Source organism: Blautia coccoides (assembly GCF_034355335.1).
Taxonomy (GTDB): Bacteria; Bacillota; Clostridia; order Lachnospirales; family Lachnospiraceae; genus Blautia; species Blautia producta.
The window spans coordinates 2,069,117-2,447,500 of record NZ_CP136422.1 but is presented as its reverse complement, the minus strand read 5'-3'; the positions used below and the strand labels follow the sequence as shown (position 1 = coordinate 2,447,500).

337 protein-coding genes, 5 tRNA genes, 8 pseudogenes and 1 riboswitch (2 of these 351 only partly in view) are annotated in these 378,384 nt (G+C 45.1%); of the genes and pseudogenes, 84 read left to right on the top strand and 266 right to left on the bottom strand.

Annotation, left to right across the window (positions count from 1 at the left end; genetic code table 11):
- From radA to BLCOC_RS10755, 16 genes are all read right to left on the bottom strand, one after another.
- On the bottom strand, positions 1-1,246 hold the 5' portion of the coding sequence (gene radA, locus BLCOC_RS10830; protein WP_018596707.1) for a DNA repair protein RadA. It extends 131 nt beyond the left edge of the window; only the first 1,246 of its 1,377 coding nucleotides appear in the window; it begins with the start codon at positions 1,244-1,246; its stop codon lies beyond the left edge, outside the window.
- Positions 1,247-1,347: 101 nt separating this feature from the next.
- Positions 1,348-1,761, bottom strand: a complete 414-nt coding sequence (locus BLCOC_RS10825) for a hypothetical protein (RefSeq protein WP_018596706.1) — start codon at positions 1,759-1,761, stop codon at positions 1,348-1,350.
- Positions 1,762-1,884: 123 nt separating this feature from the next.
- Positions 1,885-4,347, bottom strand: a complete 2,463-nt coding sequence (locus tag BLCOC_RS10820) for an ATP-dependent Clp protease ATP-binding subunit (protein ID WP_115625286.1) — start codon at positions 4,345-4,347, stop codon at positions 1,885-1,887.
- Between the two features lie 60 nt (positions 4,348-4,407).
- Entirely contained in the window at positions 4,408-4,776 is a 369-nt protein-coding gene (locus BLCOC_RS10815; RefSeq protein WP_018596704.1) for a GntR family transcriptional regulator, read from the bottom strand.
- Between the two features lie 288 nt (positions 4,777-5,064).
- Positions 5,065-6,339, bottom strand: coding sequence for a phosphoribosylamine--glycine ligase (purD, locus tag BLCOC_RS10810; RefSeq protein WP_029469590.1), 1,275 nt, complete (start codon positions 6,337-6,339; stop codon positions 5,065-5,067).
- Positions 6,340-6,359: 20 nt separating this feature from the next.
- A complete protein-coding gene (purN, locus tag BLCOC_RS10805; protein WP_115625285.1) occupies positions 6,360-6,986 on the bottom strand; it encodes a phosphoribosylglycinamide formyltransferase in 627 nt (208 codons plus the stop codon).
- A 76-nt stretch (positions 6,987-7,062) separates the two neighbouring features.
- Complete coding sequence (purM, locus tag BLCOC_RS10800; protein ID WP_018596701.1) at positions 7,063-8,088, bottom strand: phosphoribosylformylglycinamidine cyclo-ligase; 1,026 nt, start codon at positions 8,086-8,088, stop codon at positions 7,063-7,065.
- A 29-nt stretch (positions 8,089-8,117) separates the two neighbouring features.
- Positions 8,118-8,618, bottom strand: coding sequence for a 5-(carboxyamino)imidazole ribonucleotide mutase (gene purE / locus BLCOC_RS10795; protein ID WP_018596700.1), 501 nt, complete (start codon positions 8,616-8,618; stop codon positions 8,118-8,120).
- Between the two features lie 211 nt (positions 8,619-8,829).
- Entirely contained in the window at positions 8,830-10,884 is a 2,055-nt protein-coding gene (locus BLCOC_RS10790) for an aminopeptidase (RefSeq protein WP_115625284.1), read from the bottom strand.
- The gene (locus tag BLCOC_RS10785) at positions 10,877-11,467 is read right to left on the bottom strand and encodes an HD domain-containing protein (protein ID WP_029469592.1); all 591 of its coding nucleotides are present in this window, start codon (positions 11,465-11,467) and stop codon (positions 10,877-10,879) included. The genes BLCOC_RS10790 and BLCOC_RS10785 overlap by 8 nt, the downstream gene beginning before the upstream one ends.
- A gap of 10 nt (positions 11,468-11,477) precedes the next feature.
- Positions 11,478-11,798 carry a DUF6142 family protein gene (locus BLCOC_RS10780; RefSeq protein ID WP_018596697.1) on the bottom strand — a complete coding sequence of 107 codons (321 nt, stop codon included), beginning with the start codon at positions 11,796-11,798 and terminating at the stop codon, positions 11,478-11,480.
- Positions 11,779-12,267 (bottom strand): VanZ family protein, encoded by a 489-nt coding sequence (locus tag BLCOC_RS10775; protein WP_018596696.1) that lies wholly within the window; start codon positions 12,265-12,267, stop codon positions 11,779-11,781. Before BLCOC_RS10775 ends, BLCOC_RS10780 begins: the two co-directional genes overlap by 20 nt.
- Positions 12,268-12,360: 93 nt before the next feature.
- A complete protein-coding gene (locus BLCOC_RS10770) occupies positions 12,361-12,513 on the bottom strand; it encodes a hypothetical protein (protein WP_029469593.1) in 153 nt (50 codons plus the stop codon).
- Between the two features lie 43 nt (positions 12,514-12,556).
- A complete protein-coding gene (gene pyrE, locus BLCOC_RS10765; RefSeq protein ID WP_115625283.1) occupies positions 12,557-13,234 on the bottom strand; it encodes an orotate phosphoribosyltransferase in 678 nt (225 codons plus the stop codon).
- A 90-nt stretch (positions 13,235-13,324) separates the two neighbouring features.
- Entirely contained in the window at positions 13,325-14,467 is a 1,143-nt protein-coding gene (locus tag BLCOC_RS10760; protein WP_115625282.1) for a site-specific integrase, read from the bottom strand.
- A 135-nt stretch (positions 14,468-14,602) separates the two neighbouring features.
- Positions 14,603-14,839: a molybdate-binding protein gene (locus BLCOC_RS10755; protein ID WP_272868256.1), complete on the bottom strand. Its 237-nt coding sequence runs from the start codon at positions 14,837-14,839 to the stop codon at positions 14,603-14,605.
- Positions 14,840-15,011: 172 nt separating this feature from the next.
- On the opposite strand from BLCOC_RS10755, the gene BLCOC_RS10750 reads away from it, so the two are divergent.
- On the top strand, positions 15,012-16,220 hold the full coding sequence (locus tag BLCOC_RS10750) for an IS110 family RNA-guided transposase (protein WP_115622407.1): 1,209 nt from the start codon (positions 15,012-15,014) through the stop codon (positions 16,218-16,220).
- Positions 16,221-16,379: 159 nt separating this feature from the next.
- Here BLCOC_RS10750 and BLCOC_RS10745 read toward each other — a convergent pair whose 3' ends face one another.
- Both BLCOC_RS10745 and BLCOC_RS10740 read right to left on the bottom strand, forming a co-directional pair.
- The gene (locus BLCOC_RS10745) at positions 16,380-17,450 is read right to left on the bottom strand and encodes a replication initiation factor domain-containing protein (protein ID WP_103732407.1); all 1,071 of its coding nucleotides are present in this window, start codon (positions 17,448-17,450) and stop codon (positions 16,380-16,382) included.
- A gap of 114 nt (positions 17,451-17,564) precedes the next feature.
- Positions 17,565-17,894 carry a hypothetical protein gene (locus tag BLCOC_RS10740; protein WP_103732415.1) on the bottom strand — a complete coding sequence of 110 codons (330 nt, stop codon included), beginning with the start codon at positions 17,892-17,894 and terminating at the stop codon, positions 17,565-17,567.
- Positions 17,895-18,180: 286 nt separating this feature from the next.
- Here BLCOC_RS10740 and BLCOC_RS10735 point away from each other — a divergent pair, with 286 nt between their 5' ends.
- A complete protein-coding gene (locus BLCOC_RS10735) occupies positions 18,181-19,014 on the top strand; it encodes a helix-turn-helix domain-containing protein (protein WP_103732408.1) in 834 nt (277 codons plus the stop codon).
- 155 nt (positions 19,015-19,169) lie between these two features.
- Here the strand turns inward: BLCOC_RS10735 and BLCOC_RS10730 are convergent, their stop codons facing one another.
- Positions 19,170-19,457: a hypothetical protein gene (locus BLCOC_RS10730; protein WP_103732409.1), complete on the bottom strand. Its 288-nt coding sequence runs from the start codon at positions 19,455-19,457 to the stop codon at positions 19,170-19,172.
- A 147-nt stretch (positions 19,458-19,604) separates the two neighbouring features.
- Between BLCOC_RS10730 and BLCOC_RS10725 the strand changes: the two genes are divergently transcribed.
- Both BLCOC_RS10725 and BLCOC_RS10720 read left to right on the top strand, forming a co-directional pair.
- Entirely contained in the window at positions 19,605-19,844 is a 240-nt protein-coding gene (locus tag BLCOC_RS10725) for a helix-turn-helix domain-containing protein (protein ID WP_103732410.1), read from the top strand.
- Positions 19,845-19,974: 130 nt separating this feature from the next.
- Positions 19,975-20,211 carry a helix-turn-helix domain-containing protein gene (locus BLCOC_RS10720; RefSeq protein ID WP_103732411.1) on the top strand — a complete coding sequence of 79 codons (237 nt, stop codon included), beginning with the start codon at positions 19,975-19,977 and terminating at the stop codon, positions 20,209-20,211.
- A 312-nt stretch (positions 20,212-20,523) separates the two neighbouring features.
- Here the strand turns inward: BLCOC_RS10720 and BLCOC_RS10715 are convergent, their stop codons facing one another.
- From BLCOC_RS10715 to BLCOC_RS10700, 4 genes are all read right to left on the bottom strand, one after another.
- Positions 20,524-21,426, bottom strand: coding sequence for a dihydroorotate dehydrogenase (locus BLCOC_RS10715; RefSeq protein WP_174717656.1), 903 nt, complete (start codon positions 21,424-21,426; stop codon positions 20,524-20,526).
- On the bottom strand, positions 21,426-22,202 hold the full coding sequence (locus tag BLCOC_RS10710) for a dihydroorotate dehydrogenase electron transfer subunit (protein ID WP_029469595.1): 777 nt from the start codon (positions 22,200-22,202) through the stop codon (positions 21,426-21,428). Before BLCOC_RS10710 ends, BLCOC_RS10715 begins: the two co-directional genes overlap by 1 nt.
- Before the next feature lie 10 nt (positions 22,203-22,212).
- The gene (gene pyrF, locus BLCOC_RS10705) at positions 22,213-23,142 is read right to left on the bottom strand and encodes an orotidine-5'-phosphate decarboxylase (RefSeq protein ID WP_115625280.1); all 930 of its coding nucleotides are present in this window, start codon (positions 23,140-23,142) and stop codon (positions 22,213-22,215) included.
- 74 nt (positions 23,143-23,216) lie between these two features.
- Positions 23,217-24,515, bottom strand: coding sequence for a dihydroorotase (locus BLCOC_RS10700; protein ID WP_115625279.1), 1,299 nt, complete (start codon positions 24,513-24,515; stop codon positions 23,217-23,219).
- A gap of 336 nt (positions 24,516-24,851) precedes the next feature.
- Here BLCOC_RS10700 and BLCOC_RS10695 point away from each other — a divergent pair, with 336 nt between their 5' ends.
- Entirely contained in the window at positions 24,852-25,052 is a 201-nt protein-coding gene (locus BLCOC_RS10695; RefSeq protein ID WP_018596689.1) for a cold-shock protein, read from the top strand.
- A 58-nt stretch (positions 25,053-25,110) separates the two neighbouring features.
- Here the strand turns inward: BLCOC_RS10695 and BLCOC_RS10690 are convergent, their stop codons facing one another.
- The 17 genes from BLCOC_RS10690 to BLCOC_RS10610 form a co-directional block, all read right to left on the bottom strand.
- The gene (locus tag BLCOC_RS10690) at positions 25,111-26,775 is read right to left on the bottom strand and encodes a GGDEF domain-containing protein (protein ID WP_165907239.1); all 1,665 of its coding nucleotides are present in this window, start codon (positions 26,773-26,775) and stop codon (positions 25,111-25,113) included.
- A gap of 138 nt (positions 26,776-26,913) precedes the next feature.
- Positions 26,914-27,174 (bottom strand): hypothetical protein, encoded by a 261-nt coding sequence (locus tag BLCOC_RS10685; RefSeq protein ID WP_115625277.1) that lies wholly within the window; start codon positions 27,172-27,174, stop codon positions 26,914-26,916.
- Between the two features lie 66 nt (positions 27,175-27,240).
- Positions 27,241-27,462, bottom strand: coding sequence for a hypothetical protein (locus tag BLCOC_RS10680; RefSeq protein WP_029469598.1), 222 nt, complete (start codon positions 27,460-27,462; stop codon positions 27,241-27,243).
- A gap of 19 nt (positions 27,463-27,481) precedes the next feature.
- Complete coding sequence (locus BLCOC_RS10675) at positions 27,482-28,426, bottom strand: AEC family transporter (RefSeq protein ID WP_115625276.1); 945 nt, start codon at positions 28,424-28,426, stop codon at positions 27,482-27,484.
- Between the two features lie 5 nt (positions 28,427-28,431).
- On the bottom strand, positions 28,432-28,941 hold the full coding sequence (locus BLCOC_RS10670; RefSeq protein ID WP_029469600.1) for a flavin reductase family protein: 510 nt from the start codon (positions 28,939-28,941) through the stop codon (positions 28,432-28,434).
- A gap of 24 nt (positions 28,942-28,965) precedes the next feature.
- Positions 28,966-30,447 (bottom strand): 4-alpha-glucanotransferase, encoded by a 1,482-nt coding sequence (gene malQ / locus BLCOC_RS10665; RefSeq protein WP_029469601.1) that lies wholly within the window; start codon positions 30,445-30,447, stop codon positions 28,966-28,968.
- Positions 30,448-30,451: 4 nt separating this feature from the next.
- Complete coding sequence (gene truA / locus BLCOC_RS10660) at positions 30,452-31,207, bottom strand: tRNA pseudouridine(38-40) synthase TruA (protein WP_029469602.1); 756 nt, start codon at positions 31,205-31,207, stop codon at positions 30,452-30,454.
- Between the two features lie 10 nt (positions 31,208-31,217).
- Positions 31,218-32,018, bottom strand: coding sequence for an energy-coupling factor transporter transmembrane component T family protein (locus tag BLCOC_RS10655; protein WP_029469603.1), 801 nt, complete (start codon positions 32,016-32,018; stop codon positions 31,218-31,220).
- Positions 32,015-32,872 (bottom strand): energy-coupling factor transporter ATPase, encoded by an 858-nt coding sequence (locus BLCOC_RS10650; RefSeq protein ID WP_029469604.1) that lies wholly within the window; start codon positions 32,870-32,872, stop codon positions 32,015-32,017. Before BLCOC_RS10650 ends, BLCOC_RS10655 begins: the two co-directional genes overlap by 4 nt.
- Positions 32,863-33,708: an energy-coupling factor transporter ATPase gene (locus tag BLCOC_RS10645; protein ID WP_115625275.1), complete on the bottom strand. Its 846-nt coding sequence runs from the start codon at positions 33,706-33,708 to the stop codon at positions 32,863-32,865. Before BLCOC_RS10645 ends, BLCOC_RS10650 begins: the two co-directional genes overlap by 10 nt.
- Before the next feature lie 98 nt (positions 33,709-33,806).
- Entirely contained in the window at positions 33,807-34,991 is a 1,185-nt protein-coding gene (locus tag BLCOC_RS10640) for a GNAT family N-acetyltransferase (protein WP_029469605.1), read from the bottom strand.
- Between the two features lie 102 nt (positions 34,992-35,093).
- A complete protein-coding gene (gene yihA / locus BLCOC_RS10635; RefSeq protein WP_018596677.1) occupies positions 35,094-35,687 on the bottom strand; it encodes a ribosome biogenesis GTP-binding protein YihA/YsxC in 594 nt (197 codons plus the stop codon).
- A gap of 22 nt (positions 35,688-35,709) precedes the next feature.
- A complete protein-coding gene (gene lon, locus BLCOC_RS10630; protein ID WP_115625274.1) occupies positions 35,710-38,025 on the bottom strand; it encodes an endopeptidase La in 2,316 nt (771 codons plus the stop codon).
- Positions 38,026-38,054: 29 nt separating this feature from the next.
- On the bottom strand, positions 38,055-39,350 hold the full coding sequence (gene clpX / locus BLCOC_RS10625) for an ATP-dependent Clp protease ATP-binding subunit ClpX (RefSeq protein ID WP_029469607.1): 1,296 nt from the start codon (positions 39,348-39,350) through the stop codon (positions 38,055-38,057).
- A gap of 80 nt (positions 39,351-39,430) precedes the next feature.
- Positions 39,431-40,012 carry an ATP-dependent Clp endopeptidase proteolytic subunit ClpP gene (clpP, locus tag BLCOC_RS10620; RefSeq protein ID WP_018596674.1) on the bottom strand — a complete coding sequence of 194 codons (582 nt, stop codon included), beginning with the start codon at positions 40,010-40,012 and terminating at the stop codon, positions 39,431-39,433.
- Between the two features lie 51 nt (positions 40,013-40,063).
- Positions 40,064-41,374 (bottom strand): trigger factor, encoded by a 1,311-nt coding sequence (tig, locus tag BLCOC_RS10615; RefSeq protein ID WP_115625273.1) that lies wholly within the window; start codon positions 41,372-41,374, stop codon positions 40,064-40,066.
- A gap of 123 nt (positions 41,375-41,497) precedes the next feature.
- Positions 41,498-42,043: a DJ-1 family glyoxalase III gene (locus BLCOC_RS10610; protein ID WP_115625272.1), complete on the bottom strand. Its 546-nt coding sequence runs from the start codon at positions 42,041-42,043 to the stop codon at positions 41,498-41,500.
- 152 nt (positions 42,044-42,195) lie between these two features.
- On the opposite strand from BLCOC_RS10610, the gene BLCOC_RS10605 reads away from it, so the two are divergent.
- The gene (locus tag BLCOC_RS10605) at positions 42,196-42,654 is read left to right on the top strand and encodes a CYTH domain-containing protein (RefSeq protein WP_115625271.1); all 459 of its coding nucleotides are present in this window, start codon (positions 42,196-42,198) and stop codon (positions 42,652-42,654) included.
- 22 nt (positions 42,655-42,676) lie between these two features.
- Here the strand turns inward: BLCOC_RS10605 and BLCOC_RS10600 are convergent, their stop codons facing one another.
- The gene (locus BLCOC_RS10600) at positions 42,677-42,886 is read right to left on the bottom strand and encodes a hypothetical protein (RefSeq protein WP_018596670.1); all 210 of its coding nucleotides are present in this window, start codon (positions 42,884-42,886) and stop codon (positions 42,677-42,679) included.
- Between the two features lie 128 nt (positions 42,887-43,014).
- On the bottom strand, positions 43,015-43,809 hold the full coding sequence (gene proC, locus BLCOC_RS10595) for a pyrroline-5-carboxylate reductase (RefSeq protein WP_029469611.1): 795 nt from the start codon (positions 43,807-43,809) through the stop codon (positions 43,015-43,017).
- Between the two features lie 172 nt (positions 43,810-43,981).
- Between proC and BLCOC_RS10590 the strand changes: the two genes are divergently transcribed.
- Together BLCOC_RS10590 and BLCOC_RS10585 are read left to right on the top strand one after the other, a co-directional pair.
- Positions 43,982-44,464, top strand: a complete 483-nt coding sequence (locus BLCOC_RS10590; protein WP_029469612.1) for a DUF6512 family protein — start codon at positions 43,982-43,984, stop codon at positions 44,462-44,464.
- Positions 44,465-44,559: 95 nt separating this feature from the next.
- Positions 44,560-44,820: a hypothetical protein gene (locus BLCOC_RS10585; RefSeq protein ID WP_018596667.1), complete on the top strand. Its 261-nt coding sequence runs from the start codon at positions 44,560-44,562 to the stop codon at positions 44,818-44,820.
- Positions 44,821-44,891: 71 nt separating this feature from the next.
- On the opposite strand, the gene BLCOC_RS10580 is transcribed toward BLCOC_RS10585, so the two are convergent.
- A complete protein-coding gene (locus BLCOC_RS10580) occupies positions 44,892-45,104 on the bottom strand; it encodes a hypothetical protein (RefSeq protein WP_029469613.1) in 213 nt (70 codons plus the stop codon).
- 159 nt (positions 45,105-45,263) lie between these two features.
- Between BLCOC_RS10580 and BLCOC_RS10575 the strand changes: the two genes are divergently transcribed.
- On the top strand, positions 45,264-45,602 hold the full coding sequence (locus tag BLCOC_RS10575) for a helix-turn-helix domain-containing protein (RefSeq protein ID WP_029469614.1): 339 nt from the start codon (positions 45,264-45,266) through the stop codon (positions 45,600-45,602).
- A 74-nt stretch (positions 45,603-45,676) separates the two neighbouring features.
- On the opposite strand, the gene BLCOC_RS10570 is transcribed toward BLCOC_RS10575, so the two are convergent.
- On the bottom strand, positions 45,677-46,549 hold the full coding sequence (locus tag BLCOC_RS10570; RefSeq protein WP_115625270.1) for a helix-turn-helix transcriptional regulator: 873 nt from the start codon (positions 46,547-46,549) through the stop codon (positions 45,677-45,679).
- 185 nt (positions 46,550-46,734) lie between these two features.
- On the opposite strand from BLCOC_RS10570, the gene BLCOC_RS10565 reads away from it, so the two are divergent.
- On the top strand, positions 46,735-47,766 hold the full coding sequence (locus BLCOC_RS10565) for an ABC transporter substrate-binding protein (RefSeq protein ID WP_115625269.1): 1,032 nt from the start codon (positions 46,735-46,737) through the stop codon (positions 47,764-47,766).
- 711 nt (positions 47,767-48,477) lie between these two features.
- Here the strand turns inward: BLCOC_RS10565 and gnpA are convergent.
- Both gnpA and BLCOC_RS10555 read right to left on the bottom strand, forming a co-directional pair.
- Positions 48,478-50,646, bottom strand: coding sequence for a 1,3-beta-galactosyl-N-acetylhexosamine phosphorylase (gene gnpA, locus BLCOC_RS10560; protein ID WP_174717655.1), 2,169 nt, complete (start codon positions 50,644-50,646; stop codon positions 48,478-48,480).
- 278 nt (positions 50,647-50,924) lie between these two features.
- Positions 50,925-52,538: a Na+/H+ antiporter NhaC family protein gene (locus tag BLCOC_RS10555; RefSeq protein WP_029469618.1), complete on the bottom strand. Its 1,614-nt coding sequence runs from the start codon at positions 52,536-52,538 to the stop codon at positions 50,925-50,927.
- Positions 52,539-52,674: 136 nt separating this feature from the next.
- A riboswitch (Lysine riboswitch) is annotated at positions 52,675-52,844 on the bottom strand.
- A 351-nt stretch (positions 52,845-53,195) separates the two neighbouring features.
- Between BLCOC_RS10555 and BLCOC_RS10550 the strand changes: the two genes are divergently transcribed.
- A complete protein-coding gene (locus BLCOC_RS10550) occupies positions 53,196-53,792 on the top strand; it encodes a cytidylate kinase-like family protein (protein ID WP_018594953.1) in 597 nt (198 codons plus the stop codon).
- A 40-nt stretch (positions 53,793-53,832) separates the two neighbouring features.
- Here BLCOC_RS10550 and BLCOC_RS10545 read toward each other — a convergent pair whose 3' ends face one another.
- From BLCOC_RS10545 to BLCOC_RS10530, 4 genes are all read right to left on the bottom strand, one after another.
- Complete coding sequence (locus tag BLCOC_RS10545) at positions 53,833-54,096, bottom strand: hypothetical protein (RefSeq protein ID WP_018594954.1); 264 nt, start codon at positions 54,094-54,096, stop codon at positions 53,833-53,835.
- 16 nt (positions 54,097-54,112) lie between these two features.
- Positions 54,113-54,517: an SHOCT-like domain-containing protein gene (locus BLCOC_RS10540; RefSeq protein ID WP_115625268.1), complete on the bottom strand. Its 405-nt coding sequence runs from the start codon at positions 54,515-54,517 to the stop codon at positions 54,113-54,115.
- A gap of 25 nt (positions 54,518-54,542) precedes the next feature.
- A complete protein-coding gene (locus tag BLCOC_RS10535) occupies positions 54,543-54,899 on the bottom strand; it encodes a DUF2089 domain-containing protein (protein WP_018594956.1) in 357 nt (118 codons plus the stop codon).
- Between the two features lie 204 nt (positions 54,900-55,103).
- Complete coding sequence (locus tag BLCOC_RS10530; protein WP_115625267.1) at positions 55,104-56,198, bottom strand: slipin family protein; 1,095 nt, start codon at positions 56,196-56,198, stop codon at positions 55,104-55,106.
- A 723-nt stretch (positions 56,199-56,921) separates the two neighbouring features.
- Between BLCOC_RS10530 and BLCOC_RS10525 the strand changes: the two genes are divergently transcribed.
- A complete protein-coding gene (locus BLCOC_RS10525; RefSeq protein ID WP_115625265.1) occupies positions 56,922-58,184 on the top strand; it encodes a WYL domain-containing protein in 1,263 nt (420 codons plus the stop codon).
- Positions 58,185-58,214: 30 nt separating this feature from the next.
- Complete coding sequence (locus BLCOC_RS10520) at positions 58,215-59,204, top strand: WYL domain-containing protein (protein ID WP_115625264.1); 990 nt, start codon at positions 58,215-58,217, stop codon at positions 59,202-59,204.
- A 2-nt stretch (positions 59,205-59,206) separates the two neighbouring features.
- On the opposite strand, the gene BLCOC_RS10515 is transcribed toward BLCOC_RS10520, so the two are convergent.
- The 17 genes from BLCOC_RS10515 to BLCOC_RS10435 all read right to left on the bottom strand — a co-directional run bounded on the left by BLCOC_RS10515 (position 59,207) and on the right by BLCOC_RS10435 (position 78,456).
- The gene (locus BLCOC_RS10515; RefSeq protein WP_115625263.1) at positions 59,207-60,085 is read right to left on the bottom strand and encodes a helix-turn-helix domain-containing protein; all 879 of its coding nucleotides are present in this window, start codon (positions 60,083-60,085) and stop codon (positions 59,207-59,209) included.
- Between the two features lie 160 nt (positions 60,086-60,245).
- Positions 60,246-60,680: an RrF2 family transcriptional regulator gene (locus tag BLCOC_RS10510; protein ID WP_029469627.1), complete on the bottom strand. Its 435-nt coding sequence runs from the start codon at positions 60,678-60,680 to the stop codon at positions 60,246-60,248.
- Positions 60,681-60,746: 66 nt separating this feature from the next.
- Positions 60,747-62,054: an O-acetylhomoserine aminocarboxypropyltransferase/cysteine synthase family protein gene (locus BLCOC_RS10505; protein ID WP_115625262.1), complete on the bottom strand. Its 1,308-nt coding sequence runs from the start codon at positions 62,052-62,054 to the stop codon at positions 60,747-60,749.
- A gap of 109 nt (positions 62,055-62,163) precedes the next feature.
- Positions 62,164-63,102 carry a cysteine synthase A gene (cysK, locus tag BLCOC_RS10500; protein ID WP_018594965.1) on the bottom strand — a complete coding sequence of 313 codons (939 nt, stop codon included), beginning with the start codon at positions 63,100-63,102 and terminating at the stop codon, positions 62,164-62,166.
- A gap of 281 nt (positions 63,103-63,383) precedes the next feature.
- Positions 63,384-65,258: a carbohydrate-binding domain-containing protein gene (locus BLCOC_RS10495; protein WP_115625260.1), complete on the bottom strand. Its 1,875-nt coding sequence runs from the start codon at positions 65,256-65,258 to the stop codon at positions 63,384-63,386.
- Between the two features lie 5 nt (positions 65,259-65,263).
- A complete protein-coding gene (locus tag BLCOC_RS10490; RefSeq protein WP_115625259.1) occupies positions 65,264-65,953 on the bottom strand; it encodes a DUF4956 domain-containing protein in 690 nt (229 codons plus the stop codon).
- Entirely contained in the window at positions 65,946-66,731 is a 786-nt protein-coding gene (locus BLCOC_RS10485; RefSeq protein ID WP_330412229.1) for a polyphosphate polymerase domain-containing protein, read from the bottom strand. The genes BLCOC_RS10490 and BLCOC_RS10485 overlap by 8 nt, the downstream gene beginning before the upstream one ends.
- A gap of 132 nt (positions 66,732-66,863) precedes the next feature.
- Positions 66,864-68,273, bottom strand: coding sequence for a sensor histidine kinase (locus BLCOC_RS10480; protein WP_115625258.1), 1,410 nt, complete (start codon positions 68,271-68,273; stop codon positions 66,864-66,866).
- A gap of 16 nt (positions 68,274-68,289) precedes the next feature.
- Entirely contained in the window at positions 68,290-68,964 is a 675-nt protein-coding gene (locus BLCOC_RS10475; protein ID WP_115625257.1) for a response regulator transcription factor, read from the bottom strand.
- Positions 68,965-69,114: 150 nt separating this feature from the next.
- Positions 69,115-69,780: a hypothetical protein gene (locus tag BLCOC_RS10470; protein WP_115625256.1), complete on the bottom strand. Its 666-nt coding sequence runs from the start codon at positions 69,778-69,780 to the stop codon at positions 69,115-69,117.
- A gap of 37 nt (positions 69,781-69,817) precedes the next feature.
- Positions 69,818-70,858, bottom strand: coding sequence for a CapA family protein (locus tag BLCOC_RS10465; protein ID WP_115625255.1), 1,041 nt, complete (start codon positions 70,856-70,858; stop codon positions 69,818-69,820).
- 769 nt (positions 70,859-71,627) lie between these two features.
- Entirely contained in the window at positions 71,628-72,890 is a 1,263-nt protein-coding gene (gene uraA / locus BLCOC_RS10460) for a uracil permease (RefSeq protein ID WP_029469638.1), read from the bottom strand.
- Between the two features lie 153 nt (positions 72,891-73,043).
- Entirely contained in the window at positions 73,044-74,459 is a 1,416-nt protein-coding gene (gene uxaC / locus BLCOC_RS10455; protein WP_115625588.1) for a glucuronate isomerase, read from the bottom strand.
- Positions 74,460-74,527: 68 nt separating this feature from the next.
- Complete coding sequence (locus BLCOC_RS10450) at positions 74,528-75,835, bottom strand: TRAP transporter large permease (protein ID WP_018594976.1); 1,308 nt, start codon at positions 75,833-75,835, stop codon at positions 74,528-74,530.
- Between the two features lie 23 nt (positions 75,836-75,858).
- Positions 75,859-76,362 carry a TRAP transporter small permease gene (locus BLCOC_RS10445; protein WP_018594977.1) on the bottom strand — a complete coding sequence of 168 codons (504 nt, stop codon included), beginning with the start codon at positions 76,360-76,362 and terminating at the stop codon, positions 75,859-75,861.
- Complete coding sequence (locus BLCOC_RS10440) at positions 76,363-77,385, bottom strand: TRAP transporter substrate-binding protein (RefSeq protein ID WP_115625587.1); 1,023 nt, start codon at positions 77,383-77,385, stop codon at positions 76,363-76,365. It lies immediately after the preceding gene.
- Positions 77,386-77,454: 69 nt separating this feature from the next.
- Positions 77,455-78,456, bottom strand: coding sequence for a LacI family DNA-binding transcriptional regulator (locus BLCOC_RS10435; RefSeq protein WP_115625254.1), 1,002 nt, complete (start codon positions 78,454-78,456; stop codon positions 77,455-77,457).
- Between the two features lie 284 nt (positions 78,457-78,740).
- Here BLCOC_RS10435 and BLCOC_RS10430 point away from each other — a divergent pair, with 284 nt between their 5' ends.
- Together BLCOC_RS10430 and BLCOC_RS10425 are read left to right on the top strand one after the other, a co-directional pair.
- Positions 78,741-80,222 (top strand): UxaA family hydrolase, encoded by a 1,482-nt coding sequence (locus tag BLCOC_RS10430; protein ID WP_115625253.1) that lies wholly within the window; start codon positions 78,741-78,743, stop codon positions 80,220-80,222.
- A 73-nt stretch (positions 80,223-80,295) separates the two neighbouring features.
- Positions 80,296-81,795, top strand: coding sequence for a tagaturonate reductase (locus BLCOC_RS10425; protein WP_115625252.1), 1,500 nt, complete (start codon positions 80,296-80,298; stop codon positions 81,793-81,795).
- Positions 81,796-81,908: 113 nt separating this feature from the next.
- On the opposite strand, the gene BLCOC_RS10420 is transcribed toward BLCOC_RS10425, so the two are convergent.
- The 8 genes from BLCOC_RS10420 to BLCOC_RS10385 form a co-directional block, all read right to left on the bottom strand.
- Positions 81,909-82,289, bottom strand: a complete 381-nt coding sequence (locus BLCOC_RS10420) for a hypothetical protein (RefSeq protein ID WP_242999073.1) — start codon at positions 82,287-82,289, stop codon at positions 81,909-81,911.
- 150 nt (positions 82,290-82,439) lie between these two features.
- The gene (locus BLCOC_RS10415; RefSeq protein WP_242999072.1) at positions 82,440-82,757 is read right to left on the bottom strand and encodes a methyltransferase domain-containing protein; all 318 of its coding nucleotides are present in this window, start codon (positions 82,755-82,757) and stop codon (positions 82,440-82,442) included.
- Between the two features lie 33 nt (positions 82,758-82,790).
- Entirely contained in the window at positions 82,791-83,267 is a 477-nt protein-coding gene (locus BLCOC_RS10410) for an LURP-one-related/scramblase family protein (protein WP_115625586.1), read from the bottom strand.
- A 25-nt stretch (positions 83,268-83,292) separates the two neighbouring features.
- Positions 83,293-84,255, bottom strand: coding sequence for a beta-ketoacyl-ACP synthase III (locus tag BLCOC_RS10405; RefSeq protein WP_115625251.1), 963 nt, complete (start codon positions 84,253-84,255; stop codon positions 83,293-83,295).
- A 192-nt stretch (positions 84,256-84,447) separates the two neighbouring features.
- The gene (locus tag BLCOC_RS10400) at positions 84,448-85,449 is read right to left on the bottom strand and encodes a TMEM198/TM7SF3 family protein (RefSeq protein ID WP_115625250.1); all 1,002 of its coding nucleotides are present in this window, start codon (positions 85,447-85,449) and stop codon (positions 84,448-84,450) included.
- 129 nt (positions 85,450-85,578) lie between these two features.
- Positions 85,579-86,115 (bottom strand): DUF5662 family protein, encoded by a 537-nt coding sequence (locus BLCOC_RS10395; protein ID WP_018594987.1) that lies wholly within the window; start codon positions 86,113-86,115, stop codon positions 85,579-85,581.
- Positions 86,115-88,061, bottom strand: coding sequence for an alpha-amylase family glycosyl hydrolase (locus BLCOC_RS10390; RefSeq protein ID WP_242999071.1), 1,947 nt, complete (start codon positions 88,059-88,061; stop codon positions 86,115-86,117). The genes BLCOC_RS10395 and BLCOC_RS10390 overlap by 1 nt, the downstream gene beginning before the upstream one ends.
- 10 nt (positions 88,062-88,071) lie before the next feature.
- Complete coding sequence (locus BLCOC_RS10385; protein ID WP_029469650.1) at positions 88,072-89,646, bottom strand: ClC family H(+)/Cl(-) exchange transporter; 1,575 nt, start codon at positions 89,644-89,646, stop codon at positions 88,072-88,074.
- A gap of 279 nt (positions 89,647-89,925) precedes the next feature.
- Between BLCOC_RS10385 and BLCOC_RS10380 the strand changes: the two genes are divergently transcribed.
- Positions 89,926-90,324: a DUF1292 domain-containing protein gene (locus BLCOC_RS10380; RefSeq protein WP_018594990.1), complete on the top strand. Its 399-nt coding sequence runs from the start codon at positions 89,926-89,928 to the stop codon at positions 90,322-90,324.
- 61 nt (positions 90,325-90,385) lie between these two features.
- Positions 90,386-91,279, top strand: coding sequence for an amidohydrolase family protein (locus BLCOC_RS10375; protein ID WP_018594991.1), 894 nt, complete (start codon positions 90,386-90,388; stop codon positions 91,277-91,279).
- A 153-nt stretch (positions 91,280-91,432) separates the two neighbouring features.
- Here BLCOC_RS10375 and BLCOC_RS10370 read toward each other — a convergent pair whose 3' ends face one another.
- Together BLCOC_RS10370 and fabV are read right to left on the bottom strand one after the other, a co-directional pair.
- Positions 91,433-92,329, bottom strand: coding sequence for a hypothetical protein (locus tag BLCOC_RS10370; protein WP_115625247.1), 897 nt, complete (start codon positions 92,327-92,329; stop codon positions 91,433-91,435).
- A 464-nt stretch (positions 92,330-92,793) separates the two neighbouring features.
- Positions 92,794-93,975, bottom strand: coding sequence for an enoyl-ACP reductase FabV (gene fabV, locus BLCOC_RS10365; protein WP_115625246.1), 1,182 nt, complete (start codon positions 93,973-93,975; stop codon positions 92,794-92,796).
- 207 nt (positions 93,976-94,182) lie between these two features.
- Between fabV and BLCOC_RS10360 the strand changes: the two genes are divergently transcribed.
- Together BLCOC_RS10360 and BLCOC_RS10355 are read left to right on the top strand one after the other, a co-directional pair.
- Positions 94,183-94,776, top strand: a complete 594-nt coding sequence (locus BLCOC_RS10360) for a TetR/AcrR family transcriptional regulator (protein ID WP_115625245.1) — start codon at positions 94,183-94,185, stop codon at positions 94,774-94,776.
- Positions 94,773-95,537 (top strand): nucleoside phosphorylase, encoded by a 765-nt coding sequence (locus BLCOC_RS10355; protein WP_115625244.1) that lies wholly within the window; start codon positions 94,773-94,775, stop codon positions 95,535-95,537. The genes BLCOC_RS10360 and BLCOC_RS10355 overlap by 4 nt, the downstream gene beginning before the upstream one ends.
- An 83-nt stretch (positions 95,538-95,620) precedes the next feature.
- Here the strand turns inward: BLCOC_RS10355 and BLCOC_RS10350 are convergent, their stop codons facing one another.
- The 22 genes from BLCOC_RS10350 to BLCOC_RS10245 all read right to left on the bottom strand — a co-directional run bounded on the left by BLCOC_RS10350 (position 95,621) and on the right by BLCOC_RS10245 (position 119,951).
- Positions 95,621-96,133, bottom strand: coding sequence for a dCTP deaminase/dUTPase family protein (locus BLCOC_RS10350; RefSeq protein ID WP_029469655.1), 513 nt, complete (start codon positions 96,131-96,133; stop codon positions 95,621-95,623).
- A 56-nt stretch (positions 96,134-96,189) separates the two neighbouring features.
- A complete protein-coding gene (gene nrdG / locus BLCOC_RS10345; protein WP_029469656.1) occupies positions 96,190-96,678 on the bottom strand; it encodes an anaerobic ribonucleoside-triphosphate reductase activating protein in 489 nt (162 codons plus the stop codon).
- A 152-nt stretch (positions 96,679-96,830) separates the two neighbouring features.
- Positions 96,831-98,927 (bottom strand): polyribonucleotide nucleotidyltransferase, encoded by a 2,097-nt coding sequence (locus BLCOC_RS10340; protein WP_029469657.1) that lies wholly within the window; start codon positions 98,925-98,927, stop codon positions 96,831-96,833.
- 152 nt (positions 98,928-99,079) lie between these two features.
- Positions 99,080-99,346, bottom strand: a complete 267-nt coding sequence (gene rpsO / locus BLCOC_RS10335; protein WP_026255435.1) for a 30S ribosomal protein S15 — start codon at positions 99,344-99,346, stop codon at positions 99,080-99,082.
- Positions 99,347-99,477: 131 nt separating this feature from the next.
- Entirely contained in the window at positions 99,478-100,230 is a 753-nt protein-coding gene (locus tag BLCOC_RS10330; RefSeq protein WP_115625585.1) for an SH3 domain-containing C40 family peptidase, read from the bottom strand.
- A 170-nt stretch (positions 100,231-100,400) separates the two neighbouring features.
- Entirely contained in the window at positions 100,401-102,059 is a 1,659-nt protein-coding gene (locus BLCOC_RS10325) for a Na/Pi cotransporter family protein (protein WP_018595001.1), read from the bottom strand.
- A gap of 66 nt (positions 102,060-102,125) precedes the next feature.
- Positions 102,126-103,052: a bifunctional riboflavin kinase/FAD synthetase gene (locus tag BLCOC_RS10320; RefSeq protein ID WP_115625243.1), complete on the bottom strand. Its 927-nt coding sequence runs from the start codon at positions 103,050-103,052 to the stop codon at positions 102,126-102,128.
- Positions 103,049-103,969 carry a tRNA pseudouridine(55) synthase TruB gene (gene truB / locus BLCOC_RS10315; RefSeq protein WP_115625242.1) on the bottom strand — a complete coding sequence of 307 codons (921 nt, stop codon included), beginning with the start codon at positions 103,967-103,969 and terminating at the stop codon, positions 103,049-103,051. Before truB ends, BLCOC_RS10320 begins: the two co-directional genes overlap by 4 nt.
- Positions 103,962-104,927 (bottom strand): DHH family phosphoesterase, encoded by a 966-nt coding sequence (locus BLCOC_RS10310; protein ID WP_018595004.1) that lies wholly within the window; start codon positions 104,925-104,927, stop codon positions 103,962-103,964. The genes truB and BLCOC_RS10310 overlap by 8 nt, the downstream gene beginning before the upstream one ends.
- Complete coding sequence (rbfA, locus tag BLCOC_RS10305) at positions 104,908-105,303, bottom strand: 30S ribosome-binding factor RbfA (RefSeq protein WP_018595005.1); 396 nt, start codon at positions 105,301-105,303, stop codon at positions 104,908-104,910. The genes BLCOC_RS10310 and rbfA overlap by 20 nt, the downstream gene beginning before the upstream one ends.
- A gap of 10 nt (positions 105,304-105,313) precedes the next feature.
- The gene (infB, locus tag BLCOC_RS10300; protein WP_115625241.1) at positions 105,314-108,355 is read right to left on the bottom strand and encodes a translation initiation factor IF-2; all 3,042 of its coding nucleotides are present in this window, start codon (positions 108,353-108,355) and stop codon (positions 105,314-105,316) included.
- A 15-nt stretch (positions 108,356-108,370) separates the two neighbouring features.
- Positions 108,371-108,715 carry a L7Ae/L30e/S12e/Gadd45 family ribosomal protein gene (locus BLCOC_RS10295; RefSeq protein WP_044912519.1) on the bottom strand — a complete coding sequence of 115 codons (345 nt, stop codon included), beginning with the start codon at positions 108,713-108,715 and terminating at the stop codon, positions 108,371-108,373.
- Positions 108,672-108,950 (bottom strand): RNase P modulator RnpM, encoded by a 279-nt coding sequence (gene rnpM, locus BLCOC_RS10290; RefSeq protein WP_026255438.1) that lies wholly within the window; start codon positions 108,948-108,950, stop codon positions 108,672-108,674. Before rnpM ends, BLCOC_RS10295 begins: the two co-directional genes overlap by 44 nt.
- Before the next feature lie 8 nt (positions 108,951-108,958).
- The gene (gene nusA / locus BLCOC_RS10285) at positions 108,959-110,128 is read right to left on the bottom strand and encodes a transcription termination factor NusA (protein WP_018595009.1); all 1,170 of its coding nucleotides are present in this window, start codon (positions 110,126-110,128) and stop codon (positions 108,959-108,961) included.
- A 44-nt stretch (positions 110,129-110,172) separates the two neighbouring features.
- Positions 110,173-110,637: a ribosome maturation factor RimP gene (locus BLCOC_RS10280; protein ID WP_018595010.1), complete on the bottom strand. Its 465-nt coding sequence runs from the start codon at positions 110,635-110,637 to the stop codon at positions 110,173-110,175.
- A gap of 301 nt (positions 110,638-110,938) precedes the next feature.
- Positions 110,939-112,171, bottom strand: a complete 1,233-nt coding sequence (locus BLCOC_RS10275; protein WP_018595011.1) for a transglutaminase domain-containing protein — start codon at positions 112,169-112,171, stop codon at positions 110,939-110,941.
- Positions 112,172-112,183: 12 nt separating this feature from the next.
- Positions 112,184-113,104 (bottom strand): magnesium transporter CorA family protein, encoded by a 921-nt coding sequence (locus tag BLCOC_RS10270; RefSeq protein WP_029469663.1) that lies wholly within the window; start codon positions 113,102-113,104, stop codon positions 112,184-112,186.
- A gap of 47 nt (positions 113,105-113,151) precedes the next feature.
- Positions 113,152-115,398 (bottom strand): DNA gyrase/topoisomerase IV subunit A, encoded by a 2,247-nt coding sequence (locus BLCOC_RS10265; protein ID WP_029469664.1) that lies wholly within the window; start codon positions 115,396-115,398, stop codon positions 113,152-113,154.
- Between the two features lie 10 nt (positions 115,399-115,408).
- Positions 115,409-117,331: a DNA gyrase/topoisomerase IV subunit B gene (locus BLCOC_RS10260; RefSeq protein WP_115625240.1), complete on the bottom strand. Its 1,923-nt coding sequence runs from the start codon at positions 117,329-117,331 to the stop codon at positions 115,409-115,411.
- A gap of 15 nt (positions 117,332-117,346) precedes the next feature.
- The gene (locus BLCOC_RS10255; protein WP_115625239.1) at positions 117,347-118,180 is read right to left on the bottom strand and encodes a Cof-type HAD-IIB family hydrolase; all 834 of its coding nucleotides are present in this window, start codon (positions 118,178-118,180) and stop codon (positions 117,347-117,349) included.
- A 23-nt stretch (positions 118,181-118,203) separates the two neighbouring features.
- Positions 118,204-118,740 carry a phosphatase PAP2 family protein gene (locus BLCOC_RS10250; RefSeq protein WP_115625238.1) on the bottom strand — a complete coding sequence of 179 codons (537 nt, stop codon included), beginning with the start codon at positions 118,738-118,740 and terminating at the stop codon, positions 118,204-118,206.
- Between the two features lie 425 nt (positions 118,741-119,165).
- The gene (locus BLCOC_RS10245) at positions 119,166-119,951 is read right to left on the bottom strand and encodes an arylamine N-acetyltransferase family protein (RefSeq protein WP_115625237.1); all 786 of its coding nucleotides are present in this window, start codon (positions 119,949-119,951) and stop codon (positions 119,166-119,168) included.
- Between the two features lie 300 nt (positions 119,952-120,251).
- Here BLCOC_RS10245 and BLCOC_RS10240 point away from each other — a divergent pair, with 300 nt between their 5' ends.
- From BLCOC_RS10240 to BLCOC_RS10225, 4 genes are all read left to right on the top strand, one after another.
- Entirely contained in the window at positions 120,252-121,670 is a 1,419-nt protein-coding gene (locus BLCOC_RS10240; protein ID WP_029469666.1) for an MFS transporter, read from the top strand.
- A gap of 30 nt (positions 121,671-121,700) precedes the next feature.
- A complete protein-coding gene (locus BLCOC_RS10235) occupies positions 121,701-122,762 on the top strand; it encodes a uroporphyrinogen decarboxylase family protein (RefSeq protein WP_018595019.1) in 1,062 nt (353 codons plus the stop codon).
- Positions 122,756-123,754, top strand: a complete 999-nt coding sequence (locus BLCOC_RS10230; RefSeq protein ID WP_115625236.1) for a uroporphyrinogen decarboxylase family protein — start codon at positions 122,756-122,758, stop codon at positions 123,752-123,754. Before BLCOC_RS10235 ends, BLCOC_RS10230 begins: the two co-directional genes overlap by 7 nt.
- Positions 123,755-123,909: 155 nt before the next feature.
- The gene (locus BLCOC_RS10225) at positions 123,910-125,487 is read left to right on the top strand and encodes a PucR family transcriptional regulator (protein ID WP_115625235.1); all 1,578 of its coding nucleotides are present in this window, start codon (positions 123,910-123,912) and stop codon (positions 125,485-125,487) included.
- A 77-nt stretch (positions 125,488-125,564) separates the two neighbouring features.
- On the opposite strand, the gene BLCOC_RS10220 is transcribed toward BLCOC_RS10225, so the two are convergent.
- Positions 125,565-126,932: an MATE family efflux transporter gene (locus BLCOC_RS10220; RefSeq protein WP_115625234.1), complete on the bottom strand. Its 1,368-nt coding sequence runs from the start codon at positions 126,930-126,932 to the stop codon at positions 125,565-125,567.
- 305 nt (positions 126,933-127,237) lie between these two features.
- The gene (locus tag BLCOC_RS10215; RefSeq protein WP_115625584.1) at positions 127,238-128,077 is read right to left on the bottom strand and encodes a PHP domain-containing protein; all 840 of its coding nucleotides are present in this window, start codon (positions 128,075-128,077) and stop codon (positions 127,238-127,240) included.
- 422 nt (positions 128,078-128,499) lie between these two features.
- Here BLCOC_RS10215 and BLCOC_RS10210 point away from each other — a divergent pair, with 422 nt between their 5' ends.
- From BLCOC_RS10210 to BLCOC_RS10200, 3 genes are all read left to right on the top strand, one after another.
- Positions 128,500-129,357 carry a hypothetical protein gene (locus BLCOC_RS10210; RefSeq protein ID WP_115625233.1) on the top strand — a complete coding sequence of 286 codons (858 nt, stop codon included), beginning with the start codon at positions 128,500-128,502 and terminating at the stop codon, positions 129,355-129,357.
- A gap of 380 nt (positions 129,358-129,737) precedes the next feature.
- Positions 129,738-129,809: transfer RNA gene (locus tag BLCOC_RS10205), tRNA-Glu, on the top strand.
- 52 nt (positions 129,810-129,861) lie between these two features.
- Positions 129,862-129,933, top strand: a tRNA-Glu gene (locus BLCOC_RS10200).
- A 163-nt stretch (positions 129,934-130,096) separates the two neighbouring features.
- Here BLCOC_RS10200 and BLCOC_RS10195 read toward each other — a convergent pair.
- The 13 genes from BLCOC_RS10195 to BLCOC_RS10135 all read right to left on the bottom strand — a co-directional run bounded on the left by BLCOC_RS10195 (position 130,097) and on the right by BLCOC_RS10135 (position 149,851).
- Positions 130,097-132,232, bottom strand: a complete 2,136-nt coding sequence (locus tag BLCOC_RS10195; protein WP_115625232.1) for an RNA degradosome polyphosphate kinase — start codon at positions 132,230-132,232, stop codon at positions 130,097-130,099.
- Between the two features lie 11 nt (positions 132,233-132,243).
- A complete protein-coding gene (locus BLCOC_RS10190; RefSeq protein ID WP_018595027.1) occupies positions 132,244-133,788 on the bottom strand; it encodes a Ppx/GppA phosphatase family protein in 1,545 nt (514 codons plus the stop codon).
- A gap of 24 nt (positions 133,789-133,812) precedes the next feature.
- A complete protein-coding gene (locus BLCOC_RS10185) occupies positions 133,813-134,547 on the bottom strand; it encodes a response regulator transcription factor (RefSeq protein ID WP_165907240.1) in 735 nt (244 codons plus the stop codon).
- A 405-nt stretch (positions 134,548-134,952) separates the two neighbouring features.
- Positions 134,953-135,810, bottom strand: coding sequence for a carbohydrate ABC transporter permease (locus tag BLCOC_RS10180; protein WP_018595029.1), 858 nt, complete (start codon positions 135,808-135,810; stop codon positions 134,953-134,955).
- 16 nt (positions 135,811-135,826) lie between these two features.
- Positions 135,827-136,720, bottom strand: coding sequence for a carbohydrate ABC transporter permease (locus BLCOC_RS10175; protein WP_018595030.1), 894 nt, complete (start codon positions 136,718-136,720; stop codon positions 135,827-135,829).
- Between the two features lie 134 nt (positions 136,721-136,854).
- Complete coding sequence (locus tag BLCOC_RS10170; RefSeq protein ID WP_018595031.1) at positions 136,855-138,219, bottom strand: ABC transporter substrate-binding protein; 1,365 nt, start codon at positions 138,217-138,219, stop codon at positions 136,855-136,857.
- 111 nt (positions 138,220-138,330) lie between these two features.
- The gene (locus BLCOC_RS10165; protein WP_026255443.1) at positions 138,331-140,079 is read right to left on the bottom strand and encodes a sensor histidine kinase; all 1,749 of its coding nucleotides are present in this window, start codon (positions 140,077-140,079) and stop codon (positions 138,331-138,333) included.
- A gap of 206 nt (positions 140,080-140,285) precedes the next feature.
- Entirely contained in the window at positions 140,286-141,719 is a 1,434-nt protein-coding gene (locus BLCOC_RS10160; RefSeq protein WP_018595034.1) for a phosphoglucomutase/phosphomannomutase family protein, read from the bottom strand.
- A gap of 81 nt (positions 141,720-141,800) precedes the next feature.
- Positions 141,801-144,191 (bottom strand): glycoside hydrolase family 94 protein, encoded by a 2,391-nt coding sequence (locus BLCOC_RS10155; protein WP_018595035.1) that lies wholly within the window; start codon positions 144,189-144,191, stop codon positions 141,801-141,803.
- A 124-nt stretch (positions 144,192-144,315) separates the two neighbouring features.
- The gene (locus BLCOC_RS10150) at positions 144,316-145,290 is read right to left on the bottom strand and encodes a patatin-like phospholipase family protein (protein ID WP_018595036.1); all 975 of its coding nucleotides are present in this window, start codon (positions 145,288-145,290) and stop codon (positions 144,316-144,318) included.
- Entirely contained in the window at positions 145,259-146,533 is a 1,275-nt protein-coding gene (locus tag BLCOC_RS10145; protein WP_115625230.1) for a ferritin family protein, read from the bottom strand. The genes BLCOC_RS10150 and BLCOC_RS10145 overlap by 32 nt, the downstream gene beginning before the upstream one ends.
- 166 nt (positions 146,534-146,699) lie before the next feature.
- Positions 146,700-148,289, bottom strand: coding sequence for a PucR family transcriptional regulator (locus BLCOC_RS10140; RefSeq protein WP_115625229.1), 1,590 nt, complete (start codon positions 148,287-148,289; stop codon positions 146,700-146,702).
- Complete coding sequence (locus BLCOC_RS10135; protein ID WP_115625228.1) at positions 148,286-149,851, bottom strand: PucR family transcriptional regulator; 1,566 nt, start codon at positions 149,849-149,851, stop codon at positions 148,286-148,288. Before BLCOC_RS10135 ends, BLCOC_RS10140 begins: the two co-directional genes overlap by 4 nt.
- Positions 149,852-150,160: 309 nt before the next feature.
- Here BLCOC_RS10135 and BLCOC_RS10130 point away from each other — a divergent pair, with 309 nt between their 5' ends.
- From BLCOC_RS10130 to BLCOC_RS10115, 4 genes are all read left to right on the top strand, one after another.
- Positions 150,161-151,369: an MFS transporter gene (locus BLCOC_RS10130; protein ID WP_018595040.1), complete on the top strand. Its 1,209-nt coding sequence runs from the start codon at positions 150,161-150,163 to the stop codon at positions 151,367-151,369.
- Positions 151,370-151,516: 147 nt separating this feature from the next.
- Positions 151,517-152,803, top strand: a complete 1,287-nt coding sequence (locus BLCOC_RS10125; protein ID WP_040198432.1) for an IS110 family RNA-guided transposase — start codon at positions 151,517-151,519, stop codon at positions 152,801-152,803.
- A gap of 537 nt (positions 152,804-153,340) precedes the next feature.
- Positions 153,341-154,336: a uroporphyrinogen decarboxylase family protein gene (locus BLCOC_RS10120; RefSeq protein ID WP_018595041.1), complete on the top strand. Its 996-nt coding sequence runs from the start codon at positions 153,341-153,343 to the stop codon at positions 154,334-154,336.
- A 350-nt stretch (positions 154,337-154,686) separates the two neighbouring features.
- Positions 154,687-154,769, top strand: a tRNA-Leu gene (locus tag BLCOC_RS10115).
- Positions 154,770-154,828: 59 nt separating this feature from the next.
- Here BLCOC_RS10115 and BLCOC_RS10110 read toward each other — a convergent pair.
- From BLCOC_RS10110 to BLCOC_RS10095, 4 genes are all read right to left on the bottom strand, one after another.
- The gene (locus BLCOC_RS10110; RefSeq protein WP_115625227.1) at positions 154,829-156,346 is read right to left on the bottom strand and encodes a tyrosine-type recombinase/integrase; all 1,518 of its coding nucleotides are present in this window, start codon (positions 156,344-156,346) and stop codon (positions 154,829-154,831) included.
- Positions 156,347-156,447: 101 nt separating this feature from the next.
- Complete coding sequence (locus BLCOC_RS10105) at positions 156,448-156,660, bottom strand: helix-turn-helix domain-containing protein (RefSeq protein WP_115625226.1); 213 nt, start codon at positions 156,658-156,660, stop codon at positions 156,448-156,450.
- 351 nt (positions 156,661-157,011) lie between these two features.
- Positions 157,012-157,251 carry a helix-turn-helix domain-containing protein gene (locus BLCOC_RS10100; protein WP_115625225.1) on the bottom strand — a complete coding sequence of 80 codons (240 nt, stop codon included), beginning with the start codon at positions 157,249-157,251 and terminating at the stop codon, positions 157,012-157,014.
- A gap of 4 nt (positions 157,252-157,255) precedes the next feature.
- On the bottom strand, positions 157,256-157,672 hold the full coding sequence (locus tag BLCOC_RS10095) for a sigma factor-like helix-turn-helix DNA-binding protein (protein ID WP_115625224.1): 417 nt from the start codon (positions 157,670-157,672) through the stop codon (positions 157,256-157,258).
- A gap of 567 nt (positions 157,673-158,239) precedes the next feature.
- Between BLCOC_RS10095 and BLCOC_RS10090 the strand changes: the two genes are divergently transcribed.
- Complete coding sequence (locus BLCOC_RS10090; RefSeq protein WP_066734080.1) at positions 158,240-158,596, top strand: helix-turn-helix domain-containing protein; 357 nt, start codon at positions 158,240-158,242, stop codon at positions 158,594-158,596.
- A gap of 93 nt (positions 158,597-158,689) precedes the next feature.
- Here the strand turns inward: BLCOC_RS10090 and BLCOC_RS10085 are convergent, their stop codons facing one another.
- From BLCOC_RS10085 to BLCOC_RS10070, 5 genes are all read right to left on the bottom strand, one after another.
- A complete protein-coding gene (locus BLCOC_RS10085) occupies positions 158,690-158,878 on the bottom strand; it encodes a cysteine-rich KTR domain-containing protein (RefSeq protein ID WP_115625223.1) in 189 nt (62 codons plus the stop codon).
- A 26-nt stretch (positions 158,879-158,904) separates the two neighbouring features.
- The gene (locus tag BLCOC_RS10080; RefSeq protein WP_165907322.1) at positions 158,905-159,489 is read right to left on the bottom strand and encodes a DUF4097 family beta strand repeat-containing protein; all 585 of its coding nucleotides are present in this window, start codon (positions 159,487-159,489) and stop codon (positions 158,905-158,907) included.
- 77 nt (positions 159,490-159,566) lie between these two features.
- Positions 159,567-160,148 (bottom strand): TetR/AcrR family transcriptional regulator, encoded by a 582-nt coding sequence (locus tag BLCOC_RS10075; protein ID WP_115625221.1) that lies wholly within the window; start codon positions 160,146-160,148, stop codon positions 159,567-159,569.
- 124 nt (positions 160,149-160,272) lie between these two features.
- A complete protein-coding gene (locus BLCOC_RS27760) occupies positions 160,273-160,362 on the bottom strand; it encodes a cysteine-rich KTR domain-containing protein (RefSeq protein WP_115625220.1) in 90 nt (29 codons plus the stop codon).
- A gap of 545 nt (positions 160,363-160,907) precedes the next feature.
- Positions 160,908-161,528, bottom strand: a complete 621-nt coding sequence (locus BLCOC_RS10070; protein ID WP_115625218.1) for a TetR/AcrR family transcriptional regulator — start codon at positions 161,526-161,528, stop codon at positions 160,908-160,910.
- A 135-nt stretch (positions 161,529-161,663) separates the two neighbouring features.
- Here BLCOC_RS10070 and BLCOC_RS10065 point away from each other — a divergent pair, with 135 nt between their 5' ends.
- On the top strand, positions 161,664-162,296 hold the full coding sequence (locus BLCOC_RS10065; protein WP_115625217.1) for a hypothetical protein: 633 nt from the start codon (positions 161,664-161,666) through the stop codon (positions 162,294-162,296).
- A 68-nt stretch (positions 162,297-162,364) separates the two neighbouring features.
- Here the strand turns inward: BLCOC_RS10065 and BLCOC_RS10060 are convergent, their stop codons facing one another.
- The 12 genes from BLCOC_RS10060 to BLCOC_RS10005 all read right to left on the bottom strand — a co-directional run bounded on the left by BLCOC_RS10060 (position 162,365) and on the right by BLCOC_RS10005 (position 172,993).
- Positions 162,365-163,273 carry a conjugal transfer protein gene (locus BLCOC_RS10060; RefSeq protein WP_115625216.1) on the bottom strand — a complete coding sequence of 303 codons (909 nt, stop codon included), beginning with the start codon at positions 163,271-163,273 and terminating at the stop codon, positions 162,365-162,367.
- Between the two features lie 21 nt (positions 163,274-163,294).
- Positions 163,295-164,299 (bottom strand): bifunctional lytic transglycosylase/C40 family peptidase, encoded by a 1,005-nt coding sequence (locus BLCOC_RS10055; protein WP_115625215.1) that lies wholly within the window; start codon positions 164,297-164,299, stop codon positions 163,295-163,297.
- On the bottom strand, positions 164,296-166,512 hold the full coding sequence (locus BLCOC_RS10050; protein ID WP_115625214.1) for a CD3337/EF1877 family mobilome membrane protein: 2,217 nt from the start codon (positions 166,510-166,512) through the stop codon (positions 164,296-164,298). Before BLCOC_RS10050 ends, BLCOC_RS10055 begins: the two co-directional genes overlap by 4 nt.
- Positions 166,513-166,517: 5 nt before the next feature.
- Positions 166,518-168,968: a conjugal transfer ATPase TcpF gene (gene tcpF / locus BLCOC_RS10045; RefSeq protein WP_115625213.1), complete on the bottom strand. Its 2,451-nt coding sequence runs from the start codon at positions 168,966-168,968 to the stop codon at positions 166,518-166,520.
- Positions 168,955-169,344: a conjugal transfer protein gene (locus BLCOC_RS10040; protein WP_115625212.1), complete on the bottom strand. Its 390-nt coding sequence runs from the start codon at positions 169,342-169,344 to the stop codon at positions 168,955-168,957. The genes tcpF and BLCOC_RS10040 overlap by 14 nt, the downstream gene beginning before the upstream one ends.
- A gap of 112 nt (positions 169,345-169,456) precedes the next feature.
- Positions 169,457-169,942 (bottom strand): antirestriction protein ArdA, encoded by a 486-nt coding sequence (locus BLCOC_RS10035; RefSeq protein ID WP_115625211.1) that lies wholly within the window; start codon positions 169,940-169,942, stop codon positions 169,457-169,459.
- A 23-nt stretch (positions 169,943-169,965) separates the two neighbouring features.
- Complete coding sequence (locus tag BLCOC_RS10030; protein ID WP_115625210.1) at positions 169,966-170,469, bottom strand: antirestriction protein ArdA; 504 nt, start codon at positions 170,467-170,469, stop codon at positions 169,966-169,968.
- The gene (locus BLCOC_RS10025) at positions 170,457-170,693 is read right to left on the bottom strand and encodes a hypothetical protein (protein ID WP_115625209.1); all 237 of its coding nucleotides are present in this window, start codon (positions 170,691-170,693) and stop codon (positions 170,457-170,459) included. Before BLCOC_RS10025 ends, BLCOC_RS10030 begins: the two co-directional genes overlap by 13 nt.
- Before the next feature lie 83 nt (positions 170,694-170,776).
- Positions 170,777-170,998: a hypothetical protein gene (locus tag BLCOC_RS10020; RefSeq protein WP_018595057.1), complete on the bottom strand. Its 222-nt coding sequence runs from the start codon at positions 170,996-170,998 to the stop codon at positions 170,777-170,779.
- Entirely contained in the window at positions 170,995-171,129 is a 135-nt protein-coding gene (locus tag BLCOC_RS10015) for a DUF3789 domain-containing protein (RefSeq protein ID WP_002592296.1), read from the bottom strand. Before BLCOC_RS10015 ends, BLCOC_RS10020 begins: the two co-directional genes overlap by 4 nt.
- 3 nt (positions 171,130-171,132) lie before the next feature.
- The gene (gene mobT / locus BLCOC_RS10010; protein ID WP_115625208.1) at positions 171,133-172,350 is read right to left on the bottom strand and encodes a MobT family relaxase; all 1,218 of its coding nucleotides are present in this window, start codon (positions 172,348-172,350) and stop codon (positions 171,133-171,135) included.
- Positions 172,351-172,582: 232 nt separating this feature from the next.
- Positions 172,583-172,993, bottom strand: coding sequence for a hypothetical protein (locus tag BLCOC_RS10005; RefSeq protein ID WP_115625207.1), 411 nt, complete (start codon positions 172,991-172,993; stop codon positions 172,583-172,585).
- Positions 172,994-173,098: 105 nt separating this feature from the next.
- On the opposite strand from BLCOC_RS10005, the gene BLCOC_RS10000 reads away from it, so the two are divergent.
- A complete protein-coding gene (locus BLCOC_RS10000; RefSeq protein WP_044953538.1) occupies positions 173,099-173,299 on the top strand; it encodes a helix-turn-helix domain-containing protein in 201 nt (66 codons plus the stop codon).
- A gap of 2 nt (positions 173,300-173,301) precedes the next feature.
- Here BLCOC_RS10000 and BLCOC_RS09995 read toward each other — a convergent pair whose 3' ends face one another.
- The 7 genes and pseudogenes from BLCOC_RS09995 to BLCOC_RS09965 all read right to left on the bottom strand — a co-directional run.
- Complete coding sequence (locus tag BLCOC_RS09995) at positions 173,302-174,693, bottom strand: FtsK/SpoIIIE domain-containing protein (protein ID WP_115625206.1); 1,392 nt, start codon at positions 174,691-174,693, stop codon at positions 173,302-173,304.
- An 11-nt stretch (positions 174,694-174,704) separates the two neighbouring features.
- Entirely contained in the window at positions 174,705-175,433 is a 729-nt protein-coding gene (locus BLCOC_RS09990) for a Mom family adenine methylcarbamoylation protein (RefSeq protein ID WP_465221581.1), read from the bottom strand.
- A 98-nt stretch (positions 175,434-175,531) separates the two neighbouring features.
- Positions 175,532-175,924 (bottom strand): YdcP family protein, encoded by a 393-nt coding sequence (locus BLCOC_RS09985; RefSeq protein ID WP_115625204.1) that lies wholly within the window; start codon positions 175,922-175,924, stop codon positions 175,532-175,534.
- 15 nt (positions 175,925-175,939) lie between these two features.
- A complete protein-coding gene (locus BLCOC_RS09980) occupies positions 175,940-176,254 on the bottom strand; it encodes a YdcP family protein (RefSeq protein WP_070441612.1) in 315 nt (104 codons plus the stop codon).
- A 214-nt stretch (positions 176,255-176,468) separates the two neighbouring features.
- On the bottom strand, positions 176,469-179,927 hold the full coding sequence (locus BLCOC_RS09975; protein WP_115625203.1) for a VaFE repeat-containing surface-anchored protein: 3,459 nt from the start codon (positions 179,925-179,927) through the stop codon (positions 176,469-176,471).
- Positions 179,928-179,993: 66 nt separating this feature from the next.
- Positions 179,994-180,236: a hypothetical protein gene (locus BLCOC_RS09970; RefSeq protein ID WP_018597324.1), complete on the bottom strand. Its 243-nt coding sequence runs from the start codon at positions 180,234-180,236 to the stop codon at positions 179,994-179,996.
- A 389-nt stretch (positions 180,237-180,625) separates the two neighbouring features.
- Positions 180,626-180,826, bottom strand: a pseudogene (locus tag BLCOC_RS09965) (tyrosine-type recombinase/integrase); the annotation flags it as partial.
- Between the two features lie 318 nt (positions 180,827-181,144).
- Here BLCOC_RS09965 and BLCOC_RS09960 point away from each other — a divergent pair.
- The 3 genes from BLCOC_RS09960 to BLCOC_RS09950 are packed head-to-tail and all read left to right on the top strand — an operon-like array spanning position 181,145 to position 187,209.
- Entirely contained in the window at positions 181,145-182,875 is a 1,731-nt protein-coding gene (locus BLCOC_RS09960; RefSeq protein WP_115625200.1) for a type I restriction-modification system subunit M, read from the top strand.
- Positions 182,872-184,134 carry a restriction endonuclease subunit S gene (locus tag BLCOC_RS09955; protein WP_115625199.1) on the top strand — a complete coding sequence of 421 codons (1,263 nt, stop codon included), beginning with the start codon at positions 182,872-182,874 and terminating at the stop codon, positions 184,132-184,134. Before BLCOC_RS09960 ends, BLCOC_RS09955 begins: the two co-directional genes overlap by 4 nt.
- A gap of 3 nt (positions 184,135-184,137) precedes the next feature.
- Positions 184,138-187,209: a type I restriction endonuclease subunit R gene (locus tag BLCOC_RS09950; RefSeq protein WP_115625198.1), complete on the top strand. Its 3,072-nt coding sequence runs from the start codon at positions 184,138-184,140 to the stop codon at positions 187,207-187,209.
- A gap of 42 nt (positions 187,210-187,251) precedes the next feature.
- Here BLCOC_RS09950 and BLCOC_RS27560 read toward each other — a convergent pair whose 3' ends face one another.
- From BLCOC_RS27560 to BLCOC_RS09915, 7 genes and pseudogenes are all read right to left on the bottom strand, one after another.
- Positions 187,252-188,136, bottom strand: a complete 885-nt coding sequence (locus BLCOC_RS27560; protein ID WP_242999122.1) for a tyrosine-type recombinase/integrase — start codon at positions 188,134-188,136, stop codon at positions 187,252-187,254.
- A gap of 198 nt (positions 188,137-188,334) precedes the next feature.
- Positions 188,335-188,949, bottom strand: a pseudogene (locus tag BLCOC_RS27555) (IS256 family transposase); the annotation flags it as partial.
- A 538-nt stretch (positions 188,950-189,487) separates the two neighbouring features.
- A complete protein-coding gene (locus tag BLCOC_RS09935) occupies positions 189,488-190,882 on the bottom strand; it encodes a subtype B tannase (RefSeq protein ID WP_174717653.1) in 1,395 nt (464 codons plus the stop codon).
- A gap of 18 nt (positions 190,883-190,900) precedes the next feature.
- Entirely contained in the window at positions 190,901-192,226 is a 1,326-nt protein-coding gene (locus BLCOC_RS09930; protein WP_165907316.1) for an MFS transporter, read from the bottom strand.
- Positions 192,227-192,307: 81 nt separating this feature from the next.
- A complete protein-coding gene (locus tag BLCOC_RS09925) occupies positions 192,308-193,123 on the bottom strand; it encodes an AraC family transcriptional regulator (protein WP_165907315.1) in 816 nt (271 codons plus the stop codon).
- 153 nt (positions 193,124-193,276) lie between these two features.
- A complete protein-coding gene (gene lpdD / locus BLCOC_RS09920) occupies positions 193,277-193,639 on the bottom strand; it encodes a prenylated flavin chaperone LpdD (RefSeq protein WP_115625194.1) in 363 nt (120 codons plus the stop codon).
- Positions 193,640-193,671: 32 nt separating this feature from the next.
- Positions 193,672-194,247: a UbiX family flavin prenyltransferase gene (locus BLCOC_RS09915; RefSeq protein WP_272868255.1), complete on the bottom strand. Its 576-nt coding sequence runs from the start codon at positions 194,245-194,247 to the stop codon at positions 193,672-193,674.
- A 216-nt stretch (positions 194,248-194,463) separates the two neighbouring features.
- On the opposite strand from BLCOC_RS09915, the gene BLCOC_RS09910 reads away from it, so the two are divergent.
- A complete protein-coding gene (locus tag BLCOC_RS09910) occupies positions 194,464-195,372 on the top strand; it encodes a LysR family transcriptional regulator (protein ID WP_165907314.1) in 909 nt (302 codons plus the stop codon).
- A 36-nt stretch (positions 195,373-195,408) separates the two neighbouring features.
- On the opposite strand, the gene BLCOC_RS09905 is transcribed toward BLCOC_RS09910, so the two are convergent.
- The 23 genes and pseudogenes from BLCOC_RS09905 to BLCOC_RS09800 form a co-directional block, all read right to left on the bottom strand.
- A complete protein-coding gene (locus BLCOC_RS09905; protein WP_115625192.1) occupies positions 195,409-196,887 on the bottom strand; it encodes a UbiD family decarboxylase in 1,479 nt (492 codons plus the stop codon).
- 139 nt (positions 196,888-197,026) lie between these two features.
- On the bottom strand, positions 197,027-198,052 hold the full coding sequence (locus BLCOC_RS09900) for a glycosyltransferase family 2 protein (RefSeq protein ID WP_115625191.1): 1,026 nt from the start codon (positions 198,050-198,052) through the stop codon (positions 197,027-197,029).
- Positions 198,053-198,178: 126 nt separating this feature from the next.
- Positions 198,179-198,781 carry a hypothetical protein gene (locus tag BLCOC_RS09895; protein ID WP_115625190.1) on the bottom strand — a complete coding sequence of 201 codons (603 nt, stop codon included), beginning with the start codon at positions 198,779-198,781 and terminating at the stop codon, positions 198,179-198,181.
- The gene (locus BLCOC_RS09890) at positions 198,778-201,216 is read right to left on the bottom strand and encodes a glycoside hydrolase family 3 C-terminal domain-containing protein (RefSeq protein ID WP_115625189.1); all 2,439 of its coding nucleotides are present in this window, start codon (positions 201,214-201,216) and stop codon (positions 198,778-198,780) included. The genes BLCOC_RS09895 and BLCOC_RS09890 overlap by 4 nt, the downstream gene beginning before the upstream one ends.
- Before the next feature lie 93 nt (positions 201,217-201,309).
- On the bottom strand, positions 201,310-203,643 hold the full coding sequence (locus BLCOC_RS09885; protein WP_115625188.1) for a hypothetical protein: 2,334 nt from the start codon (positions 203,641-203,643) through the stop codon (positions 201,310-201,312).
- On the bottom strand, positions 203,640-206,720 hold the full coding sequence (locus BLCOC_RS09880; RefSeq protein ID WP_115625187.1) for a glycoside hydrolase family 3 protein: 3,081 nt from the start codon (positions 206,718-206,720) through the stop codon (positions 203,640-203,642). The genes BLCOC_RS09885 and BLCOC_RS09880 overlap by 4 nt, the downstream gene beginning before the upstream one ends.
- A 222-nt stretch (positions 206,721-206,942) precedes the next feature.
- Positions 206,943-208,271, bottom strand: a complete 1,329-nt coding sequence (locus tag BLCOC_RS09875; RefSeq protein WP_115625186.1) for an ATP-binding protein — start codon at positions 208,269-208,271, stop codon at positions 206,943-206,945.
- Positions 208,264-208,977, bottom strand: coding sequence for a LytR/AlgR family response regulator transcription factor (locus tag BLCOC_RS09870; RefSeq protein WP_115625185.1), 714 nt, complete (start codon positions 208,975-208,977; stop codon positions 208,264-208,266). Before BLCOC_RS09870 ends, BLCOC_RS09875 begins: the two co-directional genes overlap by 8 nt.
- Before the next feature lie 78 nt (positions 208,978-209,055).
- A complete protein-coding gene (locus BLCOC_RS09865) occupies positions 209,056-209,199 on the bottom strand; it encodes a hypothetical protein (protein WP_165907313.1) in 144 nt (47 codons plus the stop codon).
- Positions 209,200-209,297: 98 nt separating this feature from the next.
- Positions 209,298-211,478 (bottom strand): alpha-galactosidase, encoded by a 2,181-nt coding sequence (locus tag BLCOC_RS09860; RefSeq protein ID WP_115625184.1) that lies wholly within the window; start codon positions 211,476-211,478, stop codon positions 209,298-209,300.
- Positions 211,479-211,517: 39 nt separating this feature from the next.
- On the bottom strand, positions 211,518-212,510 hold the full coding sequence (locus BLCOC_RS09855; protein WP_115625183.1) for a type I phosphomannose isomerase catalytic subunit: 993 nt from the start codon (positions 212,508-212,510) through the stop codon (positions 211,518-211,520).
- A 1-nt stretch (position 212,511) separates the two neighbouring features.
- Positions 212,512-214,245, bottom strand: coding sequence for a phospho-sugar mutase (locus BLCOC_RS09850; RefSeq protein WP_165907312.1), 1,734 nt, complete (start codon positions 214,243-214,245; stop codon positions 212,512-212,514).
- On the bottom strand, positions 214,245-214,886 hold the full coding sequence (locus tag BLCOC_RS09845) for a hypothetical protein (RefSeq protein ID WP_131918407.1): 642 nt from the start codon (positions 214,884-214,886) through the stop codon (positions 214,245-214,247). The genes BLCOC_RS09850 and BLCOC_RS09845 overlap by 1 nt, the downstream gene beginning before the upstream one ends.
- Before the next feature lie 95 nt (positions 214,887-214,981).
- The gene (locus BLCOC_RS09840) at positions 214,982-216,151 is read right to left on the bottom strand and encodes a glycoside hydrolase family 130 protein (RefSeq protein WP_115625181.1); all 1,170 of its coding nucleotides are present in this window, start codon (positions 216,149-216,151) and stop codon (positions 214,982-214,984) included.
- Between the two features lie 3 nt (positions 216,152-216,154).
- Entirely contained in the window at positions 216,155-217,318 is a 1,164-nt protein-coding gene (locus BLCOC_RS09835) for an AGE family epimerase/isomerase (protein WP_115625180.1), read from the bottom strand.
- Between the two features lies 1 nt (position 217,319).
- Positions 217,320-218,342 carry a glycoside hydrolase family 130 protein gene (locus BLCOC_RS09830; protein WP_115625179.1) on the bottom strand — a complete coding sequence of 341 codons (1,023 nt, stop codon included), beginning with the start codon at positions 218,340-218,342 and terminating at the stop codon, positions 217,320-217,322.
- A 16-nt stretch (positions 218,343-218,358) separates the two neighbouring features.
- A complete protein-coding gene (locus BLCOC_RS09825; protein WP_330412220.1) occupies positions 218,359-219,201 on the bottom strand; it encodes a carbohydrate ABC transporter permease in 843 nt (280 codons plus the stop codon).
- Complete coding sequence (locus BLCOC_RS09820; protein ID WP_115625178.1) at positions 219,198-220,196, bottom strand: carbohydrate ABC transporter permease; 999 nt, start codon at positions 220,194-220,196, stop codon at positions 219,198-219,200. Before BLCOC_RS09820 ends, BLCOC_RS09825 begins: the two co-directional genes overlap by 4 nt.
- Positions 220,189-221,553 carry an ABC transporter substrate-binding protein gene (locus BLCOC_RS09815; protein WP_115625177.1) on the bottom strand — a complete coding sequence of 455 codons (1,365 nt, stop codon included), beginning with the start codon at positions 221,551-221,553 and terminating at the stop codon, positions 220,189-220,191. The genes BLCOC_RS09820 and BLCOC_RS09815 overlap by 8 nt, the downstream gene beginning before the upstream one ends.
- Before the next feature lie 300 nt (positions 221,554-221,853).
- The gene (locus BLCOC_RS09810; protein WP_115625176.1) at positions 221,854-222,867 is read right to left on the bottom strand and encodes a LacI family DNA-binding transcriptional regulator; all 1,014 of its coding nucleotides are present in this window, start codon (positions 222,865-222,867) and stop codon (positions 221,854-221,856) included.
- 272 nt (positions 222,868-223,139) lie between these two features.
- Positions 223,140-223,289 (bottom strand): annotated as a pseudogene (locus BLCOC_RS27755) (DapH/DapD/GlmU-related protein); the annotation flags it as partial.
- A gap of 282 nt (positions 223,290-223,571) precedes the next feature.
- Positions 223,572-223,682 (bottom strand): annotated as a pseudogene (locus tag BLCOC_RS27750) (hypothetical protein); the annotation flags it as partial.
- 76 nt (positions 223,683-223,758) lie between these two features.
- The gene (locus BLCOC_RS09800) at positions 223,759-225,147 is read right to left on the bottom strand and encodes an MATE family efflux transporter (RefSeq protein WP_115625174.1); all 1,389 of its coding nucleotides are present in this window, start codon (positions 225,145-225,147) and stop codon (positions 223,759-223,761) included.
- A 140-nt stretch (positions 225,148-225,287) separates the two neighbouring features.
- Here BLCOC_RS09800 and BLCOC_RS09795 point away from each other — a divergent pair, with 140 nt between their 5' ends.
- Together BLCOC_RS09795 and BLCOC_RS09790 are read left to right on the top strand one after the other, a co-directional pair.
- Positions 225,288-225,992, top strand: coding sequence for an SDR family oxidoreductase (locus tag BLCOC_RS09795; RefSeq protein ID WP_018596265.1), 705 nt, complete (start codon positions 225,288-225,290; stop codon positions 225,990-225,992).
- Positions 225,993-226,007: 15 nt separating this feature from the next.
- A complete protein-coding gene (locus tag BLCOC_RS09790) occupies positions 226,008-226,985 on the top strand; it encodes a helix-turn-helix transcriptional regulator (RefSeq protein WP_115625173.1) in 978 nt (325 codons plus the stop codon).
- A 182-nt stretch (positions 226,986-227,167) separates the two neighbouring features.
- On the opposite strand, the gene BLCOC_RS09785 is transcribed toward BLCOC_RS09790, so the two are convergent.
- Genes BLCOC_RS09785 through BLCOC_RS09760 form a run of 6 tightly spaced genes read right to left on the bottom strand, consistent with a single transcriptional unit; the run spans position 227,168 to position 233,052 of the window.
- Entirely contained in the window at positions 227,168-228,136 is a 969-nt protein-coding gene (locus tag BLCOC_RS09785; protein WP_115625172.1) for a D-2-hydroxyacid dehydrogenase, read from the bottom strand.
- Between the two features lie 12 nt (positions 228,137-228,148).
- Positions 228,149-229,378, bottom strand: coding sequence for an amidohydrolase family protein (locus tag BLCOC_RS09780; protein WP_115625171.1), 1,230 nt, complete (start codon positions 229,376-229,378; stop codon positions 228,149-228,151).
- On the bottom strand, positions 229,368-230,372 hold the full coding sequence (locus BLCOC_RS09775; protein ID WP_018596261.1) for a 2-keto-3-deoxygluconate permease: 1,005 nt from the start codon (positions 230,370-230,372) through the stop codon (positions 229,368-229,370). The genes BLCOC_RS09780 and BLCOC_RS09775 overlap by 11 nt, the downstream gene beginning before the upstream one ends.
- 15 nt (positions 230,373-230,387) lie before the next feature.
- On the bottom strand, positions 230,388-231,281 hold the full coding sequence (locus BLCOC_RS09770; RefSeq protein ID WP_165907311.1) for an NAD(P)-dependent oxidoreductase: 894 nt from the start codon (positions 231,279-231,281) through the stop codon (positions 230,388-230,390).
- On the bottom strand, positions 231,278-232,225 hold the full coding sequence (locus BLCOC_RS09765; RefSeq protein WP_115625169.1) for a transketolase family protein: 948 nt from the start codon (positions 232,223-232,225) through the stop codon (positions 231,278-231,280). Before BLCOC_RS09765 ends, BLCOC_RS09770 begins: the two co-directional genes overlap by 4 nt.
- A complete protein-coding gene (locus tag BLCOC_RS09760) occupies positions 232,222-233,052 on the bottom strand; it encodes a transketolase (RefSeq protein WP_018596258.1) in 831 nt (276 codons plus the stop codon). Before BLCOC_RS09760 ends, BLCOC_RS09765 begins: the two co-directional genes overlap by 4 nt.
- Before the next feature lie 277 nt (positions 233,053-233,329).
- Between BLCOC_RS09760 and BLCOC_RS09755 the strand changes: the two genes are divergently transcribed.
- On the top strand, positions 233,330-234,052 hold the full coding sequence (locus BLCOC_RS09755; RefSeq protein WP_115625168.1) for a FadR/GntR family transcriptional regulator: 723 nt from the start codon (positions 233,330-233,332) through the stop codon (positions 234,050-234,052).
- A gap of 373 nt (positions 234,053-234,425) precedes the next feature.
- Here BLCOC_RS09755 and BLCOC_RS09750 read toward each other — a convergent pair whose 3' ends face one another.
- From BLCOC_RS09750 to BLCOC_RS09735, 4 genes are all read right to left on the bottom strand, one after another.
- Complete coding sequence (locus BLCOC_RS09750) at positions 234,426-234,614, bottom strand: hypothetical protein (protein WP_018596255.1); 189 nt, start codon at positions 234,612-234,614, stop codon at positions 234,426-234,428.
- 129 nt (positions 234,615-234,743) lie between these two features.
- The gene (locus BLCOC_RS09745; RefSeq protein ID WP_131918406.1) at positions 234,744-234,956 is read right to left on the bottom strand and encodes a hypothetical protein; all 213 of its coding nucleotides are present in this window, start codon (positions 234,954-234,956) and stop codon (positions 234,744-234,746) included.
- Positions 234,957-234,979: 23 nt separating this feature from the next.
- Positions 234,980-235,840 (bottom strand): patatin-like phospholipase family protein, encoded by an 861-nt coding sequence (locus tag BLCOC_RS09740; protein WP_115625165.1) that lies wholly within the window; start codon positions 235,838-235,840, stop codon positions 234,980-234,982.
- A 129-nt stretch (positions 235,841-235,969) separates the two neighbouring features.
- Entirely contained in the window at positions 235,970-236,329 is a 360-nt protein-coding gene (locus BLCOC_RS09735; RefSeq protein ID WP_018596252.1) for a hypothetical protein, read from the bottom strand.
- A gap of 221 nt (positions 236,330-236,550) precedes the next feature.
- Here BLCOC_RS09735 and BLCOC_RS09730 point away from each other — a divergent pair, with 221 nt between their 5' ends.
- Entirely contained in the window at positions 236,551-237,282 is a 732-nt protein-coding gene (locus BLCOC_RS09730) for a LytR/AlgR family response regulator transcription factor (protein ID WP_018596250.1), read from the top strand.
- Positions 237,283-238,596: a sensor histidine kinase gene (locus BLCOC_RS09725; RefSeq protein WP_115625164.1), complete on the top strand. Its 1,314-nt coding sequence runs from the start codon at positions 237,283-237,285 to the stop codon at positions 238,594-238,596.
- Positions 238,597-238,889: 293 nt separating this feature from the next.
- Here the strand turns inward: BLCOC_RS09725 and BLCOC_RS09720 are convergent, their stop codons facing one another.
- Both BLCOC_RS09720 and BLCOC_RS09715 read right to left on the bottom strand, forming a co-directional pair.
- Entirely contained in the window at positions 238,890-240,644 is a 1,755-nt protein-coding gene (locus BLCOC_RS09720; protein ID WP_115625424.1) for an IS1182 family transposase, read from the bottom strand.
- Positions 240,645-240,917: 273 nt separating this feature from the next.
- Entirely contained in the window at positions 240,918-241,403 is a 486-nt protein-coding gene (locus BLCOC_RS09715; protein WP_018596248.1) for a GNAT family N-acetyltransferase, read from the bottom strand.
- 392 nt (positions 241,404-241,795) lie between these two features.
- Between BLCOC_RS09715 and BLCOC_RS09710 the strand changes: the two genes are divergently transcribed.
- Positions 241,796-242,317, top strand: a complete 522-nt coding sequence (locus BLCOC_RS09710) for a GNAT family N-acetyltransferase (RefSeq protein ID WP_115625163.1) — start codon at positions 241,796-241,798, stop codon at positions 242,315-242,317.
- Between the two features lie 457 nt (positions 242,318-242,774).
- On the opposite strand, the pseudogene BLCOC_RS09705 reads toward BLCOC_RS09710, so the two are convergent.
- The 9 genes and pseudogenes from BLCOC_RS09705 to BLCOC_RS09665 all read right to left on the bottom strand — a co-directional run.
- Positions 242,775-242,960 (bottom strand): annotated as a pseudogene (locus tag BLCOC_RS09705) (tyrosine-type recombinase/integrase); the annotation flags it as partial.
- A gap of 103 nt (positions 242,961-243,063) precedes the next feature.
- On the bottom strand, positions 243,064-244,641 hold the full coding sequence (locus tag BLCOC_RS09700; protein WP_115625162.1) for a recombinase family protein: 1,578 nt from the start codon (positions 244,639-244,641) through the stop codon (positions 243,064-243,066).
- Positions 244,638-246,329, bottom strand: a complete 1,692-nt coding sequence (locus BLCOC_RS09695; protein ID WP_115625161.1) for a recombinase family protein — start codon at positions 246,327-246,329, stop codon at positions 244,638-244,640. The genes BLCOC_RS09700 and BLCOC_RS09695 overlap by 4 nt, the downstream gene beginning before the upstream one ends.
- Position 246,330: 1 nt before the next feature.
- Entirely contained in the window at positions 246,331-248,022 is a 1,692-nt protein-coding gene (locus BLCOC_RS09690) for a recombinase family protein (protein WP_115625160.1), read from the bottom strand.
- A 108-nt stretch (positions 248,023-248,130) separates the two neighbouring features.
- Complete coding sequence (locus BLCOC_RS09685) at positions 248,131-248,379, bottom strand: DUF6870 family protein (protein ID WP_115625159.1); 249 nt, start codon at positions 248,377-248,379, stop codon at positions 248,131-248,133.
- Entirely contained in the window at positions 248,360-248,743 is a 384-nt protein-coding gene (locus tag BLCOC_RS09680) for a type II toxin-antitoxin system PemK/MazF family toxin (protein WP_115625158.1), read from the bottom strand. Before BLCOC_RS09680 ends, BLCOC_RS09685 begins: the two co-directional genes overlap by 20 nt.
- A 539-nt stretch (positions 248,744-249,282) precedes the next feature.
- Complete coding sequence (locus tag BLCOC_RS09675; RefSeq protein WP_115625157.1) at positions 249,283-249,759, bottom strand: sigma-70 family RNA polymerase sigma factor; 477 nt, start codon at positions 249,757-249,759, stop codon at positions 249,283-249,285.
- A gap of 394 nt (positions 249,760-250,153) precedes the next feature.
- Positions 250,154-250,588, bottom strand: a complete 435-nt coding sequence (locus tag BLCOC_RS09670) for a HEPN domain-containing protein (protein WP_115625156.1) — start codon at positions 250,586-250,588, stop codon at positions 250,154-250,156.
- Positions 250,575-250,916 (bottom strand): nucleotidyltransferase domain-containing protein, encoded by a 342-nt coding sequence (locus BLCOC_RS09665; protein WP_115625155.1) that lies wholly within the window; start codon positions 250,914-250,916, stop codon positions 250,575-250,577. Before BLCOC_RS09665 ends, BLCOC_RS09670 begins: the two co-directional genes overlap by 14 nt.
- 551 nt (positions 250,917-251,467) lie before the next feature.
- Here BLCOC_RS09665 and BLCOC_RS09660 point away from each other — a divergent pair.
- The 3 genes from BLCOC_RS09660 to BLCOC_RS09650 all read left to right on the top strand — a co-directional run bounded on the left by BLCOC_RS09660 (position 251,468) and on the right by BLCOC_RS09650 (position 255,258).
- Complete coding sequence (locus BLCOC_RS09660; protein ID WP_226828234.1) at positions 251,468-252,019, top strand: hypothetical protein; 552 nt, start codon at positions 251,468-251,470, stop codon at positions 252,017-252,019.
- Between the two features lie 10 nt (positions 252,020-252,029).
- Complete coding sequence (locus tag BLCOC_RS09655; RefSeq protein ID WP_306799936.1) at positions 252,030-253,304, top strand: ISAs1 family transposase; 1,275 nt, start codon at positions 252,030-252,032, stop codon at positions 253,302-253,304.
- Between the two features lie 226 nt (positions 253,305-253,530).
- Positions 253,531-255,258 (top strand): IS1634 family transposase, encoded by a 1,728-nt coding sequence (locus BLCOC_RS09650; RefSeq protein WP_115625154.1) that lies wholly within the window; start codon positions 253,531-253,533, stop codon positions 255,256-255,258.
- A 101-nt stretch (positions 255,259-255,359) separates the two neighbouring features.
- Here the strand turns inward: BLCOC_RS09650 and BLCOC_RS09645 are convergent, their stop codons facing one another.
- The 13 genes from BLCOC_RS09645 to BLCOC_RS09585 form a co-directional block, all read right to left on the bottom strand.
- A complete protein-coding gene (locus BLCOC_RS09645; RefSeq protein ID WP_115625577.1) occupies positions 255,360-256,922 on the bottom strand; it encodes a glycoside hydrolase family 43 protein in 1,563 nt (520 codons plus the stop codon).
- Between the two features lie 19 nt (positions 256,923-256,941).
- Positions 256,942-258,567, bottom strand: a complete 1,626-nt coding sequence (locus BLCOC_RS09640; protein WP_115625153.1) for a type 2 periplasmic-binding domain-containing protein — start codon at positions 258,565-258,567, stop codon at positions 256,942-256,944.
- A gap of 171 nt (positions 258,568-258,738) precedes the next feature.
- Positions 258,739-260,301, bottom strand: coding sequence for a glycoside hydrolase family 43 protein (locus tag BLCOC_RS09635; RefSeq protein WP_115625152.1), 1,563 nt, complete (start codon positions 260,299-260,301; stop codon positions 258,739-258,741).
- A 14-nt stretch (positions 260,302-260,315) separates the two neighbouring features.
- Positions 260,316-261,464, bottom strand: coding sequence for a glycosyl hydrolase family 8 (locus BLCOC_RS09630; protein WP_115625151.1), 1,149 nt, complete (start codon positions 261,462-261,464; stop codon positions 260,316-260,318).
- Positions 261,465-261,471: 7 nt separating this feature from the next.
- Positions 261,472-262,371, bottom strand: a complete 900-nt coding sequence (locus BLCOC_RS09625; protein WP_115625150.1) for a carbohydrate ABC transporter permease — start codon at positions 262,369-262,371, stop codon at positions 261,472-261,474.
- 18 nt (positions 262,372-262,389) lie between these two features.
- Positions 262,390-263,346: an ABC transporter permease gene (locus BLCOC_RS09620; protein WP_115625149.1), complete on the bottom strand. Its 957-nt coding sequence runs from the start codon at positions 263,344-263,346 to the stop codon at positions 262,390-262,392.
- A gap of 86 nt (positions 263,347-263,432) precedes the next feature.
- Entirely contained in the window at positions 263,433-265,106 is a 1,674-nt protein-coding gene (locus BLCOC_RS09615; RefSeq protein ID WP_115625148.1) for a type 2 periplasmic-binding domain-containing protein, read from the bottom strand.
- A 200-nt stretch (positions 265,107-265,306) separates the two neighbouring features.
- Positions 265,307-266,908, bottom strand: a complete 1,602-nt coding sequence (locus BLCOC_RS09610; RefSeq protein ID WP_115625147.1) for a response regulator transcription factor — start codon at positions 266,906-266,908, stop codon at positions 265,307-265,309.
- A gap of 50 nt (positions 266,909-266,958) precedes the next feature.
- On the bottom strand, positions 266,959-268,746 hold the full coding sequence (locus BLCOC_RS09605; protein WP_115625146.1) for a sensor histidine kinase: 1,788 nt from the start codon (positions 268,744-268,746) through the stop codon (positions 266,959-266,961).
- A 51-nt stretch (positions 268,747-268,797) separates the two neighbouring features.
- The gene (locus BLCOC_RS09600; protein WP_115625145.1) at positions 268,798-269,211 is read right to left on the bottom strand and encodes a hypothetical protein; all 414 of its coding nucleotides are present in this window, start codon (positions 269,209-269,211) and stop codon (positions 268,798-268,800) included.
- Positions 269,201-269,458, bottom strand: a complete 258-nt coding sequence (locus BLCOC_RS09595; protein WP_147298910.1) for a hypothetical protein — start codon at positions 269,456-269,458, stop codon at positions 269,201-269,203. The genes BLCOC_RS09600 and BLCOC_RS09595 overlap by 11 nt, the downstream gene beginning before the upstream one ends.
- Before the next feature lie 134 nt (positions 269,459-269,592).
- A complete protein-coding gene (locus BLCOC_RS09590) occupies positions 269,593-271,503 on the bottom strand; it encodes a sialate O-acetylesterase (RefSeq protein ID WP_187370520.1) in 1,911 nt (636 codons plus the stop codon).
- 33 nt (positions 271,504-271,536) lie between these two features.
- Positions 271,537-273,684, bottom strand: a complete 2,148-nt coding sequence (locus BLCOC_RS09585; RefSeq protein ID WP_115625142.1) for a glycoside hydrolase family 3 C-terminal domain-containing protein — start codon at positions 273,682-273,684, stop codon at positions 271,537-271,539.
- Between the two features lie 119 nt (positions 273,685-273,803).
- On the opposite strand from BLCOC_RS09585, the gene BLCOC_RS09580 reads away from it, so the two are divergent.
- The 4 genes and pseudogenes from BLCOC_RS09580 to BLCOC_RS27745 all read left to right on the top strand — a co-directional run.
- Positions 273,804-274,664: an AraC family transcriptional regulator gene (locus tag BLCOC_RS09580; protein WP_115625141.1), complete on the top strand. Its 861-nt coding sequence runs from the start codon at positions 273,804-273,806 to the stop codon at positions 274,662-274,664.
- 155 nt (positions 274,665-274,819) lie between these two features.
- Positions 274,820-275,367, top strand: a pseudogene (locus tag BLCOC_RS09575) (biotin transporter BioY).
- 169 nt (positions 275,368-275,536) lie between these two features.
- Complete coding sequence (locus BLCOC_RS27380) at positions 275,537-275,665, top strand: hypothetical protein (protein WP_330411496.1); 129 nt, start codon at positions 275,537-275,539, stop codon at positions 275,663-275,665.
- Positions 275,666-275,997 (top strand): annotated as a pseudogene (locus BLCOC_RS27745) (response regulator transcription factor); the annotation flags it as partial.
- Positions 275,998-276,397: 400 nt separating this feature from the next.
- Here the strand turns inward: BLCOC_RS27745 and BLCOC_RS09565 are convergent.
- The 3 genes from BLCOC_RS09565 to BLCOC_RS09555 all read right to left on the bottom strand — a co-directional run bounded on the left by BLCOC_RS09565 (position 276,398) and on the right by BLCOC_RS09555 (position 278,832).
- Complete coding sequence (locus tag BLCOC_RS09565; RefSeq protein WP_115625140.1) at positions 276,398-277,537, bottom strand: site-specific integrase; 1,140 nt, start codon at positions 277,535-277,537, stop codon at positions 276,398-276,400.
- Positions 277,538-277,615: 78 nt separating this feature from the next.
- On the bottom strand, positions 277,616-277,819 hold the full coding sequence (locus tag BLCOC_RS09560; protein WP_002610247.1) for an excisionase: 204 nt from the start codon (positions 277,817-277,819) through the stop codon (positions 277,616-277,618).
- On the bottom strand, positions 277,819-278,832 hold the full coding sequence (locus tag BLCOC_RS09555) for a replication initiation factor domain-containing protein (RefSeq protein WP_065530659.1): 1,014 nt from the start codon (positions 278,830-278,832) through the stop codon (positions 277,819-277,821). Before BLCOC_RS09555 ends, BLCOC_RS09560 begins: the two co-directional genes overlap by 1 nt.
- Before the next feature lie 528 nt (positions 278,833-279,360).
- Here BLCOC_RS09555 and BLCOC_RS09550 point away from each other — a divergent pair.
- The gene (locus BLCOC_RS09550; protein ID WP_115625139.1) at positions 279,361-280,002 is read left to right on the top strand and encodes a helix-turn-helix domain-containing protein; all 642 of its coding nucleotides are present in this window, start codon (positions 279,361-279,363) and stop codon (positions 280,000-280,002) included.
- A gap of 344 nt (positions 280,003-280,346) precedes the next feature.
- Here the strand turns inward: BLCOC_RS09550 and BLCOC_RS09540 are convergent, their stop codons facing one another.
- Positions 280,347-280,688 carry a winged helix-turn-helix transcriptional regulator gene (locus tag BLCOC_RS09540; protein WP_065530661.1) on the bottom strand — a complete coding sequence of 114 codons (342 nt, stop codon included), beginning with the start codon at positions 280,686-280,688 and terminating at the stop codon, positions 280,347-280,349.
- A 328-nt stretch (positions 280,689-281,016) separates the two neighbouring features.
- Positions 281,017-282,192, bottom strand: coding sequence for an IS110 family RNA-guided transposase (locus tag BLCOC_RS09535; RefSeq protein ID WP_115622538.1), 1,176 nt, complete (start codon positions 282,190-282,192; stop codon positions 281,017-281,019).
- Between the two features lie 262 nt (positions 282,193-282,454).
- Between BLCOC_RS09535 and BLCOC_RS09530 the strand changes: the two genes are divergently transcribed.
- The gene (locus BLCOC_RS09530; protein WP_165907317.1) at positions 282,455-283,813 is read left to right on the top strand and encodes an MATE family efflux transporter; all 1,359 of its coding nucleotides are present in this window, start codon (positions 282,455-282,457) and stop codon (positions 283,811-283,813) included.
- 56 nt (positions 283,814-283,869) lie between these two features.
- Positions 283,870-284,307 carry a winged helix-turn-helix domain-containing protein gene (locus BLCOC_RS09525; protein WP_115625137.1) on the top strand — a complete coding sequence of 146 codons (438 nt, stop codon included), beginning with the start codon at positions 283,870-283,872 and terminating at the stop codon, positions 284,305-284,307.
- 162 nt (positions 284,308-284,469) lie between these two features.
- Here BLCOC_RS09525 and BLCOC_RS09520 read toward each other — a convergent pair whose 3' ends face one another.
- Positions 284,470-285,093, bottom strand: a complete 624-nt coding sequence (locus BLCOC_RS09520; protein WP_115625136.1) for an HAD family hydrolase — start codon at positions 285,091-285,093, stop codon at positions 284,470-284,472.
- 192 nt (positions 285,094-285,285) lie between these two features.
- Here BLCOC_RS09520 and BLCOC_RS09515 point away from each other — a divergent pair, with 192 nt between their 5' ends.
- Positions 285,286-285,819 (top strand): PadR family transcriptional regulator, encoded by a 534-nt coding sequence (locus BLCOC_RS09515; protein WP_115625135.1) that lies wholly within the window; start codon positions 285,286-285,288, stop codon positions 285,817-285,819.
- 76 nt (positions 285,820-285,895) lie between these two features.
- Positions 285,896-286,972: an alpha/beta fold hydrolase gene (locus BLCOC_RS09510; protein WP_115625134.1), complete on the top strand. Its 1,077-nt coding sequence runs from the start codon at positions 285,896-285,898 to the stop codon at positions 286,970-286,972.
- Between the two features lie 65 nt (positions 286,973-287,037).
- Here BLCOC_RS09510 and BLCOC_RS27550 read toward each other — a convergent pair.
- From BLCOC_RS27550 to BLCOC_RS09480, 6 genes and pseudogenes are all read right to left on the bottom strand, one after another.
- Positions 287,038-287,808: pseudogene (locus tag BLCOC_RS27550) on the bottom strand (carboxymuconolactone decarboxylase family protein).
- Between the two features lie 66 nt (positions 287,809-287,874).
- Positions 287,875-288,969: an aldo/keto reductase gene (locus BLCOC_RS09500; protein ID WP_115625133.1), complete on the bottom strand. Its 1,095-nt coding sequence runs from the start codon at positions 288,967-288,969 to the stop codon at positions 287,875-287,877.
- A 79-nt stretch (positions 288,970-289,048) separates the two neighbouring features.
- Positions 289,049-289,459 carry a cupin domain-containing protein gene (locus BLCOC_RS09495; RefSeq protein WP_029469708.1) on the bottom strand — a complete coding sequence of 137 codons (411 nt, stop codon included), beginning with the start codon at positions 289,457-289,459 and terminating at the stop codon, positions 289,049-289,051.
- 40 nt (positions 289,460-289,499) lie between these two features.
- A complete protein-coding gene (locus BLCOC_RS09490) occupies positions 289,500-289,997 on the bottom strand; it encodes a flavodoxin (protein ID WP_018596240.1) in 498 nt (165 codons plus the stop codon).
- 175 nt (positions 289,998-290,172) lie between these two features.
- A complete protein-coding gene (locus tag BLCOC_RS09485) occupies positions 290,173-290,772 on the bottom strand; it encodes a TetR/AcrR family transcriptional regulator (RefSeq protein ID WP_018596239.1) in 600 nt (199 codons plus the stop codon).
- 80 nt (positions 290,773-290,852) lie between these two features.
- Positions 290,853-291,257 carry a dihydropteridine reductase gene (locus tag BLCOC_RS09480; protein WP_115625132.1) on the bottom strand — a complete coding sequence of 135 codons (405 nt, stop codon included), beginning with the start codon at positions 291,255-291,257 and terminating at the stop codon, positions 290,853-290,855.
- A gap of 558 nt (positions 291,258-291,815) precedes the next feature.
- Between BLCOC_RS09480 and BLCOC_RS09475 the strand changes: the two genes are divergently transcribed.
- The gene (locus BLCOC_RS09475) at positions 291,816-292,739 is read left to right on the top strand and encodes a LysR family transcriptional regulator (protein WP_115625131.1); all 924 of its coding nucleotides are present in this window, start codon (positions 291,816-291,818) and stop codon (positions 292,737-292,739) included.
- A gap of 125 nt (positions 292,740-292,864) precedes the next feature.
- Here the strand turns inward: BLCOC_RS09475 and BLCOC_RS09470 are convergent, their stop codons facing one another.
- The gene (locus BLCOC_RS09470; RefSeq protein ID WP_029469713.1) at positions 292,865-293,428 is read right to left on the bottom strand and encodes a DUF2798 domain-containing protein; all 564 of its coding nucleotides are present in this window, start codon (positions 293,426-293,428) and stop codon (positions 292,865-292,867) included.
- 308 nt (positions 293,429-293,736) lie between these two features.
- Between BLCOC_RS09470 and BLCOC_RS09465 the strand changes: the two genes are divergently transcribed.
- Positions 293,737-294,462 (top strand): LytR/AlgR family response regulator transcription factor, encoded by a 726-nt coding sequence (locus tag BLCOC_RS09465; RefSeq protein WP_115625130.1) that lies wholly within the window; start codon positions 293,737-293,739, stop codon positions 294,460-294,462.
- Positions 294,452-295,762, top strand: a complete 1,311-nt coding sequence (locus tag BLCOC_RS09460; protein WP_115625129.1) for an ATP-binding protein — start codon at positions 294,452-294,454, stop codon at positions 295,760-295,762. The genes BLCOC_RS09465 and BLCOC_RS09460 overlap by 11 nt, the downstream gene beginning before the upstream one ends.
- On the opposite strand, the gene BLCOC_RS09455 is transcribed toward BLCOC_RS09460, so the two are convergent.
- Both BLCOC_RS09455 and BLCOC_RS09450 read right to left on the bottom strand, forming a co-directional pair.
- Complete coding sequence (locus BLCOC_RS09455; protein ID WP_115625128.1) at positions 295,740-296,387, bottom strand: ABC-2 transporter permease; 648 nt, start codon at positions 296,385-296,387, stop codon at positions 295,740-295,742. The two genes, BLCOC_RS09460 and BLCOC_RS09455, sit on opposite strands and share 23 nt — an antisense overlap.
- A gap of 2 nt (positions 296,388-296,389) precedes the next feature.
- Positions 296,390-297,241 carry an ABC transporter ATP-binding protein gene (locus tag BLCOC_RS09450; protein ID WP_115625127.1) on the bottom strand — a complete coding sequence of 284 codons (852 nt, stop codon included), beginning with the start codon at positions 297,239-297,241 and terminating at the stop codon, positions 296,390-296,392.
- 418 nt (positions 297,242-297,659) lie between these two features.
- Between BLCOC_RS09450 and BLCOC_RS09445 the strand changes: the two genes are divergently transcribed.
- Together BLCOC_RS09445 and BLCOC_RS09440 are read left to right on the top strand one after the other, a co-directional pair.
- Complete coding sequence (locus BLCOC_RS09445; RefSeq protein ID WP_029469718.1) at positions 297,660-298,001, top strand: hypothetical protein; 342 nt, start codon at positions 297,660-297,662, stop codon at positions 297,999-298,001.
- A gap of 24 nt (positions 298,002-298,025) precedes the next feature.
- Positions 298,026-298,586, top strand: coding sequence for a GNAT family N-acetyltransferase (locus tag BLCOC_RS09440; RefSeq protein WP_115625126.1), 561 nt, complete (start codon positions 298,026-298,028; stop codon positions 298,584-298,586).
- Positions 298,587-298,633: 47 nt separating this feature from the next.
- Here BLCOC_RS09440 and BLCOC_RS09435 read toward each other — a convergent pair whose 3' ends face one another.
- From BLCOC_RS09435 to BLCOC_RS09345, 19 genes are all read right to left on the bottom strand, one after another.
- Entirely contained in the window at positions 298,634-299,857 is a 1,224-nt protein-coding gene (locus BLCOC_RS09435; protein WP_115625125.1) for a hypothetical protein, read from the bottom strand.
- Between the two features lie 50 nt (positions 299,858-299,907).
- Positions 299,908-300,459 carry a TetR/AcrR family transcriptional regulator gene (locus BLCOC_RS09430; RefSeq protein ID WP_115625124.1) on the bottom strand — a complete coding sequence of 184 codons (552 nt, stop codon included), beginning with the start codon at positions 300,457-300,459 and terminating at the stop codon, positions 299,908-299,910.
- Positions 300,460-300,677: 218 nt separating this feature from the next.
- Positions 300,678-302,378 (bottom strand): methyl-accepting chemotaxis protein, encoded by a 1,701-nt coding sequence (locus BLCOC_RS09425; RefSeq protein ID WP_115625123.1) that lies wholly within the window; start codon positions 302,376-302,378, stop codon positions 300,678-300,680.
- A 233-nt stretch (positions 302,379-302,611) separates the two neighbouring features.
- Complete coding sequence (locus BLCOC_RS09420; RefSeq protein ID WP_029469723.1) at positions 302,612-303,043, bottom strand: DUF3788 domain-containing protein; 432 nt, start codon at positions 303,041-303,043, stop codon at positions 302,612-302,614.
- 60 nt (positions 303,044-303,103) lie between these two features.
- Complete coding sequence (locus BLCOC_RS09415) at positions 303,104-303,970, bottom strand: EamA family transporter (RefSeq protein ID WP_115625122.1); 867 nt, start codon at positions 303,968-303,970, stop codon at positions 303,104-303,106.
- Positions 303,971-304,141: 171 nt separating this feature from the next.
- Complete coding sequence (locus BLCOC_RS09410) at positions 304,142-305,665, bottom strand: CoA-acylating methylmalonate-semialdehyde dehydrogenase (protein WP_115625121.1); 1,524 nt, start codon at positions 305,663-305,665, stop codon at positions 304,142-304,144.
- Between the two features lie 181 nt (positions 305,666-305,846).
- Positions 305,847-307,541, bottom strand: coding sequence for an adenine deaminase (gene ade / locus BLCOC_RS09405; protein WP_115625120.1), 1,695 nt, complete (start codon positions 307,539-307,541; stop codon positions 305,847-305,849).
- Positions 307,542-307,567: 26 nt separating this feature from the next.
- The gene (locus BLCOC_RS09400; RefSeq protein WP_115625119.1) at positions 307,568-312,190 is read right to left on the bottom strand and encodes a hybrid sensor histidine kinase/response regulator; all 4,623 of its coding nucleotides are present in this window, start codon (positions 312,188-312,190) and stop codon (positions 307,568-307,570) included.
- Between the two features lie 405 nt (positions 312,191-312,595).
- Positions 312,596-313,807, bottom strand: a complete 1,212-nt coding sequence (locus BLCOC_RS09395) for an aspartate kinase (protein WP_115625118.1) — start codon at positions 313,805-313,807, stop codon at positions 312,596-312,598.
- 169 nt (positions 313,808-313,976) lie between these two features.
- Positions 313,977-314,300 (bottom strand): hypothetical protein, encoded by a 324-nt coding sequence (locus tag BLCOC_RS09390; protein ID WP_018596220.1) that lies wholly within the window; start codon positions 314,298-314,300, stop codon positions 313,977-313,979.
- Between the two features lie 2 nt (positions 314,301-314,302).
- Complete coding sequence (locus tag BLCOC_RS09385) at positions 314,303-314,512, bottom strand: helix-turn-helix transcriptional regulator (protein ID WP_018596219.1); 210 nt, start codon at positions 314,510-314,512, stop codon at positions 314,303-314,305.
- A 221-nt stretch (positions 314,513-314,733) separates the two neighbouring features.
- Positions 314,734-315,774, bottom strand: a complete 1,041-nt coding sequence (locus tag BLCOC_RS09380; protein WP_029469729.1) for a uroporphyrinogen decarboxylase family protein — start codon at positions 315,772-315,774, stop codon at positions 314,734-314,736.
- Positions 315,771-317,555, bottom strand: a complete 1,785-nt coding sequence (locus BLCOC_RS09375; protein WP_029469730.1) for an alpha-amylase family glycosyl hydrolase — start codon at positions 317,553-317,555, stop codon at positions 315,771-315,773. Before BLCOC_RS09375 ends, BLCOC_RS09380 begins: the two co-directional genes overlap by 4 nt.
- A 35-nt stretch (positions 317,556-317,590) precedes the next feature.
- A complete protein-coding gene (locus tag BLCOC_RS09370) occupies positions 317,591-318,424 on the bottom strand; it encodes a carbohydrate ABC transporter permease (RefSeq protein WP_018596216.1) in 834 nt (277 codons plus the stop codon).
- Positions 318,425-318,437: 13 nt separating this feature from the next.
- A complete protein-coding gene (locus tag BLCOC_RS09365; RefSeq protein ID WP_029469731.1) occupies positions 318,438-319,307 on the bottom strand; it encodes a carbohydrate ABC transporter permease in 870 nt (289 codons plus the stop codon).
- Positions 319,308-319,323: 16 nt separating this feature from the next.
- Complete coding sequence (locus tag BLCOC_RS09360; RefSeq protein WP_029469732.1) at positions 319,324-320,700, bottom strand: ABC transporter substrate-binding protein; 1,377 nt, start codon at positions 320,698-320,700, stop codon at positions 319,324-319,326.
- A gap of 202 nt (positions 320,701-320,902) precedes the next feature.
- Positions 320,903-322,738, bottom strand: coding sequence for a sensor histidine kinase (locus BLCOC_RS09355; protein ID WP_115625117.1), 1,836 nt, complete (start codon positions 322,736-322,738; stop codon positions 320,903-320,905).
- Positions 322,725-323,984, bottom strand: coding sequence for a response regulator transcription factor (locus BLCOC_RS09350; RefSeq protein WP_115625116.1), 1,260 nt, complete (start codon positions 323,982-323,984; stop codon positions 322,725-322,727). The genes BLCOC_RS09355 and BLCOC_RS09350 overlap by 14 nt, the downstream gene beginning before the upstream one ends.
- Positions 323,985-324,255: 271 nt before the next feature.
- Positions 324,256-325,200: a hypothetical protein gene (locus BLCOC_RS09345; protein WP_115625115.1), complete on the bottom strand. Its 945-nt coding sequence runs from the start codon at positions 325,198-325,200 to the stop codon at positions 324,256-324,258.
- Positions 325,201-326,476: 1,276 nt separating this feature from the next.
- Here BLCOC_RS09345 and BLCOC_RS09340 point away from each other — a divergent pair.
- Complete coding sequence (locus tag BLCOC_RS09340; RefSeq protein WP_242999069.1) at positions 326,477-327,820, top strand: MATE family efflux transporter; 1,344 nt, start codon at positions 326,477-326,479, stop codon at positions 327,818-327,820.
- A 227-nt stretch (positions 327,821-328,047) separates the two neighbouring features.
- Here BLCOC_RS09340 and BLCOC_RS09335 read toward each other — a convergent pair whose 3' ends face one another.
- Positions 328,048-328,635 carry a GNAT family N-acetyltransferase gene (locus BLCOC_RS09335; RefSeq protein ID WP_115625114.1) on the bottom strand — a complete coding sequence of 196 codons (588 nt, stop codon included), beginning with the start codon at positions 328,633-328,635 and terminating at the stop codon, positions 328,048-328,050.
- Between the two features lie 355 nt (positions 328,636-328,990).
- Here BLCOC_RS09335 and BLCOC_RS09330 point away from each other — a divergent pair, with 355 nt between their 5' ends.
- Positions 328,991-330,277: an IS110 family RNA-guided transposase gene (locus tag BLCOC_RS09330; RefSeq protein WP_040198432.1), complete on the top strand. Its 1,287-nt coding sequence runs from the start codon at positions 328,991-328,993 to the stop codon at positions 330,275-330,277.
- A gap of 591 nt (positions 330,278-330,868) precedes the next feature.
- Positions 330,869-331,342, top strand: a complete 474-nt coding sequence (locus BLCOC_RS09325; RefSeq protein ID WP_115625113.1) for a GNAT family N-acetyltransferase — start codon at positions 330,869-330,871, stop codon at positions 331,340-331,342.
- 133 nt (positions 331,343-331,475) lie between these two features.
- Here BLCOC_RS09325 and BLCOC_RS09320 read toward each other — a convergent pair whose 3' ends face one another.
- The gene (locus tag BLCOC_RS09320; RefSeq protein ID WP_115625112.1) at positions 331,476-332,123 is read right to left on the bottom strand and encodes an HDIG domain-containing metalloprotein; all 648 of its coding nucleotides are present in this window, start codon (positions 332,121-332,123) and stop codon (positions 331,476-331,478) included.
- Positions 332,124-332,425: 302 nt separating this feature from the next.
- Here BLCOC_RS09320 and BLCOC_RS09315 point away from each other — a divergent pair, with 302 nt between their 5' ends.
- Complete coding sequence (locus tag BLCOC_RS09315; RefSeq protein ID WP_115625111.1) at positions 332,426-333,859, top strand: S1C family serine protease; 1,434 nt, start codon at positions 332,426-332,428, stop codon at positions 333,857-333,859.
- Between the two features lie 93 nt (positions 333,860-333,952).
- Here BLCOC_RS09315 and BLCOC_RS09310 read toward each other — a convergent pair whose 3' ends face one another.
- The 6 genes from BLCOC_RS09310 to BLCOC_RS09285 form a co-directional block, all read right to left on the bottom strand.
- Positions 333,953-334,822, bottom strand: a complete 870-nt coding sequence (locus BLCOC_RS09310) for an ABC transporter ATP-binding protein (RefSeq protein WP_026255572.1) — start codon at positions 334,820-334,822, stop codon at positions 333,953-333,955.
- 4 nt (positions 334,823-334,826) lie between these two features.
- Complete coding sequence (locus BLCOC_RS09305; RefSeq protein ID WP_018596274.1) at positions 334,827-335,495, bottom strand: hypothetical protein; 669 nt, start codon at positions 335,493-335,495, stop codon at positions 334,827-334,829.
- Positions 335,492-336,568, bottom strand: a complete 1,077-nt coding sequence (locus tag BLCOC_RS09300) for an ABC transporter permease (RefSeq protein WP_115625110.1) — start codon at positions 336,566-336,568, stop codon at positions 335,492-335,494. Before BLCOC_RS09300 ends, BLCOC_RS09305 begins: the two co-directional genes overlap by 4 nt.
- Positions 336,569-336,734: 166 nt before the next feature.
- Positions 336,735-337,868 carry an aldo/keto reductase gene (locus BLCOC_RS09295; protein WP_115625109.1) on the bottom strand — a complete coding sequence of 378 codons (1,134 nt, stop codon included), beginning with the start codon at positions 337,866-337,868 and terminating at the stop codon, positions 336,735-336,737.
- 120 nt (positions 337,869-337,988) lie between these two features.
- The gene (locus BLCOC_RS09290) at positions 337,989-339,161 is read right to left on the bottom strand and encodes a HAMP domain-containing sensor histidine kinase (protein WP_165907350.1); all 1,173 of its coding nucleotides are present in this window, start codon (positions 339,159-339,161) and stop codon (positions 337,989-337,991) included.
- On the bottom strand, positions 339,149-339,820 hold the full coding sequence (locus tag BLCOC_RS09285) for a response regulator transcription factor (RefSeq protein WP_029469748.1): 672 nt from the start codon (positions 339,818-339,820) through the stop codon (positions 339,149-339,151). Before BLCOC_RS09285 ends, BLCOC_RS09290 begins: the two co-directional genes overlap by 13 nt.
- Positions 339,821-340,035: 215 nt before the next feature.
- Here BLCOC_RS09285 and BLCOC_RS09280 point away from each other — a divergent pair.
- The 3 genes from BLCOC_RS09280 to BLCOC_RS09270 all read left to right on the top strand — a co-directional run bounded on the left by BLCOC_RS09280 (position 340,036) and on the right by BLCOC_RS09270 (position 340,572).
- Positions 340,036-340,109 (top strand) — tRNA-Val (locus BLCOC_RS09280).
- A 10-nt stretch (positions 340,110-340,119) separates the two neighbouring features.
- Positions 340,120-340,192 (top strand) — tRNA-Ala (locus BLCOC_RS09275).
- Between the two features lie 164 nt (positions 340,193-340,356).
- Entirely contained in the window at positions 340,357-340,572 is a 216-nt protein-coding gene (locus tag BLCOC_RS09270; protein WP_018596279.1) for a hypothetical protein, read from the top strand.
- A gap of 201 nt (positions 340,573-340,773) precedes the next feature.
- On the opposite strand, the gene BLCOC_RS09265 is transcribed toward BLCOC_RS09270, so the two are convergent.
- Positions 340,774-342,528 carry an IS1182 family transposase gene (locus tag BLCOC_RS09265; protein ID WP_115625575.1) on the bottom strand — a complete coding sequence of 585 codons (1,755 nt, stop codon included), beginning with the start codon at positions 342,526-342,528 and terminating at the stop codon, positions 340,774-340,776.
- Between the two features lie 237 nt (positions 342,529-342,765).
- On the opposite strand from BLCOC_RS09265, the gene BLCOC_RS09260 reads away from it, so the two are divergent.
- The 7 genes from BLCOC_RS09260 to BLCOC_RS09230 all read left to right on the top strand — a co-directional run bounded on the left by BLCOC_RS09260 (position 342,766) and on the right by BLCOC_RS09230 (position 348,134).
- Positions 342,766-343,539: a nitroreductase family protein gene (locus tag BLCOC_RS09260; protein ID WP_115625107.1), complete on the top strand. Its 774-nt coding sequence runs from the start codon at positions 342,766-342,768 to the stop codon at positions 343,537-343,539.
- 29 nt (positions 343,540-343,568) lie between these two features.
- The gene (locus BLCOC_RS09255) at positions 343,569-343,928 is read left to right on the top strand and encodes an ArsR/SmtB family transcription factor (RefSeq protein WP_115625106.1); all 360 of its coding nucleotides are present in this window, start codon (positions 343,569-343,571) and stop codon (positions 343,926-343,928) included.
- A gap of 6 nt (positions 343,929-343,934) precedes the next feature.
- Positions 343,935-344,693, top strand: a complete 759-nt coding sequence (locus BLCOC_RS09250; RefSeq protein ID WP_115625105.1) for an EFR1 family ferrodoxin — start codon at positions 343,935-343,937, stop codon at positions 344,691-344,693.
- A 95-nt stretch (positions 344,694-344,788) separates the two neighbouring features.
- Positions 344,789-345,370, top strand: coding sequence for an RNA polymerase sigma factor (locus BLCOC_RS09245; RefSeq protein WP_115625104.1), 582 nt, complete (start codon positions 344,789-344,791; stop codon positions 345,368-345,370).
- The gene (locus BLCOC_RS09240) at positions 345,363-346,115 is read left to right on the top strand and encodes a hypothetical protein (protein ID WP_115625103.1); all 753 of its coding nucleotides are present in this window, start codon (positions 345,363-345,365) and stop codon (positions 346,113-346,115) included. The genes BLCOC_RS09245 and BLCOC_RS09240 overlap by 8 nt, the downstream gene beginning before the upstream one ends.
- Entirely contained in the window at positions 346,103-346,978 is an 876-nt protein-coding gene (locus BLCOC_RS09235; protein ID WP_115625102.1) for an ABC transporter ATP-binding protein, read from the top strand. The genes BLCOC_RS09240 and BLCOC_RS09235 overlap by 13 nt, the downstream gene beginning before the upstream one ends.
- 1 nt (position 346,979) lies before the next feature.
- Positions 346,980-348,134: an ABC transporter permease subunit gene (locus BLCOC_RS09230; protein ID WP_165907198.1), complete on the top strand. Its 1,155-nt coding sequence runs from the start codon at positions 346,980-346,982 to the stop codon at positions 348,132-348,134.
- Positions 348,135-348,197: 63 nt separating this feature from the next.
- Here BLCOC_RS09230 and BLCOC_RS09225 read toward each other — a convergent pair whose 3' ends face one another.
- From BLCOC_RS09225 to BLCOC_RS09195, 7 genes are all read right to left on the bottom strand, one after another.
- Positions 348,198-350,213 (bottom strand): beta-galactosidase, encoded by a 2,016-nt coding sequence (locus BLCOC_RS09225; protein ID WP_115625100.1) that lies wholly within the window; start codon positions 350,211-350,213, stop codon positions 348,198-348,200.
- Positions 350,214-350,574: 361 nt separating this feature from the next.
- The gene (locus BLCOC_RS09220) at positions 350,575-351,846 is read right to left on the bottom strand and encodes a diaminopimelate decarboxylase (protein ID WP_115625099.1); all 1,272 of its coding nucleotides are present in this window, start codon (positions 351,844-351,846) and stop codon (positions 350,575-350,577) included.
- Positions 351,806-352,534, bottom strand: coding sequence for an HAD family hydrolase (locus BLCOC_RS09215; RefSeq protein ID WP_018596296.1), 729 nt, complete (start codon positions 352,532-352,534; stop codon positions 351,806-351,808). Before BLCOC_RS09215 ends, BLCOC_RS09220 begins: the two co-directional genes overlap by 41 nt.
- A 174-nt stretch (positions 352,535-352,708) precedes the next feature.
- Positions 352,709-354,145, bottom strand: coding sequence for a pyruvate kinase (gene pyk / locus BLCOC_RS09210; protein ID WP_018596297.1), 1,437 nt, complete (start codon positions 354,143-354,145; stop codon positions 352,709-352,711).
- A gap of 21 nt (positions 354,146-354,166) precedes the next feature.
- Entirely contained in the window at positions 354,167-355,012 is an 846-nt protein-coding gene (locus BLCOC_RS09205; protein WP_018596298.1) for a hypothetical protein, read from the bottom strand.
- 90 nt (positions 355,013-355,102) lie between these two features.
- Entirely contained in the window at positions 355,103-356,044 is a 942-nt protein-coding gene (locus BLCOC_RS09200) for a magnesium transporter CorA family protein (RefSeq protein ID WP_018596299.1), read from the bottom strand.
- Between the two features lie 137 nt (positions 356,045-356,181).
- Positions 356,182-357,240: a lactonase family protein gene (locus BLCOC_RS09195; RefSeq protein ID WP_018596300.1), complete on the bottom strand. Its 1,059-nt coding sequence runs from the start codon at positions 357,238-357,240 to the stop codon at positions 356,182-356,184.
- Positions 357,241-357,488: 248 nt separating this feature from the next.
- Here BLCOC_RS09195 and BLCOC_RS09190 point away from each other — a divergent pair, with 248 nt between their 5' ends.
- The 5 genes from BLCOC_RS09190 (at position 357,489) to BLCOC_RS09170 (ending at position 362,748) form a co-directional block, all read left to right on the top strand.
- The gene (locus BLCOC_RS09190) at positions 357,489-358,562 is read left to right on the top strand and encodes an ABC transporter ATP-binding protein (RefSeq protein ID WP_018596301.1); all 1,074 of its coding nucleotides are present in this window, start codon (positions 357,489-357,491) and stop codon (positions 358,560-358,562) included.
- Positions 358,555-359,370 carry an ABC transporter permease gene (locus BLCOC_RS09185; RefSeq protein WP_018596302.1) on the top strand — a complete coding sequence of 272 codons (816 nt, stop codon included), beginning with the start codon at positions 358,555-358,557 and terminating at the stop codon, positions 359,368-359,370. Before BLCOC_RS09190 ends, BLCOC_RS09185 begins: the two co-directional genes overlap by 8 nt.
- Positions 359,370-361,235, top strand: a complete 1,866-nt coding sequence (locus BLCOC_RS09180) for an extracellular solute-binding protein (RefSeq protein ID WP_115625098.1) — start codon at positions 359,370-359,372, stop codon at positions 361,233-361,235. The genes BLCOC_RS09185 and BLCOC_RS09180 overlap by 1 nt, the downstream gene beginning before the upstream one ends.
- 34 nt (positions 361,236-361,269) lie before the next feature.
- Positions 361,270-362,169: an RluA family pseudouridine synthase gene (locus BLCOC_RS09175; protein ID WP_115625574.1), complete on the top strand. Its 900-nt coding sequence runs from the start codon at positions 361,270-361,272 to the stop codon at positions 362,167-362,169.
- Between the two features lie 246 nt (positions 362,170-362,415).
- The gene (locus BLCOC_RS09170; protein WP_018596305.1) at positions 362,416-362,748 is read left to right on the top strand and encodes a DUF6951 family protein; all 333 of its coding nucleotides are present in this window, start codon (positions 362,416-362,418) and stop codon (positions 362,746-362,748) included.
- 119 nt (positions 362,749-362,867) lie between these two features.
- On the opposite strand, the gene BLCOC_RS09165 is transcribed toward BLCOC_RS09170, so the two are convergent.
- Entirely contained in the window at positions 362,868-363,362 is a 495-nt protein-coding gene (locus tag BLCOC_RS09165; RefSeq protein ID WP_018596306.1) for a heme-binding protein, read from the bottom strand.
- 92 nt (positions 363,363-363,454) lie between these two features.
- Positions 363,455-364,459 (bottom strand): tryptophan--tRNA ligase, encoded by a 1,005-nt coding sequence (trpS, locus tag BLCOC_RS09160; RefSeq protein WP_029469761.1) that lies wholly within the window; start codon positions 364,457-364,459, stop codon positions 363,455-363,457.
- A 342-nt stretch (positions 364,460-364,801) separates the two neighbouring features.
- Here trpS and BLCOC_RS09155 point away from each other — a divergent pair, with 342 nt between their 5' ends.
- The gene (locus BLCOC_RS09155) at positions 364,802-365,230 is read left to right on the top strand and encodes a GNAT family N-acetyltransferase (RefSeq protein WP_115625096.1); all 429 of its coding nucleotides are present in this window, start codon (positions 364,802-364,804) and stop codon (positions 365,228-365,230) included.
- 68 nt (positions 365,231-365,298) lie between these two features.
- Here the strand turns inward: BLCOC_RS09155 and BLCOC_RS09150 are convergent, their stop codons facing one another.
- The 5 genes from BLCOC_RS09150 to BLCOC_RS09130 are packed head-to-tail and all read right to left on the bottom strand — an operon-like array spanning position 365,299 to position 372,201.
- A complete protein-coding gene (locus BLCOC_RS09150; RefSeq protein ID WP_115625095.1) occupies positions 365,299-366,504 on the bottom strand; it encodes an ABC transporter permease in 1,206 nt (401 codons plus the stop codon).
- Positions 366,501-368,183 carry a hypothetical protein gene (locus BLCOC_RS09145; protein WP_115625094.1) on the bottom strand — a complete coding sequence of 561 codons (1,683 nt, stop codon included), beginning with the start codon at positions 368,181-368,183 and terminating at the stop codon, positions 366,501-366,503. Before BLCOC_RS09145 ends, BLCOC_RS09150 begins: the two co-directional genes overlap by 4 nt.
- 10 nt (positions 368,184-368,193) lie before the next feature.
- Positions 368,194-369,030 (bottom strand): carbohydrate ABC transporter permease, encoded by an 837-nt coding sequence (locus BLCOC_RS09140; protein ID WP_115625093.1) that lies wholly within the window; start codon positions 369,028-369,030, stop codon positions 368,194-368,196.
- 5 nt (positions 369,031-369,035) lie between these two features.
- The gene (locus tag BLCOC_RS09135) at positions 369,036-369,905 is read right to left on the bottom strand and encodes a carbohydrate ABC transporter permease (protein ID WP_029469765.1); all 870 of its coding nucleotides are present in this window, start codon (positions 369,903-369,905) and stop codon (positions 369,036-369,038) included.
- A 13-nt stretch (positions 369,906-369,918) separates the two neighbouring features.
- Complete coding sequence (locus BLCOC_RS09130) at positions 369,919-372,201, bottom strand: ABC transporter substrate-binding protein (protein ID WP_165907199.1); 2,283 nt, start codon at positions 372,199-372,201, stop codon at positions 369,919-369,921.
- Between the two features lie 155 nt (positions 372,202-372,356).
- On the opposite strand from BLCOC_RS09130, the gene BLCOC_RS09125 reads away from it, so the two are divergent.
- From BLCOC_RS09125 to BLCOC_RS09115, 3 genes are all read left to right on the top strand, one after another.
- Entirely contained in the window at positions 372,357-373,037 is a 681-nt protein-coding gene (locus BLCOC_RS09125; RefSeq protein WP_018596313.1) for a response regulator transcription factor, read from the top strand.
- Entirely contained in the window at positions 373,030-374,364 is a 1,335-nt protein-coding gene (locus BLCOC_RS09120) for a sensor histidine kinase (RefSeq protein WP_115625091.1), read from the top strand. Before BLCOC_RS09125 ends, BLCOC_RS09120 begins: the two co-directional genes overlap by 8 nt.
- A gap of 124 nt (positions 374,365-374,488) precedes the next feature.
- Positions 374,489-374,968 carry an S-ribosylhomocysteine lyase gene (locus BLCOC_RS09115; RefSeq protein WP_018593486.1) on the top strand — a complete coding sequence of 160 codons (480 nt, stop codon included), beginning with the start codon at positions 374,489-374,491 and terminating at the stop codon, positions 374,966-374,968.
- Between the two features lie 29 nt (positions 374,969-374,997).
- Here the strand turns inward: BLCOC_RS09115 and BLCOC_RS09110 are convergent, their stop codons facing one another.
- On the bottom strand, positions 374,998-375,870 hold the full coding sequence (locus BLCOC_RS09110) for a GGDEF domain-containing protein (protein ID WP_115625090.1): 873 nt from the start codon (positions 375,868-375,870) through the stop codon (positions 374,998-375,000).
- Between the two features lie 365 nt (positions 375,871-376,235).
- Here BLCOC_RS09110 and BLCOC_RS09105 point away from each other — a divergent pair, with 365 nt between their 5' ends.
- The gene (locus BLCOC_RS09105) at positions 376,236-376,547 is read left to right on the top strand and encodes a helix-turn-helix domain-containing protein (protein ID WP_029469769.1); all 312 of its coding nucleotides are present in this window, start codon (positions 376,236-376,238) and stop codon (positions 376,545-376,547) included.
- Positions 376,548-376,586: 39 nt separating this feature from the next.
- On the opposite strand, the gene yqeC is transcribed toward BLCOC_RS09105, so the two are convergent.
- Together yqeC and yqeB are read right to left on the bottom strand one after the other, a co-directional pair.
- The gene (gene yqeC, locus BLCOC_RS09100) at positions 376,587-377,942 is read right to left on the bottom strand and encodes a selenium cofactor biosynthesis protein YqeC (RefSeq protein ID WP_115625089.1); all 1,356 of its coding nucleotides are present in this window, start codon (positions 377,940-377,942) and stop codon (positions 376,587-376,589) included.
- On the bottom strand, positions 377,939-378,384 hold the 3' portion of the coding sequence (gene yqeB / locus BLCOC_RS09095) for a selenium-dependent molybdenum cofactor biosynthesis protein YqeB (protein WP_029469772.1). 370 nt of this gene lie beyond the right edge of the window; the window shows 446 of its 816 coding nt (coding positions 371-816); its start codon lies off the right edge, out of view; it ends in the stop codon at positions 377,939-377,941. The genes yqeC and yqeB overlap by 4 nt, the downstream gene beginning before the upstream one ends.

Here is a 378,384-nt window from a genome sequence, read left to right as displayed (position 1 = left end):
CCCTCTGCTGTGCCTGACTGACGCCCCGCACCTCGCCCGACAAACCGACCTCGCCGAAAATCAGGGTATCCGGGTCCACCGTTCTGTTCCTGTAGCTGGATATGATAGCCGCCACGATTCCCAGATCAATAGCCGGCTCCCCCAGCTTCATTCCGCCCGCAAGATTGACGTATGCATCACAGTTTCCCAGTGCCAGGCCTGCACGTTTCTCCAAAACTGCCATAAGTAAATTAACCCGGTTATAGTCAATACCCACAGAAGTTCTTCTGGGCAGACCGAAATTAGTCTTTGTGACCAAAGCCTGGATCTCGATCAATATGGGACGTGTTCCCTCCAGAGAGCACACTACCACAGTCCCTGACGCATCTGTAGGACGGCCGTTCAGCATGACCTGGGATGGGTTTTTCACCTCCACAAGCCCGCACTCCTGCATCTCAAATACGCCGATTTCATTGGTGGAGCCAAAACGGTTCTTCACACTCCTGAGGATCCTGTAAGACGCATGTCTATCCCCCTCGAAATACAGTACCGTATCCACCATATGTTCCAATACACGGGGTCCCGCCACACTTCCATCCTTTGTCACATGTCCCACAATGAATACAGATATTCCCATTCCTTTTGCAATCTTCATCAAAATACCTGTGGATTCCCGGACCTGGGAAACGCTCCCCGGTGCTGAGGACACTTCCTCATTATACATGGTTTGGATCGAATCAATGATGACTGCCTCCGGCTTTTCATTTTCTATTGTTGTGCTGATGGCCTCCAGATTCGTCTCACAGAGAAGGCGCAGATTCTCATTGAATACTCCGATACGCTGTGCCCGCATTTTTATCTGTTGGAGGGATTCTTCTCCTGATATATATAAGATTTTATGGCCTGAATCAGAAAGCAGTTTACATACCTGCAGAAGAAGCGTGGATTTTCCAATTCCAGGGTCTCCTCCCACCAGTACCATAGAGCCTTGCACCACACCGCCGCCCAGTACCCGGTCTAATTCGTCCATACTGGTCCTGATCCGGTTGTCCTCCCGGATATCTATCTCAGAGAGCATCATAGGTTTGCCTGCACGGCCGCCCGCTGCACCGGGGGCAGTCTGCCCTGGGCCTTTTTTCGTCCCCTGGGAAACAGTCTCCTCCACAAATGAATTCCACTCCCGGCAGCCGGGACACTGTCCCATCCATTTTGCGGATTCATATCCGCAGTTCTGACAGAAAAAAACTGTCTTTTTAGCCTTTGCCATATGCTTGTCCTTTCCGTTACAAAGATAAAACGGGCCGGAGCACCACACTCCGACCCGCTGCTTTTAAGCTAAATCACTGTCTTATCAGGCTGTACCCATGCTTACAGCTTCTTAATATTTACAGATACCTGCTCGGACTGCTCAAGCTCAACGCTGAAGGACAGCTTGCCGCCCAGATTCGTCTTCATCTGACCTGCATTCACTCCATCTATGGTAATCGCATACTCTGTATCTTCTTCCAGTTCGACGGTGATCTGAGCATCATTGGGACCTTCTACCAAAAAGCTCATACCGTCCTCCATCACATCAAGATCCAGAACCGCAGTTCCCGGAACAGATTCATACACGAACATGCCATTGCGCTCCAGCTTGGTAATTTCATTATATGTCTTTACTTTATACATGTCTCCGTCATGCTCAAAGTCGGATAGTTTGGATTTTGCCGCCAATTCATAATTTCCAAAGCTGATTTTTCCGTTTTCCTCTGTTCGTATTAACTCTTTTACTACTGACATCTCAATGTCCTCCCACTTATGTCTTTCACCGAGGCAGAAAATGTCTCCACGCCTTCCGGTGTCTTTGGTTATATTTTTCAATGGAAACCTTATATGCATGTTACCATAATTCGTAATCTTTTTCTAGTCATTCGGCTGATTTACCACAAATTTTATTCCCTGTTTAGAAATGCCAAGAGTTACCTCATCGCCCTCCTTGATCTTTCCTTCCAGGATCTCCTCTGCCATGGCGTCCTCGATCTTGTTCTGGATGGCACGTTTCAGCGGTCTTGCACCATACTTTGGATCAAAGCCTTCCTTGGCAATAAGCTCTTTCACACTGTCGCGTACCTTTAAGGTGATGTTCATCTGGTCTTTACAGCGTTTTACTAAATCTTTCAGCAGGATTCCCACGATCTTCTTGATCTCGTCTTTATTGAGGGTGTGGAAGACGATGATCTCATCAATACGGTTCAGGAACTCAGGTTTAAACATACGTTTTACCTCTTCCATGACCCCTTCCTTCATCCTCTTGTAATCCTGTTTTTCATCTTCCACTGCTCCAAAGCCCAGTTTCTTCGGCGATACGATGGCCTGGGCGCCTGCATTGGAGGTCATGATGATGATGGTCTCCTTGAAGTCCACTTTTCTTCCCTGGGCATCTGTAATGTGACCGTCATCCAGCACCTGAAGCAGGATATTGAACACATCGGGATGCGCTTTTTCAATTTCATCGAAAAGAATAACGCTGTATGGATTTCTCCGTACCTTTTCACTGAACTGACCACCCTCTTCATATCCCACATATCCAGGCGGTGAACCGATCAGTTTGGATACACTGTGCTTTTCCATATACTCGGACATATCCACACGTATCATGGACTGCTCGTTTCCGAACACTGCCTCTGCCAGTGCTTTGGACAGCTCTGTCTTACCCACACCGGTAGGTCCCAGGAGCAGGAAAGAACCGATCGGGCGTTTGGGGTCTTTGAGTCCCACGCGGCCTCTCTTCACCGCTTTTGCCACTGCAGTTACAGCTTCGTCCTGCCCCACCACACGCCTGTGCAGTATCTGTTCCAGGCGGGCAAGGCGCTTTGATTCTCCCTCAGCCAGCTTTTTCACCGGTATCTTGGTCCATTCAGAAACCACCTCTGCTATGTCTTCTGTCTTTACCACCAGCTTCTTGCTGCGGCACTGCTTTTCGTAGCGCTCACGAACCTTATTCAGCTCTCTCTCGGCTTTTTCCTGCTCTGCCTGAAGTTCCTTCGCCAGATCAAAATCCTGGGCTTTTACGGCCTCCTCCTTGGCTGCATAGATACGGCGGAGATGATTTTCTGTCTGAACGATCCCCTCCGGTGTCTTATAGCCGGCAAGCTGTACCTTGGACGCTGCCTCGTCAAGTAAGTCAATGGCTTTATCCGGCAGGAACCTGTCGTTGATATAGCGAATGCTCATGGCCACAGCCGCTTCAATGGCTGATTCCTCAATAACCGCCCCGTGATGCTTTTCATAATAGGGCGCAAGGCCTTTTAATATCTCCACAGCCTCCTCTTTTGAGGGCTCCTCCACCATGACAGGTTGGAATCTCCGCTCCAGCGCGGCATCTTTTTCTATATACTTCCTGTATTCCTCTATGGTTGTGGCACCGATAAGCTGAATTTCGCCTCTGGAGAGAGAAGGCTTCAGGATATTGGATGCATCCAGGGCACCTTCCGCGCCGCCTGCCCCTATTATGGTATGCAGCTCATCGATAAACAGAAGGATTCCTTTGTTGTTCATGACTTCCTGTACAACTTTTTTGATCCTCTCCTCAAATTCTCCTCTGTATTTGCTGCCTGCCACCATTCCTGACAGATCCAGCACAACCACTCGTTTATCCAGCATATTCTCCGGCACAAGCCCCCACACGATCCGCTGTGCAAGCCCCTCTGTGATCGCTGTCTTGCCCACTCCGGGCTCACCGATCAGGCAGGGATTGTTCTTGCTTCTTCTGCTCAGTATCTGGATGATCCGTGAGATCTCCTTTTCCCGGCCAATGACAGGGTCCAGTTTCCCCTCCTGTGCCATCTTGGTAAGGTCACGGCTGTACTGATCCAGAGTCGGCGTCTGGCTTCCTGTGGATGCTTTCATCAGATTCCCGCTCTGCAGGTCCTCCTTGGGTATCATCTTATCCTTTCCCATGGCTTTCAGCACGTCCAGGTAAAGCTGCTGTATATTGATCCCCAGGGTATGGAGTAGTCTGGTCCCCACACAGTCATATTCCTTCAGCATAGCGATGAGGATATGCTCCGTGCCAATGACACCTCCGCCGAGGCTGCCCGCTTCCTCTCTGGCTTTATCTAAAACCCGCTGCGCTCTGGGTGTATATCCCTGGGGGTTCTCCAGCGCCACATCCCCCTGAGGGGCGATCAGTTTATCGATCAGCGCCAGCAGTTTCATTTCTTCCACACCGTCTTCCGCCAGTACCAGCCCTGCTGTTCCCGCCGTCTCTTTCAGCAGTCCCACAAGCAGGTGTTCTGTACCCACATAGTTGTGGCTGCGTCCCTCGGCAGTTTTCTCAGCGGCTTTCAGCGCATTTACTGCCTGCTTTGAATAACGTTCTTTCATGCAAGTCTCCTTATTATACTCATATTGCAGCGATCCTGCGCCTTCACAGATGCCGGATCGTCACTCATATTCTTCATAGATTTCATCTATCAATTCATGTACCTCTGCCCTGGAAATATTCCTGCAGCTTCCTTTTGCCAAAAGAACCCTGAGTTCTTCCTTCATCTCTTCCAGAGCACGTATCTTATCCGCATCTACGGAGATAACAGCGCCTCTTCTTCTGTCAATGGTGACAAAACCCTCCTGTTTTAAAACAGAATAGGCTTTATTTACCGTATGCATATTTATGCCTATGGTGTCAGCCAACTGTCTCACAGAAGGAAGATTTTCACCCTCCTGAAGCTTGGAGGTGGCAATTCCCAAAATGATCTGATTACACAGCTGAACGTAGATTGCTTCCTCACTGCTGAAATCAATTTCTATCAACATTCTTCCACCTGCTTTCTCTTTTGGAATTTGTTATATATAGAATAGCACAAATGAAGGTTCTGTTCAAGTGGATGGTCAAAAAAAGGAAACGCCCTGCATCTGCAGCGTTTCCTTTTCATTAGAATAAAAGAGTCTTATTTAGTAACCGTTCAGCCTTCCACTGTCCCGCGAGGTGCTGCCTTGCATTTGCAAGGCAATCTCCAGGAGCCACACGCCAGACCGCGGTTTGTACAGACTGTGCGCATGCTTTTGTTGCTATGAAGCCGAAAGGCTGAATAGTAACCTTATTTATGCCTCGTCGATGGCTTTTCCAATATCATTTCGCATATATTTGTTATCAAAAGAAATCCACTCCACTGCTTTATAAGCATTTGCACGGGCCTCCTTCAAATCTGCGCCCTTTGCCGTCACACCCAGAACACGGCCTCCGTTTGTAACGATCTGGCCGTCTTTAAATGCGGTTCCCGCATGGAATACATAGTATCCGTCTTTGTCTTTGAAGGTATCTAGACCTTTGATGGGAAATCCTTTTTCATAGGATACCGGATATCCGTCAGAAGCCAGAACTACACAGACTGCCGCATTGTCTTCAAACTGCAGATCGATCTCGTCCAGTCTGCCGTCCACACATGCCTCGAATACATCCACAATGTCATTTTTCAGTCTGGGGATCACAACCTGTGCTTCCGGATCGCCGAAACGAGCGTTGTATTCCAGGACCTTCGGTCCTTTCTCTGTGAGCATAAGTCCGAAGAAGATGATTCCCTTAAACTCTCTTCCCTCGGAAGCCATTGCGTCCACTGTGGCCTGATAGACATATTTTTCGCAGAACTCATCCACCTCTTTGGTATAGAAAGGACTTGGTGAAAAAGTTCCCATACCACCTGTATTCAGACCCTGATCACCGTCCTGTGCGCGTTTATGGTCCTGTGCGGAAGTCATAGTCTTGATAGTCTTTCCATCCACAAAGGAGAGCACGGAAACCTCACGGCCTGTCATGAACTCCTCTACAACCAGGGTATTGCCCGCAGAGCCGAATTTTTTATCCAGCATGATGGTTTTAACGCCCTCTTCTGCCTCCTCCAAGGTATTGCAGATCAAGACGCCTTTTCCAAGCGCAAGGCCGTCAGCTTTGAGCACAATGGGGAATTCTGCCTTTTCGCGCAGATATTTTAAAGCATCCTCCGCGTTCTCAAAATTCTCATATGCCGCTGTGGGGATATTGTATTTTTTCATCAGATCTTTTGAAAATGCTTTGGAGCCTTCCAAAATAGCCGCATTTTTTCTGGGCCCGAATACACGCAGCCCCTCTTTCTCAAAAACATCTACAACTCCGCCCACCAGCGGGTCATCCATTCCCACAACTGTAAGGTCAATGGCATTCTCCTTTGCAAATGCAGCCAGCTTTTCAAACTCCATGGCCTTAATATCCACACACTGGGCATACTCTGCGATTCCCGCATTGCCGGGTGCGCAGTAAATCTTATCCACTTTTGGACTCTGTGCCACTTTCCATGCAATGGCATGCTCTCTTCCGCCGCTTCCGATAATTAATACTTTCATATTGCCCCTTTTCCTTCCGTTCACTCTTTTGTTTTCACAATACCGTTTTCCACTGTTATCCTGTCATTCGCGATCAGATCGATCGCTTTTGGCATGATGACCCACTCCGCTTCCTCCATGACTCTTCGCTGCAGGATCTCCGGGGTATCGCCCTCTTCTACATTCACCGCTTTCTGCAGGATGATGGGTCCTGTATCTGTACCCTCATCTACAAAATGCACGGTAGCTCCGGTCACTTTTGCTCCTCTTTTCAGAACAGCCTCATGGACCTTAAGCCCGTAATACCCGGTCCCGCAGAAAGCAGGGATCAGTGCCGGATGAATGTTGATGATCTTATTTGGAAAAGCTTTTACCATGATCTCCGGGATCACCACAAGACAGCCTGCCAGCACGATGAGGTCCGGCTTGTAGGACTGCAGGGTTTCAAGAAGGGCCTGATTAAAAGCTTCTCTGTTCTCATAGCTTTTCGGGGATACACAGCAGGCCTCGATTCCATGGTTTTTAGCGCGCTCCAGCGCATACGCACCGGGATTATTGCTGATAACCACGGTAATCTCCGCATTGGTGATCGTTTTATTGTCAATGGCATCCATTATGGCCTGCAGGTTTGTGCCGCCGCCGGATACCAGAACTGCCAGTCTCAGCATCGTCTTACCAGCCTTTCTCTACGAGATGAAAGCCCGCAGACTGCCTGTATGGGAGGAATCTGCGGGAACTTATAAACTACACTAATTTAACGTCTTTTTCGCCAGCTTCAATGCGGCCGATGACATACGGTGTCTCACCTGCTGCCTTTACGGCTTCCATGGTCTTCTCCACATCTGCCGCATCCACAGCCATCACCATACCGATACCCATGTTATAGGTATTGTACATCATCTTCTCATCAATCTCACCTTTTTTAGCCATCAGGGTGAAGATCGGGGGAATCGGATAACTATCCTTTTCAATCACTGCGCATACGCCGTCTCCCAGCATTCTAGGCACATTCTCATAGAATCCGCCGCCTGTAATATGGCTGCAGCCCTTGACGCGGACACCGGCTTCTTTTACGCTTCTGAGAGCCTTTACATATATTTTTGTGGGGGCGATCAACGCCTCTCCCAGGGTTTTGCCCAGTTCGTCATAGTAAGTCTCCAGAGACTCTTTTGTCATGTCAAACACTTTTCTGACCAGAGAAAAACCATTGCTGTGCACACCGGAGGAAGCCATGCCTACAAGCACATCGCCGTCTTTTAAATCTTTTCCTGTGATCAGATCTTTTTCGTCCACGACACCAACAGCGAATCCCGCCAGGTCATATTCATCTTCCGGATAAAAACCGGGCATCTCTGCTGTCTCACCGCCGATGAGGGCTGCATTTGACTGCTCACAGCCTGCTGCCACGCCTTTGACGATCTCAGCGATCTTTTCCGGGTAGTTCTTGCCACAGGCAATATAGTCCAGGAAAAACAGAGGTTCCCCGCCTGCGCACGCAATATCGTTCACACACATTGCCACACAGTCAATTCCCACTGTGTCATGCTTGTCCATGATGAAAGCCAGTTTCAGCTTGGTTCCAACGCCGTCTGTCCCTGATACCAGAGTTGGCTTCTCCATATTTTTGAATGCATCCATGGAAAACGCACCGGAAAATCCACCGATATTGGTGAGAACTTCCGGTCTCATGGTCTTTTTAATGTGTTCCTTCATCAATTCTACTGATTTGTAGCCTGCTTCAATATCTACACCGGCATTCTTGTAATCCATTTTCATCCTCCAAAGGTTTGTTTTCTGTATTAATATTCTTTATATCCAACTTCCTGCAGTCTTGCGTCTTTTGCAACGACCTGGTTTTTCAGCTCTTCTTTGTAGTCTTTCAGCTTCTGCAGCAGTTCCTGGTCGGAAGTTGCTAAAATCTTGGCTGCCAGAATACCCGCATTGGCTCCTCCGTTGATCGCAACTGTTGCAACCGGAATTCCGGACGGCATCTGAACGATGGAATACAGGGAATCTCTTCCTCCTAAAGACGTGGTGTGCATGGGAATACCGATAACCGGCATTGGGAAAATCGCCGCACACATACCGGGAAGGTGAGCTGCCATTCCTGCGCCTGCGATGATAACTTTGAAATCTTTCTCCTCTGCCGTCTTTGCGTACTCAAAGAATACGTCCGGTTCTCTGTGGGCTGAGATGATCTTCATCTCATATTCGATTCCAAATTTCTCCAGCATGTCTGCTGCCTTTTTCATAACAGGCATATCAGAGTCACTTCCCATAACAATTCCAACTTTTGCCATGACTTTATCTCCTTTATATTTGAATTTTGTTGTTAAGGCTCACGAAACTGTGAATCATAACGTTAGCATTCATCTTTACAGAACAATTTTACATAGAGTTCTAAATATTGTCAACCTCATATCTCATTTTTAATGGCAGGTTATAGCGGAAAATGGCAGATATCCGCATAAAAAGGAAGGCCGGGTCCGCAACGGCCCGGCAGTATACGTTTTATAATTCTCCCAATACCCGGTTCAGTTCCTCAGTCCCCGGCAGGACAAATCTGCTGTCTTCTATGATTGGTATCAGACTGCCATCCTTTTTCACAACTGTGATCTCCCCCAGCTCCTCATAAGGGATGGTAATGTCCGTATGACATCCAAAATAGGCTTTGCCCGCATCGATCCTTCTCAGTATAGATACTTCATTGTCCCTGGCAATGATCTCTTTCCCGTCCGGATTATATACCGCGGTATCCTCAGACCAACTGTAGCAGGTATCACCCACTGCAAAATGCGGTCCCATCTTCTCCGCAATGAGAACGGGCAGGATATCCTCGATCTGATATTTCTTTGCCATCACATACGCTGTTGTGTTGGTGCCTATGGCAAATTCCCCCAGCGGAAGCATGTCGTGGTGGAAGAGAATATTTTCCTTGATATAGCTCCTGTTTTCCTCCTCATCAGGAAAATTCCCGCAGGTGTAATCTGACACCCTTCCATCTGTAAATGTCAATTTCAAATCTTTGTAATATAATCCGTCAAGATACACACCGGATACGTGGAGCACACCGTTTGTTCCGCACAGTACCGGACTTGTAAAAACTTCACCTACAGGAATATTGACATCCGCCACACAGTTTTCAAAGTTCGTCTGTTTTTCGGGACATTTTAGCTCATGCAGACACACTGTCATATCTGTGTGGTTGACACCCCTGCCTTTTATCTTAACTTCACAGCCTTCATCCAGGGCATTGATAAGCTTTTGCTGAATATTCTGATAAAGGCGGTAATCTAAAGTGTTCAGACGCACTGTCTCCCTAAATATCTCTTTAAACTTCTCCCCTATCTCACATACCGGATAGGCAATAATGGTAAAACTGCGCTCCTCACCTTTGATGTAGCGGTTCACGATCTGTCCGGCCTCATTGTCATAAGTCACCTGCAGCTTTTGCTGATGGGGTGTCAGAGAAAAAGCTTCTTTTTTATTCTCCGGTGTAAACGGCTTCTCACCAAATGTCTCAATAACGGCCGGACCTCCATGCGTGCCGGCAAGTTCCTTTACCTGCTCATAAGCCACCTGCATGACCCGAAGCTTCCGCTGCACAAATTCCTGATCCAGAAAAAGCGCTGCATCGTCCTTATGGTCATAATCAAACTGCTTATTGGGGACTGCCCCATAATATCCGATCCTGTGATGCTGCTTTTTATTTACTGCATGGACGGCACTCCGATAGATGACAGGCTTTAATCCCATTTTTTCAAACTGGAGGACAGCTCTTTTCACAATTGGCTCAAACCCCAGTTGATAGCGAATATTCACACTGTTCTTTTTGGTAATATCTTTTCTGCCGTTAATGAACCCTATCCGGTACCCCTCAGTAAATGTACGGGCCATATCCTGCAGTTCATTTTCAGAGAAGCTGTTCAGGTATTCCGCCATGGCAAGTTCATTCTCTGTCACGTATTCCCCGTACTTGTACAGATATCTCAGATCTGTCAGGTCATTGTCACAGATAATGCGCACAGCAAAATCAAGAGAAGGGTCCACAGCTTCCCTGATCCTTCTCCCTGCCATCTCCTCACTGTAATCACTCACATACCAGTAGAGAGTGTCCTTTATCTCCTCCGCCGGTACAACAGGCTCCTCCAGAAGATTATAAATCTGGACGTACAGTTCCATGATCACGGTCATATCAAAAAGGCGGTCCTCATAGGCGTACGCCACGATGCCCCGTACCTCTGCGGCCAAGAAGGAAAGCAGTCTCCCGTAATCTTCCCGCAGCATACGCACTGCATATGCAGGATTCGCATAGGATGTCTCATAGGCCCCCGGCAGTATCCCTTCATATAAAGCCTGGTTGTTCTTTTGAAGTTCCGCAAGAGACGCCTGATCCAGCCATCCCTCTTGGATCTTCTCATGGAAGTTGAGCACATAATTCAGAAATGGAGTCATCTCCTTAAAAAAGCCCATAAACCTTTCCGGTACATCCATTTCCTGCTGCATGTCCCGGATTCTCTCTTTTACCAGTTCAAAACGCTCTTCTAAAAATGTATCTTTACTCATCTCTAAGATTCCCTTTTTTCACATTTTTTTCAAGAATACCGTCCACATAGTCCATCAGCGTCTCTGAACCCTGCGCTGTTTTTGCATTTCTTTTCATAACCTGTGATTTCTTGATCTCATGCTCCCGCCAGGACTTGCCGTCTGTGGCGTCATTGAGCATCAGCGGCTGAACACAGTCAAGGGAATGGGCGAACTTAGCCTCCGGTGTCTCGAATGTTTCAAACTCTTCCCACAGATCCAGCATTTTTTCAGCCTGGTCCTCCGGAAGAAGTCCGAATATGCGTTTTGCTGCCTTTACCTCCCGCTCCCGCTTATCCATATGTCCGGCCTCATCGTAGGCGTAGGTATCCCCAGCGTCAATTTCTACTATATCATGTATCAGTACCATAAGCATGGTCTTGGCCGTGTCTATGGTTTCATTGGCATGCTCTGACAAAAGGGCAGCCATCAGCGCCAGATGCCAGGAATGTTCCGCATCGTTTTCCCTGCGGATCCCGTCTGACAGATATGTCTGGCGGCGGACAAATTTACTCTTATCCACTTCCAGCATAAATTCCATTTGTTTTTTCAGTCTCTCGTCCATTTTATCCTCCTTATGAGATGCCTACCAGAAACAGTGCGATCCATATGACCATCAGCACGCCATTGGCCACTGAGCCAACCTTGCTGTAAAGAAATTCGCGATTCTGTTCGGAAAAACTTTTCAGTCCCAGTATAAACCCATAGACCGACAGACCAAGAGCCAAAATCCCCAAAGCTCCCAGGTACATGCCGCCCTGTCCGTTCAATGCCAGGGCACAGATTGCTGCTCCTAAAAACAGCAGGCAGGATACCAGTGCAAGAATAGAAGACTCTACGCCTCCCCTGGTATGTCTTTTTTTTGTAAATGAATATTTATAGCGTTTTTTTGCCATGCTGTTTCCTCCTGTATTTTCTATATATATAATGGCTGACGGCAAATAAAAGATATCCTATTGCCGCACCAGTTGTATTCAAAATCATATCATCCACATCAAAGCATCCCAGCTTAGTGACAAGCTGTATGGTTTCCACGCAAAGGCTCAGTGCAAAACCGGAAAAAGTAATAAAAAAGAATCCCCTTGCATTTCTGCAAATGATGGGAAGGATCAGGCCAAAAGGAACAAAACCTATTACATTTCCGAACAGATTAGATACCACTGCCAATACTCCAAGCTGTTCTCTGTACATCCAAAATCTTTTGATCTCCTGCAGGGGAGTCAGGTTATAATGATACTCTCTCTGGGCAAATTCCACGCCGCTGAACCGCTCCGCAAAAAACAGGAAATAGACAAGCGCAAGTATATAAACCAGAAACAATACTGTTCCCGCCGCTTTAATTTTCCTTTTTGTTTTATTTTTCAATGTTCTAAACTCCTATTGCATAGTCTCTCCTATGTATGAAGAAGAGGGCTGCATAAAACGCCCTCTTCCTTAATTTTGTGTTATTCTGTCCGGCTAGAATGTGATTTCGCTTCTCTTTTTTAAAAGTCTGGTTCCGTTGATAATAAGCATAACGCCGCTGACAATACTTGTCACCATTACGATGATTCCCAGTACCAAAGCAGTGACCCCGGCACATGACATAGTCTTATAAATCTTCTCGTTCACCTAGCACACTTCCTTCCGTCCCGACAAATTCAGATGATTGTCTTTATTCTTCTGCGCCATATTTCTCATAATATGCATCAATGGCTGCTTTCATCTTATCATCAATGATAACTTTTCCTTTGTATTCTCTGTTGTACAGATGCTCTACCACTTCCTCCATGGTTACAATGGCAGTTGTGGCCAGGCCGTACTTTTCTTCTATTTCTTTGAGCGCGCTCTTACTGCCCTGTCCCCGCTCCATGCGGTCTACAGAAACCACAAGACCGATAGGGCTTACACTGCCCTGCGCCTTGATAATGGGGAGTGTCTCAGCAATAGAGGTACCTGCTGTTGTCACGTCCTCAATGATGACTACCTTGTCGCCGTCCTCAATAGGACTTCCCAGAAGGATTCCCTTATCTCCGTGATCCTTTACTTCTTTCCTGTTGGAGCAGTAACGGATATCTTTCCCGTAAAACTCACTGATCGCCATGGTTGCCGCTACAGTCAACGGTATTCCTTTGTAAGCCGGACCGAATAGTACATCAAAATCAAATCCGAACTTGTCTGCAATGGCTCTGGCATAGTATTCCCCCAGCTTGCAAAGCTGTGCTCCTGTTCTATAAAATCCGGTGTTTACGAAAAATGGGGTATTTCGTCCACTTTTTGTGACGAAGTCTCCGAATTTCAGCACCTGGCAGTCCACCATAAATTCAATAAATTCCTGTTTGTACGCTTCCATATATCCTTAAACCTCCGTATTTACGGGCTTTTTCAAGCCCTTATTTTTTATCCTTATACCCTACTACACCAATTTTACACCATTTCAAACTCAACTACACCTTTTTTCAAATTTTTGCATTTCCTCAAACATAGTATCTTCTGTCACATGGCAATACAAGTCCATTGTCATCTGTAATGTACCATGTCCTAAAATTCTTTGCAGTGTCTTTGGGTTCATCCCACTTTCGATTGCTCTTGTAGCAAAAGTATGTCGGAATGTATGTGGCGTAAAAGGCTGAAATTCTGTTCCTGTCTTGTTAATTTTTTGAATAATTAAATCTAGACATTGTTTAATTAAAAATTGTTGTGTAGGCTGATTATTTTTTGTAACAAAAACAAGGGTTTCATACTCCTTTAATGCAGTTTTTCCTTTTAAAACAATTTCCTGCTTTTGTTGTCTCTGACATTTTAACACATTCATTGCTTTTGCAGTTAAAGGAATATTTCTTCTGCCATTGTTGGTTTTTGTATCATGCATTTCAAAAACATACTTACCGTCTTTACTGAAATAACATAAAGTATGCCTTACATGAAGAATTTTCTTCCTAAAATTTACATCTTCCCATTGTAAAGCACATAATTCTCCCACACGCAATCCTGTTTCTAATGCTAACACAAAAAGATTATAATAAAAAGTTCCTTTTGCTTTTTCTAAGAATATATCTGTTTCACGAACTGTTAATACCCGTCTTTCCTGTTTTTCCTCTTTGGAAATCACAGTATTAAGCTGTTTAGCAACATTCTTAATAAGCAAATCCGTATCAACTGCTTTATTCAACATATCCACTAATATCTTTTTTGAATTTTTTCTTGCATTATCTGTGTCCAGTTTGTTGATTGCTTCTTGCATGATAATAAGGTTCAATGATGTTAGTTTTCTCCACCCAAGTGCTTCTTGAATCCGCTTGTAGTGGGTAATGTATGAACCTTTTGTTGAACTTCTGCAATTTTTCTTACAAGTATCCAGCCAAATATCAAACCATTCATCTAATGTTATATTTGTGTCTACAACATTGATAGCTTTTTCATCATTATACTGTTCGTTTCGGAGTTTCTGCCTAACCTCATTCAAAGTCTTTGCATAGATTGTCTGTCTCTTTCCAAAACGATTCATAAATCTAGCCTGATACAGTCCGTCCTTTCGTTGGGAGATACCAGTTCCTAATTCTTTCCCGTTTAGTGATTTACCCATCACTGCCTCCTTTCTTAGCAAAATCGGGAAAAGAACTATTAAATTCCTTTCAATTTTACCATACCTGATAGAGATTTTCAATTCGGGAATTTGACCGGAAATCAAAGGTTTTTCTCTGATTTCCAGTCATTATTTTTATCCTACAACCTGATTTTTCAACCACACATCCAGTTTTGCCTTATGTGCATATAACCTATTGCCAATCCTAATGGTAAAACCGTTATATGGATTCCTCAAAAGCTCTCTGGCTTTTGTATCTCCAATCCCTACTACAATATGTTTATGGTTAATATCCCTTACAGCCAGTAAGGAATTATCCATCTTGTTGCTTAAGCTGTATAATGATGGAGCAATCGGTATATCGTCTTCCAATCTTGGACTTCGCGTCCGTAAATTAGACTGATAACCAGCTCCTCATTCGCAGCGTTCGTTTTATGCAGGTTGAATCGCCATAGGTGCATTCGCGTCACACCACAGTAGATTGAATAGGCAATGAGTAAAACTGGTATTTATCCATTGCAATAATCTTAAGGAGTGACAATTTATGAACGCAGTAGGTATCGATGTTTCAAAAGGTAAGAGTATGGTTGCTATCATGCGACCTTTCGGTGAAATTGTTTCCGCACCTTTCGAAATCAAACACACAGCCAGTGATATCCATTCACTTGTAGAACTCATCAACTCTGTTGAAGGGGAGTCCCGAATCGTGATGGAGCACACAGGACGTTATTATGAAGTCCTCGCCCATCAGCTTTCAAAGGCAAATCTTTTCGTCAGTGCCATTAACCCAAAACTTATCAAAGACTTTGATAATGATTCTCTTCGTAAAGTGAAATCTGATAAAGCGGATGCTGTTAAGATTGCCCGATATGCTCTTGACAAATGGCAAAATCTTAAACAGTATAATGTTATGGATGAATTACGCAATCAGCTCAAAACCATGAACCGTCAGTTCGGCTTTTACATGAAGCACAAGACGGCTATGAAAAATAATCTTATCGGCATCCTTGACCAAACCTATCCTGGTGTTAATACTTACTTTGACAGTCCTGCACGCAGTGACGGCAGCCAGAAATGGGTTGATTTTGCATCTACATACTGGCATGTGGACTGTGTCCGTAAAATGTCTCTGAATGCCTTTATCGACCATTATCAAAACTGGTGCAAACGTAAGAAGTACAACTTCAGCCAATCCAAAGCTGAGGAAATCTATGGAAAAGCAAAGGAACTTGTTCCTGTACTTCCTAAGGATGACATTACAAAGCTTATTATCAAGCAGGCTGTAAACCAGCTTAACAGTGCTTCTACAACCGTTGAATCACTACGCACACTTATGAATGAAACTGCATCCAAACTCCCAGAGTATCCTATTGTTATGGCGATGAAAGGGGTTGGTGCTTCGCTTGGTCCTCAATTGATGGCTGAGATTGGTGATGTTTCCCGTTTTACCCATAAAGGTGCTATTACTGCTTTTGCCGGTGTAGATCCCGGTGTTAATGAATCGGGAAGTTATGAACAAAAAAGTGTTCCAACTTCAAAACGAGGCTCATCTGATCTTAGAAAGACTTTATTTCAGGTAATGGATGTCTTAATAAAAACACACCCACAGGATGATCCTGTGTATCAGTTCATAGATAAGAAACGGGCACAAGGCAAGCCTTATTATGTCTATATGACTGCAGGTGCCAACAAGTTTCTAAGAATCTATTACGGACGAGTGAAAGAATATCTTTCATCTCTTCCAGAATCCTAATCATCATTATAATTCTCAGACCAGCACTGGTGTGGTGGTCTTATTTTGATACCTAATTTTCAACCTGTATAAAATTTTCAATGTTCTTCAATTTAGCCTTGACTTTTTATTTGCAGGCTAAATATTCACTTACTTCTTTCACATTCAATAATGCTTTGTCTATAATACCATCTCCTTACTATCATATTTGGGTAGCTGAATTGATTTTCTGTAATCATCATATATCCGCTGTTGCACGGTGTTCATTTTCCCATTCTCCACCAGTAGCCCGATATAGTCCCGATTATCCAGTTTCCCTATCTCTGAAAACATCTTCAATGACGGGGCAACAGAGGTTGTAAGCCAGTCCCATGTACGTTCCAGTGTTTTCTTCTGTGGGTTCATGGTCAGCTTGATTTTCCCTATGTCTTGCATGAATTCTTCCCACGGTGTGTAAGTTGGGTACAGACGTTTTCTGGTTGTGGTGCTGTTCTCCGGCTTCTGCAAGAATCTGACCTTTTCATTTAGCACCTGCAACGCCACCTGTGCCACATCCCTGTGCTGTATCAGTGCTTGTACTGCCTTAACTGCCCGTTCTTGCCGGAACCGTAGTTCATACCTGTTCCAGTCCGTATCTGCTTCTTTTCCATACTTTTCAGCCTGTTCATATCCTTTTTCATAAAAGACTATCCTGAAATCACTGGTCTTACTTCCCAAATACAGGCTTTTCCCCTTATGTATCATTGCTTCTTCGCCCAATTCACCCGAACCATTTTCTGAAATATTTCTTAACTGACTGGACAGCATACCCTCTTCCGTCATTTGAACAAGTGTCGGAATGTGAAGGTATGGTTTCCTATCATCAATCGCCAAATCTATCCGGGGAAAATTCACATCATATTTACAAACCCTTTCCAAGAAATCAAACCATGTTTCCTTGTTGATTGTAAGAAAGTTCTCGTAATTCCGGCATCCAGAACCACTCATTAGTATCTGGAATCCCTCATATTGTGCCTTACCTGTTGGCTTTAAGATTTTGATATTGTCAAATCCGGCTATCAGTTCATGTCCGGCTATTCCCTTGCCTTTACAATGCAGTTCCATAAGATTTAAGGGAATCCGGAGAATGTCCTCAATGATAGTAAACACATCCAAACCCTTTACCGTAATCTGACACCAGTCAATCAGTGCTGTTAATTCTTCTTTCTGACGAGTTACCCTCCTGTTAGTATAGGAGGGTTCTGAAAACATTCTGTTTTCCGTGCGTTATCACCTGCCCTTTCCTTTGTGGCTCTGCCACCGCTTCAAAATCTCTCACCTGTATCTTTTGGGAAGATACAGGCGGAGATTTCAAAGCGTGATATGCTACACGTTCTTGCCGGAAACCGCCCGAATCCCTTTGCAGGTGAACCGTTCTACCAATGTAGCGTAGTTCCCCCTCTGCACATATGGGTCATATACCGGCGCTTGCAGTTCGACTACAGAATAGGGTTCAATCTTCGGAAGCTCTGTTGTTTCCAGCCGGATGTCAATGCTGTTCCCTAACTTGATACTGCCAAGGTGGAGTTTTAACGCTTCGACTTCCTCTGTCCGCTTTCTGGTTTCCTTGTCGTAGCGGTAGCAGTAATCAGCACCCATGTAGCGCAGTTCCCCGAACGCTTCTTTGACCTGCTCTTTTGTCATTGTAATCTGCATATTTTTTGTCTCCTTTTCTTGAATCTTCGTGAATAAGCTGCTGGTAAGTGTAACAAGTCCTTTTCTTAACCATATCTGCTTTATTGATTTCATTACTTTTCTCCTTACCTCTTGGCACTATCATATACTCTATTTCCTGTTTTGTCAACACATATTTTACTTTTATCATTACTTTATTCTTGAAGTATTACATTATCTTTCCATATCTTTTCAAAAGTTTTTATATTTTACCCCTTACATTTCTCCTTATATTGTGGTATGATGAATCCAGAAATGAGGTGTGATTATGTTTGTGAACAAAGAAGCGGTTGGAAAACGGATTTTACAGATACGGAAGAAATACGGTTACAGTATGCAGAAGTTCGGGGAAATCATTGACAATGCCCCGAAAGGCTCTGTGAACAGTTGGGAAAAAGGCGTAAATCTTCCTAATGAGAAACGGATGAAACAGATAGCCACCCTTGGCAACATCACGCTCAATGAACTGCTCTATGGCTCATTTAAAGAATATGTAGATATGCTGATAGTGGAAAAGCTGGGGATTCAGTTGCCGGAAGAATTTGCGGAGAACTTCTACCAGATGATACAGCAGAATGGGTATACATACGGGGATGATATGGAGATTGTAAGGCTCGTCAATGGATTTATGACCTACCACAATCTTTCCACGAAAGAGACAGCAATATTTTACCAGCCCACCGCTTATTCCGGGAATTTCTTTGAGGGAATCATCCAGAGGGCAGACTATTCCGTACTGGTATGCAATGCCTACGCTGACAGGAAGAACAACACCCTGCACATCATCCCGGCTTTTGGAGAGGAGCAGAATGAGGAGCGCATTGACTTTTCCCATGCTGCGGACAAGCTGACACTCCCACATAATAATAATTACTTCACTTCCGGCTTTCTGACACTTGGCTTGACTTTACGGGATTCTAAGTTGATTTATTATGGAATTGACAACAACGACTATATGGCTCAGATTATGCCTTATGAATATGATTGTGAATCAGACGCTTACATTCTAAATGAAAATCTGGACTTTATCAAACAGGACAGCTTTCTTAGAGAAGCCACAAAAGAAGCGGTATTCCGTAAGTATGAATCCGAACAGAAGTAACCCATATCATAAACAAGAGGACTTGCAAGGTTGTGACCTTTCAAGTCCTCTTATACATCATGGTGGTACCGGCTCCGTTCGTTCCGTAAAGGACTGCCCTACGGCGTCTCGGCTTCGCCTTGTTCCTTTACCTCACTGGTTTACAGGCTTAATTATTACTCTCTCGTCAGATTGAACATTTTTAAAATTTCATAGCCGTCCAGCATTCCTGCCATGTATGCGTTCACATGATAATCATACTCTACTTCATCTTTCCTTGCGATTAAAGTATCCACAATATATCGTTGCTTTTCTGTCAATTCTAATTCATCAACATCTCGTAATGCCTGCTTAGCTTCTTCTGACCTTTTCTGATATTCCATATCACTTTCCAGTAAATGACACAATGTCTCATTCTTCATACTATCTGCTGCAAGCTTTAATAACTCTTTTACTTCTTTCATGTGTACCTCTCCTCTAAGAACTTATGTTTGTGCAACTAGTCTAACCATACATGTTAGAACTTCTTTTTCTATTCTAACATCTATACAATAAATATCAAGAATTATCGTTCTCATTTTTGTTACACGTTTCGACAAGGGGAGGTTTCTATGACTGACACTGAATATGGATTCATACAAATAAAGTTGAAAAACATTTTAAAAGATAAAGGTCTAAGCCGTAACAAATTATCGCACAAGGCAGAAATGCAGAAAAGCCAAATTAATGCTTATTACAATAACACCATTACAAGATTGGATACCGCTGTACTTGCTCGATTATGTACTGCATTAGATTGTCGCATTGAGGATTTACTAGAATTTGTACCATATAGCAACCCCTCCGAATAGCAAATATATGTTTGTGTTACTTTTTGCACAAGATATGTCAGAACTTATATTCCTGCCCCAGTATGTCTAAACTGTATACATAAAGTATCAAAACAATACGGTACTAAATAATTTAGAGGGGGCACTAACTTTGATAGATTCAGATTATGGTACAATCAAAATAAAATTAGATGAACTTTTAGAAACAAGTGGACTTAGTAAGAATAAATTAGCACATAGAGCAGAAATGCAACGTAGTCAACTGAACGCTTACTGCAACAATACTATCACAAGATTGGATATTGCTGTACTTGCCCGATTATGCACTGTTTTAGAATGTCGTATAGAAGATTTGCTTGAGTTTATTCCAGCAAATAATAATAAGTAAAATATAGAAGTATCATTTGCCTAATTGAAAAAGAAGATTGCTGATAGAATTTGGCAATCTCCTTTTTATTTTCAGGTATTAAATTTAATAATTCTTTCCGATTTCTTTACACCATTTACTACACCATTTTTGTATTAAACTACACCATTTTATAACAGGCTGTGGCATTTACGGAAATACGGATTCAAGAGAAAGTCAGTATATACAAGGATTTAACAGCTTATAACAAGTTTCACACAACCGTTGTTATAAATTCAATAAATTCCTGTTTATACGCTTCCATCGAATTTCCTCCTAGTTTTCTATTCCCGTCTATTCTACCACACCGATCAGGGATTGAATATCCTCAATTTTATTTTTCTTCATATAATCCTCAATCCCCTGCACAGTCTCCACCGTGGCATATGGATTGGTGAAGTTGGCTGTCCCGATGGACACAGCCGTGGCACCGGCCAGGATAAATTCCAGGGCATCCTCCGCATTGCAGATACCGCCCATACCGATAATAGGCAGCTTCACCGCACGGGCCACCTGGTAAACCATGCGGACAGCTACGGGTTTCAAACAGGGACCTGACATACCGCCTGTTTTATTTGCCAGGGCAAACGTCCTCTTATTGATATCTATCTTCATGCCTGTCAGAGTATTGATCAGGGAGAGCACATCCGCGCCGCCTGCCTCGGCAGCCTTTGCCATCTCGGTGATATCTGTCACATTCGGACTCAGCTTCATGATGATAGGCTGCTTTGCGTACTTCTTTACTTCCCTAGTGATGGTCTCCACCGCTTTCGGGTCCTGTCCGAAGGCAATGCCGCCCTCCTTCACATTTGGGCAGGAGATGTTGATCTCCAGCATGTCTACAGCCTCACCTGCCAGACGCTCCACTACTTCACAGTATTCCTCTGTGCTCTTGCCGCATACATTAACTATGATCTTTGTGTCATATTTTTTCAGGAAAGGAATGTCTCTCTCGCAAAAAACATCAATACCGGGATTCTGCAGTCCGATGGCATTGAGCATTCCGCAGGAAGTCTCTGCAATACGTGGAGTGGGATTTCCCGTCCACGGCACACTTGCCACGCCTTTTGTGACAACAGCACCCAGGCGGCCGAGATCCACAAACTCACTGTATTCTGCCCCGGAGCCAAAGGTTCCGGAGGCTGTCATGACCGGATTTTTCAGTTCCACACCTGCCAGATTAACTTTTGTATTCATCAAAGCTCTACCTCCGTGCTCAAAAATACAGGACCGTCCTTGCAGATTCGCTTATTATGCACATGGGAATGACCGTCCACTTCCTTTGACTGACAGACACATGCAAGACAGGCACCGATCCCGCATGCCATTTTCTCCTCAAGAGAGATGTAGCATGTAATATTCCTCTCCTCAGCATAAGCCTTTACAGCGCGCAGCATAGGAGTTGGGCCGCAGGCAAGGATAACGTCCGGCTCCATTTTATTTTCACGGACTGCATCCATGACATTTCCTTTTATGCCTGCGCTTCCGTCCTCTGTTGTGATGAAAAGTCTGCCTGCTGCCTCCAGTTCTTCCTTAAGAAAAAGGTCCGCGCTGCGGTAGCCGGAGATGATCGTCACATCCGCATCCGCCTCTTTTGCAGTCTGCAGCATGGGAGGTACGCCAATACCGCCACCCATCATGAGCACACGTTTTCCCCTGATTGCTTCCAGAGGGAAGCCGTTGCCCAGAGGTCCCAATATATCAAAGGTGTCACCTGCGCCGGCTTTTGAAAATTCTTCTGTCCCGCTGCCCACTGTTCTGTATACGATCCTCAGGCTTCCCGCCTCCCTGTCTATCTCGCACAAGCTGATGGGGCGGGGCAACATTCTGCTTTTATCATTGCTGTAGACAGAGATAAACTGTCCCGGTTTTGCAGCTGCAGCGATCTCACGGGCTGAGAGCCACATACTGTACACACCCTCAGCCAGTTTCTCCTGTTTTATCACTGTACTTCTTATCTTTACTTTTGCCATGATCCTCTCCTTATTTTGCAGCCTGCAGAGCGCCGTCGATATCAGCGATCATATCTTCCACTGCTTTTCGGGAGGCGTCTGCGAAATTCGTCTCACCGATCTGTGCGTATTTCTCCTGCTTGTAGGCAGCTATGATACCGCGTGAGGAATTAACAATGGCTCCCAGTCCATCCTCATTGAAAAAATGTACCAGGTCTTTTCCCTGGCCGCCCTGGGCACCGTATCCCGGCACCAGAATATAGGCTTTCGGCATAATGCGGCGAAGGACCCTGCCCATTTCCGGATAAGTGGCACCTACCACGGCACCGATGTAGCTGTAAGTGTCACCCATGCACTCCTGTCCCCATTCTGCCACTTTCTCTCCCACCAGTTCGTAGAGCGGTCTGCCGTTCACAAGCTGATCCTGGAACTCACCGCTGGAGGGATTGGATGTCTTCACCAGAATGAAAAGACCCTTTTTCTCTTTTTTGCAAACATCAATGAACGGATTCACACCGTCTGAGCCAAGATAGGGGTTCACGGTCACAAAATCTTCATCAAATCCGGCGTATTCTTTTGAACCCACCTGGATTTTTCCGATATGGCCGGCTGCATAAGCCGCAGAGGTGGAACCGATATCACCGCGCTTAATGTCACCGATGACAACCAGATCTTTTTCTTTACAGTAATCCACAGTCTTTTTAAAAGCCATAAGACCCGGAATGCCGAACTGCTCATACATGGCGATCTGGGGTTTTACCGCGGGGATCAGGTCATAGGTTGCATCTACGATCGCTTTGTTGTACTGCCATACAGCCTCCGCTGCACCTTCCAGTGTCTCGCCGCACTCCTTGAAGGCAGCCTCCTGGATGTGTTTTGGTATATAATTAAGCATAGGATCCAGACCCACCACGATAGGTGCGTGGGTCTTCCTGATTTTCTCTGTAAGTTTATTGATCATGATTCTTCCTCCGTGAGATAAATTATTATTGAAAAAAGAAGTTTGCCGGGCATTCCCGGTACCTGTGCTGTTTTTTATTGTTTCAGCATGCCGTCCTGTATATAGGCGATCCTGCCGTCACAGATTGTCGCTTTTACCAGCCCTTTTACTTTGCGGCCATTGAAAGGCGTATTCTTTCCCTTTGACAGGAAAGTCATGGAATCAATGACATATTCCGCTTCCGGGTCGATAATGGTCACATCCGCAGCTTTTCCCTCTTCCAGGGAACCTCTGTCCAGACCGATGACCTTGGCAGGATTATAGCTCATCTTCTCTGCCATCTGCATAGGGGTCAGTATCCCTTTGTCTACCAGCTCCGTGATGGTGAGCGCAACAGATGTCTCAAGCCCTACTATACCAAACGGCGCTCTGGTGATAGGCATGGTCTTCTCCTCACGGCTGTGGGGCGCATGGTCTGTACTGATCACATCCATAATATCCTCCTTCAGACCACGGATCAGGGCATCCCTGTCCTCCTTTGTCCGCAGAGGCGGGTTCATCTTATAGTTGGCATCATTGGGGTCCACATCGTCAGAGGTCAGTGTAAAGTGATGAGGGCACACTTCTCCCGTCACTTTGATGCCCTCCTCTTTTGCCAGCTCTATCATGCGGACGCTCTCTTTTGTGGAGCAGTGGCACAGATGGAGCTTTGCACCTGTCTCCTTTGCCAGAATAATATCCCTGGCTGCAATGATATCCTCCACAGCGTTGCTGATCCCAGGTAGTCCCATCTTTCTGGAGTGCTCGTCCTCATTGACACATCCCTTGCCCACAATATTCCGGTCCTCACAGTGGGCAAATACAGGAACATCGTATTTGGCAGCGATCCCCATTGCGTTTTTATATAATCTGGCATTCATGACGGATTTGCCGTCCTCGCTGATGGCAGGCGCACCCTGCTCGATCATCTCCTCAATGTCAGCCAGTTCTTCACCGGCCTGGTTTTTTGTAATGGCACCCACCTGCATCACATGGATAGGTGACAACTCTTTTGCTTTATTCTGAACATATTTGACACGGTCCGCACTGTCGATGACCGGCTTGGTGTTGGGCATGGCAAGGATCGTGGTGAACCCGCCTCTGGCTGCTGCCTTGGAGCCTGATACAATATCCTCTTTGTAGGTCAGCCCCGGGTCCCGCAGATGCACATGCAGGTCAATAAGACCGGGCATTACATAGCAGCCTGAAGCGTCAATGACTTTATCTGTCTTATCCTTGGGCTTTAGGCCCTTGCCTGTCTTTTTCACCTTTCCGCCCTCTATATAGAGGTCACTTATCTCGTCTGTTTTTGTTGCCGGATCGATGATACGTCCGTTTCTGATTAAAATATTCATAGATTCTTCCTCCGGGACTTTACATCTTTTGATTTTAATAGTAACATACACAATTTCTTTCGTCAATTATACATTTTCACTTGACTTTTTTTCCATTTGCGAATATACTGAATTTGTTAAAGGAATATTGGATATAAATAATTGAAAGTGCATTTAATAAGCTTCCGGTTATCGTGATGTTAAGCGGTTTTTAGAGATTGTATTATTTCTTATTTATAATACCCTCTCTAAAGACCGCTTATTTTTCATAAATAATGGGAACTTTCCACGAAGCGTACTTACTGTTTTCTTTATCCAATCCTAATTTTTATTTTTTTATTTTATGGAGGTAACACTATGAACAAGGGAACTGTAAAATGGTTTAATGCAGAAAAAGGCTACGGATTCATCACAGGTGAAGACGGACAGGATGTATTCGTACACTTCTCCGCTATCAATGGAGATGGTTTTAAATCCCTGGAAGAAGGACAGGCTGTATCTTATGATTTAACTGAAGGCGCTCGTGGAATGCAGGCAGCTAACGTAGAAAAATTATAATTTCCGGATAAACTGTACGAAAAACGCGGCTGGGCAGAATCTTCTGCCCAGCCGTTTTTTATTCCCTGGCACTTTTTTTGTTCTCATACATCTTCTTATCCGCCTGTTCGATCAGTTCCCGCAGCCAATCATGGCATTCCCCAGACATTCTGCCTGTGGCTGATCCCGCGGCTATGGATATTTTCACCTCGTGCTCCTGATTGTATCTTTCCTGGGCTTTCTTCAGGTTTTCCTCCCATGTACGGATACTGTGCAGACGCTTCACAAACACCAGGAATTCATCACCGCCAATTCTGTATATCTCACCAAAACCACCAAACGCTTCCCTCAGACACCAGGCACATCCCTTGATCATTTCATCACCCGCCCTGTGTCTCAGAGTGTCATTTATTTTCTTCAGTCCGTTCAGATCCGCCATGACCACTGACAGCTCCTGTCCCTGCACCATGGTCCTCTGCAGATCCTGCAGCCGCATCTCATAGGCGGACCGGTTTCCCAGCTTTGTCATAATATCCATATAAGCCAGCTCTTTTAAGATCCTGTCACCTGTCTTGTCCTCCAGTATCTCATTCACCTGCCGCATGGTCATGCATATAAGTGCGCACATGAAGCCCAGAAGTCCCAGTTGATAATACATGGCATATCTGCTGCCCACCCCGGTATAAAAAGAGAACAGGGAGACTGCTGCCATGAGCATTAAGAAAAATACACCCGCAAGGAATATTTTGGCATATCCGGCCCTGCTGCTCTTCAGCTCCATTGCCATGTAGATAACAGAACAGACAATTGCAGCCGCATAAAACACATGGGTCACCGGCAGCATATTCATAAGCTTACATACCCCTGTCAGGTAGAGCAGACTCTGAACCAGCACATTACAGGACAGTACAGCCTTCATCCAATCCAGCATAACGGACTGTCTGTTGCAGACTTCTTTGATAAAGGAGAGCATAGGAATGGGTATCATATAAAAAGCGGAAAAGGATATGAAACAGATCAGCCTGGGCCATGGCACCCAAAACATCATGAACTGGGAATCCGTAAGAATCCACAAGGCGGATACCAGTATAAAGATCCAGGCGTAAAACACACTGGATACACGAACTGCCTCCCTGACTCTCAAAAGCAGCCACAGGAGAAAAAGTCCCGCGCTCAGCACAAGAAGGACCACGCAGAAAATCAGCCTGGGCTGCTCCTGTACCTGGACATGCATGAACATACTCTCCTGGCTGTCCAGATAAATGACCGGGATCTGAAACTGTCCCGCCTTATAGAAATTACTGATCCGGAGTGTGAGCTCTTTTCCCGCATCTTCTCGGTTCAATTTTACCATGCACAGAGTGTTTCCCAGCATACTGCAAAAGGCTCCCGTCTCTTCCTCTAAATACTGGTATCTGCGCTTACCGTCAATATAAACCTCTGCCTGCTGGTAATGGTTTAAAAATCCCAGATATTTCTCTTCCTCCAAAAATTCCGGAATATCCTGCCGCAGAACAACTGCGCCGCTGCTGCTTTTTATCCTGGAAGGCACTTTGCAGATCTCTTCCCCTCCGCCATCGGCATCACAATACCAGCCAGTATCCCATTTATATAAACTGCTGTCTTTTCCCCAGACCTTCTGAGCCTTTTCCTGCAGTGCTGTAAGAACCATCAGCACACTCATGATCACTGCCGCAATGATCAAAATCCAGTGCTGGATTTTCCTGATCCCTTTTTCCCTCAACCACAATTCCTCCATTGAAACTTAAAATGTACTGCTGCATTGTTTCCATCCTGCGCAGTGTACCCCCATCTGGAGGACTTTCTTATGTTATGAAAAAAGGAAATGCATCTCTGCATTTCCAATTCTGCTTTCCTGTGCTTATTCAGCCGCGTCTCCTGCTGTAAGCTCCTGGAGATAATCTGTCATGGCTGTAACATTCATTTCTGTAGTGGTGGCTTCTCCCTCTGCATCGTCTTTTGTAACGAGACTATAAGCAGAATAGCCGATCCATCCCACGATCAACAGACAAACCACAGAAACGATTATCTTCTCCATTAAAAGGGAACGTGCCTCTTTTTTCTGGATCTTGTCGCGGTTACTCTTATAATTTTTATACTTGTCAACTTTTTCCTGACTCATGATGCTTCTCCTTATGTATCATATGGATATTCTCTGATTTTTAATTATAACATATCTTTTTTTATTTTACCACTCTTTTGAGATTTCTTCTTCTCTGATCCCATACTGTTCCATAAACTCCCGCAGATCTGTCTGGCTTTTGATCAGACAGACATCCTGGAATTTTCCTGTTTTTAACTCTTTGAAACCCGCCACCTGTTCACCGGTACAGATACTGGATCTGAGCACAGGCTTCATCTCTGTGCGGTCAAAGGAAAAAACCTCTTTTTTCTTTTTTCTACCAAACATGGAATCACTTCCTTTTCACTTACACCAGCCCCAGGGTTCTCAGTAAAAACAGCCAGCCGGTCAATGTAAATGCGGAAAAAAAGGTTGTCAGCATAACTGTACTGGAGGTCAGCACACCTTCATGTCCCATGTTCTTCGCCATGACAAAGCAGCTCACTGTTGTGGCTGACCCCAGCATGACCAGAATGACCGTCAGGCGTTCCTTCGTATATCCCAGCCGGACGGCCAGGGGAAGGAAGATGGCAGCCAGTACCACCAGCTTTATCACACTGGCCAGCACGGAAGGCCGCAGCTTTGCCAGCGCCTTTTTTCCCTCAAAGGATGCCCCCATAGCCATAAGCCCCAGCGGGGTTGCCAGAACTGCCACATTCTTAACTGTCTTCTGCATGATTTCCGGCTGAGGTATCCTGAAAACAGACCATAAGATCCCTGCCAGGATCCCCAGTATAATAGGGTTGGTAACAATGCCCTTTGCTGTTTTTAACAAAAGTTTTCTGTCAAGCCTCTTCCTACCCGGCTTCATAAGGGAGAGCACCACCACTGCTGCCGCATTGTACAGGGGAACCGTACCCACGATCATAAGAGGGGCCATGCCCGAACTGCCGTAGATATTCTGTATAAAAGCTATGCCCAGAATAGCCGCGCTGCTCCTGTAGGAGGCCTGCACAAATTCTCCGCGGATGTCCTCCTCCACCAACAGCCTGGCAAGAAGGGCAATGGCGGTAATACTCACCAGTGTGGCAAGAAAGCAGAACAGGACAAATCCCCCGTCCCAGCTTTCCCGCACATCCACAGAGGAGATATCCTGGAACACCAGCGCCGGTATGGCCGCCACAAAGACGAACCGGTTGAGCTTTGCCACAAAATCAGGGCCCATCAGTCCCAGATACCTGAACAGAAGTCCGAGAAGCATGGTGAGAAAAATGGGCAGAGTGGCATTCAGGCTGAATATCAGATTCTCCAATTATCTCAGCCTTCCTTCACCAGGACCTTCAGAATTTCTCCGATGTACATTGTATGATAATCTTTTTCAGGGTACCATTTCTCATCATTTTGAGGCTCGTCAAAGTTTTCCGGGAAAATGTCTCCATGATACAGCTTTTTGCAGACAAAGACCAGACTGGCCTCCTCAAAAGCCGGAGTCCCCTCGAAAAAGCAGGTGGTAAGACCAGCCTCTGCAATTTTATCTCTGTCACGTCCTGATACACTGCCGCACAGACTCAGGGCTTTTCTGTACTCCTCCGGAAAAAAGGAGATGGTAAATGTGTCATTTGCATCCACAAATTCTTTGGTATAGCGCTGGGGACGGATATAGGCGGTCACCACATCCTTCCCCCAGATCACACCCACGCCGCCCCAGCTCGCAGTCATGGTATTGCATTTTTCCTCTGTACCCGCTGTGATCAGCATCCATTCTTTTCCTATTTTCGTGAATGGATTGAATTGTAATTCCTCTGCTTTTACTTCTTTGAATGCCATAGTCGTTCCTTCCTTTCTGCTTTCCTATAATCTGCCGTACAATTTTGTCATATGCCAGATTTTCCCTTTTAATGCATCAGAAAATGCATTTTTGCTCATTCTCCACTTCCAATTGTCGCCTAATGTAGAGGGTGTATTAATCCTGGCTTCACTGCCAAACCCCAGATAATCCTGCACCGGTATGATACAGGTGTCTGCCACACTGCGCATGGCCAGGCTGATCAGATCCCAGTGCTGTTCCTCCTTTGGTGTATGGAAGCTGTTCATGTATCTGAGGGCTACATCCCTGTCCCAGTCAGTCAAATGTTCATACCAGCCCACAGTGGTGTCATTGTCATGGGTTCCTGTGTATACCACACAGTTTCTGTCATATTTGTAAGTAAGATAATCACTGTTCTCACTGGTGTCAAAGGCAAACTGCAATACCTTCATGCCCGGGTACCCGCTGTCGCGCAGAAGCTTATATACCGTCTCTGTGAGAAATCCCAAATCTTCGGCAATGATATTCCGCTCTCCCAGCTCTTCTTTCATGGTGTTGAACAGATCCATACCGGGACCCTTTTCCCAATGGCCGTTCTGTGCCGTCTCATCTCCATAGGGGATAGAATAATACTCGTCAAATCCTCTGAAATGGTCGATCCTCACAATATCAAAGAGTTTGAAGCAGTGGGCGATCCTGCGCATCCACCATCCGTAGTGCATTCTCTTGTGATAATCCCAGCGGTACAGGGGATTGCCCCAGAGCTGGCCGGTGGCTGAAAACCCATCCGGCGGACAGCCTGCCACCGCCACAGGCAGGTTATTCTCATCGAGCTGGAACAGCTCCGGATTCGCCCAGGTGTCGGCACTGTCAAAGGCCACATAGATAGGAATATCTCCTACGATCTGGATTCCTTTTTCATGTGCATAATTCTTCACATTCTTCCACTGCTCAAAAAACTCAAACTGCAGATACTGGTAAAAAATAATGTCCTCGCGCAGCTCATCCTGATATCTCTTCAGGGCGGCCGGTTCCCTCAGGCGCACGTCCTCATCCCACAAGATCCAGCTTTTACCGCCGAACTTATTTTTCACAGCCATATAGAGGGCATAGTCATCCAGCCAGTGATTATTTTCCACACAGAAGGTGAGAAAATTGCCGTCAGACAGGATCCTGCTCCTCTCAAAAGCCTTCCGAAGAAGCGGGAAACGGCTCTCATATATCTTCCCATAATCAATATAGGAGGGATGGTCTCCCCAGTCGCAGGCATCACACTCCTCCTCCGTGAGCCAGCCTTTTCCGATCAGAACCTTCAAATCAATGAAATAAGGATTGCCTGCAAAAGTGGAAAAGGACTGGTAGGGAGAATCCCCGTAGCTGGTAGGACCCAGCGGCAGTATCTGCCAGAGTCTCTGACCCGTATCTTTTAAAAGGTCAATAAACTCATATGCCTCCTTAGAAAATGCTCCAATGCCGTATGGAGACGGCAGACTGGCTATTGGCAGCAGCATTCCACTTCTTCTCATATCACTATTCCTCTTCCTTGCCGTTTTTATAGTCAATTTTTATCAGGGTAAGCCCCCGCGCCGGAGCGGTAGGGCCGGCTGCCTTCCTGTCCCTGGCAGCCAGTATTTCCTGCATTTTTTCCGGCGGATAAGCTCCGCCACCGATCTCCATCAGCGTACCTGCAAGAATCCGCACCATATTGTATAAAAATCCACTGCCTGTGACGCGTATGGTGATCAGGTCATTCTCACGTGTCACTGTAAAGCGGTGAATGGTCCTGACCGTTGTCTTTACCTGCGCTCCTGCGCCGCAGAAGCTTTTAAAATCATGTTCACCCAACAGATACTCTCCTGCCCGCCTCATTTTCTCTACATCCATGGGGATATAGGTAAAATGGGAATAAAACCGCTCTGTGGGCACGGGAAATCTTCTGTTCAGGATCCGGTATTCATAGGTCTTTTCACTGACCTGGTATCTGGGATGAAAATCCCCGCTGACCTCCCTGGACATCTGGATACGGATATCTTCCGGAAGACGCTGGTTCAGCGCGTACGATATCTTTTCTCCCGGCATCCTGGCATTGGTGTCAAACACCGCCACATTTCCCAGGGCATGCACGCCTGCATCTGTCCTGCTTGCCCCTATGGTCTCCACCGGTTCCTTAAGCAGCTCTGACAGATGGCGGTTCAAAACCTCCTGTACTGTGATTCCGTTTGGCTGTACCTGCCAGCCGCAGTAATTGGTGCCGTCGTAGGCCACTTCCATCATAACACGTTTCATAAGGGACCTCCTATACAAGCACGCGGATCACAATATCCGCTGCCAGATACAGGAAAATACACACATAAGCTGAGACATCTCTGCTGTGGTATCTGAGAGGCTTCATGGAAGTCCTGTTCTCACCGCCGTGATAGCAGCGTGCCTCCATAGCCATCGCCAGATCATCTGCTCTTCTGAACGCGGAGATAAAGAGGGGGACCAGAAGCGGCAGCAGATTCTTTGCCTTCTGGATCAGATTTCCATTTTCAAAATCAGCGCCTCTGGCGATCTGCGCCTTCATGATCTTATCTGTCTCCTCCATGAGGATAGGTATGAACCTGAGGGCAATAGACATCATCATGGCAATCTCATGAACGGGGATCCTGATCTTATTCAGGGGTCTCATAAGCCTTTCCAGCCCGTCTGTAAGCTGGTTGGGCGTTGTGGTCAGGGTCATGACCGAGGAGCCAATCACCAGATAGATCAGCCGGATACCAATTTTTACAGCCTGCAGAATACCTTCCTGGGTGATCTTAAAGATCCAGAACTGCCACAGCACCCTGCCCGGTACGAGAAACAGGTTAAATCCAACCGTGATCAGCAGAATGAAAAAAAGCGGTTTCAGCCCTTTCAACATAAACTTTACAGGAACCTTTGACATGGTGATGATCGCTGCCAGAAATGCTGTTGCCAGCAGATACCCCCAGAAGGAATCAGCCACAAAAAGGGAGACCAGAAACATGATGGTTCCTACAAACTTTACACGTGGGTCCAGCCTGTGGAGAAGGGAATCCGCAGGGTAATATTGTCCGATCGTTATATCTCTTATCATTTGTCCAATCTCTCCAGTGCCTGTATTATACTTGTCTTAGCCTCCTCCACTGTTGTGGCTGAGGTGTCCACATGCAGCCCGCGTTCCCTAAGCGCGTGCATGATATATGTGATCTGAGGCGCCGCAAGCCCCATGGCCTCCAGCTCCTTATAGTGGGAAAAAACTTCTCTTGGTATGCCGTCAAATGCCTTTTCGCCTTTGTTCATCACGATCATGCGCTCCACATATTTTGCAATATCCTCCATACTGTGGGATACCAGGATCACGGTAATTCCCCTGAGGCTATGCAGGGAGGCGATCTGATCCAGGATCTCATCCCGGCCCTTGGGGTCAAGCCCCGCTGTAGGCTCATCCAGAATCAGCACTTCCGGCTCCATGGCCAGGACACCTGCAATCGCAGCCCGCCGCTTCTGCCCACCTGACAGTTCAAAAGGAGAGCTTTTATAATATTTTTCGGAAAGCCCTGCCTGGGTCAGCGCCCTGACAGCCCTCTCCTGGGCTTCCTCTTTGGAAAAGCCCAGATTCTTCGGCCCGAAGCAGACATCCTCAAGAACCTCCGCCTCAAAAAGCTGGTGCTCCGGATACTGGAATACCAGCCCCACTTTGCTGCGCAGCTTCTGTCTGTCATATTTTTCCGCCCATATATCCTGGCCGTTATAGAAAACAGTGCCCGATGTGGGTTTCATAAGACCATTAAAATGCTGTATCAGTGTGGACTTCCCGCTGCCTGTATGTCCGATAATGCCCATGAACTGGCCGTCGGGTATCTCTATATCCACATCCTTTAAGGCATGCATCTCATAGACGGTTCCCGGACTGTATGTGTATGTGATATGCTCTAATTTTATTGACATAATGCGTTCACCAATTCCTCTGTTGTCAGAATTCCCGCAGGTATCTTCACCCCTGCCTGTTTCAGCTCATAAGCCAAAAGTGTTACCTGGGGCACATCCAGGCGGTAGGATTTTAATTCATCCACCCTGGAAAAGACCTCCCTGGGGGTTCCCTGCATCACCACTTTTCCCTGGTCCATGACAAACACCGTATCCGCGTTCACCACTTCTTCCATATAATGGGTGATCAGGATCACCGTGATGCCTTCCTTTTCATTCAGCTCCTTAACCGCACGGAGTACCTCTTTTCTGCCGTTCGGATCCAGCATGGCGGTAGGCTCATCCAAAACAATGCATTTCGGATGCATAGCCAGGACACCGGCTATGGCAACCCTCTGCTTCTGTCCGCCTGACAGCTTATTGGGGGAGTGATGACGGCAGGCAGTCATTCCCACTGTCTCCAGGCTTTCATTCACCCGCTGCCAGATATCCTCCGTGGGGATTCCCATGTTCTCAGGGCCGAATCCCACGTCCTCCTCCACTACGGTGCCGATGATCTGGTTGTCGGGGTTCTGGAAAACCATGCCGGCCTTCTGACGGATCTTCCAGATTTCCTCTTCCTCCATGGTATTCACACCATCCAGCCACAGCGCACCCTCCGTAGGAAACAAAAGGGCATTGATATGCTTTGCCAGAGTGGACTTTCCCGAGCCGTTGTGTCCCAAAACAGCAATAAACTGTCCTTCTGAAATGTCCAGCTCCACGTTGTCCAGCGCCCTGTATGTACCCTCCACATGGCCGCTTTCATCGTATTTATAATAGTCATGAACCAGTTTAATGGCTTTAACAATTCCCATTTTATATCCTTTCCATTGTACCTGATTTATAAGGATCCAGTCAACCGGATAATTACAGATATCTGCCTGTCAAATTTTTCAGCCACAGGGCCGTTTTTCTATTCACTGCAGGTATATCTGTAAACCTCCATATCCTCGCAGTCATCCTCCAGGCGGTAGTCGATTCTGGAAAATCCCAGCTTACGCGCCAGCTTTTTGGAGGCCAGGTTGGCACTGCGTATCCTGCAGTACAGATACACAGCCCCTCTCTTCTTTGCCTCCTCTAGAATACCGCGGCAGGCTTCATAGGCGAAGCCTTTACCTCTGTGTTTTTCATCGATCAGATATCCCAATTCCACCACAGAGCTGTTGTGGTTCCAAATCTTCGGCTCCACACCGGCGCGGCCCACGATCACTCCGCTCTCCTTCTCCTCCAGTACCCAGTAGCCCATGTCACACATCTCATACATGTATTTGCGGTATGAAGGGAATGCCTCCAGCTCTTCTTCCAGGCTCTTTGCCATCCCTTCTGCAGTGTCAGGCGTTCCCTGGCTTGTAATTTCCATCATTTTAGGGATATCCTGCTCAGACATTTCACGGATCCGAAGTCTTTCTGTCTCACACACCACTGCGGGGAGATGCCTGCCGTGGCAGTATACCTTCTCTAAAAAGCTTCCGTCAATCTCTTCATATCCCTCTATCACCATATCCGCCGGGCTTAGGTCCTGCTTTCCTGAGTCGGGATTAAAGTAGGCGACACAAACGATCCCCGCTGCCTTTGCAGCCCTGCATCCGTTGCCGGAGTCCTCCAGTATCAGGCACTCCTCGGCAGTAAGCCCCATCTGGCTTGCCGCTTCCAGAAATACATCAGGTGCCGGTTTCGGATTTTTTACCTGTTCCCCGCTCACCAGGATGTCAAAATACCCGTTGATCCCCAGGCTTGTCACCACCTGCCGGATATAGGCAATCGGCGAGGAGGACGCGATGGCCAGACGGTACCCCCGGTCCTTCAGCCGTTTCAGAAGCTCGGGTACGCCTTCGATCATGGGAAAGCCTTCCTCCTCGATGACTTTCTCCTTGATCTGCTGCATGGACTTTACCAGTTCCCTGTCCTCCCTGGAAATCCCGTAATTATCGTGCAATATATCCATTAAAAAACCATTTGTGGAACCGATACATGGTTTGTAAATTTCGTAGTCCAGTTCAATCCCCCGTGCCGCAAGCGCCTGTTTCCAGACTCTGTAATGGACCGGCTCACTATTGATGAGCACGCCATCCATGTCGAAAATAATTCCTTTTAACATACTATCTCCCTTTTAACGGAACTTTACCCTGTGTTTTTAAAGATGTAAAAAAACAGGGAGCGCCGCTGTCAAAGCGACACTCCCTCGTATCTCTACACGGTTCTACGCCGGCTCAAACAGCAAACTTTCCGCCAGCTCCCAGATTTCCTCTCTTCCCTGCTTTGTCTCAGCCGAGAACGGGATCACCGCTGTACCCGGGCGCAGTGCCAGCCCTTCTTTCAGGGCTTTTACATGCTTAGGTACCTGGCTTCTCTTTAATTTGTCCACTTTTGTTGCTATGATAATCGGCTCATATCCGTTGTGCACAATCCAGTCATACATGGTTTTATCGTTAGCAGATGGGTCATGGCGGATATCGATCAGAAGAAATACTGCTCTCAATTCTCCTGTATTCTGCAGATATCTCTCAATGAGCTTTCCCCACTGTTCCTTTACTGCCTGGGCCACTTTTGCATACCCGTATCCCGGCAGATCCACCAGATATAACGCATCATTCACATTATAAAAATTTATAGTCTGTGTCTTTCCGGGGGATGCGCTGGTCCTTGCCAGGGATTTCCTGTTCATAAGCGCATTGATCAGGGAAGACTTCCCCACGTTGGATTTCCCCGCAAATGCAATGTGCGGCAGCTCCGTTTTGGGAAGCGTGCTTGTCACACCGCATACAATATCCAATGATACATTTTTAATTACCATCTTTCATCCTCCGAATATGGTTTCAGACAAAAGCCTGCGCCAGCACTTCTTCCATGGTGCTGACAAACGTAATCGTTAGGCCGTCTGTGATCTCTTGTTCCATTTCCTCAATATCCGGTCTGTTCTCCGCCGGGACCAGCACATTTTCAATACCGGCACTCTTGGCCGCCAGAAGTTTTTCCTTCAGGCCTCCGATGGGCAGAACTCTGCCCCGAAGGGTGATCTCACCGGTCATGGCAAGATTTGCCTTCACCGGGGTTCCTGTCACTGCGGAGAGCATGGCCGCAGCCATGGTGATTCCCGCAGAAGGACCGTCTTTTGGGACAGCTCCCTCAGGAATGTGGATATGTAGATCATGTTCCTGGAAAAATTCCGGTTTGATATTATATTTATCCGCAATGGAACGGATGTAGCTTATGCCTGTCTGGGCTGACTCTTTCATCACGTCCCCTAACTGTCCTGTCAGCATGAACTCGCCTTTGCCGGGCATGAGGTTCACCTCGATCTGAAGAGTGTCACCGCCCACACTGGTCCATGCCAGTCCGCGGACGATTCCGATCTCATCCGAATTGTTCTTCCTCTGATAGGTGAATTTTGCTCTGCCAAGAAACTCTTCCAGATTCTCTGTGCTCACAGTAACGGATTCCTGCTTATCCTCCAGGATCCGCCTGGCGGTTTTCCGGCATATTTCACCGATCTTACGCTCCAGCTCCCTGACACCGGCTTCTTTTGTATAACCGGTGATCATCTCCCGCAGGGCTTCATCCTCTAAGATGAGCTGTCCTTCTTTCAGACCATGGATCTTCATCTGCTTTGGAACCAGGTGTTCACGGCCAATATGCCACTTTTCATTTTCTGTATAGCTGCTCACCTCAATGATCTCCATACGGTCCAGCAGGGGCCTCGGTATGGTCTGCAGGTCATTGGCTGTGGCAATAAACAGTACCTCTGACAGATCCAGAGGGATCTCCACATAGTGATCCCTGAACTTGTTGTTCTGCTCAGAATCCAGAACCTCTAAAAGTGCAGATGAGGTGTCGCCTTTATAATCACTGCTGACTTTGTCGATCTCATCCAGAAGCATCAGCGGGTTCTTAACCCCTGCCTGCATCAGCCCATTGGCGATCCTGCCCGGCATGGCACCGATATAAGTTCTTCTATGACCGCGGATCTCAGCCTCATCCCGCACACCGCCCAGACAGATACGGACATACTCCTTGTGAAGCGCCCGCGCCACGGACTTGGCAATGGATGTCTTGCCTGTTCCGGGAGGCCCTACCAGACAGAGAATGGGGCTTTCACCCTTTTTGGTGAGTGTGCGCACCGCCAGAAATTCCATGATGCGTTCCTTCACCTTTTCAAGTCCGTAGTGGTCTGTTTCCAGGACTTTGTTGGCCTCTTTCAGATTCTTATTATCCCTGGTCATCTTATCCCAGGGCAGAGAGAGAAGTGTCTCGATATAACTGCGCATCACACTGGACTCAGCCTGACTGCCTCCAGTGTTTTTGAAGCGCTCCACTTCTTTTATTATCTTCTCTTTTACTTCCCGGGAAGCCTTCAGCTTTTTTGCCTCCTCGCGGAACTGGTCCGCCTCAGAGCGGGTGTCGTCTTCCCCCAGTTCTTCCCGGATCACTTTGAGCTGTTCCCTGAGGATATATTCCCTCTGGTTCTTATCCACCCGTTCTTTTACCTTGCTCTGCAGCTCGGCACCGATCTCCAGAACCTCTATTTCATTGGTGAGTATGATACCCAGCGCTTCATAGCGTTCTTCCAGTGTCACAGCTTCTAAAACCTTCTGTCTGTCCTCATATTTCATAGGCAGATGTATGGATATCTGGTCAATGACCTTGCCCACATCGTCAAGCTCCAGGATCTGACCAGCCAGTTCTTTGCTCATCTTGGGATTCACACTGCAGTATTTGACAAATATCTCCTTAATGCCGCGGAGCATGGCTTCCCCCACACTCTCTTCCACATGATTCAGCTCCTCCTCATCAAATGTAGCCGCCTCAGCATTCAGATAGTATTCGCTTTCCGTAAAACGGAGGAGTTCTGCCCGCTCCATTCCCTCTACCAGGACACGGACTATATTTTTCGGCAGTTTCACAAGCTGCTTTATCTCCGCAACAGTTCCGATTTTATATAAATCCTCCTGCGCCGGGTCCTCCACGGCAGGATCTTTCTGGGTGATCAGAAGTACCCGCTGGTCCTGCATCATAGCTTTCTCAATAGCCTGTATGGACTTTTCCCTGCTCACGTCAAAATGGACGATCATGTCAGGAAGGATAGTTGTACCTCTAAGGGCGATGGCTGGCAGATTATAAATTATGTCACTCATTCCCGCGCCTCCTTAATCTCTGTGCATATTTATGCAGTTTCCGGTGTCCCCCTCTTGCGCCCGCCTTTATTTCTCCTTGTAGGCGGCTGCATTTCCCCATGTTCAATTAAGGCCTGACCCTTTCCTTCTACCAACTCTTTTGTGATCTTGCAGGAGCGGATGGTCTCATCCGAAGGTGCCGTGTACATAAGATCCATCATGGTATTCTCCATAATAGCGCGCAGTCCTCTGGCTCCTGTTTTTCTTTCCATAGACTTTTTGGCAATGGCTATCAGGGCATCATCATCAAAGTCCAGGTCCACGCCGTCAATCTCAAAAAGTCTCTTATATTGTCTGATAAGTGAATTTCTCGGCTCTTTTAAAATCTTAACCAAGGCTTCCTCATCCAGGGCATCTAAGGATACCACTACGGGAACACGGCCCACAAACTCCGGTATCATACCGAATTTAACCAGATCCTGAGGCATTACCTCTTTCAGGATCTCTCCCACATTTCTGTCTTTTCTGTCTGTCACCACAGCATTGAATCCAATGGCTTTGGTATCCATCCTGTTTTCGATTATCTTGTTGAGTCCCTCAAAGGCACCGCCGCAGATAAAGAGGATATTTGTGGTGTCAATCTGCAGGAATTCCTGATGGGGATGCTTTCTTCCTCCCTGAGGCGGAACACTGGCAACAGTGCCTTCCAGGATTTTCAGCAGTGCCTGCTGAACACCCTCCCCTGATACATCTCTTGTGATGGATGCATTTTCTGATTTCCTTGTGATCTTATCAATCTCATCAATGTAAATAATGCCGTACTGTGCACGGTCAATATCATAATCGGCAGCCTGAATGATCTTCAGCAGTATATTCTCCACATCCTCGCCCACGTAACCGGCTTCTGTCAGAGTTGTGGCATCTGCAATCGCAAAAGGCACATTTAAAAGCCTGGCCAGGGTCTGCGCCAGCAATGTCTTGCCGGAACCGGTTGGGCCAAGCATAAGGATATTGCTCTTCTGAAGTTCAATATCGGAATCTTTTCCGGCCATAACGCGCTTATAGTGATTGTAAACGGCTACAGACAGCACTTTTTTTGCCTCATCCTGTCCGATCACATAGTCATCCAGAAATGTCTTGATCTCCTGTGGTTTCAGCAGATTGATCTCTCCGTTGCCGTCCTCCGTATACCCTGCACTGTCCTCATCTATGATCTCTGCGCAGATTTCCACACATTCATCACAGATGTAAGTACCGCTGGGTCCTGCAATCAGTTTCCGTACCTGTTCTTCTGTCTTTCCGCAGAAAGAGCAGCGGATCTTGGGCTCGTTTCCTTTTATCGCCATTCTTCTATTCCTTTCTTGTTTTCCGTATTAATGCCGAAAGACCCCCGCAGCAAACACCGCAGGAGTCTTATCATTCGTTCTTACCTGTGCTCGATCACACTGTCAATCAGACCATAAGCCTTTGCCTCTTCCGCGGACATATAATAATCTCTTTCCGTATCTCTGGCAATGACTTCAAAAGGCTGACCTGTGTTGGCGGCCAGAGTCTCATTCAGTTTCTTCTTTGTCTTCAAGATCATGTCGGCAACAATCTGAATTTCCGTAGCCTGTCCTTTTGCGCCGCCAGACGGCTGATGGATCATGATCTCCGCATTGGGAAGCGCAAATCTTTTTCCTTTTGCTCCGCCTGCCAGCAGAAATGCACCCATGCTCGCAGCCATACCAATGCAGATCGTGGAAACATCACATTTAATGTAATGCATGGTATCATAGATAGCCCATCCTGCTGTCACAGAACCGCCCGGACTGTTGATATACAGATGAATATCCTTTCCCGGGTCTTCTGATTCCAGGAATAAAAGCTGTGCCACAGTCAGACTGGCTGTTGTGTCATTAACTTCCTCACCCAGAAAAATAATCCTATCCTTTAACAGCCTGGAGTAGATATCATAACTCCTCTCTCCTCTGCTGTTCTGTTCAATGACGTATGGTACTAAACTCATGAAACTCCTCCTATTCTGTCACACGGGCCTGAGAAACGAACCTTTTGCTCGTTACTCCTCTGTCTTTTCCACTACTTCTGTCACTTTTGCAGCGTCAGCCACTAAGGTAACAGCTTCCTGAACAGCGATATCTTTCTTCATCTGCTCTTTCTCGTAGTCGCCCATTAATTCTTTTAATTTATCGGCTTCCATTTTGTACATTTCAGCCATTTTTGCGATTTCTTCGTCTACTTTTTCATCGGTAACCTGGATGTTCTCAACTTCAGCGACCTTCTCCAGTACCAGACGGCTCTGGATCCTCTTCAGTGCCTGAGGTCTCATCTGCTCCTGGATCTTGGCATTGTCAAGACCGGTGAACTGATAATACTGGTCAATGGATAATCCCTGAGACTGCAGTCTTCTTACGAAGTCATCCACTAACTGACGGATCTGGTTCTGAACCATTGCTTCCGGAATGTCCATCTGGGCATTCTCAATGATAGCATCCACTACTTTGTCTTCTTTTTCACGTTTTGCAACGTCTTCTTTGCGCTCTTTCAGTTTCTGCGCAATATCTTTTTTGTACTCTTCCAGAGTGTCAAACTCAGATACATCTTTTGCGAATTCGTCATCCAACTCAGGAAGCTCTTTTACTTTGATCGCTTTCACACTGCATTTGAATACGGCAGCTTTGCCAGCCAGATCATTTGCATGGTAATCTTCCGGGAAAGTCACATTGACTTCTTTTTCCTCACCGATCACAGCGCCCACTAACTGCTCTTCAAATCCGGGGATGAAAGAGTTGGAGCCAATGGTCAGAGGATAATCTGTGCCTTTTCCGCCTTCAAATGCCTCTCCGTCTACAAATCCCTCGAAGTCAAGAGTGATCATATCGCCGTTTTCCACTGCTCTGTCGTCCACGTCGATGGTTCTGGAGTTGTTCTCCTGCTCTTTTTTCAGCTCGCCTGCGATTTCTTCTTCTGTCACTTCTGCTTTGGCAACCTCTACCTCTACACCTTTGTATTCTCCCAGAGTCACTTCAGGTTTTACAGCTACTTCCGCTGTGAAGATGAAAGGTTTGCCTTTTTCAATCTGTACCACGTCGATTTCCGGCTGGGATACAATATCCAGGCCGCACTCATCTGCTGCCTTGGGATACTCAGACTGGATCAGCGCATTGGCTGCATCTTCATAGAAGATGCCTGCTCCGTACATTTTCTCGATCATCGCAAGGGGAGCTTTTCCTTTACGGAAGCCCGGAATGCTGACTTTATTTTTGTTTTTCTGGTAAGCAGCCTGTATTGCTTTTTCAAAATCTTCAGCGGAAGCCTCAATAGTAAGCTTCGCCATGTTCTTCTCTAAGTTTTCTACCTGTACGCTCATTTTAAATGATTCCTCCTTGAATTCTATATGTATTCATGCATTCCTGCCCAAAACGGACACTTTATCATACTTACAGTCATTATCACAGTATAGCACAAGGAGTTTAAAAATACCAGCATTTTTTTATGAAACAATGGATTTTTTGATCTGACGGGCCTTCACCTCTCCCTCCAACTGGGAAATCAGTTCCAGCGCAAAGGAAATGGCGGTTCCCACGCCTCTACTGGTAGTGATATTCCCATCCTTTACCACCGGGTCTGTAAAGACCTGGGCGCCCTCCAGCTTCTCCTCAAATCCGGGATAACAGGCTGCCTTTTTGTTCTTTAAGATTCCAAGGCCGCCCAGGACACTGGGCGCTGCGCAGATCGCAGCCACTTTTCTGTCCGATGCGGCAAAGCTCTGCAACAGCTCTGCAAGCCTCTGATGCTCTCCCAGATGAACGGTTCCCGGCATACCTCCGGGCAGAACCAGCAGATCCACTGTGCTGTAGTCCACATCATCAAAAAATACATCTGCTTTTATCTCAATCCCATGGGAACCGGTCACGCTCAGATTGTCGGAAATGGATACCATGAGCACCTCTTCCCCGGCTCTTCTCAAAAGATCGACCACAGTCAGACCTTCCACTTCCTCAAAACCATCTGCGGTAAACACACAAACTTTTGCCATATAAGTACCTCCCTGTCATAAAATCAAACACGTATAAAATCCTGTATACCTGCTTATTATACCATAGGAATGACGGTTAATTCTAAAACTTCCGTTTCTTTTTTATAAAATATATGTTATACATTAATATAGAAGAAGGAGGTCATGCAGAAATGGAAATAGAAAGAAAATTTCTTATTAAAGAACTGCCCGGAGATCTGGATAACTATCCCTGCCACAGGATCGAGCAGGCTTATCTGAACACGAACCCGGTTGTCCGCATACGAAGACAGGATGACACATATATCCTCACCTATAAAGGGGAAGGACATATGGTGCGGGAGGAGTATAATCTCCCCTTGAATAAAGCGTCCTATTGTCATCTGAAAGAAAAGGCGGACGGCATCGTCCTCTCAAAATCCAGATATCTGCTGCCCCTTGACGGGGGGCTTACCATTGAACTTGATGTATTTCAGGCTCCCTATGAGGGGCTTTACCTGGCAGAAGTGGAGTTTCCGGATGTGGAGTCAGCCAATTCTTTCACACCGCCCTGCTGGTTCGGTGAGGAAGTCACTTTTTCATCCAGATACCACAACAGTTCCCTTTCATCAGGAACAGACAGGCCGCAGTGATGCGGGCCTGTCTGCTGCAAGATCACTCTTCACCGAGGCTTTTCATGATTTTGTGCCAGGTATCCTCCCGGCGCTTCTCAATCTCCTCTTCCAGTGCTTCTTCCCCTTTTCTTGTTTTCTCCAGTCTCTTAGTATATGCCCTTGGAATCTTATAGAGCAGCTTTCCCCAAAACCGCAGAAATGTATTACCGCTGTCCAGCAGCCATACGCTGATTTCAAAAATATAGTCCATATGCGACCTCTTCTGTCTCGGCCAAGCAGCATGCATGCGCTTTTTTGCCTTTTCTTATATTTTAACAGCAGTTTGCATTTCTTGCAATGAGAAATATTGCTAATCCCCGTCAAGACATTGCCTATTTTCTACAGTTCCCTGGTTTTTTTCACACATGCGCGGATACAGTCCGTCACAGCGCTCCGCATGCCCTTGCGCTCCAGGACACCAACCCCTTCGATGGTGGTTCCTGCCGGTGAGCACACCATATCCTTGAGTTCACCAGGGTGCATGCCTGTCTCAAGGACCATTTTCGCACTGCCCAGCACAGCCTGTGCCGCAAACTCATAGGCTTTTTTTCTGGGCATCCCTTCAGCCACGGCACCGTCCGCCATCGCCTCAATGAACATGAAAACAAAAGCCGGAGAGCTTCCGCTGACAGCCCCCACTACATCCAGCATCGGTTCTGACACCACCTCTGCTCTTCCGAAGGAGCGGAGCAGCACCAGGGCATCCTCCAGCTCACTTTCCTCCACCAGAGCATTTTTGCAGACTCCTGTGATCCCTTCACCTACCAGGGCAGGTGTGTTCGGCATAGTGCGGATGATCTTCTTATCACTGCCTATGCGTTCCTCCAGCCAGTCCATAGTCTTGCCCGCTGCAATGGAGATAATCAACTGGCTGCTGCAAAGCACATCTTTTATCTCAGCGATCACCTCTTCCAGAAACTGCGGCTTCACAGCTAGAAATACAATATCGGATGTTTCTGCTGTTTTCCTGTTGTCTGTGCCGCAGGCAATCCCCAGTTTTTCCTTTATCTTAGCTGCAGATTCCTCTGACTTTGTGGATGCTGTGATATCCTCCCTGCCTGCAATCTCTTTCTCCAAAATGCCGCCTATAATGGCAGAAGCCATATTGCCGCATCCAATAAATCCAAGTTTCATCTGTTATCCTCCTCATTTTACCTTTTCCTGTAACTGTTCAGTCCCCTTATAGTTACCTTTTCCTACTCATTATCCTCTGTTGCACCTGTTTTTTCAAGTGTCGTACATATATTTTTTCAATTCCCCGCATATTTTTAAACATAATGCATGTAAAATCCCCGGAGGTCTGTCTATGCAGCAATCATTTAAAGTCTTTACCGTAATCGGCATCCTGTTCACCATCATACTTGGTTCCCTGTCCCACTTCTTTTATGGGTGGTCCGGTAATTTTTTCCTGGTAGGATTTTTCAGTCCCGTAAACGAGAGCGTATGGGAGCATCTGAAACTGTTGTTTTTCCCGGCACTTCTCTTTATGCTGACAGAGCAGCGCCTGCTCTCTTACCGCTGTCCGGACCTGCTGTGTAAAAACCTCATAGGACTATACGCAGGACTGCTGTCCATACCCGCACTCTTTTATGCATACACCCTGTTCACCAAAAAGAGCTATCTGTGGGCTGATATCCTTATCTTTATTCTCAGCGTTTTTATCACCTACCTGCTGTCCTACACCCTGTGCAGGAAAAAGCTCCCAGCTCTTTTGTGCCGCATCAGCCGGACAGCCCTCTATATTCTCTTGTCCGCCTTCGCCATAATTTCCATCTTCTTTATGCTGTAAAAATGTAACTGTCCGGCTGCCATTTTTCTGTCTCCCCTGTACTTTTTCTCATTCTTGTATTATGATATTGTTATTCTGACAAAGGAGAAAAAGATATGAGTAATGAAATGTTTTCTGTGTACCACTGCAAATCCTGCAATAAGATAGAGGTGACACAATACATATCTCCACAACAGATGGAGGAATTCGGCCTAACCGCTGAAGAACTTCTTCCCATCTGCCCTGTTACCGGCAGCTCTGATCTGGATGAACTGGGACAGATGACAGAAAAGGAACTGCGTCATTTTGCCTACAGTGATGTGGAGGGCGTAAAGGAATATCTGAAAAACAGAGAAAAGAAAACTCCCAGGCTCTGATCTTGGAGGTACCACAAAAAGAGGGGATACCCGCGTGAATATCATGCGGATGTCCCCTCTTTTCATACGGTTCAGCATTCACTTTTCAGCTTACGGGAGCCTAAAAGCTTCCAGACTTTGTTCTTCTTGACCCTATGGACGATATGGCAGGTATTCCCGCATTTCATACACTGTCCAATATATTCATATACAAGTACGTCCTCTCTTTTCAGCCTCAGGCCATAGGTTTCATTCAGACATGACCTGCAGTATCCCAATCCATGTATTCTTTCGTTTCTCGTCATTTTCACTCCTGCTCCCTATATTTTAATAATATCTTAATGAATCCAATATTTCTTTTCATAATATCAGATACAATACGATATTTCAAGACAGATTACGTATTAAAAACGATATTCTTGAACATAGTATCGTGTAGAATATCATATATAGGTGGTGAAAATATGCACAGCGAGAATACTTTTGAAGAAAACAATTATGAAGATTTGTTTTATGACCGTCTTACGCAGCTCAGGTCAGCGAAGAAGGTCTCAGCAAGAGACATGAGCCTTTCCATCGGCCAGAATCCAGGTTATATCAACGGACTGGAAAATAAAAAAGGACTTCCCTCCATGACTGTATTTTTCTATATCTGTGATTACCTGAATGTTACACCAAAAGAATTTTTTGATGAGAGTATTGTCTGTCCTGAACAATTTAAGAACCTTTATCAGGACATGAAGGAACTGAACCATGATGACCAGCAGCTCTTATGGGCTTTGACCAAACGTCTGCAAAAATAAAATACAAAATGCCGCGGACTGCAGTTATATCACAATACTGCAGCCCGCGGCATTTTTTACTTCTTACGGCTTTTTTACCGGGTGTGCTGATCCAAGTCCTGTTTATTTTCCAACATCTGTCTTTCATTCTTCTTTCTGTACTCATTGGGAGACATGGATGTCATTCTGCGAAAAGCCTGGGAAAAATAGGATTGGGAAGAATATCCGACCATACCTGATATTTTTGTGACCGGATAATTTGTTGTCTCTAAAAGATGCATAGCCTCTGACAGCCGTTTTTGGGTGAGATAGCCAATGGGGGAAATCCCCTTGTAGGCTTTAAACGCATGCACCAGATAGTATTTGTTGATATGGGCCAGAAGACTCAAAGACTCCAGGGTGATCTCCTCAAAGTAATGCTCATTGATGTACTGTTCCACAAAACGGCACTCCTTGGTGACTTTTTTCGGCGGTGCAGCCAGAATGTTCTGACGGGTATATCTGGTAATATAGAGGAGCAGCAGTTCCAAAAGCTTCTGGCAGACTGCCCCGCTGTCTGGCTCTTCCAGACGCGCCTCCGAAGCCATCTGTATGAGGCAGTCTGATATCCTAGATTGGCTCTGTCCCAGAACGTGGATACTGTAATCATAAGGTCCCTTCTTCTCCTGTGAATGAAACTGCAGTCCTTCAATGCCCAGGGCAATGTATTCCCAGGGACTTATCTTATTTCCCAGCTCTGTATGGGAAACACCGGGGTTTACTAACACCAAATCTCTTTCCCGCACAGGGACTCTTTTGTTGTCTATGATAAAACACCCCTCCCCCTTTGTTATAAAAAAAAGCTCCGCAAAATAATGGGAATGCTCCATGCTGTGCCAGTCCTTGTCAGACCTGGCGCATGTCACATACAAAAGCTGGACAGACAGTGACATAGGAGGAGGGTCCATGGAATATCTCTGGTTGCTCATATACAGTTTCTCCTGTTTTCTCTTTGTACCTCCATTATAAAATTTTTCCCCCTTGGGAACAAGCCTGTTTTTAAAACAAATGGTACCGGAACATCTGACAAGCCTATTTCATACTGTATTATATGTCCCAAAGCACCAAAAAGCCTTTGGGAATATTTTCTTGTACCAAATAACAGGAGGGAACTATGAAAAAGATTTTATCCGTTTTACTCGCAGTCACACTCTGCGCTTCCATGTGCCTTACAGGCTGTCAGAAGTCAGAAAAGAGTGAAAAAGATTCCAAAGATTCCGGAACGGAAAAAGAGCTGGTGGATGTAAAATTAAACGAGGTTGCCCACTCTATCTTCTACGCGCCTCAGTATGTGGCCATCGAGGAGGGCTACTTTACAAAAGAGGGTATCCGTTTAGAGTGCGTGACCGGTTTTGGCGCCGACAAAACCATGACGGCGGTCCTCTCCGGGGATGCAGATATCGGTTTTATGGGAGCAGAGGCCTCCGTATATGCCTACCAGGAAGGAGCCAATGACGCTGTTGTCAACTTCGCACAGCTTACTCAGCGGGCGGGAAACTTCCTGGTAGCCAGAAAAGAGATGCCTGATTTCAAATGGAGTGATCTGAAAGGCAAAGATATTTTAGGAGGGCGTGCAGGCGGTATGCCGGAAATGGTATTTGAATATATCCTGAAGCAGAACGGACTTGACCCGCAGAAGGATATGAACATTGACCAGAGTATTGATTTTGGTTCCACTGCTGCTGCTTTTTCCGGGGGCCAGGGAGACTTTACGGTAGAATTCGAGCCAAGTGCCACAGCCCTTGAAAAGGAAGGCGCCGGCTATGTGGTGGCCTCCTGTGGTGTGGATTCCGGTTATGTCCCCTATACGGCTTACAGTGCCAAAAAAAGTTTCATGGAAAAAAATCCGGAGATCGTTCAGGGATTTGTCAATGCCCTGCAAAAGGGTATGGACTATGTGAACAGCCACTCCGCTGAAGAAATCGCCAAGATCATAAAACCTCAATTCAAGGAAAACGATCTGGATACCATCACCACCATCGTAAAACGTTATAAGGACCAGGACACCTGGAAGGATAACCTTGTCTTTGAAAAGGAGAGTTTTGAGCTTCTTCAGGATATCCTGGACAGTGCAGGTGAATTAAAAGCAAGAGTAGACTACTCTAACCTTGTAGTCACGGATTACGCAGAGAACGCAAAAAAATAAGCCGTATCAGTTTAGAACTGATATCATGATTTTCAGAATACGTGTTTCTTTAAAAAACCTGTAAAATACTGCCATCTTTTTTAATCAGCCTATTGCAATATCGTTTTCAATCTGATATTATACCAGTATATCACTTTTTATGTCTGATACCTGTAAAAAGTGGTGTAAAATCCTTTGAACTTCTTGCTGAAAAAGCAGTTGTGTTGCCGGCATCTTCACTGGCGCTCAACTGTTTTTTCGCTTTTTATGAGGTTATCCCTGCCAGATGTAACGCGAAATGCCGTTTTTCTGCGCGAACTGCTGTGCCAAACTGCCGAAAACCTGCTAAAATTATTTTATCGCTTTTTATTAAGATTTTATTAAAACGCAGATTTAAGATTACATAATTACAGAAAGTTGGGATATGAATGACTAAAAACGAAAAAATCCATGAATTGGAATATTGCAGAACTTGTTTGAATGAAGTATATCATCTGAATTTAAATAGAAATGACGTGATGGTATATGAATATCTTGGCACATGCAATCACTGCCACAAAACCTGCAAAATCGTTCACAGGGTAAAGCGAAATAAACTGTGGAAAATCATGCTGTCCCGAAAATTAAAAAGCGAATAACAATCCTTTAAACTTCTTGCTGTAAAAGCGGTGATACAGTCAGCATCTTCACTGATTGTACCGCCGCTTTTACGTCTCTGCTTCTTATTATTGATCAGATTTCATACCATATGATCTCATTAGCCTCCAGATGCAGGGCAAAGCTGCTTCCATCGCCTTTATACACTACGGTATCCTGGGGTTCATACGTATTGTTGACCACGCAGTATTTTCCGTTTTTCACATACGCATGGACTTCCACATTATAATTCTCGGAAAACCACTTGTGCAGGTTCTCCTCATCGTGGGATGACCAGAGGATCGCCCGATAGAGAAGCCTGCTGTTCTCAAAGCTGTAGGGAAGTCCGCTGATGTATACGCTTCTTCCATCTCCGAAATCATTGGCCGCAAGCTGCACTTCCTTATCTGTCTGCTTAATGATGGTAGTTTCCGGGAACGCAAAGATACTCTTCTGTCCCTCGCCAAAGTCTACATCCCCTCTGCAGTCCTCTGTGATAAAGTGTTCATGCTCCTCCCAGTTGTATTTGTCCACATTCAGAGTGAATCCGTTTTCTTTTTCCACTCCCATCACACCGGAGAGCTGGAAGTAACGGCCTTCTCTCTGGCAGGCTGTGGGTTCTCCCACTCCGATAAATCCGCCGCCTTCGTATACGAAGCGCTTCACCGCTGTGAGGATTTTCTCATCCGCCCAGTTCTCCCCTCCGGAATACGCAGTGTAGGCACCCCCTACGTTGAGAATAACATCAATATCTTTCAGGATGTCCGGATTCTCTCTGATATCATCAAAACTGATGAATTTCACATCAAAGGGAGCACCGCTGAGTGCCTCGATGATACCGGCATAAGAATAATTCTGTTTGTAGTAGATGGCATGGTGTACCATATGATTGCCCCATGCACGCATTTTACCCCAGCTATTCAGCACTGCCACACGTTTTACACAGTAAGGTGTGGTCCCTTTTATGTTGTTGTACAGTGTCCTGAATTCCTGGCATACACTCTCCACATAGTCAATAAAATCCGGGAACTGCATGGCCAGCTTCAGATATCCGCCGTATCCAATACGGTCAATGGGCTTTCTCAGGATAGCTCTCCTGGCTGTCACCCAGTTTACCTTTGCCTCCTTCACCGGATCACCGCCTTCGTGGAAAGTATCCGGGAAGAAATAGGGAAGGAAGCGTCCCTCTGTATAGCTGACGCCCTCAATATCACTGATCAGACGCAGCGTGGAACCATTTCCCACACTCCCCACTACAGCGTCCAGTCCAATAGTCTGAAACTCATCCATGAACGGTTCGGTTCCGATCCAATGATCACCCAGGAACATCATGGCTTCTTTGCCGCACTCATGTGTGATATCCACCATCTCTTTTGCCAGCTTTGCAACTTCCCGTCTCTGGAATCTCTGGAAATCCTTAAACTCTTTTGAGGGGATGCGGTATGTGTTGTTCATATATCCCTGGTCAATGATATACTCCGGACGGAATTTATATCCCACCTCAGCCTCAAACTGTTCCAGAATATACGGACTTACCGACGCGGAATATCCATACCAGTCCACATACTTTTCCCTTGCCAGTTCGTCAAAGATAAGAGTAAACTGGTGGAAAAATGTGGTGTAACGGATAACATCAATATGAGGATTATCCTGTATATATTTACGCAGCCTCTCCATGGAAAATTTATGGGTCTTGGGCTGACGCACATCAAAGGTGATCTGCTTTTCCACGTCCTTCCAGTCATTTGTCACTGCATTATACATATGTACCGGGTCCCACATGATATAGGCAAGAAAGCTCACGGTATAGTCATGGAAAGGTACTGTGTCATGGATCGTCACATCCCCTGTCTCTTCACTGTATTCCCACTGTGCCGGCAAAACCACTTCCCCGGATGTACGGTCAATAACTTCCCACCAGCGGGTGATATCATCTCTAGAATTCACCTTCAGCATATCCGGATACAGATGATCCATCAGATGGATACTCAGCTCGCTGCCCGGTGCATTGCAGAAAGGTGTCATGATATACATCTGCTGGATCTCATCCGGATTGGCTTTTGCCCATGCGTTGTCTTTCCTAGTCGTATAATAGGTAGAATAAACTTTTGCATCCACATCACGAAGCTGGGCAGGGTAATCTGTGCCGTCACAGTCACGGATGGCATCTGCCCCCCACCGCTTCACAAGTTCCAATGTCTCCGGAACTACATCCACATCTGTGGGAATTGTAACCCGCCCCTTCATTTCTGCTCTTTCGCTCATAAGAATCTCCTTTCATCCGGTAAAAATTTCAACTTTTTTCTTTCCGGCAGACTGCTTTTGCATCCCTCCGGAACTCTCGAATTACTATCTATAGCATACGCAAATTTTCATCATAAGTCTATCGCCTTCTTGCTCACAATATTATATATATTGCTTTTTTACCATTTATTCAAACAATAAAGAGGAGGTGTATATCTCCTGTCCTTACATTTTTGCAGCAAAACAGGTGTACAGAATCTTGATAAAATTCTGTACACCTGCTGTTATTTCCCACTTCTTCAGGCAATGGGCTTATTTATCATTTTTATCACAACCAGTACGATGAGCATGAGAAGTATCGCTATAGGAAGGGCGATCCAGGCTGTCTGCACAAAGCCTGCAATTATGTAGGATATAAAGCTTACCGCTGCCGCTGTTATAGCATAGGGAAGCTGTGTGGAGACATGGTTCACATGGTCACACTGCGCTCCGGCCGACGCCATGATGGTAGTGTCTGAGATTGGAGAGCAGTGGTCACCGCAAACAGCTCCTGCCATACAGGCGGAAATGGAAATGATCATGAGCTGTGGATTGGAATTTGCAAACACTGAAACCACAATAGGAATCAGAATACCAAAGGTTCCCCATGAAGTTCCTGTGGCAAACGCCAGACCGCATCCAACTAAAAAGATAATAGCCGGAAGCAGGTTCATAAATCCGGACGCCCCTGACTGCACCAGATTTCCCACATACTCTGCCGCACCCAGACTGTCTGTCATGGCCTTCAGCGTCCATGCAAAGGTAAGGATCAGAATAGCCGGAACCATTGCTTTGAATCCCTCCGGGATGCATGCCATACATTCCCTGAAAGAGAGTACCCGGCGTGCAATGTATAAGATCACAGTGATCACAAGTCCGAAAAAGCTGCCAAGAGCCAGGCCTACCGATGCATCGCTCTGGGAAAAGGCCTCTACAAACCCGGCTCCCTCGAAGAAGCCTCCGGTATAGATCATGCCGATAACGCAGCAGATCACAAGGCACAAAATGGGGATGACAAGGTCGATCACTTTCCCCTTCATGTTCTCTTTCTCCGTCTCTGCACTGGCATAAGGACGACCCGGTGTGGTATACAGATCCCCCTGCATTGCATTTTTCTCATGCACTGCCATGGAACCGAATTCCACTTTCATCAGTACCATTCCCACCATCATGACAATTGTGAGAAGCGCATAAAAGTTATAGGGAATGGCTCTCACAAAAAGAGAAAGGCCATCCTCTCCCTCCACAAACCCGCTGACTGCGGCAGCCCATGAAGAGATGGGAGCAATAATGCAGACCGGAGCAGCTGTGGCATCAATGAGATATGCCAGCTTTGCCCTGGAAATCTGCTGTTTGTCCGTAACAGGACGCATTACACTGCCCACGGTGAGACAGTTGAAATAATCATCAATAAAGATCAGCACACCCAATAAGATCGTGGCTAACTGCGCGCCCACACGGCTTTTGATATGTTCGCCTGCCCAGCGGCCAAATGCAGCGGAACCTCCTGCATTATTCATAAGACATACCATGATTCCCAAAATGACAAGGAACACAAGAATACCTACATTGTAACTGTCGGAAAGCACGCTGATAATGCCTCCCTGGAAAATCTGTGTCACAGTTCCCTCAAAGGAAAAATTGGAATAGAACACAGCTCCCACTAAAATACCGATAAACAGAGAACTATATACCTCCTTGGTGATCAGTGCCAGCGCAATTGCCACAATAGGCGGCACCAAAGCCCAGAAAGTGGCATACATGTTCGGCTCATACGCAGCCTCACCCTCCCCGGCAAATACAGTGACGGCGCACAACAGCACCATAAGTGCCGCGGCCCCCCACATGGCCCATCTTCTTTTCCTGCTTCGCATAAGAAACTTCCTCTCTTTCTTTTTCCGGTTTCTGTTTTGTACTGCAGTGCTTTTTATTGCTCTTAAATAACAAAAAGCCATGAACGGCAATCCCTTACGGGAACGCGTTCATGGCAGCAAAATTTCTTTTCCTGTCCAAGATGATAGCGCTCCACTTCCAGTGACAGTACGACGCATCTTATGCGGCGTCCCAGAAACAGACACCCGGGCAGGTATCCATCCCTTCGGCAGTTTCCCCTTTCTTTCCGGCGGCCGCCCGGCCCTTTATGCGGAAATACTCTTGAAACCTGCACCTCTATCATTCTGCCGTTCCTGACAATCCGTCAGAAACCTTTTTTATACTCTTGTTATCATAACATTATCCTGTGAGAAATCCAAGTATTTTTTGACATTTTTCTGCCTAAAATTCTTTAAAATACAACGAATAAAGCAACGCGATAGGTGCTGCTGTACAAATACTACACTCTTAGCCTGTTGTGAACAACAGCATAAAGTCTGAATCATCGTAACAGTTCAGCCTGTCTGAACTGTTACGAATCATCTCAATTTACACTCTAAATATATAGAACATTGATCAGAAACATGATATAATAACTGTAAGAACAATGGATAACTGACACCCGACAGCTGCAGATTTTCCTAATAGGAGGGATGGATATGGCTAACCGTATTATAACGATCAACCGGATGTACGGCAGTAATGGAAGACTTATCGGAAAAGCGCTGGCAGAGCGGCTTGACATTCCGTTTTATGACAAAGAACTCATTACCCTGGCAAGTCAGGAAAATGATATTCCCCTGGAAGAACTGAGAAAAGTAGATGAAAAACGGGCAAACCAGTGGCATCTTCCCATCAAAGATGCCATGCAGATGGAACCCCAGTATCACTTTCAGCCAATGAATGATGTCCTTTATGAATCCCAGTCAAAGATCATCCATGACCTGTCAGAAAAAGGTGACTGCATTATCGCAGGTCGCTGCGCAGATCAGATTCTGGAAGGCAAATGTAAAAGCATCTTCATTTTTGCCCCCTTTGAATACAGGGTAAAGAACATCATGGAACGGATCGGCAGGGAAGAGCGCAGTGCTCGCTCCCTGGTGAAAAAAATGGATAAAAGAAGGCGCTCCTACTACGAATATTTTACAGATGCAAAGTGGCTGGATATGACCCACTATGACCTCTGTATAGACAGCAGCAAATTCTCCCAAAAGCATATTCTGGATATGCTGGAGGCGGTTTACAGAGATATGTGAGTGAAGAACGTTTAAGGGACATCGCAGGATGTCCCTTTTTCTACAGCCTGACAGAAACATAGGTTCCGTCATGGGCTGTGACATTTATGATCTCCAGGCCTTTGAACTGCCGCAGTACATGATAGCATTCCCGGTATGCCTGACGCAGGAACTTTTTATCTATGTCTTTTCCGTAAGGCGCCGGCAGAGCGTTTTGCATTTCCCGGACAGCACGCTCCGGAATGCAGGCTATGGCCACTCCCGCAAGCCTCAGAGGTATGGGAATAAAAAGGCGTACATCCTTGGAGCGAATAACAATCCTCATCTTCTCTCTCCCCTGATCATCCTATGTAAATCTTGACAATATCACCATTCTTAGACTCTACATTCACGATATCGCCCATTGCCTCTGCGTCCAGACAGTCTATCACGGTATCCAGTATTTCGGTGAGATCCACGCCCTGCATATTCTCACTGACAATTGGGAGTTTGCCTGTGACCTTCAGGATCTGGCGGATGGCTGTCACCGGAAGCTGCACATTCACCTTGTCTCCTTCGCTGCTGTCAACTATGATACGCACCATTCTTTTGTCATAATCCATATTGACCGGCTCTGAATTTGCCACTTCATAGGATGGGACTTCTGCTTCCTTCAGCGGAGCCAGGGCTGCGAGAAGTTCTGAAGCCTGCTCTGCCGTAATTTTGCCTTCCTCCAGCATTTTTAATATTCTCAACTGTTCTTCCATGATATTCTCCTTTTATTCTGATATTTTATTTCATTTGTTCCAAAGCTTCCTCCGGGGTAATTTCTCCCCTCTCCAGGGCATCCAGTATTTCCTTTTTCTTATTGCCAGAAACCGGAGCCGGTTTACAGCCCAATTTCTCAATCACCTCGTCCAGGCGGGAACGGACGGTGGGATAAGAAATTTTCAGTTCTTTTTCCACTTCTTTAATATTGCCCCGGCAGCTTATGAATGTTTCAATGAAAAAAAGCTCCTGTTCGGACAGGTAATCAAATTTGTTCAGATGAAAATCATTTTCGATGACCGTATCGCACTTGTCACATTTTAATTTGATCACTTTAAGCTGACCTCCGCAGACGGGACACTGACTGATCACTTTATACATTTGTTTTCCTCCTTATGTTTTATATCATATACCTCTCCTCTATATATGTCAATATAAATATTCACATTTTTAATTATTATATTAATTATTTTAATATTTATATTCATTATTTTAATTTCATCTATTATTATCTTTAAAAATCACCGGAATTTCGCTCTCCTGCACCTCCTGCCTCTCCTCTGCCTCCCGCAGGCAAGCCGGGTCTCAGTGGACCAGCTCCGCAAGCTGCTCCAGCACACCCCGGCCGCCGCCAAGAGTGATGGTTCCCACTTTGTCACATATTTTTTCCAGATACTCCATTTCCTTTAACTTATACAGAGTCTGGTTTTCCTCCATCAGCCGTGCTGTGTTCAGCAGACTTCTTGTGGAAGCAACCTCCTCCCTTCTCATGATGACATTGGCCTGCGCCTTCTTCTCTGCAGCCAGAACAGAATTCATAATATCCCTTATCTCCCCCGGAAGAATAATATCCTTGATACCTGCACTTAAAATTTCCATGCAGTACCTATTTTGCTCCTCCTGAAGCTTTCTGAAGATATATTCCCCAATCTCATCTTTCTGGGCCAGCAGTTCATCAAGCCGGAACCGTCCGATGTAATCTCTTATGGTAAGCTGGGCAAAGGTGTACAGAAGCTTTCCCACCTCATCCGTGATCCCTGCCAGACGCTCCGGCTCTGTTATCCGGTAATTGACTGTCACATTCAGACGCACAGATACCTTATCCGCAGTGAGAATCTCCTGTCCGCCTATTTCCAACTGCTGGATCTTCAAATTATATATCCTGCAGGTTACCTCTTTTCCATAGTTCCAGAAAAAATGTGTGCCCTGATCCAGCCTTTTTTCAAACCGGTTGTCAAAGTAAAGCAGACCTGCCTCCCCCTCTTTGATCACTATCTTCTTATAATATTTTACCGGTAATAAGTCTATGTACATTCTGGGCAGGGTTTCCTGCATATATGGATCTGTAATATCAATGATCCGGAAGGTATTCTCCTGAAATACATTCCAGTAGTAAGTTTCCGGTTTGACAACCACATCCTGAAACGCCTGGTTCACAAAATGAAGGGCTATACTGGTGTCCGGAAGCTGAACCTTCACCACACGGCCGGAAAATGCTTCCTGCTGCATCAGGATCTCACAGGGAATCCCACAGTTGTCCACCTCTCCTGTCATAGGCACCGTGAGCACCTCATACCCAAGAAACCTGGGATACTGGTATTTACCCGCTGTGAGGAGTTTTATAAACCTTCCGTTTTTCATCAGATATCCACATTCTTGTTCTCTAATAATATATTTCATCTCTTCTACCTCTTTTCATTTTTTCATTTTTCTAACTGTTCTGCGTCCTAATAACCACCTGTTTTTTCTGTCTCTGAAAAGAAAAAGCCCCGCTTTATCCTAAGGAAGCGGTCCCTCCCTTCAGTCTTTTTTCCCGTACCGGCAGGCCGCACAAGAATCCTGCGTCTGGCTGTACGTTCCGAAAAACGGTATCCGGGAAGGCTCAGGCTGCGTTTGGACTGCCGCAAACGGCCAAAGCCGGGACAATTTCTTTTCTCTTGTCATGAATTTTCGTTTGATTGCTATACCAGCTTAGCTACATGTTTTACCATGGCGGGAATCGAACCCGCGACAAATCATGTCTCATTCCTTTCCGGCATACCTCTCCGCTGCTGCGGCGGCACCGCCAAGGCTCCTGTCCGGAAAACCTTGTGCTTATGGAAAACTGGAAGTTTATGTATCTGTGATACACTGTTATCGTACTGGAAATTTACGGAAGAATCATTTAAAAAAAGTTGCGAAGTTGATTTTACAGGCTGTAAATAGTAAAATAAATAGTAACTATTCAGTAGGTCTGCGCATTTACTGCGCTGACCGTAAGAAAACATTCAGCAGCCCTGCAAAAATCCCATCGCCAAAGGCGATTCTGCCTGAATTTTTGCACGTAACTGTGAGGGTACTGAACAGTTACAATAAACGGTAAGAATATCGAACTATCACAAAAATACACCCAGGAGGTGAACCATGTCAGAATTTCAGGAGCTGATCAAGAATTTTGAAAGGATCCGGGACTATATGCGCCAGTTTTTCGTATACGGCTTTAAAGTCCGGGGAGATTATAAAGGAAAAAGTGCCCGCACCTATGACAATGAGAGAAGGCGCATAGAAAGTTTTCTGACCGGTTACACCAGTGCGGAATATACATCCAAGGGCAAAAAGGTATACATCAATATGGACAGCAAAACCATACCGGAAAATCCCCTTTACGCAGCCTGGAAATCCAAAAGCTTTACAGACAAGGATATCATGCTTCACTTTTTCCTGCCTGACCTGCTAAAAGACAACCTAAGGGGACTTACAAGCAGTGAAGCGGCAGAACAAATATCCCTTATCTATCAGACAGCCTTTGACAGCCAGACTGTCCGGCTGAAGCTGAGAGAATACGAAAGACTGGGAATTTTCACTTCCGTAAAAAAAGGTAGAGAGCTTCGCTATTTTTTCAGACCGCCGCTGCCCATGGAAGACGCTTCCCACGTAAAGCTCTGGAATCATCTGATGCAGGCCGTTTCCTTCTATCAGGGCGCGTCTCCCTTTGGCATTGTGGGAAGCACACTGCTTGACAGGGAAGAAAAACAAAACCGGTTCTTCCAGTATAAACACCAGTTTCTTGTACATACACTGGAAGACCAGGTTCTCATGGACATTCTATCTGCCATACATCAAAAAAAAGCTGTTTCCTTTAAAAACAACAGCCACCGAAGCGGACTCACCGTCACTTTACAGGGTGTCCCCCTGAAAATCTTTGTCAGCACACGCACTGGGCGCCGCTATCTGTGCCTGTATCTCACATCAAGACAGCGCTTTCAAAATGTGCGCCTTGACAGCCTGTCAGAGATCAAGCTTCTGGAGCCTTTTTCCGGGTATGAAAAATTGCAGGAAAAGCTTGAGAAGCATCTGCCCCACTGTTTCGGTGTCTCTTTTGGAGGCCGCCGCCGTATGGAGGAGATCCATATGGAATTATACATCAACGAAGAAAAAGAGGGCTATGTGCTGGACCGCCTGTCCAGAGAAAGGCGCGGCGGCAGTATCCAAAGGATTGCTAAAAACAGATATCTGTACAGCGGATATTTTTATGATACAAATGAAATGCTGTCATGGATCAAGACATTTACAGGCAGAGTTCTCCATATCCGGGGGAACATCCCCGCCTCCGTCCAAAAAGTCACAACGGACTGGGAACGCATGTATCAGATGTACTGCACCGGAGATGATCCGGACGAGTATTGACAAAAAACGTTTATAGGAGAATCATTTAAAATGAAAGAAACTCATTTTGATACATTCGATAAGATTTACAGTTGTTATTACAGAGTCGTAAAGAAAATCTTAGAGGAGGCGTCCGTTCATCCTGTCACCAGAAAGGATATGGAGGCCATTGCTTCCGCATATGGATATGGTGAGAGCGCTCTCACCATTGTTCCGAAGCTTCTTGACAGGGATTGGGACCTGCTGCGCACAGAAGACGGTAAACACTTTTTCTCAAAAGTAATTCCCTGCAAGGTTCCCCTTACAGATCTGCAGCGCTCCTGGCTGAAAGCGCTTTTGGCTGACCGGCGGATACAATGTTTTCTCTCAAAAGAAGAGCTGGAGGAGGCAGCCCATTCCCTGAAGGATACAGAACCTCTTTTCAGACAGGAGGATTTTCACTATTTTGACCGCTGTCTGGACGGGGACGACTACAATTCCCCTGCATACCGAAAACATTTCCGCACGATCCTTGAGGCGCTGGAAAATGGGCTTGTTCTGCAGATATCCTATCGGGGAAAGCACGGGGTTTCCGTCCGGTACGAGGCCGCTCCCTACCAGCTTCAATACTCGGAAAAAGATGACAAATTCCGCCTCTGCTGTCTGAAAAAGAAAGGCGGGTGTTATTCCCTCAATACTACATTGAATCTGAATAAAATAGATGACTGCAGACTCACCTCCGTAAAGGTTCCTGATACCGCCCTGCATCTGCGGTTTTCTCCCATACAAAAATCCAGAGAACCCGTTCTTTTGGAAATCAGCAAAGAACGGAATTCTCTGGAACGTTGTATGCTTCATTTTGCCAATTATGAAAAGCACACAGAATATGATGACAAACGCGACGTCTATTACTGCAGCATTTATTATGACCTGGCAGATGAAACAGAACTTCTCATAGATGTTTTATCCTTCGGACCTGTGATCCGGGTGCTTGGCCCGGCTTCTTTTCTCTCCCAGATACGGCGAAGAGTAAAGCGCCAGCATGAGATGCTTGTCAGGTGACGTCAAATTTTTCTTACCGGCAGCAGTTCCGCATACCCTCTGTTTCCTACCGGTTCAAGCTGTATGCGCGGATTTTCCGTATCCCAGCAGCAGCCAAGTATGGCCGGATCGTATTTTTCGATAGCCTGCTGCACTTCTATAATAGCCTGGCAGTAATCCTCCTCCCGGAAAGGCTCTCCCTGAAACATCAGATATTTTGCCGCGGGAAGATCAATACACTCAAATCCCTCCGGCAGCGGCTCTTTAAAGTCTTTGGCCACCTCCACACCCTGCACATATTTTGATGTGCCCGGGGTGCGGTATGATTCCGGAAGCCAAAGACATACCGGCTCACCACTGATGGATTTTATGCTGGAGAGGATTCCCCATACATCACAGCCCACTTCCTGGCAATACTGGAAATAATCCTCCGCTTCAATACCTCTTTTCAATATCACTTTTCTGGATGGTCTGTCAGTCATCTGTACAAATACACTTTTTACAGTTTCCATTTCTTCCGGCTCCTTTCGCAGACTTCTATATTTTACACCATAGGGGATAAACAGAAGCAGAGGCCCCGGTCTGACTGCGTACTCCTTGGGATTACAGCCGAATTCCCGGAAAAAAGCCCGCTGATAACCGTCCACACTGCCAAATCCCATGTCCAGTGCCGCATCGATTATCCTGCATTTCTCATCCCGCAGGCGAAGCGCGGACCTGGACAGCCGCAGACGGCGGATGTAATCTGCCGGAGTAAGATTGGTATACTCCTTAAACAGCCGGTAGGAATACCACGGGGAGTACAGGGATACCTCCGAAAGCTTTGCCAGCGTGATGTTTTCATTCAAATGCTGTTCAATGTAATCCTGCATTCTCTGGACAGCCAGAATCTGCTCTGTCATTTCTGTCACCTCCTGTCATCTATGATCATACCGGATTTTCCGCTCCTGCTTCTCGACTTTTCTTGCCAACCGGAAAAACAATGAAAAACAGCCGCAAAGCCTGTCAAATCTCCCGGGAGATCAGACGGCTTCCGCGGCTTTTAACCACATCTGAATATGACTATATAATGTAATTCAGGGAACACTGTTTCTGCCATTCCACCAGATCGGCCAGTGTGTATTTATCCACCACGCTCTTAATGGCATTGTCCAGTTCCTGCCAGAGAACAAGGGTAGGGCAGGCTTCTGCACGCGGACACTGGTTCGTCTCCCCTTCCAGACATTCCACAGGTGCCAGGCTGCCTTCTGTCAGGCGAAGGATAGACCCCACCGTATACTCCTCCGGCTTCCTGGACAGGCGGTAGCCGCCCTGAGGACCGCGGATACTTTTCACATATCCGGCGCGGGCCAGAATGGAGACGATCTGCTCCAGATATTTTGTGGAGATTTCCTGCCTTGACGCAATTTCTTTTACTCTCACCGGGCCGCCCTCATCATGTATGGCTATGTCCAGCATCATGCGCAGAGCATAGCGCCCTTTTGTTGATATTTTCATGGTTACCTCCAGATATTCCTTACTTTCCGAAGGCAGATACTGTCCCTTATATTGTCCCCGTGTCCGTCAGGATACCGCACCAAATGCCTCCTCCAGATCCTGAAGGATATCACCTATATTTTCAGTGCCTATGGACAGGCGGACCGTGTTGGGCCTGATCCCCTGCTCTGCAAGTTCTGCTTCGGTGAGCTGGGCATGTGTGGTGGAAGCCGGATGGATGACCAGCGACTTCACATCAGCCACATTTGCAAGCAGGGAGAATAATTCCAAATTGTCGATAAAATCCTTCGTCTTTTGGGCATCACCCTTTACCTCAAATGTGAATATGGAACCGCCCCCATTTGGGAAATACTTTTTATACAGTCTCTGCTGTTCGGGATCTGTGCTGACAGATGGGTGATGAACCTCCTCCACCAGCGGATGCTTCTGTAAATATTCTACCACTTTCAGCGCATTCTGTACATGGCGTTCTACCCGCAGGGAAAGAGTTTCCAATCCCTGCAGAAACAAAAATGCATGGAAGGGTGACAGGGTTGCTCCTGTATCACGCAGTAAAATGGCTCTGATCTTCGTCACAAACGCTGCCGGACCAACTGCTTTTGTGAAACTGACGCCGTGATAGCTGGGGTTTGGCTCTGTGAGGGAAAAAAACTTGCCGGATGCCTCCCAGTCGAATTTACCGCTGTCCACGATCACGCCGCCCAATGCTGTGCCATGGCCTCCGATGAATTTTGTGGCGGAATGTACCACAATATCAGCACCAAATTCGATTGGCCGCACCAGAAAAGGTGTTGCAAATGTATTGTCAACTACAAGAGGAATGTTATGGGCATGGGCAATCTGTGCAATGGCCTCAATATCCACTACCTCTGAACGGGGATTTCCGAGAGTTTCGATAAAAACAGCTTTTGTATTCTCCTGTATGGCACTCTCCACTTCTTCTTTGTTGAAGATGTCCACAAATGTGGTTTCAATTCCATAATCGGGCAGTGTGTGCTCCAGCAGATTATAGGAACCTCCATAAATATTTTTTGCGGAGACAATATGGTCTCCCTGTTTAGCCAGGTTCTGGAATGTGTAGGATATGGCCGCTGCTCCCGATGCCACAGCCAGTGCCGCCACACCTCCCTCCAGCGCTGCAATCCTCTGTTCAAAAATATCCTGAGTAGGATTCGTCAGCCTGCCGTAAATATTTCCTGCATTTGACAGGTCAAAACGTGCAGCCGCATGTGCGCAGTCATCAAATACATAGGAGGAAGAGGCATAGATAGGCACTGCCCTTGCGCCTGTCGCCGGATCCGGAGCCTCCTGGCCCACATGAAGCTGTAAAGTCTCGAATTTGAAGTTCCTGTCTTTTCTCTCTGTTTTTTTCATAGTTGTCACCCTCACCTTTTCTGATATTTTCGCAGTTATTCCGTCATCTGAATGGCTGCATATTTGCTTATATTTTCTTATGTTTTCAAGTATCTGCGCATATATATTACTAATTCTGGAATAATTGCGTGGAGTAATATCGGTCCCCGCTGTCCGGCAGAAGCACTACGATATTCTTTCCCGCATATTCTTCTCTCTTAGCCAGTTCCATAGCCGCGAAGACAGCCGCACCGGATGAAATTCCCACCAGTATCCCCTCTTTTTTTGCAATCTTCTTTGCGGTTTCAATTGCCGCGTCATTATCCACCCGGATGATCTCATCATATATCTCCGTATTCAGTACAGCGGGGATAAATCCTGCGCCTATGCCCTGAATCTTATGGGGTCCCGGCCTGCCTCCTGAGAGGACTGCCGAATCTGTGGGTTCCACTGCCACCACCTTAATATTTGGATTTTGTGATTTTAAATACTCTCCTGTTCCTGTGATGGTTCCGCCTGTTCCCACACCTGCCACAAAGACGTCTACACTGCCCTGTGTGTCATTCCAGATTTCCGGTCCTGTAGTCTTTCTGTGCATTTCGGGATTGGACACATTGTCAAACTGTCCCGGAATAAAGCTGCCGGGGATTTTTTTGCTGAGCTCTTCCGCTTTTGCGATGGCTCCGTTCATCCCTTTACTTCCTTCTGTCAGCACCAGCTCCGCGCCATATGCCTTCAGTATATTCCTGCGCTCCACACTCATGGTCTCCGGCATTGTGAGTATCAGGCGGTATCCCCTGGCTGCTGCCATAGAGGCAAGACCTATTCCGGTATTGCCGGAGGTTGGTTCTATGAGTACCGTACCCGGCCCGATCAGCCCCTGCTTCTCAGCAGTGTCCAGCATATTCTTTGCTATTCTGTCTTTCACACTGCCTGCGGGATTTAAATATTCCAGCTTTGCCAGAATCGCCGCACCCAGTCCCTCCTCTTTTTCCATATTCTGCATTTCCATCAGAGGGGTACTTCCTACCAGCTCTGCTGCACTTTTATAGATATGATCTCTGTCCATTATTTTCCCCTTTCATATATTTCCTATCAACTTAATAGGAATTATAACTGCATTTATTTCTCCTGTCAAGAAAAAAATTCCATATTGCCCGATTTTTTGTAACAGTTCAGCCTTCCACTGTCCCGCGAGGTGTTGCCTTGCATTTGCAAGGCGATCCCGAGGCAGCCACGCGCCAGACTGCAGTTTTTGCAGTCTGTGTGCATGCTTTTGTTGCTATGAAGCGAAAGGCTGAATAGTAACGATTTTTTTCGGATGCAATATGGAATCTTGTTTCTTTCCGGTTAAACCGATCCGGTATCTCCGTCTGGTGCTTCCCCGCCCGGCATCTCTCCATCCGGCGGTTCCATTCCTTCTGGCAGTTCTCCGTCAGGCGGGTCCATTCCTTCCGGCAGTTCTCCGTCAGGCGGCTCCATTCCTTCCGGCACTTCTCCATCCGGCGGTTCCATTCCTTCCGGCACTTCTGTATCTCCATCGGAAGTTCCGGATTTCCGGCTGCCCGGTCCATTTCCTTTCATACCGCCTCCCATTTTTCCCATAGCTCCCACAGAACCGTTAGAAGTGACAACAGATTCCAGAGTAAGCTCGTCACTCTCATTCCCCGCAGTGAGGGTATATGTCTCCCCTTCTTTCATTTTGGGGCAGCTTATCAGCACAGAAGAATATTTTTTCTCAGGCGTCCAGCTTAACAGCTCATTCCCATCTGCATCTTTTAGTGTGACAGCAGACAGTTCCTCCTGGGTTTCCGTAAGATTCTGCAGAATGGAACACTGTGTGGAGGATTCGCTGAATCCCTGGGCCATACCGGAACTTCCCACAGCGATGATGGTGCCGCCTGTTATATCTGCTCCTCCGTTATAATCAAGGGCACCGTCCCCATCAGACACCGGCCCGTTCACATAGACGGTTCCCCCTGATATAAACAGGCTTCCATTAGAGTCAAGACCGTCACCCTCTGCGTCTGCGTTTAAGGTCCCCCCTGTTATCTTGATGTAGAGTTCCGTATCATTCCCCATACTGCTGTCACCTTTTCCACCGGGGACATCCGCCTCCTCCTCTTCTGTCTTTGCTCTTGCCGCATTAACCGCGTCATCGCTGGCCGTCAGGCTGATTTCACCGCCATTTACCACAACCCTGCGCCCTTCCAATCCTTCATAGCAGGAATTCACATTGATCATACCATCATTTACAACCACATCCAAATCCGCATGAAAAGCGTCATCACCTGACTCCACTGTAAAATCACCGCCATCCAGAACAATACTGCCGCTTGCGTGGAGCGCGTCATCCTCCGTCTTGATAACAAAAGTGCCGCCAGCTACATAAATATTTCCCTTCACAGACTCATCCTCATTCTCTGACTTCATTCCCTTTCCCTTTGCTGTGAGATTGAAGGTGCCATCCAGGATTTTTATGCAGTCCTTTCCTGTCAGACAATGTTTTTCTGCGCTCACTGTGATCTCACCGCCAGTAATGACCAGATCATTTTTTGATACGATGCCATGCTCATATGCGGCTGTCACCTCCAAAGCTCCGCTCCCATTCACTGTAAGGTCATCCTTTGAAAATACCACACCATCCACAGTATTATCATCCGTCTGTGTATATGTACAGCCTCCGCTCAGACTGTTCCGACTGTTTTCAGCCAAGGTGAGAAACACTTTGTCTGCATTTTTTACATATACCGCAGCACTCGTCTCACAGTGGATTTTTGCATTGTCAAAAACAATCTGCACTTTATCACTGTCCCCTGCGTCAACCACGATCTGCCCATCGCTGAGCGTGCCTGTAACATAATAAACGCCCTCACCGGTAATGGTAAGCGTGCTGCCGGAAACTTCTGTACCAGCGCCTTCCGCCTGAATAGAATCCCCGTCAAGAGTTATCACCACAGCCTCGTCTGTATCATATGCCCCCTCTTTATCCCGGTCTGTAAATTCCGAATCTATCTCAGATTCCGTCAGTTCCAGATTCTGATCCACGCCTTCTGTGCTGCCGGTTCCTTCCATCATACCGCCTCTGCCCCTGCTGCCAGAATCCGTCCCGGACACTGCCTCACTTGTTTTCTGACTGTCTGTCTGTTCGCTTCCGCATCCTTCCAGTGTTCCTGCCAGGATCAAGACCACTAAAAACACAGCCGCTATTTTCCTATTATACATATCTTTTACAGCTCCTCTCTTATAGCCGCAGCCCTGCTGCTGAGTATCTCCAGATTGCCGTTCCGGCAGCGCAGGCCATCTATCATCTTCTTCTCATCTTTCCGGTCTTTTAACACAACCCGGTATTCCAGACGGAACAGACTACCCATATTGGTGGTCTTCACCTGGATCAGTTCCCATCTCTTCAGATATTGTTCAAATATCTCGTCAAACACTTCTGTATAGTCCAGAGACTCCGGAATGGTAATGCGCAGCGACCGTTCCTCTGTGCGCTTCTCCCCAAAACTGCTGACTGTGAATATGGTATTTGCCGCACCGATCACCACTACAAAAAGCACTGCGATGCCAATATATCCCATACCTGCGGCAAGTCCCACTGCCATAGCCAGGAAAATACTGCTGATCTCCTTTGCCGTTCCCGGCACTGAGCGGAACCTGACCAGTGAAAACGCCCCCATCACCGCAACGCCTGTACCCAGATTCCCGTTGACCAGCATGATGACCATCTGCACGATCGCCGGCATCAGCGCCAGCGTCACAACAAATCCCTTGGTATAGGTATTGCGGTACATAAAAATCACTGCGATCATAATTCCCAGCACCAAAGATGCCGCCGTACAAGCCAGAAAAGCAGCCGGAGAAAATGTGGCTGTGGTCTCATTTACAAGGATTGACTGAAAGCAAAAATCAAGCATAATGTCTCCCTCCCTTCTCTTCCCTGTCCGGTATACACTGCAGCTGTCTCATTTCTGCCTTTTTACTGTCCTCTTTCCCCTTTTCCTCACTCTGCATCCGGTAAGCTCTGCCGTATTTTGAAAAAGAAATTGGATAGATGTGAAGCTGATCCAGAATCCCAGAGAGCCATACAGGCATGGCACCGGGGATTTTGATCTCCATGAGCTGCTGCCCTTCCTCCAGGATCTGTTGTCCCCAGGTTCCCTTTTTAAGATCCAGCTCCTGATCTCTGAACCGGATATTCCAGTCAAATGTCACCCTCAGCTCCGGTTCCTGAATGTCATAGGCAGCGATCCTGTCATAGGCTATGTACATGGCCGGTACGATATTTTTATAAAATTGCAAAAACCAGTCAATTTCCCGCAGGATCTGGGTGTCGACCCCTGGTTTTTCATGACGCAGAAGGTACCCCTCGGCCTCGGACAATACCATATTCTCCCGGCGCTTGTAAACGATCCCTTGATATTTTTTCTTCAGCTCCAAAAATACAGGCCCGTCCTTTACCACCTTCCCATAGCTGCGCAGCCGCAGCTTTTCCTTATAGACCGGCTTGTCTAATGATGCGCGGATAAGCTGAGCGTCCGGCGTATCAAAATAGATATTGCATATGGTGGTTGTCCCGTAATCGTCCGGCACAAGCCTTCCCCCTGTCTTTTTTATAAATTCATTATATTGGCTGTCGTCCAGCAGGTATTTTTTCTCATAACGCATAAATGTCATCTGATAACTGCCCATCATGTTCCTCCTTGGTTTTTTTATTTCTCCCCCAGTATAGCGCCTCAACCTTAAAGCAACTTAAAAAGACAGACAGCAATTTTTTCTGCTGTCTGCCATAAGTAAAAAATGCACTCCGCGTTTACGGAGCATCTGTTATTTTAATGATATATTCTTTTTTGTTATATTCTTTTTGTCATTTACCGGCATCCTTGCCGTAAAACAAATCTTTTTGTCTATTGCCCTGGCTGTGATCTTCCCTCTATGTGCCTTTACAACCGCTTGAGCCACGGATAATCCGATCCCATACCCACCAGTGTCCCTGGAGCGGGAGCTGTCTGCCCTGTAAAACCGGTCAAAAAGTTTGTTCAGATCTCCGTCGGGAATCTCCTCACAGTCATTGCAGACGGAAAGTTCCAGATTTCGTTCCTTCCTCTCCAGGGATACCTGAACACCTCCTCCCTCCGGGGCGTATTTGACCGCGTTGTCCATAAGAATGGTAACAAGCTGGCGGACGTTGGATTCACACCCGTTCATATGAATCCCCGCCGGTATCTGTTTCTGAACCTGTATATTTTTTGCCTGCGCCATGGGCGCAAAGGCCTCCACCGACTCCTTTACTGTCTCTGAGCAGGAAAAATCGGCAGTCTGAAGATGTTCCTGCATTTCTTCCAGCCTGGACAATGTGAGCAGATTTTTCACCAATTCTCCCAGACGCTCTGTCTGATTCCGTATACTCCTGGTCCACTCGCTCTCTCCCTGGCACATTTCAATCACCTCTGTGTCAGCGGAAATGATGGCGATAGGGGTTTTGATCTCATGCCCTGCGTCTGTAATGAACTGTCTCTGCTTCTCCATACTTTCTATCACAGGCCTGATGGCCCGTCGGGAGAGCACACTCACAAAAAACAGTACCAATACCAGGCAGAGTAAAGCTACGATCATAGATATCAGGGCAAAATTGCGGATAGACTGCAAGTCATTGCCGCAGTCCACAAATACCAATAGTGTCTGCCCGTCCTCTTTGACTGTCATCTGATATTTGTACTGTCCGCAGTATCCTTTCTCCCTGCCCTTTTCCAGCACTTCATTGGCAAAGGCTGCTGCCTCCTCCTCTGTGACTGCAGCCACATGGGATAGATCGATCTGCATCTGTGAGGCCTCTGCCTCCCCGGACTCAGCCAGTGCTTTCGGTATCACGGCAGAAAAATATCTCGTCTCAAAAGGTGTCTCTTCTGACATCCGGTAGCCAAATAATCCGCCCCTTCCACGTATCCCATTGCTTTCCTGGCCCGTGGGCGGCTCATCCGGATCTTTCCCTTCCGTGCCCTGGCTGTCCGCGTTCTTCGGCATTGTATTCTCTGCAAGTCCGGGAGGACGGTTTCCCTTGTTCCCCTGTTTTGGGAAACTTCCCTCATTTTCAATCAACATTTCCAGAAGAATATCGGATTTTCCGGTTATCTGATAAATATTCAGGCCGTTGATCCCCCCCACCACCAACAGCAGAACAGCCAGCAGGGAAACCATAGTTATCACAACAAACTTTCTCTGTAGTTTTTTTATCATATGCGCACCTTTCCGCTCAGGCTTTTTTCTCCAGCTTATAACCGATTCCCCTGGCCGCCTTGATCTCAACAGGTGCCTCCAGATTCTGCAGCCTTTTTCTCAGGTAAGAGAGATAGACCCACACCACGCTCACTTCTGCTTCTGCATCAAATCCCCAAATCTTCTCCATGAACTGTTCGGCTGACAGGAACTGATTGGAATTTCTCATGAGCATTTCCATCATCTGGAACTCCTTGTTCCCCAGGCGGAGCGACTGACTTTTATAAGCCAGCTCGAAATTCTCCCTGTTTAAGGTCAGTCCTTCAAAATCCAGCACATTTGCCGAGAACTCTGACTTTCTTCTGGTCATGGCCCTGATCCTGGCAAGCAGTTCCTTCATGGCAAATGGTTTCGGAAGATAATCATCCGCCCCCATGTCAAGGCCTGTGACCCGGTCTTCGATTTCCCCTTTTGCAGTGAGAAGCAGGATTGGTACCGTGCATCCCTGCTTTCTAAGCGCTTCCAATACTTCAAGTCCGCTCATCTTCGGCATCATAATATCCAGGATAATGCCATCATACTCAGCCGCCTGGGCCCAGTCATAGGCATCCGCCCCGTTGTAAACCACATCTATAGAATAATTGTTGTGCTTCAGCACCGCTGCCAGCGCGTTTGCCAGTTCCTTTTCGTCTTCTGCGAGCAGTAAACGCATGTTTTTTCCTCCGTCTGTGTAATAAGATAGTTTCTTATCATTTATCTTAACATAAAAACCTTAAAAGAAACTAAAAAATTCCCGGGCCGCAGATAATCTTCTGCAGACCCTGGGAAAGAACACGGCATATCTCACGCTATTCTCTTATCTTTATCCAATAGGCTCCTTCTCATCACCGTCACTGTAAATATGTACGGCATAATTCACACCATCCTCCACGTAATACTCTACTTCTACACTGAGTCCGGATTTTATGATGACAGGACAGTCTACAATTGCCATGCCTATATCATAATTGACCGCTCTGTCTTCGCCCTCACCCCCGTATGTCCTTCCGCCTATATTCTCTTCATCAATACTCATAGTATTGCCGTTCACATTCAGCACATATCCGGCAGTCTCATAGGTCTCTCTGCCGCCTGAAGGATCATAATGTCCTTCTTCGTCCGTGTACGCATCCAGGTTCTCGTCACCTTCGCCGGTATTCACCTGGCTGTCAGCCCCATTACTCACTTCTGGCTCCTCCTGGTTTTCAGCCTTATCCTGACCGCTATTTTCCTCTTTACCGGAAGCCTCCCGGCTGGCGGAATCCTCACTGCCCTCTGATGTATTTGTGTCTTCTGTCTTCTTATTTGGTTTTATAACCTTTGTCTCTTCCTCCTTTTTGTCCTTGTCATTTTTTACTGCCTTATCCTTCTTATCTGTGTCTTCCGTCTTTGTTTTCGTATCCTTGTCTTCGTTGCTGCTGCATCCTGCCAGAAGGCTTGCCGATAAGATCACTGCTGCAGCCATAGCCGCCAATTTTCCTGCTCTCATAATTTTTTCTCCTCGCTTATTTTTTTAGGGGTGGGTTTCATACATCCAATTCCGGCTGAAAATTGTTTTCTCCGGAATCGGATGATATCCTGCATGGAATCTGCTCCGGTTCCCAGGCCTTTGCAAGCTTTCCATCCAAAAACCCAAATGTCTGGCGGTATATCACGCCGTCCCAAACCTCAGGGTTCTTCTCTGCCCCATTACAAAATACTCCCAGGCTGTATATGATATAACTCCCCTCATATCTCTCTACCTGCTGTACATGGGATGGGTGATACCCCAGCACCAGATCTGCCCCCGCTTCAACGGCTCTGTGTGCCCACTCCTCCTGGCTTTTGCCGGGCTTTTCGGCCCCTTCTTTGCCCCAGTTCATACACACTACGATCATGTGTGCGCCTGCGCCCTCAGCCAGCTTTATATTTTTGATCAGCAGTGCCTGCATATCCATGGATCTGTCAAGCACATCAATGCCGATGAAGCCAATTTGAATCCCATTTATATTTTTAAAAGAGACACGGTCATTTCCGAATGCAGCAACTCCCGCTTCGTTCAATGCGATAGCTGTATCATAGTATCCGTCCTGTCCGTAGTCCTTTGTTCTGTCATTTGCCAGGTTCACCAGGTCGATAGAACCCTCTTTGAAAATTTCTGCGTATTCTTTCTGTCCCTTTATGGGATGTTTCCTGGCCGCTGCAGTCTCATCTGACATGTCACCGATAAAATTTGCAACATTTATATCAGCTTTCTCCAATTCTGTCTTTACATTCCGAAAAAAATATCCGGGGTCTTCTGCCCGTTCGTATGCCTCTAGAAAGCTTCCCTTTTCTCCCGTTCCCCGCTCATCACCAAAGATACAGGTCCCGACAGCTCCTATGGTCACCTTCGTCATCTTCGCCTCCAGCTCAATCTCTCGGGCCGCCTGTGCTTTTGATTCCCTCTTTGCAGATACTTTAGGCACAAATACCAGGAGGACCAGGAGCAGGACTGCCATCACAAGAACACCTGATAAAAGTATTTTTTTGACACGCCTGACCTGGCGGACACGTCTTATTTTGTTCCTTCTGATCTTTTTATCCATATTTACCCCTCTTTTACAGCAAATGGCCGGATTTGCTGTCCATGTTTGGTATTATATAGAAAAGATGTTACCAATATAAGCCATCTTCTTTTAAGTTTGAACGACTTTAATTGAACAAACCAATGACTATTTTTTTAATGAACTGACAAAGTTTGTGACTATTTTTGCATTTCTATGTACCATAAAAAATAAATTCTTAACATGTCATAAGTCAAATATGTCATTATTCTGCTTTTTTTCCGCTGTTTAAGCCCCATTACAGATGTAATCTATGACAAAGCATGTCACATGTGTGTAACATTCTGTTATACCATAGATTTCACCCCTATATTATCAGATAATAAGACGTTTTAATAGACAACTACGTCAACGTGACCCATACATGCTCAAACGTTTTCTGGATTCTAAAAATTGATGAAGCGATTTTTGACTATCACTTTACAAAAAGGACACCAAAAGGGTGGCGGATAACTTTTCCATAAGAAACTGGTCGAGGAAGTTCATCTAAGTGCAGCATATATCGGAATGAATCTTCAAACACACTCCAGAAGCCTCAGCAGATGAACTTCTCTCAGGAGTCATCAGCGCCAGCCATGAAGCAAGAATTTCAAAATATGCGGAACAAATGCACTCTCTTGATCACAAAAGCCAGAAGGTACTCCAAGAGATCATTGAAATATTTTTAAAAAACTATCAAAAATCATAACCGACAATTTAAGACCAGCATCGGTTTTCCAGGAAACCGATGCTGGTCTTTGCATTCTCTCTCTTATTCTTCTTCCAAATCATTGGTCAGTTTAAATCTGTCCAATACATAGAACAGCAGGCTTAACAGCATCCCCACTACACATGCCAAAACCATACCTTTTAATTCAATCTGTCCAAATCTGACAGAAATTCCCGACAGACCGGTTACAAATATTACAGAGGTCAATGCCAGATTTCTGGATCGTCCGTAATCCACACGGCCGTCTACCAGGATCCGGATACCGGATGTACCGATCATACCATACAGAAGGAAAGAAATCCCCCCGATGACCGGACCCGGTATGGTGCTGATAAGTGCTGAAAGTTTGCCTACAAAGGAGCAGACAATGGAGAGTACCGCAGCACCGCCGATCACGTATACACTATAAACCCTGGTCACAGCCATAACGCCAATATTCTCGCCGTATGTGGTAGTCGGCACAGAACCGATAAAACCGGAGATCATGGTAGAGAAGTTATCCGCAAAAAGGGAGCGGTGCAGTCCCGGATCCTTGATCAGATCCTTTCCCACGATCTTTCCTGTCACGATCTGATGCCCGATATGTTCTGAAGCGATGACCAGAATAACCGGCAGAATGATCAAGATTGCCTGCAGGTTAAATTTGGGCGCGGAAAAGTTAGGCATTGCAAAAATGGAGGCATTTGCCACCTCTGTAAAATCTACGATACCACAGAGAAGGGCTGCCGCATAACCTGCGATGATCGCGATCAAAATGGGGATCACCGACAGAAATTTACGGAATACAACCGACCCGATCACGGCAACACCCAGAGTCACCAAAAACACAATGGCATTTTTAGGATTCACAGCTTCATCCAGCATCCCCGCATTGCTGGCTGCCGTGCTTGACAGTTCCAGACCAATAAGTGCCACCACCGGTCCCATAGCCGCCGGGGGGAGCACGATATCGATCCAGTCAGAACCGAACTTATAAATAATGAATGACAGTATACAGCCCAAAAATCCCACTGCCACAAATCCGCCCAGCGCATAGGCATACCCAAACTTACTGATGACAATGCTGGCCGGAGCGATAAAGGCAAAACTGGATCCCAGATATGCCGGCGCCTTCCCCTTTGTTATCAATATAAAGAGCAGTGTTCCCACGCCGTTCATAAACAGAACCACTGCCGGATTGATACCAAACAAAAATGGTACCAGCACAGATGCGCCAAACATGGCAAACATATGCTGGATACTGAGTGGTATCAGAAGTTTGGGCGGAACTTTCTCTTCCACCTGGATAATTCTTCGATTTTCCACAATATTTCTCCTCTCTTACATCCTTTTCGGTTTATTTTAACACAACAGGCTGTAATCTGCCATACAAAAATCGACGTTTTTACATGAATGGCGCAATACTTGGCAAAAAGGCCTGCATGGAATTTTCATCCATGCAGGCCTTTCACCCAATCCCTATTTCATGTCCAATTCAAACCCGAAATAACGCACCGCATTATTATAGGAAATCCCTTTCACAATTCTTTCCAGCATCTTCATATCCTTCGGATACTCTCCGTTTTCTACCCAGTTGCCGATCAGCTCACAAAGTATCCTTCTGAAATACTCATGTCTCGGATAAGAAAGAAAACTTCTGGAATCTGTCAGCATACCGATAAAGTTACCGAGCAGCCCCAGGTTTGCCAGAGATGTCATCTGTTTTGTCATCCCTGTCTTATGGTCATTAAACCACCAGGCGGAACCCTGCTGGATCTTACCCACAGCGTCAGAATTCTGGAAACATCCCACAATGGTTCCAATGGCTTCATCGTCATTGGGGTTCAGACTGTAGAGAACTGTTTTCGGAAGATTTCCTTTCTGATCCAGGGCATTTAAGTAATCCGCGATCTGTCCTGACGGCGCGTAATTGTTGATGCAGTCATAGCCTGTATCCGGCCCCAATTTTGCAAACATGCCTGTATTATTGTCACGCTTGCAGCCATAGTGAAGCTGCATGGCCCATCCCATCTCTGCGTATTTTGCAGCCACAAAAAGCATGAACGCAGTTTTGAACTTTAACTCTTCTTCCCTAGTAACAGGCTCATCATTCAGACGTTTCTGGAAAATGGCCTCTATCTCCTCGTCTGTTGCCGGAACATACATTACAAATTCCAGTCCATGATCTGATGCACGGCATCCCATCTCATTGAAAAATGCCATTCTGGACTTCAGAGCTGCCTTCAGATCCTCAAAGGACTGAATGTCCATATCGGCTGCCGATGCCAATGTTTCCAGATACTGGCCGTAATCCGGTTTTTCCAGGTTCATAGCCTTGTCCGGTCTCCATGCAGGAAGCACCTGAACCGGGAAGCTGTCATCCTCTGCAAGGATCTTGTGCCATTTCAGGTCATCTGCCGGGTCATCTGTGGTACAGATAAGTGTCACATTAGACTGGAGAATCAGATTTCTTGCGCTCATGGAAGGCTCCTGAAGCTTTTCATTGCACAGATTCCATACTTCCTCCGCCGTGTCTTTGTTTAACACACCTGTATATCCAAAGTATCTCTGCAGTTCCAGATGACTCCAGTGGAACAGAGGGTTGCCGATGGCTTTTTCCAGTGTTTCCGCCCATTTCTGGAACTTCTCCCTGTCCGGTGCGTCTCCTGTGATATAGCGCTCCTCCACACCATTGGAACGCATCTGACGCCATTTGTAATGGTCGCCGCCAAGCCACACCTGTGTGATGTTCTCAAACTTTCTGTCCTCTGCGATCTCCTGCGGATTGATATGGCAGTGATAATCAAGGACCGGCACTTTGGCCGCAATATCATGATATAATTCCTGTGCCGTAGGGGTGCTTAAAAGAAAATCCTTGTCCATAAATTGTTTCATAAAAAACATTACCTCCTCTTTCTGCCGGACACCATTTTATGGGTACCTGCATTTATTTTTGCTTTATTTTATACATATCCCATCAGACTAGGCAGCCACAGACTGAGCTGTGGGATATAAGTTACCAGCATGAGCACAACGAAAATCGCTGCGAAATATATCAAAAGCTGTCTGAACACAGTCTCTATCTTGACATTTCCCACCTTAACACCAACAAACAGTGTAGTGCCCACAGGCGGCGTAATGGTTCCGATACAGAGATTGAAGATCAGCATGATACCAAAGTGGATGGGGTTCATGCCAAGTGCAGTACACACTGGAAGGAAAATAGGGGTAAAGATCAGGCAGGCAGGTGTCATATCCATAAAAGTACCTACGATCAGCAGGATCACATTGATCAGCAGGAAGATGACGATCTTATTGCTGCTGATGGCCAGCAGACCGTTGGATACGGCTGTGGGAATATTAGTAAATGCCATAACCCATGACATAATACTGGAAACACCGATCAGGAAAATAATAATGCCTGTCATCTCAGCGCTTTCCTTGAAAATCTTCGGCAGATCCTTCAGGCTGATGGATCGGTAAAAGAACAGTGACAATACCAGACTGTATACCACCGCCACCACGGACCCCTCTGTAGCGGTAAAGATACCGCCGATAATACCGCCAATCACAATAATGATAAGCAGCAGACACGGAAGAGCCTGCAGTATGATTTTCATGGCTTCTTTAAACGTAAATTTTGTTTTTGCGCGGTATCCCTTTTTCCTGGCGATGAAATAGATGACCAGCATACATGCCAGTCCCCATAAAATACCGGGTATGTAGCCGGCCATAAAAAGCGCTGCCACCGAAGTTCCGCCGCTGACCAAAGAAAAAGTGATCATAACATTGCTGGGCGGAATCAGAAGACCGGTAGGTGCTGTGGCAATGTTGGCTGCTGCGGAGAAGTTTGGATCATATCCCTCTTCCTTTTCAATGGGACCGATAATAGAGCCCATAGCGGACGCTGCCGCTGTACCGGAACCTGAAATGGCGCCAAAAAGCATGTTTGCAATTACATTTGTCTGGGCCAGCGCACCGGGGGCACGTCCTGTGATGAGCTTTGCCAGATTGATCAGACGGACCGCAATACCGCCCTTGTTCATAATATTACCGGCCAGGATAAAGAAGGGTATGGCCAACAGACTGAATACGGAAATACCGGAGAAAATCCTCTGCGCGCCTGTGAGGACCGCAACGTTTGTATCCATGATCGGCAGTATGGCACACACAGAAGAGATGCCCAGCGCAACCGCGATAGGTACACCTGCCAGCAGCATGATGACCAGCAGAACCAATATGATCAATCCTGAAACTAATGCTGTATTCATAATCGAAACTCCTTTTCCTCAGATTATTCTTTCACTTCCCGATGCTCCTGCTCACAGCCTTTACACAAATCCACAATATTTAATATGGAATACAGCACAATGAGCACGCCGGAAAGCGGTACGACCGTATAGATGATACCCATGGGGATTCCCAGGGAAGCTGTCTTCTGGGTCATTGTAAGGTTCATAATGGTAGCTCCGCCGTAAATCATAACACTTCCGGCCAGGAGCATGATCAGGATTTCAATCACGATCTCCAGAACTTTTCTCTTTGTTCCTGTTATTTTGTCAGCCAGAAATCCCATACGCATATGGTCTCTCTTGCCGAATACATAGGCTGAGGCAAGCAGCGCCATCCAGGTAAAACTGTAGGTCAGAAGTTCCTCAGAAACTGTGCTCGGGCTGTTGAAAAAGTAACGGATAACGATCTGGTACGTTCCGATACACACCATGAATGCAAAAATAACAGCACAGGCAGAGCTTAAAATCACATTGATCCCTTTTCTGAAAGAATGTAAGGCATTCATTTACTCTTCCCCCTTTGCGTATTTCTCGTTGATTTCCTGGATATGGTCATACAATTCCTGTATGTTCGGATTCTCATCCAGCATGTCCTGCTGTACGTTGGATACTTTGTCCTTAAAGGCCTGCACATCCACATCTATGAACTCCACGCCCATTTCATTTTCCGCAATATCCTTTGCCTCATCTACCTGCTTGTCCCACTCTGTCATCTCCACCTCGGTGGACAGAAGCGCAGCCTGTTCAAATACATCACGCTCTTCATCGCTGAGTCCGTTTAAAAATTTCAGGTTTCCGATCAGCATATCCGGCACCATCTGATGCTTGTTGTAGGAGTAGTATTTTGCCACCTCTCCGTGTTTGTTGTTTGTAAGGGCAAGCTCATTATTCTCAGCTCCGTCAATAACGCCCTGCTGAATGGCTGTGTAAACCTCACCAAAGCTCATGGGGGAAGCCGCCGCGCCGAAAGCCTTCACCATATTCACACTGGCAGGGCTTTGCTGCACACGGATTTTCAGGCCTTTTAGGTCCTCAGGTGTCTGGATCGGTTTTTTTGCGTAAAAGCTTCTGGTCCCGGCATTGTACCAGGTAAGCACGCGGAAACCCGCCTCATCCGTGGATGCATAGACCTGATTCATATAATCCGTATCACCCATAACCTCATGGTAGGCTTCCTCGGAAGTAAACAGGTATGGCATACTGAACACCTCATACACATCGGCAAATGTCTCCAGATTGGCAGTACCCGCCACAACAAAATCAATCGCTCCTGTCTGTGTCAGCTCAATCGCTTTCTGGGCTGAACCAAGTATTTCATTGGGGAATATCTGAACCTCGTATTTATCTCCCAGATTCTCCTCCACATATTCTTTAAATTTTAAAAGTCCCAAATGCTCCGGATGTGTCTCAGACTGTGCATGGGAAATCCTGACGATCCTCTTCTCACTTTTAATAGAAGAACAGCCGCCCAGTCCCAGGACTGTACTGACACATAAAGCAAATATAAAGGCTCTCTTTGATCCACTCATTATTCTTTTCCTTTCACTCTTTTCCTCTTCTTTCCGCTGAGATCTTAACATGCGGTTCCCTGTATCCTGTCAAAAATCTGTGGTGCACCGCTTTTCCAGACGGCACTGCACATATTTTCTGTGCTCCACAGACTCTCCTTTTAAGACCTCCATCAGGGAGTCAATTGTCATCTTGCATAACAGATCCCCTCTGCCGTCTATGGATGAAAGCTCCGGCTCACATCCAATGGACAGCTCTGAATTATTGTAACCTATAATACTGATATCCTGCGGCACAGACAACTTCTTTGCCCTGGCATACTTTACAGCGCCCACAGCCAGTCCGTCATCTGTTGCAATCACGCCGTCAAATTCCAGATCTTTTCTGGCCAGCAGAATATCCCGCACCAGATGGATCTCATTTTTAATATAGACCTTGCGTTCTCCCAGCACCGGAATGTCTGCTGCCTTTAGCGCATCCTCATATCCCTTCAGCTTGTGCATGGCACTGTATGAGTAGGAATCACTTAGAAAAAGTATCTGCTTTCTGCCGGAGGCGATCATAGCGGAGGCGGCATCATATACGGACTGGTAATCATCTGTGAGCATACAGTAGATGTTCTCCCCGTCGATGAAGCCGTTCATAATAAATACCGGGATCTCTTCGGAAGCTTTCTTAATATAAGTAATATCTTCTCCATACTCCTTGTCTCCCGCGTAGCAGGACCCTACAAGAAGCAGTGCGTCAATGCGCTTCTGCAGGATCATCTGCACAGAAATCTCCTTATCCTCCTGCTCGTACCCGCTGCAGTATAAGATGCAGTCATACCCATAATTTCTCAGGTTCTTTTCCAGATATGCCACAGCAGATGCCATATAATGATCTGAAACACTGGGACAGATGATCCCCACTGTCTTCATGGAGTTAAGGCTCATGCCTCTGGCAAATACATTTGGTATGTAGTCATTAGCCGCCATGACTGCCCGTACCTTCTCTTTTGTCTTTTCACTCACCTTGGGGCTGTCATTGACCACACGTGAGACGGTGGCAATGGAAACCCCTGCGAGTTTCGCGATATCGTATATATTCATAATTCCACTTTCCTTTCGCCGCGGAAGTGTAAGCCCTTACACTTTATTTTTCATTATACAGATAGAAAAAAGAAAAAGCAATTCTTTTTGCCTTCATATTTTTCACAAGTTTCCTCTTGTATTTTTGTGAATTTTTCATAAATTTCTTATTTTTTCTCGGATTTTGAAAAATCATGTTGACGGATTCCCCTGCAAGTTGTAAATTTAGTGTAAGCTCTTACATTTCTAACTTTCCTATAATTTGGAATCGGAACTGTACATTATTAAGGAGGATGATAATTCCTATGCAGACTTATCTGAAGATCCATCCGGATGACAGTGCTGCCGTAGCGCTGGCACCCCTGACAAAAGGCACCTCTGTCCATTTGGACAACAAAGAGCTTCTGTTATCAGAAGATATACCCCAGGGCCACAAGTTTGCCCTGAAGGACATCCGGGCAGGGGAGACCGTTATCAAGTACGGCTCTCCCATCGGACTGGCCAAAGAGAACATTGCCGCAGGCTCCTGGATCCATACACATAATATGAAGACAGGCCTGGGAGAGCTTCTCACCTATACGTATCACAAGAAGGCTTCTGAACTTCTCCCCACAAAAGAACGCTTCTTTAACGGTTACAGAAGAAGCAACGGGCAGATCGGTGTCCGCAATGAAATCTGGATCATTCCAACCGTGGGCTGCGTCAACAACGTGGCCTCTGCCATCGAAAAACAGGCACAGATCTATAAGACCGGAACCATAGACCACATTGCTGCCTTTCCCCATCCCTACGGATGTTCCCAGATGGGAGATGACCAGGAGCACACACGAAGGATACTAGCAGATCTGATCAACCACCCCAATGCTGGAGGTGTCCTGGTGCTGGGTCTGGGATGTGAGAACAGCAATATCGGGGAAATGAAAAAGTACATTGGTCCCTATGACCCCAAAAGAGTCCGTTTCCTGGCTGCGCAGGAATCCGAAGATGAAATCGAGGACGGACTTGCCATGATCCGGGAACTTGCGGAGTATGCCGGCAGCTTTTCCAGAGAACCTGTCAACTGCAGGGAACTTGTCATCGGTATGAAGTGCGGCGGCAGCGACGGTCTGTCCGGTATCACCGCCAATCCCACCGTGGGCGGATTCTCAGATCTGCTCATCTCCAAGGGAGGCACAACCATTCTCACCGAAGTACCTGAGATGTTCGGCGCAGAGACACTACTTATGAACCGCTGTGCTGATGAGAAACTATTTTACAAGACTGTTGACCTGATCAACGACTTTAAAAATTATTTCAAAAGCCATAACCAGACCATTTATGAAAATCCGTCCCCGGGCAATAAAAAAGGTGGAATCTCCACTCTGGAAGACAAATCCATGGGATGCACCCAAAAATCAGGCAGCGCTCCGGTAAAAGGTGTCCTCTCCTACGGGGAGCTAGTAAAAGAAAAGGGACTGAACCTGTTAAGTGCTCCCGGTAATGATCTGGTTGCCTCCACTGCACTGGCCGCCTCAGGAGCACATATCGTCCTGTTTACAACAGGAAGAGGTACCCCTTTTGCCTCCCCTGTTCCCACAGTGAAAATTTCCAGCAACTCTGCACTTTTTAAAAAGAAGAGAAACTGGATCGACTTCGACTGCGGTCCCATGACAGAAGGCGTGGCCCTGGAAGAACTGAGCAGCCAGCTTTTTGAGTATGTACTCCGTGTAGCTTCCGGGGAAAAAGTAAAGGCAGAGGAGGCCGGTTTCCACGATATGGCTATTTTCAAACAAGGGGTTACCCTTTAACCGCATCCCATTTTGAGCAGTCTGTATATCGGCTGGATTCTAATGTAAATCTATCAACAGGGGAATAAAAATCATGAAAAAACTCAGTTATCAGATATTAAAAGAAATGAACCACAGTGGTTATCTTCTCCCGGAGGCTCCTGAACGTGTCCTCCAGTTCGGGGAAGGCAATTTTATGCGTGCCTTTACTGACCATTTTATTGATGTGTTGAATGAAAAGGCAGGCTTTAACGGCAAAGTCGTTCTTGTACAGCCCCGGCCCAAGCGCCCCGGCCACAGCCTGGCGGATGACCTGAACGCCCAGCAGGGACTCTATACCCTGTATCTGCGCGGCTTTGAGAACGGAAAAAAGGTCAGTGACAAGCGTGTCATCTCCTGTGTCAGCCGCTGTCTGAATGCCTACGCGGACTATGACGCAGTTATGGCCTGTGCTGCAAATCCCGACCTGCGCTATATCACCTGTAACACCACCGAGGCCGGAATCGTATACGACCCTGCCTGTCGGTTTCAGGACAAACCGGCTTCCAGCTTTCCCGGCAAGCTCACCCAGTTTCTCTACCGGCGTTATGAAGTTTTCGGCAAAGAAAAGGGAAAGGGCTTTGTGATCCTTCCCTGCGAGCTTATCGCAGAAAACGGAAAAGAGCTGAAAAAATGTGTGCTTTCCTATGCCGCACAGTGGAACTTGGAGGAAGCTTTCCTTACATGGCTGGAGGAGGAGAACTTGTTCTGTTCCACTCTTGTAGACCGTATTGTCACCGGCTTTCCCAAAGGGGAGGAGGACGCACTGAATGAGGAAAACGGCTACCTGGATGCAGCCATGGATACCGGAGAGGTTTTTGCCTTCTGGGTCATTGAAGGACCTGCCGCTTTGAAGCATGAGCTTCCTTTTGAGAAAGCCGGACTTCCGGTCCTCATCACCCATGACCACAGACCTTACAAGGAGCGCAAAGTGCGAATCTTAAACGGTGCCCATACCTCTATGGTCATGGGCGCATACCTGGCTGGGTTTGATATTGTGCGGGACTGTATGGAGGATGATGTGGTCTGCGGATTTATGAATAAGGCTGTCTACGAGGAGATCATGCCCACTCTGTCTCTTCCCAGAGAAGAGCTGGAAAGCTTCGCTTTTGCAGTCACAGAGCGTTTCAAAAACCCATTTATTGACCATGCACTGTTGTCCATCTGCCTGAATTCTACTTCTAAATGGAAGGCCAGGGTTCTGCCCTCGTTGAAAGCCTATGCGGACCGGACGGGGGAACTGCCGCTGTGCCTTACAGCCTCCTTTGCCTTTTATCTGGCATTTTACAGAGGAACGGAACTGACAGAGGCAGGACTTGCCGCTGTACGTCCAAATGGTGAAGTTTATACCGTATCTGATGACAGGAATGTACTCTCATTTTTTGCGGCACATAAGGATGATAGGGAAGAGGAATATGTGCATGCAGTCTGTGCCAATGAAGGACTCTGGGATATGGATCTGTGCTCTCTGCCTGGATTTGAGGCCGCTGTCACAGATATGCTGAAGAAAATCCGGCGAGACGGCACATACGAAGTGATGAAATCCGTCTGCTGATCCTGCAAATAAGAATCCCCCTATGGAAAACCGGAAGTTTCAGCTTTCCATAGGGGGTACTTTTATATTCTGGATCCAGATGACACCGCCGCATAGAATATACTTGTCTGCTGTTATCTGCCCGCCTTTTTCTCTGCAACCGCACAGATTGTGGTATCTCGCCCGGTAAAGGCCTTCCCAGCCACATCATCATAAAAACCTGTATAGCAAAGTCCTGCACTCTCTATCTCCTTTTTCAGAGACTCTCTGCTGTACCGCTGATTCCAAAGATTATAGCAGTGACAATCCTCTTCTGTGACCACCAAATACTGTTCCAGGGTATTGGCTGTCTCCGGATATTTGTAATTGCGCTGGATGAGCACATGAGGCCCGGCTGACCAGAATCCCTCCTCCTGATACTGAACGGTCTCCAGTTCTTGAAAAGGCAGAGTCTCGGTAAAGCCGTCAAGAATAAGAATCCCGTCCTGTTTCAGTGCTCTTTTTATTTTGCCCAATAGAGTTTTCCTGTCCTTTGGAGGCAGTACACCGAAATCACAATAAATCAAGGTTATGACATCAAATGCCTCCTCATAGTCCATTTCTAGATAATTTTTATATTCATATCGGATGTCCCTTTTTGTTTTGGAAGCGTGTTCTTTGGCGTATTAAATGGACCGCCTGGAAAAATCCAGACCTGTAACCTGGAATCCTCTGTCATTAAACAGTTCTGCATAAAGTCCCGGTCCGCATCCCAGATCTAATAGCTTCTTTCCCGCTCCACCCCTGCAGCGCTCTGCAATCCAATCCGCGGATCTTTGTATAAACGCATGCTTCCTGGTCGCCCCTTCCACATCCGGGTCCAGATGTGCCTCCAGCATATATCTGGAAATATTTTCATCATCCCAGAAAGCGGAGGAGCTGGCTTCGTATACCTGTGGTTTTTGTTTCATAAACCCGAATAGTTTCCTGCTGATATTTTCCAAATACTTTCTCCCTGTCCTTTTTTACTGTGTCTATCAGTTTCCATCGCTGCAGTTTGCCGCATCAATGGCGATCACTGTCAGCAGTCCGATCAGTTCATCATCCCGGCAGGCATAGTCGATCACATAAGTGTCTCCCCAATGAAACGGCTCTTTCCTGATATGCATGATCGGACAGCATTCCTGGCAGACATCATAATCCCACTCCAAAAAATCCCCTTCCACTCTCCAGTCATTATAGTCAATCTCATATTTTGGCTTGAACAGCGAAAAACGCTTTTGTATACTCCCCAGAGTCCTGCCCTCCACAATCAGCTCAAATCTGGGCATGACAGTCATCAGCTTCTCTCTCACCATACCCACTTCCTCACCGGTGTCGTGACGGTAAATGTGTATCTTATGGCCAATGGAAAGAAATTCTCCCTTGACGAAATACTTCGGCGTTCCATTCTCATCGTACACATCATAGGTATCCGTCCAGGAAAACACTCTCTGTTTTATCAGTAATTTCATAAATCCATCCTCCGTCTGCACTTTTTTACCATTCAAGCAGCACAGCTCCCCAGGTTAGCCCTGCTCCAAATCCTGACATGACGATCTTGTCCCCCTTTTCCAGCCTTTGATCACGGTTCATCTCATCCAGCAAAATAGGAATACTAGCTGCTGACGTATTGCCGTACCGCTCCAGATTGACAGGAAATTTCTCCTCCCCCTCCTTCAGCCTCTTTGCCACAGACTGGATAATTCTGCTGTTTGCCTGGTGCAGAACATAATATTTTATCTCTGCCTTCTCTGTCCCATTCTTTTCAAGTACCTGCGTGATACACTCCGGCACTTTTTTCACTGCAAATTTAAAGACAGGCTGTCCGTCCATGGCCACATAGTCCGCTTCTTGTGCACCAGGCACCAACAGGTTTTTCATCTGGCGGGCACCGCAGGTAAGAACGCTGTCACCTCTGCCGTCTGACCACTGGACCATATCCATAAACCCGGTTTCATCAGCTTTTACCACAACAGCACCTGCCCCGTCCCCGAACAGCACACAGGTACCTCTGTCCTCCCAGTTGAGGAGCTTAGACATGGTTTCCACTCCGATGATCAGGGCATTTTGATAAATTCCGCTTTTCATATAGGCCTGAACAGTATTGAGCGCAAAAATGAATCCGGAGCATGCCGCGCTCAAATCAAATCCCACGGCCTTCCAAGCCCCGATCTCCTTTTGCACCTGACAGGCAGTATTGGGGAAAAAAGAATCCGGCGTGCAGGTAGCCACTATGATCAGCTCCACATCCGCGGCGTCCATCCCGGCATTCTCCAAAGCACTTTTTGCGGCACGGCATGCCAGAATTGTTGTATTTTCTTCTTTCGCAATTCTTCTCTCCCGGATACCGGTCCGTGTGGAGATCCACTCATCGTTTGTATCTACCACCTTAGACAGATCGTCATTTGTCACAATATTCTCAGGAACTGCACTGCCTGTTCCGATTATCCTAGCTACCATACTCATCCTACCTCTTATTCTATCATATTTTCACCGGTTTGCATCCGGGAATTCACTTAAACCATCAAATAGTTTGATTATCAAATCTTTTCTTTCAAAGTATACTAAGAAAGAGGCCGTTTGTCAACTACACAAACGGCCTCCTGCCTATTATTTATAGTAACCGTTTGCTGTTCGCTTTATATCCAGTTACTATTCATCTTCTTTATAAATTTTCTGTATTTCCTGGGAAAGTTCCCGGCTCAGATCATCCAGGTCGATTCCTGTTCCCACGCCTCTGTATGCAGAGCTGTCCGGCTTTTGCCCGCGGTTATAGTCCTGCTCCCGCAGCTTTGCCATATCCGGGATTTCTCTTGTCTTTTCCCCCGGCTCCTCTGCCTGTCTGCGCGGTGCCTGGGCGCTGTTCTGGTTTCCGCTTCTTTGTTTTCCGCCTGCCTGTCCCCTGGAAGGGGTTCTGCCTGAGGTTGTCTGGTTCCGGTTCTTCTCCGTGGTTTTATATACGGTTTTCTTTTTTGTCTTCTTTTTTCTGCCCGGCAGTGACGGAAGGCTGAATTTCCGTTTCTTCCGGTTAAACAGGGGGTCTCTGCTGCTGCCTCTGCTCTGCTTTTTCTCCCTATTGCGAAGAAGTGGTGCTGCCTGCACCGCAATTCCAAGGAAAGCCAGGATAAGCCCCAGCAGCCAGGTCCCCCCACCGCCGTCTTTGCCTGTCATGGAAAACAGGATCCTGATGGCTCCCAAACCACCGCAGAAGCCTGTGATGCCAATGATCACATACTCCTCATATCCTACTGCCATGGTCGCAGCAAAGATTCCAATGGCAATACAGATGATCCTGCCTGTATTTGTAGGTGCGCTTAAAAAAGAATTGGCCAGCGCATATACAAGACCTGCACACAGCACAAAAATCCCCAGCTTATAGAAGATCCAGGCAAGTGCACCCAGCACTACAGCCCCGGCAATTCCCGCTATCACCGCGTATTTTGCCTCATGCAGAAAATAGTAGCCTGCGATCCCGCCGCCGGCAGCACCAATGATAAACCCAAGGATACTGCCCCAGATCTTCCTGAGCTTGTAGCCCATAAAACAATTCAACAGGGCAAAGACAAGCCCTGCCAGCATAATTCCCGTCGTATACTTTTCCATAACATTCCCATACTGGGAAGTCACAATGTTTAAAATATCTGCCGGATTCATATCGATCACCTTACCCCTTATCTGTTATGTATTCAATCTCCGCCTGCAGTCCCACCTCTGCCCTTTACAGAACTGTGACCAAGGCGCCAGCCACTCTCTCCCCTGAAGCTGTTTTTTCACCACTGCTGTTTACTTTTGCTTTAAATATATATTTTTGATATATCTGAGGGTCTCTTTTTCCCCTTTCTCCGCCAGCATACGGAGGAGGAATTCCAAATCCTCATTTGTCTTCTCATGTACAAACCAGAGCCTCTCCCTGCTTTTTAAAAAATATGCCAGCGGCGCCTGGTCTGTATACGTTCCGGGATTATAGACCCTGGAAGCGCTGATGCGGTCCATGACCATCTCTGCAATGTATTTCTTCGGCATAGGGACACCCTGAATGACTGTGTCGCAGTTCACTCCGTAGTCCACCCAGTGCTCAAAATGATGTTTATTCCTTCCATAGTGATGGATCCAGGAGGTAGAGAGCCCTGTGTCTTCCCTCTCCGCATTATTTGGACTTCTGTTGCCCTGATAATACCTGCATCCAACTGAAAACTCTGTCCAGGAATACTTTGACAGGTCATGCAGCAATCCCTGTCGGTACAGACCTATTTTAAAACAGTAGCGCATGACCAGCAGCTTATGGCTGGTAATTGTCTTGAAATGTGCCCATATATGCATTACGCTGTTTCCTGCTTTCCGATTAATATTGCAATAGTTCTCGACGGCACCTCCACAGCGCTTTTACCCTTTCCCTTCTGCTTTGCCGTCTTCACATCTGCCTCTGTAAAAACCTGATCCTCCTGCCTGCTGGTGCTCACTACGAATTTCCACACAGCTCCTTTCGGAAGATTAGGCAATGCAAATTCATGGGGCATCCAGTGCAGGTTGTAAGCCACAAATAAAAACTCTTTCTCCTGCTTCCCATAATCTCCGCAGTACATCATCCCCAGATGCCGCAGATTTCTCTCACAGGGCGCATACCAGGCCTGTGCCCCGTGGTAGGACAGGTCAGGATAGCCAAGTGCCCTGTAGTCCACACCTTTGAGTTCCTCCTGCATGTGCAGAATATAGTATTTCTTTCTGAAGGCAATGGCCTCTTTTACAAATTCATACAGCGCCTGATTGGATCTGAAGGCGCTCCAGTCAACCCATCCGATCTCATTGTCCTGGCACCAGGCATTGTTGTTTCCCTTCTGGGAATTTCCAAATTCATCCCCCTGAAAGATAAGCGGTGTTCCCTGGCTCAGCAGAAGCAGCAAAAAGGCATTCTTAAGCTGCTGCAGCCTGAGTCCCCTGACTGTTTTTTTCCTGGTCGGACCCTCAGCTCCACAGTTCCAACTGCAGTTATATTCCATGCCGTCCCTGTTGTCCTCTCCATTGTCCTCATTGTGCTTCTCGTCATAGGACACCATATCCATCATGGTAAATCCATCCTGATCCGCCAGATAATTGATGATCCCCGTCTCTTTTGGATTCCTCCGGTTCCGGTAGATGAAATCCTCCAGCATGTTCTCATCACTTTTCAGGAGATGGCGCATGCAGTAGAGGAATCCTTCGTTGTACTCCGCCACATTCTTGAAGGAAGGTACCTTCCCCTGGTACAAATAGCCGCCGTCCACATCGTGAAAGAAAAGCTTCGTTCTGGTCAGCAGGGCATCTTTTACCAGAATCTCCTGGCAGATACCGCTGCCCATCAGATGAAATCCATCCACATGGTACTGCAGCTTCCAGTAATGCAGGATATCCAGCATTACAGAGGGGCTTACTGAACCGTCAAAATAAAACTCCATCAAACATTCCATCCCTGCCTTGTGAAGGGACTCCACCAGATGAGAAAATTCCCTCATAGGGCGGTCTGTGGCACAAAAAGATGCCTTGGGCGCAAAATAACTGGCCTCTCCTGTATATCCCCAGCAGTTTATCTGCTTAGGCGCACTGTCCTCGAAGACACCACTCTTGCCGCCATTTTTCTCATAGGCACTGCTTAGGCGGGCATAGGGATGTTCCGGCCGTCTCTCACTGCTCTGTTCCCTTGCTGTCTCCCTGTAATCATAGGCCGGCATCAAGAGCACTGCTGTGACACCCAGATTTTTCAGATATTCTATCTTCTGTTCCAGGCCTTTAAATGTTCCTTTTAAACGTACCCCGGAATTTTTCTGCATGGTATATTCCCGCACCTGCAGCTTATATATAATGGAATCTGACAGCGAATAAGATTTAAAATCGCCATCCTGCCATCTGTATTTCTCTCTTCGGAAACTGCACCGGATAATGTCTGTCTCTTCACTTTTGGGCTGTCCGAACCGGCCTGTACCGGACAGGCAGACCGCGTAAGGGTCCTGTATCACTTTATTGCCGATACGGTAATTATACTCATACCTGTCAGGGGAAATACCTTCTATACAGACAGAAACCATATTTCCTATCCTTTTTTCTTCTGAAAGGGGAATCTCCTTCACCGGCATTTTCTCCCCTGTATGGTACAGAAGAAGGAAAGCCTCCTCCCCATCCGGAACAGAAACTGTAAACTGATACCCTTTTTCTGTCCTGGCAACTCCCGGTTTTCCCGGATATACCGGCAAAGCTTGTATCTCCTTTGATGCCTCGTCTATTCTCTTCGTCAAGCTGTCCACCTCATTTCAATTTCTCTTGTTCCGAACACAGGACCTCCATCCTGTCATGCACTGCCGGCGCGTCCTGCTCATCTGTCATGGTTATGATCGTGTCACTGGCCATTAATATAGTACGCCCTTTTGGGATCAGCTCTGTGCCGCTCCTCTGCACAGCCACCAGAAGGCAGTTTTTCGGCCATTCAATCTGCTGTACCATTTTATTTTGAAGCTCGCAGTTATGACGGACCACAAACTCCTGTAATATTTTTTCTCCTGTTTTCTCCGGCACATGCTCGCCCCGCTTTCTCAGCAGGTTTTCCAGAAGGCTCTCATAAATAGGCTGTGATTTCACAGCGGTTGCCACCAGAAAAGCTACAATAGACACTAAAGACAGAGACAGCATCTGGCTCACGCTGCCTGTCATCTCAAAGATCAGGATAATACCTGTAATAGGCGCCCGCACGATGGCCGTAAAATACCCGGCCATTGCCAGCATGATCAGATTGTTCAGATAAGCCGCGTCAAGTCCCAGGTACTGCACTGCAAAGGTTCCGTATGCTCCGCCGATCAAGGCCCCCAGTACCAACAGAGGAAAGAAGATTCCTCCCGGCGCACCGGACCCAAATGAAATGACAGAAAATAACAGTTTCATCACAAAAAGCAGAAGGATGGTGGTAAACATCGCATTGCCCTCTGTGATAATATCAATAATGTTATGCCCGCTGCCCAAAATCTCCGGCATGATAAACCCCAGGGCACCTGCCAGCAGAAACGGAATGAGAAGTCTGGTCGTCTCAGCTCTCTTTCCCTGTATCTTTCCAAATAAAGACTGCACAAAAAGCGTCATCTTATTATAGAAAGCTCCCATCACTCCCAGGATGATTCCCAGAACGATAATATGTCCGTAATACTTCGCCGGAATAGAGCCTGTTATCTCAAACTGAAAGACAGAACGGAATCCCAGAAACCTGGAGGATATGTAATCTGCCGTAATAGACGCTGTCATGACAGACACCAGCACAGACACTGAAAAATTCTTGTGGATCTCCTCCAGAGAAAACATTACGCCTGCCAGCGGCGCATGGAATGCAGCCGAAAGACCTGCGCTGGCACCGCAGGTAAGAAGGAACTTTTCTTCTGTCTTGCTCCTGTCCAGTATCTTTGATACTGCCTTTCCTGCCATAGCTCCAATCTGTATGGAGGGACCCTCTCTTCCAAGTGACAGCCCTGCAAACAGTGACAAAAAACCTCCCAGAAATTTTGCAGGCAGCACTCTCCACCAGACCTGATTTAACTTTCCTGCCATCTCACCTTCCACCTGTGGAATACCACTCCCGGAGATGAATGACTCATATTTTACCAGACGCCCTACAATACAGGCCAGAATAAACAGAACCAAAAACCAGCATCCCGCGATCAGGGGATACTTTCTTCCATATTCAAGGACAAGATTCATACCCCTGCCCGCATACTCCAGAAGCACTCTGTATAAAAGCACCACAAGTCCGGCCACGATCCCCACTAAAAAGCCTTCGGCTGTCAGAATGGACTTAAAATGCTCTGCTCTCTTGATCACATAGGAAGTGTCCCGCTTCACAATGATTCCTCCCTCTTTGATACCTCGTACGCAATCGCCGGGAACCCCAGCGATTCTCTTGTCTTCTTCTGAAGACTACTCTCATTATACGTGTGACCCCATAAAAATGCAATCGCCAATTCGTAACTGTTGCAATCTTTTCTTTAATCTGATAGTATGAAAGCAGTCCAAATGCAGTGTTTTGCCGTATTTGGAAAACCGAGAGGTGAGAGTTTGGCAGGCCTGCGCATCTGCTCTGCTGAACCCTTATACTGAAAGAAAAGAAGAGAGGTAACACATATGAGTGAAGAAACATTCACAGCAAATATCGGCGGCTGCGACCCAAGCGACTGCGCTTCCTGCAGCTCAAACTGCTCCAGCGCCGGCAAAGGTTCCATTCCCAGGGTTCCAAACCCCACGATCAAACTGACCCTGGAAGACAACACCGTTCTGGAGTGCGCAGTGCTCACCACATTCCCGGTGGAAGACTTCGGTGAGTTTATTGCCCTTGTTCCCCTCGACAAGGACGGTAAGAGCACATCAGGAGAGACTTATCTGTTCCGCTACGCGGAAGACGAAGAGGGCAATCCTGTAGTGACCAATATTGAACGGGAGGATGAGTACATGGCTGCCGCAGAGAGTTTCCATGAATTTATTGCCGGTCTTCCCAGTGAACAGGATATGGAAGAAAAAGAGTAACAATGATGGTAACTGTAAAGATACCGTACCGTTACAAATAATCTCCTGCGGAGGATCTGCCATGCATGATTTTAAAATCTGGGACAGCCATGTTCATCTCTTTCCCCCTGAGATTTACCAGAACTGGGAGAAATACGCTGTCAGGGACAACTGGTTTGCCCTTCTCACAAAAAAGCCGGAAAACGGCAAGGGAACCGAAGAAGCCTGGGCCAATGCCGAGGAAGCTCTGGAATGCGCAGACAAAGCCGGCATTTACGGTCTTGTCATGCAGGGGTGGTACTGGAATGACGAAGGCCTGATGACCATGCACAACGATTACATGGCTGACATGATGAAACGCCATCCCGACAGACTGAAAGGCTTTATTTCCATCAATCCCAAATTCCGCGAAAAAGCCATCTCCGAAATTGAGCGGTGTGCCAAACTGGGCTTCACCGGTATCGGAGAGCTGGGTCCCGGGGGAAACGGATATGATTTTGAAGATCCCGATCTTATAGACGTTCTCGAGTGCGCACAGCATTATGGTCTTGCCGTATGCATCCACTGCGGAGAACCGGTGGGCCATGCCTATCCGGGCAGGGATTTTACAAGCCTTGCCCCCATTCCAGGGCTGGTGAAAAAATACCCGGATTTAAAGCTTATTTTAGCACATATGGGGGGCGGACTGCCCTTCTATGAAATGAATCCAAAATACAGCGGAAAGTTTGAAAATGTATATTATGACACAGCCGCCAATCCCCTGCTCTACCACATCCGAAGCTTTCGGGCTGTCATCTCCATGATCGGCAGCAAACGGCTGCTTTTCGGAAGTGATTTCCCGCTGCTCCTCTATCCCTCCAAATGCAGGGAGATGGATTTCTCCATGTTTGTGGAGGATATCAGAGAACATGCGGGACTTACACAGGAAGAGTGGAATGATGTGATGGGGGATAATCTGCTTCGGTTTCTGAAATAATGAAATGGATTCCATGAATTGCCAGCCGGAAGAATACAAGTATATCCGGCTGGCGCTTTTTGTTTTGTCATATTGCGCAGATGGGATTTCCCCAAATTTCTGCGCTTTTACTGGACTATCCGCACGAATATCGAACAGTTCCGCTTAGATTTATTATTTCTGCAGGAGTTCTTTGATCCGCTCCAGCGGAATATCTAACTTTTCTGCAACTACTTCCGGGGGAAGAATGTCAAGAAAACGAACCGCCGCATTTTCCAGACCCATCTGTTTTCCCCGCTGTTCGCCTATTTGTTCGCCTTTTCGCTCACCTTTTCGCTCACCTTCTTTTTTTGCATCTTCAGTCAACATACTGTACAGCCATGTCATACTAAGCACCTCCTTAATCTCTTCCAATTCCTCTTTTTTCAGGAATTTTTCCGCCAACGTGTACAAAATAGATTCCGTTTTCTTTAGTTCCTGCGTTGCCTCCTGGCCGGCAGTAAGCCGAAAAGCCCGCTCAATCTTGTCTTTCTGGGAAAGTTCGCCTCCTAATACGGGAAGCAGAGAAAGCTTTGCCAAATCTTTTCGTGATAGTTTCCTGCCCTCTCCCTGTTTCTTTTCCAGTTTTCTTAGAAGTTTGTCACCATCTCTGTCAGACAACATGACAGGGACCACTTTATAAGTGTTTTTACCACATTTCATAGCTGTCACAGGATGTTTTACGCTGCCGCTATATATAACATAGGTAACAACATCCATTCCAAACTGATAGCTGATAATACTCTCATAAAGCCGGAACCGCCTCATATCCTCGATTCCTCCATCCCTGCTCTGGAACTCCAGATGGCCGCAGGAGTCATCTTCCATGATCAGATTCAAATCCTCATAGAATTTTTTTAGTTCCAGATGGATACTCTCTGTGGGAGCTATCCCTCTGACCTTCTGCTTCACGCCCGCCATAGGCAGCAGTTCCCTGGCAAAGAAAGACACTGCGGTCTTCATAGCCTTATCTTCATGTTCCGAATGGACAGGGAACTTCTGACGCACAGCGGACGGCCTGGATTTTTTCACTGTACCTCCTTACAGGCACTCTGAGAAAGCATCCGCTTACACAGCATCGCATTTGTAAATATATACAGACATATTATGTCTTTTTCTATACTATAGCAAATTATTATTTTGCAGGCAACGGTTTTACCATGATTTTTATTTTTTAATTGTTTAATTTTTTATTTCAATGAGATTTTGTCCTGAACCGGACATATAAGACTTTTATTATGAAAGATAAATAAGAAAAGTATAGCAAAGCGGATAATCTAAACAGAGAATACCGTTGTCTGAAAAAGGTGCTGCGCTGCTGTTATAAACAGTATATGAAAAAACCGGATAAAAAACAAGAGTTATTTTCCGGTTCCTGTATTTTACAGCAGCAGCTATTTTTGTTCACAGCCGCTGTCCCGCCAGGTATTGCCTGCAAATGCAAGGCAATACCGAGGCAGCTATCTGAATCACCACTGGATCTCCACGGAACCTTCTCACTCTGCCAGGCTTGGAATCTCCACCTGTATCTCCACATCTCTGCTGTAATCCACATTGTCAAGATGAAAACCGAACATGTGATAGAAATCTTCCCAGTACCCTTCAATATCAGAAAGCTGTTCCACATTCTCTGTATTTACTTCCTTCCAGCAGTCCATAACCGCATCCTGTACCTGAGGCGCCAGTTCCCAGTCATCCATGCGGATGCGTCCCTGCTGGTCTGTGGGGATCTCCTCCTGAAAGAGTTTGTCATGGAACAGACGTGAAATCTGCTCAATGCATCCCTCATGTGTTCCCTGCTCTTTCATCACCTTATAGAGAATGGCAAAATAAAGGGGCACAATGGGGATTGCTGCGCTGGCCTGTGTCACAAGGGCTTTATTCACAGAAATATATGCGCATACACCGGGATGCTTTTCCTGTATCCTGCCTGCGGTTTCTGTCAAATGCTTTTTCGCCTGTCCGATGGTTCCTTCTGTATAAATAGGATAGGTCAGTTCCGGACCGATGTAAGAATAAGCCACTGTCACAGCGTTGTCAGAGAGCACACCGGCATTTGTCAGGGCATCCATCCAGTCCATCCAGTCCTCACCGCCCATAACTTTGATCGTACCTTCCAGTTCCTCTTCATTAGCGGCTTCTACTGTCTTTGTCACGATGGTATTGTTTCTCAAATCCAGGCTCTTCTCTGTAAAAGCACCGGTTGTGGTCTTTAACGTGGAAGACCAGGTTTTATTATCTGCAGTAGTCCTTCTGGGTGCTGCCAGACTGTAGATCACCATATCCACCTGACCCAGATCCGCTTTGATCATCTCAATGGCCTGCTGCTTTACTTCTGTTGAAAAGGCATCTCCATTGATGGATTTTGCGTAGAGTCCCTCCTCCTTCGCAAACTTTTCAAAAGCTGCCGTATTATACCAGCCCGGTGTAGCAGTCCGCTTGCCGGAAGACGGCTTTTCAAACATAATACCAATGGTAGACGCCTGACATGCAAAAGCTGCCGTGATTCTGCTTGCCAGCCCGTATCCTGTGGAAGCACCGATCACCAGCACCTTTTTCGGTCCACGCACCTCTCCTTTTCCCTTTACGTACGCGATCTGCCTTTTCACATTTTCCCTGCATCCTTCCGGATGTGCTGTTGTACAGATAAATTCCCTTACCTTTGGTTCAACGATCATTTCCCTATCCTCCGACTTTCTAATATCTTAAAGCTGAAAATTCTTTCCACTTACTTTTATCTTCTAATAGTTTGATTACCAAAGTATATTATCATAAATACACATGAAATGCAACCCGGTAATTTTATTCTGTTTCCCTATTGACAAAGCGACACTAGTGTCGCATAATTAAAACCAACACATATACCGCAAATGAGGTGATACCCAATGGGGACAAAAGGAGAAAAGACAAAACGGATTATCTGTGAGAATGCCTTCCAGTTGTTTGCAGAAAAAGGCTTTAAGGACGTAACCATGAAGGATATCTGTGAAAAGACAGGACTCAGCCGCGGCGGCCTCTACCGTCATTATGAAAATACCGGCCAGATTTTCCTGGAGATCATCCGTGTACTGATGGCAGACCAGCAGAACGAATTTGAGGAGAAAATAAAAAAGAACACTCCAGCACGCCAAATCTTATGTCAAGTGCTGGACCGCTATGAGGGAGAAATGATTGACAGCCAGCATTCTCTCAGCATTGCAATCTATGAGTTTTTCAGCAGTCCTTCTATATCTAAAAGCAGCAATTCCATTCAGCAGCAGTATGAGGCCTCAAAAGAGACGTGGACTGCCCTCATCCAATACGGGATACAGACAGGCGAATTCTGCCCGGTGGATCCGGAAGCCGTCTATGACCTGATCGTATTTTCTTATCAAGGTGTCCGTATGTACAGCAGACTCATGGAAATAGACGACGCCATACCGAAACGGATCACCAGCCAGATCAAATCTCTGTTATTGATAGAAAGGAAGGAAAAATGAAAACAGTATTTTACAGAAATGAACTTTTGGACCGGGCCTTTATAAACCCTTCAGATGCAGTAGACCCTATACCCGGTTTTCCCAAAATTTGTGTATCCACATATTCACGGAAGATCATCGAGAAATTCGCCTCCCTTGACGGTGTGCAGATCATCGCACATCTGTATACCGCCAACGGATGCACACCTATCTATAAAATTTCATATAGGGGCAGGGAGATAGCCTTTTATATGTCCCTGGTAGGCGCCCCCGCATGTGTCTGCGGTTTTGAGGAGGCCGCCGCCATGGGCGCTGAAAAATTTGTATTCTTTGGCTGCTGCGGTGTCCTGGATGACAAGGCTGTGGAAAACCGGCTTATCGTCCCCACCGGAGCCGTACGGGATGAGGGAACCAGTTACCACTATCTCCTGCCCTCAGAAGAAATACAGCCTGACAGCCACTCCACAGATATATTGAAGTCATGCATGGAAAAGTGCGGATATCCCTATGTCTGCGGCAGGATTTGGACAACAGACAGTATATACCGGGAAACACCTCAGGAAATCGCCGCCTGGAGAGACAGCGGATGCATCGGCGTGGAAATGGAATACTCTGCCCTTCTGGCAGCGGCAAGGTTCCGCGGTCTACCGCTGATCCAGTTCTTCTACGGGGCTGACAATCTGGACTGTCCCACATGGCAGCCCCGGGATCTGACTGACTGGGGTCTAAATGGCGCTGAAAAATATATGGCCCTGGCCTTTGAATGTGGTTTGGCCATGTAAATAAGAGTCCGGTTCCCAAACAGAACCGGACTCTTATTATGACTACTCGTAACTGTAAGGATACTGAGCAGTTACTAATAAATTTATTTTGTTGTACTTCCAAATCCTCCGTTTCTGACTTCACACACATCGTCATCAACGGTAATTCCGTATTCCACAAAGATTCCCTGTGCAAAGCCGGTGCCGGCCTCCACGCACACTGTTTTTCCTTCGTTGGAATCGTTGGTTATCTTTACAAAGATATGGCCCTCATTGTCTGAGTAAAAATAATCGCTGTCGATAATGCCAACTGTATTGTTGAGCTGCAGACGGTATTTGAATCCCAGCCCGCTTCTCGGATACAATTTGAGTACCCATCCTTCATCCATCTCAGCCCGGACCCCTGTGGGGATTTTTACGGTCTCACCCGGTTTCAGTTCAAAAGAGAGGGGGCTGTAAAAATCATACCCGGCACTCCCCGCAGTTGCTCTCTTAGGAAGCTGGATACTGTCATATACTGCTTGGATCTCCGCCTCTGTGGCTTTGTCAAAGGTATCTTTCCATCCTTTTGCAAACTGTTCTCTGCTCACTTTATGAAACTTTGCTATTCTTCTCATGTTCATCTCCTGTATGTTATTTTTATCTACTGTCTCAAAGTAAAATCCCTAAATGCTTACTCATGCAGCACCACGCTGCCCTCCTCCAGGGATTTCTGTACGTCGATCACCCTCTGATTGGAGCTTCCCTTCCATTTTAGGGCAATGTCTTTCTTCTCTGTGTCGAATCTGCCGTCTACCAGCACGTCCAGGTACCTGAGTATCTCTTTTCCCTGAAGCTCCTCCCACAGATATCCGGTATAAAGCCATATGGTCTTGGCCGGATATTTTTCCTTGATCTCTTTTGCAAGTGCTGTCACTTCCGGCACATTTTGAAAATAAAGGGGATCTCCCCCGGAAAATGTGATTCCGGATATGTAGCTTTTACCCAATTGTTCAAAAAGCTCTTCTTTTGCCGCCTCATCAAAGACAAGACCGCTTTGGGGGTCCCAGGTAATGGGATTTTGACAGTCTTTACAGCAATGGGAACAACCGGATACCCATAAAACCACCCTCAGTCCGTCCCCGTTCAGCATGTCATCTTTTGTGATATTGTGATACCTCATAAAGTTTCCCTCCTACCGAATATGCGTGACACCTAAATGTGTCCCTATATGTCCCTATTTTTGCAGCAAATGCTGTATGATAAGATAGGAAAAGGGAGAACCGGCAGCCCAAACAGCAGGCAGCCTGACTCTCCCCTCAATATTTTAACGAATTACTGTGCGTCCTTCGGCACGTCCTTGATGCTGAAGCTGATCCTTCCCATCTTGTCCTTGCCCATGCAGATTACCTTTACCTTGTCGCCAAGTGTCAGGACATCCTCAACACGGTTGATCCTCTCTTTGGCAATTTTAGAGATATGAACCATACCTTCTTTGCCGGGAGCAAATTCTAAGAATGCACCGAAATCTTTGATGCTCACAACCTTGCCTGTGTAAATCTGGCCTTCCACAAAATCAGTAGTGATCACTTTCACATAATGAAGAGCCTTATCCATCATCTTCTGATCTGTGCCGCAGACAGAAACTGCACCTGTGTCATCTATATCGATCTTAACACCTGTCTCGTCGATAATGGCATTGATGGTTTTTCCTCTCTGGCCTACCACGTCACCAATCTTCTCCGGATCGATCTGGATCTGGATGATCTTCGGTGCGTACTCATTCACATGATCTCTGGGAGCTGGAATACATTTCTCCATAACTTCTGACAGGATGTACTCTCTGGCTTCTTTTGTTGTGGCAATGGCTTCCTCAATGATAGGCCTTGTCAGTCCGTGGATCTTAATATCCATCTGGATAGCAGTGATACCGTCATGTGTACCGGCCACCTTAAAGTCCATATCTCCGAAGAAGTCTTCAAGACCCTGGATATCTGTCAGTACAATATAATCATCATCTGTTTCACCTGTCACCAGACCACAGGAGATACCAGCTACCGGTTTCTTAATAGGAACACCTGCTGCCATCAGGGACATGGTGGATGCACAGATACTTGCCTGTGAGGTAGAACCATTGGACTCGAAAGTCTCTGATACGGTACGGATCGCATACGGGAACTCCTCTGTTGTGGGGAGTACAGGAACCAGCGCACGCTCTGCCAGTGCACCATGGCCGATCTCACGGCGTCCCGGTCCTCTGGAAGGCTTCGTCTCACCTACAGAGTAGGACGGGAAATTATAATGGTGCATATAGCGTTTGCTTGTCTCAAATTCGTCCAGTCCGTCCAGTCTCTGGGCCTCGGAAAGAGGAGCCAGTGTTGTGATGGTACAAATCTGAGTCTGTCCACGAGTAAACATGGCGGAACCGTGTACGCGCGGAATCAGGTCTGTCTCTGCTGCCAGAGGACGGATCTGTTTGATCTCACGGCCATCCGGACGCTTATGGTCTTTCAGGATCATCTTGCGGACTGTCTTTTTCTGATACTGGTAAACAGCATCTGGAACCAGGGCCAGCCACTCTTCGTTCTCAGCAAAAGCCTCTTCCAGCTTCTCTGTAATGGCACGGATGTTGCCCTCTCTGGTCTGCTTGTCATCTGTAAATACAGCTTCTTCCATGGCTTCCGGTGTCACGATCTCCTTGATCGCAGCAAACAGCTCTTCCGGAACTGCACAGCTCTCGTAAGTGTGTTTTTCTTTTCCGCACTCTGCCACGATCTTATCAATAAATGCAATAATCTCACGGTTCACTTCATGAGCCAGGAAAATTGCCTCGATCATCTTGTCCTCCGGAATTTCATTGGCTCCGGCTTCGATCATGATAACTTTTTCTCTTGTAGATGCAACTGTAAGCTGCAGGTCTGAGATGTCCTTCTGAGCAAGTGTGGGGTTCACCACCAGCTCTCCATTGATCATTCCGATCATGGTTGCCGCACACGGGCCGTCAAAAGGGATGTCAGAGATACAGGTTGCAATAGAGGACCCCAGCATGGCAGCAACTTCAGGGTTACACTCAGGGTCTACAGACATTACCATATTGTTCAGAGTTACATCATTTCTGTAATCCTTTGGGAACAGCGGACGCATAGGGCGGTCGATCACACGTGAGGTCAAGATGGCATGTTCACTTGCTTTTCCCTCTCTTTTGTTAAATCCTCCCGGAATCTTACCGACTGCGTATAATTTTTCTTCGTACTCAACACTCAAGGGGAAGAAGTCAATTCCTTCTCTTGGTTTGTCAGAAGCAGTCGCTGTTGATAAAACGGTGGTCTCACCGTAATGCATGAATGCCGCGCCGTTTGCCTGCTTGGCCACACGGTCAACATCAACGGTCAGGGTTCTGCCTGCAAGTTCCATGGTAAAACTTTTATACATATTATATCTCCTTTTCATTCTTCGGCGTTGCGCTGTCCGAAACAACTGAAAAATGCGTTTCCCCACAGGAAATACCCTTTTCAGTGGTCTCGGTTCCAGTATCTTCGCCGTGATAAAATGGGGCGGAATACTCCGCCCCTAGGTTTGACTGATTATTTTCTAAGACCTAACTTCTCGATCAAAGCACGGTATCTCTCAATATCAGTTTTCTTCAGATAAGCAAGTAAACCACGTCTCTGACCTACCATTTTTAGAAGACCTCTTCTGGAATGATGATCCTTGTGATTTGTTTTTAAGTGCTCTGTCAGTTCCTCGATCCTTGCTGTTAAAACTGCAACCTGCACTTCCGGTGAACCTGTGTCGCCCGGTGTTCTTGCATATTCTGCCATGATAGCTTGTTTCTTTTCTTTAGAAATCATTGTATGTTCCTCCATATTTTTTTATAATCGCCTCTGATTAAGAAACGGTCGGAGTTTCCAATTCCTGAATCAGGGCTGTACTCATACTTGTTCAGTATAGCATAACGGTTCTTAGTTGTAAAGATACATTTTCAGAAAAAACGTGCGCCCCAGACAGCCTGTTCCCTGTACAGATTAGATACTTTAATACCTGTGGCTGAACTGCTGGCATGTACCACCTGGCCGTCGCCGATATACATCACCACATGATAAATATAACCGTTTTCCGCGTAAAAGATCAAGTCTCCGGGAAGCGCTTCCTCCACGGATATCCTCTGCCCCGCATTTGCCTGGTCAGCCGCCACCCTCGGAAGCTCTACCCCAAAGTTGCTGTAAAGGGTCTGCACAAATCCGGAGCAGTCCGCACCGTTAGTCAGGCTTGTCCCACCCCAGACATAGGGATTCCCCACGAACTGAAGGGCATAATCCACAAGGGAAGTGCGTAAATCCAGGGGATTGATGACAGGCACCGGCTCCGGGTCATCCACAGGATATGCCAGTACCGGCTCTTCTAGTCCTGTGATCTCCATGTAATCCGCCTCATCGGTACCAAACATGTCCAGATACAAGTTGCATACATATCCCGTCATTTCCCCTGAACTGATATAGGACCATTCCCCCTCTGTACTCTCCACATAACAAAGCCCGTCTTTAGGAAGCTTGCCGATGATCGCTGTATCTGTGCCGGCCCCTTCCCTGATATTCAGACAGGTGTCCACATCTGCCACTGCGCAGCACTGCTCTACAGGCACATTCTCTGCCGGTTCCGCCACTACAGGCACTGCTGTCAGAAGGATACCGGTTCCTGCCAATGTATAACTGATTTTTTTCATAAAATTCCGCATAAAATACTCCTTTTCAAAGAAACCATTCATTACTTCCTGCCGGGTCATTCCCACGGCCAGACGCAAAAAGCCCGCGGCTCATCTGCCGCAGGCTTTTTCTTTGGTATTCAGTACAATAAAAACGTATCTTTTATTGTATTATAGAGTATTGCCTGTATTTTACGATTTTATTACGATTCCATTACGATTCTCTTATCTTCCTCTGGTTCTTCGTCCAGGATCGAGAACGCAATGTTGGTTGCATGGTCAGCCACACGTTCCAGACCTGAGATCAGATCCGAATAGATCATGCTGGCGTCCGGTGTACATTCATTTTTTGTAAGACGCTGGATATGGGTCTCCTGGAGATGTCTCTCCATCTCGTCAATGCTGTCCTCTAATTCCAAGATCTCCTGGAGATGCTTCTGGCTGTTATGGGAGAACATGTCCATGGAGTAGGTCATGATCCTGATAACCTTGTCCATCATTTCAGCCAGCTCCTTCTGGGCTGCCGGACTGAACTCAATATTCTTCTCCCTGCGCTCAATGGCTGAATCCGCCACATTTTCCGCATGGTCTCCGATCCTCTCAATATCGTTCACCACATGGAAGAGACCGCCAATGCTCTTGATATCATCAATGGGCAGTGTACTCTGGTTGATCGCGATCAGATAATCCGTGATGGCATGATTCATATAATCAATTTGTTTTTCCACCCGGTAAACCTCTGCGATCTCATTCTCATCCATAGTGATCAGCGCATTCATAGCCCTGTTTAAATTGGTGATAGCCATATTGCCCATTCTCTCCAGCTCTTTTGTAGCTTCCACTACAGCCGTGCTGGGAGAAAACACATTGGTGGGTCCTATGTATTCCAGCTTGAAACCGCTGTCTGACACCTCTTCGTCCTTTCCGGGTACAAACAGATATGTCATCTTTACTATGGCACCGGAGAACGGCAGTAAGATCAGCACCTGGAAAACTTTGAACAGAGTATGGGCATTTGCCACACTCCGCCCTATGTTGCCTCCGGAAAGTGTGGTGATCATATTCTCTACCCAGTTCTCTCCAACCAGAAGCAGAACTGCCATGATAACGGTACCGATCACATTAAACAGAAAGTGGATCAGTGCCGCCCGCTTCGCGTCTTTGTTTCCATTCAGGCTTGCAAGCAGCGCGGAAGTACATGCACCGATATTACATCCCAAAATTATGTAGAAACAGATTCCCAGTGGAAGCAGCCCCTGCTGTGCCATCAAAAGAAGTATGCTGACCGTCACCGATGAGCTCTGGATAATGGCAGTGATCAAAAATCCGATGAAAATACCCAATAACGGATTTTTCAGATTAGAGAGCAGACTGATGATAAATGGTGATTCCTTCAGGCCTGCCATGCTTCCCGACATAAGCGAGAGTCCCATGAACAGCACACCAAAGCCCAGAATAACCTCACCGACTTTTTTCACCTTTTCCTTCTTGCAGAACATGACAATGATCACACCCAGCATCAGGAACACCGGGGCGATCTGGGAAAGGTTAAAAGCTACCAGCTGTGATGTGATGGTGGTACCGATATTGGCTCCCATGATCACACCTGCTGCCTGGAACAGATTCATCAGACCTGCATTTACAAAGCTGACTACCATTACTGTAGTCGCACTGGATGACTGGATAATGGCACAGAAAATCATACCGAACAGCATTCCCACAAACTTGTTCTTTGTAAAGAAAGCCAGAAAACTACGCATTTTTGCTCCTGCGGCCTTCTCAATGCTGTCACTCATCACCCGCATGCCGTACAGGAACAACCCTAAACCGCCTATCAGCGTCAAAATGTTTCCTACGTTCATTCTTATCTCCTTGGTAAAAAAGATTTCGTTATAAACTATAATAGAAAATCTGAGGTTTGTCCATCATTATTTGTCAAACGCCTTGAAAAATTCTCGACCTTTTTGGACATCCACATCCAATTGTCCCTTTAATTCCTGAAGGGAGCCGAACTTTCTCTCTGGTCTCAGATAACGATAAAAACGCACCTCCGCGTCCTGTCCGTACAAGTCCTCATCGCAGTCAAACAGGTATGTCTCCACACCCAGAAAATGTTCTGCCACGGTGGGCTTATACCCTACGTTGGTAATTCCCTGGTACATTTTTTCCCCAATGCGGGAGCGGGTGATATAGACGCCGTTGGGCGGCAGCTTTTTACAGACCGGGGGGATCAGATTTGCAGTGGGAACCCCTATGGTCCGTCCAAGCTGCCTTCCATGTACGATCTCACCTCTGGTAAAATACGCATACCCCAGAAGCTCGTTGACCTTTTCCATATTTCCTTTTTCCAGCTCCTCCCGTACATAGGTGCTGCTGATCTCCCGATCCCCGTCTTTTAATTTTTCCACTACATCCACAGTAAAACCGTAAGTTTTTCCCATTTGAGCCAAAAGCCCGGGGGAACCCGCCCTGTCATGCCCGAATCTGAAATCAGGGCCCACAGCCAGGTATTTTACATGCAGACGGTTCACCAGGAATTCTTTTACAAACTCCTCAGCTTCCATGTGCATAAGCTCATCTGTAAAAGGGCACTCCACCAGAATATCCATGCCCCGCTCACAGGCCAGCTCCTCCCGCTCCTCATTGGTCAGAAGTCCCTTTGCAGGGGTATGTAGAAGCCTCACCACAGGTGACACGTCAAAAGTAAAGATAACCGCCTTACAGTTATCTTCTTTTTTTTCCCATATGCAGTTCATGAGCTTCTGATGTCCTCTGTGCAGCCCGTCGAATTTTCCAAGGGTGACCGCACTTGTCTCCCCCTCGCCAAGCCTTGGCACATCTGTTGTATATATCATGGTGTCTCCTTTCTGCTCTCCGCAAAATCCTCCGGGGTGCAGAACATGGTAATCAGCCGAAACTGTTTTTTCTTCTCTTCAAATTCATACAGGCCTATAAACCGCTGCCCGCTGTCATACATACGGACTCTGGTGCCGTCTTCCATCTCATCTTCGGCCGGAACAGCATTCCCGTTGCGGAGCATCTTGTCAAAACGCGCCGGCGCGTGTACCTCCCCATATTCGGAAAACATCTGCTCAATTGTAACAACATGAGACAAAACAGTACCTTCTTCCACAGCTTTTTCAACCTCTGAAAGCCTCAATGCATCCTCCACGCCGAAACGCTCCACACGGGTGCGCAGGAGGCTCTGCATACAGCCGCCGCATCCCAGCTTTTGGCCGATATCATGGCACAGAGTTCTGATATAGGTGCCTTTTGAACAGGTCACAGTAAACCGTACGAAAGGAAGATCCATCTCCAATATGTCTATGCTGAAAAACTCCACACGCCTGGGCTTTCTCTCTATTTCTTTTCCTTCCCGGGCAAGCTCATAAAGCTTTCTGCCGTTTACCTTTAAAGCAGAATACATAGGAGGGATCTGCTGCTGCTCTCCCAGAAAGCCCTGTATACAGGAGCTTACCTCCGAAGGCGCAGCCGTAACCTCTCTCTTTTCAAGAACAGTGCCTGTCATGTCCTGAGTATCTGTGGTGATCCCCAAGCGCAGCACCGCCTCGTATGTCTTCCTTTTATCCGTCAGAAGATCACACAGCTTTGTGGCCCTTCCCAGACATACCGGAAGAACACCCTCGGCATCCGGATCCAGTGTACCTGTATGGCCTATTTTCTTTTGTCTTAAAATGCCCCGAAGCTTTGCCACAACGTCATGGGACGTATATCCCTTTTCCTTGTATATGTTAATAACTCCGTTAATCACCACATTTTTCCTTTATCTGTTTTTCAATATGTCCTGTCAGATTGTTGATCACATCATAGACGGAGCCCTGCATGGTACAGCCCGCTGCTTTTACATGGCCGCCGCCTGAAAAATAGCTGGCTACCATATTCACATCCACCGGTCCGTTGGAACGCATACTCACTTTAAATTCCTGTGTCTTTACCTCGTATAAAAAGACAGCAACCTCTACGCCCTTGGTAATGCGAAGCTGGTCTACAATGCCGTCCAAATCCTTTGGCTCCACACCGTAAAATTCCATATCACGCTTTCTGATACAGCCGATAATACATTTTCCGTCCAGCAGCATAATGCTCTCCATCAGGCATCTGCCAAGGATCTGGTTCTGCACATAGCTTTTCTGGAAAAATGTCTCATCAATGATCCTGGTAAAATCAATTCCTTTTTCTATGAGCTTTGCCGCAATACGCAGGGTCTTTGGGGTAGTAGAGGAAAATTTAAACACACCGGTGTCATGGGCCATTCCCATATAAATGGCCTCTGCCGCAGACTTTGACACTTTTTCCTCATCCAGAAGTCCAAACAGCACCTCAGAAGCAGAACTCACATCCGGCTTCACCACATTGATGTCCCCAAAGCCTTTGTTACTCACATGGTGGTCAATGCAGATTTTCTTCTTTGCCTTCTGGTAAGCCTCCCATGCCACACCGATGCGGTCTGACGTACTGGTGTCAATGACAAAGAACACGTCATAAGCCTCTTCATCGCTGTAGACTGTCCTGATCTCATCCAAATGTGAGAGCATGGAAAACGCATCCCTTGGCTTTTCCAGGTAAATATCCGTCTTGATCTCAGGATAGTTTTCCTTAAGATAAAGGTAAAGTCCCATACAGGAACCCACGCAGTCACCGTCCGGACGAACGTGTCCGGCGATGGCTGCCCTTTTGATCCCCTTCAGTTCACTCGCTATCTTCTCCATCCTCATGCACCTCCGATGCTGCGTCTTTTCTGCTGACTTCATCGATCAGCTTAGACATGGTTACACCATATTCAATGGATTCATCCAGAATAAAACGGATCTCCGGTGTATTCCTCAGGTTCACTGTCTTGGCGAGCTGCCTGCGGATATAGCTTTCCGCACTGCGAAGCCCTGCTAAGGTGTCCTTTTTCGCTTCCGCATCGCCAAGCACACTGATATATGCTTTGCAGGTTTTAAGATCCGGAGCCACTTCCACCCCTGTGACACTTGTCATAGGCTGGATGCGCGGGTCCTTAATCCCATTCCGGATGATCTCTGCCAGTTCTTTATGAACCTCAGCGTTCACCCGTGTATTTTTAATACTGTTTTTTCTCATAAAAGCTCTCCTATCTCGGCACTTCCACCATAATGTAAGCTTCTACCCTGTCTTCCTCTTTAACGTCACTGAAGTCCTCGAATACGAGACCGCACTCATAACCTGCTTTCACTTCTTTTACATCATCCTTGAAACGCTTCAGAGATGCCAGAACACCTTCGTAGATCTGTTCTTCTCCTCTGGTGATACGGACTTTGCAGTTTCTCTGGAAGATACCGTCCAGAACATATCCACCGGCGATGGTACCCACATCGGAGGACTTGAAGGTCTGGCGTACTTCCGCATGACCGATCACTTTTTCCTCGTATACCGGGTCCAGCATACCCTTCATGGCTGCTTCCACATCCTCGATGGCCTGATAGATGACACGGTACAGACGAAGGTCAACACCCTCCTGCTCCGCGATGGCCTTTGCCGTAACATCCGGGCGTACATTGAAGCCGATGATGATGGCATTGGATGCACTTGCAAGGGTAACATCAGATTCATTGATGGCACCCACGCCGCCATGGATCACTTTTACCACAACCTCTTCGTTTGACAGCTTCACAAGACTCTGTTTCACTGCTTCCACAGAACCCTGTACATCGGCTTTCACGATCAGAGGAAGCTCTTTCAAATTACCTGCCTGGATCTGTGTGAACAGATCATCCAGGGACATTTTGGCTTTTGTCTCTTCCAGCAGACGGTTTTTATTTTCGGAAACAAAGGTAGCAGCAAAATGTTTTGCCTCTTTGTCATTTTCTGTTGCAACCAGGATTTCTCCTGCGTTCGGCACGTCATTCAGACCCAGGATCTCTACGGGAGTGGACGGACCTGCCTCTTTTACTCTTCTTCCCTTATCGTCCATCATGGCACGTACTTTACCTGAGCATGCACCGGCGGCAATGAAGTCACCTACATGCAGGGTACCTTTCTGTACCAAGATTGTGGCAACAGGGCCTTTTCCTTTGTCAAGCTCTGCCTCGATCACAAGGCCTCTTGCCATTCTCTTCGGATTGGCTTTCAGCTCTGCTACCTCAGCAGTCAGAAGGATCATCTCCAGAAGAGTCTCAATTCCCTCTCCTGAATGGGCGGATACCGGTACAAAGATGGTGCTTCCGCCCCAGTCTTCTGGGATCAGCTCATATTCGGATAATTCCTGTTTTACTCTCTCAATATTTGCACTTGGCTTATCGATCTTGTTGATGGCAACAATGATCTCAACACCGGCAGCCTTGGCATGGTTGATAGCCTCCACGGTCTGAGGCATAACACCGTCATCGGCAGCTACTACCAGGATCGCAATATCTGTGGCATTGGCACCACGCATACGCATGGCAGTAAACGCCTCATGGCCCGGCGTATCCAAAAACGTGATCTTCTGGTCATTGATGGTGACCACATAAGCACCGATGTGCTGTGTGATACCGCCTGCTTCCCTGTCAGTCACATGGGTATTTCTGATGCAGTCCAGAAGAGATGTCTTACCGTGGTCAACATGACCCATAACACAGACTACCGGCGGTCTTGCAACCAGTAAAGATGCGTCCTCGTCGTCCTCTTTCAGAAGCTCTGCGATCACATCCACTTTTTCTTCCGGTTCTGCAATGATATCATATTCCAGCGCAATCTCCTGTGCCTTCTCAAAATCAATTTCATGGTTCACTGTAACCATGATACCGTCCATGAAAAGTTTCTTGACAATAACAGAAGGCTGCATCTTCATCTTCTCAGCCAGCTCACGGATGGTCATTTTTTCCGGAAGTGTGATCTCTTTTACAACTTCCTTCTTCTCTTCCACCTTAGGCTGTGTATTCGGTCTCTGCAGAGCCTTTGGCAGTCTCTGGTTCGGACGTCTTCCGCCGCCCTGATTCGGGCGTTTGCTGCCTGCCTGGAAGTCATCCTTCTTAACGTCCTTTTTCTTATTCTCACGGTTTAACTTGCGGCTGTCTTTCTCCACAAATTCCAGCTTGGGAGCATCTGCCTTGCCGCCTTTATCCCTGTTAAATCCGCCGCCCGGACGGTTATCCGTACCTCTCTGGCGGTTGTCGCCGAAACGGTTCGGTCCGCTGCCGGTCCTTGGACGGTTATCTCCGCCTCTGTTGTCGCTGTTGTAGCGCGGACGGTCTCCCGTGTTGGTCCTTGGACGGTTGTCACCGCTTCTGTTGTCACTGTTATAGCGCGGACGGTCTCCTGTGTTGGTCCTTGGACGGTTGTCACCGTTTCTGTTGTCACTGTTGTAGCGCGGACGGTCTCCCGTGTTGGTCCTTGGACGGTTGTCACCGTTTCTGTTGTCGCTGTTGTAGCGCGGACGGTCTCCTGTGTTGGTTCTTGGACGGTTGTCACCGTTTCTGTTGTCGCTGTTGTAGCGCGGACGGTCTCCCGTGTTGGTCCTTGGACGGTTGTCACCGTTTCTGTTGTCGCTATTGTAACGCGGACGGTCTCCTGTGTTGGTCCTTGGACGGCTGTCACCGTTTCTGTTGTCATTGTTATAACGGTTCTGGCCGTCTCCGCTTGTTCTCGGACGATTATCACCGCTTCTGTTGTCATTGTTATAACGGTTCTGACCGTCTCCACTGCCTGTTCTTGGACGGCTGTCACCATTTCTGTTATCGTTATTGTAACGATTCGGACGGTCTCCATTGCTGTTTGTTCTCGGACGGTTATCTGTCCTGTTCTGAGTATTTGCTGTACTTTCCGTTTTCATTCCTCCCTGTGCCGGACGATTGTTCCCCGGCTGGCTGCTGCTGTGCACACTGCCTGCTTCTGCAGGACGATTCTGTGGTTTTTGTTTTCTCTCAGGCATATGACTTGCATTCTGCGGTCTGAAAACCTGAATCAGCTTTTTCTTTGGTTTTTCTTCTGCTGATGCTGCTGGTTTTGCAGAATCTGTGCTGGCTGCTGCCACATTTCCCTTTCTCAAGTTTGCTCGTATCAAGCTCACATGGTCATCCTCCAGGCTGCTCATATGGCTCTTTACATCTATATTTTTAGATTTCAAAAAATCCATAACTTCCTTGTTGCTCTTATCTAATTCTCTTGCAATTTCATGCACTCTCAGTTTTGACATATATTGCCCTCCTTTTTATTTACCCATCTGTTCCAGCTTTTTCTTCATCGCCACTGCGAAATTATCATCCGTCACACCCAGAGACGCGCGGTAATCCTTTCCAATGGCACCTCCCAACTCCTCCTTTGTTCCCACCAGATATATGGGTACCTTATAATAGGCACACATATCGGAGAACTTTTTTTTTGAATTATCTGATGCATCGCCTGCCACAAGGACAAGGCGCGCTTTTCCTGCCTTCACTGCTTTCTCTGTGGCAAACTCACCGCTCACCACTCTGCCGGCCTTAGCCGCCAGTCCCAGAAGGGACAGTTCTTTACTGATGTTCAAGCTTATCAAACTCCTTTTCCAGGCTCTCATATACAGATGCCGGGATTGCTGTCTTTAAAGAGCGCTCCAGTCCCCTGTTTTTGATGGCCTTCTGCAGGCACTCCTTGTCAAAACACAGATATGCCCCTCTGCCATTCTTTCTGCCTGTGGCATCCAGGATGATCTCATCCTCCGGCGTTTTTAAGACACGGAGCATCTCCTTTTTGTTCTTCATCTCGCCGCAGCCGGTACATTTCCGCATAGGAACTTTCCTGACCGTACCCATAATCTCACCTACTCTTCTTCACCGGGAAGCTGGATATCTGCAGGTTCCTCATAGGATTCCCCATCGAAGCCCTCTTCCTCATAGCCTTCCTCTTCGTAGCCCTCTTCTTCAAATTCTTCCTCATAGAACTCGAAATCACCGGACTCTCTGGCCTGTGTCTCACTCTTGATATCAATCTTAAATCCTGTCAGTCTGGCCGCAAGTCTGGCATTCTGTCCCTCTTTACCGATGGCAAGGGAGAGCTGGTAATCCGGAACAATGACCATAGCGGTCTTCTCATCCGGGTCAGCCATAACAGAGATGACCTTTGCAGGGCTTAAAGCATTCTCGATCAGAAGCGCCGGGTTGTCACTCCAGTTGATGATATCGATCTTCTCGCCCCTTAACTCCTCCACAATAGCATTGACTCTGGCTCCGTTCATACCTACACAGGCACCCACCGGATCCACATCCGGGTCATTGCTCCACACAGCGATCTTGGTACGGGAACCGGCTTCTCTGGCGATACTCTTGATCTCCACTGTGCCGTCTTTTACCTCTGTGACCTCCGCCTCAAAGAGACGTTTCACCAGCTCAGGATGGGTCCTGGATACCAGGATCTTGGGTCCTTTGGGGGTATCTTTTACCTCCAGGATATATAATTTGATCCTCTCTGTGGGGCGGAACACCTCTGTCTTTACCTGTTCGTTTTCTGTCAGTATGGCGTCTGCCTTGCCCAGATTGATGCTGTAGTTCCTGCCCAGACTTCTCTGGACAATACCTGTCACAACATCTTTTTCTTTTCCGTAATACTGGTTGAAGATCACTTTTCTCTCTTCTTCACGGATTTTCTGCAGAATTACATTCTTGGCATTCTGGGTGGCGATCCTTCCGAATTCCTTTGACTTGATCTCCACATTCACCACATCTCCCAGATCATACTGGGAATTCATCATCTTGGCATTAGCCAGACTGATCTCCATAACCGGATCTGTCACTTCCTCTACCACAGTCTTCTCTGCGTACACGCCGAAGTCACAGGTCTCAGGGTTGATATTCACATGCACATTGTCAGCTTTGCCGAAATGGTTCTTGCACGCCTGGATCAGGGACTGCTCAATGGCTTCCAAAAGCGTATCTTTGCTGATGGATTTCTCTTTTTCCAGAATATCCAGCGCCTCTAATAACTCTGTATTCATTTTTTACATCCTCCTGAATTTCTTCTATATAATATCCACTGCTGTTAAAAGTCAAATGCCTGCCTGATCAGCGCAATGTCAGACTTTAAAAAGGTACGCTCCCCATCCTCGTTTTCAATGGTCACGCTGTCTGTATCATAGGCTTTCAGTGTGCCGTAGAACTCCTTTTCCCGGTCAATGGCACGGTAAGTTCTGATCTCCAGCTCTTTCCCCATGTTTCTCTCATAGTCCTTCTCTTTTTTCAAAGGTCTTCCAAGGCCCGGGGAACTTACTTCCATAATATAAGCAGTGTCGATAAAATCTTCTTCATCCAGCTTTTCAGAAAATGCTCTGCTGACAACTTCACAGTCATTCACAGTAATGCCGCCTTCTTTGTCAATGTAGGCACGCAGATACCAGTTACTGCCTTCCTTCACATATTCCATATCCACAAGTTCAAACCCATTGTTCTCCAGTATGGGTGTTATCAGGTCCTCTGCTTTCTGCTCGTATTTTTCTCTCTGACTCATTCTTTCACCTTCTTCCGCATTTTCTATCTGGTACTCGATAAAGTTATTGCTCAAACTTTATATTTGTAATGTAACTGCTCTAAACACAGGCAGTACAGTCAATACACTAACCTGACCGGACAGTTACTATATGGCAACTTTATTGGGTACTTAGTATCCCACTACATAATAAGAGTGGGCCGCAGGCCCACTCTTATGTTATCGTGATTATCAAGTTCTATACCAGAATACCACTAAAACAGGGAAGTTGCAAGTGTTTTTGTAACTATTCCCCCGGCAAGGCCTTTTAGCAAAGCGTTTTTTACCAATACACGGTCAAAAGTTTATCCTCATCACTGTACCCTATGTTCCACTGATAAGTCTCACCTTCTCCGAATTGATAGGCTTCCCGTACGGCCCGCTCGATCAGATCGCCGTTCACCATAGCAGCCACAGCCTGCTGGTAACTCTCCGCATCGGCAAACTTAAAATCCTCCCGTTCCTTTCCCTCCCATATGGAGTTCGTCAATATATGATAGATTTCATTCTCGTCATAATAAGAGTACCAGGTACCGTTCATTTTATAGTAGTTATAGCTGTCGTCCACAGTCTCCGGCAGGGGCAGAAGATCGTCCGGTGTATGTGTCGCAAGAAGTGTGGAGGCATCACAGCACAGATACGTGTAGGATATTTCTTGCACAACCACCCCCTCCTGTGTTTCAGAAAAACCGGGGTTTGCCCAGGTGGTATCCACATAGTAGTAATGATCCCCTATTTTCACCAGATTCCACGCGTGCTCCTCGTTGTTGGGAGCCGCCGTTCCGGTGACCAGCGTACAGAAAATCCCCATCTTTCCCAACAGATACTGGGTTGCTTTGGAAAAACCGGCGCACACCGTGACCTGGTTCAGAAAAACGCTCTGAATATTCTGATTGTTCGGACAGGACTGGTCATACGCTATATTCTGGCTTAAAAACTCGTAAATATACTTGATCTTTCCATAAGTATCCGTATCCGGCGGAACCTGGGAGATCCACTGGTCTGCCGCTGCCTCAATGCCTGCCTTGGCGGACTCGATCTCTGACTTATCTATATTGTACACAAGCTGCAGGTCCACACTCCCCGCCGTATCTGCATCGGCATCTCCCTGGAAGGTATAAGACTGCTGGTCCAGCCAAAAAAATTCTGGATGGTCCACAAACACCATATTATTGACCAGGTTAATATCCTCCTCTGTACAGTAGTCAACGGTGACCATGTCCTTATATTCCAGGATCCCGTTTAAAAGCTGTCTGTAAAGCTTCTGCTGATTCTCTGTCAGACTCTCGTATCCATAGGGTATGTATTCTCCGTTTACATACTGCAGGGCATCGGCCTCCGGGATTTCTTCCTTCTTCGGCTCGAAAACCTGATATATTTTCTTCTGCAAAGAATCAGACACACTGTCCTTAGCATCGGTCTCTGCCTCTGTCTCTATCCCCCTGCCGCAGCCGGAAAGCAGAAGGGAAGCCGCAAGTAACGCGCACAGAACCAGACTGTATACTCTCTTTCTCATAGGCATATTCTCCTAGTCAAACCATTTCTTATGTTTAAAATACAAAATCTCGATCACCACGATCAGGATCACTACGCCGATGATGACAAAATAGCTGCCCCTGTAATGGATCTCAGGCATATTGACAAAATTCATGCCATACCAGCCGGTGATCAGAGTAAGAGGCATGAAAATAGTGGTGACCACCGTTAGAAACTGCATGATCTTATTCTGCCGTTCCGCAGTCCTGGCCTGATACATCTCCCGGATCTGGAGCGTGTATTCCCGCAGGTTTCTGGTGTTGTCAGCAAGGCGCTGTATCCTCTTTCCCATCACCCGAAAAAGCCGGCAGTCCTCTTCCCCCAGAAATCCTGTGTAGTTCTCCTCCAGCATTTCACAGAAATCTGCAAGCTGGTCATAGTATGTGTTCATACGCAGAAGCTCCCTGCGCACAGCCAGCATCCTAGCCGGACAATCCTTAATCTCTTCACGGAACAGACCATCCTCCATGTCTGTCATCTTCAGCTCATACGCCTGGAGAAAACGGACATCATCCTCTATGAGACGCTCCATAAATTCAAAGAGAAAATGTGCCACATAGCTCTGTTCCTGGAACCGGATCTCCTCCATCTCTTTTACGATATGGGCCACAAATCCTGACTCATCTACAAACAGCAGCTTCTCTTTATCCATATAATACCCGAAAGAGATGGGTTTTTCCAGAAGTTTTTCTTTCTGCGGCACGGAAAAAGTTCCCACCACACAATCCTTCTGCAGCTCTGCCTTACAGAAATGCACGTGTTCCAGGCTCCGAAGAAGCAGGCGGCCGGGAGCGCTGTCCCCGTATTTTCTTTTGTAGGATTCCACTGTCAGTATCTCAATCAGGCAGTCCCCTGGTGCCAGGATTTCTTTTTCCCCGAGACCTGACATTTTCTTATTCAAACGATATCTCATAGCCCCTCCATATCCGCTCTGTTCACCGTGACTGGATCATCTATAAATTATATTCTTATTTTTGTACCTTTTGTGTCGCGTTTTGCCAGCTTAAGTCTGTTCAGAGCCACATTTTTTTCTTTATAGACAGCAGTATAGTCTGTACGGCTTTCCAGAAGATAGGCATGCTCCACTTCATCATCCCCGGCAAGGCGGATGCCGCGCACGCCGATGGCAGTTTTCTTTTTATCCGGAACCTCCTCCTTCATAAAACGCAGAAAGAATCCGTTCTTTGTCTGAAGCACCACATATTCCATGGGGTCTGCGATCTGTACTAAGACTAACCGGTCACCCTCCCCGAGCTTTGTCGCCGCTATGGTCCGCTTTGACACGTCAAATTCCGTTCCTGCCACCTGCTTCAGCATGCCTGTCTTTGTGGCAAAAAACAGCATGGAATCTTTGATCCCCGAGAGACTTGACACAAACACCATCTGTTCTGCAGAGCTGTCAAAATTACTCACATTGTCAATGGGAGTTCCCTTGTCCCTGAACTTTCCGAAGGGCAGATCCAGCACTTTGATGGTATGCATTCTCCCGGAATCTGTGAACACACAGATCTTGTCTGTATTCATACAGGAGAATATATATTTGTTCTCGCTGTCTGCTGTCTCCTTATTCCGCTCATACGCCGCCTTGTCAATGGTCCTGGCATATCCGAAACGGTCCATAAGGAAAACAACCTCCATCTCCTCGATCTTCTTTTCCTCATATACGGCTTCGGCAGCATTTTCAACAGATGTGATACGTTTTCTCCCGAATTCTTTTTTTACAGCTTTCAACTCATCAATGATGACTGCTGCCATGGAATCATAGTTGTTGAGAATATCCTCATAGCGGGCGATATTTTTCAGAGTTGTCTCATGCTCTGCCATAAGCGCCTGGACCTCCAGGCCAATGAGTTTATAGAGGCGCATATCCAGTATGGCCGTGGCCTGCCGCTCTGTGAACTGCAGCTTTTTGGCCTGGCGTTCGCTGGTCTTTGTCTTAAACCGGATTCCCTCTGTAATGCCGCTTACCAGACAATTTTTCACCTGCTCCCGGTTCTTGCTGCCTCTGAGGATCTCAATGATAAGATCAATGACATCACAGGCTTTTATCAGGCCTTCCTGGATCTCCTGTTTTTCCCGCTCTTTCGCTAGAAGAGTCTGATACTTTCTGGTAGCAACCTCGAACTGGAAGTCCACATGGTACTCAATGACTTGTTTCAGGCTTAGGATCTCCGGTCTTCCGTCCGCAACGGCAAGCATGTTGACTCCAAAGGTATCCTCCAGCCTTGTCTTCTTGTACAGCATATTGGTCAGGTTCTCCACATCCGCGCCCTTTTTCAGTTCCAGGACAATGCGGATCCCTTCTTTTGAGGACTGGTTGGAAATATCCACAATATCTGTAGTCTTTTTCGTCTCCACAAGAGCTGCCACGTCATTCAGGAATTTTCCGATGTTGGCTCCAATCATGGTGTAGGGGATCTCTGTGATCACCAGAAGGGTTCTTCCGGCTTTTCCTTTCTCCACTTCCACTCTGCCACGGAGCTTGATCTTGCCGCTTCCGCTCTCATAGATGGATGGCAGATCATCCTTATTGACCACGATCCCACCTGTGGGAAAGTCAGGGCCTTTGATGTATTTCATCAGGTCTTTTGTGGTGATCGTATTGTCCTTCATATAGGCAATGACACCGTCAATGACTTCATTCAAATTGTGGGGCGGGATGCTGGTGGCCATACCTACAGCAATGCCGTCCGCGCCGTTTAACAAGAGATTCGGCACCTTGACAGGGAGCACTGCCGGCTCTTTTTCCGTCTCGTCAAAGTTCGGGACAAAGTCCACCACGTTCTTGTCCAGATCTGCCAGATAGACCTCCTGGGTTATTTTTTCAAGCCGTGCCTCTGTGTATCTCATGGCAGCAGCCCCGTCACCCTCTATGGAACCAAAGTTTCCGTGGCCGTCCACCAGGGTCTGGCCTTTTTTAAACTCCTGTGCCATAACCACCAGGGATTCATAGATCGAGCTGTCACCGTGGGGATGGTATTTGCCCATGGTGTCTCCCACAATACGGGCACATTTCCTGTACGGCCTGTCATAGCGGATACCCAGCTCGTACATATCGTAAAGAGTTCTCCGCTGAACCGGTTTTAAGCCGTCCCGCACATCCGGAAGGGCGCGGGCGACGATGACACTCATGGCATAGTCAATATATGACTTCTGCATGATCTCCGAATATTCTGTTCTGATGATATTATCCTGTACGTTCGCCATTTTGCTCCTCCTATATGTCTAATTCCGCATCCTGGGCGTGCTCATAGATGAATGCTTTTCTCGGGGGCACCTCTGTTCCCATAAGTACCTCTGTCACCTCGGATGCCATTCGGGCATCTTCGATCTCCACCAGCTTCAGAAGCCTGGTTTCCGGATTCAGCGTTGTCTCCCAGAGCTGCTGCGCGTCCATCTCACCCAGACCTTTGTACCGCTGCAGGGTAAAGGGGCCTTTATGCCTCTTCCTGTACCGCTCCAGGGCCTTATCGTCATAGAGATACTCCTCTTTTCCTTTGGCGGGCATAGCTTTATAAAGAGGCGGCATGGCGATATACACGTGTCCCTCATAGATAAGCTCCGGCATGAACCGGTAAAACAGAGTCAGAAGCAGCGTAGAGATGTGGGCACCGTCCACATCGGCATCTGCCATAATGATGATCTTGTCGTAGCGCAGCTTGGTGATGTCAAAGTCATTGCCGTACCCTTCTGAGAAACCGCAGCCAAAGGCATTGATCATGGTCTTGATCTCCGCGTTTGCCAGCACCTTGTCAATGGTGGCTTTCTCCACGTTCAGGATCTTTCCTCTGATGGGAAGAATGGCCTGGAAATTCCTGTTCCTGGCTGTCTTCGCACTTCCACCCGCAGAATCTCCCTCCACGATGAAGATCTCACACAGGGAGGGGTCTCTCTTTTCACAGTTTGCCAGCTTGCCGTTGGAATCAAAGGAGTATTTCTGCCTTGTCAGCAGATTGGTCTTAGCTTTCTCCTCTGTCTTTCTGATCTTCGCAGACTTTTCAGCACAGGAGAGGATATTTTTCAGTGTATCCAGGTTTCTGTCCATAAAGAGGACAACCTCTTCCCCTGTGACTTTCCCTGTGGCCTTTGCCGCATCCTGATTGTCCAGCTTTGTCTTGGTCTGTCCCTCAAACCGCGGGGAGGGGTGTTTAATGGAAACAACTGCAGTCATACCGTTTCTGATATCCGCACCTGTGAAGTTGGGGTCTTTTTCCTTCAAAACTCCCAGTTCTCTAGCATAGTTATTCATCACGGATGTAAAAGTGGTCTTGAATCCGGTCAGATGGGTTCCCCCTTCCGCATTGTAAATGTTGTTGCAGAATCCCAGCACATTTTCCCTGAATTCATTGATATACTGAAAGGCAACCTCCACGGTGATCCCCTCTGATTCCCCTTTAAAATAGACAGGCTCATGGAGTATCTCACATTTTTTGTTCAGATCCTTGATAAAACCAACGATCCCCTCCGGCTCATGAAAGGTCATACTCTCCGGCTCGTCCCCTCTTTTATCCTCAAAGACAATGGTCAGTTCAGGATTCAGATAGGCTGTTTCGTGCAGCCGGCTCTTGACCTCTGTGGCGGAGAAACGGGTCTTCTCAAAAATCTCCGGGTCCGGAAGAAAGTTCACCAGTGTCCCCGTTGCTCTGGTTCTGCCCAGCTTCGGCAGCAGGCCATCCTCCAACTCAATGGTAGGAATTCCCCGCTCATAGTGGTCATGATGGATATAACCTTCCCTGCTGACTTTAATGTCCAGATATGTGGAAAGGGCATTGACAACAGAGGAACCCACGCCGTGAAGGCCGCCGCTTGTCTTATAGGCAGAATCATCAAATTTTCCGCCTGCGTGCAGTGTGGTAAATACAAGCCTCTCCGCCGACATTCCTTTCTCATGCATCCCCACCGGGATTCCCCGTCCGTTATCCTCCACAGTGGCGGAGCCGTCCCGCTCCAGTGTCACGCGGATATCTGTGCAGAAACCGGCCAGATGCTCATCCACCGCATTGTCTACAATTTCATAAATCAAATGGTTCAAACCTTTCCGGGAAACACTTCCGATATACATACCGGGCCGCTTCCTTACAGCCTCCAGCCCTTCCAGAACTGTAATACTGCTGGCATCATAGGTTGTTTTCTTTGCCATTTCTGTTCGTCCTTTCTATTTCTGATTCAGTATATTCTCAATTGCTTTTGCAACACCGTCATTTTCGTTGGTGTCTGTCACCGCACTGCTGATCTCCTTCACCCTGTCACAGGCATTGCCCATAGCCACAGAGTAACCGGCATTTAAAAGCATCTCATAGTCATTATTACTGTCACCCACTGCCATGATCTCTTCCTGTCTGACCCCGATCATATCTGCCAGCTTTACAATAGCATTCCATTTACTCCATCTGCCGTGTACTACTTCTATATTATTAGGGATAACGGAAATAGGGTGTACGCCTGGAAGCAGATCTATTTCCTTTATCAGCTTTTCCTTTTCTTCCATTTTGGATACTAATATATGTATCTTTCCCACACGGATATGATCCCCTGCCAGAAGCTTCCTGTAATCCGTTGTCATTTTATTGGTAGCAAGAAGCTGATCACAGTATTCCTCAGGAAGGCCGCATCTTCTGATCACTTCCTGACCCTTGGCATCCATATAGGCGTCCTGACCCGCATAGATTTCCACGTAGGTATCATATTTTGCTGCAAGCTCATAGATCTTCCTGACATTATCCATGTCCATTCCATGAAAATACAGGACATCCTCTGTCCTGCCGCTGCTGATCACGGAACCGTTGCCGTTTATATAATAGGAAATCTCTTTGAAGTCTTTTAAAACAAACCGGGCATTGCGGTATGAGCGACCTGTAGTGGGAACCACAAGATATCCTCTTCTTCCTGCCTCCTCCACCGCTTCCCTGGTCCGCTGCGATATGGTGCAGTCATCCCGAAGGAGTGTACCGTCCAGATCGATCGCTATCATTTTTAAATCTTTTCTCATCTCTGTTCTCCTGTTATCCTTCCTTATTCCTTTGCCCGGGTTCCCCTCTTACGCCCCGCACAGTCAAACACATATGCAGACAAAAGCCCGCAGCAAATGCCAATGACAACTCCCGCCAGCACATCTGTAGGGAAGTGCACATACAGGTACAGACGTGAAAAGGCGATCAGGGCAGCCAGTACATAGGCGCAGATGCCTGCCTTTTTATTTTCTGTAAAAAGTGCTGTGGCCGCAGCAAAAGAAGCCTGGGTGTGGCCGGAAGGAAACGAATAATCCCTGGGCACCCGGACCAAAAGCTCCACCGTCTCGTTGATCCAGCACGGACGCTGCCTCGCCACAAGCGGCTTTAAAATAATATTTCCAAACAACGCGGAAAATATCAGCGCTCCCAGCACCAGGACACCGTACTTTCTGTATCTCTTTACACAGAGCAGCACCAGGCCAAGAACGGTCCAGAACCATCCTGCATTTCCCAGAGATGTGATAAATACTAAAATCTTATCCAGCAGAGGGGTGTGTATCTGCTGTAAAGCATCCAATATTGTAAATTCCCAACCCATACGTTTTTCCTTTCTGTTTCGGATTCGTCCTATATCATAACTTATTTTGGGGATTTTTTCAAATCTATTCTGTAAATCGATATTTTGCCCTACTTCTCCCCTATTGATCTGTATGTCTGTTATGATATTTTGTCCGTTATATTAAATGTAGTATTGGCATTTCTAATATCAAATACGAGTTTCTTGTCCCTTTCCATCAAGACAATGTGTTCCGTCTGTATACTGCCACAAATCCATAATCATCAAAATCCGGCATGTACAAGCTCTACAAAAAAGGTCCATACAATAGATATAAGCACATTATGAACCTCGTGTCATTTCCCGTAAAAATACGGCAGCGAATCCGTACTCAATGGATTTGCTGCCGTATTTTTATAAATAATAACTTTTCAATATTAAAAATAACTGTATATGATACCATCCTTTTAAAGGCAAATACCAAAATACCTCTCCAAAAGCTCCTCTAATTCCTCCTCCCCAAACTCCCTGTCCTGCACTGTTTTCCCATCTCTCACCTCTGTGAATCTGTTTCCCATAACAGATACACTTCCGTTCTCTGTTCTTTTATTTACGTAAAGAGTCCGGCAGAACACTGAGTTTTCATTTTTGGAACAATACTCATTCATAGGTATGTAATCCACCGCCTCCTGAGGCATGGTGTAGAACTGGAGCATGGACTCGATCTCCCCGCTGCCGGTCCTCCTCTTCATGGTCCACCAGGGAACCTCATCCTTATACATATAGTACCGCTCTCCCCTGCTGTCCATCACTGCGCCGTCCTGCACCGGTACAGCACCGGGAGGCATGGGGCCGCCGTAGCCAACGTCACAGAAATACTTTACGCCGTCCATCTCCACAATAATCCCCCTATGAAGCACCAGCGGCACATAATTCTTATTCCTGGTGATCCGGCACATACATGAGCTGGCATGAAATCCCAGGTCTTTTAATAAAGCCGTAAACAAAGCATTCAGTTCAAAACAGTAACCGCCTCTGTGCTTTTCCACGACTTTCTCATAAATACTTTCAATATCCAGCGGAATTTCTTTTCTAAACAGCCGGATGTCCAGGTTCTCAAAAGGCACATAGAGCTGATGGGCATAAACCAGCTCATCCAAATATTCCCTTGTAGGCGCTGTCCGGCGTTTACAGTGGATCCGTTCCAGATAGGCATCCGCGTCAGGGACGGACGCATACAATGCTTCATACATAACTATTCCTCCTTCAGCAGCACGCCGTTATATATGCATACATACATAATATAAGATACTTTCATTATATACAGATGTAAATTTGTTTGTAAAGTCAAAAAATACTTTCGTCATTTTCATCACACCATATGCTACAAAAAGTAGGAATCTATTTTCTCCGAATGAAACCCTGTGCGGATTTACGCAAAATAAATCCTGTTATATACTGATTTTATAAATTTATTGCAGCATACCGGTATGTGAGCAAAAAGTAGGAGTGGACAAGTGCGCATTTTGTCCCACAGGAAGGGAGAAATTCAGATGAGTAGTAAAAGTAATTCCGGTACTGAAAAATCCGAGAAAAAAGGGTTGAGCAAAGCGCTGAAGCTGTTCTACGGGGTTGGTGACTGCGGCTTTACCCTGATGACCAATGTGGAGAGTTATTATTTCAACTTTTTCCTCACGAATCTGGCACAGTTTGGTCTTGCCACCGTCTCCTTTATCACCACCACCGCAAGCGTTATTGACGCCTGCCTCTCCTGGATATACGGAGCAATTTTAAACAGCATAAAGCCGAAGAAATGGGGCCGTTACCGTTCCTGGCTGATCCTTCTGCCATGGATGGTGCCGTTCCTCTATGCATTCCAGTTCCTGAAGATCGGTGACGGCCCGCTCTCCATAGCTATCATAATCATAGCGGCTGTTGTCAGCCATATTGTATGGAACTTCCCCTATGTGGCCAATGTATCCATGATCGCTGTTGCCGGCAAAACCCCGGATGACAGGGCGCATCTGGCCTCCACAAGAGCTGCATGGGCCAACTTTTCAAAGGTCATCTTCTCCTATGTGGGACCGCCTCTGGCAGCACTCTTTGCAGGTATGATCGGAGAAAAAAGCCAGTACGGGGCAACTGCTTTTGTCCTCGGATGCATCATGGCAGTGCTGTATTTTACACACTTTAAAATGTTCGACGGATACGAGGAAATGGAAGCTGCCGCCGACAGCTCCGCTGCAAAAAAAGACACCAGCAAGACAGGCGGCATGGATCTGGTAAAAGCGCTGCTGCAGAACCCTCCACTTCTCTCTCTGCTGTTGGCGGATTTGGCAAAATGGATGTTCAACTTTGTGTGTTCCGGCGTCGCTATCTATTATTTTACGTATGTGGCACAGAATGCAGGATTGCTGGCCAGGTACATTCTTATCTCCAATATCCTGTGTGTGATCGGTTCTTATCTTGCAAAAAACATGGCCAAAAAGATTTCCACCAGAACTACTACTATCGTCACCTTTTTTGCTATGGCAGTCATCCTCATTGCCGCCAACTTCACATATGCCAATGTGACTGTCGTCATTATCCTCATGTCCGCGGCACAGTTCGGATATGGTATCGCCTACGCCTGTACACCTGCTCTCTACGCTGATACCATCATTTACTCTGAATGGAAGACCGGAAAAAATGCCACTGGATGGATCAGCGGCCTTCAGAACGTACCTCTGAAAGTCGGCGTTATGACAAGGGGTATTATCATCTCCGCCTGCCTTGCCTTTGCTGCTTTTGACCCAAGTATTGACGCTGCAATGGCATCTGTGGAGCTGAAAAAGGGTATCTGCATGGCATTTATGGTCATTCCCGCCCTGGCTCTGATCGTGGCAGCCGTACTTCTTCTCTTCGGCTTCCGTCTGACAAAAGAAAAAGTGGAACAGTATTCCGCAGAAATCGCCGCAAGAAGCGGTAATTAATGGAACATATAAAACAGGAGGTCTCTGATCATGAAATTTGACGAAAAAGAATTGGAAATTATAGGCGAATATAATATGCCCGGCATTTACGGGGCACCGGACAGCATTGTCCCCAAATATAACCGCCCCATTACACCAAAAGAAAATATGCTCCGCATGCTGGAGGGAAAAATGCCGCTCTGGGTTCCCAATCAGACCCTGGACAACAATGCCATACAGCCCCTTGTAATGCCCGATGCTAAGGCTCGCAATTTTGGGGGTACGGACTGGTTCGGCATAGAATGGGAATATGAACCGAACACAAAAGCCGCCATGGTAAAACCCGGAACCCAAAGACTATCCGATATTACAAAATGGAGGGAAGAACTGGAATTCCCCGACTTATCCGCTATCGACTGGAAAAAAGATTATGAGGAAAATTATAAAGGCAGGATCGCACCGGACCGTTTTTCCTACTTTGTCATTGTAAACGGATTCTTCGAGAGAACCGCTGACCTTATCAGTTTTGAGGATGCCTTTTGTGCCCTCATTGAAGAACCTGACGAGTTGACCGCTTTTTATGACAAACTGGCGGACTGGCATATTGAACTGATCAAGACAGCTCATGAGGTTTATCATGCGGATATGATCCTCTTCCACGATGACATGGGCACACAGATCAGCACTTTCTTCTCGCCCTCCACCTATGAGGAACTGTTTGTGCCTCAATACAAGAAAATCACAAAGGCTGCCCATGACATGGGCATGTACATCTGCCTGCATTCCTGCGGCTGTATCAAAACACTGATGCCCCTGATCATTGAGGCAGGATTTGATGCCTGGGAGGGCCAGGACAGCGCCAATGACAAGGCTGCCATCATGAAAGAATACGGAAAAGATCTGGCACAGTGTACTCTGTATATCATCCCCGCAGACATGAGCGACGAGGACGCGGTTGCGGATATACACAAAAAAGTAGATGAACTGGCTATGACAGGCCGCTTCGCCTGCCGCTTAAAGGATGAGAAACCGGACCGTGCTGTGAATCTGGCAGACGAACTGTACCGCTACAGCCGGATCAAATATGCAGAATTGGAGGGATCAATATGCTGACACCAAAAGAAAATTTCCTGGAAACCCTGAAAAAAGACGGAACACCGGACCGCCTGGTCAATCAGTACCAGCCCTTTGTACCGATCATGAATGACCCTCTGCAGAAATTCACCAGAGGGAACCGTGTAAGAGGCAAAACTTCTGTGGACCGGTGGGGAACCGAAATCCTCTTCCCCCAGGACGCTCCCGGTCCAATGCCCCATGTGACAGAGTCCAATAAGGTATGTCCGGACGTGACCCAATGGCAGGAATCCGTGAAGGTACCTAATCTGATCGCCAACTGCAGTGATGGGTGGGAGGAGGCCCTAAGTTCTGCCGCCCAGGTAGACCGCAGCCAGAAACTAGTTCTGGGTTTTATGGGCACCGGAATCTTTGAACAGAGCCATTTTCTCATGGGCTTTGAGGATGCTCTTATGAATCTGCTTTTGGAGCCGGAATCCATGCAGGAACTGGTGGATGCCATCGCGGAATACCGCTTTCAGTACGCAAAGCTTTTGGTAGACAATCTCCATCCGGATATTATCCTGTCACACGATGACTGGGGTTCTAAAACCAGCCTGTTTATGCAGCCTGATATCTGGAGACAGTTCTTCAAAGAACACTACCGCCGCATTTACGGATATATGCACGACCACGGCGTTCTGGTCATGCACCACGCGGATTCTTTCCTGGAGCCTATCATAGAGGATATGGTGGAGATCGGTGTGGATGTATGGCAGGGTGTTCTGCCGGAAAATGATATTGTAAAGCTTCAGAAACAGCTTGATGGCCGCATGACCCTCATGGGCGGCATTGATGCCACCATAGACCGGGAAGATGCCCAAGAAGAAGAAATCCGCGCAGATGTGCGCAGAGCATGCAGCACCTACGGACCTGCCGGCCACTTTATCCCCTGCATGACTTACGGCCTTGCGGGAACCATTTATCCTAAGACAGATGAGATCATAGCAGATGAAATAGAAGCCTACAACAGGGAGATTTATCACATCTGAACCACTGCTGTACAAAGCGGAAGCGGAAACATCTTTTTCTGCCTCCGCTTCTTTCTTATGCAGCCCATGTGATTTTCCACGCTTTGCGGCTTTGCACCCTTCTTTCGGACATGCTATACTAGATGTCATACTGAAACAAAAAGGAGAATCAGGCTTTGACAGAATTTTCTTTAACCCCTGATGGAAAAAACCGTCTGTTCCGGCTGAATATGCAGATCCTGGCAGACGTTTTTACAGAACATTATCAGAATGTCACCTTCTATGCCCAAAATGACCGCCCCTGTCTGGAAGGCATACGGCTCTATAAAAAGGGGAAAAATCCAAACTTCCGGTACGTCTACCTGATCCAGGGAAAGGATGTGGATCAGTCTTTTCTGGAATACCGGGACATTGATTTTATCACTGTGGGACGCACAGACATTGCCTGCTTTCATCAAAGCTGTGCTGTCATTGAACTGACGGACAACGCAGATTTTCTGGACACCTTTGAACTGGTACAGGAAACCTTTGCCAAATACAGGCAGTGGGACAGACACCTGCATTATGCCCTGGACAGCGAACATCCCCTGGATGAAATGCTGCTGGCAAGCCTGGAGATCTTCGGCAATCCCATGTTCATCCACGACACTGATTTTTACATACTCTCCTGTCCCAGATATGTACAGGGCATGACAGTCTGGGAGCGTGATTCCCGGACAGGACGCAACATGGTCCCTTTAAGTCTGATCCATGATTTCAAGGCGGATACAGAATACCTGGAAACCCTCAGCAAAACGTCGCCAGATCTATTCTCCGCCGAACAGCGGGGCTATCGGATACTCTACGTGAACCTGTGGAACAACAGCCGCTATGAGGGCCGTATCTGTGTGGATGAAATACAAAGCGAAATACAGGATGGAAATTATCTGGCTCTCCAATATCTGGGCCAGGCCATAGAACTGGCCATCAAACATAAAAGTCTGTTTCATCTGAGCATGGGCAATGACATGGACCGTTTTTTCAATGAATATCTGGACGGGACCATCGGTGACACACAGCGCATACTCAACTATCTGTATTTCCTGCACTGGAAGCAGAATGACCGCTATCTCTGCCTGCGTCTGGAAACCGAACAGAGAGATATCAATATGCTGTCCGCTGCCGCCACACTGGGGCATATCCAAGCCCAGATTCCCTCCGGCCATGCCTTTCTCTACAGACAGAGCATCGCCGTGGTGGTGAACTTATCCTATGCGCACAGCACCTCCTCTGAAGTCATAAGCAGCCTGGCGGTCCTCATGCGGGAGGGTCTTTTAAAAATGGGCGCCAGTTCTGAGATCCATGACTTCATGCTGGTCCCCCAGGGGTATATCCAGGCCAGCGCAGCACTTGATCTGGGAAGAAAAAGTGAAAGTATGATCTGGTGTTATCGTTTTGATGACTATCTGCTGGAATATCTTCTGAAAAAGGGCAGAGAAGAAATTCCGCCCCAGCTTCTCTGTTCCGAAAAGCTTCTTCTTTTGAAGAAATACGATGACAAGAATAAGACCGATCTGTACACCACAGTAAAGGTCTATCTGGAACTGGAACGTAATATCCTGCAGACTGCAAAGGAGCTGTATATCCACCGCAGTACCCTCTTCTACCGCCTGGAGCGCATCCGGAAAATAGCGGGCATAGATTTTGAGGACAGCAGAGAACGGCTGGTCCTAAGGCTGTCCTTCTACATTCTGGAACAAAAGCTTGAGACCTGACGCAAAAAAAGGAACAGGAAACGGTCCGCTATAAGCCGTTTCCTGTTCCTTTTTAATGGCAGAGAATGGTCTGTTCCTTATTTTCTTCCAAGAGGAGCAATTTTTTCTCTGTATATTTTTCTATAGAAATAAGCACTCAGTATCACAGATGCGATCTCCGCAATGGGAATGGACCACCAGACGGCTGACAGTCCTCCCACTTTTGCCAGAATGGCAGCAGCCGGAAGAATGATCAGAAGCTGTCTTGTCGCAGAGATGATCAGGCTGTACACACCGTTTCCCAAAGCCTGGAACACAGACCCCACTATGATGCAGAAACCTGCAAACAGGAAGCTGAGGCAGATGATCCTAAGCGCCGGAACACCGATTGCCAGCATATCCTTGGACGCATTAAACATTCCCAGAAGCTGTGCCGGAAAGATCATGAACAGTGCAAGCCCCAGAAGCATAATGATCACTGCTGAGATAATGCTGATATGGATGGTCTGGGTGATCCTCTTCTTATCCCTTGCTCCGTAGTTATAGGCAACAATAGGCACCATACCATTGTTCAGTCCGAAGACAGGCATGAATATAAAGCTGTTGAGTTTGAAATACACACCGAAGACCGCTGTGGCCGTGGATGTGAACTGGATCAGGATCTTGTTCATTCCAAATGTCATGACAGAGCCAATTGCCTGCATGATAATAGACGGCACACCCACAGAATAGATCACTTTGATGATCCGGCCTGAGGGTCTGAAATTCCTCATACCGATATGGATATCCTTATTAAACCTGATATTGAAAAACATTGCCAGGAACATTCCGCAGAACTGCCCCAGAACGGTAGCCGCAGCAGCTCCCGCAACCCCCATTTTCGGAAAACCCAGAAGACCGAAGATCAGGATAGGATCAAAAATAATATTGATCACAGCACCCAGCCCCTGGGAGATCATGGTATAGAAAGTACGTCCTGTGGACTGCAGCAGCCTCTCAAACATTACCTGCATATACACAGCAATACAGAGGGCTGAAATGATGGTCATGTACTGGATTCCGTACTCTCTTATCTGTGTATCGGCAGTCTGCATATGGAAAAATGGTTTTGCCAGCAGTACGCCAAGCACAGCAAAGACAACGCAGCTTACAAAGGCGAGAAAGATACCGTTTTTCGCCGATTCATCAGCCATCCTGGCATCTTTCTCACCGAGACTTCTGGATAATACCGCATTTACACCTACGCCGGTTCCCACTGCTATGGAAATCATAAGGCTCTGCACCGGAAAGACCAGGGAAACGGCTGTCAGTGCGTTCTCATTGATCTGTGCCACGAAAATACTGTCCACCACATTGTATAATGCCTGTACCAGCATAGACAAAATCATGGGCAGTGACATCTGAAACAGCAGCTTCGGAACAGGTACGACCCCCATTTTATTTTCTTGTACGTTTGTTTGTGTCATATAAGACTTCCTTTCCTTCGTGTGTTTTTATCCCGTTATGGAACTTCTTGTGTAAAAATAATAGAAAACACGCAACGCGGGTTCTCTGCTATCATAAATAACAGAAAGCACGCAACGCGGGCTTTCTGTCACCATAACAAAGAGTCTGCCTGGGCAGACTCACATTTTGCTTTTACCGTATATAGTTTAAAGGAATTAAAAAATATTGTCAATCCATTATTCTGTCTTTTTCTGCCGCCTTCTTTTCAACAGTCTGTAGAATATGGTAGAATATGGTTCTCGTTTTACTCTCTCCTAAACTTCTCTCAATCTTCCCTCAGCCGTTTCCACACAGAATAGGGTATCTTTAAATTCCCCCATCCGCATCCCAAATCTATATTCGGCTTATTAGCCCCATGAAAATCACTACCGCCGGAAAGGCGCAGGGAAAGGCGTCTGGCCAGCCTTATCATAGCTCCCTCTTCCGCCGGACGGTAGGTTGAATAATAAGCCTCCAGTCCGTCAAGCCCTGCCTTTTTCATCTCTGCAGTCATCTTTTCCAGATTTCCATCAGAAAGCCTGCACAATACCGGGTGGGCAAAGACAGCCTTTCCGCCGCCCTCATGTATCAGTTGTATTCCCTGAAACGGTGTGACCTTTTCTCTTGGGACATAACAGGAAGCATGATCTCCCAGATACCTGTCAAAGGCTTCTTTTATAGAGCTGACATACCCTCTTTCCAAAAGAAAACGGGCAAAATGCGCCCTGGTCCATACACTTTCCGGAAATTCCTCCAACATTTTTTCATACGTAATGTCCATGCCGTGCTGTCTTAAACGCTCCATCATCTGTAAGTTCCGCGAATCCCTGGACTGCTGAAAACCCAGTAGCTGCTCTTGAAAACGGGCATTTTTCCAGTCGATCCCCAGGCCAACGATATGGACATCCCTCTCCCACCAAGTGGTAGAAATCTCAATCCCCGGAATCACCTCCAAAGAAGTGCCTTTTGCGGCCCTCACTGCCTCTTCAATTCCATCCGTTGTATCGTGGTCTGTAAGCGCGACTGCCCTCAACCCCTTTTTAACTGCATATTCCACAATCTCACTCGGCGTAAAAGTTCCATCCGACGCATTGGAATGCACATGTAAATCTATGATATGGCTCATATCCTGTTTCTCCTCTTCCATCAACGATCAACTCATCTCTCACTGCTTCAGTATAACAAAACTCTTTCCAATATACAACATCCCGCAACTGCCGGACCATCATATTATCATTTATCCCGTACGCAGCAGCGGGGTTCAGATTTATCCTATTTGTGGATTTTTACAGGATTGACAGCAGTGTGGCCGGAAGGTATAATCAATTTATCTGGAAAGCAATTCTTTTCTTCTGCGGCAGCTCTGCCGAAAATTCCAGAAAGTTTAAAATTGAATACAGACGGATATAAGAGCAAACGGCAAAAATTCGGTTAATTGCAAAATAATAGTTGATATTTATTGTGTCATACACTATATTAATAATATAAAATACAGACACTTTGTAATCTGACGCTTTGCCTCCTGCTTCTTATCCGGGAAGGAGGTCTATGAATGAAACCGCACTGACAGCAATGGACGATGAGATCTATGAAGTGCTGTCTGACAACGAAATTTTTGCAGATTTATTTAATGGTGCCCTGTTCGGCGGCAATCAAATCATCCGGCCGAATATGCTGGCCCAGGAAAATGAGAAAAAGATTCTGCGGGCGGGAAAAGAAGGCGGCAGGCGTATCATACTAAGGAGAATCCGGGACGTACAGAAGCTGTCCCTGCTTGGGGAGGGCTGCCTGGCAGTTATACTAGCCGCAGAGGGGCAGAGAACTGTGCATTATGCCATGCCCGTCCGCTGTATGCTCTACGACGGAATTGATTACACAGGGCAGGTGGAACGGATCACCAAAAAAAGAAAAGAGGATCTTCATGATATGCTGGATATCCCACCGGAATTAGAACCGTGGACGGAATGCATCCAGGATTACCGTATTAATCTTGTATGCAGCCAAACAGTGAACAGCTTTCATTTTAAGACCGGTCTCCGGGAGGTCTTTGAACTGCTTCCGCTTCTGAAAGATAAAGAAGGGATGAAAAAATTTCTAGCGGTCAAAAAAGAAGAATTTATGCATTTGGACGCTAAAAAAGGGTGGCTGGTATCAAGATTTCTAAGTGTTCCCGCTTTGAAAGAATTAAAAGAAAATGAAAAAGGAGAGGCGGATATGTGTACTGCCATTGAGGAAATGATGGAGGAAAGAGAAGAACTGGGGATTGAACGGGGAGAAAAGCGTGTTAATCAGTTAATCAGCGTATTACTGCAGCAGTCTGACCAGGCGGAGGTTTATGAAAAAATAAAGAGAGCCGTAACAGACCGGGAATACCAGAAGCAGCTTTTTGATCAGTTTAACCTATAGGAAGTGATATGTCCGGCCGCACGATTTGCCATGCACTGATATGGAGCCGAGTGCTCCATATCACACCGCAGTCCGGATTTCTTTATTCATTTTAGATCCATTCAGGAGTTTTATTACTGTTCTTAGTATGCTAAAAGTGTAGTTTTTGTACAGTAACACGCTTCGCGATGCACACAAAATGCAATGAACTGCATTTTGGCGCTGGCTAACTCAGGATTTTGCTACGCAAAACGCCTCGCGGGATAATATATGTGAACAGTAACGAGTTTTTAACTTTTTTAATTTTTTTTCAAAAAAAGCTTGCATTTTGGAAAAATGTGTAGTATTATAATCAAGCGTCATGTGAAACAAACAACACAGCAGCGCAGATAACACAGTATGGTTCGTTGGTCAAGCGGTTAAGACGCCGCCCTCTCACGGCGGAAACAGGGGTTCGATTCCCCTACGAACTGCTCATACAGTAAGCTATAGAAGCAAAGTTACAAGATACAAATAAACACACATGGTTCGTTGGTCAAGCGGTTAAGACGCCGCCCTCTCACGGCGGAAACAGGGGTTCGATTCCCCTACGAACTGCTAAAAAGATTTCAGTATTTATACTGGAATCTTTTTTTGTTGATTGTTGAAAGACCGCTGTCTAATACGAGACTTCCCGCAGCAGCCTTCAACCCCAGAAAGGACCGTTATCCAAAGGCTTCTCCCTTCGGACAGCAGTCCTTCTTTCTATAACTGTTTACTTTTAATCCTCCGGTGCCTCGGCAGGAATAAACACTCTGTTGTCTACAGCACTTTCCGGAAGTTTTGCCCGCTCCCATGCCTCCTCGCAGAAATAATCCTGGGAACTCATCAATACCTTGCCTCTTTTGTCTATCTTCTCATACTTTCCGTCAGGCTGCAGCACATGCGCCTTTACATTGTCAGCAAGCTGCATTTCCAGAATGTGTTTGACTTCCTCCTTCAGCTTCTCATCCTCCACGGGAAATACGATTTCCACCCTCTTGTCAAGATTTCTGGGCATCCAGTCTGCACTTCCCATGAAGATTTCCTCATGTCCGTCGCTGTAGAAGTAAAAGATCCTGCTATGCTCCAGGAAATTACCCACAATAGAGCGCACAGTGATATTCTCGCTGATACCCGGGATTCCCGTCTTCAGGCAGCAGATTCCGCGCACGATCAGGTCAATCTTCACCCCTGCCGCACTGGCCGCATACAGGGCGGCAATAATATCCCTGTCGCAGAGGGAATTCATTTTGGCCACGATTCTTGCCTTTCGGCCTTTCAGAGCATATTCCCGCTCCATCTCGATCTGGTGGATAAAACGGTCACGCATCCAGATAGGCGCCACGACAAGCTTATTCCAGGTTCTTGGCTCCGAGTAACCGGAGAGCATGTTAAACACCGCTGTGGCATCCTCCCCGATCCTGGCAGAACAGGTAAGAATACCGCAGTCTGTATACAGCTTGGCTGTGGAATCGTTATAATTGCCGGTTCCCAGATGTACATATCTGCGGATACCGTTCTCCTCCCTGCGCACCACCAGAGTGATCTTGCTGTGTGTTTTTAATCCCAGAAGCCCGTAAATAACATGGCATCCCGCTTTCTCAAGCATTTTTGCCCAGACAATATTATTTTCTTCGTCAAAGCGGGCCTTCAGCTCCACCAAAACAGTGACCTGCTTGCCGTTCTCCGCTGCCTGAGCCAGTGCCGCAATGATCGGTGAATTGCCGCTGACCCGGTACAGAGTCTGCTTGATAGCCAGCACATCCGGGTCTTTTGCAGCCTGGCGCACAAAATCCACAACTGGCTGAAATGTCATAAACGGATGGTGCAGCAGAATATCCCCTCTTCTGATCTGGGTAAAAATATCCTCGTCTGTCATCATAGCCGGCACCGGAGCCGGTGTATAAGGCTTGTTCCTGTATTCATCAAAACCGGCCATTCCGTACATCTTCATAAGGAAGGTCAGATCCAGCGGTCCGTTGATCTGGAAGATGTCCTCCTCCTTGATTTCAAACTCCATTGTGAGGACTTCTAAAAGTCTCTCATCCATCTTGTCTTCCACTTCCAGACGGATCACTTCACCCCACTGGCGCTTTTTCAACTGTTTCTGGATTTCTTTCAGGAGATCTGCCGCTTCATCCTCATCAATGGTCAGATCCGCGTTTCTCATGATCCGGTACGGACAGGTGCAGGCCACCTCATTGCTTAGGAACAGCTTTCCGATATTCCTCTCGATCACCTGCTCCAGTAAGATCACAACAGTATTTCCCTTTTTATCCTCAGGCAGCATAACAATTCTGGGCAGCACAGAGGGCACCTGGACTGTGGCGAACTCAAGCTCCTCCTTTCCCTTTTTGTCCTTTTTTGAAATCAGGGCACCGATATTCAGTGTCTTGTTTCTGATAAGGGGAAAAGGCCTGGCTGAATCCATGGCCATAGGCGTCAGGACCGGATATACGCTCTCTTCAAAATAGCGGTCTACGTACGCCTGCTGCTCCTTTGTGAGATCCTCATGCTTTTCCACCACATGAAGACCTACCTTCTTCAGCGCAGGCAGAAGAGAACGGTTGTAGGTATTATACTGTGTCTCCACCAGCTCCTTTGTTACTGTGGACAGCTCTTTTAACTGTTCCTTTGGCGTCATGCCGGCAATATCCGGTTTTGTGTATTTTGCATGTACCATATCCTTTAAGGATGCCACACGGATCATGAAAAATTCATCCAGATTGGAGGCTGTGATACTTAAAAATTTCAGTCTTTCAAACAGGGGAAGGGGTTTGTCCCTGGCTTCAGAGAGAACTCTCTCATTAAATTTTATCCAGCTCAATTCCCTGTTCCAGTAATATTCCGGTTTCATGTAATCTTTTAAATCCATCCTTATGCCCCCTATCTTCTCTTCTTCCGGCGCAGTCTCGGGCGGATACTGAACACTTCTTCAAAGAAATCTGCCTTTTCTGTCAGAAGTCCTTCCTCCAGTGTAAGATCCTCCTGCGTATCAATGGTCAATATTAATTCTTTCTCCTTAACTGCCGCCTTAACTTCCTCCACTTTCTGCTCATGGCTGCGGTCCAGGGCATTGGCTACCCTTAATATAGCGGTCAGCTTGCCGATCAGCATGTAAGTGTCACGGTCAATGGCACTCTTGGAATCCGCCTCCCCGTAATATTTGAAAGGCTCGGAATTAAAGCGCACCACACTTGCAATGACTTCCCGTTCCATATGGGACAGGCCGATGATCTCTGTGGACATGATGATCGCATAGGAACACTCAGCCGCATTGCTCATGCTGATATATTTCCCGCAGTCGTGAAGGATGACCGCGATCTGCAGGAGCAGCTTTTCCCGGCTTCCCATACCGTGCACCTTCTTCATGCTGTCAAAGATTATGTTGGCCACCTGAGCAACCGCCTGGGTATGGCTCTTGTTGCTCATGTAGCGCTTCGCTATATTTCTGGCGGATACCAGTATGTCATTTTCAAAATTATGAGTGCTTTTGATGAGCTTCTGCTTCTGGGCGTAGTCATAGGATACACCGTCATTTAACTGGGTTCCCGGCAGCCATAAAGTGTCTGCTCCCATCTCATCAATAAATACTCTGCAGATGATCAGAGTCGGCACTAAGATGGTGGCAAACTCCAGGGAAATCCCCAGCTCCACAGCGGCCTGCTCCGGAGATTTATGGACAATGCCCTCATACACCTGCATAAACGCGTCACGGCTGACAGTCCTGTTTTCCTCCATGCTGCTTTTTTTCTTCAGGATCGTTTCCATAAACACATCTCCTAGAAGAATGATATTGTCAATCTTCCTCTCTTTCAGATGCAGTTTTTTAAAGCTCAGAATATCATTGTGTATCAGCTCTTCCACCAGATGTTCATAGTAAACAGTCTCTTTCTCCACAGGGATCAGGCGCTCCCGGATACGCAGGCTTCCCATCTTGAAATTCTGGGTCGTCACCAGCGCGTCCTTGTCAAACAGGGAAATCTGTACATTTCCTCCGCCGATCTCAATGATAGCAGTTCCCTTCTGGATGATCTTTGTAAATGCCGCTTCCTTGGCCGCCAGGGATTTATAACCGTAAAACCTCTGCTCTGAGTTGCTGAGGATTTCCACATTGATGCCTGTTTTCTGGTATACCTGGTCCAATACGATCCAGACATTCCTAGCCTCCTGCAGGGTACTGGTGGCGCAGGCCCGGTAAGCATCCACCTGGTATTCCTTCATGATGCCTGCGAAGTCCCGGAGTACGGCACACAGCTCCTGAGTGGAATCATACCCGATCTTCCCGGTGCCGTATGTGTCCCGCCCGATCTCCAGACGGCTTCTGACCTCATCAATCTGACGGATACCTGCTTTCGGCGAAATCTCATAGATATCCATGGATACATGATAAGAGCCAACATCAATTGCCGCAAATCTTGTAATTGCCATTTTCTCACCTCTTCCGTAAACGGACTATATCTTATTTCTGTACTCGTTGGCTGAAATTCCTTCTATCTTCTTAAATACTCTGGAAAAATGCGCCATATCCAGAAATCCCACTTCCTCTGCCACATCTCCGATGCGCAGGGACGGATCTTTCAAAAGCTCCTTTGCCTTCTCGATCCGAATGGAGTTGAGGATTTCCGAAAAGCTCTTTTCCAGATGTTTGTTCAACAGCTTGCTCAGATGCCACTGGCTGACAAAGGTGTTCTCAGCCACTTCACTTAAAGAAATCTTTTTATTATAGTTTTCCTGTATATAGGCCAGGGCATTCTTCACAATAAAGCTTCCGGCTGTATTCTCAGACTCATCCTCCTGGCCGGTGATATTGCTTTTTTTCAGGTTTTCCGCCATGACCTGTACAGCTTCCTCTATCTCGTCCATATTGGACGGTTTTAAAAGGAAACGCGTCACTCCAAGACGGATGGCCTGCTGCGCGTAGTCAAAATCCCGGTACCCTGTCAGAATAGAAATCTGCATCTCAGGAAATTCTACTCTGAGAGCCGCAATCATTTTCAGGCCGTCCATGCCCGGCATGGAAATATCGGATATCACCATATTGGGCTGCTCCTTCCTTATGACCTCCAGGCCCTCCTGCCCATTGCCCGCTGTAGCCGCAATCCTGCAGCCGTATTTCTCCCACGGCACCACTTTGGAAAGTCCCTCCGCGATAATTGGTTCGTCATCTACGATCACTACTTTATACATATGTACCCCCGGCTCCTGTTTTAGTTTTTTCATATTGTAACAGTTCAATACCCTCACAATTACGGGCTGCATGTTACATCGTAACTATACAGTGCCTTCAAAGTACAGACAAAACTCCGTACCAAACCGCTTCGGACGGCTGGATCTAGTCTGACAGCGGAATGCCTTCTTACGGTCAGCGCAGTGCACGCGCAGGCCTGCTGCATAGTTACAGTTTATCACAAATTTTTTCTTCTTCTTTCAAATTTGCGTTAAAATTGTGTAAAATATTTACCACTTTTTATTATTATAAAACATTAACGAAAAAAAGGAAAGTATCTGGCCTGTTTTCCACCAAATACTTTCCTTCCGATTTTTATTGTTACGGTATTGTCCCTGCTTGAGATCCTCAGGCAGACGGTACTATCATCCCTTCACAGCTCCCGCTGTCATACCTTTGATAATGTACTTCTGCAGACATACATACACAACCAGAAGCGGCACGATGATCAAGGTTACCACTGCTGCCATCAGACCGTAGTCCGTACCTTCTCTGGAGGAAATCTCCATGAGCAGTCGTGTGATCGCCCATTGGTCTTTGAAACGAAGGAAGAAGGTCTGGGAGAACAGGTCATTGTAGCTCCACAGGAAACTGAAGATACCAACTGTTGCAAAAGATGGTTTTGTAAGGGGCACTACGATCTTAAAGAAGATCTGCATGGGATTGCAGCCTTCCAGGTATGCCGACTCTTCCAGCTCTATGGGAAGACTCTTGATATACCCCGTGAGCACCACCATGGCAAAGGCCAGGTTGCCGGCTATCTGCGGTAGTATGAGTGACAAAAGGGATAGGGAAACTTTATCCGTATTTACGATCCCCCATGCAAATTCCATACGGAATACAGGGATGATGGTTGCGAATACCGGGAACATCATGGCTGCCACAACCAGAGTGTTTAAAAGTTTCTTTGTTTTCAGGTTATAGCGCACCAGTGCGTAGGAGGCCATTCCTGCCAGGAGGATAACCACAACTGCCACGCAGCAGGAAACAATGATACTGTTTTTATATGCGGTAAAGATGTTCAGTCTGTCAAATGCCGTCTTATAGTTCTCCATACTGAACAGGTCACCGATGGGCAGTGCAAAGGAGTTTGCAATTATTTTCTTTCTGTCTTTAAATGAGTTTAAGATAACCCACAAAATCGGATAAATCGTTGTAAGTGCCCAGAATATCAGGATGAGATATACGACGCACATGCCTGGTGAAAATTTACGCTTTTTCATTTTCTATATCTCCCTTCTAATAATCTTTCTCTTTGAAAATGACATTTACAACCTTTGACAGGATTATACCCAGAACAACGATCACAATTGCGATGGTTGAACTGTAATCCGCGTCACTTGCTACAAATGCGTAGTAGTACATATACGTACCGGTGAGCCACGTCTTGCCGTAGGGCATTCCGTTGGGGAACATCATCCATGGCAGGTCGAAGACCTTCAGTGCTCCTGTCACAGCCAGCACACAGCAGGTGCAGATGACATTGTGGAGAAGCGGGATGGAGATGAAACGTACTCTCTGGAACCTTGTGGCTCCGTCAATGGATGCTGATTCATACAGTTCATCCGATATATTGTTAAGTCCGGTCAGCAGTATGATGAAGTAGAATCCCACATACTGCCAGGTGACTGGTATCATCATGGTCATTATGGCATGTGCTTCGTCCTTCCAGTCTGTCAGGTTCGTCTTACCTAAAAACTCCAAAAGCTGGTTGATCATACCTTTGTCATACAGGAAGATCAGGTTGAACAGAAGTCCTAATGCGGTTGCTGAGATAACAATAGGGAAGAAGTAAACGATACGGAAGAACTTTGCCCCTCTTTTGATGTTATCTACCAAAAGTGCGATGACGATCGCGATTCCCACCTGCCCTACGATGGTCACGATTATCATGATCAGTGTGTTTTTCAGAGCAATTCTCATATTCGGGTCTGTGAACAGACGTGTGTAGTTCTTGTAAACCGGGTCATTAAACCCTTTGGCCGGAGTTGCCAGTCCTTTGATTTTCATGAAACTGTTGAAGATGTTCTGGATAAATGGGTAATACAGATACAGAATCAGGAACAGGAATGCAGGCAGCAGGAAAAAAATGGCCGGCTTCTTATTCTTATAAATATTTGATGTGTTATTCATAGATTTCGCCTCCCAGACTTTCAAGCGAACACCTGCGTCCATTTGAAAGTTACTTCACTTGCTTTTCTTTAAGAAGGACCGGAGGATTTTCTCCTCTCCGGTCCTTAAAAAATACAGTTTATACGTTACAGAAACTATTCTTCCATTGCGTCGATAACCTGCTGGATCGCATCACTGATCTGCATCTGACCTTCTACGATCTGCGGCATATTGGTGAAGATAGGAGCTCTCTGATCTTCTGTGCACAGATCCTGGCATGCGCCTGTTGTTGCGGTTACGGATTTCAGCATGGCAAGAGCGTCTTTTTCCAGTGAATTCAGTTTGCTCTCATCGATCTGCGCGCCGTCTTTTAATGCTGTTGTTGCTGTTCCTGCGTAATCAGATACGGTTTCTGTGTTGATAAAAGCTTCTACTAAGTCTACAGCTGCTTTCTGTTTTTCCGGATCATCCCATGCTTTTCTGGAGATGTACCATCCTGATGACAGGCCGCTGATAATATCTGTTGTCTTTCTCTCGTTCTGACCAGGTACAAAAGTAACTGTGAAGTTATCAATATTATCAGAATTGTCTCTGATACCGCCCATTTTCCAGGAGCCGTCTACATAAAATGCAGCTTTATCCTGCAGGAATCCCTGGAATGCTTCATCAGCTTCGCAGGTGTTGGTGTTCTCTGTAAAGAAACCTTTTTCATAGACATCCTTGATATCAGCGATACCAGCTTCCCAGGCTTTGCCCACTTTGTCATCCACTTTTTCCGGAACAGCTACGTGTGTTGCCGGTGTGTCATGATTGTAGATAGAATACTCAAACCAATAGTGCGGCTCTTTGATAAGAGAAGCTGCGATCGGGGTATATCCTGCGTCCTTGATCTTCTGGCAGGTCTCCATGAACTGTTCCCATGTGGTGTCTGGTCCCGGGATCTCAACACCCGCATCCTCGCAGACTTTCTTGTTTACGTACATACCTTCCCAATATCCGTAGAAGGGAACTGCATATTTCACACCGTCAACCGGAGATCCGGGGATCAGGTCATCATTCATGTTCGCTGCATAGTCCGGATATTTTTCACGGATCTCATCAATGGGAACCACTTTATCCGCTTCTACAAACGGATTGGAGTCATTGCCGTTGAAGTAGAACATAACGTCCGGTTCTGCACCTGTCTCAAAGTCTGTGATAACACGGGCTTTCATGGCTTCGTCTGCAGATGCGGAGGAATCATTTACCTTATTTCCTGTCTCTTTCTGCCAGTTCTCAATGGTTTCCTGGTATTTATCCACGTTACTCTCAGTTCCTGCAAATGTTGTGGTCACATTCAATGTAACCTTTCCCTCTGCGCTGCTGTCATCGCCACTGTCACTGCTGTCGGATTTATCCGCGGTATCTTCCTTCTTGGTATTGTCTCCGGCGTCTGCTGCTTTGTTGTCACCGCCGCAGCCTGCCAGCATAGTTCCTGCCATTGCTCCAACAAGTAAAACTGATACAACTTTCTTCTTCATAACTAACTTACCTCCCTGTTTACTGTTTGTTTTGCTTTGTTTTTCTTGATGACATTATAATACCGCATATATTGTAAAAAGCGAATAACTGAGACTGTGATTTTTTGCTTTTTATTGTGCTCTTAGACCAACAAAAATGGTCAAGCGGGCACAAATCCGGTCATCTTTTTCCTGGAAAATGGACAGTCCGCAGGGTTCTCCATACAAAATACCCAGTCTCTGGTTCACATTTGCTATGCCCAGATTGCCTGAGGACTCCTTGCTGGTGTCATAGTCAGGCGCAAGCAGCCTGTCTACCTTAGCCCTCTCCTGCTCGCTCATAATGCCGTTGTTCTCCGTCTCCAGATAGAGGTAGTCCCCCTTCTTATAGCTCCTTAACACCACTGTGCCGCTGCCGCTTCTTATGACGCCGTGTTCTATGGCATTCTCGATCACAGGCTGCAGGATCAGTCTGGGGACCTTCTCATTTAAGGTGTCCTCCCCTATCTCCAAATCCACAGTGAGCCTATTTCCCAGTCTCTCTTTCATTATATGAAGATAAGCCTCCACATACTGCAGTTCTTCTTTCAGCGGCACTACGTGGCGACGCTTTCTGTCCATAGCGGCGTTCATGAGCACGGACAGGGATTCTATCATTTTGGAAATCTTCATATTGCCTGAGAGACGGGCCTCCCAGTTGATGATCTCCAGGGTATTGTTCATAAAGTGAGGATTAATGTGGGACTGCAGAGCCATGATCCTGGCATCCTTAAGTGCCATCTCCTCCTGATAAATATGGTCAAACTGATATTTCAGACGGCTGGACATCTGGTTAAAGGATTCTGTCAGATAGCCGAATTCCTGGCTGCCCGGCTCAAAGGTGATCTGATACCCCAGATTGCCCTCCTGGATCTCTCTGGCTCCCTCCATAAGCTGCTCTGTGGGCTGCAGAATATGACGCCTCACCATAAAGATCAGGATCATCACCAGCGGAACCAGAAGCACGATCATCACTCCCAGAATGCGCAGGTATGCATACATGGAATCCATGACCACAGTCTTGGGTATCCGCACAAGAGTGTCCAGACGGTAGCTGTTTTCCTTCACGAGATTTCTGATATACAGGTAACTGCCCTCCCATGTGCTTCCCTGGGGGTATTCATCCGGGTAAGGCCCGTCCTTTTTCTCCTGTTCTATGCCCTGGCTGAACTCCAGATTCAGTTCATTTAAGTAGATACTCATATCAAAGTCTTCCAGAAAATGCTGCATACCCTCGAAGCAGTAGGCGATGTTCATGCGCATAACAAGCACGCCCACAGGTTCAAAGGAGCGGTTCACAAGATTCCTGATCATATAGACACGGCCGTCACACTCCAGAAAACCGATGTTAGTGTCAAGGGTCTCCGCATATTTTTTCACTGTCTCATGGTCTTTCTTCCAATAGGTATCTATCTGATGATAAGACCCACCCGCACTGGAATTATACACCTCACCGTTTAGCTTCTCCGGTTCTTCCAGATACCAGAAAACAGTGCTGGAAAAGCTGGGGTCCTTGGTGTATTTGGTGTTCAGATATCCCCGCACCCTGCCGCTTAACCAGTAATCCTTATAATTGTTATTTTTAAACGCCTCGTATACAGAGCGCAGTTCCCCCTCATAGGACGCGTCCCTGGAGTCCTCTATGGCCTGGTTCAGCCGCTCCACACTTGTCTGCATATTAAAATTCACCTGGTCCGTCATATTATCCACCCGGTCCCCCAACTGGTTGGACAGTATGTAATGCACCATCATTCCCACCATGAGCACAAATGGTATCATCCAGCAGCCCAGGGCAATGGCGATCACTCTCCACTGGATGGAAATTTTCTTTTTTTCTTTCATCTCTTTTTCCTCTCTCCCTGCATTCTGCGGTTCCTGTTCTTTCAAACCGCTCTTTCTATATCATACCATGTACTTTCTTTTTTCGCAGAAAAAAATAGAGGGTATACTGCAAAATTTTGTCATTCTGCAGTACACCCTCATTTATTTGTCTCATCTCCTGTAACTGCTCAATACCGTGCACGCGCGGATATTTAAAATCCCTGTGGTCAGCCCTTCAATTCCAGAAATTCTTCAAAAAGCTCGCACATGCGGACAGCCTGGTAAGCCTCCGGCATCTCGCAGAAAATACGCAGAAGAGGCTCTGTACCGGAGAATCTGGCAATGATCCAGCCGCCGTTTTTAAAATAGATCTTACAGCCGTCCATATAAGATACCCGCTCAATAGGCTCACTGATATCCGGAAGTGCCTTATCCACCATAAGCGTCCTCTGGATCTCCTCTTTTCTCGCAGGTGTGAACTTATAGTCCCTCTCCTCCATATAGATGCTTCCGTACTCTTCCTCAATATCCCTTGCGATCTGTGAGATCTTCTTTCCTGTCACAGCGATCATCTCCACCAGAAGCATGGCGGCGTATACACCGTCCTTGCCGTTGATATGTCCCTTTACAGTGAGGCCGCCTGACGACTCACCACCGATGATGGCGTCTGTCTCCTCCATCTTGGAGGAAATATATTTGAAGCCAACAGGAACCTCATAGCATTTCTGCCCAAAGCTCTCAGCCACCCGGTCCAGCATATGGGTGGTTGCCACGTTGCGGACTACAGGACCGCTCCAGCCCTTATATTTTACAAGATAGTAGTACAGCAGCACTAAAATGTCATTTGGATGCAGGAATTTGCCGGTGTCATCAATGACGCCAATACGGTCGGCATCCCCGTCTGTGGCCACACCGATATCACAGCCTCTGTCCAGCACATAATTCTGCAGGGAGCGCAGCGTCTGGGCATTCGGTGCCGGCAGCTTGCCGCCGAACAGTGTGTCATGGCGCTCATGTATGATCTCCAGCTCGCAGCGGGTGATGGAGAGCAGTGTCTTCAGGGATGTCTGGCTCACGCCGTACATGGGGTCAAGAGCCACACGAAGCCCCTTGTTCTTAATAGCCTCCACATCCACAGCCGCGATAATATTGTCCAGATATTCATTGAGAGGATTAAATTCCACAACCTTTCCCTCGGCAACTGCCTGCTCATAGGGGATGACAGCCACAGGACTACCTGCTGCAGTCTCCTCCTCCACTTTGGCTATATACTGCTCGATCTCCTGTGTCTGCACCTCATTGGCATCTCTTCCGCCTCTTGTGAAGACCTTGATCCCATTGTAAATAGCCGGGTTATGGCTGGCCGTCACCATCATGCCGTAAGGCAGATCATGTGCCATCACATAATACATAATCAGCGGGGTGGGCGAAGACCTGTTGATAAACCAGGCACGGATCCCCTCCGCGGCCAGCACCTCACATGCCCACATAACCGCCTCTTTTGCCAGGAAACGCCTGTCATATCCAATACAGATATCTTCCTTCTCTACGCCCTCTGCCTTCATTTTCATGGCAAGGGCTTTTGTCAGCTTCTGGATATTCTCCTTTGTGAAGCCGTCACCTATGATGGCTCTCCAACCGCCTGTTCCAAATTTGATCATTGCTGTTCTCTCCTTCCTGTATGAACCCATAAGTTATCCCATAGCGTAAACTGTCCGCTGCCTTCACAGGCCCCTGAACAGTTATCCCATAACTACTCTCACTGTATGACTGCTGCCCGCTTCACAGATGGGGATCCTATCTGTTTTTTCCCCATCCAGCCAGATTTCCTTTACACCCTTTTCCACATGTTCCGGATTCTCTACTGTGATCTCAAAGGACGCGCCGCGGAATACCCGGTGTGCCTTAAATCCGTCCCAGTCTCCCGGGATGCAGGGGTCTATCTCCAGTCCGTCCATCTGCGGACGGATGCCCAGCATGTATCTGGTGGCCGCAAAGTAAGCCCAGCCGCCGCTGCCTGTCATAAAGGGATGTCTTGCCCTGCCGTATGCGGTGTGGTCTTTTCCCATAATGAACTGGCAGTAGGAATACGGCTCTGCCTGGCGAATCTCGATCATATCATTCTGGTAATAAGGGCACAGGGCATTATAAAATTCCATGGCCCGGCTTCCTCTGCCAAGCATGCATTCTGCAGCCCATGCCCATGGATTGGGATGGCTGAACACAGAGCCGTTTTCCTTCACACCCGGGTATACCCTGGTCACAAAGCCGATGTCGTCATCCGGCACGGTGTAGGACGGGCCGTTGAGCATAATACCGTATGGTGTAAAAAGGTTCTCATAAACCGCATCCATGGCCTTTATGCCTTTGTCTTTTGGAGCCGCTCCCGAGAGCACAGCCCAGGCATTGGATTCCAGATGGACTCTACCTTCCCTATCCTTCCCGGTACCGATCTTCCGGCCGTTTTTCGTGATGCCGCGGACATACCACTCACCATCCCAAAGCTCACGGTCGCAGACTTTTTTCACGTTCTCCGCCATTTCGGTATATTTTTCCACATCCTCTTTTTCTCCCAGATAGCCGGCCGCTTCAAGGAAGCTCTGGATCGCCCAATAGTGCAGGAAGGATACCATAGCACTTTCACCGCCTCCCAGGTTCAGACAGTCATTCCAGTCAGCGCGCAGACCCTTGCACACGCCGTCGGCTCCCACCTGTCTGGCGGAAAAGTCCAGGATCCGTTTCATGTGGTCATAGACAGTTCCCTCATCTTTGTCAGCATAAGGCACCACCTGTTGAAGCAGATCAAATTCCCCTGTCTCTTTTACATACTCCACAATGGAGCTGACCAGCCACAGCGCGTCATCAGAGCAGGTGTCCTCCAGGCCGTGGATCATCTGATCCCTGCTGGGTGTGGGCACCACTGTGGGGGATTTGAAGGGCTTCACTTCCGTATCCGGGTCAAACCATTCAGGCTGGAACAGGTGCAGGCCATACCCCTCAGACACTTGGCCCCTCAGAAGCTCTATGATCCTCTGACGGCATTTTTCCGGGTTTGAGTGGGGAACGGTCATGGCATCCTGCGCCGTGTCTCTGTAGCCCAGGCCCGTACGTCCGCCCACCTCGATAAAGGAAGCAAAACGTGAGAACATGACATTGATCTCCGCCTGATAAAGTGTCCATGTATTGATCAGCGTATTCATTCCCTCATTGGGGGTCTGGATCTGCAGTTTATCAAATTTGCTGTCCCAGTAGTTTTTCAATTCCTCATAGGCTGCATCCACATTTGCAAAATTGCTGTATTTTTCCCTGTAGGGATAAGCGGCTTTCCTGTTCCCCTCACCCAGCATGAATACCAGGCGCACTTCCTGGCCCGGAGCCAGAGTGAGCTTTTTCTGCAGGGCGCCGCAGTGGTTGTTTCCTTTCTCAAAACCGCCGTTTAAGACACCTTTTTCCACGCCTATGGGATTTGTCTCTGTGCGGTAGGGACCGATGAACTCATCTCTCAGGCACTCAAAGCCGTCCGGCTCAAAGCTGGCTGTAAACCATTGGAAACCAAACTCTTCATAAAAGAGATCATGCTCTATAATGCCGTCCTCACAGGAAGAACCTGCGGCATACATGCTCATCTGGAAATTCTTGTTATCCATCTCGATCTGGTGGAAAGAAAATTCCAGGTAAGAATATATACTGAGGCTTCTCGTGCGTCCGCTGTCATTTTTGATCTTTACATCCCAAAGCTCCACCGGGTCATCCTTGGGGATACACATTTTCTGGGATGCCTTGATTCCGCTGTACTCACATTCATATACAGAATAAGACATGCCGTGGCGGCAGGTATATTTTGCTTCTTCCAGGGATTTGCCCACAGGCTGCCAGGATACGCTCCAGTAATCCCCGTCCTCGTCATCCCGAATATACACATAATGCCCCGGACGGTCCATAGGAACCCCATTGGCCCGGAAACGGGTGATGCGGTGGTACTCCGGTGATTTGCAGAAAATATATCCCCCTGCGGTATGGTTCAAAACCGCACACATATCTTTGACTCCCAGGTAATTGGTCCAGGACGTAGGTAAATCCACCCTGTCAATCACGTACTCTCTCTTTTCATTGTCAAAATGTCCGTATTTCATGTTACAAAACCCTCCTGAATCTCCTATTAAGAATACCGGCAGCAGAACCCCTCTGTGCGGCCCTGCCCCTTCTGTGACGAGAGGGGCCTGCACCGGCAGACCCCTCTTCGTCTTCCTGGCTCTATTATAGAAAACTTTCCGTTTCAGTAACATAGTTCAGGATGTCAATATTTGTTTTTTCTTGTGAAGACACGCTTTCGTCTTCCAGATATTTTTTAAGTGCCTCCGCCTGTCTTTTTGCCGTCTCATATCCCTGGCGGTAAAGTGCTTCCAGTTTTTTCCCGTCTTTTTCTAAGCGCCCGATCTCCACAGGGGCCGGGGGCTGGATCAGGAAAACCTTTCCCTCTTTTTCCTCCCGGTACAGGTGATCCAGGGTTTCGTTATAATCCAGGTGTCTGTTTTCCATCCGCTCCACCAGCTTTGGAAACTGTCTGCCGTAGCGGAGACGCATGAGGGGCATCATCTGGTTTTTCTGTTTCCGATACTCCCTGCCCCTTGTGAGGATCACTACATTTTTTTCATTTCCCAGGCTTTCGGATCTGCGGATAGGGATGGAATCGGTGATACCGCCGTCCAGATAGGGTTTCTTCCGTATCCACAGAGTTCTGGACATAAGTGGCAGGGAACTGGACGCCCGGATATAACAGATTTCCCGGCGAAGGTCCCGGATGCGCTTATACTCTGCCTGTCCGGTCTCACAGTTGGTCACAACCGCGTAAAATTTGGTGGGGTTGTCCAAAAAGGCTTTATGATCATAGGGGTCCAGCTCATCCGGAATGGTCTTATAAAGCATCTCCGCCCCAAAATAGTCACCTGTTTTGAAAAAGCTGCCCATTCCGCAGTATCTCGGGTCATCCAGATACCCGGTAACCGTCCGGTATCCCCTTCTGTGCTGCTTTGATAAATAGCTGCAGGCCAGACAGGAACCGGCGGAAACTCCTATGCAGGTGTCAAACTGAATGTCCTCCTCCAGAAAAAAATCCAGAACACCTGCGGTAAACACCCCGCGCATGCCGCCGCCCTCTAAAACTAGGCCTGCTTTCCTTACATTTTGTGTCATCTCACCGTCATCTCTCTTCCGTCTCTTCTTTGCTTTCATATATTAAGAATTCCCTGGCAGGTGCCCCACAAACCGGACAGCGATCAGGCCGGCTCTCCATCAAGCATCCGCAGACCGGACACACATAAAACAGATTCTTATGAAATCCTTCACAGTCTGCTGCCTCCTTCAGAAGCCTTGCGTGGGCTTTCTCCGCAGACCCGGCATCCCGGTAAGCCTGCCTTGTCAGCAGAAGATCATGCTCCTGAGCGTAGTCCGCAACCATGGGATATAAACGCTCATACTCAAATTCTTCTCCCGGCACATAGGTGCCAACAGATTCATGAAACGCTTTGGGCTTATCTAAAATGGCATAAAAGCTCTTGGCATGCCGATACTCCGACTCTGCCAGCGCAGAAAACAGATTGGCGATCTTTTCGTATCCTCTCTTCTTCGCCCGCTCTGCAAAGGTCTGATATCTGAGAAACGCATACAGCTCCCCTTTGACTGTGGCCTCAAGCTGTTCCCTTGTGATCTTGTCCTCTCGTTCCCTCTGGTATGGCGCATCCCCAAGGTTCTCAAACCTGTGGCACAGCCTGCCGTTTTCCCAGGTAAATCGGACAATATGATGTTCCACATCTGATGCTTTGATGTTCTCGGATACATCTTCTATGACAGCGCCGCCTCCTCCTGTACACACAAAGGGGATTTGATCCACTTCATCCTCAAAACAGGAATGCACATGGCCGCACACAAAATATTTGATCTTCTCTTTATATGGAAGGTACACTTTCCTGAGGCGTTCAAATTCTTCCTGAGGCACTGAATTTCTCGTAAAATGATTTGGCAGGGGAATATGAAAGGCAATCACTACATTTTCGCACTCCTCCATGGCAAGTACCTGTTCCAGTAATGCAAGCCCTGTGTCAGAAAATTTCCGGAAAGCATTGTCCACCACTACAATGGTAAAGGTCTCCGCAATGACTGCATAGTCATGCAGGCCGAAAAACGCCTCATAGTCCCCTGTGTCGTGATTTCCCCGAAGCACAAAAACATCTTTTTCCGTCACGGATTCTGTGAGTGTACATATATTTCTGTAGTGCCGCTCATCTCCCACAGGAACCATATCCCCTGCTATGAGGATCATGTCCTCCTCTGACGCCTTTTCCAGCGCGCCCGCATAGGTTTTCATCATAACGGTCCCCAGTCCTTCACAGCCGGGATCTCCGATCACAGCAAAGGATGTGCAGCCGGGGCGGCGGACAATAGGCTCTATAATTTTCTGAATCTTACGTTTCTTCATGTTAATACCTCCTCAATGGGTAACTGTTCAGTACCCTTACAGTTACGAGCAAAAATCCATGCAAATCGCCTTTGGCGATGGGATTTTGCCTGACTGCTGAACATTTTCTTACGGTCAGCGCAGTAAATGCGCAGACCTACTGAATAGTTACCTCAATGGTATCATTTTACTTTATTTTTTCTGAACTGGCAACCCGAATCGTGCGCACAGCCTTCTTCCCCTCCTGCTCCATGTACTCCTCAAGTGAGGAGGTATCCTGTTTCAGCAGGAAAAGAATGCTCTGGAGATACATTTTGTTATAGCTGTCATTTAAGTCCAGTCCCAGCATCTCATGGATACGCCTTACCCTGTATTTCAGGGTGCTGATATGTATGCCAAGCTGTGATGCAGTCCGGCTCATGACCATGAAATTGTCAAACAACGCCTCCAGGGTCTCATAGTAGCTGGTGTGGTGGACATAGTCATGGAGAAGCAGGTCCTTAAGGCCTCCAAAGAGAAGGACATTGACCGGAAGGGACTTCCACCCCTCATAGATGATATAATCCAGGGCAAAGTCCTGAAAAAGGCAGGCTTTCCTTGTATAATCCAGTTTATTACCGATGCGAATGGCTGCTTTTGCCTGAATATAGTAATCGGGATAATCTAAAAAGCTGCGAAAAGGCGTACTCACCCCTGCGATCAGGGGGGAATCCTTTAAAACCTGCTCCAGTCTGTCTGCAATCTCCTCCACACCTCCCGGTATTTTCAAGAGGTTACAGAGAAAGAAAATCTCCGTCTTTGTCTTCACCATCAGGCTGCTGCTCTCAAACAACGTATCAGCCGGTATCTCTCTCTGGCTGACTCTGCTGAAAAAAGCCGATTTCAAAACAATACAGACATAGCTCCCCTTCGCCTCCCAGCCAAGGGTTCCAAGCCCGCGCTCCAGGCTCTTGGGCATCTGCGGCAGGCTCTTTCCCCGTTCTGCCTGCTCTGCCAAAATCTTCTGCATCCGCTCCATTCCCTGACACCTGTTTATAAAATTTACGCGGTACATACATTTCAGATATCTACCGATATAACAGAGCAAAACCCTGTCCCGCTCTGCCAGAGGTGTTGTAACAGAGAGCAGAAAGATTCCCATTAAAATGCTGCCGGATTCCCGGACCGGTACTGCCAGGAAGGGAATCCCCTCCTCTGTGGCCGATACCGCGCCTTCCTCCTGCATCCACACGCTCCGAAACGCGCGCTCCAGAGCGGGCCGCAGAAAATCCGTATCCCCGTCCCTGCATTCGCAGGGTATCCTGCAGGTATCCTCATTCTGGGACAAAGCCAGAATTTCCATATGCCCGCCGGCTACAATGATGGGATTGGAAAATACAGATAAAAGCACCGGAGCAAGGGCTGAAAAATCCTTACCCTCCCTGCACAGTCGGTTCATTTCCTCCTCAAATTTCCTGTATTTTTCAAATATCTTCAATATCATGGACAATATCATCTGAGGCGTCAGATACGGCCTGACCCAGAGGATATCCAGGCCCTCCCTCTCCAGGCATTCCCGGGATGGCATCCCGATACTCACCACAGTAAGCGCCGGATGCTTTTTCGGTATCCGCTCCAAATCCCCGGCATACATGATATATACATAATAGGGTCTGAATGGGGACCCCTCTCTCCAGATCAGTGCATTGGTCAAGGGAAGCTCCATGGAATCCGATCTCAGGGAACTCCCCTCAAGGCCTTTTAAGTCTCCGGCAAGTATATATCCGTTCAGTTTCACAATATCACCTCCTGCTGCTCTGCAAGCTCCGGATAACGTTTCAATATACGGAAGATCAGCATCAGATAAAGCCTCTCCTTTTGATCGTCCACATCCATGTCCAGAAGCTCCCGGATCTTCTTCATTCTGGATTTAAAAGTGTTTCTGTGAATGTACAGATCATCAATGGCCTTGGCTGTGTGGGAATCAAATTGTATATAATTCAGCAAGGTCTTGTAATAGCTGGTTTCATGTACCTTATCATAACGGATAAGCTCCAGAAGGGTACCTGGTATCAGAGTCCTCACAGGAAGCGTATCCGCGCCCCGGTTCAAAACATAATGAAGGGCATAATCCTCGAATTTAAACAGCCACTGGGTACTGCTGCACTCCTTTCCCGACTGAAGGGCAGCCTCTGCCTGCAGATAATAGTCCGGAAACAGAAAAAAATCAGTAAATTCCGTACTGATCCCTGATTTAAACAGGTTATCCCTGACGATATAAGCCAGCCTCCGGCACTCCTCATTCCTGCCCTCCGACACCATTCCGAGATTGCATAGAAGCAGCAGCCTGTCTCCGTATTCCAGAGAGAGATAACCGTGAAGCTGATGGTCAAAAAGCACGCTCTCATAAGCGGCTGAATGCAGCTCCTGCCCCGCTTCTGTCAGCTCCATGCAGACGCAGAAAAAGGAACCGTTCCGCTTCCATCCTGCCAGCCGCATAGCCATGAGAAGCTTATCGCTGTCAAAGGAGGACGGGCTGCGCAGATATTCCAGGGCATAATTCTTAAATGCATCCAGAGCATTGAATTTTGGCCCGGAGTGGCGCACCGCCAGTGCCCGAACCGCCTCAGTAAACACAGACAGCAGTGCCAAATGGCCGTCCGTCAGACTCTCATTTACTCCGTCTATGACGATCCTGCCCCAGTATTCCTGATTCTCGTCAAAGATATTACTGTAGATGCTTATATACTCTTCCTCTTCGTTGGTCCAATACTGAGGCGTGGTAAATTCAAGGGTCGTCAGATAATCCGAACGGAAAAACAATTCATCTGTAATATTTCGGTCCAGATAATCCGTCCCTTCCTGTAAAAGGCTGTAGGGAAATCTGGCACCTCCCGCCTCCGCACATCCGATCAGTTCATATTCTCTGTTATGTACCATGACAGGGGCATTAAAAATGGGCAGACTGATACGGCAGAGGGCTTCAATACTCCGCTCCCCTGCCAGGACGGAGGAAAGCCCCTGCTCCCATCTGTCATATTTCTCAAAAATCTCTTCCAGCCGGGTCAGCACTGCATCAGCGGCCAGACTGCCGTCCATACAGATCCAGGAACAGCCCTCTAAGGATCCCCCCGTCTCCTCCTGCCCCTCCAGGCAGATAAACGCGTTTCCGGGTTCCACTTCCAGTATCTCTGCCGCCTGGCCCATGGTCTCCACCAGATAAAGCGTATCTTCACGCAGGACACATTCCGGCTGATAAACGGTATAAAAGGACAGTCTTCTCTCCAGAAAATCCCCTTCCTGCCTGAAGGCCGACACATGTTCCAGTTCATTCATCAGAATCTGAATATTTAATTCCATCCTGCACCTCCCAAATTTTCTAACACATTCCCGTTCTGCCCATTGCCTATAGCTCCATTATAAATCCTGGGGATTCCTTTTACCAGAAGATCTTCTTCTGTTACTATTCAGCCTTCTTCTCCCTTTTGACGTTTTTTTCCTTTACATTTCACACAAACAGACGAATAAAATTAAATCTTTCTATTTTTTCAAGAGTTTTCAACGGAAAACCTGCGAAATTACAGGAATTTTAAGGATGGTCTGCCGGGCGGTATCCGATATAATAAAAGCTATAAGATCCGTATCGTAAATATTTTATGGAGGTGTAACATGAACAAAGAAATGACCAAGGGACGGGCTCTTCTCTTTCTGATCTCCCTGTTCCTGACAAACGTGGCAGTCATGGCGGACATGGTCATCATACCTGCCGGCAACGGCCTGTATGAGACATTCCAAAATGATGCTGCCGTCAACTTCATTTTGTCAGGACCATCCTTTATCATGCTGTTTTCAGCTATGCTCTGCGGGAAGCTGATGCAGTATCTGAGCAAGAAAAAAATCCTGGTGGGCGCAATGGTACTTTTTGCAATATCTGCCATATTAGGCGGAGCTGTGGAGAATGTCTATTATGTACTCGCCATGCGTGTCCTGGTAGGTATCTCTATGGGATTTGTCAATGCCGCCGCCATGGCGCTTATTGCTGAAGTCTATGTGGATGAGGACAAACGCGGAACCATCATGGGCATCTTCAATGCCACCATGGCCGGAACGGGCGCAGTGATCAGCCTGATCGCCGGGGTATTTGCCGTTCGATCCTGGAATGAGGTTTTCAAGGTATACTGGATCGCAGTTCCTGTCATTGTTATGATGCTCTTCTTTATCCCAATGACTCCCCCGGAAGGTGACCAGCAGGCAGGGGAAGAAGAGGGGTCCCATACAGGAAGTCCTTATCTGATGCGCCAGGTTATGCTCATGGTATCCTGTTTTGCCTATAATCTGGTTTACGCTGTCATCTATTACCAGGTTTCTGTACTGGTGGCGGAACAGGGCTACGGGAATGAAAGTATCGCGGCACTGCTCTCCACACTGGGGACTGTGGGAAGCTGTATTCTCTGCATCCTCTTCGGCACTCTGTACTCAAAGCTGAAAAGAGCAACCATCATCTTCGGATATGCCGGGCTGTGTATTTCCTATCTGATGCTCTTTCTGGCCTCCAGTCCGGTCATGGCCGGCATTGCCTGTACGCTGTGCGGCGCTTCCTATGGATATGGGTTCTCCTATTTCTTCCTGAGGTGCACCGTGGTGGTTCCAAAAGAAAAGGTATCCTCTTCCATCTCCATGACCACCGCAATCGGAGGATTTGGAATGTTCCTTTCCACTTATGCCTGTACCATGCTCCAGAAGATCCTGGGCACCACAGGAATCGTGTCACTCCTTCCGGTAGCCATTGCTGTTTCCGGAATCGGAGCTGTTCTATCTGTTATCTGTACTATCATGGATAAGAAAAATCCAAGTGATCTGTCCATGCAGGAAAATTAAACGATTAATATAAAATGGAGCTTCCTGTATAATTCAAATATAGGGAATTCCAAGAAAGAAGGTTGAGAAAAAAATACCTCAGTGTAAAATAAGATTACTGACTTTGGCGGTTAGTATAAAATCTTATTAAACAGAGAGGTATCTAAAATGAATTGTAACACACAGAACACAAAAATTGCATCCATAACTGAAAAAACTTTGATCGTTGGTATTGATGTCGGAAGCGAAACGCACTATGCGAGAGCATTTGACTGGAGAAATTTCGAGTTTACCAGAAAACCTTTGATTTTCAGCAATACACAAGCAGGGTTCCTTACATTTAAGGCATGGATCGAGGAAATACAAGAAAAGAATGGTAAAACCGCTGTAATTCCCGGAATGGAGCCAACAGGACACTATTGGTTCGCTTTAGGAAAGTTCCTGCAGGACAACGGAATGAAACCTGTGCATGTAAATCCCCATCATGTCAAGAAATCCAAGGAACTGGATGATAACAATCCTAATAAAAATGACCGCAAAGATCCAAAGACGATTGCCGCACTGGTGAATGAGGGACGTTTTTCCTACCCTTATATACCAACCGGGATTTATGCAGAGATGAGAAGCTTATCCAATCTACGCTTCCAGACACAGGAGGAAGTTACCCGGATCAAGAACCGCATTGCCAGATGGTTTGCCATTTACTTTCCTGAATACAAAGACGTTTATAGGGATTTAAAGGCAGTCAGCGGGCGGATGATACTGAAGGCAGCGCCGCTGCCGGAGGACATCGGGAAGTTGGGCGTGGAAGGTGTAAACCAGATCTGGAGAGACGCAAAGCTGAGAGGGGCTGGAATGAAGAGGGCAAAGACCCTGGTATCAGCTGCAGAGCACAGCGTAGGCAGTAAGGAAGCACCGGAGGCAGCGAGAATGGAACTGAAAAATCTGCTGGACGACATGGATGTATATACATCAAGACTGGAAGAACTGGTGCAAAAGATAGAAGGTAAGCTGAAAGAAATACCATATATAGATAAGCTGCTGGAGATCAAAGGGATCGGTATGGTGACAGTAAGTGGATTTATTGCAGAGGTGGGCGACATTAGACGTTTTGACAACCCCAAACAGCTGCAAAAGCTTGCAGGCTATGCGATCGTGGCGAACGATTCAGGCAAGCATAATGGAGAGAGCCGTATCAGCTACCGAGGAAGAAAACGACTGAGATATGTACTGTATGAAGCGGCGATATCACTAGTCGGAAAGAATGCGGAATTTCGAGAGATCCATGAATACTATCGGACGAGAAAAGAGAATCCGCTGAAAAAGATGCAGTCAGTAGTGGCAGTGGCATGTAAGGTGATCAGGGTGTTTTATACGATCCTGACAAAAGGAGTCGATTATGACGCTGCAAGGCTGCTGGGTGATATCAAGCATCCGCAGATGCAGACAGCATAACGAAACCAAACGATCCAAGTACTAAAAGCACTGCTCTGTCATGGTTGGATTGAACTTTCAAAGAGGATTGAAAGCTGAATCCAGCTATGACAGAAAAGCTGGAAATATCAGGGATGGACCGGAAAAACGTCCACCGAAAGGTGCCGGTACAGGAAGGATATTAACAGGTCAGTAAGACTTAAAATAAAGAATGAGCCAGTAGTCGGCAGAAATAAATACCATAGGGCAAGACCCTGCAAAGGAGCTAAGCTGACACCCTGGATATGGGCAGGCAGAACGAAGGAAGTTAGGACTCACACCGACAGGTGGGATGATCCTGGTAGACACGGGAGGTAAGCTGCCATAGATGGAGGGGCATACACAAGGCCATATAAAGCGGAATAATGAGACGTTTTATTTTGTATGCCCAAAATCAGCTATTTTCGTACCAGATACACAGAAATACCCATCTTCACGGCTCATTCATCTGAGATATGTAACTAAAAATTCCTTGAAAAATAAGGAAAAAACACTTGACTATATAGGGAGGTTTTTATTATGCTGACAAAAAGACAAAATTTACTGGAAACGATCCGCGGAGGACATCCTGACCGTTTTGTGAACCAATATGAATTTCTGCACCTTGTTTACGGCAATCCTTTCTTTGATCTGCATAACGGTCCTGTACTGGAAGAAGGTGTTATAAACGCCGTAAATGGCTGGGGCATTACATTTTCCTGGCCCAAAGGCACGCCCGGTGATTTCCCGGTCCACGATGACGAGCACCTGGTACTCAAAGATGTGACACGCTGGAGAGAATTCGTTCATGCTCCAAGCCTTGACTATCCGGATTCCGAATGGGAGCCTTATATAAAAGAAGTGGAATCTGTGGACAGAAATGAATATTTTGTATCTGCTGTTATGTATCCGGGACTTTTTGAACAGTGCCATCATCTGATGGATATTCCCCAGACTATGATGAACTTTATCGAAGAGCCGGAAGCCATGCACGAGCTGATCGACTATCTCACGGACTGGGAGCTGGAGTACGCGGATAAGGTCTGCAAATATCTGAAACCGGACGCCCTCTTCCACCATGATGACTGGGGAACACAGACCTCCACCTTCATCTCCCCGGCTATGTTTGAAGAGTTCTTCCTGCCGGCTTATAAGAAGATTTACAAGAGATACCGTGACAACGGCGTGGAACTTATTGTGCACCACTCCGATTCCTACGCGGCAACACTGGTACCTTATATGATAGAGATGGGGATTGATATCTGGCAGGGCGTTATGACTACCAACAATATACCAGAACTGATCAAAAAATACGGCGGACAGATATCCTTTATGGGCGGTATCGACAGCGCCAAAGTGGATTTCCCAGGCTGGTCCAGAGATGTCATCAAAAAAGAAGTACGCCGTGCCTGCGATGAAAACGGCAAACTCTATTTCATCCCCTGTGCCTCTCAGGGGCTTGATATCAGTACATTCCCGGGAGTCTATGAAACTCTCAGTGAAGAAATCGCAGCTTACAGCAAAGAAGTCTTTTAGCGTGTATCTGCCACCCCCCGGAAACCGCCCTGCCTTCCTACTCCTCTGGAAGGCAGGGCGATTCCAGTATAATTTTGTAAAGTTTTTGTGGCAAATTGAGCAAAAACACTTGCATGGTGTAAAATTATATGGTAATATTAATTTCGGTTCGTGAGAACGAGCCGCTGTGGCGGAATTGGCAGACGCACTTGACTCAAAATCCAATGCGTGTACTTTATAGGTGCTTTGCATATTCCTTGATAAATCAAGGGTTTAGACAACTTAATAATTAGCTTAGTTTTCAATATCCCTCTTGCATATCCCTCCAAAATCGGATAAGATATACAAGAACCACAGGATTTGAAATATAAGCCGCTGTGGCGGAACTGGCAGACGCATACGACTCAAAATCGTACGGGAAACCATATGGGTTCGAGTCCCATCAGCGGCACCAGAAAATTCAGCTCTTTAGCTCACGCTAGAGAGCTTTTTTGTTGTCTACACAATAAAACCTTATCCGACCGCCTTTTGTTGCTCTGATGGCGTTTTAGACGGGAATACGGACAGTATCGCATTAGCGGATGATACCTTGCTGCTATAATCTAAGTGAGTATAAATATTTGAGGTTGTAGAAATATCACTGTGACCTAGCCATTCCTGTATCTGCTTCAAGCTAACGCCATTTGCATATAACAGACTTGCACAGCTATGTCTTAAATCGTGAAACCTTATTTTCCTCAAATTATGCTTTTTCAGCAGCAATGGAAAGTGTTGTGTTAAATAACCGGGTTTTACTCTTTCCCCAATTTCATTAACGTAGATAAAATCCAGATAATCAGTACAATAGCAATCACCGCACAGTTTTCTGTTTTTCTTCTGTTCCAGATACATTCTGATTAGCAAATCCTCAAACGGTTTTACCAGCGGCAGAGTGCGTCGGCTGGTTTTGGACTTTGTACGTTCTTTTTCAATTATGACATTTCCTCGTCCGTCATTCAAATTCGCTTCTGTTACAGTATACTGTATTGTAATTGTTTTACGTTCAAAGTCGATAGCATTCCATTTCAATCCTACCACTTCACTTCGACGCAAACCATAGAAAGCCGCTAATATAATAGCCAGCTCCATAGGATCGTCTTTTGAAACCTTAAATAAGGTGTCAAGTTCTTCTGTGTTGTAGTAAGAAGCTACATATTTCTCTTTTTTCGGACGCTCGATACGGTCTGCCGGATTTGATTTTATCAACCCAATTTGAAAAGCATATTGCAAAGCCTTTCGGATATTAGCGTGTCGGTGAATAACGGTATTTGCTGACAGACCCAAGTTCAATTCGTATTGATAATATTCTTGAATGTATTTTGGGTTTTCCTCCATCTCATTAAGTGTATATCTTTTTTCTAAGAAGTAGGGTACAATGCGTTTTTTCACCATTGAAGTGTAAGAAGCAAAGGTTGTTTCTTCTACACAGGATTTCATCATTTCTAGCCATTCTAACATGAAGTCCGTGAACAATATAGCCACTTCATCTGTGGCAGGGTTAATATCCTTTGCCGGGTTGGTGTCAATCCATTCAAGCTCTACCGCATAATCAAGAGCAATTCTGATTATTTCATGTAGCTGCAAGATAACTGTTTTTGAAGCGTGGTGGTCGCTTTTCTCGTAATTGTAATAGCACTCAATATCCGAAGTTTTCAAATCACAGATACGAACCTCTGACTTTTCAAAATACGGAATAAGAAACATTTTCACATTGTATGAGTATAAAGCGTATGTTTCTGTGTCTATGCTTTTCAGATTGGCTTTCAGCCACTTTTCAAGAAATTTGCTAAACAGAGTGTTCTTATCTGTCATAGCGTCCTCTGGGTTGAAATTCTTTCTGGTTTCTAAGAGCATAGCTTCTGCACGCTTCTGATTTCCCTTTATGGGAAGTCCTGTACTAATTGACTTTGTACGTCTTTTGCCAGTGCTGTCTTTATAACTTAAAATCATCTGGAAATATCCATTTTGTTTTCGTAAGTGTCCTGCTACCATATTAGTTCCTCCTAAAATAATAGCAGTCATTTCACCTATCACTGACTGGATCAAGTATAACAGGTTCAATGACTGCTGGCAATAACAGACGCAATAGATTTTTAGATAATATCCATGTAGTGCAGAATGTTGAGCTTTGGAATTTTATAGGTTCTTCCAATCTTAAAACACATGATTTTATTTTTACGAAGCAAGTTATAAGCTGTTTTCGTGCTTATTCCAAGCATTTCACTCATTTGTTCCACACTTACTACATCTGGGTAGTTATTGAACATAATACGGTAGGTATCGTTAGTTGTAATTTTCTGTTCCATTACAATACCTCCCAACAAGATACAAAGAGGTAATCAAACAGCCTAGCGGCTCACGGGAGTTCCACCCCTGCATACACAGTGCAGCTATACCCTTTGCGTGCGACGCTTCAAACGCTCAAGCTAAGGCTATATAGGAGTATCATTGTCGGATATGTAACGTCATGGCTCACGACCGTTCCAGAGGTCGCTTGTGGAACACAAATAGGTATCGCTCACTTACAAGTGTAAGGTCATGGCGTATTTGTCCGCAGGCTCGGTACATATCTAAAGTATTTGATTACCTTATTCAATTTTCAAGGAGCTATAATTCGGGGAGCTGAAATGAGGTGGTAGGATACTCCCGAATACCATTTATTTCACTTTGATTTCAAACCCTAAAATTGCTTTTATTAATGCTGCCCTTATCCTGCCTTTCAATTCCATATCAACCACGATATACATATTCCCGTGTTCGTCATAGAACGGGCGTAGGCTGGCTTTTGATATGTAAGCGTCATAATGGTTCAAAATTTTTTCGATTGCCACCTCGTCACCGTCAGCAGCAGAGCTGATGGCAGAGAATGACGGACACTTTTTTGTAGACTTCATCATGTTTTCATTCCTCCTCGTACATATCCTTAATGAGCTTTAATGTGTGCAGCCTGTTTCTACAAATGGAAAAACGCTCCATTTCCATGACCTCTGCAATTTCAGCGTCGGTCATTTCAAGAAAGTAGGACATAAGCAGAATGTTACGTCGGCTTTCTGTTAATTTTTTGATGGCTTCACATAAGCGTTCATCATAAATACGGACTTCTGAACCAAATACGTCAAATGACGTAAACTCAACGGAATACTCGTCCATGACACCGATATGGTTTAATTCCATTTCAGATAATTCACAAAACGACGTTTCACGTCTTGCACGTCTGCCAAGCTCCCGGTCATAGTTCTTTACAGTCCGAGCTACAACCTTGCGAGCCAGACAATCAAATTGAAGTCTGATAGCGTCCTCGAAAGAAGATGGTTTCATAATCTCACCTCCTTTCCAGCGAAAGTTGCTAAAGCGAAAAGGTTTCTACCTCTTTTCGCACTAACACTCACCGTGAGAGGTGGGATTTGATACCCAACCGCAAAAACTTTTTTAAAAAGTTTTGTGCAGCAAAAAAGCACAAGGGCAATACTGACGTATTGATCTTGTGCTTTCCAAATTGTTCCTGCTATATGATGTGAAAAACCACATACAGGAGTATAAAATACCGCAGAAATTAAACGGATTTTTTTAACGGTTTACCAATGGTCGAATGTTGTCGAATATGCAGGCGTTCCATGCGGCTACCTCCTAAAGCCGCTAAAACAAAACCATCCAGTAGTTTGTCCACCGTTAGGAAAAAAATAAAACGGCGGCTGTATGAACCGTCGTTTTATCGAAAAGGGCATATAAAAGCATTACTGCTGACAACGGTTTTTTTTATTACCGCCAAGCAGCATATATATTTATTGTTCACCTTTTCATAGGAACTGATAAACCTTACAATACGTTTTACTGTACCTGTTACAAATTCTTTAGGAACAGTAAAATGTAGTGAGGTGATTAAATATGCGTAAAACAGAAGATAAGTACGATTTCAGAGCCTTTGGACTTGCCATTAAAGCAGCAAGAATGAAACAAGGTCTGACCCGTGAACAGGTGGGAGCAAAAATTGAAATTGACCCACGCTATCTGACAAACATTGAAAATAAAGGGCAGCACCCAAGTTTACAGGTGTTTTACGACCTTGTAACTTTACTCAATGTGTCCGTTGATGAAATTTTCCTCCCGTCCGGCGATAAAGTGAAAAGCACTCGCCGCAGACAGTTGGAACAACAGCTTGATACTTTTGACGACAAAGATATGGTTATCATGGAAAGTGTCGCTGCTGGTATCATCAAATCAAAGGAAGTGGGGGAAGATTAGTTCCTCCATTTTTATTTACCTGCCAATCATACTGGATACGGTGACAGGCAATAAAAATGAGCCGATAATCTATGAGGTCTGAAATCCTCTAAATTATCGGCTCTGCATCTTAGTGTCTGGCTCTTTAACAACTGTTATTTTCAACTTACTGACATTGATTAACTTTTCCTGTTTACATTTTGGGCAAAACAGTGGAAAATTCCTTAATTGCGTATCTATACGAATTTTCAAACGGGTTTTATTTCCACAAATAGGGCAAAGTATCCATTCAGTATCATTCATAAAAATATCACCTCATTTCTTGTAATCTATTTTACTGTAATATTTCCTTTGTCGCTTCGCACTTTAAGTAGATAGTCGCCCTTAGAATATCTCTTATCAATATACCTGTTTCCAGATGTGACAATAGCATTTACTTCAAAATTTTCACTATCAGAGCTAAACTTTATATCAATGTTTCCTGCACATGTATAAATTTCTGAATTGTTTTTCAAGGCAATGTTATCAAGTTCAATATTACCGCTCTTATTTATTACAATATCTACACTGCTAAGTGTTCCATCTGCAAGTTGTATGTTTCCTTTGTTCAAATTAATCTTCAATTCAATCGTTTTATCAATGGGTATTTGGATTTCATATGAAATACCAGCACTTCCCTTAATTCCCATAAACCAATCTACTTGATCAGAATTGTCTTTAATATTAAGAGCACCATTACTTATTTCCGACTGATATTCCATAGACTTTTCGATTTTTTTCATTGAATATTGCTTTATTTTCAAATCGTTCGTCCTGCTTTGCGTTATTGTAATATCAGCTATATTTCCGTCTAATAAAATAGCGTCAATATCTTGTGAAGCAAACATTTCTTCCTTAACCATCTTTTTGTGCATAAACAAACCTCCAATCAGAAAAAATAAAACACATAAAAGTAATAGAATAATCACACACTTTTTTTTCTTTGACATAATCATATACCTGTGAAAAATCTCTCTAAAACTTCATGAAGGAATTTTCTCCTTTCTTCTGGATTTCTAAGGTTTACCCCTAGTTCAGTTTTAATAACATCAGTCCTAAGAAAAACACCTTGTAAAGACTGCATTAAAAGTATTTCCACCAATGGAGAATTTGTAATGCCTTTTTCAGTACACACTTTATCCACTAAAGGTTTATAAACATTCATTGTCTGATTAGTGTTATCTGTGGGTGACGGAGTTCTGTGGTCTGATAAGATTGAAATTCTTGCTAAGTTTTCATTTTCATACAGATAGGTGAATGTAAGATTAACCATATTCTCCAATCCCTCAAAAGTCGTCATACAAGACATTTCTGTAAGGCAATCATCAAATTTTCCTATAACATTACTAATCATTTTTTGAGCACATTGCGATAGCAAGTTTTCCTTTGTCTGGAAGTGATAATTGATTTGACTTACAGCAATTCCAGCTCTTTTGCTTATATCCCTAATGGTAATGTTTTCTGGTTCTTTCTCAACCTCCTTAATCAACATAATAGCCGTATCAATAATCAAATTCTTAGTGTCATTTTTCATGGGCAGATCCTATCCTTTCATGATATCGAATATATTTTCAAACAATGTTTGAATTGTGATTTGATTTTACTGCTTAAAGATAGGATTGTCAAGGAAAATAAAAAATCTGTTCTTGCTTGCAGCTCTAAAGAGAGCAGATTTTCAATCGTGTTTTATTGTTACAAATAGGGCATAATAACCATTCGTATTTTTTAGCCGTAATTTTACGTTCCATTTCTTATTTTATCTAATTAACCTTTATATTCCGTATCATAAGATGCGATACTATCAAGTTAAACGAGTAAGGATAATATGCAGTATTATAGTAATAAGAAGTATAATCGTAAGCATCCTATGAATCTTTAGCCATTTATTTTTTAGTTGCTTCTTAAATAAATATGAGCCTAAGATAAAAATCATCAATATTATACATAAAGTGCCCGTATTAACCCCTAATTTTTGTGATGAAAGTCTACAATGTATGAAAGTAAGAATTAAGATAATAATACCCAAAGTTTTATGTATTTTGTGCAATAGCTTATTTACTTTCAAAAGATATGTTCTGTTCTTTATATCATTTCCGGAAATATAAATTCTAAGTGGGTAGATAATAAACAATAAGATTAAACCTATAGTAGAACTCCAAGCAAAAATAAAGTTAAGATACAAAATATTACCTCCTATAATGTGAATGAATTCATTCACATTATACGGTACATAAATTGTTTTGTCAATAAAAAACACAGGTAGCAATTATACTCCTGTGTTAAATACAAATTTTTAAAGATTATTCCATTCACTACCAAGTTCAACGTCATCTTTGATTTTTAAAACATTTACGCACAACTCTTTTATTAAAGGAACATAAGAGAGAATATAGTTTTTTGCGTTAATCATTGGCATTTCCAAGTGAATCATGTGCATAATTCCAAAGGTTAAAAATATTGATGTGTTTTTTACATCATCACATACAAAAGTTTGTTCTTTGCATCCTTTATTTATAATTGGTATCATTCTTTCAACAATTTGCATAGAAAGTTGATCTAAACGATTTGCGCTAATTTCGGGTTCTTTATGATAACTAGCTTCAAATTCATTATGCTTTAATGCAAATTCTAGCAAAGACCTAATTATTAGATTAAGTTCCTCTATTGCTGTTAGACTAGACGCAGTTGACGTAGACAAATGCTCTATCGCTTGTTGTGCATAATATTCAGAAGTAGCTCTAAATATATCTTGTTTGGATTTAAAATAACGATAGCATAAACCAGTTGCTATCCCTAGTCTGTTTGCAATATCTTGAATAGTCGTATTATCATACCCATTTTCTGCAAAAAGTTCTAAAGCAGTTACAATAATTTCTTGCCTACGTTCTTCGGGTTTTTTGATTGTCCGTGGCATATGACCCCTCCTTGAGATTTCTAATGAATATATTCATTATGAATTAATTGTATACCTATGTCAAGTGTCTTGACAAAACATGTAAGTAGTATTAATATAAATGAATGAATTCATTCATATAAAATAGGAGGAACTATGAATATTACGAAATTCACATCAATTACATTTGCTATTTGCTTAATAGCATTACCACTTCTTTATATCTATGCGTTTGGTTCACACCCACATTTATTGAATCTGAAACCCACTAAAACTGCTAAATCATGGGCAGCCGAATTCAGACACAATAAAAAATTACACACAATACACGTTCTTGTACTGGCAAGTTCTTTATTGGTAATCAATCTTGCTATAAATATGGCTAATTTATTACCTGCTGAATATCAACTATTTGGTATAATAGGGGAAACGCTATCCATTATAGGTGCAGTTGCTTTAGCTGCTGATAAAGGTGCCTTATGCTTAGTACCCTCTGCATTTGATAGTTTATCAGATAATGATTTTAATCAGTCATTACCTGCTTTACAAACATTACTTGATAATAAGGGATACATATGGGTTGTAAAACTATTAATTCTAATGCCAATAGGGTTTATCATTTTATCAATAGGATTATCGCTATCTGGCGTAATTGCTATCTGGCAAGGAGTCACTTTGATAATCGGTATGTTATTTATGATAAATCCAGACATTGATTTACTTTCTTTAATTGGCTCACTTTTTATGTTAATAAGTTTAGGAAGTATGGGCTTATCTATTATATTTTAAACAAATAAATTGAATGAATTCTAATGAAAAGAGCGAAGAAAATATATCTCCGCTCTTTTTAATAATATTTATTTTACTATTTTCCAGTTCCCATCTATTTCAGCCAGCACCAAATCAAACTGTGAAATCTGTGCTGCCTTTGTTCTCTGGTCGAGATACTTCACCGATACCGACACCTTGACCTTATCCCCATCCATTGTAAACAGCGGATTGATTAGCTCGGAGTACAGATAATCGGTGTTTACAGGTTTCAGCGCATTTCCAGCCACATAGTAGGAAAGCTCCTTGTCCGTAGCCACCGGATACAGCTTGAAGAATGTTTCCAAGAACTCGGTCACTTCCTCTGTGGTGGCAGAGTCCACCGTTCCGTCACTTTCCGCTGTCTTTGGCTCATAGCCGGATTTTGATGGTATCCGGCTGATGGTCGGGTTCTTTGTGATTACTATGTTCCCGTCACTATCCTCATGAACTACTACCGTGTAAGCAGCAATATTGCGGTTGGTCTGGTCGCCCTCTGTAATGGTCTGATCGACCGAATAGAGGACGGTGTACTCGTCTGTGCCAGCCTGCTCCAAGTTCCAGATTTTCACCTCGTTCACCGCAGAACTGGTGGGAATGTCACTTCTCACCGTGTCCACATTCAAGTCCTGTAAGCTCTTTGTTAGATACTGACTGATGGCTTTTGTCCTTGCTTCAATGGCTTCTTTGTTATTCCCCCATGAATAGTAGGCTTTTGCAAAGTCCTTGACAAAGTTTTCAATCTTGTTGGTATCCACGATACGCTGCTCTATGACCTCTTTCTCATGGACGGTGTGTATATCAATGGCGGTGAAATTCTTATACACCCCGAAGCTGACGCTGGCAATCAGCACCAGCCACAGGGCAATCACGGATTTCTTATGCGTGCCTGCTTTTAGAACACGCACTTTTTTAGCCTTGGTGGGTTTTGCTTCTTTCTCTTTTTTCTTCAATCTCATAGTTACCATTTCCTTTCTGTCTTAGTTGGATTTCACACGTCCGGCACCAATGATGTGTTGCTGCCAGTACGAAGTGTTGAGGTCTGCATAGCCAATCGGGTTTCCGGCGTGATACATACGGTTATTTCCTGCATATATCCCCACATGGGTGACATAAGTTCCGGCATTGTAGGTACTGTGGAAGAATACCAAATCACCAGCTTTCGCTTGTGACAGTGGGATATGCTGTGTTGCGTCGTACTGGTCTTGCGCTACCCTCGGCAGGCTGATACCAGCCTTTCCATAGCACCACTGCACCAGACCGCTGCAATCAAAGCTGGTGTTCGGGTTATCGCCCCCGAATACATACGTCCAGCCTTGATATTTGAGAGCTTCATTGAAGATTGCTTGTACCGTGGCATTGCTGAAATTAGGTACTGCCAGATATTGTGCTACCAGCCGGACGTAAAACATATTTCCGTACTTGTACCGCCAGCCGCCATTTTCTTTGATGGAGATTTTATTCTTGTAGGTCACTCTGACACCGCCGGACTTCTCCCTTGCGAAGCTGACCGCCAGTTCAAAGGTGTACTTTTTCCCGTGGCTTGCCACGTAATCAATAAAACCGCCGCCATAGTTGTAGCTCTGGACGACGGTGTTTATATCACAGCCTTTTGCTTTTGCTGAAGCAAGCAGAGAAGCAAAATATTTACATCCCTGTTCAATGGACTGCTCTGTACCTAAAGAGTTGGGCGGCAGACCTAAAGACTCGCTGGACTGCATAACGTCCACCGCTGTGCCGCCGGACTCCACCTGCATGATGGCAAGCAGGTAATTCACATAGTCTGAAATGCCGTATTGCTTCGCATATTTTTCCACAGTCGGCTGGTGTTTCAAGACATCTGCTGACAGGTTCATGCCCGAATAGTCAAAGCCGGAACTGCCGCCGCTTTCCTCGTCGTCTGCTGTGACAATAAAAAGAAACAATAGCAGACTGATAATCACCGTGAAAATCCCACCAAGCAGTGCTAAATGCCGCAGCTTCATTTTTTCCGTCCTTTCTTCGTTGTGTGGGTGGAGGATTTCTTTACGGTATTACGCTGGATGTTCCGGCTTGTTTTCTGTGTATTGGTTTGTCGAATAGTCTTAGTTCCGGCAGGAACAGGCTCTTTTACCGCCTGTGGCTTTGTTGGTTCTTTGACTGTCTGGGAACGTGCCCCAGACTCCCGTACCACTTGCGTGCGCTGTTCCTGTGGTTTTACCGCTGGCTCTCTGCCTTTTGTGTGCGGCGGCTTCTCATAGCTTTCTCTGGATACTGCCGCCGGACGTTCCTTGCTGGTCGGCTCTGTCTTAGGAGCTGCACCTTTCGCAGCAGTCGCCTGTGTTGTCGTTGCGCCGGATACAGGCATTGTGGTTGGTCGCTCATGGACAGGGGCAGTACCTTTCGCCACTGATCCTGTAGGTTTTGCTCTTTCCATTGCCATACGTTTTTCCGCTATGGTCTGCCTGTGGCTGTCCTGTTTTGCTGCCCGTCCTTGCTGCCGGGTGGTTTTTTCCTCCACCATGCCACGCTTGAAGTCGGACACGTTTTCCTTTGCCCGTTCTTTCACGGAATGGACGGCGTAGCCTGCCTGTATCGGCATATCTTTGACCTGTTCTTTGACGGACTGTGCCTTATCCTTGACTCTCTGCTTTGCATCCAGAACCGCACCCACCTTAGAGCCAGCACGCTTGCCAAAGGTGGCGGTATCGCCGGATTGTCCTGTATCGTGGTTGGGGCGGCTGCCTGTGGCATGGTTCTGTCTGTCCGCAGATTTCCTTGTATCGGGTTTACGGCTGCCAGAAGCCGCCGCAGCACCTACCGCACCGCCAGCCATGCCAGCGGCTAACGTCCTGCCGACACGATGTTCCATGCGCCTTGCCCCTCTGTTTAATAGCATATAAGGTCGCCGGAGGATACGCCTGCCGACCTGCTGTGCGTCGCCGGACTGCAAACTGAACATTCCCATCAAATCGCCCAGCTTAAAGTAAATACCTGCAAAGGTGACAATCTGCAAAAAGGCAATCATAAAGAATGGATAGCCTGCCGAGATAGCGTAGAACATGGTACTCACGCTAAATGCGGCGGTGATAATGAGGGTAATGCCTGCCCTCATCATGATGGTGTTAAATAATTTTGTGATTGCTTTCTTTGCCATGCCCTCGTAAGAGGGTATCATAGATAAAATGAAGCTCACGGGCAGAAACATAGCATAGATAATGAACAACACTTGCGAGAAAATCATCATGCCCGTAAGCAGGAATACAAAGACGGAAATACCGATATTGAACAGGAACAGAAATACCACCGTTCCCAAGCGGCTCATAGTCTTTGTGACGCTCATGTTCGGGTTGTCCTTGTCCTCAATTTCCGCAATCACCGTATCCTCTCTGGTGTCGGTGTCCGGGCTGGCAGAGAGCAGACTCTCTACACGGTCTGCACCCAAGTCCTCCATATCGGAGTTGCCGTACTGCAATAACAGCCAAGGCTGCTGCACCTGTATGGAAAACAGGCTGTCACGTATCAAGTCCACACTGTCTTTCCCTTGACTGTCGGAGTTGGGGAGGGTGATTTTCGTACCCAGTGACAGTGCCGCACTGCTGATGTCCGAGGAAAAGTCATTGATTTTTGTAATGTAGTTGGGAGCGTAGGCGATAAAAGACGCTGACAGGACGAATACCACAAGGAAGTTGACGACTGCATGGACAGCCTTTGTGGTTTCCCTCTTGATAAGACCTGTGTACGCCACATAGATACCCACCAGCAGCACAAGGATAAGCAGGAAACCCACATAGAACCCCTGTGCAGCGAAGCCGCCTGCATTTACCCCGGCAAGGGTCTGGATGTTAGTTCCGATTGCGTTTGCGGTATCGGAGATAAAGTCCAGCTTATAGGCTTCCTGCACCACGTACCCTGTGGCGTTGGAGATATACATACTCACTGTCCAGACAAAGTTGGTGATGGCGTACAAGCCGTACTGGATACTCTTGCCGATACCGTCCAGCCAGTTCCAAGGCAGCCAATCCCATGAGCTGTCCACGTAGAAGTCAAGCTGGTAGTTTTCCAGCAGATACTTAGAATACTGGTTAGCAGCGTCTACCGTGTCGTCCACCAATCCGGCGGCATGAGCCACCGTACCCGTGATGGACAGGAAAACGAGGATACCCACAATGACTAAGAGGGTGATACCTGCATAGCGCAGGATTTTATGTTTACGCATAGGCTTCACCTCGTTTCTTCTGTCTGGATTGGTGGTCTGGTGTCAAAGGCGTGGAACAGGTCGGCAAAGACAGGATGTATCTGGATAACGCCCACCCGTCCGTAGAGGTCTTGAAACAGGCATTGCCCGTTCTCCAAATCCCGTAGCCGCTTCTGGTTGTTCTCGTCGTCTTTGTCCACCCCGAAAAATTCCAGCGTGTTCTTGATCTCACCTATGTCCGTGGAGCGGAACGCAAACTTTAAGCCGATATTGTTTTTCATCTTCTCGTCGTCCACGTCGCCGGAGTTCTGTGTCACGAAATAAACGGCGGCGTTCATGGAACGTCCGGCACGTATCAGCTTGTTGGACAGAGCCTTGCCCTGTGCCACCTGCAAGAACGTCCACGCTTCATCTAAATCCACCATCTTAAAAATGCTCCGGTCGGAGTGGATATAGTCGAGGGCAAAGGTGCTGATAACGATAAGCATAGCCACGGAGAGCAGCTCCATTGTTGTGTATTCGGAGGACTCTGTGTCACGGTCTGGCAGCACCAAATCAGCCACCTGTATAATGTTGAGCTGCTTATCTAAGCTGATGGACTGTTCCACCGTACCGTCGGAAAAGAGCAGATGGGAAAAGTCATAGTCCACCATGCTCTCGATATGCTCCGCTATGTTGCTGGCAACAGGCGTGTCCTCTTTCCGAAGCTCGTCAATGACGCACAAAAGACCTCGCCTTTTGCCCTGTGTCACAGAGCGGATTGCCTTTCTAAGCACCGGGAACTTCTCACCGTCACGGCTACTGATACCTGTTAAAAAGGTCAGAATGTCGATTGCAAGGCTTTCAGCGTCTTTTAAGTTCTTCATAATCACGTAAGGGTCAAGCAGTCCTTTGTTCCTTACTTCACTGGTAAGGTTCACGATATTGATTTCATGTGCAATCTCCGGCAGCGTTTCTTTCCAGTTCCCACGCTCGGATTTTGGGTCTACTATGACCGCACTGCCGCCGAACAGCACCGCATAGTAGACAATGAGGTTGTTGCAAAAGGACTTGCCGCCCCCAAGCGAACCAAGGAACGCCGCAGCAAGAGCATTTGTCACAGAGCCTTTGACTCCCTGTGCCGCAAGGCTCGGTTTCAGATAGACGTTCCTGCCCGTGTCAAGGTTATAGCCGATATAGATACCGTCGCTTTCCCCTAACTGCTGGGTCGCACCAAATCCAAGACCTGCCAGAAAATCGCTTGTCACGTACTGGATATAATCATTGATGTAACGCTTGCTGGCTGGAAGAAATTCCCCATGCAGACCAAGCATATCCCCGAACGGGCGCACCAGCTTCACATTGAGGTCGTCGTAAAAGTCCTTGACTTCATCACAGCGGCGTTTCAGCTCGTCCAAGCTGTCTGCCGCCACACGCACCACGTAGGACAGCTTATACATGGACTCTTTGGACTGGTCTAAGGTGGTTTCCAGCTCATTTACAGAGTCCAGAGCGTCCACCACGTTGTTGCTGGTTTCGTTGTTGGACTCCCAAGCGTGATTGTCCAAGTCTTTCAGCTCTTTCTTCTTGTTCCTTACCGTCGTCAATGCTTTCTTGTTGGTGACGATTTCTACATTCATAGACGTGGACACGGGGAACGTGAATTGTTGCTGCTGATAGTAGAAGATTTCCGAAGATGGGAAGTCCAGCTCCCCGACGATATTGTTGATGGTGAAGTAAGCGGCATAGGTCGTCTGTTCCTCGCTGTCCAGCTTTAAGTAACGCTGGTTCTCCGTGATCTGGCAGCGTGTCGGACGGATAAGGTCGTACCGCTTCACCAATGTTTCTTTTTTCAGCTTCTTTATCGGGAAGTCGTAGGCATAGTCCTCATAGGCAACGCCTGTTTTCCCGTAGATATGCTCGATTAGATAGCCAAAATCGTGCTTTTCTAATCGCCGGATTTTAAAGCGGCGGGAGATTTTGCTCTCCAAGAGTTTCTCCATCTTTTGGAAACGGGCGATTTCATCATTGCTCATGGATACAAAGTCGCCCATGAGCTGGTGGTTGACCTCGTAGAGAAAGTCGGCAAAGGTCATGGCAGCGGACTTTCCGGCGTGCTTCAAGCTGATTTCTTCCTCGTTCACCAGCAGCTTAAAGCCAAGAAAAAAGCGGTAGTCAATCTGATTTTCCCCAATCATTTCAACCAACGCTTCGGTCTGTTCGTCTATCTTTGCACAAGCCACCTCACGAAGCCGGCCTGTGACCTCCTTTTTGGAGCGTTCCTGTGTCTGCCGGATACTGGACTCGGTGCTGATCTGCAAGGCGTGTATCTTCCCGTCACGGTTCTGTGCGATTAGCTGCCGCAAGTTGTCATGCACCATGTACTTTTCCTCCGGTGACAGGAACGAATAATTGTAAGGTATCAGCTCATAGTAGGCAAAGCACTCCCCGTCATTGTTGAACACCAGATTGTTTTCGATATATTTAATGGGGAACATACACATCACTCCTAACTGCCGTAATGGCTACATTTAATGATTCCGTTTTCAGCTTCACTGTTTTCCCGGCATAGGTCACTTTCGGGCGAAGCAGGTAGCTGATACTGGATTTTAGGAAACCGTAGGGCTTCTTTCCGTCAAAGGTTTTCTGGCTCATGAACCACGTCACCGCCACGGGGATACCAAAGTATTTGAGGAACGCCCCGTCAATCATGTTCAGGGGCGGCAGCTCTGCAAATACAATCACCGCAAACAGGGATACCACGAACCACGCCATCTGTGTAAATGTGATGGGGAACGGGAGCTGAAAGTCGTTGATAGCGTAAATGACCTTTTCCACGCTCCAAATGCTGGTATAGCTTCTTATTTTCTTCAATGTTTTGTACCATTCCTTTCTTCTAAAATGGAAACAGCAGCCTGCATTTCACAGACTGCTGCTCATAAAATAAGCTGCCAGAATCACACGTTTGTGCAGGTCTGCCAGCTTGTTAATACGGACACTCAAAGACTCCGTATCTGGTTTCTATGAAGCACCCCTCCAAGTCAATGTCACGGGCAAAGGCTTCATAGTCTATGTAGTTTCTCAATCGGTCGGGTATCTCGCCCAGAACGCCGCACTCGTCAATTAAGTGGTAAGCAACGTCTACCATGTTGTCACAAGGGTACTGGATAATATCGTTCTTGTGGTCGTAGAGTTCCTCCACGCTGCAAAAATGGCAGAGCAGGTCGTCAATCACCTCATCCAGCGGATAGTCCAGTTCTTCCACCATCTCGCACAGGCGGTTGACTTCCTCAATGGGCGTGTACTCGTCGATTTCAAAGGGCAGCTCATAGTCATGGATGGCGTATTCTTCGTATCGGTCATTCAAGCCGATCCGTTCTGCCATCTCGTCGTAGTCCACAGGCGGCGTGAACCAGTCGCCCACAAGCTCCCCCTCATTGTACTTGCCAAGGTTGGCAATGTAGACACGCATTTCCTCCAAAGGCAGCCACCGCCTTACCGATAGCGGAACACGCCGCTGGTGGTAAAAAGGTATTCATCGCTTTGTTCCAGCTCATGACCGTAGGAAATGAAATCTATGTGTTTTGCCAGTTCCGGCGGCAGTTCCCCGAAGCGGTGTTCTTCCATGACAAGGTATTCTGCAAGAGAAGCAGCGTCCGGCACATCATAGTGGCGTATCTCGTCCTTGTGGTCGAAAAAGTCGCTGATGTTGTGAAACCACTTTGCCTGTATCTCGCTTAATTCATTTCCAAGGGGCGTGCCCTCAATTTCCTGCACCATGCGGCACAGGGCGTTGATTTCCCAAAGCGGCATATCAGGACTTAGGGAAAAGGGCAGCTCGTAGTCCTCGATTTCAAAATCTTCCTCTTTTTCCACGCCTAACTTTTCCTTAATTTCCTCAAAGGTCACAGGGCAGTTGAACCATGCGCCAGCGTAACCGTCCTCGTCGTCGTTATAAGGTTTTGTGGTGTCTAAGATGTATAATCTCATTTCATACATAATGATAAATCACGTCCTTTCAATTCTGATAGTATTCCCACCAAGACCGGATAATCTACATCAAATACAAAGTGGGAAAATTCTTCTAATTGGTTCAGCGGATAGGCAGCAAGCGGCAGTTTTTTGATTTCCTGCCAGATTTCACGTTTGTGGTAGGGCAGCTCGGTACGTCTGTCACACCCGATTTTTGCCTGCATCTCCGTGAAGATGTCTTTTTGTACCATTCCGTCACCCCCTTTTCATTCCCCCTATGCCCGAACTCCCATAGGGGGATAGGTAGGTTTGCGACAGGCGCAAACCCTTGATTTTAAGCTCCGATAATCTTGTTGAACAGGTTTAAGAGTACATCTTTTACGCCGCCAGCGTTGAACACCAGACCGACAGCGACTAAGGCAATCACCAGAAAGCCAATCAGCTTGCTAAATTCTCTCTTAAAGCCTAAGTAAATACCAATCACCACGATTGCCATTAGCACAAGGCTCTGTGCATTACTCAAAAACCAGTTGTATAGGTTCTGTCCAAAGTTCATTTTTTATTGCTCCTTTCCATTTCTTCTAAGTGGGTATCTGCTTCTTTCCCGACTTGCAGGATACACATAAGCACCACGCCCATTCCCATGCCTGCCGATACCAGCAGCAGGTCAAACAATATGTGCCACATTTCTTATTCCTCCTTGTCCTTGACAGTCATTTCCTCCACGGTGACGGAGAGCTGCCGCAAGACCTTTTCCAATCGGTCGGAGAGCTTCGCATGTTTCACCATGTCCTTAATCACCGTCGTGTTGTTCTGTTTATCCAGTTTTTCAGCTACCTGCAAGGTAGGGGCGACCTGCCTTGCCAGCCAGTTTAAGGTACGCTGGAAATTGTACGGTTCTGGTTCGGTCGTCAGTTTCAGCCGCCCACGCCCCTCACCGAGAAACCACGCCCAACGCTGATTTGTCTGCCATTCGCTCCGTCGCTTCGTGTCGTCCTTATCGGCAAACCGTACATAGCGGTTGATGATGGAAAATGCAGTGCGTTCAGCGTCATAGTAGGTCAGCAGGTCACGCACCGCATAGTAGGCTCGCTCGTTCTTTAAACGGATTTCAAAGCGGTTCTTGACAGGCGTTTCCTCAACGGGGATGTCGTATTTTACGAACTGCTCGTAATCTTTTTCATACACACAGAAGTAGACCTCTGATTTCAGTGAACCAATATAGAGCGTGTGCCCCATGCCGGACTTGTTTTTTTCATGGCTCTGCACCAGCTCGCCGGAGCGGTAGGACTTGAAACTTCGGAATACGGAAATACATTCCTCATTCCGGCATTTAGCGGTCAGTTCTGGAATGTCCAGTATCCCCACCATATCGTTGATGGCAAGGTCTATCCGCTTGAACACGCCGCCCTCGCAGAGAGCATCCGTGAAGAAGTCGTACCAGCTCCTATGCTGTGCCAGCAGGAAGTTTTCAAACTGGCGGCAGCCTTTTCCTTTCAGTTCCAGCAGCACCCCCTTTTCCTGTTCGGGGGATACCAAAACAAATATATCCCCCATGTAGTAATGCTCTGGATAGGAGTAGAAGCCGAAGTCCTCATGTATCATAAAATCCAGCTTTAATTTAAGGATGGTTTCGACCACAAACCGCACGTCTGTGGTAGGAAACCGTATCCGCACATAATCAAATAGCATGGTAAGCGGTGTTTCTGGATTGTACCGTTCCAGAGCTTGCAGCAGGTTTTCTTTGATTTCCTCACTGGGAGCAGCACTGCCGGACTCTATCTTGCCAAGGTACTGCCTTGTAATGCCAGCCGTCACCGCCAGCTTGTTTTGTGAAACGCCGTATGCCAGCCGTTTTTCTTTTAACTCTGTGTTCCAGTCTGTATCATTCAGTAAAAATCCCTCCATTCTGGAAAAAGTGTCAACTAGAAGCGTTCCAGTTGACACCCTCTGAAAGTAGAAAAAGTCCTTATTTTACAAGGACTTTCCTAACTTCTTTGACTGTTTCCTATTGTATTTGTGCCCCCCTGTTAGATACCGGGGGGCGGATGGTTGTGGCGGCAAGCCGCCCCAACACGGCTAGGGCGAACCAGCGGCTTTCGCTTCGCACGCCGCCTGTCCGTCCTGCCTTTGGTCGTTTTTATTCAACCGATAATTCAAACTTTTGCGGATTGTCCACAATGTTATAGTCGGTCAGAGTACCCCCTTTTACTTTGTAACTAAGTCTGAATACGGGTTCACCTCTTTTCACGTCATGTTCAGACAGGTACACCGCAGCGTGCAGATTATTGGGGATACCATAATCGTAGCTGAACAGTATGTTGCTAAAGTCATTTTCCCTGCATTTTCTGACGATCTCCCTTGCACAATCCATTTTGTCGGGGATATATAGCCTGTTCACCACCACAATAAGGTGTTCTTCCTTATAAGCTCCTGCCGCAAAGGAACGGCTGTTGTAAACTGACATTTCCCGTCCATTTTGTAAATAATCTGCCGCCATAACTGCCACAATAAATACAGCGGCAAAACCTAATGATTTCTTCCTATCCATCCATATCACCCCTTTACCCTGTATGTACATACAGTGTACTGTAATACATCTTATTTTTCAATACAGTTGTATATATAATTTAATCAAAAGGACTGGTGTAAAAGAATGATGGTATACATTGATTTAGAACGGCTCTTGAAAGAGAAGAATATCAGCAAGAACAAGGTATGTGAAGCCTGCAAGCTCCAACGCACACAGCTCAATAATTACTGCAAGGGCAAAGTCACCAGAGTAGACCTTGCGATACTTGCCAGATTGTGTGAATTTCTTGACTGCACGCCAAACGACATATTGAAGTTACGCTAAAGCTATGGGAATGTTCCCGTAGCTTCTTTTTTCACCTCCTTTCCTGCCAGCTCCCCAATCACCGTTAAAAAGTCATGCCCTTTTGGTACAAGGGGAGTGTAAAACTCTGATATGACACTCGTTCCCGTATCCACGTAGCCACGCCCTTTGATCTGCTTTAAGAAAAAGTCCTTGTCCACCTCACCGAACATCATAGAATACCCAAGCTCTGACATTCTGCCAAGTGCCACACGGAAATTAAACTGGTCACGGATACCGTCGCCAAGGTATTTTGCGTCCGGTCGCTGACAGGCGAGAATGAGGAAATATCCTGCCTGCCGTCCGAGCATGACAATCTGTTTCAGTTTATTCAAGACCAAAGCGTTTTCCTTTGTCGTCAGCATTTCCATAAACGCCACGTATTCGTCAAAAATGAGGAAGTGGGGCGGCAGACCTAAATAAGCATAGTTTTCCCCTGTCTTGTAACCGTCCATGCGCTTCATGGCTTCGCTCCGTTCCATCATGCCATCATAAAAGTGGTCGATACAGTCTGTGATTTCCTCCTTTCGGTAGTAGACTTCGGACATGACGGCGGACAGGTCGGCAAGGTCGGCGTTCTTCGGGTCAAGCACATACAGTTTGGCGTTGGTACGCAGGAGTGCTTCTATGATGGTAAGGATAAAGTAGGTCTTACCGCCGCCAGTGCCGCCAGCAATCAGCATATGAGGGAGCTTGTCATATTCCCAATACACATTTTTCATGAGCCGCAGGCTGCCGCCTGCCGCCTGTACCTCATCTATGGTGATACGGTTGGCAATGGTGTCATAGAGTAAGACATATTCCACAAAGCTGTCTTTCAGCTCTTTGGAAACCAGCTCACAGTACAAGCCTGTTTCCAGCTTCTTTTCCAAGTGCAGGAGCTGGTCTTGATATTTTCCCAAGGTGATTTCTGCCAGTATGTGTATAAGTCCATTATCTAGGCGGTAGTACACTTTGGGAAAGTGAGTGATTTTCTCCTTTGACCTGCTGGCAGGCAAGTCTTTGAAAAAGCCGCCATCCTGTGACTGCTCGGACTCATACCAGCCATTTTCCAATATCATCCGTGACAGCTTTTGACGGTGACAGAGCTGCTTTATTCTGTCCGGCTGGTAACGGGCATACAGGAACGCAGACAAACCGCAGACCAGCACCGCCGCTACAAGAGATACTATCATGTAGGGCGTAACCGAGAGCTTAATGCTGCCGTTTTGAAATAACGAAACCGTGTTCCGGTCCGTATGCAGCAGCGTATTGATATTCAAAAGCAGCACGACCGCAAAGAGCAGGCACGCCAGCCGACCGCCCAATGACCGCACCACCAGCGACTTGTCACTGGCACGGATACGGTTGCCTTTATAGTGTTTGTAAAGTTGCATAAGTCCTCCTTTCAACAGTGGTTATAGTCCTGTGTGTTATAGCGGCAGGTGTTCTTATCAAAATGCGGCTGCCGGATGGTTTCATAGACTCTGTTAGAAACCCGTCTTTGAAACAGCAGGCTGCCATCTTTGGGATAGTGATGTCTGGCATAACAGGGATAGGCGTTTAAAATCTGCCTTGCTTCTTTCGTCAGTGGGTAGATATAACGGAACATAAGTCCATTGATCTTCTCTATCCCTTTGTACTCACAAAACGCATGGGTCAGCCAGTGCCGCTTCTTTACGCCATCCATTCGGGCATTTTCTTCCAGCAGTATTCTGGCACTTCGGGGATGTATCTTTTCGCCCGTTTCCCGGTCACGGTATACGCTAGTCTTGAAGCTGCCAAGGTAGTAGAAGTTAGAAGCCTGATATACATAACCGCATTTTCCCTCAATGCCATCCGCAAGTGTGTATAGAAAAAGGCAGCCTGTGTTCACCCGTAGCCACTTAATCAAAGCGGAGAGGGCAAGGCTGCCAAAATACTGGTTATGGTTCATTTCTGGTAGAAAGCACATCTTCCCGATTTCCAGATAATCGGATGTCACCAGCTTATGCTGTGGGAAAATCTTGCGGATGGTCTGTAAGGGTTGCGTTCCCCATCCAAGCTCCACAACCCCTGTCAATCGGTTTTCATGGTAAATCCCCAAGAAGTAGACGCAGAGCCGTGGTATCACTTTGGAATAGTGGTATTCACGTATGAAAGTGACTGCCGTATCTTTGGGGATTTCCCGTATTGCTAAACGCTCAATAAATCTGATTCTCCTTTCTGTCCTCTGTCAAAATCCCACTAACAGGCTTATTTTCCGTCGGGATTGTCTTTTTTCGGCTGCTGGTTCTGTGGATGTCCAATAGGCTGACCGCCTTTATTCTTTAATACAATGTCGTCAGCTTTGATGTACCAGTCAACATCTGCCCCTTGAAATGTAGCGGTCGCTACCGTATCTGCCACAGGGTTGATGATCTCCACCTCGGCGTTGTAGTCAAATTCTTTTAAAGGCACAGAAGCCGGGATACTCACCTGTATCATGCGCCCCTGTCCTCTGGACTTCAAATCATACGTGCGCTCCTTTATTTCCTCGGACGCTGTTCCATCTTCATTCTGGATGTGTACCTCACGTCTAAGGGCAGAGAATTTCAGCACACCAAATGTCTTTTCTTTATCTATGATAATTCCGTTTGCTAATCTCATAATCTCTTGACCTCCTTATGCTTTCACCATGTCGTCAGCGGACAGGATATAGTTGGTAAATCCACGGGTGCCGATTTTGTAACCGTCAGCCGTGATTTTCGGGTTGATAAGTTTTACCTTTTCCTCCACCTCAAAATTTTTCTCTCCGGCAGAAGCAGGCAGGATAACAATAATGTCATCGGCTCTCTGTACGTCAGAATACAGATTGAAACTTCGGGAAATGACCGTCATGCGCCCGTTTACCCGACGCTGCTCGGTCTTGCCCTCTCCGGCATATTCTAAGTTTCCGAATGTTTTTTCCATGTTAGGGATTACGTGTTTTAATTCCATATGTGTTTACCTCTTTTCTTTCTATGTGCGTAGCTTTAAGGGAAGAGCATGGGGGAGCTACAATCCCCCATACCCCCTAGTGGACTGTTTTTTTTCTATCAATCAAAAAGACGATTGACAGAAAAGAAACAGTGTAAAGGTTTTATCCAGCAGTTTGAACCATCCCGGCAGGCGGTGAGCGTGTATGCAGCTTCATAGGCAGTCACCTCACACTCTATTTATCACTGTCATGCTTCATGGAACGGCGTTTCTTATAGGCTGCAAAAGCAAGACCAGCCGCAGAGAGTCCAAGCAGGACAGCAAAGACAGCCACATTGGTGTTATCACCCGTTTTGGGGGAGTCCGTCACCTTATGGCTCGGCGTGTCTGGTGTTTCCGGTTTCTTTGGTTCTTCGGGCGCAGGCGTTTCCGGCACTTCCTTGATTGTGATTGTCTGCTCCTTGTCCGTGATGTCCTTATGTTCTGTGACTTTTACAGGCTCGTCAGGGTTGGTGATGTCGTAGAGTTCCTCAAAGGTCACAAGCTGCTTGCCGCCCAACTTTGAAGCGTCAAATGTAAAGACAATCTCCACCTCCATTTTGGTGTCGGCAGCGGTGAATGTGTAGTCATTCTCCACACGTTTCCCGTCAATGAGAAGCTCGGCATTTTCATCCTTTACCATCTGCCAGCCTTTGAGCTGGTACTTTGTACCCACTTCCAGACCGTCCAGCGTGACCGTATCCACGATTGTGACCTCTTTGCCAGCTTCTATGGCTTTTTCACCGTCTTTGCTGGCGGCAGTGGTATGGATTTTGATTATGCGCTCGGTGATAAGAACCGTCTGCCCCTCGTCCTCTATGTCTTTATGTTCCGTGACCTTTACAGGCTCGTCGGGATTGGTTACGTCGTAGAGTTCCTCAAACGTCACCAAGTTCTTGCCGCCAAGGGCAGAAGCGTTGAATGTAAAGGTGACCTCCACTTTCATTTCCTCCTTATTGGCAGTAAATGTGTGATCACTCTCCACACGCCTGCCATCCATGAGAAGCTCGGTGTTTTCATCTTTTACCATCTGCCAGCCTTTGAGCTGGTATCTTGTACCTACTTCCAGACCATCTATAGTGACCGTATCCACGATTGTGACCTCTTTGCCAGCAACGATTACTTTCTCGCCCGTGGCTTTGTCCGCAGCTGTGGTATGGATTTTAATTACACGGTCTTTGATGGATACCGTCTGCCCGTCGTCCTCAATGTCTTTGTGTTCAGCCACTTTGACAGGCTCATTCTTGTCGGATAAGTCGTATAGTTCTTCAAAAGTAACCAAGTCTTTACCCCCAAGGGCAGAAGCATTGAACGTATATTCTACCTTGACTTTCATTTCCTCACTGTCAGCGGTGAATGTGTATTCACTCTCAACACGCTTGTCATCAATAATAAGCTCGGCATTTTCATCCTTTATCATCTGCCAGCCTTTGAGCTGGTACTTTGTGCCCTTTTTCAGACCGTCCAGCGTGACCGTGTCCACAATCGTGACCTCTTTTCCGGCAATGATTGATTTCTCACCCGTGGCTTTATCCGCAGCGGTGGTATGGATAGAGATTTCTTTTTCGTAGTCGTCAGTGAGCGTTCCCAAGTCAATGACTACCTTATCTCTGGAAACCACAATCTCAAAAGCCGGAATGAGCTTAAACCCCTTATTACTGTCGCAGCGCAATTCCTCAATCTTGTAGGTATCGTACAGCAGCGCACCTTTGGAGTCGTCCGGTTCAGACGTACCGAACCAGATACCGTCCTCGCTGGTCTTGCCCCTGTTGGTATTCTGCTTATGGGATACCCAGTCAGAAGCGGTAGAGAACTGTCCGTTTTTATCAGTCACGACAACGTGGCTCTCACCTGTGGTCTTGCTGGTAATGCGGAACGGAACGTCAGCAAGGCGCTTGTGTGTTCCGTCACCGATTTTCACGCCCTCAATGTCACCACGCTTGATCTGGTTGTAGATGGATTGTTCCGCACCAGTCAAGTCCACAATTTTGCCATTTTCCTTAATGGTAAATTCACGGGAAACCGCACCCGTCGCCAAGTAGCCTGCCGGACTCTTTTTTTCATCAATACGGTATGTTCCAAATGGCAGCGTATCCACAGCCGTAGAAGCGATACCGTCAATGCCTGTAAGGATGGTTTTCACAACCTCGCCTTTGTTATAGAGCTTTCCATCCACCAGCACAGCGTTCTCATTTAGGCTGGTAATGGTGAACTCCGTATCTTTTAAAGTTGCGCCGCCCTGTGGCTTCGTGTCCTGTGTTTCAAGGTCACGCTTTTGGATTTTCACGCCGCCACGGATAACCTTATCAGACACGGAATACTGGTTGCTGCCTGTAAGCACCGCCAGCTCCCCATCCTCGGTAATCTGTGCCAGATACATTCCTTTGATTTGTTCCTCGCTGCCGTTTGCCTGCATATATGCACCCTCCAACAAGTAACCTGCTGGACTCTTGCTTTCGGATACGGTCAGTGTTCCAAGTGGCAGGCATGGCACGCCATCCTGTAAGTAGAAGCTGTCGCCGGATACTTTGTAGCGGTCTGTCAGCTTTGTGATGTAATGGATAGTTCCGTCGCTGCCTTTTTCAGCCACGGTCTTTGTTGTCCATGAACGGGTCGGCTTTGCTGGCAGGTTGTCTTTGTTGTAGTACCCGTCATAATAATTCCAAACGAACTCTGCACCCTCCAAAGAAGCTGCCCCTTGTGCCACTCCCTTTGATGTTTCCATGTCTATCTTAAAAAGCTCAATCAATGTGGTTGTAGCTTTGGGTGTATCGCTGACTTTCAATGTGGATGTTTCACCAGCTTTGACAGTCAACGGATATACCGTCTTGTCCAACTGGAAACCTGCCGCCGGAACGGATAACTCCTTGATATAGATTTTACCAGCCTTTACCTCTACCGCTTCGGTGTTCCCGTCTTTATCTGTCGTAAGGGTGGCAAGCTGTTCCTTGCAGCCTTTATCAGCAAAGACACCATACGTCGCACCAGCAAGGGAATAGCTGTTGTTTCCGTTGGTAATGGTGGGATTGGAGGACACCTTTTGAAGTGCCGCATTTCCCACATCCAGCTTCGCCCAGAACTGTCCTAATTCCTGTCCGTCGCCGGAATAGATATAGCCGCCGCAGTCGTAGCGTCCTTTGTTGGCTTTTACAAATGCCTTTGCGCCAGCGTATACCTCGTCCTGTACTGCTTTAGATACCTCGTCATAGGCAGCTCGTACATTGTCACAGCTCCATCCTAAATGCACGCTTAAACGCTGCCAGACAACGCACTGTTCCAGTAAATAAGTCTGTTTGTAATTCAGCTCTTTGTGGCTGGCTGCATACTGTTTGACGTATTCCAGTGAGAGAGCAACGTCAGCAATCTGGTCGACACTCATACGGGAACTTGCGTCCGAGCGTGTCTTGTAGCCGGACTGAAAATCTGTGTTGATGTCGATACAGTAGGCGGTTTCTCCCTCCACCTGCATAATGCCCTCATGGAACGTAGAACCGATACTGCCATCATTCATAACCTTTTCTACATAGCCTGCCTTTTCCTGTGCGTCTGTCCAGTATTGTTTCTCCGCAGCCTGTACCTGTGAAACAGGTAAGGTTGTGAAAACCGCAGCCAGACTTAGTACGCCTGCAAGCAGACGGTTCATAATCTTTTTCATAAAAATAAATCCTCCTTTCGCTTTTTAGGTATGAAAAAGGACGCTCATTTCTGAACGTCCTGTAATTTATATCTGAACCTTTAAAGAATATTTATATTCCGCATAGTGTTCACTAAGTACATATTCAATAACGTGTGCTTTAGGTATCATATAAGTATGGCGAATACAAAAATGCTTCACTTTCTTTTCACGCATGAGCTTTCTTGCCGTACTGTCACCGATACCACCTAGCATTTCTCTAAATTGCTCCAAATTCACTATGTCCGGGTAGTCCTTAAAGCGTTCTTGATAGTATTGTTTATTTCTCATTTTTTGTCAGCTCCTTATTATCATTTGTCAGTGATAGGTGCTGACTGCTTTATAAATAATTTATAGTATCTTGTTGAGAGAGGATAATGGAAATCCCTCCACATCCCTCCTATATCCCTCCAACGGGAAATTTTGCTTGCCAAACCGCTGATTTTCGTTTATTCTTTATTCATGCAGAAATATCGGCTGCAAAGTGGCAAAGGGCTTGAATTTATGCGGTTTTTGGCAGGTTGTAAGTTCCATTCAATACCAGTACGTTCCAAATACTTCTGAATGGCTTGAAAAACTCAAAATCAAGCGGGTAACACCGTGCCGGTTCGAGTCCGGCCAGCGGCAGCATAGGAAAACTCTTTGGATGAGAATTCAAAGAGTTTTTTCTTTTTTTATCCTTAGCCTTTTTTCTGCACGTAGCCTGGCTGTACTGGAAATATCGGCAGTATGGCTTCTGCTGACGATACTTTACTGTTGAAATCCAAGTGCGTATAGATATTTGATGTAGTTGAGATATCACTGTGGCCCAGCCACTCCTGTATCTGTTTTAGACTCACGCCGTTGGCAAAAAGCAGAGTCGCGCAGCTATGGCGGAGATTGTGACGACAAAATTCGACATCATTAGATTACACCTGGTGGTAGATTTCGTTACATATGCTATTATTTTTGCTAAAAAGATAAAGCCGTTGGAAATGAGTACTTATTATGGTATATTAATAATGCGAGAAATGCTTAAATTTAAGAATTCTAATCCTCTCAGATTCGTGGAAATTAAAAGGTAATAGTTTGTGGCTTGTTTTTTAATAGAGAAGTGGTTAATAAATAAGAATACTTCGGAGTTTTCAGGTATTTGGGAAGAATATGTAATTTAGTATTATACAATACAGAAAAATAAGAATAAAACGGAGATTCTGGACATGAGCTTAAGTAGTAATGTAAGTGAAAAAGCTGCCCTTATATGGGCGATTGCAGATAAATTGACTGGTGTATATAAACCGCACGAATATGGAGAAGTCATCTTGCCGATGACAGTAATACGCCGTTTTGACTGCATCATTGCTGATACAAAGGCAGCGGTACTTGAAAAATATGAAAGTGTAAAATCTCTTCCTATGCGTGATGTATTATTGCGCAAAGCTTCCGGACACGATTTTTATAATTCAAGCAAATATGATTTTGATAAGTTATTAGATGATCCCGATAATATCGAGGCTAATTTTCGTGATTACCTGAACGGTTTTTCTGAAAATGTACAGGATATTATTGAAAAATTTAAATTTGACGGCCATATCACCACGATGGCAAATAAGGGCATTCTCTATATTGTAATCAAGGAATTTACATCGCCCAAGGCAAATCTCCATCCAAGCGTAATCTCTAATTTAGAGATGGGATATATTTTTGAAGAAATCATCCGTCGGTTTTCTGAGGCGCATAACGAAGATGCCGGGCAGCATTATACACCTCGTGAAGTGATCGAACTTATGGTCAACATTTTGTTCTACGATGATAACGATGTCCTCTCCGGCAATAATGTGGCAAAAACGATCTATGATCCAGCCTGTGGAACAGGGGGGATGCTTTCTGTTGCAGAAGAATACCTGCATCGGATGAATGCCACGACAGAACTTATGGCATTCGGGCAGGAAATCAATGACCAGACGTTTGCGATCTGCAAAGCGGATATGCTTATTAAAGGCAATAATGCTGAATTTATCAAAGATGGCAATACATTGACCGATGATCAGTTTGAAGGACAAACCTTTGATTATATTTTATCTAATCCACCTTTTGGCCGTGAGTGGAAAAATGAAAAAGCGAAGGTGGAGGCAGAGGCAAAGCTGGGATTTGCAGGACGGTTTGGCGCGGGTTTACCTGCGGCAAGCGATGGACAAATGCTGTTCCTGCTGACGGCTATCTCTAAAATGAAAGATCCCAAAGACGGCGGCAGCCGTATTGCCATTATTCATAACGGTTCTCCGCTGTTTACAGGCGATGCGGGAAGCGGGCCGTCAGATATTCGGAAATATATTTTAGAAAATGATTTGCTGGAGGCAATTGTGGCTTTGCCAAATGATATTTTCTATAACACTGGTATTGCTACCTATATCTGGGTTCTTTCTAACAAAAAAGCAGGAACCAGGCGCGAGGGTAAGGTTCAACTGATTAATGCCAACGGTCTGTTTGAAAAACGCCGTAAGGCTTTGGGTAATAAACGCAATGATATTCCTCAGTCTGCGATTGAGGAGATTACGCGGATTTATGGCGATTTCAAAACAAATGACATCAGCAAAATATATGATAATGAGGACTTTGGTTATACAAAAATTACGGTAGAGCGCCCATTGCGCGATGAGAAGGGCGAACTGGTGTTAAAAAAGGGAAAAAAGCAGCCGGATATTTCTTTACGTGATACGGAAAATGTGCCGCTAAAAGAAGATATTACGGAATACTTCAAACGCGAGGTGCTGCCTTTTGCACCGGATGCATGGATTGATAAAAATAAGTCCAAGGTAGGATATGAAATTCTGTTTACACGTCATTTTTATAAATATGTGGCGCCAAGACCTTCTGAGGAAATCATGGCCGAGATACTTGACATTGAAGCGGAGCTTGAAGGGGTCTTGGCGGAGGTGTTTGATTTATGAGGGAAATGAAAGATAGTGGCGTGGAGTGGATTGGGGAGATACCAGCAAATCACTCATTACTGCGTAATAAGTATTTGTTTGAATATGTCAAAGGAAAAATTCCAAAATCAACAAATACTGATCAAATAGGATATCCATATATTGGTGCCTCTGATTTAGATACAAATGAAAATTATACCACTTTTACAATGGATGAAGATATACCATCTTGCAGATATGATGATTTATTAGTACTATGGGACGGAGCGAGGGCAGGTTTATGTGGAACACATAAAGATGGCAAAATATCGTCAACAATTGTTAGGCTGAGGGCAAAAGCTTCTTATCCCTCTTTTCTATATTGGTACTATAAGGGCTTCGAAAGCTTTATGTATCAATTAGTCAATGGAACAACAATACCTCATATGAACCGAAGATATATTGAGCAGATCGGTTGGATTGACTGGACATTAGAGGAACAAGAAAATATCTCCATTTACCTCGACGCTAAATGTTCAAAAATTGATGCCATCATAGCCCGTGAACAGGCTGTGATTGAAAAGCTGAAAGAATACAAATTATCGGTTATTACAGAGGCAGTTACAAAAGGGTTAAATCTAGATGTTCCGATGAAGGATAGTGGGGTCGAGTGGATTGGGAAAGTGCCAGAAGGATGGATTACAGCATCATTTGGAAACGGTCTTATGTTAATTCAAACCGGACCTTTTGGGAGTCAACTACATGCTGAGGACTACGTCGACAATGGGATTTATGTTATTAATCCTGCCAATATAATAGACGGTATAATCGTGCCCAACAGACAATGCTCAATCACAGAAAAAAAAGCAAATGAATTATCACAACATATGCTTTATCCTAGTGACATTGTTTTTGCGCGAAGAGGTGAAATGGGAAGATGCGCGTGTTATGAGCACGATATAGGAAGTTGCTTTTGTGGCACTGGATGTATAAAATTGCGGTGTAATCATTTAATTAATCCACAATATGCTATTTTCTATTTACAGACTACATATATTCGACAGTATCTTACATTGAATTCCGTTGGAACAACCATGGCAAATTTGAATTCTAGTATCATCAATAAAATACCATTCTTATTTCCTTCAATTGATGAACAACGAAAGATAGTTAAATGGTTGCACAAAAAAATAAAGAGTATTGAAAGAGTAATTACCTGCAAGCAATCCCTCATCACCAAACTCACCGAATACAAAAAATCCCTCATCTACGAGGTAGTCACCGGTAAAAAGGAGGTATAGCCCATGCCCGATTTTGATACAAAAGAGAAACGCTTTGAAGAAGACATTGAAACCTACCTCTGCACCGAGGGTGGTTATGCAAAAGGCAATCCGAAAGCCTTTGACCGCAAGTTAGCACTGGACAAAGCCACCTTTTTGTCCTTTATAAAAGCCAGTCAGCCAAAGCAGTGGGAGCGCTATGTGAAGATTTACGGCTTGGACAGCGAAAAACAGATGATTGGCCGTTTCTGCCGTGAGGTTAAAATGGTTGGCCTGCTGCGGGTTCTTCGCCAAGGTTTTACCGACCGCGGCATCAAATTCCGCGCAGTATTTTGGAAACCGGAGACTTCTATAAATGAAACGACGGTAAAGCAATACGATTCAAATATCATGCACTGCACAAGGCAGCTGCATTACTCTCTACAAAATGAAAACAGTATTGATATGGTGCTGTTTCTCAACGGAATCCCTGTCATCTCCATGGAGTTGAAGTGCCAATTCACCGGGCAGGACGCGGCGAATGCCATCACACAGTATAAGTTTGACCGCGCTGGAAATGATGCAATTTTTGAATTTAAAAATCGCGTGCTCGTCCATTTTGCGGTAGATCTTACAAATGTATATATGACCACACGCCTGCAGGGGAATAAGACCTATTTTCTCCCATTTAACCAGGGAAGTAACGGTGCGGGCAATGTTGGCGGAAAAGGCAATCCAAATAATCCGGATGGCTATGATACGGATTATCTGTGGAAATCCGTCCTCCGCAAAGAGCGCCTGCTCGAAATTCTCCATAAATATCTGCATCTGCAGGTAGAAAAAGATGAGAAAACAGGTGAAGTCAAAGAGGAACGCATGATATTTCCCCGCTATCACCAGTTGGATGTCGTCACAAAGCTGCTTCGGGATGTAAGGGAAAATGGATCAGGACATAATTATCTGATTCAACACAGCGCCGGTTCCGGCAAGTCTAATTCGATTGCGTGGCTTGCCCACCGCTTGAGCGCCCTGCATGATGATCACAATGAAAAGATATTCCAGTCTGTGATTATTGTTACCGACCGCAGAGTGCTTGACAGCCAGTTACAAAACACAGTTTATCAATTTGACCATGTGGACGGTGTTGTACAAAAAATTGATAAGAATGCACAGCAGTTAAAGGAAGCCATTGAAGCGGGCACTGGCATTATCATCACAACCTTACAGAAATTTCCTGTTATCTATAAAGAAGTTAAGGCGGATAACAGGCGTTTTGCCGTTATTATAGATGAGGCCCACTCTTCCCAGACGGGTGACGCCGCTAAAAAGCTTAAGCGGGCCCTGGCTGATACCGAAAAAATTCTGGAAGAATATGCTGAGATGGAGCGTGAAGAGGAGGCGAACAGAAAGGATGATGAGGACAAGCTGCTCGATGAGCTTGCTGCGCAGGGAATTCATGATAATTTATCCTTTTTTGCATTTACTGCCACCCCAAAAGAAAAAACGTTACAGATGTTTGGATGGAGAGATGATGATGGTAAATATCATCCGTTCCATATTTATTCCATGCGGCAGGCCATTGAGGAGAGGTTTATCCTGGACGTGCTTCAAAACTACATGACCTATAAGATGTATTATAAGATAACAAAGTCGATTGCAGACAATCCGGAACTGGATACGGCTGCAGGCGTGAAGGCTATCATCAATTATGAAACGCTGCATCCCCACAATATATCGCAGAAAACAGCGGTCATGTTGGAACATTTCAGAAGCGTGACTATGCACAAGATTGGCGGTAAGGCCAAAGCAATGATTGTCACACCTTCCCGCCTGCATGCGGTTCGCTATTTACTTGAATTTAAACGCCAGATCCAGGAGAAGGGGTATACTGACCTTGATGTGCTGGTTGCATTTTCCGGCGAGGTGGAAGATGATGGCGAAAAATATACCGAAGAGAAAATGAATAAGAATAAAGCCGGAGAAACGATCAAAGCAAAAGCATTGCCAAAGGCATTCCATACAGATGAATTCGGTATGCTGATTGTCGCTGAAAAATACCAGACAGGTTTTGATGAACCGCTTTTACACACGATGTTTGTGGATAAGAAGTTATCCGGAGTAAAAGCCGTGCAGACTTTGTCACGTTTAAATCGCACCATGCGTGGGAAACAGGATACCTTTGTCTTAGATTTCGTGAATTCTGCTGAGGATATCAGGGAAGCTTTTGAGCCGTATTATGAAGAAACAATTCTGGAGGAAGAAACGAACCCGAACGTTGTATATGACTTGAAAAATACGCTTGATGAATTTCGCGTTTACCAGCAGATAGAGATAGAGCGTTTTACCGATATCTTCTATGCAGGCAAGAGACAGATGGCTGGAGATATGGGCAGACTGCAGGGAACAATAAAGCCTGCGTTGGATCGTTATGAAGCGCTGACAGATGATAAAAAGGATTTATTTAAATCTACCTTATCGCGCTTTAACCGCATCTATGCCTTTATCACACAAGTGTGCCGTTTGTTTGACAAGGATATTCATAAGTTCAGTGTATATGCCAAATTTCTTGCAACCATGCTGCCAAAGGGTGATATAGACAAGGTTTATGTGGATGACAAGGTTCTACTTGAGTATTACCGTCTGGAAAAAGACTTTGAAGGGAATATCGGCTTAGAAGGCACAGAAGAAGGTTTCCACCCGATTACAGGTGAATCCGGCAGGCGGGAAAAGAAAAAAGACCCGCTGACTATTTTAATAGAGAAAATAAATGAGAAGTACGGCACAAACTTTACCGAGATGGACAAAGTGCTGTTGCAGCTTGAAAATGATTATGCTTCCGAGGAAAAATGGCAAAGCTACGCAAGGAACAATGACCGTAAGACTTTTATGCTGCTCTTTGAAAAAGATTTCCCGGAAATGGCAGCCACACGCTATGAGCAGAACGATGATTTTTTTGTGCGTATGTTCTCCGATCCGGACATGATGAAACAAGTAATGGAGTCCGTAGGCACAGTGCTCTATGAACGTCTGAAAAAGAAATATACATACCAAACACAGATACCTGAATTGAGTATGGTTGCGGAAGAAACTGTAAAATATAGTGGGGACCTCAATTAGAAGTAAGTCCTTATTTCAAAGTCAGTGGAGTGGCATCAAGTTCTAGATATCCATAAGTAATATATTACAATGCTTTCTTAAAAGTTTATGAGCAATCATACTGTAACAATAGTGCATTGGCTTTTGTTGCAGTATGATGTTTTTTGTTGTGGGCTTGACATAAGGGTGCCTGAGATCATGAAAACGTATCTTCCTCAGGCCATTCTTCTTCAGCAGTATAGAAAAATGCTGTGTCAGAAATCCCGGTTTCATCCGTTCTCCCATTTCATTTACATAAATAAAGTCCAAATATTCCTGACAGTAACAGTCACCGCACAGCCTTCGATTTTCTTTCTGTTGAAGGTACAGCCTGATGAGCAGATCCTCAAATGGCTTTACTAACGGCAATGTCCTGCAGCTGCTCTTCGATTTTGTACGTTCTTTCTCTATACGTTTTAGTTTCCCCTCAAAGTTTACCTCTGTAACAGTATATTTGATCGTGATCGTCTTTTGCTCAAAATCTATGGCATCCCATTTCAGTCCTACGATCTCACTTCTTCGCAGTCCATAAAAGGAAGCCAGCAAGATCCCAAGTTCCAACGGGTCCCCTCTGGAAACCTCAAAAAGCCGGCTCAACTCATCCGCCTTATAATACGATACTGCATAATTCAGTTTTCTTGGCCTTTCGATACAGTCTGCTGGATTCGACTTGATGAGACCGATCTTCACAACATACTTTAACGCTTTCCTGATATTTGCATGGCGGTGGATGACTGTGTTTGCTGATAATCCCAGATCCAACTCATGCTGATAATACTCCTGTATATACTTAGGATTTTCTTCCATATTGGCCAGAGTATATTGTTTCTCCTTAAAATATGGTACGATACGTCTTTTGACCATTATAGAGTAGCTGGCAAATGTAGTCTCTTCCACACACTGCTTCATCATTTCTAGCCATTCCAGCATAAAATCTGTGAACAAGATAGAGACTTCTTTTGTCGCCGGATTGATGTTCTTTGCAGGATTACTTTCGATCAGTGTCAGTTCTAACGCGTGATCAAGTGCCTGTAGTATGATCTCATGAAGCTGCAGGATGCCTGCCTGTGTTGTGTGGTTGTTATTCTTCTCATAATGATAATAGGCTTCTATATTGATCCCCAGGATCACATATGCCGCTAGTTTGCGGATCACCCCGTTATCCCGGACAGAATAGTGGATCGCATCGATAAAAAGGATCGGATATATTTCATCTAAGGGTCGGTTCTGCCAGTCTTCGATCTGAGGAAGGATCTTATCTGTTACATCAGAAATAAATCCTTCCGAAGTTTCAAAGCCGTAAATATCTTCGATCGTTTCAGAAATCTGTCTGGTGGTCATCCCTTTGGCGTACATGGAAATGATCTTCTGATCAATATCTGAAATATCTTTCTGACGTTTTTTTACGACCTGAGGCTGAAAAGTGGATTTGCGATCCTGAGGGACCTCAATCTCCATGGTGCCATAACTGCTGTTTACGCGTTTGCGTTTGTAGCCATTTCTGTAATCCTCGTTATCAGAGCGTTCAGATTTTTCATATCCCAGATGATCCTCCATTTCTGCTTCCATCATTTCTTTGATCGTTCCACCCAGAAGATCTTTCAGAGCATCCTGAATATCTTCAGCTGTCTGAATATCGTATTCTTCCAGGAGCTGATGGATAATGTTACGTTTTCCTTCTGTCATTTGTACCCGATGTACAGGTTTCTTCTCTCTTGCCATAATAAAAGGCCCTCCTATGATTATTTTGATTTTATCATAGAAGAACCCTTCAATCACATATTTACAGAAAAAGTTTCACACTCCCTTGTGTGGGGTAAAAACATTATATCTTACATGCATTACGAAACAACATATTTTGCGGTGACGCATCTTTTGGATCGAATAAAAGAGAGCTTCTATTCGCAGACTAATAATTCTTAAAAATCAATGAAACTGGAAGGCACAAAGGATTGTCCTTTGTGCCTTCCAGTTTCACTTCTCCCAGATTCTGCGGATACACCAGGGTGCAATCTAGGACTGACAAAAGATCCAGCCTTCAACCCCTTCCCACGGTCGTAATGTATGTGATATAATTGCTTCCTATTTTTTCTGACAATCCGAAAACAACATTCCAAGTTTCTTATATAACTGATTCAGTTCTATGAACACCCACCTCATTTATCGCTGCTTTTCAAACATTGAATTTATTCAACTAATTGAGATTTTGTCTCTCCTGATAAAGTTTTTACATGAAATATACTGAACTGATAAACTGCAGTTATTTACAAATAGAATCAATCCAAGAAAATAACTCCTTCAGATCATAATCTCCTGAGTGAGGTATCCCCCAAGGTGATGCATAATCCACAACACTTCCTGTCTCCTGTAGCTTCAGTGTAAGTATTGCGGAAATCGCAAGAGATGTATCTCTGTCGCTCTCACCATGACGAATCCTGAAATATTTTGCAGTTTTTGCCTTTTCATCTTCAATATAGTCCATGGGATTTAACATTTTAATAATTTCAGGTTCCGCCTTTGTTCCCTCACATGTACTATTCTTCAGACTATATTCCGTAAAATGTCTGCAGTTCACCGCCTGGTTACCAAATAAGTCATTTTCAGGACTGTTCATCGTAACATCATCAAATGCAGGGGCATTCTTCATTCTTGTAATATCGCAGGCAAATCCATAGAAATCCATAGCTACAGCTTTACCGTCCTCAATCGTAAGCCATTCCTTGTCGCTAAGATCGATTCCCTGATCAATGGCTGTCTGAGCGGATGCAAGAATAACAGACTTAACGTATTCCTTAAAACTTCCATCTCCGTTTTCATCCAAGCTTAACGTATTACCTGTTGCATCCTTAAGTGCCAATGAATTTACATACTCCGGGAACAGTCTCGCTTCTTCCTGCGAGATTCGTATCTGATCATCTGTCATTGTTCCGTCTTCTGGTGTAAAGGAAGGACGTCCTCCCTCCAGCCTCATACTCATACGCCTATAGTCATTCACATTATGGAACTGCCACTCATAAGCCATATCTGCATGCTCAAGATTCGTGATTGGACAATAACAAGAAGCTGCAAAAACAGCATCACTTGCATCTGCTGCCCCGATTTCTTCTAAATACTTCTCATAATCCGGATGATCACCGGTTGCCCCCATCAGTGAAGATAAAGCTCCACCCGCACTGGTTCCATTTGTTATGATCTTATCCGCATCTCCCGGAATATCATCAGCAAACGCATGCAGAAACCGCACGGCCGCCTTATGGTCTACAATACAGGCAGGAGCCTTTCCATTATAATTTCCCTCTGCATCCTTCTGAATACGGCCTCTGATTCCGGGCGCCGCGACAACATAACCATGGTTTAATGCAAAGAAGATGGAATTGATCTTATCCTTAGCAAACATCTCATATCCCGGTTCTCCCGGTTCTGCCGGCATATATCCGCCAACCTGATTCGGCATGAAGATCGGAGCTGTATCAATAGTATATCCATTTAATATTCCTCCATCTACAAGATCCTTTGGCACAAAAATATTCAGTTGCTGAAACTCAGGATTCACGGGCTTATCTACATAAGGAATATTTCGATATGCACGATACTCTACACATTTTCCATCTAATGTTATTTGTTCGTCTTTATAATCATTTTTATCAAAAAACATCAATATTCTCCTATTCTGTTATTTATCCAACTCTTTACGAATCTGTGGTAAATACTTCTCAACATCCATACAAAGAACTGCAATGATAAGAAATACCGTAAGGATTGCTCCAAGCCATCCATAGTCAAAACGGATCGCATTCACAATCTTGTCTGTAATTTGACCGTCCTTGGCATATCCCGCTGCCGCAAGTATCCAGGTAGTAATAGCAGACCCAAATCCAATACCGATTTTAGAACCAATAGACGAAGATGAAGCCATAAATCCTTCGCAACGAATCCCAAATTTCCACTCTCCGTAATCTGCCGCATCAGCAACAAACGCATAAATTCCTGCAAACATAGGTCCAATTCCGATGGAGCGAAGGATCGTTCCAGCAAGAAGCATTCCGTGATTGGTTCCTGCAAATCCAACAAGAACAAATCCAAGCAGCATCACAAGTCCGCCGCACACCATAAAGCTTCTCTTTGAGAACTTATTTGAAAAATATGGCATCACGAATAAAATAAGGATTCCAGGTAACTGTCCCATTGACATAAGCTGTGCCATAAACATTGGCTCACCAAGAACTACATTACAGTAATAAATCTGAGCGGCGATTGCATTTGCGTTCACTAATAAAGTACACACACCAATGATAAGCGCTAACCAGAAATATTTGTTTTTAAGAACTGCCGGAAGCTGTTCTTTAATTGGAAGAGTATCTTTGTGCTCTGCGTCTTCCGCTTCCACAGCATTTTCCTTGCATAATAATCCCGGAATTAAAATAAGTACACCTGCAGTAATGCCAAGAATTATACTTGTCACAGTCCATCCAAATTTAATCTGAAGACCGGTAATGGCTGTTCCGACCACAAGACCGCATAAGTTGTTAATGATTGACGATACTGTTGATGTTGTATTTCGATCCTTAAAGTCTCTGGTCATACATGCAAGAAGCGCAGAATGGGCAACACCAAAGATGGTATAAACAATACAATTAAGGAATATGTATGTCAGATATGCATATACCAGTTTCATTGCGTGATTTATTCCCTGTGGTACATTTAAGATCAATATAATTCCAATACACATAAGTGGTGCTGAAAGCATCACCCAAGGTCTGGCCTTACCGATCTTCGTATGTGTCTTATCAACAATTCCTCCCATTATAAGGTCTGTCGCTCCATCAAGAAGTCTGCAGACAATATACATTGTTCCGATTGCGGCAGCTGCAATTCCTGCGCTGTCCGTATAGTATGCGGTTAAAAAAGTTGCCAGTAATGTACTCATTACATTTCCGCCGCCAGCGCCGCAGCCATAAGTTATTTTTTGCCACATTGGTATTTTTTTGTTTGTATCCATTTCATTTCCTCCCATATGGTATTTTCATGTGACTTACCTCGTACATACATAATACCAATGACCGGAAGAGTTTTCTTTACATTAATTATCTTTAAAATTACGCAAATTTGCACTGGCATATTTTTTTCGATACTGATATGGCGTCTCTCCGTACACTGCTCTGAAAGCAATGATCAAGGCTCTTGAATCCGTAAAACCACTCTCCAATGCAATCTCCAGCATCGAATCATCCGTTCTGACTACCGCCTCCCTTGCTGATTTTACCCGCACACGCATGAGATATTCTTTGAATGTCATTCCCGTATTTTTGCGAAAAAAACGCGAAAAATATTCCTTTGAAAAATAGAATCTTTCTGCAACTTCTCGCTGCAGCAGGCTTTCTTTATAATGATCATTGATATAATTCATGATTCCCCGAAGACGTTCCAAATTCTTCTGGCTATTGATCGGAAATATAGATTCTTTCTCATATAGAAATTCTCCACACAATCTGGACAATAGATCAAAAAGTGTGCCGAGTAATGAAAGGCGTTCCAGCTCTTGGTAAGAATCCCTATCTGCGTATTTACAAAAGCTCTTCATGATCTTTTCATAATCCCTTTTTTGGATTGCAGGCTCAGCAATAAAGTACCTTGATCCAAAGTTATCTAATATTTGTCCCATAAACTCAGGATTCACTTGGATTACCGTTGCCACAACATCTACATCTTTCGGGATTTCAATATCTGAGATTACTTTATGAATACTCTCTGCATTCACAATGAATAAAGAGCCTGGATTTGCTTCATAACAGATTCCATCGATATAATGATGTGCATGTCCCACATACGTATATGTGATCTCAAGTTCCCAATGCCAATGATCCAGAACATTTTTTGAATCTCCAAATTCATCCATGATATCAGCTCTTCTTATATTATGGATGCGAAATGGAAGTTTTTTCGTATAATCGATCATCTGGTACAAATTTAACATATAATTACCAACCTTCTCTTACATCACTGTTATGTGGTTCTGATAACTCAAAGATATTTATTTTACTTCCATACATTATAATTTTTCTGCCATTTGTACTACAGCATTCATAATCTTCTGTATCATCTCCGCTTCAATATGATCGATATGCACCCCACCCGTACAAACAACGGTATGCTGGTATTTCCTACACAAGATCTCCGCAATTTCCCGGCAGATAATATCATCTTTATGTCCTGTCACATTAATGACAGACGAGGTAGTGCTTACGCCTTTTCCGGTAAGGGACTCTCTGGGGACAGCGATCACCGTACATCCGATATGCGGCTTCCGTCCGCCCGCAACAAATGCCAAAAGATCCTCACCTATACTGGTAAGACCAATTTCTATTTCCCATTGATCTATTGTTTTTTTGATTGAACATTTCCATGTATTCATACTATCATTTCCTTATCTGATCTTTCGCCATATTACATTCCTTCCCAACGGTGAAACTCCTCCCCTTCAAGATCAAACTGGTCGAGTATCTTTCCAACGATATGCCGGCTGCAGTCTTCAATACTTTTCGGACGGCCGTAATAACTAAGAACCGGTGGAATGACCACACCTCCAAGCTGACTGATCTCCAACATATTCCTAAGATGAATGGTTCCGAGTGGACATTCCCTTGTCACAAGCACCAGCTTCCTGCGCTCCTTGAGTGTCACATCTGCTGCCCGAAGCAGAAGGTTATCACTATATCCACTGACGATCCCTGCCAGCGTCTTCATACTGCAGGGGACCACGATCATTCCCATTGTTTTAAAACTTCCACTGGCAGGAGCAGCCCCTATGTTTTTGCAGTCATGGACAACGTCTGCAAGAGTCCAAAGCTCTTCCAAGCAGCATTCCGTTTCCTGCCCTAAAGTCATCTCAGCTCCTTTCGTAACGATCAGATGAACTTCCAGCCAGTCTTTATGATCTCTCAGTTGTTTTAACAGTTCAATCGCAAGAGGGGCACCGGATGCACCACTCATGCCTATAACAATTCTATGCTTTCCATTCACAGTTTTTCGCTCCTTTATCTTCAATAAACTTCTGTGATCACCACATTTATCTATCACCAGTCTATCAAGTAAAATATATATAATCAATTCTAATAAATCCTCTTATATTCCAATGTGGAATATGTTATCATACACATAAATCATCGTTTTCGTCTGTTGAATATGCAGTTTATCCGCATTTACTTTACTGACAACCCACAAATCGGAGGGGCGCACATGAACATTGCACAATACAAATATTTCGTTACTGTCTGTGACTGCGGCAGTTACTCTCAGGCAGCAGATCAGTTATACACAACTCAGTCCACTGTTTCAAAAAAGATCATTCATTTAGAAGAAGAACTGAATGTCACCCTCTTTGACCGGAGCCATCGGCAGATCTCATTGACTCCCCAGGGAGAAATCGTTTATAAGTATGCGAAGATGCTTCTCCATACACAGGACGAACTCCTTCAGGAATTAAATACCTATGATTCTGGTCGGATCGGTCAAATACGGATCGCATCCATTCCCGTTTTTTCCAATTATAATCTTCTGGATGTTGTCAGTGATTTTCAGAAAAAATATCCCAACATCCAAGTCCAGATCCAGGAGATGGAGGCTATAGAAATTATCAACAATTTAAAAGAACGCAGATGCGACTTTGCTTTTTTTCGCAAGGAGTTTACAGACCATTCTTTGGATATGCTTCCCCTGCTGTCTGACGAATTGACTGCGGTCCTTCCAGAAGATCATCCGCTTGCTGATGAAAAAATGATCTCTCTCTCTAATCTTGCAGATGATCCTTTTCTATTGCTGGATCAGAGTACACTCCACTACTCCCGGGAAATTCAACTCTGTGAACAGTGCGGTTTCCATCCAACAATTGCCTATACCGGAAAACATATTGAGAATATCCTATCCATGATCCGTAAAGATATGGGTGTTGCCCTGCTCATGAAAAAGGCTGCGGCCAACTATAATACCGAAAATCTTCGTATGGTCTCACTTAAGGAATCTCCGGCCAGTACAGTCTGCCTTCTTCGTATGAAAAGATCTAAGTACAACGCTGAATCATCAATATTTTGGAATTATGTAAAAAAAAGATTTTCCAACTCAGAGTACCCCTCACAAGGCATCCTTTGATACTTTGTCAGGGGTACCAATTTATCATTGGAAAAATCAGAACAAATCCGGCAGCCAATGTTTCGGATCAACCTCCATGAACCGTGCCCTCTCAAAACGGTCCTTCTGATCAAAGGGAATGGTACAGTCAAAGATTGCTTTGCAGGCGATCCCTCTTCCGCGAAGTTCTGCATTATATGCGGGATCATTTGATGGATCCAACGGATGACACTGGACTCCCGGAATAATGATCAGATCCTTATCTGCCTGGAATCTCGTCGTCATTGCCCAGATTACATCTTTCATGTCAAAACAGTCCACATCCTCATCTACAAGGAATACATGCTTAAGCTCCGCGAATGCAGAAAAAGCAAGAAGCGCTGCCTGCCTCTGTCGGCCTTCATCTGAAGAAACAGACTTTTTGAATTGTAGAACTGCCACGTATTTACCGCCGCCGGAAGACGCACAATATACATTCTGCAGTCTTCCTGGCATTGCTTTATCCACCATTGCAAGAATACTGGCTTCCGTTGGGATTCCCGCCATAGAGACATGTTCCTCGCTTGGTCCGATACATGTCTGCATGATAGGATTCCTTCTTGTTGTCACAGCCTTGACTTTAATGATCGGCAGTTCAGGATTTGCCGGACCATTATATCCCGGGAACTCCGGCATTGCCTTACCGGTGTTTGAATTCTGATCTTCTCTTACCCGGACATTTGGAAGAATTTCACCTTCAATAACGTATTCGGCATTTGCGATGGCACGCTCATTGATCGTCAGACACTGCGTAAGTTCAACCGGTTTGCCGCGAAGCGCACCAGCAGCCTGCAGTTCATCATAACCAAGAGGTGTTGTTGGCGGCTCAAAACAGGATGCGATCTCAATTGCCGGATCCACACCAATACTGATCGAGATCGGAAGTGATCTTCCTGCTGCCTCTGCCAATTCACGGAAATATCCAATATGTCTGGCTCCTGGCTGTAAGAAAATCGAGATTTCATCTTTGGACTGCAAACACATACGATGAATGGTCACATCTGAATCCCCGGTCTCCGGATCAGACGCATAACACATTCCAAGCGTAATATATGGACCTGCATCCTCCGGTGTGTTCGTGGGTGCCGGAATCAGCTTACGGATATCAAAACTATCCTCTGTCGTAAGATGAACCACTTCCTGACATTTTGCCTGGTCATTGGGGATCACAACAGGTTTGACAGGGTTAGCCACACTGTCCTTTAGCAGAAAACCAAGCTTCTTCGGATCACAGTTTAATAATTTACCCACACGGTCCCGACTGGCAAGAAGACCGATCACTACCCTTGCATCAGGATGTCCCTTCACATTATTAAAAATCATTGCCGGCCCTTCCTGTGTGGGTCTCTGTACCGTTCCCCCCGCCCCGACATGACGATATACACCTGATAACTCAGCATGTGGATTTACTTCCATATCTGTTTCAGCCAGCTGCCCCGGTATATCTTTTAATACCTTAAGTGCAGAACGAAGATCATTGATTTCGATTTTACTCATACCTTCCTCCATTTCAGATAAATTCTACTTATCGATTTGAAAACAGTTTATCATCATGAAGGGATACAAACAATTCTACTTTCGTACAGATATATTCCATTATGGAATGAGTGGCAGCCTGTAATATTACAAAAGGATTCTAATTAAATCCCACAAATTTCTGAGCCAAAGAATACGCCATTTCTGAAATCTTCCGTCCGCTTTTCCCCGGCAGGTTCATGCTTCTTCCAAGAATCCCCCATTTCATCCAGTAGTATGTTCTCCTGTCATTTTCCTTCAGATAATTCCATAGTTCATATTTCTTCTGCAGATTCTCTTCTGATTTAGAACGGATCAGCATAATAGAGGACACCACCATGATAATCTCCAGATAATTGCGCATATAATGCTTTAGCTTCCAATTTGCTATTTCCCTTGTCTTTGAAAGGTTGTAGTCGTCAATCATGTAATAATTCACCTTTAGCTGCTGGTCAATCCGGCGGATCATGACCTCCTCATTTACCGACTGGTCTTCCCTGCCGATATAATACCGGTAAAAATCCACATTCAGGTAATACATGGTTTTCACATAAGGCAGCGGATGATAGACAAAGATATTATCCACATAAAACGTGTGCTCTGGAAGTTGTAGACGGCACTCTCTCAAAAGCTTTGTTCGGAATATGATCGAATGCATTAAAATGTACTGTCCTTTTCTTAAAAATTTCACATCATTCCATGTAAACACTCTATTTTGAGGGAAGGCGCTCCGATAGCGCATTGTCTTTTTATGTCTGGCACCTTCTTTCTCGTAGACAAAGTTACTGATCACCATATCTACTAGCTGCTGCTCCCCGGCTAGATTTTTCAATGTTTTCATTATTTCTTTATATGCAGAAATAGATACCCAGTCATCACTGTCCACGACTTTGAAGAACAGCCCCTCCGCATAACGTAATCCCGTATTCACAGCCTCTCCATGTCCGCCATTTTCCTGATGGACCACTTTCACGATATCAGGATAATCCTTGGCATACTTATCCGCAATTTCTCCTGTACGGTCAGTGGATCCATCATCTACAATAATAATTTCCACCTCAGGGCCTCCTGTCAGTAATGAATGGATGCAATTCTCCATATAATCCTCTGAATTGTAACAAGGGACTGTAACGGAAAGTAATTTCATCTGTACCACCTCATTCTTTTATTATCTCTCAATGTGTTCGTTTTATATGGGATATCACATTTTCTATGATAACCAGTTAAGATTAATAATGATATCACAATAGCCTTCTGTCTACAGTGAATACCCCTAATCCGCCTCTCCTTCCGGAAAGATGATCTTAAATACAAAGAAAAAAATGATCATGGAGACACCGCCGGTAATAAAGGTTACCAGTAAATTGTAAACTGCGGGTGCAACATACTCAGATGCGATCGGCATCCATAGATTATTGAATCCGTTGCAGATTAAAGAGATCACTACCCATGCAATAAAATACCACATTGCCTGATACAACGGATTTCCTTTACTTTTAAATGTAATATTTCTCTGCAGCGGGAAATTAATACACTGTGCCAGAAACGATCCGACTTCGTAGCTGATAAAATAACCAAGTCCACCGCCAATCAGTACCGCCCCGCTGGTATCATAGAGGACGTTATATCCAAGCAGACTCCAGGTGAAATCAACTCCGAAAAGATGCAGTTCCTTCTGAGGCCACATGAATTCTGTCCCGGCAAGACGGGTTCCGAGAATTCCTGGCATGAATGTAAATACAAGATACTGAAACACAGTCACCATCATGCTGAATACAAAGAAATAGAAGATTTGATACACCCACTTTGCCAATTTCGGATGTTTCACCTGAAATCCGTTCCATATCCCCATCCATTTTTCTTTTATCTGATTCATTTTTTCGCTCCTTTTCCGCTTGAAAGCTTTTTCTCATAAGCCTTATTTGCTCTAAGGTTGGCAAAGAACCCGCCAATGACCTTCCCCATTCCACGGAAGAAATGCCCGTTCACTACTTCTACCACCCCGTTTACCATATCCATACTCACCATTCCCCCCGTCATTTTTGCGATTGCACGAAACGGGATATTATATTGGAACAAAAGATTTAGATCCGGTTTCCCGGCTGCTTCATTCTTCAATTTCCTGTCTGTCAGTATCTTATAGATGAACCTTGCCAGAGCACTTTTCGCATAATACATCTGGCAGACCGCATCATTGATTCCCAGTTCTCCCGACCATTTGCCACCGGGAATAGGATGTCCAAGCAGGGCCTCAAACTCAGGATCCGATATGTGCTGTATGATTCCAGTATAATAGTAAGGCAGTTCCGCAGGATTATACGGATATTTTGAAGTAGTTCCCTCCATTTTTAGTTCTTTGACGAGCCGTATATCGCTGATGCTGGAACCTACCATGATCTGATAGGTTCCCATCTCTACTTCCCACTGATTCGTTCTGATATTCCAGTAGCGGAAAGTTTTGTCATCAAATGGAATCTGTACTTCCCTGCTCTCTCCTGCCTTCAGGAATATCTTTTTAAAACCTTTCAGTTCCTTTGCCGGGCGGAATACAATGGCATTTTGAAGTCCTACATACATCTGCACCACTTCCGCACCATCCCTGTCTCCCGTATTCGTGATCAGTACCCGGATTCCCTCTTTGTCAACCTGTAAATCTGTATAGGTAAATTCTGTATAAGAGAGTCCAAATCCAAAAGGATACTGCACCCGTACACTGCTGGTATCATAATACCGGTAGCCCACATAAATGCTCTCCCTGTACTCTGCATTCCTCTCCGTACTTGGGAAATACCGAAACGCCGGTGTATCCTCATATCTGACCGGATAACTTTCTGCCAGACGTCCGGAAGGATTCGCTTTTCCGCTCAGGATATCCAGCATTGCACTGGCTCCCGCCTGTCCGGACAGGTAACCATGCAGGATTGCTTTACAGCAAGTATGCCAAGGCATCTCTATGGATGCTCCTGCACTCAGGATTCCAATAATCTTGTCATTGACCTGCACCATGGCCTGCAGAAGTTCAATCTGGTTCTGAGGTATCCACATATGAGAACGATCCATGCCTTCTACTTCACTCATTTCATCCAGCCCAAAGCAGTACAGTACCACATCAGCCTTGGCCGCAAGATTCAATGCTTCATTCTTCAAAACCTCATCCGTTTCTCCGGTCCGCTTATATCCTCTGGACACGCCTGTCACTTGCAGCCTGTAATCCACGATTGACTTTTCAATTGTTTCTATGAAAATAGGCTTCACCATAGAAGAACCGGCTCCCTGATATCTGGGTTCCACTGCAAAATCCCCAATGACAGCCACTTTACACTCTGCTTTCAGAGGCAGTATATTGTCTGCATTTTTAAGCAATACGGCACTTTCCACCGCTGCCTGTCTGGCAAGATCATGATGCCTCTGCTCATCAAATTTTTCTTTTTTTGAACCAGTCTTATCCTTCAATTCCAGTACCGCGTCCAGCAGGCTATCGACACAGATATCCAGTTCTTCCATCGTAAGGTTTCCATCTTGGATCGCGGCTGCGATCTGTCTTGCAGAATCCAGCCCTGGTGTGGGCATTTCCAGATTTGACTGTGCCTGCACGCCCTTTACATGGTCATTGGAGCCGCCCCAATCCGTGATGACAATTCCGTCAAATCCCCAATCCTTACGCAAAATATCCAAAAGCAGATGTTTATTTTCATTTGCATATGTCCCATTGACCTGGTTGTAGCTTGTCATGATGGCTTTGGCGCCGCCTTCTTTTACTGCAATCTCAAATCCTGTCAGATAGATTTCCCGCAGAGTCCTTTCATCCAATACAGAATTCATGGCCATACGGCGAAGCTCCTGACTGTTCACTGCAAAATGTTTCGGACAGGCATACACGCCCTGACTCTGGACCCCCCTGATATAAGAAGCCGCCATTTTTCCTGCCAGATAAGGGTCTTCTGAAAAGTATTCAAAATTCCTGCCGCAGAATGGACTTCGTTTAATATTTAACCCTGGTCCCAAAAGTACCTGAACATCCAGCACTGATGCTTCTTCTCCCAGTGCTTTCCCAATCTCTTTTCCCAGTTCTTCATCCCAGCTGTTGGCAATGGTTGCCGCTGTCGGGAAACAGGTGGCAGGAAGAGACTCATTGAGTCCAAGATGGTCTCCCGCCCCGGCCTGCTTCCGGATGCCATGAGGGCCATCCGCACAGTATACTGACGGAATATTGAGGCGTGGGATATCTCTGGTATTCCACTCTCCTTTTCCGCTTAAAAATGCAGCTTTTTCTTCTAACGTCATTTTTTCTATGATATCTTCATGTTTCATGACATATCTCCTTTTAGTCCAAAGGGCTTCCCATTTTAAGGAAGCCCCATCATTACCAGTTCTTATTCTTCTGTCTTTACTGGAACCATTATATTACATCCCTGGAGGTCCGTCCTGCTGTTCCACATAACCTGCGGTTTTTCCTTCCGAATTGCCGTTTCCACTTACAGTCACTGTAAGTTTTTCACTTTCATCAGATGCCGTAATTGTGTCGCCCTCTCCCTGTGCTGTAATACTGATTTCATAGGTTCCTTCTTCCAATGTAAGCGTTTTTGCACAGCTATAGCTTGTCATCGGACCCATAGCAGATGTTTCTATATCATTCTCCGTGATCATCTCGGAAGATACCACAGCCCCGCTTTCATCATATATGTTCACTTCAAGTTCAGTAAATTTTTCAGAATCAAAGTATGTAGACAGGGTGTCTGAGAATAACGTAATTGTAACTTCCGCACCGCTCTGCGTGTACATAAATTCAGGCGTACTGAGCTTACCTGACACCTGGATGCTCTTTACAACCGGATCCGGATTCGTACCGTCTGAGCTGAATCCGAGCAGCTTCGCATGATATTCTCCAAATGCAAGTGTACTGATATCGACATTTCCTGTAATCTCTCCGGAACCGGTAAGCCGCGGCGATGCAACGGAATAATTGTCTGCTTCTACGCCTTCCTCATCTACCTTGCATACCCAGATTGTATAATATTCCATTCCTTCACCCGCAGTGAAAGAAAAATCACCTGTAGCTTCATCGAAGCTGAATCCCGTACTGTCTGAAGAAGCCTGTGCACCGCTTTCAGATGATCCTGCAGCCGTCTTGTCTGCACTGTTCCCTGCTGCCGGACTGCCTAATACCGGCATAACTAAAGTTGTGAGCAAAAGTACGACTGAAATAGCCGCCATAAAATAGTGCGTTCCCATTACTGATTTTATTTCTGTTTTTTTCAAACCGGCCAGTTTCAGAAATACGAAAATGATCACGCCGGCTCCCGCACCAATGGCTATATTCTGGGTAAATGCTGTCAGTATCACCGTCAATATAAATGGCACGGCTTCCTCAAATTTCATATTTTTTAGTTTTGCCATGTTTTTCATCATTAAGATTCCCATAACCAGCATGACTGCATCCGCAATCTGAAAAGCCGCAAATATAACATTCGGAAATACAAAACCTGCATGGCCATATTCAGGGACACTCTTTGTATAGGTTGCAAAGATCACAAACGGCAGCCATGTGAACATGGAAATAAGATATCCCAATGCACACACTACAGAAGATAACCCTGTTTTCCCTCCATCTGCCGATGCGGCTGCTGACTGCTTAGCAACAGATACCGGTGCCGCACCCACAATCGGGGCTATCACATTTGTGATCGCGTTAACTGCAAGAAATCCTGATGCACGTTTTTCATAATCTTCACCGTACAGGTCCTCGTTTACGTCCGCTCCTAATGCAGAACCTTCTGATTCATACATTCCCATAAAAAGGAATAACAGAATGGAACGGATAAATAATACGATAACATTTCCGCCCGCAGCCGTAAAAACTGAAAAGTCAAACCCTTCGGTAAATACCGTACCGAGCTGAAGCTCCTTGAACCCCAGCGCTATGGTATACATCTCCCCTAACGGGTCAGGGTTCACACCCACCCAGATACGATTCTGTGTATAAACATATGTAAAGGCAATCCCTCCTGCCACTGAGGCGATCAGGAAAAATATAAGTGTTGCAGTTAAAAATCCTGAAAATACCGGGGTAGCTGCTTTTCTCTTTATAAAAAGAATGACGAGCACAAATCCGATCAATCCCGCGATCACACATAACCTCATATACGGTGCGATGGCGGCTCCACCCAGACCATCGTTAGAAAGGTCTGCAAGGGACATCCCGTCGATCACGCCCATTTTATCAAGTGCTGTGTAGATTACATAAAGCCCGAGGGCCGCTGGAAGTGCGTTCCTTACACAATCCGGCAGTAAATGATATACAAATCCCTTTAGTTTAGGAATCTGCACAACTGCCGCATAGACCAGTGCGGCCACGAAAGTCACTGCGAGCAGATTCGCATAGGTCAGACCGGAATCTACGCCGAGCAGAGATATCATCACTGAACTCAGGCTCAGGCTTGCAGTCTGCACCAATGGAAGATTGCAGACCACGCCAAGCAGTAACGTACCGATAAATGCTGTAATTACAGCACCAAGATATAAACCGCAATAAGGTACATCTTTTTCAAAAGCTTCCATTACAATCTGGATATTCATGAACAATGCGCATACAGAAATAAAAAATACTGACAGTCCTGCCTTTACTTCTCTTCCTGCTGTGGAATTACGTTCTGTAAAGTGGAAATATTTATCCAGCATCAAACTTATACGGCTCTGTTTTGCCACTTTTATTACTTTCTCCTGTTTTATTTCACTCATTTTCCCACCTGCTCTTTCTCTTTACGTTTCTGAAGAATCTGTTTTGTAAACTGTTTATGTACTCCAAAAATGTAAATCAGAATCATCCCGAGCACTAATGCTATATCGAGCACTATCCAGCCAATCTTCCACGTATTGTTATCAGAAGAAACCGCATTGGCTGCTGCACTGGCTGCTCCGGCATCATTTCCTGTTGCCACCATCTGATAGAATAATCGATGTGCATTTTCTCTGAGCATATACTGGCCATAAAGCGTATCCATCGCACCGGTTCCTTCTACTACCGTATAAGTATCCTCATCTACACGGTCGTCACGGGTCAGCATAGCTACATTGCTTGCAAGGCACAGTGAAGGCGGATTGTAAAGATCTGTAAATCCAGGGCCTACACCGTCCGTAATCAGGTAGCCTTCAAATCCCCATTCATCACGCAGAATATTGTTGAAAAGTCCATAATGTCCCCAGCTCATACCGATTCTGTTCAGACATGCCATAATTCCAAGTGCACCGCCTTCTTTTACGGAGATTTCATAAGGTTTTCCATAAATTTCACGGATTGACTGCTCATTTGCCCATGTCAAAACACCATTGCGGTTCGTATCGCCGTCATTCAGGACAAAATGCTTAATATAAACCATCACTCCATCTGACTGGATACCGGACACAACCTGTGCACCGATCTTTCCTGCAATCAGACCGTCTTCAGAATAATATTCAAAGTTTCGTCCGCCAAAAGGAGAACGATGTGTATTCATTGCCGGTGCATACGCTCCTACATACCCGCCAAGGATAGACTGGTGACCGTAGGCCGTACCCTGTTCGTTTGCAAGTTCCACATTCCATGTAGAAGCTATGACTACCGCTGACGGCCACCATGTGCCTCCGGCTATATTTCCGTTTCCGGCCTCTCCCGGTCCGTCTACAACACTGTCTGACACTTTGCCTACAGATTTCATCTCCGGTGTGCCCCATCCTGAATTACCATGTAAATTAATACACTCTTCCAGTGACAACTGATCCAGCAATGTATCCCATTTCTCATCATCATACGGAAGTGCTTTTCCTTCTTCATCTACCATATCTGCCAGTGTCAGATTTGTTTCATCTGAGTCAAATGTCACCTGGTATGTTTCATCATTCAGATCCAGACCATCAGGTGTCTCATCCATATAGAAGGATTGTGTCCCTGCATGGACATACAGTGTTTTTGTATCCGTGGTTTTCACACCATTCTTGTAATACTCATATGTATATTCCATGCTTCCTTCGCTTCTGAGTTCAACAGCCTTCTTTTGCTGTTCTCCCAGTTCTTCACATGCTGCATCACCGTTTAAATTAGATTCATGCAGCTTAATCGTGTCCATTCCCGATGCAAAATCACTTCTGGAGAGATAGCCGTCCAGCATATTTCCATCACCTGCTGATACATCGTCAAGCTCATTAACAGCTGTTGTCTCATCAGAATCACGTTTTCCATCATTTTCATCATTATAGATATAACTTTCAGCCAGACTTGCCTCTGTCGTGTCAATTACAGTATGTGCGTCAGATGATACATGGAACTGGTAATCACCTTTTTCAAGCACATAACATCCATATCCGCAGTAATCATAACTTGCCAGGTCATCTGTATTAAAATTGACAGCCACTGTCTCACTTTGGCCCGGCTCGATTATGCCAGTTTTTGCAAAACCGACTAATACCTTGGCAGATTTTTCGAGTCCCCTGCCTTTGATCCCGCAGTTTTCGTCCGTATTATACGGTGCTTCCATGTAGATCTCTACGGTCTGCTTACCTGCATAGTCACCGTCATTTGTCACGGTTACATTCACTGTATTTGTTCCGTGGAGTTCTAACGGAACATCGGCAGACTCAATGGACTGTGAAAAGCTTCCATAGGACAATCCATAACCAAAAGGATACTGGACTACATTGTCATAACCGCCCTCTTCGTCTCTTGCCCCGCCTTCGGACGCATCTCTGTCATCATTTTTGTATACAGCAGATTTGAACGCTTCTGAGTCAAAGTATCCTTCCTTATCTGCCGTCTCATAATACCTGTATCCTACATAGATTCCTTCTTCATACTGATAATACCCGTACATTTCCGTATCATCCATATTAGTATAACGGTTATTGTCTGTATTATAATAAGAAGGGGTTGTGCTCATGTCATAGGCGTAAGTATCTACCAGCCTGCCTGATGGATTTGTCTCACCGGCTATGATATTGGCAACTCCGTTTAATCCTGCCTCGCCCGGATGCCCGATCCAGAGACAAGCCTCTACGCCATACGCATCTGACTCCACAAATCCTAATTCCATTGCGGCAGATGAGTTGATCAGTACGATTGTGTGTTCAAAATTTTCTTTGCAGAAGGTAAGCAGATCTCTTTCATCCTGCGATAATTCCAGATATGTTTCCCCTGTCATAGTGCTTCCGTCTTCATCATAATCCATCGACGGAGATGCCCCCTCCGCACCGCTTCTTGCGAAAGTGACAATTGCATATTCGTTATAACCGCCGATCAGGCTTTTCGCGTGATCTTCATATGTCTTACTGGAAAACTCATTGATCCGGTTATATCCCGTCCAGTCACTGGCAGTAATCCCGTCATATGCTGCGTCTGCTCCTCTGGAACCGCCACAGGCTTCTTCCAGCCAGCTCCAAAGGTCTTCATTCACTTCCAGCCCTGCTGCACTTAATGCATCATTCAGCATGACCGTATTCACGTCATCTGCTCCGCCTGCAGAACCGGTGCCTCCTTCTACATAATTGTATGACATGGCACCGAGCACTGATACTTTCGCCCCGTCAGCCAATGGCAGTACATTGTTTTCATTCTGTAAAAGCACAGAACCTTCCTCCTGTATCGCCGCTGCCACACTGGTTCCCTCTTCAAAACATGCCGCTGAATCATATTCCAGCGCAGACTCATCTACAGAACCGCCTCCAAGGTACATGGAAATATCCCCTTGCATACGATAAAGCACACTATTTACGATCACCAGTAAACATATTATTACAGCTATCACCGATAGCCTGGACTTACCGGCCCGCATCATTTCTTCTGACATATCTTTCCCTCCATTTTTTATTAATACCGCGCAGTATTTTATGAAAGCAGATTACCATATCGGTGGTTGTTTTATTAAAACTTTGACACAATCTGTCGTTTCGCTGACATAATCGGTTCCGTTTTTCCAATAAAAAAGCAGCAAATGGTCTGCACTTTATACACACATTCCATTTACTGCTGTTTCTTTTGTTTCCTCTATGATTGTTGCGGCTTCTGCGGATCAACCGGTTCCTTCCGGAATCGGCAGGAGAATCTGGAGTACAAAGTAATGATCCGCCGCCTGGCAGACAACACCTCCTCCATATTTTTCTGCGGTATAACGGATACTCTTCAGTCCGAACCCATGATATCCTTTTTCCTCCTTCTCACTGACTGGAAAACCATCTTTAAAGACAGGCTTATTCTCACAATAGTTTTTCACCCGGATCATAACTAATCTCTTTTCATGGAAAACGGAAACCTGAATGACCCGCTTATCCACATCTGTCTGATGCATAACACTTTCAATCGCGTTATCCAGCGCATTGCCAAACATGGTATACAAGTCCACTTTTCCCACAAAATCCAATTTTTTTCCGTCAGCCATACATGTCATATTTATATGGTTTGCCTCGCAATAAAGGCTTTTTTCAGTCAAAACAGTATCAAGAACAGGATTTCCCGTCTTCATTGCAGAATCGTAGATCATTACCGCCTGTTCCATCTCCTTTAACTGGGCATTTATTTCCCTTCCCTCACCAAGTTTTCTTAATGCCGCCATCTGATATTTTAAATCATGACACTTCCTGTTAATGAGGTCGATATTTTCCTGTGATATACGAAGCTGCTCCCGCTGACGGTACCAGAGCTGCTGAAGCATATCCAGCTCCCGCTCTGCCGCCTGCCGTTTTTCAATACTATTTTGCATATACAGGAAAATCAGACAGCCCACCCCGGCTATCAGCCTGAATACGGCTATCATATTAGACTGGCTTTCAGGTTCGTATCCAAGCAGCCAGAAAATAAACTGGTAATTGGCAAGGACCGTATATGCCATCGCTGCCAGAACGACAGCCAGCATCTTCTGGCGTCCCACATGATAATGGTGATCATACTGCAGCTTAACAGAAAGCCATTTCTTAACAAAACAGTACATACACACTGCAGCACACATATACAGCATATAGGACACTGCAATGGATATGATCTGACTGCTGATCCGCATCCCGCCTATAATCGGCATTACACTCTGCACAGTAACCTCCGTGAGCAGATAAGACCAGACCGTACAATACACTGCGGTTTTTCCGTTCATACCCATTCCGCAGACAGCACAGACCAGCGTGGCAGTAAAGCAGAGTGGTGCCTGTAATGCTGTTGATGCATTCGATGAATCTACCACGAAATAATTTATAATATTTACTGTAATAAATATGGCCGCTGCCAATAAAAGCTGAAAACACAGCCTGCTTTTTCTTTTCTGCTTCTCTGGCATAAATGAAACGATCAAAACCATTTCGCACAGTGACATAAAGAACATGGGGCCGTCTATTGTTACTGTCCTAAGCATTTATATTACCTCCAATGTAGTCCGTAAGTGCAGATACAAAACTCTTACTTTTTTGTCTGCTCATTGGAATCCGTTCCCCGCCAACCACTACGATATCTCTGTCAATTGATGAAACATGCGCAAGATTGACAAGATAGCTTACATTACAGCGCTGAAAATATGACTTTTCAAGTCTCCGCTCCATGTTTTTCATGCTTTCTCGTATCCTTATATTTCCGGTTTTGGTATGAACAATGATATAATGCTGCTGACTCTCCAGGTAATAAATATCGTTTACACTGATCTTTTTCAGAACATCATCATCCTTTAGGAGTATCGTATCATCGACCTTCCTGGAAATCATGGCAATCGCTTCCTGCAGCTCCAGAGCCAGACTGTAATAATTAACCGGCTTCAGAATGTAAGAGCGCGCCCGGACCTGATATCCTTTCAGGGCATACTGCGCCATGTTGGTAATAAAAATAATAATAACATCCTTGTCCAATTCCCTGATCTTCTCCGCTGCCGAAATCCCGTCCATCTTCGGCATTTCAATATCCATCAGAATGATATCGTAAACCGGCTGATAGTCAAAGACGATCTGGTTTCCATCCTGAAAAACGTCAACACTGATGGTATCGCCTTTTTCCTTCATATATCTCACGATGTACTTTTTGATCACAGCAATATAGTCTTCGTCATCTTCCACAACTGCTATCCTGATCATCCATTGCTCCCCCCTCATTGGCACCGCTGATTCCTGCGTTCTGCAATGAGTTTAACATAGATCTTACTGTAATTCAATTTATGAGATTATGAAATATGATTTAAAACCAAGAAAGACACTTGTTTCATACAGCAAACAAGCGCCTTCCATATGCTTTGCTAGCTCTGCTGACTCCGGATAACTGAGCAGCTTACGGTACGTAAGCGCTCCCACCAGTTTCATGCGGGGATCCTCCTTAACTTGACTGCATACTATAGTTTCTTAAATTCTTTCCCGAGAATTTATTGTATGTGATCATTATATAGAAGAACTCCGCCTTTTCAAACCGCCCGAATTTCCACAAGCATACTTCCAAAATCCCCCTGCAGCGCCGGAAGTTTCATACCGGCATACATAAGCACTGCACCGGTATATACGTGGTCATTCACAAGATAATCCCATTCAGGATGAAGTCCCTGTAATTTGAGGAATCTGCTCTTCACATTGGGTTTTGCCATGACTTGTACATGAAACAGCACCGCATTTTTCTTATCTTTACCGACCACCATCCAACTGTCTTCCTCCCGGTTTTCAGAATATGACTGCAGCCTGTAATAGTCCCCTTTTGAAATCAATGGCTGAATCTTATGATATAATTCTATCTGCCTTTTTATTTCCTGTTTTTCTTCCTCCGAAGCTTTTGTAATATCCAGTTCATACCCAAAAGTCCCTGACAGCGCTACGGTTCCCCTTGTAGTGAATGGTGTATTTCTTCCCACAATATGATTGGGACACACGCTGACATGGGCACCCATACAGGATAAGGGATAGATCAATGAGGTACCTTCCTGGATCATAAGACGTTCCACCGCATCGGTATCGTCAGAACACCAGATCTGAGGACTATAGTACAGCATTCCCGGATCAAATCTTGCGCCTCCCCCTGAGCAGTTCTCCAGAAGCAGCTCCGGAAATTCCCGGCACAGACGTTCCTGCATCTGATAGACACCCAGCATGTACCGGTGATACAGTTCTCCCTGGCGATCTGATGCAAGCATTTTACTTCCCATGGTGGTAAGCTGCCGGTTCATATCCCATTTTACATAGGAGATATCTGCCTCGTGTAAAATGGCGGATATCATATGATATACCGCATCCACAATTTCCTGACGGGAAAGATCCAGGACATATTGTGCCCGGCTCTGTGTGATCTCCCGCCCGGGTATCTGGAGTGCCCAGTCCGGATGGGTCCGAAACAGATCTGAATCCGGAGAGATCATCTCAGGTTCAAACCAGATGCCAAGCTTCATACCTGTCTTTTTTACTTCTTCTGCAAGATAGGAAAGACCGCCTTTTAGCTTCTCTTCATTCACCTGCCAGTCTCCAAGAGAGCTGTCGTCACTGCTCCTGTGGCCAAACCATCCGTCATCCATAACAAGCAGCTCAATTCCAAGATCAGAAGCCTCTTTGGCAATTTGGATCAATTTCTGCTCATCAAAATCAAAGTATGTGGCCTCCCAGTTATTGATCAAAACCGGTCTCTTTTTATGCACATATGGACTTCTGATCAGATGTGATCTATATAAATCGTGGAAACACCTGGTCATCTTACCCAAACCTTCATCCGAATAGACCAGGACCACCTCGGGAGCTGTAAAAGACTCTCCCGGAAGAAGCTTCCATTCAAAACCTTCTGGGTGGATTCCCATGGTCATACGCACGCTGTCAAACTGATTTTTTTCCACCTGTCCGATAAAATTACCGGAATAGACAAAATTCATGGCATAGACTTCCCCGGCCGTCTGCGTTGTATCCGGTGTTACCAGCGCCAGAAACGGATGCTCCTGATGACTGGATTCCCCTTTGAAGGATGCTGCATTGAATCTTCCGTAGGAGAGAGGGGTCCTTTGGATATGCCTTTCTCTCGCCCAGGAACCGTGCAGGCTGACTGCCTCGAATTTCTGATCCGCCATATCCAGACAGGCACTTAAGACCTTCTCCAGATACACGGTCTCCGTTCCTTTATTTTCAACCAAAACTGAACGGGTAAGCGCATCTTCTTCCTCAAATATGGTATATTGCAGACACACTTCCACCTTGGTCAACATATCTTCACAAATGATCTGAAGCGTAGTACACTCCTCTTTTGTGCCAAATGTTGCCGGCAGTCCTTCCAGCTCCGGTTTTCCTTCCAGGATCCGATGTTCCTTATACTTCAGCTCACTGGCCCGGTGTCCTGTCATGTTTCGCATACAGAAAGCAGATTCCCGGTAATCGCCCATTCCCGTCTCCGGATACTCCATGGGCGCCATATCTAAAAAGGAATTTTTCTCTCTCTTGTTGCGGCTGGGGACAAAAGGTGCCTCGTCTTCTCTCAGCAGATAACGAAAATCCGCCCCTCCTATTCGTTTTCCATAATAAGCGTGACACAAATATGTCTCGTCCGTGATGGCGATCACATAAGTTGTGTGCCTGCTGCTTATGGAAAATAAATTTTGTTCTTTATTAAAAGTAATCGGCATAGTTATTCTCCTTCTGTTATATATCTGTAGACAGCGGCATTACAGGCAGGCTGACCTGATCACTTTCGCCTCATTTCCAAGTGCGGCTTCCCGAATGGTCGTGATCAGAGCATCACAGGTACCTTCCACCGTATAAGTCCCACACCCTGCCGGTAAAAAGATACTATCTCCTTTTTGGAAGGACAGCGTTTCCTCCTGGTCAGAGATACTACCTTCCCCATCCAGCATCAGGATACTTGCAAAGGACGCTTCCCCCACATTTCCCTCCAGTTTTCGCATAACATTTCCGTCCAGATTTAATTTATCCACGGTGAAGTAATCGCAGTCCGCAATGTGCGGATAACTCTTTTTCTCTCTTATGATCGGCACTCTTTTCGTAACCGCAAGAGCTTTCTCAATATGCAGATCCCGCTTTCTGCCGTCCGCCCCAACTCTTCCATAGTCATATACGCGGTAGGTCACATTGGAGTTCTGCTGGATCTCGGCGATGAGAATGTCCTTTCCGATGGCGTGGATAGTGCCTGATTCAATGAACAATACATCGCCCTTTTGAACCGGGACAGCGTTCAGGACTTCCAAAAGGGTATCCTCCTCAATGCGCCTGGCAAATTCTTCCTTACTGACTTCCTTTTTGAATCCATAATAAAGGATTGCATGTTCTTTGGCATCCATGACATACCACATCTCTGTCTTTCCATATTGTCCTTCATTTTTCAGCGCATAACGGTTATCCGGGTGCACCTGGATGGAAAGATTCTCTTTAGCGTCTATAAATTTTGTCAAAATGGGAAACTCCCCAAATCTTCTGCAGTTTGTTCCCAGAACTTCTTTTCCCTCTCCGTCAATATATTCCTGCAGGGTTCTCCCCGCATATTTTCCGTTTGATATGTAGGAAGGTCCATCCGGATGGCAGGACAATTCCCATGTTTCAGCCAATTTCTCCCCGTTATTTTCTTTTCCATATTCTTCTGCCAGGCGGTGTCCGCCCCAGACATAATCCTTACAGCTTGGTTTCAGCTTTAAAATACTCATATCAGTCTCCCGGCTCTTCCAGCTTCATCATATCTTCTTTTACCCGCTCCAGCTTTCTCTGGGCATCTTTCATGGAAGTACCTTTCACTCCAAAATAATATTTTATCTTTGGTTCTGTACCTGACGGCCGGATACAGCACCATGCATTTTCTTCTAATTCGTAATAGAGTACATTGGAGCAGGGCAGTCCTGTCTTGGTGATTTCTCCGCTGATAAAATCTTTTCTTGTATTTTCTCTGTAATCTCTCACGGCTAGTACCTTAAGTCCGCCGATGGTTCTGGGCGGATTCGCTCTTTTTTCTGCCATCATCATCTGGATTTTTCCGGCTCCATCTTTCCCTTTCAGCGTAAGAGACTCCATTCCTTCTTTGTAGTATCCGTACTTTTTATACATATCTTCCATGGCGTCCCACAAGGTTTTTTCCTGCTTTTTGTAAAATGCCGCCGCCTCACAGAGCATCATCACTGCCACACAGGCATCTTTATCCCTGGCGTAAGTTCCCGCAAGACAGCCATAGCTCTCTTCCAGACCAAACACGTAATCATAGGAATGGTCCTTCTCAAATCTTTTAATCTGTTCTCCAATGTATTTGAATCCGGTCAGCACTTCCACCAGCCCAGTGTGATAATCTGCCGCTATGGCTTTTGCCATGTCTGTGGTCACAATGGTCTCCACCAAAGCGGGATGTTCCGGCATGGTATGCATTTTCGTGCGCTCTCTTAAAATATACTCAGCGATCAGCATTCCCGACATATTTCCGGTAAAGCTTATATACTCCCCTGATCTTGCGTCTTTTACGCAGATTCCCAGGCGGTCTGCATCCGGATCTGTGGCAAGCACAATATCCGCATCCACTTTTTCTGCAAGTGAAAGTGCAAGTGTCCATGCTCCTGCATCCTCAGGATTTGGATATGCCACTGTAGGAAAATTCCCATCCGGAAGCTCCTGCTCCTTTACAACATATATGCGCTCAAATCCCAGTTCCTTCAGGACGCGCCTGACCGGAAGATTCCCTGTTCCATGAAGCGGGGTGTAGACGATCCTGATATCCTTCGCCATCTCCCGGATAACATCCGGGTGAATACTCTGCTTCTTAATTTCCGCTATATAAGCGTCATCTAATTCTTCCCCGACGCAGCAGTACAGACCGGCTTTCTTTGCATCCTCCAGTTTCATAGTCCTTACCTGACTGTAGGATGTCACCTCACTGACCCGTTTCATAATATTCTGATCATGGGGATATGTGATCTGTGCCCCATCCTCCCAATATACCTTGTAACCGTTATACTCTCTTGGGTTATGGCTTGCCGTGATCACGATCCCGGCAATACAGCCAAGCCTTCGTACCGCAAAGGACAATTCCGGTGTGGGACGAAGAGAGGGAAAGCAATACGTCTTTATACCATTTGCGTTCAGACAAAGAGCTGCCTCGCCGGCAAATTCCGGAGACATGTTCCGGGAATCAAAGGCGATGGCAACCCCTTTCTCCTGTCCTTTCTGCTCCAGGATATAGTCAGCCAGTCCCTGTGTTGCCTTTCTCACCGTATAAATATTCATACGGTTTGTTCCTGCCCCAATTATCCCGCGAAGTCCCCCTGTGCCAAACTCCAGTTCTCGGTAGAACCGCTCCTCAACTGCCTTTTCATCTCCTGCAATTTCGCGCAGCTCTTTTTTTATATTTTCATCGAAATATGGATCATTTAACCAATATTCATATGCTTCTTTCACATTCATTATTTTTCCTCCACTGACAGCATAAACGCAAGGAATTTCTGACAATTCTCCCGATGTTTTCCATTTTTTGGAAAGGCAAGGACCAGTTCTTCCCCGCCCTCATTGAGATGTCTCTTCAGCGGGGTACTGCCGACTTTTATCCCTACCGCTTTTTTGTTGTATTCGCATACCTTCAGTGTCCCTGTTTCAAAATCCCGGATATTCTCAAACTCTCCGCCCAGGTCCGCACAATATTCCAGAAAGCTTTCCGGCATGATCACTGCATCCAGTTCCTGGCATGACCACCGAAAGAAAAATTTTTCATAGGAACTTTCATTTACACCTTCCAGTATGGTGTCACCATAAGAAATGTTGTAATCCGAATCAAAATCAAGGTACCTGTCCTCTATGCCGCTGGCCCTGGAAAATTCTTGTTCCATTTTTTCATCCCTTTGATGATCAATGGACTGGTTTATCATTACACAGGTAAACTCCGGCTCTGTCTTTCCAAAGAAAAAATGGACCAGAAGAAAAACCGGAAGGAATATAAGTACAAGCAGTCCCAAAATGTGATACCAGTAATATGTTAGTATATACTCTATCTTCTGTCCTGTGTTCATCCCCCCGGTTTTCTCTCTGATGTTCTGAAAATATCTGTTCATTCTGTCTCCTCCTGTCTTAGAGAGTGTCTGAAAACTGCTCTCTGAAAGAAGTGCGTTCCGGATGGATGCCGCGCATCCGCTGCCCGGACAGCTCATCACATACGGAGAAGCTTCAAATTCTTTTCTATCAGTTTACATCTCTGCTTTACACAGTCCGCAGAACGGAGCGGATCTTTAGGCGTAGAGAAAAGATAGTCTTCCAGTTGATCCACTGTGGTCACAGCCACATGCATCCGTGTATCCGATGAGGCATAATAAAGATATACATCCCCGTTCTCCCTGGCCACCGCGCCATTAGTAAATACCACATTGGACACATCTCCTGTCCGTTCTTCCCCCAGAGGGGCCAGGAACATCCCGGAGGGTTCTGCGATGACCCGGTCCGGGTGTGCCAGATCCGTCCCAAATGCATAAAGCACATACCGCAGCCCTGCCGCCGTATTCCGCACACCGTGAGCAATGTGTATCCAGCATTTTCTGCCTTTGATCGGCACCGCACCCGCACCGTTTTTCGCTTCTGTCAGTGTATGGTAGACCCTTGGACTGATGATCTTTTCCTCTTCGATCACCGCATGTTCAATATCCTCGCAAAGCCCAAATCCAATGCCCCCGCCGCTGCCTGTCTCAATAAATCCATCCATAGGCCTGGTATAAAAAGCATATTTCCCATCCACAAATTCAGGATGAAGCACTACATTCCTCTGCTGCGGTGACTGAAGCGTTCTCAGATTGTCAAGCCGCTCCCAGCTCTTTAAATCCTTTGTCCTCGCAATTCCCGCTTCTGCCACTGCCGCTGACAGATCACTGCTCTCTTTATCTTTACTCTCTGAACAGAATACCCCGTAGATATAACCATCCTCATGTCTGGTGAGGCGCATGTCATACACATTCGTCTCCTCCGGCACGGTATCCGGCAGCAAAACCGGATAGTCCCAAAACCGGAATCCGTCCACACCTGTATCGCTCTCCGCGATCGCAAAGAATGACTTGCGGTCGGCTCCTTCCACCCTCACAACAAGGTAATATTTTCCGTCCAGTTCAATGGCTCCGGAGTTCATCACTGCATTGACCCCCAGCCGTTCCTGAAAGTAAGGATTTGTCTCACTGTCCAAGTCATATTTCCAAAATACCGGAATGTGATTTCTTGTGAGGATGGGGTCTTTGTAGCGCTCTATGATCCCATTATAAAAGTCGCTTTTCTCATTTTTTCTATTCTGCAGTTTTACCAGTTTAGCCTGTTCTGTCTGATACTGTTCATGCAACATCTCTTACATCCTCCTGAGCATTTCCATACACATTCTTCCGTTGTGATATGGACATTTCCACGGTTCTACAACAGGTTTTGCGCCGGCTGGTTTTCCATGCCTGTCCACCTCCCAAAACCACTCTGCGCCCTCTCTTTGATCCAGCATATATGCTTTCACATAATTCCACAGGTCTTCCACTGCCTTTTTATATTTTTTGTCTTTTGTCTTCTGATAGCAGTTATAAAATCCCACCATGGCTTCCGCCTGCACCCACCAGACTCTGGTCGTATCTATTTTCCCGCAGAAACATTCATTATTCATAGAACCGTCTTCATTTAGTGCTTGTGAATATACCATATTTGCTATTTTCTGTGTATAATCCTCTGTCTGCCGGGTAATCTCATCCTGTCCGAGCACTTGGCACGCCCGGTCCAAAAGCCAGCTTGCCTCGATATCATGTCCATAGGAATACAGGTCACTGATGGTGTGCAGCTTCTCATCAAAAAATACATCCAACTGCTGCTTTTCTTCGTTATATACCTTTTTTCGGAATATCTCTAATATTTTTTCCAGCGCCGTTTTTACCGTCTCGTCACCTGTCACCCGCAAAAGCTCTGTATATGCCTCCAATACATGAAGAAGGGTGTTCATGGTCTTATCTGCCAGCAGTCCGTTTTCAGAAAGCTTCTCATTTTTTTCAAGCTTCCAGTCTCTTGTAAACGATTCCTGATACCCGTACTCATCTGTGCATTTCTCTTCTATCAGAACAAACAGTTTTCTGGCATCTTGGAGCGCTTCTTCTTTTTTTGACATCTCATAATAGGATGACAGTGCATAGACCGCAAAAGCCTGAGCGTATGTATGTTTTCCCGCATCCGCAGCGGTCCCGTCACTGGCAACAGACCAGTAAACTCCGCCATATTCCTGGTCCATGCAATACGTTTTCAAAAATTCATAGGCATGGTCCGCAGCCCTGGACAGCCTTTCCTCTCCTGTCATGACAGCGGCATTTGAGAAAAACCAGAGGATCCTGCTGTTGAGAATGCAGCCTTTTTCATACTCCGGATCCACATTCAGGTCAAAGTCCATGTACCCATAATAGCCGCCCCTGTCATCCCGCAGCCCTTCCCAGAAGGGTATGATCCTCTGCATCAATTCAGCTTTTATTTCTTCTTTCAATCCCATATTATTTCCTGCCAATCTCCGTATCATTTTCCCTCACCACACTGTGGGCTTTGATATATTCCACCAGTTCATCCACATAAGTAAATGCCAGACATACATAGCTGTCAGCCGCTCCATAATATATGGCCATCCTGTTTGTATTGCTGTCATGCAGGGTTGCACAGGGAAATGTCACATTAGGCACAAATCCTCTTTCTTCATACCATGTTTCCGGCGTGAGCAGGAAATTCTCACAGCGGTATCTGACAATAGACGGATTGTCGATATCCAGTATTGCTCCGCCTATACTATACACATATCCATTACATGTGCCGCTTACCCCGTGATAAATCAACAGCCATCCTTCACTTGTCTCAATAGGCGCTGCTCCACCTCCGATTTTCACAGATTCCCACCATTCACTGCTTTTGCCCATTACATGGCGGTGTCTGCCCCAGTAGACCATGTCCTTGCTCTCTGACAGGAAGATATCTCCAAACGGTGTATGTCCGCTGTCGCTTGGGCGGGACAGCATCAGGAATTTGCCGTCAATCTTCCGCGGGAAAAGAACAGCATTTCTGTTAAACGGAAGAAATGGATTCTCAACTCTCACAAATGTCCGAAAGTCTTTTGTCTTTGCCATACCGATGGCTGCCCCATAAAAATCCTGGCACCATATCACATAATAGGCATCGTCGATCTGGACAAGACGGGGATCATAGGCATATACCGGCATGAACAGATCACCGTTTTCATCCACAAACTGAATCTTCTCTTTTTCAAAGTCCCAGTGAATACCGTCCTGGCTTCTTCCCAAATATATATAAGGGATCCCGTTCGTCTGTTCCCCACGGAACACCCCGATAAATGCCCCTTCATAAGGGAGCACCGCGCTGTTAAATATCCTGGCGACACCTGCTGTCGGATTGCGCCCAATAATAGGATTTTCCTTATATCTCCATACCGGAGCGCCCTCTGTCTTCTCTGTTCTGTCCTGCCAGGGCATATTTGCCGTACCGGCACTGATTAATTTAAACTGACTCATATATTTTTCTCCTATTTTAGCCTTTCACCGCACCGGCCGCCATTCCGCTGTATACCTGTTTCTGAAAAATTAAAAACAGAATAAAAATGGGTATAATGGTAATTAACACACCTGCGCAGATATAGTTATATTGATTCCCGTAAGGGCCTGTAAATGTGTATAATGCAGTTGATATTGTCTTTAATTCCGGGGCCTGCAGATATAGATTCGATGCATAATACTCGTTATATACACCCACTCCTTTTAAAACCAATGAGGTTACAATAGCAGGTTTTAAAAGGGGAAACAGAATCTTAAAAAATACCCCAAAATAGGTACATCCATCCATAATAGCCGACTCATCCAGAGATACCGGAAGATTCTCAAAAAACTGCAGGAAGATATAGATAGAAATAATATCCGTTCCCATCAGCACGATCATATATCCATACAGATGATTGATAAATCCCAGTGCATACATGATCTGGTATACGGTTACCTGCATGGCAATTCCCGGAAGCAGTGCAGCGAACATAAACAGGTTTTCAATCAGCCCCCTGCCCGGAAAACGGAACCGGTTGAGTACATAAGCCAGCATAGAACCCACAAACACAGATACCGTCAGAACAACAATGAGTACCAGCCCCGTGTTCAAAAATCCCCTTAACATATTTGCTTTTTCAAAAGCAATCTTAAAGTTATCAAAGTTCATAAAAGAAGCCGGCATATCCAGTACAGATGTAGCCGCATACTCATCGTTTGTCTTAAACGCAGTGATCACACACACAAGTACAGGGGTAAGGGATATCACAGATGCCAGGATCAGCGATGCATATTTCATAACACTGAATAAAAAGGAACCCGGTTTAAATTTTTTCACAGCACTCCACCTTCTTTCTGTCCCAGTCTTTTCCTGCTTTTTTCTTTTGCCTTTCTCGCCTTTACTGCTGCCCCGGATTCATCACTATTTCCGTCCGTAAACACATATTTGAAGAATAGTTTCTGTGCAACTGTACAGACAATGATGATCAACAGCAGCACGATTGCCATTGCACAAGCCAGGCCTACTTTTTGATTCTCATGAGCAATCCTGTTCATAATGACAAAATAGGTTCCTGTTCCCATAGTACCGTTTGTAATAACGTATGGCGGTTCAAAAGCACTCAATGACCCACTAATAGATAAGATCAGATTAAGGACAATGATGGACTTAATGCTGGGCATGATGATGTAACGAAACTGATGCCATTTATTGGCTCCGTCCAGGGAAGCCGCTTCATACAGATCCGTATCCACGGACATCATAGCACCCAGAAACAGTATCATATTTTGCCCCAGATACCTCCAAACGGATGTTGCGGCAAGAGAGATATTATTGATGCTCTGATCCTGCAGCCAGTACGGAATATTTTCCAGATTCATGCCAAACATCTGTAAAATAGAGTCCAGCACAAATCCTCTTGCATAGAAAAATTTGAAAATGAATCCAACTGCAATTCCACAGATCAAGTATGGGAAAAACATAGCGCCCTTAAATATAGTCCCTCCCTTTACCTTAAATACCATCAGTGTTGCAAAAAACAATGCCAGTGCCAACTGCACTACCGCCCCTCCCATGTAATATACACTGACAAGCAGGGAACCAAATATTTCTTTTCTCTTAAATAATTCGATGTAATTATCCCACCCTACAAAGGTGCGGTCCCCAATATACTTCATCTTATAAAAACTGAATTGTACCATCTTCCCAAAGGGAATATAGGTAAATACCAGAAGCAGTACAAGGGGTACGATCATAAAGGTTGTAATAACAAGAATCTTTTGTCCCTTCCGGCTTTTCATCCATTGGAGCAAACCATTTTTCTTCTCATTCATAGATTTCAACTCCCAGTGACTCCTGTGCTCCCGACCATTTTGCGTTCCACTCGTCCATCAGTTCATCTATTGTCTTAGTGCCGTAAAGGGCCGCCTCAAGAATTTCACAATCCGGGTAATCATCATTGTTCAGGCCAACTTCGCTCTCATTATTTACTTCATCGAACAAATCTTCTTCTCCTTCCGGCGCCTGTTCATTGGACAGAAGTTCCACACCCTGGAAATCCGCAAGCGCATCTGGAAGTTCTTTCCCCTTAAGAGCCGGTATACTTCCCTCATCTTCATAGATCGAAGATTCTTCAAGGAGCCATTTCAAATACAGCATTGCTGCAGTCTGGTTATCTTCAGGAGCCTGGTTATTGATACCGAACCCATAATTTCCGCCTGAACCTGCATATCTCTTTTGGTCTACGGTGATTGGAAACGGCATATACCCTACATTATCCGGTGTATCACCTGCCTGTTTACACTGTTCCACTGCCCAGGAGCCAAGCACCATGGCTGCTATCTCACCTTTGTTAATCGCGCCTTTAGAAGATTCCCAGTCTGAGCTTGCAGGGTCTTCCTCCACAAGGCCGCGTTTTACTGCTTCGTATAAGGTATAATACACGGCATATGGGCCTGTCATATCCCCCTGTTTTGAAAACGGGTCCTTCAGATGGGGAAGCTTGTTTTTATAATCCGCATCCCCTGTGGCAGGAATATAAATATAATCATCCCATGCCCCCATGGTCCATCCGGCAGCAAAATTCGTATATAATGGGACAGCGTCTGTCTTATCCTTGATCGTCTGCAGGTCTTCCAAAAATTCATCAGGAGTTGCCGGAAGCTCTGAAATTCCTGCATCGGCCCATACTTTCTTGTTGTAGACAATTCCACCGGCGGTACCTCCGTTAGCGATTCCATAGACTTCTCCTCCATAGGATTTCTCCGGGATAAAATTATAAATCTTATCTAAGGTATCCGCGTCCCCCAGAGGCGTAAAATAATCAGACAACTCGCTTTTGGAAACTGATGTTGGAATGAAACAGAGATCTCCCCAGTCCCCTGTGGTCAGCCGAAGTGTCAAGGACTCTTCATAATCCGTGACACCTTCGTATGTAACTTTAATGTTCGGATAAAGTTTCATAAATTCTTCTGCATATCCTTTATAAACAGTATCTACAATATCTGTCCTGTTTGTCAGTACCTTGATGGACGCAGTCAGATCCTTATGATCCTCACCAAGTGTAATCGAATCAATCGTCGGAATATTCTCAGGTTCTTTTTCCTTTTTCTCCTCATTATTTCCACAAGCCGCCAGTGACAAAGACATCATTATCAAGACTCCTGCACTCATGATCTTTTTCATTTTCATAACATAACCTCCATTAATTTTTTAATGCTTTTTAAGTTAATTTAATTTTAATTCATCACCCTTCGTTTTTCAAGTCTTTTATCATTTATTGCGCTTTTTCCCTGTTATTCATAAAAATTAATGAGTATTTTTGTATATGATAGCTAATTTTTGATTAATATTTTATATTAAATTATTTTTTAATTGATTTATTTTAAGTCCACTCATGTGCTATAGCTTCATCCCTACGCCATAAAAAAAGAGAACGCAATAGACTTTTCTCAATCTATCGCGTTCTCCTCCTGCAAATGAAAACACTCTCTATTTTTTTATTTTTACTGTTTTCTTGATGACCATTCGCCCGGATATCACATCCAATCCCCGGCCGAGCTTAGGATTTTTGATCTGCTTCAGAACCTTTTCCAGCGCCACTTTACTCATATCGTGCATGTTCACTTCATAAGTGGTAATTTTCAAATCCGGAAGACCCGGATATAGATAGTTATCGAATCCGACCACTGCAATGTCTTCCGGCACACGATACCCAATCTTCCACAGCTTATCGATCACCATAGATGCCACAAGATCACAATTACATACAAATCCCTTTGGCAGCTTTTTAGGCAGCTCAAAGCTGATCTGTCCTGCCTTGTCACGATCTTCGATCAGCCACTCCGGATGTATATTTTTCCCATGAAGCATCATGGACTTCATGAACCCGCAATACCGGTCCATGATACTGCTGGTTTCATAGACGGAGCCTATATAGGCCAGTTCCTCCACACCCTGCTGGAACAAAAATTCTGTCATCAGATACATGCCATAAAAATTATCCGTCACTACAGCATCTTTGGCAAGATCCATATCATAAAAATCCAAAAAAACCACAGGAATCTCTGTAGAGCTTTTCAGTTTTTGGATATATGCCTTATCAATTTCTCCAATAACGATCAATCCATCCAGTTTATTTTCCTGTAAACTGAGAGGAAGCTGTAATGTTCTTTTTTCATCAACTTTTTTCAACACTTCTACTGCTGTGAAGCATCTTTTTTCCGTGGCGATAATTGCCAGTTCCTGATACATTTTCCAATAGAATGTAGTATATTCCGCAAGATAATTCTCCGCGATAAGCACACCTATACTTTTAAAATCTTCCTTCTCTTCTCTATTCTTCTTTGAAACAGATGGAATTTGATATCCCATCCTGTCGGCAGCTTCGCAAATACGGATCCTGACATCTTCACTCACACCTTTGTTTCCCGTAAGCGCATTGTGCACTGTAACTGTACTGACCCCTATCTCTTCGGCAATATCTGCAAGACGTATTTTCGCCATTCTCTTACCTCATTTAATTAATTTTAATCATTTTTAATTAAATTATAGGTTTTATGGTCATATTTGTCAACAATAGAATATATTTACCGGATACATGTCTGTCCTAATCTTTATTTAGCTCTCCTATTCCTCACCAAATTTTCCGGCAGCTTCCCTAAATAAATCTATGTCCGGAAGATGCTGGGGACATACGCTCCGTGTTCAATTCCCGAAAAATATCCGAAATATGAATGTCACTTCCTCGATGACTAGTTTATATCGTTTTCTAATGTCTTTATAAGCCTTGCCGGAACACCTCCTGCAACGCAGTTATCCGGAATATCCTTTGTGACAACAGCACCGGCAGCAATTATCACATTATTACCAATGGAAACACCCGGTAAAATGGTCACATTACCGCCGATCCACACATCACTGCCAATGCTGACCGGCTTTGCAATGCCAAGGTGCCTGCGGCGGCCGAGCGGTGAAAGGGGATGATTCACCGTAGTGATCAATGTACCTGGACCGATCATTACATAATCTCCGATCCGAACCGGTGCAATGTCTAAAATGGTCACATTGTAATTCGCGAGAAAATTTTCACCCACATGAATGTTGCTGCCATTATCACAGTTGAAGACCGGCAGGACAGTGGCATTTTCTCCGACAGAGCCAAACAGGGTACGGATAGCTGCTGTCCGTTCCTCTGCATTTTGCATCGGAATCGCATTTAGCTTTTGGCACCATTCTAAGGCATGTATCTTTCGTCCATCTACCTCCTCATTCCAAAAATCGTATTCCAGTCCGGCATTTAATTTTTCAAGTTCTGTCATTCCATTTTCTCCTTATTATTATCAAACGGTTTTTCTATCAAGAATACTGCGGTCAAAAAATCGCGCAGGTAAATTCTCATTCTTGAGTTATCAACTGTATCTCCTTTTCCCTCGTGATATTTTTCAGCCAGCCATATTTTTTATAGTGCAGAATCGCTGCCGGGACCTTTACCACCTCATCCAGATTGATAATGAGGAACACGATGACAACCGGCAGATGATAATAAAAAGCGGCAAGAAAACCTGCCGGAACCGCAAATGCCCACATGGTTACCGTATCACAGATCAAACCGAATTTTGAATCGCCTCCGGCAGGGAATACCCCGGCAATGGTCATCATATTGATGGATTTTGCAATCATATAGCAGGCACAAAGTATCAGCATCCATTTCAAATATTCCGTAGCCTGCGGACTTAAAGCTGTCACATTTATGATAAGCGGAGAAAGCGCGACTAACAGCAGACCTGATACCACACCGCTGATCACCGCCATCTTCCAAAGGATACCCCCGTATTTTTTCGCCTGTTTTAAATTTCCCATACCAAGTTCATTGCCCACAATAATACCGCCGCCATTTGCAAGGCCTGTACAAAAGCTCACGATCAGGTTTTTTACGATATTTGCAATCGAATTAGCAGCCACCGCATCATTTCCCAAATGCCCCATGATAACAGAATACATTGTAAAGCCCACTCCCCAGACAAGATAGTCACCCAGCATGGGAAGGCTGTATCTCCAGTAATCTTTTACCAACTGCTGCTCAACAGAAAAGCAAAGCTTCACATAAAGCCGCGCATGTTTTTCCCGCAGGGATTCCATGAACGCCCATGCCATCTCAATCAGCTTTGAGACAGACGTGGCAAGCGCTGCACCTGCGATCCCCATTTGGGGGAAAAAGAATAATCCGAAGATAAGGGAAGCGTTCAGAAAAATATTGATCACAACTGCGGTTGACCCGATCACCATGCTTTTCACTGCGTATCCCGTGTTTTTCAATATACAGAGATAAATCTGCGATATGCCGGTGAACAAATAGGATACTGCCACGATCCGCAGGTAGACAACGCCTCCTTCAATAAGCTGGGACTCCTGCGTAAAAATACGCATCAGCATTTCCGGAACAAAAAAGGATGCCAGAAAAAATACCGCGGAGATCAAAAAGGATACCTTAGTGACATAGGCAAATATCTTTTCAATGGATTTCATATCGCCTTTCCCATAATACTGTGCTGCCAGTATACTCGTTCCCATTGTCAGGCCGCCCATAAAAAGATTAAAGACAAATGTGATCTGCCCTGCCAGAGAAACGGAAGAAAGGGAATCCTGATTAACAAAACCGAGCATCAATGCATCCGATGCGCTGACCGCTGCCAACATAAACTGTTGAAATGCGATGGGCAGAACAAGCGACAGCAGCTTTCGATAAAAAGCGGAGTTTCCTCCGCCTGAGATTTGAGATTTCATAAAATTCCTCCTAAACTTTTACTACCCTGATCATAAAGAAAACTTGGGAACAAAACAGCGCTGAAACTTAACAACATCACTGGTATTTTCTAATATCATTTGCTATAATCAAACCAAGATCTGCAAAGGAGGCCAACGAAATGTTCCATAACAAAATCGCCGTCATCACTGGCGGCATACAGGGGATTGGCAAAAGTATTGCCGATGAATTTCAAAAGGAGGGCGCTGTTGTATGTGTAATTGATAAACAGCCCGGAGGCTATTTTACAGGTGATCTCGCCGACGAAAAAACGCTCTCCTGTTTTGCGGAAAAAGTGATTTCTGATCATGGACATGTGGATTATCTGATCAACAATGCCCTTCCTTTGATGAAGGGAATTGACACGTGCTCTTATGAAGAATTTAACTATGCTCTTCGGGTCGGTGTGACTGCGCCTTTTTACCTGTCCAAATTGTTTTCACAGTATTTTGCGCCGGGTGCCGCCATCGTTAATATCTCTTCCTCCCGCGATAGAATGAGCCAGCCGCAGACGGAAAGTTACACTGCAGCCAAAGGTGGCATATCTGCCTTAACTCATGCGCTTGCATGCAGCTTTGCAGGCAGGGTGCGGGTCAATTCTGTTTCCCCCGGATGGATCGATACCGGCTTTCGTGAATATGCTGGTGCCGATGCAGCGCAGCATCCCGCCGGACGCGTGGGAAATCCCCTTGATATAGCCCATATGGTCCTGTATCTCTGCTCCGATAAAGCAGGTTTTATCACAGGAGAAAATATCTGTATTGACGGAGGTATGACCCACCAAATGATCTATCATGATGATTTTAACTGGTCTTTAAATATATAAGGGGAGGGAAATGATGTGGGGAAAGAAGTATTGTGCGCTTCCATCCAACAGCTTCGGGAACAATTTTTAACCTTAGACTGGACCTACCATGATTTCCCTGTGGGAAGCCAATCTGAAAAAATGTTCTGCTGGCCCGGACCTTTGGAGGAAGAAATCCTGATCTGTGTCCATCAAAGCGGCGGGCGGCAGGAGCTTTTCCACCGGCATGACTTTTTTTATTTCAACTTCACCTACCAGGGCGAATATGATTCCATCAGCTTCAAGTATGACAACCGCATTACGATCCGTGAGGGAGAACTCTATGCAGGGCAGCCCTTTGCCGGACATGCACTCTGTGTACATGATGATAAAGAGACAACGATCATCGGTGTTCTTATACAGCGTGAAACCTTTTTTAGGACTTTTTTGCCAATGCTCTCCTCCAACACCAAGCTGTTTCATTTTCTGCTTGACCCGGCCACAAATGAATTTTCCGATGAATTTATGCATTTCAAGATTGAACATGACTGCAATATACGCACGCTGCTTGAAATGATGGTCATTGAGTACGCAAATAAGCAGGAAGACACCCAGGCTGTTTTAAAATCCCTCACCCTCTCTTTTCTGCTGCAGGTGGCACGGCAGTTTGTTCAGGCAAACCAGACCGCCCCCTGTGAACGTTTATCAGAAAAAATCGTGCAGTACATAAGCGAGCATTTCGACAGTGTCACACTGAAGGATATCGCAAAACATTTTTCCTATCACCCCAACTATGTATCCACCCTACTGCATCGGGAACTGGGCAGATCTTTTTCGGAGATCCTTCTGGAACAGCGAATGGAACGTGCCGTTATTCTGTTAAAGGGAACAAATTTACCTATCGAAGAAGTTGCTTTATTGCTTGGCTACAGCAACAGCAGCAATTTTTATAAGGCGTTTCGGGAATATTTTAAATCTTCACCTCGCGAATATATTGCTGAGAACAATAAAAAACGTGCCAAAAACAGATTGTAATAACCAGCCCCCGCTAACAGGAGTGGAATAAAACTTATTCACAAAAGAGCCGCACAGCAATCTCTGTGCAGCTCTTTAACACTTTTATGAAATGAATGTTCCTGTAATTGTACAGTACCATCACAGCTATGAACAAATATCCATGTAAAATAACCTATGGCAGGAAGGTTATTCCTTTTGATTTAGCGATTAACAACATTTACACAATTCCCGTCCGCAAACTCCCGCAGATTGTTGATGGCAATATCTAACAGACGTTTTCTGGATTCCTTTGGTGCCCATGAAATATGAGGTGTGATAAAGCAGTTTTTTGCTTTTAACAGGGGATTATCCCCTTTGATCGGCTCTGTGGATACCACATCCAGACCGGCTGCTGCAATCTTTCCATGATTCAGTGCATCTGCCAGATCCTGTTCCACAACAAGAGGCCCCCTGGAATTATTCAGTATGATCACCCCATCCTTCATTTTTGCAATATTATCTTTATTGATTATCCCTTCCGTTGCAGGAAATAAGGGGCAGTGAAGCGCGATCACATCTGAATTGGCCAGCAGTTCGTCCAATTCTACATACTTACAGGATGCGGATTCCAGTTCCGGATTTTTATGTGCGTCAAATGCCAGCACACGCATCCCCAATGCCTGGGCTATTCTTCCGGTTGCCTGTCCGATGCGTCCATAACCAATGATACCCATTGTCTTGCCGTCTAATTCGATCAGCGGGTAATCCCAGAAGCACCAGTCCGGATTATTTTCCCATCTGCCGTCATGAACTGCCTGGCTGTGGTGGCCGATATGATGGCAGATTTCCAAAAGCAGCCCAATGGCAAACTGTCCCACTGCCGCGGTTCCGTATGTAGGGATATTTGTGACAATGATCCCTTTCTTCTTAGCATAATCCACATCCACTACATTGTACCCTGTAGCCAGTACACCAATATATTTCACGCTGCTGCAGAACTCCAGCACTTCTTTGGGCAGAGGAGTTTTATTTGTGAGAACAGCATCCGCATCACCGATTCTTTGGATGATTTCCCTGTGATCCGTCAGAGAGGTTCTGTCATAAATGACAGTCTCCCCCATAGCCTCCAGACTTGCCCAGCTCAAATCTCCGGGATTTAATGTATATCCGTCTAACACAACTATTTTCATGATCTCCTCCTGTTAATCTCTTTTATCGTTTACTATTTTTCCATCTTTCAATGTCATGAGTATCCTCTGAGTGGCAGTTAAATCTTCCAGCGGATTTCCAGACATAACTGTCAGATTCGCCCGGTATCCCGGAACGATCCTTCCAATCGTATCGCTGTGTCCGATAGCTGCTGCCGCTGCTGAGGTGGCAGCTTTCAGAGCCTCTGCATTGCTCATTCCAATCTTCTGAAGGTTCATAAACTCCAGGGCATTGGTTCCCGGTGCAATACCGAGAGTACCTGCATCCGTGGAAAAGGCGATCTTCACGCCCGCTTTATAAGCTTTTTCTATACTTCTCCAATGCCGCTCTGCTGTTGATGCCAATAAATCCAGTACACTTTTATTTTTCGCATTCACCAGTTCTTTCGATGGTGTCGGGGTGGGCGACAACAGAGTTGCCAGAAGATAACGGTCCTTTTTCATCATCAGCTCAATACCTTCTTCATCTATATCTGTACCGTGCACTACCAGATCCCCGTCTGCCCTTAGGAATCTCTTGATGGCCTCAGCCCCCCTTAAATGTGCGTGGACCGGTGTCATATAATTATGCGCTTCATCGATTGCAGCTTCTATTTCCTCCACTGTAAAATCACAGGCCTGCGAATTCCTTCCGATCATACGGATGGGCGGGCTAAGCTGCAGCTTGATGTGGTCCACACTGTGATACATCAGATCCCGCACCGCTTTCCGCATGCCATAGGGACCATATGGCTCCATGGAAAATCCCACAAAATGCGCTTTATTGGTTGTGATCTGCTTTCCTGCTATATATAAATCCGGACCATCGAAATATCCTTTGTTGATCGCCTCTTTCAGCGCGCATTCAATATAATTGTTGCCGCCGCCGTCTATTACCGTTGTAAAACCTGCTTCCAGCATTCTTCTGCAGTTATAAGCCCCCAGATACGCAACCGCTGCCTGTGCTGTGTCCAGGCGTTCTCCTCCCGGTGAGGCTGTTGCCAGGGATGTTTCCTTATCTGTCACTTCCTCCAGCAGCATGTGCATATGACAGTCGATAAAGCCCGGAGAAACCGTACAACCTTTCAGATCGATCACCTTGGCATTTTCCACATTCTCACAGTCTGACTTGATAATTTCCCTGATCAGACCCTTTTCTATTACCACCATACAGTTTTCCTGCAGCTCATCTGAGATACCGTCAAATACATTTACATTTTTTAATATAATTCTGTCATTCTTCATGGACTTCTTTTCCTCCTATTATCTTTTCTTCCTTCATATTCTGAACATTTAACTGCTTTTTCTTGATCCGTTTATCCAGCAGAGCCACCATTACAGGGCATAAAATAGCCGTCATGACACATGCTGCCGAACATTGTGCTGTTGCCACTGCCGCATAGGGCGCAAAACCGGGGTCAGCTTCAGCGATGGCCGCAGGAGTTGCCACTGAATTTCCGGCTGCAGTTCCGGCCGCTGCACCAACAGCCGTTTTTTTGCGCAAAATAAGACAATACAGTGCATTGAGCAGTAACCCGGAAAAGACAAGAACGACTGCTCCCAGAACAATTCCCGATGCTCCGGCCTGAATAACTGTCACAAAGCTCATTCCAGCTCCCAGAACAAAGGAAAGGAAGATGATGATCAGTGGCAGTGCTCTGCTGCACAGCTCCCTGAATTCCCCGTCAAGATTACCCCATACAATTCCGATGATGATCGGCAGGATTGTTGCCAGCAGCGCCATAAACGGTATGTCAGACATCCCGGTTGCCCCAAGCGCAACCATCGTAAGGAATGGGCCGTCATTTATTGACAGGACCGATACTGCACCTACATCTGTAGAATCGCCAAACCGGTCCGCCAGGGTAGCGTAAATAGAACCGGAGGAATTAGTTAGGACTGCGATCAAGGCTACCGGTGTGATCCCGAAAATCCCTTCATTTCCGAACATGTACTGAACACCCCAGCCAATGGCTATACCAATGATCAGTTTCAGGACTGTCAGCAATGCCCCTTTATAGAGTGGTGCCCCCACCTGTTTAAAACTGATAGATGCCCCGCAGCAGATTAAAAACAAACCCATCAGACAGGAGGTTCCTTCCTTTAGAAGTCCTGTTGTAAATCCCCCTATTGTCAGTGTACCCGGCAGGAAAGTATTGAGCAGTGCCCCCGCCAAAAGCGGAATGACCATGATTCCCCCAGGTATTCTATTCATTAGTTTTACTACTTTAATATCCATAGACCCTCCCTGTTATCACTGTTTTTTCTCTACTTTAATATTTGCACAATCTTCATATGCACAGATCAAAGCACCTAAATCATCCTGTCCGTATCCGCATGCGCTGGACCAAGTAAAAATTTGTTTTACCAGGGCACTGACGAACATGGGGGATTTTACTTCCCTGCCTATGTCCAGTGCTATGGACAGATCTTTAATAAATATATCCACCGGCCCTCTCGGTTCAAAATCACGCTTCATGATCAGAGGAAGTTTGTCACGAAAAACGTCATTACAGCCTGTACATTTTGATATCACTTCATATATCATCTCCGGTTTTAAACCGGATTTAACTGCCATCGTTACAGCCTCGGAGACAATTGTCATGCCGGCAGCTATCATCACCTGATTTATACTTTTCATAACCTGCCCGTTGCCAATAATATCGCTTACATAATATGTATTGCTTCCCATAGCAAAAAGGACTTCTTTGATCCTCCCGAAAACTTCTTCCTGACAGGCTGCCATCATGGTCAGTGTTCCCTCGATTGCTCCTGTTTTCCCTCCACTTACTGGACAGTCCACATAATGAACTCCTTTTTTCAATGCCATATCTGCGATTTCCTTTGTCTGGGACGGAGCGATCGCACTGGATACCACCAGTACCTTGTCGGTGTCCATCGCCTCGAGCAGTCTTTCTTCTCCCAGCACAACACTCTGTACCTGCTGAAAATTCATAACCATCACTAGGATGACATCAGCCTTTTTCCCCAAATCTCCCAGGCAGGAAACACCTTTCGCACCTATTGCTTCTGTGCGCTTTACAGCTTCCTCAAATACGTCATAGGTATATACTTCAAAACCCTTTTTCAGCAAATTATTAACCATATTATAGCCCATATTACCCAGGCCCACAAATCCTATTTTCATTTGTTTTCCCCCTGCCTTCTGCATAGCTCTTCACAGGATCTTACGATTTCCTCGGCCGTTATACCGTTCATATCCAACAGATTTTCGTAAGGCGCTGACTGCCCAAAACAGTCCTGCACTCCGATCCTCTTTACAATACCCTTTCCGGCCTCTGCCACTACCTCGCACACAGCGCTGCCCAGACCATTGATGATGTTATGATCCTCCACGGTAACTATTTTGCCAATAGTATCAATACAGTCTTTTACCGCTTCTACGTCCAGGGGCTTGATCGTGTGCATATCCAAAAGCCTGACACTGTATCCCTTTTCTTTTAAGATTTCTGCTGCTTTCTTTGCTATGCAGACCGTATCTCCATTGGCAATCACAGCCACATCGCTTCCATCCTGGATCTGATTGGCTTTTCCTATAGTCAGCTCAACATTCTCATCATACACAAAAGGAATGGCATCCCTTGTAAATCTCAGATATACCGGTCCTTCGTATTCTGCAGCCTGCCTGATCAATTTTCTTGTGGCATAGTAATCTGCGCCCATAATGACAGTCATATTAGGCAGAGTTCTCAAAATCCCCATATCTTCAATGGACTGGTGGCTGGCCCCGTCATTGGCCGGTGTAAGTCCCCCATGAGAACAGGCGATCTTTACATTTTGCTTTGGATAACAGATTTCCTGTCTGATCTGTTCCACCATCCTCATGGAACCAAAAACTGCATATGTACTGATAAATGGTATCTTGCCTGTGGCAGCAAGCCCTGCCGCCATTCCACAGGCATTCTGCTCCGCAATGCCCACGTTCACATGCTGGTCCGGATAAGCTGACGCAAATGCCAGAGTCTTGCAGGATTTCCCCACATCTGCATCCACAATGTAAATGTCTTTATTTTCTCTTCCCAATACAAGCATCTCATCTCCAAATGCTTCCCTCAAAGCTTTTCCGCTCATGCTTCCAATCCCCTTTCCAATTCTTCCATTGCTGTTTTATATTCCTCATCATTTGGCGCCACTCCGTGCCAGGAAGGCACATTCTCCATAAAGGATACCCCTTTCCCTTTTACAGTATCGCAGATAACAGCCTTCGGCTTTCCGTTTTTTCTATCTCTTATAAGGTCAAGAGCTGCCACTATCTCTTCCATGGAATGACCGTTGATACGGTAAGCCTCAAATCCAAATGCCTGGAATTTTTCTTTTAAATCCCCGGTTGGCATAATGTCAGCACAGGTCCCATCATTTTGCAGCCTGTTGTTATCAACAAAAACTACCATATTGTCCAATTGGTATTTTGACGCTGCCTCTGCTGCTTCCCATACCTGCCCCTCATTGCATTCCCCATCACCAACCAGCACAAAAACTCTGTAGTCCTTATGATCACGCTTACCTGCAAGTGCCATGCCGGCTGCACAAGAGATTCCCTGTCCGAGAGAACCTGTACTGATATCAATTCCGGGACATTTTTTCATATCAGGATGTCCCTGGAGTATTGACCCTTGTTTTCTTAAAGTAGAAAGCTCTTCTTTGCCAAAGTATCCTTTCAATGCCAATGCGGAATACAGGATTGGACACACATGTCCTTTTGAAAGTACCATACGGTCCCTGTCCGGCCATCTAGGGCTGCCAGGATCGATCCTCATCTCCTTGAAATATAAGGCTGTCACAATATCCGCAGCAGAGAGAGAACCTCCGGGATGTCCTGACTGAGCCTGGTATATCATGGTCAGCGCTGTCTTGCGAAGCTCTATTGCCTGTTCTTTTAACTCATTTACCGTTTTCATTCTATTTCCTCCTATCTTTGTTCCATCATCCTATGATGTGTCGATAGGTTCATTATACAATACTTTTTATGAATTTCAACCTCTTTTTTCATTTTCTTTACTTTTTGTATATTTCCTATAATTTTTCATTTGCTATTTTATGCATAATATCCAAGAATAGCCGACAGCCCATCCAAATTGTAATGTTTCTTGAAATTTACTCCAAAATCATGTAAACTGAATATATGTTCCATCATAGGACGTTAAAGCATAGAAAAAAAGAAAGGAATAACAACTTATGAATACTTCCAATTATATGGATCCTATATCAGTTAAATCAGCTGTTGATATCTTAATAGACCGCCTGACACAAGCAATCATTGATGGCACTCTTAAACCCGGAAAACGGATTCCTCCGGAGCCTGAACTGGCCGCCAACTTTGGAGTTGGAAGAAATACCGTGCGGGAAGCGATCCGCACTTTGACAGCTTATGGGATTCTAGAAGTGCGCCGTCCCAATGGCACCTTTGTCTGTGATACCTTTAAACCACAGGGCATCAACCCTATGCTGTATGGACTGATACTTCAAAAAGAGGATTCCTACGAAGAATTAATAGATTTAAGAAAGGTCTTTGAAAACGGAATTTTTCTTCTTCTGGCAGAAAAAACGCTGACCTCTGATCAAAAAGACCATCTGCACCGCATTGCGGAAGATTTAGAAAAAGCGATCAACCAGGAGCCGGTGGATTATAAAAAAATCATTGATAAAGATATTGATTTCCACACCGCATTAGCTGAAATGACGGGCAACAAATTGATCATTCTGGAAAATGATATGATAACAAAGCTCACATACCACTCCCGTTTAAAGACTGTGGAAAAGGTAATGAAAGACGGGCAGCGCCAATATCTAATTGATACCCATTATGATCTGTTGGAAAAATTAGAAAAAGGAGATATTGCACAGTTGTATACTGCAATACAGAATAGTTATTTTTACTGGAAGGATATATATAAATAATACCTGTTGCTAAAACAAAATAAAACAGGTGCGCAAGACTTTGAAAAAAATCTTCAGCACCTGTTTTATATCAAGTTTATATCAGTTATCCCTCCCCCCTTTCTCCCGTACAATATCCACATCAATTACATAGTTTTCTGTCTCTAAATAGACAAATTGCTCTGTAAAGCTGCGGAAATCACTGGTATAAGAGCTGTAAATTCTTTGCTTAGGCTGCAAATCTCCTGCAAATTTTACCATAGATTCCCAAACACAAAAAGTGGTTTTCTTCCCTGTCATAAATACTTTCAGGTGCACACACCCTGAGCTTCAAAGTATATTTCTTGTTTTGGATAGTCAAAAACAGTATTTACTCATGGCAGACCGCCTATGGCTACATAAAAACAGCACTATCCGCCGAAGATACATAATAAACTGTAGGAGACCGATATTCCCCATTCAGACTGATCGTTACACTCATCTTCTCTGTCACTTCATACCTCTGGCCACTGCCGTCCACAAAGTAAATGTCATAGATCCGAAATTGGTCATTACTATTTGGTTTTTTCCACCGGTTCTGCATATTCCTCCGCCTCCTGCGGAGCATAATCCGGAGCCAGCTCCGGTGTCTGCTAACGGAAAAGCAGCGCCCAGATTGTGATTCCAATCGCAGCATCTGTGATCAGCAGCAAATTTTTATTGTATTTTCTTTTTAGTCTTCGACACGAACCGCCCTGCCTTCATCGTCAGTTGATTTATTGCTCTGCTGGAGCAGTTCTTCCATCAAAAGGAGCAATTCCAATTCGCTGGAGAACGGAATCGTCTGTTCTCCTTCAACAATTATGCCCTGCCATGTATTATGCTCTCTTCCAGTCATTGAGATATGAATTTCTTTTCCACTGTTCATACTGTCTGTTTTCTGCATATTACTCTCCTTTTCCGCATCTTTTACTCCCTGCCGGAACAAATAAAATCCCGGATCTCTCCCAGTTTTTTATCTGCCGTCTCATATCCCTGACGGTAAAAAGCTTCCATCCGCTTTGTATTGTTGTCTGCCCGGCTGACCAGTACCTTATGAGGGCGGATCAGCAATACCTTCTGCTCTGTCTCCAGTTTTTCCAGATACTTTATTGTTTCATTGTAGCGCTGGTTTCTACTTTCCAATTGTCTTACCAGCTCCGGATAGTTTCTGTACAACATGCGGCTCAGCCTCTGGGGTTTTCCTGTCACAGGTTTTTGGTATCCTTTTTCTCTTGTAAGAATCACGATATTTTTTTTATAGCCGCGGTCCATGACATGACGTATGGGGATGGAATCTGATATGCCGCCATCCAGATACAGACTCCCATCCAGTTCCGTCATAGGGCATACAAAAGGTACGCTGCAGCTCGCCCTGGCAATCCGCATAAGCCGTTTCCCATTATGCCGTTCCGACAGATACACCGCTTTTCCTGTGCGGCAGTCTGTCACCACATATTCGCAGTCTGTCTCGGATGTTTCATAAGCTTTATAATCAAAGGGAAGAAGCCGGTTAGGATATTCATCAAAGGCCAGGTCAAAATCAATCATACCTTTTCTCCTCAAAAAGTGGCTCCAATGGATAGGCGGACGGTTTCTTCCATTTGGGATCATACAGGCACGAGACCTTCCCCTCTGCCCGGAAGCGTAATCCATGGCATTGAAAGCACCCGCAGAAACTGCTGCCGCATAGGGCAGGTATATCCCATGCTCCTGCAGACAGTCCAGTACCCCTGCTGTAAATATTCCCCGGTTTGCACCGCCTTCCAAAATCAATCCTGTGTTATTCATCTATCTTTTTTCCTTTTGTTTTCTTTATAACTATTTATTTGTATATCCACTGTGCTGCATTCATTTCGCCACACCTGTCCTTATCTAAAAAGGCAGCTTTTACTATCCTGTTTTCGGCAAACACTCACGTTAAATAACCCGTTTAAACGCTTTGCGCATGGCCTTCAGATCAACCGGCTTCTTTCCAAACCACAAAGTACCGTAAGAATAAGAACGAACCGAAAAATCCAGGTCAGAAAACCAGAATATTTTCATCTCCGTGGTATACTGCCGGAGCATATCCATCACTTCCAGGCTGAAGGTTCCGTCCTGGGCAACCACCAGCAGGTCAAAATTCTCCACACGGTCCCGCACTGCCTTACAGAATTCCACATGGCTCTCAAATGGTATTACTTTCACAGTCCGCAGTTCTTCCCGCCCACATTGTTTTAGATAATCGGCCAGTTGTCTTCGTTCCCCGGCATTTTCATCATACAGTGCTGCTATCATTGGACACCTCCTTTTCGATCTGTCTCTCATTCCCCATAAAACCAACCCGTCTGACAGAACCTGCTCTATAGACTCTGTAAACAATCTGCCATGTTCTCTTGTCTCCGTCAATCTTTCCTACACAAGATGTCAAAAATCTGCACAACATGCATCCTCAACGTTACAATGTGTGATAAAATAGGATTTGGAAATCTATTCTTTCGCGATTGGAGGATGACGCAATGCGAATTGCAATTATAGATGATCTTTTGACAGACCTAGAATATCTGCGCAGCAACGTATGCCGCTGGGCAGATGAGCATGCTGTCCCTCTCATTCCAGGTCCTGCTTTATTTGAAAACGGGGAAACCTTTCTGGAACAGTTTCAGAAGGACCGTTATGATATTATTTTCCTGGATATCTTTATGGAAGGTATGAATGGTATGGATACAGCCCGGCGCATCCGGGAATGTGACGATGCCTGCCGCCTGGTCTTTACCACCACCTCCGCAGAATACGCGGTGGACAGCTATGAGGTGGATTCCTCTTACTATCTGGTAAAGCCATATTCCTATGAAAAGCTTTCTCTGGCTCTGGACCGCTGCAGCGCGGCTTTTCTGGAACAGGGACAATTCATTATTGTGCCGGACAGGGGAACAGACAGGAAACTCTTTTTGCACCCTATCACCTGGACGGAATACGCAGACCGCCGGATCCTGGTGCATATGAGGGATGGAACAACACTTACCGTGTCTATGAACCAAGGAGAATTTGCGGAACAATTGTTAAAGTATCCCTATTTCTGCGACTGCATGAAAGGGATACTGGTAAACTTTGAGGCTGTGGTCAAGCTGTATTCAGACCATTTCCTTTTAAAAGACGGAACACTGGTTCCAATCAGCAGACTGAAATACCGGAATGTACGGGAACAATTTTCCGACTACTCCTTTGCACAGGCAAGAGGAGGATACTAAATGTCAGATTTAGATATACTCCGGCCCATGCTGGAACTTTCTGTTGTGGTTCCGGCTGCTGTCTTGTGCTTTCTGCCCATGAAAGGGCATTTGAGGGGGATGGGTAAAAAGGCTGCTCTGTTTGGCATTCCGGCACTGCTTTTATGGGCAGCGGCAGGCGGCGCAGTCTGCTTTTACAATAGATGGGACGGAAATATATGGCTGTTCCCGTCACTTATAGGATTTGCATTGATCTTCAGACATATGGTAGAACTGCCGGCCTGGAAATCCGTGAGCGTTCTGCTGGCTGTATGCGGTGTACTGTCAAGTATCACCAATCTGGCCATCATAGCGGACGCACTGTTTGCCCCCGGCAACACTGCGCCCTGGTTTACTTTAAAGGGGGGAGCCGTCTATATCCTGCTGGCCTGGATACTTCTGGGCGCCTTATGGTACCCGGCTACCCACTGTGCCCGCTGGCTGTTAAATGAGATGGAGATGCCCGGCACCTGGTATGTATTCTGGATCGTGCCGGTGGTGTTCATTGGGGTGAACCTAATGCTGCAGCCGACGGATTATTCTTTACTATATATCAAAGGGGTTCTGATATTTTATCCGATTTTGATACTTGTGCTGCTGGCCCTGATGCTTCTTTTCTATCTGATGTTTTATCTGATGGCACGGGGACTGGGAAAAACCATGCGGCTCCACCGGGAAAATGAATTTCTACAGATGCAGGCATCGCAATACAGGATTCTCCAGAAAAATATGGAGGATACCCGCCGGGCGCGTCATGACCTCAGACAGCATTTTATGGCGCTCCAGGGCTGTATCGAGAGCGGCAGCCTGGAAGCTGTGGCTGACTATGTGCAGTCTTATGGAGAAAAACTGCCGCCTGACACTGTGCGCATATATTGTAAAAATTATGCAGTGAACGCGCTGCTGCGCTATTATGGGGAAAAAGCCATGCAGGAAGAGGTAGATATGGAAGTTTCTGTCCGTATGGAAGAACATACTGTTATTCCGGAACCTGAATTCTGTGTACTGCTGGGCAACCTGCTTGAAAATGCACTGGATGCCTGCGCTGTCTCCAACGGGCCGCATTTTGTCCGGGTAAATATCCGGCAGACCGGAAGCTCCATGCTCTCCCTCACTGTCGACAACACAAGCTCTCAGCCTCCCATCTGGGAAAAGGGAAAGCTGCGCTCCAGCAGGCGTGATGACTTCGGCATGGGAACAGAATCCGCCCGGATCATCGTGGAACGGTACAACGGAGATGTGCGGTTTGAATGGAAGGATAATATATTCTATGCATCAGTCATGCTAAATCCTTGACATGGGTATTTTATAAACATATCTATTCTTAAAGTATCTTTTGAAGTTCTTTTCTCCGATTTGAAATGTTTTGTAAATCCAAATCGGAGAAAAGAACTTTTACTGCTATAAGCACAAAAGGGGCTGTCGGTTAATACTGATTTTTAAAGCCCCTACACCAAAACAAGCATATCCCGCAGATTTCCTTGCTTTTCAGCAAAGGACGTTCTGCGGGATATGCTTGTTTTTCTTTACTTCTCCTATTTTAGGGCGCAAAATCCCCTTTTTACATATTTGCAGCTCCGCTCTGGCAGCTAAGCTGTCTTTTGATCAGATTTTCCTGCGTATTTCTCGATCTCATGGTAAAGAAACCGATGATATTTATTTATATTCCGGCCAATTGCATACAGCATGAATTCTTTATACACTTTTTCTGAATTGCGGTAATTGAACCGACGGAAGTTTTCGTTTTCCTTGATGTCCCCGAAGTGCCCTTCGGTCTGGATGGAACGGATCTGGCGCTTCAGGATCCCCTTCTCACTCTGGATGTTGGCATTGGATGCTTCTTTCAGTTCCTCCCACTGCTCATTGATCTTCATGACTTTATTTCGGTCACTGTTTTTTTCCGCATTGTACTTATACAGACAACGGGATTTATGTTCACAGCCGCTGCAATCTGCACATCCATAGACTTCCCATGTCTGGCTATACCCGTCCTGCTCCTTACTTTCTGTCCGGATATGACGAAGCTCTCTTCCGTCATGACAGATATAGTAGCGCTCATCTTCAAAGATATGGGTTGTCATGTTGTAATATTTGCTGATATCTTCTTTATAGGCACGGGTTTTCCGTTTTTCGTGATCCTGGAGTTTGATATAACTGGCAATCCCATTGTGTTTCAGATACAAGAGGTTTTTCTCGCTGCAGTATCCGCTGTCTGCTGTCACTTCATCCAATACTTTACCAAAGGCTTTCTGATGCTTCTCCAAAACCGGGATCAGGGTGTTATAATCTGTACGGTCATTGCTCACGTATCCGTGAACGATGAAATAGTTCTCCACCGCGATCTGAACGTTGTAAGCTGGTTTTAACTGACCGTTGAGCATGTGGTCTTCCTTCATCCGCATAAACGTTGCTTCCAGATCCGTTTTGGAATAACTGTTGCGGTCTTTCCCCATGATTTCAAAGCATTCTTTATATCCCATCAGGCGGTTTCCGCATTCCTCCAGTTCCTCATACAGTTTTTGAAGCTCGGACTTCGTTTTTCCCTTACTGTGGACGAATGATATCCCCTCACCTTCTGTAATCTGCATCAGATTCTTCTGAAGCTTCAAAATCTCAAGAGGGGAGCAGTTATCTATTTCGATGATTGTATTGTTTGAGAGCTTCTTATGCTTTGTCAGTTTTCGTTTCCGGTTTTCATCAATCACACGCCTGACTTTTTCCATGCCTTCGATGATGAACATCTTTGCATCCCCAAGGTCGTATTTCGCTGCATACCCATTTTCATGCAGAAGTGTATTGTACTTTTCATAAAGTGCATCTATCTTATCCAAAAGACCTGCAAGATGGTAATTGATGCTCCCTCTCCAGACAAAAGTATAGCGGTTTGCATTGGCTTCCAGCTTCGTACCATCAATAAAGAGTTCTTTGAGCGTGATCAGGCCCTCTTTTTTCAATTGGCGCATGAATTGGTAATTCAGCTCATCCAGAAGATCACCCGTCAGTTTTTTATTCTTGAATTCATAGAAAGCATCCCGCTTCGGTTTCTGCCCTTTGGTCAGCCAGATAAAAGCAAGGTCCCTTTCGCATGATTCAACAATACGGTCAACAGAACGCACTCCGCGCATGTTTGCGTAGGTAACGACAGCATACATCATGATTGGATTGTACCCGGTTCTTCCCTTATCTGAACAACAGGCAAGCAGGCCTGAAAAATCTAATTCCTCCATCACTTTTTTTAGGGTATAGACTGGATCGTCATCGGGTAAATGCAATTCGAAGAAACTGAAGTTAATTTTCTGTTGCCCTAAATCAAAAAATTCGTTATAATAATCTTGTTTAAGCATAGTTCTATTATAACATGGAACGGAGGAAAAGATGGTTGTCGTTAGCCATCTTTTTTTCTGTTTTAGGATATAGTTCAAGGGGAGGATGTGACCGATGATGGTCAAATCCTCCCCTGTTTTAGGCTATCTATTTCCCGACAGCCCCTTTGTATGGGTTATTTCGTTATTATTGAATGAATAAACTGTAATCTTTATAGTAATCCGTAATATACTCTATGTATCAAAAATACTATTGTTTTTTGCAATAACCCTGTCAAAGTTCTGCAAATGAAATTATAATAGTATCTCATAATCCATCAATTTCCCAGCGTATACTGAGTTTCTCTTATTTTTCCTGTATTGTATGAACTGAAACCCTGCTCTCTCATAATTTTTTTGTGCAGGGAACAGCCGCTCATCTGTCGTAACTACTATTTTTCTTACGTTCTTACTGCTGATCCTCTTAACCGCTTCCTGAAGCTGTCTCTTTCCATAACCTTTTCCTTTATATTCCGATACAATACAATTATGGCCTATTTCTATATATTTAGGTATATTTCTTGGATCCCAACATATAAAACCGATAGCTGTATGATCAAGTGTCGTAATAAAACCACATTCATCCGCTATGTGCAGATTTTCATAGAAAAAGGCATCCGCTTTTTTCCATTCCCCATCCCAATCTCTTTCATATCTGCTTTCAAAGGCATAGGCATCTTTCAGCAGTTCATACATCGTTCCTCTCTGAAAATCACTGAACCTTTTAAATGCAACATCCACAACAAAACCTCCATTCTATATTCTGATTTTAGATATCGTTGCCAACCTTTCTACATGTGATGTACTGTAAACAATAGTTATAGCCACTTACAATTGGGCTAATTCCCCATTCCTCCATAAATTCCTTAAAAAGCGGAAAATTATACTAAAAACAAGGCTGTTTTTCACACTGAAATCCAAATTAACTTGTTGATCCATCATCTGCTATGTTACAATTATCCCAACTACTCCGTAACCCTCATAGGTTCAAGCAAAACTCATGCAGAATCACCTCTGGAGATAAACGTTTTTCCGGCTGTTAGAGGTATTCTTACAGTCAGTGCAGCAAATGCGTATATCTATTGAATAGTTACAATTTACCACCTAAAATAAAAAGAGAAGGGATTGAATCTATGGAACTGCGTACAGCAAATGAAAATGAATGGAAAAAAGTAAAAGCCTTCTACTGGCAGCTAATTGAACAGATGGACTCTGCCCTATATAAACCCGGATGGAAAAAAGGAATTTATCCAACAGATGAATTTCTTATGGACTCTATCAGAAACAAAGAGCTGTATGTCCTTCTCTCCGAAAGCAATCATATGGCCTCAATGATATTAAATCACAAATGTACAGATGGGTATGAAAAAATACATTGGAACATTACTGCCACCCCTCAGGAAATAACCGTAGTCCATGCTTTAGGTGTACTGCCGGATTATCAAGGACAGGGAATCGCAAAATTAATGGTACAGGAAGCCATTCGGACTGCCAAAGAAAATGGACAAAAGGCTGTCCGGTTAGACGTACTCAGTACGAATATCCCTGCCCAGAAATTGTACAGCGATATGGGATTTAATTATATGGATACCATTCAACTGTTTTATGAAGACACCGGATCAACAAATTATTTACTTTACGAATATACTCTATAAAGTATTTTCCCATATAAAAAGTTCTCTCTATCCGCAATGTATTTCCATTATGGCTCTCATATGACCTTCATCTTCTGTCTTCTGCCCGCTGTATGTATGTTTCCCGGTCAGCGCGGTTTGCATAGGTACGTACCCTGGCCTGCATCAGGTTTTTTTGAGAGTGCAGGTGCAAAACATAGGTGTAGCTGGCTACACTGAAACTTTTCACCTATCCTATCGAAAAATCAGACCAGTAAATAGGGTAATTATTAATAAACGATGTACCAGAACACCCATATTTATTTTATATAAATTATATATATCTTTTTGACTATCTTTTTATATCTTCTTAAATGTCCGCAAAGCCTTATTTTATCGGCTCTACGGGCATTTTGCTTTTGTGGTAAACCTCACATATCTAGGCTTATCTTCTTATATTTTCCCTGTCAATCGTGGTTAAAATCGTGGTAAATACTTCTTATGCAATCAGACGCTGAACCTCTGATTTTGCGGTATCTATGGACGCATGAGCGTACCAGTTCATTGTGATACTGATATTTGAATGCCCCATGATATACTGTAAATCTTTCGGGTTCATGTTCTTGCTTGCCAGTCTTGTGCAGAACGTATGGCGTAGCGTATGAGGACGTGTCAAGTATGGGACAAAAAAAATAATTCTTTTTTCTTGCCGGAAAGTACCTGACCATTCCAATCAGGTACCCAACACTTTTATTATCTTCCACAAAATCGCTCTTGTCCAGAACATTTTATCTCTGCCCTAAAAATACATCATCACAATTCCATTCAATTTCGATTTCCTCCTGGCTATGCACCCGGATAACCTTGATGATCTCCCGTAATTTCTCTGTATCGAATTTCTCCATGTTCAGAAATTCTTCCAGTTTCATTTCCTTCGCAGTATTGTCCTGCTCAAGCATCTTTGCATCACGTTCAGACTCTGCTATCTTTCGTCTGATTTCTTCCAGCTGTCTGCCTATCTTTTCTGCTTTCTGCTTGTACAGTTCCCGATCAATACAACCATCTTTGTACCCATCATAAAGTCTCATTTTTTCAGAAGACAACTGGCGGCTCTGTTTCAACAATTCTGCAACATTCGTCCCCATACCTTTGCTCTGGTTCTTTGATTTAACAATCTTCCGGTTTTCCAGCATGGAAGATGCAAACTGATGAACAAGTTCCAGGATATGCTTTTCCATTGGCTCACGTCTGACCACCAGGCTTCGACAGACATGATCACCGCTGGTACGCCCATCCGAGCATTTCAGTAGATGCTCCGTTTCTCTTACCAGACAATGACCACAGTGTGCACACAGCATCAGTGCTGGCTGTTTCTTGCGTCTTGCCAGCGTATAATTGGTTCTTGTTTCTGCAACACCTCTGGATTTTTTCGGATGCAGTCTGTTCGCTTTTTCAAACAGTTCCCTGTCAACAATCGGATCATGGTGGTTTTCCAGCCTGATCCAGTCAGACTCGTCATTAAGAACCGCCTTATGACCGGTGTGCATACTACAGCGTGTTTTACCCCATATCCGGGTTCCAATATAAATCTCATCCCGTATGATTGCAGATACTGTGGTTGGATTCCAGCGTTTTTTCATGATGGTATCAAATCGTCGGAACTGAACCTGCTCTCCTCTTGACATTTTCTGCTCATCACAGGTGGCAATTTCCTGTTTGTTCAGTTCCCTTGTGATCTCTGCAAAGCTCATACCTTCTGCAGCCATCTGGAAAATCATCTTCACCACCTTAGCCGAATCCGGATCAATTTCCAACCTTCCATCTTTGCCCTTTCTATAACCATATCTGGCATTTACCGGAAGCCTTGTTCCGTTTTTCATTCTGGTCTGCATTGCGGATGAGATTTTTTTCGACAAATCCAGGCTATACATGTTATAAACCAGATTCTTCAAAGCTACATTCATACCGCCGGTCATTCCAGAGCTGGCTTCACTGTCATAACTGTCATTAATGGAAATAAATCTGATCTGAAGAAGCGGAAAAATATACTCAATATAAAATCCCACTTCCAGATAGTCCCTGCCAAACCTGGAGAAATCTTTCACAACTACACAGCCGATCTGTCCGCTTTTCATATCCTCCTGCAACTGTTGAAAACCATTGCGTTTGAAATGGGTGCCGCTGACACCGTCATCCACATATTCAAGGATATCCGACTCATCCACACCAAGCTGATCGATCACAAACGATTTCAACAGGATCCTCTGAGAAGTCACACTGTCACTTTCCAGTTTGGTTCTGCCATCCACATTCTCATCTTCCATAGATAAACGGATATAGACAGCTGTTTTCCTATTTTCTGTCATCTTGACTGTGCCTCCTTCTCTTTCATTATCTTTTGCAATTCAGCGAACTGGTCATCATATACCAGTTTGATTTCATAATCATACTTACCATGGATAATAATGGAATCCACAAAGGCATCCACCATTTCTTTTGTCAGCTTCCGCTTAGACATATAAGTATGTATCACTTTCCCCCATCCTTCTTCGATATGATAATCTTGGGAATACCGTACCTGCGCCGTCAATACTGCATCCAGACGGCTCTTGATGTTTTCTATTTCATTGGAATAGATACGGGAAAACTGCATGTACTCTTCTTCTGTAATCAGGCGTTCCGAATAATCCTCATATAAATCAGATTTACGCTTACTGATCCGGCTCAGTTCCCGCCGAAATTTCCCTACTTCCTTGTCCAAAAGCAAATATTGCGTCTGGTTTCTGGAAGCGGAGTTCATTTCCCGGATCATTTTTTCTGTATCCAGTACGTTTTTCATATGTGACTGGATCAGACGAAGGACATCTTCATCCACGTATTCTTTTTTGACCCTGTGCCCCTTGCACTGGTTTCCTCCTGATTTATGGTTTGCATTGGCACCGCAGATATAATAAAATGTTCCGGACTTTTCTCTGGACAGGATCATGCGGTTGCCACATCCTCCACACCTGATCTTGCCGGTATAAAAATTCTGGCTCCGGATGGCTCCATTATTCAGCTGATGCCTCTTTTTATATTCTTCCGTAAATTCCCGGATTTTTTCCTGTACCTGGCGGAACAGCTCTTTATCTATAATCCCTTCGTGGGTATTCTCTGCATAGATCCACTCACTCTCCGGTCTGTTTCTCTGCTTATTTCCCTGGAAAACGCTCTGCTGATATTTTCCATATACGGAATCCCCGGTACAATGAACATCCTGAAGCACACGTTTTACTTCATAATTATTCCACGGTTTGGACTCTGGGGATGGCTTTTCCCCGGATCTATAATATTCCCTCTGCAAAGTTGGGGACAAGACGCCATCAGCGTTGAGTTTTTTTGCAATATCACTGTAACTGCATCCATTCATATACATAGAAAAAATCGCCCGTAAATGTCCGGCAGCTTCCTCGTCAACTACCAGCTGGTGCCTGTCCTGTTCTGATTTCCTATATCCATAGGGTTCCCAGGCACCGGTAAATTTCCCTTCTCTCCACAATGCTTTTTTTGCACTGCTGCTCTTTTTTGCAAGGTCTTTGGAATAGAACTCATTGATAATATTCTTTAAGGGAACAGTCAGATCTACTCCCTCACGGAAAGAATCAAAATCATCCGTCACTGCCAGGAACCGTACATGAAAGAACGGGAATACACGCTCAATATAATTGCTTGTTTCTACATAATTCCTGCCAAGCCTGGACAAATCCTTTACAATCACGCAGTTGATTTTCCCATGCTTGATATCTTCCATCATCTGCGTAAATCCAGGACGGTCAAAATTTGTACCGGAATAATCAGAATCCTTATAAACTTCTGCAACCGAAATATCCTCTGTATCAGCCACATAGTTTTTCATCAGTTCCACCTGGGTTTCTATCGTCCCCCTCTCTATCGTTTCCTCTGTTTCCATAGAAATCCTTGCATATAACCCTGCCCGGAACGGTCTTTTGATCTCTTCCTGGACGGCTGCACTGCTGACCGTTTCAGGAATGCTTTTCCTGCTTTTTCGTGCCATTTTATACAACCTCCTTTATCTTGACCTGAAGATTGTTATCCGGATCTGCTGCAACCTCCACTCCCATAGCCGGAAGCTGTGTCAACAATGCCTGGTAGCAGTCATTAAAGTCAAAGATGATCTCAATATTCTTTTTGTCATGGACTCTGATTTCCCGAATCAGTTCCACGATTACCGTCCTGGTCAGCACTTCAATATCCTGATATTTCACAAAATAATCCAGCCATGTGTTAGAAGCATCTGCTTTTTCCAACATGTTATCCATTTCTTTCTGGATTGCCCGGATACTCTCTTCTGCATTCCTAAGCCTTTTTCCATATGCTGCATGAAGTTCTACATAATCTTCTTTTGATACGATGCCCTCTTTCATATCGGAATAAAGCATCATGCGGAGTTCCTTACAGCGTTCTGTTTCCATTTTTTTCTTTTCCAGCCTGTCCTGGAGTTTTTTCACATTGATTTCCTGAAATGGTACAGTCCCGATAAACTCCAACACCCTTTTCAAATGCATGATGTTATGGATATGCTGTTTCAGCATTACCAATACCACGTTTTCCAGATCTTTTTCCGGGATTCTGTGACTGGAGCAGCGTTTCGTTTCTTTATTTGTGGAACATAAATAATAGGCATATTTCTTTCCACCAACTGTTGAGACCTTTCTCGTCATCGGTGCCCCGCAATCCGCACATACAGCAATGCCGGACAGCAGATACACCTGCTTCTGGTCAGGAGAAGTACGGGTATCCATCCCCAAAAGCCGTTGGACGATCTCAAAATCCCTTTCACTTACCAGCGGCTCATGGTTCTTTTCAATACGGATCCAATCATCTTCCGGCTTTACGTAGGACTGCTTCACTTTATGGTTCGGTGTCGTACGTTTCCCCTGCACAAGGTTTCCAATGTAAACCTCATTTTCCAGTATTCTGCGTACCGCAACAGAACTCCAAAGAGCCTGCTCTTTCTGTCGGAACCCGGTTTCATAATGACTCCCGCTGCTGATCTTATATTCAAATGGTGAAAGCACACCCAATTCATTCAGGCGGTTGGCAATCGCATCCTGGCTCATTCCCTGCAGTTTCATCTTAAAGATGTCCTGTACTACACTGCCTGCAACCGGATCAATCTCCAGCTTATGCTTGTCTGCCTTAACTTTCTGATACCCGAATGCCACAAAAGGTGTCACACATTCTCCCTTTTTCCTCTTAATTTCAAGGTTACTTCTGATCTTAATGGAAATGTCACGGCAATAAGCATCGTTGATTAAGTTTTTGAATGGGATAATAATTTCATCGGCCTGATTCTTTCCCTGAAGGCTGTCATAATTGTCATTTATGGCAATAAAGCGCACACCAAGAGCCGGGAATAAACGTTCAATGTACTTCCCGGAATCAATGTATTCCCGCCCAAACCGAGATAAATCTTTCACCACTACGCAATCAACAATCCCACGCCTGATATCTTCCAGCATAGCCTGGAATGCAGGGCGCTCGAAATTAGAGCCTGAGTAGCCATCGTCAACCCGGACGGAAACAACTTCTATATCTTTTTTGTCTTTCAGGAAATCCAGAATCAGAGCCTTCTGGTTAGAAATGCTGTTACTTTCCATTTTTGCAGAACTGGAAAGATCGCCATCTTCTTTGGATAATCTGACATAGATGGCGGCACGATAGATTTTATTGAAATTCTGATACATATCTTACCTCCTCTTATTACGTCAAAAAACCCATGTAATAAAAGGGGGCTGCATAATTTGTCCTTACAGACATTTTAGCACAGCCACCCCAAACTTTCCAGTACTTTTTCAGACACTCAGAAGCATATTTTCAAATGCCTGCTCCAAAGATATCCCGTTATTGGCAAACCTTACTTTGACCTTCATATTGCCGATCCGGACCAGATACGGATTTCCTACCTTATTCAGATATGATTCCCGCCGTTCCTTCAGGCTTTTATTCCTGTCTGCTTTCACAGTCAGTAAATCTGTCATTTCATCAATATTTACATCTCTAAAATCCTGTTCCAGATACTTTCTATATTCTTCTGCTGTCATAATCCCCCTCCTCATAAACTCCTGTCTGAATCTCCACCGCTCTGGTAATCCTCCGCATTGCATCAGAACTGACATGACCACATTTTTGGATGATACTCTGAACATCAATGCTTGTGATCTGTTCCGCCAGTACCAGCCCATGCCGTTTCAAGCCAACCATTTCATAACAGTTAATAAACACATGGGTCGGAAGATACCGTTTTTTGTACACCCTTGAAGTAAACGGCACTACCGTTACCACCGGACTGTATGTATTCGCTTTGTTATTGCTGACAACCACTACCGGACGGATTCCACTCTGAAGGGAAGTACCCGGAACCTGTCCCAAATTAACCATAAGGATATCGCCTCTTTCAATTTTCATTTATTTGTTCCTCCCATCCTGACATTTAATCGTAAAGCATCCATTATTAGCTCCACAGGAATACGGCAGAGTCATTCAAATTGAACGCTCTGCCGCATAACCTCTATAGCCAATTTTCGATTATTAAACAGTGCTCGCTCGATTCTATTTATCCTCGATACCCCGAATCGTTTATCCTGCTTTCGCAGGTAGGGAATAATAACCTATCTGACTGCATTCGCCAGATCACAACCCAAATGCTCACGCACGCAGGCTCCGACAGTTCATAGGTTTGCCGGTTACGGACTTTTCACAGTCCGCAAGTGTATCGCACCCTATACAGATCGTCGCATCATCAACCTGCCAGTTGATTTTCGGTCAGTGCTTATTCGCTCGTCCGATATTCATCAGAGTCTTGGCGGCAGTTTCCTTGTGCTCCCTGCATAAGATGTCACGTCAGTTACTACTGGATATTCAGCTGTCAATGTACTTTTGAGGAGTCCTTAAAACTCTCCCTAATTACTAAAGTCAAGTGACTCGGGATTTTACAAAAATTTTTTTCAACTTTTTTTATTTTTCATATAAATCTCCCGCATTTTGTTCAAAATCTTCTTCAACCGGTATGCTACCACCTGTTGTGACACTCCCATAATTGAAGCCAATTCTTCTTGTGTCTTATCTTCAAAATAAATCGCATAGATAATCATTCTTTCTTCCGGACTCAAACCATTGATTACCTTATGGATCTTTTGAGCTTCGATTTTTTCAATTACACTGTTTTCTACGCAGCACCTCATATCCGGGTAATCCTCTATTGAAAAATCGTTTTCTTCATCTCCTGTGCTGCTGAATGGTATTTCTCTATTTTTCATTCCAATGACTTCCCCCTTTTCATTTTTTACTTCAATTTTTCTGGGCTTGCTGCTTCGATAAAAATTACTCATGGCATATGCCACTTCTTTCGTGATCTCTATAAATTCGCCGTCTACCTTTGCGAAATATTTGTCTCCAACAAAATATGGGTGTTCAATATACATATCCGTCCTCCTGAATTTGAAATTTGTTTGCCAGTTTCAAATTCAGAAGGCGGTCCTCTGATCTGGTTCATGCCTGCTCCACCAACTACTGCCAGGTAAAACCTGCAGGTATTGGCTGAGAAATTCAGGCACGAAAAAAAGCCCCAGTAGTCTTTTTTTAACTACTGAGGCTTCCGTCTCTCAAATTTAATTCAGTTTTCTATGCCTTCTTTCATCAGCATAACCATTGTATCAGAACAAAGTTCAGAAAGTGTCCGTAATCAGACACCAAAAGTTCATTAAAATCATCGGAAAGTACAAATTATCCATATAATAGTTCACAGATATTTTCTCCATAAAAAAATACCGGCACACAGACTATTTTCTGTCTATGTACCGGTTTCTAATGTCCCTGTTACCCTTTATCCTGTTGTTTTTCTTCCACAAACAGGTATTGTTCTGCAAGTCCTAAAATCTTTGTAGCTGTCTCTATCTGTTGTGCAGTTATCTCTTTGGAAGCAATATAAAAGGTATCATAATCGCTTGCATGACGTATTTCCTCTGCCTTTACAATTTTCCTTCCCAGTTCACGAGGAAAAATCTCCGGCTGTACATAATTTTTGTTAAAGTAGCTGAGCGTATCCTTATGTCGTTTAAAAGCAACACCCTCTTTTGCAAGCACCGCACAGATGGTATGAAAGATACTATAATATGCACGGTTATTGGCTGCTCGATACTGCCCTGCCTCAAATGTAAGATTAGCCGTATCCAGGTCTTCTCTTGCAACATTTAAACGATGACGGACCACATCCATTTTTGTTCCAACATCCAACGAATCAGGCTGCTTCATATAAAAGCACCCCTTCTTTCTGTACATTGGTATAAAACGGATATGCTGCTGCCCATTGCTTAAAATGCTGAAGGTTTTTCACAACCGGCATCATCCAGATATCATAGTTTACATTATACTCATATCCCAGTTCCGACAATGCATCGGAGTAAGGATCCATTTCTTCCGGCGTCAGATCCACCAACAACATGATATCGACATCAGAATCGGATGAATAATCACCTCTTGCATAGGAACCATATAAAATAACGCTCTTGAGATGTGCACCGTAAATCTTTTGTACTTCTGATAAATACTGAGTAAGCAGTGTTTGAATTGTTTGTGGCATACAATCGTTCCTCCTTTCTCCTGATAGTTTAAGTATAATCCAAATCAGGAAAATACGCAACCAGTGTACGCGGGAGTTTGACAGTTGAATTATAGAAAAAGTACTTGCAGGTCGCATAAAACCTGCTTTTTTTGTGTCAAATCTATTGTCAGGGTTGTTTCATGAAGATATTTTAAAATTCTAAAAAGATCAGATTTCATCGAGGGTTATATATGCTATACATAAGCGTGTATAACCCTCGACTTTTAGGTCAAGTAGAGGTATAATGTCTATCAGAATAAACGCATGAACAGAAATTAGCACCTGTAATAAAATATTTTTGTATGAATTTATATTTTCTAATTCCACAAAATGTACGTAATCGTGTGTTACAAGATAGATTTAGTCGGTTTCGCATACAGATTGCATCGGAAATAATGCCAATTATAAGATAGACTTTAAAGGAATTATCATTCATGCGTTTATTCTGTAATGTCTATAAAGTATAGGTATGTACCACCTATATGAAAAGGAGAGGACATTATGCCAGTAACTGAGAAAAAATATCCAGAATGGGTTCAAAAACACCGTGTAAAGGGAACTACCGTGAAAAAAAGGGGGATTCTTATTACCTTTATAAAAGAACATCCCGGCGTGTAAAAGGGAAAAAATATCCGCAGCCGGTCGATACTTATATCGGCATTATTACTCCGGAAGGGGTAATACAAAGCAACAAAAAGAAGGTATCTTTAACAGATGCAGAAGTATGGGAATACGGGTTTTCAAAAACTGTCTGGGAATTGTGCCCGGATGACTGGAAAAAACCATTAGGGGATGATTGGGAAGATGTACTTTCTATTATTCTTTTCAAGCAATCTCCAACTTCTTATATCCAGAAAAAACGAACGATGAAAAAAGAATCGGATTTTCGTTATCAGTTTGCAGCTCAGATATCGTCTTTGTCCCGCAGAATATATAAAAAATGGGGCGTGGGTCTGGAAGAACTGCATAAGTTAGAGACAATCTATTTAGTATGTCTGGATAAAACTGAAATCATTTCAAAAGTTAATGAGGAACAGCAGGAACTTCTGGAGAAAATACAGGTGGCTCTGGAAATGTGCTGAAAAACCATTTCTGACAGAAAAACTGATTCATTATTTCAGGCAGATTCCAGATTATCGATGCAACAGAGAGAAAAGACACGATCTGGCAGAAATGCTGGTATGTGTCACAATCGGATTTCTTTGTGGCAGGACAACGATCCGCAGGAGTCTTAACTGGTGCAAACATAACCTGGAATGGCTGCGGAAACATATGGAATTGAAATACGGGATCGCCTCGCCTTCCACGATTAGTCGGATGCTGAGCGGAATTGATGAGGAATTAGCCTTGTGTGCTTTTATGGAATGGATTGGAGAAATCGTGGACTCGAAGAATACCCATCTTGCAATTGACGGGAAAGCACTCTGTGGCGCAACGGAAAAGACAAAATGTGCGGCAACTCCAATGATTTTGAACGTCGTGGAAACTGTCCGGGGATTGCTGCTTGCACAGCTTCCTGTAGATTCAAAGACGAATGAGATTGCGGTGATTCCTGAATTGTTGAAACTTCTGGATATCAGTGGAAGTATTATAACGATTGATGCGATTGGAACGCAGACCGCAATCATGGACCAGATCCATGAACAGGAAGGACATTTTGTGCTGACAGTAAAGAAAAACCAACCAGAGGCTTATGAGGAGATCCATACGTTCATGGACAAACTGGAAGCGGAAACTGCTAAAAAGAAAAAAGGCGAAACTACAGATCCTGTAATGCGGGAGTATCTTGAGAAATATGAAGAAATCAGTCAGATGGAAAAAAATCGGGACAGAAATGAGTATAGGACTTGTCAAATATGTAAAGATGCCTCAAACCTGACCAAAAGCCGAAAAGAATGGGCGAACGTTCAGAGTATTGGACGGATCAAGCAGGTAAGAGTGCCGGTTGAAAAGGACAGCCAGAAGAACGATGTCACTCCATCCAGGGAAGAGTTTATGAAAAAAGGATCCAGAAGAGTTCCAGGACCATCTGCGGAAGAAGGGGTCGGAAAGGATATTCAGTGTACCGCACTGATAACAGACCTTATTCTTACCGCAGAGGAGCTGGGCAGCATAAAAAGAATGCACTGGTCAATAGAAAACCGGCTCCATCATGTGTTGGACGACACATTCAGGGAAGATCGCTCACCTGCCAAAAAATCCCGAAATAATCTGGCGCTCATCAGAAAATATGCATATAACATCCTGCGTCTGGCAATGCACGAGACAGGTATCACAAATATAATGACAGAAATGATGGACTGTTTTTGTGACAACGCAGACTTGCGAGAACGATATGTGTTTAAAGGCATAGCCGGTCTGTATTGACTATGTATAAAGAATATCTCTGAAAAAAGGCATTGTAAAGGGGATAGGGATAATTTGCGCTTTTTTATGTGAGCAGATCGACAGAAACAATATGGGAGATGTAGAATTAAGATTGTATGAGTTAGAAATGCTCTTGAAATAGTTCGTGAAACAACCCTGATCTATTGTTTTAATCTATTGTATTTTATTGCAGTATATGATAGAATAAGGTATAGAGGATTTTTTTATGCGAGTTACGACATCAAAATCAAAAAATTCAGAATCCTTTTATATTTCAAAAGGATACATCAACAACAAAGGGGTTAGTACTTCTGTGATTGTCCGTAAACTTGGTACACTCAAAGATTTACTCCCTGAGCACGGACCGACTCGTGATGATGTTATGAAATGGGCTAGAGAAGAAGCCAGATTGGAAACAATAAAATACAAAAAAGAGCAACAGACTAAATCTGTCCAGATAACTTTTCATGCTGACCAAAAGCTTGATTATAATCAGCAGGCCTTTTATCGGGGAGGATATCTTTTTCCGCAGGCTTTTTACTATCGTCTTCATCTTGATAAGACTTGCCGAAAGCTTCGGGACAAACATAAATTCAAATATGATATCAATGCCATTCTTTCTGACCTGATCTATGCCAGGATTTTAGAACCAGTAAGTAAACGTTCCTCATTTAAAGTAGCTTCTGAATTTTTGGAAAAACCTTCCTATCAGCTGCATGACATATACCGGGCTCTTGATGTATTAGGAAACGAATGTGATTTTATTCAAGCTGAGGTATACAAAAACAGCCATCTTCTTGAAAAGAGAAATGATAAGATACTCTATTATGATTGTACAAACTATTTCTTTGAGCTCGAGCAGGAAGATGGTGACAAAAAATACGGTAAATGCAAAGAACACCGTCCAAACCCAATCATACAGATGGGAATGTTCATGGATGGAGACGGAATCCCTCTTGCTTTCTCACTTTTCCCAGGAAATGCAAATGAACAGACTTCATTAAAACCTCTGGAAGAAAAAGTGCTTCGGGATTTTGGCTGCACTAAATTTATCTACTGCAGCGATGCAGGGCTTGGTTCAGAAGCCATTAAAAGAATCAATCATGCAGGAGAACGGGCATTTATCGTTACTCAGTCTATTAAAAAGCTAAATAAAGAGGATAAAAATTGGGCTTTGGATAAGACAGGCTTTAAGCGTGTCTCGGATGATTCACCGGTTGATCTTTCAAGGATTCCAGAAGACGATTCTGGATTATATTATAAGGATGAGCCTTATACTCCGCATTCCCTGCACCAACGTCTTATCATCACATACTCTCCTAAATATGCCAAATATCAGAAAGCGATACGTGATACCCAAGTGGAGCGTGCTGAAAAAATGCTCAAATCCGGGAAGATAAAAAAAGAACGAAAAAATCCAAACGATCCAGCCAGATTTATCGGAAAGACCGCTGTTACTGAAGATGGTGAGATTGCGAAGATCAAAAACTATCTGGATACAGATAAGATTGAAAACGAAGCACTTTATGATGGATTGTATGCAGTAACAACAGATCTGCTGTACGATGATGTAAAAGATATCTTGAAAGTAAGTGAGGGACGATGGGAAATCGAAGAATGTTTCCGCATCATGAAAACCGATTTTGAAGCCAGACCTGTATATCTGCAAGATGAAATACGCATCAAAGCACATTTTTTGATCTGTTTTCTTTCATTAGTCATCTACCGTTATCTGGAAAAGAGTTTAGGAAACATTTATACTTGTGAAACGATTTTGGACAAACTCAAAACCATGAATTTTGCTGATGTACAGGAACAGGGATTCATGCCTCTGTATACACGGGATAAGCTAACCGATACTCTGCATTCAGTGTGCGGTTTTGAAACAGACTTTCAGTTCATTACGAAAAGTCAGATGAAAACGATTCAGAAAAAAAGTAAGGGCAGGGAATAAATTACCATACTTCAAAACGAGAGCAAAACACCTCGCAACCAGCATAAACACTGGGTTTGCGAGGTGTTTTAATCTACTTAAGTGTCAAAGATGAGATAATACTAAGGCTGGTATCGGTTGTCAATACATAAATTCTGCAATGTAAAATCACGAAACACTGCAGTTCCCCCTGTTTTCTCAGATGCATAACAAAACAATCCAACTCTGCAGCCTGTAAAATGGTCCAACTTGAAATACAATTTATGTACGCTCCCTAATCTTTTCCACTCGCCATGACTCCAATATCGGAAAACTACAATATCTTTCATATCAGAAAAATCAGCACAGAGTTCCAGATGAGCAACCGCACAATCCAACTTAACCCTCTCATACTCCACAGGTTTTCCGCCTTTTCGGATGACAGGATATCGACTGTCATCAGCAGGACTTCCTGCACGCATAACCAGATAATACCGCTCCCCTTCACGCGTTATGGCAATCATTCCATAACAGCCCTGAAGTGCACAGATTCCTGCATAATCACCATTATTAAGATTCGTTCCGTCAACAACTACCGAAGCACGGCACCCGGGCCAGATCATTCTCTGCGTTAATGTATTTCGTGCTTCACACAAATCATGGTACAAATAACCAGCAGTTAGTTTTAATCCTCCATTTTCATCACAGTCAACCAGGCGATCATCTGGCACATGATTCCACTGCCATGCTTTATGAAACGATATTTTTCCATCTTCCTTTTTATACTGAAACTTGTCATTCGCAGTCAGGGGTTCGTATACATATTCCGGTTTTCTGTCCCGTAGCAAAACTGGTTCCACTATTCTACCATTACTTCCAAATTCCGGAAATCCATGGGTAAAATCTACCGGAACCAAAATCGGAATTCTCCCTACAGCTCCAGAATCCTGAAAAAGGAAGGCATACCATTCGCCTTCCGGGGTATCTACAATTCCTCCCTGTGCCACACCGAAATTAAAATATCCTCGATCATCATCCAGTATATCCCGTCCGATAAATTCACCTTCCAGGCTATCTGATATAAAACATGCCTCTGTTCTTCTTCCTGCTCCGTCATTGGGCCAATGGATCAGAAATACATAATACTTACCGTTAATTTTATATGCATGAGCTCCTTCATATCCCAGACGCACATTTCCTGTATCCTCAATTATCTTTCTGTGCAATCCTCCAGGTTTCGGACTGCTCAGATCAGCAGTTAATTCTGTAATATAAATCTGTGTATTTCCATATACAATATAAACTCTGTCATCATCAAACAAAAGAGAGCAGTCATGGTAAAATCCTTCGATATACTGTTTTTTCCACGGCCCTTCTATATTTTCTGACTGATACAGATAAGTTCGATGGGTATCATTGGCAACAAAACACACATAGAATATGCCATTATGATACCGCAGGGATGCTGCCCACATACCCTGTCCGTAAATATTTTCTCCATTCTCCATACACTGTGCCGGTGTATGATCCAGATCATCAAAAACGTAACCCACACGCTCCCAATCTGCCAGATTATAAGAACGAAGAATCTCACCCCCCGGCATAAAGTGCATGGTTGTACTGATCATATACCAGGTATCCCCCACGCGTATCAGATCAGGATCCGGATAGTCCATGCCAATTAAAGGATTGTAAAAATCTTTCATTGTATAAGTCTCCTTGTCATCATTCACTTTTGTTTCCCGTCCGCTCATCCACTACTTTCTGCATTTCTGCAAAAAATATCTCCGGATGAACGGATTCGTAACTTTCCATATACTTCTCCCAGATAGAATCAAAATCCTCTGTCATAACCAGCTGTGGCAGATATTCACGTTTCACCTGATCCATTTTCTTCCATACCAGTCCTGCCTCAGAACCCGTTGTCAGAATATCCGCATAGGCATACACGGGAAACCACTCTCCCGGTATATCATGATTTCCCAGCATATCTACATAGTCATTACATCCATACGCTGACAAACATTCTTTCACATCCTCCGGCAGAGCAGCATAAAATTCCTCCGGCTGAAATTCCGGTGAAAAAGCATTGATTCCATCTTCATAATTTCCTTCTAATCGTGGAAAATAAGCATAAGAGCAAAAATGTGTATTTTTATACTGCGAATCAGCAACCATATCTCTCTGCTCTTCGGTCAGATAAAACAATCCGTTCTCGTCCACTTCATAATCTACCCCTTCAATTCCCCAAAAACGAAGTTTCTGAATATCCTCTCTGAGCAAATCATTAAGGAACTGAAAAGCCCCCTTTACATCTTTACAACTTACTGTGACAGATATTCCTCCTGAAACATCTGGCTGAGTTCCATTCTGGGTATGCCACTTATTTTGTACATTTCTGTCGATTGTAATGGGAAGAGGCACATAATTCATTCCCTCTCCCTGCTGACGCAACATATCATCCACGGTATAATAAAACTGCCACCACTGATCTGACATACCAAGAACACGTCCGGTAGCAAGTTTTTCCAGATACTCACTATAAGTCTGTGTGTAGAACTCTGGATCAAGAATTCCTTTCTGAAATTCTTCATTTAATATCCGGTAATATTTTCTTGCCGTGGCTGTGGTATTATAATCCTCCACTTTTAATGTATTTGGATTCACAATGCAGCAGCCATCATTAGGATAGCCATCTAAAAACTGCGGCACATTTTCCAGACAAAAATATCGCCAGTCATCACAAAGAACAGTATATGGTACAAGGTCATCCAGAGGATGAGCGTCCACATAAGCCTCAATAAGATTAAAGTATTCTTCCAACGTACGTATTTCCGGATACTTCGCCCATTTTAATACTCTTGTCTGTATCCAGAATGCTTCGCCATTATGCAGAATATCTTCTGATGGATTTTTTTGATTCCCAAACTGGGGGATCCAGTAAATATGCCCATCCTCCTGTTTTAACAGCTCCCACTGACTATCAGTAAAATAACTGCGCAGATTCGGGTATTCATCCCAATACTCATCAACCGGAATCAAAGCATTTGCTTCATATAAATCAATATTGCCGGAAATAAAATCCGGATACTCTCCTCCGGCAATATAGGAAGCAATAGCCTGATCGGAAGTCTGTCCTACCAGCCATATCTCTTCACATTCTGCTCCTGTCAGTTCCGCGATTTTCTTTTTTATCTCATTATCTTCATCAATCTCCTGTCCTGGAACGGAAAAAAAAGCCGAATATTTTCTAATCTCCGACTTTTTCCTATTTCCTATTTGCCAAAATGCTGTTCCCACCAGAGCTACGACGCAGCATAAAAGTGTACATTGTTTCCAGTACTTTCTCATATATCCGTTTCCTCTCTTAGAAATTAAAGTATGCTTCGGTGTACCTGCTATGAGGGGTGCACCATGCTTTGCATAACATGATACCCTTTTCAAGATAATAGTACCCGGAAATTCCGCTGGAATTTCCGGGGGTACACAGCTTAGAATCTTTAATTATTATAACGGATACTCTTACTGGTTTTCAATAGCCATCCATGCAAAGTCCGCATGATTTTCTGAAATTTCACCATTGGAGGATGCATACATTCCTAGGCAGCAACCTGTAAAACCGCCCGCCAGTTCAGTACTCAATCCTGTCATATCCACATCAGAAACAAGCAGCATCTTTTCTTTTCCCTGAACTTTATAGTAGAAATCTGTCTTCTGTCCTCTGCCTCTGATTTCCAGATTTACAAATCCGTCTTCGATTTCTTCAGCAGCCAGTTTTTCTTCTTTGTCACCCAGACGACGATCGAGTACCAGCTGCACCTTACCGTCACACATCATTTTGGTAAACCGAACATGATGTGTCTCATCACACAGAATGGCAAGACCAGCTTCCTCCCCATTTACACAGGGGGAAAACTCTATTCCCGCAGATGCAAGATACAGATATTCCTTCTGTCTTACAGCAACGAAAGCAGGACAGGATGTTTCATTTAATGTCTGCGGCAAAGTCGGAAGTCTCAGATATCCACTTCTCTGGAAAAGATCGTATTTTTCCCAAAGAGGCTTCCGAAGAGTCATGCATTCCATCGGGAGTTTCTTCTCGAAGAAATGGTATACCTGGCTTTCAGGTTTCATTTCTGCCCCATCTCCCGGAAGTTCGACTACCGACTCCAGCATACCGACTCCCGGATTCACAACAGGCCATCCATCTTCCCATGTCACTTTCGCAAGAAATGTATCGCGACCTGTATTTACATAGCCTTCGCATTTTCTGGAACCCAGCATAACCACATACCAGTTTCCATGGCCATCGTCCACCAGATCACCATGACCCACAGCAGTGATGGGATAATCATTTCCCAGATGACGATGAGTCAGAATAGGGTTATTGGGATTGCCCTCATATGGTCCCCACACACTTCTGCTTCTGGAAATCGTCATACTGTGATTTGGTCCTGTACCTCCCTCAGCATTCATCAGATAATAATAACCATCCTTTTTGTAAAGGTGAGGTCCTTCCGGCCAGATCACATGATGCATGGCACCTTTCCAGATTTTTTTGCTTTCACCAATAAGCTCCATTGTCTTCAAATCAAGTTCCTGAACCCATATCTCCCAGTCCCCATTATAACGAACTCCGTGCTTCTGGTTTGGTCTTGTTCCTACATAATAGCAATGAACTGTTCCATCTTCATCTTCGTCAAAAAACAGACTGGGATCAATCCCCGGAGCATCTTCATCCAGATAATAAGGATCAGACCAGGGTCCCTCCGGTTTTTCAGCAGTTACAATAAAATTGTTTCGATGAGAAACATTTGTTGTAATCATGTAATATCGCCCCTGAAAATACCGTAGGGTCGGTGCATAAATTCCCCTGGAATGTCCGGCATTTTCCAGATGAAGCTGAGATTCCCGGGTAAGTACATGACCAATCTGCTCCCAGTTAGCCAGATCTTTGCTGTGATAAACAGGAACACCAGGAAAATAAGCAAAGGTTGATGTTACAAGATAATAATCGTCTCCCACTCTGCAGATGGAAGGATCCGGACGAAAACCCGGCAAAATTGGATTGTTTGCAAAATGCATATCAATATCTCCTGTTAATAGATTCTATAATTTCCACTTAATGCAAGAAAAGCGAAGAAATAAAGGCAATTATCATAATATCTCCTGTTTCCTGTGCGCAGAGGTGTATTCCAGAACTTGCGGACACAGGCAAGAGCATGTTCATTCTGTACCAGCAATCCTGCCTGTGCATTTACTGCTGTCATAGCCACCGGATGCAGGGCTTTCCCGGGAATCACCGTACCATCAATGGCAAAAATTCCATCCTGATGTTCCTCCCCTGCTGTCTCACAGAAAAATTTCAGAAAGCGCTTTCCTTCTTCCACTTCCCACTCATCTGCACCAAACCAGGCATAATCCAGAGCAATATTAGCAATCGTGCGATAGGCATCACTGTAATACCAGTCATGTCTCCCCCAGATATTCTGCCCTTTTGTGCAAGGGGTTCCATCATACTCTGCATACTCTGCACACAGGCCGGTCACAGGGTGACATGCCTTCTTCAAGTATTCCCTGCTTGCCTTCGCTGCTTCCTCCCAGAAAGAACGGTCTTCTTCGTAAGACCACTGTGCAAATAATTCATAAAAATGAGGCAGATGATAGGAAGGATCTGAAAAATCCACTTCGGTAATAAAACGTATCAGGTGGTTATCCGGATCCCACATGGCACGTCCCGCTTCTCCGTTTTCTCCTTTATGAATACAGGTATGCAGCAACTTTTTTGCCTCTTCGCTATAAGCAAAAATCCCTTCCCCGTCGCCCCAGCGATGAGAGGCAAAAAATAATGCCATTGCAAAGAACTCTTCTCCGTCCGGTGCGGGACCATCAGCGTTTCTTGTGCCGTCTGTTCCACAGGACCATGCAAAATATCCGGCATTTTCACCTTCGGTCATATACATATAAGTTCTTGCCCATTTCCATATCCTGTCAAACTCTTCTTTTTTATTCATCTGCACACACATCATCATACCATAAGACATACCTTCCGTACGTGCATCCAGATTACCGGTATCCTCTATGTATCCAAGCTCACAACCAACGGAATGATAAATTCTTTCCTCATCACTCCCATAAAAAAGAGTCTGAAATATTTGATCTATTCTATTTTCTATTTCCTTTTTCTCATATCCGGCTAATTCGAATATATTTGGATAAATTCCTGTGTAAACGGCTCCCTTTTCCATCTTTATCTTATTCCTTTACTCCTCCGATGGTCAGACCGGCTACAAAGTATCTCTGAAGGAACGGATACAGGCAGACAATCGGCAACATGGTCAATACGGTAGCTGCTGCACGTACAGATGTTGGAGTAACTGCACCTGCTGCATTTTTCATAGCTTCTACAGAATTACCCTGATTGGTAACGGAAGAAAGCAGTTTCATCAACTCATACTGCAAGGTTGTCAGGTGGTCGCTCATACGGTTGTACAGCATGGCATCGAACCAGGAGTTCCACTGACCAACTGCCACAAACAAAGCTACGGTCGCATACACCGGTTTACACAGCGGTGAAGTGATTTTCCAGAAAATCGTTGTGTATCCGGCACCATCAAGCTGTGCAGACTCTTCCAGACTCTCCGGAAGACCGTTCATATAGGTACGGATAACTAACATATTAAAGGCACTGAACATACCAGGAATTACATAAACCCAGAAACTGTTTGTCATTCCCAGGTTTTTGTACAGCAGGAATGTTGGAATCATGCCACCGTTTACATACATGGTAATAACCCAGAACAGTGACAACTGTTTTTTGAACAGGAAACGTTTTCTGCTGACGATAAATGCCAGAATTGCATTGGCAATCAGGGCCAGCAAAGTTCCAACTACTGTTCTTGCCACAGAAATATAAGCACCTGTCAGCAGGTTATCTTTCTGTAAAACGGTAAGATAGTTCTTCCAGGTAAATTTTCGGGGCCACAGATAAATCCCACCCCTCAATGCATCCGTACCGTCATTAAGTGAAATTGCCACTGTATTCAGAATCGGATATAGTGTAATCAGCACGAATAGAATCATGAACAGGGTATTACATATCACGAAGATGGTATCCCCAACCGATGTTTTTTTCCTTTTGTGAAGTTTTTCCATAGTCTGATTTCTCCTTTCCTAAAACAGCCGCTCGTCACCGGTCCGTTTTGCAATCTCATTGGCGATGACAACAAGCACGATGCTGACAAAACTCTTGAAGATACCTGCCGCAGTACCAATTGCAAAGTCATTCTGGCTGATACCCCATTTCAATACGTAAATATCAATTGTCTGTGCCACGCTCTGTACCAGACCATTACCTAACAGGTACTGGATTTCAAAACCTGCATTTAATACGTTACCTACATTCATCAGAAGAAGAATCATAATAGTCGGACGGATTCCCGGTAATGTAATATAGCGGATTCTCTGCCATCTTCCGGCCCCATCAATATTGGCCGCTTCATAAAGGGAAGGGTCAATGGATGTAATTGCAGAAAGATAAATAATGGCATTCCATCCTGTTTCCTTCCATACATTGGCAAATGCCACGATTGGCCAGAAGAATTTTGGATGAGCGAAGAAATTCAGAGGCTGATCAAGAATACCGAATTTCAAAAGAAACTCATTTACAATACCCGTTCCGGACAGTGCGTCATGCAGAATACCAGTAACGATAATCCAGGACAGGAAGTGCGGCAGGTAAGAGATTGTCTGCACTACTTTTTTTCCACCCTGAGATTTTACATCGTTCAACAAAATAGCAAATAAAATTGCCATAAAGAAGGTTGCTACCAGGTTGATTACACCCATAGCCAGTGTATTTCTGATAACACGCAGGAATGTGGCATCAGAAAACAACTGCTGGAACTTTGCCAATCCTACAAACTGAGAATGCAGAAGTCCATCCTTGGGACGGTAATCCTGGAAAGCCATCAGCCATCCTCCCAGTGGCAAATAGCAGAAAATCACACCATATAATACAATAAAGGCTGACCAGATCAGCAGAGCTTTCTGTCTTTTTATTTCTTTCCAAGTGATTTTCACTTTCATTTCTGTTACTTTTTCTTTTTTTCTTTTTTCTATAGCAGCCATAGTCTCCTCCTAAAAAGAGAGGGCAGATGAACCGGTCTGTCACGCGATACCGAAACCGACATCTGCCCGATTTATTCACTTATATTCTACTGATACTTCTTGGCTTCTTCCATTCTGCGATCAAGTTCTGTCTGCATTTCTTCCAGGAAATCCTGAGGATTACATTTTTCGTATACACTCATGTACTCATCCCATGCAGCTTCAAAATCTGATGCCATTACTACTTTAGGAAGATATTCATGCTTGATTTCTCCCATCTTTGTCCATGCAATACCACCAGGTGTGCTTGTTGTCATAGCACTTGAGAAAGAATACATTGGATACCATGGTCCCGGAGCCTCACTGGTTCCAAGCATGTCTACATATGTTTCAGCACCATAAGCATCGAAGCATTTTTTTACATCATCTGACAATCCCTCATAAAACTCTTTTGCCTGATACTGTGGCTGCATTGCGTTGATTCCATCACGGCTTGTTCCGATATACTGTGGGAAATAAGAATATACACATTTATGAGAAGCCTTATACGCTGTATCGGAATCCTTCTTTCTCATGTCTTCTGTACGATAATACTCTCCATTTTCATCTACAGAATAATCAACATCTTTAATACCCCAGTAACGAAGGTCATGTACTTCCTGAGAAAGAAGATCATTCACAAACTGAAGAGCACCTTCTACATCATCACAGCTAGTGGTAATAGCAAGACCGCTGGCAACATTCAGAGCACCGCCGGAGTTATGCCACTGGTTCTTCATTCCTTTTTCAATCGTAATCGGAAGTGGTATGTAGTCACATCCCTTTTTATCAAGTCCCTGCTGTTTCAGTGCATCATTTACGGTATAAGCAAAATCCCACCACTGGTCAATCATACCCAGCACACGTCCGGTGGAAAGTTTTGCAATATATTCATCATAAGTCTGTGTAAAGGATTCCGGATCTACAATGCCTTTCTGATACTCTTCATTCAATTTTCCGAAATATCTTTTAGCAGTAGGTGTTGTATTGTAATCGATAATCTTTAATTCATTCGGATCTACAATAACAGAACCATCATTTGGATATCCATCCAGGAACTGAGGAGCATTTTCCAGACAAAAATAACGCCAGTCATCACAGAGGATTGTGTAAGGAATATGGGCTGTTCCGTCTTCCATCACAGGATTTGCTTCGTTATAACTTTCGATCAGGTCAAAATATTCATCCATTGTGCTGATTTCAGGATATCCTGCCCATTCAAGAACACGAGCCTGTATCCAGAAAGCCTCATCATTATGAGTAGTTGCTTTCTCTTCACCATAAATATTGCCGAACTGCTGAATCCAGTAAATATGTCCATCATCCTGACGAAGCTTATCCCACTGTTCTTCAGTCAGATATTCTTTGATATTCGGATACTTATCGATATAATCATCCAGTGCAACCAGTGCACCAGCATCATAAAGCTGTGCCATACCATCTCCACCATCAATCATATCCGGATACTCACCACCGGCGATTAATGTTCCTACTGCTTCCTGAGCAGTCTGTCCTGTAAGCCATGTCTCTTTACATTTAGCACCTGTAATCTCAGCAATTTTCTGCTGAATTTCATTATCATCATTGATTTCTGAACCGGGAACTGCAAAGAATGCAGTAAATTCTTTTACTTCGCCATCAGATGACTCTGCACCTGTGTCTGTTTCTTTTTCTGCTTTGCCACAGGCCGCCATTGACACCGCCGCTAACAGCATAAGGGATATTAAACATTTTCTTTTCATAGACCCCATCCTCCTATTTCTTTTGATACTATAAATATTTTCCTATTCGTCTGCAGAACAAATACGACTTATCAATTTACTATATTGTACCTTCTACAAAAAAAACCTCAACCGGACAAAGCATACAAAAAGACAGGACAAATTATAGAACCCTATCATTTATCCTGTCTTTTTTCATTTGGAAAATTTCTTCCATTTTCTCAGTTTTTCAATACTCCGCCCTGTCTGCGGAACTTTGCAGGTGTGCATCCCTTTGCTGCAATAAAACGGTTAATAAAATAATCGCAGTCTTTATATCCCACATCCATAGCAATCTGATAGATTTTATCACTGGTATACAACAGTCTCTGAACTGCCTGCTCCATCCGATAGTTATTCAGATACTCTTTAAATGACTGTCCGAACTTTTTCCGGAATATCTGTCCCAGATAAGCACTGTTCACATAGTACTTTTTACTCAATTCTCTCAAAGTAAGATTCTCTGCATAATTTTCGCGTATTTCTTTCTCAATATCTCCAAGTACGCCTCCCCTGGAAATATTTTTGCGAAGCTGAGCCAGATATTCTGCATACTCCAGAGCAAAATGCACCATATGCACACTGCTGCCTCTGGTGACTCCCTCTTCAAATGTACTTTCACCAATGAAATGTAGAATTTCTTTCTGATCGACACAATCATCCTGCTCGGTTGCCAGATAAATCAGCTGAAACAGGAAATAATTAATGTTAAGATTCACTGTATCTGCGGCAAGTCCCATCTGCTGCATTTCTTCATACAGATTTTCCACACATTTACGGATCTGTATCTTATCGTTTTGCTCAATGGCTGATATCAACGCATCCAGGTTCTGTTTGCACAGGATAATACCCCCATTATGAATCTGTACCTCTTCTTCATAAAAATACATTTTCTTTTTTGCACGAAATGCTTCCAGAGAGTTCAATACACAGGCGGTACTATAGGATTTTGCCAGTCCAGAAATGTCTGATACTTTTTTACCCGCCAGCAATTTTACAGGACGCTGAATTGCCAGTTCAAGACTCTCCTGAAAGTCGCTCAGATACTCAACTTCACTGATTGCCCGGTTCTTCGCCATATAATCACAGTAAATAAAACCTATATCGTAATTCTTCTCATTCCAGGACACATCAAAGAAACAGTGACTGCAGTCTTCTTTCAGGAAATCCTGACAGGCCTGATACAGTTTTCTCTGAATCAGACGGTATTCCCCATCCTCCTGTTCGGACATGTCTCCTATATTATAGGGTTCCAAATAAACATATCTGACACTGTCTGAAAGATTCATATGACTTTTTATATATTCCAGATTAACTCGGTCGTATTTTCCGCAAAGAAGTGAAATGATATTTCTGGCCAGATACTCATGTTCCAGCTTTTGTTTTTTCTTTTCATTTTCCCTGGCAGCTTCTGACACTTTGGCTACTCTGCGCAGTACACCCAAAAGTTCCTCTTTTTCCACCGGTTTCAAAATATATTCCATACATTCATAACGAATTGCCTGCTGTGCATAGGAAAAATCGCTGTAACCACTTAAAATTATAAAATAAGCATCTGAAATATTTTCTCTGCGTATTGTCTCCAAAAGTTCTAGTCCACTCATTACCGGCATCTTAATGTCTGCAATGACCAGATCCACCTTATGCTCTTTCAGATATGTAAGTGCTTCTGCTCCATCGGCAGCAGTATATACAATCTCATACCCTTCCTGTTCCCAGTCAATAAACACCATAAGTCCCTGTACAATAAAAGGTTCATCATCAACCAGCAAAACCCGCAGCATGTTCTTATCTCCTTTGTTTCTTTTCCATTCCCAAGACCCCTGTTGAAGTCTTATCTGTACATCTGTATTCTATCATCCAGAGAGTCTATCGGCATCCTGATCTGAATAGTAGTACCGATTCCCACTTCACTCTCTATATGAAAACACACTTTGTTATCCGTTATCATTTTCAGTCTGAGGCAGGCATTGATAATACCTACACGCCCCTTTTCTCTTAGTTTCTCGATGCTTGCATTACACATCTTTTCCTTTATTTCAGCCACTTTGTCCTCATCCATACCGCTTCCGGTATCCTCCACTTCGATCCAGATATCCTCATGTTTACGATAAACCCGGACAAAAATCCAGCAGGAAGCTGTTTTACTCTCAATCCCGTGTACACATGCATTTTCCACAAAAGTTACGAAAGTCAGTCTTGGAATCTGAATATCCTCACATTCCGGTTCTATGTCCAGCTCATAGGAAAGTCTGTCTCCAAAACGATACTTTTGAAGTCCCAGATATGCCTCCACAAATTCCAGTTCCTTTTTCATTCTGACAAAATCTGTACTCCAATCCACATTCTGACGTTCCATCACGGCCAGTTTTCCCACCATATCCGCAGTTTCATACTCTTTCTTTAAGATACTGTGCATCCGAATGCTCTCCAGGGCATTAAACAGGAAGTGAGGATTCACCTGACTCTGCAGTGCCAGAAGTTCTGCATTCTGTCTGGCAATATCCATCTCCTGTTCTCTCAGACGATCCTTATACACCGTCTGAATCAGATCATTCAGGCGGGATGCCATGTGATTATAATTGAGCATCAGACTGCCTATTTCATCTTTCCCCCGCACATATGAGATTTCCTGAAGATGATCCGCATCTACGTGATCAAATGCTTTGCTCAATTCTTCCACCCTGGCAGTAAAAGAACGATTAATAAGCCGCATCAGAATCCACGGCATCACCGTATTAATCAACACCAGAAAAACAATCAACGGCATATGATTCCATATCTGTGCCCGTATCCCACGACTTCTTTTACAGACTGCAATCTGTAGATGTTCTCCATAAGCACTGTATTCTTTCTGATAATCCGGCTGTATGTTTTCCTTCCATTCGCTAAAAGGCCGCCCTGGCTGATTATATCCGTTATTAGAAAGCAAAATCTTATTATCTTTACATATATAGATCTCAGACTCATAATTCATATTATCCAGATTGCGTACAAGACTACTGTAATCCATTTCAATCGTCACTATTTTTTCACAGCTGTCCTGTCCGGAAAAATTTAGTTTTCTGATAAATAACACGCTGCGCCGCGGCTGCACTGCAGGACTTTTCCACTGGTCATAATAAAAATACAATACTGAATTATTTCCCGCTTCCTGCAAATATCTATGCCATTCTGTCTCACGCACATCAGACAGACGGATGAAATGTCCGCCATTGATAATAGTATCATTGTCCGCATAAATCGTAACCACTGTATTATCCGTACCCATACTGGTCTCAAACAGTGAATTCTTCATAAATTCCTGATGTCCCGTCACATAATCCAGAGGAGTCTCATACTGTCGATTCAAAAACTCCTCGATATACTCGTTCATATAAATATTTTTTGCTTTCATTGCGGCATTTTCCACTTCCCGGGAAAGATTATATATAACAGCACTTGCATCATTTTCCATCACATGCCGCTGCTCCACTCTCTCGGATTGAACCACAATAAATAGGATAACACTGTCTGTAATGATAAGTGGTATCAGCATACAATAGATATACAGAATATGAAGCTTTTTCTTCAGGTTAAAGTCATTCATAATATGTTCTAATCTAACAATCAGTCTCTTCATACGCTGCCCTCCTGTGGCTATCATACCATATCATGTCTCAAACATCCAGCACTATCTCTTCCAGCTTTCTGCAGGACCCATACATGAGATCCGGGGGGTGGTGCCTTCCCTGTAGAAAATAATTTTTTCTACAGCAGGAATTTTGCTTAAAAGTTCTATTTGCACTTCATTGAATCCTTTGTGCAGATAAATCGGTACGCAGGTTTTATGAACCTGTTCTATGACACCCGCAGCCCAGAAATCATCATCCGGATTTCCCGCCCGATAGTTCTCCGGAACAGTGTCTGCCTTTTTCCATAGTTCACCTGTTGTTGCATTTCTCACCGCAAGAGACAGATGGTCTCCAGGTACATCAGGATTTGATGGTGATGTCCAGATTTCTGCTGTATATACAGCCTCTTCCTCAGCCATCAAATAATACGAAACAACCGGATTATCTTCGCACCAGTCCCCATCAGCATTCACCGGAACTGCCCGGGCAGCAAATCAGCTTGAGAATTTCCTGATCTTTTACCTCTCTGCTGCTCATTTCCAGTTTCAGCCATTTACAGGGTTCTGCTTCTATTTCACAGAGAAAAGAGCCTTCACCGTCATTCGCCACTTCAAGGATGACCTCACGATTTCCCGCATAGAGAAAATCTCGGATTTCCATTGATTCACAGATCCCATAATTTTTCACAAGGATTCTGTCATCATCTGCACGTGAAACCATCAGGCGAGGTTTTCCAAAAGGTTCCACATACATTCTCACCGGATATCGGCAGCCATCTTCATTTTTACACCCTCATAAGCATCTTCCTCTACTAGAAAAGGTACACAGTACCCACCATCAAATATTTTCATTTCTTATGATATCTCCTGAAATATAATCTGGAAAGGAACTACCGGCAATTCCTCATCGCTGTATAAATTTGCTTCCCACGGACAGTCATTCCATGCATAGGATACTCCAACGGTGTCTTCCGTTATGGATACTTCGACAGTATTTTCTCCTGTCAGTCTTCCCTCAACTGCCTTACTGCTTCCATCTTTACAAATAATATCAAAACCTCTGACCGGTTCATTCTTATCCTGTCGCAGAGAAACTCCCGGTACTTCTTTCAGATCCGGAGTTCTTTTCTCTGTATGCAATACAATGCCTGACGGTTCAAAAACAAACTTTATACTTCCAGTATTTCTAATGGCTGCAGCAAGCTCCGGATTTCGGTATGATACGTTTCTGCCATAAATCAATGTTTCTGCCGCAAGTGCTGCACGTACGCCGACTGTTTTCTTATCGGTAGGATGCAGATCGTTGTATTCTCCCAGGTCATAAGCCTGTACCATCATGGCATATGGCAAACCGGCTGTTTTTCTCTGTGCCTCACGAAGTCTTGCCCACTGTATGCCGTTCGTATAAAGTTTGCCATCAGAAAATCCTGCCAGCTGAACGAAAATGAACGGCATATCCGGCATCTGCCAGAGGGTTCTCCATTCCTCGATCATCGTGCCAAATTCCTCCTCATAGGTTTCCGGCCGCCCGGTATTGGATTCACCCTGATAAAAGAAACATCCTTTGATTTTCCATCTTCTGATGGGATAGAGCATTCCCTGATAAAGTCCACATGCTTTATACTGGAAAAATGTCATCTGAGGCAGCGATTCCATCCGGTGGATGATTTCATAATTCCAGTCACCGGAAAGAGAAACCTTTTTCTCCAGATTACTGCCAAAGCAAAGTTCATACACCTTTCCAGGTACAAAGCCTCCTTCCTGTCTGAAAACCATCAATTTTACTTCAATGATATTTTCTCCAGCATGAAGGATTCCCTCCGGTATCCGATAAATTCTGGGTGGGTACTGGTATTCCGTCTCACCGATCAATGTGCCATTAATTAAAATCTTATCTGCATCAATCATAGCACCGAAATAAAGAATAGCTTCTCCTTTTTCCGGTTCATCTTTTTCATCCAGCACAAAGGTTTTTGTAAAGCGCAATCCGCCATAAAATTGATCCAACACAGTATTTTCAAAGAATCCCGGAATACAAAAACTGCCCTTACTATCTGTAGCACAATCCACACCGGATTCCTTCAACGCCTCTTTTCTCCACCAAAGCTCTCTTTCTTCTTCCGCTTTGATGGTCGCTTCCGGATATCCTTTCTGGCGGCATTCTTCAATCTCCGCAGCATCATAACCCAGAGCTGTAACAGTCTCCTCGCTGCACCAGGATTTCACCGGTGTACCTCCCACAGCAGTCTGCAGAAGTCCAACCGGTATTCTTTCCCTATCATGAATTTCTTTTGCAGCAAAATATCCCACAGCACTGAACAGCTGCAGTTCTTCTCCTTTCGCTTTAATCCAGCAGCCCTTTTCTAATTCCTGACGTTTTTCTCCAAATACATATTCCTTGGGGACTTCGAACATGCGGATTTCATCCTCTGAAGTATGCAGAATTTCATCTGCATACCGGTCCATCACCCGCTCAATTGGCAGTTCCATATTAGACTGCCCTCCCAGAAGAAATACATCACCAAACAGTACATCATGAATCACAAGTTCTTCTTCCCCATCTGTCATCCTGAACTCCCACGGACCGCCGGCAGGCATTTCCGGTATCATCAGTTCAAAGTATCCGTCATCACCACAGATGGTTTTAACCTGAAAATTTTCAAAAGACAGTTCTACCGTTCTTCCCTTTTCACCATATCCCCAGATACTGTTTTCTACATCTCTCTGGAGAATCATCCCGTCACTGACTAATGAAGATAATCTCATCACTTTTCCCATGCTCCTTTCCAGACCACAGTTTTACACTTCAGCTGCGAATGTATTGACAAATCCACCTTTTCCTGTCAGGGTCTTACTTCTTTTATCCGGCTGTGAAGTGCCTGTATAAACACAGTATTCACCGGATAGAATCTGTGCAGCGCCATCGATATCAAACAGTTCGAAAGCTTCCGGTTTTAAAGTCAGAACGACTTCCTGCTCCTCGCCCGGATTCAGAAATACCTTTTTCAAAGCCTTTAACTGGGGATTTGGAGTTCCGTCACAGCAGGATTTTACATAAACCTGTACGGTTTCTCCTCCGGCCATCTTACCGATATTTCGAATCACTGTCCGTACAGTCATTCCTGTACCCTTTCTAATGATTCCTGTTTCGGACACCTTATCTCCTTCGTAAACTGTAATCTCAGGTTCTGACAGACTGAACTCTGTATATGACAGTCCATAGCCAAAGGGATATAACGCTTCCTGTTCCATATAACGGTAAGTTCTTCCTTTCATGGAATAATCCGTAAACTCCGGCAGTTCTTCCACGGAACGATAGAAGGTTACCGGCAGTTTACCTTCTGGTGAACACTCTCCAAACAACAGACGTGCCACAGCCTCTCCACCTCTTGATCCAGGATACCATGCCTGTACGATAGCCGGAATATGCTCGTCAGCCCAGCTAAGATCCATAGCACTTCCGGTCAATGAAACGAGAACCACCGGTTTTCCACTTTCATATGCCGCTTTGAGGATTTCATTCTGCAGCCCCGGGTAGTTCAGATCCGGTTTGTCACCGCTGGCAAATTCATTTCCTGTATCACCCTCTTCACCTTCCAGTGTAGCATCCAATCCAAGGCAGACAATAACCACATCACTGGCCTCGCATACGCCTTTCACTTCAGCCAGACGATCGTTTGGTTCTGAGAGAACACAGACACGGTCTTTAAATAAAGCACATCCTTCCGAGTACATGACACGAACATCATCGCCTACATAATCCTGAATTCCTTCAAGAACTGTTACATAGCGGGAAGCAGTTCCCTCATAGTTACCCACAAGTGCTGCTCTGCTATTGGCATTTGGCCCGATGACTCCGATGGTTTTCATATTATTCTTATTCAGAGGAAGAAGTCCTCCTTCATTTTTCAGAAGAACCAGAGTTTTTTCAGAAATCTTTTCGTTTATACGGTTATGTTCCGGTGTGTCGTTTTCTGTATAAGGAATACTATCGAATGGAACTGTTCCCGGTTCTTCAAACATACCAAGCTTCATACGTGTGGTGAAAAGATTGATGACCGCCTCATTGATTCGTTTTTCATCAACTCTTCCTTCACGTACTGCCTGAACCAGATGAGGGTATGTACAACCACAATTCAAGTCACAACCGTGATTCATAGCCATCGTTACGGACTCCACCGGTGCATTTGTTACATGATGATTTTCATGGAAATCACGCACTGCCCAGCAGTCACTGACAACGTGCCCCTCAAATCCCCATTCTTCTCTCAAAATATCTTGCAGAAGTGTCTTACTGCCGCAGCATGGTTCTCCATTTGTCCTGTTATATGCACCCATCACAGCTTCTACTTTTCCTTCCTGCACACAGGCTTTAAATGCCGGCAGATAAGTCTCATACATATCCTGTTTGGATGCAACAGCATTAAAATGATGTCTCTCTCCTTCCGGTCCGGAATGTACAGCAAAATGCTTTGCACAGGCTACTGCCTTCATATATACAGGATCATCTCCCTGAAGTGCCTGAATAAACCGCACGCCCAGGCGTGATGTAAGATAGGGATCCTCACCATACGTTTCATGACCTCTTCCCCAGCGCGGATCACGGAAAATATTTACATTAGGTGCCCAGTATGTTAAACCTTTATAGATGTCTCTGTCACCATATTTCACATGCATATTATATTTTGCACGTCCTTCAGTGGCAATGATATCAGCCATCTCCGCAACCAGTTCTTCATCAAAAGATGCAGCCAGACCTATTGCCTGTGGAAATAATGTCGCTGTTCCCGTTCTGGCAATTCCGTGAAGTGCCTCATTCCACCAGTTATATTTGGGAATTCCCAATCTCTCGATTTCTGCCGCTCCGTGAAGTGTCTGGGAAACCTTCTCCTCCAGCGTCATCTGTGCTACAAGTTCTTCCGCCCGTTCTCTAAATGTTTTAGCCATAAGTAATCTCCTTTTTTGTTCATTTTCTATATTATAAAAAAGAATCTATTGTTTTCCTTATTGATTCTTGCTATACTTTTCCTATATTTTGCTATTTTTGAAAGGGATTATCTTTTACTATGATTGAAGATCTCAAAGGAATGAAAGAAACGATTGCATATGATTCTTCACAGTTTCGATTGATGAAAAATCAGGAGACTGAAGATTATCCGCCACACTGGCATACAAGTATTGAAATTATCATGCCTTTAGAAAACGGCTATCAGGCCGTAATAGGAAATGAGTGCTACAAACTAAATCCCCTTGATCTGTTATTTATCAACAGTGGGGAAATTCATTCACTGCAGGCGCCTGCCACCGGTAAGCGCTTGATTTTTCAGGCACCATTGTCGCTTTTTTATTCTATACCCGGTATGGGAAGCGCACTGCTTCTGTTACCGGAAGCTGTTTGCCTTACGCCGGCTTCCTGTCCGGAACTCTTTCAGGAAGTGTCTGCAAAATTCAAGGAAATCATCCGGGAGGCTGAAAAAAGTAATTATCTGGCCGATGCCTGGGTATCCTCTGCTGTTATTCAGATTGTTCTTCTGCTAGTACGCCATAATTTCGAACATACTCCTCGATTTACCGATGTATCCTTTTCCTCCCGAAGAGAATACATGGAAAAATTCACAACGGTCTGTCAGTATATCGATACCTCATTTCGGGAAAATCTGACACTTGAACAGGCTGCAGAAATCGCAGGATTCAGCAAATATCATTTTTCCAGACTTTTTAAAGAATTTACAGGAATAACCTTCCAAGAATACCTCACACGCCAGCGTATCCGCCACGCAGAAGAACTGCTGACCGATTCCAAAATCTCAATCACTGATATTGCACTAGCCTCGGGATTCTCTTCTGTCAGTAATTTTAATCGGAGTTTTCAGATGTATAACCACTGTTCGCCTTCGCAGTTTCGGAAAAAACTGATGCATGTATAGCGGGGCAGGGTGACCCTGGTCACTCCTCAATCAACTTGCTATTTCTCCAAGTCAATGATAAAATCGAATTACATTAGATGGTTTATTACAGCTTCGGAGTAGGGATTATGAGAAACCTTGTGAAAGAGATTATCACAGGAAGATGGCTTAAAAAAATGAGTAATCTTACAATTAATACAAAAGAAAAATTTTCCATTCAGCAGATTGCTGCGATTGGAGTAATGACCGCAGTAATCTGTGTGCTGGCACCTTTTTCACTGCCAATCGGGCCGGTACCGATTTCACTGACGAACTTGGCTATTTATTTTGCACTGTATATGTTGGGGGTAAAAAGAGGGACCATCAGCTATCTGGTGTATCTACTGATCGGACTGGTGGGAGTTCCTGTATTTTCCGGATTTACCAGTGGTCCTGGAAAACTGTTTGGACCGACAGGCGGTTATCTTATTGGATTTATTCCAATGGCTATCATAGCAGGAATGGTAATTAACCGCAAGATTAATAACAGATTGCTTTGCTTTATCATGTTGTATGCTATGCCTTTGGTACTGCATGTCTGGCATATGAAGCACACATGGATCTGTTGGCCGCATTGATGGCAGGTGTCATCCCGTTTATTCCGGGAGATTTAATCAAAATGGTTCTTGCTATGATATTGGGACCACAGATTCGTAACCGGTTGATTCATGCAAACTTATTCTAAGTAAAGACGATTCATCTGTGTATCGGTTTTTTCTCCTTCTGAATTTCTGGTAACTCTATACGAATAATATTTCTCCCCGATACTCATCGGGGAGTTTTTAAACACCACCTCTGAAACTTGATCCTGCGTTTATATGTCTGATAATAATTTTTCCCGCAACAAGAGACAGATGGCAAGCTGTGTTCCAATGATCACACCGCAATCCATAATTGGAGAAAATGAGGAAAAAATGAAAACCATAGAAATTATTGATGATGATATTTCGATTGGAGATATGCTGGCAGAAGTTCTGCCCTAGATTCAGAATGTTCCTGTAATTGTCCTCAGTGCCAAGATTGATGTTGAATCTTTTGCTCGGTGATGCTGCTGACTATATGACCAAACCGTTTGAAATAAAAGAACTTCTTGCACGGATTACTGTTCAGCTTCGGAAATGAAATACAGACAGAGAGACAGTCATTGTCGATCGGTCACTTAAGCCTGGATACACAAGACTGCACAGAACGTTCGCTTAAGAAGCACATCAGTAATCTACGAAAAAAATTGCAGGATGCAGGTGGTACAGACTGCCTATATTTCCCTTTTTCCATAGAAAAAAGCTCCGAAAAACTTATAATCACCAGAGAATAAAGTGTTTATAAGGCTTTCAGAGCCTTTAAAAAATCTTATTTAATTTGAAGTGCAAGCTTCGCTTACATGCCCATCTGTTTTGCAACTTCTTGAACCTGAGCCTCTTGGACTCAACCCTCAAAATTGGCTTACTTACTGACTATTTTCGTGTTTTCCACTAGCAGCTTTGCTTCATTTCATTTTTATTTTACGAAGCTTTTTTTCGTACAACTTTTTTACTATTTTTCTACCCCCGATACCCGCCTTGTCATTATTTTCGTAAAGGTTTTTATCATTTTCGTAGGATTTATTTTACGAAGTCTTACGAAAACTTCTCTTCGTAAGCAGCCGTCCATCAGGCATTCATTGCTACTTTGAATTTCTCCAATTCATTTCCCATCATCTCTTCTGATATATGTGTTTATATATCAATTGTTGTGGAATAATGAGCATGTCCCATGAGCTGCTGAACAACCTTTGGGGTAATTCCTTTTTCAAAGCATCGACTGCAGAACGTATGTCTCAACGCATGCGGTGTGATATGTGGCAAGGGGTTATCCATGTGGTGCTTGTTGTATTTCTTTACCATGCGGACAAATAAGGCATTGTAATCAATGGCAACTTTCGGCTTGCCTTTGTGATTGACAAATAGGAAATTGCTTCGTCCGTCTATCACAAATGGGTCTGTCTTTGGGCGTTTCTTCATAACCCGTTGAAATGCCTGTATCGTTTCTTTGCTTAATGGCACTTGCCTTGTTCCGCTCTTTGTCTTAGGCGTTTCAATGTAATAGCCCTGTTCCTTGCTCTTTAGTAACTGGTGGTCGATAATCACAACCTCATTCTTGAAATCAATATCGGCTACTGTCAGTCCGCACAGTTCCGAGATACGAAGTCCTGTCTTTAACAGTATCAGTACATCATCGTAATACTTATGATACACGTTGTCCGTCTTGATGAATGACAGTAGTGCTTGTTCCTGTTCTTCTGTCAATGCGACTTTCTCTTTGGTATCATTTTCTAAGACTTCACTCAACTTGAAATCAAAAGGGTTTTTCCTTACACAGTCGTCTTGTATGGCGATATAGAATGACGCTTTTAACGAGCGTTTATGGTTGTTAATGGTATTGTAGGAAAAGCCTTTGTCTTTCATGCGTAACGCCCATTCCTTAGCGTCAGAGAGCTTGATTGTGTCAATACTCCTAGCACCTAACTTGTCCTCTTTTAATAACCGCATGAGCTGTTCCCGTTGTTTCTGTGTGCTTTTCTTCACATTTGTCCTCTGTGCGTTCTGTTTGGCGTAGAGTTGGCAAAGCGTCATTTTCTTGCCTGTGCTGTCGATACCGTCCTCTATATCCCGTCTTATCTGCTGTTCCAGTTCACGAAGTGAGGGTTTTTCCCGTTTTCCCTTTGGTGTCGGGTCTGTGGGTGTCAATCTCCAAGCATACACATATTTTGTGTTTCCAAATGCGTCCACATATTTATATAAGTATTTTCCGTCTGTTCGTTGGCTCTCTCCAGTATGCAGGATACGTCCTTTGCTATCCCGTCTTTTTTCTTTCATGGTGTCTGCTCCTTTCCTTGTTGGAAAGAGCCTTGATATGACTTGTGTTCATCATAACACATACAAGGCTCATTTGCATTAGATTGCGTCCAATTTATCAATAACCTTTTCAAACTGTCGGCGTTTAATCTGTATGCGGTTGCCATTCATAATGAGCCAGCCAGCGTCCTTGTTTTCCTCTGCCAATCGTCTTAACTTGTTTTCTCCGATACGGAAATACTTTGACGCTTCTTCAATGGTAAGGGTGTATTTTTCCCATACGGGAATATCGTTGTTATTCATCAGATACCCCCTTTCCCTTGTTTCGTGTCATACTGGATATAGGGGATAAGGTCGGTGCGGTTTATCCTCTGTAAGTGAGCGGTCAGTTTACTGGAAAGGGAAGTGCTGTATCTTGCCTTATCAAGCATAGTTCCCACTTTTTCCAGTCCACCTAATGCGTCATGTTCTTCCAAGAAATAGAAACTTTTGACAGCAGAAATCACGCCACCCTCTGTGAGCCATTGCTGTGTTTCTTCAAGGGAATTATGTGGTTTGGGTACTTGCAGTTTCAAGACTTCCACAGCCCCTAAAAAGCGTTCCCAAAACCGACACGTTTTCCACCTGCTCTTATTACTTTCATTTCTGTTCGCTACGACAAAGCGTAGGTTGTTTGCCAATAGCCCGAAAGCCAATTCTCCAAGTTCCAGCGGTCTGTCCTTGAATGTCATGGCAAAGGCATGAGCCTTATCATCACGCAGTTGCATTTCTGTCCGTTTCCAACTGCCGACTTCATCAAGCGTCTTATTATATTTTGAACAGACTTCCTTATCCTTGTCATAAAAGCGGTAGGACAATCCCGATTTTCCAGCACCGATATAAACCGTTTTTGCGGTGTCGAAATCGTCAAACTTGCTTTCATCAAAGTGGTAGCCCTCACTATTGGAAATAAATTCCTCTTTTTCGCATTTCTTCTTTATCTGCTCTATGGTAAAGAATGGCTTTTCGTTCTTATCATCAATGGCAATATCAAGTCTTGTGAAGTGGAAATTATCCAGTCCGTATCTTCTTTCACAATGTTTGAACATATCCCCAAAGGTATAGTTTCTGCTGTTGAGAATACGGAAAATATCATCACAACCTCTGCCAGTCATAACAAGATAACAGCCTAACCCTTGTGGGTTGTCCTCTGTCTTTCTTGCGTCCCCCGATACATAAATATCTCCAATCTCCCAGCGTATCTGATAGGTCTTGAATTTAACGGTTGCCGGATAGACATTGAAAATGTCAGTCGGTAACTCTAAAATGTGTGTGATTACATCTTCTGCGGTTGCGGTTTCAAATACAATGCTGATGTAATCAATCTTAACGGATAAATTTTCGTGTGTTGCGATACTTCATTACTCCTTTCGTATGCCCCGATTTTTTGCGGGGTATAAATTGCATTTTTTCCTTTATTTATCACAGTTTCTAGGTACTATGACATGTATACGCAGGGCGGTGTTACATATACGCCCTCTGCGAACGCCAAAAGGCGTTTTTTCTTCCTGTGCCTGTCCCGTTCTTAACGCTCACGAGCCTTTGGGAGGCTCGTGGCTAAACGGAACAGCCCCAGTCAGAAACCCTGTTTTCGGTCTGATAGTCCATGCTTATTCATGCTATCAAAGTGAAAATATCTTCTCTATATGCTTACTCAAGCGTGTGATTGACCCTAGCGTGCTTAATCGCTCTATCTGATATGATAATAACGCCAGCAGAATTACTTGTCAAGAACTTTATCTTGATTTTTCGGAAGATAATAAGTATAATAGGCTTATACTACACATAAAAGGAGAAGATATGCCATGAATTATAAGCATTTGGGACAGAATATACAGACCGTCAGAAAACTAAAGAGAATGAAACAACAGGAACTTGCAGACGCTATCGGTATCAATTTACAGAGTTTATCCAAGATTGAACGAGAGGTAAATTATCCCACTTTTGAAACCTTAGAAAAGATAATGGCTGTGCTGGAAGTTGCACCCAATGAAATGTTGTCAGGAGAATGGAAGTATCACACCCATATCGAAAAAGAAGTGTGCCAGTTCTTGAAAGAAGAAGAACGGCTGAATGCTGAATTAAAGCATGGACATTATGATAACTTCTTTGACAGTGAGGAAGAATGGCTTGATTATGAGTTAGAACAATTACGGAAATACATTACAGACTATATCAATGACGAGGACATTCAATCGTCCGACCTTTACCCAATCAAAGAGTTTGTTCAGCACTTGAAGTTTCAGAAGATTTTAGACCGCTATGATGAATTTTACAGCCTTGATATGTTCGGGGAAAGCACAGAAGGACACAAGAACATAAATCCATACTACGCCATAAGAAAGGTGTACGAGGGTTACAATTATGACTATATAGAAGGTAGGAAAATCTTATCACAAATGCCATGTATCGAAGAATTTGAAGATTTTGATGATGAGGACGAGTAACCTTTTTCCTCTTGTGAGAAGATACCGCAAACAAAAAGCCCAGTAAAGAGTGCAACGCACCACCTATGGTGGCAAGGCTCTTGACAGGGCTTTTTCTTTACTGTCTTGAGGTAATCAAGAGGAATAAAGGGATAGTATGTTGAAGTGTTTACAACAGACGGGGGGGACTGTCAAAGCGAGCATGTCCGTGAAGATTATTGACAGTCAGACAAAGGCAACACAAATTTCACAGTATGAATTGACCTTATATAAAAATGATAACTGGATGATTATAAAATAATGATGAAAAGGCTTGAAATAACATTCTATATGTTTATTACAAGCCTTTATTTATCTGTTTAAAACTAAGTTATATGATTTGTATTAGGAAAATGTGATTTACCCCATTGTTTCATTTGCTCTAAAATAGGCACAAAAGTTTTTCCTAAATCAGTTAATGAATATTCGACCTTTGGGGGGATTTCTTGATAAACATATCGTGTAATAAAGCCATCTGCTTCTAATTCTCTAAGTTGTTTTGTCAATGTTGATTGCGTTATATTGCCTATTTGTCGTTGCAATTCTCCAAATCGCCTTGTTTTAAGCGATATATAATACAAAATTTCTATTTTCCACTTACCACCTAAAACACTTTGTATTTTAGCTATTGTTTCACAGCGTTCAATCTCTGTTGCATTATTTTTCATGAAACTATCTCCTTTTGCTCTAAGTATATCGTAAATCAGTCACAAAGACAATATACCATATTTTTTAATACTTAATAGTAAAAAAGATACTATAATCATTAAAAAACAGTACTTTTAATTTTTAACGTGCAATGCTAACATAAGCACAGCTAGACAAAAAACATAAAAAAGACTAACTATTAAAGAAAGTCAATAAATAGTTTCAAAAACAGAGATGTTTTGAGTATAGTGGCGATGACTTATTCATCGCAATCAGTACCTTGAAAATTGCATGACAAATAGAGCATCGAGTATGATGCTCTGACAAGAAGATATGATGTTGGAAGAATTAGATTGCTTTTTGGTATTGCTGTCCAGTGCGTTCGAGATGATAAATTAGCCGAACTAGTTTCTTGGTCGCGTGAGACATTGCAACATAGTAATGCTTGCCTTCAGCTCGTTTCTTGGCAAGATAAGCCTTGTAGGTTGGATCCCATAGACAAACATATGCGGTTGCATTAAACAGAGCATATCTAAGGTATCTAGAACCACGTTTTTCCATTCTGGCATAACAGTTATCTAACTGGCCGGATTGATAGGTAGAAGGCGACATTCCTGCATAAGCAAGGATCTTATCTGGAGAGTCGAATTGGCTAAAGTCACCTATTTCAGCAATAATCATGGCACCCATTCGATAGCTGATTCCAGGAATGCTAAGGATTGGAGAATTGATTTCATCCATGATGACTTTAATCTCGTTTTCAATCTCTTCGATTTCAGAATCTAGCTCTCTAATGAGCTTAATGGTGTGCTTTAATTCAAGCGATTTAGCTGGCATATTTGAACCGATAGAGGTTCTTGCAGCCTCTCTAAAAGCGATAGAGGTTTCTTTTGTGTAGTGGCCTTTAGATGCGGTTTCAAGAAGATTTGAAAGTCTTGTGAGATGTGCATTAGCTACCTGTTTTGCACCAGGAAATTCGTAGAGTAACTCATAAACAGAATTCTGATGAAGTGTTGGAACAAGCTTTTCTAACTCAGGGAAAAGGATACATACAAGACGGGATATAGATGTTTTAAGCTTCGCGCGTTCTTTAACTTTATCAAAACGATAGCGAGTAAGTGACTTAAGCTCTTCGTTGTGATACGATGTGTCTGAGTAGGACTTTAAGTTCACGTCAGACATTAGCATAGAAGCAATTGTATGGGCATCAACTTTATCCGTTTTCGTCTGTCTAAGGCTTAGACTTTTTCTGTACAGATTAGTATGTAACGGGTTGATAACAAAGGTGGCCAGACCTTTATCAAGCAGATATCCGAGAAGATTGTAACTATAGTGTCCAGTGGCTTCTAGGCCTACTTTTACTTTAGAAGCATCTTCCATAACGGATTCTATTTTCTGATAAAGCTCGTCGAACCCATCGAGATTGTTTTTGATGGTAAAAGCCTTGAAAAGGACTTCGCCATCAGAGTTTGTGATAAAGCAATCATGCTTATCTTTTGCGACATCAATTCCTACGTAAATCATATAGGACCTCCTGATATAAAGTATTGATACTGTCTTAAGATCCACAGGGCTCCTTGCAATCGTAACCTACTTCTTGATAAACCGTCATGCGGTAACTAACTGATTAACAAATAAACAAAGAGACTGTGGTTGGAGCCTTTTTTAAACCATCAAGTGGTAGGAGGTGATAACCAATCCACAGTATCTTAAAATAGCATAGTCAAACCTGTAGAAAAGGTAAAGAAAGACTATGACTTTATATAATAGTAGGAGTGTATTAGCAATGTCACATGGAGCAAATGTATTTGAGTATGGTATGTTTTCTAAAAAATCTTTAAGAAGAATAATCATACCCTTAATAATTGAGCAGGCTTTAATGCTGTCAGTAGGAATGTTTGATACTCTTATGGTATCATACGCTGGGGAAAGTGCAGTATCTGGTGTATCACTGGTCGATAGTATTAACACCTTACTCATCTTCCTACTAACAGCCCTTGCTACTGGTGGAGCAATAGTAGCTGGTCAGTATTTGGGTAGTAAGAATTTAGAAAAAAGTAATCAAGCTGGTGAACAGCTTATAATTTCCAGTTTAGGCATATCTGTAATTTTTTCGGTTATTTGCTTAATTTTCAATCAACAACTTTTATCTCTGTTTTTCGGAAATATAGACGCTACTGTAATGAGCAATGCAAGAACATATTTTTATATAACTGCCATTTCATTTCCTTTCGTTGCTGTTTATAGTTCTGCTTCAGCTTTATTTAGAGCGATGGGTAATACAAAAAATGCAATGGTAAATTCATTTGTTATGAATATCATTAACATAGTAGGTAATGCGTTATTTATATATATGATACATCTTGGTGCATTTGGTGTTGGTTTATCTACTTTACTTTCAAGGGTTATTGCAACTATAACAATTATGATAATGTTACGTAATCAAAACTTGTCTATTACAATACGTTCATACAAATTTTGGGATATAGATTTAAAAATGATTAAAAGTATTTTTAAAATTAGTATTCCTGCCAGTCTTGAAAATAGTGTCTTTCAAATTGGAAGAATTATATTAACAAGTCTTATCGCTATGTTTGGTACAAGTGCAATTACAGCTAATGCAGTAACTGGTAGTTTACTTAATGTCGCAACGATACCAGGACAGGCATTGGGTCTGGCTATGACTACAGTTGTTGCACAATGTGTCGGTGCTAAAGAATTTGAGCAAGCTGTCAAATATTCTAAACATTTGCTTAAATCTTCATGGCTATATATGTTTTTATTCAATTTTGGAATATTTATATTATTGAAGCCAATACTAAGCCTTTATAATCTATCAGAAGAAACCTTTTCCCTTTCACTAATAGTTATGATTATGCACATTGCTGGTTGGATAACTGTATGGCCTATGTCATTTACATTGCCTAATACATTTAGAGCAGCAGGGGATGTCAAATATCCTATGTTTATCTCTGCTATTTCAATGGTTGTATTTCGTATTGGTTTCAGCTATATATTAGCATATGGTTTAGGTATTGGTGTTCTTAGCGTATGGATAGCCATGCTTATGGATTGGACATTCAGATGTATTTGTTTCTATTGGCGTTGGAAAAGTAACAAATGGAAACAGTATGCAGTTGTTTAGGAAAGCTTAGATGTTTTCGGAATGCTTTTGTTTATCCATAACAATGATTTCATGTAATGTTGGAAAAAGTAGGTGATAAAAATGGGAAAATAGTAGTAATTGAATTTCATGAAAATGAAGAAGCTGTCTTTCAACAAACTATAGAATGGTTATCTCATAATTTGTCATACTATCCTATCACTATGACTGAACGTAAGCTTGATTTATTCATAGCCCCCTTTACTAGAACCTATACTTCTGAAAGCGGTGAAAACGTATATCTGACTGCTAAAGAATTTGACTTACTCTATTTTCTCTTTTGCTATAAGGGGCAGGTATTTACGAAAGACCAACTATATGAAAATGTCTGGGGCTTTCACAATGCCCCAGAGGGAAGCAACCTTACATCATTCATACAGAAGCTAAGAAAGAAAATAGAGCCGTCCCCAGACAATCCGCAGTACATACTAACTGTCTGGGGTGTTGGCTATAAATTCAACGAAGAAAAACCGTAGATTGTAATTCACAGTATGTGATTTACAGCTACGGTTTTATCATCATATCAAGGCTCATTCAATCGTGGTAAATTCGTGGTAAAATGAGTGTTTTTCAGTTATGAAACTGTTTATAAATGCAGTATTTATGCTGATAATTCAAAATCTTATTATATAATTGTATTAATCGAGTATATCTAAAAGATTATCTGTATCAACAGAAAAGGAAGCTTTCCTCTTGACTTCATCCGATGCATTTAAAGCAATTGATTTTCCACAACATTTAAAAACCGGTATGTCTGTTGAACCATCCCCAACTGCAACACATTCAGATGGTCTAATATTGTTCTTTTTGCAAAAATCATTAACGCAGTTTACTTTATTTTCTGCTTTTATATAGTCAATAATTTCCCCTGTGAATTTACCGTCTACGACTTCATAATTGCTTCCATAATATCCATAAAAGCCATAAATATCAGATACTGCCTTTGCTACCTGAACAGGCCCAACCGTAATCAGAATACATTTTATCCTTAGCTTATGCAGATAATCCACTGTTTCACGAATACCTTTTAATGGCCTGGCAATTTCCAAAAAACGGCTTTTGATCTCACTTTCCTTTAAGCCTGTAAATAGTTTTGCTCTGCGGTAGTCTGCTGTAATATAATCCAACTGTCCACTTTCTTCTTGTTTCTGGATAATGGCATGTTCTTCCTCCCTGCCGTTCAAAATACAGGGCAGCATAACTGAATGAACTTCTCTTATTAATGTATCATCTAAATCAAAACAAATCAGTTTTGTTTTCATATCTTTCACCCCTTGTCCGTTTTATTTAATTCTCCGCCAAACACAGACATCCGCTGCTTCTCTTACTGTAAATTCCCACACAAAATCTGTCAAGTTATCCTGCCAATCCTTAAACCAATAAAATATCCCTTGACAAAATCACTTAATATTGTATACTCAACATTGAGTATACAATTAGGAGGTAAATATATCATGACAAAACTGCTTGTACTTGGACTATTAGACGCTCACCCCATGTCCGGCTACGATATTCAGCAAAAGATAAGTATGGCGGATGCAGAGAGATGGGGAGGCGTGCTGGTGGGTTCCATATACCACGCTTTAAAGAAATTGGAGCAGGAGAATTATATCGCATTAGCCGATGTCAAGCAGACAGGCCACAGGCAAAAAGCTGTATATGAAATTACCGACCGGGGCAAAGATTATTTGCAGTCTCTAATACTTGATTCCTTACGTACCTCATCTGTCCTGTACCCTACCACACTATACAGCGGATTATCTCTCCTTGATAGAATCCCCCGTAAAAATGCTCTGAAAGCCCTGGAAGAGCAAAAAAGATCACTTGAAAAAGAGTACAATTTCCTTGAACAAGGTGAAAAGAAAAATGCAGACGCCGAAGAAGAGATTCCCCTCATATCAAAAATCACTATTGAGAATATGTTTGATATTATCAGACAGCAGCAACGATTCATTGATAAACTGATAAACGCAATTGAGCATATCTGAAAATTCAATCCCATAAACTGTGATGCACAGCCTGTCAGACCCAATTTTCAGATACACTCCGGAGGAATAAAATAGAATGAAAAACATTTTGCTCCTATTTACAGGATTCCTGTTAATAATTATCCTAACATTGATCACCGGCAAAATTATCAACGCATATAAATTCAAGATCCGCTCAAAAAAAGGAATACAAAAAACAGAATACATAACTATAGGCCAGATCCAACAGGATATACAAATCCGCGGACAGGATATTTCCAATCCCATCATTCTCATGCTTCATGGGGGACCCGGCAATAATATGGCATACTATTCCTATTATTGGCAGGCTGATCTGGAACGGGATTATACTATCGTCAACTGGGATCAGCGTGGCTGCGAAAATACTTATTACCGCAATAAAGACGCCCAAAAGCCCACTTTGGATTTACTGCTGCAGGACTTAGACGAGTTGGTGGATCATATTCGTTCCGAGTATCACAAGGAAAAGATTACGATCATGGGGCATTCCTGGGGGACCTTTCTCGGTGGTATCTATTCGGGAACACATCCGGAAAAAATATCCGCCTATATCCCCATAGGCCAAATGCTGGACTTCAAAAAATCAGAACAAGTATCCGCACGGGAAGCAATGCGTCTGGCAGATGCGGCGGGCAAACCCAAGGACTCACAGAAAATAGAGAAAAAGCTGGAGTTGATAATGTCCTGTCAAACCCTTGACAAACAAAACGCCAAAGAATTCCTAAAATTCCGGCAGCTAAAAGAAAAATATCTGCCTTCACAATACAGCAATAAAATGCTTTTACTCCAGTTGTTTTCCCCCTATATGACATTCCGTGATTTTAAATGGATGATAAACTTTAATGCGCTCATAGAATCAAACAGTGAACTGTACCAAGCGCTTTTATCGGACGAAAGATCATCCATGTATAACCACGATCCGCAATTTAAAGTTCCGGTGATCCTCATAGCCGGAGCTGATGACTGGACAACACCGTACAGCATGGCACTCAATTATTTTAACCATATTTCCCCGCCGGTCAAAGAGCTGATAACAATAGAAAATACAGGACATCTCCCCTTTATCGATAAGGCAGGTGAATTTTCTGAAATGTTGTTAAAAACATTAGATGATGTATGGTGCCGGGTATGAACGCGATTCTCCCGGCACCAAATTCTGTGAAAGGCAATACAACAAAGGCGGTGGAATGCTTTAACTCACCCATCATTGATATTACCGGAAGCTTTATCTACACACCGCAGCGCGTTCAGGCTTCTCGGATAACCGATATAAGGCAGACACTGGGAAATCACACGGATCAAAAACTGTTTGTCATTACCGATTTTCATATTCGCTGCCGCATGGCTGATCAACTGTGGTTCACATCCTCCCTGCGCCGCAAGAAAACAGAAAGTGATCATCTCTCTCTGACCATAGTTAAGGCCGCTTCTTGTATATATATCTCCAAAACAGTTATCTGCAAGCCACCGATTTATATGTCTGGATTCTTCCGGTCCTGACCGGTAAAAATCCTTCATTTCCTATCCGAAAATATCCACCTGCGCCCGAATCCCCTTCTCCAGTCTGTCTTTTCTTGTAGTGTTTGACTGTCCTTCAAGAGGCATCCTGACTCCCTTTTCCCTCAGAAATTCATTGGTTACCTTTAAAAACGGAAATACTCTGCCGATTCCAAGATAGGCCGCTGACTGATAGACAATCTCTTTGACCACCACCGGTGTCACACCAAAATTCATAGCTGCCGACAGCATTTCCCTGAACTCATCTATGGCCTGACATCCGATCAGTGCCGCAAGAATTGCCATGGATCTTGTCTTATCCTCAAGCTGCTGTCCGTCTTCATTGACAACTTCATCAAAGGCAAAGTTATCAAACCACTCCGTAAATTCCGGATCCGTCTCCGACAACGAGGCGTGGTATCCCGGTAACATTTTCTCATGATACTCTTTTGAACATTTCGTCTCTGCCATTATATTTCCTTCTTTCCTTATATTTCTTTCCTTATCGTCCCAGAAGGGTTTAGCATCTGCTCATCTTTATTCAAAAACCTTTGCTGTTTCTTTTAAATACTCGATCACCGGCAAATGCTGAGGACAAATTTTTTCACACTGTCCACACCTGATACAGTCAGATGCTCTGCCGTTATTTTTCGTATGTACCCCGTAATAATAATCACTGTTCCAGTCGCCGAACTGTTTTTTCGCATTAAAACATCCGAACAGATCAGGAATCTGTATATGTTTTGGACATCCGTCTGTACAATAGCGGCACGCCGTACACGGGATCGTATCCATAGTATTTAGGATTTCACATACACGTTTTACTGCTTTATACTCTTCCTCTTTAAAAGGCCTGAACGCTTTCATGACCGATACATTATCCTTCATCTGCTCCATGTCACTCATTCCGGAAAGCACTTTGAATACACCGTCAAAGGATGCCGCAAAACGAACCGCATAAGCTGCAGGACTTTCCCCGGTACCCAAATCCTCAAGTTCTCTCTTTGCCTCCTCCGGAAGTCTTGCCAGTCCTCCTCCCTTTACCGGCTCCATGACCAGTACCGGCTTGCCGTACTTTCTACAGACCTCGTATACTTTCCGGCTCTCCACGCTGGGGCTTTCGTAATCCATATAATTAAACTGGATCTGTACAATTTCAATCTCCGGATGCTCCTTCAGGATCATATCCAGTACATCTGCTTTATCGTGAAAAGAAATTCCCATATGCCGGATCTTCCCTTCCTCTTTCAGCTTCTGTACCACCTGATACGCATTGCACTTCATGAAGTGTCTGTATATATTTTCATCCTGCGCATGCATCAAATAATAATCAAAATATTCCACTCCTGTGGCTTTTAACTGTTGTTCAAACAATGGCCTGATATCGGACTCTCTTTCAAAGAAATGTACAGAGAGTTTATTTGTCAATGTATAGCTCTCTCTCGGGTATCGGGCGGCAAGACAGTCTCTGACAGCAGTCTCACTTTTCCCTCCCAGATATCCATGTGCCGTATCAAAATAAGAAAAACCTGCCTCCATATAGTAATCAATCATGCGGTTAAATTCTTCATAATTTACGTCGCTGCCGCTCATGGGCAGACGCATACATCCAAATCCCAGTTTATCTATCATCCTTGACCTGCTTTCTATTCTTAAATCCCAGTCTCACCAATAGTAGTCTGAAGTCCTATTCTCTCGTATCTTTTGCTTCTCATTTTAACTGTCCGTATTCCGCATCTGGGACAGGCTCGCACCATTCATTTCTGCAGTTCTCACCAGGCACTTCAATAGCCAGGTGCTGAAAAAAAGAGTCAGGAGCAGCCCCATGCCAGTGTTTCACCTCTGCCCGGATATGTACAATATCCCCCGGCTTCAGTTCTCTCGCCTCTTTTCCCCATTCCTGATAGTACCCCCTGCCTGCAGTCACAAGCAGCATCTGCCCGCCGCCCTTGTCTGCGTGATGAATGTGCCAGTTATTACGGCAGCCTGGTTCAAAAGTCACATTGCCGACCACCACCTGCTCAAGCGACAACATATTTAAATAGCTCTGACCGATAAAATACTTTGCAAACGCGTCATTTGTTTCCCCAATGGGAAATACACTCATTTCTTCCGGTTTCATGGATTCGTCCTCCTGTTTATTCCTGTCAACTGGCATGTGATCATAACCAACTTTTGATATCTTTTTCAGATCTGCTTACAGCTCCGCCGCGAATAGACAGCCCGGCTTCTACGTTAACGCCCGGACATAGCCGCTTGATGTCTTTTATGCTGCTGCCCATTCCGCTCCCCTCATGAGTGCAGAGAGGTTTGATCGTTTTTCCTGTAAAATCAAAATGCTCTAAAAACGTAAATACTGCCATGGGCATTGTGCCCCAATAGCTGGGATAACACAAATATATTTTTGAGTAGTTCAAATGTTCCGGATAAGATTTAAGCTCAGGGCGTGCATTCCGCTTTTGATCCGCTTGTGCCTGTGCAATGCACTCGTTATAATCTTTTGAATATGCCTGCACCGGTTCAATCTTAAACATATCCGCGCCCGTCAACTTCCGGATTATACCTGCTGCGACCTCTGTGTTGCCAATCTCAAGATTTTTTATCTCTCCGCTTACATAGTTCTCATATTTTCTTGAGAAATATACAATTAGTTCTGACATTACGCTTCCCTCCAATCTTTCTTACTCTGTATTGTATCCTGCGTCTCCTTTCTTTTGAATCTCCAATATGTCACCAGCGTATAAACTTATAGTTAATACCATCCCCTTAACGACCGGAAGGCATGTAAAATGCACAATAAAATAGCAGAGAACCAGGCCACTGTGGGATTCTCTGCTATTTAGATACGGATATGTCCGGTCTTACAATATGGTCAGAAATAATTTTGACGATCAGGTCCGCAGAATCTTTGCAGTCCTCTTTAATCCATTCATTTACAACACTCAATATTGCACCCATGTAGAATCGGAGAATATACTTTCTCTCGTTCTCCGGAATATTAAATCGTTCCAGTATGGGGTTTAAAACATGAAAGAACAATCCATCAAAATTATCCTGTAACCTGAGATCTGCTGATTTGCGCACTGCTGTCTGAAAGAGCCTTTTATTCTCCTGGATATATGTCAAATATGGGGACAAATACTTTGGTGTCACTAGATATAGCTCCTTCAAAGGGATATCCCCCATGTTCTCGATGAAGCTTTCTGCTCCCTGTGGAAAATATTCCAGAAACTGGGCGTTCATGTATCTGACACTTTCAGCCAGCAGATCTCCAATGGTTTCATAATGAAGATAGAAAGTAGAGCGGTTTACATTGGCTGTCTTGCAAATCTCTTTTACCGTAATATATTCAAAATCTTTGTGCTCCAGTAGATCAAGAAATGCCTTGTCCATTTTCACTGCAGTATTAAAATACTTGCTTTCTGATTTGTTCAAACCGCTCTCCTCCTCAAATTCCCCTGCCTTCTTTGGAATGTATCTAAAAATTATTTCCGTCAGGCTGTGCGCCACAAGATCTACCGCAAAGTAGGGCGTGCAGATTGTGAAAATGAAGTTTCAGATACACCTAAGTTCTCACTGATCTCCTTAGCCAACTGCATGATCTCAAATGCATATTTTTGTTTTCTGCTTTCACGCACTTTTATGTAAATAGGATAATTGATGCCCATTCCAAAAAGACCTATAACACCTATTATAACGCCCACCGCCATAGAGCTGGCCGTTCCGGCACCAATCACTCCCATAGAAATGCACATACCTGCTCCCATAAGTAATGCCGCCGCAATTCCTAATGTGTAAGCTAAAATCTCTGCCGGAAGCTTAACCCTCTGATCCAGTTTCTTCAGCGCGACTACCTTTGATGTATCTTTGGGCGCATATTCATTTGCAAGTGCCTCTGCATATATTTTATCTGTGTTCATGTCTTGAACCTCCTGTTTTTGATATACTCATTATAGGAGATTCAAAACAGGATCTGAACAACACGAATCCTCTTTTGTGTTGATTTCACAGCTTCTATTGCTCCGATCCCGCAAAATGTCCCGTACAACAGCCGTACAGCAATTTCCTGCGGCAAACAGTTTTCTTCACCATCATAAATTGCTTTCCCGTCATTCCTCCCGGGCACATTTCTATCTGACTGTATGTTAAATTTTATCGGTATAATTTATTCCCTATACAATTTCTGATCAAATAAATTATATCATAATTAATATGAAAGAACAGTATTGAATATTTATAAACATATATCCAATACTGCGCTATAAAGGTGTATTCTCCATTGATCCGAATAAATTTATCGCTGTTTTATCTGCCTCATCTGTTTTATCTGCCTCATCTATTTTATCTGTTTCGCCTCTATTTCAGCAGACCTGCCAAAGGGTTACAATATACTTCACATTTGCTTGACCCAAAATCTCCCATATGCTACCATTGTATAAACATTCAGTTTATGCAAAAGCAAAGAAAAGAGGTGTCCTATGTATAACCGAATACTCGATACTTTTATAGCAGTGGCTGACAGCGGGAGCTTTACAAAAGCCGCGGACTCCCTGTATATCTCTCCCACTGCTGTTATGAAACAAATGAATACATTGGAAAAAGATCTGAATCTGGTCCTGATGGAGCGTACCCCCTCCGGGATCTCTCTGACTGCTGCCGGTGCTGTCATTTATCGGGACGCAAAATTTATAATTGATTACTCGAAAAAATCAATGGCAGACGCCAGAGCTGCCATGCATCTGGCTGACACTACCTTTTGCGTGGGCACCTCATTGCTGAACCCTGCTAAGCCCTTTATGGATCTCTGGTATCGGGTGAACAAAGATTTTCCGGAATATAAACTTCATCTGGTTCCCTTTGAAGACAACCATGAAGGTATTCTTGCAGAAATAAGCCAGCTTGGAAAAAAATTTGATTTTCTGATTGGAGTATGCGATTCCAAATCCTGGCTCAGCCTCTGCAATTTCCTGCCGCTTGGAAGCTACCGGAAAATGGTTGCCGTGCCGAGAGAGCACCGCCTTGCCGGTAAAGAATCTATTACTGTTGAAGATTTGTATGGGGAAACGCTGATGATGGTAAAACAGAGGGATTCCGAGGTCAATGATCTCCTGCGCAGCGACCTCATGATCAATCACCCCAAAATTCATATAGAGGATACCCCGCAGTTTTATGACATGTCTGTCTTTAACTGCTGTGCAGAGAGCGGGAACGTCCTGCTTACGATTGAATGCTGGCAGGATGTTCACCCGGGACTGGTATCCGTTCCTGTCAGTTGGGATTACAGCATTCCCTATGGATTGCTGTACAGTCTGGAAGCACCGGAGGATGTATACCGGTTTGTCAATGAAGTGCGCAGGCTTAATAACATCAATAGTTCCCCTGCCAACCTCACAAAGAGGTAACTTTCCTGAAAAAGGATATTTCTTAGACTCTGATATTTCTAATCCTTTATGAATATTCATAAGCTTGATTTTCGGGAACCATTTGATGTTATTTTATGTTTAGAAGAGGATGTGCAACCGCATCCCTAATTAAGTACGTTCTGTGCCTGAATATCCTTTCGATACAAAAATTTGAACACACTTCTGATCAGCGGCTGAATAAAAAATAACTGTGTAAAAAAGGCAAAAGGCAGATTGAAACAGATCAGTTTAAGCCATTCAGCAAACAGCACTGCAATATTAAAGCCTGAATAATAAGGATAGTACAGCAATGAAGCAATGAAACTCATTGCAGGACACATCAATCCCACAGTAGCGCATATAATAGCTGTCTCAAATAAAACAGGGTGCGTCTTTGACGGGTCAAATACTTTAGATGCTAACTTATAAGAATATGGACTGCCCAGCAACATTTCCAATAAGTAAGCAAAACCGAACTCGACAAGTATAACTGCCCAAATCGGAAAATGACTCCCAAACATATAAATACCACCCTGCTTATTTATGGCAGCTAAGACATTTGTTGTACCTGTAAGCGACATCAATGTGCCGCCATTCACAACATACAAACTGTAAAAAACATACCCATGTACTGTAACCAGTACGGTAAGAAAGGCGTAAACCATTCTTTGAAATTGATTTCTTGGCATAATAACCACTCTCCTTAATTAATTTTGAACGCAAAAAAAACACATATATCCCCTTTTTAAATCCATACGATACTTACGTCCCGTAATCAGATTTACTTACCATAGGTAATACATGTGTCGTTTGCGTAAATACATTTTATCAAAAAGAATTTGTTTTGTCAAAACCCTTTTTCTGTTTCCTGCTAAACTTTTCTGGTTGTACCTGCAGTTCACAATATGATATAGTTAACCAATACAGGAACTCTATGAATTGCGCTCCGTTAAGCAGCCCTCGCTGTCTTAACTGATGAATCAATTGGGAGGTAATCATGATTCGTATTGCTGTGTGCGACGATGACACAGATTCTATCATAAATAATCAAATCATATTGAATAACTGCCTCAGCCGGCTCAAAGCCTTGGCCGAAATACAGACTTACAATAACGGAAAAATGCTGCTGAACGATATTTTAGAAGATAACAGCTATTATGATCTTATCCTGCTGGATATCGAAATGCCCGATATCAGCGGAATGGAAATTGTTCAGGCCATAAAACCTGCGCTTCCCAATGTAAAGGTCATTTTTATTACATCTCATGTAAAATACGCGATCGACAGCTTTGAATTGTCCATTTTCCGATATGTACCCAAAAATGACCTGGATAAGAGACTGACTTACGCTGTGACTGATGCGCTGAAGCTCATCATGTTAGAAGATGATAAAAGCTATACTGTGCTGACTGCAAACCGGATGGAAAAAGTGCGCTATAGCGATATCCTATATATCCTGCGTGACGGAAAAAATGCTGCACTCCACACCTGTCATGGTATCATCAAGGTTCGGAAAAGCCTGCTGACGGTATGCGGGGAATTGGAGAGCGAGGAATTTATATTTATCGAACGCGGATGCATCATAAATCTGATACATCTGACCCAGATAAAAAACAGCAGTGTTTATCTGAGAGACGGTACCATACTTCCAATCAGCCGCTCCCATCTCCAGGATGTGAAGATGGCGGTCAATTCCTATTGGGGGAACACATATGATGATTGATATCCTTGAATTTCTGCTTTTATTTTCTGCGGTACTGTGCGGTGTTCTCTGGATCGGAAAGCTGTACGGTGATGACAATGGGAGACACGCGGCATGGGCAGGGATTTCGACTATAGCCGCGGCAATACTATGTCTTTACAGCAGCACAAAGAACGCTGCCGTCTCTGCCGTTATCCTTTTGGCCGCTATTGTTGTTGTTTCAAAAATTTTGTATCACTTAGACTGGAAACTGCTACTGTACTCCGCTTGTTCCTATCTGAGCGCACTCTTTTTGCTTGATCTTATTTTTTATCTGCTATTATGCAGATATTTTTCTAAATCTCTTGTTTTTGGGCTTGTATTTTTAGTTGTCTGCCGGATTCCATTTTATCTGGCCCTTTTTGCCTCACATCGTTTATGGGAATTCATCAGAAATTCCTGTGATTATTATAAATCTATATACGGAACTTCTGTGGCGGCATTTTGCGGAATCACCATATTACTGCATCTGACGTTTGCCGGTCAGGATATAAAAACATTGGTCACCATCAGTATCATTGTGCTCACAGCTCTTTTTCTGCGAATTGCGCTTGCACACAGCCATGTAAAATACCGGCGCAAAAAAGAATTGCTGGATACCATTGAAATGCAAAAGGAATTGCTGGAACAGAACTATACTGCAGTAAACAATGCTTACTCTCAACATGCCAAACTGTTTCATGACTTTCACCGCCATTTAGAGATCATAAGACAGATGGCTCGCCAATATAACGCCCCGGAGCTATCTCAATATATTGATTCCATCATAAGTCCTGTACAGAATATATCCTCTATCGTATGGACCGGCAGCCAGACGGTTGATTATATCCTTAACAGCAAACACGCAAAAGCCAAAGCCGCCGGTATTTCTATGGAATTGAACATAGAATATCCCTATAACACCAATATAAAATCAAATGATCTGTGTACGATCCTTTCAAATCTTCTGGATAATGCACTGGAGGCTGCCGCGGCTGTGAGCAGGGAATCGACTCCCAAAGCATGCCAAATCATTCTTACCATACGGCGTATTCAAAATATTCTGGTCATCAAACTGGAAAACAGCAGCCCTGAACCGAAGTATACAACTGACGGAAATCTTGCCACAGCAAAAAAAGACGGGGACCTTCTGCTTCACGGCTGGGGTATGAAAAATATTGAAGCCGCAGTTCAAAAATACGATGGCGTTATCCAGACCGCTTATGAAGACCACATATTCCGTACTACCATCACTATGTACTTTGAAGGTGTAGAAATGTCTACCACTCTTTCTTCTCTGTGATCCGCACAGAGGTCCGAATTGAAATAACTACAATAACTGCAAGATAAAGAATGAGCAGGCATGAACCCAGGTACCTATTTTCTGCGATCCGGCTGAACAGGAGACTGGTGTTGATGTCTGCCTTTTCCACCACAAACATAGTCAAAAGGATTCCTGCTACTGGTACATACATAAAAACCCTCCCTTTAATAGGCCCAAATTTATAATATGCGGGAATCTGAAAGCAGACATATGTAATATAAAGCACCATGCCAGCCAGTGCTGCCATGATGATTTCCGGGATAGCTGCAGATATTCCCAACAGACCAAGGATCACCGGCTGCAGAATACTGGAAACGGTCACAGCTAAAAGCCCCATCAAAAACACATGCAGATATTTCCCGCAGACCAGTTCCTCCACGGATATAGGAAGGACCCTGTAAAGCCTCTGCATATTATTTTTATCTGCCACAGAAAACGTATATATGGATGACATTGCCATCATAAACATTGCAAATGAGATGCCCACAACCAATGTACGATAGAGCAGAATAAAAGCCAGCGGTATAAGAAGTGTAAAGCAGATGGATTTATAGTAATATTTCAAAAGTTTAAAGTCTAATTTAGCAGCCTTCCATATTTTCATGATCAAACCTCTCCTTTACTTACAAATACAATAATATCATCAATAGACGCATGTCTGATCTGCAGACCCGAAAGGTCTGACAGTTTCTCCCTGCTCACCAAAGCCTCAAAAGAATCCGGATAGATTTTAATATTTTGCGTAACATCTTTTATATCCGGCGGTAATTCTCTGCTGTTTCCCGAAACAATAAAATATCTGTCTGTAAGACCCTCTTTGTCTCCGGAATAAAGCAGTTTTCCCCTGTTGATAAACGTGATGCTGTCAGCGACCTTATTTAAATCCGGTGTAATATGTGTAGAAAAAAGAACTGTATGCCTTTTGTCTTTCGTATACGCCAAAAGGATATCAAGCAGTTCATCTCTGGATACCGGATCCAGTCCGCTGGTCGGCTCATCCAGGATCAGCAGTTCCGCTTTATGTGAAAAAGAACAGGCCAGCATCAGCTTCATCTGCATACCTTTTGAAAGTTCCATGACACTTTTGTTCCTGTTTATCTGGAACTGCTCTAAATATTTGTAATAAATTTCTGTATCCCAGTTTTCATAGAACATCCCCATGGCCTTTTCAACATCCGCCATCTTCCACTCGTCAACAAAAAAATGCGTGTCAAAGACTACCCCTGTTCTCTCTTTAAACTTCTGTTCCTCCCTGATATGGTCAAACCCCAATACCGTGATCGTACCGGACTGTTTTTTCAGCAGGTTCAGTATAAGCTTGATTGTAGTCGTTTTCCCTGATCCGTTGGGTCCGATCAGTCCCATGATAGATCCTGCCGGAACTGAAAAGCTGATATTATCTAAAGTAAAATCCGGAAATATTTTCGTTAATCCTTTCACCTGTAGTGCTTCTATCATGATAAATCCCTCCGTTTTTCTTGATAAACCAATCTTACCGCAGGAATGCACGCTGTGCCAAAATGTCCGTAATCTGTGTCCCGATGTCCGTAATCCGATTACTGTTCACCGGCCACCGCCCCGGGAGACGTTTTTCCCAAGGAAAACCTGTATTATATTGCCAACGGGTTTAAAAAACTGTATAATGATTTAATATATGTATGCTTGTGGCTGCCTCGGGATTGTCTTGCAAATGCAAGGCAACACCTGGCGGGACAGTGGCGGACTGAACTGTTACTGCTTGTGTTTCTGAACACCGAGAATCATTGGCAGATACGCCGGGCAGGGGGATACCTATGCCGGTATGATTCCTACCGAGATAAGTTCAAAAGGCTGCATAAGGAAAATAGATTTAATTTTCCGGAAAGACGAATAAGTTATGAATATTTTCTTTCAAATTTGTATAGGAATGTCAACCGGTATCATTGCCGGTTTTGTGTGTGCCGGAATAAAACAGCTTTTTAGAAAAGAATATACAGAAAAGGAAAAAGCCTCTGCCCAACAGCTTATAAGAAAACTGGCGTCTGTTTTAAAATATATTACATTTTTACTGCTCATTGTAGGCCTAATCTGGTGTGTATATTTTTTAATTTTGGGCGCTGTCGACCCAGGCCAGACCGATTACGCCAATAATATGGCAGAGTTGATCGTATCTGTTCTTACGGTTATTTCCATCATTTTTGCTTTTGTTGAGTTTTTGAAGCGAAAAGATAATGATTAAAACAAATTGGAGCGATATAAAATCATGAACGTGAGGGTGCGAAAAGCAGAATACAGTGATTTAGACAAAGTCGAACAGTTATATCAGGAATTAAACGATTATCTCGCTGCGCATGAAAACTATCCCGGCTGGAAAAGAGATGTATACCCTACAAGAGAGGATGCAGAGGAAGGTTTCCGGTCAGGCGGACTGTATGTGGCGGAAAATCAGGGGAAAATAGCAGGTACCGTAATCTTTCTGTATGAACAGGACGAAGTATATCGTTCTATCAACTGGCAGATTGATCCTGACGCTCCGGTGATTATCCTTCATATTCTGGCAGTCCACCCTGAATATTTTGGCTGCGGAGTGGGGAAAGCGCTGCTGGATCATGCGGAATTTCTTGGGCGGCAGCAGGGAATCCGGGCCATCCGTTTAGACACTTATGAGAAAAATCTTCCCGCTGCCCGCTTATATGAAAAGTGTGGTTTCCAATATATAGGACTGGCTGACCTGGGACTGGAAGAAACCACCGGACTGAAATGGTTTAAAATTTACGAAAAAGTTTTAATACCACATCCCACCTTCTCGGTTAGCAGCCTGTGAACAGTAAGACAGGACAGCGTATCCATCCTGTCTTTATATTTAGAATACTATCTTTCTGTAAATAAAATTGATGAGCATATTTTCATACAATCATTCACGGTTAAAACACCCCAGGTTTTTTTATTAGCAGGTGAAGCAGGAGGTATAAAAACAGCATTTGCGATCACATCACTCTGGATCTTTCCAAGATTCGTAATGCTGTATCCCTTCTGCGCGCCATATCCAAACATATTTTTTCCTACAAAAGCTCCCGCTTTACTCTCAAAGCCGCCAAGGGTTGATATGGCAACCGCGTCGATCAATTCCGGCTGCATATGCAGATAACACGCAAGTACAAGCATTTCTTTTTGAGGATGCTTTACAATATCTTCCACTATAGAGGTTATCTCTTTTGCCAGGGAAATCATATCTTTATCCCCCTTCTTCACGGAAACACTAAAAGCAGTCGAATAATTCCCCATAGCATTTTCTCTGTAGCATCCGGCTTGATGGCGGATATCAGCGGCAATGATCACTTTTCTTACATTATCTTCCCGCATCATCTTAGCGATCAGATAGTCATTTACAGAAAAGCCGTGTTGTTTACACAGCGCCTGTATCTCCTCAAACTCCTGCCCCTCTATTGTATGAATTTCTCTCCTGACGCTGTTTGTCCGGATATAACTTTTTTCAAAATTTAAGTATGTATCGTACAAAACCTGATGCTGTTCCTTTTTCCATCTTCTGTTTGCATCATTTATAACGACTTTGCTGATAAAAGGCAGGTCACAATTCGCGGGCAGATCATATATGGATTGAATTAATTGTTCTTCCACAAAAGAAGGAGTTACCCCTTCTCCATAATGCTGTGCGAATTCCACAACCAGTTGTAAAAGTCCTCTCCCGTCACATAGTAAGTGGTGAGAGATAAAAAGTATCTGAAATTCATTCTCATTTGGATAAACCAATACCTTCAGCATACATTCTTTCCTGACATCCCAGCCGTGACTTGAAATATCGTTATAATCCTGCTGCCACCAATCCGGATCTGTTCCTATCATCAGAGCTATATCTAAGTGTTCCTGCAATTGATAATACAGCTTTTTCGTATCTTTTTCTTCCGCGATCAGACTTCGCAAAAACGGATGCGCTTTTTGAAGAGCCTTTACACTTTGCATCACCTGCACTTTATCGTAATTGCTTTTTATCTGTGCTAAAATCCCAAAGTGCATATTGGGGCACATATAATGTGCACGTTCTGTATTCACATAATTCTTATTTGAATTCACCATTTTTCCTCCAGTCCTTTATTTTCGCGTAAAGCAATATCATAGGATGGTTTTTATGCTTCACTTCCTGCATCTTCTCCATTTTCACAATGATATGATTTAAAACCTGCGCATGCTTCTATAAGCAGTTTCTTTATTTCTTCCGGCGCTATGTTTGTTGTGTTTGTGGAAACGATCGCCGCTATGCCATGTGCAAATATCCATGTTTTTACAAACACTTCCGGTTCCATGGCAACGGGAATATGTTTCGCCAAATCATAAAGGCTATCCAGTCTTGTACCACTATCCGACATACATAATAGATTGAATAAATTTTTTTCTTTTTGAGCCAGTTCTACATACTTGATTCCCATACTTAAAAAATAGGGAACTTCTGTATCTGCAGGAGGCTGCAGCATGACTTCCTCAAAAAATTTTTGAGTTTTTTTATAAACTTCTTCCTTTAGCTCTTCCATATTACGGAAAGCGTGAAATATCGGTTGCGTAGAACAATGTAATTCACCGGCAAGCAGACGCGCTGTCACTTTTTCAAATCCATATGCTCTTGTCAGCTCGAATGCTTTCTGGGCAATGGCTTCTTTTGGTATCTTTATTTTAGGCGGCATAGAACTCTCCTTAAAATAACTATGTTATATATCATTGTTATTATAACCGCCCCATTAAGTTTTGTCAATCCGGCAGAGAAAAACCATTTTCCCCAACCCCCTTTTGAAGCATGAAAAAAAGCACCTGCCGCTTGACCGTTTCTTTCGGTGGCAGCAAGTGCTTTTGTTCTATCTAACTATTTATTCATTTTATCCGGATATTTTTCCACTCATATTCTCTAGTAAAATCTGTCGTCACCATTATCCATTAACTTAAACTTCTCAACTAAACCTCTTAAAAGCTGTGCCTGGGAAGACAGTTCTTCACTGGCTGCAGCACTCTCTTCTGCTGTTGCCGAATTGGTCTGCACTACACTGGATATCATAGTAAGGCTGTCTGTTAAGTGATGTATGGCATCTGATTGTTTTACGGATGCATCTGTAATCTGATTCAGCGCCTCTGTTACACTGTCAACCCCTCTTACCACTTCCTTCAGTACCGCGTCAGTTTCATTTGCTGTCTTTTTACCATTTTCAACGGACCGGAGGGACTTTTCTATTAATGCGGCTGTACTTTTAGATGCAGATGCCGATTTATTTGCCAGATTACGTACTTCTTTTGCTACCACAGAAAAACCTTTTCCGTGTTCACCGGCGCGCGCTGCTTCCACTGCCGCGTTCAAGGCCAGGATATTCGTCTGAAAGGCAATATCCTCAATGGTTTTCATGATCAGACGGATCTCATTGGAACCTTCGCTGATCTCTGACATAGCTCCCAGCATATCCTTCATACAGCGGCTGCTCTCTTTCGTCTGCAACATTACATTTTCCGCTCTTTTGCTGGCTTCCTGGGCGCTTCTGGCATTTTCACCCACTTGATCAGATATTACACTGATGGTACCGGACAATTCCTCTATAGAGGAGGCCTGCTCTGTAGCCCCGCGTGCAAGGATCTGGGCACCGGATGACATCTGTTCCGAACCGGATGCCACTTCATCTGCTGACTGGCTGATCTGAAACAGTGTATCGCTCAGACTGCTGTTTATATCCTGCATGGACTGCTGCAACTGTGTAAATTCCCCCACATAACACTCCTCACGAAAACTCTTTGCACTGAAATCTCCCTCTGACATTTGCTTCAGAAGCTGGATCTCACTCTGAAGGACACAGGATAAATTAGCTGTCAGACTGCGTATGTTATCCGCAAGAATCCCCATCTCATCCCTGGATTCATACATGATTTTCACATCCGAGAATTCGCCTCTGGTCATACTGCTGACCGCCTCTTTCAGTTCATCTACCGGCCGGGTGATTCCCCTGGTGATATAAACCCCAAAGACAATACTGATACCCACGCTGATACTGCTCAGCAAAAGCAGATTTACCATTGCCTTCTTCTGTTTATCCCTCAGTCCCTCAACCAGTTCCTCCCCCTTTTTCTCACCGTTCTCCACAAGGCTGTCTAACTCTTTCTGGGCCTCCTGAATGACCAGCACATTATTTTTCTCCATATAATCGGCAGCTTCGGCATTCCTGTTCTCTCCGGAAAGCTGAAGGACTGTTTCCCTCATTGGTGCCAGTTTTGTAAGCGCAGCTTCCAGCCGTTCAATTATCTGCTGATCTCCCATAAAGTGTTCCCGAATGATGGGCAATTGTTCCTGTATGATAAGAGCCGCGTTCTTGGCATTGGCAATAGCATCATTCACAATCTCCGGATCTGAATTGGATATAGAGCGATATACAGCTTTCTGCATCCTCTCAAAATTAGTATTGATAACATTGGCACTTTCATTGACAGTAAACGGACCATCATAAAAAGTTTCTGTCTGTTCTCCCAGGACCATCAAGTCCACCACACTCACAATACATCCCAAAATAAGCATGGCCAGGATCAAAGCATAAGATATAAATAATTTTCTTGATAATTTTAAATTCTTCAATTACAGCGGCCTCCAATCCCTTCTTTCTCTTCTGCTCTGTAAAAATTTCCCGAATTGCACTCATACATTGAATTATAGCATATAATCTAAAAGAAAGAAACGAAATCTACGAGATATCTGCTGCGTTTCTAATATTTATGATTTATGCGGTCTCACAAATTTATCAGGATACATTCCGTGTTCATTGGACTGCAGAGAAAAGCAGCATTCAAAGGATAATTTTTTTCCTAACCTCATATATTTTTACCTTTTGTACCTGAAAATTTTAAGTCCAGTATTTTCTTGATATCATCAAAATGTTCCCCGCAGGTGACACGGTACTGTATCCAGCCTCCATCACCGCAGGGATGCTTATGATCAATATACCTCTTTGTATATTCCTGCATCTGTCCATATATAGATGAAAACTGCTTGTCAGACAATCGAATCATCACCGTAAACGCGCCATCCTCAGGAAAAATATTGCATATCAGTTTTGATCTTACCCTGTGGGCGATTCCCCAGCCATAGTTATTACCATATGGAAAAACAATCTTTTCTGCCGTCTCATATGTATTGCTCAGCCTTTCATTGAGCAAAGTAAACCACTTGGCAGTCCCGCCGCAATATGCCGTCATTTCCTCAATTGACGGTGTCTCCTGTTTATTCAACATTCTTTCATACATAGAAGCCTCTCCAATCTCATTTACCGAATGTGCTTATCCACTCCTGCCTATCCCTGCCATTTATATCACCGCCAGCATAACCGTTCCCAAAGTAATAAGCGCAACACCTGCCCCCGCCTTTCTTGACAGCTTTTCATGAAATACGATCCATGAAAAGGCTATCGTGACAAGAATACTCAGCTTATCAATGGGAACCACCACACTTGCTGCTCCGTCCTGCAGGGCACGATAGTAGCACAGCCAGGAGGCACCTGTCGCCAGTCCTGACAATACGATAAAAAACAACTCTCTCTTCTCTATTTTCTTTATCTCATGCTGCTTTCCGGTCACAAAAACCATGATCCATGCCATCACAAGAACAACCGTTGTCCTGATGGCTGTTCCCAGGTTGGAGTCCACATCTGTAATTCCGATTTTCCCCAAAATTGCCGTCAGGCTTGCAAAGACAGCTGACAAAAAAGCAAAAATGATCCAGCTCCCTCTGCTTCTGCTGTCTCCCGCCTCTGTCTCTTTTCTGGAAATCATCAGCATTGTGCCTGCCCCTATCAGAAAAACAGCAGCCAGCTTCGCAGGTGTCACCCCTTCATGGAGGAAAATGAATGCCAGCAGTATGGTAAGAACTGTGCTAGATTTATCAATGGGAACCACCTTATTGATATCACCTGTCTGCAGAGCACGGAAATAACACAGCCAGGATGCCCCTGTTGCCAGGCCTGACAACACCAGAAACAACATGGTCCTCCCAGAGATCTCTCCGATTCCCGCCCATGCGTCTGTCAAAAATACCAGCAGCCATGAGAAGACCAGCACCACCACCGTTCGTATCGCTGTTGCCACATTGGAATCTGTCTTTTTAATTCCGCATTTTGCCAGAATGGATGTGATCCCGGCAAAAAACGAAGACCCCGCTGCATATACTATCCACATGCCTTCACCTCCCATGCAATAACTACTGTGTCCGTTCTCTCTATCTGCATAAGCTCTCTGTCCCGCATAATCTTTCTGTCCCGTATAGGCTCTCTATCCGCAAAACGGTCCGCAGGAATTTCCTGCGAACCGTATCATTGAATATTTAGATTCAGATACCACTTTCCGTCATCACATACTGCCGCCCACGGATCCTTCCCAGGTATCCACTTCTTTTGCTTTCTTCTCTTCCTCATCAAACCAGTGGGTTGTGACTGCTTTTATCTCTGTAAAGAAACGAACGCCGTCTTTGCCCAGACAGTGCAGGTCACCGAAGAAACTGTCCTTGTGGCCGCTGAATGAGAAAATGCCTGCCGGAACCGGAATTCCCACATTGATTCCCACCATTCCGCCGTCTGTACGCCGTGCAAACTCTCTGCTGTAATAGCCGCTCTGGGTATAAATGACGCTTCCGTTTGCAAATGGATTGCGGTTCATCATTTCCAGTCCCTCTTCAAAATCCCTGCAGCGCTTCACAGCCAGGACCGGACCAAAGATTTCCTGCTGTCCGATAGCCATATCTTCCGTCACATGATCAAAAATGGTCGGCCCCAGGTAGAAGCCGTTCTCATATCCGGGCACTGTGATGCCGCGTCCGTCCAGAACAAGCTTCGCGCCTTCTTCCACACCTTTTTCGATCCATTTTTCTACCTTTGCCTTATGGGCCGCATCCACTACCGGCCCCAAATCTGTCGTCTTGTCATAGGCAGGCCCCACTTTCAGTTCACCCGCGTATTTTATAAGCAGCTCTACCAGCTTGTCCGCTATGCTTTCCTGAGCAACCACCACCGGAAGGGCCATGCAGCGCTCCCCTGCACATCCAAAAGCTGAATTGATGATTCCCCTTGCCGTGCGCTCCAGAGCGGCGTCCTCCAGTACCAGTGCGTGATTCTTGGCCTCTGTCTGAGCCTGGACACGTTTGCCATTGGCAGCCGCAATACCATAGATATGTTTTCCCACACCTGTGGTACCGACAAAGCAGATCCCCTTCACATCAGGATGCGTCAAAAACTGTTCAGATTCCTGTCTCGTACAGGTGACAATGTTCAGCACACCGTCCGGAAGTCCTGCTTCCTGCCACAGCTCTGCACAGCGCAGCGCAGTCAGCGGAGTCTTGGAAGCTGCTTTGATGACAATGGTATTGCCGGTTGCAATACAGATAGGGGTCATCCATCCCATAGGGATCATACCCGGGAAATTAAAAGGAGCAATCCCGGCAAATACACCTAATGGCTCTCGATAACTGACTGTATCATATCCTTTGGAAGTATCCATCATAGACTCTCCCATCATAAGAGTCGGAGTTCCGCAAGCCAGTTCCACAGGTTCTTTTACCTTTGCAATATCACCGGCAGATTCCTTCCAGTTCTTTCCGTGTTCCCTGGCACAGCACTCGGTCAGCTCGTCCCAGTGCTGATCCAGCAGATCCCGGAATTTGTAGAGCACCTGTACCCTCTTCATCACCGGAGTATCACGCCAGGCCGGAAATGCCTTTTTCGCGCACTCTATGGCATATGCCACCTCTTCTGCGGTACAGCTGGGGATTTCTGCCTGCACCTCGCCGGTACTTGGATTATACACCGGAGTGTACTTTCCCGATTTTGTGTCCAGCCACTGCCCGCCTGCCAGGTATTTCATTTTTTTCGCTTCGCCCATTTCTTACCTCCTAATTCTGCATTCTCTGTCAACTGCATTCCTCTCTCAAGATATCTCCATTATAAAAGATTATCTTTGTCAGTTCAACCTGTATTTTACGACAAAAGATGTTTTTTTTGTGCAGAAGCAACAAAACACCTGGCTGTACATACCTCTGTACTTTGATTTCCCAATATCTTTTTCAGCGGTAAAATCTACTGTCTGTCACAGAATACATACCTCTTGGGGTAATCCTGATTTCCGGGATCACCGGCAGTGCCATAAAGGACAGGGCAATAAACGGGTCCATGCCCTGCGGCACTCCCATTTCATGGGCCTTCAGGATCATTCTCTCCAGCTTTTCGTTGGCCTTCTCAAAACCCATATCTGTCATCAGACCCATAATAGGCAGCTCCAGCGTCTCATAAACCTGATGTCTGTGCACAAGAGTATATCCTCCCTGGGTCCGGATCAGTTCCCTGACTGCCAGTTCCATATCTTCATCATTGTCACCGATCACTATGATGTTGTGGGAGTCATGGGATACACTGGATGCCGCGGCTCCACATCTCAGACCGAATCCTTTTACAAATCCCACGCCTGTCATCCCTGTCTCCCTGTGTCTCTCGATCACTGCTATTTTCTGCACTTCACCGTTTCCCTCCAGATCATCCTGGCAGATTTTCTCTGCAGTGACGTCCTTTGTGGTAATCTGCCCTTCCTCCATCTGAATGACATGGCAGGGGAAAGTACCGGTGTATTTTAGTTTTTCTCTTGTAAAATCTTTCACATGCACTGTATTTTTCAGCTCGCCAGGACATGCATGGACCGGACAGACCTGTTCCTCTTCCACTCTTCTTCCTTTATAGTAGACTTCCCGGACTTCTGCCTGCTCCAGGTTATCAAGCACGAGAAGATCTGCCTGATAGCCAGGTGCCACTGCCCCCAGATGGGACAGCCCGTAGCACCTGGCCGCCTGTATGGTTGCCATCTGGATTGCGTGGACCGGGCGGATCCCCAGAGCAATGGCTTTTCTCACATTATAATTGATATGCCCTTCTCTCTTTATATCCTCAATATGTTTGTCATCTGTACAAAAACAGAACCCGTCCGTGCTGACATGGTTCTTAACAATTCCCTGTACAATGTCCTGCAGGTTCCTGGCAGCGCTGCCCTCCCGGATGAGAACGGTCATTCCGTTTCTCCTCTCCCTCATTGCATAGGAAAAATCAGAGCACTCATGGTCTGTCGATATTCCCGCCATCACATATGCCTGTAAATCTGCCTCCTGAAGAAATGGTGCATGTCCGTCACGCACCCGCCCCTCAAAAAGCTTCAGCTTTTGATGCATCTCGGGACCGCCCTCAACCACAGAGATATAGTCCATAACCTCCCCAAGTCCCAGAACTCTTTCCTTCTGCAGATACGGCGCCATCATATCTGCCGTGATCCTGCATGCATTGTCATCAATTCCGGTAGCCGGTACACAGGAGGGCATCATGACAAAGACATTGGCCGGCACCTCCTCTGTCTCTCTCAGAATATAATCGATCCCGGCCATCCCGGCTACATTGGCAGACTCATGAGGGTCGACGATAAAGGCAGTGGTACCGCACAAAACAGCCTGGGAAATCAATTCCTTTGGTGTCACAAGTGTGGACTCCAGATGCAAGTGGCTGTCAATAAATCCGGGACACACATACCTTCCATTCAGGTCTTTCTCCCGGATACCTTCGTATCTGCCGATCCCGGTGATCATCCCATCCGCCACAGCTATATCCCCATCTATGATCTCTCCTGTAAAAACATTAACGATCTTTGCATTTTTCAAAACAAAATCTGCTTTCCCCAATCCACGGGCGATATCTGAACATCTTTTATACATTTCTAAATTCACGCGATCATCTCCTATTTTCCACTGCCTTACAACAGTCCTGCCAGTGTGTTCCACAGTATAGTCATATCAATGGGCTTTGCCACATGGGCATTCATTCCGGCCTCCATGGCCTCCTGTACATCCTCAGCAAATGCATTCGCTGTCATTGCAATAATAGGTATGGTTTTGGCATCCGCTCTGTCCATTCTGCGGATAGCACGGGCAGTTTCATACCCATTCATCCGCGGCATGCGGATGTCCATCAGAACTGCGTCATAGGTTCCAGGCGCCGCCCTTTGAAATTCTTCAGCCGTCTGCATTCCATCTGTTCTGACCACAGATCTTGCCCCGTGCATTTTAAGCAGTTCACACAGGATTTCAGAGTTGATCGCATTGTCCTCTGCTACCAGAAAACATCGGTCTTTCAGAATTTCAGACGCATCCTGCTTCTCTGACTCTGTATCCCTGTCCTGCTCTGCTTCTGTCTCTTCCTGCGCGGCCTCACACATAAGCTCAACACAGAACACACTTCCTTTATGGGGTTTGCTCTTTACCCATATCCTGCCGCCCATAAGATCCACAAGGCCTTTTGTAATACTCAGTCCCAGCCCTGTCCCCTCAATGCCCATTGTGTTGGTATTCCGGGAAAAGGCTTCAAAGATGTGCTCCACGAACTCTTCTGTCATGCCGATTCCGTTGTCACTGACAGTGAATCGGTAACATACCTGCCCCGCCTGACAGTCAGAATCTGTTTCCTCTGCCAGAAATTCCACTCTTCCGCCTTTTGGCGTAAACTTAATGGCATTACTCAGTATATTGATCAGAATCTGATTGATCCGCAGCCTGTCCCCATAAAACTTTTCATGCCTGATCCCTCTCATCTGCATATGGAACTCCAGGCCATTGACCTCTGCCTGGGGTTCCATCATAACTGACAATTCCTTCAGCATTTCCGGTATTGAGATCTGCATACGGTTCAGCATGATCTTGGAACGCTCGATTTTACTCATATCCAGTATATCGTTTATAAGGCTTAACAGATACTGGGAAGAGGATGAAATTTTCTTCAGACAGTCCTCCACCCTGTCCCGTTCATCCAGATTGGCCATGGCGAGAGATGTCATTCCGATCACGGCGTTCATAGGTGTCCTGATGTCATGGCTCATGGAGGAAAGAAATTCGCTTTTTGCCCGGTTCGCTTCCTCTGCAAGAGCCAGGGCTTCCTGCAGGGCATCCTTTGCCTCACGCTCAGCAGACAGCATATCCGTCACATCTGCACGCACCATGCAGACTCTTCTGTGTCCCCTGTCTCCCCAGAGCACATTGACCTGCTTGTACCGCAGTCCGTTCTTTGACTGGTACGGAAGGACAAAATCATATCCCGAAGGTTTCTCTTCCAGTCGCTTCAGCATATTGTCTAAATTAAAATACTGCTCATTCTCCTCCTCAAAATGGCTGGTGATATAAAAATCCGTAATATTTTTTACCAGCTCCCTGTACCCTTCCAAAACATAAGGGGACAGATTCTCCAGCACGGTCTGGCGGGTGTACATGGTCACACGCCCGTCGTTCACATCCACAAAAGCCATAAGTTCAAAGGTATATGCCACCACATTAAGCATGCTCTGCTGTTCCCGCACAGAATCCGTGATATCGGTTCTGGCCAGACATACACGTCCAAGCCTCAAGTCCACAGCAGAAACCGTCATATTTTTTGTGAGCACCTCACCCTTCTCATCTGTCATAGAATAATGGAAGGAATAGCTGTTCTGTCTTTTCAGATGCTCCATCATGTATTCACCTGTAAGCATCCTGGTGACATGTTCTTTATCTCTGGGCACGATATGGAAGCAGTACCTTTCAGCGATCCACCGGGAGTAGCATCCTTCTGGATACCGGTCTTCTTCTGCCGCCCCGGAACTTGTGAGGATTTTATACCTGTCATTCAGGATGTCAGCATCAACGACCAGATCATAACTGGTAACTGACAACTGCCTTAATATACGTTCTGATATAACCTGCTCCGTTATATCCGTCACCGTCAGGATCCCGGTCACACCACCTGTATCCGGAGTTTCCACCAGATTCACCTGAAACTTCACATACCGGCCGTTCTGTTCCTTCGGAAGCTTGACAAAGCACTCCAGTATCTGTTCTGTATCCCCTTTCTTGAACGCGGCAAGTGCAGGTTCATTGAGATAGGTATCCAGAAAGACCTGTCTCATCTCCGGGTCCGTCACAAGCCCGGCAATGCCTGTAAAGAACTCCTCCCTTACGTTTCCAAAGGTTTTCAGCAGATCAGAATCCGTGTAGTCAATGATCTCCAGTATTCTGTTCTGGGTAATATTGCAGTGCCCTACGATCAGGGCGTTGGGTCCCGGTGTGCGGTAGTGCTGCAGGATAAGCTCATTATACTGCTTCCGTATCTGCACCTTTTCCTCACGCTCTTTGGTTATATCATGATATCCGGCATATACGCGGAATTCTCCGCCGGCACTTTGGATCAGGGTAAGACTGTTCTTTACCCATACATAACCGCCGCTGCCTGTCTTTAAACGATACACCATCTCACAGGGCGGCCCTTCGCCTGCCGCAAGGTAATCCTCCATACGCCTGTTCACAAATTCCCTGTCATCGGGATGCACTCCGGCCAAGGCATCCTTCCGGTAAATATCCCAGGCTTCCTCCATAGACATTTTAGTCATCTCAGCAAAGCCCTCTGACAGAAATTCGGGTATCATTCTGCCGTCCTGCTCGTACTTTACTACTGCCACGCCTCCTGGCAGATACTTTAATACATTTTGGAAATACTCCTCCAAACGCTCTTTTTCACTTTGAGTCTTGATCTCCTCTGTGATGTCCCTCACATATTTGATGTATGCGGGAATACCATTCCAGTCAGTCTCCCGGAAGCGTACACTGTAACAGCGGTTATTCTCCGGGTCTGTCATCCGATGCTCTTCCCCGTCCGGATGATGATCCTTCTGTGTGCAGAACTCACAGGGACTGTCCTTTCCATACATGGCCTTATAACATTTCTGCCCGAGACATTTTTTCCCATTATTAAACATTATCTTTGACTCATTGGCATACAGCAGATCATAATTATCCCTTCCGATAACATAGATCCCATCTGCTGTATCGTTGGCAATACTTTGAAACAATCTGGCTTCCGCTGACATGCCTGTAAAGACCGCATAAAACTGTACTGCTTCTGAACATGTGTCCATTCTCCGGCCTCTTAAGTGGATCCAGATCAGTCCTCCGTCCCGATGCCTTATTCTGTAAGAGACATCCAGCACCTTGCCGTTCTCAAAAGAGGACCGCATGGCTGACAGCACACGCTCCCTGTCCGCTTCATGGATCAGCCGGAATGCATCATACTCCTCCAGCTCTTCTCTTGTATGCCCCGAGAGCGCCATCACCCCATCCGATACAAAAATCGGCGTGATGCGTTCCCCTTCTATGCGGTAGCTGGCGATCCCTCCCGGAATGGAATTGATCAGATGGTCCATCTCCAACTGGGTCTCCTTGATGTCTGAAATATTGTGGAATACACAGTGGATCAGAGGACAGCCGTCCTCCTCCCCGATCCATTTCACATGGACGCGCACCCACACAGTATGTCCGTCCCTGTGCTGTTTACGGAATTCAAATATGGTCACTTCACGGGTACGTATGGCCTCTTTTACTCTTTCAATGACCATTTTTGTGTCTTCCCAATATGTCATTTCCGCAGCATCCCTCTTAATCAGCTCACGGTATTCCTCTACAGTATATCCGGACAGTTCCGGAACACCGTCTGAAAAATATACGGTCTCAAAAATATCAGACACCCTGTAAATTGCAACACCGCCGGAAATGGCATTGACGATATCTTTTACCTTATCCTTTTCCGCTGTGAGTTCCCTCTCCATCTGCACCTGTCCGCTCACATCTCTGTAAACACCGTACAGCAGCTTAGTCTTATCCGTCTGGGTTTTTACAGATGCCTGCAGATGGATCCAGCGGTATTCTTCTTTCCGGTCATTCCAAACCCGGTAGGTATGCTTCATGGTTCCGCTGGTGCTTATAGTTCTCTGTATTTTTTCCTGGAGAACACCGCAGTCCTGAGGATGGACTCCCATATATTCTGTTTTTTCCTCTATGATCCTGATGTGTTCTTCCGAATAGCCCATGATTTCATAAAAAGCAGGGTTATGAAAGACAGGGGAAATCTGTTCACCGTCATAGCGGTATACGCAAAGTCCGCAGGGAATGCTGCTGAATGTGGCCTGAAGCTCTTTTTGGAGCACATCTGACTGCTCTTCTTCCCGTTTCCTGTCCGTAATATCCTGTATATATTCAATATGTGCGGCCTTTCCGTCCCAATCGATCATTTTGCCGCTGAGCTGATAGACCCTGCCGCTGACAGGATGATGATACTCGCGGAGCAGCAGATCCGGTCTGTTTATTTCCTTCCTGCGGCAAAACGCACACGGTTTATCAAACCCTGCCACCCGATAACAATATTTTTCTGCCAAATCCGCATCCGGCATAAATGTCTCACATGCCAGGCGGTTGGCGTACAGTATCTCATATGTATCTGCCGAACTGACACAGACAGCCACCGGTGCATTATCCATCAATACCTTCACCTGGTCCGCAGAAAGAGAAACCTCCCGTATCATGACTTGCCCTCCCTTACATATATATTCATAAAACTCTTTCCGTAATGCCGGTCTAGGTATAAAAAAGGGCCGGCCCTGCGCGTTATGTGCCAAGGAACAGCCGCACCGCTCTACAGAAATAGTTTGATTCTTCAACTACTTGGTTCTCAAACTTCTTACTTTTTTGCAATATTTTATAAATTGATCAGAATATTATATTTTTTTTACTTATTTCTTCTAATTTTAACACAGAGAGTCTAAATGCGCAATCTTTTTGAAAAACCCCCAGATACTGAAAACACCTAAAAAAAGTATCTGGTATCGTAATGATCGACCCGGCTGAAAATGCAGACAAAACTTAAAAACCAGCCGGAGAAACCTCCGGCTGGCTGGTCATATTGTATTATGTATTTTTCACAATTCTTTTTAATCCCACTCTGACGCAAACCTGTCATGCACCGCTCTCATAGCCATCTCTGCTTCTGCTTCCTTTATCACCGCTGTAATACGGATCTCAGAAGTTGTCACCATATCTGTATTGATCCCCGCGTTTGACAGCGCCTCGAACATCTTTGCAGCCACACCGGGATTGGAGCTTACCCCTGCGCCTACCACGGAAATTTTAGCCACATCTTCTTCACAGCTTACATTGGCATTACCGATCACATCACTGTATTTTTTCAGAAGTTCCAGAGTCATCATCATATCAGGCCTTGCCACGGTGAACGTCAATGTTTTTGTACCGTCTTTTTCCAGAGATTGGATCATGACATCAATATTTACCCCATTTTTTGCCATGAGATTCAGAAGTCTGAATGTACTCTCCGGGTTATCTTTCATACCGGAAACTGCGATCTTCGCTATATTTTTATCGACAGCCACACCGCTTATCAGCATTTTTTCCATCTTTGTCGTCTCCTTTACCACTGTTCCTTCTTCTTCACTCATGCTGGACTTTACCACCAGATTTACATTGTACCGCCTTGCCATCTCCACACAGCGGCTGTGCAGCACTTTTGCTCCCAGGGAAGCAAACTCCAGCATTTCCTCATAGGTCACCTCAGGCATCTTCCTGGCATCCGGAACAATACGGGGATCAGCCGTATATACGCCGTCCACATCCGTATAAATCTCACATAAATCCGCATTCAGCGCAGCCGCCAGCGCCACCGCTGTGGTGTCGGAACCGCCTCTGCCCAGAGTTGTCACATCGTCATATTTGTTCACGCCCTGGAAACCAGTGACAACAACGATCTTGTTAGAATCCAGCTCCTTGGTGATCCTCTCGGAATCAATCCTCTTTAACTTTGCGTTCTGGTACGCAGAGGTTGTGTGCATAGGCACCTGCCACGCATTCAGGGAAATGGCTGTCACTCCCATCTGGATCATGGTCATGGCCATAAGGGATACGGACACCTGTTCTCCTGTCGCCAAAAGCATATCCATCTCCCGTCTGGACGGCATACTGCTGATCTCCCCTGCCTGGGCAAGCAGGCGGTCCGTAGTCTTTCCCATTGCGGAGAGCACTACTACCACCTGGTTGCCCTCTCTCCATTTTTTAATACAGCGCTCTGCCACATTTCTGATCTTATCCAGATCAGCCACAGAACTGCCGCCGAATTTCATTACTACAAGCATGATGTTCTCCTATTCCTTTTGTACCTTAAATGCTGTCATCCGTACAGATATAAACCCTATCCGCCGGAAGAAAATTCTATCTCATTATAACACTATCCCTGCGTATCCGCGACAATATATTTTTCGGATGCCGCCGCAAAATAAACTGTGTTTTCATAGCAGGTCGTCCTTATAGCTGCCTGTCAAAATACTGCAGTGCAGATAATTCTAAGATATTGCGAAACGCAATAAATAGTATGGCATAAATACTGACACGGTTCAAACTAAAAGTCAGCTGCACATCAAGATGTGTTACAACTGCATCCACAACGATCAAAAACACGATCAATAGATAGTTTGAGAAGTTGGCCGCCCTGTTTGCTTTGTTCTGAACAGCCTCCCAGCGCTCATCACCTCTGTATTCTATCTGCTTTTTGGCCTTCCAAAAGTAAAGAAACAGCGTTGCTGCAGTGCCAATAATAAGGAAAAACAAAATAACAGCCTGCTCATCCATACTCACTCCCCCTTGTCTCCCTTATACTCAAAAACTTCATTGATGGGTACCTGAAAAACTTCTGCGATTTTGAAAGCCAGTTCCAGAGAAGGCGTATATTTATATTTCTCGATGGATATAACCGCCTGACGTGATATCCCCACTTTGTCTGCCAAATCAGCCTGGGTCCAGTCCCGTTCTGCTCTCAAAACCTTGATGCGATTCTTTATCAAGGTATTAACCTCCTTACAATATGTAACCTGTTGGTTACATTCCAATTGTAATTGGTTGATTACATTTTGTCAAGTATATAAAACATACAAAACGTCGAAATCAATGCCATAATTACTGAGAGACTCAGGTAAATCGTTTCTTAAATAAATGTGAACGCAAAAAAAAGGATACCACTCCCATAACAGGATGATATCCTTTTTCCCGGTACCAGCAAGAAGGGCTATCTAAATTTTACGCTGTCGATCAATGCCTGAATATTCTCTTTCGGAGTATCTCCTCCCAGAGCGCAGCCCGGTCCCAGTATAAACCCTGTAGTAGACTTTCCACCAACGATCTGCAGGATCCGCTCTGCTGCCTCCTTCACTTCCTGCTGTGTGCCGTTTGAAAGTAATACAGGATTTACCTGGCCAAGCAGAGCGCAGTTTTCTTTTGCCGCCCGGACTGCTGTCTTTAAATCTGTTTTCTGGTCAATTTCCAATACATCCGCACCCAGATTACACATCTGATCTATGATCTTTGTTGCATTGCCGCAGATATGAAGGGAAATCAGGCCTCCTTTTCTGTGCACTGCCTCTATCACCTTTTTTTCATAAGGAACGGCAAAGGTCTCATACATTGCCGGCGAGATCACATCCGGCCCTGCTGTGCTGTCGCCCATGGATGTCATGGGGACGCCCAGTTGAAGCAGTTTTTCATGGTATGCGATACATGCTGAGGTACAGAACTCAAGCAGTCTGTGAACATCCTCCTCCGCCTCTTCGTCCATCAGATCCTCCAGCAGCCGGTCCATGCCATAGAGCTGGGATGCCAGGCTGAACGGTCCCTGGTCTCCCCGTCCGATCAGGAATACCTCCCTGCCGAAATGCTGCACCAGCCTCTCCACAGTCAAAATCTGGGCTTTTAAAAGAGGACTTTCCCAGAAATCCGCCGGCATCTTAAGATTCCTGATATCTTCCAACTGTTTGACCGCAGTGGTATGTGCCACCGGAGCGCCTTTTTTCCTGTAGATCACACCACAGCCAAGGGCCTGAGCCAGCGCCGCCGTTCCATTTTCAATCAGGAGCATATCGTGTCCGAATTCTTCCCACATATTTATCTGCATTTCGGCCATGGCACTGTCATCCAGCACAAACGCTCCGAAATCCATTCCCGACTCCTCTGCGCACATAAGAAAATTATGCAGGTCTGTGGGCATTCTGTCCACATCTCTGAATTGAATGGCAGCCAGACACCGTTCGTATGAATTCATATATTCTTTCATATGGATGCCTCCTGTCCGTTCTGTATCTCCTTGATCTTTAATACCAGAAGACCGCCCCGGCTGGTCTTATCTCTCTTGATGAGCCATTTACGGCGGGACAGGTGTTTTCCGCTCCAAACCACTTCTCCCATCTCTTCCGGCGTCTCTCCGAACAGGACAGATACCTGATAACTGTTTTCCGGTTGAAGTACCTCTGATAGATCCGGCTTTATCCAAACATTCTTTTCTTCATCAGGATTGGCTGCGATCAAAAGAACCTCTTCTTTTTCCCTGTAAATGTACGGAACGGGAAGTATCTCATCTGCCTCATAATCCAAGGGGCAGAAACGTTCTGTCTCTTCTCCCATTCTTCCCGGCCGTATGAGATGGGGATGCGCTCTGCGGATTTTTATGATACGCTTCATATCCTCCAGCATTTCCGCTTTTTCCGGGTTTTTCAGTTGCTCCCAATCAATCCAGCTGCCATACAGCCAACGCCCTTTTCCCGGTTCTCCCTCCCCGTATAGGCCGGGGGTAAGCTGAGGCAGAGGACGGTAGTCCGCATCGAATTCCTCCCCTGCCATAAACACAGGGATTCCCGGAGCCAGAAGCGTTGTGTATCCGGCCAGGTAACGGCTTCCCTGTGCAGTATATGGATTTTCTTTCTCAGGAAATCCAACCCAGCCATTGTCATGACAACTCAGTTGGATGGATATATACTGGCCATCCTGGACCCTGAATGGAAACTCTACGTTCAGCCCGTTTTTGATCCTGGTATATTCCACCGTATAGTCCACTTCCAAAACATCTTCCCGGCTGCTGTTCCAGACCTGCCCAGCCTTATCCGTCACCTGAATGTTCTTAATCCTTTTATCCTCATGGATATTCTCAACACGAATCCTGCCCATCTGAATGCGATAAGCTGCACGGCCATCTGCACACACAATTTCCTTTTTCACGTCTCCTTCAAAAATCACTTCCGGTACTTTGTCCTTTCCAAACCACGAACTGTCCCTGCTGTCCTGGATGGTTCCGTCTTCGTAAAATATCTTCACATTATACCGCTCATTTGCTCTTATCTGCCTGTCTCTGCAGTAGCCGGCCGGATCACAGAGCATTCTGAAGGAACGGTTCAGGCCATGGTTGTGGCCTACAGCCTCACCATGCTGTAAGATATCTGTCACGCCGCAGATGGCAGGTCCTGTCTCGGCAATGATCAGGATCTTCTTTCCCATATCGGCTGCTTTTCTGCGGATCAGTGACCATAGATCATTGCGATAATGTGCAACATCCAGCCGATATCCGTCGATTCCAAATTCCTTTATGTACCATAGCCATGTATCCACCCACCATGCATCCATATCCGCGTGTCCGCCATACCAGTCAAAATCGCGCATCCCCCAGGAGCCTCCCAGAAACCAATCCGGATGTTCTTTTACAATTGGGCTGTCCTCCATAACGCCATGGGTTATTACGTCCAGAAAAATTTTGATGCCACGGCTATGGGCCTTCTCTATTAAATGCCTGAATTCCGCTTCTGTCCCCAGCCCCGGATCTATACAATCCGGACGGATACACGCGTATTCTGTCCAGATATTATAGAAGTGACTTTTGTCACAGAGCTGATGTCCGGTAAGCCACACAGCATTGATCCCCAGTTCTTCCAGATACGGAAGTCTCTCTTCCATAGAAGCAAATGTACCTGACTCCGGACCGTTCGGTGAAGTAAAACTTTTTGTCGCAATTTCGTAAATAATAAGCCGTTCCAGATAATCCGGCGCATCTATGATCTGATAGTCCATAACATTTCCCTTTCTTTTATATTAAAACATGTCTCTCATCCCTTGACGGAGCCTGCGACCATACTCTCTGCAATCTGCTCCTGCAGGATCACATAGACGATCACTGTAGGCAGGATACACATTACAAGCGCCGCAAACATTGATGAATAGTTGAAGCTGAATGTCGATGTAAAATACTTGATAGTCAGCGGCAGTGTTCTGTTCTTTTCACTGGAGGTGAGAAGCATGGCGTACATGAACTCATTCCATGAGAAAATAAAGGTAAGGATGGCAGAACTTGCCATAGCCGATTTACTGAGCGGCAGCATGATCTTGGTAAAGGTTTTCAAAAACCCGGCGCCATCCATATAGGCTGCCTCTTCCAGCTCCTTTGGCACTGACAGGAAAAAATTTTTCATAAGAAACAGACTGAGCGCCATTCCAAATCCAGTATAGATAAGAATAAGCCCCGCCTTCGTGTCGTACAGTCCCAGCTTATTGATCACAAAATAAACCGGCTGTACCATGGCATTGGATGGAATCAGCATGGAAGAGATCAGCACCATAAAGATCACCTTCTTCCCTTTAAATTCTGTTCTTGCCAGCACATACCCTGCCATAGAGTAAAGCACTACAGCCAGAACTGTGCTGATCCCGGCCACAAATAAAGAGGTGAAAAACCGTGAGATAATGTCCACCTTCTCCAATGCGATCCTGTAACCATCCGTATAAAATGAAGTCGGCAGAGAAAAGCTGGAAGAAAGGATCTGACTGTTTGTCTTAAAGGAAGACAACAAAACCCATAAAAAAGGAAACAGCGAGATTAGGATCACAATCCCCATAATAACGTAATCAAATATCCGCTGTCCTGTCTGTTTTTTACCTTTCATACTTCTCCACCTCTCAATCTGCACTGTCCATACGAAACAATTTATTACAGAGCAACATAACAACAATCCCCAGGACCAGTAAAAGAATTCCAAGTGTATTAGCATAACCATACTGATTACTCTGAATGATCTTGTTCACCATCATGACAGAAATCGTCATACTGGAATCCCCCGGACCTCCATTTGTAGTCATATAAATAGACTCAAATTCTTTGAACACAGATGTGACCGCCACGATCGCACCTGTTCCGATCGCTCGTCTAAGCAGAGGAAGGTATATATACCAATCCACCTGTTTTGCTGTTGCTCCGTCAATCCTGGCGGCGTCCTCTATTTCCGAAGAAATAGAGCTGAGTTCCGCCAAAACGATCAACGTGATAACCGCAGCATACCAAAGCCAGATATTTGTGACACTTAAAAATGCTGTTTGAGAATCCACCAGCCAGTTTCTGGTCAAATGTTCTAATCCTACACTTTTTAACAGCATATTCAGGATTCCCATATCCGGCTTATAGATAAATACAAACATCAGCGCCAGCGCAGATCTTGAAATAATATTAGGAAGCATGAATACCGACCTGGTAAATCTCCAGCCTCTCCTCTTTCTTTTTAAGACGAGCGCCACTAATACACCGAAAGGAACATGCACAGCCACAGCCAAAAATGCCCAGAACAGAGTATGCCAAAGAGATGCATGAAACACGGAATCCCTGAAAATCTTTACATAGTTTTCCAGACCGATAAAACGCATACTCTGCATTCCGTCCCATTTGGTAAAACTGGACACCAGAGCCAGAATCATAGGCCCAAGATAGACCAGAGCAAACATTACCAGTGTAGGAGCCAAAAAAATAACGATCCAGACTTTATTTTTCTGTTTCATCTCAATCACCCGCTGTCTATTCTATATCCTGTTTATACTGTGCAGCACCTTCATTCATCATCTGGATAAACTCTTCCACAGTAATGCTGCCTGATACCAGATTTGGAATTTCCCTTCCAAATACATCATTCTGGGAAACAGGGTCCCATTTTGTCTGATAGCTTGGCAGAACAATACTCACATCGGAGGAGGCATCTACACAATTTTTCATAGGAGGAATCATCTTATCATATTCGTCCTGTGGGAAATCCACTACAGAAGACAATTCCCCTGCCTCAACCGCTCTTTTGGAACTATATACTGGTTTTGTATAAAATTTCATAAATTCAACTGCACCGTCAATGACATCCTGGCCGTAATCCGTGGTAATACACCAGCTTGACTGCTCCATAGAACCAATCATTACATCCCCCGGGTACTTTGCATAGCCTACTTTATCCGCGAATCCCTCAGAGGCATAATCCGGGTCCGTTAGACTTGACATCATCCATGGACCGTTGGCTATCATTGCTGTATTTCCGCTAAAGAAATTATTTGCTGCCAGTGCATAAGTTCCGCCCACCGCATCAGATGTGGTGTAATCAAACTGTCTTTTTAGAACCTCCACTGCTTCCTTAAATTCCGGAGTATCAAAATTATCCGGGAACTGCTGTGCCATAAACTTCTGCCCTTCCTCTGTTCCTCCCAGATAAGCAGTGGCGAGAAGCATGGGACACCAGGCTGTCTCTGTGGTATGGAGGGACAATGCCGGTATTCCCGCTTCTTTTAACTGTTCACAAGCCTTCCAAAAATCCTCCCAGGTCTCAGGGAATGTCTCGATACCTGCCTGTTCAAACAGCTCTTTATTATAGTAAAATCCTGAGAGCTGAAGACCCGCACTTGGAATCAGATACATTTTACCGTCATCTCTTGTAAAGGCTTCGATTCCCTGAGGCATCAACTGCCCCTTCCATTCCTGATCCGCTTCCAGGTAAGGTGCCACATCCACCAATCTGCCATTTTCCACAAGCAAATCATAAAATGCTGGTTCCGGCCCAACCTGAATCAATGCCGGCAGAGAATTAGAAGCATTCAGCATTTTCAGTTTTGAACGATAGTCATCAGATGCTCCTGCAAGATATTCCACATCCATCTGATATTTTCCTTTGTACTCCTCATTAAAGTCTTCCACTACCTCTTTCATCTGAATGTCCATAGCGTCATTGGCGCCGGTTGTGATAATAATTGGAATTTTCACTTCCTCTTCACCTTCGCCTGATGTCTGACTTTCAGAAACAGAATCCTTACCTTCCCCGGTATCCTGAGTATTGTCTTTGCTGTTTCCTCCTCCGCATCCGGCCAGCATAAATGCTGCGGCCAAACTTAAAATCCTCATCATATTTTTCCTTTTCATTAACAGGAACCCCCTTTTCTTTTGATGACTGTATTATAGCAATCTTCGGCCTTCAATATATACAAAAAAATATATCTGTATTGTTGTTTTCTATACATTTTAATTTTATTTACCCATACAAAACAGAGTTCTACTGTCATTTTGTGTGTTTACCGCAAAAAAGGCGCAGAACAAACAGCACTTTGCCCTGCACCTCACTTATTTATTTTTCTAATTGTTTTGTATCTCCAAATATACTTTGGCATAACGGTTCATGGATGCAGTCAGACCCCTTTTCTATGGGAAGGCGAATCATGCAGACTGTCCCCGTCTCCTTTGTACTTTTATAAGAGATCCTGAATTTGTCTCCATACCGCAGGCAGAGTCTGCATACCACATTCGATATACCATATCCGCCTCTTTTCTGGGGAAACGTCTTTCTTATCTGCTCCATTCCCTGATACTGCATCTGATTAAGTTTTTCCAGAACTTCAGTCTCTATAACACTTCCATTATTTTTAACACACAGTTCTATAAAGCCTTCCATGCTCCTGGCCGTCACCTTTATTTTTCCGCCGTCATCCATATGGGCAAAGCCGTATTTAATGCTGTTTTCCACAACAGGCTGAAGAATGATCTTTGGGATCACCCCCTGTTGTACAGCCTCATCTGCTTCAATCTCATACTCAAACAGGTTCTCATTTCTAATCTGCTCTATGTCCAGATAGCACCTAACATGTTCCAGTTCCTTTCTCAGCGGCACATCATTTTCCCCTTTGCTGATACTGATACGCAGCATATTGGACAATGACTGGATCAGCCGTACCATTATCTCATCCCCATCCATCCTCGCCAGCATATGGATATTATCCAGTGTATTATAAAGAAAATGTGGGTTGATCTGATAGACAAGGGAATTGTATTCATTGATACGTATTTCTTCCTGTTCTTTTTTCACTTCCTCCATCAGACTTCCTATATGCTTGAGCATTTTATTATAAGAAACTGCCACTTGGTCCAGTTCTGTATTGGTACTGATCTGTATCTCCTGATTTAGACTCTCCCCATCAAAATTACTCATGATCCGGCTGATACCGGAAATCGCTTTTCTGAATGGATGTGATACAAATGCAGATATGACAATGCAGAGAATAACGGATACCATCATTGTCACTCCTAAACTTTTCAAAAAGCTAACAGCCGGAGCCTGAATTACGGATTTTGGAACCACTGAAAGAAAAATAAAATCCTGATCCTTATCCGTATTGACAAAACAAATCTGGCTGTCCGCAGCAAAGTGGACCACCTCATCTGCTTCCCGGGGCAGTTTTTCTTTTGCCTTACGCAAAATTTCTATGCTGATTTCTCCATCCTGTTCCACTCCCCCTGTCTGGCAGCATATTTCCCCCTCCATAGTAGCCATTGCATATACCGCAGGGGATTTCTGGTTCACATCAAAAAATATATTGTTATAGAAATCCTGGTTCAGTTTGATGATCAGAATTCCCGGACTTACATTTTGTTCCATATGCCGGATATTGCGGACTAGAAATATTCCTGAGTCCTTCTGTCCGTTTATCAGAACTGTACTGTACATAATTCTGGTCAGGGAATAATTATCAGCAAGTGCCCTGCTCAGCTCTGTGGACAGGATATCTTCCGGATTTACGTCTGTGATCACTTTATTTGCAAAGTATTCATTTCCTTTGTTGTCTAGAAATATCCCGTATTCCGCATATTGATTGTTAGAATACCAGAGACTTCTGTTTACATATGCTTTGTCCTGAGGCAGCAGTTCTTTCCTCTCCAGGGATTTCTGGATATAGGAATTGGTGATATAATTTCTGGTCAGTTCATCAAACCCCTGTACCATCATCTGATAATTTCCGATCATTTTGCTGTTGCTGTGGGAATAATTCTCCAGGTTTAAGTCCGTCACATTTCTGTTTATGGAACCGGCCAGGACCACCCCCATAATACCAAGGGGCAGAATGGCTGCCAGAATTGTAAAGATGACCAGCTTTTTGCGAATTCCGTAAAACCTTTTACTTTTCTTCATACATTTTCTTCCTGTACTCTGTTGGCAGACATCCCGCGTGTTTCTTAAACTGCTGCGTAAAATAGGAAGGATTGGGTATTCCAACTTTCTCACAGATTTCCGTTATGGAGTCATCCGTTGTCTTTAAGAGTTTCTTGGCCAATCTGATCCTCTCTTCCAGCAGATATTGTTTAAATGAGCGCTGCATACTCTGCCCAAAAAGCCGGCCAAAGTATACCGGATTTAAATGCACTTCTCTTGCCGCCATGCCTACACTTAAAAATTCATCATCCAGATGCTCCTGTACATAGCTGACAGCCTGACTGATGTAAGTTCTGGCATGACTGCGGATCTGGTCCAATTCTGTCATATCCCTCTTTTTACCGTCCGCCTGTTCGAGATTTTCCACTGCCTGTACATAGGCTTCCTTTAATCCCTTTATCCCTCTGCCTGTTCCTGATATGCCATATCGTAACTCTAAAGAAAACTTCTGTTTCAGCAGCTCCATCTCTCTTTCTAAGACTGGAAGTACCAGGTACTCTTCCCTAGAAGCTGATAAGATCATAATCCTGTAGCCGCTCTCATTCTGGAAATAAAAATACTGGTAAGCTTCCCCTAAATCATGTTCTAAAAATCCGGCGATTTCTTCCTGAGTCACTGACTGTCTGTTCTTCTCATCAAAGACTCTCACAAAGTCCATACAGACAGCCCGGTAAAAGAAAGCATCCCGATTTTTTCCACCAAAGCGTTCCAGCGCTTCCTGCAGTTCTTCCTCGTCTATCTGGTCTCCGCTGAATTTCCCCACCATATAATTCTCAAAAACTTTTTTGTTATTTTCTATGAAATGTTCATAGTCCTGAAGGATTCTGCTGCTCTTCCTTGTCTGCCGGATCGTCTTTGCAGCGCTTTGAACAGCCTCCTCCAGCTTACTGTCCTCTATGGGTTTCAAAAGATATGTAAACGCCCCAAGTTCACATGCTTTCTGCGCATATTCAAAATCCCGGTATGCGCTGATAACAATCCATAAGCATTTCTTTTCAGCCCGCCCGTTCACCTCCTGAATCAGGTCAAGACCAGTCATTTGCTTCATTCGGATATCTGTTATGACAATATCCGGCCGCTTTTCCAGAATTTCATCTACGGCCTTCCTGGGATTTCGTGATGTACCCACTACCACTGCCCCCATTTTATCCCAGGAATATGTAGTCTCCAGTCCCTTTAGGATGATCGCCTCATCATCCACCAAAAAAATTTTAATCTTCTCCATTTCTCCGCCCCGTAATTGTTAGAGTGTGTTTCATCATAAGTTTCAAACCCTCTGCAGAGGAATACACCTTGTGCAATGAATTAATTATACCCCGGAAAACGGAGTTTTGGTAGTCTCAATCTCTGTCCTATATTTTTCGTCTACCTGTTTTTGGCCTGCATCCGTGGGAATCACATGTAAACAGACAGTATGGTAAAAATATACCCCCTGTCAAAAGACAGAGGGCATATGAAAATGATATTTATTTTTTTCTGTACTTTAAAAAAAGAATTTATATCTTATTGGTAAATCTTTTATAATAGTGCTCTGCTCTGTCTTTATCCAGCAGAAAGTGCCTCTGCATTTTTTCTATGATAATATTTTTATCTGCATTCTCTTCTTCTTTTTCAGCAATAAATGCTTTTATCCCTTGTTCTAATCCTTTTTCTATCCCCTCTTTGACCCCTTCTTCATAACTTAGTTTTTTCTCATTTCTAATATGACGCTCTGCATTATATTCTGTCAATATCACATCCTTCACCTCTCCTCGCTGTTTCTTCAGGAAATCCGCAAGAATATCTTCCTCAATGCATTCTTCCACCGCCATGTCCACCGCACCTTCTAAATTCTCAGGATACCTTTCCAGATACAGCCGTACCTTTGACACAAAGAATGCATATTGCCACAGCAGACTGCAGTTTTCCATTAACTGCCGGTTATGTCCTGTATTGATGTTCAGGACCGTAGCCACACATTCCAGGCAATAGCTGTCCTGCTTCCTCTCAAATGCGTCACTGAGTCGGTACTCCCGGCGATCCGGTTCTTCCTGCAAACCATTGTAAAACACAATATACTGCGGCAACGGGATTTTTATACGACTTCCGGAATAAATATCAAGTTCTCTTTTTTCCACATATCCCTGATATACCCTTGCAAAATATATCAAGCCCCGCAGAGGCATATTGGGATTTCTGGTAGATTGGGCTTCATATAAATTCATCACACTGTCGATCAAAAAGGATAGGTCGTTCTTGACTCCCATATAAATAGCCCCTTCAATCGTGGTGATCTCCAATTGCTCAGGATTTTGATAATTGGAATGATTGATGGCATTATAAAGTTCCAGTGCAGCTTTTCTGTTTCCGAATATCATACGGAACAGACTATCCTTGTAATTTCTGTTTACCTGTTTCTTTCTGAGCGCTCTGCTTTTACTTTTTCTTCTGTTTCTGTTCATCCTGCCTCAACTTTCCGAAGCAGCTATAAGCCTCAGGAATCTGTAAATATTATATCAGAAATAAACCTGTACCACAACTTGCTGCTTCTATACTTTACTTATTTAACTGTTTTACTCTGAGAATTCCGGCAGATACTGCCGATTTGATGAAAATAGAAAAAAGATAACTGTTCAGTACCCTCACAGTTACAAAAAAGATTCTTTTAGAAAATCATTGATTACAGTATATCAGATATAAAACGCTGCTGCAATTATATAATAAAATTTACAATCCCCATATACAAAATCCGGCCGTATTTTAAAAGTCCCCCATTTCTTCTGGAAATAAGCAATTTCCAGCCCTTTGAGGCTGATGGCTTCATCATCCACCCTGCATAGAGAGATATCTCTGTGCGCAGAATTTATTTTAAAGTAAAAAGAACTGTATGAATATTAATAATCTCTTAAATCAAAATCCTTACATATTTGTATCACTAAAATACTGCCCACCTGTAGCACTATTCTTTTACAAATCATAAACTATATATAAAAAGGAAAAAAGAAATAATCATATGAATTTTTATGACTGTCCTTGTGGTTGTATAAAGCCTTGTGAATCCTATTCCTACGCACAATATGCCATACAAGCTAATCCACCGTCCAGATCTGACCTTCCAATGTTTGTACTGTTTCAGGAAGGTAAACGGATTTCTTTATCGGACACGAAAATATTTCTTGAACCGGGATATCTTTATCTTATAGATTTTATATTTCTGGCTACGCCGGAAACAGACAGTTTTATGCAGATCACTCCAAAAATCAATGGGGTCCTTAAACTGTTGTATTCCTTTTTTGCCCCCACTGGTTCCGCATCACGTAATACTTCAGCCTCCGGTAGTTTTACGGTTCCAGTAATGGGAGACAGCGCAAATGTTTCTTTTAATCTGACGTATCCGGATAAGGTTAAAAATATTGATATATCCGGCGCTGTGTCTGTGACTATGCTTCATAAGATTAAAAACTGCAGCACTGTCCGGCCGGATGTCTCCATACAAAATTCCTGAAAGCTCCCAAATCTGCCGCCGGCACAATAGGGCAAAGGAGTTTAAATGGACAAATGAGGTGCACTGCCTATCAAAAGCAGAAAAACACCCTGTACTCTGTCCGGCACCCGGACTTACTATTTTTATATTGTAAATATATGGACAATTTGATATACTTTATGAAATACCGGGTGAGCACCTACCGTATACAAGGCTATATCTTGTATACGGTTTTTGTTTTGGGGGAATGTTTGATGAGGAACAGAGAGAAAAGTAAAACAGAAAATACAGCAATCACATTGATCAGATTTTGTGTGCCTCTTATTTTAAGCAGTATACTGCAGCAGCTCTATAACTGGGTTGATGCATTTATCGTGGGAAATGTAGCGGGAGAAAAAGCTCTCGCGGCTATTGGTTCCACAGGTACCATTGTTGATTTATTTCTCAATGCTATTACGGGATTTACCCTTGGACTTTGTATTTTGTTTGCGCAAAAGTACGGCGCAGGCAAAAAAGCCCACATTACCAAAATACTTTCCGTGTTTTCTGTTATCCTAGGCGGTATTTTTTTGCTCATTTCACTGATCGGTATTGCCGGCGCGTATCCTCTGCTTCGTATCATGAATACAACACCGGATACGATTTATATGGCAAAAGATTATCTGCAGATAATACTGATCGGAATCCCTTTTCTTGCTGTATATAACGTCTATTCCTCAGCGCTTCGCGGAATCGGAAACAGCCGTGCACCTTTTGTGTCTGTTTTATTTTCATCTGTTGTAAATATAATACTGGACCTTGTTTTTGTAAGTGTCTGGCACTGGGGTGTTGTGGGCGCGGCAATTGCGACTGTGATATCACAGGCTTTTATGACAATATTTATCATTCTATATAGTATAAAGAAGCATTCCTGCCTGCGTTTTTCTGTAAAGAAGTGGGCACTGGATCACTCCGTTTTGAAAGAGGGGCTTCGTTTAGGAATCCCTCCTATGATCCAATCCAGCATCACATCACTGGGAGGGCTTATATTACAAAATTTCATGAACGGATTTGGAACACAGACAGTTGCAGCGATCACCACAGCATATCGGGTGGATACTATGGTGCTTCTGCCAATCGTTAATCTTGGTTCCGGAATCTCTACAATTGTGGCACAGAATTATGGCGCAGGAAGAAAAAAGCAGATTCCCAAAATCGTCTGCGTTGGCACTTCCATGATGTTTTGTATTTCCTTATTGTTGACGTGGCTGATCGTGGAGACCGGCGGATATCTGATCGCTATGTTTGGAGTAAGTCCGGAGGTAACAGAGATTGGAAAGAATTATTTTCAGACAATTGCCGTTTTCTATGCTGTTTTTGGCATTGCAGCATCGGTACGGGGCTACATAGAAGGAATCGGAGATATACTGTTTTCCAGCTTTGCAGGTATCATTTCCTTGATTTCACGGATCATATTTTCTTATGCTTTTGTTGGGATTTGCGGAAATATGATCATTGCATATGCCGAGGCGGGTTCCTGGGGTGTCTTATTAGTGCTTTACACCATACATATTCTAAGAAAGAAGTTCCTTTCAAAAAATATGGATCAGATAGTTTGACAGCCTTTAATAGGTGTGCCGGCCTCCCCATACGCGATGCTGTTCTTTGGTAAGAAGCTTCCGACTAATACTGCAAAAAACAGTTATCGAAAGTTCCTTACCCGGGTCTTATAGTGCTTTACTACATCATACATTCCCGATCAAAGCGGTTCAGACAGGTGTATCAGCATGTAGAGCAGTTTTGGGCACGGATTAAACTTACTCTCCCTGCCCAAAACTGCTTTCTGTTATCTTGTCAAATCCAAATATAATAAAAGCTGAACCTCCTCTGCCGCATCTTCGTCCCCATAATAGGCATACCGGTTGATAGCGCCTAAATGAGCACCCTGTCGGAAATAAAAATCCACTGCCGGAACATTGTTATTCTGACATTCAATTTTGAGCTGGTTAAGTCCCAGTTCTATGGCTTTTGTTTTTACCATACAAAACAGTTTTCCGCCCACACCGCGTCTTTTATAGGAAGAATCCACACGGATATCCCACAGAACCCCCAGATCTTCCCGGCCCTCCAACATATGAAGCTCCGCAGAATGGCTGCACAACACTGCCCCTCCCACTGGCTTCTCCCCATCAAAGGCCATGAAAAAATGCCAATTTGACAGATCAAACTGCTGATTCCACCTTTTAAAATTGGCATCACCGGAAAAATCTTTTACATATGGCACTGTATCTCTTTTTTGAAACGTGATGCCGCTCAAATCTTTTATTTCCACTTCATATATTTCCTTGACAGGAACCTTCATTTCAACTTCATCATAAATGCAGGCATCTGTTTTCCTTAATTCTGTATATTGAATTTCTCGACTTTGTTCCATATGATCCTCCTATTGCAGTCCTTCTGTACCTAATCACCTTTGGTGATGAGCTTTCTGCTTGTCCGCCAACATTTTCCTTTGGTCAGCGCAGTAACTGCGCAGGCCTACAGAATAGTCATCATATATTTTAACATAAAACCGCCGTGTTTTACAGCATAGCTGTCAATTATCATCTACTTCTGGACAAGTGACAAACCGGCTGATACAATGATTTTATATGAAAAGGAGCTTCCTGTATAATTCAAATATAGGGAATTCCAAGAAAGAAGGTTGAGAAAAAAATACCTCAGTGTAAAATAAGATTACTGACTTTGGCGGTTAGTATAAAATCTTATTAAACAGAGAGGTATCTAAAATGAATTGTAACACACAGAACACAAAAATTGCATCCATAACTGAAAAAACTTTGATCGTTGGTATTGATGTCGGAAGCGAAACGCACTATGCGAGAGCATTTGACTGGAGAAATTTCGAGTTTACCAGAAAACCTTTGATTTTCAGCAATACACAAGCAGGGTTCCTTACATTTAAGGCATGGATCGAGGAAATACAAGAAAAGAATGGTAAAACCGCTGTAATTCCCGGAATGGAGCCAACAGGACACTATTGGTTCGCTTTAGGAAAGTTCCTGCAGGACAACGGAATGAAACCTGTGCATGTAAATCCCCATCATGTCAAGAAATCCAAGGAACTGGATGATAACAATCCTAATAAAAATGACCGCAAAGATCCAAAGACGATTGCCGCACTGGTGAATGAGGGACGTTTTTCCTACCCTTATATACCAACCGGGATTTATGCAGAGATGAGAAGCTTATCCAATCTACGCTTCCAGACACAGGAGGAAGTTACCCGGATCAAGAACCGCATTGCCAGATGGTTTGCCATTTACTTTCCTGAATACAAAGACGTTTATAGGGATTTAAAGGCAGTCAGCGGGCGGATGATACTGAAGGCAGCGCCGCTGCCGGAGGACATCGGGAAGTTGGGCGTGGAAGGTGTAAACCAGATCTGGAGAGACGCAAAGCTGAGAGGGGCTGGAATGAAGAGGGCAAAGACCCTGGTATCAGCTGCAGAGCACAGCGTAGGCAGTAAGGAAGCACCGGAGGCAGCGAGAATGGAACTGAAAAATCTGCTGGACGACATGGATGTATATACATCAAGACTGGAAGAACTGGTGCAAAAGATAGAAGGTAAGCTGAAAGAAATACCATATATAGATAAGCTGCTGGAGATCAAAGGGATCGGTATGGTGACAGTAAGTGGATTTATTGCAGAGGTGGGCGACATTAGACGTTTTGACAACCCCAAACAGCTGCAAAAGCTTGCAGGCTATGCGATCGTGGCGAACGATTCAGGCAAGCATAATGGAGAGAGCCGTATCAGCTACCGAGGAAGAAAACGACTGAGATATGTACTGTATGAAGCGGCGATATCACTAGTCGGAAAGAATGCGGAATTTCGAGAGATCCATGAATACTATCGGACGAGAAAAGAGAATCCGCTGAAAAAGATGCAGTCAGTAGTGGCAGTGGCATGTAAGGTGATCAGGGTGTTTTATACGATCCTGACAAAAGGAGTCGATTATGACGCTGCAAGGCTGCTGGGTGATATCAAGCATCCGCAGATGCAGACAGCATAACGAAACCAAACGATCCAAGTACTAAAAGCACTGCTCTGTCATGGTTGGATTGAACTTTCAAAGAGGATTGAAAGCTGAATCCAGCTATGACAGAAAAGCTGGAAATATCAGGGATGGACCGGAAAAACGTCCACCGAAAGGTGCCGGTACAGGAAGGATATTAACAGGTCAGTAAGACTTAAAATAAAGAATGAGCCAGTAGTCGGCAGAAATAAATACCATAGGGCAAGACCCTGCAAAGGAGCTAAGCTGACACCCTGGATATGGGCAGGCAGAACGAAGGAAGTTAGGACTCACACCGACAGGTGGGATGATCCTGGTAGACACGGGAGGTAAGCTGCCATAGATGGAGGGGCATACACAAGGCCATATAAAGCGGAATAATGAGACGTTTTATTTTGTATGCCCAAAATCAGCTATTTTCGTACCAGATACACAGAAATACCCATCTTCACGGCTCATTCATCTGAGATATGTAACTAAAAATTCCTTGAAAAATAAGGAAAAAACACTTGACTATATAGGGAGGAATCCGTATGTGTGGAAGTAAGAATGTTTTCTAGATGATCGCTTATAAAAACGGAGGTATTTATGGAATATATTATCAGAGAGATGTACCCACAGGAATATCCGCTCCTTGCAAAATTTTTGTATGAGTCTATTTTCCAGCGGGAAGGGGAAGAACTGCTTCCCAGGACTATAATCAGCCAGCCTGATCTGCAGGTCTATATTCAGGATTTCGGTACCTTGAAAGATGATGCCTGTCTGTGCGCAGAGGCTGACGAACAGGTGGTTGGCGCAGTCTGGGTAAGGAATATCCATGGCTACGGAGATTTGGATGACGAGACACCTGAATTTGCCATATCCCTTTTCAAAGAGTATAGGGGATGCGGCATCGGTACAGAACTTATGAAACAGATGCTTGAATTATTAAGAAACAAGGGATATAAAAGAGCTTCCCTGTCTGTACAAAAAGATAATTATGCGCTGCATATGTATCAAAAAGTCGGATTTAAGCCAGTCATTGACAAAGATGAAGAGTTCATTATGGAATACCGGTTCTGAGAGGCTGCATTTTAGAGGCTGCACACGATCTCCCGTGTGCAGCCTGCTGCGTATCCGCAAAACTTGATCACTCTCTTTACTCTGCTGCCCTTTAGGGTCAGGACGTTTCATTCCTGCTTTCGCCATGATAGTATTACCTCCTGGTTTTATTATTTGCAGAAAAAGAGTTACATGCCTGTAAAAAAATCCTGATATTATTTTCTTCCTCTTTTCTCCTGCTGCCCGCTCTCCCCAATCTATCACACAGTCCCAGCAGTGCCACCTCATTTATATCTGTATGTTGTTTCATTCCCTCAATATCTGCAAAACGAAGGCCGTTTACCACATACAAAATCTGCATATGATATCGGATCAACTGTGAAACCTCATCAATAAACGCCTGTTCCTTCGCAAACTGAGTGAGAAATTCACATGCCAGAACTGCGCCCGCTTTATCATGGTCATACGCTGTGATTTTTCCATTTCTGTTTCTTGTTTTTCTTGCTTTTCCAATGTCATGAAGCATAGCTGCCCACATAAAAGCTAAAGGATTTTTGCTCTTGTTTCTTACTCTTGCCGCCTCATTTACAACAAGAAGTGTATGATTCCATACGTTTCCTTCCGGATGATATTTAGGGGATTGCTCAACGCTTTTCAACTTATGCAGCATATCAAACGGATACTTCTGAAAATCCGGATCCTCATAGATTTCATTCAGATAACAGGATGGCTGTATATCTTTCACTAAATGATACTCCATATTCTGGTAGAGTTCCCATCGGCTTTTTTTCCTATCAGTCATGTATTTTCCACCTCTCAGTCAGTATTCCACTGGATCAAATCTTTATTCGTAACTATCCAGGCTCTTCAGGAGCGCAGGCAAAATTTCATGGGGAACCGCCATTGACAACGGAACTTTTGTCGAACTACTGCATCAATCACTGTCAAAAGCATTTCACCAAATTTACACACTTTCTCCTCAATTTTATCACAGAATCACGACAATTTCGCCACAATTATCCGATATGCTATAGACATAAACAAAGAGATACCAAATACAAACACACCAAATAAATAATAAATGCAAATTGAGGAGGAATTCTTATGTCAAACTATTACGATTTTAATTCAGATAACAACAACAATGAACTGTCCCATTACCCGGTCTTTTCTGAAGGCTCCGCATCATCTCCGGATCCTGACAAAAAGCCTTCCAAGCACAGCAAAAGCAAAAAGAAAAGCCTTGCAAAACGGATTGGTTCCCTGACTCTTAGTGCTGTTCTGTTCGGTTCTGTGGCGGCTGGTTCTTTTCAGGCAGTAAATCATATTTACACAGCCAATTCTTCATCAGCCTCTGCAAAATCAGCTTCCGGGAGCAGTGATTCAAAGGCAAGCCTTTTGAAAACAACAGCGGTTTCCCAAGGCTCAGGCAGCAATACAGGAAGTATGGACGTATCTTCTATTGCAGCGGCAGCCATGCCGTCCATTGTCTCCATAACCAATAAATCGGTCCAGGAGGTTCAGAATTATTTTAGTCAGTTTGGATACGGTGGTTATCCGCAGACTCAGGAAACAGAAAGCCAGGGTTCCGGTATCATCATAGGAAAAAATGACACAGAGCTTTTGATCGTGACAAACAATCACGTTGTGGAAGGCGCGGATACCCTTTCCGCATGTTTTATTGACAATAATGTACTGGAAGCAAAGGTAAAAGGAACTGACGCTGACAACGATTTAGCAGTTATCGCTGTTCCTCTGGACAGCATCTCCGATGAAACTATGTCAGCTATCGCGGTCGCCAATATCGGTGATTCTGACTCCCTGAAGGTAGGCGAGCAGGTTGTGGCTATCGGCAATGCACTGGGTTATGGTCAGTCCGTCACAACAGGTATCGTAAGTGCTGTGAACCGTACTCTCTCCGAAACTTCTTCAGCGGCTGATACAAACACAGACGACTCCAACGCTGCTACTTACATCCAGACAGACGCAGCTATCAACCCCGGAAACAGCGGAGGTGCACTACTCAATATGAATGGTGAAGTCATTGGGATCAACTCTGCAAAACTGGCATCCACAGCAGTGGAAGGCATGGGCTACGCAATTCCAATGTCAAGAGCATCTGATATTATAGAAAACCTGATGAACAAAACAACCCGTGAAAAAGTTGCTGAGGGTGACCAGGGAAGTCTGGGAATCAAGGGTGCAGATGTAACAAGTGAGGCTGAGGAAATATACGGTCTTCCAAAAGGTGTATATATCTCATCTGTCACCGCCGGAAGCGCAGCAGAAAAAGCCGGCATCACCTCCGGCAGTGTCCTGACAAAATTTGACGGTGAATCCATCACCGCAGCCAGTCAGCTCCAGAATCTGCTCCAGTATTACAAGACGGGCGAAACCGTGGATGTAACACTGCAGGTTCCCGGTCAGAACAACAGTTATGAAGAAAAAACTATCTCTGTCACTCTTGGTAACAGCACAGATTCGGGAAACAGCCAGAAAGATAATTCTCCATCTCCGGCGATGAATAATTTCCGCTGATGATATCGGCTCACGTCATAGAAAGCAAGCAGGCCGCGGTATCTATAAAACCGCGGCCTGTTTGCTTTTATATTCCCGGAACATCCGGTAAGTCTAAAAATTCGACACATATATATACGCGTCTTCCAACGTCACCTTTGCCTGACTGCACGGCACATCCGGTTTTACCGGGCTGATCACACGGACGGTCATGCCATCCTCCTGAATCTGTTTAGATGAAACATGGTATTTCTGTTCCAACAGGCGCACCTGCTGCTCCTCTTGTGTTTCGCAAATCCAGACATGACCTTCTGCCAATTTCAGCAGTTCTTTCACGGAACCGCTGTAAAGCATTTTTCCCTTTTTGAGCACAGTCAGCCGGCTGCAGGTTGCCGCCAAATCCTCTACCACATGTGTGGAAAATAAAACCGTTCTTCCCACCGCAAACTCCACCAGAAGATTTCTGATACGTATCCTCTCCTCCGGGTCAAGCCCAGTTGTCGGCTCATCCACAATAAGAAACTCCGGTTCATTTAAAAGTGCCTGGATCAGGCCAACTCTCCGCTTCATACCACCGGACAGATGTTTCATTTTCTTTTTCTGATGTTCCTCCAAACTGGTCATTTTCAGATAATGATCCACTCTTTGTCTGCATTCCCCTTTCGGTATACCGGACAGTTCCCCCAGATACTCCAGGCATTCCCGGACTGTCAGATTGGGGTACAGGGAAAGCTCCTGTGGCAGATATCCGATCTTTTTCTGTATGAAAGGATAATTGCTCTCCCGATACACCATATTATTTATCATAACATCCCCCGCCGATGGCTTTAACAACGTTGCCAGTACCCGCATAAGTGTTGTCTTTCCTGCCCCGTTCTCTCCTAAAAGACCATATACGCCGGATGGAATAGTAAATGAAATATCATCCAATACCTTTACATCCTTTTGAAATCTGACTGTAACATTATCTATCTTAACTGACATATCTTCACCTTTTTCCTTTCTTCCCTGCTTTTCCCGCATATCCGCCAAAATTTCCCAATGCCCCCATACAGACACCTCCAAGAATCAGTGCCGTTACCTTTCCGGTTATCCACCACAGCTCCCCTTCCTCCATATTCCTGCTGCCAAATGCGAATATCTGGAAGAAAGGGGGCAGCTTTTCAGCCCAGCTTGATATAAGAAAAAACCAAAGCGCCGCTGATGCCCCGATTGCTCCCCAAAGGCTGCCGGTCATTTTGGAGAGAAGCGCCGAAACAGCTCCGAATAAAACAATACTGGCTGCTGATGCCCCCATAGCGGCCGCAAAATAATAAAACCCTTTTTCTCTTATATATGGCTGCTGTATAATGTAAAACAATCCATACCCTGCCGCTGCCACGCATATTATAAATAAATACTGGACAGCAAAGCGTCTGAGGATGGTCTTCCTCTGCTGCTTTTTAGGCTTTATTGCAAGAATCTCCCAACCTCCCCCCGGTACCTCCTGGTAACAGGTATCTGCGCACAGGACAAGGGCAAGAATCGCTATATAAGTGTCGATCGTCGGCCCGATCTCATTTACATCCGTGACGCCCCTTACTATTGCCAGGATCAGGACAAAGAAAAAGGCGCAGAGGATTTTATACAATGGCAGGCTTATTTTAATCTCTTTCACCCGTAAACCCTCCTTTTTTTCCATAATTTCACACATATCCATATGATTCCCGCCGACACAAAAAGAAGCACGGTCTGGTTCATGAGGGCAAGCGGCGGCGGTGCAGTATCCAGAAACAGCCCCGGAAAACGTACCATGATAGCAAGAGGCCTTCCGTAATAACCATATGTTCCGTCCGGTCCGATACTGCCCATATTAGAATAAACCATATAAAGGATGAGCAGCGGGGCAGCCGGCAGGGGATTTTTAAAAAGAAGGGCGGTCAGGGCATATACGCAGATCACCATAAGCAGGTTTGGCAGGATATAAAGTACATCCGCTGCAAATAAATCCCACACAGCTACGGGAAATCCCTGTTCTATTCCGTTTTTCATACATAAAAATGTAAAAACAGCGGTCATAGCAGCAAGCGGCAGTAAAAGTGCTGTAAAACCTCCCACGATTTTCCCTGTCACATATTTCCAGGCCGATACCGGCTTTGTGTGAAGCAGTTCATACATATTCTTCCTTGTATCCTGAAGAAATAAAAATGCCATCAAAACTGAGGAGAAAAAGACAAAAAACAGTCCTGCAAAATCAGCAAATTTTCTGCCCACATATTCCGAATACCGCATACTGGTGAATTTTTTGTCTATATATGCATTCACCTCTTCTGCAGTTCCCTGTCTGAGTTCTGCCTCCTGGAAATAGTAATCCACCTTAATATAGTCGTAATGCTTCATCAGATAATTCATGATTTCTTTTTCGCTGTATCCGTCTTTCTGAAAAAGTTCTGCCATCTTATCCGTTTCCTCTTTGCTGACTCCTAATGCCTCATTCATATCTCTGCAGATTTCCGGCAGGGCAATTTCGATCCGTTCCTTCTCTGTCGAAGGCAGATACCCATTCATCACATCCGCATCGTTGATATGTTTCAGTTTGGCCGCCTCAACCTGTGCATCATTTTCCCAGTAATGCAGCTTCAGATAAGGCTGAAGTATCTGAAAGACTTCAAAAAATATCAGCAGAATACCCACATAATAGATGGGGTTTTTGAAATAGCTTTTCAATTCTCTTTTGATGATAACCTTCATATTGCATTCCTCCTGTTCTGATACTATTGTAAATGAGAAATCACAACAAAAAGACAACAAAAAAAGAACTGTCAGTTGATCCATACCAATAAACAGAAAACTACAGCTCGTATTTCCATTTATTGATATTGATCTTCCGACAGCTCTTTTATTCTGCCTCCAATACTCAGCCATTCAGCTTGTGCGCAAAATCAGCCATGGCTTCTGATATTTTAATTTGCTGCGGACAGACTGCCTCACAGCTTTGGCATCCGATACATGCACCGGGCTGTTTCTCCTCCGGGACGGCCTGCAGAGCCATAGGCGCAATAAATCCGCCGCCTGTAAAGCAATGCTCATTATACAGCTCCAGAAGCATGGGAATATCCAGTTCCTGAGGGCAGTGGCTCGTGCAGTAACGGCATGCTGTACAAGGCAGGGCAATGTGCTTTACCATGTTGTCAGCAATCTCCAGCAGAGCTGTTTTCTCCTGCTCATTCAGAGGCTTATCCGTCTCAAAAGTATGTATATTATCCTGCATCTGTGCAAAATCAGACATGCCTGACAGGATCATCTTCACTTCCGGGATTCCCTGAAGGAAACGAAAAGCCCATGCCGGAATGCCCTCGTCCGGACGAAATGTCTTTAATTTTTCACTGTTTTCCTCGGACAGAGAGGCAAGGCGTCCTCCTCTGAGCGGCTCCATTACCCATACGGGAATGTGGTATTCGCTCAGCAGGTCCACTTTTTCTTTTGCATTCTGGAAGGACCAGTCAAGATAGTTTAACTGAATCTGGCAGAATTCCATCTGCTCTCCGTAAGCCTCTAAAAAACGTTTCATCACATCATAACTTCCATGAGCGGAAAAGCCCAGATGATGGATCCTTCCCTTTTCCTTCTGTTTCATCAGATAGTCAAAAATGCCATATTTCTCATCCAGGTACGCGTCAATGTTCATCTCACATACATTGTGGAACAGATAGAAATCAAAATACTCCACTTTGCATTTCTCCAACTGTTTTTCAAAAATTTCTTCCACTTTATCCATATTGGAGAGATCATACCCCGGAAATTTAGTTGCAAGATAATAGGTACTGCGGGGGTATTGATCCAAGATCCTGCCCATAACGGTTTCTGAATTCCCCTCATGGTACCCCCAGGCTGTGTCGTAATAATTTATTCCATGTTCCATGGCGTATGCCACCATCTCTGCGGCTGCCTTCTCATCAATCCTGGAATCTTCTCCGTTTATGACCGGAAGACGCATAGCTCCCATTCCCAGCGCAGATAATTTCATGTCCTGAAAATTCTTATAGATCATTTTGTCCGCTCCCTTCTTATACTGATCATTACTATTTTAAATCATTCTCATGCATAGCACAAATACTTATAAAATATGGATTTCCATAACCCGCAGCTATAGTGTCCCGTCGGGATGCGGCTATTCTATGTGAAATCCCGCCTTCACATAAGCCCCTCCCAAATCAGCACTGCCCAACAGCAGTTTACCTCCATGCATCTCGCAGTACAGTTTACTCAGATACATTCCGAGGCCAAAATGCTTCAGGTCATCTGCAAGGTTATCATGGTAGAAGGGTTTCGTGATCTCTTCTTCCTCTCCATGAAATCCCTCCCCGTCATCCCCCATGGAAATAAAAAGCATTCCGTCTGTCACCTCCATAGTAATGAGGATCATATGCCGGGCATACCGCACTGCATTTCCCAGAAGATTCTCATACACCTCACATATCAAGGAAAAATCACCAAAAAAGCCATTTGGCATTCCCTCCGATCTTATGACGGTTCGGCAGGATTCCTTGTTGGCCAGAGCCTTTGCCGTCTGTTCCATGTATCTGAGCAATGCAGAGGTCTCTATCTTATCCATATGAACCGTTCTCTCTTCGATGCCGGAAAGCCGCCTCATCTGTTCCACAAAGGCATTCAGCCTGTCAATCTGCTGCATTCCCGAGGACAGCATTTCCTCCATGTCCTGCTGGCTTAACTGCCCCGCAGGCAGAAACTCCATAAGCGTTTCCTGGTATCCCCGCAGCACTGCAAGGGGGGAACGGATATCATGGGCAATGACCGCCTTCAGCGTTCTCTCCTGTTCCACCATGCTCCAGAGCTGTCGGTTGTTTTCTTGAAGCTGGGAGCGCATACGGTCAAATTCCCGGCACAGACTTCCCATTTCATCCTTTTTCCTGTAATCTACAGGAAAGTCCAGATGGTTTTCCTGTATTTTTCTGGAACCTTCTGTCAGTATCTGAAGCGGCTCCCTGATCTTATCACGGTAAAAGCAAAAAACCGCGATCACACTGCCGATCATAGGCAGTATAAGCATAGACCATGTTTCCACCGCGTCGCAGATCTGGGTCATGACATAATCTCTGTGAAGCATATCCTTCTGTGCGGGCCTTGTGATCTCCGTGATATTTCCTGTCTCCTCCTCAAAGTCCAGATGTTTATCCCAGTCTGTATATTCCGCCCAGATTTGTCTCTGAGTCCCCTCCGCCATTTTGATAACCACGGCTGAGAGGAAAAAGGTGATAATGATCGCCGCAGTCATGTAAAGTACAATTGTTTTCCTAAGCGAAAGATTCCTTATTTTTTCCATCGGTACCCACTTCCCCATACAGTCTCAATATACTCCGTGCCGGTATATTCTCCTATTTTTCTCCGTATTCTTCTTATGAGTTCCGTGATCACCCTGCTGTCGCCCTCCGCATCATAGCCGCAGACCCTTTCATAGATCCGCTCCTTGTCAAACACCTGACCCGGATTTTTGGAGAGGAATTCCACAATATCGTACTCCAGTTTTGTAAGCTCCAGCTCCCGGTCATCATACAGGGCTTTCCTGGCACTATAGTCCAGCAGCAGCCCCTCCCTGTATCTGAGATTTGGCTTTTTCCTGCCTCGTTCCTCTCTTTTTATATGTGCCGTGATCCTCGCCTCCAGTTCCTTCAGGCTGAACGGCTTGACAATATAGTCATCTCCCCCGGAAAGCAGGCCGTTTATCCTGTCCTGCTCCTCAACTCTGGCTGTCAGGAACAATATGGGACATGAAACGAATTCCCTGATCTTCATACACAGTTCTATTCCGTCCATACGCGGCATATTAATATCCAGCAAGATCAAATCCGGGTTATCCTCTATTTTCTCCAGGGCCGTTAAGCCGTCATCTGCAAGCAAAATGCTGTATCCCCTTAAACGGAAATAATTTTCCAGCATTTTGAGCAGGGCTTTATCATCATCAACAAACAACAATTTATACATATATCTTCCCTTCCATGCCCTATAGACGAATTATTTTCAAAACAAAAGAGTGCGGCAGATTTTCTGACAAATGAAAAAAGCCGGGATTTACCGCTGCAGCTCCCTGTCACAAGATCCTATAACTGGAATTATACTATAAAAACTTGTATCCTACAAATAAATCACCCCGGAAATACTCTTGCATTTCTCAAACAAAGTGCTATAATATTTTATATGGAAGCATAGCTCAGCCGGGATGAGCGTTCGCCTCACACGCGAAAGGTCAGGAGTTCGAGCCTCCTTGCTTCCATTATTTTTTTGGGGATATAGCTCAGCTGGGAGAGCGATACGTTCGCAACGTATAGGTCACGGGTTCGAATCCCGCTATCTCCATGAATTTTCTTTCTCACATCCCATAAAAGGCAGTATTATGCTGCTTTTCATAAAAACTTTAGTATATTCATACAAATATCACCAACCCTTCACATTTTTTCCAAGAAATGGTCATAATTACCATGTATACTCTTATTATAAAAAGAGTAAAGGAGGCTTAACACATGATAGGAACTTTAATGAATAATGGCCGCACCTGTGTTCTCAAGGAGAACGGCGGCAGCAAAAAGATACCCGTTCATCCGGAACAATATGTATATGTGCAGGTCTCCAATGCGTGGATACCTGCCATACTGAAATATTCCGGTGAACGGCAGAACTGGTATTTTGAATACCTGCCCAAGCTGCCTGTAAATGGCTGCAGGGTTATGACAAAGTAAAAACAGAATACGGCAAGATAAACCGGGGGGACTGTCGGTTAATACTGATTTTTAAAGCCCCTACACCAAAACAAGCATATCCCGCAGATTTCCTTGCTTTTCAGCAAAGGACGTTCTGCGGGATATGCTTGTTTTTCTTTACTTCTCCTATTTTAGGGCGCAAAATCCCCTTTTTACATATTTGCAGCTCCGCTCTGGCAGCTAAGCTGTCTTTTGATCAGATTTTCCTGCGTATTTCTCGATCTCATGGTAAAGAAACCGATGATATTTATTTATATTCCGGCCAATTGCATACAGCATGAATTCTTTATACACTTTTTCTGAATTGCGGTAATTGAACCGACGGAAGTTTTCGTTTTCCTTGATGTCCCCGAAGTGCCCTTCGGTCTGGATGGAACGGATCTGGCGCTTCAGGATCCCCTTCTCACTCTGGATGTTGGCATTGGATGCTTCTTTCAGTTCCTCCCACTGCTCATTGATCTTCATGACTTTATTTCGGTCACTGTTTTTTTCCGCATTGTACTTATACAGACAACGGGATTTATGTTCACAGCCGCTGCAATCTGCACATCCATAGACTTCCCATGTCTGGCTATACCCGTCCTGCTCCTTACTTTCTGTCCGGATATGACGAAGCTCTCTTCCGTCATGACAGATATAGTAGCGCTCATCTTCAAAGATATGGGTTGTCATGTTGTAATATTTGCTGATATCTTCTTTATAGGCACGGGTTTTCCGTTTTTCGTGATCCTGGAGTTTGATATAACTGGCAATCCCATTGTGTTTCAGATACAAGAGGTTTTTCTCGCTGCAGTATCCGCTGTCTGCTGTCACTTCATCCAATACTTTACCAAAGGCTTTCTGATGCTTCTCCAAAACCGGGATCAGGGTGTTATAATCTGTACGGTCATTGCTCACGTATCCGTGAACGATGAAATAGTTCTCCACCGCGATCTGAACGTTGTAAGCTGGTTTTAACTGACCGTTGAGCATGTGGTCTTCCTTCATCCGCATAAACGTTGCTTCCAGATCCGTTTTGGAATAACTGTTGCGGTCTTTCCCCATGATTTCAAAGCATTCTTTATATCCCATCAGGCGGTTTCCGCATTCCTCCAGTTCCTCATACAGTTTTTGAAGCTCGGACTTCGTTTTTCCCTTACTGTGGACGAATGATATCCCCTCACCTTCTGTGATCTGCATCAGATTCTTCTGAAGCTTCAAAATCTCAAGAGGGGAGCAGTTATCTATTTCGATGATTGTATTGTTTGAGAGCTTCTTATGCTTTGTCAGTTTTCGTTTCCGGTTTTCATCAATCACACGCCTGACTTTTTCCATGCCTTCGATGATGAACATCTTTGCATCCCCAAGGTCGTATTTCGCTGCATACCCATTTTCATGCAGAAGTGTATTGTACTTTTCATAAAGTGCATCTATCTTATCCAAAAGACCTGCAAGATGGTAATTGATGCTCCCTCTCCAGACAAAAGTATAGCGGTTTGCATTGGCTTCCAGCTTCGTACCATCAATAAAGAGTTCTTTGAGCGTGATCAGGCCCTCTTTTTTCAATTGGCGCATGAATTGGTAATTCAGCTCATCCAGAAGATCACCCGTCAGTTTTTTATTCTTGAATTCATAGAAAGCATCCCGCTTCGGTTTCTGCCCTTTGGTCAGCCAGATAAAAGCAAGGTCCCTTTCGCATAATTCAACAATACGGTCAACAGAACGCACTCCGCGCATGTTTGCGTAGGTAACGACAGCATACATCATGATTGGATTGTACCCGGTTCTTCCCTTATCTGAACAACAGGCAAGCAGGCCTGAAAAATCTAATTCCTCCATCACTTTTTTTAGGGTATAAACTGGATCGTCATCGGGTAAATGCAATTCGAAGAAACTGAAGTTAATTTTCTGTTGCCCTAAATCAAAAAATTCGTTATAATAATCTTGTTTAAGCATAGTTCTATTATAACATGGAACGGAGGAAAAGATGGTTGTCGTTAGCCATCTTTTTTTCTGTTTTAGGATATAGTTCAAGGGGAGGATGTGACCGATGATGGTCAAATCCTCCCCTGTTTTAGGCTATCTATTTCCCGACAGCCCCTTTTTTATTGGTAACGTGTTTCTTTACCAATGTTGTATTCTCCTCCTCTTTTGATATAATGGTTAACAAATGTTAACGAAAGGAGTCCACTCATGGCAAAACATGCAGTAAAAATTCATACCTCATTATGCATCGGCTGTGGTTTATGCGCAAAGACATGTGCTGCGCACAATATCGTACTGAAAAATAAAAAGGCAGAAACCATATTAGATGACTGTATCCTGTGTGGTCAGTGCTCTGCAGTCTGTCCAAAGGAGGCAGTCACCATCAGCGGCTATGATACAAAACCGATCACCCAAAATGGCACTGTACACCTGAATCCCCATGAAGTCCTGGATGTCATCCGCTTCAGACGCACCATACGGCAGTTTCAAAAGAAAGAGATTCCTCATGCTGTGCTGGAACAGATCCTGGAAGCAGGCAGTCTCACACATACAGCCAAAAATATGCAGGATGTCTCCTTTGTGGTCCTTGAGAAAGAAAAAGACGCTGTGGAACAGATGGCTGTCCGCCTCTTTAAAAAACTAAAGCCCTTTGCGGATTTGTTCAGTCCTATTGCCAGACTTAATAAAATACACCCACATTTTTTCTTCTTCCAGGCACCTACTGTCATTGTTATCCTGGCAAAAGACAAAACCAACGGCATACTCGCAGCACAAAATATGGAGTTTGTGGCAGAGGCCAACGGGCTGGGTGTGCTGTTCAGCGGATTTTTCACATCTTCCGCCAACATATCACCGAAGATCAAAAAGGCGCTGAACGTTCCCAAAGGGAAAAAAGTGGCTGCCACCCTGGTATTAGGTTATCCCGGTGTAAAATTTCTCCGCTCCGCCCCGAGAGAAAAACCGGATGTCAGATATATGTAGAGAACTAAAAATATACAGAGGACTAAAAAATGGAAAATGAATGTGAAGAGCGTTTACAAAAAATCGTCCGTGGTTTTCGGGACTGCCAAAATGCGTTTACTGCAATCGGCGATGAGACAAGACAGTTGATCCTGCTGGTGCTTTTAGAAAATGATCTGTCAGGCATAAGGGTCGGTGAGATCGCAGAGAAAACCCATCTGACAAGACCTTCTGTGTCCCACCATCTGCGTATCCTAAAAGACGCGGGTATTGTCAATATGAGAAAAGAAGGAACTAAAAATTATTATTATGTGAGTTTGGATGAATCCCAATGGAAGAATATGACCGATCTAATCAATCTCATCTATGAGAGCATTCGGCAAACTCATGAAATACATGATAAGGAGTAAAAGACTATGATATTATATTTTTCCGGAACAGGCAACAGCGCCTACACCGCACAAAAAATCGCAGAAAACATTCAAGATGACACACTTGATCTGTTTCAAAAAATCCGTGACAGCGATCACACCCAGATTTGTTCAGATAAACCATGGGTCATCGTATCACCAACTTACGCATGGCGGATTCCACGTATTCTTCAGGATTGGCTTACCAAAACAAAGCTGACAGGAAATAAAGACATTTATTTTATTCTGACATGCGGAGGGAATATCGGAAATGCAGGTGCCTATATAAAAAAATTGTGCACCTCCAAAAACCTGAATTTTAAAGGGTGTGCTCCTGTCCTCATGCCAGAGAATTACATTGCACTGTTCCGCGCTCCCCAGGAGGAAGAATCACTGGAGATCATACGCAGGGCTGAGGATACCATGGACCAAATATCACATTTCATCACAAATAATGAAATGCTCCCGCAGCCTTCCCTCACTTCCAAAGACAGGTTAAACAGCGGTATTGTAAACAATATATTTTATCCCGCATTTGTACATGCCAGAAAATTTTATGCCACCAATGCCTGCATATCCTGCGGCAAATGTGAAAAGGTCTGTCCCCTGAAAAATGTCCATCTGGAGAAAGGAAAGCCGGTGTGGGGCAGCCGCTGCACACACTGTATGGCCTGTATCTGCCGCTGTCCCGTTGAGGCCATTGAATACGGCCAGCATACCAAGGGCCTGTCCCGGTATGTTTTCCCGAAAAGCATTAAAAAATAAGTAATGATTTAAAATCCTCACATTTTTCAACAAAAATAAAACCTTTTTCTTCCTCCTCCGGTTATATATAATGGAAGACAGGAAAGGGGGCGCCTATGGATGACAGAAAAGCCATAAGGGAAATACAAAACGGCAATAAAGAATACTTAAATTTGCTGGCGGAAAAATATTATGACGACATCTACCGTTTCTGTTGTTACCAGACCGGAGATCCCGATACCGCATATGATCTGGCCCAGGAAACCTTTCTTCGTTTTATTCGCTATGTGGACCACTACCGGTATAAAAACCTGAAAGGCTACCTGCTGACCATAGCCAGAAATGTCTGCTTCGATTTTTTCAGCAAAGAGACCGCGGCTCACCGGCACCTCTCCTATTCCCCCCTGGACGAAGCCCGCGAAGAGGAGCCTGCCGCTGAATCCCCGGGACATTTGCCCATGCAGAGCGATCTGCTGGTGAATGTTATCCGGGAGGAGAATTCCAGGCTGCTTGTCCAGGCTCTTATGAAGCTGCCCAAGATCCAGAGAGAGGTCATTGTGCTTCACAGCCTCTACGGTCTGAAGCACAGAGAGATTGCCAGGATCACAGGCACCAATTCATCCACAGTGAAATCCCGGATGAAACAGGGCATGGACAAGCTGAAGCATACATTGAGAAAGGAGGATTTTTATGGATGACAACAAGATACGGATACCCTCTCCGCCTATAGATGAGGGTAAAAAAAGAGATTCCCTGGAAGCAGTCCGCAGGGAAGTATCAAAAAAAGACCTGTCGGCACATATCTCTGTCCCGGCGCTGATGCTGGACCAGGTCCATTATATTTCCATGGAATATTGGATCATACAGGCACTCTTTCTGGCAGCGGCTGTACTTTTCCTGACCTGTTTCCAATCGCTGATGCAGGGCAGTGAGAGTATACTCCCCTCTGCCTGCGCTGTCTCCTCCGGTCTGGGACTGGCTGCCGTTCTGGAATTTTCAAAAAGCCGCTCCTGGCATATGGCAGAACTGGAACAGAGCTGCTGCTTTAACCTGGGACAGATATGGGCCGTGAAACTGTTTTTTTCAGCAGGACTGAACCTGTGCGTCCTGACACTGCTGCTTCTTGGTGTAAAACAGCATACAGGATATGGGATCTTTGCACTCTGCATGTACCTGTTTGTACCTTTTATCTTATCCAATGTCTGCTATTTTTTCCTGCTGTCTACGAGAAGATCCTCCTCTCAGAAAGCTATATTGTCGGGAACCCTTCTTCTGCTCTGCCTGTTTTTCCTGTTTCCATCAGCCTTTCCCAAGGCTTATCTGGGTGTCTATCTGCCGGTATGGGCAATGGTACTGGCAGCCGGAATCCTGATTCTGGTCATAGAGCTTCACAGACTGTTCCACAGTTTAACCACAGGAGGTAAAGAATTTTGCTGGAATTAAAAACGCAGAACATAACAAAACGTTACAAAGAAAAAACAGCCGCCGACGATATCACCTTTACACTGAAAAACGGTGTGTACGGACTTCTAGGGGAAAATGGCGCGGGCAAGACCACACTGCTGCGCATACTCTGCGGCATCCTTGCGCCTGACCGGGGAGAAGTGACACTGGACGGCATACCTATTCAGAACATGGGTGCCGGATACCGGGCTTTGCTTGGCTATCTGCCCCAGGATTTCGGCTATTATCCCGACTTTACCGTAAAGCGGTACCTCCTTTATCTCGCCTCCTTAAAGGCAGTTCCCAGGGATGAAGCGCTTAGAAAATACAGGCAAATGCTGGGACTGACCGGACTTGCCGGGGAAGAAAAGCAAAAGATCAAACATCTCTCCGGCGGTATGATACGGAGACTGGGCATTGCCCAGGCCCTGCTCAATGATCCGAAAATCCTTCTGTTGGATGAGCCTACCGCAGGCCTTGATCCCAAGGAGCGCATCCGTTTCCGCAATATCATCAGCACTCTGGGACACGACAGGATCGTGCTCCTTTCCACTCATATAGTCTCCGACGTGGCAAATGCCGCTGAGAAGATACTGATCATGCGCTGTGGAAAGATCATTGAAAATAAGGAACCGGATGCCCTGATCCGGGCGGCAGACGGCCACGTATGGGAATTTGTCATATCTCCCCCGGAAGCGGATATCTGCCGGAAACAATTTACTGTCTGCAATGTAAGAACAGAAGGAACCGACCTACGGATGCGTGTCCTCTCTGAAAAATGCCCCTTCCCTGACGCCTCCCGGGCCGTTCCTGACCTGGAGGATGCTTATCTCTACGCCACAGAAAACAGGGAGGTGCTCTGATATGCTTTTCAGAAATGAGTTATATAAAATTTGTTCAAGAAAAATTCTTTTCATGGGCGCACTGCTTGGCTTGCTCTTTTTGGCCGCCTACTTTCAGATGTCCGCGCTTGGTTCAGAATATGCCTATGACAATGGCACCTGTTTAAGGAGAACCGATGCCATACAATACAACAGGGAAATTGCCCGCCGATACGCTGGGTCTATGACCCAGGAAAAAGCAGAGGCCATAGTAAAGGAATTCGGATGGCATATCAATGAAAATGACCTGGAAACCTCTGATACAGGCGACACTTTACCGGGTTATTATGACAATTCCACCAGCCGTTTTGTGACTGTCAATCTTTCCGATTCCAGAATCCGGGGCGGCGAACCGCCCACAGCTCTCGCCGGTTCCGATGACAAGTACGCTGCGGAGATAATGAGCGGCAAATATGAATATGGTTACATCGGCGGATGGGACAACACCTTTAGCGAAATGCATATGATGCTCCTCTGGATCGTCTCTGCTCTGGTGATCATAGCCTGTGCCCCTGTTTTCTCTGAGGAATATGCCCAACAAACTGCCCCCATCCTGCTGACCACGCAGAACGGAAAAGGGAAGACAGCCGCCGCCAAAATACTGGCAGCGTTTACATGGGCAGGCGGAGTGTATCTTCTGTTTACACTCCTCCTTGTGGGAGCCTTTCTGCTTGTATACGGCAGTGGCGGACTCTCTGTCAGCGCAGGCCTTTCTTTTCCCGACTTAATTACCGGAAACATTTTCTGGAATGGGGATGGAGATACCCGGAAGACCACCGGCGCCGTACTGCTTGCTTATCTGCTCACAGGACTTTTATCCATACTTGTAACTGCCGCTGTCACACTGTTGATATCCTCAATAAAGAAAAGTTCTTTCTCTGCCCTGCTTTGGTCCGCTGCCGCTTATCTGTTTCCTGCTGTCATTTACACTGTTTTTCTTGTATCCATGAAAGTCACAAGAGCTTTGATGATACTCAAAAGTGTTATAAATTGTCTGCCGTTTTTCCTGCCCATGCGTGAACTCACATCCATTCCCTTTGCCTGCCGCCTGTTTGGATATGTATTCTCCGCATGCCTTCTAGCCTTTTGCTGTCTGCTGGGATGGAGAAAATACTGCCGCTGCCAAGTGGGAAAATAAACAGACCTACCTGCATAAAAAAATCTGCCCGGCTGCAAAAAGAATTGCAGTCAGGCAGATTTTTTACTGTTCTTCCAGAATCAGAAGATTCCATTTCTGTAATGTCAAGGCATCGCCGGCCTTCTTTGTCTCCCCGGAAAACAGTTCAGTCCATGTCCCTTCCGGACACACAGCCTCCTGTACTTTACCGGAATAATTCAGGAAATAATAGATTTGTTTTCCCATCTGGTTTCTACCCCCACGGACGATCACAGGGAATCCGCAGGAACCGGGGTTCGGCCTGATCTCACATTCCTCCAGCAGCTCACCCAAAAGTTTTTTCAGCAGTTCTGCGCTGAACATACATCCTAAATACACGGCTTTTCCTCTGCCGAATGTATTCTCTGTCACTGCCACATACTGCCCCCAGTTATCATGCACGTACCTAAGAAGCGTCTCTGCTCCCCTTGCCTGAATGCATTCCAGGAATACCTTGGCTTTCTCTTTATCTTCTCTGCCGCAGAGCCTTCCTTCCAGAAATGTCTCCTCTGTCTCCTCCGGGTATGTGAACTGGTTATACATAATGCCAAAACACTCTGACAGAATGTGAGGCTGTGAATCATGGTATACCTTTACATTTTCGTTGGTATATCCCGTCTTAAAGGTACCCAAAAGACAGCCGCCCTTTTCCGTAAAGGACCGGATCCTGAGCAGTGTCTCTTCCGGCACACAGTAGAGCGCCGGAAGGATCAGCATCTTATAATCCTCCAGATTTTCCGCATCCGGTGACACGAAATCACACTCCACATTCATCTCATACAGCGCGTCATAGATCCAGCGTACCACATCGTTGTAGGACATCTCTGTACCTCCTCCGATAGGGAACCATTTCAGCCCTGTCAGCGCCTCATTACTCACCATAATGGCAGCCTTGTTCTGCTTTTTCAGATGGATGAGATGACTTCCCAGACGCTTCATCTCACTGCCGATGACAACAGCTTCTTTATATGTCTTATTCTCCGCGAAATCATGGCTTAACAGCCCGCGCCAATATGTCTCAAAGGAATTATGGATGGAGTGCCAGTGCCAGTATTCCACACAATCCGCCCCGCCTGCCAAATGGGAAAATGCCTGTAGCCTGAGCTGTCCGTCATAGGGCACCCACTGGGCAAATCCCTGGGCTTCAGTCTCCAGCACATAATAATTGTCCTGTTTCAGGGAACGGGTCATATCCCCGCCAAAGGCAATCTCCTTTCCCGTCAGCTTTGACTGGGTGGGGTGGTAAATGTCACAGCCCGCAATATCCAGACATTTTGAAGCCCTAAAATGGTCCACATCCGGCTGTACGCCAAAAGAATAATTTCTCCACTCAAAGTCAAAATTCTGGGTGATAAACTGGTCTTCCCTTTTATATTCCCGCACAATATCTGCCTGCCAGGACAAAAATTCCGTCACAAGGCCGCGCTGGAATTTCTCAAACTCACAGCCCAGACTGCCATTGATGGTCCCTCTCACATCCGGAAAATCCTCCCAGGAATGAAGGGCATTGCTCCAGTAATTCATGCCGAACTCCCGGTTCATGGCCTCCACATCACCCCCGAATTTTTCCTTTAAGTATGCAATAAACCCTTCCTGTACCCGCTCTCCGGAGGTACCGTAGTGTTTTGTCTCATTGTCGATCTGATAGCCTATGATACATTTTCTGTCCTTCACATGCTCCATCAGCTTTCTTATGACACGTTCACTGTAAAACCGATAATGGCGGTTCGTAATGTCCATGATCTGTCTGGCTCCGTAGATGCCCCTGCCCTGTTTGGTCACTGCCATTACATCCGGATGTTTTTTCTCCATCCACGCCGGAATGGCATAGGTCGGCGTTCCCACGATCACATGAATGCCGGCCTCCTCCATGGCATCCAGCACCCTGTCAATGTGATAAAAGTCAAACACACCGTCCTGGGGTTCCAGGGTGCTCCAGGTGGATTCTGCAATCCTCACCAGGTTGATCCCTGCCTTTTTCATCATCTCCACGTCTTTTTCCAGTCTGTCAGAAGGCATATATTCATCGTAATATGCCACCCCATAGAGTAATTCTTCCATATATTCTTCTGCTGTCCTTTCTGGTTGATAATCCCTGTACCTTTTCCCCGGCTTTTTAATCCCCTTATGAAGCTTTTTCGCAAGCCGCGTTCTGATATCTTATACTTATCATCTTTTTCCGGATTCGTCAACTTAAATGGGGCATTTTTCTGTTCACAGAGGAGATCTTCCCCATAATAACCGCAGAAAGGGTACAAGCTGCTGACAATTTACAAAACATGTATGCTGTCAATACGGGACGTATATTTCCATCAATACGGCGGATTTTTCCCCTCTACCAGGCAGCGAAAAAAGCGCTCCCAGCCTGATTCCTATTCGGGCCGGAGCGCTGTTCACATTTCTTTATACTATTTCATCTGAATCAATGGATTATCTTATCATAAATATCAAAGCAGTCCAGTGTAGCAAAATAGTCCTTTGGTGTCTCCGCCCGGCGGATCAGCTCTGTACTGCCGTCCTCTCTCAGAAGGATCTCAGCGGATTTTAATTTTCCATTGTAGTTGTATCCCATGGCATAACCGTGCGCACCGGTGTCGTGGATGACCAGCAGATCTCCCTTTTCAATTTCCGGGAGCATACGGTCAACGGCGAATTTATCATTGTTCTCACAAAGAGAGCCTGCGATATCATATTTGTGATCACTGGGGCTGTCCTCTTTTCCCATAACGGTTATGTGGTGGTATGCGCCGTACATGGCAGGGCGCATCAAATCTACTGCGCAGGCATCTACGCCGATATACTCTTTGTGGGTGTGTTTCTCATGAATGGCTTTTGTCACCAGGCAGCCGTATGGTCCCATCATAAAACGCCCCATTTCGGAATAGATCGCCACATCTCCCATGCCTGCGGGAACCAGCACTTCCTCATAGACCTTCTTTACCCCGGCCCCGATCGCCCGAATATCATTTGGCTCCATATCCGGAGTATAGGGAATACCCACACCGCCTGACAGGTTGATGAATTCAATATCAGCCCCAGTCTCTTTTTCCAGCTTTACTGCCAGCTCAAAGAGTTCTTTTGCCAAAACGGGATAATAGTCATTTGTCACGGTATTACTTGCAAGAAATGCATGGATGCCGAACTTCTGCGCCCCTTTTTCCTTCAGGATACGGAAAGCCTCAAACATCTGCTCTGTGGTCATTCCGTATTTTGCATCCCCCGGATTGTCCATAATGCCGTTGCCCATCTCAAACACACCGCCGGGATTATAACGGCAACTGATGCGTTTCGGGATATAGCCTATGGTCTTTTCAAGGAAATCAATATGTGTGAAATCATCCAGGTTGATCACAGCCCCCAATTTTTCAGCGTACACATAGTCTTCGGCCGGCGTATCGTTGGAGGAGAACATAATCTCATTACCCCTGCATCCCATAGCCTCGGAGAGCATCAGCTCTGTGTAGGAGGAACAGTCACAACCGCAGCCATATTCCCTTAAAATGTTGATCAGAAACGGATTAGGATTGGCTTTTACTGCAAAATATTCTTTGAATCCTTTGTTCCAGGAAAAAGCTTCGTTCACTGCCTTTACATTTTCCCGGATTCCTTTTTCATCATATAAATGAAAAGGGGTCGGATATTTTTTTATAATTTCATCCAGTTGTTCTTTGGTGACAAATGTCTTTTTCTCCATTAAAGTTTTCTCCTTTTGTAAATTGGTATATTGTTTCAATCCATCTGGCAACAGCAAGCAGGGAATCCATTTTGCCGTCCAGCAGTTCGTCCACCGGTGAGGAATCTGTGAGCAGGTCCGGTATCATAACTGTGATCATTCCCGCTCCATGGGCAGAGCGTATCCCGTTGTAGGAGTCCTCCAGCGCTAGGGCACAGGCCGGACTGACCTTCAGAGCTTCACAGGCTTTCCTGTAGATCTCAGGGGACGGCTTTGCCTCTGTGACCATACTCCCTGTTATCACAGCAGAAAAATACGCCTGGATACCTTCCCGCTTAAGATTATTCTCCGCATAGGCATGACTGGAAGAGGTTGCCACTGCCATAGGGATATTTCTCTGGGCCAGTACATCCAGCAGTTCATGCAGACCTTTCTTTGCAGGCAGGCCGTTCTTCTCCTCGTATTCCCAAAACGCCTTCCTGTATTCGTCCCGGAACAGCTCAAATGGGAAATCCTCCCCGTACGTATCCTTAAAATGGCGTTTTCTCTTATCTACATTAAAGCCAAGGGTATGAAAAATATTATCCCCCAGCTTCCCGTATCCCATCCGTTCTCCCGCCACGTCCCAGGAATACTTTACAATCCTCTCACTGTCAAACATAAGGCCGTCCATATCGAAGACGACACCGTGGATTTCTCTTTTCTCCATATTTCTGCTCCTTTTTTATACGGATACTATCATAACTGTTTTTCGCCTATTTTGCAACAAAAAAGCTCACAGAAAAGCCGCAGACCTTATAATTCTGCGGCTTTTCCAAATCCCATTCTATTATTTATTGGCAGCCGTTGGGCAGCCTCACAGTCAAAAGTAAAAACCATACCTTTATTTTACTTCGATCACATGCAGCATATTGGTAACATTCTGCTCATCTTTGCGGCTGTTGGTAGCCGGGTCACCTGCGGTGAACACTGCAAGCTGGCCTTTTTTCACAAGGCGTTTGCGTTTTACGGTTTCCATAGCACTTGTCAGAATGTTTTCTGTGGTGTCTTTTGTATTTCCTTTCAGAGGCTTTACACCCCAATAGAGCTGCATCTTATGCTGTACAAATTCGTTGGGTGTGATGGCGTAAATCGGCATGGTGGGGCGGAAACTGGATACCAGTCTTGCCGTCTTGCCGGACATGGTTGGAGTGATAATGCAGTCCGCGTCAATATTTCTGGCTGTGCGGACAGAGGAAATACCAATGGCACTGGAAACCAATGTCTGTTTGTACATGGTCCTGTGCTGAATGTATTTGTCATAATCCACATGCTTTTCTGTATCCTCAGCGATCTCACCCATCATTGTCAGAGCTTCCACCGGATATTTTCCTGCTGCGGTCTCTCCGGAGAGCATAACTGCATCGGTTCCGTCATAGATGGCATTTGCCACGTCCGCAACCTCTGCTCGGGTGGGACGGGGATTGCGAATCATAGAGTCCAGCATCTGTGTGGCAGTGATGACCGGAATGTAATTTTCATTGCATTTCTTGATGATCAGCTTCTGGATATATGGCACTTCCTGGGCAGGTATCTCCACACCCAGATCACCCCTGGCTACCATGATGCCGTCTGCTGCTGCAATGATCTCATCAATATTCTCAACGCCCTCTGCGTTCTCGATCTTGGCGATAATGCTGATCTGCTCTGCGTGATGCTCCTTCAGGATCTTGCGGATCTCTTTGATCCCTGCTGCATTCCTGATAAAAGAAGCGGCGATGAAATCAATATCCTGCTGAATGCCAAAGATAATGTCCGCTTTATCTTTTTCTGTGATAGCCGGAAGCTTCACTCTTACATTCGGCACATTGACGCCTTTTTTCTCACCCAGCTCGCCGCCGTTGGCAACTGTACAGACAATATGGTCTTTTTTCACCACTTTGACGTCCAGTTCAATAAGGCCGTCATCGATCAAAATCTTGTTGCCCGGTTTAACTTCTCTTGCCAGTCCGGGATAGGTGATGGAACATCCCTTTTCGTTACCCACCATTTCTTCCATATAGAGAGTAAAATCTGCGCCCTCTGTCAAAATTACTTTCTTTCCATCCTCCAGAACTCCGGTGCGGATCTCCGGTCCTTTGGTGTCAAGCAGTATAGCTACCGGCTTATCCAGCTCTTCTCTGACATTTTTCAGCAGGTTCATACGGTTTCTCTGCTCCTCGTAATCCCCGTGTGAAAAGTTGAAGCGGGCCACATCCATGCCGTGTCTCACCAGAGCTTTCATAGTAGCTTTTTTGTCCGTATTCGGACCCATGGTACATACAATTTTCGTCTTGCGCATAATTTCCTCCTAATGATATCGTCACTTTATATGTTCATGAGTAAAAAGATGATCCTGGCAGTATTCATAATTGCCGTTGCATTTGGAGCAGAAACGGAACTCCAGATTGTCTCCGTCCTTTTCTGTTCTGCCGCACACGGCACATTTATGCTTCGTTACACCAGGTGCCATCTTCGGATGAACTGCTTTTTGAAACTGCTGCCGCCTGTGCACTTCTTTTGGATTGATATGGCTGTAATTCCTGGTGGCAAAAAAGAACACGATGAAGTTCAGCAGAGATGCGATGATCATCATTCTGATGGACCATATAGGTGTTTTTATAAAGTTATAGGCCAGGTATGCCACATCCAGATAAGCCAGCCACTTGATCTTCACCGGGATCACAAAATACAGCATAAGCTGCATATCCGGATAACTGGCCGCAAAAGCCAGGAAGATGGACAGGTTGATATAATATGTGGAGATGGCAGCCATTCCGTACAGGGAGTTCATTGGTCCCTGAATAAAATAGAGCAGAAAAGCACCGATGATCGTACTTAAAATACCTCCTAAGATATAGACATTATATCTGAAATCTCCCCATGTCTTCTCAAGAGAAGTTCCCAGGGAATAATACAATGCAAGCATAATGATCGTAAAAATATTAAGACTGGAAGGCGGGATCAAAAGCCAGCTCACAAGTCTCCATATCTGTCCGTGCAGAATGTGGGCAGGACTCAGCATCAGGTAAGCGCTGAAAGGAATTCCTGTAACGTTGCCCAGAAAATAAAGCACATATCCGATCACATAAAGCAGGATGATGTACTTTGTCAGATTCCTGATAGCGAAACGCCCGCATTTCCTTTCCATTTTGTTCAAAAAATTCATATATTCTCCTCGTTTCTAATCTTATCTTTCCCCCCTCAGGGAAATCGGTACTGCACTGCCGCAATACCGAAGATATACCGTTTTATTATCTTAAAACAGGTTCTTCTTGGAGAAGATCAATGCAACCAGTAAGCTCAGTACCAGAGACAGTACGATCACAATGACAAACCCGTAGGGACTCCCCGCAAAGGGCATCCCGGATGTGTTTACATTCATGCCGTACGCACTGAAGATCATTGTCGGAATGGACATAACGATGGTTACGGTTGCCAGAAACTTCATGACAATATTCAGATTGTTTGAAATAACCGATGCAAAGGCATCCATCATTCCACTCAGAATACCACTGTAAATATTGGCCATCTCTATGGCCTGCTTGTTCTCCACAATGACATCCTCCAGAAGGTCTGTGTCATCGGGATACTGTTTGATCCGTTCCACTTTCAAAAGCTTCTCCAGCACCACCTCATTGGAACGCAGGGATGTGGTAAAGTACACCAGGGACTTTTCCAGTTCCAGAAGCTCGATCAGCTCCTGATTCCTGGTGGATGCGTGAAGCTTCTCCTCCACTTCCTCACTCTTTTTATCTATGATGCGCAGATAATGCAGGAACATACTGGCATTGTTATAAAGGATCTGCAGGATAAATCTGGTCTTCATATAGGTATAGAAGTTCCGCACACGGCCGTCCATGAATTTGCCAAGTACAGAGGTATCCTCCAGACACACAGTGATGATCATCTCATTTGTCACGATGATCGACAGAGGGATAGTTCCGTACCAGTCCTTGTCACCCCTCTCCTCAATGATGGGGGTGTCTACCAGGATGAGCGTGTAATTGTCCTCCACTTCTATACGGGAGCGCTCTTCCTCATCCAGAGGTGCTCGCAGATCGTCAACCTCTATCTGGTACTTGTTGGAAACTTCAAAAATTTCTGTGGCTGTGGGATCTGTGAGAGCAATCCAGCATCCCTCTGTGGCTTCTTCCACCTGATGTATTTTTCCATCTATTGTTTTAAAAATTCTGATCATGTTATCTCCCTTCATGCCCCATAAACGGGCACAAAGATTCAGATGTGCCTGCCTATGGGGTTTCTACTCTTTATTTTATTGTCTTGATTCGATTTCCCGGGACAAGGCCCACCTTCCATGATAACACTTCCTTTCTCTTATTCTTCCTCACATTTATGGAAGATTATACTATTTGGTGTCTCTACCTTCAAAGGTTTCCCTTTCATAACCAGCAGTTTATTCTCATAATCAATGGTAAACGTGGTGATAGAGTTGGATTCATGGTTCACAACTGCCAGATGTTTTCCGTCGGGGAATACCTCCAGGTCTTTGGGATACTCACCGCTGATGGGCAGTATAAACTGTTTTTCCAGACTGCCGGTCTCCTCATCCACTTTATACATGGATGCCGTATCTTCCCCTGCTGTGGAGCAGAACAGATACTCACCGTCCGGTGACAGGCACATGCCGGATGTGGCATCATGGGTCTCATCATCATGGGACGCCAGCGTGCTCTCTGTCTGGATCAGCTCGAAAACGGGGTTCTTGCCGCTTCCGTCATAACGATACACCTGTACTTCATTGCTCAGCTCAAAATTCAGGAATGCAAACTTGCCGTTGGGACTGAATTTGATCAGTCTCGGCCCGGATTCTCTTACACAGCGCAGCACATCCACAAGCTCTAACTTGCTGGTCCTGGCATTGACACGGTAAATTTTCATCTGGTCAATCCCGTTGTCCACAGCACAGAGATACTTTCCATCCGGTGTAGGACGCACACAGCTTACATGGGGACGGAAATTTCTCTCCGCAACACTTCCCAATCCTCTGTGGAATACCCCGTCCATGACACTTCCCAGACGTCCGTCCCTGTGGGTATGTACCACGGTAACTTTACCGTCGTGATAACCTGCCACATAGAGATATTTCCCTTCCTTGTCCGTGGACAGGTGGCAGCCTCTCATTCCGTCAATGTCTACTTTATTAATAAAGGTAAGATCTCCGTCCGAATCAATCGAAAATACGGCAACTCCTTCGTCGGCAATGGAATAGAGATATTTCCCATTTAATGATATGGCCAGGTGGGAGGAATTATTTACAGGAATGACTTTTCTCTCTGTAAGTGTCCCCTCTTCTACATTTACATCATATAAATGGATTCCGATACTGCTTCCATGGGTATACGTTCCAACATATGCAACATACTTCTCTTTCATTTATGCAATACCCTCCTGTTTTATTCTGATTTTCCCCGTTTGGCAATGATTTCCTGCCGCTATCCGTGGTCTACCGACATTCTACCACAAACTTTTTCTTTATACAATGCAATTCCCGCCAAATTCGCAACATTTATGTTGACAAGGTTTGTGGGTTTAGTATAATGAAATTCAGAGTCTTTCCACGGAAGAGCCGGTTTGGAAGGACAAATTTAGCATTATTTCATATCACGTAAAGGAGAACGCGAATGAATCATACACTGGTGGATTTAATTGACATTTCCAAAGGATTTGGCGATCAGATTGTTCTGGACAAGCTGAATCTGTCCATCCGGGAAAATGAATTTCTTACCCTTTTAGGCCCCAGCGGCTGTGGTAAGACAACTACTCTCCGTATCCTGGGCGGTTTCGAGACGCCGGATTTCGGACAGGTTATTTTTGACGGAGAGGATATTACCAATCTTCCGCCCAACAAGCGAAATCTGAACACCGTATTCCAGAAATACGCGCTGTTCTCCCATATGAATATAGAAGAAAACATTGCTTTTGGTTTAAAAATTGCCGGAAAGAGCAACGCTTATATCAAAGACAAGATCAAATACGCACTGAAGCTGGTAAATCTTGAAGGCTTTGAAAACCGCCTGCCTGATTCCCTGAGCGGCGGACAGCAGCAGCGTGTGGCCATTGCCCGTGCGATCGTAAATGAGCCGCGTCTTCTGCTTCTGGACGAACCTTTGGGCGCCCTGGATCTGAAGCTGCGCCAGGACATGCAGTATGAGCTAATCCGCCTGAAAAACGAACTGGGCATCACCTTTATCTACGTGACCCATGACCAGGAAGAAGCCCTTACCATGTCAGATACCATTGTGGTCATGAACCAAGGGTATATCCAGCAGATGGGTTCCCCTGAGGATATCTACAATGAGCCGCAGAACGCATTTGTAGCCGACTTTATCGGTGAGAGTAATATTATAGAAGGTACTATGCTTGAGGACAGGCTGGTGAAGATCTTGGGTGCCAAGTTCCCCTGTGTGGACGAAGGCTTCGGCCGCAACAGACCCGTGGATGTTGTCATCCGGCCTGAGGATGTGGACCTGGTAAAGCCCGAGGAGGGCACGATCCAGGGCGTAGTCTCCCACCTGATCTTCAAAGGTGTCCACTATGAGATGGAGGTCCAGGCAAACGGATTTGAATGGCTGGTACACAGCACTGACATGTTCCCTGTGGGCCAGAAAGTCGGCATCCATGTTGACCCCTTTGACATCCAGATCATGCACAAGCCGGTATCGGAAGACGAGGAGGCCATAGGAGTGAATGAATAGAAAAAAATTACTGACCGGACCTTATTTTTTCTGGGCCGTGGCATTTATTCTGATTCCCCTTGCCATGGTCTTATATTATGGTCTGACAGATGTGGACGGGCATCTGACTTATGAAAATCTTCTGGCGATCGGAACTGTGGAGAATTTCAAGGCCCTGTGCCTCTCTTTGCTGCTCTCTATTGTCAGCACAGTCATCTGTCTGTTGTTAGCCTACCCCCTTGCCATGATTTTATCCGGCATGAAGGTGAATCAGACCAGTTTTATCGTGTTGATCTTCATCCTTCCCATGTGGATGAACTTTCTGCTGCGCACTATGGCGTGGCAGACTTTGCTGGAGAAAAACGGCGTGATCAATCAGTTTTTAAATTTTCTTCACCTGCCCTCCATCCAGCTCATCAATACGCCTTACGCCATTATACTGGGCATGGTGTACAACTTCCTGCCCTTTATGGTGCTGCCGCTGTACAATGTTCTGTCCAAGATTGACAAAGACGTTATATCTGCAGCCAGAGATTTGGGTGCCACGGAGCTGTACACCTTCAGGAAGATCATCTTTCCTCTCAGTCTGCCCGGTGTTGTAAGCGGCGTCATCATGGTATTTGTACCTGCTCTCACAACCTTTGTTATCTCCGATCTGTTGGGCGGCAGCAAGATCCTGCTCATCGGAAATGTCATCGAACAGAAATTCAAGCAGGGCAGCAACTGGCATGTGGGAAGCGGACTCTCCCTGGTATTGATGGTCTTTATCCTGATCAGCATGGTGGTTACCACAAAGTATGACAAAGACGGGCAAGGAGGTATGTTCTGATGAAGAAGACAGCCAGAAATATCTATTTGGCGCTTATTCTGATCCTCATGTACGCGCCTATTGTGACACTCATGATCCTCTCCTTCAACGCCTCCAAATCCCGCTCCAAATGGGGCGGATTCACCTTGAAATGGTATGGCTCCCTGTTCCGGGATGACGCCATCATGAGTGCCCTCTACAATACGCTGGTCATTGCGTTTTTATCTGCAATACTGGCAACTTTGATCGGAACCTGCGCCTCTATCGGCATCAATTCCATGAAGAGCAGGTGGCGCACAGTTTTCATGGGTGTGACTAATATCCCTATACTGAATTCCGATATTGTGACAGGTATTTCCCTCATGCTTTTGTTCATTGCATGCCGGTTTACCCTTGGTTTTTCTACGATCTTAATGGCGCATATAACGTTCAACATTCCCTATGTGATCCTGAGCGTTATGCCTAAGCTGAAGCAGACCAACAAGAGTACCTATGAGGCTGCCAGGGACTTGGGCGCAGGCCCTTTCCAGGCGTTTATGAAAGTGGTATTCCCGGATATACTGCCCGGTGTGCTGTCAGGATTTCTCATGGCATTTACCATGTCCCTGGATGATTTTATCATCACCCATTTCACCAAGGGACCGGGGGTGGATACCCTGTCAACCAAAATATATTCCGAGGTGCGAAAGGGTATAAGGCCTGAGATGTATGCGCTCTCCACCCTGCTCTTTTTATCTGTCATGGTCATCATGATACTGGTAAATTCAGCGCCTAAAGAACCGGATAAAAAGCGCTCCTCAGACCTTGATAAAAAGAAGCTTCCTCTCCGTCAGGTAATCCCGGCAGCCCTTGTTATCTTTGTGGCTGGGGCCGGATTCTTCTTCCATCTGGGAAACAAGGGAAGTGTGTCGGATGAAAAGCTCATTGTCTACAACTGGGGGGAATATCTGGACCCTGAAGTCATAGATATCTTCCAGGAGGAGACCGGTATAACGGTTACCTATGAGGAGTATGAAACCAACGAAATCATGTATCCCAAGATCATGTCAAAGGCCATTGCCTACGATGTGGTCTGCCCCTCTGATTATATGATCCAGCGTATGCGTGAAAACGATCTGCTGGCTGAGATCAACTGGGACAATGTGCCCAACATCAAAAATATTGATCCGACTTATATGGAACAGTCTCAAAGCTTTGACCCGGAAAACAAATACTCGGTGCCTTACTGTGTGGGCACTGTAGGTATCCTCTATAACAAAACCATGGTCAAAGAACAGGTGGACAGTTGGAATATACTGTGGGATGAGAAATATAAAGACAGCATTCTCATGCAGGATTCTGTACGGGATGCCTTCGCGGTGGCTTTAAAGCGCAGAGGTTATTCTCTGAACTCCCTGGTCGTGGATGAACTGATCCAGGCTACTGATGATCTGATCGCTCAAAAACCGCTGGTCCAGGCCTATGTAGTAGACCAAGTAAGAGACAAAATGATTGGAAATGAGGCTGCATTGGGTGTGATCTATTCCGGTGAAGCCCTCTATACCCAGAGGGAAAATCCCGACTTGGAATATGTCATTCCCAAGGAGGGGACCAATGTATGGATCGATTCCTGGGTTATTCCCTCCAATGCGCAGAACAAGGAAAACGCGGAGAAATTCATCAATTTCCTCTGCCGTCCCGATATTGCTCTGATGAACTTTGAATACATCACCTACGCGACACCTAACAAGGCAGCCAGAGAACTGATCGAAGATGAGAGCATCCGAAACAGCAGGGTACTCTTCCCGGAAGCAGAGGATCTGCAGGGAAGTGAAACCTTCCAGTTCCTTGGCGATGAGGCAGATTCCTATTATAATGAACTTTGGAACAAAGTTAAATCCAAATAAGAAGCTGCTGCCTGCAATAGATATAGGAGTTTTTATGAATCGGATACTGATTTACAGAATAAGCGAAAAGGATTCCCCCTGCACGGTGGAATCCTTTTTAAAAGCCAGGGGATACTCCCGGCAGATCATCATACAATTAAAGAAAAACAGCGACAGCATAAAAGCAAACGGCAGGTGGGCCTATATAAAGACCATGCTCCACACCGGAGATGAGCTGATGATATTCTTGGAAGAACCCCAGTCATCAGAACGCATTCTTCCGGTACCTCTCCCGCTCTCTGTCGTGTACGAAGATGAGGATATTCTGGTGGTTGATAAGCCCGCTGATATGCCCGTGCATCCCTCCATCAACAATTATGACAACACTCTGGCAAATGCCGTTGCGTACTATTACCAATCTGACAAAGAGCCATTTGTCTTTCGCTGCATCAATCGTCTGGACCGGGATACCACCGGCCTGCTGATCGTGGCTAAAAACGCCCTGAGTGCCTCCATATTGTCTGCACAGATGAAGGAACGGCAGATCCACAGGACCTATCTGGCTCTCTGTGACGGAACCCTCCCCTCCTCCCAGGGAACCATAGACGCCCCCATTGCCAGAAGAGAAGGTTCTGCCATTGAGCGGTGCGTAGACTTTGAAAATGGAGAACGAGCGGTCACCCACTACCGAGTATTGGAGACATGCAGTCAAGTCACACTGGCTGAACTGCGTCTGGAGACAGGGCGCACCCATCAGATCCGGGTGCATATGCAGTACCTGGGCGCCCCCCTTATGGGGGATTATCTCTATCACCCGAATTTCACCAGGATCTCCAGAGTTGCCCTGCACTCCTCCGCCCTGGAATTCATCCATCCCATAACCGGAAAACCCATGCGGTTCCATGTACCGCTGCCTGAGGATATGGAAAAGGCCAGACAGCCCCGGCGGATATAACGTAAACCCAGCGTATAGGGTTCCTAGGAAATTGGGAATAAATTAACATACCATTTTTCTATTTCATTCTTTTACAGAAGTGCTATAATGAAAATTATAGTTACGATGCATAGCTCTGCAAAAAGCGCAGTTCTGTGAATCGCAACAAATTATAAACTATATATGTATTTATACATTATATTGGAAGGCTGTCCTACTGTAAAACCCCGGACAGTCCTGCCAATATTGATCAAGGGAGGAATTCAAATGACTAAAGTTAAGATTGAACCGGGTATCTGTAAATTTTCCACTCTCGTCACTGCCACCGCATCAGAAGATGAAGAGACCGAAGTCACCATAAAAGTTGCCAGCGGCTGTCCCAGCGTCAAAAAGATGATGGAAGAACTTGGAAACACCTTTGATGCCTACGAGGTCTGTCTCGTCAAGCCGGGTGCAGGACCCTTCTTCGAGTATGCCGGCAAAAGCTTCCCCGTACATGCAGGATGTCCTGTCATCGCAGGGATCACTAAATGCATTGAGGCCGAGGCCAATCTGGCGCTGAAGGCAGATGCATCTATCACATTCCTGGACGCAGAATAAATTTCCGGCTTCAGAATCAGGAAAGGGGGGTTCCTCTCTCTGTGCCAAGCATGCAAAAGCCGGGCGGAGCATAAACCTCCGCCCGGCTTTCACATGCTAAAAATATGAACCCCTGCCTCTTACAGCATTCTGATCCTGGGCACCTCATCAATATGAAGGTATCTTCCCAGTGTCTTTACAATAATATCATGGTTGATATAGTGATTCTGATTAGTCACCATAATGGCGCCTACCACGCCTACTTCCTCCACACGCACAGGGAAACCGCCTCCCATGCAGGAAAACTCTTTCGGATCCAGGGCGATATCCACCATGGTCTCCTCATTCTTCTGCAGCTCACTGTATACCAGAAGGCTGCTCTTTTCCAGCGTACGGACTGTATTGAATGTCCTGTCCATCCAGCGGTCATTGTTCAGATTGGTTGTATTCCCCGCGTATTTAAATACTGTGTAGCCATTATTCCTGCGGATGGATACAGCACAGTCCAAACCCCTTCGTCTGCTCTCCGCCACAAGCATCATTCCCAATTCCCATGCATCCTCGTTTGTAAAATGCGAAAACTGGAGTATCTCCTCCTGCATACTGAGTACGGTGATCACTTCATCCATTGTCATATACATTCCCTCCTGTACAAGATTTGTAACAGTTCCGTATCTTCCCTGTTACGGTAATTCAAATATATGCCGCGGCTGGCCCGCGGCGCAGCTTAACGGATCCTATCTGGAAATCCCACTTTCCGCTGTACCTTACGCAGCGTTTTGTTGGCAAAATAGCTGGCTTTTTCGGCATTCTCCTTGATGATGGAATCAATATATGCCTTATCCTTTTCCAGTCTCGCAACCTCATCCTGTAAAGGTTTCAGAACACTTACGACAGCCTCACCCACAGCCATCTTCAAATCCCCATATCCTCTGCCCTCAAAATCGCGCAGCGCTTCATCAGTTGTCTTACCGGTACATGCACAGTAAATATCCAGCAGGTTTTTAAGTCCCGGCTGTTCCTCTCTGTATGCGATACAAGCCTCGGAGTCTGTCACGGCACGTTTGCATTTACGCATGATCGTATCCGGGTCATCCATGAGATAGATACTGCCATTGGGATTTTCATCTGACTTGGACATCTTTTTGGAAGGCTCCTGCAGACTCATAATCTTTGCGCCCACTTTGCCGATATAAGCTTCGGGAATCGTGAACACATCTCCGTAAATATTGTTAAAACGGGTGGCAATATCACGTGTCAGCTCTAGATGCTGCATCTGGTCAATACCCACCGGAACCACATCTGCCTGATAGAGCAGAATGTCAGCAGCCATCAATACCGGGTAAGTGAAAAGCCCTGCATTGATATTGTCCGCATGTTTTGCAGATTTGTCTTTAAACTGTGTCATACGGCTCAGCTCACCCATATAAGTAAAACAGTTTAAGATCCAAGCCAGCTCCGCATGTCCTGATACATGGGACTGGTAGTAAATGCAGTTTTTCTTTGGATCCAGTCCTGCCGCAATATATAATGTCAGAAGTGCACGGGCTCTTTTGCGAAGAGTAGCCGGGTCCTGACGCACAGTTATGGAGTGCATGTCCACAACGCTGTAAAAGCACTCATATTCATCACTCAATGTCACCCAGTTTTTCAGCGCTCCCAGGTAGTTTCCAAGTGTCAGGTTTCCGGTTGCCTGCATTCCGCTGAATAATACTTTTTTATCGTTGATCATCTTAATGTCCTCCAGAAATTTACTACGTTAAATTGTATCATTCCGCTCGAACAAAGTCAAATCTTTATAGTCAAATCCCTATAAAATGGTCCTTCACTGCAACCACCAGTTCATATTTTCTCTCCGCCTGCTCCATATACTCCTCCTGGGTTAGGATACTGCTTTCCCCTCATCGTCAATCCCAGAACCTGAATGGTTATAAGAGGCGTCATGGCAGCCACTTCCATAACAACTAAGAAATGGTGATTTTGCTTGACAAAAATGAAATAACGACAAATAATGTGGATTATAACCTTATCTCCATAGTAATCCATCCTTCAAAAAAAGATAAGAGGTGTTACATTGTTTAAAATCCGATATGCAATAGAATCTGACAAATCTCTATGGCTTACTTACGATACACATATAAGTGAACTTGAACTTTTATTAAAATTCCGGGACAAACGGGGATATATCATCTGTGATGAGGATAAACCCATAGGCGTTCTGCGTTATAATCTGTTTTTGGATATCATACCGTTTTTGACCTTACTTTATCTGGATGAACCTTACCGGGGCAAAGGTTTTGGCAGGCAGGCCATGCTTTTCTGGGAGCGGGAGATGTGGAGGTTTGGCTATAAAACCATTATGACATCAACACAAGTCGATGAAGGCGCCCAGCATTTTTACAGAAAACTTGGGTACAAAGATAGAGGAAGTCTGTTTTTGGACAATACTTCCTTTGAACAGCCCCAGGAAATGATAATGCTAAAGGATGCAGCCTGGCGGTAATACAGCGCTGCACCAGGTTTTCCTGGCGTTAACCGCGCCTGCCGGCATACATCCTTATATCAAATATGTTAGTATGAATTTATCTTATTTTTATAGGACACCTGCATTCTTTCCATCGCATATTCTCCGATCAGCCAAAAACAAGGTCCAAACCAGACACTTTTCTGTCCCGCAAGCAAAAGGGCGTTTTCTCCTGCAAAACAGATGGTGACCAGCAGCAAGATCCAGGAAAATAGTATCCCTGCCGCCGTCTCCCCTGCCCCTGCCTTTTTCTGTGTCCTGCACCTGACAGCGTATAACCCCCAGGTCAAAACACCGTATATTAAACAGGAAAAGAAGGGGCGGAGCACAAGAAGCTCCAGGCTCGTCTTTTTCATTTGAAGAAGCAGTTTGAAATTATCCTGTATCTGCTGCGTCATGTGTTTCCAGAATGTAAAGTCTGACCATTTTGTTGGCACCACACCCCTGGTCAGGCCGGGAGATTTCCAAAAAAGCATGAAAAATAGGACTGTCATCAGTATCATCACTGCCCACAAGGCTGCTGTCTGTATCCGTCTGCCCCTCTGCGCCCTCATAATTCCTGTGATCTGCCCTGCCATTCTGAGAAAGATCACCATTGGAAGACAGAATATCAGCAGCTTTGCGCAGGCTGCAAAATACTTTCGCTCCAGTACCTTTCCCTGTATTGCGTGGCGTAGAAGAAATGCTTGAACCGGATTTTCCGAAGATTGAACTTCCGTATTCGCCTCATATGCTATGGTGTCAAGGACACTGTCTCCCTCCCTGACGGCCTGTACGGCTGCGGTTCCCTCCATCCCCCTTAAAATCCCCCGGACAGTCAGAATTCTTCCCCGGTAAAGAATCTCCTCCCCCATCACATCTTTGCTTCCGAACAATTTGTAAGCCATATCCTCAGACAGAAGACAACTCTCCTCGTCCTCCCCGTACAGAGGCGCCGATGCCGGCAGTAATCCCCGGGTCTCCCCCAGCACCTCAAGGACAAAGGCTGTCTCCACTCTTTCCAGTTTCCTGCTTTCCAGATACTCTTCCTCCCTCTCCCCCCAAAAGGTGCAGGATGCAGGAAATTCCTGTTTTTGCTCCTCCTGCCGGATAAACTCTGCCTCCTCATAGGTCCAGGTACCCTTCGTCTTTTTTACGGAAACCCCTTCACTGTATTTCTCTGTACCCATGGCAGCGGCCTCTGCCAAAAACCAGCAGAGAAGCAGCAAACCTAAAACTACAAACCGAAAGACAGCACCTTTCCCGCCGCTCATGTTTCCCGCAGGCGTATTCTGCTGCCCGCACCAATGTTCCTGTCAGATCCTGTGATTATCCGGTCATCCGGCAGAAGGCTGTTGCCCTCCAGCGCTGCATAGGTACTGTTTTTATCCTTCACGACCACGTCTTTTCTGGCGGCTGTCAGTTCTGTGCCCAGAACCGTCTCCTTTTCCTCCGCGACCAGTACATAATATTTAGAGTTTTCCATATGCAGGGCTTCCACAGGAATACAGGTGTCCTGTACCTTTTCCTTACGCATACTGGTCATTTTTGCCGCAGCCCCGATCTCCAGGGTATCAGCGGGAAGCAGGACCGTCACATTAAGTTTTGTCTTATCCTCTCCATCCGGTGTAATGCTCTCCACTTCCAGATTTTCAATGTCCTTTTGGCCGTCCGCAGGGGACAGCCTGACCGGGTCTTTTCTGGCTATATATTTTTCCAGGCTCTTGTCTATCTGCATGACAAATCTGCACCCTGAGCTTAAATCTGCCAGTGTCATGATCGCCGTATCCGGTGTATTATCACCTGCTGAAACCTTCAATTCCGTCACCACACCCTTCACCGGAGACAGAATCTGCCCCTGATCCTCCTTCAGTTTTTCCAGCTTTTCAAGACTTTTCTTCTTCGCATCCAGATCCAGGTTATTTATCTTTTCCGTGCTGTCAGTGCCTTCAGCAGCCCCCGCATCCTCCAGCGCTCTGCCGGCCTGTATCTCCCCGTCCTCTTTGGCCTTCACAGCTTCCTCTAAGGCCTGTCTTTTTGCTTCTATATCAGCCAGAAGCTGTGCTTCCTGCTCTTTGGCACTCTGTTCCCCTGCCGCCTTTATACTGTTTTCCGCCTCCGAAAGAGCATTCTGCGCCTCTAAAAGGGCCTGGGATGCCTCCTGAAACCCCTGTTGTGCGTCAGTAAGCTCCCGGGCATTCTCCTGCTCCACACGTGTCCTGATCTCCCCCTTCTCAGCCTCTGTCAAAGGACCTTTTTCTTCCTCCGCCAGACGGATTTCCTCTGAGATCTCTTCCTCCGTCTTCTTAAGCAGGGCATCTATCCGGCTCTGCATTTCGGAGAGTTCTTCCTCCCGCTCTCTGCAAAGCTGCTGCAGTGTTGAGACATCCCCATCTTCGCCGCCGCTTTCTTCCTGCTGCGTCTGATAGAATTCCTCCAGCTTTTCCTCCGCCTCTGCAAGTGCTGCCTGCGCTTGCGCCACCCGTTTTCCCCCTTCGGTCTCTGCCCTTTCATAATCCTCCATGGCTCTTTGGGCCTGTACCGATTTTTTCTGTTGCTCTGCTTTCTTTTTACTGTCCAGATCCTGATTGTTAAATTCCAGCTTTTTTATCTCCGCAGTCAGGTTTTCAATCTGTTCCTCAATGTCTTCCATCCTGAGCTGCATGAGGAGTTCCCCTTCTTCCACCTGCCTGCCCTGTACGGCAAACAGAGTCTCCACCATAATACCCGGTTCCGTGCTGATGGCCCTCTCCAGATTCTCCTTCACCGTCCCGTCTCCCTCCACGGTATGTTCGATGACCTTGGCGGAGATCTTTTCCACATCCACCTGCGCTACCGTCACACTGTCGGCAGCTCTGGATATGACAGTAAACGCCATCATCATTACCAGGAATATAGTCAGCATAAAAAATGCTCTCTGTCTCAGGCTTTTCATCCCTTTTGCTCCTATCATCTCTCCACCTCTATTCCTTCACCGCTGCTGCCACGATCCCCTGCTCCAGATAATCCTGTCCGCCCAGGAAAATAAAAAGGGCCGGCAGAAGCACCACCACAGAGGCCGCAAATGCCCCGGGTGCTTCCAAAAGCCCGATATCCGGCAGATACAGGGAAAGGGGCCACAGCTCTTTATTTTTCAAAAATGTGAGGGGCTGTTCAATGAGATTCCAGCATTCCAGAAATCCCAGAACCAGCGCAGAGCAAATACCCCCGGACCCCAGAGGAAGCCCCATATACAGGAATATCTTCCCTTCGCCTGTCCCGTCTATCCTGGCGGATTCCACCACAGCCTCCGGTATGCCGGTAAAAAAACGGTACATGATAAATACCGGAAATGTAGAAAATGCCCCCGGAAGTATCACCGCCCAGAGTGTATCCATAAGGCTCAGCCGGTCAAGCACCAGGTAATTTGAAAGCATGGTCACCTGAAAGGGCATCATCATCAGTGTGATATATACTGTGAACGCCGGCTTCTTCAGAGGAAAATCATATCTGGCAAATGCCCACGCCGCAGGCACTCCCACCAGGAGCTGTCCCAGAAGGATTCCCGCTGTAATGCGTATGGAATTCCAAAACATTACAAAATATCCCGGGGAATCCAGCAGCAGCTCAACATACGCCCGCAGTGTGGGGTACATGGGAAACAGACGAAACGCCGCATATCCGTCCCCCTTTGCCAGAACCGGTGACAGATACCCCGCCAGTTCCTGTTTTCCCATCAGGGAACCCGCCAGTAGAAAAAGTACCGGATACGCTGCTGCCAGTGCAAAAATCCCTAAAACCACAAAAATAACCTTTTTCATTCCAGTCATTCCTCTCTGCCCCAGGCCCTCTGCAGAAGCAGGATCAGTATCATAACTGCCAGAAATGTTATCACTGCCCCTGCTGCCATCTTGTCAAGCGAAAGCTCCCGAAACCAGTTATTAAATACATGCTGTAGCAGATACATACTGTCATGGGGATAATCTCCTGCCACCAGGTACGCCTCACGGAACACTTTAAAAGAGTTCAGAAAGGAGAGGACTGTGATGGTATAAAAAACAGGCATCAGATTGGGCAGTGTGATCCTGAAAAAGCAGTCCAGGCTGCCGGCGCCGTCCACTTTGGCGGCTTCATACAGATTTTCCGGTATGGCGGCCAGACCCGCGCTCCACAAAATGATATCATACCCCATATTTTTCCACAGATAGCTGACGACCAGCACCCAGAACGCAGCACTGCTGTTCATCCAGTCCTGTGTCGATAAGTGTACCCTGCTTAAGAAGGCACTCAAAAACCCCTGGCTGTGAAATAAAAACTTCCACAAAAGCACAATGGATGCCACCGGAATGGCCATGGGGATCAGATAAAAATTTTTCAGTATCCTCCCTTTTTTCCCAACTCCCGAAAGCAGAACTGCAACTCCCAGTGAAAGTAGTAACAGAAGGGGAATACAGATAAAAGCAAACCGCATAGTGTTCTTCACTGCCAGCAAAAAGGCAGAATTATGAAACAATTCCAGATAATTTCCGACTCCTTTGAACTCTATCCCCATGGCATCCAGAAAGGAACGCCTGATCACATCCGCAAAGGGTATCAGGACAAACAGCGCTACTCCTCCAAGGCTTGGCAGCAAAAATGCTGCCGCCGCCCTGTTTTGTCTGTTTCTTCCCGTTTTCATTCTGTTGTGACGCCTCATAGCCCGCTCCCCTTTACTCTGCCAGATAGAGATTCACCTTCTGTATGATATTACTGCAGGTCTCATCCAGGCTCAGGCCCTCATTCAGGTATTTATCTCCCTGCTCCTTTACTGCATTCCAGATGGTGTCATCTGTGGAGGCCGGAATCTCAGCTTTTTCCAAAAGTGATTTCAGCTTATCCAGTTCTTCCTCCTTTGGCCAGCTCATATTCAAGGATGACATATTTCCTGAAGCGTCTGACATGGTAATGGAAGCACCTCCCCCGTCTCCTCCGTATGTTTGTTTTCCAAGCTCCAGCGTCTTCTCATAGCCCTTCTGATTAATGGGGAAGGCTGTACTTAATGTGCTCTGTACTTCCTCTCCCAGCAGTGCCTTCAAAAAGTCCGCTGCAAGCTCTTTCTCGCTGCTTTTGCTGCTGATCCCCACATTTCGATAGGGAAGATATACACTTTTTCCCTGGGCTTTCATTTCTGCATAGTCCAGATCAAAGGCCTGGTTCACACCCAGAATCTCTACAAGCTGCCCCACTGAGCCGATCCAGCCTGCACCTGCTTTCGATGTCTGGCTCAGCAGTGCCATGGCCTGCAGGCGCAGTCCGTCAATGTCGGATACCACACCGTTTGCAGCACTGAAATACCCGATGGAATTTTCCTGCTCATCCTGGGTAACCGGTTCCCCATAAATAGTTTTCATGTTTTCCAGGAAAGTTCTCAGCGCCTCTTCATCCAGAGTTCCGTCCTCTTTTTTCAGGTCTGTACTCTCCAGACGATAGAAAATTTCCAGAAGCATTTCGGAATCCGTGGGTATTATGACACGCCCTAAATCCGGGTTTTCCTCTCTAATGCTGCCAATCTCCTCAGCCAATGTTTTCAGACTTTCCGCTGCATTTACAAGAGACTCCTCTCCCTGGACAGCCGGGATCAAAAAGCCCAGGGGAACTGCATAAATTTTGTCATCCCTCTCATAGGTCTTCATAATGTTCTCAAACAATCCGTCTTCCTGATCTGCTGACTCCACCGTATCCGTTATATCCTCCAAAAGTCCCTTTTGGATATAATTCTCCACAGGCATTCCGTCCAGAATCAAAATATCCGGTCCCTTGCCCGCCATAATGTCTGTATTCAAAGTGCGGAGTGCATCGGAGACTGTAACTGAATCTTCACCGCTCATACCAATTTCCAGATTCACATAGACGTTTGGATTCTGACTCTGGTATACGGAAATCGCCTGTCTCAGCACAGGGCAGTCCTCCAGAGAATATACCTTGATCTCCTTCTCCGGCACGGAGGATGTATCTGCGGAGTAAGTATAGCGGTAAATCTTGTACTCTGCGTCTATAGAGCACGCCACAAGAAAGCTGTCATCCTCCATAACTGCCAGAGATATGAGCATAGCTTTGGGATTTCCTATGGAAGCAAGACTTCCATTGACTGCCTGTTCCACCACGGTACCGCCGAAAACATGTCTGTAAATGCCGCTCTCTGCACAGTAAAACAGCATATCCTCCTCTTTTCCATAGCCAAAGACCACACTGTTTCTTAACTTCTTCTGCTCACTCTCAAGCTCACTTAATAGCTGGTCAGAAAGCGTTTTGTCCGCTTCGGCGGACTCCCCGGTATTCATATCATAGGCTTTCAGTCCCTTGTCAGTGAGAAGCAAAAGGGTATTCCCCATGTCCGCTGTCTGCTGAACATTATCACTCAATTCCATTGTCTGTTCTACATGCCCGGTGTCCGGGTCGATCACACACACCGTTCCATAGGTATATGTGGCGATGAGCTTCTTACCTTCAGAAAATCTCAGCCCGGTGATCATTTTCATATTGTCTGTTTCCTCCACGTCAAGTGTCAGATTCTGCAGTTCTCCCCCCTTTTTTGCATATAAGAGGGAAAAGTTCTGGGATACGACTACCTCTGCCGCCTCCTGCATGGCAGAAACAGCAATGTCTCCACTCCCGCTGATACAGGCCCAATCTATGTAGGCACACTCGGAAAGCCTGAGTCCTTCCGGCAGGATATCCTCCTCCCAGCTTTTTCCTGAATCCTCTGACTTCCACAGACAGCGTTCTCCTGTGTCCTTATCCTCCGTAAAAAGTGACAGGCTGTTGTCATCCAGTCTCTCCATGGCCAGGATCTTACCTGTGTTCCCGGGGAGGGCTATATCCTCCTCCAGATAACGTCCCTTAGCACCTTCCGTGCTCTTATCCTCACTTTGTTTCCCGCATCCTGCAAGGCCTGCCACAGCAATGGCGAGAGCCGCTGTCAGGCATACTGCTTTTTTTATGTATCGGTTCATGTTTCTCCTCCTGTCTCTCATTTGCGTTTATCTTATCATTCCATTCTCTAAACATTCTCTAAGATCATCTCTAATTTTTCTTACATTTTTAGAGATAACTTAAAGATTCCTGTGTTATACTTCAAATAAATAAAAAACCGGAGGATTTATTTCTTATGAGGATTTTAATAATAGAAGATGACCGCAAACTCTGCGATTCCCTGAAATTCCAGCTAGAAAAGGAGGGGATTCTCACGGATTTATGTTATGACGGAGAGGACGGGCTGGATTATATCCGGCAGCGCACCCATGATCTGATTCTTTTGGACCGCATGCTTCCCTCCATGGATGGACTTACCGTCCTGGAGAAAATGCGCTGGGAGGGCATTTCCACACCTGTCATTTTAGTCACAGCACTGGGAGAGCTTTCAGATAAGATCACAGGACTTAACCAAGGAGCCGACGATTATCTGGTCAAGCCCTATGATTTTCAGGAGCTTCTGGCACGTATCCGCTGTATCACCCGGCGCCCGGGTAATCTGGAGATGTCCGGAGATATCACTTTTGGAGATGTCACTTACCACCCCGCACAAAAACAGCTTCTCTGCGGTTCCAAGACACTGGTTTTATCAAAACGAGAAGGCGCGCTTCTGGAGTTTCTTCTCAGAAACCCGGGCCAGACCCTTCCACGTCTCATGATCCTGTCCCGCGTGTGGGGACCCAACGCGGAGGTGGAGGAAGGTAATCTAGACAACTATATCCACTTTATCCGCCGACGTCTCAGGACCGTGGGAAGCGCCCTTACACTGCGCACAGTCCGGGGGATCGGCTACTGTCTGGAGGTGAGCCATGATTAGAAAAGAAGGGAGACCGCCACACCCACCCTTGGTCCGTAAAATGCGTATCCGGCTCACTTTGCTCTGCCTAGCTGTCACAGGACTCATTCTGGCTGCTGCCACCTGCCTGTGTCTCTACTTTTCCGAATCCGGGATCGCAAAGAACGGAAGCACTTCCTTTACCAACAGTTTAAATTCCATTCTCACACATCTGGAAAGCCAAAATACCATCACACTCCAGTGGATCGCAGGCATAGAGCAAAACCATACTACCATCCTCTCGCTGTATGACAATGGCAGACCTCTTTTCTATCAGGAGCTGCGCAGAACGCAGAAGGAAAAGGATGCCATAACCCTGGCAAAGGAGACGGCATCTTCCAGATACGGGCTGGATCTGGACGCGGCAGACGCCTCCTCCCTTCTGTCAAAACACGTGGAATTCCAATTTAAGACCAATGACAGGAAAGAATATCACGCCTCCGTGGTACTGCTGCCCAAGACAAACGGTCATTTAAGCGCTGTTATCCTTCAGTCTCTGGATGCCCAGAAAAATCAGATCAACAGACAGCGCCTTGTCTTTCTGGGTGCGGATACCGCGGCGCTGCTCCTGCTTGCCGTCTTTTTCTGGATCTTCATGGGAAAAACCCTGGCACCCCTGGAGGAAAACCGCAGACAGCAGGCCCAGTTTATCGCCTCCGCCTCCCATGAACTCCGCTCCCCCCTGGCGGTCATGCTCTCCTGCCTGACTGCTGCCCAGAAAGCAGAGCCCGAGGAAGCCGCCCGCTTTACAGAAACCATCCAGACGGAAGGAAAGCGCATGTCACGCCTGATCGATGACATGCTGCAGCTTGCAGGCGCAGATGCCTGTTCCTGGGATCTCATGCCCGCTCCGGTTCCCCCGGATACCTTATTGCTGGAAACCTATGAAAAATACGAATACCTGGCCAGGGAAAAAGGGCTGACCCTTCATATCCGCCTTCCCGAGGAGGAATGCCCTCCTGTGCTGTGTGATGAGGAGCGGATCGCGCAGGTACTCTCTATCCTTATGGACAATGCCCTGAGCTACACGCCTGCCCCCGGCAGCATTACACTTTCCCTGTCTTTTACTTCCGGCCACGTTTCCCTGTCCGTTGCCGATAACGGCCCAGGTATACCAGATTCCTCCAAAAAACAGGTGTTCCAGCGTTTTTTCCGCCAGGATAAGGCCCATACCAGCAAAGACCACTTCGGACTTGGACTCAGCATTGCCCGGGAGATCGTAAGGATACACAGAGGGCGGCTTGTCCTGTCCGACACACCGGGCGGAGGGGCTACCTTTACCATAATATTAAGGACAGCCCCGGCCTGATTCTGCTTGCATCCTGCTATCATACGGATTATAATTATTTTGTCGGCAGACTGTGCGGCTGCCATGAGGTACAACCGCACACCCACAATAATAAAATAAGATACCCATAAAAAGGAGGACTAGAATGGAGAAAATCGCAAGCTTTACCATTGACCATATAAAACTGCAGCCGGGCATCTACGTATCCCGGAAAGATCATGTGGGGAACGAAGTGATCACCACTTTTGATATCCGAATGACTTCCCCCAATGAAGAGCCTGTTATGAACACAGCGGAGGTTCACACCATTGAGCATCTGGCAGCCACTTTCCTGCGGAATCACAAAGAATTCGGCAGCAGGATCATCTACTTTGGCCCCATGGGATGCCGCACAGGTTTTTATCTGCTGCTGGCAGGGGATTATGAATCTTCCGATATCGTGGAACTTTTAAAAGATATGTTTGTATTTATCCGTGATTTTAAAGATGAGGTGCCGGGTGCTTCTCCAAAAGACTGCGGCAATTATCTGGATATGAATCTGGGTATGGCAAACTATCTGGCAAAAAAATATCTGGACGAGGTGCTGAACCATATCGGCCCGGACCGTCTTATATATCCCAACTAAATAAGAGTCCGGCTCGCCGGACTCCCCTTTTAAAATTCTCCCATCTCTTCGCTGTAAAAGCAATAACTGTCCTTGCCGGACTCTTTTGCCTTGTAAAGCGCTACATCCGCATATTTTCCTATGGAATGTTTTTCTTCCGGACAGTGCCTCGGATAGAAGGCAACCCCCACAGACAAGGACAACTGCAGTCCTCCGAACTCTTCTTTTTTTACATGCTCCAGAATATTCTTTAAGACAGGCTCCAACTGCTCTTCCCTGTCGATCCCGGGCAAAAACATACAGAATTCATCGCCTCCATACCTAGCGGTGATGGTTCCCTCAGGGGCAAGCTCTGTCAGTATCTTCGCGATTTTCATCAGCGCAATATCCCCATAGGCATGTCCTCTTGTATCATTGACCAGTTTAAAATTATCCACATCCATCAGGCAGTATGCTCCGACCCTTCCGCCCTGCATGATATAGGAAAATACTGCCCGCTCAAATGCCTGGCGGTTCAGCAGGTTTGTCATGGCATCATGGGACGCCTGATGCTGCATCTCCAGCTCATAAATTTTCTTATCATGGATATCCAGAATCGCTCCCACAGCCCCGCCTGCTCCGTGAGGAAGCATCAGGCTCATGGTAAACCAGCGGTATTCCCGGTTACCCTCCGGCCGGAGCCGGAAATCACATGTAATATTCTCTCTCTTATTCAGGGATGCGCTTCTCAGCGCCTCTATATTAAACTTCTCATAGAGGTCTATCTTCTCTTCTTCATAGACATTGTCTAAGATAAACTGTTCCAGGAATTTCTCATAATCGTACAGGATTCCCGCCTTTAGATTGACCGACAGAGAACCTGTGTGAAAAAATAATATCTGGTTGTTCTTAATATCCACCTCAAAAATTACGGTATAGACCAATCCTGCCACCACCCTTCAAAATTACCGAATATCTATTATATTACGTAACTGTTCAGTACCCTTACAGTTACGAGCAAAAATCCATGCAAATCGCCTTTGGCGATGGGATTTTTGCCCGGCTGCTGAATGTTTTCTTACGGTCAGCGCAGTAAATGCGCAGACCTACTGAATAATTACTATATTACAACAATATAACACTATTGTAAACCATAATTGTTGGCTTATAATTTTATCCCTATTAGGGCATAATATAGTGCATATACTTGTACAGGGCGAATCCGCACAATATAAAAAATGGCATCTGCCATATTTGTCATGTTTTATGCAATGTCGGATATATCTCATATTTGGAAGGGAAATTTCTTATGAACATCGGTGAAAACCTTGCGAAACTCCGTAGAGATAAACAGATAAGTGTCTATAAACTCTCTCAATTAAGTGACGTTTCCATCAACTATATCAGAAGAGTGGAGAAGGGTGAGAGCATTCCCAGCATAGAGATCCTTACCGCGCTGTTGTCCCCCCTTGGAATGCATCTCTCAGAATTTTTCAACGAGGAATCCAATATACTTTATCCGTCACCTCATGAGGCAGAGCTGATCCGTCTCTACCGCCAGTTAAATGAGGAACAGGCCCGGGCACTTCTTGATCTGGCGAAACTTCTCGCAGAAAAATGAGCAGAAAGTATGCGCTTTGCACACCTTCTGCTCATTTACTCATTCTATCTTTCTGTCACGCAGAGACTCCCTGCTGTCATAGTCGTGAAGCTGCAGCACCTCTCCCACATCACAGAGAAACACATCCTCCGGATGTCTTTTCAAAACCTTCTTTCCTCCTGTATCCCCTTCAAGCCCCATCAGCTCCGGAATATAGTTTTCATGAAAGATTACCGGATTGCCTGTGGTATCTCCTTTTGCCAGACAGCCGATTTTTTTACCGCTTTTCAAAAATCCGTCCAGAAAACGATTCACTGTATCCGCCCTCAGATGGGGCTGGTCAGCCACAAAAAAGCAGTAAAAATGTTCCTCTGTCTTTTCAGAGCCGCCCGCTTTCCTGCTCTCTCTGATCCCCAGCTTCAAGGAGGAGGAAATGCCCAGAGCACTCTCTCTATTCTCCACAGGGCAAAAACCGTATTTTGCGGCTGCTTCCAGGATCAGCCCATACTGGCTCACCACACAGACAGAGACTATGTCTCTTCTGCACTCATTCAGCACTCTGAGAACCTCCATGGGATACTCATACATAGGCCTGCCGTCCAGTTCATAGAGCAGTTTATTCTCCCCGAAACGTCTGGAAAAGCCTGCGGCCAGTAAGATCAAGTGTATTTTCCCATTGGCCGTTGTAGGGTCAGAGGGTCTTGCGTATACCGGTACACTGGTATGTTCCTGCATTTCTTCCACCGCTTTCCTGTCCCCGGTCTGGTTCAGCAGGATCATCTGTGCTGCCCCCGGAAACTTCTTTTTAAGCGGCTTAACGTATCCGGATTCCAGCAGAATTCCTGCAAGTCCCGGTGTCAGCACCAGATCCGGACACAGCATGTCTCCCACTGTCCCTTTTTCCAAAAGCAGTTTTTCCGCCTCCTCTATCCTGAAGCAGATATCCCTGAGAGGTCTGCCAACTGCCGGCATGCCGGCCAGTATCATAATATGTGTAGTCTCATTAACGATCACCGGTTCATGGGCAGCCGGAACTTTAAACGGATGCCGCTTAGAGCCATCCGCCTCTATTATGACCGCATCAAAAAAAGGCAGCACTGCGGAAAACACCGCCTTGGGCAGAGCTTTCATTTTCATTCCCCCGGGGCCGGATGTCCCGGCAGTCACGATCAGGGATTTTTCAAGGGCAGCCCCTATCTCTTCCGGGCACTTATCTATAACTCCGTTTCTTCCCAGAAAACCGGGATGTTCCATATGGGTGGTAGTGGTCACCAGCACCTTTTTGCCCTGCCCTGCCAATTCCTCGGCCAACAGATAAGCGCAGGTGGTCTTCCCCCCTGCGCCCACAAGGGAGATCACCGGCTTTTCCGGCCATTTCCCTGTACTTTTCAACATTTCCAATAAACTTTTATTCATCTCAGTACACCCTTTTCAAAGGCACTTACCAGCTCCAGTACACTGCCGGCAATACATCTGGCTTTATCTGAAATCAATGTACAGTGTGCTCTGGATTCCTCTCTGGGGTCCACATCTGCTGATTTAAAATGCGCTGTCACCCGGTAGCCGTCCGGCAGGATCCCCCTGAGCACACCGGAAATCACCGTTTTCTGGGGATAACGCTGCCCGTCCGGGGTTTCCACATATCCCACCGGAGTTCCCGCCTCCACCCAGTCGCCGATAGAGGCATTCACCCGGAAGATGCCGGCCCGGTCAGAATGGATCACTCTCTCTTTTCCATAGCCGCCTATCATACCAGGCACCCCTGTATTCGCTATGGCACAGCCTGTCTTAAGTATTCTGCCCAGATAGTGCCCCCTCTTTGTCTCCACCACATAGTCCACATCACGTCCTGCTTCAA

Coding starts and splice junctions, on each gene's coding strand:
- BLCOC_RS10570 (WP_115625270.1), bottom strand. CDS start 46,549: ATGAGCAACCAGAGATATTCCATGGACCCTCCTCCTATGTCACTGTCT.
- BLCOC_RS10540 (WP_115625268.1), bottom strand. CDS start 54,517: ATGGAAGAACAGTTGAGAATATTAAAAATGCTGGAGGAAGGCAAAATT.
- BLCOC_RS10240 (WP_029469666.1), top strand. CDS start 120,252: ATGAGTAGTAAAAGTAATTCCGGTACTGAAAAATCCGAGAAAAAAGGG.
- BLCOC_RS09605 (WP_115625146.1), bottom strand. CDS start 268,746: ATGAAGAGACTGATTGTTAGATTAGAACATATTATGAATGACTTTAAC.
- BLCOC_RS10025 (WP_115625209.1), bottom strand. CDS start 170,693: ATGGTACAAAAAGACATCTTCACGGAGATGCAGGCAAAAATCGGGTGT.
- BLCOC_RS09615 (WP_115625148.1), bottom strand. CDS start 265,106: ATGAAAAGAAAATGTTTAATATCCCTTATGCTGTTAGCGGCGGTGTCA.
- BLCOC_RS09530 (WP_165907317.1), top strand. CDS start 282,455: ATGTCACATGGAGCAAATGTATTTGAGTATGGTATGTTTTCTAAAAAA.
- BLCOC_RS10105 (WP_115625226.1), bottom strand. CDS start 156,660: ATGGAACAGAAAATTACAACTAACGATACCTACCGTATTATGTTCAAT.
- yihA (WP_018596677.1), bottom strand. CDS start 35,687: ATGGTAATTAAAAATGTATCATTGGATATTGTATGCGGTGTGACAAGC.
- cysK (WP_018594965.1), bottom strand. CDS start 63,102: ATGGACAGAGATCATATCTATAAAAGTGCAGCAGAGCTGGTAGGAAGT.
- BLCOC_RS09340 (WP_242999069.1), top strand. CDS start 326,477: ATGAGGAACAGAGAGAAAAGTAAAACAGAAAATACAGCAATCACATTG.
- BLCOC_RS09395 (WP_115625118.1), bottom strand. CDS start 313,807: ATGCTTGTAGTAATGAAATTCGGCGGCAGTTCTGTGGCTGATCTGGAT.
- BLCOC_RS10485 (WP_330412229.1), bottom strand. CDS start 66,731: ATGATGGGCAGTTATCAGATGACATTTATGCGTTATGAGAAAAAATAC.
- BLCOC_RS10725 (WP_103732410.1), top strand. CDS start 19,605: ATGACTGACACTGAATATGGATTCATACAAATAAAGTTGAAAAACATT.
- BLCOC_RS09360 (WP_029469732.1), bottom strand. CDS start 320,700: ATGAAAAGGAAAAATATGATGAGGATTTTAAGTTTGGCCGCAGCATTT.
- gnpA (WP_174717655.1), bottom strand. CDS start 50,646: ATGAGCGAAAGAGCAGAAATGAAGGGGCGGGTTACAATTCCCACAGAT.
- BLCOC_RS10250 (WP_115625238.1), bottom strand. CDS start 118,740: ATGGGTTGGGAATTTACAATATTGGATGCTTTACAGCAGATACACACC.
- BLCOC_RS09880 (WP_115625187.1), bottom strand. CDS start 206,720: ATGTCAGAAGAAATGATGCGGGCCGGTAAGTCCAGGCTATCGGTGATA.
- BLCOC_RS10550 (WP_018594953.1), top strand. CDS start 53,196: ATGGCTAACCGTATTATAACGATCAACCGGATGTACGGCAGTAATGGA.
- BLCOC_RS09130 (WP_165907199.1), bottom strand. CDS start 372,201: ATGAACCGATACATAAAAAAAGCAGTATGCCTGACAGCGGCTCTCGCC.
- BLCOC_RS10780 (WP_018596697.1), bottom strand. CDS start 11,798: ATGGCAAAAAAACGCTATAAATATTCATTTACAAAAAAAAGACATACC.
- BLCOC_RS09455 (WP_115625128.1), bottom strand. CDS start 296,387: ATGAAAATATGGAAGGCTGCTAAATTAGACTTTAAACTTTTGAAATAT.
- BLCOC_RS10605 (WP_115625271.1), top strand. CDS start 42,196: ATGGAAATAGAAAGAAAATTTCTTATTAAAGAACTGCCCGGAGATCTG.
- pyrF (WP_115625280.1), bottom strand. CDS start 23,142: ATGATCAATAAACTTACAGAGAAAATCAGGAAGACCCACGCACCTATC.
- yqeC (WP_115625089.1), bottom strand. CDS start 377,942: ATGAATAAAAGTTTATTGGAAATGTTGAAAAGTACAGGGAAATGGCCG.
- pyk (WP_018596297.1), bottom strand. CDS start 354,145: ATGCGCAAGACGAAAATTGTATGTACCATGGGTCCGAATACGGACAAA.
- BLCOC_RS09525 (WP_115625137.1), top strand. CDS start 283,870: ATGTTGGAAAAAGTAGGTGATAAAAATGGGAAAATAGTAGTAATTGAA.
- BLCOC_RS09135 (WP_029469765.1), bottom strand. CDS start 369,905: ATGAGGCGTCACAACAGAATGAAAACGGGAAGAAACAGACAAAACAGG.
- BLCOC_RS10160 (WP_018595034.1), bottom strand. CDS start 141,719: ATGATCAAATTTGGAACAGGCGGTTGGAGAGCCATCATAGGTGACGGC.
- BLCOC_RS09910 (WP_165907314.1), top strand. CDS start 194,464: ATGAACATTGCACAATACAAATATTTCGTTACTGTCTGTGACTGCGGC.
- BLCOC_RS09820 (WP_115625178.1), bottom strand. CDS start 220,196: ATGAATGAGAAGAAAAATGGTTTGCTCCAATGGATGAAAAGCCGGAAG.
- BLCOC_RS09650 (WP_115625154.1), top strand. CDS start 253,531: ATGCGAGTTACGACATCAAAATCAAAAAATTCAGAATCCTTTTATATT.
- BLCOC_RS09420 (WP_029469723.1), bottom strand. CDS start 303,043: ATGTATGAAAGAATGTTGAATAAACAGGAGACACCGTCAATTGAGGAA.
- BLCOC_RS09680 (WP_115625158.1), bottom strand. CDS start 248,743: ATGAAAATTGAAAGAGGCGATATCCTTATGGTTAATTTGGGACAGGTT.
- tig (WP_115625273.1), bottom strand. CDS start 41,374: ATGAGCGTACAGGTAGAAAACTTAGAGAAGAACATGGCGAAGCTTACT.
- BLCOC_RS10600 (WP_018596670.1), bottom strand. CDS start 42,886: ATGGACTATATTTTTGAAATCAGCGTATGGCTGCTGGACAGCGGTAAT.
- uxaC (WP_115625588.1), bottom strand. CDS start 74,459: ATGAAACAATTTATGGACAAGGATTTTCTTTTAAGCACCCCTACGGCA.
- BLCOC_RS09500 (WP_115625133.1), bottom strand. CDS start 288,969: ATGATAGATAAACTGGGATTTGGATGTATGCGTCTGCCCATGAGCGGC.
- BLCOC_RS09635 (WP_115625152.1), bottom strand. CDS start 260,301: ATGCATTTTGCAAACAATCCAATTTTGCCGGGTTTTCGTCCGGATCCT.
- BLCOC_RS10270 (WP_029469663.1), bottom strand. CDS start 113,104: ATGAGATATCGTTTGAATAAGAAAATGTCAGGTCTCGGGGAAAAAGAA.
- BLCOC_RS09225 (WP_115625100.1), bottom strand. CDS start 350,213: ATGGAAGAATTACTCTATGGGGTGGCATATTACGATGAATATATGCCT.
- BLCOC_RS10740 (WP_103732415.1), bottom strand. CDS start 17,894: ATGCAGATTACAATGACAAAAGAGCAGGTCAAAGAAGCGTTCGGGGAA.
- BLCOC_RS09870 (WP_115625185.1), bottom strand. CDS start 208,977: ATGATCAGGATAGCAGTTGTGGAAGATGACGAAGACTATATTGCTGTG.
- BLCOC_RS10470 (WP_115625256.1), bottom strand. CDS start 69,780: ATGAGAGCAGGAAAATTGGCGGCTATGGCTGCAGCAGTGATCTTATCG.
- BLCOC_RS09510 (WP_115625134.1), top strand. CDS start 285,896: ATGAAAAACATTTTGCTCCTATTTACAGGATTCCTGTTAATAATTATC.
- BLCOC_RS09105 (WP_029469769.1), top strand. CDS start 376,236: ATGAACATCGGTGAAAACCTTGCGAAACTCCGTAGAGATAAACAGATA.
- BLCOC_RS10095 (WP_115625224.1), bottom strand. CDS start 157,672: ATGAAACCATCTTCTTTCGAGGACGCTATCAGACTTCAATTTGATTGT.
- malQ (WP_029469601.1), bottom strand. CDS start 30,447: ATGAGAAGAAGTGGAATGCTGCTGCCAATAGCCAGTCTGCCGTCTCCA.
- BLCOC_RS10360 (WP_115625245.1), top strand. CDS start 94,183: ATGGGGACAAAAGGAGAAAAGACAAAACGGATTATCTGTGAGAATGCC.
- BLCOC_RS10700 (WP_115625279.1), bottom strand. CDS start 24,515: ATGAATATTTTAATCAGAAACGGACGTATCATCGATCCGGCAACAAAA.
- BLCOC_RS10585 (WP_018596667.1), top strand. CDS start 44,560: ATGAGTAATGAAATGTTTTCTGTGTACCACTGCAAATCCTGCAATAAG.
- BLCOC_RS10055 (WP_115625215.1), bottom strand. CDS start 164,299: ATGAAGCTGCGGCATTTAGCACTGCTTGGTGGGATTTTCACGGTGATT.
- BLCOC_RS09460 (WP_115625129.1), top strand. CDS start 294,452: ATGATGATTGATATCCTTGAATTTCTGCTTTTATTTTCTGCGGTACTG.
- rbfA (WP_018595005.1), bottom strand. CDS start 105,303: ATGAGAAAAAACAGTATTAAAAATACACGGGTGAACGCTGAGGTTCAT.
- BLCOC_RS10730 (WP_103732409.1), bottom strand. CDS start 19,457: ATGAAAGAAGTAAAAGAGTTATTAAAGCTTGCAGCAGATAGTATGAAG.
- BLCOC_RS10265 (WP_029469664.1), bottom strand. CDS start 115,398: ATGGCGAACGTACAGGATAATATCATCAGAACAGAATATTCGGAGATC.
- BLCOC_RS09670 (WP_115625156.1), bottom strand. CDS start 250,588: ATGAAGCAGCCTGATTCGTTGGATGTTGGAACAAAAATGGATGTGGTC.
- BLCOC_RS10195 (WP_115625232.1), bottom strand. CDS start 132,232: ATGGATTTAAAAGATTACATGAAACCGGAATATTACTGGAACAGGGAA.
- BLCOC_RS09370 (WP_018596216.1), bottom strand. CDS start 318,424: ATGAAAGGTAAAAAACAGACAGGACAGCGGATATTTGATTACGTTATT.
- BLCOC_RS10515 (WP_115625263.1), bottom strand. CDS start 60,085: ATGACAGAGCAGATTCTGGCTGTCCAGAGAATGCAGGATTACATTGAA.
- BLCOC_RS09165 (WP_018596306.1), bottom strand. CDS start 363,362: ATGACAATGGATGAAGTGATCACCGTACTCAGTATGCAGGAGGAGATA.
- BLCOC_RS09180 (WP_115625098.1), top strand. CDS start 359,370: ATGAAGAAGACAGCCAGAAATATCTATTTGGCGCTTATTCTGATCCTC.
- BLCOC_RS09890 (WP_115625189.1), bottom strand. CDS start 201,216: ATGAAACATGAAGATATCATAGAAAAAATGACGTTAGAAGAAAAAGCT.
- BLCOC_RS09815 (WP_115625177.1), bottom strand. CDS start 221,553: ATGAAAATGAAAAAGATCATGAGTGCAGGAGTCTTGATAATGATGTCT.
- BLCOC_RS09245 (WP_115625104.1), top strand. CDS start 344,789: ATGGATGACAGAAAAGCCATAAGGGAAATACAAAACGGCAATAAAGAA.
- BLCOC_RS09220 (WP_115625099.1), bottom strand. CDS start 351,846: ATGGAGAAAAAGACATTTGTCACCAAAGAACAACTGGATGAAATTATA.
- BLCOC_RS09585 (WP_115625142.1), bottom strand. CDS start 273,684: ATGGCTAAAACATTTAGAGAACGGGCGGAAGAACTTGTAGCACAGATG.
- BLCOC_RS10015 (WP_002592296.1), bottom strand. CDS start 171,129: ATGTGGCACATATTGTTTGACCTGCTGCTGGTATCGGCAGGCATGGGA.
- BLCOC_RS09150 (WP_115625095.1), bottom strand. CDS start 366,504: ATGAGCGGCGGGAAAGGTGCTGTCTTTCGGTTTGTAGTTTTAGGTTTG.
- BLCOC_RS10465 (WP_115625255.1), bottom strand. CDS start 70,858: ATGGATAAAAAGATCAGAAGGAACAAAATAAGACGTGTCCGCCAGGTC.
- BLCOC_RS10255 (WP_115625239.1), bottom strand. CDS start 118,180: ATGAGAAAAGATTTAAAAATGATAGCGATCGATCTGGACGGTACACTC.
- BLCOC_RS10050 (WP_115625214.1), bottom strand. CDS start 166,512: ATGCGTAAACATAAAATCCTGCGCTATGCAGGTATCACCCTCTTAGTC.
- BLCOC_RS10260 (WP_115625240.1), bottom strand. CDS start 117,331: ATGGCAAAGAAAACAACCTATGATGCCAGCAGTATTACAGTTCTGGAA.
- BLCOC_RS10430 (WP_115625253.1), top strand. CDS start 78,741: ATGCAGACTTATCTGAAGATCCATCCGGATGACAGTGCTGCCGTAGCG.
- BLCOC_RS10175 (WP_018595030.1), bottom strand. CDS start 136,720: ATGAATAACACATCAAATATTTATAAGAATAAGAAGCCGGCCATTTTT.
- BLCOC_RS09810 (WP_115625176.1), bottom strand. CDS start 222,867: ATGGCGAAAATACGTCTTGCAGATATTGCCGAAGAGATAGGGGTCAGT.
- BLCOC_RS09115 (WP_018593486.1), top strand. CDS start 374,489: ATGGAGAAAATCGCAAGCTTTACCATTGACCATATAAAACTGCAGCCG.
- BLCOC_RS10060 (WP_115625216.1), bottom strand. CDS start 163,273: ATGAGATTGAAGAAAAAAGAGAAAGAAGCAAAACCCACCAAGGCTAAA.
- BLCOC_RS09350 (WP_115625116.1), bottom strand. CDS start 323,984: ATGGAGAAGATTAAAATTTTTTTGGTGGATGATGAGGCGATCATCCTA.
- BLCOC_RS09520 (WP_115625136.1), bottom strand. CDS start 285,093: ATGAAAACAAAACTGATTTGTTTTGATTTAGATGATACATTAATAAGA.
- BLCOC_RS09125 (WP_018596313.1), top strand. CDS start 372,357: ATGAGGATTTTAATAATAGAAGATGACCGCAAACTCTGCGATTCCCTG.
- BLCOC_RS09620 (WP_115625149.1), bottom strand. CDS start 263,346: ATGGCTGCTATAGAAAAAAGAAAAAAAGAAAAAGTAACAGAAATGAAA.
- BLCOC_RS10310 (WP_018595004.1), bottom strand. CDS start 104,927: ATGGAGAAGATAGCGAGTGAACTGAAGGGGATCAAAAGGGCAGCCATC.
- fabV (WP_115625246.1), bottom strand. CDS start 93,975: ATGATCGTTGAACCAAAGGTAAGGGAATTTATCTGTACAACAGCACAT.
- BLCOC_RS09430 (WP_115625124.1), bottom strand. CDS start 300,459: ATGCCGCCTAAAATAAAGATACCAAAAGAAGCCATTGCCCAGAAAGCA.
- BLCOC_RS09185 (WP_018596302.1), top strand. CDS start 358,555: ATGAATAGAAAAAAATTACTGACCGGACCTTATTTTTTCTGGGCCGTG.
- BLCOC_RS09755 (WP_115625168.1), top strand. CDS start 233,330: ATGAATACTTCCAATTATATGGATCCTATATCAGTTAAATCAGCTGTT.
- BLCOC_RS09975 (WP_115625203.1), bottom strand. CDS start 179,927: ATGAAAAAGATTATGAACCGTCTGCTTGCAGGCGTACTAAGTCTGGCT.
- BLCOC_RS09335 (WP_115625114.1), bottom strand. CDS start 328,635: ATGGAACAAAGTCGAGAAATTCAATATACAGAATTAAGGAAAACAGAT.
- BLCOC_RS09710 (WP_115625163.1), top strand. CDS start 241,796: ATGGAACTGCGTACAGCAAATGAAAATGAATGGAAAAAAGTAAAAGCC.
- BLCOC_RS10295 (WP_044912519.1), bottom strand. CDS start 108,715: ATGAGAGCCTGGAAAAGGAGTTTGATAAGCTTGAACATCAGTAAAGAA.
- BLCOC_RS10000 (WP_044953538.1), top strand. CDS start 173,099: ATGATGGTATACATTGATTTAGAACGGCTCTTGAAAGAGAAGAATATC.
- BLCOC_RS27760 (WP_115625220.1), bottom strand. CDS start 160,362: ATGGAACGTAAAATTACGGCTAAAAAATACGAATGGTTATTATGCCCT.
- BLCOC_RS10610 (WP_115625272.1), bottom strand. CDS start 42,043: ATGGCAAAAGTTTGTGTGTTTACCGCAGATGGTTTTGAGGAAGTGGAA.
- BLCOC_RS09840 (WP_115625181.1), bottom strand. CDS start 216,151: ATGTTGCATGAACAGTATCAGACAGAACAGGCTAAACTGGTAAAACTG.
- BLCOC_RS10440 (WP_115625587.1), bottom strand. CDS start 77,385: ATGAGTGGATCAAAGAGAGCCTTTATATTTGCTTTATGTGTCAGTACA.
- BLCOC_RS10480 (WP_115625258.1), bottom strand. CDS start 68,273: ATGATAAAAAAACTACAGAGAAAGTTTGTTGTGATAACTATGGTTTCC.
- BLCOC_RS10575 (WP_029469614.1), top strand. CDS start 45,264: ATGCACAGCGAGAATACTTTTGAAGAAAACAATTATGAAGATTTGTTT.
- BLCOC_RS09935 (WP_174717653.1), bottom strand. CDS start 190,882: ATGTTTTTTGATAAAAATGATTATAAAGACGAACAAATAACATTAGAT.
- BLCOC_RS09215 (WP_018596296.1), bottom strand. CDS start 352,534: ATGGAGAAAAGAGAAATCCACGGTGTCGTCTTCGATATGGACGGCCTT.
- BLCOC_RS09645 (WP_115625577.1), bottom strand. CDS start 256,922: ATGAAAGATTTTTACAATCCTTTAATTGGCATGGACTATCCGGATCCT.
- BLCOC_RS09170 (WP_018596305.1), top strand. CDS start 362,416: ATGACTAAAGTTAAGATTGAACCGGGTATCTGTAAATTTTCCACTCTC.
- BLCOC_RS10565 (WP_115625269.1), top strand. CDS start 46,735: ATGAAAAAGATTTTATCCGTTTTACTCGCAGTCACACTCTGCGCTTCC.
- BLCOC_RS10130 (WP_018595040.1), top strand. CDS start 150,161: ATGAACAAAGAAATGACCAAGGGACGGGCTCTTCTCTTTCTGATCTCC.
- BLCOC_RS09785 (WP_115625172.1), bottom strand. CDS start 228,136: ATGAAAATAGTTGTGTTAGACGGATATACATTAAATCCCGGAGATTTG.
- BLCOC_RS10065 (WP_115625217.1), top strand. CDS start 161,664: ATGAATATTACGAAATTCACATCAATTACATTTGCTATTTGCTTAATA.
- BLCOC_RS09580 (WP_115625141.1), top strand. CDS start 273,804: ATGATTGAAGATCTCAAAGGAATGAAAGAAACGATTGCATATGATTCT.
- BLCOC_RS09205 (WP_018596298.1), bottom strand. CDS start 355,012: ATGAATTTTTTGAACAAAATGGAAAGGAAATGCGGGCGTTTCGCTATC.
- BLCOC_RS10325 (WP_018595001.1), bottom strand. CDS start 102,059: ATGAACGTAGGAAACATTTTGACGCTGATAGGCGGTTTAGGGTTGTTC.
- BLCOC_RS09490 (WP_018596240.1), bottom strand. CDS start 289,997: ATGTCAGAACTAATTGTATATTTCTCAAGAAAATATGAGAACTATGTA.
- BLCOC_RS09610 (WP_115625147.1), bottom strand. CDS start 266,908: ATGCTGCGGGTTTTGCTGGTTGATGATGAACCTTTTATTGTACAGGGA.
- BLCOC_RS10425 (WP_115625252.1), top strand. CDS start 80,296: ATGAAAAAACTCAGTTATCAGATATTAAAAGAAATGAACCACAGTGGT.
- BLCOC_RS10165 (WP_026255443.1), bottom strand. CDS start 140,079: ATGAAAGAAAAAAAGAAAATTTCCATCCAGTGGAGAGTGATCGCCATT.
- BLCOC_RS09930 (WP_165907316.1), bottom strand. CDS start 192,226: ATGGATACAAACAAAAAAATACCAATGTGGCAAAAAATAACTTATGGC.
- lpdD (WP_115625194.1), bottom strand. CDS start 193,639: ATGAATACATGGAAATGTTCAATCAAAAAAACAATAGATCAATGGGAA.
- BLCOC_RS09375 (WP_029469730.1), bottom strand. CDS start 317,555: ATGGACTATCAGATCATAGATGCGCCGGATTATCTGGAACGGCTTATT.
- BLCOC_RS09675 (WP_115625157.1), bottom strand. CDS start 249,759: ATGTATATTGAACACCCATATTTTGTTGGAGACAAATATTTCGCAAAG.
- BLCOC_RS09390 (WP_018596220.1), bottom strand. CDS start 314,300: ATGGATGAGCAGGCTGTTATTTTGTTTTTCCTTATTATTGGCACTGCA.
- BLCOC_RS10535 (WP_018594956.1), bottom strand. CDS start 54,899: ATGTATAAAGTGATCAGTCAGTGTCCCGTCTGCGGAGGTCAGCTTAAA.
- infB (WP_115625241.1), bottom strand. CDS start 108,355: ATGTCAAAACTGAGAGTGCATGAAATTGCAAGAGAATTAGATAAGAGC.
- BLCOC_RS09885 (WP_115625188.1), bottom strand. CDS start 203,643: ATGAGTGAAATAAAACAGGAGAAAGTAATAAAAGTGGCAAAACAGAGC.
- BLCOC_RS10735 (WP_103732408.1), top strand. CDS start 18,181: ATGTTTGTGAACAAAGAAGCGGTTGGAAAACGGATTTTACAGATACGG.
- rpsO (WP_026255435.1), bottom strand. CDS start 99,346: ATGATTTCTAAAGAAAAGAAACAAGCTATCATGGCAGAATATGCAAGA.
- BLCOC_RS09745 (WP_131918406.1), bottom strand. CDS start 234,956: ATGCAGAAAACAGACAGTATGAACAGTGGAAAAGAAATTCATATCTCA.
- BLCOC_RS10790 (WP_115625284.1), bottom strand. CDS start 10,884: ATGAGTAAAGATACATTTTTAGAAGAGCGTTTTGAACTGGTAAAAGAG.
- BLCOC_RS09200 (WP_018596299.1), bottom strand. CDS start 356,044: ATGATCAGAATTTTTAAAACAATAGATGGAAAAATACATCAGGTGGAA.
- BLCOC_RS10590 (WP_029469612.1), top strand. CDS start 43,982: ATGCAGCAATCATTTAAAGTCTTTACCGTAATCGGCATCCTGTTCACC.
- BLCOC_RS09310 (WP_026255572.1), bottom strand. CDS start 334,822: ATGTCAGTTAAGATAGATAATGTTACAGTCAGATTTCAAAAGGATGTA.
- BLCOC_RS10670 (WP_029469600.1), bottom strand. CDS start 28,941: ATGGCATTCAAAGAAGTAAAAGCAGAGGAATTACAATTCAATCCATTC.
- BLCOC_RS10350 (WP_029469655.1), bottom strand. CDS start 96,133: ATGAGAAGAATAGCAAAGTTTCATAAAGTGAGCAGAGAACAGTTTGCA.
- BLCOC_RS09195 (WP_018596300.1), bottom strand. CDS start 357,240: ATGAAAGAGAAGTATGTTGCATATGTTGGAACGTATACCCATGGAAGC.
- BLCOC_RS10545 (WP_018594954.1), bottom strand. CDS start 54,096: ATGAGGATTGTTATTCGCTCCAAGGATGTACGCCTTTTTATTCCCATA.
- BLCOC_RS10745 (WP_103732407.1), bottom strand. CDS start 17,450: ATGTTTTCAGAACCCTCCTATACTAACAGGAGGGTAACTCGTCAGAAA.
- BLCOC_RS10520 (WP_115625264.1), top strand. CDS start 58,215: ATGAAAGAAACTCATTTTGATACATTCGATAAGATTTACAGTTGTTAT.
- BLCOC_RS10685 (WP_115625277.1), bottom strand. CDS start 27,174: ATGAGTCAGGAAAAAGTTGACAAGTATAAAAATTATAAGAGTAACCGC.
- truA (WP_029469602.1), bottom strand. CDS start 31,207: ATGAAACGTGTTATGATGGAAGTGGCCTACGACGGCACCAATTACTGC.
- BLCOC_RS09950 (WP_115625198.1), top strand. CDS start 184,138: ATGCCCGATTTTGATACAAAAGAGAAACGCTTTGAAGAAGACATTGAA.
- BLCOC_RS09470 (WP_029469713.1), bottom strand. CDS start 293,428: ATGCCAAGAAATCAATTTCAAAGAATGGTTTACGCCTTTCTTACCGTA.
- BLCOC_RS09850 (WP_165907312.1), bottom strand. CDS start 214,245: ATGAATGTGAAAGAAGCATATGAATATTGGTTAAATGATCCATATTTC.
- BLCOC_RS09700 (WP_115625162.1), bottom strand. CDS start 244,641: ATGACAGAAAATAGGAAAACAGCTGTCTATATCCGTTTATCTATGGAA.
- BLCOC_RS09955 (WP_115625199.1), top strand. CDS start 182,872: ATGAGGGAAATGAAAGATAGTGGCGTGGAGTGGATTGGGGAGATACCA.
- BLCOC_RS09725 (WP_115625164.1), top strand. CDS start 237,283: ATGTCAGATTTAGATATACTCCGGCCCATGCTGGAACTTTCTGTTGTG.
- BLCOC_RS10750 (WP_115622407.1), top strand. CDS start 15,012: ATGAACGCAGTAGGTATCGATGTTTCAAAAGGTAAGAGTATGGTTGCT.
- BLCOC_RS10020 (WP_018595057.1), bottom strand. CDS start 170,998: ATGAACTTTGGACAGAACCTATACAACTGGTTTTTGAGTAATGCACAG.
- BLCOC_RS10640 (WP_029469605.1), bottom strand. CDS start 34,991: ATGTTAAAAGGAATTATTTTCGACATGGATGGCGTGCTCATCAATAGT.
- BLCOC_RS09475 (WP_115625131.1), top strand. CDS start 291,816: ATGTATAACCGAATACTCGATACTTTTATAGCAGTGGCTGACAGCGGG.
- BLCOC_RS09660 (WP_226828234.1), top strand. CDS start 251,468: ATGGGTTCAAAAACACCGTGTAAAGGGAACTACCGTGAAAAAAAGGGG.
- BLCOC_RS10375 (WP_018594991.1), top strand. CDS start 90,386: ATGCATGATTTTAAAATCTGGGACAGCCATGTTCATCTCTTTCCCCCT.
- BLCOC_RS09175 (WP_115625574.1), top strand. CDS start 361,270: ATGAATCGGATACTGATTTACAGAATAAGCGAAAAGGATTCCCCCTGC.
- BLCOC_RS09685 (WP_115625159.1), bottom strand. CDS start 248,379: ATGACAGCAGAAGAATATAGAAAGTATCTGGAACAGGATTTTAGAGAT.
- BLCOC_RS09720 (WP_115625424.1), bottom strand. CDS start 240,644: ATGCTTAAACAAGATTATTATAACGAATTTTTTGATTTAGGGCAACAG.
- BLCOC_RS09740 (WP_115625165.1), bottom strand. CDS start 235,840: ATGAATAACACAGGATTGATTTTGGAAGGCGGTGCAAACCGGGGAATA.
- BLCOC_RS09450 (WP_115625127.1), bottom strand. CDS start 297,241: ATGATAGAAGCACTACAGGTGAAAGGATTAACGAAAATATTTCCGGAT.
- BLCOC_RS10410 (WP_115625586.1), bottom strand. CDS start 83,267: ATGAAATTACTGATAAAACAGAGAGTGTTTTCCTGGACGGATACCTAT.
- BLCOC_RS10495 (WP_115625260.1), bottom strand. CDS start 65,258: ATGTATAATAGGAAAATAGCGGCTGTGTTTTTAGTGGTCTTGATCCTG.
- BLCOC_RS09495 (WP_029469708.1), bottom strand. CDS start 289,459: ATGAAACCGGAAGAAATGAGTGTATTTCCCATTGGGGAAACAAATGAC.
- trpS (WP_029469761.1), bottom strand. CDS start 364,459: ATGATCAACGATAAAAAAGTATTATTCAGCGGAATGCAGGCAACCGGA.
- BLCOC_RS10505 (WP_115625262.1), bottom strand. CDS start 62,054: ATGAAAAAAACAGAGAGAAAAGACAGGAACTTCAAATTCGAGACTTTA.
- BLCOC_RS09255 (WP_115625106.1), top strand. CDS start 343,569: ATGGAAAATGAATGTGAAGAGCGTTTACAAAAAATCGTCCGTGGTTTT.
- BLCOC_RS27560 (WP_242999122.1), bottom strand. CDS start 188,136: ATGAAGCAGTGTGTGGAAGAGACTACATTTGCCAGCTACTCTATAATG.
- BLCOC_RS09365 (WP_029469731.1), bottom strand. CDS start 319,307: ATGAAACAGAAAAATAAAGTCTGGATCGTTATTTTTTTGGCTCCTACA.
- BLCOC_RS10245 (WP_115625237.1), bottom strand. CDS start 119,951: ATGTATGAAGCATTGTATGCGTCCGTCCCTGACGCGGATGCCTATCTG.
- BLCOC_RS09120 (WP_115625091.1), top strand. CDS start 373,030: ATGATTAGAAAAGAAGGGAGACCGCCACACCCACCCTTGGTCCGTAAA.
- BLCOC_RS09315 (WP_115625111.1), top strand. CDS start 332,426: ATGTCAAACTATTACGATTTTAATTCAGATAACAACAACAATGAACTG.
- BLCOC_RS09325 (WP_115625113.1), top strand. CDS start 330,869: ATGGAATATATTATCAGAGAGATGTACCCACAGGAATATCCGCTCCTT.
- BLCOC_RS10530 (WP_115625267.1), bottom strand. CDS start 56,198: ATGAAATATATTATTAGAGAACAAGAATGTGGATATCTGATGAAAAAC.
- BLCOC_RS27380 (WP_330411496.1), top strand. CDS start 275,537: ATGGCAAGCTGTGTTCCAATGATCACACCGCAATCCATAATTGGAGAA.
- clpX (WP_029469607.1), bottom strand. CDS start 39,350: ATGGCGATAAAAGGAAACGAGCCCAAGATCCGCTGCTCTTTCTGCGGA.
- BLCOC_RS10070 (WP_115625218.1), bottom strand. CDS start 161,528: ATGCCACGGACAATCAAAAAACCCGAAGAACGTAGGCAAGAAATTATT.
- BLCOC_RS09300 (WP_115625110.1), bottom strand. CDS start 336,568: ATGAAGGTTATCATCAAAAGAGAATTGAAAAGCTATTTCAAAAACCCC.
- BLCOC_RS09780 (WP_115625171.1), bottom strand. CDS start 229,378: ATGAAGAATGACAGAATTATATTAAAAAATGTAAATGTATTTGACGGT.
- BLCOC_RS09695 (WP_115625161.1), bottom strand. CDS start 246,329: ATGGCACGAAAAAGCAGGAAAAGCATTCCTGAAACGGTCAGCAGTGCA.
- BLCOC_RS09295 (WP_115625109.1), bottom strand. CDS start 337,868: ATGATCTATAAGAATTTTCAGGACATGAAATTATCTGCGCTGGGAATG.
- BLCOC_RS09515 (WP_115625135.1), top strand. CDS start 285,286: ATGACAAAACTGCTTGTACTTGGACTATTAGACGCTCACCCCATGTCC.
- BLCOC_RS10085 (WP_115625223.1), bottom strand. CDS start 158,878: ATGAATGATACTGAATGGATACTTTGCCCTATTTGTGGAAATAAAACC.
- BLCOC_RS09795 (WP_018596265.1), top strand. CDS start 225,288: ATGTTCCATAACAAAATCGCCGTCATCACTGGCGGCATACAGGGGATT.
- BLCOC_RS10280 (WP_018595010.1), bottom strand. CDS start 110,637: ATGAGTCAGAGAGAAAAATACGAGCAGAAAGCAGAGGACCTGATAACA.
- rnpM (WP_026255438.1), bottom strand. CDS start 108,950: ATGGGTACGGTCAGGAAAGTTCCTATGCGGAAATGTACCGGCTGCGGC.
- BLCOC_RS09770 (WP_165907311.1), bottom strand. CDS start 231,281: ATGAAAATAGGATTTGTGGGCCTGGGTAATATGGGCTATAATATGGTT.
- BLCOC_RS10080 (WP_165907322.1), bottom strand. CDS start 159,489: ATGCACAAAAAGATGGTTAAGGAAGAAATGTTTGCTTCACAAGATATT.
- BLCOC_RS09400 (WP_115625119.1), bottom strand. CDS start 312,190: ATGATACGGGAGGTTTCTCTTTCTGCGGACCAGGTGAAGGTATTGATG.
- BLCOC_RS09415 (WP_115625122.1), bottom strand. CDS start 303,970: ATGTGGATAGTATATGCAGCGGGGTCTTCGTTTTTTGCCGGGATCACA.
- BLCOC_RS10135 (WP_115625228.1), bottom strand. CDS start 149,851: ATGGAATTAAATATTCAGATTCTGATGAATGAACTGGAACATGTGTCG.
- BLCOC_RS09830 (WP_115625179.1), bottom strand. CDS start 218,342: ATGAGTCAGTTTAAATTAATCAGTGCCGGTACGGCAAATATGCCCTGG.
- BLCOC_RS09995 (WP_115625206.1), bottom strand. CDS start 174,693: ATGCAACTTTACAAACACTATAAAGGCAACCGTATCCGTGCCAGTGAC.
- BLCOC_RS09320 (WP_115625112.1), bottom strand. CDS start 332,123: ATGACTGATAGGAAAAAAAGCCGATGGGAACTCTACCAGAATATGGAG.
- BLCOC_RS09355 (WP_115625117.1), bottom strand. CDS start 322,738: ATGAAGAAAAGTAAAAGGTTTTACGGAATTCGCAAAAAGCTGGTCATC.
- BLCOC_RS10450 (WP_018594976.1), bottom strand. CDS start 75,835: ATGAATACAGCATTAGTTTCAGGATTGATCATATTGGTTCTGCTGGTC.
- BLCOC_RS09765 (WP_115625169.1), bottom strand. CDS start 232,225: ATGAGCGGAAAAGCTTTGAGGGAAGCATTTGGAGATGAGATGCTTGTA.
- BLCOC_RS10220 (WP_115625234.1), bottom strand. CDS start 126,932: ATGACACAAACAAACGTACAAGAAAATAAAATGGGGGTCGTACCTGTT.
- BLCOC_RS09410 (WP_115625121.1), bottom strand. CDS start 305,665: ATGGGCGAAGCGAAAAAAATGAAATACCTGGCAGGCGGGCAGTGGCTG.
- BLCOC_RS09535 (WP_115622538.1), bottom strand. CDS start 282,192: ATGATTTACGTAGGAATTGATGTCGCAAAAGATAAGCATGATTGCTTT.
- BLCOC_RS09445 (WP_029469718.1), top strand. CDS start 297,660: ATGAATATTTTCTTTCAAATTTGTATAGGAATGTCAACCGGTATCATT.
- BLCOC_RS09730 (WP_018596250.1), top strand. CDS start 236,551: ATGCGAATTGCAATTATAGATGATCTTTTGACAGACCTAGAATATCTG.
- BLCOC_RS10525 (WP_115625265.1), top strand. CDS start 56,922: ATGTCAGAATTTCAGGAGCTGATCAAGAATTTTGAAAGGATCCGGGAC.
- BLCOC_RS10090 (WP_066734080.1), top strand. CDS start 158,240: ATGCGTAAAACAGAAGATAAGTACGATTTCAGAGCCTTTGGACTTGCC.
- BLCOC_RS10145 (WP_115625230.1), bottom strand. CDS start 146,533: ATGAAGAAACGTAAGATTCAGAAAATTATAGAGCCTATTGTCCGCCGC.
- BLCOC_RS09970 (WP_018597324.1), bottom strand. CDS start 180,236: ATGAGAAATAAACAATACTATCAAGAACGCTTTAAGGACTACCCGGAC.
- BLCOC_RS09260 (WP_115625107.1), top strand. CDS start 342,766: ATGGCAAAACATGCAGTAAAAATTCATACCTCATTATGCATCGGCTGT.
- BLCOC_RS09380 (WP_029469729.1), bottom strand. CDS start 315,774: ATGAAAGAATATATGAATTCATACGAACGGTGTCTGGCTGCCATTCAA.
- BLCOC_RS09565 (WP_115625140.1), bottom strand. CDS start 277,537: ATGAAAGAAAAAAGACGGGATAGCAAAGGACGTATCCTGCATACTGGA.
- BLCOC_RS09690 (WP_115625160.1), bottom strand. CDS start 248,022: ATGTATCAGAATTTCAATAAAATCTATCGTGCCGCCATCTATGTCAGA.
- BLCOC_RS09875 (WP_115625186.1), bottom strand. CDS start 208,271: ATGCTTAGGACAGTAACAATAGACGGCCCCATGTTCTTTATGTCACTG.
- BLCOC_RS10580 (WP_029469613.1), bottom strand. CDS start 45,104: ATGACGAGAAACGAAAGAATACATGGATTGGGATACTGCAGGTCATGT.
- BLCOC_RS10435 (WP_115625254.1), bottom strand. CDS start 78,456: ATGAATATATACGATATCGCGAAACTCGCAGGGGTTTCCATTGCCACC.
- BLCOC_RS10400 (WP_115625250.1), bottom strand. CDS start 85,449: ATGAATCCGGCAGATATTTTAAACATTGTGACTTCCCAGTATGGGAAT.
- BLCOC_RS09595 (WP_147298910.1), bottom strand. CDS start 269,458: ATGGTTTCACGTGCAGATGATGACAGAATCCTTGTGAAAAATTATGGG.
- BLCOC_RS09735 (WP_018596252.1), bottom strand. CDS start 236,329: ATGATAGCAGCACTGTATGATGAAAATGCCGGGGAACGAAGACAACTG.
- BLCOC_RS10355 (WP_115625244.1), top strand. CDS start 94,773: ATGAAAACAGTATTTTACAGAAATGAACTTTTGGACCGGGCCTTTATA.
- BLCOC_RS09560 (WP_002610247.1), bottom strand. CDS start 277,819: ATGAATAACAACGATATTCCCGTATGGGAAAAATACACCCTTACCATT.
- BLCOC_RS09265 (WP_115625575.1), bottom strand. CDS start 342,528: ATGCTTAAACAAGATTATTATAACGAATTTTTTGATTTAGGGCAACAG.
- BLCOC_RS09845 (WP_131918407.1), bottom strand. CDS start 214,886: ATGAACAGATATTTTCAGAACATCAGAGAGAAAACCGGGGGGATGAAC.
- BLCOC_RS10510 (WP_029469627.1), bottom strand. CDS start 60,680: ATGAAAATATCAACAAAAGGGCGCTATGCTCTGCGCATGATGCTGGAC.
- BLCOC_RS10395 (WP_018594987.1), bottom strand. CDS start 86,115: ATGCATATATGGGCACATTTCAAGACAATTACCAGCCATAAGCTGCTG.
- BLCOC_RS10405 (WP_115625251.1), bottom strand. CDS start 84,255: ATGGTAGCTAGGATAATCGGAACAGGCAGTGCAGTTCCTGAGAATATT.
- BLCOC_RS09240 (WP_115625103.1), top strand. CDS start 345,363: ATGGATGACAACAAGATACGGATACCCTCTCCGCCTATAGATGAGGGT.
- BLCOC_RS09330 (WP_040198432.1), top strand. CDS start 328,991: ATGAATTGTAACACACAGAACACAAAAATTGCATCCATAACTGAAAAA.
- BLCOC_RS09550 (WP_115625139.1), top strand. CDS start 279,361: ATGAATTATAAGCATTTGGGACAGAATATACAGACCGTCAGAAAACTA.
- BLCOC_RS10815 (WP_018596704.1), bottom strand. CDS start 4,776: ATGTTGATAGAAATTGATTTCAGCAGTGAGGAAGCAATCTACGTTCAG.
- pyrE (WP_115625283.1), bottom strand. CDS start 13,234: ATGGAAGCGTACAAACAGGAATTTATTGAATTTATGGTGGACTGCCAG.
- proC (WP_029469611.1), bottom strand. CDS start 43,809: ATGAAACTTGGATTTATTGGATGCGGCAATATGGCTTCTGCCATTATA.
- BLCOC_RS09855 (WP_115625183.1), bottom strand. CDS start 212,510: ATGAGTATTTTAAAGCTGAAACCAAGCTGTAAGGATTATGTCTGGGGC.
- BLCOC_RS10235 (WP_018595019.1), top strand. CDS start 121,701: ATGAAATTTGACGAAAAAGAATTGGAAATTATAGGCGAATATAATATG.
- BLCOC_RS10380 (WP_018594990.1), top strand. CDS start 89,926: ATGAGTGAAGAAACATTCACAGCAAATATCGGCGGCTGCGACCCAAGC.
- BLCOC_RS10715 (WP_174717656.1), bottom strand. CDS start 21,426: ATGAATACAAAAGTTAATCTGGCAGGTGTGGAACTGAAAAATCCGGTC.
- purD (WP_029469590.1), bottom strand. CDS start 6,339: ATGAAAGTATTAATTATCGGAAGCGGCGGAAGAGAGCATGCCATTGCA.
- purE (WP_018596700.1), bottom strand. CDS start 8,618: ATGGCAAAAGTTGGAATTGTTATGGGAAGTGACTCTGATATGCCTGTT.
- BLCOC_RS10005 (WP_115625207.1), bottom strand. CDS start 172,993: ATGGATAGGAAGAAATCATTAGGTTTTGCCGCTGTATTTATTGTGGCA.
- BLCOC_RS10230 (WP_115625236.1), top strand. CDS start 122,756: ATGCTGACACCAAAAGAAAATTTCCTGGAAACCCTGAAAAAAGACGGA.
- BLCOC_RS10820 (WP_115625286.1), bottom strand. CDS start 4,347: ATGAAAGAACGTTATTCAAAGCAGGCAGTAAATGCGCTGAAAGCCGCT.
- BLCOC_RS09250 (WP_115625105.1), top strand. CDS start 343,935: ATGATATTATATTTTTCCGGAACAGGCAACAGCGCCTACACCGCACAA.
- BLCOC_RS10475 (WP_115625257.1), bottom strand. CDS start 68,964: ATGCGTTTACTGCTCGCAGAAGACGAAAAGGAACTGGCAAACGCGCTG.
- BLCOC_RS09925 (WP_165907315.1), bottom strand. CDS start 193,123: ATGGATGAATTTGGAGATTCAAAAAATGTTCTGGATCATTGGCATTGG.
- lon (WP_115625274.1), bottom strand. CDS start 38,025: ATGAGTGACATAATTTATAATCTGCCAGCCATCGCCCTTAGAGGTACA.
- BLCOC_RS09775 (WP_018596261.1), bottom strand. CDS start 230,372: ATGGATATTAAAGTAGTAAAACTAATGAATAGAATACCTGGGGGAATC.
- BLCOC_RS09835 (WP_115625180.1), bottom strand. CDS start 217,318: ATGGGATTGAAAGAAGAAATAAAAGCTGAATTGATGCAGAGGATCATA.
- BLCOC_RS09345 (WP_115625115.1), bottom strand. CDS start 325,200: ATGAACAGAAACAGAAGAAAAAGTAAAAGCAGAGCGCTCAGAAAGAAA.
- BLCOC_RS10490 (WP_115625259.1), bottom strand. CDS start 65,953: ATGCTTGATTTTTGCTTTCAGTCAATCCTTGTAAATGAGACCACAGCC.
- BLCOC_RS09665 (WP_115625155.1), bottom strand. CDS start 250,916: ATGCCACAAACAATTCAAACACTGCTTACTCAGTATTTATCAGAAGTA.
- BLCOC_RS10340 (WP_029469657.1), bottom strand. CDS start 98,927: ATGTATAAAAGTTTTACCATGGAACTTGCAGGCAGAACCCTGACCGTT.
- BLCOC_RS10680 (WP_029469598.1), bottom strand. CDS start 27,462: ATGTTTGGTAGAAAAAAGAAAAAAGAGGTTTTTTCCTTTGACCGCACA.
- BLCOC_RS10275 (WP_018595011.1), bottom strand. CDS start 112,171: ATGAGAAAGAGAGTATACAGTCTGGTTCTGTGCGCGTTACTTGCGGCT.
- BLCOC_RS09435 (WP_115625125.1), bottom strand. CDS start 299,857: ATGGTGAATTCAAATAAGAATTATGTGAATACAGAACGTGCACATTAT.
- mobT (WP_115625208.1), bottom strand. CDS start 172,350: ATGGAGGGATTTTTACTGAATGATACAGACTGGAACACAGAGTTAAAA.
- purM (WP_018596701.1), bottom strand. CDS start 8,088: ATGGATTACAAGAATGCCGGTGTAGATATTGAAGCAGGCTACAAATCA.
- BLCOC_RS10330 (WP_115625585.1), bottom strand. CDS start 100,230: ATGCGGAATTTTATGAAAAAAATCAGTTATACATTGGCAGGAACCGGT.
- BLCOC_RS09270 (WP_018596279.1), top strand. CDS start 340,357: ATGATAGGAACTTTAATGAATAATGGCCGCACCTGTGTTCTCAAGGAG.
- BLCOC_RS10170 (WP_018595031.1), bottom strand. CDS start 138,219: ATGAAGAAGAAAGTTGTATCAGTTTTACTTGTTGGAGCAATGGCAGGA.
- BLCOC_RS09190 (WP_018596301.1), top strand. CDS start 357,489: ATGAATCATACACTGGTGGATTTAATTGACATTTCCAAAGGATTTGGC.
- BLCOC_RS09900 (WP_115625191.1), bottom strand. CDS start 198,052: ATGAAATTACTTTCCGTTACAGTCCCTTGTTACAATTCAGAGGATTAT.
- BLCOC_RS09480 (WP_115625132.1), bottom strand. CDS start 291,257: ATGAACACAGATAAAATATATGCAGAGGCACTTGCAAATGAATATGCG.
- nusA (WP_018595009.1), bottom strand. CDS start 110,128: ATGAATACAGAGTTATTAGAGGCGCTGGATATTCTGGAAAAAGAGAAA.
- BLCOC_RS09440 (WP_115625126.1), top strand. CDS start 298,026: ATGAACGTGAGGGTGCGAAAAGCAGAATACAGTGATTTAGACAAAGTC.
- BLCOC_RS09465 (WP_115625130.1), top strand. CDS start 293,737: ATGATTCGTATTGCTGTGTGCGACGATGACACAGATTCTATCATAAAT.
- BLCOC_RS10075 (WP_115625221.1), bottom strand. CDS start 160,148: ATGAAAAATGACACTAAGAATTTGATTATTGATACGGCTATTATGTTG.
- BLCOC_RS10185 (WP_165907240.1), bottom strand. CDS start 134,547: ATGTATAAAGTAGTGATCGTAGATGACGAACCAATTATCGCGGAGGGA.
- BLCOC_RS10030 (WP_115625210.1), bottom strand. CDS start 170,469: ATGTATGAAATGAGATTATACATCTTAGACACCACAAAACCTTATAAC.
- BLCOC_RS09590 (WP_187370520.1), bottom strand. CDS start 271,503: ATGAGATTATCTTCATTAGTCAGTGACGGGATGATTCTCCAGAGAGAT.
- BLCOC_RS09640 (WP_115625153.1), bottom strand. CDS start 258,567: ATGAGAAAGTACTGGAAACAATGTACACTTTTATGCTGCGTCGTAGCT.
- BLCOC_RS10760 (WP_115625282.1), bottom strand. CDS start 14,467: ATGGGTAAATCACTAAACGGGAAAGAATTAGGAACTGGTATCTCCCAA.
- BLCOC_RS09905 (WP_115625192.1), bottom strand. CDS start 196,887: ATGAGTAAAATCGAAATCAATGATCTTCGTTCTGCACTTAAGGTATTA.
- BLCOC_RS10555 (WP_029469618.1), bottom strand. CDS start 52,538: ATGCGAAGCAGGAAAAGAAGATGGGCCATGTGGGGGGCCGCGGCACTT.
- BLCOC_RS10180 (WP_018595029.1), bottom strand. CDS start 135,810: ATGAAAAAGCGTAAATTTTCACCAGGCATGTGCGTCGTATATCTCATC.
- BLCOC_RS10215 (WP_115625584.1), bottom strand. CDS start 128,077: ATGAGCCATATCATAGATTTACATGTGCATTCCAATGCGTCGGATGGA.
- BLCOC_RS09980 (WP_070441612.1), bottom strand. CDS start 176,254: ATGGAATTAAAACACGTAATCCCTAACATGGAAAAAACATTCGGAAAC.
- BLCOC_RS10100 (WP_115625225.1), bottom strand. CDS start 157,251: ATGATGAAGTCTACAAAAAAGTGTCCGTCATTCTCTGCCATCAGCTCT.
- BLCOC_RS09630 (WP_115625151.1), bottom strand. CDS start 261,464: ATGGAAAAGGGAGCCGTTTACACAGGAATTTATCCAAATATATTCGAA.
- BLCOC_RS09865 (WP_165907313.1), bottom strand. CDS start 209,199: ATGAAACTGGTGGGAGCGCTTACGTACCGTAAGCTGCTCAGTTATCCG.
- clpP (WP_018596674.1), bottom strand. CDS start 40,012: ATGAGTTTAGTACCATACGTCATTGAACAGAACAGCAGAGGAGAGAGG.
- BLCOC_RS09750 (WP_018596255.1), bottom strand. CDS start 234,614: ATGCAGAACCGGTGGAAAAAACCAAATAGTAATGACCAATTTCGGATC.
- BLCOC_RS09960 (WP_115625200.1), top strand. CDS start 181,145: ATGAGCTTAAGTAGTAATGTAAGTGAAAAAGCTGCCCTTATATGGGCG.
- purN (WP_115625285.1), bottom strand. CDS start 6,986: ATGCTGAGACTGGCAGTTCTGGTATCCGGCGGCGGCACAAACCTGCAG.
- BLCOC_RS09290 (WP_165907350.1), bottom strand. CDS start 339,161: ATGGAAAAAATAAGGAATCTTTCGCTTAGGAAAACAATTGTACTTTAC.
- tcpF (WP_115625213.1), bottom strand. CDS start 168,968: ATGTTCCCCATTAAATATATCGAAAACAATCTGGTGTTCAACAATGAC.
- BLCOC_RS10445 (WP_018594977.1), bottom strand. CDS start 76,362: ATGAATGCCTTACATTCTTTCAGAAAAGGGATCAATGTGATTTTAAGC.
- BLCOC_RS10655 (WP_029469603.1), bottom strand. CDS start 32,018: ATGATAAGAGATATAACGATCGGACAATATTACCCTGCGGATTCCCTT.
- BLCOC_RS10035 (WP_115625211.1), bottom strand. CDS start 169,942: ATGCGTGTCTACATTGCCAACCTTGGCAAGTACAATGAGGGGGAGCTT.
- nrdG (WP_029469656.1), bottom strand. CDS start 96,678: ATGAGGTATCACAATATCACAAAAGATGACATGCTGAACGGGGACGGA.
- BLCOC_RS10190 (WP_018595027.1), bottom strand. CDS start 133,788: ATGGCAATTACAAGATTTGCGGCAATTGATGTTGGCTCTTATCATGTA.
- BLCOC_RS10650 (WP_029469604.1), bottom strand. CDS start 32,872: ATGTCAATAAAATTAGAGCATATCACATACACATACAGTCCGGGAACC.
- BLCOC_RS09625 (WP_115625150.1), bottom strand. CDS start 262,371: ATGGAAAAACTTCACAAAAGGAAAAAAACATCGGTTGGGGATACCATC.
- BLCOC_RS10645 (WP_115625275.1), bottom strand. CDS start 33,708: ATGGGAATTGTTAAAGCCATTAAACTGGTTCATGACTATTATAAATAC.
- BLCOC_RS09230 (WP_165907198.1), top strand. CDS start 346,980: ATGCTTTTCAGAAATGAGTTATATAAAATTTGTTCAAGAAAAATTCTT.
- BLCOC_RS09145 (WP_115625094.1), bottom strand. CDS start 368,183: ATGATAGGAGCAAAAGGGATGAAAAGCCTGAGACAGAGAGCATTTTTT.
- BLCOC_RS10125 (WP_040198432.1), top strand. CDS start 151,517: ATGAATTGTAACACACAGAACACAAAAATTGCATCCATAACTGAAAAA.
- BLCOC_RS10710 (WP_029469595.1), bottom strand. CDS start 22,202: ATGGCAAAAGTAAAGATAAGAAGTACAGTGATAAAACAGGAGAAACTG.
- BLCOC_RS09760 (WP_018596258.1), bottom strand. CDS start 233,052: ATGAAAACGGTAAATGAGTTAAAAGAACAGGCAATAGAGCTTCGCAAG.
- BLCOC_RS10120 (WP_018595041.1), top strand. CDS start 153,341: ATGCTGACAAAAAGACAAAATTTACTGGAAACGATCCGCGGAGGACAT.
- BLCOC_RS10785 (WP_029469592.1), bottom strand. CDS start 11,467: ATGGACGAGAGACTGAAAAAACAAATGGAATTTATGCTGGAAGTGGAT.
- BLCOC_RS10825 (WP_018596706.1), bottom strand. CDS start 1,761: ATGTCAGTAGTAAAAGAGTTAATACGAACAGAGGAAAACGGAAAAATC.
- BLCOC_RS09860 (WP_115625184.1), bottom strand. CDS start 211,478: ATGCCGATTACTTTTAATAAAGAACAAAATTTATTTTCCATAAGCAGC.
- BLCOC_RS10150 (WP_018595036.1), bottom strand. CDS start 145,290: ATGAAAGCAAAGAAGAGACGGAAGAGAGATGACGGTGAGATGACACAA.
- BLCOC_RS09800 (WP_115625174.1), bottom strand. CDS start 225,147: ATGAAATCTCAAATCTCAGGCGGAGGAAACTCCGCTTTTTATCGAAAG.
- BLCOC_RS10155 (WP_018595035.1), bottom strand. CDS start 144,191: ATGAAATACGGACATTTTGACAATGAAAAGAGAGAGTACGTGATTGAC.
- BLCOC_RS10695 (WP_018596689.1), top strand. CDS start 24,852: ATGAACAAGGGAACTGTAAAATGGTTTAATGCAGAAAAAGGCTACGGA.
- BLCOC_RS09540 (WP_065530661.1), bottom strand. CDS start 280,688: ATGAAAAATAATGCAACAGAGATTGAACGCTGTGAAACAATAGCTAAA.
- BLCOC_RS09985 (WP_115625204.1), bottom strand. CDS start 175,924: ATGAGATTAGCAAACGGAATTATCATAGATAAAGAAAAGACATTTGGT.
- BLCOC_RS09895 (WP_115625190.1), bottom strand. CDS start 198,781: ATGAATCAGATAAAAGAAAAATGGATGGGGATATGGAACGGATTTCAG.
- BLCOC_RS09140 (WP_115625093.1), bottom strand. CDS start 369,030: ATGAAAAAGGTTATTTTTGTGGTTTTAGGGATTTTTGCACTGGCAGCA.
- BLCOC_RS10210 (WP_115625233.1), top strand. CDS start 128,500: ATGAATGAAACCGCACTGACAGCAATGGACGATGAGATCTATGAAGTG.
- BLCOC_RS09285 (WP_029469748.1), bottom strand. CDS start 339,820: ATGTATAAATTGTTGTTTGTTGATGATGATAAAGCCCTGCTCAAAATG.
- BLCOC_RS10320 (WP_115625243.1), bottom strand. CDS start 103,052: ATGATATATACAACAGATGTGCCAAGGCTTGGCGAGGGGGAGACAAGT.
- BLCOC_RS10110 (WP_115625227.1), bottom strand. CDS start 156,346: ATGGTAGCAGGACACTTACGAAAACAAAATGGATATTTCCAGATGATT.